We start from the raw sequence: 461,373 nt of genomic DNA, 5'->3' as shown, positions 1-461,373 counted from the left end.
TCAGGTTGTTACAGCCCAGTTTTTTGACAACAACAATAATTTAGTGCATTTAGACGGCACATTACCTGCAAAAACAATATCTAAATTAATTACTAGAGTTCCGCAGATTAAAAGCATTGAACAGCCATTTAATTCGTTTGATGGAAAACCATTAGAATCTGACCCCTCCTATTATCTGCGTGTAAGCGAACGCTTGCGCCACAAAAACAGAGCTATAACGCTATGGGATTATGAGCATCTTATTTTACAGGAATTTCCATCTGTTTTTAGAGTAAAATGCCTTAACCATACATTTATTTCGGGTACAGAAACCTCGTTTTTATCTCCGGGAAAAGTAACATTGGTCGTAATTCCAGATATCGTTGACAAAAATGTATTTGATATTTATGAGCCGAGAGTAAGCACAGCCACTTTAAACAGTATTGAGAGTTTTATTAATTCTAAAAATTCAATGCTAGTGTCTGCAAAAGTGATTAATCCTGATTATGAAAAAGTTATAATAAAACTAAATGTAAAGTTTTATGCAGAATACGATGAGATTTTTTATAAAAAACAGCTTAACGAAGATCTTATAAAATTTTTATCTCCTTGGGCGTTTGACACCTCAAAGCAAATCATATTCGGAGTGGAACTGCAGCGCAGTATTGTTATCGAATATATCGAGAATTTATATTATGTAGATTTTTTATCTACACTGGAAATGGCCATCTATATCGACAAGCAACATCCTGAAACATTAAAAGATACAGAAAGTAATGATGCTAATGTACATCTTTTAGATTTTCAAAACACGTTGTCACCATCTAGTCCAAAAAACATTTTAGTCTCTGTTAAAAACCATATTATCAGTACCAAAATAGACACTTGCAAAGAAATAACCCCACAAGAAACTGAAAAATGTCGCTACTAAACCCACATATCACCATTCCTAAAAAATCAGCATCAGAAGACGATTTAGATTTCTTTTATTTAAGAAAAAAAGGAATCGAGTATATCGAGTCTTTTGGCAGTAAATTTTGGACAGATTTTAACGAGCATGATCCAGGTATAACCATGCTAGAAATGATTTCCTATGCCATTTCAGATCTTGGTATGAGACTCAATCTTCCAATAGAAAATATATTAGCGTCTGATGACATTAATAAAGACATTCCAAAACAGTTTTTTAAAGCTTCAGAAGTATTGTCTTCTAGTCCTGTCACACAAAATGATTACCGAAAACTTTTTATAGACATAGAAGGAGTTCGAAACTGCTGGCTCGCCAAACACGAGAAAAAAGCGTATGTGGACTGCAAGAAAAATCAGCTTTCTTATGATTTTAAGGATTATAAAGATCTACCAGAAAACTTAAGAAAATCGTTTGATCTCAACGGTTTATATGATCTTTATGTAGATTTTGATAGCTCAAAACCTTCAGATATAGAGATGGTTAAAGAAAAGATAAGAAAGCAGTATCATGCAAACAGAAATCTTTGCGAAGATCTTGTCGATATCAAAAAAGTGGTAGACTATCCTATCAAAATATGCGCAGATATTGAAGTAAATACGGAAGCCGATGAAGAACTGGTTCATGCCAATGTCATGGATGCTCTAGAAAGTTACTTATCTACAACAGTCAATTTTTATTCGCTAAAACAAATGATTGGCAAAGGATATTCAACTCTTGAAATTTTTGATGGCCCTTCTTTAAAGAGAGGTTTTATTGATACAAAAGAATTGCTTAAAGCCGATTTGAGAAATGAAGTCCGTCTTTCAGACATTATGAGAATAATCATGTCGGTGCCAGATGTTGTGCTAATTAAAGATATTTCTTTAGGAAATTGTGGTGGTGATGATCTGGAAAACAAATGGCTTATCTGTCTTAAACCTTACCAAAAACCAGTTATTTGTGCCAAAAGTGTTTTCAATTACAACAAAGGATTACTGCCTCTGAATATCAATCAGGCTCGAGTAAAATTTTATTCAGATGCTATAAAACTTGAAAAAGATAAAGCTACAACCAACGCCAGTCAGGATAAAGAATTAGAAATACCAAATGGCGAATATCTTAACACTGATTTTTATACCACCATACAAAATGATTTTCCTGAAACCTATGGTATTGGTGAAGTTGGGCTTCCTACCCTAGCGTCTGTTGAACGTAAATCTAAAGCAAAACAATTAAAAGGATATCTTTTGTTTTTTGATCAGATATTAGGAAGTTATTTTAAGCAATTAGGTCAGGTAAGCGAATTGCTATCCGTAAGCGGTAATTTAACCAGAACCCTTTTTACTCAAGTCGTTAAAGACATTGAGGGCGCTAATGACATTGTAGACGGATATGAAAATTACACTGATGATAGCATTACAGAACTTCTTTTTGATCAGCAGGACAATAATATTGAACGCAGAAACAAAATTTTAGACCACCTCTTGTCTCGTTTTGCTGAGAATTTCTCCGAATATGTTTTTGTCAATAAAACCATTTACGGCAATACTACTGATCAAGTCGTATTGCGAGACAAAGAAAACTTTCTGAAAGATTATAAAGTCGTAAGTAAAGAACGTGGCAATGCTTTTGATTACTACAAACAGCCTATTACCAATTTATGGAATACGAATAATGTTTCGGGAGCCGAAAAGAGGATTTCGAGACTTATTGGTATTAAAGATTATAGCCGCAGAAACCTTTCTAATTCGTTTGTCCAGATGTACAATTTTATTGATACAGACAATCAATCCGTGTATAGATGGCGTATTGTCGACACGAATAATGAGATTGTGCTTTCTTCAACAGCAGAATACTTTGACACTTCTGCAGCAAATAAAGAGCTTTATTTTGCTGTATTACAGATTATTCAGACTCGAGAATATAAAATAAAAGAGGCTTTTAAAAACGGTACAGTAAAAGACTTAGCTATTATCGACAATATTCTGATTCAGCAGTCAGATGCTGGAAAATATTCTTATGATATTATCAATCCAGCCATCCCAGACAAGAAAAATTCAGACCGCATTATTGCCCGAAGATTTGAATATTATACTAATCTGCAAGATTTAGAAAAATCGATTCTGGATTTAATTCAATTCATGAAAGAAGATTTTACCGAAGAAGGAATGTTTTTGGTAGAACACATGATGTTGCGCCCAGATGTAAACCAGACAACAGTAAATCCAGATACTTTCATGCCAATCTGCGCCGAAGAGTGCGGTGATTGCGAACCAATAGATCCTTACTCCTATCGCGTGAGCGTAGTGTTGCCAGGATATACATTGCGATTTGCCAATACCGATTTTAGAAATTATATAGAAAAAATAATCAAAGAAGAATTGCCTGCTCACGTTCTAGCAAAAGTATGTTGGATTGGATATCGAGAAAAAGATGTAAAAGACCCCGCAGAAAACCAGCTTGTTCAATTTGAAAAAACATACAAAGAATACTTAATCGCCAAAACCGATTTAAATCAAGAACAGCTAGAACCACAATTAATCAGCTTTATTAAGGCTTTAACCACTCTAGACAATGTTTACCCAACAGGACGACTATTTGACTGCAGTGATGAAAACGAGCGATTGTCAGATAAAATTATACTAGGAAAAACGAATTTAGGATCACTATAAAAACTATTGCCATGTCAGCAAAACTTTCAACAATAACAACACAATACCGACGATTTACAAAAAATCAGGTACTTACAGAAGGAAACCTTAATGAGGTTGTAGATTTTTTTGACGACCAGGATCGCCTATCGCGCATTTACCTGAGTGGCGTTGGTATAGTTTGCGGACTTTATCCAAGTTATGATGAGGCTCAAAAAACCATTTCAATAACGCAGGGAACTGGTGTAACTACAGATGGTGATCTTTTTAAGTTATATCAGGCAGATGTATTGGGAAATAAAAAAATCGATTTTGATTCCAAAACCTATACGCACTGCAAAGTCTATGATAATACAAAAGCGGCTTATAAACCTTTTTTTTATGATGGATCAAACAAACAATTGCCTCTTTTTGAACTCTTAACCGAAGAACAGCAAAAAAAAGAAAAAGATCCTAATTTTCCTTTAACTCAATTTACAGCAAATACAGAATTTGATTTCAAAGAAGCTGTAATTCTTTTGTATCTGGAGTCTTATGAAAAAGAATCTGACCTTTGCGTAAGCCTTTCTTGTGACAATCAGGGATTAGAAATTGTCGGCAATTATAAAGTTTTAATTGTCAGCAAAGCCGTTGCCATACAAATAATGAATTATGACAGCATGATTGGTAAAGTCAATTTTGTTAATTTATACCATACATTACCAGATCTGAAATCGAACAGAATTGTACTAAAAAAAGAAGATTTCGCTCATCTTGAGGCTATAAAACAAACTTTTACAAAAGGAATTTTCAAAAACAATGCTGTTAAAAATTTACAGGAAGGTTACAGCCAGCTACTGACAGGCTTAAATATGCCAATTGTTTTAGATGCTATTCAAAAAAAAATAACCGAACTATTTAATTTTGAAGGAGATCCAGTACTTCCGTCAGATTTTCAATATCGATATGATCTGCTTAACGATCTTGTGGATACTTACAACGAAATCAGAGCACTTTTAGTCGACATAGAGGATAGTTATTGTTATCCTGATATTAATGCGTTTCCAAAACATTTAATGCTGGGCGAACTAATAAAAACGGAACCTTGTTTTGAATTTCGTCATGCCTTATACAAATCGCCTTTGCTTACAGGAGAAAGTCTTAACACTTGTAATGACTGCCTTGCAGAGGATACAGATTCTGAAGAAAAAGATATAACATCAGAAGAAATAAAAATATGCTATGGCGAAAACACAGCCAGACAAAGAATCTACAGTCTTATTCTGAGAAGTGCACAATTATTAGAAAACTACAACTCAGCATTTGATTTTATAAAAATCACGCCCTCTTTAGAAATGGGTAAATTGGGCAAAAAGGCCATTCCTTTTTACAACAACATAAACGATTCGCTTATTAAGTCTTGGGATTTTGATAAAACCATTTTAGGGTTAGAAAAAAACAATGTGAGTTACCATGATGACTTATTAAATACTAAAAATCCGCTCGAAATACATCTTGATAGTGATTTTTATAGAATTGAAGGTCATCAGGGGCGCAATTACAAAGAAGCACTTAAAGCTATACAGCAAATTAGGTTAGAAAATGGCTTAGGATTCAATATAATGATTCTAGCTGTAAACGCTAATGAACTGGATAAAACCATCCAGTATTTCACCAAATATTACCTTAACAAAAATCATGGCTACGAGCATAAAGCAGGTGTAATTCCCGGAGGAACTTTTATAATGATCTATCTGGAAGAAAAGGTGCCTTATTATAAAAACCGCAGATTATCTTTAACCGGTGACTTTGAAAAATTTACTGAAGGCATACCCATTTTAAACCCAATTGTTGCTGATTTTTCGATACCATATTTATGTTGTGACGAAAACAATATAGGGCTTAGTTTACCAGTAGATAAAATTTGTTTTGACAGCAAAACACCTCCTCTACCGTTTAAAGTCTCTCCTGTGGGAGGATTTGTAAAAGCTAATGTTAGATCTGATCAAAACGGAGGAATAAAAGTAAATGAATTTGGCGCTCTTGTTTTTGATCCAAACGCAGTCAGTAAAGAGCTGATTGGTCAGCCTATAACCTTTACAGTCAATAATTTTGATACGGACTGTAATATCACCATTTTTGAAAAACCAAAATTCGATTTTGTTGCAGTTCCTTCAAAACCTTCTGGAACTGACGAAACCGAAGTTACTTTTACCATAACTGGAGAAAATATTGAAGGCAATAAATATACTTGGGATTTTGGAGACAAAACCGATCCGGTAACAGATGATAAAACCGAAATAAAACACATCTACAATTATAATAGTGAATCGCAAAAGAAATTCACTTTTGATGTTATACTTTATGCAGACAATGGCAATTGCGACTTTAAAGTCACTCATCCTGTTAGTTTTGAAATTGAAGATCCAAAAGTGCTGGTAGATGGTAAATTAGTAAACGAAATATCCTTTTGCCGAAACGATAAACCTGTGTCGCTTACTCTGCAACCCGATGTAAAAGGGGTGGAAATTTTAGGAGAAGGAGTTCAAGTAACATTCGGAGAAAAATATATGTTTGCTCCAGGGGAGGTATCTAAAGATGTCAAAACCGTAACCATTTTTATAGACGACAAACCATCCAATCTTACCATTACACTTTTAGAGCTTCCTACTGCTAGTTTTAGCTTTAATATTGATGGAGCGGGAATTCTGACCTTAACCAACAATTCTTTAAATGCCAAAACATATACTTGGAAAATTGATAAGGAAATAATAGTAACAGATAAAAAAGATCCAATAACACGACAAACTTCGATGTATAATGAATCTTCTATTTCTGTTTTATTAACTGCTGAAGGCAACTGTGGTTCAGTAAATGATGGTCCAAGATTTATTGAGATTAGAAAACCCGTTGAAGTAAATACATGTCTTGACAATGCTGATTTATTTGTAAAAAACTCACTTGAAACGATTTCCAAATTAAAAGAAATTTCAATTTCTAATAAATTCAATAGAGAAACTAATCGCTTAATTTCTGAAACAGAAAACAGATTGGTTGAAGTTCAAAAAGACCTTGAGAGTTACATCAATGGTAAATCAAATGTTAAATTATCTGAATTATTCACACAGGAAAATTTCAATTTAATATCTGCAGTTGTTGCCGCCGCCATTAAACTGGAAAATCCAGATCTGATTGCTGCAGTACAAACACTTATATCGCTAAATACAACATTATTTTATACCATTTTGAGATGTCAGGATACAGAAATACTTAAAGCATCAGAAAAACAAATTATACCAATAGAATTACTTTTCACTAATTTATTTAAAAGTTTCGTCGAAATAAAATTCAACACAGATACTGACGGATCCTTGAAAAAGTTCTTATCCAGCATGCTAAAAGTATTTCCAAAAATCGATTTTATTATATCCTCTTTAAACGTACAAATAGAAGCTCTTACAGCCAGTGCAAAACTTAAATAAACATATTATCAATAAAGTTTTCCTTGAGATAAATACCAATTCTAAAGAAAAAGGATATTATCTCAAGGACAATATTGATGCTTTTTTGCAAAAGGAAGTGTTTGCGCTTTTAGAAAATTATTTTAATGAAGTAGATTCTAAAAATCCTTTATACAGCTTACAACTGGACAAACTCAACCTTGATATTTCTATAAATCAAAATTTAGATTTCGAAAATTTCAAAGAGCAAATCCTAAAAAAAATCACTAAACAAGTTGAAGAAGTTTTTGAAAAGGAAGATACAAATGTCGAAGGCTATAAACTTGTCAAACCGCAAGAAAAAGAAATAGAACGTTTTTTTTATTTTCTGGAAACAGGCACAAATACTTGGTGGATAACTTTAGATAATAACTTTAAAATATTTGAGGCTAAAACATTTATAAAAATATTAAACGATGAAACTTTTTCTTTTAAATGGATCAATGCAGTCCAAAAGCCAATAGTAAGAACACGATTTATCAAACAATTTAGTGACAGCCAAATTATAGCCATTATCAAAAAAGGAATATTGCTTAAAAAAAACAGCACCGACAGCAGTGCTAAAATAATCGGTATTGAAGCCATAAAAAAACACATTAAAGCTAGTATTTCAAAAAATCAATTGATTCCGAATCAAAGGTTTTTAATGTGGGAAATAGTCATCTTAAACCTTTTGGAGACAAGCGATACAATTATGAAACAAAAGCTTTTCAGATTGATTTGCAATGTATTTGAATTTCATAAAAAGAGCATCTTTTTAGAACACAAAGATTTTTTTCTAAAAGAAATTGAAAATCAGATAGAAAGCCAAAACGAACTGGAATTACTGGCTAATCTTGATGCAATTATTTCAGTTATCGAAAAAAAACTAAATCATGTTATTTCAAAAGAAAAAGAAATAGAAACTGTTCCAAACGATCAAGAGACGATAAAAACTGAAACAGAGGCAAAAAACGCAATAGAAATAAAAAATGAAGTGAGAGTTGAAAATGAGACAGAAATAAGAAATATAAAAGAATTAGAAAATCAGAAAGAAGTAAAAAACGAAACGAAAATAGAAACAGAAAGAATTCAAGAAAACAATGAAAATCCATTGCCCGACACGAATTTGATTTTGGTTAAAAGCAAAGATGCGACTATTAGCAACGATGATAAAAATATCAAAACCCTATCAAACCACTCAGAAGAAGAAACTCCAAATAATAACAAAGAAGTAATCGATAAAAAAGAGCCTTCTTTTAAAATAAAAGAAAAAGAACAAGAAATATTAGGTACAGATATTAGCGAATTATATCTCGACAATGCGGGTTTAGTATTGATTCATCCTTTTTTGAAATCTCTTTTTGAGAATTGCAAACTGCTCAATAAAGACAATACTATAAATAATCCTGAAGTTGCCGCACACCTATTGCATTATATAGCCACGGGAAAAGAACAGGATTATGAAAACGCTATGCTCTTCGAAAAGTTTTTATGCAATATTCCAATAGCAGAACCCATTGAAAGAAACATTGTGCTCTCTGAAGAAATGAAAAAAGAAGCTTCCACAATGCTACAAGCCGTGTTAAGCAATTGGGAGATAATGAAAACATCATCGGCAGAATTGCTTCAAAATGAATTCTTGCAGCGACCTGGAAAACTTAATAGTAATGGAGACGAAAGTCCTGTAATTACAATGGAGCGAAAAACACAAGATGTTTTATTAGATAAACTAAGCTGGAATTTAAGCATCGTAAAATTGGCGTGGAAAAAACGAATCATATATGTTAACTGGTAAAAATTAAAAGTATGAATGCTGATAACACTTCCTTTCTAGAATACGATAAAAAAAATATTCTTATAGAACAGCAAAAAGCACTTGGATTTGTATTCGATAATCTTGATTTGTCGAAAATCGCCTTTTGCGGAGGAGTAGCAGATTATTTGAACCTTCGTCAATACTATCAAATGCGCGTAAATGATTTGGATATATTGTATGAAAACGAAGAAGATTTAAATCCAATTAAGAATAAAGTTGACATAAAGAGATATACCTCTAAATTTTACAAAACCAGAAACGGAGAAACATTGGTTTATAAATTCAAAATTAATGGCAAGGAAATAAATGTAGATAATTTTCCAAATGATTTTTCGAGATTAACCCTTACGCAATCACCTCTTTTGGGCAAAATGGTATGGCATTCCTCATTTAATGAAATGAAAAAATATCACAACAGTGAGATACATCTAAAAACCTCAGAAATAGCAGGAGTAAATTACGAATGGAAACGATTATATAAACACAGCCGAAAAGCTTCTTTGTACAACAATGTGACTTTCTTAGAAGAGAAAAACTTAATTCATACTATTAAAAAGAACATTTTATGAGGGAAGAGCCTAGAATAATTTACAGCTTAGATGCATTCCCTGTTAGCAATAATCGATGGAATCAAGGCAATAAATTTAAAGAAACAATTTATTCGACTGCATTAAGTATACTATACAGCCATTTATGGTATCAGGATATCGAGCTTTATGCTGATGACACTGCGTATAAGTTTCTTTATATGCTTCCCATCAGAGTTACTGAAATTAGCAGCAATAAAGACACTGTCATTTGGATGAAATCAAAAATTGATGTTATCGAAAAACAAACAAAACCTTTTGTGCATCTTGACAATGATGTCTTTATAAAGAAAAAAATAAATTTTGATTTTGAGAAAGTGATTGTTGAACAAAATGATTACGAATTATATGGCATGTACCAATATCGTTTAGATTTTTTTAATCAATACACGCAAAATTTAGACTATTGGAAACCAGATTTGGGATATGCATATAATTGCGGAGTATTAGGTTTTAGAGACTTTAAACTTCGAGATCAGTTCTTAAAAGCTTTTTATGATTTAGAAGAAATCTTTATAAAAAATCATAATCCCAAAATAGCAAAAGTAGAACCTTGCATTGTTTTAGAACAATATAATCTTGCGGCATTATTGCATCATCATAATATTAAACCAACATTATTACTGTGGAAAAAAAACTTATTCGAAAATTTTCAGCTGGCAGATAGAATTGGTTATTCACACATTGTAGGTCAAAAGAAATACAGAATGGACATTGTTGAGGAAATAGAAAACAGGCTTTTTAAACTCTTTCCGTATTGGTACAAAGAAGTAAAGAATGCCTTAGAGAAAGAAGGAATCGCTTAAAACAAAACGATATGAAACAACGACACAAGATGATTTACAGCCTTGATGTGCTTCCCATAATACATAACAGATGGAATATGGGAGACAAACTAAAGGAAACGATCTACATGACCGCTCTAAGTGTATTATATAGCCATTTGTGGTATAATGACATTGAGCTTTATGTAGACGAAATAGGCTTTAAGTTCCTGTATATGCTTCCTTGTGCCGTTACCAAAGTGCAAAACGACAATAGAATTGAACTTTGGATGAAATCGAAAATTAATGCTATGGAACTACAAACAGAACCATTTGTTCACATCGACACCGACATATTCATTAAGAAAAAAATAGATTTCCTTTTTGATGATGTTATAGTAGAACGCAAAGAAGATACTTATGAAATCCATTATAAAAAACAAGTAGAGTTTTTTAATAAATACACCAAGAATCTGCCTTACTGGCATAGCAATTTGGGCTATTCTTATAACTGTGGCATATTTGGTTTTAATGATCTCAAGCTCCGAGATGAATTCATAAAAAGCTATTATGACTTGGAGAAAATATATATCGAAAACCAAGAAAACTTTACTGAATTAAAACAAGAAGGTTATGAAACCTGCATTTTAATAGAACAATATACTCTTGCATCGCTATTGAATTATAAAAACAATAATCCAACAATGCTTTTAAAAGGAGACAACATTACAGAGCATGGAAAACATGCCGATGCGATTGGGTATTCTCATTTTTTTGGAATGAAAAAATATAACAAATATGTTGTTGATGAAATTGAACTTCGGCTCTCTAAAATATTTCCGTATTGGTACAAGCAAATAAAAAATGCATTAGAGAAAGAAGGTGTTATCGCAAATAATCTGCAGTTTGTTTAGTGAAACAAATTAGTATTTCAAAATGGTAAAATACATAGATCATGAGAGAATTTGAACAAAAGAAAATAGCTAATCACTCCCCTTCTACTTTTTTTGGACCAAAAGTCCAAAAGAAACTAACTACGGGCGCTGTAGGAGATAAATATGAAGTAGAAGCCGATAATGTTGCTGATAAAGTAGTAAACAAACGTAAAACTGGAGGTTTACTGCAATCCAGAAGCGAAGAAGCTGTACAGCAAAAACCTATTGCAGAAACCGTTTCAACAGTTCAAAAACAAGACTTGGCACAAGAACAGCCTCTGCAAAAAAAGGGAGAAAAAGAAGAAGACAAAAAAGTTCAAAAGAAATCGGATAAGGAAGAGGACAAAAAAGTACAGAAAAAAGGAGAAAAAGAAGAAGACAAGAAAGTGCAAAAGAAATCGGATAAGGAAGAAGATAAAAAAGTACAGAAAAAGGGAGAAAAAGAAGAAGACAAAAAGGTACAAAAGAAATCAGATAAGGAAGAAGACAAAAAAGTACAGAAAAAATGTGCCAATTGCGAGAACGAAGACAAAAAGACTCAGAAAAAAGAAGAAAAATCAGTTCAAGCAAAACTAAAGGAATCGAACTCGGTAGATGAAAACGTCGAAAGTAATCTCAACAGCTCTAAAGGCGGTGGCAATGCCATGGATAAAAACACAAAGCGTGAAATGGAATCAGGTTTTGGAGCCGATTTTAGCAGTGTAAACATCCATACAGACAGTAAAGCTGTTAAAATGAGCGAAGAGCTAGGCGCACAAGCTTTTACGCATGGCAATGATGTCTATTTTAATAAAGGAAAATACAATCCAGACTCCAAAGAAGGCAAACATTTGCTGGCACATGAGCTCACGCATACGATTCAGCAAACTGGAGCCAAACAAAAGTCAGGAACAATACAAAAATCATCTGTAGAAAACCATTCTGAAGATTTACAAGCTGGAAACAATTTGAATAAAACTGATAGTAAAGTCAGACCAGAAACTACGGCAGCTCTGAACAACAAGTTACAAAAACAAAAGCAAAAAGAAAAAGGAAAAGGAAAAGGCGGTCGCGATTGTTGTTCAGGTGAATATGGATTACCTAAAGAGAATTTCCCTTTTAACATAGATGATTCTGTTATGACTGGGGCAACTTTTTGTGCAAAGGGCAATTTTAAAATATCCTCAACTGCAAAATGGGCTAAAAAGCATACTGAAAAACATTACCATATACGATTAACAGCTATACAGTTCGGAGAAATAAAAAAAACTACAAGAAGATATAATGTTGGCGAAACAGAAACACAATCATTTGAAGTAACAACCAAAGACTGTATCTACTTTAAAGTAGTGGTCGAAGTAATTAATCCTAAGAATAGCCCAAATTTGAAAGGAAGTTTTAGCGTAACTTATTAGAGAGAGATGCCGGCATTAAAGCAAATATCAAAATCAAATTCTCCGCACTCCGCGTCACATCATGACAAGGGGAAGGAATCTTTTTTTGGTGTTCAGGCAAAATTGAATATAGGAAAATCTAACGATAAATTTGAAGTAGAAGCCGATAGAGTCGCAGACCAAGTAGTAGCGAATAAACAAACGGCAAAAACAGACTCTTTCTTTTCGCCATCGCCAGTAATGCAAAAGAAACTGGCTCGCGATGTTCAAAAACAAGAAGAGAAAAATAAAGAAGTACAGCGAAAAACTGCTGCCCAAACCATAACACCTGTTGTACAGCTTAAAGAAGAATTAATCCAAAACAAACTCGATTCTAGAATACCAGAAAAACGAGAAATCAATCCAGCTTTTTCTTCAAAAACCTTAATTCAGCATAAGCTGGAAGAGAAAACTCAGAAAAAAGAAGAGACAGTTCCGAATAAAAAAGAAATCAAAAAACCTGAAACTGTTTCAAAAAGTACCCTATCAATCAAACCTTTAATTCAAAATAAAGGAGAAGAAGAAAACGTACAGCAGAAAAAAGAGGAAGAGAAACAAAACTCAGACGAAGAAAAAGCACTGCAAAAAAGTGCTGCTAGCGATGCCAATCCTAGCGATAACTCTAATATCGAGTCCAAGTTAAACAGCAGTAAAGGCGGTGGTTCTCCTCTATCTGGAAAAGTAAAAACCGAAATGGAATCTGGTATTGGAGCCGATTTCAGTAATGTGCGCATACATAATGACTCTAATGCTGTTCAAATGAATAAGCAATTGGGCGCGCAGGCTTTTGCTACTGGAAACAATATTTATTTTAACGAAGGAAAATACAATCCGAATTCCAAAGATGGCAAACATTTACTCGCCCACGAATTAACACATACTGTACAACAAGGAGCGGCGATTAGAAAAAAACCAGAACCAATCTCCCCTGCTCCCGAAATGATTCAGGGTTCATTACTATCCAGCCTGATTCCTGGTTATATCAAAAATAATGTCAGACATATTCCCGGTTATACACTGCTTACGGTCGTAGCAGGTTACGACCCTCTAAATGATGTAAATGTTGAGAGAAATGCTATCAATCTTATAGAAGGATTTATGGGACTAGTTCCTTTTGGGACCGCAATATTCGATAAATTACAAGAATATGGCATCATAGACCGTGTATTTAATTGGGTCAAAGGACGATTGAGCGAATTGGGCTTAACGTTGGATTCATTGCTTAAATTAGTAAAAGATGCCTGGGATGAATCCTCACTTACCACTTTTATCGATGTAGTTACTTCCAAATTTAATACAGTTGTTGCTAATGTCCGTACGTTTGCCACTTCTCTTGTCGATCAGGTTATTACCTGGATAAAAGAAGCCTTGATTGGTGTTGCTGAACCTCTATTGGCAGAAAACAAAGCATGGTCATTAATCAAAAAAATAATCAAATTCGATCCGTTACGCAATGTAGCTGTGAATTCAACAACGGTCGAAATATTAGAAGATTTCTTAATACTGATAGACAAGCAGACAGAGCTTGAACAAATGCGTGAAAAAGGCACGCTCAAAAAAACTGCCGACTGGCTTGATACTCAGGTTGGAACTTTCAATTCGTTGTTGGGCCTACTTCGCGGACTTATAACTGCAGCCTGGAATGCTATTCAACCTGCAAATCTGGCAAACATTGCTGATAATCTCTCTGCACTTGCCTCTCAGGCGGGAACATTCCTGCAAAAGGTTTGGGATTTTGCCTCAGGAGTAGCAAGAAAAGTATTAGAACTTGTTAAAGATTCACTTTTAGGATGGCTATCTTCTCAGGCCGCTACGGTAAGAGGTTATTCGCTTGTGAAAGTAATTATCGGAAAAGATCCTTTTACAAAAGAAGTTGTACCTCGCACAATTCCAAATCTAATACGAGGTTTTATGAGCCTCATGGATGGCGGAGAAGAACAATATAAACAAATGGTTGAATCTGGTGCAATAGCCAGAATCGCAGGCGAAGTTGAAGCTGCAGTAACAGCGCTCAACATGACGCCACAGTCTATAATTCAGCTCTTTACTGATATTTGGGATTCTATGACGATCAATGATCTTATTCATCCTTTAGATGCTTTCACGAGAATCATTGCTAAGTTTGGAGAACCTATTGGCCGACTAATCGCTTTTGTGGCAGAAATTGTCAGAATTGTAATTATTGCCATTCTCGAAATCATGAATTTCCCATTCGATCTCATCGGAAATATTATTACAAGAGCATTAGAAGCGATTGAAGACATCAAGAAAGATCCAATTGGCTTCTTAAAAAATATACTAAAAGCGCTTAAACAAGGATTCATACAGTTTTTTGACAATATTGTAACCCATTTAATAAACGGTGTAACCGGCTGGCTGATGAGCGAGCTCAAAGATGCCAATATTCCGGTACTTACTGATTTCTCTTTACGCGGAGTTATTACTTGGGTATTACAAGTGCTGAATATCTCGATGGAAAAAATCTGGGAAAAACTTGCCGCACATCCTAGAATTGGACCTGCAAGAGTTGCCAGAATCCGTAGTGTGATAAATACGCTTGAAGGGATCTGGACATTTATTAAAGACGTTCAAGAACGTGGTATGGCTGCTATTTGGGACAAAATACAAGAACAGCTTAGCAATTTATGGAATACCGTTCTCGATGCCGTGAAAAACTTTGTCATGGAACGTATTGTCAATAGAATTACAGCCAAACTTCTAAGTATGTTAGACCCGACTGGAATCATGGCAGTAATAAACGGTGCTATGGCATTTTTTAATGCGATACAAAGTTTTATCAAATACTTGCGAGAAATGCTCGAAGTTGTCAATTCATTTGTCAATGGTGTAGCAGATCTTGCTCGAGGCAATGTCGCCACAGCAGCCAATTATCTAGAAAGAACTATGGGACAAGCAATGCCTGTCGTGATTGGTTTCTTAGCAAATCAAGTTGGTTTAACTGGTATTGGCGCAAGAATTGGCGAAATGATTATTTCCGTACAACAAATGGTTGATGAGGCGCTGACTTGGTTAGTGAATAAAGCTGTTGACACGGGAATGAATATGCTGGACAGACTTATGGGAAGAAGTCAACCAGAAGCAGCAACACCTTCTGGAGCTGTGGCAGGAGCATTAGCAGAAATTGATACTGAAAGTGAAAAAGAAATCGACGAAGGAGAAATAACCCTAGAAGAAGCAGAAGGAATTAAAAATAAAGTTAATACAGATCATTCTTCTGTAATTAATATTTCCTCCGTTACCGATGGAGGAGAAAATTGGGATTTCAACTATATTCAAATGAATAAAAAAAGTGAACCAAAGAAACCTGCTCCAAAAACGGAGATTAAGCCTACCGTTATGGATCAAGGAAGACCAAAAAAAGTTGTTGCAAATCCATTAACAAAAAAACAACCTGATGGTGGAGCTGGAGAAAGTAGAGTAGATAGAACTGTTATGACAGGAAATAACTTTATAGATGCCTTTGTAGATAAAAATTCAGGTAATCAATCTGAAACAAAAGGCGTTCATATTTTATCTGCTGCTTTGTTTGGAAAAGCAACTAACGAAAATTTAGCTTTTGGTACACAATCTTTAAACACAAAAATGGCTAATGGCCCAGAGCAATTTGCAAAGAATAATAAATCAAAAACTTTAAAATATTCTATGACTGTTAATTATTATCAAAGTTCTAAAAATGATTCAACTTTTGCGTTACCATCCCCTAGTAATGCACAGTTAACTTTAGCACTTGGTTTTTATATAGCGCAATCTATAACTGCCAAAATTGATGAGATAGACGGAACTAAAACTAAATCAGTCTATTCGCAAATTTTAACAGGTAATTTTCCAAATATTGTAGGAACAGCGGCTACTCCACCAGAGCAATTAATAACAGATTTATTAAAAAGTAATAAAGTTTCAGGACAGTTTAGAGAAAATGGAAAAGTTTATAAAAAAACACGCTTTACAGGATATAGAGAAATAGCTAGAGAGCTTTCCAGAACAGATAGAGTAATAAGAGATGCAATCAATAATTTAACAGATGATGTAATTATTAAACCAGATAATAACTATTATGTAAGATGAAAAAGAAATATTCAGAAGAAGTAGAAAAATTATTCAAATTTGGAAAAACTAATTTGTCTAAGGATTGGCCAGATTATGCTCAAGTATTGAACATTGGAAAAAAAAATGCAGACGAGCTAATCGACATTGTAAAAACTCATAATTTAAGTCATGCAGTTTCAGGATTTAAAATAGAAGATTTTGCTCCGAGGCATGCATGGAGAGCTTTAGGTCAATTAAAAATTACAGAATCAGTCCCTGTTTTATTGGATGCATTACTTGACGAAAAAAATGAAGAGGCTTTTGAATTTCATTCTGAATTGCCAAAAGTTCTTGTACTGATGGGATTCGAAATAATTCCAGATTTAGAAAAATTTATTAAAAACCCAAAAATTGATTGGGATTTCAAAGTTATTATATTTAAGGTATTGGTTCAATTTGCTTTACAGAGTTCGAAATATAGAGATTACGTTGTAATCATTTTTAACGAATTATTTATTAAATATCACAAGGAACCCATTTTTATTTCAAGACTTTTAAATGAGTTATTTAAACTTGATCCCATTGAGTATGAAGTAATAAAAGAAATAATTAAAAAAGACCAATATGATTATGGCAGTATTGATAAGGAAAGTCTAATACATTTTATAAAACTATCTAAATTATATTAAAGAGAGTATCATTTTTTTCTTTTTCACTAATGCTAATTTATAACTCAAAAAACATCTAAAACACTAAAGTCATGCAAAAAACATTCTACCAAAAAGAGCTGCTTATTAAAGCAACACAACAAAGAAATGGAGCAAATAACAACAAGAAAGACGTCGAAAAAATTCAATCTTGGCTTAATTTATTTGCTATGCAGAATCCTGGTTCGGGAACGGCAACAGGTATTGATGGAGATTTTGGTCCTGGAACTGAAAAGGCTGTTTTGAATTATCAAAAATTCAATGGTTTGCCTCAAAACGGAAATGTAGATCAAAGCTTGTTTGATAAACTTGTATCGCCGCTCAAAAAAGCTTTTGAAAGTCCAATATCGGGAAGTAATCTGAGAGAATTAATTCTGAATGCAGCCAAAAATCATCTTAAAAATCAACCTCTGGAGCTTGTCATAAATAACCAAAGCAATACTGGTCCGTGGGTTCGAAGCTATATGGATGCACACGAAGGAACCGAATGGTTTTGGTGTATGGGGTTTGTTCAGGCTATTATTGATCAGGCGGCTTCTATTCAGGGAAAAAACTTTAAAACCCTAATGCCACTTACTTACAGCTGTGATACTGTGGGTACAACTGGTCTTCAGAAAAATATATTGACACGTTATCAAAAAGCCAGAACTAATTCAGATTTGATAAAACCAGGCGATATATTTCTTCTTCAAAAAACACCAAACGACTGGATTCATACTGGAATTGTAACTGCTGTTCATGCCGATACCATAGAAACGATTGAAGGCAACACTAATTCTGGCGGTTCTAATAACGGAAACGCTGTGATGGACAAAATCAGAAATTATAAACAGTCTAAACTTGATTTTTTCTCAATCGAATCTTTAGTATAGAAAATGGAAAATGTATTTACATATCTCAAAAACCAATTCGCATTTCAGCTTGATACTCTTTTTCAGGTCGAAAATCCAACGGAAAAACCTGTCTTGAATCAGCTTGATGCGAATGGTTTTATTGATGAATTTATTATCGAAAATAATCTCTCAGAAATTGATATTCTTATTTTGGTACTCGCTCTTGTCCCTCATGTGAAACCAGATTTTTTGAGTTCGATTATTGCGGAATATTTACCCAATGGCGGTGAACTGCCAGAATTTGGCGGAATGAAAACAAAAAATCATCGCGGAATTCTACCAACGGGCGAAACAGCTCAGTTTTTAATTGCGGGAAATGATCTCGAAAACCGAATTTCATTCTATAATTATCTGCACAATCAATCTTTTTTATATAAAAAGGGAATTGTCAAAGTAGAATCTGTTCCAAATGGCGAACCTAAATTGAGTGGTTTATTAATTTTAGAAGATGAATACATCGAAAAATTTATAACTGGAAAAATTCTAAAACCACAGCTGAGCAGTATTTTCCCTGCGCAATTAATAGAAACGGAATTAGATTGGGACGATTTGGTATTGAATTCCAATACTTTAAATCAGATAAAAGAAATAGAAACTTGGCTTAAATTCAACGATATTTTACTTCATGAATGGAATATGAAAGCCAAAATAAAACCCGGTTTTAGAGTTATGTTTTACGGCGCGCCAGGAACAGGAAAAACGCTTACGGCTTCACTTTTAGGAAAATATACTCAAAGAGATGTTTATAGAATTGACTTATCTATGGTGATTTCGAAATACATTGGCGAAACCGAAAAAAACCTTTCTTCTCTTTTTGACAAAGCAACAGACAAAGACTGGATTCTATTTTTTGATGAAGCTGATGCTGTTTTCGGAAAAAGAACCAATGTTAGAGATGCACACGATAAATATGCCAATCAGGAAGTTTCGTATTTGCTGCAGCGCATAGAAAATCATACTGGATTAGTGATTCTGGCCTCCAATTTTAAAACCAATATTGATGCTGCTTTTACCCGCAGATTTCAATCTATAATTGAGTTTGAAGTACCTTCTTATGGTGAACGTTTAAGATTGTGGCAAAATAATCTGCCAAAAGGAATCAAAATTGCTGAAGACGTAAACCTTCAAGAACTTTCAAAAAAATACGACATTACGGGCGCTAATATTGTCAATATCATTCAATATGCTTGCTTGAGAACCTTAGAAGATCAAAATAAAAGCATCAACCTAAATCATTTGCTTCAGGGAATTAAAAAAGAATATGCAAAAGAAGGAAAAATGATGTAGTTGTCATTCCATAGTAGTGTACTCTTTAGCCATAACTACTTTGCCATTGACTACTTTTTCATAATTATTCTTATAATGTGAAGTCGAATCGTCTTCGCTAAGGTCGATTCTGGTTATGATTTCAGAGTATTTTAAGGTGCCGTTTTTATTAAAATAATGCTTTTTTCTAATCTCATTATCAATAGTAAATGAACTTGTAGAGAGTATTCTATTAATGCTATCCTTTTCTTCTATCGCATTGTCTGACAGCTCTTCTGAAAATTCAAATGATTTTGTCTTTTTATTAAACACGAATATATTTATCATATCAGTCATTGCAGAACTTCCGCTGCTTGTGATCAGAAAATCTTTAAAACCATCAAAATTTAAGTCCTGAAAATGTTCATTAAAATAATCTTGTTCATTAAAATCATTTTCAGATTTAAAATAATCTGAATGCGTTAATAAAATTCGCTGTGTTTTATAATCTCTTAATTCTAATGTTGTTGCACCCGAAATAGAATCAATTTGTTTCCAGATACATTTTATATCATTGAGAAGAAAAGGCTGACTTATTTTTACAGGGATAATTATCTTAGTTTGAGAAACTTCTTTTCCAGAAACCCTATCTTTAAGGTCTTTTTTTACAGAAACATTATCTGTTGCATTTCTACAATTCGTTAAAAGTAGAATAATAAATATCGAAATAAGATTTTTCATTTATCTATCAAAACCAATTGTTCCCCTTTTTGGGACATATAACAATTTTAAATCTGAATAATATTGATCAAATTCATCTTTTGAAATTACTTCCACATTTAGCAACCATCTCAAATCATTTACCTGAGTTGCATAATCTAAATTTGGATCTAAACTTAAATATCGTTCACGCAAATAATTATCTCTCTCTAAAAACAAAGTTGTTATGAATTCGTCTACTAAATTTTTATTAGGGTGCTTTTTAAATAAAAGAAGCTGTCCGTTATTATAAGTTCTAATTTTCCATGAATTTTCATTCATAAAAAAATAAATAGTAAATAAAACAATAGCTATAAATGCAAAAGCAATCCAGGCATCGGGATCAGAATCTTTATCATTACGGAAATAAAAAGAAATTCCTGTTATTCCAAAAATAAAAAGTGAAAGTAGTAATATAATATTATTAGAAGTTTTATACGTCGTTTTCTCTTTTGACAAATTTTCAAAGGCAATCATTCCTTCACTTTCACCTCCTACATAAGATGTTTTATAATTCACTTTATTATCAAGAATATTATATTCTCTTTTTGTAAATAATCTTCTCTGCTTTATCGTCTGCATTTATTTTCTTTAAAAAATTAGGCCTTAAGCGTGCTAGATCGAGAATGCGAAAGACTTGAAATCAATTCTAAAGGTTCTACATAATGTGGATTTTTGCTGATCTTTCCATCCTTGATCACATAAGGATGTGTAAGCAATATATCTGTAAGTGTATTTTGGCTGAAACTGCTAATATCGTACATACAAATTAGTGAAACGGAATGTTGTGGAGTAAGAAGATTCAGTCTAGCTTCATACTCTAAAAGTTCATCAGTTCCTGGCAGGTTCTTAAGAGCCCAAACCATATCTCCGCAAGCTCTGACACTTTCATAACCAGCTCTTGAAGCCGATAATAAAGTCTGTTCGAGCATTTTGTACATTTTTTCGGCAGCAAACTCGCCATCCTTGATATAAGTGTTTTCAGAAGCTAGCACTTCCAATTGACCACTCGAAAGTTTTTCGGTAATAGAGATTCCATTATCAGCCAGACAGCGACAATGTTCACCATGACGACTTCCTTCAAGAATGTTGATTACTTTATCATTGGCTTCCAAACCCTCTAAAATATAGGGAATAATTACCTCATATTGCTGTTCTCTCGAATCGAAAAAACCGCAAATGTGCATTGGAGCCGATAATGATTCTCCGCATACCGAAAATGGAGTTTGTTTATTCATACATCAAATATACGCATTTAGTTTCTTCACACACTTGCTGTATAAAAAAATCAGGTTTCATCAACTTTTCTTTAAATAAACAATTTTGGTTTTTCCTATTTTTCCATTAAATGAAAATGGAGCTTGATCAAAATAGTCTAAAGAAACGGGAGAATTTAAATCAGTTATCAAAAACAAAAACTCCTTCTGCTTAGGAGTTTTTGTTTTTCATGAAAGGTTTTAAGAATCATATTTTTAATTCACAATTCACCATTTACAATTAATAATTATTTTAAGTCAATCTCGACCTTATCAATAATTCCAGTAAACTTAAATGGAGCTTTATAGGATTTTGCAACAGGAGATCCTGAATCTTCACCAATTCCGAAAGTATCGATTCCGAAACGAGCAGCGACGGTTTTATCAATTCGTCCTTCGCCAACTAATTTATCATTGATATAAAGTTTTCCTGTTCCGCCTTTTCCAGTTCCTCCTCCATCATAAGCAAAATCAAATCGTACGGTACTTTTTCCAATCGGAAGTGATTCTTTTGAAGTAATGACGTAACGAGCATCATCAAAATAATTATAATGATAAACCGGTTTTCCATTCTGTACATACAGTGCAAATCCAGCCGAACTTCCTCCAGAAGCTACAATAATACCGCTGTCTGATTTTGATTTCAGCTCAATTTCGGCTGTAATACTGTGTGATTTATTTTTAGTATTTGGGGAAGCTGTTTCTGCCAGTCTTGTTGCTCCTGCATAAAAAGTAAAGTGTTTGCGTTTAGGATCTGATGGAGTTGGTTTTGGCGAAATTAAACGACCTGTACCTCTGTCATCTAATGGATAAACATTATACTTTTTCGCTTCTTCATCAAAAATCGCTTGCAGTTCCTTAAGCTTTTCAGGATATTTTTTAGCCAAATCAACCGATTCGCTATAATCTTCATCAATATTATAAAGCTCCCATTTGTCTTTATCCCAGTTTCCTGGTGCAAAATCCTGTCTCCACGGGAAAGTATGCTGTGTCGCGGCAACCCAGCCATTATCATAAATTGCACGATTACTAAAAATTTCAAAATATTGTCTTGTTCTTACAGGTTTTGCATTTTTATCTGTAAAAGTGGACAAGAATGAAACTCCATCCATAGGTTTCTGTTCAACACCATCAACCGTTTTTGGCGCTGGCAAATGAGATGCATCTAAAACTGTTGGAAGCACATCGATCAAATGCACAAATTGGCTGCGCATACCGCCTTTATCTTTTATTACTTTTGGCCAGCTAACCACCATAGGATTTCGGCTTCCGCCAAAGTGAGAAGCGACTTGTTTCACCCATTGGAAAGGAGCATTTCCAGCCCAAGCCCAACCAACAGGATAATGCGGTTCTGTATTAGGACCTCCAATTTCATCAAGATGTTTTAAATTATCAGCCAAGGGAGTCGAAATTCCGCTTAATGCTTTTATTTCATTTACTGTTCCTTCCATTCCTCCTTCAGAACTTGCTCCATTATCTCCAACAATATAAAATATCAAAGTATTATCTGCATCTGGCAATTTACTGATGGCTTCTAAAAGTCGTCCTGTTTCATGATCGGCAAACGAAAGATATCCAGCATAGTTTTCCATCAAACGAGCAAAAAGCTTTTTCTGATCTGCTGAAAGCTTATCCCAAGGTGTAACCCAATCAGGTCGTGGAGTTAGTTTTGTTCCTTTTGGAATAATTCCCATTTTCAGCTGACGCTCGTAGGTTTCTTGTCTTACTACATCCCAGCCTTTATCAAACTGTCCTTTAAATTTATCACGCCATTCTTTTGGTGCATGATGGGGTGCGTGCGCTGCTCCAGGAGCAAAATACATCATTACTGGTTTTTGAGGCGCTACCGATTTACTATATTCCAACCAATTGATTGCTCTATCAGTCATATCAGTCATAAAATGGTAGCCTTGTTCTGGAGATTTGTCTGGCTCTACGGCTTTTGTATTTTCAAAAAGAACTGGATAATATTGATGAGTTTCTCCAGCATTAAATCCATAAAAGTAATCAAACCCTAAACCCGTAGGCCAGCGATCAAAAGGACCAGTAACAGACGTTTCCCAGTCTGGCGTATTATGATTTTTTCCAAACCAACTTGTACTGTATCCGTTTCCTTTTAAAATCCTACCTGATGTTGCGGTAGTTTTTGGAATCATACAGTTGTAACTCGGATATCCTGTTGCCCATTCGGCCAAAAAGCCAGAACCTGCATTGTGATGATTTCTTCCTGTTAACAAAGCAGCACGCGAAGGCCCGCAGATTGCCGTCGTATGAAATCGGTTATATTTTAAGCCGTTTGCAGCAAGTTTATCTAACTCTGGTGTAGGTACAGGTCCTCCGAAAGTGCTAACCTGCCCAAAACCAACATCATCTAAAAGAATAATAATTACGTTTGGCGCTCCTTGTGGAGGCGTAACCAGTTTGGGCCATTCTTCTTTTGAATCTTTGTATGTTTTTCCAATTTTTCCGCCAAATGGAGGTTCTGGAATTGGAAGTGTGGTTCGGTCTAGTTCTCCAGAATCTGTTTTTTCGGTTACAGTATTAGTTTTCTGAGATTGATTGCAGCTAAATAGAAATACAGCTAAAAATAAGAGCAGTTTTGGGCTAATAAACGGTTTCATATTACGAGATTTTGTTATTTGTAATAAATTTACAAACATGGGTTTTACAAAATCTTTTAATGATGTTGCAGATTATAATTTGCAACAAACTTTTAGTAAAATCTATAACTGTTTAATTGAAAAATCGTCAATATAAATTCACGTGAAATATTTTCTTCTCGTTTTTTAGAATATCTACTTCATTACCCTAACAAATTAGCAATAACCGATATTCTCCTTCATTTTCTACAGGTGCTCTATGAATACAAGGCAATACTTCTTGTTTTGGATGATCTACAGCCAATCGCCAAAGATGTCCTAAACCTAAATTAACAGGTTCTGCATCTGCATGTAGCTGATAGTGCAAATCAAAATAATTTTCCTTTAAAAAGTTTTCAAACTCCTCTTCTGCTCCATCGTGAAGCTCGTTTAGTTTTGCTCGGATTTCTGGAATTAGAATTTTTTGCTCTGCTTGCGAATTAGAAACAATATCACTTGCCGCTCCGTGATAGGTACATAAAAATGTATCGGTTGCAATGGGCGAACGATCAACATGAAACGAATACACATCAGTCGATATGAAATCAAATTCGTCATCACGTTCGTAACACTTCAATAAATTTAGAGATGGCGAAGCTCCAAAATCGGTTAATAATTGTAAATCATTTAAGATTATTTCTCTTGCTATATTTCCTTTTTCTGAGAGTTGGAGTGCGATTAAATCTTTAGAAGAGACTTCTGTTATATTTTCTTTTAGAGATAGCTTTTCTACGATTTCCTTAAAATCTCCATCCAAACTTCTGTGCCAGCATAGCGCATTTGTTTCTCCTTGGAAATTGGTATTAACAAGCTCGAAGAAAGTAGATACTACACCAATTTGGTTGTTGGCAGAAAATGTATTATTCATATAATATTTTAGAAGCTAGTTACTTCTTGCTTTACAAAATTATATAATAGTAGCCAGTTGGAATAAATTTATTACTATAAACTTTTGGAGCTACCAACTGTAAATAATTACAAATATCTACTTCTATCTTATTAAAAAAATAATTAACTAAGTAAAAATTTTTATATAATTCCTAATAAGTCTTTTACTTTTTTCTTGTAAGTTTCACCAATTGGCAGTCTTTGCTTGCCAATAACAATTTTACCTTTTTCAAGATAATCAATACAATTAAAGTTTACAATAAACGACCTATGAATACGTAAAAAATGCTCTTCAGGTAATAATATTTCCATATTTTTCATTCTCTCAAGCGTTATAACTTTTCCAGATGTAGAAAAAAAGATTAAATAATCACCTAAAGCTTCAATATACAGTATAGAAGAAAGATCCATTTTATGAAGTCTGTGTTCTGTTTTTAACATTAGATGACCTGAACAAATATTTGAATCAGTACGAATTCTTTCTTTAGCCTTGTCTACCGCTATAAGAAAACGGTCAAAAGTAATTGGTTTAAGCAAATAATCAATTACATCATGATTAAAACCGTCTAAAGCATACTCTGAATAAGCAGAAGTTATAATTATCTTTGTTGGCAACTGCTTTTCTTTTATGAATTCCATTATTTCTATTCCTTTAATTTCCGGCATTTGAATATCAAGAAAAAGAAGATAAGCATTTCCATCCGAAATAATTTTTATTACTTCAGCTGGTGTTGTGGTCTTTAAAACAAGTATAAGATTTGAATTACCAGCTATATAAGATGCTAGCAAACGTATTGCAGGGTGTTCATCATCAAGAACAATGCATTTTATAAGTCTACTATTTATCATTTTTAATCATCATTTTTACAACAAACCATTCATCTTTTCTTTCAGTTATTAATGTATGCTTATTTGGATAAATCAAATCAAGCCTTTTTTTTACATTTTCTATTCCAATTCCTCCTGTTTCATCTTTATTTTTTATTGCTATCAGGTTTGAACATTCAAAAGACAATTGTTTACTATCGCTTTGCAACATTATTTTTAACCATACCTCTGTTGATTTCACCATTCCATGTTTAAATGCATTTTCAATAAAAGGGACCAATATTAAAGGAGGCAGTAAAAATTGTTCATTCTTCATGTCTATTTTAAAATCAACAGCAAAAGGGTCTTCAAATCGCAGCTGCTGTAAGTAAATAAACTTGTTTAAATATTCAACTTCTTTCTCCAATGCAATTTCTTCTTCTGCACTATACAACATATATCGCAACAAGTCTGCAAGATTTGCAATTGCAGGAAGCGCATGGCTATTGTTTTCATGAACAAGTGAATAGATATTGTTCAGGTTATTAAACAAAAAATGAGGATTGATCTGCGAACGTAAGAATGATAATTCCGTTTGTCTGCTCTGTAACTGTAATCTCATGTTCTGTATATCGCGAAACTGTGAATATTGTATGAAATAAAATACGGCCCCGAATGCAATATTAATAACTGCAGTAAACGAAATAAGGTGAAAATGGTTGCGAATTCTTAAAACTGAATTTTCTGCAAACGATGTCCAAAAGAAGCTAAGGAAAAAAAAAGAAACAGAAAGTAATAGTAAGAAGAAAAAAATAGCCCATATTTTCTTTAGAGGATAGAATTGGTACAAAATTAAGTATGAACCATACGATAAAGCATAATACAGCAGCATATCAACCAAAAAACGAATCCAGGTTTTTAAAGATTGGCTTCCAACTGGAAAGCTAAAATGACCATGAACAAGATCTGGTAACTGACGCATTCCAAACGACAGCATATAAAAAGCAAAAAATGCAAGGATAAATAAAAAAAATCTTATTTTCATAACACAAATTTATACTATTATGAGCTCCATTTTTTGATTTTATAAACCTGTCTATCGATGTTTTTTCCGTGTTCAACGAAAAATAAAAAACAATGCTGCTTTAAAATGTTTCTTTGATACTTAATCAATTAAACAAAAATATGAAAACTATTATTATTTATTTCATGGTTGCCTTAGCTTCTCTTATTATGAATTGTTATGGGCAAAGTAAAACTGATAATTTCAAAAACTATTTTGATTTAATATCAAGTCAGCACAACGGAAACATTCTTGTTTCGCAAAACGGAAAAACTATTGCGCAACTTTCTTCTGGATATTCCAATATTCCCAAAAAGCAAACCTGCAATATAAATTCTAGTTTTAATTTAGCATCAATTTCAAAAGTAATTACATCAACCGCAGTTTTACAACTTAGAGACAAAGGAAAATTCAAGCTCGATGATCCTTTAACGAACTATCTTAAAGAATTTCCTTTTAAAGATGTTACAATCAGACATCTCTTAACCCATACATCTGGTTTACCTGACTTAGAGTTGTTTGAAGAATTGGTTAAACATTTTCCAGACACAATTATAACTAATCGGAATATAATCCCTGAACTTCAAAAATGGAAACATGGACTATACTTCAAGCCTGGTGATGAATTCAGGTATTGTAATACAGAATACAACTTATTGGCGCTTCTTATTGAAAAAACTAGTGGTCTCAAATTCAATACTTATCTAGAGAAAAATATATTCCGTAAAGCTGGAATGCATCATACTTATTTAAGTATTTATCCTGATTTTGATTCAAAAGACAAACTAGCAGTAATACCGCATGGCAAGGAGCATCCAGGTTATGATAGCACTTATACTGCAGCAGATTCTATACCAAGATATAAATATCTAAATTACAATAACAAAGGTACTGTTGGACAAGGCGGTGTAATGTCAACAACTACAGATCTTTTACTATTCGATCGTGCATTTTTTAATGGCAAATTATTAAAAATGACCTCTTTACAAGAAGCATTGACGCCGTTAACACTCAACAACGGAAGCACTTATTATCAAGATAGAATGGACACTCTTGACGGTGAAGGAAAAATGACATACGGATTGGGTTGGGAAATTTTTGAACAACCCGATTATGGAAAATCAGTAGGACATGGAGGCTATAAAATTGGTCTCGCTACATTTTATTGGCACAATATTGCTAAAGATCAGGTTCTCATTGGTTTTGATAATACTGCTAGCAGTGAATTTGGTCGGTTTCTAACATCTTCTATAGCAATTCTAAACGATAAATCACCATTAGCCATACGCACCTCAAAATCACTTGTCACATTATATGGAACTGCTTTAGTTAATAGGGGAATCGATTATGCTGCTTCAGTTTTAAATTCAAATAAGAGCAAAGAAACATACTATTTAAGTGAATGGGAAATGAATGAATTGGGATATAACCTTTATTATATGTCAAAATTTAAAGGTCATGAAGAACTAGCACTTGAAACTTTTAAGCTTGCAACTTTATTATTTCAAGACAGTTTTAATACGTACGACAGTTATGCACAATTGCTTATGGAGTCAGGTAAAAATGAAGAAGCTGTCATGATGTACTCAAAATCGATTATTATGAATCCAGACAATGAGCAAGGAAAACAAAAACTTGCACAATTGCTTAATGAAAAATAAATTATACATTTCGTTGAATCATAAAATTAAAAACTCTAAATCATTGATTTAGAGTTTTTTTTCATTCTTTAATCAGGCGAAAAAGGTTTTCCTTTTTAGGTCCTATTGCATTAAACAATCCTATCAATAGCATTCGAACAAATCAAGTTTCAATAGAGCGCAAAATCATTGGCAAAAGTCTAACAATAAATTGTTATATTTAATCACTTTAATTATTTCGGTACATGAAATTAATACAGTGTATTTTAAAAAGTAGTTTAAAAATAACTCATTTTGCACTTTTAATGAGTTTTATCAATTTTGTATTCTTTCATTATCCTTTCTTCAAATTTGTAGTTAATAACCTTGATTATAGTAGCTTTAACGGAATAATCATTATCATCAGTTTAGTTATTGCTATGCTTGTAGCAAACTTTTTTGCTTTTTACTTGATCTTGTTTTTATCACGCTATTTTGGAAAATTTCTGCTAGTACTCTTTTTCAATATTAATGCATTGGCTATTTACTTTATTAATACGTACAGCATTATAATTGACGAAAGTATGGTGGGTAATATTCTCAATACTAATTATGGTGAGTCCAGCAGTTTTTTCTCTTTTAGATTAATCGTTTATATCATTTTTCTAGGCATTTTGCCTAGTATTTATATTATCAAAACTAAAATTATAAGTGTATCGCTAAAGAAGTTTTTAACGACTTTTTCGCTTACGCTTTTGTTTCTTATTGTTTTAATATTTGTAAATGCTGGAAACTGGCTGTGGATTGATAAAAATTCAAAAACTTTAGGAGGACTTGCAATGCCTTGGTCCTATTCCGTAAATACTTCGCTTTTTTATATTCACAAATACAAAAAAAACGAGAAAGAAATTCTGCTTCCCAAAGCTGTCATTAAAGACAACAAAAAGTCTGTTGTTGTTTTGGTAATTGGCGAATCAGCAAGAAGCCAAAATTTCTCTTTGTATGGCTACAAAAAAAATACAAATCCCTATCTTTCAAAAACAGACAACCTTTACCATTTCAACGCTATAGCCTCCGCAACTTATACTACAGGAGGAGTAAAATCGATTTTAGATTATAAAAAAACAGATGCTTTGTATGAAATTCTGCCCAATTATTTGTATCGAAATCATGTAGAAGTTATCTGGAGAACGTCCAACTGGGGAGAGCCTCCTGTTCATATCAAAAATTATCAAAAAAAAGATGCTTTGCTGCCATATTGCAAAGGTGAACAATGCAATTATGACGAAATTCTTTTGACCAGATTAAAAGAACAGATATTGTCTAGCAAGAAAAATAAAATATTGATAATCTTGCACACGAGCACCAGTCACGGACCGACATATAGCAAAAAATATCTTCCAAAATTTGAAGTGTTCAAACCGGTTTGCAATAGTGTAGAATTAGGAAATTGTTCTCAAACTGAATTAATAAATGCCTATGACAATACAATCGTATATACAGATTACATTTTACACAACATTATTGAAGACTTAAAGCAATTAAAAAACTACAACAGTGCAATGATTTTTGTCTCAGATCACGGAGAATCCTTAGGTGAGAAAAACCTCTATATGCATGGTTTACCATTAAGTATTGCTCCCAAAGAGCAGTATGAAATTCCTTTTATTGTCTGGGTATCTGACCCAAAAAAACAAATTAAACCGAATAAAGTAGTATCTCAGAATTATGTATTTCATAGTGTTTTAAAATTTTTAAATATTGAAAGTCCGATTTATAATGAAGATCTGAATATTTTTAAATAGATATATGTCTTTTCCTTTTGAAAAGTTTTTTATCTAATTGATTTACAATCTAGTTTTAGTTTTCTTTAAAACTAGAAATCAACTACTTATAATTTATTCCTCATACTACTTTTACGTTTTGCTAAAATTTTCAGCTAAAAACAGAAAATTTAACGTAAGCTGGATTTTTGTGTACGTAAAAACGCACTTAATTACCCCTCATACATCTGAATATTAATCAATTTTACATAGTTTTTATTTTCCGATCAATTGATTTTGATTGAGAGAAAAATTCTCAGTTTCAATATCAAATGATATAACCACTATCAATTATTTACTAACTATTTATTCACTAACCTTAACACTTTAAAAAATGAAGAAAATCTTAAAATTAACTAGTTTACTGTTTATTACAGTATTAGTATTTAATTCCTGTGAAAAAGAGCAAGACTTAAATACGCAGCAGGAATCTACAACAAAAGATGAGCTGAAAATCGTTGATAACGACATCTCGGCTAAAACCTTAGCTACGGAAGGAATTGCCGCATTAGCTGCTGGTAGTGCTGGCGCAAGAACTATCACATTACAAACCAATACATTATCGTGTCCTGGAGGTCTGTGCACATCGTATGGAGTTTGGTCAACAGGACTTTACACTGTTTGGTTTACAATGAAATTTAATTCAGGGTTTTATTGGAGTCGAGGTGGCAAATGCGGATATGGTATCCTAATTGGCGACCAGAATACGGGTGGCGATCCAGGTTGGGACGGAAATGGCGGTAGCGCCAGATTTATGTGGTATTGCCCAAATGGGTCAAATACTGCTAAAGGAAGCGGAGCTTATCTTCAGCCTTATGTTTATTATAAAGATCAGCCTGGACAATATGGTAATGACTTTGGAAAAAAATATTATATTCAAGAAGGAGTTACATACAACTGTCAAATATCTGTTAAGCTCAATACCGGATCAAATACCGACGGATACGTAAAATATTATGTAAATGGCACAGAGATATTGAATCAAAAAATACGTTGGGTAACAAACGATTCTAAGCGAAATGTAAATGCAGTAAGTCTTCACACTTTCCGTGGCGGTAGTCAAGATTATTGGACGGCTCCTGTAACAAGTTCTATTTATTATCCAAGTGCATCTTGGGATGCTTTGTAATTTATAAACTTTAAATAAAATTGATCAAAAAAATAAAAACCAAAACTTCGATGCTGTTTATTAAAAGAACAGCATTGAAGTTAATAGTGAATTAAAGTTTCGCGGATATTAATTTTCATGTTTTTCCAACTCCTTTTTAAAACAAATGCTACTTTCTATTCCTGCATATTGTCCATAGTTTTCAATAATGATGTAATCACTTTTAGCATACAATGCTACTGCTTCTACCTGCACATTACTGGTTTCTAAAACAGTCGATACATAATTTAATTCCGAAGCCCATTTTTCAAGCTCCTTTAAAATTTTATGTGCGATTCCTCTTCCTCTATACTCTTCCAATACAAACATGCGTTTTACTTCTGCAGATTCGCTATCAAATTGTTTTATCGCACCACAACCCACTGCTGTACCATTAATATAAGCAATAACAACATGCTTAATCGCATCGACCTTATTAAATTGATTGAAGTATTCTTGCATGTCACCATTTCGGCTTGCTAAGTTCTCGTCTAGTTTTACAATTAAATTTGAAAAATCTGCATTTTGAGAAGTTGTTCTTACGAGTTCAAGATTTTCTGTATATCCGTATATTTTCATATCAATTAAGTCTTGTTCTCTCTTTCTATAATCTTTCTTCAAAAGTCCTTCATATACAAATCCAGAACTTTCGGCGACTTTAATACTGGCTGTGTTTTCTTCAGCGATTTTCATAAAAAGTCTATTAAACTTCTTATTTGCAAAACACCAATTTTTGAATGCCGTTAATGCTTCAGAGGCGTAATTATTACCGTTATGTTTCTTGAAAATAAAATAGGCAAGTTCGCCTTTAGGAATTCTCCAATCAATTTCTCTAATAGATATATGACCAATAAACTCATGATTTTCTTTTGAAAATATACCGCAAGCATAGCTTTTATTTTCCTGCCATTCTAGATCTTTCTGCTCCAGATATTTTTTTGTTGACTCCACGCTATCATTGATTTTTATCATGTTAGCAAAGTAATCATACAAATATTCACGATTATCAGTTATACCCTTAAAAAAGCATTCTGAGTCTTCGAGTTTATAAGGTCTTATTACAAGGTTCTTGGTCGTTATCATTTTGCAGTAGTTTGTAGTTGTATTTTTCGAGGAATAAAACTAGATAAAAAACTTATGCGTAAAAATGCTATTTTTTTATTAGTTAATGCGTTTTCTGCATTACAATTGTTTGTTTAATTAGAAAATGAATTTATGCATGATTTATAGAAAGTTGAATTTTCATGTTTTTATTATTTAGCATCCACCGTCTTTTATCCCACAATTCTTGAACTGTGTGTTAAGAAAACTATTTTTTTTCATAAAAAATAATAATGCTAAAAAGTAGTTATAACTACTAATAAACAAGCCTTTACATATTTTAATCAAAATATGCAACATTAAATATTCCTCAACAAATGTTAAATATCAGGAAATTCAGTGTTTACTTGAATTAATTTTGTTAAATTTGTTAAGACACTACAGGAAATAGACTTCTGAATATTTTTAATTGTTAAAATTATCCAAGTCGATTCTCGAAGATCAAAATCAGCTGTTTTGAATAATTCTTCGTTCCAAAGGTGTCAAAAAATGTATAATAATTTAATAGCCCCCAAGACTATGAAAAAAATTACTCTACTAATTTGTTTACTGCTGACAGCTGCCGGCGTAAACGCGCAACAAGAAAAAGGAATTATTGGATACACTAACTGGTTAGACAACTGGACAGAATTCAAACCTCAAAAAGCTGATTCGAAAGAACCGAATCAAATTTTAGCTGGAAACATCAAGGAAAACACAAAACTTTTGAAAAGAAATGTATACGTTCTTCAAGGAAATGTATATGTAACTAATAATGCTGTTCTAACTATTGAACCTGGTACAGTAATTATTGGAGATGCTGAATCAAAAGGGACACTAGTTATTACAAAAGGAGCTCAGATTATAGCACAAGGTCTAGAAACAGATCCTATTGTATTTACTTCAAATCGCAGCATGAAAAAAGCTGGCGACTGGGGAGGTGTAGTAGTTCTTGGAGATGCTCCTATCAATAAATTTGGAAGCGTTGGTTCTTACAACATGGATCTTGATCCTGCTCTTACTGTATACGGAGGAAATAATGCGGCAGGAAATTCAGGAATTTTAAAATTTGTTAGAATTGAATTTGCTGGTAAAAAAGTAAAAGGTGCAGACACTTTTAACGGATTAACTATTGCAGGAGTTGGAAACAAAACAATTTTAGAGAATGTAATGGTAAGCTACTCTGGTGGTGATTCATTTGCTTTCTACGGTGGAGATGTTAATGCTTCTCAATTGGTTTCATACAAATCAATTAACGATGACTTTAAATTCACTCAAGGCGTACAATGTCGTTTATATAACTCTTTAGCTGTTAGATCTTCTTACTTATCAAGTAATAAAGATGGTTCTAGATGTTTAGAGGTTAAATCATTCGAAAAGAAAAGTGATACTGACTTTACTAAAAAATCTACTTTAGTTGCAGCTACAAATATTACTATGCTAAATGATAGTGAAAACATTAAAGCTGACATGCAAGCTGGTTTAGTAAAAGAAGCTATTTATGTTGCAGAAAGCGCTTCTTTAGAATTAAAAAGAAGTGTAGTTTCAGGTTTTAATCCTGCTGTATTAATAGACAGTCAAACTGAAATCAATTCAGAAAATTTAAAGAAAATTAAATTTGAAGAAATGTTTTTCAACCAATGCAGCGGTAACATTTTTACAGAAAATAAAACCGACAATTCAGATTTAGAAAACTGGTATGGAAACAGTGTTTTCTTCAATGTTTATTCAAATACTGATAACAAAGAAACTTTTGTTGACGTTTACAATCAAAGAAGACCTGACTTCAGACTTCAATTAGGAAAAATCACTGCTTCTAGCGGTAAATAATAAAAGTCTTTTTATAGAGACAATAAAAAGGAAACAGATACTAACTGTTTCCTTTTTTTATTTCCAAATTTCAGATTTAAAAAGATAAAAAACTATAAAGTTTAAACTTCTGTAATTTAAATACAACCTTCCGTAATCTACAAACTTACAACCATCCCCTTTCTTTCGAAATTTGTATTTCAAATAAAACTATTAAAAATGAAACAAATTAAATTAGGAAATCAAGGATTAATCATTCCTCCAATTGGCTTGGGATGTATGGGAATGACAGGTTTTGAAGAAGCAAATATGTATGGAGAAGCAGATGAAAAGGAAGCAATCTATACAATTCATCGCTCGCTTGAAATGGGAGGCAATTTTCTGGACACAGCAGATTTATATGGTCCTTTAAAAAACGAACAGCTAATAGCTAAAGCTATTGGAAATGAACGCGACAAATATATTTTAGCTACAAAATTTGGCTGGGAAATCGACGACAGCGGAAAAGTAACTTGGGCTATCAATGGAAGCAAAAAGTATATTAAAAAAGCTGTTGAACGTTCTCTTAAAAATTTGAATACGGATTATATTGATCTTTATTATATGCATCGTCTGGATAAAAATACTCCGATAGAAGAAACAGTTGATACTATGAGCGATCTTGTTAAGGAAGGAAAAGTGAAATATATTGGATTATCTGAAGTATCTTCTGAAACGATAAAAAAAGCCCATAATATTCATCCTATAACAGCTATTCAAAGTGAGTATTCTTTGTTTGAAAGAACTGTAGAAGAAAGAGGCATATTAAAAACGCTGAAAGAACTTGAAATCGGTTTTGTTGCTTATTCTCCTTTAGGGCGCGGTTTTTTATCAGGTCAAATCCGTTCAATTGATGATCTTCCCGAAAATGATTTCCGCAGAGGTATTCCACGCTTTCAAGAAAATTATTTCCATAAAAATATTGAGCTTGTAAAAGCGGTTGAAAAAATGGCTGAAGAGAAAAACGCAACCTCATCTCAGCTGGCTCTCGCGTGGATTATGAGTAAAGGAATTATTCCTATTCCAGGAACTAAACGCAGAAAATATCTTGAACAAAATATAGCTTCTGCGAATATCGAATTGAGTTCGAATGATATTCTAAAACTAGAAAGTATTGTACCTTTGGGAACAGATACTGGCGCTCCGTATGATGAATTTAGCATGGGACTTCTGGACTAAACTTTAAAAAACACTGTTATGAACACTATTGCATCTGTATCAGCTTTTCATCGTTTGCTTTCTCTTCCAGAACCTAAACATCCGATGGTAAGCGTTATAAATTTATCCGAAAGTATTTTTTTGGAAGATGAAATCTGGAAAGGATTCGTCAATAAATTTTACTGCGTTGCTTTAAAAAGAGATGTTAAAGGAAAAATTAGATACGGCCAAGGGCATTATGATTATGACAAAGGCGTTTTAAGTTTTACTGCACCTAATCAGGTGCAGTATTTGGATTTTCATCAAATGGAATGCGGAGCAGGTTACTTGCTAATATTTCATGAAGATTTTATTTTAAAACACCCACTAGCGCAAAGAATATTTGATTTTGGTTTTTTCTCGTACGCTGCAAATGAAGCACTCCATTTATCATCACAGGAAGAAAAATATCTAATTGAGATTATGGAGCGAATTGACAAAGAATGCCAGCATATTGATCGTCATACGCAGGAAATCATATTATCACAGATTGATTTGTTATTAAACTATTCAAGCCGTTTCTATGAAAGACAGTTCATAACACGTAAAAACAATAGCCACACACTACTTGCAAAATTCGAAAAGTTTATCAATGATTATTATGCTGATAGCGCTGCAGAAAAAGGCCTTTTAACTGTTGGACTAATTGCAGAAGCTATGAATCTTTCACCAAATTACCTCAGTGATTTTCTGAAAATACATACGGGCAGAAATACCAAACAGCATATCTATGAAAAACTAATCAATAAAGCCAAAGAAAAACTATCAGCAACTGAACTTTCTGTAAGCGAAATTGCTTATGATCTTGGTTTTGAACATCCTCAATCATTTAGTACATTGTTTAAAAAAAGAACGCAAATGGCTCCTTTAGAATTTCGTGAAAAAATCAGGAATAATTGATATTGTAACTGATAAATATATCATTCTTTAAATCAACAGCTTAATACTTCATTTTATAAATTTCAGTTAAAATTTGGTCTAAAACTTATTTTTTATTTATTTTTGTACCAATCATTACAAAATTAAAAATGCGAGGAAGACCAACCATCTACGAAGATTCAAATATTATAAAAAAAGCTCAGGAAGTTTTTTGGCAGAAAGGTTACAGCGCAACCTCATTAAGCGATTTACAAAAAGCTACTGGCGCAGGCGCTGGAAGTTTTTACAACACTTTTAAAGGTGGCAAAAAAGAAGTTTTCCAGAAAGCGGTTCAAGAACGCAGACTGGCATTTGATAATTTTAAAAATGAACTTACTAAAAGTGATTCGCCATTAGAATTAATTAAAGATTTTTTTAGAAGTATTGCGCAGGCAGATGCAAACGAGCATTTAAAAGGTTGCATCATTGCCAATACTGTCGTTGAAATGACTTTTATTGATGAAGATCTTGAAAATAGTGCTGTACAAATTTTGAAGGAAGTGGAGCAAATGTTCACTGAAGTTATAAAAGAGGAACAGCTAAAAGGAAATATAAAAACACAGACTTCTCCCGAAATTTTAGGGAAATACCTCATCACATTTTGGTGCGGACTCAATACATTACGAAGAATGTATCCTGATAAAAATGTCTTAAAAGATCAAATCGAAATGCAATTAGCTGTTATCAGCTAATTTTTTTGATTATTTATGTATCGATCATTACAAAAATAAATATAATAAAAAATGGATTTAAAATTAGAAGGAAAAAAAGCTTTTATAAGCGGTTCAACACAGGGAATTGGTTTTGCTATTGCACAACAATTATTGGCTGAAAAAGCAGAAGTTGTTATTAATGGAAGAAATGAAGAAAAAACAAAAACGGCAGTTCAAAAATTACAAGCTGAATTCCCAAACGCCAAAGTTTCCGGAATTAATGCTGATTTTGGAAAGAAAGATGAAATAGATGCGTTGCTAAATAAATTAACTAACATTGATATTTTGATTAATAATGTTGGAGTTTTTGATTTGAAAAACTTTGAAGATTTAACAGATGAAGATTGGTACAAAATTTTTGAAATCAATGTCATGAGTTCGATCCGACTTTCGAAGAAACTTTTGCCAAAAATGCTAGAGAAAAAAACAGGACGAATCATTTTTATAAGCAGTGAATCAGGAGTAAACATTCCAGGAAATATGATTCATTACGGAATGACTAAAGCCGCGATGACAGCTGTAAGCAATGGCTTATCTAAACTAACAATTGGAACTGAAGTTACTGTAAATACAATCTTAGGCGGGCCAACGTATTCTGATGGTGTCGCATCTGCAATCGAACAGATTGCTGCAATGCAAAATTTAGAAGTTGAACAAATGAAAAGCATAATTGTACAACAAACAAATCCGCATTCTTTGTTACAGCGTTTTATCGAACCATCTGAGATTGCTTCATTGGTAGCTTATCTTTCAAGTCCTCTTTCTTTAGCTACAAATGGAGCTTCATTAAGAGCAGACGGAGGTGTTTTAAAAACTATTTAATACAATTTAAAAAGCCAGAAATAATTTCTGGCTTTTTAAAACTTTTGTAATAAGTCAAAACTTATTCTTTTTGATCCACGAAAACATATAGTTTCTGTACTTTTCCATTTTCAATTACAAACAAGTCCATTCCACTTACGACAGAAGGTTTTTCTTTTGAACCAAACTGCCAGTACAATCGAACTATATTATGACTGGTTTCAACTGATTTTGGAGTAAACTTAAAATCAGGATTTTTAGTCTGTAATTCTACAATAAACTTACTAATATCCTCAATTCCTTCAGCAATAAAATGACGATCAACCATTTCAACATTAGACGCATAAACTTGATTTAATAAAGCTTTACGTTTTGTTTCATCTTTTTCATTCCAAATTTTAAGATGATTTTCAACTATTAAAGTATTCTTTTTAGCATCTAAATCATCAGCAGAAACTTTTTTAGCTTCTGTATTTTTTGGAGACCATAATATTGTTTTTGGATGTGCTTTTTCATATCCTTTTCCGTTTGGATAAGAAACCAATTCCATTTTAGAACCCCAAGGTGTTTCAAAATAAACCCATGATTCACCCGCTGTATCTCCAGAAGGCATTGTAAAAGGTTCTCCTATTATTTTGACATCTTTACTTTTCAAATATTTTACCGCTGCATGAATATCATTCACATAAAAAGCAATATGTGATGCTCCAATATCATCGGTATTTGGATGTGTTTTACTTCCTTTATTGTCTGCATATTCAAATACTTCTATACTTGCTCCGTTTCCTGCGTTTATCATTTTGATAGTAACGGCTCCTGTTTCAGGATTAATATGATTTAATTTTTTCCATTCGGCGTCAAGCGGAATTGGCCCTAATTGTGTTACTGGTGTAAAACCGAGTACATCATTAAAAAATGTAACTGCTTTTTTTAGATCTGGAACATTAATTCCAACATGATCGATTCCAACAATTCCCGCGCTAGTTTGTGCGACTGTTTTTTCTGAAGCTGAAAAGAGTATTAATACGTTAAGCATTGCTGCTGCTGAAGTCTGTAATTTTTTGTTTGATTTTTTATGAGTTGTTTTCATGATTATATAAATGTTTAATAGATTCTTTAACACATAGAAACATAGATTTTGTAAACTTAAAAAAGGCGTTTTACTAGTTTAAATGCACATAGCGCACTATGTGGAAGAAAAATTTTTCTCTTTGCCTTCTTTTTTTAGATAAAGTACCTATGTTTCTATGTGTTAAAACTTAAATTTTGTTCAATTACGAATGTGTTTAAAAAAGAAAATTAATTTGTGTAAGCAGCTACCCATTTTGCTTTAATGTTAGCACGCGCTTCAATAAATTCCTTATCAGTTCCTTGAGCAATGGCGTCAAGCGGAAAACGAAGTGGTCTCTCCCCTTTCTTCATACTTACCAATTCCAAAATACCATCAGCAATAGTTTGCGGATTCATATCAAACTGAGCCATTTTCCCGAATAATGCTGTTCCTAATGCATTGAATTTTTCTGTTGCTGATTCTCCATATTCTCCTATAATTTCTGCTTTATCAGCATGAATGCCTGCCTTAGATCCGTTGTTCATTTCTGTTGGATAAACTCCCGGCTGAATACTTACGTTTTCAATTCCGTAATCTGCAAGTTCATCTTGCAATCCTTCTGTAAAACTTTCAACTACTAATTTTGATGCGATGTATGGAACCATAAAAGGAAGTGTGTGTCCGCTTGCTCCTGTTGTAATGTTGATCACAAGTCCGTTTCTTTCTTTTCTCATAGAAGGAAGTACTGCTTGGTACATACGCAATACACTGTATACGTTAACGTCGAACATTTTACGAACTTGATCAATCGAATAACCTTCAAGAAGACCAAAACCGCTTACGGCTGCATTGTTAATCAATACATCAATTTTTCCGTATTTAGTGATTACTTTTTCGATTGCTTTATTAACTGATGCATCATCTGTAACATCGATATCTACTACTTCAATATTTTCTATTTCTCCAAGTTCTTTCGCTGCTGCGGCATTTTTATCATTTGTGTTGCGCATTCCTGCGATTACTGAATGGCCTGCGTTAGCTAATGTTACAGCTGTTAGTTTTCCAAAGCCTGTACTTGTTCCTGTAATGAAAATTGTTTTTGACATGATTTCTAAATTTTAAATGTTTATAATGTTTGTTTCTTTTGAACATTACAAAGTTGCGACGAATGCAAAACCTGTACATTGATTATAAATAAGTAAAAACTTGATATAGATCAAGAGTTTGAAGAAGGCATAAAAAAAGGAGCTTTAAAAGCTCCTAGTATATTTATTTCTTTGCCGTTTGTTTTCGAATACGGCTTAGTGTTTCTGGTGTCATGCCTAAATATGAGGCAATCATAGTCTGAGGAATTCGAGAAGCAAATCCTGGATATTTATTTACAAAGTTCAAATACTTTTCTTCTGCGGTTAAAGTTAATGAAGCTTGTATTCTATTTTGTGCGGCTATAAAACTTCTTTGCAAAATAGTATTAACCATATTATTGAAAGCTGGAATTTCTTTGCAAAGCAATTCAAAATTTTCATGGGTAAAAAGTACAAGCTCTGTATCTTCAATAGCATCGATATTAAAACGCGACGGTTGTTGCATCATCAAGCTTTCCCGATCTCCCGTCCACCAATTTTCAATACTGAAACTGTTTACATGCTCACTTCCCTTTTCATCAACAGTATAAGTGCGAACACAACCTTGTGTGATAAAAGCATCGTATTTCCAAACATCTCCTTCTTGAAGAAGATATTGTCTTTTACGAAGTTTTTTAATAATGGCAAATGATTGTATACGTTCTGATTCTGCTTGGGTCAGTTCCGTTTTTTCTTCTAGATACTTTTGGAATATTTCATACATAGAATGTAAAATTATATAAAAGGTATTTGATCGACAAATAAATATTAAGCAGTCGTTCGTTAAAGAATATTATAAGAGTTTGTCTTTTATTTCCTTGTATTTACTTCGGCCAATTGGTAATAACTCTCCGCTTTTTAGTTGTATGCTATATTTTCCTCCTGCTTCCACAACAATTTTATCTGCGCGATCCCAACAAAGAATATAAGATTTATGTATTCTTTCAAATGTTTCTGGAAGCAGTTTTTCTAATGCTTCAAGCGATTTATCATGCAGTTCTATTTTACCATTTGACAAATGCAATTCTGTATAAATTCCTGCTCCTTTTATATATATAATTTCATTAATTGGCACGAGTCTGAAAGTCTTTGCTTTCCTTACTGCTAAAAACCGTAAATTATTTCCAGATTGTTTTCCAGATGTGGCATAACGTGTAAAAGCCTGCGCCAATCTGTTTTGATCGAAAGGCTTTGGCACAAAATCCAGAACGCCATAATTAAACGCTGTAATAGCTTTATCTGTATAAGCAGAAATAATAATGGTCTGGAATGGGCCAGCTACAAAAGTTTGCAGAATCTCAAAACCATCTTCTCCGTTTAGATTTAGATCTAAGAGCAGGAGATCAATTGAATTCTGTTCGATAGCCAAAAGTCCATTTTCAAGTGAATCACAAAGCAGAATCTGAACCTCTTTATCAAAGAAATCACGAGTCATTCTTTCAATTCTTTTGGCAATACGCGCTTCGTCTTCAATTATTAGTATCTTCATCAATCAAAAATTTTAATGGTTGTCTCCCACCCTTTTTCTACAGAATGAGAATCGAAAGACCAATTTGTTCCATAACTTTCGGTTAATCTGGCTTCAATATATTTAAAACCTGTTCCTATTCGCTTTTCTTTTTTGGCTTGTCTGTTTTTGGCAAAAGTCAGTAAGGTATATTCCTTAAACTGTTTTTCTTTGGTAAATTTTAAATAGAAAATAATACAACCCTCATTTGGAGGAAAACTGTGCGTAATTCCATTTTCTATAATTGTATGAAAAATTGCTGGCGGAATTGTTTCATTTTCATCAATCCCTTCTTCTTGCCATTCATAACAAATCTCTTTACGAAAAGACATCACTTCCAAATGTCTTCGGCATAAATCAATTTCTTGTCTGATTGGGATAAGCGTATCTTCTGCAATATCATTCATTATATCAAATTCTTCGGCAAGAGCCCGAATAAAAACAACGCCTTCTTTTGGGGATTCTTCAATCCAATCTATTAATGAAGTTAAAGTATTTCGAAGAAAATGCGGTTGAATATTTTTTTTGATTAATTCCAATTGCAACCTTGAAGAAAGCAGCAATGATGCATTATGAGCTTCTTCCATTGCTTTTGCTCGAATGGTATGAAGATAAAGCATACAAAGCACTAAAATGGTAAAAGCAATAAACAATCCGAAATCATAAAACATAAAATAATTAACAACCACGCCTGCCAGCAAACCCGCTGCGACAATAAGTCCGCCTTTTGTTTTCCTGATTGCGGCATCAATAGCAATTACGATAGAAAAAAAACGGGCTGTAATAGTGAAATAAGCTGCAGAAATATCAAAATGCCCATAATACCCAATATAAACTGCTAAAAGAACAATAAACAAAAGAGCTAGAAACAGTTTCTTTCTTTTAAATTCAAACTGCAGCATAAAATACCACGGCACAAGCATTGAAATAGCAAAAGTGAGCCAGCCAATAATCTTTAAACGGGTATAAAACTGATTATAAGGAATATCTAAATAATACTTGACATATTCGATAATTAGCAGAAAGAAGAAAAGAAGACAAATGATTCCGAAAAGGAAAACTGCTAGTTCTTTTCGAGCACTATTTATATACAAAAAGAAATAATAAATAGCTGCGATCAAGAAAGCGCCAGCCATAAGATTCATAAAAGACACTACGATAAGTGGCGAACGATGAAGCTGAAGATAACTTTTAAGTTTTACATCAATACCACGTTTTGCTTCTTTGTTGTAAGTCTGTGTACCAATTAAAGTTACAGTATGTTTTCCAAGATTAGATAATTTCTTTGGTATTTGGTAGTATGATGTTTCTGTTCCAGGTATTTCAGACTGACCCGATTTTGCCATTTGACCATTCTTTCCAACTAAAACTCCGTCCCAATACACATCAAAAGCACCAAAAGCATTAATCTGAAGCCCTAAAGATTCAGAATGATTTTTACGTTTCTGTATCACAACTTCTGTTTGAAATTTAAAACTGGAACTATCGGGCATATGCCAATCATTCAGTTCATGATCATAGTCAACATCGTAGGTCACATCAGTTGTAACGTATTCTTTGTAATACTTACACGAGGTAAACATTAGAAGAAACAAAACTGCAAAAAAGTAGGATTTATACATGAGATAAAGATAAAATAAATATCTAATCGAAAAATGCATTTGAGAAGCTTATAGAGCCGTTTGAATGTTTTCAAGAATGGCATTTTGTTTTATCTGTTAATCTTGTACTACAAAATCAATCAACATGAAACGCTTAATAATCAGTTTTTTACTTTTATTTATTCCTTTTCTAGGAATTGCTCAGCAAACCATAATTTCAGGCAAGGTTCAGGATAATATAACAAAAGAAGCATTGCAATATGTAACCGTCGCAATACAAGATAGTACCTCAAAAATAGTAATGACAGGTGTGACCAATGAGCATGGTGTTTTTACTTTGGAAGGCGTTTTAACAGGGAAACTGAATATTTCATTTAGTTATATTGGCTATCAAAATTATACACATGCATTAGAAATTATATCTGGAAAACCTAGAATTGAATTAGGAACAATTGGTTTAAATGCCGATGCTGTTCAATTAAAATCGGTTGAAATAAATGGGCAAAAATCCAATATTAGTTTAAAGCTCGATAAAAAGGTTTTTGAAGTTGGGAAAGATGTCTTGTCGCAAAATGGCTCTGCTCATGATGTACTTAATGGCGTTCCATCAGTCGCTGTCGATCCATCTGGAACAATAAGCCTTAGAGGAAATAGCAATGTTTTGATACTAATTAATGGGAGACAATCTGGTCTTACCCAAAGTAATGCACTTGACCAAATTGCAGCCGATCAAATTGAAAGAATAGAAGTTATTACCAATCCTTCGTCAAGATATGATGCTGCGGGTTCTGCGGGAATTATTAATATCATATTAAAAAAGAATAAAAAAAGCGGTTTTAGCGGTCAAGTCCGATTGGTAGGTGGTTCGCCAAATGATAGTCGTCTTAATCCGAGCATTAATTATAAATCAAATAAAATCAATGTTTTTTCCAATTTTAGCATACGTTCTAGCGATTATGAAGGTTTATACACTACAAATCAGTTAACTAATAGTACAACTTCTCCAAATTACATGAATCGTGTACAAAATGAAGACCGTCACGACGATGGAAAATTGCTTTATATAGGCGCTGATTATTTTATTAATGAACATCAGACTATAACAACTGCTTTTTTAAAGAATGCAACACATGATAATGATAAAACCAATTTGCAATACAATTATGATAACGATTTAGGAAATACAACGCCTGACAGCCTTTTGACAAGACATGGAAAATCATTGGAAAAACGTGATTATAGTCAGTTTGAATTTAATTATACTCGGACATTCAAACAGAAAGCAAAAAAATGGACGATTGATATACAATACGATTGGTGGAACAGTGATAAAAAATGGGATCTTTCGACACAAAAGCTGCTTCCTGAAGCAATGGCTCTTCCTGGCATTAGAACAAGCTCAGTAGGAAACAGCAAAGATTTCCTTGCTAAAACTGATTTTATACAGCCTATTGACAGTATTTCGGTTTTAGAATTCGGAATAAAAACTGAAATTCGGACTGTTTCTAGTGATTATCTTGCAGAAGAACAAAAGGACAATAATTGGGTCATTTATCAGAATATTGATAATGACTTAAATTATGATGAAACCATAACAGGCGCTTACACGCAATTTAGCAGCAAAATCAAGAAATTTAGCTATATGCTTGGACTGAGAACAGAGTTTACAGCTATTTCGATTAAAGATTTCGAAAACACTTATAACGATAAAAAAAACTATAATAAACTCTTTCCGACTGTCAATCTAAATTATAAGTTTGATGCTTCGACTTTACAATTAAACTACAGCAAACGCATTAGACGTCCGTCTTTATATGCTTTATATCCATTCAATGAAGTCACAGATTTAAATGCACAATATATTGGAAATCCTGACTTAAACCCTTCTTATACAGATGCATTTGAAATGGCGTTTCTTAAAACATGGAAAACATTCACTTTAAATCCTTCAATTTATTATCAATATGAAAAAGGTTATATTCAGGATTTTACTTATCGCCAAGATGATATTTTTATAACAACGCCCATAAATATTGATTACGAAATAAGGAGCGGAATTGAATTATCGATATTATATAATCCTTTAAAATGGCTTCAGATTAATGCTGAAATGAATTACTATCACTTCAAGCAAAAAGGAAATTATATGCAGGAGAATCTTGATTACGACAGTGATAACTTTACTGCACGTTTAAGTACACAAATCAAACTTCCATCTAAATTTAGTTTTCAAGGACGTTATAATTTTCGTAGCGAAAAGCGCAATGCACAAACTACAAACGAAGCATTACAATCCATTGATTTCGGATTAAGTAAATTACTGCTGAAAGATAAAGCTACTATTGTTTTTGATGTAACAAATGCTTTTAATCTTCGCCAGAACAAAAGCGTCACAACTGGAACTGATTATATTGTTAAAGAAAATAGTATTCCAAATGCCGCAAGATATCGCTTGAGTTTTGTCTATCGTTTTAATTTAACCGACCCAAAAGTAATTAGACAGGCAAATGATGCTAATAGAAATTGAGATGTTAATTCTCTTATTATGAAAAAGCATTGCATTAATACATTTTATTGATTTCCTTTTTTGGTTTTTGCAGTTAAATACTTTATTGTATTTTTGACAATAAGCTACTTATCAATCTATTGCAGATTTAAAAAGTAAAATTCCATAATTAATCAACAAAGTATCATATTATGAATTATACGCTTTTTCAACCATTTACAATAGGCCGAAAATTACTTTTCCTCTTACTATTTTGTAGCTTAAACTTCTACGCACAGTATAATAAAAGTGGTTACACTGATATTGCAAAACAAAGGCTATTAGTTCATATTACTTCAGATTATCTCCATACAATTAGCCAAGGACAAATTGACAAAGACAGCGCTGTTAGAGCTTCATGCCGACTTTATAATTTGAGTATTTTAATTCCCAATAATGAAAGTTATAGCAATGGCACAAGTATTCCTGCAATTAAACTTCTTGAAGAAGATAAAGTAAATCAAGCCAAAAATTTACTTCCAAAACTAAAAGGAGAAAACCGTTTTTTAATGCTTCTTGAACTGAGCAATTATTTCATTTTTAAATCTGGTGCGCAAAAAACAGATCTTGACAAAGCCGAAAAATATCTAGAAGAAATTTTACAGCAGAAAAAATGGGATAAATGGAAAATTGGAGCCTTGATGTTAAAAGCCAATTTGCTTAATCAAAGAGGAAATACAGATGCAAGTCAAAAATTATATGCAGAAATTGAAAAACACTGCAAACAATCTGAAAATAATCTGGATCTAGCCAGAGCACTTTTAGAAGCTGGAAAAACTTTACAATATGGCAATCCAAAGAGACTGGTTTATTTTCAAAAAGCACTTTCTATATTTCAGAATCTGAAGGAAAAAGAAAAGGAAATCGAAACCTTGTCTCAAATAAACATCGAATATTTTATTGCCAGACGTTATGATGACTCGCAGAAACTGATTTATAAAATATTACAACTTCAAAAAGAAATAAAATACTATCACAATCAATATGCTTTTGATGTACTCTCCTATTTATCTTATCGAAAAGGAGATTTGGTTAAGGCCTTGTATTATTCCAACAAAAGCATTGAAAGCATGCATTCCAAAGAAGATTCTATTTTCAAAGGTCTGTTTTTCTTGAGAAGAGGACAACTATATCAGCACAACGGAAAGAGCCAGGAAGCGCTCTTTTGGTACACTAAAGCTTCGGAAAATAAAACCCGAGAAACCAAACTTTATTGGTACAAAGCATTTCTTTCTAAAGCTTGGGTCTTCAATAAACTGCATCGAAGTAATGAGGCCTTGACTCTACTTAAAAAAACAGAAAGCGAATTCCCTCCTGTTACTGATTTTGAGAAAATGCACTTTGCCTTCATATTAGGAGAAACCTATGCAAGTTTAAAAAAGATGGACTTAGCAGAAAAAAACTATTCTATCTTTCAAAATATAGCCAAGAATTATCCACTTCAATATGTTCATGATGAATTTCCTGCCGCCTTTTTTCAAATCGCTTCTTTTTACCAAAATATAGGAAAAACCTATAAAGCCAGACAACTTTTAAAAAATGGAATTTCGCATACTTTTGAAATAGGTGTTGCAGAAAAAAGCGAGTATTACTACAACCTTTTTAAAATTGATTCTGTTGAAAAAAAATACAATGATGCCATTAAAAATCTGCTTTTAAGCCAGAAATATAAAGACTCCTCTTTTAATGAAGAACAGAAAAAAAAGTTTGCCGAATTATTAATTAAATATGAAACTGATAAGAAAGACAAAAACATTAAATTATTAAATACCCAAAATCAGTTGCAGCTTGTTCAATCTCGGGAAACTGAAAGAGAAAAGAACATTCTTTTAGTTGGCGCCTTATTATTAATTGTGATTGTCTGTCTTCTCCTTTACAGCTATATCATCAAACAAAAAAACAATCGCAAGCTCAAAGCTAATCAACTTGAATTAGATCAAAAAAATAGCTTTTTAGAAAACCTAAATGATGAACAGCAAAAGTTATTAAAAGAAAAAGAATGGCTTATTAAAGAAGTGCATCATCGAGTTAAAAATAACCTGCAAATGGTTACAAGTCTGCTGAATTCACAATCTGCTTATCTGAAAGACAGCGATGCTAAAATGGCCGTTAAAGATAGTCTTCGAAGAATGCAAGCCGTGTCCATGATTCATCAGAAATTGTATCATGACGATAATATTTCGACTATTGCCATGCCTCAGTACATTGACGAACTCGTTCATTATTTACATGAAAGTTTTGACAATGAAAATCAGATCACTTTTAAAAAGAACATCCAAGCAATCAATCTTCACGTTTCACAAGCGATTCCACTGGGATTGATCATTACCGAAAGTGTCGTAAATGCTATAAAATATGCCTTTTTAGAAAAGCAAAATGGAATTATAGAAATCAGTTTGTTTCAAGAAGATAATGATTCTATTGTCCTTAAAATATCAGACAACGGAATAGGTCTGCCTGCTTTTACGAATAAAAATGACACTAATTCTCTGGGAATTAACCTTATAAAAGGTCTTACCAAACAATTAAAAGGCAGTTTTAGCATCGAAAATAATAACGGCGTACATATAATAATTAAATTTATATATCTAAATACTTGATTTACAATGGGCAGCAAAGTTTTAATTGTAGAAGATGAATTTATAGTCGCAAATGACTTGCAGCTTATATTAAAACAAGCGGGTTATATTGTGACTGGAATTGCTGTTTCGGCTGAGGAAGCTAATGAACATATTGCAAAAAACAAACCTGATCTTGTGTTATTAGATATTTATTTGGAAGGAAAACAATCAGGAATTGATCTAGCAAAAAAATTAAAAGCCGAAAACATTGCTTTTGTTTATCTTTCTGCCAACTCCAATCAAACCATACTTGAAGAAGCAAAACGAACAGATCCTTATGGTTTTCTTGTAAAACCATTCAGAGAAAAAGATTTACTTATTACTTTAGAAATTGCTTCTTACAGACATAAAAACAGTATAGAATCTCGTTTGAGACAAGAAGAGCTTTTGCAAAAGAAGTTAAATTCGATAAGTCTTCAAACGCTTCAATTTGAAGAGTATCTTCAAGAAACTGCTCGTATTTTACAAGCATTTATTCCATACGATTTGATTGTATTCGAAATAAAAAAAACAGATCTAAACAAACGCAAAAGCGCTGCTTATATGCGTATAGGTTTTGACGAGTATCAATACATTGGTGAAAAAGAATTGAGAAACATTATCAATTCAAAAAGTAATTCTTCTTTTACTGAAATCAATTATTTAGAAAATGAAACTGTTATTTATGAAAATAACACTGAACATTTTAATCCAAATTTATCATTTATAAAAGATCATTTTAGAGCAGAATCTTTTCTTGTATTTCCTTTTTCATTAGATAATGAATTAACCATTCAATATATATTCTGCAGTCAAAAGAAAAACAATTATTCGCAACATCACATTGATTTATTGACGAGTGCAAAAAAGGATTTTACAAATCTTATGAATGGAGTTACAAATCAGCAAAAGTTGGTTGACTCAAAAAAGAATGAAAACTTTAAAGAAACTATTTCTCCTCAATTTATTGATATTATTGGAAAACATCCTCTTTTATTAAATACTCTTGATCTTATTGTACAAGTTGCGCCTTACAATACATCGGTTCTTATACTTGGAGAAAGTGGAACTGGAAAAGAAAAAGCAGCTCAGTCTATTCATAATTTATCCATGCGAAAAAATGGTCCTTTTGTAAAAGTGAACTGCGCTGCCATATCGCCAACTTTAATAGAATCTGAATTATTTGGTTATGAAAAAGGCGCATTTACGGGCGCTATAGAAAGTAGAAAAGGAAAATTTGAACTGGCCGATGGAGGAACTATTTTTCTGGATGAAATTGGCGAATTATCGAATGAAATGCAGATTCGATTACTACGCGTTTTACAAGAAAAAGAAATTGATTCCGTCGGCGGAAATACAGCACGAAAAGTTGATATACGAATTGTAGCGGCAACAAACCGAAATCTCGAAAAAGAAGTTGCTCTAGGGAATTTCAGAATGGATCTTTACTACCGTCTAAATGTGTTTCCTATAACTATGCCTACCTTGCGAGAACGCAAATCCGATATTCCAGAATTAGCCAATTATTTCGCAGAAAAATTCTGTAAGGAAGTCAACAAAAATTTTAATGGCATAAATCCAAAAATGTTGCAACAAATGAATGAATACTACTGGCCGGGAAATATTCGTGAATTAGAAAATTTTATCGAAAGGTCGGTTATATTAAATAACGGAAAATCTGAATTAGATTTTAAGCTGAGTTCTTCTCATTCGGAATCATTTAGTACAGAAAATGTTCAGACTTTAGAAGATGTAAAAAATGCGCAGCAGCAAATTGAACGCGATTACATCATTTCAATTTTAAAAAAAGCAAATGGCAGAATACGCGGAACAGCTGGTGCCGCTTCTATATTAAATATCAAGCCTACAACATTAGAATCTAAAATGAACAAACTTGCCATTAAAAAAGACGATTACGCAAAGTCGTAATCTATTTTAGATTACTCCATTTTTTTCGTAACTATTTTTCTTTTCTCCGAAATTTTAGTAGAAATATAAAGTTTTGATTTTCTGATATTTAAAAAACTAAAACTAAAAACAACAGTAATAACAGTAGTTAAGATTCTATTTCTGCACATTTTTCTGTTTCATAAAATTATTGGCATGTTCTTAGTCTTTTTTCACAGCATATTGATATCTAAATACTTATTCACAAAAATGATGTATTATCTATGGATCAGCTGCGAAATCATATTGAAGAAATCACTCCTGTAAGCGATGAAGAATTTGCTTATATCAAAACTTTCTTTACCAAAAAGAAAATAAAAAAGCATCAGTATTTAATTCAAAGCGGAGACAAAGTTCAATGCGAATATTGGATTTTAAAAGGTACTCTCAGAGCGTTTTACATTAATAAAGACGGCAAAGAACATATTCTTCAGTTTGCCATAAAAAATTGGTGGATTTCAGATTATAACGCCTATTTCAATCAAACAGAATCTACTATAAATATTGTCTGCATGGAAGATGCCGAAATATTATGTCTGACACTTTACGCAAGAGAAAAACTAGCTTCTGAACTTCATAAAATGGAGCATTTTTTTAGAATGAAATTAACCCTGCTCTATTCTTCCCAACAAAAAAGAATTATTTCTTTACTATCAGACAATCCAAAAGAGCGTTATGAAAAATTTGCAAGTTATTACCCAAGCATCTTGCAGAAAATACCCAAAAAATACATCGCAGAATATCTCGGAGTCTGTCGAGAAACGCTTAGCAGACTTTATCTCAATAACTAGCTCTGGAAGAGCGTAAGATTTATAGATACAAATTAATCCTCGAAATTAAAAGCTTCGGAGAAGCGACATATTTATAGACACAAATAAATCACGTAGACTAAAAAGCTCCAGCGGAGCGACATATTTCGCTCCGCTGGAGCTCTTCTCCAAATCACGGATTATTTCTATAAATATTTCGTCCCGCTGGGACTTCGTAACAATATTAAGAAGTTAATCAATTTCACAATTCACAATTCACAATTCACAATTCACAATTCACAATTCATAATTCATAATTCATAATTCATAATTAAAAAAATCCATTCTTAACCAAAGTCAATGATTTGGAAAGAATGACCGATATACTTTTGTCCTGTTTTTAAATACAATGTGATCATAATCACTCTTTTAAAGTGATTTAAATCAACTTCTAACGAATATTCAAAATGGAAATTTGTCTAAGAGATAACTGAAAATTTAAAATGAAAAAATATGAAAACAATACCATATAATTCAATTACCCAAAAAGTCTTAATAGTCGCATTCTGTATGTCTATGACTGTTATAGCCAGTGTTAAAGCTAAAAATTCTGAAAACATGAAAAAGAAAATTTTGTTCGTGGTCACCAATCATGAAAAAAAGGGAAATACGGGAGAGAAAACAGGATTTTATCTTTCTGAAGTAACACATCCTTGGGATGTACTAACAAGTGCCGGATACGAAGTTGATTTTGTCAGTCCAAAAGGAGGCAAAGCACCCGTGGAAGGATTCAATTTAAGTGATTCGACAAACAAGAAATTTTGGCTAGATACAAAATACAGACAAAAAATAGAAAACACGCTGAACCCCGAAAGCATTAATCCTGAAGAATATGCTGCTATACATTTTGCTGGCGGTCACGGCGCGATGTGGGATTTGCCAAATAATAAACAGCTGATTGCAATAGCGTCTAAAATATATGAAAATAACGGAATCATCAGTGCGGTATCACATGGTTCTGCTGGACTTTTAAATATTAAGCTTGATGATAAATATCTTGTAGATGGCAAAAAAATTAATGCCTTTACAAATGAAGAAGAAACTGCTGTAAAACTGGATAAAGCCGCGCCTTTTTTATTAGAATCTAAACTAATAGAAAGAGGAGCCATTTTTGAAAAATCAGGTTTATGGCAGATACATGTTACGGTTGACCAGCGATTGGTTACGGGACAGAATCCACAATCGGCAAAGGCAGTTGGCGAAGCACTTTTGCAACAGTTAACGGCTTCTGAAACCATTGCGAAATTAACGATGTATGAAGTTCCAGAGAATGTTTCAGAATCATTTAGAAAAGCATTAAAAGATTATGTAACCGCTTCTCTTTCATCCAAAGAAAATATTATGGCTGAAGCTTTTTACGAACAAGACAAAACCAATATTTTATGGCTGATTGAAAGATGGAACGGAAAAAAACAATTAGATGATTTCAGTAAAAAAACACAGGCAAAAGCCTTACAATCTTTAACTGAAAAATCCTTAAAAACTTCGCCCAAAATCTATTACGTAAAAGATCTGGAACCTTTAACCAAAGAACAGTGGCGAAAAACTTCCAAAAAAGAAGACAATCAGCTTGTGATTATGCTGTTTGTTGACGGAAAAAAAGGAACAGAACAGCAGTTTAAAGATACTTATCATATCGCGATGCCACAATTTCGCAGTGAGCCTGGAGTCGTAACGTATCAGCTTTCTGAAATTGAAGGAGATGAAACACAGTTTGTAACCTACGAGAAATTTAGAAGCAACGATGCTTTTCAGTATCACCTAAACTTCCCTCCAATTAAACCCGTAATCGAATATTTGGAAACCAGCATTAAAAAACCTCCTTTTCAAAACGGACTGCACAATCTAATAGAATTTGCTCCGCTGACAAGAGAATAAAATACTTTGAGTAAAATTATTTTTAAACACATAGAAACATAGTTTTTGCAGACGCAAAAAAGGCGTTTCACTTGTTTAAATGCACATAGTAAACTATGTGGAAGAAATATTTTTCTCTTTGCCGCCTTTATTAGACATAGAATCTATGTTTCTATGTGTTGGTAAAATTTCATTAACAACTTAAGAAAATCAGTAGTAATAGTTAAAATAAAAAATCATGAAAAAATTAAGACAAATTATGACAGCAAGTTTATTAAGCGCCGTTGCATTATCAGATGCACAAGCACAAGATATCGATCATAAATTAGATGTGATCAACCAATTGACAACACCGTCTCATGTTTCTGTAATGCCTGTTTCTTCGCTGTTAAATGCGCCTGGAAACGAAGCTTTAAGAGCTTTCTTTTTTAATCCTGTAAAAGACAAAACAGTTTTAAAAGGAAAAAAAATCGCAGTACTTGCTGCAGACGGTTTTGAAGAAATAGAATTGACAGGCCCTGTGTGGTATTTTAGAGAATTGGGCGCACAAGTTGATATTGTGTCGCCAAAATACAATCCTGCTCCAGCAAGATACGGATTAAGCAGTCCAGAAATGGCAAAAACGCACGTTATGGCCATTCAATATTTACAGCCCGTTGGATGGATAAAATTTGACCGAACAGCAGATCAGATTAAAGTAAGCGATTACGATGCTGTATTTATTCCGGGAGGCGCGTGGAATCCTGATAATCTTCGTTACGACAAAGACGTTATAAAATTCATTCAGGATTTTAATAAATCGGGGAAATTGATTGCTGCCATTTGTCACGCACCGGTTGTATTGGCTTCGGCTGATATTTTAAAAGGAAGAAAATTGACGGGATATTGGAACATTCAAATCGATCTTAAAAATGCAGGCGGAATTGTTTCTGATCAGCCCGTGGTAGTTGATGCCAACATTATAACAAGCAGACATCCGATTGATGTAGCTGATTTTTCGAAAGCAGTTGAAAGCTGGTTAGTTAAGAAAAAGTAATTCGATACATTACTGCTGAATTAAATATAACGGGAGATAAAATTTTGTCTTCCGTTATCATTTATTTTAACGAATCACTTGCCAATCATTCGTTTACGAAGTCTGCTTAGAGATTCTGGTTTTATGCCAATGTAAGATGAAAGCTGATTCTGCGAAACCATCTGAAAAAGATAAGGTTCTTTTTTTAAAATGGTTTTATATCGTTCTTCGGGAGTTTGAAAATGAAGCATTTCCTCTCTTTCTATAATGATTAAATAAGCATATTCGGCTATTAGCCTTCCAAATTTTGACCAGTTAGGAGAACTATGATATAAGTTTTCTACCTGTTCATATTCTAAAGCAATTACTTTCGAATCTTCCATCGCTCTGCAATAGTATTGAGCTGTTCTTTGCGTAATGAAACTAGCGAAATCTACCAGAAAATCATCTGGTTTTGCAAATCGGCAATTGATTTCGTTTCCTTTATAATCTACATAAAACATTCTAAAAAAACCACTTTCTATAAAGTATATATGACGGCAGATTTCTCCCTGCTGTAAAAGGTCGGTATCTTTTGCCACTTCCCTCCTTTCGATAATCGGAAGCATCAAATTATACTCTTCATCAGACATCGGAACAAATGATGTTATAACAGTTTTAAGTGCATCCATAGCATTAAGTTAAGAGAAATAACTTCTCTAAAATTAGATTTTATTCTGCTAAATACAAAATGCTTTCTTTTTAAAATCTAAATGATTAGTTCTTAACCAAAGTCAACGATGTTCCTCAAGTACCCGCTCTACCTTTGTCATGTAAATAAATTGAAAATCAAATAATTAAAAAACATTTCATTTAAAATAATCTATTACTAATCATTAAAAAAACTTAATCATGAAAACTAAATTTAACATCGACGCTAAAGCACACAATCCAAAATTAGGATTCAAAATTCACTTTCTTGTTTTCCTATTGGCAACTCCAATAATCTTCCTTATTTGGTATTTAACAGATACTACTTATCCTTGGCCACTTTGGTCTACTTCTGCATGGGCAGTTGGAGTTCTTTTTCATTATTTGGGTGTATTTGTGTTCAGAAAAAATAAAATCTAATCTCAATAATCATGGAAACAAACAACACAACATTCAGACGTATCGTAACAGGACATAATGCAGAAGGAAAAGCAATTATAGTTTCTGACGAAGTTCCAACGAGAACTTTTATGATTGGCGGACCAAATGGAGCCAAATTTCATGAGGTTTGGAATACGAAACAAACTCCTGCGCTAATCGACAGCATTTCTAAAGATCCTGAAGAAAACGGACTTATTCTTGGTCCTCCAAAACAAGGAACAAGAATACGAGTGATCGATTTTCCGCCAGAAGGTGATGAAATACGCAATCTTACTCAAGAACAAGCTTTTGAACATTTTAAAACGATGAGCGGAGAACATGCTTCAAAAGCTGGTGGAAATGCGCCTCATCCTTTAATGCATAAAACCGAAACTATTGATTACGGAATTGTTCTAGAAGGCGAACTAACTTTGATTGTGGACGAAGGTGAAACAACGGCAAAAGCAGGAGATATTATTGTACAACGAGGCACTAATCATGCTTGGAGCAATCGATCTGGAAAAGTCTGTCGTGTTGTTTTCATTTTAATCGATGGACAATTTGAAGAAAATCTTCGCTAAATCTAAATAACTACTATCATGCGAGTAAATCCCATACAACCAGAAACAATGAACGCAGAAGTGCGCTATGTACACGACGAAGTTGTAAAACTTATTACCACAAGCCAAGGGCCAGTATCAATGCTGAATAACGAAGGTGCTTTAACAGGTCCATTTCCGCCAATGCTTGGATTTCCTCAGTTTGGAATTCCTGCTTTAAGTTTTGTCCGTTCATTAGACAATCATGCAACACTTTCTAAAAAAGTACGAGAAGTGGCTATTCTCACTATTGGTGCAGCATTTGGTTCGCGTTTCGAACTTTATGCCCACGAAATTATGGCTAAACATTTTGGCTTTTCAGCCCAAGCAGTTGCATCGTTGGCATCGGGAATTCGTCCAAATGAATTAAATCAAGAAGAAACTATGGCGTATGAAATTGCTTCTGTGTTAGCCAAAGGAAGAATTGTTCCTGATTCATCTTATAATCTTGCCAAAGAAATATTAGGACAAAATGGAGTTGCCGAACTTATCTTTTTAGTTGGCGCTTACACCCTACTTGCAACTGTTTTAAATGGTTTTGATGTTCTTTCCTAACTTAAAAAACATCCAATTTTAATAAAAAATAATACAATGAAAATTTTAAAAACAATGAAAAAATCGAAAATGAATTCGCAACCCTTAAAAACAATATCAAAACTTTTTCTGCTGTTGTTTACTACAATCTCAAGTGCATCATGTACAAATGATGATAATGCAAATATTAAAAAATCTCCAGTTGTATTGGTACACGGCGCGTGGCAGGCATCATACGTATGGGATCAAACCGAGAAAGACTTAAAAGCTGCTGGTTATAATATTACTGTGGTAAAATTGCCTGGACACGGAGACGATACAACTCCTGCCTATCAGGTTTCGTTTCAGGCTTATGTTGATGAAGTGAAGAAAGCGGTTAATGCTTATAACGAGCCTGTAATTTTAATTGGTCATAGTTTAGGAGGAGCTGTAATTACTAAAACTGCTGCAGAAGTTCCTCAAAAAATCAAAAAACTGATTTATATTGCTGGTTTTATTCCGCAAAGTGGAAAAAGTGTTTTAGATTATTCTCAAATGGATACGGCTTCACTTTTACCTCCATCATTAAAATTGTCTGATGATCAAACTTTGGCCGGAATCGTTAATCCAGAAGTGAATCTTCCTAAAATATTTGCTCAAGATGCAACAGATGCCCAAAAACAATTTCTTGTTTCTAAGTACAAAGCAGAGCCGACAATTCCGCTTGGAACACCTTTAACTTATAAAACAGAAGATTATAATTTGGGAGGGAAAAAATATTACATCTTCACAACCGCTGATAATACTATTACCTACAATTTTCAGCAAAAAATGGCAAAAGAAGCAGGAATTACAAATACTTATACTATAAATTCTGGGCATAGTCCGTTTATATCAAAATCGGCTGAGCTGACTAAACTTATAAAAGAAATTATAACAAAGTAATTTCTTGGCAAACTTTTAAGCAATAAGGATTTTAAATTTAAAACTCTAAATCAATGATTTAGAGTTTTTTTTTATTGCTTTTTCTAGCATCTCACTCGGCATCTTTTTCTGTAAAAACTCTATATGCAAATTCATCCGGACCACCCATAATATAAAAAGTGGTTTATTTTGAATATACCACAAGATAGTACATTTGGCTATAGCTAATGTATATCAACGATTTTACAAGATTAAAAATGAACAAACAAATACGACACGATTGGAGCAAAGAAGAAATTCAGGCTATTTATGACCAGCCTTTATTAGAATTGGTTTATCAGGCTGCGACTGTACACCGTGAATGGCATAAAGCATCAGAAATACAGGTATGCACATTACTTTCTGTAAAAACAGGCGGTTGTCCCGAAGACTGTTCTTATTGCGGGCAAGCGGCACGTTATCATACCAATATCAAAGTTCAGGCTCTTTTACCAACTGAAACAGTAATTGAACATGCCCAAAAAGCAAAGGAAAATGGTTCTTCTCGTTTCTGCATGGCTGCTGCTTGGCGAGAAGTTCGAAATAACAAAGATTTTGATCGTGTAATTGAAATGGTAAAAGGTGTTAACGATCTCGGATTGGAAGTGTGCTGCACTCTAGGAATGCTAACCGAAGAACAGGCGCTACGTCTTCAAGATGCAGGTTTGTATGCTTATAATCATAATTTAGATACTTCTGAGAGCTATTACGATGAGATAATCAGTACGCGTAAATTTGATCAGCGTTTGGACACGATTAATAACGTTAGAAAAGCTGGAATCACGGTATGCTCTGGCGGTATCATAGGTTTGGGAGAAAGTAATGCGGATCGTGTTTCTATGCTGTTAACTTTAGCTACGATGTCTGTTCATCCTGAATCTGTTCCAGTAAATGCATTGGCTCGAGTAAAAGGAACACCTTTAGAAAACAATCCAAAAGTACCTATTTGGGATATGGTTCGAATGATCGCTACAGCGCGTATTATTATGCCAGCTTCTATTGTCCGCTTAAGCGCAGGACGAATTGAAATGACCGAAGAAGAACAAGCATGGTGCTTTATGGCTGGAGCCAATTCTATTTTTACTGGCGAACGCGAAACTTTATTAGTAACGCCAAATCCAGGAGTATCTGAAGATATGCAGATGTTTCAAAATCTCGGGCTTAAACCTTTAAAGAAAGAAAATAAAAGCAGTTGTTCTGTTATCTAAAAAACATAAAAAAAGCCCTCATTTTCAAATCAGAGGGCTTTTATTTATTGCTTATTTCCAACCTAAAGCTGGAGCAACATGTTCCAGAATAGAAGATAATACATGTACGTTATAGTCAACGCCCAAAGTATTTGGGATAGTGAGTAATATCGTATCTGCTTCCTGAAGAGCTTCGTCCTGAGCCAATTCTTCAATTAATTTGTCAGGTTCGGCTGCATAACTTTTTCCAAAGATGGCTCTTTTATCTTGTTCGATATAACCAAAACTATCATTGGCTTTAGCTTGTCCGCCAAAATAATATCTATCTTGATCGTTGACTATTGCAAAAATCGAACGGCTTACAGAAACTCTTGCTTCACGCTGATGTCCTGCTTTTTTCCAAGCTTCTTTATACAATCTTATTTGTTCTGCCTGCTGAACATGGAAAGGTTTGCCGTTTTCGTCATATTTAAGAGTCGAACTTTGCAAGTGCATTCCATTTTCTGCTGCCCAAATAGCAGTAGCATTAGATGCAGCTCCCCACCAGATACGTTCTCTCAATCCTTCAGAATGTGGCTCAACGCGCAATAAGCCCGGCGGATTTGGAAACATAGGATACGGATTTGGTTCTGCAAATCCTTCGCCTTTTAATCCTTCCAAAAAATCCAATGCTTTTTTGCGGCCCATATCAGCATCGGTTTCACCATTTTCAGGTTCGTAACCAAAGTAACTCCAGCCATCAATAACTTGTTCTGGCGATCCTCTACTTATTCCTAATTGCAATCTTCCTCCAGATATTAGGTCAGCTGATCCAGCATCTTCCAGCATATATAGCGGATTTTCGTATCGCATATCGATAACACCAGTTCCAATCTCAATTTTACTCGTTTTAGCACCAATTGCCGAAAGCAAAGGAAAAGGCGATGCTAATTGCTGTGCAAAATGATGCACACGAAAATAAGCTCCATCTAAACCAATTTCTTCTGAAGCTACCGCTAAATCAATAGATTGAAGCAGAGTATCTGCTGCATTACGAGTCTTATATGCCGGATTATTAGACCAATGTCCAAAAGATAAAAATCCTATTTTCTTCATAAATGACTCCTTTTTTTAGTATTTCAAATATACGCATCAAAAAGTGAGTAGCTATTACTTTCTAAGTAAATTAACTGTAATTTATATCTGATTATAGATTCTGAATCATAATTTCTTCTTTGATAAGCTTTAATTGCCTAAATCCATAAAATAAAGTCTTATTTTCTTAATGTTCTTCAAATCTCTTTTTCAAAATTACGAAACAAATAACATTAATAGATTGAGTTTTTTCTTTCAAAAGTTAATTTTATTATTATATTAGTAGCAAAAATCTTATAACTATGAAAAAAAACTATTTCTTAAAAGGCATATGCCTTTTTGTACTATTCTTTATTATTTCCTGTTCAAAGGACAGCGAATCGGATGTCACGAGCATCAATAGTAAAAATGAAAATTTTATTCAGTTGGCAATGGCCAAAGAAATTGCGGGATCAGTTTCTTTCGATAAAAACAATGGTGCTGCCTCAAAAAGCACTGGTTTTGCTGAACAAATAAAAAAAACTATCAAGACCATCAATGAAGTAAAAAACGAAAGTGGTAACACCTCATTTTACGTAATAAACTACAATGAAGGTGGATTTATCATCCTTTCCGCAGATAATAGAACAGAACCTATCTTAGCATTTTCTGAAGAAGGCCAATTTACCGTTAATGAAGCTGCTTATCCGTTAGGCCTTAAATATTGGATGACCGATGCTAAAAAACAAATCAACGATATTCAGCATTCAAATTCTAAACAAACCGCATTAACGAAACAAATGTGGAAAAAAATAAAGCTGACATCTAGAGCAACAGATCAAAATACATCTAGAGAAACAAATGCAAATAAAACCGCAAGCGTCCCAATTGAAGAATGCTATGAACATACAGAAACTACTACTATTGGCCCTTTATTAAATACTAAATGGTACCAATATGATGGTTTCAACTCTTCACTAGGATATATAAACTGTAGCGGAAGCAATTTTCAGGTTTATGCAGGGTGTGTTCCAATTGCTATGGCGCAAGTAATGAAATATTACAGCTATCCTACTAGATATAATTGGTCAGCAATGCCAACAAATTATGCAACTACAACGACAGCAAATTTAATTTTAGACATTCATAATTCTATAAATTCGGCATTTCCTCCTGGAAGAGGTATAACTTATAATTGTGATGGAACTGGTGTTAGTTCTGATTACAATATGGGTTTTGTATTAAAAAATTACTTTGGTTACACTCGTGCAGACTGGGCAAATTACGATCAAGAAACAGTTAAAAACAATCTTAATTATGGAAGACCAGTAATATTAAGCGGAAGCGGTGCAAGTGGCCATATGTGGGTTTGTGATGGTTATCTTGCAACTAATTTTTACTTTGATGATTGCACAGGAGTTGGAACACTGATGCTTAGAATGAACTGGGGCTGGTATGGAGGATATAATAACGGATGGTACGCATTCGATAATTTTAATCCAGGTGGCTCGACTTACAATAACAACAGAAAAATGATCTATAATATTACTCCTTAAAGTATAAAAATCATAAAAACCTAAAAGCTCATTTCTTTGTAAATGAGCTTTTTTTATAAAAACATTTTAAAAACAACAAACCCGCTTGACAATTCAAACGGGTTTTCATTTTATTTCTGTATTGAATTTCTCAAATCCATTATGAGTATTTCACAAAATTAATAATATGTTTTGAAGTCAATTCTGGAAATTGATGTTGAGGCGCATGTCCAGTTGCGGCATAAACAACCATTTGAGCATTTGTCATCTGATTAAAAATAGTGTACCAATTTTCGACAGCAAAACTTATATCATGATCTCCTGAAATAATCAAAATTGGTGTTTTTGTTTTTTTAATCTGTTCTCTAAAATTTAAATCATCTTCTCTAAAACCATCTCCTCCTCCAAAATATAATTGAAAAACATCCATTGTAGAAGGAATTTTTTCCACTTCAATTTTTTTATGGATTCTGTCGTGTGAAGCTTTCGCAGCCAATTTACTAGATTCTGATTTTGGTTCGAAGAACAAAACTATCTCGTCTTCAAAATCATTTAATGGTTTCAAAGCTGCATCATAAAAAGCTTGCTCAATCGGAACCTCATTTTTTCCTGGAGGATTTGTTCCAACCAATATTGCATGCGTTACAAGATTAGGATATAGCAAAGTAGCAGCCTGCGCCACTAATCCGCCATAAGACCAGCCTAAAACAGCAATAGAATCTAATTTCAAAATATCAGCAAGATCTTTAATGTCCTTTGCAACAACGGTTATATCTGGTGTCAAAGTACCTGTAGAGGAGCCAATTCCTGTATAATCAAATACAATAACATTAAATTTTTTAGCCAACAATGCAATAAATAGCGGATCCCAAGTATCGAGAATTCCTCTAAAACGGTTCACAAAAAATATCGCTTTCCCTTTACCATAAGAGCGATAAGCAATTTTACGATCGCCAGCATCGGCATAACGTGTCTCTGCATCATAAATTTTTTTCATAATTATAATTTAAAGATTGGTTTCAAAATAATTCTTTTGCATTTGCGACAGTCAAAGATTAAACCAAAACACAAAACCTATTGAATACAAAGGCTTTACATTTTTATACTGTATTAAAAATCATGATATTTCAATACTTAATCTTCTTTTTAACGATATATAATAATTCTAAAAATGTCTTCAGTTAAGAATACTCTTATAATCAACACTTTACCAAAAAAGGCATTGCTTTTGTTCCTGTAAATCAAATTGTTCTGCATTCAAAAAAATAATCTAATTAAGCTGATATGTATTTATCTAATAAAAAAACGATTATGTTTATTACAGGAGCATTTGTAAATCATTCCTGCTGGAAAGAATGGATTATTTTTTTTGAAAGTAAAGGTTATAAAACCGTAGCGCCGCCTTGGCCACACAAAAATGAATCTTCAAGTGTTTTAAGACAAACACATCCGCATTCAAAAATTGCTACAATTCGTCTCAATAATTTATTGGATTATTACACCGAAATCATTGAAAAATTGCCTGAAAAACCAATTCTAATTGGGCATTCTTATGGAGGTCTTTTGACACAATTATTAATTCAGAAAGATTTAGGATATGCCGGAATTTGCATACATCCTTTTCCTCCTGGCAAAATGCTATATTTCAATTTTTCCTTTTATAAAATCATTCCGCGTTTTTCAGATTGTTTTATTTCGAAACAAAAAACCTATTTATTGTCTTTAAAAAATTGGAAGCATTTTTTCAGCAATCAAATGTCTTTTGAAGAACAGAAAAACAGTTATGAAAAATTAGTTATTCCTGAATCCAAATTAGTTTTGGGCGATATATTTTCTAAATCGGCAAATATAAATTTCAAAAACAGACACAATCCTATTTTATTTTTGGCAAGTTCTGAAGACCATTTTATTCCGCCATCAATAATTTATTCCAATTTTAAAAAATATAAAAACATACATTCTATCACCTGTTACAAAGAATTTCGAGATACCGATCATCTAGTTTTAGTCGATCGAAATTGGGAAACTGTTGCTGAATTTATCGCAAATTGGCTAGAAAAAATTGCTTAGCTAATTTCTTTTTTAATTTCCAGTTTCTTTATTTTAGAATTTAAAGTTGAAGGATGAATATCTAGAATTTCTGCTGCACCGCCAGCTCCCGAAATTTTTCCATTGCATTTTTTTAGAATATATAAAATATAATCTCTTTCGTTTTCTAAAATAGTCTTTATCGAAAATGGCTCAGAAACCTGTTCTGGATGCATTTTAGAAGACGTCGAAAGCTCTATTTCTTTTATCGTATTTCCTTCTGTCAATAAAATGGCGCGTTGCATTACATGTTCAAGCTCTCTGATATTTCCTGGCCAATTGTAATTCATAATTTGCTGCAAAGCAAAATCGGAAAGATTTGGAGCTTTTCTGCCCATTTTTTCGCTGTAGACTTTTATAAAATGATTGGCAAGATCTGGAATATCTTCTTTTCGCTTTTTTAGAGAAGGAACAATAATCGGGAAAACGTGAAGACGATAATACAAGTCCATTCTAAATCTTCCAGCAGCTACTTCTTCTTCCAAATTTTTATTTGTGGCCGCAATAATTCTAACATCAATTTTTAAAGATGACGTTCCGCCAACGCGTTCAATTTCTCTTTCTTGCAAAACACGCAATAATTTCACCTGAAGCTCGAGCGACATCTCTCCTATTTCATCAAGAAAAACAGTTCCGCCATCTGCCAGTTCAAATTTTCCAATTCTTCGATCTACAGCTCCCGTAAAAGCGCCTTTTTCGTGTCCAAAAAGCAAAGATTCTGCAAGGTTTTCAGGAATCGCTCCACAATTGATTATAACTAGCGGCTTCTCTTTTCTATCAGATAAAGCATGAATACTTTGTGCAATTTTCTCTTTTCCAGTACCGCTTTCGCCTAAAACTAAAACGGAAGTATCTGAAGGAGCCACTTTTCGGATATAATTAAAAACGGAAATCATTTGCGAACTATTACCAATAATTCCTTCAAAACCGACAGCAGTTGTTTCTGGTTTTTCTTTTTTTATTTCCTTTTTTTGAAGTGGTAAACTCGTTTCTTGTGTCGAATAAATTTTAGCAATAAACTGAGAAAAAGTATGCTCGAGTGCTTTCAAAAGCTTTAAACTTTCCTGAGAATAAACATTTAGGTTTCGGCTGTAAAAAGTAAAATGATAGCTCTGGATCGCGGCAATTGAGATAGGAAAAATCAAATACGATTTTATTCTAAAATTATGAGTTATAAGAGCTTTTATTGGCGCTTCCTGCAAATTATTAATTAATGATTCTTCACTATAAATAATGGCTTCTTTATCAATTTTTGACTTTTTGTAAGTCTCATCAATTTCTTTCAGAGATAAATCTGTTATTTGAGAAAGCTTTTTAGAATCGACAATTTGATAGAGATCAATATTTTTGCGAATGATTCCTAGATTATCGTAATGTGTTGTTGTGACAAATCCTGTTTCTAAATAATCAAACGGAATAAAAGTCTGGATAATTTTAGCGAAAGCCAGAAGCGCGTCGTCTTTCTTTACATTTGAATTTATAATCTCTGTAATTTCTTTTTGAAGCTGAAACTGCTGCATTAACTGCGATTCTAAACTATATTGCTGACGAAAAAATGCTATTTCTAAAGTTGTCAAAACATCCTGATCTCGAAAAGGTTTTACAATAAATCCGTAAGGATGAGTTGTTTTAGCCTGATCTAAAATACCTTTACTCGAATTCGCCGAAATAAATATAAATCCGATATATTTTTCTTTAAGATAATGAGCCAGTTCTATTCCGTTTCTGCTCCCTTTTAACATGATATCCAGAATAACTAAATCTGGTTTTTCGATCTGAATCTGATCCAAAGCCTGCTCAACCGACCGTGCAATTCCTGTTACTTCATAATTTGCTTTTTCGAGAATTAATTGCAAATCGTGCGCTTCAATAAATTGATCTTCTACAATTAAAATTCGTTTTTTCAAACCTGAAGAAACAGCTTCATATCCGTTATCGGGAGACTTTTTCATAAGTGAGTAAATTTTGTCTTATATTGCACTTAATTAATTGATACAAAAATAGTTAATTATACTAATTAAAATTAGTCGTTTCCAAATTTAGATAAATAAAAATCACAATTAACCGTAATTTTCATATTATTTTTTAAAAAATCAGAAATTGTTTCTGTTTATATTTGTTAATCAAAAACTTACTAAAATTTAATTTTAATAAATCATGAAGCTACTTTACTCGTTTTGTCTGCTGTTTTTTATTGCAATTAATTCTGACGCGCAAAACCATCCTGCAACAGCAAATTATGACTTAAAAAAGAAGCGTTTATTAATACAGACTTGTTCTATTTATTTATACAATTCTAATCAAGGATCAATCGATGCTGACAGTTCTGTAGTTTTAACGTGCAAAGCCTACAAACTCCCTGTTTCTTTAGCTTATGACGAAGGTTTTAATGACGGTTCTTATTTAATTGGAAATGATTTAATTGGAAATGATTTAATTGGAAAAGGAAATATTGACGCTGCCAAAAAACTTTTTTTAAAATCAAAAAACGTAGACAAAATAAAACTGGCTTTACAATTGGGAAATCATTATTTGTTCCTGCCTTTTACAAAACCAGATGATTTAAAAAATGCTAATTTTTATATAACTGAAGCACTAAAAATCAGTAATCAGTTAAAAATCCAAAAATGGCAGCATCAGAGTTTAATGCTGCAAGGAAAGTTCTATTTTCAAGTTAATAATTATCCTGAAAGCAAAAAATGCTTTTTGCAAGTTGTAAACGAATGCCGAAAGCAAAATGATAAAGTGGTTCTAGCAGATGCATTGCTTAATCAGGCAACCTATCAATACGATTTAGATCCTGAAAAAGAAAAAATCTTAAAAGAAGCCGAAACTTTGTATAAAGCTTTAGGTTTTGAAGAAAAAGTAATTGAAACAAAAATAAAACTCTGTACGATTTATTTCTGGCACGGAAAAATTAATGATGCTAAGAAAATCCTGTATCAAAATATTGCTGCAATGCGAAAAATTGGCTTTAAGCAACAGCAATACGGAGAAACGACAATTGCCTATATAGAAAGTGTTCAATATAACATGAAAGCCGCTTTATATTATGCTCAAAAAAGCGTAGAAACAATGGAATCTACAAAAGATTACACTTTTGCAGACATTTTTTATATGCGTCTCGGGTTAGTGTATTTGCAGATGGGACATAACGATGAAGCCATAAAAATGTCTGAGAAAAGTATTAAGTACGGACAAAATGTTTATAGCAGTGGTAGCTGGTATAAAAGCTTCATCACAGCCACTGCATCACTCTCTATGAAAGGAAAAAACAAAGAGGCGATTGAATACATGAATTCTATTACGAACAATTATCCGCCTCCAAATGACATTGACAATATGCTGATGAATTTTGCCTACGCAAATTGCTATTGGCGAATTAAAAATTATGGCACTGCCGAAAAGTATTTTATAAAGTCTGGAGAAGCAGCAGATCGTTTAAATTCACCACAAACTTATAGAGATGTTTGCAATACTTATGCGTCTATTGCTTTGTTTTATGGAAATCGAAACAATCTTCAGAAAACAAAATTATATGTTGATAAAATTGAAGCTATTTCAAAGAAATACAGCAAGAACTACAATTCAGAAGCATTACAAATGTCTTTATACAAAATAGATTCGCTAAATGGTGATTTTAAAGCGGCTTTAGTGCATCATAAATTGTATAAAAAAATGAGTGATTCTCTTTTAGATTATTCGAAAAACAAACAAATTGAAGAACTTAAAATTCAGTATGAAACGGAAAATAAAGAACAAAAAATCAAGCAATTAGATAAAGAAACGAATCTGCAGGAAGCGGCATTAAAAAAATCCAAATTATTAAATACGCTTTCTATTTGGAGTTTGGTTTTATTGCTTCTTACTGTCGTTTTGCTGTACAACCGATATCGTCTGAAGCAAAAAAGCAACGCCGAATTAGCGCTTAAAGAAAAAGAAATCAATCTAAAAAACATTAATCTTAGACATTTGTTGGATGAAAAAGAATGGCTTTTAAAAGAAATTCATCATCGTGTAAAAAACAATCTTCAAACTGTAATTAGTCTGCTTAATTCGCAATCGGCCTATTTGGAAAATGATATGGCATTGTCAGCAATTAAAAACAGCCAGCATCGTATTCATTCCATGTCTTTGATTCACCAGAAATTGTATAATTCAGAGAATATTTCGACGATAAATATGCCCAATTATATCAGAGAATTGGTCGAATATCTTAGAGAATCTTTTTCGCTAGGACAGCGCGTTCGTTTTGAACTAAAAATTGATCCGCTGGAATTAGATGTTGCGCAGGCAGTTCCGTTGGGACTTATTTTAAATGAATCCATTACAAACTCAATTAAATACGCTTTTCCAGATAGTCAAACCGGAATGATTTATGTCACGCTCGAAGCTACTTCCGAAGACAAATACCTGCTTACAATTGCAGATAATGGAGTTGGTTTTGATGCGAATATGAGCTTTACAAAAATCAATTCTTTTGGTTTGAGTTTGATAAAAGGCTTAAGCGACGATTTGGACGCGGTTTTTTCTATGGAAAATAATAACGGAACGGTTCTTAAAATTGAGTTTTTAAAAGAATTCCCAATTAATGAAAAAAGAAGATAATTTGACTAATTAAACTTTAATTTCTCTTATAGCGAAATCTCACTAATCTAAATTTGTTTAACGAAATATAGCATTTTTTAATCTTATAAAAAGTGCTAAAACCTCCTATTTACAGGCATTTTATTGGCATGGCATATAAATTGGTTTTCTGGGGAAATTAACCCTTAAAACCATTTATTATGAAAAGATTAATATTGCTAATAATCATTCTATTTCTAAATTTTAGCAGTGCAAAAGCCTGCGATAAATGCAGTACTTACAATAACAGTGATTTTAAAATAAAATCGGCTACAATTACCCATAAAGCAGATTTAGGTCTTACTGTTTGGGATATTAAAGTAGAAGGAACTGCAGGAAAAACAATGCCTAAACCAGTTGGCCAGCTAAATGGCGCTCCAGTTTTAGCTTATGTTTTCCCGACTACATTAAAATCTTCAGATATTGGTTTCGGTCAAGCCGAAGGAATTGTAGCACTTGCTCTTACCTCCCATCCTGATTTTGAAGACACTCCGCTTTGGGATGAAAATCTGGACGGAAATTATCTAAATGATGGATTAGTCTGGCACGCACACTGGGTTTTATTAGTTGAAGACAAACGCATTGCTGGAGGACTTTCGGTTAAAGAATTTACAAAAGGAGATCCAAATGTGGTGCTGCCTCCAACAAACCCTGGAATGGCAATGTATATGGATAGTCCAGGCTTTAATATTGTAGCAAAAGGAAATTCCATAAAAGTAATTGTTCCCAATTTTAGAATCAACAACAAAACCAATTTCAAATTTGATGCGGTCAGCTGTTATATGGAAGTCAGCACAGGTGCTGGCGGTTCTCATGATTCCGAAGGTTCAAAACCAATGCTTGGAGTATACAAAGTCTACACTGTTGCCAGCGGAAACCTTTCATTACCTTATTCTGTAAAATAAAAAGTAAATCTAAAGTTTAAACATTATGAAAAAATCAAGCATCTTAAAAATGATATTTATTCCTTATATAATTCTAACAACTATGACAACAAAAAGCAATGCCCAAGTAGATTATGCGTCAGATCCGCATTTAACTCCTGCAGTTAAAGCATTTTTAAAACCTTTAAATTCTGGAGGAGCACCTTTAGAATCACTTCCTGTTGCCGATGCACGAAATGTATTGGTTGGCGCTCAAAATGCTTTCAAAGTTGATTTATCTGGAATCGAAGAATCTGAAAAAGAAATCACTGCAGACGGTTACAAAATCAAATTAAATATTGTTCGTCCTGCTGGGGCAAAAGGAAAATTGCCTGTTTTTATGTTCATTCACGGCGGCGGCTGGGTTTTGGGCGACTATCCAACTCACAAAAGAATGGTTAGAGATTTGAGTGTTCTAACAGGTTATGCTGGTGTTTTTGTCAATTATTCGCTTTCTCCAGAACATAAATATCCGCAACCTGTAAATGAGGTTTATGCCGTCGCAAAATGGATTGCAGCGCATGGAAATGACATCAATGTTGACGGAAGCAAATTAGGAATTGTTGGCAATAGCGCTGGCGGAAATCTTGCTACAGCGAGCGCGTTAATGGCAAAAGAAAAAGGAACTCCGCTGTATAAAGTACAAATTCTTTTCTGGCCAGTTGCAGATGCCAATTTTGAAACAGAATCTTATAAACTTTATGGAAAACAGCGTTTTTTAACTTCTTCTCTAATGCAATGGATGTGGGATCAGTATGTTGAGCCTTCTAAGAGAAAAGAAATTTATGCATCGCCATTGCAAGCGAGTCTTGATCAGTTGAAAGGTCTGCCTCCAACTTTAATTCAAGTAGCTGAAAATGACATTTTAAGAGACGAGGGCGAGGCTTACGGACGTAAATTAAGTGATGCTGGAGTTGTAGTTACAACAGTTCGTTACAACGACGTAATCCATGATTTTGGCTTATTAAATGGTCTTGCTGAGATTCCGCAAACTAAAGCTTTATTTCTTCAGGCTGCCACAGAGCTAAAAAAATATCTGAAATAAGAGTTTTTTAGATAAAAAAAACACATAACAATCTGTATTTAAATATTTTACATACATAAAATTTGTAAATTTAATTTCTTAAATAATCAAAGAGTTATGCTTGTGAAAGAAAACACTGGATTGCTGTTAATTGATGTTCAAGGAAAACTGGCTAGAATTGTGCACAACAATGAAAAGCTTACATCAAACCTAGAAAAACTTATTCGAGGCTGTCAAATACTTTCTATTCCGATAATTTGGGCAGAACAAAACCCAAAAGGACTTGGTTCTACGATACCTGAATTGGAAAAATTATTGCATCATCAAAAACCAATTGAAAAATATACTTTTAATGCTTTTGATAATGACGTTTTCAAACAGGCAATTATCGATTCTGGAAGAAAACAATGGTTGGTTTGCGGTATAGAAGCTCATATTTGCGTTTATCAAACGGCGATGGGATTATTATCAAACAATTTTGAAGTAGAAATTGTAGCAGATTGTGTTTCTTCTAGATCTCAAGAAAGTATTGAAATGGCTTTGAAAAAACTGGAAAGTAAAGGAGCATCATTAACCAATATTGAAATGTGTCTTTATGAGCTTGTTAAAGACTCTCGAAGAGAATTCTTCAAAGAAATTCTAACATTAATCAAATAAAAAAATCATGTCAAAATCAAAAACTATTGTACTTATTCATGGAAATTTTGTTAACGACAAAACTTGGACGGAATGGAAACAGTACTATGAACAAAAAGGATATACAGTTTACGCACCAGCAAATCCAGGGCATGAAGGAAATCCTACTGAATTAAGAGCAAAAGTTCATCCAGATCTCACTAAAACTGGATTTATAGATGTTGTTACTAATATTAGTAAATTGATAGATACTTTGCCTGAAAAGCCTTTAATAATAGGACATTCAATGGCTGGTATGGCAGTATTGAAACTAATAGAACTAGGAAAAGCAGTGGCTGGTGCCAATATTGATGGAGCACCACCAAAGAATGTTTTTCCGCCATTTCAAACTTTAAAAACAGTAATACCTGCTTTTGGTTTCTTTTCTTCTAAAAAATATTTTATGGGAAGCCGAGAATGGTACGATTATGCTTTTTTTAATACTATAACGGAAAATGAAAAAAAGAAAGCATTTGAGAAATTCGCAGTGCCTGAAAGTTATAAAGTGAGTCGCGAATTGGTTTTAAATTCGTATTCAAATATTAATTTCAAAAAACCACATGAACCTATTCTCTTTATTGGCGGCGGAAGTGATCATATCTTTCCGCCTAGTTTAACACAAACAATTGCAAGCAGATATAAAGAAAATGCTGGTCGTGTAGATCTCAAAATATTTGATGGAAAAAGCCATTTTATCTGTGGAGAACCTGGCTGGGAAAGTGTCGCCGATTATATTATAAATTGGTATGAAGCACTATAGAAATTGTATATTTTAGAACTTAAAGAATATATAAAAATGCTAAACCTAAAAGATTTAGCATTTTTTATTTTTCTTTCAAAATAATCGTTTCATGAAGAATATTGTTCTCTTTTTATTTCTTCAATTCCATTTCTATAGCTTGTAACAACAAAATCTGGAAAATGCTTTCTAAATTTTGAATCATCAAAAACGTTGGCGTGCTCATATCTTGGAAGAAGCTCTTGCAGTTCTTTTGCTTGTTTATTGAAAAGTGCTCCTATTGTAAATACAAACTTTGGCATAACCTTATATTTTAAATCTCTGCCATATATTTCAGAAGCCAACATTATGAATTCTTTATAATTAAGATGGCTTTCATCGACAGGCAAATGCCACGTTTGTCCAAAAGCATCTGGAGTATTCCCTATTAATGCTGTGGCACGACTTGCATCTGGTGTCCAGATCAGGCTTCGCTTTTTAGCATCGCTCAAAGGCACTTTTAATTTTTTATTTCCTTTTATTGCATTAAAAATTAAAGTATTGGTAATACTCTGTGTTTTAGCGGGACCATAAAATTCTGGTGCGCGACATATTACAGCTTCCAATTGTCCTGATTTTATTTCATTTAAAACCATTTCAGCCATTTCTTTCCTGATTTTTCCCTTTCTTCCCACGGGTTCAAAAGCGGTTTCCTCTGTAAGAACTCTGCTGTCTTGCGGATACATATACGTATTATCAAAAAATACAAGTTTGGTTTTGTTGATTTTACAGGCTTCAATAACATTTCTTGTTATCAGCAGAAATTGTTTTTCCCATAAATCAGAGTCCATAGGAAGTCCTAAAGTAAAATAGGCAATTTCACTTCCTTTCACCGCTTCTATTGCTTTTTCTTTATTGGTCAAATCTGCCGAAAAAACAGTATCTGTATCGTTTATTTTTTGTGCTTTACGGCTTACAATTCTTATATCTGAAGTATAATTTCTTTTCAGTTCTCTTGCCAATTCTTCTCCTATCTGTCCATTAGCCCCTAATATAGTCTGCATCTTATTTTTATTTTATTTGACATTCTGTCTAAATTATAGAAAATTTGCAATACATTCTAAAATTAAATTATAATGTTCTCTTAATAAAAAAAGCCGTACCAAGTTGGTACGGCTTCTATTAAAATTAGTGATTGTTAAGATTTTTTCTTATTTCACATCAAACCAAAGTTTTGTTGTCAATAAATCTTTTCCTTGATCTGCCACTGCAGCTTGGTAGCTTACTCCATTCAACGATTGTTCTGTACCTGGATAGAAGAAACGTGAAGGAATCTGTCCGTCCAAAACTGTCGCAGGACCAGCTGTTAATACTGGATAATCAAGTCTTCTCCATTCTGTAAAAGCATCTAAACCTTGCCCGAAGAAGGCAATCCATTTTTGTGTACCAATCGATTTAGCGTAATTTGATGAATCATATTTCACGCTTGTCTGATTCAGATAATCTGAAATAGCAGTTGCATTGGTAATTCCAAATTGATTGAACGATGCCGTAATTGCATTTTTATAATACTGTTCTGCATCTCCAGAAATATATCCGCGCGCTGCAGCTTCAGCAAGATTAAATAATGTTTCTGAATAAGAAGCAATTACAGCTGGTGATGCCGAAGTCAAGAAATAAGTTCCAGGTTTTGATGTTTTAGCAAAACCTTGGCTGTTAGCATCACTATTTGATAATCCGTTAGCACCTCCAACATATTTCCCTACACTTGCATCTGATGGCAATTGTGCAAAAACTGGCAAACGCGGATCTGACAATTCATATAATTTATCAACCATAGTTTTTGAAATACGGAAATCATCACGAGTTTCAAACCATGCCGAAGCTGGGTTTTGCTGAGGCGAACTAGTATAAGTAAACTTAAATGTTTCGCTTTCGCTGCTAATTACTCCAGCTGCATCGCTTGTTGCGTCAATTGCAGCTTGTTTAGCTAATGTAGGTTCTTTATCAGAAATTCTTAATGCGATTCTCAAACGAAGCGAATTCACAAATTTTTTCCATTTCGATATATCTCCTTTATAAACCAAATCTCCAGTAACAGAACCATTTGTTGCGTTAAGCAAAGATTGAGCTTGTTTCAAATCTTCAAGTAATCCTGTATAAACTTCTTTTTGAGTATTATATGCTGGCGTTACTTTTAAACCTGCTTCTTTGTACGGAATGCTTCCGTAAGCATCGGTTAACAATAAAAATGTCCAAGAACGTAAAGTCAATGCGATACCTTTATAATTTGAATTTGCCTGTGCATCTGGAAAGTTCAAAATTGTATTCAAATCGGTGATTAAAGTTGCATAGCCTGTATTCCACAATGTTGTGAAAGAGGTATTAGATACATCATATCGATCTGGTTCTGTATATTGGATTTTAGCCCAATGCTGAACAAACAATAATGATGAATTAAAGTTATTTACATCTCCCCAGTACAAATCTGCACCTTGTTTTAACGTTCCCGTCAATAAGTACGGTGCCAATGGAGTTTCAGTTGCATTTGGATTTTTATTAATATCGTCCAAAGTATCACTGCAAGAGCTCAGTGTCAATGCAAACAGTATTGTATATGATAGTTTTTTTAGCATGATTCCGAGTTTTTAAAATTTAACATTAAGATTAAGACTGAAATTTCTTGTTGTTGGCAATGCCAAACTTTCCAATCCTTGTGCATTTCCTGTATTAAAAGCGGTTTCAGGATCAATATTTGGAACCTCTTTGTAAATAAAGAATAGGTTACGTCCTGCAGCAGTAATACTTGCTCCTTCCAGACCTAGTTTTTTAACTAGTTTCTTATCAAAGTTGTAACTAAGTTTTATCTCTCTCATTTTCACAAAAGTTGAACTATAGATATAAGCTTCACTAATATTGTATGATGCTTTGTAATATTCCTGTGCACTAATCACTTTATTATTTGCAGTTCCATCTGCATAAACACCATTAAAGATCATTCCATCATCATAAACTGTTACACCGCTTGGAGCAGCTCCGCCTACTACCAAAGTTTTCGGATTAGCAGTATTATCTCCTGGGTAATAGTAGCTTAATCCTCCATGTTCTGCATCACGACCTGTCATAGTTTGAGCTAAAACCCCTGTATAATTTCCTGTTCTGTTTGTTCCTGAGAAAAGTTCCCCTCCTACACTAGCATCAACTAAGAATGATAATTCAAGATTTTTATAAGTCAAAGTATTTGTAATACCTGCCAAATAATCTGGAGTATAATGTCCTAAAACTCTTTTTGTTGGATCTGCTTTAGGAAGACCATTCGCTCCCACTACAATATTTCCACTTGCATCACGCTCATACGCAGTTCCATAAAGTGCTCCATAAGCTTGTCCTACAGATGCTAATACATCTACACCTCCAGAAGTACCAATTGTGTAATTTTTAATATCTCCCGCATAATCCAAAATTTCTACTTTACTCTTATTTTTTGAATAATTTAAAGCCACATTCCATTTGAAGTTCTCAGTTTGAATAGGATTTCCATCCAATTGAACCTCTATACCTTGGTTATTAATTTTACCTGCATTGATTAACTGTGAATTATAACCGCTTGATGCTGTAGTTTTTATCTCCAAAATCTGATCGAAACTATTTGTGTTATAATAAGCAACATCAAAATGAAGTCTGTTTTTCCAGAAAGAAGCTTCAAGACCTACTTCAGTAGAACGTGTTGTTTCTGGTTTCAAATTTTCATTAAGTTTTCTTTGTGAAGAAGTTTGAATTGGATTTCCGTCAAATGCCGTTTGGAAATTGTAAACCGTAGACAATTGATATGGATCTGCATCGTTACCTACTTCAGACCATCCACCGCGAACTTTTAAGAAATCTAAAGTACTACTCTTAATATTTAATGCGTCTGTTAAAACTACACTACCATTAATCGATGGATAAAAGTAAGAACGGTTACTGCTTGGTAATGTTGATGACCAGTCATTACGAGCCGTAACGTTTAAGAAAGCATAGTTTCTAAACCCTAGCTGAGCCGAAGCATAAGCGCTGTAAACTCTTAATCTAGACAATGAATTTGAAGACGTTAAAAGATCTCTCGAATTCGTTAATGTATATAAATCTGGTACAGCCAAACGTGGCGCTTTTTGATAATTGTTTGCGTCGCTATGGTTACGGATATTAAATCCGGCAAGTGCATCTAAACTAAAATCATCATTAAGCTTTTTTGTATATTGGAAAATACCTTCTGTATTTTGCTCATTTACAGTGTAAGCATCTTCGGCATAAGAACCATAAGGCGTTCCGTTTGTACCGTATTTAATGGTGTATTTTCTACGGTCGTTATAGTAATCAACTCCTGTACGGAATCTAAAATTAAGTCCGTCTGCAAGCTTCGCTTCTAAATGGACATCTCCAATAAAACGATTACGCTGTTGACTAGTTGTATTGTAATATGCATTCCAGTATGGATTACTGTAGTAGCTGTTGTTCCAATTTGTGTTCCAATCTTTATTAAGCTGATTCACATCTACCTGACGTCCGAACCAAAGAAACTGCAACATAACACCCGCAGCACGACCTCCTGATGGTCCTCCAGGTAAAGCTGGAGCATTGGTAACAATATAATTTCCTGTTACTCCTACTTTTACGTTTTCAGAGATTTTGTAATTAGCATTAACAGAGAAGTTTGTTTTGTTTATTTCACTGTTAGGCACTGTTCCAAGCTGTTTCTGATTATTAGCTCCTAAACGGAAATCTGATTTTTCATCAGCTTTAGCAACAGAAATACTATTATCGTAAGTAATACCATTATTAAAAAAGTCTCTTACATTATTAGGATGAGCTACAAAAGGAACAGCTTCTCCATTTGAATAAAATTGAGGAATAAGACGTCCGTCCAATTTAGGTCCCCAGCTTTCATCAACTCCATCATTAACTCCGCCTCCTTTACCATCTACGTAGCTGAATTTTCCGTTTGATCCTTGTCCAAATGAATTTTGAAAAGAAGGTAAAGTTGCTACTTGAGAAATCGTGATACCTGTATTGAAAGTTACTCCAAATCCTTTTTGATTTCTACCTGATTTTGTAGTAATCAAAACCACACCATGCGCAGCGCGAGATCCGTAAAGAGCTGCGGCGTTAGGACCTTTTAAAACTGTTAATGTTTCAATATCCTGCGGATTTAAATCGGCAATTGCGTTTCTAAAATCACGAGTTGCACCACCAAAATTTAATTGTGAATTATCCACTGGAACACCATCAACTACGAACAGTGGCTGGTTGTTTCCTGCAATAGACGTTTCCCCACGAATAATAATACGTGACGATCCCATGTCACCTTGTGAATTCGTAATACGTACACCAGCTACTTTACCAGAAAGGCTGTTTAAAAAGTTAGTTTCTTTTGTTTCAGCCAACTCTTTTCCTTTAACTGCCTGAGTCGTATATCCTAAAGATTTCTTTTCTTTTGAAATTCCAAGAGCAGTTACAACTACTTCAGATAATGCATTCTGTTCTTCAGTAAGCTCGATTACGATTGCATTTTTATTGACTACAACTTCTTCTTTTTTATATCCCAAATAACTAACAATAAGTGTATAAGGGAATTTTTGGCCTGTCTGGAAATAAAAATTTCCGTCAGTATCTGTTACAACTCCATGTGTTGTTCCTTTAATGTTTATAGAAGCTCCAATAATAGGCTCTTTTGTAACAGCATCGACTACTGTTCCTTCCAGTTTAGACTGGATTAACGGCTTAGTCTCTTGTGATTTAACTCCTATGGAAATCAACAAAATACATAGCCAAGCATATCTTTCTAATTTTTTTTTCATTACTTTGTTTTAGTTTAATAAATTAGGTAAGCCAAGAACCGGTTAGTACATTCTAGCTTCCCTTTTAGAGATAATAATTTCTTTAAGCTTCACCATTTCTGTTCCCGCAGAGATGGTTTTTCTTTTTTTTATCTGCAACACATTCGTTTTTTCATTTTCACTGATTTTAGATTACTACTATTTAAATTGGCCTATACAATATTTCAACCCTATACAGGATTGTATTTATTAAAATTTACAATGAATTAAAAAGAGAGGAATTTTAACCGTGGTAACTCGTAAGACTTAAACTGCCTTTGTGGTTCTCGCTTGTTCAAAAATGAAAATGGAATATGGTCTTTAATCTCTGGCTTTTAACTTATTCTTTTAAACTCTACTAATTTGATAGAACAAAAGTATATTAAAAATTTTAGTTCCCAAATTTTAATTGAATTTTTTGCAAAAAAAATGTTAAGCAAATTAATTCTATCCATTTAAAGCATTAAAAACAAGAAAGTTAGCTTTTGAAGTAATTTTAACTATTTTATAAGAATTATACTAAAACCGTAAAGTTTAGAAGCGATTTTAGCCTTTTTAAAAGAATTGTACAAAAGAATGCACAACGGAAAGAAGTGTATGAATTTTGTTTGAAATGATTTGAGAATAGTCTCGAAAGTTTATTTCAAAAAAAAAACTCCAAAGTCTAAGACTTTGGAGTTTGTAATTTTTATGTTTGAGATTCTTATAAATCGTTGAATTCGTGTAAAGATTTCAAAGTGTTTTCGTAGAATAAAATTGCAGCGATAAGATTTCCTTTATCTGAATAAGGCATCATTTTTCTTTGGAAATCTACTGTAGTATCTAAGAAAATTGTTGTACCCTCTGCTTGTCCATCTAAAAACTTTTTGTTTTCACTAGTATCAGGAATACCTAAATCTGCCATTGTAACACCAGGTTTAGTAACCAAAGCAATATAAGGAAGTGTTTTTACTAAAACCTTAATACGCTCAATGTACAATTCTAAAAGCTCTCCTTTTTGCATACCACTTAATTCTTTTTGATCATGGTATTTACGGATTAACGCTGTTGTACTAATAATACTTCTTGGTGCATTTTTTGCCTGTGCAGAAACAGCAGCAGTCGTCAAGAAGAAAAGGACACTTAATAAAAAAATCTTACTCTTCATTTGTTATATAGATTTGGTTCTTGAATAAAAACAAAAATATATAAATTAACTTAAATTGCAACTTTTATAGTTTGTTTTTCCTAAAAATATGATAATCTCTTAATCTGAATAAGTAAAATAGTACAGCGAATGCCCAATAAATAAGTGTTTTCAGGGCTTTGCAAGCTTTTATTTGATCTTTCCTTAAGATTTAATTATTCTAAAACGTCCAGGATATTTGATCCAAATGCTTTTTTTGTTTCCATAATAATCCATAAAATCTTCGCAAACAAAAACGGCATGAGCTTTTGACCATGCTACAACGCCACAATATTCACTTCCAGATTGTCTTTTTAATTTTTGAATTTGCTTGCCTAATTTGAATCCTAAGTATTTATAGATTGTTGGAGTATATACGGTGCCTTCTTCCAATTCTTCTAAAGCTTTCTCAAAAGTTGGTTCCTTATCGATAATCTGCATGTATTTTGCCATTACAGCATAAGTCAACACGGCATAATCTCTAATTCTTTCACTGTCGCAATTATCTTTAATATAAACAAAACCTGCTGATTTTCTGGCCTTAACAATTTCAGTGCTATCCAAATTAAAGGTTGCATCATTTTTTAGCTTAATCTTATAAGAATCATTGTTTAATTTCTCGCTTTCAAAAAGATTATCTAATCCGTATACATTTAAAGAAGCTTTAATGAAAGCAATTGATGAACAGTTTGTGCGTTCTCCTTGTTTAAAACTTTCAAATATTTTATCTGAACTCAGCTGTGAGTAAGAATTGGAATAGACAAACAATAAAAGTAAAAAAAATGAGGTAACCGATTTCATGCCTTGTATTATATATTATTACTCAATTATTATTTGAGAAACTGTATTAGATTTTTACAAATCTATAAAAATCCAATCATATTTTTTACTTCTTCGCTTTCATCTCATAAAAAAAGTGGTTTTTGACGAGAAAAAGCAAATAAAAAACGCCTCAAAAATTAACTTGAGACGTTTCGGTTTTATTTTTTTTCTTCATTATTTAATTGATCATCGAAATCGGGTTCTTTTCCTTTGAACTTTTTAGTGTCTGCATCGTAGTTTTCATCATTTGTTAAAACTTCGTCATGATCTTTATATTGATGTTTTCTAGTATCGCTTCGATGATCTCCCACATTCTGATTGGAATTAGGGTTGTTCTGAGTTTGATTCTTTGATTCCATAATTTTAAGTTTTTAAATGTTTTATAAAATTAGTCCAAATCCTTTCTGCAGACTTACATAATCATTTTCGAAAATTATAAAATAAAACTGCCCTTCTCTATCTCGCTAATTTACTGTATTTCGAAAATTCGTTAAATATCGCAACTTTCTGGTTTTCAATACTTGCCAAATAGCAATCAATATAGTACAAAAGCTTATTGGCATATTATTAGCATACAACAACTTAACTTAAAAATTAAAATCATGAGCTTATATCAACTTCAAAAAACCGCAATCGTCATTATTGATCCATTTAATGATTTTCTTTCTGAAGGAGGAAAATTATATCCTGTAACAAAAGAAACAGTTGAAGGAAATAAAGTGGTTGCTAACATCAAAAAGCTATTAACTGCTGCAAGAGAAAAGAAAATTCAAATTATTTATGCACCGCATCGCCATACACAAATAAGAGATTATATAAACTGGAAGTTTATGGCTCCGTCGCATTTAGGAAGTAAAAATATTACTCTTTTTGAAAAAGGTTCTTGGGGTGCAGAATTTCATCCTGATCTTATTATGCAAGAAGGCGATCTTATTGCACAAAATCATTGGACTGCGAGCGGATTTGCTAATACCGATTTAGATTTTCTTTTGCGCCAGCATGATATTGACCAAATAGTTCTTGCGGGTATGAGAGCCAATACTTGTATCGATTCTACAGCAAGATTTGGTGTCGAACTAGGTTATCATGTCACATTAATTAAAGATGGAATAGGCGCTTTTAATTGGGAAGAAATCAAAGCTACAGTCGAAACTAATTTTCCGAATTATGGGCATGTTCTTTCTTCTACAGACGAATTCATAAATAATATCAATTCTTAAATTATGGATTCTTTTACAGAAAGTACTGCAACAGATATAATTAATGCGCCTTTGGAAACTATTAATTTGACTGAATGGCTTTTTACATTAAAAGATCAGGAATACCAAGAATGTTCTTCTTCTCATATCGCTGCTGGAAATTCATTAACAGAAGATGGTCTAAGAATGTCTATAAATGTAGAGCAGATTGCTGGAAATATGCTAATCCAACATTATATAGAAGATATTTCCAAAAGAGAACATTGCGCTGTTAATTCAGTTTCTGATTCTCTATCTCCTCTTGGTCACACCACTTTGATTATTAAGTGGGAATTGAAAGTTAAGAAACTATCCGATTCTTCTTGCGAACTTTCCAATCATGTCGTGATTTCGCTTACAGAACATTTTATTCAACTGCTTGCAGCAGCTGGCGTTTCAGATTTAGAGACCATCCGTATTGGTATGAAAGATAATTTGGAAGCACATAATAAAGAAGAAACGCCTTTGTTTGCCAAAAACATTCAGAAAAAAGCTTTGTCTGGTATTTGGAACTAAGGCAAACGGAATCAGAAACAATTATAAAACTTTAATTTTAGTACAATGGAAAAAGAAAATACTTTGGTGAAGGCAGATCAATCTGAAACTAAATTTGCTTCAATTCAAGATTATAAAATAGCTTATAGATCAATTGGCAAAGGATTGCCAATTATTCTCTGTAACAGATTTCGTGGTAATCTAGACGATTGGGATCCTGCTTTTTTAGATGCATTAGCACAAAAATACCAAGTTATCATTTTTAACTACAAAGGATTAGCTACTTCTACTGGAACGCCACATGAAACTATTTTAGGTTTTGGAAAAGATGCCATTGACTTAGCCGATGCTTTAAAAATTGACAAATTTATATTGGGCGGATGGTCATTAGGCGGGTGGGCGGCACAAGTAGCTACAACAGAATTCTCAAACCGAATTACCCATACAATCTTAATTGGAACCAAACCTCCCGGAAAAGTAAATCATCCTCTAGAAGAAATTTTCATTAAAACAGCTTATATTCCAGAATATACCCTAGAACATGAAACCATATTATTTTTTGAACCTGCGTCTGAAGCGAGCCGAAATGCAGCCGCAGAAAGCCACAAGAGAATAAATAAAAGAGAAAATAAAGACCAAAAAGTAAAACCTGAACTTTGGGAATATTACGGCAAATCGCACGATGATTATTGGAATGATCCATATAATGCAAGAGAAAAATTAATGCAGATAAATATTCCAATATTAATTATTTCTGCTAATCATGAAGTTTGTTTTCCTCCAGAAAACTGGTTCGAACTTAACCAAAAACTCCCTACAGCAACTCTCATCACGATTGCTCAAACAGGACATGGTCCGCATCATCAATATCCTGAAATGGTTACTCGTTATATTGACAATTTCATAGAATCGAATTAAAAATCAAATAAATAAAACATAAATTATTGACTTTCAAAAACTTATAATTTTATCACAAAATATGCTTTAGCTTTGAAAATCAGTAGTTTAAATGCTATAGTTGACGTAACTTTGCAACCTCTATTCTATAAAGAAAGTTATACAGCAAAATATGTGGACTATATGCCATGAATGCCAGGGACAGGGCAAAATAAATCGCGGACTCAGTAAAAAAGCGCAACGTCGCTATAAGACGGAATTGGCTTTATATGAGAATAAACAAAGCAATACAGCTCCGATACGTCCTAAGGCGCATCTGCATTTGTGCACAAATTGTTCTGGGTCTGGATTAATGCAATCTGAAAAATTTCTTGAACCCGATCTCACTAAACCGCATGTTGCCATTATTGGTGCCGGCATTGGTGGTGTCGCTTTAGCTGTTGCTTGTTTACACCGCGGAATTCCATTTACGATTTATGAACGCGATAACCATTTCGAAGCCAGATCTCAAGGCTACGGACTTACTTTACAGCAAGCAAGCAAAGCCATGAAAGGATTAGGAATTACATCTTTAGACGGCGTAATTTCAACAAAACATATAGTTCATAACACCGAAGGAAAAATATTGGGTGAATGGGGAACTAGAAAATGGTTGGAGTCTGAAAATAAAACACTAGCAAAACGTACCAACATACATATTGCGCGGCAATCTCTTCGCTTAGCTCTTCTTGAACAACTTGGCGGAAATAATACAATACAATGGGGACATCAGCTTATAAATCTTGAAGAAACTGAAGAAGGTGCAGAATTAACTTTTCAGGTAAATGGAGAAACAAAAACTTCAAAAGCCGATCTTGTTGTAGGTGCTGATGGCATTCGAAGTGCTGTTCGAAAGCTAATAATTGGTGAAGACCAAACGCCTTTGCGTTATTTAGATTGTATTGTTATATTAGGAATTTGTCCTTTAAGTGCTTTAGAAGGTCATGATAGTTCGCTTTTAGATTCTGCAACAGTTTTTCAAACTGCTAATGGAAACGAACGAATTTACATAATGCCTTATACTTCAGATTCTGTAATGTGGCAGTTAAGCTTTCCAATGTCTGAAGAAGAAGCTAAAGAATTAAGTTCAAAAGGACCAAAAGCTCTAAAAGAAGAAGCTTGCCGAAGAACACAATGGCACAATCCAATTCCGCAGATTTTAAGTGCTACAGACGAAAACTTAATTTCTGGATATCCAGTTTACGACCGTGAATTATTAAGTTTGAACTTACTGGCAAAAAATAAAAACATTACTTTGATTGGAGATGCGGCACACCCGATGAGTCCTTTTAAAGGTCAAGGTGCCAATCAAGCATTGCTCGATGCTTTAAAATTGGCTAGAAAAATTTCTAAAGGCTGTAATACTCGATCAAAATGGAGACAAATTGGATTGAGAGAAAGCGTTTTAAATGAATTTGAAGAAGAAATGATAGAACGCAGTGCTGTAAAAGTAAAAGGCTCTGCAGATGCTGTTCAGTTTCTGCATTCCGAAATCATACTTCAAGAAGGTGATGAACCTCGAGGAAGATGTTTGAATAAAAAACAGACAATTCAGAAGTAAAATGCTAAACCTATTTTTATTTAGCATTTTTTTTTATAAAACTCAATTTCAACAACATAAGTGTGAATTAAATAACATTTGGATCTTAAAATATAACAAAGTAAGGCTGCTCTTTTTTTAGATTTGTAGCCTCAAATCATTAAAATGATCACGCCATGAAAAATATAGATATAAATTTCAGCGAATTCCATGAAACTTTTACAAACCGAACTATGGCTTGTAACGAAGATAATGATGAATTAATTTTTCGTAAAACTTATGTCGGAGATTGGGGAGATTGGGACGAAAAACCAGAGGATATTGCAAAAGATCAGCATCTTTTTCTGGATCAAAATATAAGTTTTACAACTGCAGTTTAAGCTTCACTGCAATTTTAAGCACTACAATTCTACAATTATGCTAGAACACTAATTGTATTGCTTAAATTTTCTTTGTTTATAAAATCCAGAATAAATTCTTTTACTTCATTACGTGCTTCATTTCTAGTTGCAAACGAGTTGATGTAAAATTCATCATCCTTGTCACTAATATGGATAATTTCTGTATAGCCTTTTGTAATTAAACTCCCTTTCAGTTTAATAATATTTACTTCTTGCTTTCCGTCTAGTTCTTTGCGAACCTGTAGTTTTATAGCTCTTTCCATATTCAAATATTTTTTAAATAGTTAACTATCATATAATTATAAATTTAAAACATTTAATCTATCGAAATCAGATTTTAACACTACTCACAACGCATTATTTATCAACACTTTATAAACATTTTTACCTTTAGAAAAAGAATCGGAAAAGCTAGAAAAATCAAGCCTTTCCAAATTAATTTCCTATAAATTGCTGATCGCTCAAGGTTTTCATAAATGCAATCAGGTTCTCTTTTTCCTGCTCTGTAAGCGGAATTCTGTTACCATTATTCTTAAAAATAGGATCCAAATTCTCTGCTTTCAGGACGCCACTATCAAAATAATCCAAAACAGATTTTAGCGTCGCAAACTGACCAAAACTTCCATACGGAGCTGTATATTCAATATTTCTTAAAGTCGGAACTCGGAAACTCATAAAATCAGCAGCAATTCCAGTAACTCTTCCTCTACCCGCTTCATTGGTATTTGTATTTAAAGGAAAACCGATATTTCTAAAACTTTGATCCGTAAACAATTCTGTGCCATGACAACTTGCGCATTTTTGCTGAAACGTTGCATAACCGGCCGCTTCACTTTCTGTAAAAGATGGTCCTTCTTTACGTTTTACTTTATCATATTTGCTATTGGCCGAAATTAAGGTATATTCAAATTGTGCAATACTTTTATAAATTCTGTCTGGCGTAATTTCCTCATCTCCAAATGTCTTTTTAAACAAATCTTTATAAGACGCATCATCTTTGATTTTTTCAATAACTTCCAAAATTGAAGAATCCATTTCTTCGTGCGTAATAATAGGAACTAAAGGTTGCGTTTCTAACTGCAGTTTGCTTCCATCCCAATTAAAAAACTTTAAAAACATTAAATTTTGAAGTGATGGCGCATTTCGAAGACCAACTCTTCCTTCAATTCCAATAGCTTGCGGGTTATGATCTGCGAATGCATTCGCCTGAATATGACAGCTTGAACAAGAAATAGTATTGTCTGCACTAAATCTTTTTTCAGTAAAAAGCTTTTCACCCAGCTCAACACCATATTTAGTAGGTTTATTTAAACTCACATACGTATTCAGTTCCGGAAAATCGGCAGGAATATTTAAAGAAAGTTCAGGATTATCGTAAGAAATCATTTCAGAATCGTTATTACATGAAATGAATAACAATGCAATGAATATGAAACCAGCTATTTTTTTCATTCTAAATGAATTTTAAAATAGAGCCGTCTTTTTAAATTCAGACGGCTCTTAAATATATTTTTAGTTTTCTACACTCGTCACAGAAAACATTCCTGTAATATCGCTAGATCCGTTTCCGCCTAGATTATCAACAAATTTTACCATTTGCGCCGCAGTATGAACATTTGGAGTAGCATTATCGCTCATTCCAGTTCCAGTTGATAGCGTAATGGTGTTAGTTGCTCCGCTCAAAAGTTTATCAAAATCTGCTTTAATTTTGATTTTTGGAGCTTTACTTCCAACAACTGCATTTGTAGTAAGATTTAAAGTGATATCTCTATAAGCATTTACACCTTGAGTATAAGCGCCTTCAGTTCCTTCAACAGTGCTTCCTGTATGAATAGACATTGCTTTATTATCAGTATCATAGAAACCTTCTACTTTTGTAAAACGGTATCCTGTTCCCCATTCCCACATCATAGCCGTATCATTAGCGCCTGCTGCTGCATAAAACTTAGGAAATCTTACTTGATCTAAAGTGTTTTGTTCTGTTTTGATACCTAAACCAAATTTAATCTGCTTGTAAGTTGCAGATGGCACATTGCTCAAAACATAACTTAAAGATTCTGCTTTTGCCTGATCAATTACAGTTGCACCTTTATCTAAGTCATTTACATTATAAGGCACTTCAGTTCCATCATCTTTAATAAGACGGATATTACTGATTACATATTTTACTTCAGAAAAATGATGAACTTGTCCAGCTGCTGAAGTATTTGTAGTAGCAGAAGCTGAAGTCGCATCTCCTAAAACAATTGTAGTGTTCTTAAATGTATTATTGAATTCTAACGTTACATTGTTTGCTGCTGGATTATCATCACTGTCTGAACATGATACAAATGCCAAAGCAACTGCTGATAATAAAAGGTATTTTTTTATAGTTTCCATTATATGATTTTAATTTTTGTATTGTATTCTATTTTAATTAATTGACAAGGAATAATTATAAAATAGGCGGCGGTACAAAAATTTCAAGACATGGTTCTAATAAACCTGATTCTTTATAAATTGAGGCTCTATTAGAGTTAATCTCTTTCGAAATAAAAACAGCAAATTCGATATTTGAAATTAAAGCCATATCAATCTTTTTACCAATACTTCTTAATTCCAAATCAGAGTTTTTTTCATTCTCCTGCAATTCTTTCTTTAAATGACATTTACCATGGCATTGCAGTTCTGGCTTGGCTTTATTTTCACAAAATTCTTTTTCTATGGCATTCTGATTCAGTTTAAAGTGCACAACGATAAGCGCCTGCTGGAAAGAAACCAGCAAGAACAAAATAGTCATCGCGATACTAAAAACTTTTTTCATTTTTTTTCTTTACCTAATTGGCATAATTATTTTTAACACATAGAAACATAGCTTTTAGGAATTTATAAAAGGCGTTTCACTTCTAATAATAATCATAGAACTATGTGTTAGAAACTAGTTTCTTTCTTTTTTCTTTTCAACATCAAGAAAACTATGTTTCTACGTGTTTAAATTTAATTTTTATGAATTTTAGATTAGAAATTCAATTTTAAAGACGTGAAAATATTACGTCCCATTCTTGGAATATTTCCCCAGTCTGCATAAGTGCTGTAATATTCATTTAATAAATTCTCTGCTCCAACTTGAATTGTACTTCTTACTTTATTGATTTTAAAAGAATAATCAGCAGAAATATTCCAAATGGTATAAGCTCCTGTTAGATCTTCACCATATTCTGGACTATAATTAATCTGTTCAAAATCACCATTTACAGAAGTCTGGATTCCAAAATTCTTATACATATAATGAAGTGAAGTCAAATAACTCAACGGACGAATAAAAGGCAGGTTTCCTCCTTTATCATCCATTCCACGTGCATAAGTTAGCGTTCCTTTCCAATGCAAATGTTCTAAAATATCGTAACTCACATTCGCCGACATATTTAAAAGCGTAGCATAATCTAATGAAGTATAACCTTTTACACCAACCGATTGATAATTCATCGGACTTCCCATACTTAAGATTCTACCAATAATATAATTCTGAATGTAGAAATAGTTTATTTTTCCTTGAATGCTAAATTTTTCGTTTTTAAAACCTGCACTTGCATTTCCTTCATACGAAATTTCATTTTTAAGATTTGGATCTCCAATGTAATCGTAACGATCAAAACTATTATAAATGTAATAACCGTAACCCTCAGAAACAGAAGGCGCTCTATGGCCATAACCAGTTCCAACAGAAAAATTAAAATGATCAATATTTAAGTTATAGCCAGCATTGATACTTGGTAAAAATCTCGTTTTTTCCTGAGGCGCGCCAGGATGAAAAATCCAGTTGAATTCTACATATTTAGAATAATTATAATTCACTCCCAAAGAACCTCCCAAATTCAACTGACTTTTATCTGAAAGATCCCAAGAATTATTCATAGAAAGTCCAGCAAAACGAGTCGTAACCCAAGGCCAGCTGTACGCAAACATGGTTCTTTCGCTACGATCTTGCGGATACATACGCATTTCTGCGATAGACAAATTATCGTAAGCATTTAATTGAATTTCAGATGAATAATTATTTCTTTTCAGATTCGCTTTGGAAACCAATCCGTAAGTTGTACTCCAGCCCGGCATATCCATGTGAACTAAATTTTCTGGACGAGTCGTGTCGTCCATATAATGTTCAATTGCATTGAAATAAATTTTAGTATCGACAACTCTAACCAAACCTTCTTCAAACAATTGTTTATAGGAAGCCGAAGTAATTAGCGCTCTCGAAAGCCACAAATCCATAGGTAATGCAGGGAAACCAACATCTTTTGCCATATCAAAAATAGCATCTAATCTAACTGATGATAAATCACTGGTTTTATAAGCTAAACCAAGCGAAGTATTGAATTTATTGTATTGCGAATGCTTTACTTCATCGTTATTTCCGTCATGATAATTATCTGCTGTTCGATACGAAATGCTTCCATCGGCAACAAATTTAGTTCCCGAATAAGAAATATTTCCTAAGTTGAAAAACTGTTTATTATTGAATTCAAAACCTGTTTGATATGCGCCATTCCATTTTTTCTGAAGACCAAACGGCGTGCTTTTTCTTCGCAAATCAATACTTCCCGCAACGGTCGCGCCATGAAGACTTCCTTCTTGCCCCGATTTAATATCAATTGCTGCTAGATTATTACTTTCAACATAAGACGTAATTGGATCCATTTTATCTGTACAAGCGCCAAAAACGTGCATTCCGTCAATTGTAACCGTCGAACGTTCTGTACTCATATTATTTAATAAAGGTTCCCAAGCATAAGCGCCACGTTTTATAAAACTAATATTATCAGAAGATGATAGAAATTCATCAACAGAAACAGCCATTTTCATTTCTGTTTCAATTTTCTTTTTGGTTGCGTTTTTTACTGTAACTTCTTCTAAGTTTTTGATGCTGTCGTGATGTGCATGCGGATTTTGAGCCATTACAGACATTCCCAAAAAAAGCAGCATTATAATATATTTCATGCTATTAGAATAAAGTATCAATATAAAGTTCACTTTTAACGCCTTCAACTCCAGGCGTAAAATCCGTTGGAACAACTGTTCCTTTTAAGATTAACCCATTTTGATTCATCATAATTAAATTCAATGTCCAGTTTCCTGTCATTGTATAATTGACAACACCATGATACAAACCATCATCTTGCTGCGTTAAATCTTTATTATTTGGCGAAGAATGATTTCCCATTGATGCCTCTGGCATTCTAGGATCTAACTTTAAAGTATATCCAGCAACTTCTGAATAAGAAAATTGAGAAGGATCTGGAAAAGCGCCAGCAGGAGTTGTTGGTTTATTGTATTTATAAACTCCCGCAACTAATGGATTTTCAGAAACCGTTGGCTTTTGAGGTGAAATCAAGGCAATAATATACTGTTCATCATCTTTTCCTGTAAAAGCAGTCATATTCAGATTTTTGTTGCTTTGTTTTTCAACAGAAATATCTTTATTTATTTCGTATGCCTGATTATCAACTGTAAAACTGATGTACAACTTCCAGCTCGCAGTAGTTGTGCTTTCGCCAGTAAAAACCGAATATCCGCTATAATATTTATTGGCAGAATCGTACGCAACATTATACTCATGCGGACATGAACTTTTACTTCCGTCAGCATTACTCATTATAGGTAAAAAAGTTACGGCAGAAGTACTTATTTCCTGATTGTTTTGTGTATTTACAATTTTTAGATGAAGCTCATTATATCCTTTATAAAATGTTCCGTTTAAGGCATCTATACTTATTTTATAATTACCGCTAGTAAACGAAACTGCTTCTTTAAATTCATAATTATCAGGAACTTCAGAACCAATTTCAGCGTTGTAATCTGTTTTATCAATTGTGCAGGAAGTAACCACAAACAATGCGATTATCCCATAAATAAGAGATTTCATTTTGATGAATGTTATAAGAAAAATTTAAAATTTAGTGTTTAGCTATAATTTTTTGAATAACAAAAAAGCTAAAGTACTGTGAAATAGCCAAGAAAATGGCAACGTAAATAAAGGTGCAATATAGAAGCCTCTTCAATTACAAAAGATGATCAAAATCAGTTTCAGAAAAAATTACGCAATTCTTTTTAAAACTTGGAATTTAAATCCGAGCTAAGACATCAAACAAAATCGTATGGAATTTTGAATTTCAAAAAATTGGAATTTTATAAAGAAATAGAATTTAACCTCTAAACTGCGTAGAGAGGAGGATGAAAAGTAAGATTAGAAGCCCCTATTGGTTTCTTTTCAAATAAAATGGAAGAATTATCTTTTGATTCGATAACTGGAATTACACTAAAATTAATTTCAGTAGCATTTTGAACATAAACAAGCTCTAATTTATCTTTTAAGCTGTCTTGCATTTTTCGTTCGTTATCAGAATATTTTTTGATGCTTTTTTGAAGTTCACATCGACCATTACAACTGTTAAAAGCTTGTTTACGCTGAACGCAAATCGTTTTAGCAATTTCTTTCTGGTTGATTTTGAATGAAGCATAAACAAACAGACTGCCAAAAGAGGGCGACAGAATTAAAATAGAAAGCGCTATTATGATTAACCTTTTCAACTGTTTGTTTAAATATTCGCCCACAAAAGTACATACAATTTTGTATTTATTTTAACGAAACAGGATTTTTTATTTAATAAAAGATAAAAATATCTTATTTATAAAAAACGAATCGATCATAAAATAACGATATATCGTAGATTTAAAAAACTTCAAAAATCGACAATTCCTTTAAAACAAAGGCCTTAAAGATAAAGGCACGTTAATTGGCTAATGTTTGGCATCACATATTAATTTAAAATGCGAAGCATGAATACAATCCAAATATTTCCACTTGCACGTGCACCAGTAATCAAAATCTATAAAAAAATCACTTCTTAATCTAGATTAATCGATGCAGATTTCATTCCGTAATATATTTGCATCATAATCAAACAAAATAAAACACAAAACAAGTTATAAGTTTAAATTTTAAACTTAAAAGCCAATTTAAATTAAAAATATAAAACAAATTAATATTAAAAATCAAAAACCATGAGCACATTTACAGTAAAAGACGGAACACAGATTTATTACAAAGACTGGGGAACAGGACAACCAATCGTTTTCCACCACGGATGGCCTTTATCAAGCGATGATTGGGACGCACAAATGATGTTTTTTCTTCAAAAAGGATACAGAGTAATTGCACACGATCGCCGCGGACACGGACGTTCTGGACAAGCTTCTGAAGGAAACAACATGGAAACTTACGCATCTGATATTGCTGAACTAACTGAGGCATTAGATTTAAAAGATGCAATCCACGTTGGTCATTCAACTGGAGGCGGTGAAGTAATTCGCTACGCTGCAAAATACGGAAAAGGACGTGTTGCAAAAGCAGTAATCATTAGCGCTGTAACTCCTATTATGATTCAAAACGAATCTAATCCAGAAGGTGTTCCATTGTCTGTTTTTGATGAAATCAGAAAAGGAACTGGATTCAACAGAGCACAATATTTTTACGACTTCCCTATTCCATTTTACGGATGGAACCGCGATGAGCAAACTGTTCAAGAAGGCATCAAACAAAACTGGTGGCGTCAAGGAATGATGGGTTCTGTTTTATCTCACTACGAAGGAATTAAAGCTTTCTCTGAATCAGATTTTACAGAAGATTTGAAAAGTTTAGATATTCCGGTTTTGGTTTTACACGGAGAAGATGACCAAATAGTTCCTTATGCACAAGCGCCTAGAGCTGCAAAACTGTTGAAAAACGGGAAATTAATTTCTTATCCTGGTTTTCCTCACGGAATGCCTACTACAGAAGCAGAAACTATCAACAACGATATTTTAGATTTCATCAAATAAATCAATAATCACTGCCTGTAAAGGTTCAATTTACAGGCAGTTTAATCTTCTCAAATTATGAGTTTTTTTCAACAACCCTCTTTTGATACCGTTACAGAAGCTTTGCAATGGCTGAGCACACAAGGTTATACAGAAAACTTTAATCTGGATACCAATTGCATTCGCTATAATAATAACACACAAAGTATGTCGCCAGAAGAATTCAAGATTGAATATTTATTCCGATTTGAAGGCGATACCGATCCTGGAGACGAAGATATTGTGTATGGAATTAAATCTGAAATCTACAATTTAAAAGGTGTTTTAACCAGCGCCTTTGGAATTTATGCTGATTCTGTTTCTGCAGAAATGATTAAAAAGCTTTCAACGCATTAACATAAAAAGGCATATCGGTTTAACAAAATTACGATATATCGTAAAATATTTTTCCCTATTAAAAATACAATACCTTATTCAACAACAAATTAAGAGTTTGGCACCTCGTTGGCTTAACTAATTATAAATCTAAACAAATAAATATCATGAAACCATCAGTTAACTTATTATCACCAGACAATCACGCTTTAGTATTAATCGATTTTGAAGGTCAAATGGCTTTCGCTACAAGTAATATTCCAGTAAGCGAATTACGTACCAATGTAGCAATCGTTGCTGGAGCATCTAAAATTTTTAATGTAGCAACAGTTGTAACAACAGTTGCAGAAGAAAGTTTTTCTGGGCCAGTTTTTCCAGAACTTGAAGAATTTTACCCAATTGCAACTTCTGGATATATTGACAGAACTACAATGAACACTTGGGAAGACGAAAACGCTTATAAAGCTATCGTAGCAAAAAACAAAAAGAAGATTGTACTTGCTGGACTATGGACAGGTGTTTGCATTGTAGGCCCTGCATTATCAGCAATCGAAGAAGGTTATGAAGTTTATGTTATTACAGATGCTTGTGGCGATGTAAGCAACGAAGCTCACGAACGTGCAGTACAGAGAATGGTACAAGCGGGAGTAATTCCAATCACTTCTATTCAATACTTATTAGAACTTCAAAGAGACTGGGCTCGTGAAGAAACTTATGGTCCAGTTACAACATTAATGAAAAAATATGGTGGTTCTTACGGAATTGGAATTCACTACGCACATAACATGTTGAAACACTAATTTCGACTAATTCAAATTTATTATAAATCTCTTACGCTTCATTATGTTGGAATCATCAAAATCCATATCGCCAAATAAATTCGTCTGGATCATTATTTTATCTTTTCTTTTAATGGGAAAAACCGCTTCTGCTCAAAGTTTTAAGCTTTTGCGTTACGATGAAAATTATGAATTCTTAAAAGATTCAAGCAGAAACTTTTATGAAAGATTAAAATTCATTCCGTTAAATCAGCAGAAAGATATTTATATGTCACTTGGAGGCGAAGCAAGATATGAATATGTTGATTTCAACAATGAAGATTGGGGAAGATTAAATATTGGCCATAATAATTTTTTGCTGCAGCGATACGATCTTCATGCTGATATTCATTTAGGAAAAACCTTTAGAATATTTGCGCAATTAAGAAGTGCCTTGGAAGACGGCCGTGTAAACGGAGCACGAGGCATCGACGAAGATCAGCTAAATGTTCAGAATTTATTTTTGGATGTAAATGTCTGGCAGCAAAAAGACAAAAAAATAACCGTTCGCGCTGGAAGACAAGAATTAGATTATGGTTCTGGAAGATTGATTTCTGTAAGAGAAGGTCCAAATGCTAGACTTTATTTTACAGGAGGAAAAGTAATGTACACGTCTTCAAGAGTATCGGTTGACGCCTTTGCAATGATGGCAGATACCATTTACACAGGAGTTTTCGATAATAAAATGTCTAAACAATTGAATCTCTGGGGAGCTTATTCTAAAATAATTTTTCCGAAAGCAGGAAATCTCGATGTATATTATCTCGGAATAAGAAGAGATTTATCGCTTTTTGAAGAAGGAATTGCTCCAGAAAGAAGACATACTGTTGGAACAAGATTATGGAAATACGGCGGCGGATTCATTTACAATTTGGAAGCAGCTTATCAATTTGGAACTTTTGGATCTGGAGATATAAATGCTTGGACAGGATCTATTGATATTGGATATATGTTTGAAAACACAAAATTCAAACCCACGATAAATCTTCGAAATGATTATATATCAGGAGATAAAAATCAAGGAAATGGAAACCTTCAGACATTTAATCCGCTTTATCCAAAAGGAGGTTATTTTGGTTTCAGTCCGCAAGTTGGACCAGTAAACCTTATCGATATTCATCCTTACGCAACGATGGATTTACTTTCAAATTTAAAGATGCAGGTCGATGTGGTTTTAAACTGGAGATATTCAACTCAAGACGGAGTTTACAGACCAAGCGGAATGCTTAACCTTCGCGGAAGCGATTCTGACGAAAGATATATTGGAACTGCTTATTTGGCCAATTTCACATACAACGTAAACAAATATATTTCGGTAGTCAGCGGTATTCAATATTTTAAAACGGGTGCTTTTATCAATGACATTATTCCGAATTCAAAAGACGGGGTTTTCTTTAACGCCCGACTTGGATTCAAATTTTAATTAAACATATAAATTAATTTTTAACACATAGAAATATAGCTTTTTGGAACGTATAAAAGGCGTTTCACTTATATAAATGCACATAGCTGTGTCAACTTTGTCAAAGTTTAAAACTTTGACAAAGTTCTCGCAAAACGTTCATAGAGCTATGTGTAGAAACAAGTTTCTTTCTTTCCTCTTTTTTTAAAGTAAAGAAAATCTATGTTTCTATGTGTTTAAAAACTATAAACCTAAACTATATAAACAATGAAAACAAACACTTCAAAATACAGATTTAGATATTCACATCTGATTCTTTTAATTCTAACATTTTCCTTTAATGGTTTTGCACAAACAGCTTCAATCGGTTCTACTACAACATGGGGAAAAGTTGATGGAGTTGCGGTAAACGGATTGGTGCAAGGGCCATCTGCAGCAGAAGCTGATTTACAAGTTGCATGTGTATTTGAATATACAGAAGGTGATATTTTTAACCCTCCTGCCCTTCCAGCAAATCTAAACGGAATGGTACATTTAGATGATGCTTTAAAAGGCATTATTACAGAGTTACGCAAAAGCGGAAAATTTACAGGTCATGCTCTTGAAACTTTATTGATTACACCTCCAAAAGGTACTTTAGCATCCAAACAATTATTATTAATCGGATTGGGTGACCGCAACAAATTTACTCCCGATTTAATGATCAGCGTTGGAAGCACTGCCATGCGCGAGGCTTTACGTTTAGGTGTTTCTAACTACTCTTTTGCAAGTGATATTAAAGATGCAGGAATCGATTCTCCAACGGCTTTGGTTGCTACAAATGTAGTCTTAGGTTCGTTTGAAGCTTATAGAACGCAATCTTATTTAAAAGAAAAAAAATTAGCTGAATATAAGCCTTTAACGAAAGTTATTCTGCTTGCTGGACCAGCTTTTTACACTGTTGCTGGCGAAGGAATTAAAGATGCAATTACAAAGTTGAACTCTAAATAATCGAACCATGAAAGCAGATTTAATTTTATTCAACGGAAAAATTCATAGCTTCAATGCTGAAACACCAAACGTTACCGCTGTTGCTATTAAAGACGGAAAATTTATTGCCGTTGGAAATGACAGCGACATCATGACTTTTGCTTCTGAAGAAACCAAAATAATTGATCTTCAAAATAAAAGAGTTGTCCCAGGAATTAACGATTCGCATATTCATCTTATTCGTGGCGGTTTAAATTACAACTTAGAATTGAGATGGGATGGCGTTCCTTCTTTGGCAGATGCGCTTCGAATGTTGAAAGAACAAGTAGATCGTACACCAAATCCGCAATGGGTTCGTGTAGTTGGCGGTTGGTCAGAATTTCAATTTGCTGAACGCAGAATGCCGACTTTAGAAGAAATCAACGCGATTGCTCCTGATACTCCTGTTTTTATTTTGCATTTGTACGACAGAGCAATTATGAACAGAGCGGCGCTGAGAGCCGTTGGTTACAACAAAAATACGCCCGCACCTCCTGGAGGACATATTGAACGCGATTCAAACGGAGAACCAACAGGACTTATTATTGCGACTCCAAATGCGATGATTTTATATTCGACTTTGGCTAAAGGCCCAACACTTTCTTACGAACATCAAATCAATTCAACTCGCCATTTTATGAAAGAATTGAACCGTTTCGGAATTACGAGTGTTATTGATGCTGGCGGCGGATTTCAGAACTTTCCAGATGATTATAAAGTCGTTAACGAATTGAATGAAAAGAAACAATTGACCGTTAGAATCGCTTACAATCTTTTCACTCAAAAACCAAAACACGAATTTGAAGATTTCTCAGATTGGATTGATAATGTAAAATTATATCAAGGAAACGATATGTACCGCCACAACGGAGCTGGTGAAATGTTAGTTTTTTCTGCTGCCGATTTTGAAGATTTCCTTCAGCCACGACCAGATCTTCCTGAAAACATGGAAGCGGAACTAGAAAAAGTAGTTCGCCTGTTAGTAGAAAACCGTTGGCCATTCAGACTTCATGCCACTTACAACGAAAGCATTACAAGATTTTTGAATGTTTTCGAAAAGATAAATCAAGATGTTCCTTTCAACGGGCTTCCGTGGATTTTTGATCACGCTGAAACGATTGACGAAAGAAACATTGAACGTGTAAAAGCTTTGGGCGGCGGAATCGCTGTACAAAGCAGAATGGCGTATCAAGGTGAATATTTTACAGATCGTTACGGAGCAAAAGCTGCTGAAAACACACCTCCAATCAAAAAAATGATTGAAATGGAAGTTCCTGTTGGCGCAGGTTCAGACGCTACACGTGTGAGCAGTTACAATCCGTGGGTTTCTATGTATTGGATGACAGTTGGGAAAACAGTTGGAGGTTTACAATTGTACACAGAAACGAGATTGAACAGACAAACCGCTTTAGAATTGTACACTAGAGGAAGCGCTTGGTTTTCGCAAGAACAAACTAAAAAAGGAGATATTAAAGTGGGAATGTTCGCCGATTTAGTGGTTTTAGATCGCGATTATTTTACAATTGACGATGAAGACATCAAAAAAATTGAAGCTGATTTGACCATTGTAGACGGAAAAATTGTGTATGCTAATGGCGATTTTTCTTCATTCTCTCCCCCTCATATTCCAATTTTGCCAGATTGGTCGCCAACGAATATTTACAACGGTTATCCAGTGAGAAGCGGTTTGCAAAGTGCGATTGAAAAAAATGCAAAAGCAGATGCAAAACCAAAACTAACAGCACAAATTCACAGCTGCGGCGGAAGTTGCGATGTTCACGCACATAATCACGATGTTGCCCGAATGAGCAATGTCCCTGTTAACAATTATAATGCATTCTGGGGCGCTTTGGGTTGCTCTTGTTTTGCTTTTTAAATTCTAAAGAAATGATTGAAATTATAAAACAAATCCTGTATTCCGATTTAGGAACAGCATTCAACAATGCAGCACTTTTAGTATTTAGAATTCTGCTTGCGGTTGAACTTTTCAGAGTACACGGAATGAAAAAATTCAGAGTTGAAAACGGACAGAAAGAACACGTTCCAAATCCGTTGCATTTGCCTGAAAAACTAAACGGATTGATGGCAACTTTTTCGGATACTATAATTCCGTTTTTCATCATTTTCGGACTCGGAACACGTCTTGCTGTTCTTCCAACAATTGGCGTAACTGCAATTGGATACTTTGTGGTTCATAAAAATGATTCACTCGAAGTACGCGACGTTCCTTACATGTACACTTTATCTCTATTATTACTTCTTGCCTTAGGCGCAGGAACTTATTCACTTGATTATTATTTATTAAACCTACTTTAAAATGAAAGCAAACATCGGAATTAAACAAGAAAGCATCTCAACAGTTGTAGAAGTATTAACCAAAATTCTAGCTGACGAATTTGTACTTTATACCAAAACAAAAAGAGCACACTGGAACGTTGAAGGGCCAGATTTTTACAACAAGCATCTTTTCTTCGAACAACAATATGATAACATTGACGAAATCGTAGATACTGTTGCAGAGAGAATCAGATCTTTAGGTCATTATACGCCTGCAACGTTAAAAGACTTTTTAGCATTGACACATTTAACAGAAGAATTAAAAGAGAAAAACGACAGCAATGGTTTTATCAAAGAATTGCTTCTAGACCATGAGAGTATTATCATTTACTTACGCGAAAACATAAATAGTATTGCTAACGAATTGCAAGATGCTGGAACAAGCGATTTTATTACTGGACTTGTAGAAAATCACGAAAAAATGGCTTGGATGCTTCGTGCACATTTGAACTAAAAATTATGGAAATACAACAAAAAAATATTTGGTACGTAACCCTGCTTCTAACTATGATTGCAGGGTATTGCGATACCGTAACTTTTGTCGCAGCCGATTCGATTTTCTCGGCACACGTTACGGGAAACTTTATTGTCTTTGCTTATCAAATCATAAAAGGCTCAGACATACACGCTTGGGTTAAACTTCTAACCTTTCCTGTTTTTATTATTGCAGTAATTACAGGCGGAAGAATTGCTTTAAAAAGTACTAATCGCTATACAATTCTATTTTGGGAAGGCATAATATTGGTTTTAAGCGGAATTGCTTCTTACGTTTTTGGCTATTTACAAAATTTTGAAGAATGGACAATGTATGCAGTAGCTATGACAACCGTATTTGCAATGGGACTTCAAAATGCTTTTGGAAAGCTTTACGCGAAAGAAACTCACGGTCCAACTACAATGATGACTGGAAACGTGACTCAAGCTTCTCTTGACTTAGGAAACTTATTGAAAAACGGATTGAAAGACGTAGATGTAGTATTAAGTTTTAAGAAACAATTAGTTACCATAATCGGATTTCTTGCAGGTTGTTTTTTAGGAGCAGTAGCAGGAAAGTTTTTCGGATTAGGAACATTAATTCTACCAGGAGCTTCTATGATAATTTGTTATTTATACCATCGAGAAAACTAGACAAACAAGGACTTTCGGATTGCAGATTTCTGATAATATAGTATCTTTAAAAAATGAATTTCAGCCCTATTATTTCTGTCAAAAACCACGTACACGCCTTACTTACAGTAATTTTATTTTTACTTGTAAATATTGGCATTAACGCGCAATCCAAAGAAGATCCTAATGTTCTAAAAAATAAAATTGCCAAGGCTGAAAGTAATCCGCAAAAAGTAGAATTACTTTTGGCTTTAAGCAATTATTATCTCACTAAAACTGGCGAAGAAAAATCAGATTTAGACAATGCAGATCTCATCAATACGCAAGCAAGATTGCTGAGTGATCGTTTAAAATATAAACTTGGAAAAGGAAAATCTATTCTTCTGGGAGCTCAGATTTATAGAGAAAAAGGCGATAGCGAAAATGCTTTAGAAAAAACAAAAAACGCCATCACCTATTCTAAAAATAATAACTTAACAGAATTAGAAGGAAGCAGTTATGCTGAGCTTTCGATTTACGATGCCGAAATTGATCAGAAAGCAAAGTATAAACAAACGGCAATTCAGCTGTTTAAAAAATCTGGCGCAAAAGAAAAACAAGCAACAACCTTAAAAGAACTTGGCGAATTATACAGCATAAATGAAAATCCAGATAAAGCAGAGCCTTATTTGAAAGAATCTCTTGAAGTTTATAAATCCATTAAATATCCACATTTACAAGGCGTTTACAATCTTCTTTCAGAGATTTACACTCAAAAAGGAAATTATCCTGAATCTTTGAAATATGCCCTTTTAGCCGAAAAAACTGCAATTGCAGTTCATGATAATTCGCTGCAATTAAGCTCTATTTACAATCATGTTGGATTGGTTTATTATTATTTACGCCAAAATGATGATGCAGAAGAATATTGGTACAAAGCATTTGAAGTTGCGAAAAATTATAACGACACAGAATACGTAAGAACAATTGGAGAAAATCTATGTTCATTGCTTATTAGACAGAAAAAAGAAAAAGCAGCTTTAGAACTTATCAAGGAAATGCAGCAAAAATTTCCTAGTTCTAATATTGAACGAATAATGAAAGAGAATTATCTGTTATTCAATATTTATCGAATTTTAAAAAACAATGCAAAGGCTGGTGTTTTTTACAAAAAACTAGCTGATTATTATGGCGAAAATGCTGATAGAAACGGAAACAGTATTGCCGTTTTAAGAAGTTTTGCTTCTTATAATTATCAGATAAAAAAGTTTGACGAATTCTATAGAAACGTACAGCGCTTAGATTCACTTGCAGCGGGTGCAGGAAATAATTTAATTCGATCTGAAAGTTATTTGATTTGGTTTAAAGCTGATTCATCACGAGGTGATTATATCAGCGCGATAAAACATTATCAGCTTTATAAAAGCCTTTCTGATTCTGTTTTTAAAGGAGAAAAAAGCAAACAGATTAACACGCTTCAAATCGAATTTGAAAGCGAGAAAAAAGATAAAAATATCAATTTGCTTCAGCAACAGGCAAAAGTACAGCAAATTCAAATTCAGAAAGATACGGTTGTAAAATATGTTTTTATTGGAAGTGTTGTGGTTCTGATTCTTTTCTTGTTGGTTTTATACAACAGTTTTAGATTAAAAAAGAAAAAAAACGAAGAATTAGAAATTCAGCGTCAGCAGATTAACGAACAAAACGAACTTAACAAAAAAATGCTGATTGAAAAAGAATGGCTTCTGAAAGAAATTCACCATCGTGTAAAAAATAACCTTCAGATTGTCATTAGTTTATTAAATACACAATCGGCATATTTGGATAATGAAGATGCGCTGATGGCGATACAAAACAGCCAACACAGAATGCATGCTATGTCGCTGATTCATCAGAAATTGTATCAATCTGATAATCTGGCAAATATCGACATGTCGTGGTATATTCATGAATTGATCAATTATATGAAAGAATGTTTTGATACAGATAAAAACATCCATTTTGTTTTAGAAGTAGAAAAAACGTATCTTGATGTTGCTCAAGCTGTTCCGATGGGATTAATTATAAATGAAGCCGTCAATAATGCCATAAAATATGCTTTTCCTGAAGACAGAAAAGGAGAAGTACGAATCGTTCTTAAAAATACTGGAGAAAATAATTATAAACTGCAAATTACAGATAACGGAGTCGGACTTCCAGAAGATTTTGAAGAAACAGACAGAGATTCGCTTGGTATGAATTTAATGATAGGATTAAGCGATCAGATTGACGGAGTTTTCGAAATGAAAAATGATAACGGATTAAAAATCACTATTACATTCACAAGAAATACAGAATTTGAAGTTACTGCCGAAAATTCTTAAATGATATAAACAGCATAAATGAAGGAGAAAATTCTAATTGTTGAAGATGAATTTATAGTAGCAAATGATTTAAAAATCATGCTGCAAAAAGCAGGTTACCAAGTTGTTGGTATTGCTTCTTCTGTGGTTCAAGCCCGAAAATTAATCGAAGATAAAAGTCCCGATTGGGTTTTGCTTGACATCATGTTAAAAGGCACTCTAACTGGAATTGATCTGGCTTGGGAACTGCGCGAAATGAATCTGCCTTTTCTTTACATTTCTGCAAATACCAATCAAAGTACGCTTGAAGCCGTAAAAGCAACACATCCTTATGGATTTATGGTGAAGCCTTTTCGTGAGAAAGATTTAATCGTGATGCTGGATATTGCGAGATATCGTTATGATCAAGAAAAAGGAACTTTAGTAGAGAATCCTATTCAAGCCGAAACTCAAGAAATTGAAGGAATCGTTGGTCAAAGTCCACTTTTACAAGAAGTTATTGAAAAAATAAAAATCGTAGCTCCAGCCGAAACTTCTGTTTTAATTTTGGGCGAAAGCGGTACAGGAAAAGAAAGAGTCGCACATTCTATACACGCTCTTTCTTCAAACAAATCAAATCCGATTGTGATTGTGAATTGTGCAGCTTTACCGCAATCTTTAATTGAAAGTGAACTATTTGGTCATGAAAAAGGCGCTTTTACAGGAGCAAATGCTTTACGAATTGGAAAATTTGAACAAGCCAATAATGGTACTATTTTTTTGGATGAAATTGGAGAATTACCGCTTGATTCTCAAGTAAAATTGCTTCGTGTTTTACAGGAAAAAGAAATACAAAGACTTGGTGGCAATAAAACTATAAAAATCAATGTTCGTATTGTAGCGGCAACCAACAGATCTTTAGAAAAAGAAGTTGCAGAAGGCCGTTTCAGATTGGATTTGTACTATCGCTTGAATGTATTTCCAATCCAACTGCCAACTTTAAAAGAACGTAAAGAAGATATCGAAGCATTGGCATATCATTTCTTGAAAAAGTACGCTACAAGTTCCAAACGAAACATTACAAGCATTAGTCAAACTGCTTTAGAACAATTAAAAAATTACGATTGGCCGGGAAATATTCGCGAATTAGAACATTTAATAGAACGAAATGTGTTGCTTGCCAAAACTACTGAAATTGAAAAATTTGATCTTCCATCCAATACTATTTCAGATCCTTTAGAGATCAATATAGGAAAAATAAAATCGATGGAAGAAATGGAAAAAGATCACATTATGAATGCATTACAACTTTGTGACGGAAAAGTTTCTGGTCCAGGTGGCGCGGCAGAATTATTGAAAATGCAACCGCAGACTTTGTATTCAAAAATGAAAAAATTAGGTATAAAACAAGGATATAATTAATCTACATTAAGCAGACTTAACTGCTAGTTTAACGAACTTTGTGGTTCTAAACCAAGACATAAAAAAATAAACATGGAAACAATAAAATTAGAATTAGACGAAAAAAAACACGGCGCTTTTAATCTCTATGTTGATGATAAAAAACTAGGAGAAATGACAGTTAGCATCAAACCCGATTTACTGACAGTTTACCACACAGGAGTTGAACCAGAAGCAGAAGGAAAAGGCTATGCAAAGAAACTTTTAGAAGAAATGGTTTCTTATGTACGCGCCAATAATATGAAAGTTTTACCGCTTTGTCCTTATGTACACGCACAATTCAAGAGACATCCAGATGAATATGAAGATATTTGGAAAAAGTAGTTTCAAGTTTTCAAATAAATAAAATTATTGCCACAGATTAAAAGATTAAAAATCTGCTTAAATCTGCGTGAAAAAACTTTATACAATATTCAAAAAAATCTATTATGAACACAAATATATTAACTGACGGCATTCCTTTAAACGAAGCTAAAAAAGCTTTAATCCTAATTCACGGCCGTGGCGCTGGAGCTCATGATATTCTTTCGATTGCGAGACATCTTAATGTTCAGGATTTTGCATTAATTGCGCCAGAAGCAGAAAACAGAACTTGGTATCCGTATTCGTTTTTAGCTCCTCTTGATCAAAACGAACCGTCGTTTTCAAAATCATTAGAAGCGATTCATCAGGTTGTTGTGGCGATTCAGCAAAATGGAATCGAAAAAGAGAATATTTATTTCTTAGGTTTTTCTCAAGGAGCTTGTCTGGCTTTGGAATTTACAACAAGAAATGCAGCAAAATATGGTGGTGTCGTAGCTTTTACAGGCGGATTAATTGGCGATCAGGTTTATGAAAATCATTATTCAGGAAACTTCGAAAATACGCCAGTTTTTATCGGAACAAGCGATCCTGACTTTCACGTTCCTGTGGAAAGAGTAAATGATACTGAAGCACTTATGCTTAAAATGGGCGCTGATGTTACTAAAAAAATCTATCCTAATATGGGACACACCATCAGTCAGGACGAAATAAATTGTGCAAACGCATTGATTTTCCACAAAAAATAATGATTACGATAACGCGAGTTTATAGCGATGCCAACGGAGAAAGTCATTTTGAAGATTTTGAAGTTCCGTTGAAAAACAATGGCGACATCGGATTTTTATCTGATGATGAACCTGTCAAATCTATCGTTTTTAGAGAAGTCAGTCCTTCTTATGATTACGATTTTCATAATGCGCCAGACCGTCAATATATTGTTTTACTGGAAGGCGGCGTAGAAATCGAAACTTCATTGGGAGAAAAAAGAACATTCAATACAGGTTCGATTCTGTTGGTTGAAGACACTACCGGAAAAGGACACAAAACAAAAAATATTGAGCCAAAACTTCGAAAATCAATATTTATAAAATTAATCTAAACACATAGAAACATAGTCTTCTGAATCAGTAAAAATTTTAACGCAAAGTTCGCAAAGTTTTTTTTATTCGTTTTTTAAAAGGAAAAGACAAACTTCGCAAAGAAAGCTTTGTCTAAAACTTTGCGAACCTTGCGTAAATCCTTGCGAACTTTGCGGTTAAAATAATTATGTTACTCAAATAAAATTAGTAGATGGAAAAAGAAACCGTAAGAATAGAGGGCTTCAGTGATGCCGTATTTGCCATCGCGATCACGCTTTTGGTTTTAGATCTTCATGCGCCAGATGTTACTGTTGTAAAAAATGGTGCAGAATTATTGTCTTACCTAAAAAACGAATGGACTGCATATCTTGCATTTACGCTTTCTTTTTTCAGTATTTTTATCATGTGGGTCAATCATCACAAGATTTTTAAACAGATTTACAGCCGAAATACGGCAATCATGTTTTCAAACGGATTGATTCTTTTTTTAGTTACGGCGGTTTCTTATCCAACGGCTTTACTAGCTCGTTTTTTTGAAGGAGAAGCATCAAATATCGCTGTAGCGATTTATACTGGAATATTTGTATTAATCAACATTTCATACAATTTGCTGTGGTTTATTGCGAGTAACAATAAAAAGCTTTTACGTCCTGGAATTACTGATTTGGCCATTAAAAAAATCAGAAATAATTATTTATACGGATTTCCTACGTATTTAATCGCTTTCGGAATTTCATTTCAATATCCAGCTGCAGCATTAGCAATCAGTATGCTTTTATTGATTTATTGGGCAGTTTCTTCTGGAAAAATAAATATGATTGAAGAATAAATCAATCGAAAAAATGTTCTTTTTTAATGCCTAGCTTTTTCATTCTAGAACTCAATGTTGTAGACGGCAAACCGAGTAAAACCGCCGCGCCCTGCGGACCCGAAATTCGTCCGTTGCATTTTTTTATGACTTTTAGAATATGCTCCTTCTCTACTTCTTGAAGCGTTTTAGTATAAAATTCATTTACTAAAGCATTTGAACTAGCAATTGCAATTTCGGGAAAAATCATTTCTTTGATCTTTTCATCTTTGGCAAACAAAATGCTTCTTTCTACCATATTTTCTAGTTCGCGTACATTTCCAGGCCATGCATTAGCCATCATGCTATTGAGTACTTTTTTAGAAAAACGTTTTACGTTTCTGCCCATTTTTGCAGCATGCTTTTCTAAGAAAAAATGTCCTAAAATAGGAATATCTTCCTTACGATCGCGTAAAGCAGGAAGCTTGATAGGATAAACATTTAATCTAAAATATAAATCACTTCTAAAACGCTCGCCATAAACTTCTTTTTCAAGTGATTTATTTGTTGCAGCAATTACTCTAGCATTTACTTTTATGCTTTTATTTCCGCCAACTCGTTCTATTTCTTTTTCCTGTAATACACGAAGCAGCTTTCCCTGTAATTCTAAAGGCAACTCTCCTATTTCATCCAGAAAAATCGTGCTGTTTTCTGCTTGTTCAAATTTCCCAATTCTTTGTTCTGTAGCGCCTGTAAAAGCGCCTTTTTCATGTCCGAATAATTCGCTTTCAATCAAATTTTCAGGAATCGAAGCACAATTTACCTTAACCATTTTGTTGTTTGAAACTGACGATAAATCATGGATCGCGCTTGCTACAAGTTCTTTTCCTGTTCCAGTTTCACCAAAAATTAAAACAGTCGTATTAGAAGCTGCAACTTGCGAAATCAATTCGTAAACTTCTTTCATCTTATCACTTTTTCCAATGATTCCATGAAAACCTTCATTTTTTTCAGAAATTATATCTCTTTTTTCAGAAACATTTCTTTTCAAAATTTCTAGTTCTACAAGATTATTTTCAAATTGTTCTCTCAAACTGATATTTCTAATCGTAATAGAAAGCTGCATGGCAATTCCGCGCAAAATACGATTTGATTCTCTGCTAAAAGTTTTGGCATTTTTAAAGAAAAGAAAAAGCACATTTCGTTTTCCTTTACTGTACGGAAGACAAATTCCTATTCCGTTTTTGAAACCTTTTTTATAATTGTTTTGAATGTAATCTGGATTTTTTTGATCTGATTCTAAGTCAAAAATAACAGTATCGGCAGAATCTGTGCAACGGTCAAAAAAGTCATCATTTAAAAGATAGCTTTTAACTTCTTGATTTTTATTCGAAAAGGAATAGAAAAGTTCATACTCTGTTTCATTTTCATTGGAAGAAGCCAAAATGAAATCATCAAACTGAAAGTTTTCTTTTAATATACCGTTTACAACATCATTAAATTCTTCTTTATTTAAAGCCCGAGAAAGCGAATTACAAATAGATAAAATCAGCATTTGTTCTTTTTCTCTTTCCTGCAGTCGGTTTATCAGGATTGCAGTTTTCTCTGTAGGCTTTTCCATGTGGTATTTCTTGGCGGTTAAAAGGTAAATTTAATAAATAGCCTTTATTAAATAACTATGGATTTTCTAAATATGCCTTTTTTACTTCATAAAATTACGATATATCGTATAACACAAAAACTGAAATTCTGCAAAAAAGCCTGTATTTCAACACCTTGTAATAATCGGAATGTTATTTGGTTATAAGAAGAAAGTTCGAAAAAACTACGGCATTTTATTTCTTAATCTAGGTTAATCGATGCGCAACCATAACGGACGTAAATTTGTAAAAGAAAATCAAACAACAATTTAATATTCAAATACCATGGAAAATAAAATTTTAGGTTTACACCATATTACTGCAATCGCAGGTGACGCTAAACGCAATTTTGACTTTTATTCAAAAGTTTTAGGATTAAGATTCATCAAAAAAACAGTGAATTTTGACGATCCAGGAACATATCACTTTTACTTTGGTGACGAAGTAGGAAGCGCTGGAACTATTTTGACTTTTTTCCCTTGGGGAGAAGGAATTCAGCAAGGAAGAAAAGGTTCTGGAATGGCAACTGAAATTGGTTATTCTGTTCCAAAAGGAAGTCTTGATTTCTGGCAAAAACGTTTTGATCAATACAATGTGATTTATAATAAACCAGCTGAAAAGTTTGGTGAAAAATATTTGACTTTCTTAGATCCAGACGGATTGAAATTAGAGTTAATCGAATCAAAAACAGACGATAACAGAAAAGCTTGGGAAACTGACGAAGTAAAAGCTGACGTAGCTACAAAAGGTTTTCATAACATTACTTTGACTTTAAATAGCATTAAAGCAACTGCTGCCGTTTTAACTGAAATATTTGGTTACAAATTGATTGATCAAGATGTAAACCGTTACCGTTATGCAACTGATGCCGTTGAAAATGCTGCTATTGTTGACTTGGTAGAATTGCCAGAAGAAAAACGCGGTTTAAATGCCAACGGAACTGTACACCACGTTGCTTTCCGTGTGCAAAACGATGAAATTTTAATGAAATTCAGAGAAAAAATCGAAGAATACGGTTTGCAGATTACGCCACAAATTGACAGACAATATTTCCATTCTCTTTATTTCAGAGAACCAGGTGGAGTTTTGTTCGAAATCGCTACTGACAATCCTGGATTTACAGTAGACGAAAGCTTAGAAGAATTAGGTCAAAACTTAAAACTTCCTGCACAATACGAACCACAAAGAGCAGCTATCGAAGCTCATTTGGTTAAAATTAATTAATTTAGAAGTTTAATTTTATATTTGAAAAACGCCTTAAAAACATTTTTGAGGCGTTTTTTCTTTTTTATTAAGTTTATTATTTTCTATCAAATCCACGTTAAAACCTAAGTCTTTTGCAGTTCTAACGGTTGGATCATTAGACATATCATTCATCATTCCAACAATAGTAAGATTCTCAATTTGATTGCTTTTTAAGTATTCTAGCAAACCTGTTTCAATAAAGCTATTAGGATTATTTTTTGTGATTATCATTTCTCCTTCAATTGGTGCAACTTCATCGTATATTTCAGCTCCTTTTGTACCGGCAATAAAATGAGAAGCGTTTTTGTTTATCGAGATATGCTGAATATGAACAACTATTTTTCTTTTCTTTCTAAAAGCATCCAAAGTACGTTTTGCAATCGAAGCAACTTCATAACTTTCTTCAAACTCCATTTTGCCTTTGTAGAAGTAATCATTTTGTATTTCAATAAGCAACAATGCTGATTTAGTATATTTTCTTTTCATACGCATTACAATTACATAAGTTGTTTTTATTGAAAACTACTGGTTTCAGTTGCTCAGTTCAATCCATTTTATCTATACCATAAATCAAATATACTCCGGACCCCTCTGGAGTATGCTTATTGCCCGATTGATAATCGCATAAAATGTATTAATGGATAAACTTTACAACTTCTTGGTGAAACCAGCAGTCCAACAAAAAATAGTCCTAAAAACAAAAATTAAACTTTTCTTTGCTAAAAATTCGAGCGCGAAACTAGTCATTTGAAAGAGGTAAAAATGGCCTGTTTCTTTACCAATTACGCAATAGATAAAACATTTACAATAAAGCAAAAAACATAAACAATTATTGATCAACAAATTACAAACAAAACATTATGATCAATAAATTTTTTAATTAAAGTCAACCAAATATCATTTTACCTTTGAGAAGTGTGTTTTTACTCACAATTAATGAACGTTATTGCACATATAAATTTAATGTTGTTAAGAAAGCGTAACATAAACCACATTTTGAAAAATATTAACTACATTACCCTCTTCTAAAAAACAAATCATAATCGGTTAAATTATAAATAGTACAGATCGATTTAATTTATAACCAATATTATATGCATTTTAAAACTACTCTGCTACTTTATATATTTTTCCTTTCTTCACATTTGAGCTATTCTCAAAAAACTTTTGATGCTATTTATGCTGAAACTTATCAGGTTTTGCTCAGTTCAAATCCTAAAAAAGCTTTAAAAAATACCGATTATCTTTATACTATTGCGAAGAATAATTTGGAACGAATAAATACGCGTATGCTAAGAGCGCATATTTTATATCAATACGGAGTTCATAATGAAGCAATCGCAACTTTAAAACAAGCTGATAGTTTAGCTACAGTAGATAAAAATTATGCCGCGCAGGCCAAAATTTATGGTTTTCTTGCTTCGGTTTATCGCGAAAATGAAATCTATAACTTAGGGAAAATATATCTTAATAAGGCGGTTAACGTTAGTAAAAAAATCAAAGATAAAGGCGAAATGTATCGCTTTCAAGGAAATTTATCCCAAGAATTGGCTTGTTATGAATTGCATGATTCTAATTATGCAAAAGCAATTTTACATCTTGAAAAAGGAATTCAGCTGTTTGAAAAAGCGGCTAAAACAAGCGATAAAAATTATCAAATTGCGATTAATGATGAGCTTATTGCCCAAAATTATTTGGAGATGAACAAAACAGATTCTGCTTTATTTCATTATGAAAAAGCTGAAAAAGAACTCAAAGAATCCTTGTCTTATGATAGTCCGCTGAGAGGTTTTATTTATAACGGTTTAGGAGATGTGTATACTTCTAAAAAAGACTATAAAAAAGCTTTATCAAATTATGGAAAAGCAGAAGAAATTGCCGATAAATCAGATTATTCGGCACTAAAACAAGAGGTTTACAACTCTTTGATGGAATTTTACAAGAAAACGGACAGCAAAAAATACATTGTTTACAATGAAAAGAATCTAAAATTAAGCCAAGCAGAAAACGCAAACAAAAAAGTCATTGCAGATGAACTGATAAAATCACTTCAGCAAAGTCATTTACAAAGCCAATCGCAATACAAAAAAAACAAACTGATTATTATTGGCATCTGCATTTTTGCTGTTCTAATTACAATTGCCCTTTATATTTTTAAAAGAAAACAAGACTATAAAAAAATTAGGGCTTTTATCAATAACAATAAACCAATTGAAAGTTCTGAAGTTCAAATAGAATATAAAAAAGACACATCAAAAGAATATATGTCTGAGGCTACTGAAAATAGTATCTTAGAAAGCATTAAAGAGTTTGAAAAGTCAAATTTATTTCTCAATAAAACATTGTCTATCAATTCGGTTGCGGCAGAATTAAATGTAAATCATCGCTATTTATCTTATGTCATCAACAAACACAAATCTAAAGATTTTGCTGGATATATCAATGAATTGCGAATAAACTATATTGTGGATCGCTTAAAAAATGATCCTTCTTATTTAAAATACAAAATCAGTTATCTGGCAGATCAAACTGGCTTTGCATCGCATAGCCGATTTACAATTACATTCAAAAAAGTAACCGGAGTTTCGCCTTTAAGCTTTATCACTTACCTTCAAAATAATAAAGAAGAAGAGCTGGTTTAAGGCAAAAGCAACGAAATATCGTTGGTAATCAATTTCATTATATTTTGAACTTAGAGGCATAATTATCAATACCTTCGTATTGCCAGTTTAATTGTACTAAAGATGTTCTCTAACCAAATTAAAGTTTCTCTTTTTCTCCTTGTTTTATTTACAATTGGAGACACTTATGCATTGGCTTCTTTTAAGAGCAAAAATCAAATTGAAAATGCAGAAAAAAAACTGCCTAACCCCGAAAATGATATTTATAGCGAAGCTATTTATACTGAAAAACTGGTAATTAAAGCTGAAAAGCTATTAGATGGTTTGCCTGGAAATATCGATAAAATCAGAATTTTATTGAAATTAAGCGATTGGTATCAAGAATCATATAATAGTCCTAAAGCGTTAGAAATGGCTTTTATATATGCCGAAGACGCCCTTTCTCTCAGCAAATCTCTTCATTCCAACGTTTATGCGGGTAGATCTCTTCTTCAGCTTTCAATGCTCTATCAGTTGCGAAACGATAATACGATGATAGAAGTTTGTGCTAAAAAAGCAATAGAATTTTTATCTAAAACAAGTGAAGTAGATGATTTAGCAGAATCTTGGGTAATGGTTTGGTCAGCAAAAATGCGCACCAGAGCCCCAATGAAAGAAATATTGCATCCAATTTTCAAAGCTAAAGCCTTATTCCAAAAGTCAAAAAACAATGCAAGAATTGGTGACTGTTACAGAGAAATTAGTGAATTATATTTTTCATGTTCTGATTTTGAAAGCTCTTTATATTTTCTAAAAAAAGCAGCATTTTTTTATAAAGCTGCAAATATGAGACAGGAAGATACCTATCATTTATCAGCCAGATTGAATATCATTTACGAGACTGAAAGAAGAAACAAGGATATGATTCGCCTTAGAAATAAGACGCTTCTGCAGCAGGTTAAACTTAAAAATGAGATATTCTTACGCAATTCGATGGTCATTTTTGTGATACTACTGCTTATTATTCTTGGATTGCTTTACAAAAGTTTTATGTTTAAAAAGAAAACAAATAAAGTACTTGAAACACAGCAAAATGAAATCAATAAAAAAAATAATACGCTGCAAAATCTGGTAACCGAAAAAGAATGGCTGTTGCGGGAAATTCACCATAGAGTAAAAAATAATCTGCACATGGTTGTTGGTTTACTAGCGAGCCAAGCTGAATATTTAAAGAATGAAGAAGCCATTCAAGCCATTAATAATAGTCAGAATAGAATTCAGGCAATGACTTTAATTCATCAAAAGTTATATCAATCTGAAAATTTATCGATAATTGATATGCCTTCATACATTTTTGAACTGACTGAATATTTAAAAGATTCATTCGAAATACAAAACAATATCCGATTTATACTGGACATAGACAGCTTTAATCTCCCGTTATCTCATTCTATTCCAATTGGGCTCATTTTTAACGAAGCCGTTACGAATGCCATAAAATATGCTTTTCCAAATCATCAAAATGGCATCATTAATATCGCACTTAAAAAAAATGAACATAACGACTATATCTTAATTATTCATGATAATGGCATCGGGCTTCCACCCGATTTTGATCCTTATAACAATCCTTCTTTAGGTATAAAATTAATGCACGGCTTAGCTGCAGATATCGAAGGAAAGTTTTTAATAACGAATACAAAAGGCACCAAAATAACTTTGGAATTTACTATTAACGAAAGTAATCTTGATTAATTTAATTCTATAAAATGGCAAAACCACTAAAGATTCTCATTGTTGAAGATCAGTTTGTAGAAGCAAATCATTTGCGATTAATGCTGAAAAAAGCAGGGCATTCTATTATTGGAATGGCACGATCCGTTTCTGACGCTAAATATTACATTGCTCAAGAAAGGCCTGAATTGGTTCTTTTAGATATTTTCCTTTCGGGAAAAGAAACTGGTATTGACCTTGCCGAAATACTCAAAGAAAACAATATTCCTTTTATTTATCTTTCTGCAAATTCTAACGAAGAAGTGCTCAATAAAGCAAAATTGACACATCCGTATGGATTTTTGGTTAAACCTTTTCGTGAAAAAGATTTATTGGTTACAATTGAAATCGCCGAATACCATCAGCAACACGGAATCGAATCTTCGATTAGAAAAGAACTTTTGTTTCAAAAACAACTCAAAACAATTGTCAAAAAAAGTGGTACTTGGGACGATCGTGTTTTAAACATTATTACTTCCTTACAATCGCTCATTTCTTTTGATCTTGTAATGGCTATTTTTTATATCGATAGTAAATTATCTAATCGTGTTCTGGGATACTCAAGAACAGGTTTGCACGAATATCAAAAAATAGGAATCGAGGAATTGCAAAATATTACTGCTTTAAAAGAATCGGAAATCAATGATTTACGAAATAAAAGCAAAGTTGAAACAGACGCAACATTCTATAACGATCAGGATTTTGTGAAAATTTGCGATAAAACGCCAATAAAAAAAATGATTGCCAACTCAATGAACATGAAGTCAAATCTGATGCTTCCTGTTCCTTTATCACTTCATGAAAATGGCGGTCTCTATTTATCTTTTTTCAGCCGACAAGCTACAAATTACAATAAAAATCATCTTACGCTTTGTGAGAGACTTCAGGAACCTTTAATTTTTGCTATCGAAAATTTAATTCTTGCAGATCAAAAATTAGATCAAAAAAGTTCTCCTGTAAATCAGAAAACAGGAAAAAATACAAAAGTATCAGGATTTGAAACAATTGTTGGAAAAAGCCCAATATTACTAAAATTGTTCGATCATATCATACAAGTTGCTCCAGCAGACACAACTGTTTTAATTACAGGCGAAAGCGGAACAGGAAAGGAAAGCATTGCGAATAGCATTCGGCAATTATCGGGCAGAAAAAATGGTCCGTTTGTAAAAATAAATTGCTCTGCTTTACCGCCAAGTTTAATAGAATCTGAATTATTTGGACATGAAAAAGGTTCTTTTACAGGCGCAACAGAAAAGCGAATCGGTAAATTTGAACAAGCCCATAATGGAACGCTATTTTTAGATGAAATTGGTGATATGCCTCTGGAAATGCAGGCGAAATTACTGCGTGCAATTCAGGAAAAAGAAATTGAACGCGTGGGCGGAAGTAATTCTGTTAAAGTTAATGTCAGAATAATTGCTGCGACTAATTGCAATCTAGAAAAAGAAGTCGCAGATGGCCGTTTCAGACTTGATTTATATTATCGTTTAAATGTATTTCCAATTCAACTTCCGCCGTTACGGGAACGTAAAGAAGATATTGGACTTCTTGCCCGACATTTTATTGCTATTTATAGTGCCAAAATTGGAAAAAATGTAACTGAAATATCCGAAACGGCTTTAAAAAGTCTTTTAGCATATCAATGGCCAGGAAACATACGTGAACTCGAAAATCTTATCGAAAGAAGCATTCTTTTGGCTAAAACAGATACTATAGAACATATTCCGCTTCCATCTTTGGATGAAATTAAAATAAACAATACGTCCAATGAGTGGTATTTTAAAACCATTCAGGAAAACGAAAGAGAGCATATTATTAATGTTTTGGAAAAATGCAACGGAAGAATCAGAGGCACCGGCGGAGCATCAGAAATACTTGGCTTGCCTCCTACTACTTTAGCTTCGCGAATGCAAAAATTAGGCATAAAGAGAAATCACTTTTGATAATTTTAGATTGTAGATTGCAGATTTTAGATTGCTGATTTAGATTGGGTAACTACGAGAAAAATCTAAAATCTAAAATCTGCAATCTAAAATCTAAAATCTAAAATAAACTCCGACGATATTAAGTTGACTCTTTTTCGTTTTTTAACGAAATATAGTTTGGCACGATTTCTTAAAAACATTTAATTAACTAATAATCAATGAATTAAAAAATAGGATCGGTTTTAGGTTATAGTTTGGCATAACATTAAAACGTGTATTATGCTAACCGAAAACCCTACTACTATTCTATTTATTACTGGCGCTTTTGTCAGTAATAAATGTTGGGACGAATGGAAACTATTTTTTGAGAGCAAAGGATTTAAAACCCTCGCTCCGGCATGGCCTTACAAAGATGCTCCTGCTGCTGTTTTACGCGATCGTCATCCAGATCCGCAGATTGCTAGTTTACGATTATCTCAATTAATCGAATATTTTGAAAATATTGCTAAAAATCTGCCTCAAAAACCTATTCTCGTTGGGCACTCTATTGGCGGACTTATAGCACAAATATTACTGCAGCGCAATCTGGCAACAGCTGCAATTGCAATACATTCTGTTCCTCCTCAAGGAATAATGACGTTTAAATTTTCTTTCTTAAAAGCAGGTTGGGGACCTCTTGGCTTTTTCACTTCTACAAAGAAAACTTTCTTAATGAGTTTTCCGCAATGGCAATACGCTTTCACAAATGGAATGCCCGAAGAATGGCAAGACAAAGCTTATTGCGAATCGGCAATTCCTGAATCTAAATTAATTGTTCGCGATACGATAACTTCTGTTGCAAAAGTAGATTTTAAAGCACCACATAAACCGCTTTTGCTAATTGCAGGATCAATCGATCATACCATTCCCGAATCATTGAATTTTTCGAATTACAAAAAATACTCAGACAAAGATTCTATCACCGATTTTAAGGTTTTCCCAAATCGAAATCACTTTGTATTAAATCAGCCTGGATGGCAGGAAATTGCAGTTTACATACACGAATGGATTGCAAAACTGCCTCAGCAAAATTCATAATAACCCATTATTTAATAACCACTTCTAAAATTTTTTAATCATGAAAACAAATTTATTAAACACTACTTTTTTCAATTTTAAAACAAAAGCTGTGCAGTTTCTCACTGCCATTATTTTAATATTGACTTTAATCTCTTGCAATAAAAAAGCTGAAGAAACGCCTGTTACAGAGACAAAACCTGCTGCAACAGAAACAGCTGAAGTTGCTCCAGCAAATCCACCTGCAAATTTCAAACATGCAATAGCAACTGTAAACGGAATCAAAATTCACTACGTTATTGGCGGACAAGGAGATCCGTTAGTTTTAGTTCACGGTTTTGGGCAAAACTGGTACATGTGGAACCGACTTTTACCAGAACTTTCTAAACATTTTACTGTAATCGCACCAGATTTAAGAGGTGTGGGAGAATCAGACAAACCAGAAAGCGGTTACGACAAAAAAACGATGGCGTCTGACATTCATGAATTAGTGAATCAGCTTGGGTATAAAAAAATCAATTTGGCTGGACACGACATCGGACTTATGGTAGCTTATGCTTATGCTGCTCAATATGGTGATAATGTAACCAAAATAGCTTTGATGGACGCACTCTTACCTGGAGTTGAGCCAGTTTGGTCAAATGTAAAAGCATCTGCTTGGTGGTTTGGTTTCTTCGGATGGCCAGCTTCTGGAGATATTGTAAAAGGAAAAGAAAAAGAATTCTTAACTAATTTTTGGCCAGTTGTTGGACACGTAAAAGATCCATTTACGCCAGAAGAATCAGCTGAATTTATTAGAGCTTATGCTGTTGAAGGTGGTACAACTGCTGCTTTTAAATGGTTTGGAGCATTTGATCAAGACGGAAAAGACAATGTTATTTTCATGAAGAAAAAACTAAAAATGCCATTATTAGCTATGGGCGGAGAATATTTCGCAGCAGCTTTCCTTAAAGATCACTCAAAATTAGTTGCTGAAAATGTTACCGAATCTAAAATTGCTGGTTCAGGACATTGGTTAGTGCAAGAAAACACAGCGCAAGTACAAAAAGATTTACTAGCCTTCTTTTTGGCTAAATAAATAGCCCTTTGGGTGTAATTCATGCTTTTTATTCAACACATAGAAACATAGCTTTTATTTATAAAAAAGTTCTTAAAAAGAAACTAGTTTCTAACACATAGCCAACTATGTTTATTTTAAACAAGTGAAACGTCTTTTTTAACTTTCAAAAACTATGTCTCTATGTGTTGAAAATAATTACCCCGAACGAATTAAATAACAAAAATCATGAAAAAATTATTATTAATTCTATTGCTTTCTGCGGGCTTGTTAACTCAAGCCCAGCAAAAAGCTGATCTAATTATTTACAACGGAAAAATTGCAACGATGCAGAAACAAAACGAATTTGTTCAAGCAATTGCAATGAAAGACGGAATCATTTTAGACGTAGGAACTGAGAAAAACATTCTTTCTTCTTATAAATCTTCAACAACAAAATTAATTGATGCCAAAGGAAAAACGGTAATTCCTGGACTGAATGACAGCCACATGCACGTCATTCGTGAAGGTTTGAATTATAATTCAGAATTGCGTTGGGACGGTGTAAAAACCTTAAAACGCGCTATGGAAATGCTGAAAGAACAAGCAGCAAGAACTCCAGACGGCGTTTGGATTAAAGTTATTGGTGGCTGGAACGAATTTCAATTTGAAGAAAAAAGACAGCCTACAATTGAAGAAATCAATGCTGCTGTTCCTGATAAACCTGTATTTATCACTTATTTGTATGGAAAGGCTTTTCTAAACAAAAAAGGAATTGAAGTTTTGGGTTACAACAAAAATACTAAATATGAAGGAAGCCTTTTGGAACAAGACGCTAACGGAAATCTAACTGGTTTAATGTATGCCAAAGAAACTCCAAAAGCGATTTACATGACGATGGGATTGACTACAAAATTAAATCCTGAAGAACGAATTAATAGTTCCATTCAGTTTAATCATGAATTGAATCGTTTTGGATTGACAAGTGTCATTGACGCTGCTGGAGGAAGTCAAAACTTTCCTGCCGATTATGTTACTTCTTTGGATTTAGCCAAACAAAACAAGTTGAGTCTTCGTATTTCTTATTATTTGTTTGCACAGCAAAAAGGCAAAGAATTGCAAGATTATGAAAAATGGGTTGCAGAAACTCAAATCAATAAAAATGATAATCTGATTGTGGCAAATGGTTATGTTGAAGAAGGCGCTGGAGAAAACATTGTGGCTTCGGCTGCTGATTTTGAGAATTTCTTAGAACCAAGAATTGTTTTGTCTGATGAAATGGAAACTGATTTAGAGCCAATTATAAGGCTTTTGGCAAAAAACAGATGGCCTTTTAGACTTCATGCCACTTATGGCGAATCTATTGACAGAATGCTGAATGTTTTCGAAAAAGTAAACAAAGAAATTCCGTTTAACGGTTTGCGTTGGTTTTTTGATCACGCTGAAACTATTACACCTTCTGAATTAGAGCGTGTTAAAAAATTGGGTGGCGGTATCGCGGTTCAATTTAGAATGTATTATCAAGGCGAATTGTATAACAAATTGTATGGTGCTCCAAAAACACAACTGCCTCCAATTAAAAAGATGCTTGAATTGGGAATTCCTGTTGGAATGGGAACAGATGCAACAAGAATTTCAACTTATAATCCTTGGATGTCATTGCATTGGCTTTTGACTGGAAAAACAATTGGAGGAATGCAGTTTTGGCCAAAAGATCAGGTCTTGGATAAATTCACCGCTTTGCAATTGTACACTTCTGGAAGCGCTTGGTTTTCTGGCGAAGAAAAAGAAAAAGGAAAATTAATAAAAGGAATGTATGCCGATATGGCGATTTTATCAGATGATTATTTTGCTGCCAAAACGGATGATGTTCGAAAAATCGAATCGGTTTTGACGATTGTAAATGGCAAAATTGTTTACGCTTCCGCGGAATATAAAGCGTTAAATCCTGAAATTCCTGCAGTAATTCCAGATTGGTCGCCTGTGAAATATTTTGGAGGTTACCAAAAATAAAAACGTAACGAAATGAGAATTTCACGCAGATAATGCAGATTTGAGCAGATGTAAAAAGGATTTTATTTTATGAGATGATTCCAAAAAAGCGATTTCTCTCCCTTTAGCCCTGATCGAAGCGGCATCCTTTGCTTTTTTTCTTTAAAAAAGCAAAGATATAGCGGAGAGCAGGAACCATGAATCCAAAAATGCCAAATGTTTTGGCTTCTAATAAAAATTAAACATTGACAAAAATATTCAAAAATGAAAAATTATAAATCTATATTGATTACAGTACTTTTTGTGGTCGCATTTTTTTCGGCGCAAAATACGTATGCACAATTTCCATTGCCACCCGAAGTTCCAATTTGGGATGCGAATAAAGTGACATTGCAATTGCATAAAATCTCGGATAATGTTTATGCCGTTTCGCCATCAACAACAGAAACAGAAACTACAAAAGGGATTCCGCAAGCCACTTCTGCGGGATTTATTGTGGGCGAAAAAGGCGTTTTATTAATCGAAACCATGTTGAGCAAAAGATTATACGATCAATTATATAAATTGATTCGTTCTGTTACGCCAAAACCAATTATTTATGCCGTAAACACAAGTGATCACGGCGATCATTGTTTTGGGAATTATTTGCTTCCTAAGGAAACTATTTTGATACAAAATGAATTTTGCAAAGAAAACCTTTCTAAGAATTACGAAGGAATCAAAAGTTTTATGATCATGCTTTTTGGAAAAGATCGCGGGATCGAACAAAGTGTATATCGTCCCGCAGATCTTACAATTGCAGTAAATCAAAGCATAAAATTGGATTTGGGAGGAAATAAAATTGTAGAAATCATTAATGTCGGAACAGCTCAATCTCCAGCCGATTTGTTTGTTTTTTTGAAAGATTCGGACAAAAATGTTTTGTGGGCAGGAAATCCGTTTATTGCTGAAAGTCCGACGATTCCTTGGTTATTTGATGGTTATTTTCTGGAGCCTGTTCGCAATCTTCAAAAAATCTATGACATGATTGGAGATAATGATGTTGTTGTTCCTGGTCACGGCCGAATTACCAATAAAAATGGAATCAAATACACTATTGATTATGTAAATGCTTTGAAGAAGAATGTTGAAGATGCGGTGAAAAAAGGCGAAACTTTAGAACAGGTAAAAGCATCTGTAACGATGAAGGAATTTGATAAGGGATATGTACTTTTTAACTGGCTGCATTACAATTTCAATATTCCAAACGCTTATAACGATATTAAGAAAAACAGTTTAGGCAAATAAGCCATGAAAAAAATCATTCTATTATTTCTTATTTGTATACAACTTCATTCACAGTCTTATCCAGATTTTAAACCGTTGCGATTTGACGAAAATTATGAGGTTTTACAAAAAGATACCGTTAAAAAAAACTGGTACAAAACCATGAAATATCTGCCTCTCTCCTCTTCGGGGGAAACTTATCTGAGTTTTGGAGGAGAAGTCAGGTATCAATATTTCTATGCCAAAAATGAAAAATGGGGAGATGATCCTCAAGATCCTGATGGCTACATTTTAAACCGATTTTTGCTTCACGCCGATTTTCATTCGAGTAAATATTTCCGAGCTTTTATTCAGCTTCAAAGCAGTAATGCAAATGGAAGAATCGATCCGAGTCCAGTTGATAGCAATCCGCTTGAAGTACATCAGGGATTTGTTGATATTAATGTGATTTCAGAAAAAAATAAACAGTTGATTTTTCGAGCTGGAAGGCAGGAATTAAGTTATGGATCACAGCGTTTGGTTGCCGTTCGGGACGGACCAAATAATCGCCAGTCATTTGACGCAGCAAAAGCAATTTTTGGTTACCATAATTTTCGTTCTGATTTATTCTACAGCCATTATGTAGTGGCTCAAGATGGCATTTTTGATGATTATTCGAATAAAAAAAGACAATTCTGGGGAAGTTATTTTGTACTCAATAAAATTCCGGCAATCAAGAATATTGATCTTTATTATTTAGGTTATGAAAGAGCAAATGCCAATTTTGATGATGCTAGCGGAAAAGAATTACGTCATTCTGTTGGAACACGCATTTGGGGAAAATATGACGAATGGCGCTACGATGCCGAAGCTGTTTATCAGTTTGGAGATATTGATTCTAAAGACATAAAAGCTTGGACGGTTTCTTTGAATACTGGATATCAATTTACATCAGTTGTTTTAAAACCTGAATTTGGATTTAAAGTGGAGTTAATCAGCGGAGATAAAACCAATGGTGATAATGCCTTAAATACTTTTAATCCGTTGTTTCCAAGAGGCGCTTACTTTGGACTGGCTTCTGTTATTGGCCCATCAAATCTTGTTGATTTTCATCCATCTTTAAGCTTAGAATTGGCAAAAAATATCGATTGGGTTATTGATTATGATATGTTTTGGAGATATAGCAGCGAAGACGGAATTTATGGTCCGAATACGATTATGATTTATCCAGGAAATGCAACCGATGCTAAAGAAATTGGAAAGCAGTTAGAAAGTGAAATTATATACACTCCTAATCAATATTTATATTTCCGTGTTGAGGCAACTTGGTTTAAAGCTGGGGATTTTTTAAAAGCTGCTGGAACTGGAAAAAATATGTTTTTTACAGGCGTTACGATGCAGCTTAAATTTTAAGTTGTTTTATTGGCGGATTTCTTAACACATAGAAACATAGACTTTTGCATTTTAGTAAAGAATATTGAAAGAAACTAGTTTCTAACACATAGCTATGTGTTAGAAACTAAGTGAAACGCCTTTTTCGAAAAAGCATAACTATGTTTCTATGTGTAAAAAACTTACAGCTAAAGAAAATGATAATTTCTAAATATCAAAAAATGACAACAAGAAGAAATTTTATAAAAATGGCGGGTTTAACAGGCGCTGCAGTAATTACAAATCCTGTTGATACATTTTCAAACTCTATAAAACAAGAAAAAATGGATGCTGAGACACAAAATAAATGGTTAGACGGATCAAGATTGGTGGTTTCGGTTTCTATGCAATTTGAAGCTGGCGGACAGCCTGAAAATGCAGAAAGTCCATTTCCTCAAAACATGCAGAAAGGTTATCGTGATTTCCCTGCTGAAACTTGGTATCAATATGGTTATAAAGAGGGAATTCCGAGAATGCTGGACAATTGGGACAAACATGGAATAAAAGTTACTTCGCACATGGTTGGTTCTGCAGTTTTAAAAAATCCTGCGCTTGCTAAAGAAATTGTACAGCGCGGACATGAAGCTGCTGCGCATGGCATGAACTGGAGTTCAGAATATGCGATGTCTTACGACGAAGAAAAAAAGTTTATAAAAGACGGCGTTGATGCCATAAAAAATGTAACTGGTTTTACCGCTGTTGGATATAACGCTAATTGGCTCAGACGTGGTGAAAACACAATCAAAATTCTGCAAGAACTAGGTTTTATCTATCATATAGATGATTTAAGCCGAGATGAACCTTTTATAATTCAAGCGAATAAAAAGGATTTTGTGGTTGTTCCATACACCATTCGATGTAATGATATTGTTTTAATTGAAGGAAAAAACTTTTCATCTGACCAATTCTTCAATCAAGTAAAAGCCGAATTTGACCAGCTTTATGCGGAAAGCGAATTTAAACGCCGACAAATGTCTATTAGCTTTCATGACAGAATTGGGGGAACTCCGCAAATGGTTAAAACTGTTTCAGAATTAATCAATTATATGAAAAAACACAATGGCGTAACTTTTAAAAGAAAAGATGAAATTGCAAAAATGACTCTTGAAGATAAAACGTCAATTCGTGAGTTTTAAAATTTTAATTAAGCTTTAAAAGTCTATATTTTTAAAGCTTAATTAATAATGTTTAGTCTTTCCTTATATTTGGATAAACTAAATCTCCTAAAGTTTCTCAGAAATGAGCAAAATCAGCACTTACTCACTCGAACATCATAAAAGTCTGTTTACCAATATAAACGACCAAAAAGATTATTTCTATGTCCAGATTGAGGATCATCCGTATATTGATATTCCGTATCGTGCTGAAAGTTATGCGATAGAATTTCTCAAAAAGGGAAGCATTGTAATGCAGACGCGACTGGATAAAATTGTTATTGAAGCACCTGCAATTCTAGCGCTTGGTCCAAATGTAATTAGAAGTTTTACGAAAAACAGTGAAGAGATTTTAATGGATATTATCTTTTTCAAACCTGATTTTTTTCTGGAAAATCAAGCCAATATCTTCTTTCTTTCGCAATATGATTTTTTCGAAAACAGTGATTTACATGTATTTTCTTTAGAGAAAAATACAAAGCCAAAATTTGAACAGCTTTTTTCTTTAATTCAGGAAACGTTAAGTGCAGATCATTTTCATCAAGCTTCCATTCTGAGAAGTTATTTGTACATTTTGATATTCGAATTGGATTCAATCAAACAAAATCTTCCGAATAAAGAAATTCAAAATCCTTTGTTTGAAAAATTTAAAGAACTTTTGGTAAAAGATTTTATAAAACATCGCTCGCCATCTTATTATGCAGATAATTTGAATGTTACCAGAAAATATCTTTCGGAAGTAATAAAAAACAACAGCGGCAAAACAACCCGCGAATGGATTGATGAAATGGTAATTTTGGAAGCCAAAGTTTTACTTCAAAATAAATCTTTAACTATTAGTCAGATTAGCGATACTTTACACTTTTCGAACCAATCTGTTTTTGGAAAATTCTTTAAAAACTACACTGGATTTTCTCCGTTAGATTTTAGAAATCATCCATAAATAAAACCGCCTTTCTGACCAACATTTCAGACTTCTGTCCCTTTATTCTTTAAACAAATAAATAGAGTTTTGCTTTTGATAATTCAAATCTAAAAACATGTCAAAAGCAGCACAATTTGTCGTCATTATAATGGATACCGCAACTTGGATGGAAAATCAGGCGAAAAAATTCTATTCCAATTTATTTTCATCCGAAGCAATTGGAGAAAAATATGTTTCTGAAACACTTTCTATTTCAGAACTTTTTAAAGTGCAAAATGATTTTAATATTGAAGTTTTAATGGTTCATGAAAATGAAATTCCATCTTCTTTTCTCCAATTAAATTCTTCTCGAATTTTTAATGAAAAGATTGAAGCTTCAAAACCAATTTGCATTAACCACATCGTTTATTTTAATACTGAAGAAATTCAAGTACTTTTTAATCGTACGGAAGTAATTGCCAAACAAAGAAAACACGATTTGGTTTGGGTAAAACTCTTTGAATCTGATGCTATTTTGAAAGAGACTTTACTTTCTATGAATTATTCATTTTTTGATTTTGAAGAAAACGCAACAGAAAATCTTCCTGAAAAACAGATTTTTCTAAAAAAGGAAATCATTTAAAATTTGGTGAGACGTTAACAAGACCGAAATATAGTTTTGAAAAAGCTGTCTAGAATTTAGACAGCTTTTTTTATAATCGTTTCATCAGATAATTCTTTTTGGGAGCAATAAATTATCTTTAAAAATGTTTTCTAAACACTTTTAAATCCCTTAGTTTTACTCCTCCAAACATTCCTAAACATGAAAAAAGTAATTTTCTTACTTTTACTAATTTTCTTTACCACAACCACTTTTAGCCAAAATGAAACCAATAAACTTAAGCTTCAGAAAGATAGATTGATGCTGCATAATGTGGCTATTTATCTTCGCAATGTTAATCAAGGTTCTATAGATATTGACAGCGCGATGATTTTAGCTTGCAAAGCTCACAAGTTACCTTACACACTTGCCAACGATGAAGGTTTTAACGACGGATCAAACTTTCCGGGAAATAATTTAATTACCAATAATTATGCTCGCGGAGCAGAATTGTTATTGCCAAGACTAAATACAATCGATCAAATTAAACTGTCATTGCAAATTGGGAGTTTTTATCTTTTTAAAGCTGGTGCAAAAAAAAATGATCTGGAAAATGCGCTTTTGTATATTAATAAAGCTCAAAAACTGGCAGAAAAATCCCAAATTCAAAAATGGTTATTTCAATCTAAATCTCTTCTAGCAAAATATTATTATCAAGCAGGCAAACAGCAATTGAGCAGTACTATTTTTTCGCAATTAGTCAATGCGGCGAGAAAAACAAAAAACGATAAATTACTAGCCGAAGCCATTGATAACAGAGGCACTTTTATGCCAAATAGTAATAAGGAAAAAGCGGTTATTCTATCCGAAGCTTTGGCTATTTATAAAAAAACAGGCAACAAGGAAAAGGAAATTGAAACCTATATGAAAATAATTCCTGTGCATTTTTGGACAGGCGACATGAAATTGGCTAAAGAAGAACTTCTGACAAGTCTTAGTCTTCAGAAAAAAATAGGTTTTCTATATACGCAGTATACTGAAACGGCCATTTCATATATCGAATTATTCCATAACAATTATAAAGATGCACTTTATTATGCCTTGGAAAGTGTTAGCTCAATGGAAAGAACAAAAGATTATGCTTTTGCAGATAGCTTTTATATACGCTTAGGTAATGTTTATAACAACACAGGCTATTATGACGATGCTATTAAATTTTACCAGAAAGGAATTGAGTATAATCAAAGGGAACTTAATGCGGGAACTTGGTATAAAAGCTTTTTTGGAGCTTTACGATCGCTAATGGATGCTTCTAAATATACCGAAGCTTTACAATATCTAGAAAATACTTCCAAAAAATATCCGCCAAAAAACGATTTGGATAATATGATCCTAAATCAGCTTAAGGCTTGCTGTTATGACCAATTAGGAAGGCTAAAAGAAGCTGAGGCCTGTTATGAAAAAGTTGATTTTTATGCTAAAAAATTAAATTCAGCAGAAACACTCAAAGATGTCGCGACTTGTTCTTCAATTATGGCGCTGTTTTATATCAAAATTAACAAACCTCAAAAAGCAGAAGAAATTACCAATCGTATTCTTGCTATCCCTCATAACACAGAAGGTTTTAGCCGTCATGTTTTAGAACTTACCCTATATAAAATTGATTCCCTTAAAGGAAATTATCTTTCTGCGATCGAACACATGAAAAGCTATAACCGAATTCAGGATTCGATGAACAACATTAGTAAGAATCGGGATTATGAAAATTTAAAATTCAAATTTGAGACTAATGCCAAAGAATTAAATATAAAATCTTTAAAACAGCAGACCAAACTTCAAAAAAACGAACTGCATTCGTCCAGACTTCTAAACACAATTTCTACCAGCAGTTTATTTTTATTGCTGATAATCATTATTTTATTATACAACAGGGCAAAAATTAAACAGCGCAATACTAGCCGACTAGAATTAAAAGAAAAAGAAATCAAGCTCAAAAATGTAAAATTAGAACGTTTGCTTGAAGAAAAAGAATGGCTTTTGAAAGAAATTCATCATCGTGTAAAAAACAATCTTCAAACTGTAATTAGTCTGCTGAACTCTCAGTCTTCTTATTTAAAAGATGATTTGGCAATTTCTACAATAAAAAACAGTCAAAACAGAATTTATGCGATGTCACTAATCCATCAAAGATTGTATCGTGAAGACAATGTTTCTATGATTGATATGCCTGAATATTGCAACGAATTGGTCGAATATCTAAAAGAGTCTTTCAATGCAGAATACATTCATTTTGAAGTAAAAATTGATCCGATCGAATTAGATATTTCGCAAGCAATTGCATTAGGATTAATTATCAACGAAGTCATTACCAATTCAATAAAATACGCTTTTAAGGATAACGCAAACTGCATTATTAATCTATCACTGTCTGAGATTTCAGAAAACTGCTATAAGCTTCTTATTTCTGATAACGGAATTGGCATATTGGATATCACAGAACTGCAAAATAGTGATTCATTCGGAATGACGCTTATCAACGGTTTAAGCAATACTCTTGAGGGAGATTTATTTATTGAAAATGAAAATGGCGTTAGTTTTCAGTTAATATTTAAAAGGATTTTAGATAAAGATTAAAATACTGAAAAGGAATCTCGTAAAGACGTGGAGTCGCTAAGTTTTTTTGCTATGATTTTTTGCCACGAAGACGCTAAGACGCTAAGTTTTTAAAAGAATAAAGGAATTAAAAAAGGATATGTTATAAACGTTGCGATAAAACTTTAATTAAAAAAACTTCGCGCCCTAGCGCCTTTGTGGCAAAACAAAAAATCTTAGAGCCTTAGCAACTTTCTTATCTATCCATCCACTGTTTAAAGAAAGGCGTTTTTTCACGACTAATTATCACCTCTCGTTCAGGATCAAGTTTTAATTGGATTTTAAGTTTTGCGTTGAAGTAATTCGCAATAGCTTTGATGCTTTCTGCACGAATGAAAAACTGGCGATTAGCACGAAAAAAGATATTCGGATCTAATTCCTGCTCCAGTTCTTCCATAGTATGTGGAATAGAGACCATTACACCAGATTTAAGAAACAAATTACTGGTTTTGAATTCTGAATATATAAAGTCGATATCGGAAACATCTATACTTTTATAACCGTCGCGATAGGTTACTAAAAAGCGCATTCTAAACACAGGTTTTTCAATCAGTTCTTTTAGAATTCCAGCAATATTGGTAACGCTAGTTTCATTTTTATTTAAAGAGTTGAATTTGGTTAAAGCAAACTCCAATTCGTTTTTTTCGATAGGTTTCATCAAATAATCGATGCTGTTCACTTTAAAGGCACGAATCGCATATTCATCATAAGCTGTGGTAAAAATTACAGGACAAGTGATGTTGATTTCATCAAAAATAGCAAAACTCAATCCGTCTGCTAAACGAATGTCCATTGTAATTAAATCGGGAGTTGGATTCGATTTCAGCCATGCAACTGTATCCACAACAGTGTCAATAATGCCTAAAATTTCACAGTTGGGTTCTAGTTCTTCCAGCAATCTTTTCAATCGGCTGGCGTTGATGCTTTCATCTTCTACAATTAAAATTTTCATAACTCTTAAATTAATGGCAGACGTACTTCATAATAGCCGTTTGATTCACTGAAAGTTGGCATTCTCTGAGATAAAATTTTATAGCGGAATTCAATGTTTTTATTTCCAATTCCTGTTGAAGCCAAACTTTTCCCCGCAGTTCTCTGCAAGTTATTTCGAACAATAATATCGCCAGAATCAGAAAAAACAGTAATAGTAAGCGGATTAGCCAAAGTTGCCATGTTGTGTTTTACAGCATTTTCTACCAATAACTGCAAGGTTAATGGTGGTAAATGAAGTGCAAACGAAGCAGCATCAACTTCAATATTCAAATCAATTTTGTCTCCGAGTCTTTTCTTTAGTAAATAAAAATAGGCATTCAGGAATTCGATTTCCTCTTTTACCGTAATGGTATCTTTATTTGAATTTGAAATCATGTAACGATATACTCTCGTTATATTTTCTAAAAACGAAGCCGCTTCTTTCTGATCTTCATAAATCAATTCGGTCAAAGTGCTGAAATTATTGAACACAAAATGCGGATCTAATTGCATTTTTAAAGATTCTAATTTTGAACGTGTAACTGCTTCCTGAAGTTCTGAAGCTTTAACTTTTAATTCAGCCGTTTCGATTGCATTTAAACGCCATCTGTTCAGCAAAAATATTCCAGTATGAATGGCACTTATGAACAGCGAAATAATGGCTGCCATAATTTTTGACTGCCAAATGGTAACTAAGTCATTTTCTTGTAAAGCGGTACATGGATATAAATAATCCCAAAGACAAGAGAAAAAATAATTAAGAAGAATGTTTCCAGCAATAAGACAAATAAATTGTGCGATTGCCCGAAAAGCTGGATTTTGTTCCCAGCGAATATAATTATTTAATTTTCGACCAACAAACAAGGTCAGTTCTGTAAGTATGGCGCAATACAATAAAATAATGAAGATATCGAAGGTTTGATCTAAATCGAGCAAACCTTCTTCTTCAAAATTTCTATACGGATTCAGAAAATAATAAGATGAAAGATAAACCAGAAAAACGGCTGGAATTACTATAACCCTGTAGTATTTATAGAAAAAATTCTTGCCCGATTTTTTATTCTTATTCTTTCCCTTCATTTATTCCCTTAACTATTAAAATCGATATTTTAGTGTTCCACTAAAATATTCTCTTCTACATTATCTGCTTTTACCGATCGAAAGGTTTTCTTCTCGCGCATTACGCCCCATTTTAAGCACGTTGCACCCCAAGAAAATCCTGCTCCAAAAGTAGTAATCAATACATTTTGACCTTCTTTAAAATCAGCCGCAAAATCCCATAAACATAATGGAACTGTTGCAGAAGTTGTATTCCCGTAACGATCGATATTAACTTTTACTTTTTCAAAATCAATTCCTAAGCTTTCGCCTACAGCAGTAATAATTCTCAAATTAGCTTGGTGTGGAACCACCCAGTCAATTTGGTCTGCTTCTAATTCATTTTTTGCCAAAGCATCTTGCGAAACCTGGCTCATTGCAGCAACGGCTCTTTTAAATACAAAAGCTCCGTCTTGTTTTAAATAATGTGTTCTGTGTAAAAGACTTTGCATTGAAGTTGGATTTCTAGAACCTCCAGCCGGTACAGCCAAAGAAGAAACACCGCTTCCGTCTGTTTTAAGAATCGTTTTCATTAAACCTGCATCAGATTCTGTTTTTTCTAACAAAACCGCTCCTGCTCCATCTCCAAAAAGAATACAAGTATTACGATCTTCATAATCTACGATCGAGCTCATTTTATCTGCTCCAACGATGATTAATTTCTTGTAGCGTCCACTTTCGATCATGTTTGCACCCATTTCCAGCGCATACAAAAATCCGCTGCAAGCTGCATTCATATCAATTCCAAAAGCATTTGTAAGTCCGCTTTTATCGCAAACGATACTTGCTGTTGGAGCTAAAATGTGATCTGGAGTTGCTGTTGCTACAAGCAAAGCTTCAATTTCACTACGATCTACATTATAATTTTCGATAAGATTTTCAATCGCTGCTGCAGCAAGATCAGATGTTGCCGTATCGTCATCTGCGATTCTACGTTCTCTAATTCCAGTTCTTTTGATGATCCATTCCTCCGATGTATCAACTGTTTCTGAAATCTTTTTATTGGTAAGGATTGATGATGGTACGAAACCACCTATTGCTGTAATTACTGCGCCCATTGTTTTTGTTTTTGTTTTAAGCTTTGTACTCTTAGAACCCAATGCTTACTACTTTTTCTCTTCTTTTCAGCTCATTTAGAACTGACACAGGAAGCCAAACAGCATCCTTAAAAGCCGATTAAATCTGTTGACTACAGCTGTTTTGAGAAATTAGTGTTTTAAAAAAACCGAACAAACTAAAAACATTCTACAAAATCCAATTAAAATAAATTAAAAATCTACACCAAGTATTCTCTCGGTAGTGCTTGGTATAAAATCTTTAATTTATCTTATTTTTAAAATCATACAATGCTGTTTCAGTTTGTAGATCATTTCCAATTTTAGCTATTGCCAAACTGATAAAAAACCTATCTGCATTAAGTTTTTAGAGTGCTACAAAATTAATTTAAAAATATCTGAAACAAGCAGGTAATTAAGAATAATTAACAAAACTGCCTGAAATGTTAAAATATAATTTTGAAATTCGGCAACAAGCGCTAAAAATTATAAAATCCCTAAAATCAAAAAAAATCTGTTAAAATTTATTTTGATAAAATTTCTTCAAAAAAACCTCTTAATTTTTATATCATTATTTTTAAATCAAATTAATCTTTAATAATTTGGAAACGACAATAATGGGATATCAAGCCCCGCTGCCAAAATTCTAGTTTTGCTTCTGTGAACCAAAGAATCCCAAAAACCGTATTTTTGAGGCACCATAATCAACAAATCGGCCTCATAATTTTTAATTTCTTTTCTAATTTCGTTGATTACAGCGTTTGATCTTACGGTTTTATATAAATATTTTACGTCTTCAAATTCTTTTTCGATATTCGAATTCATCAAAATTCTGTGTTGTTCTTCTTTCAAATCATCCAACTTTTCATCTACGCTAAAAAATTCGATTTCTGCACCAAAATCTCCTAAAGTACTTTTAATCCAGCTGAACTTTTTAATAGCCGAAAAACTTAAACTGTCACAAGCATAAAGCACTTTTTTTATACTTTGAAAACGTGCATTTTCAGGAACTGCTAAAACTGGAATATGAAGATTCTTGATCGCTGTTGTAGTTGAATTTCCAAGTAATTCTTGTTCAAAAGAACGTTCTGCCATTCCCATAACAACAGCATCTGCATTAGTCTGCTCAATTATTCGTGGAAGTTCGTCTTCTAAAAAGGAATAAGTACAAATTGAATCAACTTCAATTTTAAACACATCGGCTGTTTCTTTAGCCAGATTTTCTAATCTTGAAATTGCTCTATCAATTTGCTTCTGCATCGCATCGGCCGTTATATGCGAATTGGCGCTGTGAACACTCAGAGAAAATGAATTAAATAAAACAAGCTTTGCGCCAGTTGCTTTTGCAAGTCCAGCTGCATAAGTAACAGCATTATTGGCAATCGTAGAAAAATTAGTAGCGGCGATTATAGTAAGAGGTGAAATCATAAAATAAAATTAGGCGTGATATTTTCTAGTAAAATTGCCTAATTATTTACTTCTGCATGAAATTTAGTAACCCAACTATCATTTTTTGAAGCTCAACCGTAAAATTTCATTCCTGAAAAAACAGACTTTCCTTTTTTGTTTCTTACTTTAAAAACGATAAAAAATAATAAGCTCTGACCGTTTTAATATTTATTACTTTTACTTTTATTAAAACTTCAGCGATGGATGCCAAATCTTTATTAAAAGACCATGTTTCTAAAATTGTCACCTTAACAGACGAACAGTTTGATTATTTCTTTTCGCATTTTAAAACAGAAACTTTTAAGAAAGGGCAAACTATTATTAGTGAAAGTCAGGACGTTGACAAAGAGTATTTTGTAATTTCAGGTTGTTTAAAGTCCTTTTATGTCAATGATGACGTAAAAATGTACATCCTACAGTTTGCTATGCCAACTTGGTGGGCTTCTGATTATGCGGCGCTTTACAACAAAACTAAAGCTACTATTAATGTAGATTGTGTGTCGGATGTTGAAATTCTTTCTCTTTCAAATCAGGATCGAGAGAAAATCTGTAGCGAAATACATGAAATAGAACATTTTTTTAGATGGAGAACCAATCGCGGTTACGTGGCTTCTCAGAAAAGATTGCTTTCTTTTATGAATAATGACACCAAAACGAGATACGAAGAATTGCTTTCGCTCTATCCTGCCTTATACAACACCGTACCTAAACATTTAATTGCCGCTTATCTTGGTGTATCCAGAGAAACTTTAAGCCGATTGTACAACGCTTCTAAACCACATTGACGAATGTGATCTACATCACGTAATCTATTTGGAATACCGCCATTACTTTGTACTATAAATTAATAACAATTTAAAATACAGAATAATGGAAACTAAAAATTTTAAAATTTCGAATACTGAAAGTCAAGTAAACTGGATAGGAAAAAAAGTTACTGGACAACACAATGGAACAATTAATATCGAGAATGGTAATTTTACTTTTTCTAATGATGAACTTACTGGCGGAAATGTCGTTATAGACACTACTTCTATCTTAATTCTTGATGTTACCGACTCTGCAACAAATCAGCAGTTTGCAGGACATTTGGCTTCTGACGATTTCTTTTCTACAGACAAATTCAAAACTGCATCTTTAGACATTACGGCTGTTTCTAAACAATCTTCTTCAGCTTATTTTATCGAAGGCAATCTTACTATTAAAGCCATTACACATCCAATTGGTTTCAATTTGGAAGTGAAAAAAAATGAAAACGATTTGAAAGCTTCTGGTAAAATCATCATTGACCGTACCAAATATGATATGAAATTCCGTTCTGGAAATTTCTTCACCAATCTTGGAGATACTTTGATTTACAACGAATTTGAATTGGATGTTAATCTAACAGCAAAACTTGCTTAATACTTAGAAATCATGCCATATGTAAAAATTGAAGTAACTCGTGAAGGTGTTACAAGAGAACAAAAACAGCAGCTCATTTCTGGCATTACCCAATTAATAACAGATGTTTTGGACAAAGATCCGAGCCTTACACACATCGTGATTCAAGAAATAGAATTAGACGATTGGGGATTTGCAGGCGAACAGGTTTCTGTCTTGCGCGAAAGAGGCATTACGGCTCAAAAGAAATAATCACTTAAAATCAGGAAAAAATGAAAACAATTATAGTAACCGGTGCCTCAACAGGTATCGGTAAATCAATAGCTCAATTATTTTTAGAAAAAGGCTACAATGTAGTGATCAATTCTGCCAATTTGCAGAATCTTAAAACTACTTTTAAAGAATTAGGACATGCGAATCAGCTGGCAATGGTACAAGGTGATGTAAGCCGTATTGCAACCGGAAAAGAATTAGTTGAAACTGCTTTAGAACGTTTCGGAAGTGTTGATGTATTGGTAAACAATGCAGGGATATTTCAGCCACAATCTTTCTTAGATGTTGAAGAACAAGACTTAGATCGTTTTTTAAACATTAATTTAAAAGGAACTTATTTTACAAGCCAAGCGGCCGTAAAACAAATGCTGCAACAAGGTGAAGGATCAATTATTAATATCGGAACCGTTTTGGTAGATCATGCCATCGATGGATTTCCTGCAACTGCGCCTATTTCTAGCAAAGGCGGCGTTCATGCCTTTACAAGACAACTTGCTGCAGAATTCGGAAAAAACAATATTAGAGTAAATGCGATTGCTCCAGGGATTATTAGAAGTCCGCTTCAAGCTAAAACTGGCGTAGACAATGCTGATAGTTTGGCTGGATTACATTTATTGAAACGCATTGGAGAAACCCATGATGTGGCGCAATTGGCTCTTTATTTAGCCGAAAGCAATTTTGTAACTGGCGAAATCATTAATTTAGATGGCGGTCACGTTGCTGGACACAGCATCTGATAACTTCAAAAATTAAAATCATGGAAAATTTTGGCACAAATGCAGCTCTAATTACAGCTGTGCTTATGAATTATTTTAACGGAATTTATACAGGCGATGTTCCTTTATTGCGAAGTGTTTTTCATCAAGAGGCAATTGTTGGTTTTGATATTAATGGGGAAACTCATTTTAAAACCGTAAATCAATATCTAGAAGGAGTAAAAAACCGTAAAAGTCCACAGGAATTGGGAGAAGAATTCAAAATGAAAATTCTATCTTTAGAAATCATCAATAATACCGCTGTCGCGAAAGTTCAAGTTCCGATATTCGAGTATAATTATTATGACCTTTTAAGCCTTATCGTTGTTGATGGCAAATGGGTTATCAGTAACAAATTAGCAACTAAAGTAAATTAAAATTCAATGTGGAATTCAACCAAAATAACACAATTACTAGGTATTGAGTATCCAATTTTACAAGGTCCGATGGGCGGTGTTTTTTCAACTACCGCTCTATTGGCTTCTGTAAGCAATGCTGGCGGATTAGGCAGTTATGGCGCCTATACACTTACACCAGAAGAAATACATGAAGTTGGAAAAGAAATCAAGCTTGTTACTTCTAAACCTTACAATATCAATTTGTGGGTTAATGATGTTGACAAAGAACTTCTAAATTACCCTCCAGAAAAACTGGAAAAGATAAAACAGAATTTTAAACCGTATTTTGATGAATTAGGGATTCCGCTTCCTGATTTATCTTCTGATATTCCTTCTAAATTTGAAAAACAAGTAGAAGTTGTATTCGAACTGAAACCCCCTGTTTTTAGCTTTATTTTTGGAATTCCGTCAAAAGAAATACTGAAAGAAAGCCAAAAACTAGGCATAAAAACCATTGGCGCGGCAACGACTTTAGAAGAAGCGCTTGCTCTAGAAGATGCAGAAGTAGATGCAATTATCGCTGCAGGATTTGAAGCAGGCGGACACAGACCTTCTTTCTTAAAACCGGCACAAGATTCTTTTACAGGATTATTCAGTCTTGTACAGCAATTAAAAGCAAAAACTAAAACACCAATCATTGCCGCAGGCGGAATCATAGATGCAAAAGGAATAAAAGCCGCAATGGCTTTAGGTGCCGATGCTGTACAATTAGGAACTGCTTTTATGGTCACAGATGAATCGGGTGCGACGCCTGTTCATAAAGAAATGCTTTTTACTAATCCGAATATTCCAACTACGGTTTCAAAATCGCTTACAGGAAGAATGGGCCGAATGATTAGCAATAAAATCTCCGATGCTATTCCTTTTGAAACTGAAGTACTTCCTTTTCCTCTTCAAACCAAATTAATCACACCTTTAAAAGTAGCCGCACTCGCCCAAGGAAGAACCGACATGATTAGTTTTTGGTCAGGGCAAAATACAAGCAATTTAAAATACCATAAAGCAAGCGAATTGATGCAGTATTTAATTGCTGAAATGTCGGTGTAGTTTTTTAACGCAAAGTTCGCTAAGTTTTTTTTGCTTTAGATTGTGTTTTTAAGTTCGCAAAGCGTTGTCTTTTATAATCTCGCAAAGTCGCAAAGGATTTTATTTTTAAAGCCATTGATTATTAGGATTAAAAGGATTTTGTTTCACGCAGATTTTGCAGATTTAATTTTTATTTTTAAAAAATCTGCACAGATCTGCTTTAATCATTTCAAATCTGCGTGAAATAAAACTCCGCAACTCTGCGACTTTGCGAGATTAAAAACCACAATATTTGCACAACTTTGCGAACTTAAAACGCAATCTAGAGAAAAAACCTTAGCGCACTTTGCGGTAAAAAACACCAAGTCACTCCCTGTCCATTTCACCCTAAAGTTTGTCCGTTTCAACATAATTCCGATTTCATTTTTAAGGCTTTCAACGCACATTTGTACCGTTAAATAACTTTAAATATCAAAATCATGAACTCAAAAACAACAAAAATTATCTATTGGACAGGCGCAGTATTAACTTCTTTATGGTTTGGCGCAAGCGGTTTCTTCGAATTAACAAACAATCCATTGGTTTGGGGAATTACACAACAATTAGGTTATCCAGCGCATTTTATTTATATCCTTGGCGTTTTTAAAGTGGCTGGAGTCATTACACTTTTAATTCCAAACAAATTATTACGATTGAAAGAATGGGTTTTCGCAGGAGTCTTTTTCGATATCATTTTCGCCTTCTTTTCAAAAATAGCTGTTTTAGGTTTTGGCGCAGCAACTGATGCTATTATTGCCTTTGTAATGGTAAGCGTAACTTATGCAATGTACAGAAAATTATATACGGCTACTTATAGTGCGTCTATCGAAAACTTTTAATAGAGATAGTAAAAACAAGAGGCTTTCTCAAAAGGAAAGTTCTTTTGTGTTTGACTGAATATTAAAAACATTTTATAAATAGAAACCCCAGCGGGGTAAAATATTTATAGAATTTCAATTAGACACACGAAAAAAGCTCCAGCGGAGCGACATATATTATAGTTTAAAAAATATGTCACTCCTCTGGAGCTTTATATTGTAACCGTATACTTTTGTCTATAAACATTTCGCTTCTCCGAAGCTTACAGAAAGATGCTATCTTTTGTAATAGTCTACCTCTTACTAATTTTTAATTTAATTATTTCCAATGAAAAAGATTATTCTAATTCTCTGTTTTATACTTTCAGCTTTGTTTTTTATAAGCTGTTTTATGTTTCCAGGATTATAAAATCAAGCCAATTAGTTTATCTAAAAAACGATAAATTAATTGGTTTTATCGGTTTTCTAACCAGCTCAAAAATGCGGTGGCTTTTTCTTTTCCCACTAATATTTTTTCTTCTGTTGGAACACTTAATTTCACGATTATTTTACGCGAAAAATAATGTTCTGCTTCGCGAATTGCCGAAAAATTAACCAAATATTGTCTATTGATTCTAAAGAACTGAATTGGCGATAAAAGCTTATGAATTTCATCTAAAGACTGCGTTAACGGGTATTCGTTTTTGTCTAAAGTCATAATTGTCGGCGTTTCGTTTTTGATGAAGAAAAAAGCAATATTCTCGGTTAAAACAGTCTGATATTTATTGTTTTTAAAAACCAAAAAACTGCTTTTGCCTTTGTTTTCGCCATTTCGCGTAAGCAAATAATCAAAATCGGGCATTGCTTTTTTATTTCTCTGAAAGAAATTTTTCAGTTCTCCTGCTTTCTTCAAAGCTTGCGAAATGCTATCTCTTGAAAAAGGTTTTAGAACATAATCAATTCCGTTTGATTTGAATGCTTCGATGGCATAATCATCAAAAGCGGTACAGAAAATTACAGGCGACAAAACCTCAACATTCTTAAAAATCTCAAAACATTGGCCGTCTGCCAGCTGAATATCCATAAAAATAAGATCTGGTTGATCATTTTCCAAAAGATAATCTACTGCGCCGTCAATGCTTTGTATATAAGACAAAATCTGAACATCGGGTCTGATGCTCAGAATTAATTGGCCAAGTGCTTTAGCCGTTTTTACTTCATCTTCAATTATTATGATAGTCATAATTTAGGGGTATTTTTACTTTAAAGGTAGTTTCGTCTTTATCAATTTCGATTTCTTTGTGAATCAGGTGCATAAAACGCTGATTGATATTATCTAAACCAACACCTGTAGACACGGCGCCTCTTTTAAGCTGAATTTTATTTTCAACTACTAAAAACTCATTTTCTGTATAAAGCTTTATTTTGAGAGGTTTATCTAAAGAAACAACATTGTGTTTGATGCAGTTTTCGATTAATAATTGCAAAGTAAAAGGCGGAATTGCCGAATCGTACTGCTTTGGATCAATTTCGTTTTCTAAAACAAATCCGTCTTCAAAACGCGCTTTCAGCAGATATACGTACGAATCTAAAATCTGAAGCTCTTCGCTAAGCGGAATCAAATCCATTTTTCGGCTTTCTAAAGTAAAACGGTAAAAATCGGATAATTTCAAGATGAAATCCGAACTCTGCGGATCTTGGATATCGACCATCGATTTTAGCGTATTCAAACTATTAAACAAAAAATGCGGATTTACCTGCTGTTTCAATAATTCGTATTGAGCACCTAGATTTACGGCTTTTGTGCGTTCTAACTCGACTCCCATTTGCTGTGTCTGATAATTTTGAAAAAGTAGATGCAGAAACATATACACAATCAAGTTGATCAAAACTCCGCGTAGTTCGAACATGATTGGCGCATCCATTTTTGAAACTTGAAACAGTTCTTGATGTGCGATTACTAAAATCACCATTAAGACAATCCCTAGAATAACACTCAGTAAAAGTTTCCAGTTAAAGAGGCTTTTATTGGCATGATTAGCAGAGAATTTTGGTAAACTGTAAATGTTGTAATACCATATAAAAAGGGAAAAAAGCAGTGTAATTGAGGAGTTTATAATAAGATCACCAGGTGTAGAATCGGCATCAAATAATTTAGGTATTGAAGCCATAACTGCCAATGCAACCGAACTCCCCCAAATGACTTTGAGCGAAACCTGAAAACGTTTTGTTTTTTCCATATTGTAATTGGTTTGTTATGATCAAAGATAAGTTTATTTGAAAAAGATTTCACGCAGATTTAAAGTGATTTTAGCAGATCTATACAGATTTTTTTTATTACAGTTTCCTTACACGTTTTGTCATTTCGAGGAACGAGACTCGAGCGATAGCGAACAGGCGAAGCAAATCTCACTCAAGATTCGACAAAGATTGGCGAAAATCTGTGCGGAATTTCTAGTGAGATTTCTCGTTCCTCGAAATGACAAAAAATGAGAATAAAAAACTTTGCGTCTCTGTGACTTTGCGAGATTAAAAACAAACTGAAATTATCTGCTAAAATCACTTTAAATCTGCGTGAAACAAAAAAATCTAAGCCTTCTTAACTCCCAAAATAGCACCTGAATTCATATCTTGAACAAATCCAATAATTTCGAAATCCTGTGCACTATAATTTTTAGGAAGATGAATCGCTGCTGTTCCTTTTTTGGCTTTGTTTAAATCTACAGATTCCAGATTACGAACAATTTGATAATGCGATAGAACCCGATGCGCATTCTCGCCTCTTTTTACATTACTTTTGGCTTCTTTCTGAACAACTGCAAGCAATAAACGGCTATTTTTTGAAGTGCCTTCAACATTATAATTTACAGAAAGCAAATTAGCATTTTGGCTTGCCTCTAAACTTAAACTCGCCGAAACTGGCTTTAAAAGTGCCGATTTAATTCCGTTTCGTAAACTCGTTTCCTGAGAACCGATATAATCTGTTTTTCCGTTAATGATTACTTGAGGCGTATAGATTGGTTCTTTTCCCATAAATTGAGCGTAATCGTATTGTCTTTTTGTAAAATCAGCATTACTGAAAATGTCTTTCCAGCCTTGTTTATCCCAATAATCTACATGATAAGCCAATACATAAACGTTTTTATCACGGTATTCATTCTGAATTTTCCCCAGCAATTCATCCGCTGGCGGACAACTCGAACAGCCTTCTGAAGTATATAATTCCAATAGCGCAAAACCTTTTTTATCTGATTTCTGACTAAAAACGCTATTTCCAATTAAAAGAAACAGCATTATAAATCCACTTAAAATTTTTATCTTTTTCATAATTAAATTTATTAAACCTGACAGGTTTTAAAATCCTGTCAGGTTTGTTGAGAGCTGAGTTATCGCATCAACTCATAACTTAAAACCATTAAAGAATATTAATCTCAACGTTTATATTCCCTCTTGTCGCTTTAGAATACGGACAAGTCTGATGCGCTTGCGTTGCCAAAGCTTCTGCTGTTGAAGTGTCAATTCCTGGAAGGCTGATATTTAATCTTGCCTGAAGAGAATATTCGCCTTCTGTTACGCACAAATCTACTTCGGCGTCTACAGCAGTTTCGGCTGGAAGTCTAACTCCAAGTTTAGAAGCCGCAATTCCTAAAGCTCCAATAAAACAAGCCGACCATCCCGCAGCAAATAACTGCTCTGGATTTGTTCCCGGACGCGAAGATCCTGGTGCACTTAATTTGATATTCAATTGTTCATCTGAACTTTGAGAAGCTCCTTCTCTACCGCCTGTTGTGTGTGTTTTTCCTGTGTATAAAACTTTTGTTTCCATGTTATTAATTGTAAATTGTGAATTGTTAATTGTAAATTTTTATATGCTTAATGTTGCTGTTTTGTGGAATGTAAAAGTGAAATGCGAGAGAATAATTAACCATTCACCATTATTTAGATACGTCAATTATCGCTTGTGCAAACGCCTTTGGATCTTCTTGCGGAACGTTATGTCCGATTCCTTTTAAAACTCTGTGTTCGTATTTTCCTGTGAATTTGTTTGCGTAAACTTTTCCATCCGCAAAAGCGCCGTCAAAATCACTTCCTATTGTAATGGTTGGAACTTTAATTTCTGGTTTTGTCGCCAAACGTTTCTCTAAAGAATCGTATTTAGCTTCACCTGCTTCCAGAGATTGTCTCCATCTGTAATTGTGAATCACAATCGCTACATGATCTGGATTATCAAAAGATTGAGCTGTTTGATCGTAAGTTGCTTTATCGAAATTCCATAGCGGAGAAGCGATTTTCCAGATTAGTTTATTGAAATCGTAAGTGTTTTGTGTGTAACCTTGTTTTCCTCTTTCGGTTGCGAAATAATATTGGTACCACCATCCTAATTCGGCTGTTGGAGGAAGCGGTTTTAAGTTTGCTTCTAGATTCACCACCAAGTAACCACTTACTGAAACCAAACCTTTTACACGTTCTGGCCAAAGTGCAGATACTACAACTGCTGTTCTAGCGCCCCAATCGAAACCGCCAATTACGGCTTTGTCAATTTTTAGTGCATCCATAAAAGCGATAATATCACTTGCTAAAGCTGCTTGCTGACCGTTTCTGAAAGTATCTTTCGAAAGAAAAGTCGTTGTTCCGAATCCACGTAAATAAGGTGTGAAAACGTGGTATCCTTTTGCAACCAAAATCGGAACGACTTCGTTGTAACTGTGAATATCATAAGGCCAACCGTGAAGTAATATTACTGGAGTTCCGTTTGACGGACCTGCTTCAGTATAACCTACGTTTAATAATCCGGCATTGATTTGTTTTAAAGTTCCAAGTGAACTGTTTACTTCAATTGTTTTTTGTTTTGAAGTCTGTGCTTGAGTGAAAGTTGCATTCATAAAAAGAATAGCGATTAGAATATTTGATAGTGTTTTCATAATTTTTATTTTTTGATTAGTTGATTATCAGTTAATTTCTTTGTCAAAGGTATCTTGACGTTGTTTGTTTTAAAAGGCAAAAAAAGGTGAAGTGGACAAGGTTACGGTTGAAGTGGACAGGGAGAGATTTTGCCACAAAGACACGAAGGCACTAAGTTTTTTTAAAGAATAATTATTATTAAGGTATTTATAATAAAAATCTTTGTAGACTTTGTGGTAAAAAAAATCTTTGCGTCTTTGAGCCTTCGCGGCAAGAACCTTAAACTTGAAACTATTTTTTCATTACAAGTATCGGTTTTCCTTTTTCCACAATATAAGTCGCCAGTTCTGATGCTTTCGCATTTGTATTATTTTTAGCCGAATGCACTACGCCTGCTGGAATAAAAAGTACTTCACCCGCCTTTAAAGTCACTGGCTTTTCATCTTCTATTTGATATTCAAGCGAACCTTCAACCACATAAATCACTTCTTCACCTGGATGAGAATGTTTCACAAAAGCAGAATGTCCGTCAAAATCGATTCGTGCCTGAACCATTTCTTTTCCTGGAGTACTTAGATCATGTTTTTGTAAATCGATGCGTTTTACTCCCTGCGCCGCAATCTGATTTGGAACTAAAAAGGCAATAATTCCTAAAACAATAATTGCGATGATAACCCATGTTTTTTGTTTTTTCGTTTCCATAACTTCTGATTTAAATTATTTGTTTTTCGTTAATTTCTTCGTCAAAAGTATTTCGATAACCCTTCATACGAAATCAGAAAATAGGTGGAATGGACAAACTTCAGGGTGAAATGGACAGTGTGTGAGTTGTGATATGTGAGAGGTAAAATGTTTGAGGTTTAACCGCAAAAGACGCAAGGATTTACGCAATCCCGATAGCTATTGGAAGCAAAGTTTTTTTTAATCTCGCAAAGACGCGATCCCGAGACTTCGGGGGCAAAGTTTTGCCTTTATTTTTTGCCACAGATTAAAAGGATTAAAAGGATTTTTGTTTCATGCAGATCCAGCAGATTTTAGCAGATTTAATTTTTAAGATTTTAGAAAATAATTTGCCTTTATCTGCTTAAATTATTTAAAATCTGCGTGAAATAAACCTTTTCGATTAAAATAAGAATTCGCAAAACTTTAAAAAGAAAACTTAGCGCCCTAGCGCCTTTGTGGCAAAAAAAACGAGCACAAAAAAAATCAGGATTAGTATTTTACCACCATCCTGATTTCTTTGAATTAATTAACCTTTACTTTTTATCTTCTTCCTCTAAAACCTCCTCCGCCTCTGAAACCGCCACCGCCGAGGCCGCCTCCATTAAATCCGCCTCCGCTTCTTTGGATGTTTTGGAAATTTCGGGTTTGCATTTCACCACGGTCTCTTGAAATAGCCGAACGATCAAGATCATTTGTAATATCTGGACGTCCAGCTTCTCCAAGTGGTTTATTTGGCTGTCCGAGTGTTTGATTTGCCTTAGGGAAATTATCTCTCTGAATTCCGTCTCCTATTCGAGTTTCGCCTCCTAGGTTCTGATTAGCTTTTGGCAAATTATCGCGCTGAATTCTTTCGCCTGCGCCATTTGCTCCAAGACCTTCATTAGGTCTGTCGCGCTGAATCCTTCCTCCTGCTCCATTTGCCCCAAGTCCTTGATTCGCTCTATTCTGAATTCCTTCACCAGCTTTTTTAGACGAACCCAAAGTTCCTGCTTGTGTCCAGCCACCGTTTCCATTATTATAATGACTCCAGTTTCCGTTGGCGTCTCTTTTATAAACATGTCCGTCGTGGCCTGCGTAAACATTATTATTGGTATGAATTGTTGTTCCTCCACCTCTTCTGTGGGTAATTACACCTTTATTTCCGCCTGAAGTTTCATAACCAATCGCAGTTCCGCGTCGGGTTGTAATATGTCCTGTCTGTGCCCACTGATTTCCATTTGTAGCAGCCGAATGTCCCCATTGCGCATACGCATTATGCCCTTGATTCGTTCTCGCATAATTTCCCGTCCACGGATTATATGTACTTGCAGCCGTACGTCCGCCATACCATCCTTGTACGCTTGCAGAACGACCGTATCTTCCCGTTGCAGGATTATACCAAGCCGAAGTTCCAGCTGCACCATAAGGCCCGTAAACGCGTCTTCCTGCGGCATAACCTCCCGTCCACGGATTGTAAACTGCTCCTCCTCCATACGCATAAGGCCACGGACGATAAATTGGATACAGTCCACCGTAATATACATAAGGCGGATAATACCATCCTGTGCCATAAGTCAAGATAGCGCCAAACGTAGCACCAATTATAAAAGCACCTAAATAACCCGCAGTAGAACTGCTTTCAACCGTTGTATCAGTTGTGGTTTGCGTTACATACGTAACATTATATACTGGCGAACTTGGCGGAATAGTATAAATTTCTTTCGGAACAGAATCACATGTTTTCCAAGGTCCGTTCGGACTAGTCGACATAAACCAAACTGCTTGAAAACACAAATAATACAAATCGCCCACTTTTATAATCTTTTCTTGCGTATTGCTTGCATATTGCATTTTCGTTCCGTCAATAGGTTTAAACTGAGGCGTTCCTCCATCATACGATACTTTTACTTTTGCCTCAGCATCCGATTTCTTTAAAATAGCCGTTGTTAGAACTTGCGATAACATTACGGCATCATTCGCTTCCTGCGTTCCAGGCACAGATGACAATACATTGGCACGCGGAGAATCTTTCGGAATCTTAGCAAAATCAGCTGGAAGACTATTACTGGCATAACTCCACGGTCCAGTTAGTTCTTTAGACTTAAACCATCTTCCAGACAATAATACATAATACTGACCCTTGTTTTCATCGGCAAAAACATCATTCTCGGTATTGTCAATGTATAACAATTTAGTTCCTGGAATTTTAACGAATTTCGGACTTCCGTTTATCGCAATCAATTCTGCAGGTTTATTACTGTAGAAAACTTCAGGAGCTGCTCCAGAAGAAGGCGGCGGAATCATTTTCTTAACATCATCAAAATTCTGTCCCGAAGGCAGATTGCTCAAACCCGCAGGCAATTGGGTTGTTTTTGTCCATTTGCCCGCGACATTTTTCGAAGTCAGCCAGATATTCTCTACCAATAGATAATAATCTTTTGTGGTTTTATCAAAAAACAAATCCCAATTGGTATTTACCACATATTGAATATCCGATTTTTCTACAGGCACCAAAACCGGTTCGCCTTGCACAATAAGCAAAATCGACGGATTCGTACTGTAAAAAATGGCTGGAGGATCGTTTTTAGCCGCAATTCCCTTTGGCGGACTTTTGGTATGACTTAAATCTGCCAAAATACGATCTACCGAAATAGGATCTCCGCTCTGAGGCAACGTTTCTTTAAAAAGCTTTTCCATTTCAGGAACTTTCTTTTCGTCCAGAGCTGGAAACCGGATATCGGTTACCTGAAGATTTTTAATAAAAGCGCTTCGGTTGTCTTTGTCTACCAAAGTTTCTGCTTTCAAAGAAGCCACACCCAAAACCTGCTTTCCGTCTTTTGGAGTCAGCGAAAAAGCTACTCTCGCTGTAAGTTCCTTAAAATCTTTCCAGTCGTCTACCTGAGGCTGATAATAAACCAGTTTTGTCCCGTTATTTTCGGCTTCGCGAGGCCAGCCACGATCTGCAATTAATGTAGAGTCGGCAGTTTCAGACTTTCCAGTTTCAGAACTTGACTGCTCAGTATCTTTATCTTTTTTGCAGGAGAACAAAATTGAACTCAAACAAACTCCAATTATTAGAAAAGCATTTCTCATAAATTTAAAAGTTAGATTATTCATTGAAAACTTATTTTCTCGATCATCGTATAAAAATGATTCGTATAAAATTAAATTCGCCACATAAATAAAACTACAAATCGGCCGCTTACTTTGTTTCACATTATAATTTGAAACCAAATAAGTGTCTAAATGCTCTTTCTTTTCTCAAACCAAAATTTTTAATCTGCTCCTATAAGTTAGGCTAAAATGAAGCATTGATATTGATTAGGAGCTGTTTCCCGCTATCCGCTATATCTTTTCCTTGCTAAAGAAGCAAGAAAAAGGATGCCGCTACTATCGGGGCTAGGGCACTCATTTTCAAAAGACCGTTTTCGAAAATTATTATTTAAAGTCTTTTTTGTTCTAACCTCCATCTAATCAATTATTATAAATTATTTTTATAACTATAAAAAATTATTAATTTGATTAATAAACACCTTCCCTATACCTTTGTCTCATCAAAATCAAAGAAATGATTTGAACATCTTAAAAAATAACTTAAAAAATAGAAATCATGAAATTTACAAGAAGAGCAAACGCAAACTGGAAAGGTACAGGAATGGAAGGAAAAGGAACCATCAGTACACAAAGCACCACTTTAGACAATGCGCAATTATCATTTAAAACTCGTTTTGAACAAGGTGTTGGAACCAATCCTGAAGAATTAATCGCAGCGGCACATTCTGGGTGTTTTACTATGCAGTTAAGCTTTTTATTATCTGAAGCTGGTTTCGTTCCAGAAGATTTAGATACAACAGCGAAAGTAACTTTTGAAGACGGAACTATTACTTTAATTCAGTTAGAATTGACTGGAAAAGTACCTGGAATTTCTACAGAAGAGTTTCAGCAAACCGCTCAAAAAGCAAAAGAAATTTGTCCAATTTCTAAATTGCTGAATACTGAAATTACTTTACAAGTAACACTTAATTAAATACCAATATTTGAAATTGCTTCGCCAGTTCGCTATCGCTCGGGTCCAAATTCCAAAGCTTTGCGCAAAGCTTTGTCTTCCTGAGCGAAGTCGAAGGACACGCCAGAAATTCCACAAAGAATATCACCAATCTTTGTAGAGTTCTTCGCGGAGATTCCTCGTTCCTCGGAATGACAAAACTGTGGGAAAACGGAATTTCAACAAATAATCAACAATCTAAAATTTTATAAAAATGAAAACAATATTTAAAAGCTTTTTAGCATTCGCAATACTAATTTTTAGTCTGGCAACAGCAAACGTAAACGCACAAACTAATCCTAAAATTAAAAATGTCGTATTAGTTCACGGTGCATTTGCAGATGGCTCTGGATGGCAAGGTTTATACAAAGTTTTGACTAAAAAAGGTTATAATGTAACCATCGTTCAGAATCCGTTGAGTTCTTTGGAAGATGACGTTAAAGCCACAAATTTAGCTTTAGACAAACAAGACGGACCAACTATTTTGGTTGGACATTCTTGGGGAGGAACAGTAATTACAGAAGCTGGAAATCACCCTAAAGTTGCGGCTTTGGTTTACGTAGCGGCTTTACAGCCTGATAATGGCGAAAATTCTGTTCAATGGTTGCAAACTGCTCCTCCAGCTCCTGAAAATGGTGTGTTGCCTCCAGATGAAAAAGGAATTGCGTATTATGACAAAGCTAAATTCCACGCTGGTTTTGCAGGAGATTTGAGCAAAGAACAAGCCGATTTTATGTATGCTTCGCAAGGTGCTTTTCATGCGCAAGGTTTTTTAACACCGATAACTAAAGCCGCTTGGAGAACTAAACCTTCTTACGGAATCGTAGCAACTGAAGATAAAAGTATTGTTCCGAGTATTCAGTACGCAATGTACAAACGTTCTAACACCAAAATCACTGAAATTAAAGGTAGCCACGTGGTTTTTATTTCTCAGCCAGAGAAAGTGGCGAATGTGATTATTGAAGCATCTAAATAATTGTGAATGGTTAATGGTTAATTATAAATTCATACATAAGCTTGTCATTTCGAGGAACGAGACCCGAGCGATAGCGAACAGGCGAAGCAAATCACACTAGAAATTCTACAAAGATTGGCGACAAACATTGCGCAAACCCGCGTGTGATTTCTCCTTCGTCGAAATGACAAAAACATAACTAAATTCCAAATTCCAAGCTACACAGTAATTGGAATTTGGAATTTTTATTTTGTAATTTAAGTCAACTTACTTATTGCTTTAACAAAATAAGGCGAATCGTTCCAACGGATTTTTTTATAATTGAAATCTTTTTTAAGCGATTCGGGAAGGCAGTTCCAGATTGCTTCATTCATTTTCTCGAGTAATAATTTCTTGGAGAAGGAATCGGAAACTACTAGACTTATTTCTCTTACGGGAACAGGTTCCTTGAAAGGCTTAAAAAGTCCGCCTGATTCGTTTAAGGTGGAAAGTTTAGGAATAATCGCAAATCCTAAATGGGCTCGAACCAGATTTTTTAAGGTTTCTATCGAATTAATATCGTACGTAAATTGTTCCTTTATTTTATCGGATGTTTTTAGTCCGCAGATGTCTAGTAATTGTGCGTTGTAGCAATATTCGTGATGCAATAATAACAATTCGGTTTTGTCGCCGGGCTGCATTTCGTAAAATTCATCATTCGCCATCGGATGCGTCTGATTTAAATAGGCAACAAATGGTTCTTTAAAAACAACATGTTCTATTAAATTCGGGTTTCCCGTTGGCGTAGCCATAATCGCAACGTCTATTACACCTGTTTCTAAATCGCGCATTAAATGTCCCGTATAACCTTCTTTGATAATAAAATGTACTTTTGGCGCCACTTCTTTCATTGCCTGAATAAACAGCGGAATCAGATAAGGCGATAAAGTGGAAATAATGCCAAGTTTCAGCTCTCCTTCCAGCAGATTTTTTTCATTGATCACAAAATCACGAATTTCATCTACTTCACGAAGTATCTTTTTGGCTTTATTAATAATTTCAATTCCTAAAACAGTTGGTGTCAACGGCACTTTATTTCGATCAAAAATCTTAATTCCGATTTCTTCTTCTAGATTTTTTAACTGAATGGTAAGTCCGGGCTGCGTTACCATACAAACTTCGGCAGCTCTTGCAAAATGCCGTTCTTCGTCTAAAGCGACTATATATTTTAACTGCTGAATGGTCATGTCTTCTAGTTTCTAAGATACAGAGATGCTAAGGTACTGAGTTGCTCTTTTTTATTTTTAGTTTTTTAAGAAAACTTTGTGTTTGTTACATATAAATAAAATTTAAGAATTATACTACTTTTTATACTATTAAACCAACTTCTTTTTTAATATATTTGCGCTTCCTAAATTACAGAATTATGATACTTAAAAAACTTCTTGCCCATGTGGTATGGTGGCGGCATTGGAAACAACCGTAACGCTTCTGTAAGCGTAGGACACCTTAGCTACATGGGTTTTATATTTCCTAAATTACAGAGTTATGAGTACCAAAACCCTTTCAAAAGAAGCCGAAATCGGTCTAATGAATTTCTTCAACAACAGAATTGACCCACTCGATATGGCAAGAGCCATAAGACAGGTAAATCTAACCCTCGCTTTGGGCGTTCTAAACGATCAAGAAAACATTCAGTTGAATGCTGCCAAACTTGGAGATAGCTTCTATTGGCTCAATGAACTAGCCGAAATTTTAGATCCTTATCTGGATTTGGAGTAAGGTTTATTCTTTTTGAAAAAATTAAAACCCTTGGTCTTTGAAAGAAGATTGAGGGTTTGTTACAGAAAGAATACATGGATTAAATATTTAACTTAAGTCATTTGCATTATTTTTTGAATACCAGTTTTCTGGATGGATCCTATATAAGACAACCTCAAATTTACCACATGCTGGACATTCGATAAATCTTTCTCCTCCCTTATCTATTTCATTATCATCAAAAGCGACATCTTTAGTTATTAAATATCCTTTATCACAATGTGGGCATTTTATACTAGTATTGATATCAATTCTAAATTTTTCAACTGCGTTTAACCATTTATTTCTTTCATCCATACTTATTCAAATAAATTAAATGTTTTTTCAGTAGAATTTAAAGTTTCTGAATTTTAATTCTTTTAAAATCAACCCGATAGTGCGGATTTGAAATCCGTGTCCACAATAGCAAGACATAAAACAAATCATTAAAACAAAAGTAACATAGATTAAAATGCCTTTATATATTTACTTTTTATTTAACTATAACCTTTATTGCGACAATATTCTTTAAATTTAATTTGATACTCTTCCATTTCTTCTTTTGTAGCTAATCGTAAATTATTAGTTAAGAGAGAAGTCATTTCAACTTCGTTATTCTCCTCAAATGTCCATAACTCAACTAGAAAATAATCCGGATAAAAATCTTCGATAATAATAGCAAACTGCCCATTCCATTCCTTCTTTAAGTGTTCTACAACAATACACAAATCATATAATTTCATAATATTTCTATTTAGCAAATCCAGCAAATGGGGTTGAAAGAATTAATTCCCCTCTGGTGAGCTTTTTTTATCTCAAGCCAAAAATTTACTACATTAACAAAACATTCAGTAGAAGACTAATAATTGCTTTCTTTTTTAACTATAACCTTAGCTACGATTACAATATTCTTTAAATTTAATTTGATATTCCTCAATTTCTTCTTTAGTTGCGAGGCGAAGATATACCTTATTTAAATAATTAATATCCGCCCCATCTAATTTCTCAAAATTCCATAATTCCAAATGATAATCATCTCCCTCGTCCATATCAAGAATGAAAGCATAGGTTCCTTCTTCATAAACTAGTACATTCTGTTTTAAAATACATAAATCAAATCTTTCCATAATTATTTAATTTCTTTTACAAAAGGAGAAGATAAAACTATTTCACTAATCTTACCCTATAGCGCTGATTTGCAATCCGTGCCTGCAACAGTGAACTACGAAACAAATCATTGAAACAAAAGTTATACTACTTAATGTGCTTTTAAGATTAACAAAGGGAACAAACCAATCTTTACGGGCACGGATTGCAAATCCGCGCAATCGGGTTTTACTTTTATTATATTGCCCCTATACTCATTTCGTTTATCAAGCTTGCCCAAGCTCCTTTTTCAGCAGCTTCTTTATCTATATCAAATATCATTTCCTTCAATAAACTAGCATATTTTTCGTAGTTACAATTTTCATAATATGCTCCAAATGATTCCGATAATATTAAACGACGAATAACAAAATCATAAATAAAAGAACATAATAATAACTTGTCTAAATTTGAATTAATAATAGAATAAAAGCTATTTTCTCTATATCCCCCGTATGTAATTATTCTATTAGTCCTTAGTTCAATCCCAAATTTCATATCTGATAGATGAGTAGCCTCACCAAAACAAAAAATTGATTCTTCAATAATTGGATCTATAAAATTAATTTTAGAATAAACTATTTTTTTTGGCAATCCAATATTTTCAATAATATAAATTAAACTTTTATCTAACTGATTTTTTATTTTTCCAGTTAGTTTTATTTTATGCGTTTCAACATTAAACTCATTCATAAGTAAATTATTTAAGTAAATTTATAAGAGCTTCAAATCTCTGATTTAATGATTCTCTTCTTTTCGCAATAATTTCTGCTGGAGCAGTGCTGTTCCCTGGATAATCATATGAAAATGATTTTTGCGCAGAAAAGAAATTCTTCTCTAACATTATTTTACAGTTTGATGTCTCAAGCGAACATGGTTCCAGTTCACTATAAATTCTTTTCACACTATTATTAGAAATACCATTTTTCTCAAACCAATTTTTAGCAATCTGTTCAGCATGAGTTCCTATTCCTATTTCAGTAGTAAAAGCTTTTTTTATTAAAACACCATTTGTATCTAAATATTCAAATACAGCAACATTCCCTCTATGGTTTGGCTCACTTAATGTTTTTCTAAATTGCACTGCAAATTGACTTAAATCGTCGCTTCCTAGAGCTACTTTTTTTAACGTATTCGCTATAACATTCCCTTCAACTCCATACTTCTCAGGATGAGCCTGCAAATCCTCTAAAGCATCTTCAACCTGTTTTGCAGTATATTTTCCACGCCAGGCAGAAAACTTACTTATGCCAAAAGTAACTACTTTTTGAACTACAATATTTAAAATTCCCTGCTTTATTCCGTTTAAGGTGCTTTGGCTTACTTCTACATCTGACAAGCTTTTTCCGCTTTTCATCTGCTTTAAAACATCATCGCTAAAGCCTACCGCAAAACCACTTGCGCCAGCACAGGCAGTTCCACATTTATTTACTAAAGCAGCAGTTGCACAGCTTGTCACAGCACTAGGTATAGAAACCTCTTTCATTAGCTGTTTTACAGTGAAATTTTCATTCAGGAATCTTTTTACAATAGCATTAATTCCCATTTGAAAACCAACATCAAGCGTAAATCCTGAAATGCATTCTGTTGCTTTTATGCTTCCTAGAGCTTCAACCGATCCTAGTCCTAATGCTCCGTAAAATACCATTTGCTCCATTGTGTCTGCAAATTGGGCTTGCGTAGAAATACCTTTTGCAATACTTGCGTTTTGTTTGCAGTACTCTTCAGCCTGATCTGGCACAGGGTCTTTAAAATATATAACTACATCTACTCCTGCAGCATTTCCATCCACATTATTAGGAGCATAACTAAGCCAAAACTTTGTAATTTTCTGTTTATTTAATTCTGGGTCTTTAGTTTCAATCAGGAATAAATTCTGTACAGGATTACTAATACTCCAGCCTTTATAATGTGTTATTCTTAAATTACCGTTTTCTTCATCATAAATTGAAAGGGCGTATGTTTTATCTTTTCCGGTATTTTTTGAAACTTCGCTTGCTGCCAGCTTCAAATAATTCACTTTTTCAGTGGCTAAAAAGGCGGCTATATTTTTTAAAGCATCATTGCATTCGTCGCTGAGCAGTTTATCTAGTTCATTGTACTTTTCATTTATTTTTGTTAAGTTTTCTTTGGTTTGATCGCCCGCTGTGGTATAATTATTAGAAGCCAGTTCGACAAAAACAGGGTTTAAATCTGCTAATTTTTTCTTAAGTTCATCTGAAACATTATAAGATTCGACTAAGGCTTTATACTGCTCATTTGCTTTTTCTAAATTTTCATAGATTTCTTTCCAGTCTTTATTGTATTTTTCTTCTTCAACTGCTCCCGAAATTTTTTGATTTTCTAACTCATTCGCTTTATCTAATAGTCCAGTAATCTGATTTAATAACCCTTTGAAATCTGTTGCTAATTCTTTTGCATCAGCAACATTATCCCATTTTGAATTATATGCCGTTTCTACAACACCGCTTATTAGCTGATAGTCGGTATTAATTAAAATGTCTTTAAATTCAACAGCAATTTTAGTGTCAGCCAGATATGGCACAATAATGTATCCTTTTCCTGTATAAGGGCTATGCTCTTTTCCCAATTCCAAAACAGTAACCGGAAAATCGCCTGCTGTAAAGGTTTCGCTTTGTATTAGGTTGTTGAGTGGGGTTTTATTAGCAATGCTCAGATTAGGCTTTATACCACAATTATAGCTTGCAATTGCATTTTCTTTTTTAGGTATTGCAAACGTGTTGGTATTCGAGTATGTAAAACTCTGAATTCCATCTGCTTCTGTCGTACAGCTGGAACCTACTCTAAACTCATATTCTGTTTCTGGCTCCAGATTGGTCAATAAAACCTGATTGTTAAGGCTGTAAGAAGTGAACCATTCAAAAGTTTTTTCAGTTGTTTTTCCTCTTTTGTTGGTTTCTGCAATGGCTTTTTTTCTGTACTGAACCTGATATTTGGTATGGTCTGGAGTTCCCTGCCATGTTATTTTTACGGTGCTTGGGCTAACAATTTCAGATAGCGTAAAAGTTGGCGCATTGCACCTTTGGGTATATTTAAACCAATAGATTTCGCTATAGCCGTCATTTTTAAAAATTGCATTTTCTGAAAGTCCGGTTGTTGATACTGCACGAACGCGCCAGGCATAGCGCATTTCAGGCGTTAGGACTGGCATGCTTAAATTATAAAGCAGCGCTGTTCCAAAAAGTGTTTCTTCGTATAAAACAGGTGACATTTGAAACGCAAACTGTGGATCGAGTGTTGGATCTAAAAGCTGTTTTAATTCAAATTTATAGGAAACATTTGTTGCGTTTATCTGGCGCGGTGTCCAGGTAAACATAATATTTGGAAAATCGCTTTCTGCTATCTGTTCGTTTTTCTGCGGTGTATTTAAAAGTGGAGGATCGTTTAAAATTAAATACAGACTGGCACAGCTCTTCTGGGATATTCTTTGATTGGTAATGTAATCATACATTTCAAAACAAAAATTATACATTCCTTCTGGCAGTCCATTTGCATATTGTGAAGGGTTAATTCCCTGCAGGTTTTCTAATCTGAATAAGGCAGAAATATCGGTATTGGTGAGAGTTAGAAGTTCTCCGCCGTTTATAAAAATCGGTTTCTGTCCCTGTACATAATCGCTGGTTTGTATATTAAGTCCATTACCTTGTATGTAAAGTTTCAAACGAACCCGTCGGTTGTTTATCGAAATGTCGGTTGGATTAATCAGCAGCTGCATTTTAGTATCCATACTGCCAGCATAATCTGAGATTTTAACGCTATATGGACTTTTGAATACTGCTGTTAATTGAACAGGATAAAGTTGTGCATTACTATAAAAATTTGTAGTAATAAATAGAACTAACGCAATGTATCTTTTGATTTTATTTTTCATTCTCTACAGGTAATGGTTTTAGGTTAGCTTGTTTTACCTGATTAAAAAATCCTACAAAACAATCAACGAACATAATCCTGCAAAAAATTAAAAACCTCCTCAATAGGACATTAAAATAGCATAATAAGCCAATAATGAATTATTTCTAGAAAAAATGCAATTGGAAAATTCTGAAAACATCTTTCTATTTTCTTTTTAATGAGTTGTTTTAAATAACATAATTAAAATAAAAAGAGCTTGATATGAATTACACTCTATCAAGCTCTTGTCTTACATTAAAAAATTCACCCCAAACTCATCCCTCCATCCATAATAACATCCGCTCCAGTCATAAACACCGCAGCATCACTACTCAAATGCGAAACCATTTTAGCCACATCTTCTGCCTTTCCCATTTGTTTTAGCGGGACCTTTTCTACTACGACATCCATAATGCCTTTTACGGTGGTTTCGTCTAGGCCAACTTTGTTCATGACTTCGGTTTGAGTTGGTCCTGGGCTAACCGAATTGACACGAATCTTTCTTGGCGCTAATTCTAAAGCCGCCGATCTCATAAATGAATTCAAAGCGGTTTTACTCGCCGAATAAACCGAAGATCCCGGACCCGGCATACTCGCAGTATTCGAAGAAAGAAATACCACTGAAGCGCCATCTTTCAAGTTCGGGATAAATTTGCTTAAAGTAAAAAAAGCACCTTTTAGATTCACATTCATAATATTGTCGTACAATTCTTCTGTGGTTTGTTCGATCATTCCTAAACCCGCGATTCCTGCATTGATAAACAAAATATCAACCGAACCAAAATCAGCTTTTACTTGAGCTGCCAGTTTTTCGATATCCAAAATATTCGATTGGTCTGCTGTGATGGCGTTAACACCAAGTTCTAAAGCTGCTTTTTCTATGGCTTCTTTTCTTCTTCCTGTAATAATTACGTTTGCGCCTTGCTCTTTTAATTGTTTGGCTGTTGCGTAACCTATTCCGCTGTTTCCGCCTGTTATCACTGCCACTTTATTTTTTAAATTGTCCATTTTATATGTGTTTTAAATTAATGAGACAAAGGTAAATTCAAAATGGTATAACTTTGTAACCAGTATCACCGAGTATACCAGAAGTACATTTTAACATTAAAATAGTAATGAAAATAAGTTTAAGTGAAAAATCTAATTTTCATGTTAAATATTGAATCTACATTCTTTACTTTTTTGGTTAAAATTCTTCGATTTATTTAGATTTTTAAATCAATTCTCTTAATTTTTTTTTAAAACTTCATTAAACGCCTGTTAAATCTTAACAAGAATTCATTGAAAATTCTGTAAAAAAAGGTATATTTGAGTAATACAGAAATTTATTATCGTGCAAGAAAAAACAAAATCACATAGTTTTATATTTCCAAAAACTCCTACTGGAGTCGATGGATTGGATGAGATTACAGAAGGTGGATTTCCGCAAGGACGACCAACTTTAATCTGCGGTGGTGCGGGATGCGGTAAGACTTTATTGTCTATGCAGTTCCTTATAAAAGGAATTACAGAGCATAACGAACCAGGAGTTTTCATGTCTTTTGAAGAACCTTCTGACGACTTGACTCTAAATGTTAAATCATTAGGCTTTGACCTTGAACAGCTTAAAAAAGATAAAAAGCTTGTTGTAGATCATGTTCGCGTTGAAAGATCAGAAATTGAGGAAGCAGGCGAATACGATCTTGACGGCTTATTCATTCGTTTAGGACACGCTATCGATTCTATAAAAGCCACTCGTGTTGTATTGGACACCATCGAATCGCTGTTTGCTGGTCTGGACAATCAAGCCATTTTACGAGCTGAATTACGAAGGTTGTTTCATTGGTTAAAAACAAAAGGCGTAACAGCAATCATCACTGGAGAACGCGGCGAGGCCACACTAACCCGTCAAGGTCTGGAAGAATATGTTTCGGACTGCGTAATTGTTCTCGATCATCGTGTAATTGAACAGGTTTCGACCAGAAGACTTCGAATTGTAAAATACAGAGGTTCAACACATGGAACGAATGAGTATCCGTTTTTAATTGATGAAGAAGGAATTTCAGTTCTTCCAATCACTTCTCTAAAATTGGATAACGAAGTTTCCTCAGATATTATTTCTACAGGTGTTCCTGGATTAAATGAAATGTTTCATGGCGGCGGTTTCTACAGAGGAAGCAATATTTTGGTTTCGGGAACTGCGGGAACGGCTAAAACGACAGTTGCCTGTTATTTTGCTAATGAACAATGCGAAAAGAACGAAAAAACGATTTACTTCGCCTTTGAGGAATCACCGCATCAATTGGTTCGCAACATGAAATCAATTGGAGTAGATCTGGAAAAACACATCAAAAAAGGCATTTTACAAATACATTCTTCCCGTCCGTCATTAAATGGTTTGGAGTTGCATTTGCTTACGCTTAGAAAGCTAATCAAAGAGTTTGAGCCTACTACAATTATTATTGACCCGATCAGTAATCTTATTTCGGTAGGAAGCGAACACGAAGTGCGCTCCATGCTCGTTCGATTGATTGATATGCTAAAAGCCAATAATATTACCGCCATGTTCACGTCATTAAACAAACAAAACGACACTTTTAGACCTGATCTGGCAGAAGAATCGGTTTCGTCATTGGTGGATACCTGGATTACAGTCCGCGATATGGAAGGTGTTGGCGAAAGAAACCGCGGTATTTTTATCATCAAAGCGCGCGGAATGGGACATTCTAACCAAGTTAGAGAATTTGTAATTACAAGTAAAGGAATTGAATTACTAGATGTTGAGTTAGGTCCGCAGGGAATTTTGACGGGAGCGGCAAGACAATCTTATCAATTCAAAAAAACCATGTCGGATATTAAGCTTCAAAACGAAATTAGCCGAAAAGACAGAGAAATTGCGCGTAAACGCAAAGTACTTGAAGCTAATATTGAAGCATTGAGAACAGAATTTGAATCGGCTGAAGAAGAACTAAGCATTCTTAAAGCAACAGAAGAATTGCAGGAAAAACTGTCTTCTAAGAAAAAATAAATCAAATGAAAAAAGAAGTAGCCGAATGGCAATTATTGCTTTATATAGCAGGGCAAACGCCAAAATCGATCAAGGCGCTGGAAAACATAAAGAAGTATGCCGAGGAACATTTAAAAGGAAAATACAGCATCGAGATTATCGATTTGCTGAAGAATCCGCAATTGGCAGAAGGCGATCAGATTTTGGCCGTACCTACTTTGGTGCGTAAATTTCCAGAGCCAATTCGTAAAATTATAGGTGACCTTTCTAATGAAGAAAGAGTGCTTGTAGGACTTAATATCAAACCTATAAACTCTTAATCATGGAAGATTCATCTGATGGCACTAGTACAACCAAACATAAGTTTACACTTTTTGTTTCAGGTATGTCTGTTAAATCAGGACATGCAATCGAAAATATACGCAAAATCTGCGATACCTATCTCACCAACAATTATGAATTAGAAATTGTTGATATCAGCCGTGATAAAGAACAGGCTGTGATTCATCAAATTGTAGCAATTCCTACCTTGATCAAAACACAGCCAGAACCTAAAAGAATCATTTTAGGAGATTTATCAGATAAAGAAAAAGTATTATACATACTTAATATAAGCGAATAGTTTGAAGGAAGATAAAAAAAATATAGCCGATTTATTAGCAGAAATTGAATCACTGAAGGAAGAGCTTTATGAATCAAATAGTATTATTAATGCTATAAAACAAGGAGATGTAGATGCGCTTGTGGTAAGCAGTAATGGAGTTCCAGAACTATATTCTCTAGAAACTGCCGATTACACCTATCGTCTTCTTATAGAGAAATTCGGTCAGGGCGCGCTGAGTATTTCAAGAAATGGATTGATACTCTACTGCAATGAGCAATTTTCAAAATTAGTCGGTCTTCCATCAGAAAAAATAACGGGAACGTACATTTATGAATATTTTACAAACCAAACGCAGTTTATTTCTCTTATAGAAGCACTGAGATATGGAATTACTAAACATGAAATAATTCTAAAATCGGAGAATGAAAAGACTTTTCCAGCTTATATCGCTTTAACCGATCTGGAACCCGCTGTAGAAGCCATTGGAATTGTAATTACCGATTTGACCGAAAAGAAAAAGCATGAAGAAGCTTTAATTCGCCATCAGAAAGAATTAGAAGAAAAAATAAACGAACTGAATAAAATCAATCGTAATCTAGAAGAATTTATTCATGTAATATCACACGATTTAAAAGAACCGTTGCGGAAAATTGTCATGAATACCAGCAGAATTGACGGAAGCTACTTTAAAGACGCCGATACAAAAGCTGTAAATGTCATGAAATTATCGGCTTTAAGATTAAATTCGCTTGTAGATGATTTAGTGCAATATTCTTCGCATACCGCGCAGGAAGAACGAACAGAAATAGATTTAAGAACCATAATTTCGGAAGTTATTGAGGATTTTGAAATTATAATTTCTGATAAAAAAGCCATTATAAAAATAGGAAAACTTCCTATTATTAAAGCTTCTCGAGTGCAAATGAGACAGCTTTTCTCTAATCTTATTTCAAACGCCATTAAATATAGTAAAACAGATATCGCTCCTGTAATAGAAATTTCGCAGGAAGAAAATTTAGATACTGAAATACCAAATCAAAATGCTAAATTTGTAAAGGTTCAGATAAAAGACAACGGTATTGGAATGGAAGAAAGCCATTTGCTTAAAATATTTGTCATTTTTCAGCGCCTGCATGCCAGAAATGAATACTCAGGAAACGGTATTGGCCTCGCAATCTGTAAAAAGATAATGGAAAACCATTCTGGAAATATTACCGTTGAAAGCATATTGAACAAAGGAACAATATTTAACCTTTACTTCCCAATCTTATAAAATGCCGGAAAAATATAATTTACATATCGTAATTGCTGAAGATGACATGGATGATGCAGATGTTATTACAGAGACTTTTAACAATAATCCAAATTTTAGCAAAGTCAGTCTTGTTGCCAATGGCGAGGAACTGCTCAATTATCTAAAAAGCGATCAGAACGAAAATCCCGACGTTATTCTTACCGATATCAATATGCCTATTATTGACGGTATTGAAGCTTTGCAAGAAATCCTTAGCAATGATGAATTAAAAAATATTCCGTGTTTTGTTTATTCAACAAGCATTAATCCTTCTTACAAAGAAAAATGCGATGATATGGGCGTAAAAGCCTACTTAATTAAACCGTATTCTTTTGAAGCTTTCGCTGAAATTCCGAAAACTATTTTAAGCATTATTGAAGCTTAAATTTCGTTTAATCTTAAACTGTTTTTTTTTCATTATTTTAGATTTTTGGTATAACTTTGTAACCAATTAATTTTCTAAGCTAATGCTGTTTTGTTATGGAAAGAAATCAGAAAGAAGAAGTACAGGCGCTTCAAGATACTTTACATGTTTTGGGCGGTAAATGGCGTTTGCCGATCATCAATTCGATCTGCAACGGAAATCATCGTTTTAGGGAAATTGAACGCAGTATTCCAGGAATTACAACACGTATGCTTTCTAGAGAACTCAAAGAAATGGAGATCAATATGCTGATCAAAAGAACCGAAGACCGTGATGCCGAAATTCAGGTCAAATACGAATCGACGCCTTATTGCAAATCATTTGCTCCTGTAATCGAAGAAATGATTAAATGGGGAAAATCGCATCGAAAGGAAATCATTAGAAACTCTTAATTGGCATTGCCAGTATTACAACGATATAGTTGATAAACAGATATAATAAGCGTAATTTTTACACATAAAAAGTATCACAATAAAGCCTTAAAGACAATAATTTCTCGCATACTTTTTCAGCATTTTTGCCTAACTTAGCGCTCTGCATTTTGAAATGTAAAAATTAAAATAACCATTGTTTTTCTGCAAAACATTGAACGAAAAAACATTACTGTGCTTTTTCGTTCGTTTTTCTGCAAAAAACAGCTTTCTAATAATTTAGTTAATTGAAAACTATGAACAAATTTGATTTTGGAATTGTAGGACTTGGTGTAATGGGCCGTAACCTACTTTTAAATATCGCTAGCCACAACTTCGCGGCTGCAGGTTTAGACTTAGACATCGAAAAAGTCAATTCTCTTCAACAAGAAGCTGATTCTGATCATACAATCGAAGCTACTACAGATGTAAAACATTTTGTAGAACTTATTCAACAGCCAAGAGCGATTATGTTATTGGTTCCTGCGGGAAAACCAGTTGACAGCGCTATTGCTAGTTTACTTCCTCACTTAGATAAAGGAGATATCATCATCGACGGTGGAAACACTTATTTTACAGATACGGACAGAAGATTTATTGAATTATCTGAAAAAGGAATCCACTTCTTCGGAATGGGAATTTCGGGCGGTGAAAAAGGCGCTCGTTTCGGTCCTGCTATGATGCCTGGTGGAGATCAAAAAGCATACGAAAGATTACGTCCTATTTTTGAAGCGATTGCTGCTAAAGTAGATGGCGAACCTTGTGTAGAATATTTAGGAAACGGTTCTGCTGGAAACTATGTAAAAATGGTTCACAACGGAATTGAATACGGAATCATGCAGTTGATTTCTGAGATTTATGACTTAATGAAAAGAGGTTATAACTTGGATGATGAAACGATTCAGAAAACTTTTGCTGAATGGAATCAGACTGATGATTTAAGATCGTATTTGATTGAAATTACTGGAAACATCTTAAAACAAAAAGATGAAGACGGAACGCAATTAATCAACAAAATCTCAGATTGGGCAAGATCTAAAGGTACAGGAAAATGGACTTCGCAAAACGCAATGGATTTACAAGTTCCAGTTCCAACAATCGATGCAGCGGTTAACATGCGCGATATGTCTAAAACAAAACCAGAAAGAATTGAAGCGGCTAAAAAATTAGTTTGGAACGCCGATAAAACAAATGTTTCTCAAAGCGAAGCAATTGCAGCTTTAAAATCGGCTTTGTATTTTTCTATCGTGGTGACTTACGCTCAAGGTTTAGCACAGCTTCACACGGCTTCTAAAGAATACAACTACGGATTAAATCTAGAAACAGTTGCTAAAATCTGGCGTGGCGGATGTATCATTCGTGCTACAATTTTAGAAGATTTCAGAAAAGCATATGTTGCAAAATCAGATTTGCCAAACTTACTTTTAGATGGCGGAATTGCTTCAAAATTAGTAGAAAACCAATCAGGAATGAGAGCTGTGATTCAGTTTGCGGTTCAAAAAGGATTGCCTGTTTCAGGATTAATGAACTCATTGTCTTATTTTGATGCTTATAGATCTGCTAATCTTCCAACTAATTTAATTCAGGCACAGCGTGATTATTTTGGAGCGCATACTTACGAGCGTATCGATAAAGAAGGCGTTTTCCATACACAATGGGCTGAATAAACAATTAAAGCAACACAACTACACACAATGACTAAAAATAAACTAAAGAATCCAACAATCATTGTTATTTTTGGAGGAACTGGAGATCTAGCAAAGAGAAAGCTCTTCCCCGCTTTTCAAAATCTGTACCTTGACGGACGTATGTCTGAAAAGTTTCAGATTATTGCTCTTGGAAGAGCTGAAAAAACCAATGAAGATTTTCGCGCTTATGTAGCAGAAAATCTAAATTTATTCTCAAGAAAAAAAGGAATTGATGATCCAGAAACAGAAAAATTTCTTTCGCACATCACTTACCACAGTCTTGATATCGATAAAGAAGAATCGTATATTGGATTAAATGAAAAAATCAACAATTTTGATCTGACATTTGGCGAACGCGCTAATCGTCTTTTCTATCTTTCAATTACGCCTTCTTTCATTTCAACGATTTCTAACAATATCAAGAAAATTGGACTTGCTGCAAATCCGAAACAAGATCGTATTATTATCGAAAAACCTTTTGGTTACGATAAAGCTTCTGCAATCGAGTTGAATGAAATGCTTTCGCAGACTTTCAAAGAAGAGCAGATTTACAGAATCGATCATTATTTAGGAAAAGAAACCGTTCAGAATATTTTGGCTTTCCGTTTCGGAAATTCAATGTTTGAGCCATTATGGAGCCGTAATTTTATTGATTTCGTGCAGATTACCGTTGCAGAAGAAGTTGGCGTTGAAGAACGCGGCGGGTTCTACGAGGGTGTTGGTGCATTGAAAGACATGATTCAGAACCACTTGTTTCAGATTTTATGCATGACGGCTATGGAAGCGCCTGCTTCTTTAAATGCTGATGATATTCGTAATCGAAAAGCAGATGTTTTAAAATCTATCCGTCGTATTAAACCAGAAGAAGTTGATCATTATATCGTAAGAGGTCAATATGATGCGGGTGAAATAAAAGGTGTTCCAGTCCCGGGTTACCGTCAAGATAAAGGCATTGCACCAGATTCTAATACAGAAACTTATGTAGCAATGAAAATCTATTTGGACAACTGGAGATGGCAGGGAATTCCGTTCTATTTGCGTTCAGGAAAAAGAATGGAAGAAAAACAATCTTCGATCATTATTCAGTTTAAACCTGTGCCGCATTCTTCGTTTTCTTATGGAAAAGAAGGAATGACACCAAACAGATTGATTATCAATATTCAGCCTTCAATGGACATTAAACTGCAGTTTATGACCAAAAAACCAGGTTTATCAATGTCTTTAAGACCTGCTGAAATGGTTTTTGATTATTTTGCTTGTTCAACAATGTCGCCAGAAGCTTATGAAACCTTAATTGCAGATGCATTATTGGGAGATCCTACTCTATTTATGCGTTGGGATCAGGTGGAAGAAGCTTGGGATGCGATTGAAACGATTCAGCAAGTTTGGAAAACAACATCTCCAAAGAATTTCCCAAATTACAAAGCAGGAAGCTGGGGACCTGAAGAAGCTGATGAATTGTTAGCGCGCCAAGGACACAAATGGATTCCGAATACACAAACAAAAAAAGAAGAAGAAGTTTTAAATGATACAGATTTACAATAACACAGAAGAAATCAATACAGTTGCTGCAGATTTATTCGTAGAATCGGCTCAGAAAGCAATTGCTGCAAATGGCAAATTTACAGCTGTTCTTACAGGAGGATCTTCTCCTGCTGGAATTTACAGATTATTAGCTTCTGATGCATACAAAAACAAAATAGACTGGAGTAAGGTTTATATTTTTTGGGGAGATGAAAGATGGGTTCCGTTAAACGATGATTTGAGTAATGCTAAAATGTCTTATTCAACTTTATTGAGCCACGTTCCTATTCCGCAAGAAAACATTTTTGAAATGTACAAAGATGGCGTAACTCCTGAAGAATATGCGGCTATTTATGAGCAGTCTGTAAGAACAGTTTTAGGCGAAGAAGGAAAATTTGACCTGATTCTTTTAGGAATGGGTGATGACGGACATACAGCTTCTCTTTTTCCAGGTGAAGCAGTTCTAGAAGAGCAAACCAAATGGGTTGATGCTTATTATTTAGCTCCGCAAAAAATGTATCGCATCACGCTTACGGCTCCAATAATCAATAAAGCAGAAAAAATCGTAGTGGTGGCTTTTGGAGAAAAGAAAACACACGCTTTAAAAGAAGTTACAAGTGGAGAATACAATCCGACTCTTTATCCAATGCAATTGATTAAACCAGTTTCTGGTGAATTATTGTTTTTGGTAGATAAAGCTGCTGCTGGAACGAATTAAGAAATTGTTTTTACAACTATAAAAATTAAGGTTTATACTTTTTCAGTATAAACCTTTTTTAATTTTATGCATTTTAAAGAACTCATTCCGTAGGAATGTCTAGTCGGCAGAATTAATTTTACCAACGAAATATTCCTACGGAATATTAAATTATAATTTCTATCTGTTGTTGTGATGAAATTTGGAGTGATTTTTAATACCCAATACAAAAAACAGTTTCCCCTTTATTCACTGGCGGAGTTCCAATTTTATACAAAATAACTCCAGTTGCTGGAGATTTAATTTCAATTAGAACTTTTCCAAATTCATCAGAAACAGATCCAATTTTATCTCCTTTTTTAATGTAATCGCCACTTTTTAAAGTGCTATGGAAAATTCCGCTAAATTCTGCTTTTACATATTCCTGATTGTTCAAATAAACCGCCGAAGGATTTTTAACTGGAGAAGTTCCAACGGCATACATATTCATGTAATGAAGCATATTGTAAACGGCCTTTTTTATCAAAGCAACCGATTCTGTCTGAACATTTCCTAATTTCCCTGCTTCGATACTCAAAGCCGTTTTTCCGTCTTGAGAAGCCTGTTTAAAAGCATATTTTGCCGGTTCAGTTTTGATAATTGTGTATGGATAAGAAACAATATGATTAATTCCTGAAATCTCCGAAAGTTTACTGCTTAATAGGCTTTTCTTTTCCTCTAATATATTATTGTAATAACAAACAAAAGGCAGTAAATCTTCATTAGCATCTCCCGCATGAATATCCAGAAAAACATCTGAATTTGGAATAATCTGTTTTGTTATATAATTGGCAATTTGTTCTGTAATCGTTCCCGTTTCTGAACCTGGAAAGGCATTATTTAGATTTTTTCCGTCAAGCGGATTTACAAATGGTGTTCTCCTATAAAATGAACCAACATTAGCAATTGGAACCACAATTAAAGTTCCTTTTAACTTTTTCGGATCTATTTCTTTAATTAATTCCTGAACCGCTGCAATTGGCGGATATTCAAAACCATGTATTCCTGCAATGATGGTAAAAACAGGGCCTTTTTCTTTACCTGAAAATATCGTTACAGGCATATAATTATAAGGCGAATCGGTTTTAAATTGGATCAAAGTATCTATCCTTTTTCCGATGTTTTCTTTTATTGATTTTTCTAGATTTTGTCCATAACTAATTACAGTTATAATTAGCATTAATTTTGTTCCAAAAAGCTTTAAGTAATTCACGTGGTATTCTTTTTATTATAGGAAACAATGTTTGTCTCCTTATATTCTTATAACGCAAAGATAAAGAAGTTTACTCTTTTTCTAAATTCTCAAAATCCGATCGATACTAACTTATTAATAAGGAACGCAGTAAAAAATCAAAACCTTAAAAACGAACTTCAAATATTATCAAATTTTTAAATCTCACGGTTTTTAGAAAAATTTTAAGAAACCTTACTTTTCAAATTGCTATATTTGGCGCACTTTAAGCAAGTATACGCCTTCTTTTAAGAAACAAAAACAACTCCTGATTGCTGTAAATGAAACCTGTAAAGTTCATATATATCGTTTTACTTTCGTTGCTCTCTTTTTTTAGAGGCACCGAGACGTATCAGCCGATTTATAACATCAGCAGCTGTATTACCTTAGATAGCGTTGCGGCAGATGACACGCAGATTTTCTCTAGTGATTTTTCTTCTTCTAAAAATCTAGAAGTTCATTATAAGCTCAAAAAGAAAATGAAATGCAGAGCGACTACTTTAGAACAAAGTACGATCAAAGCTCCGTATCTCAGTAATTTATTTAACTTCAAGCTTTATAAAAAGAGTTTAATATATGGTATAGCTTCAATATACCACATTGAAAGACATCCTCATCTTCACTTATACCAACTTTTCTAGGCAGCAAAATTTCGTCGTTTTTATATTCTAGTATTCTGGAACAATACCTCATTTACATATGTAATTGAGCTGCTATTGCTATAAAAACATTTCTAAAATGGAACTTTTCTAAAAAGAAAAGCATCCTAAAGTATTTTCATTTTTAAAATCCAAATTCATCCTCCCTGCATCCAAATAGCAAGGGAGAGTATCTATTTATTCAAAAATTTAAACCTAATGATGAGCATTTATAAAAATCCATTCCTTTTATGCACCTTGGCTTTATTCGTTTTAGTCTCGTGCGGAGATAAATCAAAGAAAGATTCTAAAAACATTAAAACATTTCCTGTTTATAAAGTTTCCCTAAAAGACACCATAGTTTCGAGCAAATTTGTTGCCGATGTACATGCAAAAAACAATGTAGAAATCCACGTTCGTATTCCTGGTTTATTAGAAAAAGTGTACGTTAGCGAAGGGCAAAAAGTAAAAAAAGGGCAAATTCTTTTTAAAATAAGCGATGTTGAACTTCAGATTCAGCTTCTAAAAGCCGAAGCCGTTTATAAAAGTGCTAAAGCCGATTTAAGAATTGCAACTGTAGAATTGGAACAGGCTCAAACCCTTTTCAATAAAAAAGTAATTGCAGACAAAGAATTAGAATTATCTAAAGCAAAATATGAAGCCGCTTCCGCGAAATTGGCTCACGCTGCTGCAGAAAGAAAAGCAATCAATCAGCAGATTAGTTTTACCACAATCCGTGCGCCATTTGACGGAACAGTTGATCGTATTCCGTTTAAAGAAGGAAGTTTAGTAGAAAACGGTTCATTATTGACTACTGTTTCTCAATTGGATGATGTTTACGCCTATTTCTCAATTCCTGAGAATACCTATTTCCAAATGATGGAAGACAAAACTTTAAACACGCAGGGCGATATTAAATTGGTTTTGCCAAACGGACAGGTTTACGATCAAAAAGGAGAATTAAGAACTGCCGACGGAGAAATCGACAGACAGACTGGTTCTATTCAATACAAAGCAAAATTTCACAATCCGCAAGGATTTATCAAACACGGAACTTCTGGAAAACTGATTATTTCAGAGCCAAAAACCAATGCAATTTTAATTCCGCAGAAAGCTGTTTTTTCTATTCAGGACAAACAATACGTTTTCCGCGTGAACAAAGATGGTGTAGTTAAAATGACGAATGTTACAATCGAAACCACTCTAGATGATGTTTATATCTTGAACGAAGGTCTAAAAAGCGACGACCTAATTGTGCAAGAAGGTACGCAATCATTGAGAGACGGCGATAAAATCAACATGAAACAAATGTAGATTATCAACCTGTAAAACAGTTATTTAATTATTTATCTAAAACATTTAAAATGATAGAGTTATTTATCAGGAGGAAAATATTGTCATTAATCATCTCGGTTATGATAGTCCTTCTGGGATTGCTGGCATTGTTTCAGCTTCCTATTACCCAATTCCCAGATATTGTACCACCGTCTGTAACCGTTACAGCAAAATATACAGGAGCAAACGCAGAGGTTTCGGCCAATGCCGTCGCTCTTCCGTTAGAAAGAGCCATCAATGGTGTGCCTGGAATGACGTATATGTCGACCGTAACTTCCAACGATGGTTTGACTTTAATCCAAGTTTTCTTTGAAGTAGGAACCGATCCCGATCTAGCTGCCGTAAACGTTCAAAATAGGGTTACCACGATTCTAGATGAACTTCCAGAAGAGGTAATTCGTGCTGGGGTTACAACCGAAAAAGAGGTAAACAGTATGCTGATGTACTTGAACATTACAAGTACCGATAAAACTCAGGACGAGCAGTTTATCTTCAACTTTACCGATATTAATATTCTTCAGGAATTAAAACGTATTGATGGTGTCGGACGTGCCGAAATCATGGGTCAGAAAGAATATTCGATGCGTGTTTGGTTAGATCCAGAAAAGATGCTTTCGTATAATATTTCGGCAAATGAAGTTATTAATTCACTTCAAAAACAAAACATTTCTGCTGCACCGGGTAAAGTCGGTGAAGGTTCAGGACAAATGAACAATCAATTACAATATGTAATTAAGTATGGTGGAAAATTCTTCGAGCCAAAACAATATGAAGAAATTCCGCTAAGGGCCAATTCAGACGGAACTATCTTAAGATTAAAAGACATTTCGAAAATCGAATTTGGTGCGATGAGTTACGGAATGGTTTCTAAAACCGACGGAAAACCTTCGGCATCAATCATGCTAAAACAGCGTCCAGGTTCAAATGCTTCTGAAGTTATTGCGAGCGTAAAAGAAAAAATGGCAGAATTGAAAGTGTCGTCTTTCCCTCCTGGAATGGAATTCAATATTGCCTATGACGTATCTCGTTTCCTTGACGCTTCGATTCATGAAGTATTAAGAACTTTGGTTGAAGCTTTTATTTTGGTGGCATTTGTCGTTTTCCTTTTCCTTCAGGATTGGAGATCGACTTTGATTCCTGTATTAGCAGTTCCTGTGGCACTTATTGGTTCGTTTACTTTTATGTCTATGATGGGCTTCTCGATCAACTTATTAACGCTTTTCGCTTTAGTGCTTTCGATCGGAATTGTAGTCGATAATGCGATTGTCGTCGTCGAAGCCGTTCACGTAAAAATCTCCGAAGAACATATGTCGCCAATGGAAGCAACCATTAGCGCGATGAAAGAAATTACAGGTGCCGTTATTGCAATTACGATTGTAATGGCCGCGGTATTTATTCCCGTTGCTTTCTTGAGCGGTCCTGTTGGGGTTTTCTATAGGCAGTTCTCATTGACAATGGCCATTAGTATTGTGATTTCGGGTATTAATGCCCTAACCCTTACTCCTGCCCTTTGTGCAATTATGTTAAAAGCGCACGATCCAAATAAAGAGAAAAAATCGCTTTTAAATCGTTTCTTCCACAGATTCAACCATTGGTTTGATAATATCACTTCAAAATACATCAAAGTATTAGTAAAATTTGCTGATCGCAGCACTGTAACTATTGGGTTATTAGTATTGTTCTGCATATTAACATGGGGAACAACGAAGTTTTTAGCGTCAGGATTTATTCCAACTGAAGATCAGGGAATGGTTTACGTAAGTGTTACAACACCACAAGGAGCAACCGTAGAACGTACTGAAAAAGCTTTGGATGAAGTAACTAAAATTGCCCAAGGAATTAAAGGTGTCGACAACGTAACTACTCTTGCGGGATACAGTATTGTAACCGAAATCGCTGGAGCTTCATACGGAATGGGAATGATCAACTTAAAAGACTGGAGCGAACGTGATATTTCGGTAACAGAATTCATGGCAGAACTTACAGAAAAAACCAAAAACATTACCGATGCACAAATCGAGATTTTTGCACCGCCAACCGTTCCTGGTTTTGGTAACACGAGTGGTTTTGAGCTTCGTTTGCTGGATAAATCTGGAGGAAGTATCACCAATACCGATAAAGTAACCAAAGAATTCATCAAAGAACTAAATGCTTCGCCAGAAATCCAGAACTCATTTTCGAGTTTTGATGCCACTTTCCCGCAGTATTTAATTCATATTGATTATGATTTGGCGGCCAAAAAAGGAATTTCGGTAGACAATGCCATGTCGACTTTACAAACTATGTTAGGTTCATTTTATGCAACCAACTTTATCCGTTTTTCTCAAATGTATAAAGTAATGGTACAGGCAAGTCCGCAATTCCGTCAAAATCCAGAAAGTATTTTGGATATGTATCTGAAGAATGAAGCTGGCGAAATGGTTCCATTTTCTACTTTCATCAAATTAGAACGAGTTTACGGTCCAGAGGTTTTAACTCGTTACAATATGTATATGTCGGCTATGATTAACGGTGAACCTGCTGAAGGTTACAGCTCTGGAGATGCCATTGCTGCTGTTGAAAAAATTGCTGCAGAAAAATTGCCAAGCCGTTTCGAACTAGAATGGTCTGGTATGACGCGTGAAGAGATTTTATCAGGAAACCAGACAATCTATATTTTTGCGCTTTGTATACTATTTGTATACTTATTGCTTGCGGCACAATACGAAAGTTTATTGCTTCCGTTCCCTGTATTATTGAGTTTGCCTGTGGGAGTTTTCGGTTCTTACATCGCGCTTGTAATGGTGGGATTGGACAATAATATTTATGCTCAAGTAGCACTCGTCATGCTGATTGGTCTACTCGCCAAGAACGCCATTCTGATTGTAGAGTTTGCGATGGCGCAAAACAAACTCGGACGTGATATTGTCGAAGCAGCAATTGAAGGAGCAAGACTTCGTTTCAGACCAATTTTGATGACCTCTTTTGCTTTTATTTCAGGATTGATTCCGTTGTGTATCGCTTCTGGAGCGGGTGCAATTGGTAACCGTTCGATTGGTACGGCCGCTGCGGGCGGAATGTTAATTGGAACTGTGTTTGGTCTTTTAATTATTCCTGGACTTTACATACTGTTTGCAAAATTGGAAAAACGAATAAGCAAGTCAAACAATTAATTCGTTGATCAAAATAGATTAAATAAATCTATTTTGATCTGCAACAATCTTTTTAAAATCTGCGTGAAATATTTTTTTACGCATAGATTTTTTCACGCAGATTAATCTAAGCTAATGAATACGATTAAAAAATGCTTGGCAGATAGAACAAATAAAATTAAATAATGAAAGAGATATTAAATCAATATAAAAATACTGATGTGATAAGGACAACCAAAAGCGCCGTTGTAATAACTGGAGTTTTACTTTTAACGGCTTGTTCGGCACCAAAAGTCAGTAACAAACTAGACGCAGCAAAGCTTCCAGAAAATTTTGATGCACAAAGAAAAGAAGCATCAAGCGAGCCTTTTATTCCATTAAAAACAGAAACCTTTTTTAAAGACCCAAAATTAGAAGCTTTATTAAAGAAAGCCATTGCCAAGAATCCTGACTATTTAATCATGCAGGAAAGAATCCTGATTGCCAATTCGCATTTAAAAGTGGCAAAACTAGCACTTCTTCCCTCTTTAGATCTTGTGGCCGATGCTTCTGGAACACATTACGGAAAATATACAATGGATGGAGTTGGTAACTTTGATACCAATTTTTCTCAAAATATTAGCGACAAACAAAGAATCAACGAAGATGTTACTCCTAACCTATTTTTGGGAGCCAAAGTTTCTTGGGAAGCTGATATCTGGGGAAAATTAAGCAATCGAAAAAAAGCAGCTCAACAACGATTTTTTGCTTCTCAGCAAGGAATGCGTTTGCTGCAAACGCGTCTTTTAGGAGATGTTGCCGACTTGTATTTCAAACTGATCGCTTTAGACAAACAAGCCGCGATTTACGATAATAACTTGAAAACGCAGGAAAAAGCGCTTGATATTGTTTCGGCACAAAGATCGGTTGGAAAAGCTACAGAATTGGCCGTACAGCAGTTTAATGCACAAAACAATAACATTCACGCCGAAGCATCAGAATTAAAATTAAGCATTGATCAGACCGAAAAAGCGCTATTAACGCTTTTAGGCGAATATGGCGGAAAAATTGACAGAAGCAGCGATTTCTTATCTGGACATTTGGAGGTTTTAAACCAAAAAATCAGCGTGGATTCTATCATTCACAAAAGACCCGATGTATCAGAAGCTTACTTCGAATTATTAGCCAGTAATGCAGATGCCAAATCGGCTCGTGCCGCTTTTTTCCCAACTGTAAATTTGGGCGGATATGCAGGATTCAATTCGTTTTCGTTCAATACTTTCTTTGATGCAGGTTCTTTCGCTTGGCAGATATTGGGCGGACTGACAGCTCCCGTTTTCAACAAAGGACAGATCAAACAAGAGTTTTATGTTTCCAACAGAAGACAGGAAATTTCATTTCTGCAATATCAAAATACGGTTACAACAGCTTTCAACGAGTTAAGTGCTCTATTGCATAGAAATCAAGCTTATGAAGATGTTTTAAAATATAAATTAAACGAAATTGATCATCTCGAAATTGCCGTAAATGTCTCCAACGATTTGTATTTGAGCGGTTATGCTAATTATCTGGAAATCATCAATGCACAAAAAAACAAATTGCAGGCAGAATTGGATTTTGTCGATATCCAACTTCGAAATGCAAACTCACAAGTATTGCTTTATAAGGCTTTAGGCGGAGGAATAAATTAGTTTATATGTTGGTCAAAAATGGCTTCTGTTTATAATAGCTCATCGCAGAGGTTGTTTTATATCCCATTTCTTTTGAAATGGGATTTTTTTATTAAAGTAACTTATTTTGCCGTTTTACTTTTTACCTTTATTCTAAAATACTAAAATTCCGTTGATGGATATTTCTAAAATTCTCGATCACATACACCAACTTCCCGAGCAGTCTAAACTTGCTCTGCAAAACAATGTTACAGAAATAGCATCTTCTAAAGGGCACATTTTGCTAAAAGCTAATAAAGTAGAACCAAATATTTATTTTATAAAAAAAGGATTGGTGCGAGCTTATGTAGAAAGAGATAACGAAGTTACTTTTTGGTTTGGAAAAGAAGGCGAAACCATCATTTCAATGAAAAGTTATGTTGAAGATCAGCCGGGTTATGAAACCATTGAACTTTTGGAAGACTGCGAATTGTACGAACTTAAAACAGAAAACCTAAGAAAACTCTTTAATGAAGATGTTCACATAGCCAATTGGGGACGAAAATTTGCCGAAAAAGAATTGATAAAAACCGAAGAACGTTTGATTTCTAAACAATTCAAAAATGCTTCTGAACGCTATTTGGAATTAATGAAAGATCATCCTGAACTCCTTCAAAGAGTTCAACTAGGACATATTGCTTCTTATTTAGGAATTACACAAGTCAGTTTAAGCAGAATACGTGCAGAATTAAAATAACCTTTTAGGAGATTTTTTTTTAAACTCTTCATTTAAATCTGGACAAATCTGCTTTAATCTGTGTAAATCTGCGTGAAAAAATCATATGCAAAAGTATTTCACGCAGATTATAAAAGATTTTAGCAGATCAAATTAGATTTTAATTCTTGAGCAGAACAGATTAAAATAACTTCATTTTTTATCATTTGTTAATTTTTTTCTGATTTCGATAAAAGAACTTTGCATCACAAAATTTTAACTATATGAACTGGATTATTTTAATCATCGCGGGTCTATTTGAAGTAGCCTTCGCGTCATGTCTTGGAAAAGCAAAAGCAACTACTGGAACCGAAATGTACTATTGGTATATTGGCTTCTTTATATCTTTAACAATTAGTATGGTTTTATTAATGAAAGCTACCGAAACGCTTCCACTAGGAACTGCTTATGCTGTCTGGACAGGAATTGGTGCCGTGGGAACGGTTCTGGTTGGTATTTTTATTTTTAAAGAACCGGCAGCATTCTGGAGATTGTTTTTCTTGGCAACATTGGTTGGTTCTATTGTTGGTTTAAAGGCGGTTTCTCACTAAAAATATATTACACGAATTAGATACAACTTTGTCAAAGTTTGAGACTTTGACAAAGTTTTTTTGTTTTAAACACATAGGAATTCTCCAATCTTGTCATTCCGAGGAACGAGGAATCACACTAGAAACTCCGCACAGAATGTCTACTATCTTTGTCGAATCTCGAGTGTGATTCCTCGTTCCTCGGAATGACAAACTGTTGCCTGAACTTTGTCAAAGTTTAAAACTTTGACAAAGTTTTCATCTTGGAATTTTGGACCCGAGCGATAGCGAACAGGCGAAGCAATTTAAAACTTGGAATTTAAAAGAATTAATGCATTTCCAGCATCACATGATAAAAAAATAGCATTTTATATCATTACTCAGGCTTTTATCTTTGTCAAAAATTAAAGCTTAAAATAAAAAATGACATTCAGCCATTCCATTAAATCTTTTGACGAATTAACCAATCATGAATTGTATGATATGCTTCGGTTAAGAAGCGATGTTTTTGTAGTCGAACAAAACTGCCCTTATCTCGATTTGGATAATAAAGACCAGAAAGGTTTTCATTTATTGTATTATGTCGATAACGAATTGGCAGGTGTTACGCGCTTACTTCCAAAAGGAGTATCGTATGATGAAGTTTCGATCGGAAGAGTTGTCATTGCAAGATCGCATCGCGGATTAGGTTTAGGAGTAAAACTAATGGAAGCTTCGATTGCGGGCTGTGAAGAAAAGTTTGGAAAAGGTCCAATTAAAATCAGTGCGCAATACCATTTATCCAAGTTTTATCAATCTTTGGGATTTGTAGAACAAGGTGAAGTGTATGATGAAGACGGAATTCCGCATATCGGAATGCTAAGAGCTTAAAGGTTTACGGAATAATCAATTTTAAAACATTGGAAAGCACAGGATTATGATCTTCAGTTCTCCAATTGACATATAAATCGGTTTCTAACGGTAATTTGATAAATCGGATTCCTGGAATTTCATGAAAGACATACGAATCGGGTAAAATCGCGATTCCGAGTCCTTTTCGAACCAAAGCAATTATAGAAGAACCAAATTCAGACTGAAGATAAGCTTCTGGCGCGTTATCCAAAGAATTGAATAATCTCTGAATAAGGTCACTGTAACTGCTTCCTTCGTCGTTGGTTGGCAAAATAAACTTTTGAGACGCAAGAGTTTCTTTAGTAAAATCCTCAGGCGTTTGATATGGATGATCTTCTGGAACAACAACTGCTAAGTGATCGGTATAGATTTTTTGAGATTGAATATCTTTTGCATTATTAATATCTCTGGTAATCGCCAGATCAATTTTATAATTTCGCAGAAAATCCTGCTGATTCTCATAAAGAACCTGAACCAGTTTGATTTTTAGTTTTGGAAAAGCTTCTGAAATACGCGACAAAATTTCGGGCATAAGAGAAGCCGAAATAGAATCGGGATGAGAAATGGTAATCGTACCGCTCTCCCCTAACTGAATCTGGCGGGCAGATTGATGAATAAATTCCAGTTTACTCAATTCGACCTCCCATTTTTCTTTTAAGAACTGGCCAGCGGCAGTAAGTTTGACATTACGTTTGTTACGCTCAAACAGCTGCACACCAAGCTGATTCTCCAGAGACTGAATCTGGCGGCTAAGTGCTGATTGTGTAATATTCATTTTTCCGGCAGTATTCCAGAAATGAAGTTCGCGAGCCAAAGCCAAAAAATATTTAATTTGCTGTAAGTCCATTGATGCAATTTACGCATTTATTAAAAACAAAAAACAGCTTTTAACGCATTAAAGAAATAAAAATGAATACGCTAAAAATAACCAAAGCCACAACTGATGACATTTTAAAGCTTCAAGCAGTTGGCAGACAAACCTTTTCTGAAACCTTCGCCGATGTAAACAGCGAAGAAAACATGAAAAAATATCTGGGTGAAAGTTTCGCTACAGCAAAATTAACTGCTGAATTGAGCAACCCTTCATCTTATTTCTATTTAGCTGTTTTAGATGAAAAAATAGTCGGTTACTTAAAATTGAATACAGCCAATGCCCAAACCGAAAAAGAAGATCTAAACGCCTTAGAAATAGAACGTATTTATGTAGCAAAGGAATTTCATGGCAAAAAAGTCGCACAGGCATTATATGCTAAAGCAGAAGAAATTGCCGAAGAAATAAAAGCGACTTACATGTGGCTGGGCGTTTGGGAAAAGAATTTCAGAGCCGTAAGTTTCTATACTAAAAACGGTTTTGTGCAATTTGATACACACATTTTTAGATTAGGCGATGACGAACAAACAGATTTAATGATGAAAAAAATCTTGATTTAAAATACGATTTCAAAATGGAAAGAAGACAGCTTTTATTGTTTTTATTAATTCTTGGCACTGCCTTTTGGGGAGTTTCTTACTCCGTTACCAAAATGGCAATTGGCCACTATTCGCTAAACGTATTTTTATTTTATCGTTTCCTGTTGGCTGTTGTGGTATTGAGTATTATTTTTTGGAAATATGTTAAAGACATCAATCGAGAAGCTATTAAAACAGGTTTTATTTTAGCTGTTCCAATGTTTTTAGGCATTCAGTTGCAAACTGTCGGACTTAAATATACAGATGCTTCTCAATGCTCTTTTATTGCAGGATTAACCGTAATTATTATTCCGTTATTAAAACTAGCAATTTATAAAACCAACGCTTCACTAAAAATCTGGATTGCTGCTTTGACGGCTTTAACTGGGTTATTTATTATTGCCATTCAGGATAAGTTTACCATAAACTTTGGAGATTTATTTACAATTGCTGGAGCCTTTGCCTTTGCGGTTTATTTAATTGCTGTTGAAAAACATTCTGCCACCAAAAACCTCTTGTATTCTATTGTGCCAATGTTTGCATTTTGTGCGCTTTTTACTTTTTTAATAGCGTTAACAGACGGTTCATCAGAATGGCTTCCACAAAACAATACGTTCTGGATGGGCGTAATTTATTGTGCTTTGTTTTCTACCGCTTTTATGTATACGGTTTCAAACATTTCTCAACGTTATTTATCAGCAGAACGCGTAGCGGTTATTTATTTGTTTGAACCTGTTTTCGGGGCAATTGGTGCGTTTTTTATTTTAGGAGAAAATCTATCATGGCGTTTACTTTTAGGCGGTACTTTGATTTTTTCTGCGACCATTATTTCTGAAGTCAATTTTAAAAGTGAAAGATTAAAGGTGTTGATTAGACGAAATTAATCTTTTAAAATATTTCACGCAGATTTAAAAAGATTTAAGCAGATCAACGCAGATTTTTATTTTAATAAATCTTTTTAAATCTGTAAAAATCTGCTGAATCTGCGTGAAAAAATCTAAACTGTTTTTTAAGTAGATCAGCATAAACTTTGTCAAAGTTTCGTCATTGTTTGTCATTCCGAGGAACGAGGAATCTCCGTTAAAAGCTCGACAAAGATTGGAATTTCGGTACGGAGTTACTTGTGGAGATTTCTCCTTCGTCGAAATGACAAAAATGCGCAAACTAACTTTAGAGTATATCTATCAATCTTCAATCAAGCTAATCTCAAAAATTGTTTTGCCATTTTCGCTTTTATGCGAAATATAACCGCCATGTGCTTCAATAATATTTTTAGATAAAGTCAAACCAATTCCTGCGCCTTCGGTTCGGGTGGTGAAAAACGGCAGAAATATTTTGTCTTCAATTTCTTTTTCGATTCCTTTTCCTGGGTCTGAAACTTTTATAAAAATGCGATTGTTTTTGGCTTCCGCCGTAATCGAAATTTGCTTCGTATTGCTATTTTCTAAAGCATTAATCGAATTTGTCAATAAATTAATCAATACCTGTTCTAACTGCTGCGAATCGACATCGATTAGATAGTTTTGGATAACGGCATTTTTGACTTCAATATTACTTTTCCTAAACAACGGATTCATAACTTGAATACAGTTTTCAACGAGTTGCTGCAATGCTGCTTTTTCTTTTTTGGGTGAAGGAAGCATTGCCAGTTTTCGATACCCTTCAACAAATTTCTGCAAATGATCGCTTCGTCTCAGCATCGTCTGCACGCTGTTTTTTATGTCTTCTAAATCTTCTGTCGAAAGCGAATCTTGTTCTACTAAATCCTCCAAATTCTGGCAGATTGAGCGAATTGGCGTTATCGAGTTTAATAATTCATGCGATATCACTTTCATCAAATTAATCCATGCATCTTTTTCTTTTTTCTCAACCACATTTTGAATCGAATCCAACAGAACAATAAAATAATCCTGCCCAAAAATTTCGGTTCGTGAAGCCTGCAAAACAAACGTCTGTTTGCTTTGTTCGTTTATGCTAAGCTCAATTGAAGTTTTTATTTCATGAAAATCATCTTCTTCGATAATTTCACACAAAGATGGCAGCTGATTTTTAAGATATTTCCATTTTGAAACTTTCGGAACATTAAAATGGCTCGAAAAATAATCGTTCATCAAAAAAATACTCCAATCGCTTTCTTGCCTCTGCAAAATAATAACACCCGATTCTATATTGTTTAAAATCGAACGGTAAATAATATCTCTCGTAACTTGCTCATTTTGCTTACTTTTTAAGGTTTCATACAAAGTAAAAAGCTCATTATAAGTACTATTGAATTTATGTTTAGAAAAATCGGAACTAAAATCGTCCTGCAATATCGAAGAAATGGTTTTATTATAAATCAAGACCATATTTCTAACATAAAAATACATTTCTCTACCCAGCAGAAAAACCATGCAAAGGCCAAAAATTCCTGTAAAAAGTAAACCAATTCTAAAGAAATACAGCGACAATTCGATTCCGATCACGATAAAAATTAATCGCAGAAAAAGGAGTTTGTAAGTTTGTAAAGTCCTTAGCATAATTAGTCGATATTGATATTAAATTTCTCCAAACGTCGGTACAGCGCGCCTCTTGACAAACCCAGTTCTTCGGCAGTTTTACTGATATTATTGTTGTTTTTAAGAAGTGCTTTTTCAACTGTAGCTTTTTCAACCGAAGAAAGCTGAATATCATCTGAATTTTCCTCGTAAGGCGTTATCGTTTCTAAGTCCAGATCAGAAACCGTGATGGTATTATTCTCGCAAAGAATAACAGCACGTTCAATCTTATTTTCCATTTCGCGAATGTTTCCATTCCAAGCATGTTTTTCAATCTGTTCTAAGACTTTTTTATCAAAAGTGATTTCGTCTCGGTTATATTTTTCAATCATTTTATCCAAAAGATATTCGGCTAGCGGAATCTTATCTTCGTGACGTTCTCTTAGCGGAGGCAAAACAATTTCCATCGTATTTATGCGATAATACAAGTCTTCTCGGAAGTTTTTGTCGGTAACTTCTAGTTTTAAGTTCAAATTTGTTGCTGTGATAATTCGAACATTTAAAGGTCTTGCTTTGGTTTCGCCCAATCTTGTTACGGTTTTCGTCTGAATCACTTGAAGCAATTTAGATTGTAAATGAAGCGGTACATTTCCTATTTCATCCAAAAAAATGGTTCCGTTTTGCGCCATTTCAAAACGCCCTGCTGTGTCCGTTTTAGCATCGGTAAAAGCACCTTTGGCATAGCCGAACAATTCGCTTTCAAAAATATTCGAATTTAAAGAACCTAAGTCAACCGCAATAAACGGCTGATTTTTTCTTTCAGATTGTGTATGAATATGATGTGCCAGAACAAACTTTCCAGTTCCGTTTTCGCCTAGAATCAGAACATTCGCATCGGTTTTTGCGACTTTATCTGCTAGAGAATAAGCCTTTTTTATAATTTCAGAACTGCCAACAAAAAAATCCTGTTTTATCTCAACGTCTTTGTTTTTCTTCTGTTCTTTTCGGGCTTTATCTACAGCTTGTTTTACCGATTCTAAAAGCTTTTTATTTTCCCAAGGTTTTAGAATATAATCAAAAGCGCCCGATTTTAAGCCTTCAACGGCAGTTTCTACTTTTCCAAAAGCGGTCATTAAAATCACAACCGTTTTTGGCGAAAGCGTTTTTATTTCTTTTAGCAAATACAAACCTTCCCTTCCATCTTCAAAACCTAATCTATAATTCATATCTAATAAAACGACATCAATAGCATTTTTCGACAACAATTCGACAATATTTTTCGGATTATTGAGTGTAAAAATGTTCTCGAAATACTTTTTCAGATAAACTTTTGATGCAAAAAGGATGTCTTCTTGATCGTCGATGATTAAAATAGATGCGTTGGTCTTTTTCATTGTTGTTCAGTTTTGGACGAAAGGTGTCCACTAATGGACAGTTTGGTTTTTTATCAAAAAATAAAACATTAAAAATAAAGTAGTTACAAGGTTTAATTTCTTGGCATGAAAATCACATTAGAACTTGTAAATCATTAATTATTAACGCCTTTCAGGAGTACAAATAACAAATAAATAGTGATAATTTGAAAATAAATTATCTTATTTTTCAGACTTGTTTCTATCATTTCTGAAGGCATAAAATTTTAAAAGAAAATCAATCAAAATCCAAAACAGTCAATTATGATTAACATTACAAAACTTTCAAAAGTATTTAGAACTGAGGAATTAGAAACCAAAGCATTAAGCGAAATTTCGTTAACGATCAATCAAGGCGATTTTATTTCGATTATGGGACCATCAGGAAGCGGAAAATCAACTTTATTAAACATCATCGGACTTTTAGACAGTGCTTCAGACGGAAGTTATAAGCTTCTTGGTCAGGAAATGGTGGGTTTGAAGGAAAAACAAAAGTCGCAAGCAAGAAAAGAAAACATCGGATTCATTTTCCAGAACTTCAATTTAATTGATGAATTATCTGTTTTTGATAATATAGAATTGCCTTTAATTTATGCCAATGTTCCTTCTTCGGAAAGAAAATCTCGAGTAAATGAAATAGCAAAAATATTAGGAATCTCGCATCGTTTGAAACACTTTCCGCAGCAGCTTTCTGGCGGGCAACAGCAGCGTGTAGCCGTTGCAAGAGCTTTAATCAATAATCCGAAAATTATTTTGGCCGATGAGCCAACTGGAAACTTAGACAGTAAAAACGGAAATGAAGTAATGGAATTACTAACCGATCTCCATGCCAGCGGATCGACAATTCTAATGGTGACACACTCCGATTATGATGCATCTTTTTCGCAGAGAACTATTTTAATGAAAGATGGCGTAATCCTTTCGGAAAAAGTAAATCATAGAAATGTAGATGTTTTAGTAACTGCTAACAACTAGTTTATGCTTCAAAATTGGATCAATACATTTATTTATCATTTAAAGCATAACAAGCTTTTTACGGCTCTGAACATTCTTGATCTGAGTATTGGAATTGCGGGTTTGATTTTTTCGATTTTGTATTGGAATGAAGAACAAAGCTATAACGACTGGAATCCTAATAAAGAAGTGGTTTTTCAATCCATTAGTAAAGTTAGTCCAACCAATACGTGGGGAACTAATGTTCTAACCTTCGAAAGTTATTTTAAAAACGACTTTAAGGAAATTGAAAGTTATTGCTACTTAGACACTTGGTATGCCGAAAAAACAATTCAATACCATAACAAAAAAGGAGTTTTTAATACTATTAATGCCCAAAAAACTTTCTTTGAGATGTTTCCTTTTGCTTTTATAATGGGAAATAGTAAAACGGCTTTAAAAGACGAAAATTGTTTAGCAATTTCTAAGAAAACAGCTCTAAATCTATTTGGAAGTGTTAATGTACTTGGCAAAACTGTAAACTATTATGATAAAAAACTTGTTGTAACGGGAGTTTATACCATTCCTGGAAAATCTTCTTTGGAGCCAGATGCAATTACCAATTTTACAGCAGAAAGAATGCGGGAAAACAAGGACAACTGGGGGAGTTTTGATATGGGATTGCTCTTAAAATTAAAAAATCCTGCCGACAAAGACAAAGTGATTGCTAAAATGAACAATCTATTTTACAAAAATCGTTCATTAAAATGGGCAAAAGATGAAGGCATTTCAATTGCTGAATGGTCTAAAAAAAATAGTGAATTTGAAGTAAAAGTTTCTTTAGAATCTTTAAAAGATGCAAGATTGCACTCTCAAATTGATGGTTATGCAGAAGGTCAGGGTAATTTTCAATTCTTGCTGATTATGATGGCTTTATCATTCTTAATTTTGATTTTGTCATTGTTCAATTACATCAATTTTGCAACTGCAAATGCCATAAAAAGAGCAAAAGAAGTTGGTATTAGAAAAGTTCTTGGCGCATCTAAAGGTAATATTGTATTACAGTTTATTTTTGAAACTTTTATTATTACTACTTTTTCTATTCTATTATCTCTCGTTATTGTCGAACTGTCCTTGCCTTTTTATAATAACTTCTTAAACAAAAATTTATCAATTTCTGGATTTCAGTTTTCATTTGAACTTATCGTCATTTTTATTATAACTATAATTGCGGCTGGAATATTTCCCGCTATTTATATTTCAAATTTTGAAAGCCTAAAAGTATTGAAAGGAAATTTCAGCAGAAGTAAAAGTGGTGTCTGGCTTCGCAATGGAATACTGATTCTACAATTCGCAATTGCTTCTTTTTTCATGATTGGATCATATATTGTGTACCTGCAAGTCAATTTTTTAAACAAGCGAGATTTAGGTTTTAAAGGAAATCAGGTTTTAGAAATCAAATATGAAAAACCCTTTTTTGATCTCAATGACCCCAAAGTCGATGAAAAATTGTTTGCAAGATACGAGACTATTAAACAGGAAATTTCCAAAATTAAAGGCGTTTCACAAGTCAGTACTGGCGTTATCTCTTTTGCCTCAGGAAATAGTCTTTCATCAACTTTTAATTATAATGACAAAACCATTTTGGCACAAAATATAGGTGTTGATTACGGCATGCTTGAAATGATGAAAATTAAACTTAGTCAAGGGCGCTATTTAGACTCTTCAATTGCATCAGATAGTATTGATGCTATACTAATTAATGAAAAGGCTTTACAATTAATGAACGAAAAAAATCCGGTTGGGAAAGTTGTAACCTTGAATGATCAGAAACTTAAAATAATTGGAGTTGTAAAAGATTTTAATCTTTGGGGACCAAAAGCCGAAATTCCTCCAATGGTCTTTTTTCATCTCAAAACAATAGACTGGACGAATCTTAACGTAAATCATTTATTTGTGAAAGTGAATCAAAATGAGATCACCAATACGATTGCTGATCTTGAAACGTTTTGGAAGAAAAATGTAGATGTAGATTCTCCTTTTCATTACGATTTTGTGGATAAGGCTTATGCGAGAAATTATCAAGAATACATCAATCAAAGCAATCTTTTTTCACTCTTAAATTTCGTTGTTATTCTCATTGCTCTGTTTGGACTTTTTGCTTTAGCTTCTTATTCTGTTCAAAGCAGAATGAAAGAGATTGCTATTCGAAAAACGCTGGGCGCTGAAACCAATGTTTTGCTAAAAGAGCTTTCTAAACAATATATTATCTTTTGTTTTGTTGGATTTCTAATTGCCCTATTTCCAGCATATTATTTACTAAATAAATGGCTTGAAGATTTTGTCTTTAGAATTGAAATTTCTGCTTATCCATTTTTATTTGGATTCTTAGCATTATTATCCTTAACCTTAATTGTAGTGCTGTCTAGAACATATCAAGCTACAAAAGTAGATGTTTTAAAATACTTAAAATACGAGTAACATGCTGAAAAATTATATCAACATATTTATATACCACATCAAAAGCAACAAACTGTTTTCGATTCTGAATATTTTAGGATTATCCATAGGAATAGCAACTTTAATCTTTGCCATTCTTTTTTGGAATGATGAACATTCATATGATCAATGGAATCCTGAAAAAGGCAAAATATATTCTGTTTTAAATAATATTGGCAATAATAACATCTGGACGTCAAACCCTGCTACAAATGGGCCTATGCTAAAGTCTGTTTCTTCAGATTTAGAAAGTTATTGCTATTTCTATGCTGATTATGCAAGAGATATTATTTCGTACAATGGTAAAAAAGAAATGATCAACAAAATATTTACTGCTCAAAGTAATTTTTTCTCTTTTTTTCCTTTTCCGTTTGTTTATGGAAATGCAAAAACAGCACTTCAAGACAGAAACAGCATTGCTTTATCTGAGGAAACGGCAGAACGTTTGTTCGGGAACGAAAATCCGTTAGAAAAACTGGTAAAATACGAAGGACAGATTTTTACCGTGAGAGGCGTCTATAAACTATCACAGAAATCTTCAGTAATGCCTGAAGCCGTTACCACTATAATTGAAGATGATTTAAAAAGAACAAAAGATCAATGGACTTATCATTATGGGCTTATTCTTAAAATTAAAAAACCAAAAGCAGTTCCGAGAGTTGTAAAAACACTCGATCAGATTTTCTTTGATAATTGCACAAAAGTGTATGCAAAACAAGAAGGTTTGACCGTTGCTGAGTTTGTAAAAAAATATGGCGATCCCGTAAAATCAAGTTTATTACCGTTGCCCGAAGCGCGATTGTATAAAGGAAATTTTCCTTTTCCAGAAGAAGGCGGAAAGCTGCAATACATTTTAGTTTTAATGGGATTATCAATTTTAATTCTATTACTTTCTATTGTAAATTACGTTAATCTGGCAACTGCAAACGCTATTAAAAGAGCAAAAGAAATTGGTGTTAGAAAAATTACCGGCGCTACAAAAGGACAAATTGTTGCCCAATTCATTTTTGAAACTGCCATAACCACCATTTTCTCTGTTTTATTGGCTTTGGTGATTGTTGAAATTTCACTGCCTGTTTACAATTCATTTCTTGATAAAGATTTGGTTTTAATTGGTTCTCAATTCTATATACAGCTTATTTTAATCACTTTATTGGTTATTATTTTTTCTGGAGTTTTACCTGCTGTCTATGTTTCTAATTTTGAAGCTCTAAAAGTTTTAAAGGGTAATTTTTCTAGAAGTAAAAGAGGAATCTGGCTTAGAAACGGAATGCTGGTTTTACAATTTGCTGTTGCAGCATTTTTTATAATCGGATCTTTTATTGTGTATAAACAAGTCAACTTTATGGCTGAGAAAGATTTAGGTTTTAAAGGGGCTCAGGTTTTAGACATTGCTTTTAAACCTAAAACAGATAAAAGTCAGTATGAGCGTTATAAATTAATTAAGCAGGAAGCAAGCAAAATAAAAGGTGTTGAAGCAGTTTCTACTGCATTATTTTCAATGGGATCTTTAGAAAACTCTTGGTCAACGGCGAGTTACAAAGACAATACTCCTTTCATGATACAAGAAATGGGAATGGATTTTGAAATGCTCGACATACTAGATGTCAAACTTTTAAAAGGAAGAAAATTAGACACCAGATTCTCTTCTGATACTATTTCATCTGTTTTGTTGAATGAAAATGCTGCGAAATTAATTCCGGAAAAAGATGTTTTGAATAAAACACTTTCATGGAGAGATCAAAAGGTAAAAGTGGTTGGGATTGTAAACGATTTTAATTACTTTGGAATGGAAAGCCAAATTTCTCCAATGATGTTTTTTTACGTTACAAAAATCAACGGAGTTAAAGATGATATCCGCCATATCTTTATCAAAATTTCGCCTGATGATATGCAGGAAACTATTGCAGCAATTAATAAATTCTGGGTGCAAAAAGTAGATTCAGAATATCCGTTTGAATATAATTTTGTTGACAAAAACTATGCAAAAACGTACAAAAGATATGAAAATCAGAGAGATTTATTTGCTTTACTGAATATAATTGTAATCCTAATTGCTGTATTTGGATTGTTTTCTTTAGCCTCTTTTTCGATGGAAAGAAGACTTCGCGAAATTGCAATTAGAAAAACTCTTGGTGCAGATACTGATGTATTATTAAAAGAATTATCCAAACAATATATAGTTTTCTGTATAATTGGTTTTCTGATCGGAATTGCTCCTGCCTATTTCTTATTGGGAAAATGGCTCGAAAACTTCGCTTTCCGAATTGATATTCCCCTACTACCCTTTGTCCTAGCCTTTATATCGTTATTATTCTTAACCTTGACGATTGTTCTCGCAAAAGCCTATCAAGCAACAAAAGTGGATGTTTTACGCTATTTAAAATACGAATAAGATGCTAAGAAACTGGATCAATATATTTATATATCAAATAAAGAACAGTAAACTTTTTACTGCTCTCAATATTCTCGGATTATCAATTGGAATTTCGGGTCTAATTTTCGCGCTTTTGTATTGGAACGACGAACATAGTTACAATGCCTGGAATCCCGAAAAAGATAATGTCTATCAAGTTTTGGTTCAACTGGGCGATATGCCGGCTGTTGCCGAAAACTCGGTTCGATTAAAAGCCTATTTAGAAAATGATTCTAATGTCGAAACTATCGTTTATGCAGACGATTGGTATCAGAAAGACAAAATAATCTATAAAGGGAAAAAAGAATTTACAGATAAAATTATCAATGTCGAAAATGGCTTCTTTTCTCTTTTTCCGTTTAAAATAATTCAAGGCAATAGCTTTTCGGCTCTAAAAGATGGTTCGGGTGCAGCAATTTCACAAGATATTGCAAAAAGAGTATTTGGCTCAGAAAATCCCATTGGAAAACAGATAAATTTTCTGTCTCAAACCTTCACCGTTCAAGCGGTTTACAGCATTCCAGGAAATTCTTCTATCGCTCCGACCGTTATCGTTAACAAGATGAAAGATTTAGTCGATTTGAGCAAAAACCAAGGTTTATTTGTTTTAAAGATACTTTTAAAAGTAAAAGATCCTTCTAAAATTGATGCTACCAAGAGAATGCTCGAAAAAGTATATTATGACGAAATCATTATAAAAAGTTCCAAAGAAGCCGGAATGTCTCCTGCCGAAATGGAAAAAAAGATTGGCCATTTTAAAATCTTTATGGAACCGCTTTCAAAATCCAGACTGCATTCTATTTTAAACGGTTACCCAGAAGGAAGAGGCAACTATCAGTTTTTATTAATAATGACAGGATTGTCTATTTTAATCCTCATTTTATCTATTGTCAATTATATCAATATGGCAACAGCAAACGCCATTAAGCGAGCCAAAGAAGTCGGAATACGAAAAATTCTTGGAGCCTCAAAAAGCAAAATTGTGATGCAGTTTATTTTTGAAACGGCTTTAATTACTTGTTTTTCAATTTTATTAGCCTTGGTAATTGTAGAATTAACGCTTCCTTATTACAACAATTTTCTTGGCAAAAATCTAACAATAGCAAATGCAGAATTCTACTTGCAGCTTATTCTTATTTTTATTGTCACAATTTTGGCAGCGGGCTTATTTCCTGCACTTTATGTTTCTAATTTTGAAACTGTAAAAGTATTAAAAGGTAATTTTGAAAGAAGCAAAAATGGCATTTGGCTGCGTAACGGAATGCTAATTTTTCAGTTTTCGATTGCTGCGTTTTTTATCATTGGTTCCAATATCGTTTATGAACAAATAAAATATTTAAGCAATAAAGATTTAGGTTTTAAAGGAGATCAGGTAATTGCCGTTTCGTTAAATTTTCCATCTTCTTATTATGAAGGAGAACAAAGCACTCAGAAAATCTATGATCGATATAATACGATAAAGAAAGAATTATCAAAGCTAAACGGGATTTCTAAAGTTTCGACAGGATTGATTGCCTTTGACGGAAATGACGATTCTTTGTGGCCAATCTGGTACAAAGATGAACTCTTTAAACAAAAAGCAATTGGAGTAGATTATGGAATGCTGGATCTCATGAACATTAAAATTGAGCAAGGACGCGACTTTGATACAAAACTAGCTTCGGATACTGTAAATTCTGTTTTAATAAATGAAACAGCATTAAAACTGATGAATATTAAAAATCCGATTAACCGCGAAATTAGAATTGGAAATCAGCCCATGAAAATTATTGGGGTCGTAAAAGATTTTAATTTACTAAGTCCAGAATCCAGCATTGTGCCAATGACTTTCTATCATATAAAATCTTTGGATATGGCTGGCGATATGAATGTTATTTACATAAAACTAAAGCCTGAAAACATACAAAGCACAATTGCTGGCATAGAAACCTTTTGGAAAGCAAAAGTTGATTCCGAAAATCCTTTTCATTATGATTTTGTCGATAAACAATACGCCAGAACTTATGAATCGTATGTAAAACAAAACAACTTGTTTTCGCTACTAAACATTGTAGTAATTCTTATCGCTCTGTTTGGTTTGTTTGCTTTGGCATCTTATTCCATTCAAAGAAGAATGAAAGAAATTGCGATTCGAAAAACTTTGGGCGCAGAAACCAATATTTTATTGAAAGAACTTTCTAAACAATATGTCGTTTATTGTGCAATAGGTTTTCTTATTTCCGTATTTCCTGCCTATGTTTTATTGCAGAAATGGCTCAATAATTTTGCCTTTAGAATCGAAATTCCGATACTGCCTTTTCTGTTTTCATTTCTGTTTTTATTGTTTCTAACGCTATGCATAGTTTTAGCAAAAGCGTATCAGGCAACAAAAGTTGATGTTTTAAAATATTTAAAATACGAGTAATTAGTTTGAGTTTTTTTATTTCACGCAGATTCTGCAGATTTGAGCAGATTAAAACTTAAAAAAAACTTTGCGTCTAAGCGTCTTTGCGAGCAATTTTTCAAAGTATGGAAAAAATACTTAAAATAGAATCTCGCAGAGTCGCTAAGGCGTAAAGTTATTTATATTCATTCTTAAACCGATTTTGACATTCGTCAATGTTTTTTTCCTCGATTAACTTTACTTTTGATAATGATTAATTTTTGAGAAATGATGAGTGAACTTGAGGCTTTAATTGAGAGCAGATTACAACTGGAAAATGATGAACTTAACACCATTCTCTCTTGCTTTAAATTAATACAAGTAAAGAAAAATGAGCAATTGCTGCAAAGCGGAACGGTGGCTGATAAAATCTATTTTATAAAAAAAGGCTGTCTGCGCTTGTATTACAGTACCGAAGATCACAATATTACCACTCGTTTTATGGCTTTTGAAGGCACATTTTTAACTTCAATCGTTAGTTTTATTTCTAGAGAACCAAGCTCGGAATATATCGAAGCCGTAGAAAACTCAGATCTTTTTGCAATTTCTTACGAAGATTTTTTTCGTCTTCGCAACACAATTCCGCAATGGGATAAAATGTATATCTACATTCTCGAATATGGTTTAACTGTCATTACCTCAAAACTCAGCAGTTTATTGACCCAAAATGCTGCAGAAAGATATCGCAATCTTCTTAAAAACAACCCAGAACTTATTCAGAGATTGTCCAATGCCAATCTTGCATCATACCTTAATATTTCGCCAGAAACATTAAGCAGAATAAAATCACAGATCTAACTTTCTGTCAAAAAACAAAAAAACAACATTAAAAAACATTTTCTATCATGAGAAGTGATGAAGTAAAAAAAGGTGTTCAGCGAACTCCTCACAGATCCTTATTGCGAGCTACGGGCTTAAAAAACGAAGATTTCGGAAAACCATTTATTGGAGTTGCGAATTCATTTATTGAAATTATTCCGGGACACTTTTTCTTAAATAAAGTTTCTGAAATTATCAAAGAAGAAATTCGTGCTAATGGCTGTGTTCCGTTTGAATTCAATACAATCGGAATCGATGATGGAATAGCAATGGGACATGACGGAATGTTATATTCGCTTCCAAGCCGTGAAATTATCGCAAACTCCATAGAAAGTGTCATGAATGCTCATAAATTGGACGCCATGATTGCAATTCCAAACTGTGACAAAATTGTTCCAGGAATGATTATGGGAGCTTTGAGAGTGGATGTTCCAACCATTTTTGTAAGCGGTGGACCAATGTCTAAAGGTTACACCAAAAACGGAACTGCAATTGACTTAGCTTCTGCATTTGAAGCAGTTGGAAAACACGAAGCTGGAAAAATAACCGACGAAGAATTATATGATATCGAGTGTAACGCCTGTCCAAGCGGTGGAAGCTGTTCTGGAATGTTTACGGCTAATTCTATGAATACTTTAATGGAAGCGATGGGAATTGCTCTTTCTGGAAACGGAACAATTCTAGCGCAAACTCCTGAACGCGAACAGTTGTATCGTGAAGCTGCGAGACGAATTTGTGATATTGCGAAAGATCAGCAAGCTATTGAGAAATTCAAATTGAAAAATATTTTGAATGAAAATGCTGTTCGTAATGCTTTTGCTGTAGATATGGCAATGGGCGGAAGTACCAATACTGTTCTTCATATGCTCGCAATCGCAAATGAAGCTAATGTCGATTTTAAACTTCAGGATATTAATACCATTTCTGGAAATGTTGCGCATATTGCTAAGATTTCGCCGAGTTTGAGTACCGTTCACATGGAAGACATTAACAGAGCTGGCGGCGTAAATGCGGTTATGAAAGAAATAAACAAAAGAGGTTCTGGGGTTTTAATTGATAATCTTACCATTAGCGGTGAAACTTTATTGGAGAAAATCGCCAATGCTGAAATTAAAGACACAACAATTATTCATACCATTGATAATCCGTATAGTAAAGTTGGCGGATTGGCTATTTTATACGGAAATCTTGCAGAACAAGGCGCTGTAATTAAAACAGCTGGTTTAACTGGAGATCGTGTATTTACGGGTAGCGCAGTTTGTTTTGATGGCCAAGCCGAAGCAATTGCGGGAATTATGATGGGAAAAGTAAAAGCTGGAAATGTCGTAGTTATTCGTTACGAAGGACCAAAAGGCGGGCCTGGAATGCAAGAAATGCTTTCTCCAACCAGTTTAATTATGGGAATGGGACTTGGAAGTTCTGTAGCTTTAATTACCGACGGAAGATTCAGCGGTGCAACTAGAGGCGCTTCAATTGGTCACGTTTCTCCCGAAGCTGCTGAAGGCGGAATGATTGGTTTGGTTAAAGATGGCGACGAAATTCACATTGATGTTGATCAATATATTTTATCAGTTAATTTGAGTGATGAAGAAATTGCGGCAAGAAAAGCCGCTTTCAAACCTTTAAAAAAACCTTTAAATTCAAGATGGCTTTCTCAATATAGAGCGTTGGTTACAAATGCAAGTACGGGCGCTGTTCTAAAAACAGATCTAGATTAAAACATACTTTTTCAAACACTTACAAAAAAAAGCTAAATCAAAAATTGATTTAGCTTTTTTTATTTTATTTTAATATCTTTAATAAAAGTATACTCAAAACTATCAACCTAAAACTGTTACAAAATGGAAAAGATAACCAATAAAAAAACGTTATTTTTACTCTCGATTGGAATTTTCATTATCGCAGCATCTGTTATTCTTCCGAATTTTTTTAAAATTTCTGATTTTTCCAGAGGTTTGTTAGTCGGAACAGGAATTGGCTTTATAATAAAATCAGATCTCTTCTCTATTTTTTAGTAAATCCTTTTCTTGTCATTTCGCCCCAGCCTTTGGTTCCCATAACTTTTTCTTTATACCCAACTAAAGCGGCATAAACCGTAAGCGGATGAAAATAGAAAGGCTCAATAAACGCTGCCATTAACAATTTGAAAAAATCGGCCTGTTTGGGATATTTATGGTATGTTTTTTCTTCGCTGTACAAAGCAATGACCGAAAATAAAACGGCAAAAGAATACACAAAAAGCAATAGCAAGAAGAAAAAGTGCCAGTTCAGCAATCCAAAAATTATAAATACAGCTGTTATAACAAGTCCAATGAATTCTATCGCTGGAGCTAAGAATTCAAACAATGTCCAATATGGCACACTCAGTAATCCTAATAATTTATATCTCGGATTTAAGAACATTACTTTATGAAAACTTAAAGTTTCAATTGTTCCTCTCATCCATCGGCTGCGCTGTTTTTTAAATATTTTGAAATCTTCTGGAGCTTCGGTCCAGCAAAGCGGATCTGGAATATAACTTACCGAATAAGGCAGTTTATTTTCAAGCATATAACGGCGCATTCTCACGATTAGTTCCATATCTTCTCCAACAGTTTTAGTACTGTATCCGCCAGAAAGTATGGCAATTTCTTTATCAAATGCACCAAAAGCGCCACTAATTAGCAATAATCCGTCCAGTTTTCCCCAAGCCATTCTTCCTAAAAGAAATGCTCTCAGATATTCTAAAACCTGAATTCGAGACAACATCACATCTGGAATATTCACTTCAACCAAACGTCCGTTTTTAATCACACATTGATTGGCAATTCTCACCACGCCTCCTGTTGCAATAATTCGCTTTCCGTGAGATTCCAAAAATGGTTTTGCTAGTTTTAAAAGCGAATCTTTATCTAAAATACAATCCACATCAATACAAACCACATACGGATTTTGTGCAATGTTTAATCCAACATTCAAAGCATCTGCTTTACCTCCATTTTCTTTATCAACCACAATTAGTTTTTTGAAAGCTGCATTTCTTGAAGTGTAAATTCCTTTAATTTTTTTAGTTTCAATTTTTGGATGAAAATCCAATTCTGTCAAAACCAAATCGTAAGTTTTGGTCAGGATTTCCATTGAATTATCTTTACTTCCGTCATTTACCACAATAACTTGATAATTATTGTAGTTTAACGAAAGAAGCGATTTTACATTTTCTTCAATAGTCATTCCTTCATTATAAGCAGGTGCGATCAGCGAAAGTTTAGGAGCAAATTCGCTTGTAAGCAACACTTCATAATCAACAAAACTATTTCTTTTAAGATACCTTCTAAGCTCTTTTGTCGAAATATAAGCCAGCATCAAATAAGAAGACATAATTAATATGGCGTAACCAAGAATCAGGAGTATATAAATATCCAAAAACCATTCTATTTCAGTATTAAAAAAAGTCATTTTCTTATAAAATTAAACGGTTAATGCCTGCAAAATGCTTTGCGCTTCGTATTTTATAACTGTATTTGAAGCTTGGGCCGCCAATTGCGCCACATGCGGAACTTTCTGCGTCAGCTTAAGTTCTTTTATAAGTTTCAGACCAAGCGTAACGACAGTTGTGTTTTGTGATTCTAACAAAAACTCAATTCCTTCTGTATCACCAACATCGTGTTTCTTAAAAGCATTAATAATATTCAACTGCATCCAATCGTCTATCGGGTCTGAATGTTCTACTAAATATGCTATACTTTGCGTACCTCCAAGTTTAATACAAGCATTTATCGCAGTAATTTTCAGTGTTTTATTTCTAGCTTTAGATAAGGCAATAATCAAATCAAATGCTTCATTTATATTAAATTCTGCCAATTCTGTAATTGCTCTGCATTTTACTTCCCATTTTAGACTTTTCAGCCTTCTGTATGAATCTTTTATTAATCTAGAATCTTTATAAAATTGCTCCAGTTTCTTGGCATAAATCCCTTCATAATTTTTATGAAGATTGATAAGAGATTCTGTCAAAACTTCTCTAAAAAAAGAAGTGTCAAAAAGCACTAAAAAATTTTTATCTTCTTTTATTGTTGAAAATGATGCATCTTCAAAAATAACAGATGCCATTATTTTTTCAATTAAGCTACTGTATTCGTTTCTAAGCCTTTCTTTTTTAATTTTATTGCTTCGGCTAGCCACAATAATAAGATACATAATGAACGAACCTAATACAAACAGATAGATTGAAAAAGTAAGAAAAGGCACTTCCCACTGACCGGCTTTATATAGTTCCCAGATTTCTGTCATATTAAAAGCGTTTTGTTACGATTAACTGAACATTGAACCTATTTCTATATTCTCCAGGTATATATTCTTCACGCTCATAAAGGAAAATAGGACGCACAAAAAACGAATCGCCAAAACGATGCTGGTATTGAATTCCTGCACGATATGCCTTTAATGGCTGTGTAAAACTGTTGTAGAGATACAAATACGGAACGTTTCCATATTGCAATTCCAATCTTATGATACGCTCTTTTTCTTCGTTTACGCGCTGAACACTTAAAACATGAGAAAATAATTCGTTAGAAATATCATAATAAGGTCGGTAACCAAAACTGTAAATTCCTGCATTATACACTACTTGCCCTGTAAGCAAGGTAATATCGTCTGAATCAAAATGCATAAATCTTGCTCCAAGCGAAAAATCAAACTTTTTTTGCGGGGCAAAATAATATTCTAAACCTCCTTTAGCTACTGGAAATATAGTCTCGCCAGTTGAAACTCCAGCATTTGCATACAAATAACTTTTGTTTGAAAAAGTTTGGTAAAAATCGGTTTCAAATAACATTTGTGTATCACCGCTGATGTTTCCAATGTTCGCTCTTCCAACAATAGCTGATTTACTGAATTTATGCGAGTATTCCACATATCCATAATGAAATGGAGACTGTCCTGGCTCTGAAGTAGAGACATTTAAATAAGAAGCTGAAACTGCATTTTTTGCTTTTCGCCCAATAAGCGTTCTGATTCCTCTGAAAGCCTGAGTACTATTATCAATATAAGCTGATTTTTGAATTAAATCTAATGCTTCCTCGTCACGGTTCAATTTCTCTAGACAAGTAGCTTTGGTTTTTAATACATCAACTGATTTTGGATCAATAGCTAAATATTTATCGCAATACGAAATACATTTTTCATAATCTTCTGTCCAAAAGTAAACGTTTATAAGTGCTTGTAAAGCTTCTGGATTTGGATTATTTCTGTCTGCCAATGGAGACAAGACTTTTATAGCTGTTTTGTAGTCTTTTTTCCAGCTGTAAATTCGTCCTGTATAGGTTTGTATGTCTTCGTCGTTTGGAAATTTGGCGCGTAACGGATCCATCAGCGTTAATGCTTTGTCGTAGTTTTGTTTTTCAACTTCACGTTTCACATTCGCTAATGTCTCATCAACATTTATTTCTTGTCCAATTGCGATGGAAGAAATAAACAAAAGGCAGATAGAATAATATACAAATTTCATTAGGCACGTATGTTTAGTAATTTATTGATTCTCACTAAAAGCACAGCCGGACTGACTGGCTTGGCAATAAATTCATTAGCGCCAATATCAAAAGAATCCAATTCTGTTTGTTCGACACCCGAAGAAGTCAATATAATTACAGGAACATCTGATTTGAGGCTTTGTCTAATATATTGCGTAATCTCCATACCGCTTACGCCAGGCATGTTAATGTCTGTCAATACTAAATCATAATTTTCTTTTTGGATTGCTTCAAGTGCTTCTTTACCATCAGAAAATTGGTCAACACTAAATCCTTTAGACTCTAAGAAAAAAGATAATGATTTGCGTAGGATATCATTATCTTCGGCTAAAATAATTCTCATTTTTTTAATTTTTATCTTGGGGACACCTTTATTTTATAACATCAATATTGTAAAGCTATTGCATATTTCCCTTATTTCATAGCTCTTTTAAAATTTTTATGACTTCATCAATTCCACAGCTAAAAATATTTACTTTATCCAAAGTTTCAGCAGTAAATTCGCCAGTTGTGGCTTCTTCTTCAATAATCGAAAGGCAATTACTCAAATCCTGCAGCATAAAAATATCCATGCTTGACTTCATATTATGCGCCAATTTCTTTACGCTGTCATGATCTGTATTATGAAATGCTTCCTCCATCTCCTTGGCCTGACTCGGAATTTTTTCTACAAAAAGATTTATCATCTCTTTTTTAAATTCAGTATCTCCACAAGCCATTTCGTCTAAGAAAGTCATATCTACAATTCTTCTATGATTCGCTTCACTGTCCTGATTCATTACTGTTTTTATTGCTTTTAAAAGAACAGGCTGTTTAAACGGTTTTGGCACATAAGCATTCATTCCTACTTTATAGCATTTTTCTTGTTCTCCTACTAAAGAATGCGCAGTCATGGCAATAATTGGAATAGTAGAATTCATTTCTTTACGAATGTATTCTGTCGTTTGGTATCCGTCTTTAACAGGCATTTGCAAATCCATTAATACCAAATCATATTTGTTTTGAGAAAGAAGTTCGATACCTTCTTCGCCGTTTTGTGCAATATCCAAATCAAATCCAAAATTATTAATTACGCTTTTTGCGAGCTTTTGGTTTAAAACATTGTCTTCGCAAAGAAGAATTTTAAGATTTCCTAGATTATTTTTAGAAACAGATTTTTCTTTTATTTCAACAACATCTACTTTTTTATAAGTCAATTGAACCCAAAATTCTGAACCACGATTTGGCGTACTTTTTACATCTACTTCGCCTTTTTGCAGTTCAACTAATTGTTTTACAATATTAAGTCCAAGTCCAGTACCGCCATAAGTTCTTGTTGTACTTTCTTCACCTTGCGTAAATCGTTCAAAAATAGTTTTAAGCTTATCTTTAGGAATTCCAATTCCAGTATCTTTCACAGAAAATTTAAGCGAATAATCATCCTCTGTTTCATCAATCTTTTTTACAGAAACTGTCACTTCGCCTTCATTGGTAAATTTAAGTGAGTTTCCTATAAGATTCACCAATATCTGATTAAGCCTTCCTTGATCGCCAATCACCATATCGGGCATTTCTGCATCAAGAAAAAGATTAAATTCGACATCTTTCTGCACTTTTACCTTCAATAAATTATAGACATGTTTCAGTGTCTTCTTTAAATTGAACGGTTCAGATTCGATTACTAAATTTCCAGATTCAATTTTAGAAATATCCAGTACGTCATTGACAATTAGCAATAAATTTTCTCCAGCAATTTGAACACTTTCAATATAATCACGCTGAACATCATTCAATTCAGTTTGCGCAAGAAGATCAGTAAAACCAATAATTGAGTTTAAAGGAGTTCTAATTTCATGGCTCATATTGGCCAAAAAAGTATCTCTTGCCAATACAGCACGTTCAGCAATTTTTCTCTGATGCTGTAATTGGATATTCTTGGTTCCTAATTCTAACTGCGCCATAACGTGCTTGGCAACAATTGAGAGCGCATTTCGCTGATTGTCATTCAGTTCTTTTACAACATGATCAACCGCGCACAAAGTTCCAATATTATAACCGTCTGGAGTTGTTAGCGGAATGCCGGCGTAAAATCTAACATTAAATCCGCCTGTAACATTTGGATCATCTTTGAATGTATCATTTACATGCGTATCATTGATTTCTACAATTTTTGTATCTAAAATAGTGTAATTGCAAAAAGAAATTTCTCGAGGAACTTCGGACACTCCTACTCCAATCTCAGATTTAAACCATTGTCTGTTTTCATCAATAAAAGAAATATGAGCAATTGGCACACCGCAGATATAAGAAACAAGCCTTGTCGCATCGTCAAAAGCATCATCTGGAAGTGTGTCGAGTATATTGTAACGTTTTAAAGCAGCTAAACGTTGTAGTTCGTTATCTGGAATGGGGTAATCTTTATTCATTTTATTATAGTGGTAAAGTGCATAAAGATAAGGGAATTTAATCTAAAAACCCTTGCATTAACTTGACTTTCTTAAAAAAAGCTGTTAGATATACGTCAAATTTTATCCGTCAAATCCTCCTTTTTTTATTTCATTACAAATTTTTTCTAGGTCATTACAAAATTGAATGTCACCTATTTCATGAACGCCAATTTTGTCATAAAATTGCTCAGATTTTATAAACTAATCTCTTCAAAAAGCCATTTTCCTTTCTTTTTTTAAGAAATAATGCGCTTGAATGAGTAAAATTTAAAGTAAATGAAAAATTTAAGAAACAGTATTTTTTACGTTGGAATTATTGGAGGCTTCTCTCTTCTGATGTATTGGATTATTCTATTAGGTGTAAAACTGGAAACAGGCCGAAATCTTAAAATCCCTACTTCAGATAAAAGTCAATGGGGCGAATTTCTTGATTCTCTTATTAAAAACTTGCATCATCCGTTAGCCCTATTATTGGCGCAGATCGTTACAATCATTTTTGTTGCCCGTATTTTTGGATGGATTTGCATCAAAATAAAACAACCCGCTGTAATTGGAGAAATGATCGCCGGGATTGTAATGGGACCTTCATTAATTGGAATGTATTTCCCCGAATTTTCAGCAGCATTATTCCCAGCTGAATCACTTGGAAATCTTCAATTCTTAAGCCAGATTGGTTTGATTCTTTTCATGTATATCGTGGGAATGGAAATCGACATGAAAATTCTAAGAAACAAAGCCCACGATGCTGTAGTTATTAGCCACGCAAGTATCATCATTCCGTTTGTTTTAGGAATGGGATTGGCGTACTTTATATATGACGAGTTTGCCCCTGCAGATGTACAATTTACATCTTTTGGTTTGTTTGCCGGAATTGCGATGAGCATCACAGCATTTCCGGTACTTGCCAGAATTGTGCAGGAACGCGGCATTCATAAAACTAAATTAGGAACAATCGTAATTACTTGTGCCGCAGCCGATGACATCACGGCTTGGTGTATTCTAGCAGTTGTAATTGCGATTGTAAAAGCAGGTTCTTTTGGAAGCGCTTTGTACACGGTTCTTTTAGCTTTAGGTTACGTCTTTTTAATGATCAGAGTAGTTCGTCCGTTCCTTAAAAGAATCGGAGATTTATATGCTACAAGCGACAAATTAAGCAAACCAATTGTTGCAATATTCTTTTTAACTCTTGTAGTTTCATCTTATTTGACAGAAGTTATCGGAATCCACGCTTTATTTGGAGCTTTTATTGCTGGTGCAATTATGCCTGAAAACATTAGATTTAGAAATCTTTTTATCGAAAAAGTCGAAGATGTTGCACTTGTACTTTTATTGCCATTATTCTTCGTATTTACTGGATTAAGAACACAAATTGGTTTATTGAATGAACCTTATTTATGGAAAATCGCTGGATTAATCTTCTCAGTAGCAGTTATAGGTAAGTTTGTCAGCAGTGCGCTTGCAGCAAAATTCGTAGGCCAGAACTGGAAAGACAGTTTGTCGATCGGAGCATTAATGAATACAAGAGGTTTAACCGAATTGGTTGCTTTAAATATTGGTTACGATCTTGGAGTTTTAAGTCCAGAGTTGTTCTCTATGTTCGTAATTATGGCGCTTGCCACTACATTTATGACAGGTCCAACTTTAGATTTTATTAATTGGATTTTCAAATCGAGTAAAACAGAAACTGAAGAAGATGTCAGTCTGAAAAATAAATACCGCATTTTATTATCTTTTGACAGACCAGAATCTGGAAGAGCTTTGCTTAAAGTAGCTGATGGATTAACGAATAAAAGAGCTGAAAGTTCTGAAATTACAGCAATGCATTTTCTACCAACTGAAGAATTGCACCATTACAATACAGAAGTTTACGAAACAGAAAAATTTAAAGGTGTTGTTGAAGAATCTGTAACGCTTAACAGAAATATCACAACGATGTTTAAAGCGTCTTCTGATATTGATAACGAAATTGTAAATGTTGCCAACAAAAGCAAACACGATTTACTATTAGTTGGAATTGGACAATCTATTTATGAAGGAAGTTTGTTAGGAAGAGTCCTTGGCTTTACAACCCGAATGATTAATCCTGAGAAAATATTAAACACCGTTACTGGAAAAGAAAACATCTTAGAATCAGCTCCTTTTGATGACGGAACGAGGCAGATTATTGCTAAATCTCATATTCCAGTCGGAATTTTAATTGATAAAGATTTAACTGAAATCGCACATATTTTTATTCCGCTATTCAATGCCAAAGATTGGGATTTGATACAAAATTATGTTCAAAAATTTATTCAGAATACTGATGCCAGAATTGAAATTTTGGATGTAGAAGGAAAAATCATGTCAGATTTAGACACAAAAGAAAAAATTAGATTAATGGAACAAGCTGCTTCAAGTCAGCTTTCGCTAAGAAAAGAGCATTCAATCGAGAAAGATTATTTAAATCAGCAAGATCTTATGCTCATCTCAATTGACGGATGGAAACATTTAGTAGAAACCAAGAGCCCGTGGTTAACTAATATTCCGTCAACATTAATTATCTCTGAAGATAAAAAATAGAATTTGTTTTGGATTTACAAAGAAAAAGCGCCTCTTTCAATAAGAAGGCGCTTTTTTGATTTAAATAATATTTACTGTGTGAAAAATATTTAAATTTGTAAGAAAAAACATTTATTTAACACGGAGAGCTATGAAAAAATATACTTATAATAGCAGTATAAATATGTACGAAATAGATCCAAGATTTTTGGAAGAAGGAATATTAAAAGCGCAGAAAAAATCTTTTGATTCAATTCGTATTAAAGCTTTTGCAGATGATTGTGATTTTAAATGCCATTTAGACCTATTGCCTTTAAAAGATAAAAAATTTATAAAAAAACTAATAATTGATGATTCTTTTAAACTTCAAAGCGTTAAGAATATTGAAGCCATATATTCTCTGCAAGAACTAATAGATTTTACAATCGCATTACCAATAAATATTGATTTTAAAGAATTAACTCAATTAGAAAAATTATATCTTAATAATGAAAGCTATCAAAACTTAAGCTCTCTAATAAATTTAAAAGAGCTTTATTTTTCAAGATATTCTAAAGAAAATTGTTGTGAGTTATCTAAATTAAAAGAATTAACTTTTTTAAGATTAGATAACTCTAAAAATTTAATTTCACTTGATGGCATTGAAGAATTAGCAAATTTAAAATGGATTTGGCTAATGAGAAATTCTAATCTATATAATGCCAATAATCTAGCACAATTAAAAAAATTAGAAAGATTAGACATTGAAGGAAGTAAGAAATTAATTGATTATTCCTTCTTGAATAATAATCAAAGCATAAAAAAAACATTAATCTCTGATTTAGATTCTTTAGATTTTGTTCGAAATATGAATGCGTTAGAAAATATTAATTTTTGGAATTGTGAAACTGGAGATTTATCACCATTGTTAGAGTGTCCTACTTTAAAAGAGGTTTCTTTTCATCCACAAAAAAAATATTATTCACATAAAAAAGATGAGATCAATAATATATTAATCGAAAGGAATAAAATTTAAATTTTCAAAATATTACCAAGCTCCAAAGTAAATTTTCCTGTAGAAAATTCTTTCGGTGCTTTTAATAATTTAGTAGCTAAGAATGCCGTTGTAATTGGTTTTAAATTCTTAAAAAGTCCAATTGCATTGAATACTTTAATAATATTTATCGAAATCTTTTCTCCCAAACGATCTGAATTTTCACGAATCAGCGGTCCTGGTCTAAAAATAAGATACTGAGAAAAATGAAGTTCATCTATATATTCTTCCAGTTTTCCTTTCATCATCGAGTAAAATACACTGCTTTTTGAAGAAGCTCCATAAGAAGAAACCAAAACCAAGGAATTAACATTATTTTGCTTTGCAGCAGAAGCAAATTCGGCTGGAATGTCAAAATCAATTTTCCATTGCTTTTCTTTTGAACCTGCAACTTTTAAAGTTGTTCCAAGACATGAAAACAGAACATCTCCAGTAATTAAACCCTGAAAAGAATTTACATTTGAAAAATCAACAATATGTTCTCTCAATTTTGAATGTGATTTTCCTGTAGCACGTCTCACAAAAATTGAAACCGATTCATAATCATTACTTTCCAAAAGCAAATTAACAAGTTCTTTTCCTGTTGCACCTGTCGCTCCAATTACCAATGCTTTCATAAATAAAGGGTTTAGAAAGTAAATATAATGTTTTATTCTATTTTAATCATGATTTACCATTTGACGAAAAAGCATTAATTTCCCCTTACTGTCTCTTTTCCAAATATTTATACTTTTTCCTTTTACATTTCCATTACTATCACCATCGCGCCAATCCACATTGTAAAAACCAAATTCTACAATTGCTTTTCCTGCATTTATAATTCCAGAAGTCTTGATTGAGATTTGCTCAATTTTCAATGTTCCAGGCTTTTCATGTTCTGTAAAATAAGCTGTAATGTCTTTTTCGCCAGAAAGAATTGGCGTATAATACGTTAAATACATCGCGTCGGGCATAAACATTTTGGCATGTTCCGCTCCTTGCCTATTCTGAACCAATCTTTTAATGGTATTATTTCTTTCTTTAACTTCTAAAGTCAACTTATCTGACGAAATATATTCTTGAGTTTGAGAAACATCCGAATCGTCTATTTGAGGAATATTTTTATCATCAAAATAACTCGCCGAACCCCAGATTTCTGCAACAATAGTGAGAAGCTGTTTCTTTTTCTGCCATAAAACAGCATATTTTCCAGAATAAGAATAAGGATCTTGTCCTTTTAAGATCAGATTTTCAGTAAAATTTCCAATTTCAAGAACATAATTTCCAAAATCCTGTAGTTCCAAAATTGCTCTTTGGTATGAAGTAATTTTCGCCTGAGAAAGCCATTGTTCGTAGAACGCAGAAATTGACTTTTTACCCGTTCTTTGCCTGCTGTGTTCGGGCATAAAAACAGATTGATCTGTATATGCTTTTATTAATGCACTTTGATTTCCTTTAGTAAAAGCGGTTTCAAAAGCAGTATTATGCGCTTCAATTTGTTTTCTAATTTCGGGATCAATTTTATTTTCTTGCGCAAAAAGACCAAATGCTAAGAAAAAAAAGGTAAAACTAAATTTAATCATAGCCGATAATTTTTAATTGAAAAACAAATATAACATATTAACAAACAGTATTTTATAATTAAAAACTTAAATATTCCTTTTTAGTTTTTTATACAAATTTTTCTATTTCTTCTATCAGATTTCTAATAATAATTTCGGTCGAAACATCACTGTAACTATTTATAGATTGCCCTGCCCAAATGCTTACAAAATCAGTGTTTTTCTCCAGTTTAGCTGTTTTTCTCAACTCTGCAGTTAGTTTATTTTGATACGGATACGGAAGAATAAATTCAGAATTTTCAATTTCTTCTATAAAAGCATTTCTAATTCCGCGAGCGTATCTTCCTGAATAACTTTTAGTTAAAACAATTTCATTTTCTTTTAAATTTCTAAGTCGGTGCTTTTCAAAATCATGTAAAGCACTTTCAACAGAACCCAAAAACAAACTTCCAATCTGAAAACCGTCTGCTCCTAAAGTTTTGGACGCCAATAAAGTCTTAGCATTATAAATTCCACCAGCATAAATAATTGGTACGTTTACATGTTCTGTTACTTGCGAAAGCAACGACAATCCACCAATTTGCGGAATTGTTTCTTCTAGAAAACTTCCGCGATGTCCTCCCGCTTCAATTCCTTGTACGCAAATAATATCAATACCACTTTGCTCCAAAACAATAGCTTCATGAACAGAAGTGCATGTTCCAATTAAAAGCACTTTATTTTCCTTTAAAGCGGCAATGCTTTCTGCATCTAAATTTCCAAAAGTAAAACTTACAATATTGCAATTTTCCAGCTGAATTGCCTCAATTTGATCGTGATAATCAGTAAGTTTAATTTCATTTATATTCGGAAAATCTACATCAATTCCTGATTTTTCTGCCAACTTTTGAAGATGTTTCCTTGTTTTTAAATATTCAGATTCCAATTTTGGCGTAATGGGATCTATTTTATGCACAAAAATATTTACTGCAAAAGGTTTATCAGTTAATTTTCTTGTTGCTCTTATCAATTCGATACATTTTTCAGCAGGAAGATCTCCTAATGCGAGCGATCCTAAAACTCCTGCATTGCTTGCCGATGCCGTCATTTCTGGGGTTGTAACGCAAGCATTGGCGCTTGTATGATGGGGTAATCAATTTTGAATAAGTCGGTTAAAACATTTTTCCATTCCATGATTTCTGTCTTTTAAATATTCAATGAAATTTCTTTAAAAAGTCTTCATTTTAGGGACTTCAAGTTAGCGAAAAGATGTAGTTCTTCCGTTTATTAAGAAGTTAATTTTTCTACAAATAATTATAACAAGACAATAATTGGTTTCATAAAATGTTTATATATAAAAGATTATGATGCATCTAATCTTTTCAAAATAATACCACACAAGATTAATATTTATAAAAACATGAAAAGAATATTTTTAATAATTGCCTTTGCTTCTTTTTCTCTGCACAGCTTTGCCCAAGAACTCAATAATAAATTCAAGACGATTCCGGCAAAAGATCCTGCCGTAAAAGAAGTTATTCCGCCCAAAGAAGTTGCTCCAAAAGAAAATCCGCCGTCGCCTGTAGAAAAACCTGCGCCATTACAGGTTAATCCAGACGAACTATTTAAAGACAGAAACGTTTACAAACAAGACGCAAATGTTGAAGGGATTTTTTATAGAAGAAATCAATTTTTAGGAAATATCAATACCACTTCAGCTACTTCTACAATTATGTACCGTGATGCAGCTTTTGTAGACGGCGATAAAGTAAAAGTATATTTGAACGATAAAGTAATTGAACCTGAAGTTTTCTTAAATGGCGAATTTAAAAGCGTAAAAATCGACTTGGTTAAAGGAATCAATAAAATTGATATTGAAGCACTTAACGAAGGTTTTGCTTCTCCAAACACAGCCGAATTTAAAGTTTATGACGATAAAGGTCAAGTTATTTCGTCAAGCGAATGGAATGTTGGCACAGGTTATAAAGCCGTTATTGTATTAGTTAAAGAATAAAATCTTATAAAAAGAAATCGTTTGAAATCATAAAAAACACTTAAAACTGCTGACTTCAGCAGTTTTTTTGTTGCATATATGTAGCTAACTACGTAGTTTTGTACATATATTTAATTTACAAGACAAATGCGCATTCAACCAATACAAAATAAGTACGAAAATGAAATCGTTGATTTGATTTTAAACATTCAGCAAAAAGAATTTAATGTTCCTGTTACTTTAGAAGATCAGCCAGATTTACTGGACATTGAAAACTTTTACTATAACCCAGGCGGAATATTTCTTGGCGCTTTTATAGACGAGAAATTAGTTGGAACAATCGCTTTGGTTAAATTTAATGCTGAAGCTGGAGCGATCAGAAAAATGTTCGTTAAGAAGGAATACAGAGGAAAAGAATTTCAAATTGCCCAACAATTATTAGAACAGTTAATTGCATACAGCAAAGAAAACGGAATTAAAGACTTATATTTAGGAACGGTTACGCTCTTGCAAGCTGCTTTACGTTTTTATGAAAAAAATAATTTTGTAACAATCCCAAAAGAAGCACTTCCAACTGATTTTCCGTTAATGAAACCTGATAATGTTTTTTGTCATTTAAATCTAAATCAATAGAAATGAATATCATTGATGAAATTGGTATTTTGGCCATATCTACTCGATTGCAACGTCTGAGCGAACAACTTCGCAAAGACGGGGCTTTAATTTATAAGTCTTTCGATATTGATTTTGAACCAAAATGGTTTCCTGTAATTTACACTTTGCACATCAAAGAAATGCTGAGTGTTGTTGAAATTGCTGCCGAAATTGGCTATAGCCACCCTTCTACTATAAGTTTATTGAAGGAATTGGAAAAGCAGAAAATCATCAGTTCTAAAAAAGATAAATTGGACGAACGCAAAAGATTGATTGTTCTTACAGCAAAAGGAAAAGATCTTGTTGTAAAAATGCAGCCCGTTTGGACCATTATGAAAAATGCTTTAAACGAAATCACTGACAATCAAAACAATCTTTTGAAAGCTATTGAAGAAACAGAACAAAAACTAGCTTCTCAGGGATTTTTTCAGAGAATTTCAGAACTCAAAAGCTGATTTACTCTTTCCCTGTGATCTTTTTTCTGTGATTATGACCCCATTTTGCTAAAGAATCGATTACTTCTTTTAATGTATGTCCGTATTCTGTAAGCTGATATTCTACAGTTATGGGCTGTGTATTCAAAACAGTTCTAGTAACTAATTGATTTTCTTCGAGATTTTTTAATTCTCTGCTTAACATTTTTCCTGAAATTCCTTCGACTTCGCGCAATAAATCGGTAAATCTTAAAGTATTAAAGCAAAGTGATGCAATAATAGAGATTTTCCATCTTCCGTTTAAAATATACATTGCGTCATGCACTGCCATAATATGTTGTGTGCATTTTTTAGGATCGTGTTTTAGTTCTTTCAGCATGTTCTATTGTATGTTACCTCGATGTTACAGTTACTTTTGGTAATCGGATGACAAAAATACACTTAAAGTGTTTACATTTGAATACAATTTTTAATTACTAAAGAAAAATGGCCTTAATAGATGCACTAAAGTGGCGTTACGCTACAAAAAAAATGAACGGACAAGCTGTTCCGCAAGAAAAAGTAGATTATATTCTTGAAGCTGCAAAACTTGCTCCATCTTCTTCTGGATTACAGCCTTACAAGATTTTTGTTATTACAAACAAAGAATTAAAAGACAAAATTAGAACTGTAAGTTTTGATCAAAGTCAAGTTACAGATGCTTCTCACGTTTTGGTTTGGGCTGCTTGGGATGGTTATAGTTTAGAAAAAATTTCTGCTGTTTTTGACAGAACAATTGCTGAAAGAGGAATTCCTGCTAATGCAATGGATGAGTACAAACAAAGACTTTGGGGAATGTATGAGCCTCTTGGACAAGAATGGCACGCTAACCACGCTGCAAAACAAGCTTACATTTCTTTTGGCGTAGCAATCGCTGCTGCTGCTGAACAGCAAGTAGATGCAACTCCAATGGAAGGTTTTATTCCTGCTGAAGTTGACAAACTTTTAGGTTTAAGCGAACTTGGACTAAAAAGCGTTTTGGTTTTACCTATAGGATATAGAGATGATGCAAACGACTGGTTGGTAAATTTGAAAAAAGTGAGAACTCCACAAGACGAATTTATAACAGAAATCAAGTAAAAAATTATTTTTTGCTTAAATAAAGAATGCTTCTGGAAAAGCCTCGCTGGCTTTTTTAGAAGCATTTTCAGTTTAAATATTTCATTTTCAAAACAAAATCAATTGTAATGTAAAACAGAAGAAAACACAATTTGATTAAAAGAATGTTATTTTTAATGTTTATACAAAAAAAGGTATTCAAAGCGGATAAATAAATAATATCGTATAGCTAATTTTGCTTCATCCAAAACAATTCATTCTTATTACAACAAATTAAAATTCTAACATTATGTCTGATTTTTTAACGCAATTTGGGGAAGACCTAAAAAAGAACGTCCCAGGTTTCATTGCAGTTTCTGTAGCTGAAATCGCAAGCGGTATGTCATACTATTCACACTCTGCTGTTGCAGATTTTGATCCAGAATTGGCATCTGCTTACAACCTTGAAGTAGTTAAAGCAAAAATGAACGCTATTAAAGCTTTAAATTTACATGGTCAGGTTATTGATAATATTATGATTACGCTAAGTTCTCAAATTCACATTATCGACGTTTCTGACAATCAAGATTACTTTATTTACCTAGCTGTAGATTCTACAAAAGCTAATTTAGGTATGACAAAATCTATCTTAAATAAATACAAAAAAGAAATCGTAGCTAAATTATAACTCAATTTTGCCCCTTATAAAAAGGAATATTCTGCTAAGAGTATTCCTTTTTATTTTTTTAGTCGGAAACAAAACTCAAGATCTAATTTTAGTAAACACGTAAAAAAATTTCTTTGCGTTCAAATTAAATATGTCGCTCCGCTGGAGCTTTTTACTATCGGTATTGTTTTTTCTATAAATATTGAGCTCCTCTGGAGCTATTTAAAATTATTAAAAAATTCCCAGAGGAACTATTTAAAGTCATTAGAAAAGTCCCAGAGGGACGAAATATTTATAGAAAAAAAAATCGACAATCTTTAAAAAAAAGCTCCAGCGGAGCGACATATATTATTACACAAACCATCCTATTTAGCCCATAGTTCAAGGCTTCAAACTTGAAAAACGGGTAGAAAAATCCTCTATCTTTTCTATTTGTCAAAAGCATTGTTTATGCTTTTATAGTCCATAATATTAAAAAACAGTTTTTTTATACAAATTTCTTTTCATTTCTATAAATTATTCTATATTTCGAAAAGTAAATGAGGAATTATATAAATGGAATTACGTGCCTATTTTGAAAAATATCCTGACGAAGCAACTTGTATTGAAGAACTAAAAAACAAGCGCTTAGAAAATGGTCTTTTATGCAGGAAATGTGGGCATAATGCACACTCTTTCCGACAGAATGATTTTAAATTTCAATGTCGAAAATGTGGCAACCGAATCAGTCTTCGATCTGGAACCGTGATGGAGAATTCTAATCTTCCCGTTAGATATTGGATGATTTGCATCGAATTAATGACGCTTTCTCATCGAAAAATATCAATTCTTAAAATTCAATATCTTTTAGGTCATAAACGTTACGAACCAATTTGGTTAATGGTTCAAAAAATACGCTTGGTCATGAAAATTAGAGATGAAAAATACCGATTAAGGGCTTATTCTGAATTTGATCCTGAATTTCTTCAGAAGATTGATAAACTTGCTTTGCAAAAGAAAACAAAAGAAAACAAAAGATGAGAATGGTTGATTGTTAATGGTTGATTGTTAATGGTTAATGGTTAATGGTTAATTGTTGATGGTTAATTGTTGATGGTTAATTGTTGATGGTTGAGATTGAAAAGTCTATACGAATAAAAAAGCCACAGATTATAGAGTAAAATGATTTTAGAAATCAATACTAATCTATAATCTGTGGCTTTTTTATTCTATTGTTATGACTGCTTTGGAAAAATTCACAATTCACCATTAACCATTAACAATTAAAAACTATTTTTTCTTATTTTTCTTTGCTTTAGATCTTTTTGCTTTATTTTTTGCGATTTTTTTCGCTTTAGCTTTATCCTTTGCTTTTTTTGCTTTTGCTTTCTTTTTCGCTTGAGCTTTTAGTTTTGCTTTTTTAGCTTTTTCCTTCTTTTTGTCTTTCGCTTTTTCTTTTTTCTTAGCTACTTTTTTCTTTTTCTCTTTTTTCTTTTTCTCTTTTTTCTCTTTTTCTTTCATCTTTTTATTCTTTTTAGATTTCGATTCGTTTTCGTTTTCTTCTGATGTTTCTTCTTCAACTTCAGATGTAACTCCTTCTTGCTTTGGTTCTTCTGTAATCTCCTCTGCAATGGCAACTTCTTTTTCTGTTGCTTTTTTTGGAGCTCTTTTAGGTTTTGGTTTTACTTCTGTAGTTTCGTTTACCGATTCTGTTTCTGAAGTCGGAGCATCTTTCTGCTCGTTTTCATCACTTGAGATAACTGGAGCAACTTCTACTTCCTGATCGATTTCATTAGTAAGCACTTCTTTTGCCATTATTCTGTTAATTTTAAGAAATTGATTAAATTTATTTTGGTTTAAACTAATTTTCAATGTTATTAAATCATTAAATTAACATCAAAAAATAATAAACAAAGATAGATTGAAAAAGGTATTCGCCAATGTTAAGTTTTTCATAGCTAAAAAAACTCACTACAAACCATTTAAAACCAACAACTTACCCAATGTTAAGTTTTTCATGACGGTTTTTAGCGAATTAGAAACCTTAATATAAGCGTTCTAAGCATGATTTGATTTTATAGAAGTGAATTGTAATTTGCATAATTTCGCTTAAAAATTTGATCGATGTACAACGATTTAGAATACAAATCAATAAAACCCAGCAAAAACCTATCGGATTTTGTGGATAGTTTTTGGTGCATGGAGAATAAATCGGACCAAACGCTAGAAACAATTGGACTTCCCGATGGACGAATTGACTTATCATTAATAAAAACAACAGAAAATTCTTTTCAAATTAGACTTTTAGGTTTAGGAACTCAGCAATATGAAAAAGGTAAAATTCCAGCCAATAGTCTAACCTTTGTAATCAGCTTTAAACTTCCTGCCGCTGAATATGTTTTTAACGAAAGTATTGCAGACCTTATAAATTCAGGAAAAATACTCGAAAGCAACTTTTGGGATTTCAACGAAAATGATTTAAAAAATTTTGAATTGTTCTGTAAAAAAGCTTCGGCAAAAATTGATTCTTTACTAATAAAGGAAATCGATGTGCGAAAACAAAAACTCTTTAAACTCATCTATGAAAGCAACGGCGCAATGTCAGTCAAAGAATTATCCGAACAATCTCATTGGAGTAGCCGTCAAATAAATCGCTATTTTAATCAGTATTTTGGCCTTTCGCTGAAAGCATATTGTTCAATTCTTCGTTTTCGAGCTTCGTTGGAACATATTGCAAAAGGAAAACTTTTTCCTGAAGAGAATTTTTCAGATCAAACACATTTCATTAAAGAGATCAAGAAAATTTCGGGTTCACTTCCAAAAGAACTATTTCAAAACAAAAACAACCGATTTATACTATTATCTGCTCTTTCCTCTAAATAATTTTGCAACATAGATTTTAAACACAAAACTATGTTACTACAAAATAAACAAGTTGCCATTATTGGCGGCGGAATGGGCGGTTTAATCTTAGCGCGCCTTTTGCAACTTCAAAATGTAAATGTAAAAGTTTATGAAAGAGATTTAAATTCAGAAGTCCGCGTTCAAGGTTCTCCTTTAGATTTACATGAAGATTCTGGTTTAAAAGCCATGAAACAAGCAAATTTATTGACTGAGTTTTATGAAAATATTCGGCCAACTGCGAGTAAAGCTCGAATTGTCAATCAAAATTTTGAATTGAAATTTGATGAACATAACATTCAGAAAACTGCTTTTGAAGAAATTTCGAATAACCATACAAATTCTCTAGAGAACATTTCAAAACCTCGACCAGAAATAGATCGTTCGGAGCTTCGAGCTATTTTATTAGAATCGCTTTTGCCTGAAACTGTTGTTTGGAACAGTCAGTTTCTTTCGATGGAAAAAGAAAATCAAGGCTGGCGTTTGTATTTTAAAAACAGAAAAACTATTTATGCTGATTTGGTAATTGCTGCTGACGGTGCCAATTCGAAAGTCCGTTCTTATTTAAGTACAGAGAAACCCATTTATTCTGGAATTACTATGATTGAAGGAACGATTTATAACGCAAAAGAAAATGCTCCCAATCTTTTTGAGTTTTCGAAAGGCGGAAAAGTTCTTGCTTTAGGAAATGGACAAAACATTATGTACGGTACAAAAAGAGACGGTTCGCTGATGTTTTTGCTTAGTACTAAAATACCCGAAAATTGGCTTGTAGAAAGCGATTTGGATTTTAAAGACAATCAGAAAATTTTTGAATGGTTTAAAGAAGTTTATCAAGATTGGAGTTCTGAATGGCACGAACTTTTTCTGAGCAATGAATTGTATTTTATTCCGCGTCCGCAGTATTATTTCCCTTTAGATCAATCTTGGAAAACTCAGGAAAATCTAAGTCTAATTGGAGATGCAGCGCATAGAATGCCTCCGTTTGCTGGAAAAGGTGCTAATCTTGCTATGCTAGACGCTCTTGAACTTTCAGAATGTTTAACCAATAATCATTTTTCAGATTTGAAAACTGCTATTTCTTATTTTGAAAAACGAATGCTGGAACGAGCTGCTGAAGCGACAAAAGATACTTTAAGAAATGGAGAACAATTGCATTCAAAAGATGCTTTAGAAAATCTTCTTTCGATATTCAGCAAAACAAAATCATATTAATCATTTTAATTTCAATTAGTTATATTTTTTATTTAAATTTACAAATACCCAAAAAGCATTTCTTAAGTATCTACATTCCCATATAAGTTTCATTAAAATAAATTTATACTATGAGGCATTTTTTACTCCTATTCTTTTTTGCAGGTTTTATCTATTCTTCTTTTGGACAAAAAACTACTGATTCTATTTCGAAAAAAGAAAAGAAAATCGAATTGAGAGTAATGCCTTATCTAAGTTACAATCGAAATTTAGACTTTATGTTTGGAGTAATTCCGATGACGATGTACAAAGTCAATCAAGCTGATACTATTTCGCCAAAATCTTTATCAGGAATGTCGGCAATTTACACTACCAATAAATCCTATTTTATAGCGCTTTTTAATAAATGGTATTTGAATGAAGACAAATGGCGATTAAAACTTTTCTTTTTTACTGGAAATCAGAATTCACAATTTTATGTGGATGATATTGATCAGCCAGATTTTTATGATTATGGAACTAAAACAACTGTTTTAAGTGTTGGCGGTCAGCATAAAATTATTGGAAAGTTCTACGGCGGACTTTCTTATACGTATGCACATTACAATACAGTTTATGAAGATGATATTTCTCCTAAATCGGTTTCACATAGCAATGCTTTGGTTGTAAACTTATTATATGATACTAGAGATGCTGTCTATTATCCGACCAAAGGTTATAAAATCAGAATGGATTGGTCGACTTATCCAAAGTTTTTAGATAATGAATTAGCATCGAATCGAATATCTTTTCAAGCCAATAAATACTTTCCCTATCGAGAAGGAAAAGATGTTATTGCCGTTCGTTTTTACAGCAAGTTTGGTTTAGGAAATGTAGCATTTGAACAGCAGAGTACAATTGGAGGAACTGATATTCGAGGTTATTCCGAAGGGAAATATCGCGGTTCAGGATTAATGGATATTCAGGGAGAATATCGTTATAACTTTGCTAAGAAAATGGGATTAGTTGGCTTTTTTGGTATTGCCACTATTTATGGTTCTGATACTCCAAGCTTTGATTGGAAATTATATCCTGGCGGTGGAGTTGGCTATCGATACAATCCTTTCAAAAAATCAAAATTTAATGTAGGCATAGACGGTGCCGTTGGTAAAGGAGACTGGGGAATTTACTTTAGAATCGGCGAAGCTTTTTAATTAAGAAAAAACATATAATTAAACTTCAACTTATTACGACTTGAAGTTTTTTCGTATAAATAATACTACTTTTCAATTGTTGCAATACAGGTTTTCTTGTTTCATTTTATAATATGGAACATACAAAAAAATATCTCAAGGTGATCTTTTGCTAAATTTGATTATTCCCAAAAACACACACTTCACGACCTAATTACAAATTAATGCTCAACACAATTTATTAATTTAAGGTGGGCCTGACTTCTCTGTATCTGCCTTTAAATACTTTGATTGCTTATGGCACAATTTTACGTTCCCTCCATTTTTACTAATTATTCTAAAAAACTTTTACTAGTTTTTATTCTATTAGTATGTGCTACTATTAAGGTAAATTCACAAAATTGCACTGTAAATGCCGGAGTACTGAATGTTACTATTTGTGAAACCGATGCATTGGTTTTGACTGGAAATACTCCAACTCCAATTATTGGCACAGTCAAATGGACACAAATCTCGGGTCCTGCAGTAACGATCAATTCGCCAAATAGCTCAAGTACAACAGTTTCAGGCTATACTGGAGGCAATACTTATGTTTTTAGATATAGTGCAACCTGTAGTGACGGGATATTGTCTTATCAAGACAAAGTGATTAATGTTAAACCAATAACAAAAGCAAATGCTGGTGCAAATATTGCGAGCTGTCCTAATAATAACGGTACGTTGGCAATTATTGCAAATACTCCGCAAAACACAGGAGAAGCAGGATATTGGGAAATCGTAGGAGCCAATAATGCAGGAGTTGTAATTAATTTTCCAAATTTAGCCACCTCAACAATCAGTTTGCCTGAAACAAGCTGTGGTGTTACAACACTTCAGTGGGTTATCGAAGGACCAGAATATGCTCCTGGACAAAGATGTAGAACTACTTCTCAAATAACAGTTACTAATTATGGAGGCGTAAAACCTATTTCTGCAGGTCCAGATCAAACTTTAAGCAATTGTTACACTACTACACAGTCAACTAACTTAAATGGTACTTATGGTGGTTGCGGACTTAACGGACAAAATGGTCAATGGTCATTTGTCAGCGGACCAAATACTCCAACTATTAGCAATCCGAATTCTAATGGAACTGGTATTTCAAATCTGGTTGAAGGAACTTATACTTTTAGATGGACCGTTGCTGGGCCTTGTGCCTCAGGAAATGATACCGTTGTAATCACGGTGCCACCCGCAACTCAGGATGTAACGCAACTGCCAGGTGGAGACGAAAATATATTTTTTTGTGACAACACTATAAATCAGGTTACTCTTGTTGCGCAAACTCCTTTATACGCTGGTGAAACCGTAGCTTGGTCGCAAGTCTCTGGAGGTGCTGGTGCCGTAATTGTTTCACCAACAAATCCAACAACTTTGGTTACGAATATCTCCTCTGCAGGTGCTCCTTATAGATTTCGATATACTCTAACAAATAACAACACGGGATGTATTTTTACCAAAGATTACATCGTACAATACAATGGCCCTACCAGAACAATTGTCGCAAATAATGGAAATGATATTGTTGGAAGCTGTAATGCAACTGTATTTACAATTCCGCTGGCTGTAACAGGAACAGGTTCCAATCAATACCGAATTTTGAGTGGCCCTGCCCTCTCTCCTTTGGCTCCTTTTCCTACTGCTTTACAAGATGTTGGAAATTCGCTTACTTTAACTCTTACTGCGCCAGGAGATTATACAGTAGAATTTATCCGAAAACAAACGGGAGCTTTAACTGTAGAATGTGATTATGGTTTTGACACCTTAAACGTTTTGGTTTCTGGCGATCCTACTCCATCTAATGCTGGAACCGATGTGAGTTTGCCCTGTGGTGACACAACTACAGTTCTCTCTGGTGTAAGTACAGATGACGGAATGCATTTTTGGAGTCAGCTCAGCGGTCCAAACACTGCAACAATTGCCGACAATTTTGCAATTGACACACCTGTAAGTAATCTTATTTCGGGTACTTATGTTTTTCAGTATATTACAAAAGGCGGTGGCGCCACGTGCGGATTTTCAGTAGCAACAGTTACCGTTTATGTTTCAGACACAACAATAGACAATGTAGATGCTGGAATAGATCAGGTGGTTTGTGCAAGTTCGCAAGTACCTCTTAGTGCCGCGCCTCCCGAAGCTGGCGAAATGGGAACTTGGAGTCAAGTTTCGGGTCCTGATACTATCACTTTTTCTGATGCAAACAATCCCAACGCCATTGCAAGTGGTTTTTTGACACCAAATTCATCCTATGAATTGCAATGGACAGTTTCCTATTCGCATCCAGGCCCTTCCTGTGGTGCATCTATCTCTGATAATGTAGTTATTAATACGAATAACAGTATCGCACCCACCTCATCAAATGCAGGACCAAACGCCTGTTATACCTCGGGTACAACAACTTTTAACCTTAGCGGAAATACTCCTGCGATTGGCGAAATTGGCATTTGGACTGTAACGCCTTCAACTGGAGTCGTTTTTGCGGATGATACTGATCCAAATACAATGGTTACCGTTCCAGGAAACGGAACTTATGTTTTTACATGGTCTATTTCTCCAAGATTGAGAGTATGTTTTCCTAGCCAAAGCAGTGTATCAATTACGGTTGCAGAGACTCCGCCAGCCGCTGACGCAGGCCCAGATCAGCAAATTTGTGGCAATACTATAACAATGGCAGCAACACAAAGCGGAGGATCAATTGGAACATGGACTAGAATTTCGGGTGTTGGAAATTATACTATAAGCGATATTCATGATCCAAATGCGGTTTTTACATTTACGTATAGCGGTTACTACATTTTTAGATGGACAGTTGATGCTGATATCTGTGGGCAGGCATTTGATGATATCAACCTTACCATCGGGATTCCGCCTCATGCTGCAGCTGCTGGACCAGATCAAAATATCTGCAACAATAGCAGTGTAACAATGGCCGGAAGCACTTATGACAGCTTTTTCGAATTAGGACAATGGTCTGTTCTTACTGGCGCTCCTAATCAGCCATTAATAGTTGATCCTTCTAATCCAAACACAGTAATTACTGGACTTGTTGCTGGAACTTACACTTTTAGATGGACAATAACTGCAAAAAGTATCTTTTTATGCACAGGCAGTTTTGACGATATGGTAGTTGTAGTCGATCCTGCAGCAAATGCTGGCCCAGATCAAACACATTGCGATGTTACCAGTGTGCAGCTTATAGCCAATGAAAACTCAACAGGAACATGGACGCTGACCAGTACAACTGGAAATATAGCTGATGTTGTAATTATCCAGTCACCAACGAACAGTTATATTGCTAATGCAACTGTAGTTCCTGGAAACGATTATGTTTTTACATATACCACAAGCACAAATACATTTCCTAACGGTGATATCTGTGTTGGAACCTCAGATTCTGTAAATGTTACAATTTTTAATGGCGCGAGTATTGATCCAAATGCTGGGCCAGATCAAACTTTATGTATTAATGATGTTGCAGGTGTTGCCACAATGAGTGGAAATGTTCCGCCCCCAGATGTTACTGTATTCGAATGGAGGTTTGTTTATCAGCCATCAGGAAGTGTGGCAGTTATTGACACTCCTACTGCACCACTGACGACTGTTTCAAATTTAACCGTTCCTGGGCTTTATATCCTTGAATGGGTATTTCAAAGCAATAATTGCCGAACTCTTTCTGATATTGTTAGAATAGAAATGAATGCTCCCCCAAGCCCTGCCAACGCAGGACCTGATGATACTGTTGCCTGTCAAACGACTTACAAAACTGCTGCTGTTCCTCCCGCTGTTGGAATAGGAACATGGACATTTTTTTCGCAACCTCCTGGAGGAAATGCTGTAATTGACAATCCAAATAGTCCAGTAACTACTTTATCAAATATTAATGTTTTAGGCACTTACGTCTTAACATGGACTGTTACTAATGGTTCATTTACCAGTCCCTCATCATGTGCACCTACTTCAGATCAAGTTTCCATAACCTTTAATGATGTACCTCCATCTATTGCTGATGCAGGGCCAGATCAAGAACTCTGTAATTTAACAAGCGCTACAATGAATGCTGTAACAGTAACATCGGGCGTAGGAACATGGACACAGGTTTCTGGTCCAAATACTGCCAATATTGCATCATTAAACAATGAAAATTCTTTAATATTTGGATTGATACCCGGTGTTTACGAATTTAAATGGACTGTTACTACTGCTGCTTCAACTAGTTGTATTTCTGAAGATACAGTTGTTGTAACTATATATGCGAATCCTTCAACTGCCGATGCAGGACCAAATCAAATTGTGCCTCAATTTTCTGCTATCAATATGAATGCAGTTGTTCCAACAATTGGTACTGGAAGCTGGACGCAAATTTCTGGTCCAAGTACAATCGGTTTTACAGATGCTTCTAGTCCAACAACGGCTGTTACTGGAACTGTTCCAGGCGTCTATACACTCCAATGGAATGTGACCAATGGAAATTGTGCCGCTTCATCAGACACCATGACGCTTACAATACTTGCTATTGCTGATTTAGAATTGACTAAAACTGTTACTCCCACAACAGGAAGTGTTGGTGATGTAGTTACTTTCAATATAAATGTTTTTAACAATAACGCTCAAGGCGGATCTGCTACTGCTACCAATGTTGCCATACGCGATTATATTCCGCTTGGTTTTGCTATTGTTCCAGGATCTGTAACTTCATCGGGAGTATACAATGTTGGTGACAATACAATTACTTGGAGCGGTTTAACAATTTCGAGTGGCACTATTATACCGCTACAGTTTAAAGCTACTATCCTGTCAACACCTTCTTATGTAAATACAGCAGAGGTAATCCGTTCAGATCAATTCGATCCAGACAGTACGCCAGACAATAAAAACCCTGCCGAAGATGATCAAAGCAGCGCTTCAATAGTTCTTGATGTTGCCGATTTATCACTCAATAAATCTGTTTCGCCTGCCACTGTAAGCATAAATGACAATGTTATTTTTACTATTTCTATAAGCAATAGCGGCCCCAATAACGCAACTGGAATTACAGTTTCAGATCAATTACCATCCGGTTATACTTATGTAAGTGATAACGGTGGAGGAAAATACAACAGAACTACAGGAATATGGAATGTTGGAAATCTAAATAATGGAAATGCAATAACTCTTCAAATAACGGCAAAAGTAAATGTAGCCTCAGCAACAAATTATGTAAATGTAGCCGAAATACAAACAGCCAAACAATTTGATCCTGACAGCACACCTGGAAATGGCTTGCCAGAAGACGATATGAGCAGTGCTACGGTTAATTTAAAACAAGCCGATTTAGAACTGACTAAAACAGTTTCTCCAACTTCTGCCGCCGCAGGAGATCAAGTTTCATTTACCCTTCATCTTATTAATAATGGCCCTGGAAATGCTACAGGAGTTGCTGTAAAAGATGTTATTCCTGAAGGTTTTACAATAATTCCGGGTTCGGTTTCAAATAATGGATTTTATAATATTGCAAATGGGAATCTTACATGGCAGAATTTAACTCTCCAAACTGGCGCTTCCTTAGATTTAACCTTTAGAGCAACTGTAAATTCATCCGGTCCATACCTGAACATTGCCGAGGTAACGGCCAGTGATCTTCCTGATCCTGATTCAACTCCTAATAATGATGATGGAGACCAAAGTGAAGATGATGAAGCCAATGCTCCTTTTACATTTATAGCCCCAACAGCAGATCTTGAATTGACCAAAGAAGTAGTTGGCGGAAACACAAGCCCTGTAATAGGAAGCCAAGTTTCTTTTCAGCTTATTATTACAAACAAAGGACCAAATGATGCTGATGGCGTTTTAGTAAGGGATCTTCTTCCTAGTGGTTATGAATTTGTAAATTATAGTATTAGCGACGGACTCTATGATTATACTACAGGAATTTGGAATGTAGCTACTATTAATGCAGGAGCTTCAGAATCTCTTATTATAGATGCGAAAGTTCTTCCAACAGGAGATTATCTAAATATTACAGAAGTTATCGCGAGCAGTCTGCCGGATCCTGACAGTGCGCCTAACAATGATGATGGGGATCAAAGCGAAGATGATGAAGATAATGCTGTGATAACTCCTATACCTCCATCAGCAGATTTATCATTAACAAAAACGGTAAGTAACGCTACTCCTTTGGTAGGCTCTATCGTAACATTCACTATTATTACTACAAACAGCGGCCCACAAGATGCTGCTCAAGTTCAGGTAACCGATTTACTACCTTCTGGATATACTTTCGCTACTTTTAATGCAACAAGTGGAACTTATGACAGTGCAACTGGTTTATGGACGCTAGATATATTGGAAAGCAGTGAGTCTGAAACATTACAGATAAATGCAATAGTCAACCCAACGGGAGATTATACGAATATTGCAGAGGTTACAAATAGTGATACTCCTGATACAGATTCAACACCAAATAACGGAATACCAACAGAAGACGATTATGGAACGGCAACGACTACTCCTATTCAGCAGTCTTCAGATTTATCTTTGGTTAAAACTGTTAATAATACGACACCACTTGTAGGTTCACTAGTTACCTTTGAAGTGGTTGTAACCAATAACGGCCCTCAAGACAATTTTGGTGTACAAGTAACAGATGTACTTCCGTCTGGATATACTTTTACTGGATTTACAGTTTCTACCGGAACTTATGACACTACCACAGGAATATGGACAGTAGGTAATTTGGTTGCTGGTGATGCAGAAACGCTTCAACTTGTAGCAAGGGTAAATTCAACTGGCAATTACACTAATACTGCCGAAGTAACAGCAGCAAATCTTGCTGATCCTGATTCTACTCCAAATAACGGAATTACAACAGAAGATGATTATGCAGAAGCAACTACGGTTCCTGTTCCGACATCAGCAGATTTGTCATTAACTAAAACCGTAAGTAACGCTACACCGCTTGTTGGTTCGCAAGTAACCTTCAGTATTCAGATAACCAATTCTGGACCACAGGAAGCAAATTCTGTTGCTGTGACAGATTTACTGCCTTCTGGATATACCTACGTATCGTATAGTGCCACAACAGGAAGTTATAATCCTGTAACAGGAGTTTGGACAGTTGGAAACATGCCAATTTCAGATTCGTATACTTTACAAATAACTGCCACAGTGAATGCCACAGGAAATTATACTAACAGTGCAGAAATCACAGCAAGCAGCCAGCCTGATCCTGATTCTACACCAAATAATGGCATTACGACAGAAGATGATTATACAGAGGTAATAACGGTTCCGATTCCAATATCAGCCGATTTATCATTGAATAAAACAGTCAATAGCACAACTCCTCTTGTAGGTTCTCAAGTAACTTTCAATCTTCAGATAAACAATGCTGGACCACAAGCCGCCGATGGTGTTGTCGTTACCGATTTACTACCTTCTGGATATACTTATGCGTCATATAGTGCAACAGCTGGAAGTTATGATGCAACAACAGGTGTATGGACAGTTGGAAATATAGGAATTAGCGCTACTCATACGCTACAAATAACAGCGGTAGTGAATGCTACAGGAAATTATACCAATACTGCCGAAATCACAGCAAGCAATCAGCCTGATCCTGATTCTACTCCAAATAACGGAGTGACAACAGAAGATGATTATGCAACAGTAACAACTACACCAACAGCTCTTTCTTCTGATTTGTCTTTAACCAAAACTGTTAGTGATTCATCTCCAATTGTTGATACAGAAATTACATTTGAAATAATTGTTACCAATATTGGTCCACAGGATAATACAAGTGTTCGGGTAACTGATTTACTGCCTGCAGCATTTACGTTTACCAGATATACCGTTTCAAGAGGAACTTATGATCCTGCAACAGGTATATGGAATATTGGAAACTTACCAAAAAATCAATCCGAAACATTGCAAATTGCAGCAATGGCAAGTGCGATTGGAAATTTTGTTAATAGAGCAGAAATAACCGCGGCAGATCTTCCTGATCCCGATTCCACTCCAAATAATGGAGCAATATTGGAGGATGATTATGCATTTGCTCTCGTAGGAGTAAGAGCAGACACGCCACCACCTCCACCAGTTTCTGACTTATCATTGACTAAAACTGTAAATAACTCAACGCCATTAGTAGGTTCTCAAATTACTTTTGAAGTTATCATTACCAATAGCGGAAAAGATGCTAATGAAGGAGTTCAAGTTACAGATTTGCTTCCTTCCGGATATACGCTTACTGGATATACTATTTCTACGGGAACCTATACACCAGCAACAGGTTTATGGAATATTGGTAATATGATAAATGGAAAATCTGAAACTTTACAGATTACAGCAACCGTAAATGCAACTGGAAATTACACCAACATTGCAGAAATAACTGCCGCAGACGTTGATGACCCTGACTCAACTCCAAATAACGGAGTTACTACAGAAGATGATTATGCAACCGCTACAACAACTCCAAATGCACAATCAGCAGATTTATCTTTAACTAAAACCGTTAACAATACTGTTCCATTGGTAGGATCATCTGTTATTTTTGAAATAATTGCAACCAATAATGGCCCTCAGAATACGACCGGTGTTGAAGTTACCGATTTATTGCCCTCTGGTTATACTTTTGCCAATTATAACGCTACAAAAGGAACTTATAATCCTGCAACTGGAAAATGGACAATCGGTTCATTTTTAAGCGGAGATTCGCAAGTATTACGTATAACCGCTGTTGTAAATCCGACAGGAAATTATGTGAACATTGCAGAAGTAACCGCAAGTGACCTGTCTGATCCTAATTCTACTCCTGGCAACAGCGTTCCAACTGAAAATGATTATGGAACAGCAACTACTTCTCCTTTAGGACAAGCAGCAGATTTATCTTTAACTAAAACCGTTAACAATGCTACGCCATTAATTGGAACTCCAGTAACTTTTGAAATAGTCATAACCAATCAAGGACCGCAGGACGCTACAGGTGTCGAAGTAACCGATTTATTGCCTTCTGGTTATACTTTCAGCAATTTTACGGCAACAAAAGGAACATATACTAGCACAAACGGAAAATGGATTATTGGTTCTTTACCAAGAGGAGATGCACAAACATTGCAATTAACAGCTATTGTAAATGCAACGGGTAATTATTTAAATACAACAGAAGTTACTGCCAGCAGTCTTCCTGACCCAGATTCGACTCCGAATAACGGAATCACGGCAGAAGATGATTATGCTGAAATAGTAACTGTTCCTGTAGTTCCAATGGCCGATTTATCACTTACAAAATCTATAATTGGCGGTAATCTAAGTCCGATATTTGGTGCAACTGTTACTTTTGAAATAACGGTAAAAAACAGCGGGCCACAAACTGCAACTGGTGTTCAGGTAAAAGATATGCTGCCAAGCGGTTACGAATATGTAGTGTACAGTTCGACAGCTGGTCAATATTATAATACAACTGGAATTTGGGAAATTGGAAACATCTCAAACGGAGCTTCAGAAACTTTATTAATTGGAGCTAGAGTAAATACTACAGGCGTTTACCAAAACATTGCCGAAGTTTACGCTTCAAATGAACTGGATCCAGATTCAACTCCAAATAATGGAGTTACTACAGAAGACGACATCAACTCTGTATTATTAACCCCAGTTCCTGCTGTAGCCGATCTTTCTATTGAGAAAAAAGTAATCAATAACATACTTACCCCTCCAGTAGGATCGCAGATTTCATTCTCGATTACAGTAACCAATTCGGGCCCAAGCAATGCTACAGGCGTTACCATAAAAGATGTATTACCTTCTGGATACGATTATATTTTCTATAATTCGACTTCGGGAGCTTATAATCCTACAACTGGTGAATGGTCTCCTGGAATTATACTACCTGGAAATAGCCATACTTTGATTTTAAATGTTTTTGTAAAAAGTCCAACTGGCACTCCTGATGAATACTTAAATACAGCCGAAATTATGACCGCAGATCAGCATGATCCGGACAGTACGCCTGGCAATGGCGTTACGACTGAGGATGATTACGATAGTATTTCTGTTACGCCAGTAATTGTAATGGCAGATTTGTCCATAAAAAAAACAGCTCTTAATCAAGATGCATTCCACGAAGTAGGTTCAACGGTTATTTTCACTGTGACCGTTACCAACGATGGACCTGCAGATGCATCTGGTGTAAGAGTCAAAGATTTACTGCCTTCTGGATTTACCTATCAAACAAGTAGTCCTACAAGCGGTTTATACAACTATGTTACGGGTATTTGGAATGTCGGAAATATTCCAACCGGAACCGATCAGTCATTGGATATTTATACAACAGTGAATAAACCATCGGGTGTAGCAGGCGAATACACAAATACAACCGAGGTTATTGCCAGTAATCTTCCTGATCCTGATTCAACACCAAATAATGGGGTCACAACAGAAGACGATTATGACAGTTTACAAATCAAAGTTGCCGTTGCCGATTTAAGTCTAGAAAAAACAGCCAGCAACAAAAATGCAAATGTAGACGAAGTTGTAACATTCACTATCCAGCTTAATAATGAAGGTCCGAGTATTGCAACCGGAGTTGCTGTTGAAGACTTAATACCGCTTGGATTCAAAAATATTTCGAATATCAATAATGGAGGTATATTCAGCAAGGATATCATAAAATGGGTGAATCTAACCGTTCCTGTTGGAGGAATTACTTTGACTTATCAGGCTACAATTGCTAATCCGTTAGGCTTAGAAATTTCTGATTATGTGAATATAGCACAAGTTACAGCCAGCGATCAATTTGATCCTGACAGTACTCCAAATAACGATAACGGAGATCAAAGCGAAGACGATGAAGGTTCTGAATCCATTAACGTCCCTTCTACCGACATTGCAATCAACAAAGAAGTCGATAAAACAGATGTTCCTATGAATACTCAGGTAACCTTTACTATCACGGCTGAAAACTTAGGCAATTTAACCGCAACAAATGTGGAAGTTCAAGATGCATTGCCTAAAGGATATTCCTTAATAAATTCAACGGCAAGTTCAGGAACCTATGATCCAAAAACAGGTATTTGGAGCATCCCTTCAATTAGCACTGGAGCATTACAAACATTAACACTCACTGTTAAGGTTATCGATTTTAATGACTATTTAAACAATGCTCATTTGATTAAACTGGATCAGATAGATACCAATTCAGCAAACAACCAGGATAGCGCTACTGTTTCGCCAAACTGTCTGAAAATCTATAATGAGTTTTCACCAAATGATGATGGCCAAAACGATTTCTTTTATATCGATTGTATTGAAAGATATCCAGATAATCAGCTAGAGATTTTTAACCGCTGGGGGAATTTGGTTTACTACCAAAAAGGCTATAAAAACACTTGGGACGGAAAAGAAGAAGGCTCTGCCAAAACGCTTCCTGAAGGTACCTATTTCTATATTTTGGATTTAGGAGACGGATCTAAAAAAACCTCTGGATGGGTTTACCTCAAATAAGACCATTTAGAAAAGGCAATTTAAGAATAGGATTAACCAAAATAAAATTGGCTATGATTAAAAATATAAAAAAGGTTTTCGCGATAATAACTCTATTCTCGGCATATGGAGCCTTTGCACAGCAAGACCCACAATACACGCAATATATGTACAATACACTCACTGTAAACTCGGCTTATGCCGGTTCTCTGGGACATTTAGCTATAACAGGAATTTATCGAACACAATGGGTTGGTCTTGAAGGTGCTCCAAATACTCAAAGTTTTTCTCTGGATACACCTGTCGCAAAAAATGTAGGTCTCGGAATTTCAGTCGTAAATGAAGAAATCGGACCAACAGACGAGCAGTATTTGGATGCCAATTTCTCTTATACCATTAAATCTGGCGAATCACATAAACTCTCTTTTGGAATAAAAGGTGGTGGACGCGTAATTAATATCGATTGGTCTAAAGGAAGCTACAAAGATCCAGATGTACAATTTCGTGAAAACATTACCAATAAATTCCTGCCCGTTGTTGGAGCTGGATTGTATTGGCATGGAGAAAGAGATTATGTTGGAATTTCAATTCCGAATTTTATGACCAGAGAACGTTATACTTATGACGATATCAGCGAAGATTTAGTTAATCAGAGAATTCACCTGTATCTGATTGGAGGTATTGTTTTTGACCTTTCTGCTCATACCAAATTCAAACCAGCTGTTTTGGTCAAATATGTGGCTGGAGCACCTTTAATTGCAGATATATCAGCCAATTTTATGTTTAATAATGCTCTAACACTTGGTGTTTCTTATCGTACATCAGATTCTGTAAGCGGTCTAGTCGGAATCCAGATCACACCAATGATTATGGCAGGTTACGCCTACGATTATACTACAACCGCTTTGCAGAATTATAACAGCGGTACGCACGAAATTATGCTTCGCTTTGAACTGGTTTCACGCAAAAAAGGACTAAAATCACCAAGATTCTTTTAATACGGATAGTCTATGAAAAGAACAATTACTATACTCGCATTATTGGTTATACAGCTGATTTATTCGCAAACCAAAAACAAAACTGCCGATGCTCTTTTTGATAAGATGTATTATGTGGAAGCCGCAAAATCGTATGAACTTTCAATAAATAACGGTGATGCTTCTAAAGAAACGCTTCAGCGGCTTGGAGATGCTTATTATTTCAATACCAGAATGTCAAGCGCATCAAAATGGTACGGAAAACTGATTGCTGATTATCCTAATGAAGTTTCGGCCGAATATCTATTCCGTTATGCACAGTCGCTGCAAGGAATTCAGAATTATGATCTGGCAAAAAAATGGATGAAAAATTTCGCCGAAAAACAAAAATCAACCGATGCCAGAGCTAACAACTTTTCTCTTAAAAATGTCACACTAGAGGATATTGAAAATATAAAACCGTCTTTTATACTGGAGAATTTAGACATTAATTCCGCTTATTCAGACTTCGGACCAATGTATTACAAAGGCGATTTAGTTTATTCAACAACTGTCGATTCTTCGTATTGGAAAACAGACAAATACGGATGGAACGATCAACCGTATCTTAATATGCAGCTAGGAAAAATAAATGAAACACAATCTAATGTTACTTTCAAAGAACGATTCGGAAAAGACATCACAACCAAATATCATGAAGCCTGTATTGCTTTTTCTCCAGATGAAAAAACCATTTACTTTACCCGAAATAACTATAACGGAAAACTAAAACGTGACAGCAAAGGCATTAATAATTTAAAAATTTACTCCGCAACAGCTGTAGAAAACCAAAACGGAACTACACAATGGACCGATATTAAAGAGTTGCCTTTTAACAGCGACAATTATTCAGTTGGGCATCCTTCTGTAAGCAAAGACGGGAAAAAGCTGTATTTCGTTTCAGATATGCCAGGAACAATTGGTTCTACTGATATTTTTGTAGTTGATATTTTAGGCAATAATAAATTTTCTGAACCCAAAAATTTAGGCGAAAAAATAAATACAACAGGACGAGAAATGTTTCCTTACATCACCGATCAGGCACTTTATTTTTCTTCTGATGGCTTCTTAGGTTTAGGAGGTTTAGACGTATTCGAAAGCAGAATAAACGACGGTGTTTTTGATACACCAGCCAATCTTGGTGCGCCATTAAACAGTAATCGAGACGATTTTGGCTATATCGTTAACGAAGCAACCAACAAAGGTTTTGTCTGTTCTAACAGAAAAACAGGAAAAGGAGATGATGATATTTACTCTTTTGAAAGATCATGCAATCAAGCTATAAGCGGATATATTTTTGATGCCATTTCAAACAACAGAATCGGCGGCGCGATGGTTACGCTTAAAAATACAAACGGAATAAAAGTGGCTGAAACCGTTTCTCAGCTTGACGGAAAATACGACTTTAATAACAATATAAATTGCAACACTTCGTATACTATTGAGGTCACAAAAGACAATTATAACACCAATAATAAAGCGATCGTTACAGCAAATAGTTCTGGAAAAACAGAAGTTCCAGTAGGTTTAGATCCAGCTTTAATTGTTCGCGAAAATGGCGTTTTAAAAATAAAAATCGGAATCATTTTCTTTGATTTAGACAAATCAGAAATTCGCTATGATGCTGCAATAGAATTAAATAAAATGGTTCTCTTAATGCATCAGTATAACTCAGTAGTAATAAAAATTGAATCGCATACCGATTCTCGTGCCGATGATCAATACAATCTTGAGCTCTCAGATCGAAGAGCAAAAGCCACAAGAGATTATCTCATTTCTCAAGGAGTTGCCCCCGAAAGAATAGAAAGCGCTATAGGCTACGGAGAAACTCAGTTAATCAACAATTGCTCCAACGGAGTTCCGTGTACAGAAGCTCAGCATCAAATCAATCGACGAAGCGAATTCATCATTACCAAAATGTAAAAAGCGTCCTAGACTATTCTAGGACGCTTTTATTTTCTATACAAATTCTAGCTTTTATTCTTTTACTGAAGCTTCACACACATCCATTCACCTTTCATAATCAATTTATCTTCATCAAAAGCTTCTCCATATTGTTTAATGATTTTTTCACTTGTGCGAATGTTTTTCACTACAAATTTAACCAGTTTATTAAACTCAACACCAGCAAAAAACTCAACATTATCCATACTTACTAACCCAAAAACGCCGTCTGCGATTCCTAAAAGCTTTATTCCTGCGCCTCCACATTGCGCCATTGCTTCGATTAAAATAGTTCCTGGAACAAAATTAAAATCTGGAAAACTACCCTGGAGCCAAGCATCTTTATCTGTAAATGTCTTTAAACCAATGATTGTTTCTGTAGTATAAGAAATAATTTCATCGACAAAAAGAAACGGTGCACGATGCGGAATTAAATCTTCTATTTTTTTAGTCATGTTTGTGTAATTTTTACCAATGTACGAATCTGGTATGAAATAACCAACGTTTTAAATTATATCTCTGTTAAATACTTATTTTATCGCTATATTTCTTAAACAAAAAAGAGATGCCAAAGCATCTCTTTTCCCGTTATCAACTCTAAAATCAATCGTTTTACTCTTGCAATAAGACAAAACTTTTAGCATTTGCTTTGATTTTATTTCCTTCAAAATCAATATCGATAATTCCTGCCTTTCTTGGCGAAACCCCGCTATTGCTTAAATGCGTATGCAGAACATATTTCATTTTTCCGTCTTTATCATAAAAAACATCTCCATGGCCAACTCCATTTATTCCAACGTCTTTACGGCTTATTATTGAACTTTCCGCAGCTTTTTTCCAAGGTCCATACGGACTTTTTGCTGTTGCATACCCTACAGCATAATCAGGATTTCTAAAATCATTTGCAGAATAAATCATATAATACAAACCGTTGTGTTTTAAGACCGTTGGACCTTCTGTGACTGGCCAAGATACATTTTGTGTATTTACCCAAGGAAGAACCCCAGAAATGCATTCTTTCAGCGTTTCTTCTTTAATTCCCGACAGGTCTTCTTTTAATTCTGCAACAAAAATTCTGTTCCCGTTAGTCAAACGCACGTGATAAAGGTATTTTTTACCATCCTCATCAACAAAAACAAACGGATCGATCTGTTTGCCCAAATTAAACATTGGAGCCTTAGAATCGCTTTTAAATGGCCCAATCGGACTATCACTACTTGCGATAGCGATATTCTCATCGGCTGTGTAAATAATTTGATATTTTCCATTGAATTTAAAAATCTGAGGAGCCCAAAAACCTTTCGTTCCAAAAGCATCACCTTTTTTTAAAGCCAAACCATTTTGTGCGCCAGATGGACCATTCCATTTTTTTAAATCTGAAGAAGTGTACACTTGAAAACCTTCTCCGTTAGGAAAATCTCCAGTTGTTGTTCCGTACAAATAATAAACTCCATTTTCGTAAAAAATGGTCGGATCTGCCAGCAAGATTGATTTGTCTTTTGAAGCCGTTTTTTTAGCCGTTTCTTTCTCTTGAGAACAACAAATAAAGACACAAAACAAACTCAGCAGACTAAAATATCTCTTAACATTCATTATTAAACTTTTTATTTAGTTAAATATAATTTTAAATCTAAAAATCAAATAGTTAAATACTTAGTATAGAAAAAACCTATAGTAGAAATTGCGCCATTTTTTAAATAAATCACAACAAAATCTTGATTACTTTTTTGTTTTTAAAACTGTATTTTTAATTCGATTTTTAGGGTATCGAAATCGTGGAAATAATTGCGAAAAACATTATTTTGTGATCGAAAATTTATACAAAGAAACTGTATGATACTTCTCTCCTGCTTTTAAAGTAATCGGAGCAAACTTTGGCTGATTCGGAGCATCTGGAAAGTGCTGTGTTTCTAAAGCAAAAGCAGTTCTAAAATCATCTTTAGCACCTGATTTAAAGGTATTTTTACTTTGCATAAAGTTTCCGCTATAAAACTGTAGTCCAGGTTCTTTTGTATAAATATCTAAAGTAATACCTGAAACATCGCCTTTAATCGTTGCGGCTTGAACAAAACCATCTTTTTTGTCTGTATTCAGCACATAATTGTGGTCATAACCTTTTCCAAATTTCAGCTGTTCGTCTTTAGTTTCGATTCTTTCGCCAATAGTATGTTTAGAAGTAAAATCAAATGGTGTATTTTTTACTGATTTTAATTCGCCACTCGGAATTAAACCTTCATCAACAGGTGTAAATTTATCTCCGTAAATCTGTAATTCATGATTTAAAATCGTTCCGCTTCCCTCTCCATTTAAATTGAAAAAAGCATGATTGGTTAGATTTACAATTGTCGTTTTATCCGTTGTCGCTTCATATTCCATTTTCACTGAATTATCATCTGTAAGCGTATAAGTTACTTTTACATTCAGATTTCCTGGAAAACCTTGTTCGCCATCTGGAGAAACATAAGTAAAAACCAAAGTCTTTTCATCTGTTTTTTCCGCATTCCAAACTACATCTTGAAAGCCCTTTACACCACCGTGTAAAGCATTTTTTCCATTATTTAACGGAATCTGATATTGCTTGCCTTCAAGCGTAAACTTGCCTAATGCAACTCTGTTGCCAACTCTTCCAATCGTAGCCCCAAAATAAGGTTCAGTCGAGTTTTTAAAACCTTTTACGCTGTTCATTCCAACTACAACATCGGTTTGTTTTCCGTTTTTATCTGCAATCCACAAACCTACTAATCGCCCGCCATAATTGGTAAAAGCAGCTTTTATACCTTTGTTTTCGATCCAATACAAACTGACTTTTTTGCCATCGATTATCGTGTCGAAGTTTTTAGTTTCTAAAACCGTTTTTACGGAATCTAATTTGATTTCGGTATTTTCTTTTAAAGCCGAATCGTCTTTTTTGCTGTTTCTACAATTGAATTGAAAAAACGCAAGCAACAAAACTGCAGCTATTTGAATGTTTTTCATTTTTATGTCATTACGAGGAACGAAGCAATCTCATTCTCTGGTTTAAAATCTTTTCTAATTATTTTGATGGAATAGCTAATAGCGTTCCTTCACTCACAGGCTCGCCCAAAACTGGAAATCCGTTTGCATCCCAATTAATTTTCTGCATTCTTGGAGATCTTTTATTCCCACAGCCCTCACCCGGATTTGAATTGGCATGATATAGAATCCAATCTTCTTTTCCGTCAGGTGATTTAAAAAACGAATTATGCCCTGGAGCGTAAACTTTATCTTTCTCTGATTGCTTGAAAATTGGTTCTGGAGCTTTCTCCCAAGCCGAAGCATCTAACAAATTATCTCCGCCTTTGAATTTCAATAATCCTAAAGCATAGAAATCTGTCCAACAGCCACTGGCAGAAAAAACAATGAAGATTTTGCCATTTCTTTCCAAAAATTGCGGCCCTTCATTCACATTAACTTGCGGCGGATTTACATCGTCGTGTAACGCACCGTGCGTTTCCCAATCATTTGTTGGCGCAGAAATCATAACACGATCGCCGTCAATTTCTAGTGGATTTTTCATTTTAGCTATGTAAATATTCTGCTGACCGTTTTTGTCGCCTGCCCAGCCTGCCCAAATCATGTACAATTGCTTTTTATATTCGAAAACATTTCCATCAATTGCCCATTTATCGGTTTTTGCAGCGATTTTGCCTTTAAACTCAAAATTCCCTTTAAACGGATCTGATGATTTATTTTCTAAAACATACATTCTGTGATTGTTGTTATCTCCATTATCAGCCGCGAAATAGCAATACCATTTCCCATTGATGATATGAAACTCTGGCGCCCAGATTTCAGCTGAGTAATCAGTTCCTTTTGGTGGCATCCAAATGACTTTGCTTTTTGCATTTTTGATATCCGAAAGATCTTTTGTTTTCCACAAAACCAATTTGTTTCCAAGTGTGTTCGTGTAGTAATAATAGCCTTTGTAATACGTGCTATAAGGATCTGCTCCCGATGGAAGGATTGGGTTGGTGAATGTTTTTTGCTGTGCGAAACTTATTGTTGTGAACAGAAAAAGGATTAGATATTTTTTCATTTTTTATTGATTTTAGGCTCTTAGTTTTTTTTAACGCAAAGGCGCGAAGGTTTTTCGCAAAGCTCGCAAAGGTTTTTCTCAGTTTTGTCACTTCAGAAGAAGACGAAGAACACAAAGCTGTTCGGCATCTTTTTGTCATTCCGAGGAACGAGGAATCACACTAGGTATTCGATAAAAATTGGTGACATACTGTGCGGAGTTTCTTGTGTGATCTCTCCTTCGTCGAGATGACAAACCAAACGCCTATGTGTTTAAAAATTATTTAACATTCAAAGCATTAATAACCTCCGTGTTTATCTTGTTGACAGCTTTAAAATCCATTTTATCCACTTTCCTGTCGTAAGTCATAAAACCGTTTACTTCTCCTTCAACATCTGTTGTCTGAGTATAGACCGCAGCCGAGAATCCCGTTTTAACGTATTTTCGAAGCATTTCAGCGTACTTTATGTATTCGGCGGTAACTTCACTTGCATTTTTAAATTTAATGTAACCCCAGTTGTCATTTGCTCTCCACAAATGTCCTTCAAGCGGAAGACCGATTCCGCCATATTCTCCTAAAACGGTAACTCGTCTTGCATCATAAAGATACATTTCTGGGCCAGGATAGTTATGCAGATCTAAAATATCTCCCGTTTGGAAGTGATTTCCTCCACTTGCAGAGTTCGTTAAACGGCTCGAATCGTAGTTTTTCGTCCATTCTGTAATTTCAACGGTTTTAAATTGTCCCCAAGCTTCATTAAACGGAACCCAAACGACAATACTTGGATAAGAATACAAATGATCCATAATTTCTTTCCATTCTTTTCTGTAGATTTCTTCTGATTTTGCCGAACGCTGTAATTCTGTTCCTTCAAAGTATTTTCTATTTTGCCAAATCGGCTGATCGTCTCCGCTTGGCATATCTTGCCAAACCAAAATTCCCATTTGGTCGCAATGCGTATACCAGCGCTCTGGTTCTACTTTTACGTGTTTACGAATCATATTAAAACCTAATTCTTTCGTTTTAACGATATCGTATTTCAAAGCTTCATCAGTTGGCGCCGTGTACAGTCCATCTGGCCACCAGCCTTGATCTAAAGGTCCGAATTGGAAATAATCTTTGTTATTCAATTGCATTCTCATAATACCGTTTTCATCTCTTTTAGACGAGATTTTACGCATAGCAAAATAACTTTTCACCTCATCAACGACTTTATTTTTGCTGATTAAGCGAATTTTTGTCTGATACAAAAATGGACTTTCTGGTGACCATAATTTCAGATTATTCAAAACAATATCATTGCTTTCGCCCACAACCGACTTTTGATTGGCAATTTCTTTTCCATTGTCTAAAACTGAAATTTCTACTAAATCGCCTTTTTCTGCTCCATTTACCTCAGCTTTAATACTGATGGTATTTTGATCAATATTTGGCGTTGTTTTTAATTCTGTAATATTTTTAGCATTTACAGGTTCAATCCAAACGGTTTGCCAGATTCCTGTAACGGGAGTGTACCAAATTCCTTCAGGGTTTTTAACTTGTTTTCCTCTTGGCTGCGGCCCGTCATTTGAAGGATCCCAAACTTTTACAACCAATTTTTGATTTTTACCTTTTTGGATGAATGGCGTAATGTCAAATGAAAACGGCGTATATCCGCCAGTATGAGAACCCACTTTTATGTCGTTGATAAAAACTTCAGTTTTCCAATCGACAGCACCAAAATGCAACAGAATGTTTTTGCCATTCCAGCCAGATTCAATTGAAAAATTAGTTTCGTACCAAAGTTCATTTTTAGAACCAACTTCTTTCATTACGCCAGACAAACTAGATTCTGCCGCAAACGGAACCAGAATTTGTCCGTCGTATTTTGAAGGCGCTGCTTTTCCGAATTCTTGAATGCTGTAATTCCACAAGCCGTTTAAATTTTTCCATTGGCCACGCTCCATAATCGGACGCGGATATTCAGGCAATGGTTTCTTTGGATCGACTTGCTCTGCCCATTTTGTTTTAATTTTATCTCCTTGAGGTTTCCATTGTGCATTTGCTGCAAAGACCGAAAACAAGGCTAAAAAAAGGATACTTTTTCTCTTCATGCTTTATATTTATTAGGCATTAATTGTTGAATGAATGCCGTGATGTTTTTTCTAAATCAAAATGAATTACCGGGCTCATCTCCACATAAGCCCGATAATTACTGAACTAAACTAACTTAACTAACCAAGTTTTTAGTAGCATTAAGATTTTTGTATTAAGTATTAAGATTTTTTCCTAAGCACTCCTCACTTGCTCTTAATACTTAAAACTTCCATCTTAATTCTTCTTTCCGAATTTCTTCACTAAACTGTCGTATTCTTTTTTAGAGATTGTAATCATACAGCCGTGGCGCACTTTTTCTGGGAGACTGTATTTGTCCCAATCTGAGAAAAAAGTGTAGCCTGAGGCTTGAAACCAAGGTCCGTTTAGGTTATCTGCTATTGATAATCCGTACGAAACTCCTGGATATTGTTCGTAATACATGTACCATATTTTGTCATCTGGAGAAGGAATTAACATTGGCGCTTCCCTGAAGTTTGGACTGATAGATTGCTGAGGCAAAGAATAAGGTCCTAAAAGGGATTTTGATTTGGCAATTCGGATGGTTTTTCCGGTTGTCCAATACAAAGTTGGATACGTTTCATCTTTAATCACGGCGTAGTAGGAATCGCCAACTTTACGAATAAAAACATCAATTGTTCCCATATCCCAATCGAATAAGCGTTTTGGCGTTCCTTCGAAAGTTTTTAGATCTTTAGACAAAACATACAAAGTACGCTGACTTGCCCAATAACGTTCGCCATCTTCCTTTGTTCCTTCCAAATGCGGCGTATGCCACGTCATGATGAACTTTTCAGAAGGTGCATCGTAATATAATTTTGGCGCACCAATTCGCTGTAAAGCGTTTGAATAATCTGGTGTGCTTTTTAAATCTGGTGTATAATCGGAATGTTTTTTCCAAGTAATTAAATCATCTGAAACCCAAATATTGATACTTTTCGCATCATCTCCAGTATTTCCAGCGATATAATATTTTCCGTCCGGTCCTTTGCAGATATCTGGATGACCTTTGTAATCTTCAAAAACGCGTTTTCCGTTATTCAGGTTTTCCCAATGAAGTCCATCCAAACTAACAGAATAATATAATCTGCCGTAATCGTTATGCGTCATGTGCGCAAAAAGATAGGCTTCGTTTTTCGGTTTTTCATTTCCCTTCACTTGTCCAGGCGGATCTGGCTGTTGCGCTTTCGCTGAAAAGCCGACAATAATTACCATCGACAAAAGGAGCTGTTTTATTTTGTGTATTTTCATTGTCATTAGGTTTTATTTTTTTTGCCACGAATTCCACTAATTTTCACTAATTCTATTTTTTGCCACAGATTTCACAGATTAAAATGATTAAATCTGTTATTGAAAATTAAACACATAGAAACATAGATTTTTAATTACTCTTTGTTAAGATTAGAGAAAAAGCTAGCTTTCACACATAGCTATGTGCATTGAAATAAGTGAAACGCCTTTTTTAGACAAAGCAAAACTATGTTTCTATGTGTTTTAAAAATCTGTACAATCTGTAGCAAAAACAATTATCTAATCATCAAATTGACACATTGTCTAATTTTTCTTATTCGCCTCAGATGTCAGTTTCTTAATCAAATCAGTTTCTGCTTTTATGTATGGAGTTCCGTCTGTATGCAATACTTCGTGAAACCAGACTTTTGGTTCTGCTGTGTATGTTTTTGTCCAACTGTCCCAAGCGTATTTCGTTTGTGTTTTTCCGTCAACAAATCCCCAGTTGATCATACCAACATTGTATTTTCTCGCAATTGGCAAGAATCCTTCGAAAGTGCTTCCATTTGGTCTTGCCATATATTCTGTACACAATAATGGTTTTCCGTAACGTTGCAATTCTTTGATTACTTTTTCGAAATCCTGAGGCGTGTTGTAATTATGGAAAGAAACAATATCAGACTGCTCGATTTGCATTTTGTGCATTGGTTTCATTTTAGCTTCGTCGCTCCAATCTCCAACCCAAACTCCTGAAGTTAATGGCTGAGATGGATTGCTTGATCTCGCCCAAACAAAAATGTCTTTTAAAAGAGGCAGAATTAAATCGGCTTTGTTTTTAATTTCTACTTTTTCATAAGACGGTCCAGTCATATTATCTGGTTCGTTCCAAAGATCCCAACCCAAAATACGATTGTCATCTTTGAATTTTCCTACCGTTTCTTTTACGTATTTCTCTAAACGAGGATATTGTGTTTTATCCTGTAATGCTTTTTGCCCTGGAGCCTGAACCCAACCAGAATTATGCGTATGCGGTTTTGGCGCGCGTTGTTTTCCTAAAGCAGGAAACGGATCCCAGCAAGAATCAAACAAAACAAAAAGAATTTTGATGTGGTGTTTATCTGCAATTCCTAAAAAAGTGTCCATTCTTTTGTAAAGACCTTCGGCATCTTGCTGATGTAATAAATCGTGCAAATACACGCGCATTACATTCATTCCAAGACCTTCTGCCCAACCCAATTCTTGATCAATTCTTTTTGGATCAAAAGTATCTTCCTGCCACATCTCTAACTGATTTATAGCTGTGCTAGGAGAATAATTTGCTCCAACCAACCAAGATTGCGCTGCGTACCATTTATTGGCCTGATCTTTTGTCCAGATTTCTCTTTTTTCTACTGAAGTGGTTTCGCTTTTCTTTTCTTCAGGATTACTTTTTTTGTTGTTGCAGCTAAGCAATACTAGTCCTGCTAACATAAATGTCAGACACAATTTTACTTTCTTCATTCTAAATGTTATTTATTTTGAACAATTGTTCTTTATGATAAGGGAATCAGATTTTGTATTTCTGATTCCCTCAAAAAATCAGTTTTAATTCATTGAGTGATTTTTTCTATTCTTCAGGCTTAATTTAAATCTCTCTAAATCTGCTTTAATCTGTATAAATCTGCGTGAAAAATGGATGCAAAAAAGTATTTCACGCAGATTTTAAAAGATTTTAGCAGATCAAATTAGATTTTACTTGTTGAATGAAATTATCTTTGTTTCCATCCAATCCGTAATTTAATATCCAGAGTTTTGCTCCAGATTTGGATTATTATCTACATCTGATTGTGGAATTGGCAATCTGTGATTTTTTCCAACTGTAAAGTTTTTGAAATCAGGATCACGAACCGCAATCTTATCAACAGAAGCCTGAGTATCTAAATCTCCCCAACGTTTTAAATCTTCCCAACGAACACTCTCGCCAGCCAATTCTAAAACCCTTTCCATTTTTAGACGCTCTAAGAATTTATCATGATCGTTCCCAATTTCTGGATGCGCTGTTGCCAACGTATTCATGTTTGCACGAGCTCTTACTAAATCAACATATTGATATGCTTCAGCAGTACTTCCTAATTCGTTTAAAACTTCTGCATAACGCAATAAAACATCAGCATAACGAACCAATCTGTAGTTTACTTGGCTGTAATAATCTTCATTATTTCTGTAGTAATCACGGCTTCCTTTTCTGAACCAAGCTTCGTTATTATTCCATTCCCAGTCTTTTCCGTATGTTTTATCTCCAAAATCTGCTAATAATTGAGGATAATATAAAGTCCATCTTAATCTTTCGTCCAGTTTTCCGTCTTTGGTGTTTTCTTGCTTAAAAGCATCTACCAACCAAATACGAGCCTGACCATCTGACCATCCAATTCCTCTTGGAGCAAAAAATTGACTGCGATTGCTAGAAACAGCAGCATTTTGATCTTCTCCTGTTCCTCCTTTTCTCTGATCTCCAAATTGGATTTCAAAAACAGATTCGCTGTTATTTTCATTTACATCCGTAAAGTTGTCTCGGTAATTTGACACTAAACTATATTTAGCACCTGCACCAGAAATTAAATACTCTAAAGCGCCTTTTGCTTCAGTCCATTTGTGCTGCTGCATATATACTTTTGCTAGAAAAGCTTTTACAGCACCTTTATCAGGTCTACCTGTTTGATCATCTGCCCAATCATTTGGTAAATCTTCATAAGCTTCATTCAAATCTTTTTCGATTTGAGTCCACACTTCGGCTAGTTTTCTTTGCTGTGGCAAGTCTGATGGCAACGATGGCTCTAAAACCAATGGAATATCTTCCCAAAGAATTGCTGCATAGTAATAGTGTAATGCTCTAAAGAATTTAGCTTGCGCTAAAATTTTCTTTTTATCGTCTTCATTTTGAAACGTAATATTTGGAACATTTGCTAAAACCTGATTACATCTAAAAACCGCTTTGTAGGTATCTCTCCAAGTTACAGCGTTTCCTTCCCAGAAATTGTAATTGATATAATTGAATCTTGTCCAGTCTGCTAATTCTGTCCACGGACTAACGCTATAACCTTCGTCTGAAGTTAAATCTAAACGAAAATACATCCATCTTGCCCATAAACCATCTTTATAAAACATGGCATAAATAGAGTTAACACCAGCTTGTGCATCGCTCTCAGTTTTCCAATATTGACTTACTTGTATTTCATTAGGGCTGTCGAAATCAAGTTCTTTTTCACATGCCGTAAAAAAAAGACCTAGAGAAACTACGGCTATTATTGCTATTTTTTTCATTATGCTATTTTTTTAAAATTAAAAGCTAAACTCAACACCAAATGAATACGTCTGTAAATTTGGGAAAGCTCCGTTATCAACACCTCTTTCAAAAATATTTCCATTACTAAACTCAGGATCTAAACCTTTATATTTTGTAATTGTAATAACGTTTTGAGCTGATAATGTTAATCTTGCTCTTGTAATACCCGATTTATCTAAAACACTTTGCGGGATATTATATCCAAACCCAATGTACTTAAGACGGATAAAATCACCGTTTTCTAAGAATCTGTCGCTGTCTCCTCTTGAGTTTAATGTTGAACCTTTTGTAATTCTAGGGAAATCAGTATTTGGGTTTTCAGGTGTCCAAGGCTGGATTCCTTTTCTGTAGTTACTATTGTCATCAAAACGATCTACAACACTTCTAAATCCGTCATAAACAGTAGCTCCATGAGAAGCAATCCAGTTCATAGAAAAATCAAAACCTTTATATTCTGCTCCAGCATTCAGTCCCATTTCAAATTCTGGCCAAGGACTGCCCACAACCGCTTTATCTTCGTTAGTAATTTGTCCGTCTCCATTATTATCTTTAAAACGAATATCACCAGGAACAGCATTTGGCATAATTACTTTTCCATCAGCATTTTTATAATTGTCAATTTCCTGCTGATTTTGGAACAATCCATCAGTTTCCAAAACATACCACATTCCTACTGGCATACCCGCTCTTGTAACGGTATTTCCGGAGTAGTTTTCATTTTGTCCATTACCTAATGAAACCAGTTTGTTATTTACTTTGGTGAAATTTACAGAAGCATTGAAAGACAATTCATTGATTTTTTTGCTGTAAGCCAATTCAAATTCAAAACCTTTGTTTTCAACCGTTGCAGCATTAGAAATTGGGTTTCCTCCATCGTTTCCTGTAGTTAATAAAATTGGGAAACCAAATAATACGTCTTCTGTACGAGCAATAAAATAATCTGCCGTTAAACGTAAATCATTATTTAAAACACCAAGATCTAATCCCAAGTTGGTTTGTTTCAATTTTTCCCAACGAAGTTCAGGATTTGCTAATTTAACCTGTGTTGCTGAATTGTATGTATTTTGTCCATTACCTAAAACAATCAATCCATTTGTATTAACGAAGCTTTTGTATTCGTAATTTCCAATATTTCCTGAACCTAATTCTCCATAACTTCCTCTTAATTTTAAATCTTTAATAAAATCTGATTTAAAGAAAGATTCGTTGCTAATTCTCCATCCTGCAGAAACAGAAGGGAAATTTGACCATTTGTTTTCATCACTAAATCTTGATGATCCGTCACGTCTGATAACTGCATTAAATAAATAGCGATTATCATAGTTGTATTCTAATCTTCCTAAATATGACGCTAAAGCTGCTTCAGATATACTTCCTCCAACTACAGGATCAGTTCCTAAATCTAAAACCTCAAAATATTGCCCTGTTGCTGAATTTATTGGAAGGTTTCTTTTTTGACCATAAATAATATCATATTTGTCTTTTTGATAAGTCTGTCCTACTAAAACAGTTACATCATGTTTGCCAAATTCTTTTTTGAAAGTCAATGTATTTTCAAACAACATCATTTCTGATCTCGCTTTATTTTGATCTGTCAAAGCTGGATCTTGCGGCTGATTTAAAGTCCAGCTTCCCACCTTTCTCAAAAATTTATATGAATCAAAACTAGTTTCATAACCAAAATTGAAACGGTATTTCAACCAAGGAGCAAATTTTAATTCTGACCAGATATTTCCTCTAATTCTAAAATTTTGATTAATAACATTTGCAAAATCAGCAATTGCTAAAGGGTTAGTACCAAAAGTATCTGCAACTCCTTGTTTTCCGTATCCATATCCTCCCCAATTAGTTGGGTCATAAAGCGGAATTGTTGGTGTCATTCTATAAACATCAATAATTGGATTTCCAGACATTTCATCTGTTTTAGAATTACTGATTGCTAAGTTTTCTCCAATACTAAAAATTCCTTTTGTACCGCTTGAATTTACGCGGAATGAAATTCTGTCAAAATCGGTTCCTATAACAGTTCCTTCATTTCCAAAATAATTTCCAGACATAAAAAATGTTGAGTTTTCATTTCCTCCAGAAAAACTAGCATTATAATCTTGCATCATTCCTGTTTGAAAAGTTGCATCTTGCCAGTCTGTATTTACAGCCATGTTAAGATTCTGTCTTGGCAATCCGGCATTATCATAAGCCATGTTGTTGTATTTTGCAAACTCATCGGTCTCCATCAAATCATAACGTGGCATAGTTGTAAAACTGGTTTTTGCAGATACTTCAACCTGAAGCGGACCTTTTTTACCTTTTTTAGTCGTAATAATGATTACACCATTTGCTGCACGAGAACCATAGATTGCTGCTGCAGATGCATCTTTTAAAACCTGAATGCTTTCAATATCATTAGGATTAAAATCTCTGTTTGCAGAAGTTACTAAACCATCAATTACATATAATGGATTAGAACTTTGAAGATTTTTTAATCCACGGATTTCAACACTTGCTTCTTGTCCTGGGCGTCCGCCACCACGAACTTTAACTCCCGTTACTAAACCTTGTAATCCGTCAGCAACTGTAGTGATTTGTCGTTTCTGGATTTCTTCTGGTTTTACTAAAGCAACTGCTCCTGTAAGATCTTTTTTCTGTTGCGATCCGTAACCTACTACAACTATCTCATCGAGTTTCATTGCATCTTCTTCTAAAATAACACTTATAGAAGTTCGGTTGTTGATTGCAATTTCTGTTGTTTTATAGCCTTGCGAACTAAAAACTAATGTTTGGTTTCCGCCGACAGCAATTTTATAACTCCCGTCAAAATCGGTCACCGCGCCATTTTGGGTTCCTTTTATTAAAACATTCGCAAAAGGAATCGATTCCCCATTGGCGGCTGTAACTTTTCCCGTCACAGTAATCTGTTGGGCAAAAGCGGACTGCAGTAATAAACTAAAGAAAACCAAGAGGTAATATCTCTTTGTTAAAAAGTGAGTGAACGTTGTTTTCATTGATTTTTGCATTTTAGATAGTTTTATTTCTTTTTGTGGTTTGGTTTAATGAAATATTGAATTGTTTAATCGTCCGGAATACGAACAAAAAAAGAATTAATATTATCTGGTAATAATAAATTGTTCATTTTGTTTCAAAATTATTAATGGTTTAATTTTTCAAACTTAATTTTATTGATAGCGCATTTTTAGACTTAAAAAATTATCAATATCATTTATTTGATTTTTCAAAGTAGGCACTTTTTATTCAAAATAAAATGCTTCATTTGTGTCAATATCTATCTCAAATGATTCAAATTGTATTAAAAACAGCCCGTTTTCATTCAGCTGCAACATTTTGTAGAACATTGAGACGATTTGCAGAAAATTAGATTTTAGCTTAAAAAACAGCACTATGCGTAAATTCTTTCTTTTTTTATGTTTCAGCATTTTTTCGATAAATTTTTCGAATGCGCAAGAGTATTATTTTAAACATTTTCAGGTTGAAGAAGGACTTTCAAACAACACCGTTTTGACCTCAATACAAGATAATGACGGTTTTATGTGGTTTGGAACCAAAGATGGATTAAACCGATTTGATGGTTATCGTTTTAAAACCTATAGAAGCAGCGGAGATCCTATTCATAGTTTAGGAAGCAATTATATTCAATCACTTCACGAACATAATGGCACTATTTGGGTTGGAACTGATAAAGGTTTGTATCATTATGATAAAAAACAGGATCGTTTCACCATTTTGAATGAAGCCATAAATGATCGTATAAATGACATCAATCACGACCAAAAAGACAACATTTGGTTTGTTTCTGGCAACATTTTGTATAAGTATGCACCAAAAAAGCAGCAAACAACCACTTTCAATCCAAACAAATATTTCATTACGACTTCGATTACGAAAGATTATAAAGGCGAAATCTGGGCTTCTTCTTTAAATAAAATCTATCATTATTCTGAAGAAAACCTTTCTTTTGAAAATATTCCGCTTAATCCGCCAGCGAATAAAGCTAATTTTAGAATTACAGTTATTTATGCCGTAGATCAGGAAAATATTGTAATTGGGACACAAGACAACGGCGTACTCCTATATAATAGAAAAGACAAAACGACAAGCGAGCTGAAATTTGGCATTAAAGAACCTGTTTTTGTGCGTCAGTTCAGAAAGAAAGGAAACGACGAACTCTGGATTGCGAGCGAATCTGGAGTTTATGTTTATAATTTGAAAACTAAAACCGCTATAAATCTTAAAAAAAATTACAACGATCCGTATGCGATTTCAGACAATGCGGCCTACTCTATTACTATTGATAAAGAAAACGGAATCTGGATTGGAACGTATTTTGGCGGTGTCAATTACCATCAAAAACAATACACACAGTTTAAAAAGTATTTTCCACAGAACAATCAAAACTCCATTAGCGGAAGCGCAGTAAGAGAAATTCATAAAGACGATCACGGAGATTTATGGATTGGAACGGAAGATGCGGGCGTGAATCGTTTTGACCCGAAAACACAAAAATTCACTTCTTATAATGTTTCTTATTATAATATTCATGCTTTAATGCCAAGAAAAGATAAAATCTGGGTCGGAACTTTTGAGCATGGTTTGGATGTTTTAGACCGAAATTCGGGTGCGATTCTAAAGCATTACAGCGCAAATGACGGACGAAGCAGATTACATAGCAACTTTATTTTTTCTTTTTATGAAATGAAGAATAACGACCTGATTGTAGTGACAACATCGGGACTTTACCGTTATAACGAACAAGCAGATAATTTTGAAATACTGAAATTCTTCCCAGAAACGTATCATTATACCAATATGAAGGAAGACAGCGACGGCAATCTCTGGGCAGGAAGTTACCGCGACGGATTGTTGTTTTATAATCCAAAAACGAAGAAAAAAGAGGTTTTTACGTATGATTATAAAAATCCAAAAGGAATTAGCAATAATACCATCAATGCCATTTTTGAAGATTCTTCGAGAAACTTATGGATTGCAACAGAAAATGGTTTAAATCTGGTAAACAGAAAAAATCACACTTTTACCAAATTCACAACCAAAAACGGAATGCCAAGCAACGTTTTCTATTCTATTTTAGAAGATGATTCTAAAAATCTTTGGTTAACGACTTCTAAAGGTTTGGTGAAATTTGGCCCAGATCATAAAACGATCAAGATTTTTACCACCGCAAACGGATTACTGAGCGATCAGTTCAATTACAATTCGGCTTTTAAAGATGCAAATGGCGATATGTATTTTGGAAACTTGAACGGAATGATCAGTTTTAATCCGAAGCATTTCAGTAAAAACAAATACACTCCTTTTATTTACATTACCAATCTTCAGATCAATAATAAGGACATAGAAGTAAATAGCCCCGACTCGCCTATTTCGCAATCTATTTCTTTTCTTGACGAATTGGAATTGAACAATAGCCAATCGTCTTTCAATCTCGAATTTGCGTCTTTAAATTACACCGCACCAGAATTGACCGAATATTGGTTTCAATTGGAGAATGTAAATAATGATTGGGTTTATTTGGGAAGAAACAACAAAGTTTTCTTTACCGAACTTGCTCCTGGCGATTATATTTTTAAAGTAAAATCATTGAATAGTTTTGGCGTTTGGAGCAAAGAAGTAAAACTCAAAATCAGAATTCTTCCACCATTTTATGCGAGCATTTATGCTTATTTGCTTTATTTCTTATTAATCTGCGCTGGTTTTTATTATATCATTCGTTATTCTCAAAATCTCACACAGATTAAGAATAACCGTAAAATAAAACATTTGAATGATGAAAAAGAGAAAGAAATCTATCAGGCAAAAATTGACTTTTTTACGAATGTAGCACACGAAATCAGAACACCTCTGACTTTGATTAAAGGACCTTTGGAAAAGCTTTTAGGAATGAAATACGAATCGGAAGATGTGCCACAGCATCTTTCGATTATGAAGAAAAACACTTCTCGTTTATTGAAATTGGTAAATGAATTGCTTGATTTTAGAAAATCGGAAATTGGCGGTTTGAAATTGACTTTCGTCGAAGCGAATATTTCTTCGATGGTTCGAAATTTTCATTTAAGATTCAGTCAGCTAATTGAAGAACGCGAACTTGAATTTTATTTGGAATTGGGAGAAAAAGACATTCATGCTTTTGTAGATAAAGAAGCCTTCAAGAAGATTCTCAGCAATTTGATCAATAATGCGATTAAATATTCGAATAAAAAAGTTTCCATTTCTTTATTTAGAGATGAAAAGAAACTGACTTTAATCGTAAAAAATGATGGAAGTGTAATTCCGATTCATTTAAAAGACAAGATTTTTGAGCCGTTTTTTAGAGTTGATGATAGCAGTACGGCTTCAGGAACTGGAATTGGACTTTCGCTGGCACATTCGCTGGCACAATTGCACAATGGAAGTTTAGAATTGGTTGCAGATTCTCAATACAATATTTTCGAATTGGTCGTTCCATTGCATCAAGAAGAAGAATTTATGCTTTATGCTGATTCTGAAAAAGAGCAAACAGAAAACGAAATGCCAAAAGAACCAGTTGAAATTAAAAACGAAAAAGCGCAGATTTTAGTTGTAGAAGACAATGAAGATCTTTTGAGTTTTATTACAACGGAATTGGCAGGAACTTACGTTATTTTAAAAGCAGAAAATGGTGAAGAAGCATTGAAAATCATTCATAATGAAAACATTCAACTCGTAATTTCTGATGTCACAATGCCAATTATGGATGGAATTACGATGTGCAAAAAGATCAAAACAAATCTAGAAACGAGTCATATCCCTGTGATTTTATTGACGGCGAAAAACTCATTAAAATCACAAATCGACGGACTTGAAGTTGGTGCAGATGCTTACGTTGCAAAACCTTTTTCGATGGATTATTTGAAAGTTCAAGCCCATAATTTGATCGAAAACCGAAGACAGATCATGAATTATTATGCGAGTTCTCCGCTTTCGCACATTAAAAGCATTGCGCACAACAAAACAGACGAAAAATTCCTCAAAAAACTAGACGACGAAATCCTTAAAAACATCACCGATCAGGATTTAAGTGTAGAATCACTAGCCGAAATCATGAATATGAGCCGCTCGACTTTATACCGAAAAATCAAAGACATTACAAATCTGAGTCCGAACGAATTAATCAATATTGTCCGTCTCAAAAGAGCAGCAGAATTGTTATTGAATGAAAACTATAAAATGTACGAAATTGCAGAAATGGTAGGCTACAAATCGCAAACGAGTTTTGGTCGAAATTTCCAAAAACATTTTAATATGTCACCAACGGATTATATCAATGCGAATAGATAATTAGAAAATGTGTCAATTAGATAATGAGATAATGCAAGTAATTGACTAATCATCTAATTGGCACATTGCCTCATTTTTTAATTCCTAAAAGAGAATACAATTCATCCTTTTTATTTAGAGCGGCAGAAATAGTTTTTCCATCAATCAATTCAACGATATTTCCGTTTAAGCTTCTCACCGCTTCCAGATTTAGAATAAAAGAACGCTGAACACGAAAGAACATGGGGAGTTTCAGCACTTCTTCCATCGCTTTTAGAGTGCCTAGAGTGGTGTAAGATCCACCATTGATTACAAATTTCAAATAATCGCCTTGCGCTTCGACATAAAGAATTTCATTCAGCAGAATCTTAATCAGTTTTCCTTCTGATTTTATAAAAATACGATCCGAATTGATTTGGTGAACCGAAGTTGTTTTCTTTAGCGAAAGATACTCTTTGGCTCGATTTACGGCTTTCAGGAAACGATCAAAACGAACGGGTTTTAAAAGATAATCTGCGGCACCAGTATCAAATCCTTCCAAAGCAAAATTGCGATGCGCCGTGATGAAAATAATAACTGGAGCGTTGGTAAGCGATTGCGCTAATTCTAAACCATTAAATTTAGGCATTTCGATGTCGCTGAAAACAATATCTGCTTCATTTTCTTGCAGAAATAACAGCGCTTTAGAAGCTTCTCCAAATGAAGCTTGCAATTCCAAAAACGGTATTTCAGCAATAAAAGATTCGATAATATCTCTTGCAATTGGTTCGTCGTCAACGATTATGCATTTCAACTTTTCCATTATTTTCTTAAAACTATTTTTAAATCGACTTTAAACGAATTTTCAAGTCTTTTAATTTCTAATTCATATTGATTCGGATACAGCAATTCTAGACGTTTACGAGTGTTCTCTACTCCTATTCCGCTAAAATTAGAATCGTTTATTGTTTCCTCCGAATCGTTTTCTAAACTAAACCAAAAAGTATTCTTTTCGATCTTGATGTCAAGTTTTATAAAAGCGCTTTTGCTTTTCAAACCGTATTTAAAAGCATTTTCTATAAAAGTAAAAGTCAAAAGCGGTGCAAGAAAAAGTCCTGCGGTTTGTCCTTCAATAGTAACTTTAATATCCGTTTCATCGTCATAACGCATTTTTTCTAAAGCGATATAATTTTGGATGAAATCCAATTCTTTCTCCAAACGCACAATTTCAGTATTCGATTCATACAAAGTATAACTCATAATATCTGAAAGATTCAGTATTATTTCTGGAGCTAAATTGTCTTTTCGAACGGTCAAACCATATAGATTATTCAAAGTATTGAACAAAAAATGCGGATTCAGCTGTGCTTTCAAAAAGTCTTTTTCAATTTGAATATTCTGAATTTCTAAGGCTGTTTTTTCTCTTTCAATCTGGAATTTTTTGTTGTACAGTTTCGCGATTTCAACCAAGATTTTAGCAAAACAAAAGGGAGAAAGCAGTGAAATAATTATAATCGTCTGTGAAAGCATTCTTTTTGGAGAAACGGCTTCTAGAAAAGTCTGTTGCGCACTCATTTTAATTACACCTTTTAATTCTCCAAAAGTAATTTCAAGACCTAAATTGTAATATATCAATGAAATAAAGTACGTTGCGGCCATCCAAACAAAAATCAAAATTGGAAAAAGCAATAACAACAGGATTATAATTCTAGTTTTACTTCCTGAAAATATATTTGGCAACAAAAAATAGAATAGCATATAAAACACCATCATGTTGACCAAAGCCATTCTTATCGTTAGTAAAACGGCATCAAAATAGACTAATTTATAGCCAATTACATAGCTCAAAAACAGCAAAATAGAAAAGCTTAACCACATGAGAATGTGCAGTAAAATTCGATTTCTTGTGGTGAAAAAATGATCAAAATTTAGCGGTGTCATTTTATCTAAAAAATATCCCGAAGTAGATGTGGTATTTGGCATGTAGTTGAATTGTAAAGCAGTTTCAAATATAATTTATTTTTTTCCAGTGAATACGGAAATATATTAACACATAGAAACATAGATTTTCTTTGCGTTTAGAGACGTTTGAAAAAGTTTATATCTATGTGTGAGAAACTAGTTTCTTTCTCTTTTCTTTTTCGAAATAAAAAAATCTACGTTTCTATGTGTTTAAAAATCAATTGCAGATTGAGTTTATTTTTTATAAAATTCTAATAACCGCATTGATCAAATTAATCGTGTTATGCCCCAGAATAGAATAAATTAGATTTCCTGAAAAATTTCTCAAAATACCTACACTAAATGAAGAGATTACGGTCAGATAAACCATTGTTATAAGATCAAATTTCAGATGCAAATCTTGATCTAAAACAGCGCCATGAGAAACTCCAAATAAAACAGTTACAATGATAAATGCCCAGCCAAATTTTACTCCGTGATACTTCCGTGTTGGTGCAAAAGCTTTCTCTAAAAGCCATAAAGAGATTCCTCTAAAAAGGATTTCTTCTGTTAATCCGGGCATTGTAGCCTGAAAAAGAAAGGTTTCTAAATCGAAATTTCCTCCTTTTGGAAATAAAATCAGTTTGAAGATAATATCGAAAAAAGTAAATCCGAAGAAAACCATTAATCCGAATTTTAAATTGTTTTTGGAGTTGGTTTCAGAAGTAAATCCGATTTTAATTCTTTCTTCTTTTGAAACTGAAAAAATGATAATCAATCCTAAAATTAAACTCAAGATTTTTCCAGCCCAATTGAATTTTAAATCTAAATCAATTAATTGTTTTCCTGAAGCCTGCAAAAACACATCAGCAAAAAAATATAAAATGAAAAATACCAAATATTTCAAATTAGATTTTTCAGTTTTTAAATGTGCAATAACAATAAGCGGTGCAATTAATACTATCCAAAGAAGTGGCGTAAATAGTGACATAATTTTGATTTTTAAGGTTTTAATTTGAATCAAAAGTATTTACGCCATTTAAAGTTTTCAAGTGTATTCGGTAGAACACAGAGTTTAGTCCGTGAAAATGTCTTTTTATCCGATAAGACAATTCGGCAATGTGTCAATTAGATAATGAGGCAATGCAAGTAATTAACTAATTTTCTCAGGGTTATATAGCATTGCAGTACACAAACAGTTTTTTCTTTCTTTGCTTAATAAAATTGGGCAATTGATACAGCTTTTGCAGTTTTCCCAAAAAAGTTCATCGTTTGGCAATTCAGAATAAGTAACAGGTTCAAAACCGAGTTCGTGATTCATTTTCATAACGGCAAGACCTGTCGTCAGGCTAAATATTATTGCTTTTGGGTATTTTTGACGGCTAAGTTCAAAAATCTTTCTTTTAATTTTTTTGGCTAATCCCGTATTTCTAAACTCTGGCGCAACAATTAATCCAGAATTAGAAACATATTTTCCGTTTTCCCATGAAGATATAAAAGCAAAACCCGCCCATTTTCCTTTTGATGTAAAAGCGATAATAGCTTCACCTTCTATCATCTTTTTTGCAAGCAATTCGGGAGGTCGACCTGAAATACCAGTTCCGCGAGCTTTGGCCGATGATAGCGTTTCTTCACAAATCTGATTTATATAATGAATATGTTCTAGTTTAGCTTCTTCTATAATGAAATCATAAGGTTCAATATTTTCTTCATTAGAAGAAAAAATAGCTGTATCGCTTTTATACTGAATGGTTTTCATAATATGCACTAAACTATTTTAGCGATTAGCATAACAGTAATAAAAAGAACTACAGTAAACACCATCAAGTTGACGAATCGATCTTTATTTCGTCTAGATTTATTTGAAGTATATATTTTTGTGATTTCCTTACTTCTACTTCTATTTGTTTTCATGCTTTTTAATGTTTTTTAGGTTAAGAAAATGGAGTTGATAAAATAACCTCCATCGTTAACTGGAAAAAACAAAAGCTATGCCACGGCAACTCAAAACAACATAAACCACTAATTATAAATCAAATAACAAAAAATCAGCTTTGGTCAATTTATAAAAGCTTATCAAAATGATAAAATCTTATTCAAAATGAAAGGGATAAAAAACAAAAAAGCTCTAAATCGAAATTTAGAGCTTTCTATAATTATATAGACTTGTAAATTAGTCCCATTGATTGTTTTTAGAAAGTGCAAATTTTCCAGCACCTGTAAAAAACAAAGCTACAGCACCAAAAAGGTAAAGCATTAATAATTCTAAAGCATAACCTCCGTGTTCACTGATTGAGAAAATATCTTGAGCGTGAGCTGTTGCAATCGCTACTATACAAGTAAAAGCCAAAAGACCTGCAGCAATTCTAGTTCTGAATCCTAATAAAATAGCAATCGGAGCTAAAACTTCACCAATATAAACCGCATATCCAAATGCACCCATGTTTTCTACAAGAAATGAAATTCCGTGAATCAGTTTAGAAACACCGTGAAAAAGCATTAATCCACCAGTACTGATACGCAATAGCAATAATCCAAGGTCTGTGTTTTTTGAAATCATAAATAATTTTGTTTAGGTTAAAATTTAAATACAAATTGGGCTTGTAAGCGACTAAAATACATAAATTTTATGATTCCAAAACTATATTATTTAAAATTATTCTAAATAACTATTTTAAGCTAACACAGACTAGATTTTTAACTCTTAAAACTTCACGGCAATCTTTCCGATTGTTCTTCCAGACTCTAAAAGTTCGTGGGCTTTTTTCAAATTTTCAGCTGTAAGTCCGTTTAAAGTCGTGTTTAAAGTAGTTTTCAAAATACCATCATCTAACAAGTCTGCTACAATATTTAAAATATTGTGCTGTTCTACCATGTCTTCTGTTTGGTACATAGAACGCGTGTACATCAATTCCCAAGAGAAAGAGACACTTTTGCTTTTCAATTTGGTTAATGCAACAGGATCGCTGCTTCCTGTAATCGATGCAATATGTCCTTGCGGTTTAATCAACTCGACCATTGTGTCCCAATAAGCATTCGTGTCAACGAAATCCAAAATAAAATCAACATACTCAAAACCTGCTTCACGAACAGTAGAAACCAAATCTTTATGATCTACTACAAAATCAGCTCCTTGTTTTTTACACCAATCAATTGTTTCAGGACGAGACGCTGTTGCAATAACAGTCAAACCTGCGATTTTCTTAGCCAATTGAATCGCAATTGAACCAACTCCTCCTGCTCCACCAATAATCAAAATTGATTTTCCTTTGTCTTTCTCAGCACTTATTCTTATTCTATCAAACAAAATTTCCCACGCTGTCAAAGCTGTTAACGGAATTACAGCAGCTTCTTCAATACTTAATGATTTTGGTTTTCTGCCAACAATTCTTTCGTCAATAATTTGATATTCAGCATTGCTTCCTTGTTTGGTAATATCTCCAGCATAATAAACGGGATCTCCTACTTCAAACAAAGTTACATCTTGACCAACGGCCTGAACGATTCCGACAGCATCCCAACCAATAATTTTTGGTGTTTCTAAAACAGTATCTTTCGCACTATTTTGGCGAATTTTAAAATCGACTGGATTTACTGAAATCGCATCAATTTTAACTAATAAATCGTGTGGCCCTGGAATTGGTTTTACTGCTTCAAATTCGATAAAACTTTCTGGGTTTTCTATGGCTAATGATGTTTTAAATCCTATTGCTTTCATTTCTTTTTAATGTTAAATTAAAATATAGTACAAATATAAGCTGAGTTGAAATCTTGTAATTGGTATATATTGAGTGTATATTGGTACATATTAAGCAAAGTATATTTTTGTTTCACGCAGATTTAGCAGATTATTGCAGATTTTTTATTTAGAATCTGCTTAAATCTTTTTAATCCCGAAGCTATCGGAGCGTGAAATAATTATAAAGCCTAAATTTGCTAAAAAGCACTTCAAAATGAATATCAGAAAAGCCGAAAAATCAGACTCAAAATATATCGCTCCTATATTATTATTAGCAATGGAAGATATCATTTATAAATTTATAGCAAAAAAAGATTACGCTTCCGCAAAAGGCTTTCTGCAATACTTCATTGAAAGAGAAAACAATCAATACTCTTATCAAAATTGTTTTGTTGCTGAAGAAAACAATGAAATCATTGGCGCTATCAATATATATAAAGGTGGAGACATTGAAGAATTAAGAAATCCAATAATTGAATACGTCAGAAAACACCATAATCCAGAATTTGATCCAGAATTTGAAACGCGTGAAGGAGAATATTATATTGACTCTTTAGGCGTGAATCCGAAATTTCAAGGAAAAGGAATTGGTTCGAAACTGCTTCGTTTTTTAATTGATCAATATGTTCACGAAAACAGCGAGACTTTAGGGTTATTGGTTGAAGAAGATAATCCGTTGGCAAAAAACCTCTATTTAAAATTAGGATTTAAGGTGGTTGGCGAAAAAACTCTGGTTGGAAAAAAACTGGAACATCTTCAAATACAACTTAAATAAACGCCTGTATTCTCATTTTTGTGCATTTTATCGCTTATTTCAAACAATTTGACGATCATTCTGTCGTTATTACAAAATAACCAGCTGACTTTTCTTTAATTATCAAAAAGAAAATAGTTCAATTACACTGAAATAAAAATTAATTTATAGAATGAAAAACATAACAATATTAGAAGCAGGTCTAATTTTAAGAATAGTTTTAGGAATCACAATGCTTTCAGCGGTTGCTGATCGATTTGGAATTTGGGGAGCGCCAGGCTCAAACGCAGTTGCTTGGGGAAATTGGGAAAACTTCGTTATTTATACACAAACTCTAAATCCTTATGCAAACAGAGATATTGCAGAAATTCTAGGCGGAATTGCCACTTTCTTTGAAGTTTTACTGAGTTTATTATTGTTATTTGGTTTCAAAACCAGAATTGCCGCTTTAGGAACTGCATTTTTAATGTTCTTTTTTGCATTTGCAATGTCAGTTTCGGTTTCCGTAAAAGCGCCACTTGATTATTCCGTTTGGACAAGCTGTGCTGCCGCTTTATTGTTGGCTAATATTGGCAAAACATCTTTTGCGGTAGACAATAGAATTTAAACAACTAAATCACTAACTATAAAAGCGTTACAGTTCTTAACTGTAGCGCTTTTTCATTTTTAAGGTTTTATTAAGCCCCTAATTTTTCCTTGAACAAATTTGTATTCGTAAATTAGCCAATACAAAAACACAATTTAAATGACAATACTTACCTTCACACTGATCATGATTCTGGGTGCTTTTCTAGCAGGTTTTATCGGTTCATTATCAGGTTTGGGAGGCGGCATCATTATTATTCCGCTTCTTACTATTATTCTTGGTGTCGATATTCATTATGCAATTGGAGCCGCTTTGGTTTCTGTTATCGCCACTTCTTCAGGCTCTGCCGCAGCTTATGTTAAAGAAGGAATTACCAATATGCGAATGGGAATTTTTCTCGAAATCGCTACCACAATCGGAGCTGTTTGCGGTGCATTACTTTCAACCGTTGCTCCTACTTCTTTTATTGCCGTTTTATTCGGCTTGACTTTGATTTTCTCTGCTATCAATTCGCTTCGAAAAAAAGAAGAACATATTGTATTAGAATCTAGTCCGATGGCTAAAAAGCTAAAATTAGACGGAACTTATCCTTCTCACGACGGCGAAGTCATCAAGTACGGAACTAAAAACGTTCTTGGCGGTTTCAGTATGATGGGAGTTGCTGGAATGATGTCTGGACTTCTCGGAATTGGTTCTGGTGCTTTTAAAGTAATCGCAATGGATAACATTATGCGTGTTCCTTTTAAAGTTTCAACAACAACGAGTAATTTTATGATGGGAGTTACAGCAATGGCGAGTTCTGTTATATACATTCAGAAAGGATATATCGAACCTGGAATTTGTATGCCAGTTGTAATTGGCGTTTTGTTTGGAGCAATGGCTGGAGCCAAAATATTAGTGCGAACAAATCCTAAGAAATTGAGAATCTTTTTTGCCTGCCTAATTTTTGTTTTGGCAATCAACATGATTTATAACGGACTAAATGGAAAAATCTAATATGGTACAAGAAGAAAAATTTGGAGAAAAAGATTTTCAAACAATTATAGGAAACTTACTTCGCTACGGGGTTTGGATTTCGTTATCAGTAGCTTTTATTGGCGGTATTGTGTATTTACTTCATAATGGAAATCAAATTGAAGATTATTCTGTTTTTAAAGAAAACGACCGAAATATATTTGAAGTAATCGCAGCTGTTTACAATGGAGCGATTCAAGGAAACGGAGAATCTCTAATATTTACAGGAATTATTTTGCTGTTTTTAACGCCAGTTTTACGTGTTTTGCTTTCGCTGTTTTCTTTTTTATTAGAGAAAGATTACTTGTACGTTGGCATTACTTTAATTGTAATTCTGATTATTATAATTAGTATTTCATTCGGTTTCTCACATTAAAAAAAATGTAGATTTTAGATTTAAGATTGTAGATTTTGGAATTTAATTATTGAATTTGAAATTTAAAAACATGGAAATAGGAATAGACAGTTTTGCTTCGGCAATGTATGGCGATAACAACACTTTGAGCAGTGTTGATGCAATGGAACAATTACTGCAAAGAATTGAATTTGCAGATCAAGTTGGTCTTGACGTTTTCGGAATTGGAGAACATCATAAAAAAGAGTTTTTAGATTCTGCTACGGCTGTAATTTTGAGTGCGGCGGCGGCAAGAACGAAAAATATACGTTTAGCAAGTGCCGTTTCGGTTTTGAGTGCGGCAGATCCTGTTCGAGTGTATCAAAGTTTTGCGACTTTAGATTTGATTTCCAAAGGAAGAGCAGAAATCGTCGTAGGTCGCGGTTCTTCTATTGAAGCTTATCCCCTTTTCGGATTTAATCTTAATGATTATGATAAGCTTTTCAGCGAAAAATTAGATTTGCTTTTGCAGATTCGTGACAATGAATTTGTAAGCTGGGAAGGAAAATTTCGTCCTGCTATAAACAATCTTCCTGTGTATCCGAGAGCTTTACAAAAAAAAATGCCAATTTGGCTTGGAGTTGGTGGAACACCAGAATCTTTCATAAGAGCAGGTTCGCTTGGACTTCCGTTAATGGTTGCCGTTATTGGCGGACAAACGCATCGTTTTAAACCTTTAATTGATTTATATAGAGAAGCCGGAAAAGCAGCAGGTTATAAACCTGAAGAACTAAAAGTTGGCTTGCATTCACCTGGTTATGTTGGCGCAACGACAGAAAGCGCCGTTGCAGATTATTATCCAGGTTATTCCGAATTATGGACCAAATTAGGATACGAAAGAGGCTGGCCGCCTGTAACAAAAGGCAAATTCGATGGTTTGATTGATGATTTAGGCGTTTTAATTGTCGGTAGTCCAGAAAGAGCTGCTGAGAAAATCCTTCGTCACAGAGAAGCTTTAGGAGGAGTTGACCGATTTACTTTTCAAATGGATAATGCTGGATTGACTCACAAACAATTAATGGGTGCTATAGAATTAATTGGAACAAAACTAATTCCGTTGATTAAGAAGGGATAATTTTTTTGCCACTCCCGATAGCTATCGGGATAAAAGATTAAGGATTTTTTTCTGATTTTTGAATAGCGTCCAGCTTTAGCTGGATGAGAATATAGAACAAATATTAAAGGCTTTAGCCAAACTAATGAAGTTTGGCTAAAGCCTTTTTTTTAAATCCATGATTTTTAACCTCCAGTTAAAAACTGGAGGCAATTCATGAAACTTTTGAACCTAAGTACCTCTGAGCCTCTGCACCTTTAAAAGAAAAAAGCATCGCCAATTAAGAACGATGCTTTTTGTTGTGATTTGTAATTTTTCAACGAAAACAAACCAGTTTAGAATTTGTAGGTAACACCAACTCTAAAGTTTCTAGGTGCTTCTGTCTGCCAGTAATAAGCATTTAAGTAACTGTAGAATGACCCACTATATAGATATTTATCTAAGATGTTGAATACGTTTGCTGTAACTTTAAATTTACCTGTTTCATAAGATAAACCTCCGTCAAGTTTAAAATAAGATGGTAATCTTTCTAAACCTGCGCTCCAAGTATCTGTTTGACGTCCGTCAAGGAAAGTTCCTCCAATAGAAGCACCAAATCCTTTTAATGTACCATGCTGAAGCGTGTAGTTTAACCATGCATTTGCTGTATGTTTAGCATAACCTGGCACAATATCACCTTTTTTAATTCCAGTTGCAGCAGAAACTGCAGGATCAACTTCGTTTACAATAGACTCTGTAAAAGCATAATTTGCAATAAGATTAAGCCCTTCAAAGATTCTTCCTCTCAAATCAAACTCCAAACCTTGTGCTCTTTTTTCTCCTAATACAACACTAAATTGCTGTCCAGGAGTATTTGCAGGATCTGATGTTAATTCGTTTTTCTTTAAAATGCTATAAGCAGACAAAGTAGTGCTCCAAGAACCATCAAACCAGTCTCTCTTAATACCAATTTCTGTATTATTTCCAGTAAGTGGTTTTACTTTATCTCCATTTTTAATTACACCCGACTGCGGAGTAAATGCCTGATCGTATAATCCGTAAACAGAAGTATTTTCATCAATCGAAACACTTAAACCAGCACGAGGCGTAATGTGGCTGTCAGAAATTGGAGCTCCACCCCAGCTTGCTTGACTAATCCATGTATATCTTCCAGCAAGTGTTAATCTCACTTTATTTTCAAAGAAACCAATTTCATCTTGTACATATCCAGCAGCATATTCTGAACTCATTAAACCACCAATTGCTTTTGCTCTTACAGAAAGCGGTGTTGTGTGATCAAATTCAGGAAAACCGTTTGATGGCGTACCATAATTTGGATTATATACATTAAACGGATTGTCAACTGTATCTAAATCATGCGATTGTCCCCAATCTGCCATATAATCTTTGCTTCCTAAATCTACACCAGCCAATATTTTATGAGAAACATTTCCAGTATTGAATTTTCCGTTTACAAATATCTGTCCTAAGTACATATTGCTTTCTGCATCCCAAATACCTACATTTCTGATGATTTCTCCTTTCGCAAGAGTTCCATCTGTATTAGGTCCAACTGCACTAGGCCAAGAGCTATATCCTTGTTGAATGTACTTAAAATAAGATGTCTGAGCTGAAAGCTTCCAGTTTTCATCAAATTTATGTTCAAACTGAAGATATCCGCTGTGATCCTGAATATTAGTATCTGGAAGACCTGGCTGTGTCATTGTAAAATTACGAGGCAAAGTAGCATATCCATCAGATGCAGGTCCGAAAACATAGTAAGAACCAACTTCCGTCATATTAGCATACTGAAAGTTGTATTCAGCTGTAATTTTTGTTTTATCGTCAATTTGGTACGAAAGTACTGGAGCAATTACATAACGGTCATTGTGCTCAAACGGACGGTGAGAACCTTTATTCTGCGCTGCTCCGTTAAATCTGTACAATAATTTTCCTTTTTTATCCAATTTCCCATCAAGGTCAACACTTACTCTGTAAAAATCATAGCTTCCGCCAAGTACACTAACCTCTCCTTTTGTATTTCCTGTTGGTTTTTTAGTCACAACATTATATAATCCGCTTGGGTCTCCGCTTGAAAGCATAAATCCAGCTGGTCCTTTTACAAACTCAATATGATCTACAAAACTCATATCTTCTGTTAAAGGCCCCCAGAAAGAAGAAACAACGTTAAATCCATTTCTAAAAGCCTGAATTTGAGAACCTCTCATTGTAATATTTGTATATAAATCTCCCCAATGCTCCAAACGAACCGCTCCACTCACATTACGAATTACTCCGTCGCTCATGCTGATAATCTGCTGATCTTTTAATGTTTGAGCACTTACGATTTGAATATTTTGAGGAATTTCTAAAACTGGTGTTTGAAGACGCAATGATAACGAAGGCTTATCTTGCTTGTATTTATTCTTTGTAATGACAACTTCTTCAAGATCTTCCTGACTTTCAGAAAGAGTAAAATTCTTAGTCAAATTTTGTTTTGCGCTTATTACAATCTGATCTTCAACAGCCTTAATTCCTACACCTTTTAAGATAATTGTATAAGTTCCTGGTTTTATATTTTTAATTTCATAATGTCCTGAAACACTAGTAACATCTGAATATTTTGTTCCTTTTAAGACTACAGCAATATTTTCTGCAGGGTTATTTCCGCTCAAAGAAACTTTTCCATTTATATTTCCAAGCTGTTGTTGCGCGATCATATTTAATGAGCCCAAAAGCAGCACAAAAAAATAAACTTTTACATTAAAAATTATTTTCATTGGTTTTGATTTTAAATTGAGCGACAAAAGTATATGCTAATCTTAACTTTTCCAAATTATTTTTACTCATTCTAAATAAATATAACTTTTTGCAATGAATTTGAAGAAAAACTCGTTTTGAAAGTCTTATTTTTAAGTTATTTCATCATAAATATTAATCTACATTAAGTCTGAATCCGAATTCTATTTTTATCTTTATACTTCCAAATTTCAAAAAGAACCTAATAAAATAAAATCCTGATTATGAAATCAAACACAATAAGAAAAGTAGCCATTGTGGGTTATAACAGAATTCCTTTTGCAAGAGCAAACACTGCATATTCTAATGTGGGAAATAAAGAAATGATGATCGCAGCACTTGATGGTCTTATTGATAAATACAATTTAAAAGGAAAATTATTGGGTGAAGTTGCCGGAGGTGCAGTAATCAAACATACTTATGACAATAATCTGATTCGTGAATGTGTTATGAAAACCAGCCTCGACCCTGCAACTCCTGCCTGCGACTTACAGCAAGCTTGCAATACAGGAATTGAAAGCGCGGTTTATATTGCCAACAAAATTGCACTTGGACAAATTGATTCTGGAATTGCTGGCGGTGTAGATTCTATCAGTGATATGCCAATTGCAGTAAGCGAAAAACTTCGAAAAATATTATTAGAAGCTAGACAAGCAAAATCATTGGGCGGAAAAATTAAAACTTTTTTAAAACTTAGCCCCAAAGATTTTAGTCCGTTAGTACCTCGAAATGAGGAATCTCAAACGGGACTTTCTATGGGAGGACATACCGAAATCACAGCAAAATATTATAAAATCTCAAGAGAAGAGCAAGATCAATTTGCTTTGAAAAGCCATTTAAACATGGCGAAAGCTTATGATGAAGGATTTTTTGATGATATGATCACGCCTTTCAACGGATTAGAAAAAGACAATAATCTAAGAAGAGACAGTACAATTGAAAAATTAGCCAAATTAAACCCAGCTTTTGATAAAGTAAATGGTACTTTGACTGCAGGAAACTCAACTCCTTTAACAGATGGAGCTTCTTGCATTCTTTTGGCTAGCGAAGAATGGGCAAAAGAACAAGGGCTTCCAATTTTAGCTTACATTACTTTTGCCGAAATTGCGGCAATTGAATACGTTAAAAATCAGCAGAATCTTTTGTTAGCACCTTTATTTGCTGCTTCGAGAATGCTGGAAAAAGCCGAATTAAATCTTCAGGATTTTGATTATTATGAAATTCATGAAGCTTTTGCTGCTCAGACTTTGGCAACTTTAAAAATTTGGGAAAGTCCTGAACTAAGTGCCCAAATTGGTTTGAAAAAACCTCTTGGAGCAATTGACCGAAATAAACTAAATGTAAAAGGAAGCAGTTTAGCGGCCGCTCACCCATTTGCCGCAACTGGCGGAAGAATTATTGGTGTAATGGCAAAATTATTAAACGAAAAAGGCTCAGGAAAAGGATTAATTTCTATTTGTGCCGCAGGCGGACAAGGGGTTACAATGATAATTGAGAAATAACTTTTTCTATTTTTTTAAGAACATTTATAAATGAGCTAAACCCGACAGGTTTTAAAAACCTGTCGGGTTTCATTATATGCAATAAAAAAGAATTTCTTATTTCTTAAAAAGCAAATTCTTCAACCGAAGACAACGCTTTTGGCAACGCATTTTCTGCAAAATCAGGAATTGCAGTTCCTTCTACTCGAAATGTTGTTACATCGGTCATTCCTAAAAAGGCAAAAACTGTTCGTAAATACGATTCAGAGAAATCATAACTTTTGTATGGACCTTCAGAAAATATTGCTCCTGATGCAATCGATAAATACACTTTTTTATTATTTACCAATCCTTTTGGCGATCCGTCAGCATAACTGAAAGTCTTCCCTGCTCTAGCAATCTGATCGATCCAGCCTTTTAAAACAGCTGGAATTCCAAAATTATATAAAGGAACTCCAATCACAATAACATCAGAATCCAATAAGTTTTCGATTGCATCATCTGAATATTTTAAGGCTGATTTTTGTTCTTCCGAATGTGTTTCAGCAGGCGCATAAACGGCACTAATATGAGAACCTGTTAAATATGGTAAAGGTGTTTTAGAAAGATCAAGTGTTTGTACAGTACTATTTGGATTTACTGCTTTCAGCTTTTCGATAACAGCACTAGATAATTGATTACTAAATGAATTTTCTCCATTAGTACTAGTTAGTATTTGTAGAATTTTTTGGCTCATAATTGTATATCATTTGTTTTACAATACAAACTTATTTACATTTACTATCTCTTTTATAGTACTATCCTTGAGGATAGCGCTATCCTCGAAGATAGTAAAGCAAAAAACATGGAAACAACAACAGATATCATTAGCGAAATAGTAGAAAAAGACTGTAAACCACAAGAATGCATGGCGGCATTACTTCCTGTAAGAGATGCATTAGAAGTCTTGAGCGGCAGATGGAAACTTCCTATTTTAATTGCACTTTCTGATCGTCCAAAACGATTTAAAGAAATTTCAAAAGACATTAACGGAATCACCGATAAAATGCTTTCTAAAGAATTGAAAGACTTGGAAATTAATAAACTTGTTATAAGAACGGTTTATGATACTTTCCCGCCAACTGTAGAATACTCGAGAACGGAACACAGCAAATCGCTTACAAATGTGATTATGGCATTAAAAGACTGGGGAACTTTGCATCGAAAAGAGATTATCGGAAATCGAAATGAGTAATCGCATTTCTATCCAAATCATAAAAAACAATATAAAATACTTACTTTCTTAAACTGTAAATCAATAATTTATAGTAAATTAGGACTTCCTTACAATTTAGTTTCTTTTTAAAATTTTGTTGCACTTTATTTTAAACCACTAAAATTATGGAGTCAAAAATACCCGAAGGTCCTCTTGCTGATAAATGGAGTCTTTACAAGGCTAAAGCCAAATTGGTTAATCCAGCAAACCGAAAAAAGCTAAACATTATAGTAGTCGGAACCGGTCTTGCGGGCGCTTCTTGTGCAGCTTCTCTTGCTGAACAAGGCTATAATATAAAATCTTTTTGCTTTCAGGATTCTCCAAGACGTGCGCATTCTGTTGCCGCTCAAGGCGGAGTAAATGCTGCCAAAAACTACAAAAACGATGGCGACAGTACTTTCAGAATGTTTTATGACACCATTAAAGGTGGTGATTTTAGATCTCGAGAAGCCAATGTTTATCGTTTAGCCGAATGTTCTGCTCATCTTATTGATCATGCAGTTGCTCAAGGCGTTCCTTTCGCTAGAGAATATGCGGGTTACCTTAATAATAGATCTTTTGGAGGCGTTCAAGTTTCTCGAACTTTCTACGCTAGAGGACAAACTGGCCAACAGCTTTTATTAGGCGCTTATCAAGCTCTTGAACGTCAGTCTGCTTTGGGAAAAGTCGATTTATACACACGCCACGAAATGCTTGAACTCGTAGTTATTGATGGCAAAGCCAAAGGAATAATTGCACGAAATCTTGAAACTGGGGTTTTAGAGCGTCATGCAGCTGATGCGGTTGTGCTAGCTTCAGGCGGTTACGGAAAAGTATATTATTTGTCTACTTTGGCAATGGGCTGTAACAGTTCTGCCATTTGGCGCGCACATAAAAAAGGCGCTTTTATGGCTGGTGTAAGTTGGATTCAGTTTCACCCTACTTCACTTCCGCAACATGGCGAAAACCAATCTAAACTGACCTTAATGTCTGAATCTCTTCGAAATGATGGTCGAATCTGGGTTCCTAAAAAAGCAGAAGACGCTCGAAATGCAAATGCCATTCCTGAAGAAGAACGCGATTATTACTTAGAACGCCGATATCCTTCTTTTGGAAATCTAGCGCCAAGAGATATTTCGTCACGAGCTGCAAAAGAAAGAATCGATGCTGGTCATGGCGTCGGGCCAATGAAAAATGCTATCTATCTCGATTTCTCGGATGCCATAAAAGCCCAAGGAAAAGATAAAATCGAAGCTAAATACAGCAATCTTTTTGCTATGTATGAAAAGATTACGGGCATAAACGCTTATAAAGAACCCATGTTAATTTCGCCTTCAGCGCATTTTACAATGGGCGGACTTTGGGTCGATTATGAACTTATGACTACAATTCCTGGTTTATTTGCTTTAGGAGAAGCTAATTTTGCCGATCATGGCGCAAACCGTCTTGGAGCAAATTCGTTACTTCAAGCTTGTGTAGATGGCTATTTTATTGCGCCTTATACTATTCCTAATTACTTGGCAGGCGAATTAAATTTACCTAAAACAGATATTTCGCATCCTGCATTTGAAGAAGCAGAAAAAGCCGTTAGAAGGCAATTGGATCGTTTTTTACACACCAACGGAACACTTTCAGCTGATTATTTTCATAAGAAAATAGGACGTCTTCTTTATGAAAAATGCGGTCTTTCTCGAAGCAGAAAAAAACTGGAAGAAGCGATTATCGAAATTCGGGAACTTAAAACTTCTTTTGAAAAAGATCTCAGAATTACTGGCGATAATACTTTAAATAGCGAATTAGAAAAAGCGGGCAGAATTGCCGATTACATTGAATTAGCTGAATTAATGTGTTATGATGCCTTACAGCGCGAAGAATCCTGCGGTGCACATTTTAGAGAAGAATATCAAACCGCTGATGGTGAAGCTGTTCGCAATGACAATGAATTCTGTTATGTCTCGGCTTGGGAATGGAAAGGACCAAATAAAGAACCTGAACTGCACAAAGAACCTTTAACCTTTGAATCTGTAGAACTTGCTGTAAGAAGCTATAAATAAATGGTGAATTGTTAATGGTTGATTGTTAATTATTAATTATGAGTGAAGAAGTGAAATTGAACTTAATTTTCGACTTACTATTTATAGTAAAACTATTAAACATAAACTCAATATAGTAAAGCAAATAATTAATAATTAGCATTAAATATTTCACAATCAGCATTCACAATCAACAATCAACAATCAACCATTAACCATTAACCATTAACCATCAACCATCAACCATCAACAATTAACAATTAACAATCAACAATCAACAATCAACAATTAACCATCAACAATTAACAATTATCATGAAACTTTATCTTAAAATATGGAGGCAATTTAATTCTTCTACAAAAGGAGAAATGACAGATTATGAAATTGATGAAGTATCAGAGCATATGTCGTTTCTGGAAATGTTGGATCTTTTGAACGAATCGCTTATTCGGAAAGGAGAACGTGTTATCGAATTTGATCATGACTGTCGAGAGGGAATCTGCGGTCAATGCGGTGTAATGATCAATGGACGAGCTCATGGACCTTTAAAAAATACTACAACTTGCCAACTTCATATGAGAAGTTTTAAAGATGGCGACACCATATATATAGAACCATTTCGGGCAAAGGCTTTTCCTGTTTTAAGAGATTTAAAAATTGATCGAAAAGCATTTGATTCGATAATAGCCGCAGGAGGTTTTATTGGAGCTTCAACAGGTCAAGCGCCTGAAGCAAATAGCATTCCCATTTCGTACGAAACCGCCGAAGCTGCTTTTGATGCGGCTGCCTGCATTGGATGCGGAGCTTGTGTTGCTTCCTGCAAAAATGCGAGCGCAGCTTTGTTTGTTGGTGCCAAAATAACGCATTTGGCTTTGCTTCCACAAGGAAAAATTGAAGCTTCTAAAAGAGCGATTTCGATGGTAAAACAAATGGATGAAGAAGGTTTTGGAAATTGCTCTGATACTAGAGCTTGTGAAATCGAATGTCCGCAGGGAATTTCTGTGCTTTCGATTGCTAAGATGAATTTAGAATATATGAAGGCTCTGACTTTTAGAAAGTAATATGAAAGCTTGTAATACGAAGAGAATTTCTCGCAAAGACGCAGAGTCGCTAAGTTTTTTAAGTTTTAAGACTTCGCGACTCTGCGAGATTAGAAAAATACTTCAAATACAGTACGTTTATCTTTCTCCCGAAGTTTCGGGATCGCTCAGGAAGACAAACGGTAGAAACCTTTTTTCAATAAAAAAACTTAGCGACTCTACGACTTTGCGAGATTAAAAAATATTTTGTGCCTTCGAGTCTTTGTGGCAAAAAAACTTAAACAGTAAAATACGGCGTCAAAATATCTTCAAAATTATAAAGGCCTTTTTCTTTCTCTTTCAAATTTTCGGCAACAAAAATAACTCCGTTTCCAAATGCTTCCCTAGAAATCGATTCGTGGATTAAACGTACGGTTTGAAAAGGAAAACCAAAAATCACTTCGTGTTTTCCAACTATTCCTCCTGCCCTAACTACATTAATATTTTCTTTATCAACATCAAGAGCTTCTGCAATTTTTACAGCCGTTCCAGAAGTTCCTTCTTTTGCTTTAAAGTGTTCTTCATTTACTTCAATATCAACCCACGGCGCAATTTTCTTTAAAAATTTAGCGGCAAACAATAAATAATTTACTCCCAAAGTAATATTTGGCGACCAGAAAACAGTTGTTTTATCTGCCAGTTTCTTCAATAATTTTAGTTCTTTTTCCTTGTAATGCGAAATTGCTGAAATGATTTTCACTTTGTATTTCGCTGCTGTTTCTCCATACGTATAAATTCCTTCGCTAGAAGAAAAATCGATAATGGCATCTACTGGATGTTTTTCTAATAATTCTTCTACAGAAGTATGAGAACTTGAATAGATTAAGCCGGGTTCATCTGACTGGATTCCAAAAAACTCGGGAACTGATCTGTGTTCCAAAACATTACTTTGTCTTAAAACCCATTCAAGGCTGAATTTTTTATTTTCTAATAGTATTGAAGCTACTGATTTTCCAGTTTTTCCGAATCCGATTAATCCTATTTTCATAAGCATTTGTTTTTTTGTGGACGAAGCTTTGTCCGATTGAAAAATATTGATATTGTAAAGCGTTCAATATCAATCCTAATTTAAATTTTTAAAACAGTTTTAGAACTGCTTGTTCATAAAAATAGAAAAATCATAACAGAATTACTAAGTAAAAGTGAATTTTATAACAACAAACAAACTTCTTAATACGATTTTTTCTGTTAATACAATTTTCTTTTGTCAAAATTTTAAAGCAGATTGATTTTATAAACTATTCCATTTATAATGTTAAAAAATGTCTTTAAAAAAAGGATTTCATAATATACAAGTAAACATATTTTGACTAGATTTATCACCTGATACCCCAAATAAATATCAGTAAGTAATGGCCTACAACAACAATGAACTGCTTCGTTTTTTAGATGCTCAGAATAAATTGTATTTAACAGCTCTGGACGAAATTAAAAATGGTAAAAAAGAATCTCCTTGGATGTGGTTTATATTTCCTCAAATAAAAGGGATGGGTTCTAGTGATACTTCTAAATTTTATGAAATCAAAAATGCCGATGAAGCAATTGCTTTTTTAGAGCATCCAATCTTAGGGAAACATCTTCTAGAAATTACATCTGAATTAATAAAAAAAGAAGAAACAGTAAGCGATATTTTTGGAAGTCCCGATATAGAAAAACTAAAATCGTGTATGACATTGTTTGCTAGTGTTCAAAACAGCGAACCTATTTTTCAGGAAGTCCTTCATAAATATTTCGATGGCTCATCTGATTTTCATACTATTCAGCTCCTGTACAGCAATCTTTAGAGTTTTAAAACTATATCCTTTTATAGTTCTGTAATAAAATTATATTAAGTCCGTGAAATCTTTTTGTAATAACATAAGGCTTTACGGACTTTGTTCTTTTATGAAATTCATGAAAAAAAACTTAACAAACTTTAATGCAAAATAAATTCTCATTTTACTATTTTTGGCGAAATCTTTGAAGAAATCTCAACAAAATAATATTTGCACAAATTATAATTAATGAAAAAACTACTTTTAATAAGCATATTAGCAGTCTTGGTAATTTATGTTTTTAGAGAAACGGTTTATAAACCTTATCTCTGGAAGAAAACAATGGAAACTCCTGAACACAAACTACAGCTTGGAAGTTATATTTTTAGCAAACAAAGAGGAGTAAATGGCAGCCAGAGCACAGAAAAAAAATACTTCGTTTTTAAAGTAACTGAAATAAATGGAGATTATGTGCGTCTTTCTGTAATTCGACAATTATCGAAAAAAGGAAATCCAAAATCTTCGGATTTTTCGATGACAAGAGAAACGTATAGAAGTTTAAAACGCAATATTAAAAAAACTAAGGTAACAGGAATTCTTCGCGAAGATTTAACTAAAGAAGGAGAAGCTTATACTGTAAACGATTATCTTTTGAACAAATACCCTTCATTAAAAGAATCGCAATTCTATTACGAAGAAATTCCAAAAGCTGAAATAAATAGGAATACTCCAAAAGATTATTTTAATCTTATTTACTCCAAAGAGAAAATTATTGAGAAACGAAAACTCATTCCGTATACGATTTTAGACAACGATGTGCCTCAATTAGCAAGGCAATTGTCTCAGAGAGTGTGTCTAATTCTAAATTAAAATCTAAACTCCCAATAATAAATTGGGAGTTTTTTTATTGAAAATTTCTTTAAAAGAAGATCTTTCTAAACCTATTCTGAATAATTTTTTTGAAAACATTCAATAATTCTATTTTATTTAGAATTAATATAAATAAACTTTTATATTTGCCGCTTTCTGAGCAAAACGGAGTAGTTTTTAAAATTTACTTAATATTGCTTTTCCAAAACATAAACTTATTAAATGAACAATAATGCCAGTTTCGAATTAGATCTTTTCCATTCTTTTAAGGATGGCGACGAAACAGCCTTTAAGTTTTTTTATGATAAGTATTTTAGAAGAATCCAATCTTTCAGCGTTCAGTTTATTTATGACCAAGATGAAGCTGAAAATCTTGCTCAGGAAGCCTTACTACACCTATGGCAAAACAGAGAAAATGTAGAATCTCTTAACGGAATTCAAGCTTTCTTGTTTACTTATGCCAAATCAAAATGTTTGAATTTAATTCGACACAATAAAGTGAAGGATAAATTCAAAAATGACCTCTTAAACCATAAGGAAAGAGAATTGGATATCGAAGTTTTAAACTCGATTCAGTTCGACACTTTAGAATTAACCGAATTAGAACGAATTATTCAGGAATCTATCAGCGATCTGCCGCCAAAAACCAGAGAAATTTTTATTAAAAAACGCTTTGAGAATAAAAAAAATGCAGAAATCGCCGAAGAATTAGGAATTTCTTTAAAAGCCGTTGAAGCCCATATGACAAAGGCTTTGAAGATTTTAAAAACGAAATTATCTGATTATTTGTTCTTAATTTTTATCCTTATTTATAATAATTAAGAATAAAAGATAGGGTATTTTAATTCTGAGGTGTACTAACTATAGCGAGAAGTTTTAAAACGCAGATATGACATCGGAAATAATAAATAAATACCTTTCTAACGAAGCTTCAGAACAAGAAGTTCAGGCACTTTTTGATTGGATCGAAGCATCGGAAGAAAATAAAAAACAATTCATAAACGCTAAGAAAATTTGGGTATTAACCACACTTTCTTCTGATTTATCAATTGAAGCTGTACCTGTAATTCAAATGAAGCCAAAAAACAGTGTTAGACAATATTTACAATATGCGGCGGTGTTTTTAGTGTCTTTGGGTTTAGGAACTTCTGTTTACTTATTTAATAATACATCTGAAACTCCAAAAGAGATTGTTCTGGAATTGGGCGACGGCCGTTTAGAATATCTTTCAGGAAAAAATCAGACTACGTTATTAAATGACAAAGGCGATTTGGTTGCCAAAAAATTCCCGAATGAAATTATCTATTTTGGCAAAGTTCAAAATCACGAAGTTATTTATAATACGCTTAATGTTCCGTACGGAAAACGTTTCAAACTTAGACTTTCAGATGGTACAGTTGTGAGTTTAAATTCGGGAACTATTTTGCGTTATCCAGAGCAATTTAGTGTAAACGGAAATCGAAATGTATATTTAACTGGTGAGGCATTTTTTGAAGTTGCCAAAGACAAAACACATCCGTTTATTGTACACGCGAATCAGACTGATATTGAAGTTCTTGGGACTAAGTTTAATGTGAGCGCTTATCCTGAAAACCCTACAGTTAATAGTACATTAATTGAAGGAAGCATTCAAATGTCTCAAGCTGTTAATCCATCTAATGTTATTCTGTTAGAGCCAAACCAAATGGCGACTTGGCAGAATAATTCTAAAAAAATTATCTTAAAAGAAGTTGATCCTGCCTTTTATACTGCCTGGACAAAAGGCGAACTTGCTTTTAAAGATACTCCATTTTCTATTATCGCTAAGATTATTCAGCGTACGTATGACGTTGAAATTGTCAATGAAAATTCTGATTTGGCCAAACAGAATTTTACAGGCACAATAAAAATCAGCGATTCTAGTGTCGAAAACATCTTAGATCTGCTAAAACGCGACACGCCTTTTAATTATTCTATTAAACAAAAAACCATTACCATTACCAATCCTCGATAATTAAACAAACATGACATTTAAGATACAACCCGTTTTAAGAAAAATTCTGTTTTTCTTAGCCATACTCATATCTGGTTTTAAAGGATTTTCACAGAATAAATTGATTACAATACATACTAAGAATAAACCTATAAGCTTAATTATCAAAACGATTGAAGAACAAAGTGATTTTAGGATTATTTATAACGCAAGAAAAATAGATGCCGAACAATTAGCCGATTTAAATGTAGATAATGTCTCTTTAGAAACCGCTTTAACGCAGTTATTAAAAGACAAAAACATATCCTTTTACATTCAGAAAAAACAGGTTTTATTGACAAGCTCTGCTCCTACTGATTCTTCGACTGGAACTGCACAGGAGACGGAAAGATTTATTAGCGGAACTGTTTATAATGTAAAAGACAAACAGCCACTTCCAGGAGCTACAATTCGTATAAAAGGAACTGGAATGGGCGCTATAACTGATTTTAACGGAAAATTTGTTTATCAGTTAAAAGGAAATAATATTCCAAATCTTGTGCTTGAAGCTGGCTTTTTAGGAATGGAATCTCAATCTCAAAAAGCAGATCAGAAAAAAGATTTTGTTTTTTATCTTCAAGAAGCTGCAGACGAATTAAATCCGGTTGTTATAACTTCATCTTACGGAACTACAAAATTAAAAGAAGAAATTGTTGGTAGTATTTCGACTTTAAATGCAAAAGATATTGCTGTAGAACAAGCTTCTGAATCTATTGATAAAATGATTACAGGTCAGATCGCCGGAGTTATGGTCGAAAATACTTCTGGAGTTGGAGGTCCTGTAAAAATAAATATTCGTGGTCAGGGAACTTTACCATCATTAACGGGAGCAAAAACTGGAACTTCGACGCAGCCGCTAATTATTATCGATGGAGTTATTATGGGTGAAGAATATGGAATTGATAGTTCATATTTTAGCGGAAATGGCGATTTTACAGAAAGTTTCGGAAATCCGTTAATGAAAATTGCACCCGAAAATATTGAAACGATTTCTGTCCTTAAAGACGCTGCGGCTGTTGGTATTTATGGTGCTGACGGAGCAAATGGTGTAATTTTGATTACTACTAAAAAAGGAAAAAAGGGAAAAACTCAGTTTGGTTTCTCTAATCAGCTTGGGGTTTCGTCTGCTATTAATCAGATTAAATATTTAAACGGAGAACAATATACAGAACTTCGAAATGAATATTTAAAAAATACTTCTCCAGGATCTGCGCTTCTTGAATACAACGGAGTTAACACTGACTGGTTTAAACTATTAAATAGAACTGGAGTTTACAATAAATATAATTTTAATGTTTCTGGTTCTACTACAAAATTCACTTATCGAACAAATATCAGTTATTTAAAAATTGATGAACCGCAATTAGGCAATTCAACCAAACAATTAAATGCTGGAATTAATTTGGGCTATAGTTCTAATAAACTGGATATTAACTTAATGCTTAATCCGAGTTTTATTCAGAAAGATGCGCCAAATATCTTTTATTCTTTTGCTTACTTGCCTACTCTTTCTCCTTATAACGAAGACGGCTCTTACTCTACGCTTGGCGTGAGTGGTATGACGCGAGGAAATCCGCTTGCCGCAATCGAGCAAAATAAAAACGAAGCACAGACTTATGGCCTTTTTGGAAGTTTAAGCCTTTCTTATAAACTAAGTAATGCTATCAAATTTTCTACGCTTTTTGGTATGGATTATACGGATAAAGATCAAGATCGCTATTTCTCAGCTCAGAACGAAAGCGGACAGTTTGCTGGGACTTTCACTTTAGATAATATAACATATCCCAGATGGGGACGCCGACTTATCAATGAAAGAAATGCTAAAAAATGGAACTGGCAAGGACAAGCTTTATTTGACAAACAGCTTACAGAAAATCATGCCGTTGACGGTGTTGTTGGTTTCGAACTTTCTCAAGATAAAACGGATTTCCGTTACCAATCTGGTGTCGGATTTGTTAATCCGTATGTTATTAATCCTGTTTCTAATGCCATTAGAGATGACAATCCAGCAACTGAAGCAGACGAAACTAATAGCAATCAGACCATTGGAAGTGAGATTAGTTATAATTCAAGAGTTTCATTGTTTTCTCAGGTAAATTACAATTATAAAAAGCGTTATTACTTTTTGGCCAATTTCCGTCGTGACCAAAGTTCTGTTTTTGGCGACGATTCTGATGTTGCTAATAACGGCGGTGCTGGAGCAAGCTGGATCATTAGTAATGAATCCTTTTTTAATCGTAATTCTTGGGTCAATTTCTTAAAACTGAAAACAAGTTATGGTACAACAGGAAATTCTAGAATTGGTTCTTACAGATCAAAAGGTTTGTACAATATAGCTCAAAACAATTATAACGGAGGATCTGGCGCAACTACAGGAACAGCTCCCAACGGAGATCTAAGTTGGGAAAAGAATACAAAATTTAACGCAGGAATTGATTTCAATATTTTTGATCGTGTTGAATTGAGTTTAGAATATTACTATGATAACAAAAGTGATTTAATCACTACACGAGATATTCCTACTGAAACAGGTTATTCTTCAATGCAGCTGAACGCAGCAAGTATGTACAACAAAGGTTTTGAACTTTCTACACGAATTAAATGGATAAAAAGCAATGCTTTTAAATGGACAACGGCATTCAATATTTCAACTGTTGATAGCAAAGTAACTGATTTAAAAGGTTTAGGAAGCGATTATTCTTTGGCAGAACTTGCATTGGCTCAAAAAATCGGTTACAGCACCACTACAATATGGGGAATAAAATGGGTTGGAGTTGATCCTGCAACAGGAAGAGATTTGGTTACTAAAAACGGTCAGATTTACGATCTTGTTACCTACAGAACTTTATTTAGTGCAGCAGATTGGGAACCAATTGGAGACACACAAGCAAAAGCGTATGGAGGTTTTTACAACAATTTTACTTTCTATAATAATTTAGTTTTATCCGTTAGAGGAGATTTTCAAGTAGGCGGTGATTTCTTTGCTTCAGACGTTTTGATCGACAAATATTCAAATACGTCTAACCGAAATCTTTCTGTAAATGCAGATGATCATTGGAGAAATCCTGGAGATATCGTTTCTCAATCGGCAGTTGCTGGATCGCCAGTTACTTCAAATTTAAGCAAATACGTTTACGATGCTACTTATTTGAGAATAAGCAACATCAATCTTAGCTATAATGTTCCTATCAAAAATATTTTCTTGGATACACTTTCTGTTTTTGCAGATGCAACAAATGTGCTGTATTGGTACAAAGAAAAAAGTCCGAAGGGAATGAACGGAATTCGTGAGTTTAGTTTTACCTATCCTCAGGCAAGAACAATTTCACTTGGTGTTAATGCAAAATTTTAAAACGATGAATTATTTAAAATATATAACAATAGTAATCCTGATTTTTTCATTGCAAAGCTGCAGTGATTTTCTGGAACAAGAACCTGGAACGCAAACCTCTATAGACGAACTTCTTCAAGATAAAGCTGGGGTTTTAACAGCTTTAAAAGGTCTTTACAAAGAAGTCGAAGCTAATGTGAGAGGAGAACGTTTTGCGGTATATGCAGATTTACAAGGCGGAAATATTAAGTTTACGCCAGCTTCTTCAGGAAATAGTAAAGGGCAAATTACTGCTGCACTCAATATTAAAGAAGTATATTCTTTTGAAGATGCAGCCGAATCCAGTAATTTTAAGTCTTTCTATGATGGCAGTTACGACATTATCAATCAGGCTAATTTAATATTAGAGTACACTCCTGCCCTAACCGATGCAACTGACATAGAGAAAAAACAAATAATGGCAGAAGCTTTGACCATTAGAGCATACACCCATTTTCTTTTATCTCAGGTTTACAGTCAGGATTATGGTTATACTCCAGATGCATCACATTTAGGCGTTGTATACAATACCGAATCTATAAAATCAGGACTTAAATATCCTAAAAGAGAAACATTGGCTGTTACTTATTCTTTAATTATAAATGATTTAAAAACGGCTATTGAGAGTTATTCAGATCAACCAGCAATGGAAGGTTCAGCTTTATCTTATTTTGGAAAAAATAGCACAAAAGCTTTACTAGCAAGAGTATATCTTTTTCAAAAAGACTGGACAAATGCTTATGCAATGGCAAATGATGTCATTACAAATTCAGGAGTTGCATTAGTAAATTCATCAGATTTAATAGCACAATGGGCTCAGCCGGATTTACCTATTTCTGAGGCTTTATTAGAATTTTCAATTCCTAAAGATTCAGAAGGAAACGTTTCTTCTTCAATGGCTTCTTACTTTGGATATAACGAAACTAGTTATGCGAATTACGTTGCATCTAACGATTTAATTGATCTTTACGAAAATAACGATTTAAGAAAACAGCTGTTTCTTAATGTTGATCTTTCGACTTTAGTCAACGGAGTATTAACGCCAGTTCAATACAGTTTTACTCGAAAATTTCAAGATAATGCAGGTTATGTCGCTTTCAGATTAAGTGAAATGTATTTAATACGTGCCGAAGCTGCTTTAGAAAACAATCAATCTGACGTTGCTATGGCCGATGTTAATATTATTCGTGCTCGCGCCAATGCAACTTTGCTGACTTCTACAGATAATTTAAAAGAAAAAATTCTTTTAGAAAGAAGAAAAGAACTTTGTTTTGAAGGACAATTATTCTTTGATCTTGCACGCAATCACAAAGGAGTTTCAAGAATTGACGGATGTATTTCGACCAATTGCACTATGTCTTATCCATCATTAAAATACGTGTTACCAATACCGACTTATAATATTAATCTTAATGCAAACTTACAACAAAATGAATCCTATTAAGATATTTCGCATATTAGCTCTAGCCTTGCTTTTGGCTTCTTGTTCCAAAGACGATTATAAATTAGGTTCTGAAATAGATCCCTATTTAAGATTTAATTTTCAAGTTAGCAGTAGCAATGTACCTTTGGAATACCCAACGGTTAACGGAAATTTAGTTCCTGTGGCGACTTACACAAACAGCTCTGTAAAAACATTGAAAGTTCCAGTAGCTTTAACAACACGCTCTTTAAAAAGTGCTGTTACTGCAAATTTTAGCGCTGTTTCATCAACTGACGATAGCGAAAGTTTTACGGTAAATCCAATCAATGAATTGGTTTTTCAAGGCAGTAAATTGACCGATACGATTTTTGTTTCTTTTGATAAAAGATGGAAAGAAAATCAAAGCATCAGTTTAAAATTAGAAACCGTTTCAGATCCTGAAATTCACATTGGAAGCCTTAATTCTGAATATCCAAACGATACTTTCAAAATTGATTTAGGAGCAATCACAACCAATTATACTTTTCCTGTAACACAGTATATTGTAAAAGGAGAAGCTGGAGAAACAATTGATTTTAAAGTGAATTTTCCAAACGGATTTTTCCCTTCAGAAATAGAAAATCTACAAATATTCAAGTTCTTAAACGGATTTAGTTATTCCCTGACTCACGATGATTTTGGAGATAACCGAAATTCAATTACGTATCATTTAACTCTTTTGGATGATATTCAGAATGATGATGTTTATTATGAATCTTCGCTTACTTTAATTAATGCCGGCGATTATACTGCAACTGGAAATACAATTCTACAGATTGTAAAACCAATAAAATCGACAAGAGATATCAATGCAAATCCAGCTTCTAATTTTTACGATTTGAGCAATCAGTATTATTTAACTTATGGCGAAACTTGGTTTGACAAAAGCGGTGTTTGTGCATGGCAAACCTACAATGCATTTACATATCCTGTTGTCGTAACAAAAGATAATCAAAATGCTATTTTATACAGTGATAAAGGCACTGCAAATCCAGATGACGATGTTTACCACGATGCATTCAAAATTGGATTTAATGTTGCAACTGGAACAAACACAACCAATTCATTCAATTTAAAAAGATGGTTTTCTAACGAAAGTACAACTGCAGCAAACTCGCCTGGATTTAATATCACGTCTGCACTAGAATTTTTCCCAGCAGACGGAAATAGCAAAACAGAAGGAAATGTATTGGTAATTCCGCAATATATTACCATTACAGGATCCAACAAAAATAGCTACAGCATTGCGATTTCGGGAGAAGGAACATACAAAGAAATAAGTACAGGTTTATTCGAAATTTCTTTTGAGTTGAAACTAACTAACGATGAACTGTTTGGAGGAACAGTTTCTACACAATATAGAATGTACAACAATAAAACGTATCCAAAACCAGCAGCATTAAGCATTGACTGTCCTAAAGAAGTTACGCTTTAATTTAATTGTTAATGGTTAATTATTAATGGTTAATGGGCTTTGTCAAAGTTTTAGACTTTGACAAAGCTTTTGGAGGCTAAAAACGTTTCAGGTTTCAAGTTTCGCAACAACTTGAAACCTGAAACTTGAAACATAAAACAAATCAAAAAAAAAACGAAAACAAAATTGAAAAAACTAATCTTCCCTATTCTTTTCCTTGTTGGCTTAACGGCTTACAAAGGCGTCGAAAATCCTGATTATATTGATATTCAAGAATTACGAAAATTGTATTCCAGCGGAGATTCTTCGAAATGGCCCGCAGCAGAATTACATGAAATCGTAGATAAATCTAAATTTAAGGATATTGGCGTTTTGCCTGCTGTTCCTTATCCTGCTTATAATCCATATTCTAAGGAAAAAGAAAGTTTGGGAAAGATTTTGTTTTTTGATCCAAGATTATCAAAAAGCGGTCAAATTGCTTGCGCTTCCTGCCATAATCCAGAATTGGGCTGGACAGATAACTTGACACGTTCTTTTGGTCACGATCGCCAAACTGGAAAGCGCAATTCGATGACGATTTTAAATTCGGCGTATGCCACATCTCTATTTTGGGACGGAAGAGCGAAAAGCTTGGAAGATCAAGCACAATTTCCCGTTCAAGATCCTTTGGAAATGAACGAAAAGCTGACAATTGCAGTTGATAGAATTGCTAAAATTAAAGGCTATAATTCTTTATTTACGGAGGCTTTTGGAGATAAAAAAGTGACTTTAGAAAGAATTCAATATGCAATTGCCACTTTCGAAAGATCGATCAATAGTCCGAAAAGTAAATTTGATCAGTTTGTAAGCGGAAAATCAGATATTTATACCGATCAGCAAGTAAAAGGAATGCATTTATTTAGAACCAAAGCACAATGCATCAACTGTCATAATACGCCTTATTTCAGCGACAATCAGTTTCATAATGACGGCCAGACTTTATTTGGAACAAAAAATGAAGATTTTGGGCGTTATAATGTTACGAAAGATGTAAAAGATATTGGCAAATTCAGAACACCGACACTTCGCGAAGTCGTAAATACTAGACCGTGGATGCATCACGGACATTTTCCAACTTTATTGGATGTTGTAGAATTATACAATTTAGGAAATCCGTCTCCAGTACAGAAAAAATATCTAGGAACAGCGAGAGATTCTCTAATTCCAAAAGCAGATCCGATGCTTAGAAAATTGGATTTAAACAAAGAAGAAATCACTGATTTATTGGCTTTTATTGAAACTTTGAGTACGCCAACAAGAAGAATTATAATTCCCGAAATGCCAAAATAAGTTAGTTGATGATTTGCTTTTTGCCCCACAATCTGCAAATTACAAAGCCCATTTCTTAATGAAATGGGCTTTTTTTTAGCTATCTCCTTTATATTTAACCATTTTCTTTTCTACTTAATTTTTAACAAGGCTAAGATATAAACATTCTATCTCCAAAGACAGCTTTTTTGCTCGACGAAATATTTATAAAATTTAATTTATCTGTAAAACCCCAGCGGGGTAAAATATTTATAGAATTACAATAAGAGACATAAAAAAAGCTCCAGAGGAGCGACATGTATTTAGATTGCAGAAAAAATATGTCGCTCCTCTGGAGCTTTATGTTGTAAACATTTATCCTTTGCTATAAATATTTCGCTTCTCCGAAGCTTACAAAAAAAGGACTCATTTGAAACAACCAGTTTTTATTTAAATGGAGAGATTACAAGATGAAAATTTTTCGATAATCTTGCTACAATGACAGTTTGTCTTTTTGTAACTTTAATAAAATATTTAAAGATGCGATTTAACTTCAACCAATAATTATTTACTATCCTTTCATTGACGCATAAAATAGCGCTGCATCCCTGATATCGGGGGCATTTTTTAAATTTGTCTGTCACCCAAAAGAAGCTTTTTCTTTTATAAAAAAATTACAGCCATGAGAATAGATCAGATACAAATTAAAACAAACGATATTCAAAAAACGAAAGCATTTTATCAGAACCTTTTTGGACTTTTTATTCTGGAAAATGACCAAAAATCAATAACATTTCAGGCTGGAAGTTCTATTTTAAAATTTATTGAAGATCCTGAATTTAATTCCATATATCATTTTGCTTTTAATATTCCCGAAAATCAGCTTGAAGAAGCCATTCAATGGTGTGACAACAAAGTTGATTTAATTGTTTTGGACGATAAAAGTGTAGTAACTAATTTCGAAAACTGGAATGCGCATTCTATTTATTTCTTCGATCACAATGGAAATTTACTTGAATTCATTGCTAGACATGATCTTAATAATGAACAGGTTGGCGAATTCAACTCTGCTTCCATTTTAAGCATAAGCGAAATCGGAATTGTTACGGAAAGTCCATTAAAATTAGGAAATCAATTAATAGAAGAACACGGATTGCATTTCTTTTCTCAAAATACAAATACAGAAAAATTTGCTGCAATTGGTGATCATGAAGGTTTATTGATTCTGGTGCAACCCAATCGAAATTGGTATCCAACTCAAATTCCTTCTGAAAGTAATCCCGTTAAAATATCCCTAGAAAACAATGAAAATTTAATTGAAATACATTTATAAATAATTTTATAACAAATAGATAAAAATATAATTTGTATTTTCATCACAGCAAAAAAATATTTATAATATAGTTTTTAAAGTGTATGAAAAGATACTTCTTCCTCACCTTATTATTTTGGAGCTTTTACGTTTCTAACGCGCAAACCAATCTCGCATACGAAAAATTAATCGCAGAAGCTTCTTTACTTCATCTTCAAAAAGATTATAAAAACGCTATTATAAAACTGGAAAAAGCTTTTTTGCTTAAAGAACCTGATGCGCTAAATGCTTATAAAGCTTCGGGAATGTATTCGTTAGCTCAAAATGAAGCAGAAGCTTTTAAATATTTAAATATAGCTCTAGATAAAGGATGGACTGAAGCAGAGCAACTTTCCATAGATCCGTATTTTGATTTTTTACGTGCTAAATATCCATATAAGTGGGAAACGATTAAACAAAAAGCACAATTGAAAGAGCAGGAATATGAAAAAAAATTAAAACTTCCAGAATTGCGTAAACAAATCAATGCAATGGGAATTGCAGATCAGAAAATTAGATATTGGAAAATACAAACTTCAGATCCTGTTCTATTGAATGAATTACAGCAGAAAATTAATGACTTAGATTTTAAAAATCTTTCGACAGCAAAAGAGATTCTGAAAACCAACGGTTGGCCAAAAATATCAGAAATAGGAATAGATGGTGCCCATAATTTCTGGCTAATTGTACAGCACGCAGATCAGGATATTTTATTCCAAAAAGCAGCTTTACATGAAATGGATAAATTAAAAGGGACGAAAGAATTGGATATGGAAAACTATGCTTTTTTGTATGACCGAGTGCAATGCAATCTCAATTATAAACAAGTTTACGGAACGCAGGTAAATTGGACACAAAATGGTGAAGCTTCAAGTTTTAGAGGTATAATTAAAGAAAATGAAGCTGATAAAAGAAGAAAAGAATTTGGACTTCTTCCTTTAAAAATTTATGCTTTAAATTATGGTTTTAAATACACAATTCCAACAGCTGAAGAAGCTTCAAAAAAAGATAAAGAAGATACTGAAAGTACATTAAAGCTAATAAACGAAGCTAAAAAGTATTACGAGACAAAAGAGTTTCAGAAAGTGTATGATAATTATAATAATGCGTCCATGATTTTGGGCGGAATGACAAGTGAGCAAAATTTTGAAGCTTCTGAACTGTTTGCAAAAATTTACAATCAAACTCATGACGAACAGTACAGAAGCATTTCTTTAGATTTTTTAAGTTTGAATTACCTAAGAGGAGATTTAGACAAAAAAGTACTCTTATCAAATAAAGAATTTGAAACGTTTTATTCTGAAAATAGATGGAAAGATATTGTTGATTCTTTATAAGGCTCACAATTAAAAGAGCCTAGATTTTATTTTTTATGTCCTTTAAATCAGTTTTTTTTATAGAAACATTGTAGACCTTTTCACGAATATTTTCTATAGTTTTTAAATACTCTTTTTCCTTGGTTTTCTTTAGATTAAAAATGTATTTATCTAATAAATCTAATGATTTTCTTCTATACTTTATTGAGCTTTCAAAACTATGATACTTGCTAACATCACAGTATAAATCTTTATTATAATTAATAATTATATCTTTAGTTATTTTGGGATTATCTTCTTCCAAATCTTTTAAACTACTAATTGTAGATTCAATTTTGAATCTAATCTCTCTTTCACATAAAAATTTTAAACATGAAACCAGATTTTCTTTTATAAAATATTCTTCTAAAGGTTTTGTAAACTCCTCATAACTAAACCATCCGCCGTGAGCACATGAAATAAGTTCTTTATATTTTTTTTCTGCTATCCATTTTTTTACAACTACATCTCTTATCTCATCATATCTTTTTAAATGCAATTCTTGTTCTTCTTTTGTCGTTGTTAAAGCATTATAATAAAATGACATATTGTTTTGTTTATAATACTTCTCAATTTCTTTGTTTAGTTTGGTATAACTCATTTCTCTTATCATTTTTTGTTGAAAAACATTTTAAGAATTTCTACAAATTTACTTATTCGCAATACCTTCAATACCTCATTAAATTTAAAAACATATCATAATAAGACATAATTTTATCCAGTTAAAACTTCATTCTCTGAATCCTCACGGCATTCAAAATCGCTAAAAGTGCCACTCCAACATCTGCAAAAACTGCTTCCCACATTGTTGCTAGTCCGCCCGCGCCGAGAATTAACACAAAAGCTTTTACAGCAAAAGCCAGTGTAATATTCTGCCAGACAATCTTTTTAGTTTGTTTCCCAATATTGATTGCCATTGCGATTTTACTTGGTTTATCATCTTGAATTACAATATCGGCAGTTTCAATTGAGGCGTCGCTTCCTAAACCCCCCATTGCAATTCCAACAGTACTTAAAGCGATTACAGGCGCATCGTTTACTCCATCGCCCACAAAAGCAACAGTTTCGTTTTTATCTTTAATTTTGTTGACTTTATTGACTTTATCTTCTGGCAACAAATCACCAAAGGCTTTTGCAATTCCGACCTTATGTGCCACAAATTGCACCACATTCGATTTATCTCCGCTCAGCATTGTTAGTTTTACTCCTAAAGATTTTAGTTTCGAAACGGTTTCTTTCGCATCTTCCTTAATTTCATCAGCAATGGTTAAATAGCCCGCAAATTTATTTTCGTATGCAATTGCAATCGTGGTATAAACGATTGAAGATGGATCAATATCATACGAAATAGAATATTTGTCTAACATTTTAAAATTTCCAACATACAATTCTTTTCCATTGTGAGTTGCTTTTAATCCATGTCCAGAAATTTCTTCAATATCTTTTAATTCAATCGAAGAATCAATTGGGCCAACATGATTATGGATAGCCGTTGCAACAGGATGCGAACTTTTATTTTCTAAAACATTGACCAGTTTTAAGATTTCATCTTTATTAAATTCGGGTTTTATAATGACTTCCTGGACTTTAAAAACACCTTCAGTCATAGTTCCTGTTTTGTCTACCACAACGTTTTGAATCTTTGAAATACTGTCGAGAAAATTACTTCCTTTAAACAGAATTCCGTTTTTACTTGCAGCGCCAATTCCACCAAAATATCCCAACGGAATACTGATAACCAATGCACAAGGACAAGAGATAACCAAAAATACTAAAGCGCGATACAGCCAATCAGTAAAAACATAATTATCTACAAAAAGCATTGGAAGCAAACAAATTGCAATTGCCAAATACACTACAATTGGCGTATAGATTTTAGCAAACTTTCTGATAAACAATTCCGCAGGTGCTTTTTTTGCCGTAGCATTTTGCACCAATTCTAAAATTTTAGACAATTTACTGTCGCTATAAGCTGTTGTAACTTTTACTTCGACAATGGTGTTTCCGTTTATCATTCCTGCTAAAACAGTATCTCCTTTCTTTTTAGTCGCTGGTTTGCTTTCGCCTGTCAAAGCAGCCGTATTTACGAAAGCAGAATCTGATAATAATTCGCCATCCAAGCCTAATTTTTCCCCTGCTTTTAGTTGAATAATCGCTCCAATTTGAACGTCTTTGGCTTTGACTTTTACTGCAATATTATTTTCTAAAACATGCACCTCATCTGGACGCTGATCCAGCAGACTTTTAATGCTCGTTTTTGCTCTTTTAACTGCCATTCCTTGGAAAGTTTCTCCAATGGTATAAAAAAGCATTACAGCAACACCCTCAGGATATTCACCAATTGCAAAAGCGCCGATTGTGGCAATACACATTAAGAAAAACTCTGAGAAAACATCTCCTTTTACAATGCTTTCGTAAGCTTCTCGTAAAACAGGAATTCCAACTGGAAGATAGGCAATTGCATACCAAACGATTCTAACATATCCTGTAAACCATTCTTGCGGAAAATAGTTGTCAAAACCAATTCCGATTAGCAGTAAAACAAAGGATATAATTGATGGCAAAAACAATTGAAAAAGACTGCCGTTTGCACTATGTTCATGATCATGACCTTCGTGATCGTGCCCATTATTTTCGGAATGCACAGGCTCGTCATGTGAACAGCAGCAGGAAGGTTTAACTTTATTTTTTGCGGTTTTTACTTCTTTATCTTGATGTATCATTTTTTGAGTTTCAGGTTTCAGGTTTCGTGTTTTAAATGCCTGAAATTTTTGTTTAAAATAATGTCCTAAATTTAAGCAATTTGTGGTAAAGTTTATTGCCACAAAGGCACTAAGGCACAAAGTTTTTTTTTTAAGTCTGATTGAGTTAATCTCGCAAAGACGCCAAGTCCAATTGAGTTGCCTCCAGCTTTAGCTGGAGGTTATTTGAATCTAGTTTGAAGGCTTTAGCCTAAAATCGTAAGTTTGGCTAAAGCCCATTACAATCTTATTAATCACCTCCAGCTAAAGCTGGAGGCAACTCAAATTGATCTCTTAAATCTGCTTAAAAATCTCCGCTAGAAACTCTACAAAGATTGAATTCTAGGAACGGAGCTACTTGTGGAGATTTCTCCTTCGTCGAAATGACAAATAATACGTTTATTCTCCATGTAAAAAACTTTGCGGCTCTGCAACTTTGCGAGCAAATTCTACTCCAACAAAAAAACTTAGTCCCTTAGTATCTTAGCAACTTAGCATCTTTAAAAAAAACTAGTGCGTATGCTCTCCTCCGCCCTTCATTGCAGAAAGCAGATAAAAAGCGCCTTTCGTTACAATCTTAGCATTGGAAGGAATATCATTCACAAACTTAACTTCTGTAAAACCTAAATCGGTTGTTCCTGGAATTACTTCTATCGCTTTAAAATGAATTTCTTCTTCATGAGCTTCTTCTTTTTCATCTGCTGCGTGTTCGTGTTTTTCTTCAGCATGATTTTCTTCTTGAATGAAAACATAGAATTTATCTGCATTTTTCACCACTGCATCTTTTGGCAAGGCTGGAACTGTAGCATTCGTAATATTAATGTTTGCCGAAACATACATTCCTGGAATCAAACCTTTTGCATCAGCGGGATCAATTTTAGCGTGGACGGCAACGGTTTTACTTTCGTTAGAAAAAGATTTATTGATTCCGAAAATCTTTCCTTTAATCGATTTATTCGACTGATTTGTTAATACGAAATCAATTACCTGACCAACCGAAATTGAACCTAAATCTTTTTCATACACATTCAAATCCAAATGCATCTGACTATTGTCAACGACTTCAAAAAGCGAAACTCCTGTATTCGCAAAAGCGCCTTTAGCAATATTGATTTTTCCAACATAGCCATTTATCGGAGAAACAATTGGCACGACTGATGTTGTTCCTTTTGTATTCACATGTAAAGCATCTAATTTGTTTTTTGCTGCCTGTGCGCGAGCCCTTTCAGCTGCTAATTTGGCTTTTACTTCCTGAAAAGTTTTTCTCGGATTCACATTTTCATCACTCAACGTTTTCTGGCGATTGTATTCTAATTGCAGATATTCCACATTCGCCACAGCCGACTGGTAATCTTCCTGCATTCCTATAACTTCCAGATTTTGAATTGTTGCCAAAACTTTTCCTTTGTTTACGAATGTTCCTTCCAAAACAAAAATATCTTTTATCGTTCCGCCAATCAAAGTCGAAACCTCAGCAGAATTTTGCGGTGGAACTGTTGTATAACCATTTGCTTTGATGACTTTATTAAGATTGCGGTCTTCGACAAATCCCGTTTCAATTCCAACTGTTTTGTATTGAGAAGCTGTTAAAGCTACTTCTGTACTTGATTTTTCTTCTTCCTGTGGTTCTTCAGCTTTCTTTTCATTGCAGGAATTTAACATTCCGCTATAAGCAATAAGCAGTAAGCTATAGGCAACCCATCTTTGCGAACTTTGCGAGAAAATCTTTGTGACCTTTGCGGTTAAATAATTCAATATATTTTTCATTTTAATTGTTTTTGATAGTTGGAAATTGAAGTTCGATAGCACTTTGATTATAACTGTGCGTTGCCTCAGCAAATTGTTTTTTAATATCAATTGCCTGATTTAAAAAGCTGATATAAGACCAATAACTCATATCGCCATTTGCATAGCTTTTCTGGGCAGTTTCAATAATTTGATTGGCATATAACAATCCTTCATTTTGGAAATACGCTAAGTTTTTCTGCTGTTTTTGAAAGTTATTTTGCAATTCTTCCCTTTGCAGATTCAGCATCATTTTGTTTTTGTCTAAAGCCAATTGCGACTGCGAAATACTGATTTCTGCCGCTTTTACTTTGGTTGTATTGACGCCTCCAAACAATGGAATCTGCAATCCTGCCGTAAAACCCTGAAACAAAGATTCTGTATTAATAGTTTGTGCAAAATATCCTAATCCAACTTTTGGCGTACGCAAAGCTTTAAAAGTTCCGGCTTCTTTTTGATAAACGGAAATCTGCTGTTGGTAAAAATCGGTCATCAAAGTCTCGGCTTTTGTGTTTTGCTGATTTTCGATAAAAGTGTATTGCAAAGCTGTATTTTGGTCAGGAACAATATTTTCATCTGTCTGAATAAAAAATTGCAATTGCTTCTGATAAATTGCCAAATCGTATTCTAACTGCTCTTTCTGCGTTTCAATTTCTTTTACTTTCGCTTTGGCGCTGATTACTTCGATATTCCCGCTTTCTCCTGTTTTAAAACGCAATTCGGCGTTCTTTAGAAACTTCGTATAAATATCATTTAATTCTGAATTAAGCTTCTGAATCGAAATTCCATACAAATATTGATAATACGCCAAAGTCACGGCTTTTTCCAATTCATAAGACGATAATGCTTTTCGTTTTTCAGCCAGTTTGGCGAGTTCTTCCTGTAATTGTCTATTGGCTTTTGTAACATTTCCCAGTGGAAAAAACTGCTGTACCGAAACATTATGATCAAAATCAACGCTGTTAAACTGTCCGCCCTGATACTGCACCTGCAATGGATCCGGCTGAAAAGCAGTTTTCTTTAAAATGTTTTGTCGTTCGATTTCTTTATCAGCAATTTTTAAATCGATGTTGTTTGATTTGGCCAGTTCTATTGCTTTTTCTAAAGAAATTTTAGTTTGTGCGTGCGATAAGATTGTGAAAAATAGAAACGCACTTAACCGCAAAGTTCGCAAAGGAATTTTCGCAAAGTTCGCGGAGATTTTTCTATAAGTATATTGTGTCTTTTTCATTTTAAAAATTTTCTTTGTGTTCTTTGCGTAAATCTTAGCGCTCTTTGCGGTTAAACCCACACTCCAATAATAAATACAAAATCGGTAAAACGATTAAGGTTAATAAAGTAGCTGAGATTAATCCGCCGATTACTACGGTTGCTAATGGTTTTTGGACTTCTGCCCCGCCGCTTGTGGATAATGCCATTGGCAAAAATCCTAATGAAGCTACGGCCGCAGTCATTAAAACAGGACGCAAACGCGTTTTGGTTCCGATAAGGATTCGTTGAAACGGATCTGTAATACCTTCTGATTTTAATTGATTGAAATACGAAATCAATACAATTCCGTTTAAAACAGCAATTCCGAATAAGGCGATAAAACCAATTCCAGCAGAAATACTAAACGGCATTCCTCTCAGCGAAAGCGCAAAAACTCCTCCGATAGCCGATAACGGAATTGCACTAAAAATCAGCAACGCTTGTTTGACACTTTTGAAAGTGAAATACAGCAAGACTAAAATTAGTCCCAAAGCAATTGGCAAAGCAACCGAAAGTCTTTGTGAGGCTTCGATTAAATTTTGAAATTGTCCGCCATAAGTTATGTAATAACCAGCAGGAAGTTTGAAGCTTTTATCCAGTTTCTCCTGAATTTCTTCGACTACACTTTGAATATCTCTTCCGCGGACATTTAATCCAACCGTAATTCTTCGTTTTCCGTCTTCGCGGATTACTTGCACAGGTCCTTGTTCGTACTCAACAGAAGCAACCTGAGAAAGCGGTACTTGCTGGCCATTTGGAAGCGGAATAAACAAATTGCTTACATCAGTAATATCGCCTCGATTGTTTTCGTCCATTCTCACCACAACATCAAATCTTTTGCTTTCGTCATAAATCTTTCCGGCAACTTCTCCAGCAAAAGAAGAACGGATGATTTGGTTGATATCTGAAATATTCAATCCGTAAAGGGCAATTTTATCGTAATCGTATTTGATAGTAATCTGAGGCAATCCAGTAACTTTATCAGCTTTTAAATCGCCGATTCCTTCAATTCCTTTTATTTTCGAAATCAATTCTGTTGCTTTAGCATCAAGAATCTCCAAATCATCACCAAAAATTTTAATAGCAATATCAGATCGGCTTCCTGTCATTAACTCGTTAAAACGCATCTGAATGGGTTGCGAAATCTCGATATTGGTTCCAGGAATAATTTCCATTTCTTTTTTCATGGCATTGGCAATTTCTTCCCAATTACGGTATTTGCCTTTCCATTCTTTTTTGTCTTTTAAAACAATAATCAAATCCCCGCTTTCAATCGGCATTGGGTCAGTCGGAATTTCTCCGCTTCCAATTTTGGTCACGATAGTCTTAATTTCGGGGAATTTGGCTTTCAGAATCTGTTCGTATTTAGTCGCTGTTTCAACCATCTGCGTAAGCGAACTTCCTGTCATAATAGTAGCATTGATCGCCAAATCGCCTTCTTCGATTGTCGGGATAAATTCTCCACCCATATTTTGAAAAACGATAAAGGCAAAAGCGAATAATCCAACCGCAACAGAAAGCACTACTTTTTTAAATTCTAAAGCTTTTTTCAATAATGGCGTATAACGGTTTTCTAACCAAGCAATCATGCGGTCGCTGAAATTCTCTTTGTGTTCTGTTTTTTTCGAAAGAAACAAAGCACTCATCATTGGAATATAAGTAAGCGAAAGAATAAATGCTCCAATAATCGCAAAACCAACTGTCATAGCCATCGGTTTAAACATTTTTCCTTCGGTTCCAATTAAAGCCAGAATGGGCAAATAAACGATTAAGATGATAATTTCTCCAAAAGCAGCACTGTTCCTAATTTTTGACGCCGAATTATAGACTTCTTCGTCCATTTCTTCCTGCGTTAATTCTTTTTTATTTTTGAATTTCTGGAGATGATGCATCGTAGCTTCGACAATAATCACGGCACCGTCGACTATAATTCCGAAATCTATGGCTCCGAGACTCATTAAATTTCCGCTTACGCCAAAGGCATTCATCAAAATCACAGCGAATAACATCGCTAACGGAATAACGGAAGCAACAATTAATCCTGCACGTAGGTTTCCTAAGAACAAAATCAAGACGAAAATCACGATTAAAGCTCCTTCTAATAAATTCTTAGCAACTGTTTTAATGGAATTATCCACAAGCTTTCCTCTATCAATAAAGGCTTCGGCAACAACTCCCTCGGGAAGACTTTTGTTAATCTGCGCCATTTTTTCGTGAACACGATTTACAACTGCACTCGAATTTTCTCCTTTTAGCATCAAAACTAATCCTGAAACGATTTCTCCTTTTCCGTCTTTTGTGGATGCTCCGTAACGTAACGCAATACCCTCACGAACCTGCGCTACATTTCGAACCAAAACTGGAGAACCATTTCGGTTTTTTACAACAACATTTTCGAGATCTTTTATCCCTTTTGCCATTCCGACACCACGGATGAAATATGTGTATTGATCTTTTTCAATATAAGCGCCTCCCGTGTTTTGATTGTTTTTTTCTAAAGCATCAAAAATTTCGGTAATTGTAACGCCCAAACTATTGAGCATGTTTGGGTTTACTGCAATTTCGAATTGTTTTAGTTTTCCGCCCCAAGAACTAACTTCGGCAACACCTTTAATTCCCTGCAATTGCGGAATAATAATCCAATCTTGAATGGTTCTTAGCTCAACTGCGCTGTATTTGTTTTCATACCCTTTTTTGGCATAAACATCATATTGGTAAATTTCTCCCAAGCCTGTAGAAATTGGCGCTAATTCTGGAGAATTTACATAATCTGGAATGTTTTCTTCGGCTTGTTTTAAGCGTTGAAATATTTGTTCTCGTGCCCAGTAAATATCTACGTCGTCTTCAAAAACAACGGTTACAACCGATAATCCGAAACGCGAAATACTGCGAAGTTCTATCACATGTGGAACTGTTTTTACAGCTCTTTCTAATGGATAAGTAATTAATTGTTCGACTTCTTGACTTGCCAATGTTGGCGCTGTGGTAATAATCTGAACCTGATTATTGGTTACATCTGGCAGGGCATCGAGCGGTAAATTTTTAAGCGAATAGCTTCCCCAAGCAATAAGCACAAGGGTAAATAATAGTATTACGAATTTGTTTCGTATACTAAATTGAATGATTTTATCTAACATTTGAATATATAATGACGTGAGAAATTAGACAATTAAATTGCCTGTAAACGTGTGGAAAGACCACAGCTCTCTCGCCCATTTTCAAAACATTGAAATGGGCATAATCATTATGCTATTTGAGGGGGTTGCCAAATACTTCCGTAGAAATCGGAAATAAAAACAGAATTATAACTAGGTAAAGAAATTGAAATTTGAGTAAAAGTCTTTGGAAACTCAAAACTTTCTGTAGAATGGTAGCTTAAAACCTGTGCACCGCAGCAGTTGCAGGCGCAAAACGGAGAACATAAATCATTGCTTTTATCATGTGAATGATTTTCTTCTGAAGCAAATTGTGCCGTTTTATGCATAGCGCTATTTATTTCCATATCAGCACATGGCATATTAGAAAGTGCCAGTAGGTAAACTGATAATATAATTGCTATCCATTTCACAGTTGTAAAAATACCACTTTTTTTTAAATTATTCAGAACTACATAATAATGCTGATTATAAAAGAGAAAGACACACTAATCATCTGAAAATTATTTTAATAGCTTTTTTTATTTTCTGCAAAAATTTTGTCGGAGGTAAGAAAATTTCGTTAACTTTAACAATAATTAACAATTTTTTAGTCCCAAATTTTAAGCCAAAAAAACTTTTTCTATAAGCCAAAAAAATAAACAGAGATTTCTTTAAGCACAAATTAGTACAATTTATTTTTCACAGTTTAATTAATTTTAAATACTCTAATCAATGAAATGTAAGACACTAATATCAGCCTCTTTATTATTTTTCAGCATCCAAATTTTCGGTCAAGTTTATACCGATAAAATCGTAGGAGAAAAAAATCAAACGTTAAAAGACAGTCTTAAAACAGAAGAATACCCGTATGCCCTTCCTATTTGGGGAGAAAAAGTAGCGCAGAAAGGATATAAACTTCCCTATTCTGCAGGAGTTTCAGTTAATTATTTCTGGCAAGAATCTGAAATTGTTATTAATGATTTAAATATTGGTTTTAATCATGGGCCTCAATATAACCTAGATGAAATTGTACGATTTGACAAATCAACAGTTGAAGCTGGTGCGCTCACTATCAGACCTGATATATGGCTGCTTCCCTTTTTAAATATTTATGGAATTTTCGGAAAAGCCAAAACGGCAACTAAAATTAATGCTGGTATTTGGGTTCCAGACGCAGATAACAATTGGTCTGAAGTTGCAAATTTTAGTACCAAAGCAAATTTTGACGCTACGACTTTTGGTCTTGGTATGACACCAACAATTGGTATTGGCGGAGGCTGGCTAGCTCTGGATATGAACATGGCTTGGACTGATATTAGTTCGCTGGATAAACCTGCTTTTTCATATGTTTTTGGTCCGAGATTAGGAAAAACATTTAAATTCAATAAACCAGACACAAATATAGCGGTTTGGGTTGGAGGTTTCAGAGTTCATATTTCTGGAGATACTAATGGAGATTTGCCTTTATCTGATTTTATTGATCTAAGCAGCGCTCAGGCTAAGGTAGACAGCGGTCTTCAAAAAATATCTGACAATCAGATAAAAGTAGATAATTGGTGGGATGGCTTAACACCTGCTGAACAAAAAAATCCAGTTAATATAGCCAAACATAATACTGCCGACAGAGCACTAGAAAGAGCAGGAACATTCCTCGCGACTCTGGACGGAGCATTGAGCACAGCCTCAGATTCATCTGTTCAATATTCCCTTCAAAAAAGACCAAAGGATATGTGGAACTTTATCATTGGGTCGCAATATCAATTCAGTAAACATGTAATGTTTCGTGCAGAATGTGGTTTCTTAGGCACTCGTACACAAGTATTAGGCAGTCTTCAGTACCGTTTTGGACTTTAATTTAGAAATCGTATGAAAAAAGGTTTTCTAATCCTTATCTCTTTCTTTTGTATTACCTCTGCACAATCCCAAGTCTTGATTTCCTTAATATTTGGAGACAAACTCAATTCGGAGTTTTTAGAATTTGGTCTAGAAGGCGGTGTTAATTTTTCGACCATTTCAAATATGGGATCTTCTGCCACAAATCCTGGATTCAATCTTGGGTTTTATTTCGACATTAGATCTAAGAAAAATCCAGCCTGGATGATCAATACTGGTGTTATTGTAAAATCGCCAATGGGGGCTCAGGATATTCCTGTTTATTCTCTAAACGATGAAAATTTGGATAATACTTTTGCGGGCGGAAGTGTAAATCGTGAAATTCGTTATTTTAATGTTCCTATATTGATTAAATACCAATTCAAAAATAATATTTATCTCAAAACAGGACCTCAATTTGGTCTTCTTGCTAAGGCTTTTGATGAGTTTAAAAACGAAATCAATAAAGATGATGTTATTTACAAAAAAAATATTCGAGATCAGATTCACGTAATTGATGCCGGACTTGCATTTGGAGCCGGATATCATCTAAATGTTGGAAATGGCTTAAATTTTACGGTTCAATATTACTACGGATTAGTAACTGTCATGAAAGGCGATGGTCCAAATAACCAATACAACAGATCTTGGTACATTACTGCGGGGATTCCTATTGGTAAAGGAAAAGCAGCGCAAAAAAGAGCCGAAAAAGAAGCTGAATTGAATAAAGTGGTTCTTCCAGAAGATGAGAAATAATAGTTTTTTTTGCAAAAAATATATTTTGCTCCGCTGGAGCTTTTGATTGTGCGTATAATTATTTGCTATAAATATTTCGTCCCTCCGGGACTGATTCTCAATTATTTTACAAAAAGCTTCGGAGAAGCTAAATATTTATAGCATAATTTATCGACATCTAAATAGCCCCAGAGGGGCGACATTCCATATCAACAAACCGCTTATTCCTGATTTATTTCTTTTATAAATTCAAGAATCTCCTCTGTTTTTAAAACAAAATCAGGAGTTGTGTGCAGAATAGCATTATTAGGCATATAGGGCATATCTGCAGAAAGCGGGTTCTGTACCACACTTATTCCGCCAGCTGCTTGAATCGCCTTTAATCCAACTGTTCCGTCCGAATTGGAACCAGAAAGCAGAATTCCGATCAAATGATTTGTATATATTTCAGCAGCAGACTCAAATGAGACGTCAATACTGGGTCTGCTATAATTTATTTTTTCTGAGGTGTCTAAAGATAAAGTTTCATTTTTTTCAAACAATAAATGATAATTGGAAGGCGCAATGTAAATGAATCCAGCTTCGAGTTTTACTTTATCTTCTACTTCTTTTACTTTTAATTTCGCTTTTAAAGCAATCAAATCTTCTAAGGTTTGTTCGTCTGTGTTTTTTCTGTGAACGACAATTACAATAGCAAAAGAAATTGTTTTTTCTACAAATGGCAAAATCTGTAATAATGCCTGCAAACTTCCTGCAGAACCTCCAATTATAACTACTTTACAATCTTTTATTCTTTTATTTTCCTCCATATTTTCTCTTTAGCAAATTGTTTGTATTTGGTTTGAGATATAGAATACTTTATAGTTTCTTTTGTTCCGAGAGCTAAAAATCCTAGAACAGCCAAGCTATCATCAAATAAATTAATCACTCTTTTTTGCAAATTATTATCAAAATAAATTAAAACGTTTCGGCATAAAATCAGGTCAAACTCATTGAAAGAAGTATCTGAAACCAGATTATGCTGTGAGAAAACCATTTTCTCTGAAAGATTGTCATTAAACTTTGCAAAACCATAATTCGCAATATAATAATCTGAAAAATCTTGCTGTCCGCCCGAATCGCGATAATTATCTGCGTAATCTTTTATCATTCGCAACGGAAAAATACCGCTTTTTGCTGTTTCTAAAACCGATGCATTTATATCAGTTGCATATAATATTGATTTATGAAGCAAACCCGCTTCTTTGAGCATAATTGCCATAGAATATACCTCTTCTCCAGTAGAACATCCTGCGTGCCAAATTCTTATAAAAGGTTTTGTTCCTAATAGCGGAAGGATTTCTTTTCGTAGCGTAAGATAAAAAGAGGGATCACGAAACATCTCGGTTACATTTACTGTAATTTCGTCAATCATTCTCTTGCAATATTCTGGATCTGTGCGGACTTTAGACAAAAAATCATGAAAATGCTTAAATCCATCTAAATAAAAAACCCTGCTTACGCGTCTTTTAAGTGAAGCTCTGGAATAACTTCCAAAATCAAAACCATAATATTCGTAAACATCATTTATAAGAGTTTCTAATTCAATATCTTCAATCATAATTCATTTAAATTTCTTCCAGAATCTGAAGTAATTTGTCCACATCTACTGGTTTTGAGATGTAGGCATCTGCTCCAGCTTCTAAACATTTTTCTTTATCTCCCGCCATCGCCTGCGCAGTCACAGCAACCACCAAAGTAGATTGTTGCGACGGAATCTCTTTTATAAGCGGAATCGCCTCATAACCATCCATTTCAGGCATCATCATATCTATTAAAACGGCATCGATTGATGCGTCTTCTTTCAATATTCCTAAGGCTTCTTCGGCACTTAAACAAGATACACAATCGTACGATTTTGCTTTTAATGTATTAACTAAAGCAAAAATATTTCTGGAATCATCATCTACAATCAAAACGCGTTTCTTTCCCATTTACAGCAATTTAAAAGGTTAGATTTTATCATAAAGCCAAACTCGCAGTAACGATAACAGCTGGTCAACATCGACAGGTTTTGTGATATAGTCTGAAGCCCCTGCTTTAATACATTTTTCTCGATCTCCAGTCATGGCTTTTGCTGTGACAGCTATTACAGCTAAGTTAAGAAATTTAGGGTTACTTCTTATCTTTTCTGCCGTTTCGTAACCATCCATATTTGGCATCATCATATCTAATAATACAACATCTGTGTCTGGATTTTCATCTAAAATCTTAATCGCTTCTTTTCCGTCAAAAGCTGTAATCACAGTCATTCTAAAGGCTTCTAAAGCTTTAGAAAGCGAATAAATATTACGAACATCATCATCTACAATTAGTACTTTTTTCTCAAACAAAATATTGTTTAACGAATTCAGTTTCTTATGGGTTTCTTTTTTATTGTCTCCATTCTTCTTTTCTTCAACTAAATGAAGGAAAAGCGAAACCTCATCGAGCATTCTTTGGTAAGAATGTGCCGTTTTTACAATAATAGAATCAGCATATTTTCTAATTTTTAATTCTTCTTTTATAGACAAACTTTTTCCTGTAAAGACAATAACTGGCAGATTTTCTAATCCTGGACTTTTTTTCACGCCGTCCAGAATTTCATATGCCTGTTTGTCTGGAATTCCCATATCTAGAATCACACAGTCTACTTCTTCTTTACCTAAAGCTGATAAACCTGCCGAAACCTCACTTTTAATCTCAGAATTGATATTGTACGATTCTAAGAAATAAGCAAGCGCCTTAGCGTGTTTCGGGTTATCTTCGATAATTAAAACCTTTTGCGATTCTTTATTGATAATATGCTCAATTCTTGTAAAAACTTCTGGAATTTTGTCGAAAGCAACTGGTTTGTCTAAGAAATCTACTGCTCCTTTCAGCAAACTTTCTTGTTTTAATTTGTGCGAAGACATGATATGAACCGAAATATGTTTGGTTTGAGAATTATTTTTTAATTCCTCCAAAACTTCCCAGCCACTTTTAATAGGAAGTTCGATATCCAATAAAATTCCGATTGGTTTATAGATCAAAGCAAAATTTAAAGCATAATCTCCTCTCACCGCAACTATTCCTTTGTATCCTTTTTTCTGCGTAAAAGCCAATAATGATTTAGCAAAACTAATATCGTCTTCAACAATCAAGATCACTTTATCACCTTCAACGATTGAATCTCTATCATCTTCAATTTCTGCAGGAATAACATCGCTGATGTATCTTGGTCTTGCATCTGTTTTTTCTGTTTCTTCTTCAACAGTTTCTTCTTCATCAATTCTATTAACTGAAATTTTATTCAAAGCGATTCCTAGAACTGGAAGGCATAAAGTAAAACTACTTCCTTCATTTACTTTACTATGCAAAATGATTTCTCCTCTAAGTAATTTTGCCAATTCACGACTGATCGACAATCCTAACCCAGTTCCTCCATATTTACGTTTCGTCGAACCGTCTGCTTGCTGGAAAGCTTCAAAAATTAATGGCTGTTTTGCCAAAGGAATTCCAATTCCGGTATCTTTTACAATAAAACAGATCTCTTTATCATCGTCATCATTTATTTTAATTTCAAGGCTTACCGTTCCTTTTTCAGTAAATTTAATGGCATTCGAAATCAGATTTTTTAAGATTTGCTCCAAACGCATTTTATCAGTTTTGATTACGATTGGTGCTTCTTTAGTGATAATTTCAAATTTAATGTTCTTTTCTTTCGCAACAATATGGAATAAATTGTACATATTATCGGTGATTTCTTTTGTAGAAACATCCAAGAATTCCAACTCCATTTTTCCTGCTTCAATCTTAGATAAATCAAGGATTTCATCAATTAATCCTAACAAACTGTTTCCAGAACTTTGAATTACTTTTGCAAATTCAATTTCTTCATTATTCATCGTTTGATTATTGTTTTCAGACAATAAACGGCTTAATAATAAAATGGAATTCAGCGGAGTTCTTAATTCGTGAGACATATTAGCCAAAAACTCTGATTTATAGCGAGTACTCAGCTCTAAAGCTTCCGATTTCTTCTGAATTTCTGTGTTTTTTTCTTCCAATAAAACACTTCTTTCCGATAATTCTTCATTGGTTTGTTCCAATTCTTCCTGCTGTACGCGAAGTTCTTCTTCCGAAGCTTGGAGTTTTTCGGTTTGTGCTTCTAATTCTGCATTTATTGCTTCTAATTCGCTATGCTGAATTTGTAATTCTTCCGACTGAGATTTTGTTTCTTCCAATAATTCTAAAACTCTTTTACGGTTTTGAGTCGCTTTTAAAGCAATTCCGATATTATTAGCAACGATGTTCAAAAATTCCAACTGAAGCATTGAGAAACCATAAATACTGGCTAATTCTACCGCACCTTCTACTTTATAATCCATCAGCGGAAGCGCCACAATATGTGTTGGTTTAATTTCGCCTAAAGCATAATTGATCTGAATATCATCTGGCGAAAGTGTTTTCAGTTCCAGCATTTTACCCGAAACAATTGCTTGACCTATTAAGCCTTCCCCTTTTTTAATTCTTTCTCTATTTTTACTTGGAATATAGCTGTAACCTCCAGAAATTGTCATTTCTTCTCCATCTAAAACATACAAAACTCCAGCGCTACTGTTGGTGTATTGGCACAAAAATTCAATCACATCTTTAGATAATTTCTGAATGGTTTTCTCACCCAGCATTTTATCATTTAGAGTTGCAACTCCTGACTGCAACCATTCTTTTTGAGATAATAATTCGAAAGAACTTTTTAAAGAATCTTTCATTTCATGAATAGATGCTCCAAGATCTCCCAAAGTATCTGCTTTTCTATCATCGATCTGAACATCATAATTTCCTTTAGCAATTTGGGTCGCAATTCCGCTAATTACTATCAATCTTTCGGCAATTTCTTTATCTTTTTTCTCTAATTCCTTCTGTAATAAAGACCTTTCATTGTAATCTTTTAGAACTCTCATCATAAAAACAATAGAAATAAGGGCTGCTATAAAGAAAGCAATAACAATTAAAGCCAAACTATAATTGCCATAACGCTCTGAATTTGAGTTGCGCTCTTCTAAAAGTTTTTGCTCCGTATTTTCAACTTTTTTGATGATCGCCCGAATCTCGTTCATCATATTTCTTCCCTCATTCAAATCGAAAATTAGGGTTTGCTTGCTCAAGCGTTTTTTTACAATTTGATTGTTTAGATATTTGAAGAAACCAGAACGTTTGTCAGCAAGTTCTTCCAGTAATTTTTTCTGTGAAGGATTATCAGCTGTTAATCCTTCCAATTTTTCAAAATAAGCATTTGCTTTGTTTTCAGAATCATTAAATCGATCTACAAACTGTTCGTCTCCTGTAAGCAAATATCCTCTCATGCTTGTTTGGGCTTCAGTAATAATCGATGAACCTTCGTTTAGGTTATAGATTACGTCCTGAGTGTGATTTACCCAAAAGTTACTGTTTAAAAGACTTTTGATACTTATAAACGAAGCAACCGAACTTATTGTAAGTACAAACAATGAAACTAGCGAACCAATTAATAAATTCCTTTTAAAATTGCCATTCATATATTTCTAAGTTATTTTAATTCGTATTTCAAAGGAAGCACAATAATAAAACTTGCACCCTCACCTGGTTTACTTTTAGCAGTAATTAATCCGTTGTGTTTTTCTATGATTTTTTTTGCAATTGCCAGCCCAATTCCTGTTCCTTCGTAGGTTTGACGGTCATTTAAACTTTGAAAGATAATAAAAATTCGATCCAGATAAATCTCGTCAAAACCAATTCCGTTATCTTTTACCATAATTCTGCAAAAATTACCTTCTGGAGAAGTTGGACTTTCGATTGATTTTTCTAAAATGATTTCTGAAGTAATTTCTATTGCTGGTTTTCCTTCATGTCCAGAAAATTTCAATGCATTTCCAATTAGATTTTGGAAAACCTGACGCATCTGACTCGGAATACTATCAATAGTAGGAAGTTCGTTGGTTTTAATAATGGCATTTTTTCGTTCAATCAAATAATCAAAATCACCTAAAACCTCTTGCAAAACAACATTTAAGTCTGTTCTTTCAGGCTTAACCTGCGCCGAAAGTCTAGAATAAGCCAAAAGATCAGTAATTAAAGTCTGCATTCTTTCAGCCGATTTTATCGTTCGATCTACATAATCGATAGCTTTATCATCGGCTTTTAAATAAAGATCTTTTATAATTTTTATGAAAATTTGAATCTTTCTGATGGGTTCATTTAAATCATGAGAAACCACCCATGAAAATTGCTGTAATTCATGATTTCGCAGTTCCAATTCTTCGTTTTTGTGAACTAATTCTTTTGTTCTTTCCGCGATTTTGATTTCAAGATTATCCTGCGCTTCTTTTCTAATTTTAATTTCTTTAGAAAGAAGATCTTTTATGGCTTTAAGTTCATTTTGCTGTTCGTAGATTTTAATGAAAGTTTTTACTTTCAGTATCAGCAAATCGCTATCGACAGGTTTTGTAATATATTCAACAGCACCTGTTTCGTAGCCTTTAAAAATATATTTTTTCTCTGTATTAAGTGCAGAAAGAAAGATAACGGGAATATCTTTAGTGCGTTTATTTCCTGATAGAATTTTCACTACTTCAAAGCCGTCGAGCCCTGGCATTTGAACGTCCATAATAATCAGACAGTAATCTGTTTTTAAGATTTTTTTGAGAGCTTCTTCTCCAGATTCGGCACTATCAACATCAATATTATGTAGTTCCAATGTTTTCTTTAGGGCAATAATATTGGCCCTTATATCGTCTACAATTAATACCATGTCGGGAAGCTAAATCGTTTGTAAATCAAAACACTTGAATTTAAATAAATATAAAAATTTTCTTATTTTTTTAATGAAATGCAAAATGCGTCTCGATAAAATGATGCGGAAATTCTCAAATGTATAAAAAAAATAACGGGCAGGTTTTTTATTTAAATCGGAAATAGTTACAAAATTCCCATCTTTAGTTATATCTTCTACATTTCTGTATAATTTCTAACTTTTTAGAAATCACTTCTTTTCTAAACCTTTTTAAAAAATTGAATGTATTTTCATACATAAAAAAGTATTTTATTTTGATTGAGGCAAACAAAATTTCTTTTAAGACAAGCAAAATTTGATCGAAAAGCTAATTTTAAGCAGCATACAAATGCTTCAAAAAAGAAAAAAATCATGAAAAAGAAACAAACATTTCCTGAGCAAAAACAAAATCTTCCTGGCAATGAATACATGATGAATCCTGAACCAGAAATTATAAGAGAAAATTATGTTGGAAGCGGAAAACTGTTAGGCAAAACAGCTTTTATCACAGGCGGTGACAGTGGTATCGGTCGAAGCGTTGCCGTGCATTTTGCCAGAGAAGGCGCAAATATTGCTATTGTTTATTTAAAAGAAGACAAAGATGCTTTAGAAACTAAAGCAATGATTGAAAAAGAAGGTCAGCAATGTCTTCTCATAAGTGGTGATTTAAAGGACGAGAAATTCTGTCGAACGGCCATAAAAAAATGCCATACCACTTTTAAAAACATTAATATTGTGGTAAATAATGCTGCTGTGCATTTTCCTCAAAATGAATTGGAAAACATAACAAATACTCAGCTGCATAAAACTTTTGAAACAAATATTTATCCTTTCTTTTATATCACGAAAGCTGCGTTAGCTTTTCTAACAGAAGGCGATGTTATCATCAATACGACTTCAGTAACTGCTTTTCGCGGAAGCGAACATTTAGCTGATTATGCAAGTACAAAAGGTGCGATTGTTAGTTTTACCAGATCGCTTTCTAGTATGTTGGCCAAAAAGAAAATACGTGTCAATGGCGTTGCGCCCGGCCCAATCTGGACGCCTTTAATCGTAGCGAGTTTCGATAATTTATCTGATTTCGGAAAAGATAATCCGATGGAAAGAGCTGGACAGCCTTCTGAAGTAGCGCCAGCTTATGTGTTTTTAGCTTCTGAAGATAGTAGTTATATTACAGGGCAGTTTATTCATGTAAATGGAGGGGAATTGGTAGGTTAAAAAAAGATTCTAAGATGCTGAGATACTAAGGTTCTAAGTTTTTTTTGTAATCTACTTAATGAGCATAATAACAAAACCAACAAATACCTTAGAACCTTTGCATCTCTGTACCTTAAAAAAAACAAAATGAATTATATAGACATCATCGGACTTTTTGCGGGAGCGTGTATAACAATATCTACAATTCCGCAAATTATAAAGGTTTGGAAAACCAAAAAAGTGAAGCAGATTTCCCTTAAAATGTTCGGCATTCTAACTTTCGGAATTGCAGTTTGGATTGTTTATGGAATTTTGAAAAATGATTTGCCAATTATAATTACCAACAGTATTTCGCTGATTTTAAATCTTACAATGGTTTATTTTATTCTTTCTTATGAAAAGGAATAAATTATAAACGAAAAAAAAACAGCTCTATCAAAGCTGTTTTTTTTGAAAGTGAAGAATATGGTATGCTTACTAGCTAGCTAATTTTTGATTGAAAGGTTTTAATTCCAATTGGTATTTTCGAGGTTGCAAGTTTCGTTTTAAAAACTGTACAGGCGCTGTCAAGTTTAAATAAGAAAGCTTTTTAATTTCGCTTAATTGTTTAACTGCAAAATTCAAAATTGGAACAAATGGAGTTAAATAATTATAACTATGCTGCGCTATCTCTAGTTCTAAAACTTCGCGAAGAATACTTTTCATTAATATATAACGAATTGCTCCTTGATTTGGAATTCTTTTAAGCTCCTGAAATTTCTCTCCAATTTTGTCATTTTCATCGCCTATATAAATGTAATTTCCAGAATTGTTTGTAAATATTTTTCTGACTTGAGAAACAAAGTCATTTTCTTTATTTTCGATTGTTGTTGGCATTCCGATTATTGAGAATTGAATCTGCTGATGGCTTTGAAAATACAATACGCTATTAATAGTAGAAGAATTACTCATAATACCTGATTGTTGTTTTTTAAGACAATTAGTAGCGCCATCGGCACCAAAACTATGCAAAACATTTCCCTTCTCGCAATAAGCAAAAAATACAGGCGTAAAAGGATTAGATTCGATACTTAAACTAATTTCTTGATTAAAAATTAAATCAAAATTGAGATATGACATTTCTTTTTCAAAACGAACTCCAGAAATGGTTCCATTTGCCCATTTTGATTTAATTGTCAATTTATATTCTTTGGCTGTAACTGATAATTCGCCACCAAAACTATCTTTAAGGTTATTAAAAACAGCATCAAATCCTCCAGTATTTATGTAAAGTTTTTTCATTATTATGGTTTGGTTTTAATAAAAGCGGTTAGTTCTTATTTACGAACAAAAACTAACCTTAGTTTTTACTTCATTTCTATAATCCAAATTTCGTTTATATTAACCTTCAATTATTTATACAATTTTTGGAAGATATTTCATAATTATTATTTTAAGGTTCTGAGATGCTAAGAGACTAAGATTCTAAGTTTCTGAAACTCTAAGCGAAAAGAGCAAAAAACCTTAGTATTTCAGAAACTTAGTCCCTTAGAATCTCGTTAAAAAAAAAAAGCAGCTGCTCCAAATAAATTTGGAACAACTGCTCATCAGCAAAATAAAAATACCAATCTATTTTTATTCTTTTAAGTCAGTTCGTTTATGTCAGCATTTTTAGAATAGTTCGCTTTCGGAATATCTTTAAAAAATTCAGCTTCTTCCAAATCGGCCATTGGGCCATATCCTAACAAATGGGTTCCTTTTCCACCGTCTTTAGTTTCAATTATATATAAAATCGACATATCATCAGGATCGCTCATTCCTTCATATCGATGATGTGCGACAATAAAAACATCTTCTGGTTTATAGGCAACTTTGCTTTCTGAATCTATTAAATGGTCATTTTCGAATAAATAATTTACTGTATATCCTTCTTCTTGATATCTTTTTATATTGTCAGTTTCGTGTTTTGAATCTTCTCTTTTCATGGCTTCAGTTTTAATCTGTTTATCAAATTTCCGTATTGAAACCAGATAAAATTAACTCAATTGATTTTAATCTTACCTCATTCAAAAATCGGCCTCAATAGAATATTTATTTTTCACTAAATTTAACAAAGCCAATATTTAGCATAAAAAAAACAGCTTGAAATTAGCTGTTTATAATTACAATAATACACCTAATCTTAATGAATAAAAACCGTGATTTTCTAGCAAATGGAGGAGAAATGGGGCAACTTACCCGTGACAAGGATTGGAGCAAAACGTCTGTTGGATCTATAGAATTTTGGCCTCAAAGCCTTCGTACCACTTTAGGAATTGTTTTAAACTCCAAATTCCCCATGTTTCTATTTTGGGGACCAGATCATATTTGTTTTTATAATGATGCTTATCGTCCGAGTTTAGGAAATAACGGCAAACATCCGTCGATTTTGGGAGAAAAAGGTGCAGAATATTGGTCTGAAATCTGGGATTTTATTAAACCTTTAATCGATCAAGTTCTTCAAAAAGGCGAAGCTACATGGCACGAAGATCAACTGTTGCCGATTTATAGAAACGGACAAATGGAAGATGTTTACTGGACTTTTAGCTATAGTCCCGTAAATGATGAAAACGGAAAACCAAACGGTGTTTTAGTGGTTTGCAATGAAACTACAGACCAAATAATTACTCGTAAAAAATTAGAAGAAAGCGAGAAACGTTTTAGAAACACAATCAAACAATTACCACTAGGAATTTGTGTTTTAAAAGGAGCCGATCTAATTGTTGAAACGGCTAACACAACTTATCTCCATATCATTGACAAAGAAGAAAATGCTATTTTAGATAAGCCTATTTTTGACTCTGTTCCCGAAACAAGAGAAACAGCGTATCCTATTTTAAAAAATGTTTTTGAAACTGGTATCTCCTATTATGCTGATGAATTTGCTGTTACTTTAAATCGCTACAACAAGCAAGATTTAGCCTATTTTAATCTCGTTTTTTATCCTATAAAAGAAGAAAATGATGTTATAACTGGCGTTATTGTAGTGGCGTACGAAGTTACAGAAGAAGTAAAAGCTAGACATTTGTTGGCAGAGCGCGAAAAAGCCTTTAGAAATATTGTAATGGAATCTCCAATTGCAATGGCGATCTTTAGAGGAAAAGACTTCATCATCGAAATGGCAAATTTAACGATGATGCATAATATCTGGCAAAAGAAAGAAAAAGATTGTATTGGTAAGCCTCTATTAGAAGTTTTTCCAGAATTAGAAAATCAAAAATATCCTGGATTATTGCATGAAGTTTTGAATAATGGAAAAACAATTCGGGAGAATGAAGCAGTTGCTTATGTAGACATTCACGGAAAACTCAAAAAATTCTACCTTGATTTCGAGTACACGCCACTCTACGAAAAAAATGGAAATGCATCTGGAATTATGTGTACTGTTTTTGATGTAACTTCTAAAGTTAAAGCTCGAAAAAAAGTCGAAACTGCCGAAGAAAGAGTTCGATTAGCTGCTGAAATTGGAGAAATTGCGATGTGGGATTTAAATCTTAAAAATAAAGAATTAGTCTACAGCGACACTATTCTAGATATTTTCGGTTTTGATAAAAACAGAAAAATTATCCATCAGGATATTCGAAGCCGTATTCTTCCAGAAGATGAACATATTGTAGTAGACGCATTCGCGAAAGCACTAAAAACGGGAATTTATAAATATGAAGCACGAATTTTAAAATTAGATAATTCGATTGCATGGATTAAAGTACACGGAAAAATCTTTTTTGATGATGATCAGAATCCTTCAAAAATGATTGGAACTGTAATGGATTTTACAATTGAAAAAGAAAGTCAGCAGGTATTGATGAAGAGTGAAAAAAAATTCAGACTCCTCGCCGACTCTATGCCTCAGCTTATTTGGACAAGTGATGCTTTGGGAAATCTAAATTATTTTAATCAAACCGTTTACAATTATTCTGGCATATCTGCAGAAGAAATTGAAAAAAATGGCTGGCTTCAAATTGTTCATCCAGATGATCGCGAAGAAAACTTAAAACTCTGGATGGAAGCTGTAAAAACGGGTAACGATTTCCTATTCATTCATCGATTCAAACGCTATGATGGCGAATACAGATGGCAGCTTAGTCGTGCAATTGCGCAACTAGACGAATTTGGAAAAGTGCAAATGTGGGTCGGTACAAGTACAGATATTGAAGACCAAAAGAATTTTACTAATCAACTCGAAGACCAAATTTTTGAACGGACAACACAGCTTGAGCTCAAAAATAGAGATTTGGTCAATATGAATATTGAACTGCAGTCGTTTGCTTATATCTCAAGTCACGATCTTCAGGAACCTTTACGAAAAATTCAAACCTTTGCTAGCCGATTGTCCGATTTAGATGAACAGAACATTTCTGCTGCTGCCAAAATATATTTAACTAGAATTGAGTTTTCTGCCAAAAAAATGCAGGATCTCATACAAGATTTATTAGCCTATTCGCGTGCCAACTCTGCAGATCGAATTTTTACAACAGTTAAAATTGATGAAATTGTTGAAGAAGTTATAAGTGATTTTTCAGATCGGATTGAAGAAAAAAAAGCGGTTGTGGAATACGATAATTTAGGAGAAGCAATACTTATTCAATTTCAGTTCAGACAATTGCTTCATAATTTAGTCGAAAATGCTTTGAAATTTTCTCGACCTGGAATTCCTCCAATTGTAAAAATCGCTGTAACGCAAGTTGACGGAAAATCGCTTCAAAATGCCGAATTTAAAGATAAAACCTATTATCATCTTCAAGTTTCAGATAACGGAATTGGTTTTGAGCTTGTTTATAAAGAAAAAATCTTCGAAGTTTTTCAGCGTTTAAATACTGAAAGTGAATATCGAGGAACTGGAATTGGTCTTGCGATTGTGAAAAAAATCGTCGAAAACCACAAAGGATTTATTGATGTTACAAGTGAAAAAGGCAAAGGGTCTGTTTTTAATATTTACTTTCCCGATTTATCTGAAATCAGTATCTAAAAACAAAATTTGCTTGCGTTGGAATAAATTTATTCCAGTCAATTTGAATGGCGTGTTCGATTGATTTTATTATATCGCTCATTAAAACGGGTTTTGTAATAAAACAATTGGCACCAAGATTACGGCATTTTTCAATAATACCAGGTTCGCTCGAAGTAGAATAAATCACAACTGGTATATCTTTTTTATAGTCTGAAGTACGAAGTTCTTCTAAAACATCAAATCCATTTTTTCCAGGCATATTTAAATCTAAAAAAACCACATAAGGTGTTGCTGGCAGATCCGAAATCGCATTTAAGAAATTTTGACCTCCTGAATATGTCTGAAGTTTGATATTCTGCGGTATAGATTCTACGGCGTCAGCAAAAATACTTAAATCATCTTCGTCATCATCGGTATAGAAAATAGTAAAATCTGTCATCGTATTTTTTGGCTGAGAATTATAATATTTCAAAGATAATGTAATTTTATGTAACAAATAAATATTGAATCGATTTCTCTTAAATACAGCAAATTGAAATCTCATAATTTCTAAGTTTAATTATATAATCTAAAAAAGAACAAAAAACGCCAACTTTACTTTAAGCTTTTTACAAGCGATATTAGTTTGTTTGTCAAACAGTTGAATTAGATATATAACTTTAAAATATAGTATTATGGGCGATCATAAAGACCTTACAGATGAATTTGCAGTAGATAAAATAAAAGATCTAGCTGAACATATTAAAACTTGCATGTTTTGTACATATAACGAATACAGACTGCAATCACGACCAATGTCTGTTCAAAAAATTGACGATTTAGGTCAGCTTTGGTTTTTATCTGACCGAAACAGTGGTCAGAATGCTGAAATTACTTTAAATCCGATGGTAGAAATTTTCTTTTCCGAACCACATGATAAGTTTTTAACGCTTCATGGAACGGCGAGTATTTCGTACGATCGAGAAACAATTGAAAAATTATGGAATCCAGTCGTAAAAATTTGGATGCCAGGTGGTATCGATGATCCGAATTTGAGTGTGATTAAAGTAATTCCGGAAGATGGTTATTATTGGAACAACAAAAACGGAAAAATGGTCGCGATTGCAAAAATGACGGCTGCTTTCGTTACAGGAAAAACAATGGATGACGGAATTGAAGGAAGTTTGAAATTGTAGTTTTCTGTTTAACCGCAAAGTTTTTTTTAAACCGCAAAGAGCGCAAAGTAAACGCAAAGTTCACAAAGAAAATTATCTTTTACACTTTGCGTTTACTTTGCTCTTTGTGGTTATTTTTTTTGCCATAGATTAAAAGATTAGCAGGATTAAAATCTGCTTAAATCTGTAAAATCTACATAAAAAAAATATTCAGCAAGTAAATTATGCTCAAAGCTTTGCGATCTCTCTCAAGGCTTCAATTAAAGCTTCAAAATAAAAAACCTTAGCGTACTTTGCGTTTAAAAAACACGCACGAAAAAATTAAACAGTCATTCTTTTTAACTCTAAAGCATTCAGAATTCCTGCTTCGCTTGCAGTATTATTGAAATATACAAATCCTTTTTGGGAATCAATCTGGTTGTTTACATGTTTTAATTCTTCTGTAGAATAACTGGAATGAAATAATTTCGGAATTCCATGAAACCGAATATAAAGCAATGGAAAATCCTTAAAAATAGTTTGCGGAAGATTTGGATGACTTACACTGCAAAACGTAATGTTATTGTCTTTAAAAACATTCCAAACCTCATCATTCCACCAGCTTTCGTGACGAAATTCGATCACATTTTTAAAATTATAATCCAGAATATTGATTATAGTTTCTAACTTTTCTTGGCTAAAAGTGTAACTCGGCGGAAATTGAAATAAAACTGCCGCAAGTTTTTCTTTCATTCCTTCATTACAAATTTCATAAAAGTCATTTAATAGACTTTCACAATCCTTCAGTTTTTTGATATGCGTGATTTCTTTCGGCACTTTGACTGAAAACAAAAAAGATTCAGGCGCTTTATTGTACCAGTTTTGAAAAACACGCACAGTCGGAAATTTATAAAAACTTCCATTGAACTCATAAGTATCAAAATGATGGCAATAAAACTCGAACCATTGCTTTGAAGGCAGATTTTGAGGATAAAAAATATTTTTCCAGAAACTGTTATAAAAGCTTGAACATCCTATTATTATTTGATTTTTCATTTGTATAGTTGTTGACAATTCGGGCAGAAAAAACTTCTGCGTTTTCGTTCTCCGGTCTGTTTTTTTTGAAACGGAAGATTGCATCTCAAACAAACATTTTTAGTATAAGCTTCCCAATGCTGTTTCAATTCAAATTTCTTTTTCCAATATAAAAACTCAAAGCTGTAAATAGAACATTCTGCTATTAACTGACTTGTTATGTGAAACGGAATTTTTCCCACAATCGATTCTGGATGAACATAACATCGATACAAAACTTCATTTTTAATGATATTACCCACTCCCGAAAAAATATCTTGATCTAAAATGACGTCACAAATCATTTTTTCTGGTATTTTTTCTAATCTTAAATGTGCTTTCTTCGGATTCCAATTTTCGTTCATAACATCAACACTCCAATCATAATGAGAATTGATATCCCCTTCAAGAATTTTAACTGAACAAGTATAAAAGTTAAGTTCGCCGTTTTCAAAAACCAAACTTAGTCGAGGTTTAGAAACCTTGCGTTCATTTATTCGGTAGGTTCCAAACATAAGCAAGTGAATTTTTACTGTAAAAGAATCAAAACAGATTAAAAAATGTTTTCCCCAGGTTTTAAACGCAAGTATGGTTTTATCCTTTAGACGTGAAATATCAATATTGGCACTTCCAGAAACAGAAATCACTTTCTTTCCTGCAAATTGCTGTACTTCTTCTTTTAAGATTACTATTGACGGACCTTCGGGCATATACTATATTTTTATTTAATTAAAAAGTGCAGTCCGAAAACTGCACTTTAATTACATTTCTAAATGTTTTATTCTATTTCTGCAGCTTCAAGATTAACTGCATTAACAGCAACTTCAGTGAGTGTTTTATCGGCACCTTTTTCTTCATCAAGTGTTTGTTCCAATAAAGTGGCCGCTTCTGGCAAACCAAGAGTCTCTGCAAATTGTCTTAAGGTACCGTAAGTAGCAATTTCATAATGCTCAATTTTCTGACTCGCTGCAATAATTCCAGCATCTCGCACTACTCCTATTTCAGTTTCTTCCAGCATTCCTTTCGCTTCTTCAATCAAACCTTCCATCGCATCGCATTTTTTGGCTGTTGGTTTTTGTCCAATAATTTTAAAAACTTGCTCTAGACGAGTGATTTGCTGTTCCGTTTCTGTTAAATGGTTGTCAATTGCGTCTTTCAATTCAACCGAAGTTGCATTTTTAACCATTACTGGCAGTGCTTTGGTCAAAGCTTTTTCTGCCCAATAAATATCTTTCAAGGCTTCTTCAAATAATTCAGTTAATCCTGATGCCGCGTTCGATTTTGGCTTTGTAACTCCTCTTGGAATAGTCTCTTTTGCAGACGTTTTAGTTTTACTATCAGTAGTTTTCATGGTAATAATTTTTTATAATTAATATGATTGTAAAATTACAGTCTCACCAAATAGACTGGTTATATGATTCCAACTTAAAATTCCATTCTAAACACCTGTTAATTATACAATTAGACTTTGTTATTCTATAATAGATTCCTATCTCTTCATGCTAGCTTTGTATATATAATTATAAAAAATAGCGATCATGAATACTATAGATAAAAACAACAGCACAAATAAGGATTTTAAAAATCACTTTTCTGATGACAGAAATCTGGCAGAAGATCTTAAAGATGATGCTAGAAAACCCGACAATGATAATCGTGAAATTGCTGAACGAGGATACACGGTCAGAAATGGCCACAATCCCAATCGACCTAATCCAGATCAGGAAGATTTTTCGGATGATGATTTGGACGATTTAAATGATGATTTTCATAAGGACAGGGATTTAGAAGACAATAACGATGATATTTATGAAGTTGAATTGGAAGACGATTTCGAAGAAAACGACGAGTTTGATAATCCTTCAGATTTAACCGAAGAGGAATACGATTTTAATGAAACAGAAGATGTATTGGAAGATCTTGATGAAGATGAAGATGAAGATGAAGACGATGAAGAAGATGATGAAGACGATGAAGACGATGAAGATGAGTACATAGAAGAAGATATTGACGACGACGATAATGATTACATCGAAGATGATGTACAAGAAGATAACGATGATGAAGAATATCCTGAAAATGATCCTCGCCGATTCTAAATTTCTTATTTCAAAAATAAAAAACCGTCTCGTTATTTACCGAGACGGTTTTTTTGAGTTTAAAATTCAACTATTTAATCTATAATAATTCTTAACAGAAATATCAATTTCGAATTATTAAAACCAGAAACGACACATTACAAATGAATGTGCCGTTTTATTTGTTGTTTATTTAACTGATATTCTTATACTCTCGATCTTCCGCTAATTAATGAAATAACGAATAAAACTAAAAATATAAAGAATAAAATTTTTGCAATACTAGCAGCTCCAGCGGCAATTCCGCCAAAACCAAATATTCCCGCCACAATGGCTAGAATAATAAAAGTGACTGTCCAACGTAACATAATAATAGTTTTTTAGTTAATACTGATTTTGTTTGTATTCAAACTTTATGCTTTTGGAGAGATGCATTAACTCTTTTATGAACATGATGAATCTAAATTGATTTCATAATTCTGAATCAACTCAGAAAATGCGATTTCTGATTTTGTAAAATATTTTCTTGTGCTTCGGCTTTTTTGCGCCAAATCGAAATATTTTTGAATGGAACCATCTTCATAAGTCGAAATCAAAAGCGGATGAACATAATAGTCTTTGCAGACTTTTCTTGTGTTTCCGAGCGCTTCTGCTGTTAAATCAAAAGCTGCAATTATATTCTGCTTGATTTCTTTTTCGTCTGAAGTGATTCCCATTTCCATTAAACTTTCAAAGAAAATAATTGAAGCTGCCCAAGTTCTAAAGTCTTTCGCACTGAAATATTCGCCAGAAATATTATGGAGATATTCATTTACAGCGTGACTATCTAAAACTTTTTTTTCGCCGTTTTTATCATAATATTTAAAAACTTCATAACCTGGAATTTCTTCGCAACGGCTTACCAATTTTATTAGTTGTTTGTTTCGGGTTGTAATGGTATGCTGTTTTCCTTTTTTGCCAATAAATTCAAATCGAAGCGAATTTCTATTGATATTAATATGACGTTTTCTAAGAGTCGAAAGTCCGTACGATTTGTTGTCTTTGGCGTACTTCTCATTTCCAATTCTGATATGCGTTTCTTCCATCAATCGAATGACCAAAGCGGTTACTTTCTCTTTAGACCATTCTTTCTGTTCCAAATCAAGATCTACTTGTTTTCTTATGGATGGTAGTTTTGCACCAAATTCTGCTATTTTATAAAACTTCGTTTGATTCCGAATCAGATTCCATTTTGGATGATAACGGTATTGTTTTCTATTTTTTACATCTGTCCCAACCGCTTGTAAATGTCCGTTTGTAATAGCTGTTATTCGAACATTTTCCCATGCTGGCGGAAGTACTAAACTATTAATGCGTTTAATTTCATGTTTGCTTTTTACATTTTTTCCGTTCTTTTTATAAACGAAATTTTCTCCTTCGCGGCAGCGTATAATTGTTAATTGGTGATCATTGATGTATTCCAAATCTAGTTTTTCAATTACTAAATGTGGCGATTTAATCAGCTGATTCATTAGGATTTCCTTTTTGGCTGCGGTATTCATGTTATTTAAATTTTTATCACATTAATAATTTGTTTTAAATTTTAGTTATTTCTTAAAGATTCAATTAAGGCTTTTTTATTCATATAAGATCTTCCTTTTATCCCCACTCTACTGGCTTGTTTTAGAAGTTCTTCTTTTGTCCATTCATCATAAGGCTTAGCTTTTCCTCCCTTCTTTCCTGCATCTGGCGTGTTGGCAATACGAGCCGATTTTTCTTTGCTGTATCCTTTTTTTACCAATGCTTCATATTGCTCTTCATTCTTAATTCTTGGATCTGGCATGGCTTTAATTTTTAATTATTTCTAAAAATCTATAAGCCAAAGTTCTTCAAAAAGTTAAGTGAAACTGTTATAGAATTTTGACTGGATATTTCAAATTTGTAGGATGGGAATTGTGTAAGTAGGAATGTAAAATGTTTTTTTCACGAAAGGGAAAGGTGAAAAATGTTACAGATAAAAAAATCCCAACTTTTTTTGAGTTGGGATTTTAATCAAAAAAACTATAAATTTAATTTTTGCAATTTTATATTTATCCAAATAAATGTAAAAATTGTTCCTATTTGAATAATTAGATTTACTAAATAATTCAATAACCATGAATTGGATAAAATCATTGGAATTAAACTACATAACCAATAAAAAAATTGACCTAATCCCAAAAAAATAGTAACTAATAAAAGGGTAATCGCTACTCTTTGAGAAATTGTGGATACTTTATCAATAAATAACATTAAAAATATCATTGCAATTCCTAATATAATATATACTCCAGATGCCGTAAAATAAAACCAAAAATCATTTGGTGTATTTATATCTTCTAATGACTTAACTGATTTCGAAGTATTATCTGTCTTTGTTTCTTTTCTAAAAGATAATTTACTAAAGTAATCATATGAATATTCTAAAATACTTTTCCTTAAAAAAATTTCTTCTCTAATTTTTTTAGCTGATTTAATAGTAACATCATCTGATGCAGGATTTGAAATTATCAAATTTAATTTTTGAATTTGCTCAATTTTATTATTGATGACATAATTACTAGAAATTCCTAGAACATTATTTATGAGTAACACTCCAAATAGAACTAGGATTATAATAGCAGCCTTTGATGAAATTTTTTTTCTTTCATCAAAAACAAAATCGAAAAATTTGTCAAAAAAATTCATTAATTTAAAAAATTTAAGAGTTAAATATTTTAGGTGTTATTAATTGTTACTTTTAGTATTTATTTGTCTAAACAATGAAAACTAATCACATTTAATCTTCTTATAATCCTGTGTTTTTTCGTCATATTCTAAACAAGTTTTTTTTACTAAAACCATTTTATTATTGACTACTTTATATTCGGCTTTTTCAATGCTTCTTCCTGCACAGCATTGATTGTGCTCGTAAATTCTTTTGGTTTTACTATCAAATTCTAGAGAAGTTCCGCTGAAACTGCTTTCAAAGTATTTTCCCGTTTTCGGATTGTACAGAAAATATATTCTTGAAGTATTTGGTCCAGCATAACTAGATTCAAAAACGGAGAATTCTTCAAATCCATCAAAATTGTAATCACCAATATTTACATTATACAATCCCCAAAGTTGACATGCGACATCGACTTTCTGAATTAATTTATCGGTCTTTTTTTCAATGATTTTTATTCCCGAAACCCCAGAAGAACCGCCTTTTTCTTTCGAAACAATCAATTTAAAATACTTGTCTTTTAAAGAAACTGGCTGTAAAATCTCTCTTTCTGACCATTCTTCGCCATTATTATTGAGATCAAATTCTTTCTCCAAACTGATTTTAAGCTCTTTTCCTGAATTTAAATCTTTCCAAATTCCGTTTAATTGATCACTTTCTGCACTATAATTTTCGAAACTTAATTTTGCGGTTTCTTTATCATTTTTATCTTTTTCAGTGAAAACTAAAGTAGTCCCTTTCAGCTTTGCATTTAAAACAATCGGAGTATCATAATTAGAATAAGCATAAATTGCCGTTCCTTGCCCGTCAGAATAAACGTCAGTTACAAACTCGATTGGATATTTGTCAATAAGACCTTTATAATTGATTTGGGCTGATGCAAAAGCTGTGGCTGCCAAAAAAAATAATGAGAATAGTTTTTGCTTCATAAGATTACAATAACATAAATCTGTTTTAGCCATTATGGCAATGATTCATTATAAATAATTTGAATTGAATCATCTTTTTTTGCAGCATCCCAGTAAACAAATGGTTCTGCTTTTTTAATTCCGTCAAGATCTTTTTCAAAATTATTATTATAAACAACCATTGTTTTGATTTCTTTCGCAGATTGTTTAAAAGCATTTTCATTAAATCTTATATTTCCAATATATGAGATCTCTCCTTTGTTTACTTTAAAAGGAATTGAAAATCCATTTACATTATCATTTTTCTGAAGAAACGCAAGACCACTATTGGTAAAAAGTCTAATATTTGTAATTTCATATTCGCCTTCTGGCTTTTCAACTGCAAAAAGGTAGGTCAATCCGTTATCTAAATCTCCTTTATGTCTCATTCTTGTAATCTGAGCAGGAATAAAACGTACTTCTTTTGAATATTTTCTAGAAATTTTAGGATCAGTTGATTTGTAACTTATCAGTAAAAAATATCCGTTAAAACGGGCTTTTTCTTCTGGAAAAGTCATCGACCCGAAAATCAAACCATTGTCTGTTTTCTTTGGGTTAAAAGTCATTTTCTGAGCCGTCAGTTTAGATACAGTTAAACACAAGACAAAAACGGATAAGAATAAAATACGAGATCGAGATTTAATTTTTGCGGTAATTTTCATTTAGTGATTATTTAAAATGATTTGTTTTTGATACTTCGAAAATATAAAATATTATCGTACAAAAATTAATTGTCTAAAAATTACAAATTGACTCTTTTTTAGCTAAAGAAAGTTTAATTAAAGGTAAATGCGTTTCTTCATATCAACATCTTAATCCTATAACAATCCATAAAAATCCTGTAAAATTTTCTTACAGCTTCTCTATAATTTTACATCATAACATTTAAACTATTAAAATCATGAAAAAGTTATTATTAGCCGGAAAAGCCATTTTAGGAGCAGGACTTATCATTATATTTCTTCAATCTTGTAAAAACGAAACCAAACAAGAAGATCCAAAAGAAGTTGCAGAAGATGCAAACGAAGCAAAATTCGATTCTATTGACAGCAAAGAAGATGATTCTGAATTTTTAGTAGATCAAGCCGAAATTAATTTAGCTGAAATCGAAATTGGTAAACTGGCTCAAACAAAAAGTACAAACGCTGAAGTGAAAAAATTTGGTAAAATGCTTGTTGATGAGCACACTAAATCGGCTTCTGAAGTGAGTGCTTTAGCAAAAGCGAAAAACTTTACTCTACCAACTTCTCTAACTGAAGAAGGTCAAGAGGAATACAATAAATTAAACGAAAAATCGGGTGTTGATTTTGATAAAAAATTCGCCGATATGATGATTGATGGTCACGAAAAAGCGATCAAAAAACTTCAAGACGCAACAAAAGATGCCGTTGACGAGGATGTAAAAACTTGGGCTTCTAATAATATTGCAGGTTTAACAGCGCACTTAGAACACGCTAAATTGCTGAAACAAAACCTAGACAAAAAGTAAAATAAATTTAATTGGTTATTATTTATTTTTAGACGCTAAGATTCTGAGATTCTAAGGTTCTAAGTAATGGAGCATCTAAGAACCTCAAATCTTTGCTAAAAAACCCCTCAAGAGTTGAATTGCTTGAGGGGTTTGTTTTTTTAAGATGCTGAGATTCTAAGTTGCTAAGATTCTAAGTTTTCTCTTAGTTGCTTAGTAACTTAGAATCTCAGAGACTTAGATACTTATTTCCCAGCTATCTTCTGCAGATGCTCTGGATATCTTGAGCCTTCTATTGTTATTTTTGATGCGGCATCGTTGATTTCTGAAAGATCGTTAGCGGAAAGCACTAAATCTAATGCGCCAAGGTTTTCTTCTAAACGATGTAATTTTGTAGTTCCTGGAATTGGTGCAATCCAAGATTTTTGAGCCAAAATCCATGCAAGCGCTACTTGTGCGTTTGTTGCTCCTTTTTCAGAAGCAATTTTAGATAATAAATCTACTAAAGCTTGATTTACTTTTCTGGCTTCTGGTGTGAAACGCGGTAATGTATTTCTAAAATCAGTACTATCAAATTGCGTGTTTTCATCAATTTTAGCGGTTAAAAAACCTCTTCCCAACGGACTAAAAGGCACGAAACCAATTCCTAATTCTTCTAATACTGGAAAAATTTCTTCTTCTGGAGTTCTCCACCAAAGTGAATATTCACTTTGCAATGCCGTTACAGGCTGAACTGCGTGCGCACGACGAATGCTTTCTACGCCTGCTTCTGAAAGTCCAAAATGTTTTACTTTTCCTTCCTGAATTAAATCTTTTATAGTTCCTGCAACGTCTTCCATAGGAACATTTGGATCAACGCGATGCTGATAATACAAATCGATTACATCTGTGTTTAATCTTTTTAATGAACCTTCAACGCTTTTTCTAATCCATTCTGGACGGCTGTCTAATCCTTTTTTAGAATCGCCTTCCAAAAAGCCAAATTTTGTCGCAATTACAACTTTATCGCGAAAAGGTGCTAATGCTTCTCCCAATAACTCTTCATTCAAAAACGGTCCATAACATTCTGCCGTATCAAAAAAAGTAATTCCTTTTTCATACGCCGAACGAAGCAGACTGATCATTTCGTTTTTGTCATGAGCTGGCCCATAGCCAAAACTCATTCCCATGCAGCCAAGTCCCAACGCTGAGACTTCTAAACCGCTATTTCCTAGTTTACGTGTATGCATTTTTTTTTAAGTTTCTAAGATGCTAAGATTCTGAGATTCTAAGTTTTTTTCTTGGTTTCCCTCGTCTGAATATCTTAAATTTTTATTTAATTAATAGTTGCTAAGATTTTAAGTGTTTCGCAGAGAAACTTAGAATCTTAGCAACTCCTTAGAATCTTATTTCAAAGAAGCCATATCAATCACAAAACGATATTTGATATCTCCTTTTAATAATCTTTCGTAAGCATTATTTACGTCGTTTACGCCAATTAATTCGATGTCTGCTGTAATGTTGTGTTCTGCACAAAAATCAAGCATTTCTTGAGTTTCTGCGATTCCGCCAATTGCAGATCCTGCAAAGCTTCTTCTTCCTAATAAAAGGCTGAAAGAAGTTACGGGAAGTGGTTCCATTGGAGCTCCAACAAGCGTTAAAGTTCCGTCTACTTTAAGTAGATTTAAGTACGAATCGATATTGTGTTCAGCTGAAACGCAGTCTAAAATAAAGTTCAAGCTTTTAGCATGTTTTGCCATTTGCTCTTGATCTGTAGATAAAACTACTTCGTCAGCTCCAAGACTTTTTGCTGCATCAAATTTAGATACCGATGTAGTAAAAACTACCACATGGGCTCCCATAGCTTTTGCTAATTTGATTCCCATGTGACCTAAACCACCAATACCAACGATTCCTACTTTTTGCCCAGGGCCAACTTTCCAATGTTTTAACGGTGAATAAGTTGTAATTCCAGCACAAAGTAATGGTGCAACTCCAGCAAGATCTAGTTTATCAGAAATATGTAATACATAATTTTCATCTACAACAATACTTTGAGAATATCCTCCAAAAGTATGTCCTCCTAAATGTTTATCTGGAGAATTGAATGTCAATATGTTCCCTTCGTCACAGTATTGTTCTAAATCATTTTTGCAATGCTCACATTCTCTGCAAGAATCGACCATACAACCAACTCCAGCCAGTTCTCCAACTTTAAAGTTTTTTACATGATCCCCAATTTTTACAATTCTTCCCACGATTTCGTGACCAGGAACAATTGGATACATTGTTCCATGCCATTCATTTCTAGCTGAGTGTAAATCTGAGTGACAGATTCCGCAATACAAAATTTCGATTTCTACGTCGTGTGCCTGTACTACTCTTCTTTTAATATCTAGGGTCTTCAATGGTGCTTCGGCAGCTTCAGTACCAAAGGCTTTAATGCTTTTTGTTTCCATAATTTATTGTTGTTTTTTGTTTCAAGTTTAAAGTTTCAGGTTTCAAACCGTTCTGAAATTGCAATAGAAATCTAGCTGATTCATACTGATTTACAAATAGTTATATAAATTTCGATTATTTTTACCTAATCAAAAAATATAATCTGCTATAAATCAGTAAAATCTGCGCAAAAACTTAGAATCTCAGAACCTTAGTATCTTAGAACCTTAGCATCTTTCAAAAGAATAATATTCTTCATCAGTAACGTTTTCCAGCCAAGTTCCATGACCTTTGTCTATTTCTGTAACAATGGTAATATGAGAATATTTTGTCGTTGGTGTTGCTCCGTACCAATGCTCAATTCCAGGTAAAACTGTAATTACTTTCCCTTTTTCGATAAGATTAATTTGTCCGCCTCTTTCTTGGTAATATCCAACTCCATCCGTTACAATGATTAGTTGCAAACTTGCATTACTGTGCCAATTACTTCTTGCTCCGGGTTCAAAAGAAATATCTTTGATAACAGTATTTTCAGGATGAATTTCGCTTGTTTGCTTTTTATATGACACTTCGCCTGTCATATAAGTATTTGGGATTTTACCTTCTTCGATTACAGCAGTGAAATGTGTCGACATAATTTCGTTGTTTTTAGGTTAATAATTAATTTAAAAGTCGTTATAAGCTTATTTAAGTGAAATAATCAGTACATCGAACCTCTTTCTAGAAAGAGATTTTGATTTTAGCAATGTTTTAAAAATGTATATATTTTTCTATTATCAAAAATTTAAAACTAAATATAAAGCTGGACATCGCTTTTGTGAAGTGTTATTTAGCCGTTTAAAAACTGATACAAAGATTCGTTGTTTATTTCAGGGCAAATGTAGAACAATACTACAATGCTGAAATAACAATATTCAAACAAAAAATTAAGAATTTGAAACAATTTACATTCGAAGCGATTTCGGAACCGTTCCTGTAAGTCTTTTGAAGTAATTATTAAAATAACTCGGATATTCAAATCCAAGCGAGTAACCAATATCCGAAATGCTCCAATCTGTGTGCTGCAATAAAGCTTTTGCTTCGTTGATGACTCTTTCTGTAATATGTGCCGTAGTTGGTTTTCCTGTAACTTCTTTCACAGAACGGTTTAAATGATTTACGTGTACAGAAAGACTTTGCGCATAATCTTGAGGCGTTTTTAAAGCTAAAGGCTGGTTTTTGGTCTCGATTGGAAATTGTCTTTCTAATAATTCTAAAAACAAAGAAGTAATTCTTGAAGAAGCATTTTTATGTTTAAAGAAATTCTCCGATGGCTGCATTTTCATCGATTCATGAATAATCAAATTGACATAACTACGCATCAAATCGTCTTTGAATGCATAATCGGTTTCATATTCTTCAATCATTTTCTGGAATAACGAATCAATAAACACCTTTTGTTCAGGAGTTAAAGAAAAAATTGGAGTTCCCCCTATTTTAAACAAAGGAGATTCATGAAGAGTTTCTGATCTGTCTTTGGTTTTAAAAAACTCTTCAGTAAAAACGCAAGCATAACCTTCATATCCTTCAGAAAGCGTTTCCCAAGAATATGGAATAATCGGATTACCGAAAAACAAAATCGTTCCATCGGTTTCTATTCCGCGGTCAGCATACTGTATAATGCTTTTGCTCGTGTTTATACAGATTTTATAAAAGTCTCTTCGGCTATAAACGGGAACTTTACTGAAATCTCCATTTATAGGATAAACCTTAAAACCTTTCATCTTCAAATCTGAAGTGAAATCGCAATTCTGTGTTTCTGTTTGATTATTCATTTTGCAAAGTTATGAAAATCAAACATTATTCTTTTGTTATTTTTTTGTTTCAGGTTTAAAGTTTCAGGTTTGCGAGGTTAACCGCAAAGAGCGCGAAGAATTACGCAAAGTTCGCTAAGTTTTTTTTGAGATAGAAATGCTCGCAAATTCGCTAAGGCGCAAAGTTTTTTCTCAATTTATGTCCTCCTGAGCGAAGTCGAAGGACACGTAAGTAGCTCCGCATAGGATATAAAATGCGCATATCCTTCGACTTCGCTCAGGAAGACAAATGTGAATCTCTAAATTTAACTGAAAATTCCTTTGCGAACCTTGCGTAATTCTTCGCGTTCTTTGCGGTTAAAAAAACTAATTCTTTAAACTCGTTGCTCGCAATCCTTTCGCGGAAGCTGACAAAACTACTTCCTTCGCATTTTCATCTTTCTGAATAATGATTTGAGCATAACCATTAAACAGCTTTCTTTTCCAAGATTCTGCTGGTGTTATTACTTGAATAATTCCTGGATCTGTATTCATAACATCCCAGTCTTTTATTTTTTGTAAAGGTGTTGCTGCAATATGAATGGTATTTTTTCCTTGTTTTAAAATAGCCGAATTCAAAACATATTTTTGAAAATCTTCTTTGCTTGGTTCAACTTTATTTCCGTTCACAAAAACTACTGTTTCAACTCCTATTTTTTTGTAAAAGAAGCTTACCACATTTGAAGTTGAGTTGTTCTTTAAATCAAATTCTCCTTTATAAATGTATGACGGAGCTTGTTTTTTGTAATCACGATTTTTAAAAGCTTCTGTCCATTCGTTTTCTGAATAATTGCGTAATTGCTGAGGCAGAGATGCAGTTGTTTCTTTTTGTTCCATAAAATTACTTATAGCAACTAAAGCAATATCATCAATAAACTGATCGCTTTCTAACGAAGTTGGATCACCGTTTCCTACTCCCAAAATTTTACCGCCTTTTATAGAAAACATAATTTCATCATTTGCTGTCGGAATGTGTAAGCCATTTTTATCTGTAGTTTCAACCGTTACAACAGAAACATTTCCTTTCAATACATTTTCTTTATCTAAAGAAAGTTTAATATTTTCTGGTTTTCCAGTAGTTTTCCGAATGTCTGATAAAACTTTTTTACCGTTTTTATATCCAACAGCTTCCAAAGTTCCTGGAGTATAATTTACTTTCCATTCTAAATGGCTGTTTTGCTCCATTTTCTTTTTTCCGAGGCTTTTTTTGTTGAGAAAAAGTTCTACTTCATCACAGTTTGAATACGCCCAAACATCAATTTCTTTGCCTTCCATTCCACTCCAATTCCAATGTGGCAGTAAATGCAAAACGGGTTCTTTTCCCCACCAAGATTTTAAATAGAAAACATTGTCTTTCGGAAAACCGCAAACGTCCATCATTCCGAAATAAGAAGTTACAGAAGGCCAGCCATAAGGAGTTGGTTCTCCACGATAATCAAAGCCCGTCCAAATGAACATTCCTGCTAAATAAGGCCTTTCGGCGTAGAATTTCCAGCCTTCTTCAATACTATAAAAAGTTGGTCTCGGTTTTTTATCATAAGCACTTTGGTAATGTTTCGCATCATCTGTAAAATAGATGCCTCGGGTTGCAAATGTAGAACCTTCTTCGGTTCCCATTCCTGGCTGTTGCTTAAACTGATTTCTGTGTGCATCAATATCTCCGTTTCCTAAATAATTATATCCCATAATTTCCACAACAGAAGAAATTCCGCTTTTAAATCCGCTACTGATTCCTACTGTTACAGGTCTTGTCGGGTCGATACTTTTGCTGAAATCCTGCATTGTATTGGTAATTCTTTCGCCAGTAATTCCGCCTTCAATCTGCCATTCTTCATTTCCAACTGACCAGCAAAAAATACTTGGATGATTGCGATCTCGTTCCATCATTCGTTGTAAATCATTCAAATGATAATCGTTGATTCCCATTAAGCGCGTTTCATCAATAACCAACATTCCAAGTTTATCGCAAGCATCCAATAATTCTGGTGTTGGCGGATGATGTGAACAACGATAGGCATTTGAACCCATTGCTTTCAGTTTTGCAATTCTATAATACTGAATTTCATCTGGAAGCGCTGTTCCAATTCCTGCGTGATCCTGATGATTGTTAGTTCCTTTCAGTTTTACATGTTTTCCGTTAAGAAAAAAACCATTTTCTGGATCAAACTTTATTGTTCTGATTCCAAATGAAGTTTTATACTGATCAATTACTTTTCCCTCGCTTTTAATTTCGGTAACTAACTGATATAAATTAGGTGAATCAATATCCCACAAAAGCGGATTTTTGACATTCAATTTTGATGAAAAGGTATTTGTTTTATAAAATTCTGGTGCTGTAACATTTTCAGAATTTGTTGCGACTTGCTTTCCTGAAGCATCTAAAACGGTTTGGTTTATTTCGACATTTCCTTTAAAATGCCCTTTGTTCAGCAATTTTACTTCTGCTGTAATTAAAGCATTATCATTTGTAATTTCTGATGTAACATAAGTTCCGTTTTGTGCCACATGAAGTGGATTTGTTTTCTGAAGATAAACATGTCTATAAATTCCTGCTCCTTCATAAAACCAGCCTTCTTCCATCGAAGCATCAACACGGACAACTATTGTATTTTCGCCTCCATAATTTACGTAAGCCGTTACATCATACTCAAAACCGTTATAACCGCTTTCTTCGGTTCCTAAATAGAATCCGTTGAAAAAGACTTTTGAATTCCTAAAAACGCCATCAAATTTTAGAGAAATAATTTTCCCTAAATCTTCATTCGGAATATTGATCTTTTTTCTGTACCAGCCAATACTTTTCTCTGGGAAATTTTTCCCTGCCGATTTGAATCCGTGGCTGAAACTTGCGTTTTCGCTAAAAGGCTGTTCAACTGCCCAGTCGTGTGGTAAATTCAATTTTCTCCAAGCACGATCGTCAAATCCTGAAGCTGCTGGTCCGTCACCAAATCCGGTTTTAGTTAAATAGGAAAAATAACCTTCTGCATGGCCAAAATCCTTTTTTGTATCGTATAAATGCCCGAATGAAAACCGCCAATCTTTATCAATTAAAAAAAGTTCTCTTCCTGATTTATTTTGCGCTAATAAATGGAATGAACATAGAAGAAAAAAGTAAAAAATCGATTTTTGGGTAAAAGTGGTTTTCATGGGTTTGGTTGTTAGTAAATCAAATAGCGATAAAAATAAGGCTTTTAGTAAAGAAACATTAATAGTATTTTATCAAAATGTGATAATCCATTCATACAATGCTTTAGAATGCATTTCAAAATTTAGAATGAATCTAATGGCTTCAGATTCAAAAATGATTTTCTTTTGATGTAATTTTATATTCAAATCTTAAAAAGCAATTATACGATGAGTACTATTATTAACGAAAATAGACTTCAAAGTACTTTTAAAAACCTTGATCATAAGATTAATAAACTTAATGATCAAAAGATTATGGCTTTTTTCGAATCTTTAGGATTATTAGAAAGAAAAGATGTTCCTAGAGACTTTTTGAATTGGGAAAACATATTAATTGTTGTTCCAAATCGACATGTTTCGCACGAACTGAAATATTATAAATACACGATTTCACGAATTTCATTTTTAACAAATCCTTACGCAGATCAAATTCATATTTATGATCTCAAAGATTGGAAAAGCGCATCGGGAAACAAAACACAGTTTCAGATTAGAGAAATGCTGAAAACGAGTTTTGGAGGTGTAAAGAAAGTTATTAAAGAGTCTTAAGAAAAGAATTAAAAATTAAAAGCCCAATATTATCGATTGGGCTTTTTGTTTTTTAACGCCTATCTAGCGAAAGTAAAATTTGACTCATTTTATGTCTTCCTGAGCGAAGTCAAAGGACACGTGTGTTATTCCACAACAATACTTTACGCATATCCTTCGACTTCGCTCAGGAGGACAAACTGAAGTCATTAATGAGGTAGAAGAAAATCTTACTGAACCTCTAAAAGTTCTTTAATTTTAGCTTCTAAAGCCTGTCCGTGAATGTTTTTTGCTAAAATGATTCCGTTTTTATCAATTAAAAAGTTTAATGGAACAGATTGTAGCATATAATCTCCTACAACTGGAGATTGCCAGTATTTTAAATCACTAACATTTGTCCAAGGCAATTTTGCTTTTGCGATTGCTCCCGTCCATAATGGCTTTTTTGTATCCATCGAAACTCCGTAAATCGATAATTTATCTGGATAAGCATTATTCAGTTTTATTAATAAGGGCTGTTCTTTAATGCAAGGCCCGCACCAAGAAGCCCAAAAGTCAACTAAAACTAAAGTTCCTCTTAAAGAAGAAAGTGCAACTTTTTCTCCTTTTGTATCTGGCAGATCGATTTCTGGAGCAATATCTCCAACATCTACGCCTACAACTTGAGCTTTAGAACTGGTAATTACACAACATAAAAATGCTGCAATAAGTAAAGTTTTTTTCATAATGGATTAAGTTTAATTTGGATTTGGGTTGTTTTTTAATCATGTTATTGCCTCAACATTTGTCATTTCGACGAAGGAGAAATCTCCACAAGTAACTCCGCAACGAGAATCCAATCTTTGTCGAGCTTCTCGCGGAGATTTCTCCTTCGTCGAAATGACATACAATGAGAGTAAAAATATTGTGTATTCCTAAGAAACATTAAACAACAAATATAAATTTTCTTTACCAAATTCTCCATCATTTCCTCTCCTCCATCATAAAATTATCCTAAATATTTTTCTTCAAATCCATATATCGGGAAAAGTCGATATATTTGCATCATGGAAACGATAGAAATTTTTAAAGCATTATCCAACAAGTCCAGATTACAAATGCTGGAATGGCTAAAAGAACCCGAAATTAACTTTCCGGGACAGCTTGAACATGCCGGATTTGAGCATGGTGTCTGCGTTGGACAGATTCAAGCCAAAGCTGGTTTGACTCAATCCACAGTATCCGAATACCTGTCTATTTTACAGCGTGCTGGTTTTATTGAAGCCAAGCGTGTTGGACAATGGACTTATTATAAACGTAACGAAGGTGCCTTTGAAGCACTTAGTAAATTAATTCAATCTAATTTGTAAAATTACTATGAGTACAAACAACCTCTTTTCTGAATTTAACTTAAAATCGTTAAATCTGAAAAACCGAATCGTAATGGCGCCAATGACGCGCTCTTTTTCTCCGAACGGAGTTCCAACAGATGAAGTCGCAGCTTATTACCAAAAAAGAGCTGAAGGCGAAGTTGGATTAATTTTATCTGAAGGAACCGTTATTGACAGAAAATCTTCTTCTAATGATGCTAATGTTCCTCACTTTTATGGCGATGCAGCTTTAAATGGATGGAAAAAAGTTATTGACGAAGTTCATGCTGCGGGTGGAAAAATGGCACCGCAAATCTGGCACATGGGAATTATGGACAACCACCATTCTGGATGGGTTCCGCCAGTTCCATTTGAAGGTCCGTCTGGATTAAACCGACCTGATTTTAGAAATGGTGTTACTATGTCTGAAAAAGATATTGAAGATACTATTCTTGCTTTTGGGAAAGCTGCTGCTGATGCGAAAAGATTAGGCTTTGACACTGTTGAAATTCACGGTGCACACGGTTATTTAATTGACCAATTTTTTAGAGCTGAAACGAATTTACGTGAAGATATTTATGGAGGAAAAACACTTCCTGAGCGTAACCGTTTTGCTATTGAAGTCGTAAAAGAAGTGAGAAAGCAAGTTGGAAATGATTTTGCTGTAATTATGAGATTTTCTCAATTCAAACCTTCTGATTACAATTATAAATTGGCTAAAAATCCACAGGAATTAGAAGCTTGGCTTACTCCTCTTGTTGATGCAGGTGTTGATATTATTCACGCTTCACAACGTCGTTTCTGGGAACCAGAATTTGAAGATTCTGATTTGAATTTTGCTGGATGGGCTAAAAAAGTAACTGGAGCTCCAACTATTACCGTTGGTTCTGTGGGACTTTCTGGTGATTTCTTCGGCGCGTTTGCTGGAGAAAGTTCGCAACCGACTTCCTTAGAAGAATTAAACAGACGTTTCGATAGAGGCGATTTTGATTTGGTTGCCGTTGGAAGACCTCTTTTATCAGATCCAAATTGGGTTGCTAAAATCAAAGCTGGAAAAACTGATGAATTAAAAGGTTTTAGTAAAGAAGCTTTAGGACAATTGGTTTTAGAATAAGTTTTAAAGATGCTAAGGTTCTGAGATTCTAAGATGCTAAGTTTTTTTCTTTTGTTGCTTCTTACTGAAAATCGAACTATACTCAAATAAGAAAGGGATGAAGTTTAAAGCTTCATCCCTTTTTGAATATCTATAACTAACAAAATTTAGAAATTCAATTTTTTAAAAGACGCTAAGAAACTAAGATCCTAAGTGACTAAGTTTTATCTTAGAATCCTTTTTGACCAATCTTTATTATCTTAGAACCTTAGCTACTTAGAACCTCAGAACCTTTTTTTCTCTGAAATTTATTTACAAGCCAATTTCTTACTGGTTCATCGTATAGTTTTAAACATACAAAAGCTAGAATGATACTTACGATTAATACGCCGATTCCTTCCAAATAGCCATTTTCCATCGAAACTTTATTATCTACAACCCATGCTGTAAACCAATAAATTAAGGGATAATGTGTAATATAAATTGGGTATGAAATATCTCCGAGAAGTTTGCAAATCTTAAGTGAAAACTCATTTTTAATTTCTCCTCCCGCTCCAATTGCCACAATAATTGGGAAAATAAAAATAATACAGATTGATTCGTATAATCCATTGATCCAAAGACTGTTTTCGTCTCCAAATCTTGGCAATGCTAAAACAATTGTGATTAAAATGCTGCAAACCCAAAAAGCATTTTTTACATGAATTAATTTTCCTAAACGGCATAATAAAACTCCAGCAAAAAACGGATATAACAATCTTGTAAAACCAACATTCATTTGTTCCAAATTCAGCGACCATCCTCCGATTACATCACCTTTTGGACCGAAAACAGTATAATTAATTAACAGTCCGGCAAATATCAGCACAAAAACTGATAGCACTTTATTCGAAAACTTACGAAAGATTAGGGCGTACAAGATATTTGCAATATATTCGAAAAAAAGTGACCACGCCGGACCGTTTAAAGGATGCATTTCTCCCCAACCTCTAATTTCTAATGAAGGTGAAATTGGTAATAATGTAAATCCTATTACCATCGTCAAAATAACTTTCCAAGCTTCCATTCCCCCAATCATTGGAAACAATATATCTGAAGCTTGAAAGTAGTAAAATATTGCACCAATAATCATTCCTAAAATAACCATTGGCTGCAAACGAATTAATCGGCGTTTGTAAAATTCCCATTGTCCCATTTTTCCCCAGCGATCGTCATACGCGTAAGCGACAACAAATCCAGACAAAAGGAAAAAGAAATCTACTGCAAGATATCCGTGATTTATAATTTGTACAAAACGATTTCCTCCAGCAAAAGCTTCAAAAATATGAAAGGCAACCACTAAAATGGCAGCAACTCCACGCAATCCGTCCAGAATTTCGTAATGTTTTTTTGGTTTTATATCAGATGAAATTGAACTCATATAAAAATGGTTAATTATTAATGGTTAATGGTTAATTGAATTAATAATTGATAATTTACAATTAACAATTATTATTGATGGTTTTTAAGCCATTCTGCTCTTCTTTGATCTGGTAAATGTTTTACGGAGAAGTTTTCGAATTTCGCTTCAAAACCTTTTCCGTCTGGAGAAGCAGCCATTAAACCAACCATAACTGGCGTGTTGTCTTGTAAAGGCGCGTTTCTGGTCATGATATAGTTTTTATCATCAAAAGAATAGAATATCTCAACGGCATCTAATCTTCTAACGGCTTTAATCCAAATAAAAGGCGGTACTTTATCGAGAGTCGTTACACTCCAATCGCTTTTATCGTGTGTTACAACTGTGCTTACATTGAATTTTCCGTCAACAAACTCCACACCTGTTTTGATATAATTTTTTTCGTCAATACGAATCATTAATCCCATTTGGTCAAAACGAGCAATGTAATTTCCAGTCAATTTAACTTTTGCCTCAAATTCACCACCATAATTAGCATAATAAAAAGGCGCATCATCAACCGTAAATCCGTAATGAGAAATTCTCCAATAATCGCTATTCGCGGTTACATTCATAATTAAAGCATTGTTTTTAATTTCCCATTTTTCAGGTTCATTAAACCATTGCATTTTATTCAGTGTCTGTGCTGAAATATTTTGGCACAAAACAAGTCCAATTGTAAAAAATAATATTCGTTTCATTTTATTTGATTCTTAATTTTTCAAAAGGTAAAACTTCTAACGTTTTACTTTTAACCTCTAACTTTTTAAGACAAAAGCAAAGCTGCAAATTTTGACACTTGCAGCTTTACAAACCAACCAATTTTTAGAAATAAAAAAACTTATTTAAGTGAGAAGTTCACTTTAGATTTTATATCTGTAGATGAAGCTCCAATAATCGCTTCAAAATCACCAGGTTCAGCAACCCATTCATGTTTTTTATCGTCGAAGAAACTTAAAGCCGTTTTATCAATTGTAAACGTTACTGTTTTTTCTTCTCCCGCTTTCAGAGCCACTTTCTCAAAACCTTTTAATTCTTTGATCGGACGAACTAAAGAAGATTTAACATCGGTAATGTACAATTGCACCACTTCAGATCCTTCTCTGCTTCCTGTATTTTTTACATTAACTGAAAATGTGATTTTATCTTCAGCGTTAATTTGTTTTTTATCAGCAGTTACTTTTCCGTAAGCAAAAGTTGTGTAGCTTAAACCATGTCCAAAAGGGAACAATGGTTTGATTTTGTTTTTGTCAACCCAACGGTATCCAACAAAAATTCCTTCGTTGTATTTTACTTCATCTCCACCTGGGAATTCACCTAAAGCGTGAGCTCCGTTGTCAGACAATTTTACTGGGAAAGTGAAAGATAATTTTCCAGAAGGATTCACATCTCCAACCAAAACATTAGCTAAAGCATTTCCAGCTTCAGTTCCTAAAAACCATCCTTGAACAACTCCTGGAACTTCTTTAATCCAAGGCATTGCAACAGCATTTCCAGAAATATTTACGAAAACAATGTTTTTGTTTACTTTCGCTAATTCGTTGATTAATTTATCTTGACCATAAGGCAATTCTAATTGTTTACGATCGTGACCTTCGTCATCTTGATTTTCACTTTTATTTAAACCTCCAATGAAAAGAACGATATCTGCATCTTTAGCAACTTTTAAAGCCTCAGCAGTTAGTTCAGCTTGAGGACGTTTTTCTTCTAAACTAACTTTAGCAATAACGCCATTGTAATTACTTGTAGGATCTCCTACGTAACCTCTTGCGTATACAATTTCAGCTTGGTTTCCGATTCTTTTCTTTAAACCTTCAAGCGGCGTGATTTCGTATCTTGCTTTAAGCGAAGAACTTCCTCCACCAACTGTCATCATTTTAATAGCATTTTCTCCAATTACAGCAATCTTTTTAGTTTTAGAAAGATTGATTGGTAGAATATTATTGTTGTTTTGCAATAAAACAATTCCTTCTTCAGCAATTTTACGACCCGCTAAAGCGTGTTCTTCAGTTCCGAAAGATCCAAAAGGACGATTTCTATCCATTGTAGTCAAGAAAGATAAACGTAAAATACGACGTACTTTTTCATCTAATTCTTTTGTTCCGATTTCTCCTTTTCTGATCATTTCAGAATATGGTTTTGCTAAGTAATAATTGTCATAAGCATTACTTGTTCCCCAAGAAAGACCATTTGTCCAAGAACCAAATTCCATATCCAAACCATTGTGAATTGCTTGTTTAGTGTCGTTAACTCCACCCCAATCTGAAACTACAACTCCTTTGAAACCCCATTCTCCACGAAGAATATCGTTTAATAAATATTCGTTGTGGCAGCATTGCTGTCCTTTATATTTGTTGTAAGATCCCATGATCGACCAAACATCACCTTCTTGAACTGCAGCTTTAAAAGCAGGAAGATAAATTTCGTATAACGCACGATCGTCAACGATTACATTAACTGAGTTACGATTTGTTTCTTGATTATTTAAAGCGAAGTGTTTAACGCAGGCAGCAACTCCATTTGACTGAACTCCTTTAATATAAGGAACAACCATTTTTGCTGCTAAAAACGGATCTTCTCCCATATATTCGAAGTTACGACCATTTAATGGACTTCTGTAAATGTTTACACCAGGCCCTAATAATACGTTTTTGTTACGGTAACGTGCTTCTTCTCCAATAGATTTACCATATAAGGAAGCCAATTCTTTGTTCCAAGTTGATGAAAGTGCGGTAAGCGCTGGAAAAGCGATACAAGAATCATTTGTCCATCCTGCTTGATCCCATTCGTCCCATTTTACCTCTGTACGAATTCCGTGTGGCCCATCAGTCATCCAGTTTTCTGGAATTCCAAGACGTTTTACACCTGGAGAACTAAATTTAGACTGCGCATGAATTATGGCAATTTTCTCCTCGGTAGTCATTCGCTTAAGCGCATCTTCTACGCGCTCTTCAATCGGTTTTTTATCGTCTAGATAAACTGGAACTTTGTTCTGGGCATTCACCCCCAAAGAACTTAGTAAAAGTAAAACAACAATTGTTTTAACGTTTTTCAACATAACAGTAATTATTAAAGCATTAGTTTATAAGTGGGAATGTCTTCCTAAGAAAACACTTTTTTATCATATTGTAAAACTAAAACGTTATAGTACAAGTTACATTTTTAAACCAAAAAAAGTAGTGAATTAAAAAATTAAAATATTGATTTACAATTATTTAACACTTTTAAAACCTTGAAAAAAGTAGTGGATTTAAAATAAATATTTATACTTTCAAAGACATTGAACCAATTTTCATGACCATTTCTTCGAAATCATTTCGCGAAACTGCAGCCTTATTTCGCGCTCTTGTACGATAGTTGTAAATTGTGCTTAAAGAATATCGTAAAAATGCAGCTATTTTAACACTGTCAGTAATTCCGAGTCTGATTAAAGCGAAAATTCGAAGTTCAGTATTTAGCAATTCATTTTGCTTTAAAACGATTTGTTCTTCTGGAATTAATAAAGCATTAAAATCTTTAACGAATGTTGGATATAAATTCAGAAAAATAATATCAAAATTCTTGTATAATTCTTCTAACTCATTATCAACTAAAGTAGTTGACTTTAATATTTTATAAATTTCGTCGAATTGCTTTGCGGTCGCTTTTTTGTTTAAGATAATACGGTAATTCTCCAGCTTATTAATGTAAGTTGAACAAAGATTGAAGAAATGGGCAATATATTCTTCTTTAACTAAATTAGATTCAGACAATTGTAAATTACTTTCTTGCAACTGACTATTTGTTTCGGTAATATCTTTGTTTAATTCTGCTAATTTCTGACTGGTTTCATAAAGTTCTGTTCGAATTCTCGACACTTTTTTCATTTGCTTGTAAACATAGATTATTGCAACAAGCAAAAACAGAGAAAGCAAACTGATACAAAGCAAATAAATCTGTAATTCGCTTTTTCGTTGTGCTTCGCGTTCTTGATAAACCGTGTTAATGATCGAATATACTTCTGACATTAATAAGGTTCTAAATTGAACATTACAATACAAAGCATCTTCAATTGCCGATTGTGTCAATTTATACGCCATATCTACATCTCCAATTTCATAAAAAACCAAAGCCAATTCCTGCAATGAAGCATTGTCTTTATTGGCATTTTTAATATCCGAAGTGGCAGAAAGTGCGTAGTATTTTTTTCTGGATTCTAAATCATGAGTAACTTCTGCAATTTTCCCAAGCAAATAAGTAATCATGGCATATTGCGGACTTTCTTCATTCGTTTTATTTAATAAAGCTAATAATTGCTTTTTGGGATCATTGTACTTCTTATCAATAAAAATATCTTGCTGAATTCTATTAATTTTAAAATCTAACGTATTCGGATTTAAAATACTTAATAATGAATCTCGGTATTTACCAATTTGTTTTCTGTATTCTGGACTATAACTATTAGCCGCATAATGTTCAAAAAACTCACGATACGAAATATAATAGTTTGGGAGTAATGAAGTGGCTAAACTTTTTTTATCAATGCTTTTTAAAAGAGCTTCAGATTCACGGTATTTTCCTGACGAAGAATAAAGTGTTACCAATTGTAATTGCGCTAAATTAAAAAGCTCTTTATTCTGAAGTTCTTCGGCAATTTTGAGATTCTTTTTTACATATTGAATAGCCGAATCTGAATTTAGTTTTTGATATTCGAGATATAAAGTTTTATTGTAATTGTACTCCTGCTCTTTAGTAAGATTCTCCGATTTTATCTTCTTGAAGTTTTGAATTCGCTCTTCTTTAATCTTTACATAATGCTGCTTATTTTTAATCGCCTCATTTAATTTTTTTAGAATAACATCTGTACCCTCCGATGCAAAAACTGGAAAGTGTACTATGATAAGAAACAGAAATAGGCAATATTTTTTCAAGTCGATTTAATATAAAGGAATTACAAATATAACAAAGCGAAAATATAAAAAACGAATTATTTAACTATGGTTAAAATGTACTAAAAAATGATGATTCTTTTATTAGTGATATAAATAGGATAATCACAAAGTGCTTTATATATAAATAAAATGATTTCGTTTTGATTTTATCAAACTCGAAATCATTTATTTACGAATATATTTTCAAAACTAAATGTGCGCCACAATTGGTGCAAATAAACAGCTTTCTGGAATATCAAAAGCATTTACAAGAGCCACAGCATCTGGGCGAATATCCCAACAAAGCTGATTTACGATTTTACGAACTGCTTTGGTTTTCACTGCTTCCATATAACCGTCTTCTAAATACCAAGCTTTATTTTTTTCGATTTGTGAAAGTGCATACAATTGATTCAATTTCGTTAAAATTGCTTTTGATGATTCATCTTCAACCGCTTTTATTGCAAGTTGAAATTTCTCTAAAACTATTCTTTCTAAATACGCTTGCGCCACATCAATCATTTGGTGCTGAACCACATTAAAAGCATCATAAGGTTCTAATCCGCCATCGATTAATTTCTTGATACGTCGCGCTGCAGAAGCCAAAATTGTTTTTTCTCTGTGAACAAATGCCTGAAGATGAAATTCCCCGTCTAATAAATGTTCGTCATCTGTCCTTCTCGTTGCAATTGGATTCTTTTCTGCAATGGCTGTTTTTGCATTTTCATACACATAATTGATAATTCCCAACGAACCCATTTCTCCAAATGTTTTTCTGAATTCTGCTAGACGGTTTTTAGCCACTAATTGCATTAAAACAGTATTATCTCCTTCAAAAGTCGTATAGATTTCTGTATCATTTTTTAGTGCATCGATTCGGTTTTCGGATAAATAACCTTTTCCGCCGCACGCTTCTCTACATTCTTGCAAAATATCTCTTGTACTCCAAGTTGAATACGATTTCATTCCCGCCGCCAAAGCTTCAATTTCCTGCATTTCGGTTTCGGTTCTATTTAAAAATCTACTCGTCAAGTATTGAAGAGCAAAATGAACGGCATACGTTTTAGCCAAATGTGGCAATAATCTGCGTTGATGCATTCTGTAATTTAAAATCGGAACTTCAGATCCGCCTTCTGGTCCAAATTGTCTTCTTTGATCGCTGTAGCGAATAGCAATTGTCAATCCAGATTTTGCTGCCGCCAAAGCCGAACGCGGAATTCCGATTCTTCCTCCAACCAAAGTGCCTAACATGGTAAAAAATCGTCTGTTGTCACTTGGAATCGGACTTTCGAATTCGCCTTTATCATTTACAGAAGCAAAACGATCCAACATATTTTCTTTTGGAATTACGACGTTGTCAAAACTAATTGTTCCGTTATCAACTCCGTTTAATCCCATTTTATGACCGCAATCTCCAATTGTTACTCCGTTTAACACATTTCCGTTTGGATCACGTAAAGGAACCACAAAAGCATTTACGCCATAATCATGATCGTCAATAATTAATTTAGCAAAAACAGTTGCCATTTGTCCATGAACAGCAGCATTTCCGATATACTCTTTTTGAGCATTTTTATTTGGCGTATGAATCGTAAAAGTTTGATTGTTATGATTGTAAGTCGCTCTAGTTTCTAGACCTTTTACATTCGATCCGTGATGCGTTTCAGTCATTGCAAAACAACCTGGAAGTTTAAGCGAACCAATGTCTTTTAAATATTTAGCATAATGTTTTTCGGTTCCTAATGATTGAACACTCATTCCCCAAAGTCCAAACTGAACTCCGAATTTAATTACCAAACTTAAATCATGATAACTCAACGTTTCCATAATGGCAAAATAATCTTCTACATTCCCTCCTCCTCCGTATTCTTTTGGGTACGCCATACTTCCGAGGTTTTCATCGGCTAGAATTTTACACCATTTGTAAACGGTTTGTCTAAAAACATTAATATCGGTAGAAGTTTCATAAGCAAATTCAGGTCTTGAAATCACCGATTTTACTCTTTTGATTATTGCTGCTTCTTTTCCATCTAAAATTTGAGTAATTTTTTGAATATCAAAACTAGCATTGGTATGAGAATCTGCCGTAAAAGAACCTGCTTTGGTTTTGAAGTTCTGAAGTGCTTCTTCTCCCAAAATTCCTAAATCATTTTCTAGTTTTTTAAAATCAGGTTCAATTAGCGTTAAATCTAAATCTTGGTCTGAAAGTGCTTTTGCAATATCAAAAATCGACTTGATCGAAGATTTATCCTGAATACTTTTTTCAATATCCAATTTCCATTGTGTGAGTTCATTTCGCGAAGGCGGATTTGAAATATCTACTTTAGAAAGCAAATACTCTTTTTCTTCTTCAGATAAAACATTTAAGGAATTTATAAAGTCTTTTAAAGTTGTAAATTCTTTTTGTGTCAATAAATCATCTGACCACACTAAATAAAATAACGGAGTAAAGGCTTGAAGTTTGGTATTTTTCATATCAATAGGTTCGGTTTGTATTAGATTTTTTATAGCCACGAATTCACGAATTATTTAAAAAAATTAAATTCAAAAAATTCGTGAATTCGTGGCTATCCTTTTTTCGCATTATCGCATAAAAAAACAGGAATGAAAAATAGTCATTCCTGTTTAAACATCCTGTTAAGATTCTGGTAATTTTCGATTTTAAACCAATAAAAAATATGAAAACTAAGAATTAAGAACCTTTGGATATTGAGGTCATTTTTTGCTTCATCGCAAAAATATGATGTGAATTAAAAACTAACACTGCGGCAAAAATAATTCCGTATGCTGTTATTTGTAAAGGTGAAATATTTTCTTTAAAAACAAAGGCTGCCAACCCAAACGCAATCATCGGATTGATGTTTAATAACATTCCAACTGTTGAAGAATTGATTCCGGAAAGTACGTACAAATTCAGGAAAAGCGGTACAATTGTAAATAAGATTGCAATTGTTTCAATACAGAAATAGAATTTAAATTCCGTTGGAACTGGTCCTCCATAACTTGGATAAAATGGCAATAAACACAATGCAGCCAATGTGATATGAAAAGTCAGAACAATAAACTTGTCAAAACCTTTATTGGCACGCTGACTCACTAAATAAGCAGCATAAGTTAAACCAATTATGACACTAAAAAACATATCCATTATATCGCTGTATGAAAGCAACATACAGCCCGAAATACTTAGTCCGACAGAAAGCCATTGTGTTTTTAGCAGTTTTTCTTTCAGTATAAAATAAGCCAACAAAGTCGTTAAAATTGGGCAAACCAAGTATGCCAAAGAAGCTGCTTTTACGCTAACGTGATTCACTACATAAATAAAAGTAAACCAATTTGCCATCAAAAATGCGCTTCCGCCAATATTCAGCAGAATTGATTTTCTTTTTTCTGATTTTGGTAAAGCTTTGAAAATTTCAATGGTTTCTTTTATTTGTTTTCTTTTGAATAAAAAAGCAATCAAAAGCATTAAAATACCACAGCTGAAAACACGAAAAAACAAAATATCCAATGACGGATATTCATGAATTGGCTTTAAAACCAAACTGAAAAGTCCCCATGTAATAAAGGCTGAAATCGCCGCGATATAATACTTTGTTGTTTTCACAAAATTGCTTTTTTGAATTGTTTTCTTTTGATGAGGCAAATTTCTTAAAAATAAAACAGCAATACAGATACAGTTTTTGTAAATTGCAGCATAACAGTTTTATTTTTTATGAAAAATTCAAATTACTTATATCTTCAATTTGCTGACCTAATCGAGAAACAGATTAAATCGGGCGTTTTAAATGTTGGCGATAAATTGCCTTCTATAAGAGAAGTCTGCGCCGAAACGGGTTACAGCATGAGCACCGTAAGTAAAGCTTATTATGAAATTGAAAGCCGTTCACTAATTGAAGCGCGACCGCAATCTGGTTATTATGTGAGTAATATTTCTGCACGAGTTATTCCAGAACCGTCGGCAAGTAAACCGCTTTTAACTCTAGAAAATATTGAACGCGAGGATTTAGTAGATTTGGTTTATGGCGATATGCGAAAAAAAGATATTACAATGCTTTCGCTTGGTTTCCCGTCCAATGAATTGCTTCCAATTGCAAAACTCAATAAAGGAATGGTTCAGGCAATGCGCCAATTACCCAACAGCGGAACGAGTTATGAGGAAATTGAAGGAAATAGTAATTTAAGAAAAGAAATTGCACGCTGGTCTTTTACTTGGGGCGGTTCTCTTACTGAAGATGATATTATAACAACTCCAGGCTGTATTTCGGCAATTTCAGATTGTTTGTTAACGCTGACAAAGCCGGGAGATACTATTATTACGGAAAGTCCGGTTTACTTTGGAATTCTGCAATTGGCCAGATCATTAGGTTTGTATGTAATGGAACTTCCTACCAATATGACAACAGGAATTGAATTGGAAGCGGTCAAAAAAACACTTGCTACAAATAAGGTAAAAGCTTGCGTTTTGATGAGCAATTTTAGTAATCCGTCTGGAAGTATGCTGCCGAACGAGCATAAAAAAGAGATTGTGAGATTAATGGATTTCTATAATGTTCCGTTAATTGAAGACGATATTCACGGCGATTTGTACTTTGGCACAAGCCGACCAACTAATTGCAAAACCTATGACGAAAGCGGAATTGTTTTATGCTGCAGTTCTGTTTCTAAAACTTTGGCACCTGGTTATCGTGTAGGTTGGGTTTCGCCAGGAAAATTTAAGAAAGAAGTTTTGAGAACGAAATTATATCACACCATTTCCAATACCACTATTACACATGAAGTGGTTGGAGATTTCTTGAAAAATGGCCGTTATGAAAACCATCTTAGAAAAATTCGTCAGATTTTGAATCGAAATTGTACTAATTACATCAATACCGTTTTGGAATCTTTTCCTGCAGGAACAAAAGTGAGCCAGCCTCAAGGTGGATTTTTCCTTTGGGTAGAATTGGATAAAAAAATTGATACAGCGGCTTTTTATCATTTAGCACTCAAACATAATATTAGTATTGCGCCAGGGAGGATTTTCTCATTTCAAAATCAATTTTCAAACTGTATGCGATTGAGTTTTGGATTGCCTTGGTCTAATGAGTTGAGAACTGCTATTCAGACATTGGGGAGATTGGCGAAACAGTTGTAATCGCTTTTTTTTTGTCATTGCGAGGAACGAAGCAATCCCATTTGCTAAATCAAACTTTGCGCATTATTGTTAGTGTGATTGCTTCGTTCCTCGCAATGACAAAAAAAGTTGGACAGCGCAACTACTCACTGTCCAACCAACAATTAAAAGAAGACCAAAATTAAATAGTTATAAGACAAAATAAGCGTTCTTTTCGACTTTCTTAGGTTCGTCTTTTAAGTCAAATTCATTCAGAATATCAAATTCACTTTGATATTCGTTAAGCATTTGCTTGATATTTTTTTCAATTGTATTTGCAATTGTTGTGACTGGTGTATCTGTAGGTCTGTTTTCAAACGGATCTTGCAAATGAATTGCCATTCTTTCAATCAAAAAGAAAGCTGCACCAATTGCAGTAATCAGCGGAATTGCAAACCAGCTTAAGACACTTGTTAATCCGAAAGGCAATACAAAAATGAACAGACACAAAGTCAATCTGATATACATACTGTATGTTGTTGGAAAAATGGTGTTTTTAATACGTTCACATTTTCCCATTTCATCACATAATCTTGACAATGTATTATCAATTTCAACTTGCTGATAAACGTTAAGTCTTTTTTCGTTTTTTGCATTTCGTAAATCTCTTGCATGCAACATTAAAATCGCATTTGGAACGTTTTGATGGTTCTTGATGTATTTAATTTCTTCTTCATTCATTAAACCTTCAAGCGGTTTTATTGCATCTCTATTTCTAAGCGACTGCCCAAGGCTATAACACCATGCAATTTGTCTTTTTGCAAAATTTTCTTTGAATTCACTTGCTTCGACAGAAAAATCTGGATCTTCGTAAAATGTCAAAACCTGACGAATCAATGTTCTGGAATCGTTTACAACAGCGCCCCAAACAATTCGTGCTTCCCACCATCTGTCATAAGCCTGATTCGATTTAAAGGCTAATAATAAGGAAATAATAGTTCCAATCATGGTTGGAATGGCAATTGGAATATCTACGGGAAGGTTAATAAAATAATGATGGAAAATTTCAAATAGTATGGTATAAGCCAATACTAGAGCGATTTCTACTTTAATTTTCCCGAGAACGTACTTCATTGGTATTCTTTTCTTTAATAACATATTTTCGGTTTTAAATTAATTTTTTTTTTAAGAGGCTAAGATTCTAAGCTTCTAAGATGCTAAGAATTAAAATTAAAAAGCTTAGAGGCTTAGAAACTTAGAATCTCAGACTCTTAAACCATCTCTTCGTACAATGAAAGAACTGGAAGTCCTAGTTTTTCATTGACATTTTCTTTTTTGGCTTTTTTAAATTTGATTTTTTCGCCTTTTCTGGTTTCTACCAACATATCGATGTTGTGTTTTGAAATGGCTTCTGATAAAAATGGAGCAACATTTTCGTAGTTGTCTTCAAAACTAGCTGTTTGGCTTACAATTTCGAAAGAGAAATTAGCACTCAAAAATTCCTGTACATCTTTTACATGAATATTTCGGCTTGAATTTTCTACATAAAGTGCTTTATTAAAGACTTCTTTATTAATTTCTGTACTTAAATGCAGAATTGGACATTTTTGATTTCCAGCCAATTGAATCAAATATTGATGAATTCTTTTGGTTTCCTGTTTATAAGAATGTGTAAGAATGATCAATTTTACTGAGAAAGCCTCAATAAGACGTTTAAAAAGAGGCGCTGAAAGTCCGTATTGATTGTGGACTTTTAGTTTAGTATTTGGAGTGTGGTCGATAATATAACGACAGGTTTCTAGAACTTCTTCCTGACTTTTTGTAAGTCCAGATCTCATTTCACGCAAAAAACTAGAAGATGAAAATGTATCTGGCGCTTCTGAAACTAATACTAAAATAATTTCTGATTCAGTATTTTTTGACTGATTCACCGCAGATTTTACAGCCGAAATTGTATCATCTTTTAAAGTCGTTGGTATAAGAAAGTTTTTCATAAGTATAATCGTTTAGTTTATACTTACAAATTAACTATCAACAACTTAGAGAGACATTAATCTAAAATTAGAATTTTCTAAAATTAAACATTAGATTTTTTAATGTTGAGTTTTTTGAAGATTATGGTAACGATTGTACCTTTATTTTGTTCCGATTGCACTTGTAGTTCACCATCATGCATTCTAATGATTTTAGATGCTAAAGGAAGTCCTAAACCATAACCAATATATTTGGCCGCAATTTTTCCTCTAAAAAAAGGTTCATACAAATGCGGAATATCTTCTGGTGGAATTCCGATTCCAATATCATTAATCGAGATTTTGATCATTTCGCGATTAGCCGAAAGATTCACAAACACTTCGTTGTTATCAGAATACTTTACTCCGTTGGTAATAATATTATTGATTGCCAATTCTAAAAGCGGTTTATTACATGGCAACAACAGCAAATTAGAATCTTCTGGAGCAAAATTAAGTTTAATGCTCACGCGATTATCTGGATAAATTTTATCTAAATCTGATTTTACATCCAAAAGCAATTCGTCCATTCGAGCAATATCAGATACTTGTTTTTGTCCGTCATAACCAGTTTGAGTTAATTTCAGCAAACTTTCTGTTAGATTTCCTAATCTTGAAGCCTGACTATAAATATTCTGTAGAGATTCTACATATTCATGTTGCTGTCTTTCTTTAAGCAGCATGATTTCTGCTTCGGCAATAATGGTTGTAATTGGCGTTTTTAATTCGTGAGAAGCATTATTAATAAAGTTTGCTTGAATCTCGAATGAAGTTTCCAAACGATCCAGCATATTATTAAAAGTATTGGTCAAATCTGAAATTTCATCAGAATTTTTAACTTCAGGCAGACGATTATGAAGATTTGAAGCGCTAATTCTCTTCACTTCTTTTGTAATTCTTGCTACAGGATCGATAACGCGTTTTGCCAAAAATCTTCCCAATAGAAATGCCAGAATCACAAAACCGATTCCGCCAAAAAGCATGATTTTTACAATATAAACGGTCGTATCTTTTCCTTTGCGATCTCTCGCGCCAACAATTACAATATATCTTTGGCTATTTTCCTGAAAAATTTGCCCTAAATAATATTTATTATCTCTTTCGTAAGAATCTTTTCCAGTACTTAAAATATTGGTGTAGAATGAATTCGGGAGGTTTAAATTCGTATTATAATCAAAACTATTGTGGCTGTTGATTTTCAATACATATTCTTCTTCTTCGATCAATTCTTCAAGACCATTTTTTTTAAGTTTTTGGTAGTATTTAATCTTTTCTGGATCTTTTTGAAAATGAATAGAAGAAACAATTTTTGCTCTATCATCCAGACGCTTTAAAAAATGATATCGATTGTTTTCTCTAAATAAGAAAAACACGATGATACACAATAGAGAAGTACTAAAGGTAGAAAGGGCAACGTAATTAAAAGTAATTTTTTTTCTAATATCCATTTTATAGCTTAATAACATAGCCCAAACCTTTCATGGTATGAATAAGTTTGGTTGAATAAGGCTTATCTATCTTTCTTCTTAAGTACGTAATATATACATCGACAACGTTGGTATTCATATCAAAATTAATATCCCAAACATTATCTAAAATTTGATCTCGAGAAACAATTCGGCCTGTATTTTTTGCCAAATAATATAAAAGTTTAAATTCTTTTGCCGTTAAAATGATGTTTTCTCCCTCTCTTTTAACCGTTTTTGCGCGTCCGTTTATTTCTAAATCACCAATTGTAATTGCGTCAATTTTCTCTGTTTCCTGTTGCGATCTTCTGTACAAAGCATTTACCCTGGCATCTAATTCGCCAAATTTAAAAGGCTTAACCAAATAATCATCGGCACCAGCATTAAGTCCAGTGACAATGTTTTCTGATGTTCCTAAAGCCGTTAAAAGCAAAATTGGCACAAAATTTTTAGCTGCGCGAAGTCTTCTGCAAATTTCGATTCCGTTAACATCAGGAAGCATTACATCTAAAATTACTACATCGAAAGTATAATTATGAATCATCTCCATGGCAGTTTTACCGTCCATTGCAACGCTTACTTCATTATTATTTTCTGCAAATCCTTTTCTTAATATCGATAATAGATTTGGTTCGTCTTCAACTATCAGTAATTTCATCTTAAGAAGTTTGTATATACAACAAAAATAAGAATTGAAATTAACATAATTCAGTACATTTTTACAAATTATGATTTAATTATGAAGAATAAAAAAAGCAGACCTAATAGCCTGCTTTTTAATATTATTTTTAACTCTAATCTTTTTATTTTTAATTAATACAAATTTTGAAACTAGAAAGTCTCCCCTGCATTCAGGTAAAAACCTTTAGAATTATTACCCCACGCATAATCTAAAATTAGATTTGTTTTGGAAGCTTTGTCAATTAAAATTCTTAAACCAGCACCAATAGAAGGCTGAATCGATTTGAATAATTTAAGATCGGTATCTGAATTACTAGCCGTTACAAAATTGGTAAAGACAGTACCGCTCAACAATTGATTGCAGGTAATAGGAAAACGAAATTCTGTAGATAAATAAACTAAACCGTTTCCTCTAAACAATCCCTGCGTATAACCTTCTCCACTCCTACTGCGCTGATCCCAGCCAATTGCAGGCAGATTTAAATAAGGTACTTTTCCTCTAGTTACAAATTGTCCGTAAGTCCAAATCGCTAAAACATAACGTGGATTTTTAGGAGAAACAGGTATAAAATGGCGATATTCTGCAAAGAGCACATTACTATAATCCTGATTATTAAACAGAACTGGATTAAATCTGTAGTTAATATTGGCAAACCACCCTTTTGATGCATTAACCTGATTATCTCGCGAATCATGAACCAGATTCAAACTTACTCCATTTAAGAAATATTCATAATTATCAAACCCGTATTTCTGGCTGTAATTGTAGTGATATGTATATTTTCCATTTGCGATATCCAATTCTTTATCCTGAATACTAGAGTACCAGTCAATATTAATTCCTCCTCCAACATAATAGTTCTCCTTAACCTCAAAAGAAATTGTCTGATGGAATTTCAAATAATTATAATCCATATCCTGAGCAAGAGAATCAACACTAAAGCTATCAGGTTGGTCACGTCTAGGCGGAATTATATCGGTTCCTAAACCATAATTAGGCTGTGAAAACAAATACAAACGATAATCGCCACTCAAAAAGATTTTATTATTATTCAGTAGAATATTGTTTTTGATATTAACCAGCCATTGATTTTTTAGCGTATAGGTAATCCCAACATTGGCAATCGAATATTTATCTTTTTCTTCTTTTCCTTTAAAAGTATATTGAGCAACGGCACCAAAAAAGAATCCTGTAGCGGGCTGAGATCCAATAGCAGGAATTAATAAAAAGAAATTGTTTTTTGTTGGTTTAACCACTAAAGCATCGTCTTCTTTTTTAAAAAGATCAAATACTGTTTTGGGAGGACAAATTTTTGGAGATTCAATTTCAGAGTTTTTAATTTCCTCTTGAGCGAATAGATTAAAAGAAAAAAGAAGTAATAATCCTAAGATTTTAGACTTGTACTTATAGGCATTATTTTTAAAAAAAATCACCATTTGCAAAGTTTAGTTTTGGAGATAAGAATCAATCCCTATGTAAATATAGTTCTTATTTTCAACATCTTACGAACTAAACAGAAATAAAATTAAAATTATTTTAACAAAAAAGCCGTCAAAATAAAATTGACGGCTTTCAGTTATATCATGGAAAAATTATTTAGTGATAAACTTCGGATGGATTAAGTTTTCTAAAGAATAAATTTCGTCCCATTTTTCCTGTGTGATCAATTTTCTTTCTAAAACCGCAATTTGATGAACGCTTTTTCCCGTTTTTAAAGCCTCTCCCGCAATACTAGCGCTTTCTTCATAACCAATAATTGGATTCAATTGTGTCACGATTCCAATGCTATTCATAACCATATTATAGCAATGATCTACGTTTGCTGTAATTCCGTTAATACATTTATCGATTAAAGTCTGAATAGCATTTGAAAGATAATCTAATGAAGTAAACATAGCAAAAGCAATAACAGGCTCCATTACGTTTAACTGTAATTGTCCTGCTTCTGCCGCCATTGTAACGGTTAAATCCTGACCGATAACATAAAAACAAGTCTGATTTACCACTTCTGGAATTACCGGATTTACTTTCCCTGGCATAATAGATGAACCTGGCTGACGTGCAGGAAGATTGATTTCATTTAAACCTGTTCTTGGCCCAGAACTTAATAAACGTAAATCGTTGCAGATTTTAGAAATTTTAACCGCAGAACGTTTTAAAGTTCCCATAATCTGAACATAAGCTCCTGTATCTACAGTGGCTTCAATTAAATCTGGAGAAAGCGTTAACGGAATTCCAACCTCATCTGCCAAATATTTTACGCAAATTTCTGGATAACCTTCAGGTGCATTTACTTTTGTTCCAATGGCTGTTGCGCCCATATTGATTTCCAACAATAATTCCTGCGCATTTTTCAAACGCTGGATATCTTCGCCAATTGTCGTCGCATAAGCTTTAAATTCCTGTCCTAAAGTCATTGGCACAGCATCTTGTAATTGCGTTCTTCCCATTTTCAAAACTTCTTTAAACTCCTCTCCTTTTTTAGCAAAAGCAACTTCTAAACCAGCGAAAGTTTTAATAAAGCTTTCCATTTTTAAATACAAAGCAATTCTAAATGCTGATGGATAAGCATCATTTGTAGACTGAGAACAGTTTACATGATTATTTGGATGAAGAAAATTGTATTCGCCTTTTTTGTGACCTAAATATTCCAATCCGATATTGGCAATAACTTCGTTTGCATTCATGTTTACAGAAGTTCCTGCACCGCCTTGAATTAAATCGCTCACAAATTCTTGATCAAATTTACCAGCAATTACCTGATCGCTTCCGTAACAGATCGCTTCGGCAATTTTTGGATCGATTGCATTACAATCTTTATTGGCTAAAGCGGCAGCCTTTTTTACATAACCTAACGCTTTGATAAACAAAGGCTCTTTTGAAATCGGAATTCCTGTAATATTAAAATTTTCTACCGCTCTAAAAGTCTGGATTCCGTAGTATAAATGGTTTGGAATTTCTAATTCTCCTAGAAAATCATGTTCTTTTCTTGTTGATTCCATATCGTAAAATTGATAAATTTTGACTTAAAAAATAAGTGTAAAGCTACAGCATTTTATGGATTAAAAATGTGAATGAAATCAAAATCATTTATAATTTGTTCCCATTATTTTATGGTAAATTATTACCTTTTCACCTTAAAATAATTATAGAAAAGAGTTGAAAAAGGAAAGCGAATATTTTCTTGATAAAGAATACAATACGATTATTTATGCCAAAGATGACTTAAATTTTAAGGACTTCGAATGTTGTGTTTTTAATAATTGTAACTTTTCTGCCTGCACTTTTCTCGCTGTTACTTTTATCGATTGCGTTTTTAATGACTGTGTTTTTTCTGAAGCTAAAATTAATTATGTAGCATTTAGAACCGCTACTTTTAATCGCTGCGAAATTAAAGAAGTGAATTTTGCAATGTGTGACAAACTAATTTTTGAAGTTCATTTTAACGATTGCATTCTAGACTTTTCAAAATTTTACACTTTAAAATTAAAAGGAACTCCATTTACCAATTGCAGTTTAATCGCCGTAGATTTTATGGCTGCAGATTTAACAAGCGTTGTTTTTGACAACTGCGATTTGTATCGATCAGAATTCAACAAAGCCATTGCCAATAAAGCCGATTTTAAAACAAGCTACAATTATACTATTGATCCGTCTAAAACTAAATTGAAGAAAGCTATTTTTTCTTTAAAAGAAGTGAAAGGGTTATTATTTAAACATGATTTGATTGTGAGCTAAAAAGTAACTTTTAACTTATTATGTTATTTTTCTGTCTTTTTGTTGCTATTTGCAATTAGGTATTCAAAATACCTTTGCAAAAATATTTAAGTATTATTATTCAACTGATTACTAAAAACTTAAAAAAGAAAAAAGCAATAAAATCATGAAAAACAATTTTAAATTTACATTACCTGATTTTCCAAACAATAATTTCGAATTTGAAAACAATATCTTTTCTGGAAAATCAACATTAAAACAAAATGGAGTACTTGTTGAGCAAAGTAAAGAAAAAGGAAAACCATTTTTAATTAAAAGAGCTAATGACGAAATAGTTAAGGCTTTTCCAAAGGCTAACATACCAGATATATCTTCACAAGCCTTAAACATTGATGGCAAAAAATATCCAATGGCAAATAAATTAAAATGGTATGAATATATCGTTGGTGCATTACCAATTGGGCTCGTATTTAGTGGTGGAGCAGTTGGTGGAGCAATCGGTGGAGCGGCAACAGTAATTAATTATACTTTTTTTAGAGAAGAAACTTCTAATGCTAATAAATATCTTAAAGTTTTAGGTATTAATGCATTATGTGTCTTTATTTATCTTTTTGCAGCAAGTTTTATTTATAATTTAATTCGTTAATTATCTGCATTATAAAAAAAAGCAGGTCTTTGAAAATCAAGTTTCAAAGACCTGCTTTTTTTTTTATAATGTAAGAGAACTATATCTTCTTCCCCATAACATAATCTTCCATCAAATATCCATTTCCAATTTCAATATCAACTGTTTCTTTAATTTCGAAACCAAGTTTTTTGTAGAAATTTAAAGCGGTATTAAAGCGATTTACGTTTAATAAAAGTTCCTTTGACTTATTTTCTAAAGCCAATTCCTCAATTGAATTAAAAACTATTTTACCATAACCCTTTCCCTGAGTTTCTGGCAAAAGGTAAATTTTATGGATTTTGGTAATCGCTTCGTTTTTATAATTGTGTTCGATTCCGATAAAACCAATTACAGATTCTAAATCTGAAACCAAATAAAACAACTGTTCTTTATTCTGAATTTGTTTAGAAAGCGCTTCATCAGAATAAATGAGATCCAACATATAATCTAACTGCGCTGCCGTTAGAATTTCACCATAGGTTATTGGCCAAGTTATGTGTGCGATTTCTTGAATTTTAGCAATATCTTCAACAAATGCTTCGGTAATTTTAATCATATTTATTTTGTAAAAACCTGATTTTCTTGTTCGCTTACGCGGATGAAAGTCGTTCGTTTAGTCAATTCTTTTAATCTTGAAGCTCCTACATAAGTACAAGTGCTTCTAATTCCGCCTAATATATCTAAAACAGTGTGAATCACGTCTCCTTTAAACGGAACCTGAACTGTTTTTCCTTCGCTTGCTCTGTATTCTGCAACGCCTCCAGAATGTTTGTCCATTGCAGTTTTAGAACTCATTCCGTAAAATTGTTTGAATTTTTCTCCTTTTAGTTCTATTAGTTCTCCACCGCTTTCTGTGTGTCCTGCAAGCATTCCGCCTAACATTACAAAATCGGCTCCGGCGCCAAAAGCTTTGGCAACATCGCCTGGAGTTGTGCAACCGCCGTCGCTGATAATATGTCCACCTAATCCATGCGCGGCATCGGCACATTCGATAATTGCAGATAATTGCGGATAACCAACGCCTGTTTTAACACGAGTTGTACAAACAGAACCAGGACCAATTCCGACTTTTACGATATCAGCACCAGCTAATAATAGTTCTTCGGTCATTTCGCCTGTAACGACGTTTCCAGCAATAATGATTTTGTCTGGATATTGTTTTCTGGTTTTCTTTAAAAACTGAACAAAATGTTCCGAATAACCATTAGCAACATCAATGCAGATAAATTTCAGTAATGGATTTGCAGTGATTATTTTTTCAATCTTCTCAAAATCTTCTTTTCCTGTTCCTGTACTTACAGCAATATAATCGTAAAAATCTGGAGATACGTTCTTAAGAAATGCGTTCCATTCTTCTAGAGTATAATGTTTATGAATCGCTGTAAACAACTTTTCTTTTGCCAAGACCTGAGCCATTTCAAAAGTCCCAACCGTATCCATATTAGCACCCATAATCGGAATTCCTGTCCAACTTGAAGTACTGTGCAAAAACTTGAAATTTTGTTCTAGGGAAACTTCAGATCTGCTTTTAAGTGTTGATCTTTTAGGTCTAAACATTACATCTTTAAATCCTAGTTTCAGGTCCATTTCTATTCTCATAGTTCGAGATTTTGGTTACTCTCAAATGTAAGGAATTTTAGAATTTAGATTGTAGATTTTAGATTAACAAAAACTTGAACTTGTGAACAATTACTAACATGCGTTTACAAAAGCGCTTTTTAATTCCACTAAGATTCACAAAGTTTCTAATTGGAGAGCGTTTCGACTTCGCTCAACGTGACAAACGTAAAAACTGAAAACTGCGACTGCGACTGAAAACTCAAAAAACTGAACACTGAACACTAAAATAAACTACCCATGAATCGTTTCTCCTTTTCCGTAATTGGTAATGATAGATTCTTCAAATTCTAACCATTCTCTCCAGCGTTTTTCAACGTCGATTCCTTTTCCGTATTTACGAGCGTATGTAATGAATGTTGTGTAATGTCCAGCTTCGCTTTCCATTAACTCTCTGTAGAAAATAGCTAATTCTTCATCTTTTATGTTTTCTGAAAGTACTTTAAAACGTTCACAGCTTCTGGCTTCAATCATTGCTGAGAATAATAATCTTTCAACAAGTCCTGAAACACGGCTTCCGTCACCGCTTCTTTTCATATATTGGTAAAGTTCGTTAACGTAATCGTCTTTACGCTCGCGTCCTAATTTTAATCCTCTTTTGATGATAATATTGTGAACTTGTTCAAAGTGATCGATTTCTTCTTTGGCTAAAGCCAATAAATCTTTTACTAAATCCTGATGTTCAGAATTATTTGTAATGATCGTAATCGCATTTGTTGCTGCTTTCTGCTCGCACCAAGCGTGATCCGTTAGAATTTCTTCAATGTTTTTCTCAACAATATTTACCCATCTTGGGTCAGTTGGCAATTGTAATCTTAATACGCCCATGTCTAAAATTATGAGTTATGAGTTAAAAGTTATGAGTTATAAAAAGCAAAAAATCGAAAGTCAAAAATAAGACTTTTGACTTTCGACTTTAAAAACTTTAAGACTTATCTTAATTAATACGCAAAAATTGGTCTTTCGCTCATTAATTCGTTTACTTCTTCAGCAACTTCTTCGATAAGATCTTCGTTTGTGTGATCTGCAAGAACTTTATCGATTAAAGCTACGATAGTTTCCATATCTTTTTCAACTAAACCACGAGTTGTGATTGCAGCTGTTCCAACACGGATTCCAGAAGTGATAAATGGTGATTTATCGTCAAAAGGAACCATGTTTTTGTTTACTGTAATTTCAGCTTTTACTAATGCGTTTTCAGCTTCTTTACCAGAAATATTTTTATTTCTTAAGTCAATAAGCATCATGTGATTGTCAGTTCCGCCAGAGATAATGTTGTAACCTCTTTTTACGAAAGCATCAGCCATTGCATTTGCATTTTTTTGCAATTGCATTGCATAAGTAAAGAATTCATCTTTTAATGCTTCACCAAAAGCAACCGCTTTAGCTGCAATAATGTGCATTAATGGTCCACCTTGATTTCCTGGGAAAACAGCTAAATCCAATAATGAAGACATCATTCTGATTTCTCCTTTAGGAGTTGTTAATCCTTGTGGATTTGGAAAATCTTTCCCCATTAAAATAAGACCTCCACGTGGTCCTCTTAATGTTTTGTGAGTTGTTGTAGAAACAATATGACAATGTGGAATTGGATCGTTTAATAATCCTTTTGCAATAAGACCTGCTGGGTGAGAAATATCAGCAAATAAGATTGCTCCTACGCTGTCAGCAATTTGTCTGAAACGAGCAAAATCCATATCACGAGAATAAGCCGAAGCTCCAGCGATAATTAATTTTGGCTGTTCTTTAGTTGCGATTTCTTGAATTTTATCATAATCTAAACGACCAGTTTCGGCATCTACACCGTAAAAAACTGGACGGTATAAACGTCCTGAGAAGTTTACTGGAGAACCGTGAGTTAAGTGACCTCCATGAGATAAGTCGAAACCTAAAATAGTATCACCAGGATTTAAACAAGCGTGATAAACAGCTGTGTTTGCTTGAGAACCTGAGTGAGGCTGTACGTTTGCATATTCAGCACCAAATAATTCTTTAGCTCTGTCAATCGCAATTTGCTCAATAACGTCAACTACTTCACAACCGCCGTAGTATCTTTTACCAGGATAACCCTCTGCATATTTATTAGTTAAAACAGACCCTGCTGCTGCCATTACTTCATCACTTACAAAATTCTCTGAAGCGATAAGCTCTAGTCCGTGAATTTGTCTTTCTTTCTCCTCTTGGATAAGATCAAAAATTTGTTCGTCGCGTTGCATTTTTTTGTTTTTCGTTAATTTCACGCAAAAATACAAAAAAACGTTTGTCAAACTGCTAGATTATGATATATTTGACAAGTAATTTTTCAACAAATAATTAACATTAAACATGCCAATAACTGCCAACGATACCAGTAGAAAATCATGGTTAGAAGTGCCAGAAAATAGCGACTTCCCCATCCAGAATATTCCTTTCGGTGTATTTCTTACTAAAGAAAATGTCGTTACCGTAGGAACGCGAATTGGCGATTACGCCATAGATTTAGGGGCTTTACAGCAATTGAACTATTTTGAAGGAATCGAATTAACCGATGATATGTTTATGCAGGATACGCTAAATGATTTTATTTCTGACGGAAAAAAAACATGGCGTCTGGTTCGAAATCGTATCGCAGATATTTTTGACGAGAACAACCCGCAATTAAGAGATTCAACAAAACACCGAGATATTGTTATATTTAAAATCGAAGATGTAGAGATGCAATTGCCAGTTTTAATTGGTGATTATACTGACTTCTATTCGAGTAGAGAACACGCGACAAACGTAGGTAAAATGTTCCGTGATCCAGAAAATGCTTTATTGCCAAACTGGCTTCATATTCCAGTTGGATATCACGGAAGAAGTTCGACAATTGTGCCTTCAGGAATTCCAGTTCACAGACCAATGGGACAAACTTTACCTGCTGGACACGATACGCCTGTTTTCGGAGCTTCTCGTTTAGTAGATTTTGAATTAGAAACTGCTTTTATTACAACAGATGTTAACGTAATGGGTGAAAATATTCCAACTTACGAAGCAGAAGACTATATTTTCGGAATGGTTTTATTGAATGACTGGAGCGCGCGTGATATTCAGAAATGGGAATATGTGCCTCTTGGACCATTCTTAGCTAAAAACTTTGCAACTTCAATTTCTCCGTGGATTGTGACTATGGATGCTTTGGAGCCTTTTAGAACTAAAGGACCTAAACAAGATCCGTCTCCGCTTCCTTATTTACAAACTAAAGGAAAAAAAGCTTTTGACATTCATTTAGAAGTTTCAATACAACCTGAAAATCAAGAGGAAACTGTTGTTTCGAAATCAAACTTTAAATATTTATATTGGTCAATGTGTCAGCAATTGGCTCATCATACTTCAAACGGATGTCGTGTAAATTCTGGTGACATGATGGGTTCTGGAACTATTTCTGGTCCAACGCCTGATAGTTTTGGTTCAATGCTTGAATTAACTTGGGGCGGAAAAAATCCGTTAACATTAAAAGATGGAAGCGAACGTAAATTTATTGAAGATAATGATACGGTTATTATTCGTGGATTCTGTGAAAATACTGAAGTAAGAATTGGTTTTGGAGAAGTTTCTAGCCAATTGTTACCTCCTTTCATTAAACAATGAAGAACGGATCCAGAATCTGAAGAAATATAGAAAATTACAAAACCTTGGCTCTCACCAAGGTTTTTTTATGCTTTTTCTTTGCCACAGATTAAGAAGATTAGAAATGATTTTTGTCATTTCACTTTTAAGTTTGGCTTATTCCAAATGTTTTGAATCTTTGTGTCTTCGTGGCAAAAACTTAAGCAGGAATCTGCTGGCTTAAACAGTGCAATGTTCCGAATCCCCAAATGAAATCAATACAGCTTATTCCGATTACTTCTCTGTCAGGGAAACATTCAGAAAGTATATTTAAAGCTACGCGATCGTTGCTATCATTAAATGTTGGTACTAAAACGCAATTATTCAAAATCAAGAAATTAGCATAACTTGCTGGTAAACGTAAATCTTCAAAATCAACTCGTTTTGGCATCGGTAATGCTACAATTACCGGAGATTTTCCGTTTTCTAATTTTGCGTTTTGCAAACGTTTCAAATTATCTTGCAAAGGCTTATAATTTGAATCATTTTTATCAGTTTCGACAATCGTCACAATAGTATCTTCATTTACAAATCGGCACAAATCGTCGATATGACCGTGAGTATCGTCGCCTTCTATCCCATCTCCTAACCAAATTACATTTGTAACTCCAAGATATTCTTTAAAAACTGCTTCGTAATCTTCTTTTGTAAAACCAGCGTTACGAACCTGAATTGTAGGATGCATTAAACATTCTTCAGATGTCAATAAAGTTCCTTTTCCGTTTACGTCAATCGCTCCTCCCTCAACAATTACTGGTTTTCCTTTATACATTACCTGAGTCAGAGGAACATCAATAAAATCAGCTACTTTCCCAGGAACGAATTTGTCTAATTGATAGTTTTTATATTTTGCCCAGCCGTTGAAATTAAAATTCAACGCTTCTCTTTTCGAACCATTTTTTACAATAATTGGTCCTGAATCACGCATCCAGCTTCTGTTGGTTTTATGAATAATACAGGAAACATTATCAAGGTTTACACGAGCTCTTTCAAGCATATCGGCAACTTTCTCTTTTAGTTTTTCATCGGCTACGACCAAAAAAACAGTTTCAAAAGTGGCTACTTTTTTAATAAATTCTACAAAAGCCCATTGAACGGCCTCATATTTTCCAGGCCAATCGTTACCATTATGCGGAAAACACAATACAATTCCTTGCTGTTTTTCCCATTCTGCTGGAAATCTTCTATTATTTGTTGACATAAAGAGGTTCTAATTTAGAAAGTGCAAAGATAAGCATTCGTTAGGATTATAAAACATTTGATTGAAATTCGTCTATAATTTCACAATAAATATCCTGCAAAAATTAAGTTAAAGATTAAATAATACATACTTAATATTCAACAGAAAGCTCAGAATTACTTTTGCAAAAACTAAAAACTAACACATGAAAAATTTATCTATCTCGTTATTTGCAGCGCTTTTTATTTTGGCGAGCTGTAATAATGACGAAAACTCAAACAACGAACCTGAAGTTGTTGTAAACGAGAACCCAGCAACTTTTAAAGAAATTGGTTCTATTACGATTGGCGGAGAAGCTGCAGCTGAAATTTCTGCTTATTGCGAAAAAACAAAAAGACTTTTTACAGTAAATAACAGCGGAGTTAATCAAATTGATGTTATTGATATTACTGACCCGACAAAACCAACTAAAATTGGAAAAATTGATTTAGCAACTTACGAAGGTGCTGCAAACAGTGTTTCTGTATTTGACGGAAAATTAGCTGTTGCTTTAGAATCTACCGCAAACAAACAAGGAAACGGAAAAGTAGTTGTTTTCAATACTTCAGATTATAGTTTAATCAAACAAGTTACGGTTGGTGCATTACCAGATATGATTACTTTTTCTCCTGACGGAAAATTCATTATGACTGCTAACGAAGGAGAACCAAATACAGATTATTCACAAGATCCAAACGGAACGGTTTCTATTATTGAAACTAGCACTTACTCGGTTACTACTTTAGATTTCAGTTCTTTCAGTAGTCAAGCTACAACATTGGCAAAAGACGGATTCAGAATTTCTAAATTTGCTGATAGCTTTGCTCAGGATATTGAACCAGAATACATTACTATTTCTGATGATTCAAAAACGGCTTGGGTAACTTTACAAGAAAATAACGGGGTGGCAAAAGTTGATTTAACTTCTAAAACAATCACTGCAATTTATCCTTTAGGTTTAAAAGACTACAATACTGCAGAAAATGCAATTGATGTGAGTGATAAAGACGATAAAGACGATAAAGTAGCTTTTAATCCTTGGAAAGTAAAAGGACTTTATATGCCAGATGCAATTAGTCATTTTACAGTAAATAATACTCCTTATTTTGTTACTGCAAATGAAGGAGATGCTAGAGAATATGATGCTTATTCTGATGTTAAGCGTATGAAAGACATGACATTGGACGCAACTGCTTTTCCTGATGCAACAACTTTAAAATTAGAAACAAACTTAGGAAGACTTAATCTTATTACTGACATGGGAGATACTGACGGTGACGGAGATTTAGACCAAATGGTAAGTTTTGGAGGAAGATCTTTTTCAATCTGGAACGGAAATACTGGAAAAATAGTTTTTGACAGTAAAAATGATGTTGACAAAAAAACTAACGAATTAGGAACTTACGACGATAAAAGAAGTGATGATAAAGGTTCTGAGCCAGAAGCTGTAGTAGCTGCTAAAATGGGAGATCAAAACATTTTATTCGTTGGTTTAGAAAGATCTGATGCATTTATGGTTTATGATGCTACAAACCCAACTTCGCCACAATATTTACAAACAGTAAAAACTGGCGACGCTCCAGAAGGAATTTTGTTTATTCCAGCTTCAAAAAGTCCTACTAAAAGAAGCTTATTAGTAGTAAGCAGCGAAGGAGATGGATCTGTTAAAATTTATCAGCCAGATTTGAAATAATAAATATATTTTCAGGATAGAAAAGGACAAAATGTGAATTTTGTCCTTTTTTTTATGCTTTCTATTAGGCTAATTTTAACGGATTTACATAATTAAAAGCCAAAATATGGAAATTATGTAAGTGTATATACAACACATTCTAAAATTCGACCTCTAATTTTGTTCATGAGTTTAATAATAAAAACAATTTAATTTTTGATATCATGAAAAAGAAATTAGTATCAGCCTCTCTATTATTACTATCATTCGCCGCAGGCGCACAAAATATGGCTACCACTTCTACAAAACCTATTGTAGATCAAGAATACAACAAATGGTCATTAGAACTTAATGGCGGAGTTAATAAACCTACCAGAGCAATGACTCCAGGTTATACAACAGAATCTTTAAACTTTTTTCACGGAGATTTAGGTGTAAGATATATGTTTAATCCAAAGTTTGGTGTAAAATTAGATGTTGGTTACGACCAATTTAAAGAGAAAAAAGACACACCAGATTTTGAAAGTCGATATGTTAGAGCAAGTTTGCAAGGGGTTGTCAACGTAGGACGTGCTTTAAATTTCGAAACTTGGACAAATACAATTGGACTTTTAGCTCACGGAGGTTTTGGAGTTTCGCAAATTAGTACTGAAACTGGTTTTGGAGGGCAAGATTACATGGCTCACGGAATCGCTGGTTTGACAGGTCAAATCAAATTGAGCAATAGAGTTGCATTGACTGGAGATCTTACGGGAATTATTAACGGAAGACAAAACTGGAACTTTGATGGAATGGGCAACACAACTACAGATTCTTTTGATGGAATTCTATTAAACGCTTCTGTTGGTTTAACTTTTTACTTAGGTAAAAACGAAAGACACGCTGACTGGGTTGGTGAAGAAGATAGAATTGGTGAATTGGAAAAAAGAGTTGACTTGATCGAAACTGGTCTTTTGGACACAGACAAAGATGGAGTTGCCGATTTATATGATTTAGAACCAAATAGTATCGCTGGAGTTGCTGTTAACACAAAAGGGCAATCTATTGACAACAATCAAAATGGTGTGCCTGATGAGTTAGAAAGCTATTTAGACAAAACTTACGAAAAGAAAGGCGCTGGAACTGCTACAAACAATACTGTTGAAGAATTAATCAATGGAGGTTATGTAAATGTTTATTTCGATTTCAATTCGTCTAAACCAACAAACGCTTCTTTATCTGGCGTAGATTTCTTAGTGAAATACTTGAAAAACAATCCAGGAAAATCAGCTGATATTATTGGATATGCTGACGAAATTGGAAACACTAACTACAACACAGAATTGTCTAGAAAAAGAGCTGAAGCTGTGAAAAAAGTAGCTATAAATGCAGGAATTGATGCATCAAGATTGAATGTAATTGCTAACGGAGAAGATACTTCTGTTAACAAAAATTCTAAAGAGGCACGTCAAATCGTGAGAAGAGTTACTTTCCAAGTGAAGTAATACATATAAAGCTAAAAACAAGAAAAGGAGCTATTCAAATGAATAGCTCCTTTTTGTTATAAAAATAGAGTTAAAAAAAACTAGATTTTGAATCCTTATTTAAAGCTTCGGAGAAGCTAAATATTTATAGTACTTCGATAAGACAAATGAAAAGCTCCAGCGGAGCGACATATATAGATTGTGAAAAAAATATGTCGCTCCGCTGGAGCTTTATCTTGTAAAACATTTATTCTTTGCTATAAATATTTCGCTTCTCCGAAGCTTACAAAAAAAGGACAAAATATACATTTTGTCCTTTTTTTATATTTGAGATAAATCTAATTATTTATCGATTGCTCTTTTTACAATATCTCCAAAAGCATCAATTCTTCTATCTCTGAAGAATGGCCAGTTTTGACGAACATTTTCTTGTAAATCTAAATCAACTTCAGCAATTAAGATCTCTTCTTTATCGTGAGACGCTTGAGCTAAAATTTCTCCCTGTGGTCCAGCGATGAAAGAAGCTCCCCAGAATTGAATTCCTTCTGTTCCTTCGATATATTTTTCTAAACCAATTCTATTTGCCGCCGCAACGAAAACACCATTAGCAACTGCGTGGCCTTTCATTACGTTCATCCAAGCACCATACTGATTTTCTCCATATTGTTCTTTTTCTTTAGGATGCCATCCAATAGCTGTTGGATAAAATAAAACCTCAGCACCTTTAAGGGCTGTAATACGAGCCGCTTCTGGGTACCATTGATCCCAGCAGATCAAAGTTCCAACAGTTCCTTTTTTAGTTTCGATAGCTTGGAAACCTAAATCACCTGGCGTGAAATAGAATTTTTCATAGAAATGAGGGTCGTCTGGAATATGCATTTTACGATACAAACCAGCTTCTGTTCCATCTGTATCAATGATGTAAGCACTGTTATGATAAATTCCAGCCATTCTTTTTTCGAAGAAAGGAACAATAATAACTACTCCTAATTCTTTAGCCAATTCGCTGAATGCAATAAAAGAAGTGCTGTAAAGTGGTTCTGCTAATGCAAAATTTTCTACATCTTCGCTTTGGCAGAAATAATGACTGCTATATAATTCAGGAAGTAAGATTACCTCTGCTCCTTGGCTTGCAGCATCTCTTACCCAGCTGATACATTTCTTAAGATTATTTTCGGCAACATCATTCAGATTTAACTGAATAACCGATATTTTATATTTTCTTTTCGGCATGACATAAAATTTAGAGTGCAAAAATAGTAAATTTTAGAGGAATGGCAAAGTGATGAATTTCATCTTGCAACCAAAAAAGTTTACTTAAAACTACTAAATTCTTCTAATTGCAAATTAACTTTTTCAATAAGCTCTTGAATATTATAAAATTCTGTTTTAAAAATAAAACTCAAATGATAAACCACATTTTCCTGATCAAGCTGGTATTGAAAATTGATTTTAGAAAATTCATTATTTTGAGTATTTCTGTACCATTTATCAAATAATTTTTGTCTAAAATCTTGTTTAAAATCGACGCTATCACAAACATAATTTAACATTATCTCTGGATTGCTTTTAAAATAGTCATTTATAATGTTAGTAATTGTAATTTCTATTAAAGGATCATTAAAGAACTTTTGATTATTAGCTTCATAAAAATCAACTGAATGTAATTTTTGAAAAAAAATATTATCAAAATCCATTTTCTGAAAACTAACAAAATATTCTAACCCATGCTTGGTTTTAAAATAAAAAAGAGGGTACAAACCCTCTTCTAAAATATATTGATACATAAAGAAATACTATTTTTTCTTTAATCTTGCTATAACTTCTTTTCGATGTTCTTCTTTTAAATCGACCATTTTTTTAAGAACAGAAACTGTCTTAGCATTTGGCTTTATGATTATTGTTTTTTCCATAATTGTTTCTGAATTATGATACAAATGTAAGAAAAAAAAAATCATATCTCTTTCAAATCAATTAAATTACCTCTCTATTTACGAATTGATAATTCTTACATTTTATCAAAAATCAAAAAACCATCTTACATCAGCTTAAAAATAAACTTCTGTAAAATGGCTTTCAACCTAAAAAAATATCAACTAAACTAGTTGTTATTCAATCACAACTTTTTGAGTAAGGAATTCAGTTTCTGATTTTTTGAATTTGATCTCTACAGTTCCTTTTGCAGTTGGTTTAATTTTGTAAACTGTTTTCTTTGGTTCTGGAACTTGTTGTGTACAAACTGCTGCTGGGTATTTAGCAATTACTTGTAATCCTTTTACTGATCCGATTGTAACTTCAGAGATTTTATCGAATTCTGCGCAAGAATTATCTACTACATAAGTTACTTCATAACTTAATTCGTCATTTACTTTTCCAGTTGCTGGTCCTTTGATTTCTGTTACTAAAGCAGCCTTTGTAGTTGGAACTGGTGTTTTATCGTTATCATCATCGTTACTGCATGAAACAAATGCAATTGATAAAAATAATACTACTAAAACAGATTTTAATCTAAAACTTTTCATATAAAATAATAATTAATTGTTAATTACTATGAAGATGTGGCATAATTAAAAAGGTTGCTTTGATGAAATGTTATTTTTTTTCAGAAAACGATTAATCATTTGTAAATCAAAAACTTATTCATCAAAAAAAATTAATGAATTTGTCTCATTTTCTTATAAAAAAGCAAAAAATCTCGCTTGGTACCGATAGAATTTGAGCTGAAAATGTTTTATTTCTACACCAAAAAAAACACCAATCTTTCGACTGGTGTTTCTTTTAAATATATGCTTACAGCTAAATTATGCTGCTTTCTTTTGGAATATTTTTTTGAAAAGATTTACAATTCCTAAAATAATAAAGCCAATTATCAGCCCGATTGCGAACTCTTTTATGATTGAAGGAAAGTTTGGCAACAAATGGTGAAAGAATTCAATATTATGGACAAATAATCCTCCAGCCACTAAAATCAAAGCAATTGTTCCAATTACGGTTAATGCTTTAATTACTTTTGGAAGCGCTTGAACTAATATATTCCCAACACTTTTTAAAAGACTTTTTTCTTTTTTACTATGCTGAATCATTTTGAAACCAACTTCATCCATACGAACAATAAGCGCTACGATTCCGTAAACTCCAACCGTAGCAATAATTGCAATAATAGAAACAGTAATGATTTGTGATAATAATGGTTTTCCGATCACCGTTCCTAAAGCGATAATCACAATTTCGACTGAAAGAATAAAATCGGTTACAATTGCCGATTTAACTTTGTCTTTTTCAATTACTAAAATTTCTTCTTCCGTAAGTACTTCATCAGTTATTCCTTCCGATTCTTCGTGTGCGTGAGGAACTATAAATTCGTAGATTTTCTCAGCTCCTTCATAAGCTAAAAATAATCCTCCCAATACTAAAATTACTATAATAGCAATTGGAAAAAATGCGCTTAATAAAAATGCAATTGGAAGAATGATGATTTTGTTTAATAACGAACCTTTACTAATTGCCCACAAAACAGGAAGTTCTCTTGATGAAGCAAATCCAGAAGCTTTTTCGGCATTTACTGCTAAATCATCACCAAGAATTCCGGCTGTTTTTTTTGCTGCAACTTTGCTCATTACTGCAACGTCATCCATAATTGCTGCGATATCATCTAATAGTGCGAAAAAACCTGAACCCATTTTTTAATTTATTTTTAGTGATGCGAATCTAGACATTTTGGCTTAATCTGCCCAATAATATTACATCTAAATTTGTATTTTTTATTCCTAATTTTCTGTATTGCGGTTTTAGTTACATTGCCCTAATAAGACCCACAGAATAATAAAAACTATAATAGTTCCAAAGCACCCTCCGCCTAGTTTTTTAGCGCCGTATCCTGCTAATAATCCTCTAAATAAATTGTTCATAATCTTCTGTTTTTAAATTAATAATTTGCTGATTTTATATCATTTAAATTTGAACATTTTTCAAAAATGAACTGTTATAAGAATTGCGTAAAAAGTTTCAGAATTAAGGGCAAAAAAAAAAGCATCAGTAAAACTGATGCTTTTTAAGAGTAACAAAAATGAAAAAAAATTAGTTAGCTGTCTGGTTTCTAAAAACCAATTTGCCATCGAAAGCATCTAATAAAATAATGCTGTCTGTTGTTATATTTCCTGCCAAAATCTCTTTTGACAATTGATTTAAAACTTCTCTTTGCACTACACGTTTAACAGGTCTCGCTCCAAATTGCGGATCATATCCTTTGTCTGACAAGTAAGCGATAGCTTCTGGAGTTGCATCCATTGTAATGCCCTGCTGAGCCAGCATTTTTGTAACCCCTTTCAATTGTAAGCTTACAATTCTTGAAATATTATCTACTGTAAGAGGCGTAAACATTACAATTTCGTCTATACGGTTAATAAACTCTGGACGCACAGTTTGTTTCAATAATCCTAAAACTTCGTTTTTAGCAGCTTCTGTTGCTGCTTCTACTCCGCCTTTTAGATTTTCGAATTTTTCCTGAATAATCTGGCTTCCCATATTAGAAGTCATGATGATAATTGTGTTTTTAAAATCGGCCAAACGTCCTTTGTTATCTGTCAATCGACCTTCATCTAAAACTTGCAATAAAATATTGAAAGTATCTGGATGGGCTTTTTCGATCTCGTCTAACAAAATTACAGAATAGGGTTTTCTACGAACCGCTTCTGTCAATTGTCCACCTTCATCATAACCTACATATCCTGGAGGCGCACCAACTAAACGGCTCACACTGTGACGTTCTTGATACTCACTCATATCAATACGCGTCATCGCATTTTCGTCATCAAAAAGATATTCTGCTAAAGCTTTTGCTAATTCGGTTTTACCCACTCCGGTTGTTCCTAAGAATAAGAATGTTCCAACAGGTTTCTTCATATCCTGTAAACCAGCACGGCTTCTACGAACTGCATCACTCACCGCTTCTATCGCTTCTTCCTGACCTACTACACGTTTGTGCAATTCGTCTTCCAAATGCAATAGTTTTTCTCTTTCTGTTTGAAGCATTTTTGTAACTGGAATTCCAGTCCATTTTGCTACAACCTCTGCAATATCTTCTCTGGTAACTTCTTCTTTAATTAAAGAATTTCCAGATTGGAATTCTTGCAGTTGTTTTTGCAATGTTTCTTGGCGTTCCTGAGCTTCTTTAATTTTTCCGTAACGAATTTCAGCTACTTTTCCGTAATCACCTTCACGTTCTGCACGCTCTGCTTCATATTTAAAGTCTTCGATTTCGTGTTTTACAGCCTGAATTCCGTCAACGATATCTTTTTCTTGTTTCCATTTTGCATAGATTTCGTTGCGTTCTTCTTTCAGGTTGGCTAATTCCATACCTAAAATCTTCAGTTTGCTTTCTTCTTTTTCACGTTTAATGGCTTCAATCTCAATCTCTAATTGCATGATTTTACGATCCAAAACGTCTAATTCTTCAGGTTTTGAATTGATTTCCATACGCAGTTTAGAAGCTGCCTCGTCCATTAAATCGATCGCTTTATCTGGTAAAAAACGATTCGTAATATATCTTTGCGAAAGTTCAACTGCTGCAATAATTGCTTCATCTTTAATTTGAACTTTATGATGCGTTTCATATTTTTCTTTGATTCCACGAAGAATTGAAACCGCACTTTCAGTATCTGGTTCATCAATTAATACCTTTTGGAAACGTCTTTCAAGCGCTTTATCTTTCTCAAAATATTTTTGATATTCATCTAAAGTCGTTGCTCCAATTGCTCTCAATTCTCCACGAGCCAAAGCTGGTTTCAATATGTTCGCCGCGTCCATTGCGCCTTCGCCTCCACCCGCGCCTACAAGTGTATGAATCTCATCAATAAATAAAACGATATCACCTTCTGCGGCTGTAACTTCTTTTACCACCGATTTTAAACGTTCTTCGAATTCTCCTTTATATTTCGCCCCAGCGATCAAAGCCCCCATATCTAATGAGAAAACGATCTTTTCTTTTAAGTTTTCTGGAACATCACCATCCACAATTCTATGCGCTAGACCTTCTGCAATAGCCGTTTTACCAACTCCAGGTTCTCCAATAAGCATTGGGTTGTTTTTAGTTCTACGAGTCAGAATCTGCAATACGCGGCGAATTTCTTCGTCACGTCCTATTACTGGATCCAGCTTTCCTGTACGGGCTAATTCGTTTAAGTTTTTAGCATATTTATTTAACGAATTATAGGTTTCTTCAGCTGAAGCAGAAGTTACTCTTTCGCCTTTACGTAATTCTTCAATCGCCGCTTTCAGACCTTTACCAGTAACTCCTTGATCTTTTAAAATCTGAGAAACTCTACTTTTAGAGTCAAAAATGGCTAAAATTAAATGCTCGATCGAAACGTATTCGTCGTTCATTTTTTGTGCAATGATTTCAGCTTCATTCAAAGCCTTATTAGCATCTCTTGAAAGCATAATTTCGCCTCCAGAAACTTTTGGAAAACTCTGAATTGTACTGTCTAAAATTTGTAAAAACAACGGCACATTTACATTTAGTTTTTTCAAAATAAATGGCGCCACGTTTTCATCAACTTCAAAAATAGCTTTGAAAATGTGTTCATTTTCAATTTGCTGTTGGCCATTTCGTTGCGCTAATTGCTGAGACAACTGAATGGCTTCCTGCGATTTAATAGTAAACTTATTTATATTCATATTTTTACGATTTGATTGATTTTAAATGTTTGAAATTTATAAGATTAAAGTTACGATTTATTGAGGTATGTTATTAACTCAAAATAATTTAACTTTGTAATCCAATAGACAAATTATATTCCACAGTAAAAAAACAGACAAAATGACGTTAAAAATCATATTTTACCGATTTTAACGCGTCAAAAAGTCATAAAACAAGCCAAATATGAGTTTTTTTAATTCAATCTTCGGAAGTTCAGAGAACTCAGAAGCTTCAAAAAGTAAAGTAAACTGGACAGAATTAACAGATATGCTTCAATTAATGGAAATCGAAGCCATTTCTAACGAAAAACCAGTTGTCATTTTTAAACATAGTACAAGATGCAGTATCAGCCGAATGGCTTTAAAACAATTTGAAAGAGAATTTGATCTTGAAGAGACAGTTGATCCGTACTTTTTAGATTTGATTGCCAATAGAGATATTTCAAACGAAATTGCAAGCCGATTTGGCGTTTATCACGAATCTCCTCAATTGATTTTAATTAAAAACGGAAAAGCAATTTACAATGTTTCTCACAGCGATATTGACGCTGAAGCATTGAAAAGCAAGATCTAAGTTTTGAATTATGAATTATGAATTATGAGTTGAGCGTTCAAATTGAATTCAAATTAGAGTTAAAGTAAAGAAAGAAAAATCCTGAAATTGCATTTGACAATTTCAGGATTTCTTATTTTTATATTTCTCTATAGTCTAAGCTGAGTGATTAATTACAAAATTCATAATTCATAATTCATAATTCATAATTCATAATTCATAATTCATAATTCATAATTCATAACTCACAATTAACTTAAAAGCTTCCTCCCGCTCCGCCTCCGCTGAAACCTCCATCTCCAAATTCCATAGGAGAAACTGTTTTTACTTCTGGCTTCATTCCGAAAGTTGAAGCTACTACTAAAGCTTCTGCATTTAAAAGAGAATCTGAATGATTGATTCTATCTGGCTTGAACGTTAATCCGCTTTCTTTTTCTTTTAATTTTTTAATTGAAAAATAAGCTATTGCGAATAAAACTACTCCGCCCAGAGTTAGTGCCACTTCAATTGGCAAAAGAGAGTGATAAAATCGAATGGTATAAATTGAAAATGCAATAGCTAAAAAGCTCATCCAGAGCATTATTCGATCTTTTCTTTTTAATGCCTGTACTAAATAAACTATCGGAACAATGAAAGTAAATGCGTAGAAGAAAAAAGCAAACGGAATATCTGTTCCAGGCTTAACTTCGACACCTAAAAGCTCTGCAGAAAGCTCTCTTACAACTAAGTAATTACAAGAAAGATAAAACAAAACCAAACAAAAGCTATTTGCTAATAAAAGTCCGTTGTAATAATAACTTTCCTTTAAATCATTAATTAGTTTTTTAGTTAAGAAATAAAAAGCTCCTGCAAAAATCATTGCTGTAAATGGTAAAATAGCTTTTCCAATATCTCCAAACTCAAACATTCCGAAAAACAAAAAAGCAGTTACAGCCAAACAAAACACCAACATTGAAAGTACATGCAAATACCTTAAAAACATATACAACGCGGCAATTGAAACAAAAAGTGCAACGATTATTTCGTAACCATCTGTTGTAATTCCCAAAGCACAGCCAACATTTAAAATTGTTCCTAACATAAACGCATCATCTAAACCATGTGAATGAAAATGCTGTCTTCCCAATAATTCAGATCCTCCAAAACCAATAGTCGCAAAAATGTAAAAACAAATTTGGAAATAAATATGCTCAGAATTTATGCCAAACAAAGAAACCATTCCACAAATAGAACCATACAGCATGCTTCCCAATAAAAAAAAACCAATTCTAACTAAAATATTATTTTGACTCTTTAAAACTGGCAATTCTTTTTCTATAAACTTCTTTTGGTCTTTACTAATAAAACCTCCTTTGAATAAAGCATCTGCTTCATCTACTAAAGCTTCATTTTGCAATACTTGTTTATCGTATACTATCATTCTGTTATTTCTTTATGGAAGTTTTTAATTAGCTTAATAAATATTACAATTGAACCAACAAAATAAGCTGGAAGTAAGAAAACAAACAATTCCCAAATACCAGAAAAGTCAACATCTTCAAAAATTCTAAACAAAAATATGTTTCCGCCGATATAGGCATAAACAATCATAAATACATACAAAGACATTGCTTTATAATCATAACTCTCTTTATAAAAATAATAAGTCGAACCAGCTAAAACAAGCGCAAATATTAACCATGTAATTGTATCAAAATTCGTTAAGTTAGCAATTGAAGCAATACTGATAATATGCAAAGCAAAAGTTAGAAAAACCAAACCAAAGTGTGTTTTAAGAGAAATTCGACGGCTGTAAATTGTCCACAAAATCAGTAACACACCAAGCATTACTGCTGAATAACTCAAATTTTGACTGGCATAAAAATCATTATTACTTAGCAAATCCTGTGGTGTTACTGAAAGACCAACATAAGCTGCCAAACCTGTAATCGCGATTGTCAAGACACTCCTGTTATCAAAATAATAAGCACAGAAGAAACTCACTATTGTTGGGACTAAAGTTGCCAATCCGTAATGTTCTCCAAAAGGTTTATATTGAAATTGAAGATATCCAATAAAAATACAAGTCAATATGTTACCCGCTAAAACAAGATATTCTAAAACAGGATGCTCAAAAGTGGTTTCTTCTTTTTGAAATCCTTTAGAATGTTTGAAACAGTAGAAAAAGCAAACCAAAATAACAATTAAAAGTATCGCAAGAATCGCAATATGACCTATTGAATCAATGTTTTCATAAATCAAAATTCCTATTCCTGAAGTAAATAGCAGTACTGATAAATACAGAAAAAGCTTTAATTCTGCGTTTAACGAAAACATACCTAAATTTCGGTAAGCTTTAATTTCTTCAAACTGATTTTCTGTAATTAATCCTTTCTCAAAAAGATCAAGAGTTGACTTTTCTTTAAATTTTTCCATCGTACAATTTAAACTGATGTATCAAATATATATAATTAGCATGAATTTTCTTCTTTAGGTTCAAAAAACCTTTTATTATCTGGAAGCACAAAGTATTATTACTCTTGTAATCAAAATCTTAAAACATAAAATATTTGACAATTTAATTCAAAATTATTTTTATTCTTTTAAATTTGTGCAATCGATTACATCAAACATAAAACCACAAAAAAACCACGCTTAAAATGAAAACAAAACTTATTTTATTGGCATTGCTTCTGCCTTGCTCCTTTCTGTTTGCTCAAAACTATTATATGAGTGCTCCAGAAGGATTTGGAGCTTCTGCAACTGGAGGCGGAAGTGCTACTCCTGTAACAGTGTCTACTTTAACCGATTTAACAGCTAAATTAAAATTAACTACTCCACAAGTTATTTTAGTTTCAGGAACCATCAATTGCACCTATACAAGTCTTCAAGTAAATGACAAAACCATAATTGGTCTTCCAGGCGCTCGTTTAGTCAATTTGGATCAAACCGCCACAGGTTCAGGAATTTTAAGTTTAAAACCAGGATCTAACAATATCATTATTAGAAATTTAATTTTTGAAGGACCTGGCGCGTACGATGTTGACGGACGTGATAATCTGACTTCAGAAGCTACTAATCTTTGGGTTGATCATTGCGAATTTCAAGACGGAATGGATGGGAACTTCGATAATAAAGGTACTGCTGATAACGTAACTGTTTCTTGGTGCAAATTTATTTATTTGAAAGCTCCAAAAGCTGGAGGTTCTGGCGGAACTGATGATCACCGTTTTTCTGACTTGGTAGGCTCTTCTAAAACAGATGCTCCTTCAGACGGACATTATAGCATTACTTTTAAAAATTGTTATTGGGCTGAAGGCTGTAGAGAGAGAATGCCAAGAGCTAGAAATGCGGAACTACATATTTTAAACTGCTATTACAACACTTCTGTTTCGAGCTCATTAGCCATTGGTTTAGGAGGCGGAAGCAACAATACAACTTGTTATGTTGAAGGAACTGATTTTGCTAAAATTGGAACTGCTTTTAAAAGTTATGTAAGCACTGACGGCGGTACAATTGGAATTAGTTTTAACAATTGTCTAAATGCACCTGCAAATTCAGGAACTACTGTAACAAAGCCTTCTTATAATTACACTGTTTTATCAACTTCAAATGTTGCAGAATATATTTCGAACGCGACTTGCGGAGCTGGAGCAACGCTACAAGTTAACGAACAAGGCGCTATGTCTACAAGCTGTAACAATTTAGGATTAAACGATAATGTCAATAACTTGGATTTGAAATATTATCCTTCAGTTATCAATCGTCTTTTAAATATTGATTTTTCAAGTTCTGATAATGGTTTAGCTGAAATTAATTTATTTGCATCAAATGGATCAAAAGTATATTCTCAGTCAAAAAATATTTCTCCAGATGAAAGACTTGAACTAAATGTTGGGAATCTTTCTAAAGGGATTTACATCTGCAAAGTTCAAATCGAAAACCGAAGCAAAACTTTTAAACTGGTAAAAAACTAAAAATTACTCCATAAAAAAAGGTCATTGATTTGTTTCAATGACCTTTTTTACTTTTTACTGCTTACTTTTCACATCTAACAAGATATTAAAAAGCTACTTTCATTTTATCTTTAATCGCATCAAGACATAAATTATTAATACTGCCTTCGTGCGTGTGTTTCGTCTCTTTTGGAGATTTGTACGTTCCCGCTTCTAATTGTTCGGCAACAGCTTTATAAGCATCTCTAAATGGCATTCCTGCTACAACCATTTCATTTAAAGTATCAACCGTAAATAAATAATCGTATTTTTTATCTTCTAAAATATGATCTTTAACCGTAATATCTTTAATTGAAAATATAGCAATATCCAAACAAGATTTTAAAGTTTGGATTGCTGGAAACAAACCTTCTTTTAAAAGTTGTAAATCTCTGTGATATCCGCTTGGAAGATTATTGGTAATTAAAGTGATTTCGTATGGAAGCGCCTGAATCTTATTGCATTTTCCTCTAATTAATTCAAAAACATCCGGATTCTTTTTATGAGGCATAATGCTCGAACCCGTTGTAAGATGCGCTGGCAACCCGATAAAATCGAAATTTTGGCTCATGTACAAACAAACGTCCATAGCAAATTTTGATAATGTTCCTGCAACGCTTGTCATCGCAAAAGCAACTGTTTTTTCAGCTTTTCCACGGCTCATTTGCGCAGCAACGGCATTAAATTTTAAAGTTTCGAAACCTAATTCTTTTGTTGTAAAAGTTCTATTGATTGGAAACGAACTTCCGTAACCTGCAGCTGAACCTAACGGATTCTGATCTACAATTTTAGAAGCGGCGTTCAACATTGTAATATCATCAATCAAACTTTCGGCATAAGCAGAAAACCACATTCCGAATGATGATGGCATGGCGATTTGTAAATGCGTATAACCTGGCAATAATACATTTTGATGTTTTTCTGCCGATTCCATCAGCAAATCAAACAAGGTTTTTACCTGTTCTTTTATAGCTTTTAATTCGTCTTTTAAATACAAATGAACGTCTACCAAAACCTGATCATTACGAGAACGCGCGGTGTGTATTTTCTTTCCTGCATCGCCTAGTTTTACGGTTAGAAGATATTCGATTTTAGAATGTACGTCTTCGAAACTGTCTTCGATTTCGAAATTTCCAACTACAATATCAGCGATGATTTCATTTAATGCATCAACTAAAGAAGTTGTTTCTACTTCAGTTAACAAACCAATCTGACCCAACATTTTCGCATGTGCGATTGAACCTAAAGCATCGTATTTTGCTAAAACCAAATCCAGTTCACGATCGTTTCCAACGGTGAATTGCTCGATTTGTTTATCTGTTGGTATTCCTTTTTCCCAAAGTTTCATAGGTTATGTTTTTTTTCGCCACGAATTCACGAATTATTTTTTTCAAATCTTTACGATTAATTCTTTCGAATTAATTCGCATTAATATCTCGTTTAGATAGTAAAAAATTAATTCGTGAATTCGTGGCGGTTTTTCTTTTTCTTATAATTTAAAGAAATCGGTTAGTATTTTGATATACAAGTCGACTCCTTCTTCAATTTCATTTACAAAAATAAATTCGTCTGCTGAATGCGAACGCAACGTTTCTCCTGGCCCTAATTTTAAAGACTGACAGCTTAAAACCGATTGATCTGAAAGTGTTGGCGAACCATAAGTTGTTCTTCCTAAAGCAATTCCTGCTTGAACCAAACCATGCCCAACTGGAATTGAAGATGCATTTAAATGCATAGATCTTGGCGTTACTTCGGCATTTACATTTGCTTTCACAACTTCTAAGATTTCTGCGTTTGTATAACGGTCTGTTACACGAATATCTACAACCAAATCACATTCTGAAGGCACAACATTATGCTGTTTTCCTGCATTAATCTGCGTTACGGTCATTTTTACTGGCCCTAAAACGTCTGAGATTTTATCGAATTTATAGTTTTTAAACCATTCCATCACTGGAATTGATTTGTATAAAGCATTATCGTCGTTTTGATGCGCGGCGTGGCTTGCGGTTCCTTTTACTTTTACGTCTAAAACTAATAAACCTTTTTCCGCAACTGCTAATTGCATTAAAGTTGGTTCTCCAACAATAGCGCAATCTAATTCTGGTAAACTTTTTAAAACACTATTTAAACCATTTTTCCCACTGCTTTCTTCTTCAGCGGAAGCCACAATTACAATATTATGTGATAGGTTTTGGTTTTCGTAGAAATGAACAAAAGTTGCTAATAATGAAACCAGACATCCTCCTGCATCATTACTTCCTAAACCAAATAATTTTCCGTCTTTTTCTATTGCCTTAAACGGATCGTTTGTATATGCCTGATTGGGACGTACCGTATCGTGATGTGAGTTAAGTAAAAGTGTTGGTTTGTTTTCGTCGAAATATTTGTTGAAAGCCCACACATTGTTGTTTTCTCTTTTGAAAGGAATTTCATTCTGATTGAACCAATTTTCTATTAAAAGTGCCGTCTGGTCTTCTTCACTGGAAAATGAAGGGGTTTCGATTAGGCTTTTTAATAAACTAATTGCTTCTTGGGTAAGCGTATCTATACTTTTCATAAGTTTGGTTTCTTTGCCACAAAGGCGCGAAGTCACAAAGTTTTTTAATTTAAATCTGTGACATTTTTGATTGGCGCAAATTTCTAAAATTAAATTCTAAAAGCACTGCCCAGCTCCGTTTTTTTGCCACTAAATGCATGAATTTTCACAAATTATTTTTTTGTCACAGAATTAAAATCAAAATAAACTTTTTCATGTACGTCTAAAATTATTTTCTCTTCAAACAGAAAAAATTAGAGTCAATTCGTGGCAACATCTTTTATAATGTAATCGTTGTATGCGGAACATCTGAATTTTGAAGCATTTTGTGATGCCCAATTTTGATTTTCTGCACGCCTCTTGATAAACTATTGAAGCAGTTATCCAATTTTGGAATCATACCAGAATGGATTACTTTTTCTTCTTTTAGTTTATTATATAATGCTTCGTTGATTTCTGTTATTACAGAGGAATCATCTTCTGAATCCATTAAAACGCCTTGTTTTTCAAAACAGTAAGTCAGCGTAACATCAAAAACTTCAGATAATGCAATTGATAATTCGCTTGCAATGGTATCTGCATTTGTGTTTAATAATTGTCCGTTTTTATCGTGTGTGATGGCACAGAAAACAGGAACAACGCCAGCTTCTAATAAAGTTGCCAGTAATTTGGTGTTGACTTGTTTTACATCGCCTACAAATCCGTAATCGATTGTTGGATGATTTCTTTTTGTTGATTGAATTAAATTTCCGTCAGCACCCGAAAAACCAATCGCATTATTGTCTTTGGCTTGTAATTGCGCTACAATATGTTTGTTGATTTGTCCGGCGTAAATCATTACCACAACATCAAGCATTGGAGCATCTGTAATTCGGCGTCCCTCAATCATTTGCGGAACTAATCCAATACTTTGCGCCATTTTCGTAGCCGATTTTCCACCGCCGTGAACTAAAACTTTATAGCCTTCAATTTTAGAAAAATCAATTAAAAATTGTTCTAACTCTGCTGGATTATCAATGATGTTTCCACCTATTTTGATTACGGTAACTTTATTCATAAGATTCTAAGGTTCTGAGATTCTAAGATACTAAGTTTTTTTGTGCGCAAAGTTTCTTAGCATCTTAGTAGCTTAGAATCTTAGCAACTCTAAAAAAATTACAATTTCTTCAAAATCTTCTGTAAAACTAATTGTGCTGAATACGTTCTGTTATTTGCCTGTTCAATTACGATTGAATTTTCTCCGTCTAAAACTTCGTCGCTTACAATTACGTTACGACGAACCGGAAGACAGTGCATGAATTTTCCGTTGTTGGTTAAAGCCATTTTTTCAGCCGTTACTGTCCAATTTGGATCGCTGTTGGTTACTTTTCCGTAATCGTTGAAATTACTCCAGTTTTTTACGTAAACGAAATCAGCATTTTCGAAAGCTTTGTTTTGATCGTATTCGATTGTACAGTCTTTTGTGATTTCTGGACTTAATTCGTAACCTTCTGGGTGCGTGATTACAAAATCCATATCTTTTTGCATTTGCATCATTTCTACAAATGAATTCGCAACTGCCTGAGGCAAAGCTTTTGGATGCGGTGCCCAAGAAAGTACTACTTTTGGTTTGTGTTTTGTTTTGAATTCTTCCATTGTAATCGCATCTGCCAAAGATTGTAACGGGTGACGAACAGCACTTTCCATATTTACAATTGGCACTGTAGCATATTTCAAAAATCCTGAAATTACAGTTTCCTGATAATCTTTTTCTTTGTCAACTAAACCTGCAAAAGCACGAATTGCGATAATATCACAATATTGAGAAACCACTTCTGCTGCTTCTTTGATATGTTCTGAAGCGCCAGAATTCATAACGGCTCCGTCTTCGAATTCTAATGTCCAGCCTTCGTTGGTAAAATTCATTACCATAACGTTCATTCCTAAGTTCATAGCCGCTTTTTGAGTGCTCAAACGCGTTCTTAAACTCGGATTGAAGAATAACATTCCAAGAGTTTTATTTTTTCCTAAACTTTGATTTTTAAGCGGATTCTTTTTGATTTTAATCGCTTGTTTTACCCATTTTGATAATGAGTTAATTTCTTTTATTGAGATGTAGTTCATTGTTTTTTATTGTTTAATCGGTTAATCGTTGATTTGTTTAATCGTTTTACTGCTTAAACAAATCTAACTTTTATCCATTTTTGTTTTTTTATGTTCTTTTACTAATCGATTAACCGAATTAACGATTAAACAATTAAACCTTTTTACACAATCCTAGTAAAAGGAATTTCGTCTTTTAATGCCTTCAAAATAAAATTATCATTTAATCCATTTACGATCCAAGTTTCTATATTGGCTGCTTTTGAAATTGCGGCCGCTTCAATTTTAGATTGCATTCCTCCTGTTCCGTGTGATGATTTTGAATCTCCGATTTCTTTCTCGAGCGATTTTAAATCACTTACCAATTTTATAGTTTCTGGATTTTCATCGTGAATAGATTCTTTCGTATAAATTCCGTTTGTATTGGTGGCAATTATGAGAATATCAACATTTAAAAGAACTGCTGTTAAAGCCGCTAATTTATCATTATCTCCAAACCTAATCTCATCTGTGGCAACGGTATCATTTTCATTGATAATCGGGATATAATTGTTTTTAACCAATACATTAATCGTATTTACAATATTCTTTTTGGTCTGTTCTTTTTCGAAATCAGAATAAGAAAGTAAACACTGCGAGGTATTTAATCCTAGATCTTTGAAATTTTCATTGTAAATCCGCATTAAATGAGGCTGTCCTATGGAAGCTAAAGCTTGTTTTACAAAAACATCTTTATCTTGATTGTCAAGCTTTACAAACTGCTTTGCCGCCGCAATTGCTCCCGAACTCACTATGATAAATTCATACTCGTCGTTTAAAGCTGCAATCTGTATTCCGAGGTCTTCAATCTTTCCCCGCGAAATATGATTGGTTTCCTTAGTTAAAGTATTACTTCCTATTTTTAATAAAATCCGTTTTTTTGCCATGTTTTTTGTTTTTGCCACGAAGGCGCTAAAGCACTAAGTTATTTTAACGCAAAGGGCGCAAGGTTTTTTGCATTCTTTGTGTTTACAAACGCTAAGTTCGCAAAGCTTTATCTATAGTTAAATTCCAATTTTTATCCCGAAGCCTCGGGACCAAATTCCAATAAATCTGAAATTAAAAATCGTTAATCATCAATCTAAAATCTGAACTCTAAAATCTACAATTATCGTATTTGTCCTTCTCCGTAAACGTACCATTTATTGGTTACTAAATGCTGTAAACCAATTGGTCCTCTTTGATGCAGTTTATCAGTACTTATTGCTAATTCGCCACCAAGTCCAAATTGTCCGCCGTCTGTAAAACGGGTTGAGGCATTTTGGTATACTGCTGCAGCATCTATTGCTTCCATAAATTGTTGTGCCGTTTCGTCGTCTCTTGTAATAATTGCTGCAGAATGTCCTCCACAGTATTTATTAATCATATCGATTGCATGATCCTGAGAATCGATGGTTCCAATTACAATTTTATAATCTAAAAACTCTTCGTACCAAATATCTTCGTTTTGAAGTGTTTTCGTATTTTCGAAATTCTCTAATGATTTATCTACAATAACTTCCACTTTTGCTTCTATTAAAGCCTCAATCAGCATTGCTGTGAAACCTTCAAAATTAGGCAGTTTAGAATCTATTAAAACTTTATCTAAAGCATTACAAGCTGAAATTTTAGCAGTTTTAGCGTTTAAAATTACTTTCAAAGCCAAATCAGTATCTGCTTTTTCATGAACGTAAACAAAATTATTCCCGCGTCCGCTTACAATAACAGGACAAGTTGCATGTGCTTTTACAAACTCAATTAGTTTTTCTCCTCCTCTTGGAACAATTAAATCAACTTTTTGAGTTGGCTTTTCTAAGAATGCCTGAGTTTCTGTTCTGTTATAATTCAGATATTCCACCCAATCTTTTGAAACTCCGTTTTCTTCTAAGGCTTTATGCCAAAGACTTACAATTTTCAGATTTGATTTTAAAGACTCTTTTCCTCCTTTTAATAAAATCTTATTTCCAGATTTAAAAGCAATTCCACCTGCTTCGATTGTAACGTCTGGGCGAGATTCATAAATGATTAAAATCGTTCCGAAAGCTGCGGTTTTATTCACCACTTTTATTCCATTATCATGAGTAAAATGAAAACGCTCAACGCCAACTGGATCTTCTTGAGATGCTAATTGGTTTAATGATAAAATCATTTCGTCAACTTTTTTATCATCTACTTTTAAGCGTTCTTCCATCGCTAAATCTGAGCCGTCGTAATCAGCAAGATCTTCTTGATTGGTCAAGATAATCTGATTCCGTTCCTGCTCGACCAGCTTTGCCATAGTCCGCAAAACCGCATTACGTTTTTCAATTGATAATGGATTCATAATTTCTAGTTGCTTGGTTGTTTTTTGGTTGTTTCTTTTTACGAAACTTTATTCATCCTAACAGGTTTTAAAAACCTGTTAGGTTTGCTCCTTGAATATTTCCAAGTTTAGTTTTTACATACCTAACAGGTTTTGGAAACCTGTTAGGATATCGTGAGTTTTAGCTTTTTAATTCTTCTAAACTTTCTTTTAAAGCTTTTACAAACGTATCGATATCAGATTTTTTTACTGTTAATGGCGGTAAAATTCTTAATAGATTTTTATTGTTCGCACTTCCTGTAAAAATGTGTTTTTCAATGATTAATTTCTTTCTTAAAGCTGCAACATCAAAATCAAACTCTACTCCAAGCATTAAGCCTTTTCCTTTTACTTGTTTGATTCCGTCAACTTCTTTGATTTTTTCTAGGAAATATTCATAAACTTCGTTTACATTTTTTTGCAAATCTAGTTTTTCGATTACATCTAAAACTGCAATTCCAGCTGCACAAGATAAATGGCTTCCACCGAAAGTTGTTCCTAATAATCCGAAACTTGCTTCAAATTTTGGAGAAATTAAAATGGCTCCAACTGGAAATCCGTTCCCCATTCCTTTTGCAACGGAGATAATATCTGCGTTGATTCCGTGATGCTGGAAAGCGAAGAATTTTCCGCTTCTACCGTATCCTGATTGCACTTCATCTAAAATTAAAACAACATCGTGTTTTTTACATGCTTTTTCTAAAGCCTGAAAAAACTCAGTTGTTCCTTGATCTAAACCTCCAACTCCTTGAATTCCTTCAATAATTACTGCTGTAACATCACCTTTAGCCAATTCAGCTTCAACCAATTCAATTTGGTTTAGAGGTAAAAAAGTAACAACTTGCTGTGCGTTAATCGGCGCAACAATTTTCTTATTATCAGTAACAGCAACCGCTGCAGAAGTTCTGCCATGGAAAGAATTATCAAAAGCGACAACTCTAGATTTTCCGTTATGGAAAGAAGCTAATTTTAAAGCATTTTCATTGGCTTCAGCTCCAGAACTGCATAAAAACAATTCGTAATCTTCAAGACCAGAAAGTTTTCCTAATTTCTGAGCCAGTTCCACCTGTAAAGGATTCTGAATGGCATTCGAATAAAATCCTAAATGATCTAATTGATTCTTCAATTTTGCTACATAATCTGGCTGTGTGTGTCCGATAGAAATCACACCGTGTCCGCTGTATAAATCTAAATATTCTACTCCTTTGTCGTCAATAATTGTACAATCTACTGCTTTTACTGGAGTTATGTCGTATAATGGGTAAACGTTGAATAAGTTCATGTGTTTTTTGTTTATTTTGTTTCAGGTTTCATGTTTCAAGTTAACTTGCAACATGAAACTTTAAACTTGAAACTATTATTAAAATCCGCTTGGTTTCAAATGTAAACCTGTGGTTTCTTCTAAACCGAACATTAAATTCATGTTTTGAATCGCTTGTCCTGAAGCACCTTTGGTTAAGTTATCTATAATCGATGTTATTAAAACCCGGTTTCCTTTTTTCAATAAACTGATGATACATTTATTCGTTTGCACCACTTGCTTCATGTTGATGTTTGTTGTGGTAACGGTTACAAAAGGTTCATCTTTATAGAAATCTTCGTATTTCGCAACTAATTGTTCCAAACTATCATCACATAATGTATAAAGCGTGGCAAAAATTCCTCTTGGAAAATCTCCTCTATTCGGAATAAAAAGCAATTCACTGTCAAAATCGTCTTGTAACTGTACTAAACTTTCTCCGATTTCTCCTAAATGTTGATGTTCAAAAGCTTTATAATGCGACATATTGTTGTTTCTCCAACTGAAATGAGAAGTTTCTGAAAGACTTACTCCTGCTCCTGTACTTCCAGTTGTTGCATTAATATGAACATCATTATTCAATAAATTATGTTCAGCTAAAGGCAATAAAGCCAATTGAATAGCTGTTGCAAAACAACCTGGATTTGCGATATAATTTGCTTTTTTGATTTCGGCTTTATTGATTTCAGGCAATCCGTAAATAAAATCTTTTCCTTCAAAATGAGCGTCTTTATTTAATCTGAAATCATTTCCTAAATCGATGATTTTAGTATGACTTGCAAACTGATTTTCTTTCAAAAATGAAATCGATTTTCCGTGACCTAAACACAAGAAAACAACATTCACATTTGGATTGATTTCAGCTGTGAAATTCATTTCAATATCGCCCATCAAATCGTGGTGCGCCACAGAAAGCGGTTTTCCAGCGTTTGTTGTACTGTAAACAAAATCGATGTTTACGTTGGGGTGATACATTAAAATTCTGATGAGTTCTCCAGCCGTGTAGCCTGAACCACCAATTATTCCGACATTAATCATAGTTTTATTTTTTTTAAGATTCTGTAAAAAATCTTTGATTTTTATAAATCCGCAAGAACGAATTCAGCGGATAAAAATTTTATTGATTTAATAGTTCCTAATGTTGGATTTAATGCAGTTTCAACATCATAACTAGCGGTATAAAAGGAATTTGCTCCAATTTTATCATAAGGGTCGTCGTTAGGTGCTCTTCTGATAGGAGTTAAAATAAGTCCATCAGCGTTATATGTTATCTTATAATTTCCTTTTACAGCAACATTATTAGGATTAGTAAACTTTATCTCATAGCGTAGCCTAGATGTATTGTTACCAGTATCTGGTGTATATTCAAATAATAAAACTTCATAAGTAATTGCCTTCAAAGTTTCTTTTTCTGGCTTCGCATCATTATCATTTGAACATCCAAAAAACATTAAGAAAAATGGAAGTAAAAAAAATACCTTTGTTTTCAAATTAATTTTATTTTTGAATAATTCATCACAATTAATCATGATCTAATTGATTTACAGATGAGAATATGTTTTGTGCATTTCCAAGAATTTTAATAAATCCTTTTGCATCGTCAGATGTCCAAGCATTGTTCATTTCTCCGTATTGACCAAAACCTGTGTTCATCAAATCGTTTTCAGATTCGATTCCGTCAAGTGAGAAATGGTATGGTTTTAATGAAACTGTAACCGTTCCGTTTACTGTTTTTTGTGTGTCTTGCAAGAAAGTTTCAATGTTTCTCATAACTGGATCTAAGAATTGACCTTCGTGAAATAACATTCCGTACCAGTTTCCTAATTGTTCTTTCCAGTATTGTTGCCATTTTCCAAGAGTGTGTTTCTCTAACAAATGGTGTGCTTTGATGATAATTAATGGTGCAGCAGCTTCAAAACCAACTCTTCCCTTAATTCCAATAATAGTATCTCCAACGTGAATATCTCTACCAATTGCGTAAGCACTTGCCAGTTTTTCAAGAGCTACAATATTGTTTGATGGTTTATCCGTTTTTCCGTTTAAACCAACTAATTCTCCTTGCTCAAAATGAAGTGTTACTTTTTCTTCACCTTCTTTTTGCAATTGTGAAGGATAAGCTTCACTTGGCAATGGCTGACTTGAAGTTAAAGTTTCTTTTCCTCCAACACTTGTTCCCCAAAGTCCTTTATTGATAGAATATTGTGCTTTTTCCCAAGAATAGTGAACTCCGTTTTGAGCTAAATAATCAACTTCTTCTTGTCTTGATAATTTTAAATCTCTAATTGGAGTAATGATTTCGATTTCAGGAGCAATAGTCTGGAAAATTAAATCGAAACGAATTTGGTCGTTTCCTGCACCAGTACTTCCGTGAGCGATTGCTGTTGCTCCTACTTTTTTTGCATATTTTATAGCTTCAATTGCCTGAAAAACACGCTCTGCACTTACTGATAATGGGTAAGTATTATTTTTTAATACGTTTCCGAAAATCAAGTATTTGATAGCTTTATCGTAATATTTATCTAAAATTGTTAAGTTAGCGTGTTGTGCACTTCCTAATTCGTAAGCTCTTTTTTCAATAGCTGTTAATTCTTCAGCAGAAAATCCTCCTGTGTCAACAAGAACAGTGTGAACTTCGTATCCTTTTTCATTTTTTAAATATTTCAAACAATACGAGGTATCTAATCCTCCGCTATAAGCTAATACTACTTTTTTCATTTTTTATAATTTTGGCTAATACTTTCGTATTTAGCAGTTTGAGATTTTTTCTAATTAATTTGACTTAGACAAATAATGACAAGATTTTATTTAAGAATAAAGCTTGTTTAATTTTTTTAAGTCTGTTTAAAACAGCCTCGTTAAAAGGATGTCTTGGTGGTGTTTTTTGTTTTTCTTTTGGATCGTATAACATTCCTGTACAAAGGCACATTTTGTTTTCTTTGCTTTGTAAAATCGGGAAGTTCGTACAGGTTTTACAGCCTGCCCAAAAACTTGGATCGGTTGTTAATTCTGAGAACGGAACTGGTTTATAACCTAATTCAGAGTTAATTTTCATAACTGCCAAACCAGTTGTAATACCAAAGATTTTAGCATCTGGAAATCTCTTCAAAGAATAATCAAAAACTTTCGATTTTATTTTTTTTGCCAAACCATGACTTCTATAATCTGGATGTACAATTAATCCAGAATGAGCAACAAATTTTCCGTGCTGCCAGCTTTCTATATAGCAAAAACCTGCAAATTTTCCGTCTGCCAAAGCAATCATTGCATCACCATTTGCCATTTTTTTCTGAATGTACTCAGGAGTTCTTTTAGCAATCCCCGTACCTCTTAATAAGGCAGATGATTCTATGGTATCGCAGATTTCCTGCGCATACTTAAAATGTTCTTCTTGAGTTACAACAATAGAGATCTTCATTTCAATTATTGAAGTTAGAGTTAAAAATTAAAGCATATTGATTCGCTTGAAATCCAGAATTGAATCCAATAAAATTAAGCATAAAAGAAGTAACATTCTCAAAATCAAAACATTGATTAAGAAAATCTACAAAATAATAAATACTTTTAGGATGTGTTTGTCCAGTGGACAAATTATGTGATTTCAAAATGAAAAATGGATATGAATAAATATACGGCTATAAAACTCAGTGAACACTATAGAGATAGTGTCCGTACTTCGGGAGAAGTAATCGGTGAGTTTGTCCGTGACAAAGAAGTTATATGTAAACTTATTTTATTCATCGGTGCAAAAGTACATTATTTTTTTATTTACAAAACAAAAAATTAAAATTCTAACATTTTTTTTACGTTTTGTGAATATACAGAAAAACAAAACCCGATAATTATTTCTAATTATCGGGTTTTAAATATATTATGTTTTTAAAATTTTACTTTTTCGTAAACGGAATTACTTGTCCATTATCTATAAGTATCATATCGAAACCAGTTTTTGCTTCGTTAAACTTAAATTTTAATCCAGCTCTAGCCGATTCGAATGTATCTTTTTCGTTTGCAACAGGACTTAAAGTAAATTTTGGATAATTTGGAAGTTCTGCATTTAAAGTGCTATTTTTTTCTGTCAATTCAACCGTTAAAGGAGATCTTGCATTAATATAACTACCTAAATACGCATCTAAAACAAGATCTTTTTCAACCTTTCCTTTTCCCGCTGTCCAAACATTATTTGACTCATTATTATCAGGGAAAACATGATCTGGATCTAAAGTGATACTTTCAATTTCTTCAGTAGAATTGTGTTTGAAAGACCAAAAATTATTTCTTTGCCAGATTTCTACAGGTAAATTAACTCTTGATACTTTTCCGCTTTTTGTTTTAACATCTAAAACAATCGGCATTGGCATTTTATCAAAATTTTCAACTGTGATTACCACTCCTTTTGCAGGATCATTTTTCACATATTTAATTGAATTAATTCCTTGATCAAAACGCCAGTTGTTTACGTACCAGCTTCTCCAGAACCAGCTTAAATCTTCTCCCGCAACGTTTTCTATAGTTCTGAAGAAATCGTCTGGCTGTGGATGTTTGTAAGCCCAACGCTCAATGTAAGTTCTAAAAGCAATATCAAAACGCTCTTTCCCTAAAATCTGTTCTCTTAAGATTACTAAACCTGCACTTGGTTTGAAATAACACAACATACCAATGTTGGCTTCTTTCATATTATCAGGCGAGCTCATAATAGTTTCTAAATCAGGTCGTGTAAATGCTTCAGCTTGATGATGCAAATCTGTTGGATCTTCTTTGTATTCGCCATTATTGAATGCTGCTGTGCTTAATGAGTTGATAAAAGTGTTAAAACCTTCATCCATCCATCCAAATAATCTTTCATTAGAACCAACAATCATTGGGAACCAAATGTGCCCAAATTCGTGATCTGTAACACCCCATAAATCTTGTCCTTTAGATTCCCATCCGCAGAAAACAATTCCTGGATATTCCATACCTCCTTCATTTCCTGCAACGTTTGTAGCTGCTGGGTAAGGATATTCAAACCATTGTTTAGAATAATGCTCAATTGATGCTTTTACATATTCTGTCGAACGTCCGTAACCATCACGACCATCACTTTCAACTGGATAAGCAGATAATGCTAAAGATTTTTTACCGCTTGGAAGATTAATTTTTGCTCCATCTAAGATGAAAGCTGAAGATGATGCCCAAGAGAAATCACGTGCATTTTTGATTTTATAATGCCATGTTTTTTCAGTTCCTGCATTAGCACTTGCTGTTGCTGCAACTTCAGAAGCTGTACGAATCATAACTGTTTTATCACTGTTAGATGCTTCTTTATATCTTTTTAATTGTTCAGCAGAAAATACTTCCTGACCGTTTAATAATTCTCCAGAAGCTACAACATAATGATTTCCTGGCACTGTAAGTTTAACATCAAAATCTCCATATTCTAAATAAAACTCAGAAGCACCTAAATAAGGAGGAGTATTCCAACCTCTCACGTCATCATACACACACATACGCGGATACCATTGTGCAATAGTAAAGATTTTTCCGTTTTTAGTTTCCAGAACTCCCATTCTGTCAGATCCTTCAAAAGGTGCAGTGAAAGAGAATTCGATTTTTACTTTTACTGAACCTCCTTTTGCAGCCAATTCCTGAGGAAGGAAAATCTGCATTCTAGTATCTGTAACAATATATTTTGCATTAACTTCTGTTTTGCCAGAAACTACTTTTACAGATTTTATTTTGTTACCGCCATCAAAAACCTGTCCTTGAGCTCCATTACGGCTTCCTGTTAAAGGTACAAGAGCATTTCCTCTAGAATCGTCTTTAAATAAGTTCTGGTCTAAATTCAGCCAAAGGAATGATAATTTATCTGGACTATTATTAGTATAGGTAATTTCGTCTGTACCAACAATTTCATTTGTAGTTCCATTTAATTTTGCCGTAATTTGATAATCGGCTCTGTTCTGCCAGTATTCTACTCCTGGCTGACCACTTGCAGTACGAGTTGAAGTTCCGTTTTTTGTGTAAAAATGAGGACCAAAGGCGTCATGGTAATTATAGTTATTTACTGGATTAGTTGCTGTTGCTGACGGAGTTTGCTGCGCCCAAACAGAAGAAATCCCAAAAAATAAAGCCGCGGTTAAAAAGGCTTTTGCAGATTGCTTTTTCATATTTTTTAGCTGTTTATGTAGCAAATTAATGAAAAAAAAAGCTATTCGCAGAGAAATTTCAAAACATAAATTCAATTTTAGCAAAATTTTATCAATAAAATAATTTCAGTCTTTTTCTTAAAAAACTAAATTTTATAAAATATATTTACATCTCTATAAAAGACATCCACTTTACATTTTACAACTGTGACGACAACAATCTCAAATTCAACATTAAAAGCTTCCATAAAACATGCTGGAGCAGAATTATTTTCTATAAAAGACAATCAAAACAATGAATATATCTGGGAAGGAAATCCTGATTTTTGGGGCAAACACTCCCCTGTTCTTTTTCCAATTGTAGGAACTTTGAAAAACAATACTTATAGAATTAATGGAAAAGAATATCATTTGCCACGTCACGGTTTTGCTCGTGATATGGAATTTGATTTGATTGAAAAAACAGAAAACAAAGCGATTTTCTCTCTTAAATCTTCTGAAGAAACATTGCAGAAATATCCTTTTGAATTTGAATTACAGCTTATTTATACTCTAAATGAAAGTTCATTAGACTTAGAATATAAAGTGATTAATAAAGGAAAAGAGAAAATGCCTTTTTCAATTGGTGCACATCCGGCAATTGCAGTTCCAGGTAATTTTGAAGATTATGCTTTTAAATTCGAAAAAGAAGAAAATTTAAAGTATTATCTTCTTGAAAATGATTTGATTTCGTCTAAGACTAAAATCTTAGAGACAAAAGATAATTTAGTTCCTTTAAATTATGAGTTATTTAAAAATGATGCTTTGATTTTTAAAGCTTTAGAATCAAAATCTTTGACAATTCTTAAAGATTTAAAACCTTATGTAAAAGTTGATTATAAAGATTTTCCAAGTTTAGGAATCTGGACAAAAGAAAACGCACCGTTTGTCTGTATAGAGCCTTGGCTAGGTTATTCCGATACTGATGAAAATTCAGGTGATTTATATGAAAAAGAAGGGATTTTAACTTTAGAAGAAAATAAAGACTTTCAAGCAAAATTTAGTATTACTATATTATAAATTTAAGACATAATGTTGGATTTCAATTTTTCTCCGTTTCCGATAATAGAAACAGAACGCTTAATTTTAGACAGAATTTCAGAAAAAGATGTAAATGAAGTTTTTGAACTTCGTTCTAATCCTGAAACGATGAAATATATTCCGAGGCCTTTAGTAAAAAATTACGAAGATGCTTTGGAACATATTAATATGATTAATGAAAAAATTGAAAACAATACTGGTATAAATTGGGGAGTTAGACTTAAAGGCAATCCCAAATTACTAGGAATTATGGGTTTTTATAGAATGCAACCTGAAAATTATCGTGCTGAAATAGGCTATATGCTTTCTCCTGATTTTCATGGAAAAGGAATTATTCCAGAAGCTGTAAAGGAACTTATCAAATATGGCTTTGGAGATCTAAAATTGCATTCGATTGAGGCTGTAATTGATCCAGAAAATTATGCCTCAGAAAAAGTATTACAAAAATGCGGATTTGTAAAAGAAGCTCATTTAAGAGAAGCAGAATTTTGGGAAGGAAAATTTCTTGACAAGGTAATTTATTCATTATTAGAAAAGTAAGATTTTATTCCTGTTAAATAATCTTACAGGCAATAGATATAAAGCATTATACGTTATATTTGCGCTCAAAATCAGCTAAAAAGCTGTTTTGAATCCAAAACATTTTTATGAAAAAAATACCCGCCTTAATTGTTCTTTTATTCTGTCTACAATTACAAAGTCAGACTTTTGTAAAATTTAATGGTGCTACAGCCTTATTTTTAGTTCCAAATATCGGAATTGAAACAAGCATTGGAGAAAAAACTACCTTTAGCGCCGATGTGATGGCTTCTTTCTGGGAATCTTTCAATGGTCATAGTCCTATGAAATTTGTTACTGTAACTCCAGAAGTTCGTTACCATTTTAAAGAAAAATATAATGGTTTTTATGCTGGAGCACATGTAGGTGCAGATAAGTACGAATTACAAAAATGGAATTATTGGGACAGCAACCGCTATGAAGATGGTTTCGGTTACAGAATTGGAGCTACAGTTGGTTACAACTTAAAATTAAACGATAAATTTTTACTTGACTTTTTTGTAGGTGGCGGATGGCATCAAGGATTTTATCACGGATATTATAATGACGGAACTCCAGGCAGATATGAAAAAGCAGTTCACTGGAACAAAAGTGGTGAATGGCTTCCTTATCGTGGAGGCGTTATGATATCTTATAAATTATAAGATCAATTAAGCTTAGGAAGTGTTTTAATATAAAGTTCTTCTACTTTTTTACGAGCCCAATCTGTTTTTCTTAAAAAAGTAAGACTTGATTTCACACTCGGATTTGAAATAAAACATTTAACTGGAATTAATTCTCCTAAAGTATCAAAGCCATAATAATCGACTAAAATTTCGACAATTTTTTGAAGTGTGATTCCGTGAAGAGGATCTTTAGATTGATTTTGCATTTTATACTTTTTAAATAATAATCAAAAAGACCGTACTATGAAAAGTACGGTCTTTTCTTTTTGTAAAATTACTAAATTGAATTTTACGATAATCAAATCAAAGAATAAATTAGAATACGAATTTAAATCCAACAGAAATAGGAGAAGTCAAATTTGGGTTACTTCCCGCTAAAGCGGTATTATAAAACGGATCTACATTTGCAACGTGTGCTAAACCAAAATTGGTAACTGTAGTTTTGTCTCCAGTTTTAGGATCGATAGTTGTTGATGTAAAGTTTGCCAAATCATAAGAGAACTCTACAGAGAAATTTTTTGTTACAAAATAGTCCAATCCACCAGATAAAGACACCCCAACTTGGTTTACTTTTAATTCACTTTCTTTCTCCTTACCTGTAATAATTGGCACAGCTACTTGTCCAAAGAAATAAAGCGAACTTGCAATATTCCAATATTTTCTCACTAAAGGCTGAGCAACAATTAAATCTGTTTTAGCCGCCGTTCCTGCATCAGAATCAGCTTTAATATTAATATACCCAACTGCTGCACCTACTGCAACTGAAGGCGTAACAAACGTTCCAACAATTGGCAATACTGATAAAGTGGTGTTTTTAGCGTCTGCTGTTTTAGTCTGCTGATATCCAAATTGAGATGTTACAAACCAAGCTCCTTTTAGTCCTTGAGTTGAATCCTGGGCTTTAGCGGTTAAGCCCATAATTACAACGCCGACTAGCGTTACAATTTTTTTCATTATTAAATTTGTTTTTGAAATTATGAGACAAACTTAGAAGTAAGCTTTTCTGTTGGAACTGATTAAAATCATAGATTAAAAAAAAACTTTAATTATCTTAGCCATCATAAAATTTTTCAATTTTGTCTTACATTTGCAGCTATGATAAAATCAGTCAATATACTTAACAAAAGAGCGCGATTCGATTACGAAATAATCGATACATACACTGCTGGAATTGTTTTAGCAGGCACCGAAATAAAATCTATACGTTTAGGAAAAGCGAATATCACAGAAAGCTTTTGTGAATTTAGCGGCATGGAACTTTTTGCCATCAACACTTACATTGAAGAATATTCATTTGGAAATCAGTTCAATCATAAATCTAGAAGCGAACGAAAACTTCTTCTTAATAAGAAAGAATTAAAAACACTTCATAAAAGTGTTCAAGCTAAAGGATTGACTATTATTCCTTTGAAATTGTTTACAAATGAGAAAGGATTAGCCAAATTACAGATTGGTCTTTGTAAAGGAAAGAAAAACTACGATAAACGCGAATCTCTAAAAGAACAAGATACTAAACGAGATTTAGACCGTATTAAAAAAGCTTTTAATTAAAAAAGCTTTTTTAATTTTTACCTAAACCTCTATTTATTAATATTTTATAGTTATTTTTACTTGTAACCAATTTAACTGTAAAATATGAAAAAGTACTTCGTTTTGTTTTTCGCTATTGCAGCGTTATCAAGTTGTGGCAGTAATACTTCTATTGTAAACAGCTGGAGAGATCCTGACGTTACTATTACTCAGGAACATTTTAAAAAAGTTTTGGTTGTTGCTTTAGTCAAAGATGAAGCCTCAAGAAGAATTACCGAGAACAGAATTGCTGCGAGTAATCCAGTATTCAAAACTTCTTATCAATATCTTAATGCAACTTCACAATTAACACAAGAACAAAAACTAAAAATTTTACAAGACGAGAACTTTGACGGCGTTGTTAGTATGCGCTTAGTCAGCAAAGAAAAAGAAGTTAATTACGTTCCTGGCACCTATACAGGAATGTACTACGGCGGATTTGACGGAATGTATACAGGAATGTACGGATATGGATTTGGGAACTGGTACGGAATGTACTCTCCTGCCTTCTATGATCCAGGGTATTACCAAGAAACTACATCTTATATGGTAGAAACCAATGTGTTTTCTTTAAAACAAAACAAATTAATCTGGACTGGAACAACAGAATCTCAATACGTTACCGATTTAGGCCAAACTGTCGATGCAATTATGCAGGCGGTTGTAAAAGAGATGAGAAAGGATGGTTCGCTTCCGCCAAACTAAAATATCAAAAAAGCAGTATTCTAAAATGCTGCTTTTCTTTTGTTTAAAAAATTGACTATTTTTGTCAAGACTAAATTTTTCATTAAATGAAATCGCTTTTAAAAAATGCTAGAGAACAAAAAGGATTAAAAACTCGTGAGTTAGCACAGCTTGCCAGTATTGATCAGGCTTTGATTAGCAAATTTGAATCTGGCACTCGAAAACCAACAAAAGATCAGATAATCAAACTTTCTCAACTACTAGAAATTGATTACGAAACATTAATGATTGCATGGCTCAAAGAAAAGATTTTTTATGAAATTGGTGATGAAGAATTTGCTCTAAAGGCCCTTCTTTTAGCCGAACAGGAAATTCAAAACAACAGAAAAGAGATCAACTCAGCAATAATATCTTCCAATCAAATTATTTTAGATGAAATTGAAACATTAAAAAATAAAATTCAATCTTTCAATCATTTACAATTACGTCAAATCCATAAGACTTTAGAATTAGATTTCATTTACAAAAGTATCTACTTAAATGGAAATTCTCTAACACAAGAAGAAACTAAATCTGTTATTAATGACGGAAGCACTGTTTTAGGGAAAAGCATGGAAGAACATCTTGAAGCTATTAACTTTCAAGAGGCAACTTTGCATATAAAAGATTTAAGCCAAAAGAAAATGGCATTTAGTGAAAAGGAATTGCTTTTTCTTCACAATTTAATCTTTAAGGGAATAGATAAAAACTCAGGAAAATATAAAAATGATTCTTTGATTATCAAGGAAATGAACTTGTTTTTTAATTGGTATGAAACACAAAAAAACAATCTTCACCCCATAATCCTTGCATCAGAAGCGCATTTAAAAATAATTACAATAAATCCTTTTGAAAATGGAAATATTCAAATAGCTAATTTGGTTCTAAATATGATTTTACTACTAAACAATTATGTTTACGTTGTGGCAGAAGGAAATATCAAGAGTAAAAATGAATATTTATTTTCAATAGAAGAAAGTCAAAACAAAAATGACAAATCGATTTTTATTAATTATGTTCTAAAAATTGAAAAACAAAATTTAGATAAAGCAATAGAATTGACTTCATAAAAAAAGCCCGCTTAAAAACGGGCTTTCTTATTAATTTTTATCTTCTAATAAAGGAACAAATCTAAATTCTCCAAATTCATGTTTTTCGAATTGAGTTTCGTTTTTCCTGATTAATAAAGTCATAATCTGAACATCTTCTCCAAGCGGAATAACAAGTCTTCCTCCTATTTTTAATTGAGCCATTAACGGCTGCGGAATAAATGGCGCGCCCGCCGTAACTATAATACTGTCAAACGGAGCAAAATTTGGCAATCCTTTGTAGCCATCTCCAAAAGAAACGTGCTTTGGACGGATATTTAATTTTGGAAACAAATTAGATGTTGTTTTAAATAATTCACTTTGTCTTTCGACCGTAAATACTTTAGCGCCTAGCATAAATAAAACAGCGGTCTGATAACCAGAACCTGTCCCGATTTCTAAAACTTTGTGATCTTTCTTAATTTCAAGCAATTGCGACTGAAAAGCCACTGTATAAGGCTGAGAAATGGTTTGTCCCGCACCAATAGGAAATGCTTTATCTTGATAGGCAAAATCTTCAAAACTTGAATTCAAAAAAAGGTGTCTTGGAATTTTTTTTATCGCATCCAAAACCGCTCTATCAGTAATTCCTTTTTGCTCTAAAGTCGTTACTAATTGATTACGAAGTCCTTGATGTTTAGCTGTATCTTTCAAAATGGGTAGGTTTTATTTTCGCAAAAATAAGAAAACAAATTATCAAAAGTCAACTACTTTTTTATGATTTAATTTCTATTTTTGATTTATGTACTAACCTAAATGAAATCTAATCTTTTATGAAGAAAACTATACTTGCCTTATCTCTACTTTTTTCACTAATGGGGATTTTAAAATCCTTTTTTTTTGTTTTTTATGATTTTGAAGATGTTACGGAATTTTTAAATTTTATACTATTAGACATTCAGCCATATGGCTTTGCAGGAATGGACATTTATATACCTAGATACGTAATTCATGGCACACCAGGTGGCACTATTTCCCTAGGACTTGTAAATTTGTTTTTTATTTTAACTTTCCTTTTGGGTACTTTAATTTATTATTTTTCAAAATACAAAGAAACCAAACTATTAGCTTTCAATTATTGTTTAGTATTTTTAGATTCTATAACAAAAATAGTCTCTTTTATTCTTCTTTTTAATTTGGAAAAACTAAATATTTACAGTGTTTCTTATATCACAATAACGCTATTGTACATTTTCATCTCCTACCAATTCCTAACCAAAGAGCTAAATCACAAAGTAATTGAAGATGATATTCAAATAACCGAAAGCGCCCTTGAAAACGCATCAAACACAAAACGCTTTTTAAATTTATTCATCGATTCTTTCATCATACTTGTAATTGTTTTTGGATATATCGAATACGCAGATCGACGTAACGACATAATGACTTTTTTCAGCTATTTCAAAAGTGCTTTTGGTGAACAATTTGCTAGCATAGTATTCTTTTGGGCCGTTAAATTTATATATTATCTATTATTTGAATCTATTTTCAAAACTACTCCTGCAAAATTTATGACATCATGTTATATAACAGATGAAGAAGGAAATTCACCAAGTTTTCAAATGATTCTGAAACGAACATTACTTCGATTTTTTCCGTTTGAAAGTTTCTCTTTTCTAATGGGGAAAAATTTACACGACGATTATTCAGACACTTATGTTGTCAATAAAAAAACAAACCGCAAAATTGAAGATCTATATACGCAATTTTTAGCAATCTCATTCGGAATACTTTTAGTTGTCTACTTCACTATGTTTAACAGAGATTTTTATTAATTAATAAAAACATAAGTGAGATTAATTTAAATTATCAAATCACTAAATCTTTGTAGCTTTCATTTTCACGTTCAACAAATAAATTATATTTTTGTTTAAAATACATTCTCATGTTAAAAGTAGGAGTTTTAGGTGCTGGTCATCTTGGTAAAATACATTTACGCTTATTACAACAATCTGACAAATACGAATTAGTTGGATTTTACGACGAAAATCAAGAAAATGCCGAAAGAATCTCAAAAGAGTTTGGCTATAAAAACTTCAGCACAATTGCAAAACTTATTCACGCTGTCGACGTGATTGATATTGTAACTCCAACACTTTCACACTACAAATGTGCAAAGGTTGCGATCAAATCTGGAAAACATATCTTTATCGAAAAACCAATTGCCAACACTGTAGAAGAAGCCGAAGAAATTATTGCTTTAGCAAAAGAATACAATGTAAAAGGACAAGTTGGTCACGTAGAGCGCTTTAATCCCGCTTTTATTGCTACAAAAAACATGATCGAAAATCCGATGTTTATAGAAACACATCGTTTGGCAGAATTTAACCCGCGTGGTACAGATGTTCCTGTGGTTTTAGATTTAATGATTCATGATATTGACGCTATTTTAAGTGTCGTTAATTCAAAAGTAAAAGATATTCACGCCAGTGGTGTATCTGTAATTAGTGATACTCCAGATATTGCCAATGCCAGAATCGAATTCGAAAATGGCTGTGTTGCCAATTTAACGGCAAGCAGAATTTCGTTGAAAAATATGCGTAAATCTCGTTTCTTTCAAAAAGACGCTTACATTTCTGTTGACTTTTTAGAAAAGAAATGCGAAGTGGTTCGTATGAAAGATGCGCCAGAAGTTCCTGGAGATTTTGATATGATTCTTCAAAATGCTGAAGGTGTAAAAAAACAAATCTATTTCACTAATCCTGATGTTGAGCAAAATAATGCTATTTTGGACGAATTAGAATCTTTTGCAAATGCAATTAATACAGATACTACGCCAGTTGTAACACTTGAGCAAGCTACAGATGCTTTGCGTGTGGCTTATCAAATTATTGATTGTTTCGATAAATAATTTAAAGAATTTTAAAAATAAAATTAGCCACGAAATTCGCGATAAAATTGTGAATTCGTGGCTAAATTGTAAAATATAATATACTAAAAGTAATATGAAAACAATAGCTGTAATTGGAGCAGGAACAATGGGGAATGGAATTGCGCATACTTTTGCACAAAGCGGATTTACTGTAAAATTAATCGATGTTTCTGAAAAATCATTAGATAAAGGAATGGCAACTATTGCGGCAAACTTAGATCGTATGTTGTCTAAAGGAACAATTACTCAGGAAGATGTTGCTAAAACAATCACTAATATTATCACGTATACTGACTTAAAAGACGGAGTTGTTGGAGTAGATTTAGTAGTTGAAGCTGCAACTGAAAATGTTGAATTAAAACTAAACATCTTCAAACAATTAAACGAATATTGCTCACATAATACCATTTTAGCAACCAATACTTCTTCAATTTCAATTACACAAATTGGAGCTGTTGTAGCACATCCAGAACGCGTTATCGGAATGCACTTTATGAATCCGGTGCCAATTATGAAATTGGTCGAAATCATCCGCGGATACAATACAAGTGATGAAGTAACTAAAATTATCATGACTTTATCTGAAAAATTAGGTAAAGTTCCTGTTGAAGTAAATGATTATCCTGGTTTCGTAGCAAATAGAATTTTAATGCCAATGCTAAACGAAGCAATCGAAACGTTATACAACAAAGTTGCAGGAGTTTACGAAATTGACACCGTAATGAAATTAGGAATGGGACACCCAATGGGACCTCTTCAATTAGCTGATTTTATTGGTCTTGACGTTTGTCTAGCAATCTTAAATGTAATGTACGACGGATTCAAAAATCCAAAATATGCTCCTTGCCCACTTTTAGTTAATATGGTTAGAGCTGGAAAACTAGGAGTGAAATCTGGTGAAGGTTTTTACGATTACAGCGAAAGTAAAAAAGCAGAGAAAATCTCGAAGCAGTTTATTCTTTCATAAATAAAGAAAACATCATGTCGATTCAATCGAATTTAAATACAATTAAAACTTCATTACCTGAACACGTAACTCTCGTTGCTGTTTCAAAAACAAAACCTGTTTCAGACTTGATGCAGGCTTATGAAGCAGGTCAGCGCATTTTTGGAGAAAACAAAATTCAGGAAATGACTGAAAAATGGGAAGAAATGCCAAAAGATATCCAATGGCATATGATTGGTCATGTTCAGTCGAATAAAGTCAAATTTATGGCACCGTATATCACTTTGATTCATGGTGTTGACAGTTTGAAATTATTACAAGAAATAAATAAACAGGCTTTAAAAAACAATAGAATTATAGATTGTCTTCTTCAAATATACATTGCAGAAGAAGAATCTAAATTTGGTTTGGACGAAAATGAACTAAATGAACTTTTAACTTCTACAGAGTTCACAGAATTGAAAAATATTCGTATCTTAGGTTTAATGGGAATGGCTACTTTTACCGAAGACCAAAACCAAATAAAGAAAGAATTCACACATTTAAAATCTATTTTTGATTCTATCCAAAAACTGCAAATTGTTGATTTAAAAACAATTTCAATGGGAATGTCTGGTGATTATCAATTGGCCATAGAATGCGGAAGCACAATGGTTAGAATTGGAAGCAGCATTTTTGGAGGAAGATAATTACCATAGATTTTAACTGATTACTAAAAACTGAGACTGAATACTGAATTTGTACGCAATACTAGACATAGAAACCACTGGGGGACAATTTAATGAAGAGGGAATTACCGAAATTGCTATCTACAAATTTGATGGGCATGAAGTAGTTGATCAATTCATCAGCCTTGTTAATCCTGAAATTCCGATTCAGCCCTTTGTAGTAAAACTGACTGGAATAAATAATGCAATGTTGCGTTCTGCTCCAAAGTTTTACGAAATCGCCAAACGCATTATAGAAATTACTTCAGACTGCGTAATTGTGGCCCATAATGCTTCTTTTGATTACAGAATCCTTAGAACAGAATTTCGCCGTTTAGGCTACGATTTCGAAGCTAAAACACTTTGTACTGTAGAATTAGCAAAAAAATTAATTCCAGAACAACCTTCATACAGTTTAGGAAAACTAGTTCGTGCACTCGGAATTCCAATGGCAGACAGACATCGTGCGAGCGGAGACGCTATGGCAACGACAAAGCTGTTTAAAATGCTTTTGGAGAAAGACACAGAGAAAACGATCGTAAAAGATTTTATAAAACTCGAAGTCGAAAAAGGAATTTCTCCAAAATTCTTGGACATTTTAAGCCAAATGCCAACCAAAACTGGCGTTTATTATATTTACAATGAAGGTGGAACTTTGATTTATATTGGCAAAAGCCAAAATATCAAAAAAAGAGTCAATCAGCATTTTACTGGAATTACAACCAAAAGCAAAAGAATTCAGGCTGAAGTTTTCACCATAACATACGATGAAACTGGAAGCGAACTAATTGCGCTTTTAAAAGAAAGTCAAGAGGTAAAAATCAATCGTCCTAGATATAATCGTTCGCAAAAGAAAACCGTTTTTCCTTTCGCATTATATGCTGAAAAAGATACAAACGGATATATCAATTTAAAACTGGAAAAAGCAGACGGACGTAAAAAAGAAATTACATCTTTTGCTTCTTTACAGGAAGGCAAAAATGCACTTTTTAGATTTACAACAAAGTATCATTTGTGCCAAAAATTAACCGGTTTATATCAAACCAAAAAAGAGTGCTTTCAATATAAAATCAAAGAATGCGACGGCGCTTGTATTGGCGAAGTTACATCAGAAGTTTACAATTTAAGAGTACAGCAGTTTATCTCAGAAAACAGTTTCGAAAATAAAAGCATGATCTTAATCGACAGAGGCCGAAATATAAATGAAAGAAGTGCGATTTTAATCGAAAACGGAACTTACAAAGGTTATGCTTATTACGATTTAAATTATCAAATCACAAATATTGATATACTCAAAAACATTCTGATCCCAATGCAGCACAACAGAGATGTAAAGAACATTATTCAAAGCTACATCCGCAAAAGCAAGTCATTAAAGATTCTTAATTTTTAAAATATAATCTTTCATCATCTTATTAGATATGAAAAACAAAAAATCAAAATACGAGCACTTCAGAGAAAAAATCAAAATCATCCTTTATGGCACCGACACCATCTTAGGACGAATGTTCGATTTAATTCTTTTGGGCTTGATTTTGCTGAGTGTTCTTTTAATAATGCTTGATACTGTTCAAGGAATCAGTTCTAAATATCACGACCAATTACTGATTTGCGAATGGATAATTACGATATTTTTCACTATTGAATATATTCTGAGAATTATCTCCATTCAAAAACCAATAAAATACATTTTCAGCTTCTACGGAATCATCGATTTATTAGCCGTATTACCAATGTATTTATCGATCTTTTTTCCTGGTGCAAGTATTTTATCAATCGTAAGAGCATTACGTTTTCTTCGATTGTTCAAAATTTTACATATTCCGCAAATCAATCATCAATCTTTACAATTAAAAGAAGCCATTGATGCAAGTAAAGAAAAAATTCTAGTTTTTATTTACTTCGTTTTAATCAGCACCATAATTATAGGCTCAATAATGTATTTGGTTGAAGGAAAAGAATCAGGATTTACAAGTATTCCAATGGGAATTTATTGGACAATTGTTACTTTGACAACAGTTGGTTATGGAGATATTTCTCCGCAAACTCCTTTAGGACAATTTATTGCAGCATTTGTAATGATTTTAGGTTACGGAATAATTGCTGTTCCAACAGGAATTGTCACAGCCGAATTTGCAAAAAGCAGTCTAAAAAACAATGCTGTAAACAGTAAAAAAACATGCAGAAAATGCCAGTCTCAAGTCCATTTTGATAACGCAAAATATTGTTATCAATGCGGAACAGAATTGCCAAATAATTAAAATAAGAAGCTAATCCAGCTGTACATTGCAACTCCTCCTTATCTTTGTTGTTTTTTTAAAGTCATAAAAGGAGCTTCCGCTGGTCGCTCTTTTATTCCAAAAAAAACAAACAAATATAAGTCCGGGGTTTCCATTTCCATCTGGGCTAAAAAATATGAAGTACCTAATCACCATTGTCGGACCAACAGCTATCGGTAAAACCGCCTTAAGCATTGCTTTGGCACAACATTTTAAATGCGAAATTATTTCTTGCGACAGCCGTCAGTTTTTTAAAGAAATGACTATTGGAACCGCCGTTCCAAGTCAGGAAGAATTAAACGCAGCGAAACATCATTTTATTCAAAACAAATCCATTTTTGAAAATTATACCGTTGGCGATTACGAAAAAGAAGCACTTTCAAAACTCGAAGAATTATATCAAAATGATGATTTTGCAATTTTAATTGGTGGTTCTGGTTTATATGTTGACGCTATTTTAAAAGGCTTTGATGAATTTCCAGAAATAAATCCAGAAGTTCGATCTGAAGTAAATTCAAATTACGAAAAACTTGGAATCGAATATCTTCAAGAGCAATTACAAAATTTAGATCCAGATTATTATCAAAAAATAACAATAGAAAATCCGCAGACATTACAAAACCCTCAACGAATGATGCGTTTTGTAGAAGTTTGCATAGGATCACAAAAACCATATTCTTCATTTCTAAATTTGAAGAAAAACAACAGAAACTTCACTCCTATTTTAATTGGCTTAGACGCCGACAGAGAAATTATTTATAGCAGAATCAACCAACGCGTCGATATCATGATCAATATGGGATTACTGGAAGAAGCCAAATCACTTTATCCCAACAAAGAGTTAAATGCTTTACAAACGGTCGGTTATAGAGAATTATTTAGTTATTTTGACGGAGAATTCACTTTGCCATTCGCAATTGAAGAAATAAAAAAGAACACACGCCGATTTTCTAAAAGACAGTTAACGTGGTTCAAACGAAATGAAAACACCAAATGGTTTGATTATTCGACCGACAGAAATGAGATTATTCATTGCATCGAAGAAAATCTAAAATCATCAATCTAAAATCTAAAATTAGCAATGCCTATATCACCAAATTTCACATCAGTTTTGAGTAAAGACTGGGAAATTAATTTTACACAATGTACGCCAAACGGCTACTTAAAATACACCGATTTATGCAATCTTTTACAGCTTACCGCTGCTGCGCATTCAGAAGTTGGCGGAATCAGCTTTACAGACATGCAGGAATTTGATCAGGCTTGGGTTTTAAGCAGAATGCGTGTAGAAATAACTGCTTTACCAAAATGGCAGGATGTTGTAACGGTAAAAACTTGGATTAATAGTCTTGAAAATTCACGTTCGGTTCGTGCGCTTGAAATGTATGTAAACGGAAAAAAGATTGTTGGTAGTGAAACTTATTGGGCTGTTTTTAATACCAAAGCACGACGTCCAGAAGCTTTAGCTTTGCCTTATGAACATTTCGAACTTTACCCAGATAACAGAGCAACTGTTGAAGGTTTTTCTAGAATTAACATTAATCCTGATAAAGAATCAGTTTTTGAAAAAACGGTTTATTTATCTGATTTAGATATTGTAAATCATGCGAATAATGTAAAATATCTGGAATGGTGTTTAGATCATGTCGATGCCAAAAGAATTCTAAAACAAGAAGTTAAAAGCTTCGAAATGAATTTCCTAAAAGAACTTTCTCTAAACGATCAGGTTGTAATCCACGAAAATGAAAATGAAGATCATTCAGCAACAACATTCAGCATTACAAAAGGTGATAAAAATTGTTTTGCATTAGAATTACACTGGAAATAAAATTTCTTTAATCTAACAATATCCCCACAGTCTTGTCATTTCGACGAAGGAGAAATCTTCGCAAGTGACTCCATAAAGATTGGACTCTCATTGCGGAGCTACTCGTGGAGATTTCTCCTTCGTCGAAATGACAAACTTTGCGTACACCCAATCAAAATAAACAAAAAACGATGCGAAGTTGCATCGTTTTTCGTTAATCAAAATCATTTCGCTTTCTTTTTAGCACTTTTCTTTTTTTCTTTAGGTTTCTTCTTTTCCAACAAATCTACTTTATCTTTAATTCGCTTTTCTACTTCACTAATTCCAGAATCATAATCATGCTGAATAGAATATAATTTTGCTTGCTTAATTTCTTTCAAAGCTTCTTTAAATTTATGCTGCACTTCTAACAAAACAGCTTTCTTTACAAAAATCATTGATTTATTTATTCCTTTAATAGTCAAAGCAAAGTCAATCAATTTTTGAGCTTCTTCGAAATCTTCATTCACAATTAAAGTCTGCAAATAATACGGATAAACTTCAAGAGCATGAATATTAATCGCTAAAGCTTCCTGAAAATAAGATTTCGCTTCTTCATAATTCATTAATTGCTCTGCCTGAATTCTTCCGTATAAACACAAAACCATTGTATTTTTATTATCATAAGAAAAAGCATAATCCAAAGATTCTATAGTTTCTTCAAGTGAATAAGGGTAATTATCCAATGCTTGAAAAAGGTATTTATCAATTGTTTTCATTTTATGTGTCGATATTTATTGTTTTTTTTGGTCACATATAATTCGCATATCATCATCGTTTATTGCGACCAACTTTTAATTATGCTCATTCCGCAAATCGTTCTTCAATTTTTGACGAGTTCCTTTGTAACTTTTCTCCACTTTATTCTTTTTAAAATCACTTCCAGTAAAAACTCTCACAGGATTTCCTCGCTGTATATTAAGCTGATTTTCCCATTGTTTTCCCACATGATTTTTAAGCTGAAGTAATTTCTCGTCTTCTAGTTTTTTAATTAATCTTTCTGTTGCCAGTTTTTTGTTTTGATGCTGTGAACGGCTGTCCATTGAAACTACTGCAATTCCTGTCGGAATATGAGTTGCCCGAATCGCAGAACTTACTTTATTTACATGCTGTCCTCCTGCTCCCGAGCTTCGCATTGCCTGATATTGAATATCGTTTTCAGAAAACAAGTTATTTTTCTGTTGTTCGATTTCAAAAATTCCAATAAACCAGTTTTTGCGCTTGTGCATTTTCCTAAACTGACTATGACCAATCCATTGAACTGTTCCTATCCAAGAATTCACAAACTGATCTGCATTTTTTCCTCTTATAGCGATCGAAGCAGTTTCTACAGTTCCATTTTCAATTCCAGCTTCTCTTTGCAGTAAAACCGTTTCCAATTGCTGTTCTTGTGCTTCTTCCAAAACTTTTTTAAGCACTTGGGCAACCACCCAAGTGCATTCTGCAGGTCCGCGACCCGCTGTTATCTGAATTATTCTTTCCATTTCTTTAAAATTTTGAGCAGCTTTTCTCTATTTTTTGCTGCTTTTACAAATTGCGGTAAACGAGCCACCAAACTTGATGTGTAATTTGCTTTTGAATTGCGTTCTCTTAAATCAGCACCAATATATTTTTCCAAATAATCAATATGATCAAGGTTATACGCCCAAAAGATTTTCCCATCAAATTCTTTTTGAAACCAAAGCGGTAAATCATACCACATTTCTCTCACTAAACCATTGTCGAGTTTTGATTCTTCTCTAACTCTATATGTTTTCGTTTTCCATTCCTCTTGAAAATTGCAATGAGGACATTTCGTTTTGTACGTTAAAGGTTTCTCTTTTAATGGTTGTGAATGATATTCAAATTTTTCGTAGCAATTATTACAATATTCTTTGCCAAAAGCGATGTATTGATACACAGCTTCTTTTATTTTATAAAAGCATTTTTTGCATTCAAAAACCATGCTGTGGCATTTTCCACATTCACATTTTTCCTTTAATTCTTCTTTGACAGCTGCTTTCGATTCGCATTTTGGACACTTAACCAAAATCTCATTATAAAAGCTTCCCAGCCATTTATTTTCGTCTTGAAATCTTTCCATAATTTTTTAATTTTTAGCGATCCATTCTAACAATTTTAGGCGTAAATGTTCCTAAAACTTCAACTAAATCTGTTTGGTTTGCCATCACTTTTGTAATGTCTTTGTATGCCATTGGAGCTTCGTCAATATTACCGCCAATCAAAGTCACATCGTGTTTCTTCAATTCTTTATTAATCTGACTTTGCGTAAAACTGCTTTTACATTTAGCCCTAGAAAACAAACGTCCAGCGCCATGCGAAGCTGAGTTCAAACTCTCCAGATTTCCTTTTCCTTTCACAATAAAACCTGGTGCTGTCATCGAACCAGGAATAATCCCCAACTGACCTTCACCTGCAGGTGTCGCTCCTTTTCTATGCACAATACATTCCTGACCGTTTACCATTTCTTTCCAAGCAAAATTGTGGTGATTTTCTATAGTTACCACTACTCTTTTCCCGATCGCTTTGGCAATTCTTCTATGAATATCATCGTGACAAGCTTTTGCATACTCTCCAGCTAAATTCATAGCCAGCCAATATTCCTGACCGTCATGTGTATTCAAATCCAGCCAAGCTAAATGCTGCACATTTTTCGGCAACGGACATTGCTTAGTCGCTAAATACGTGTAATGTTTTGCAATATTAGCGCCCAATCCGCGAGAACCACTGTGGGATAAAACAGCAAAATATTCTCCTTTTTCCAATTTCCATTCATTCTCCGGATTATCAATTTTTGCAATTCCGAACTCTACGAAATGGTTTCCTCCACCTGAGCTTCCCAATTGTTTGTAAGCTTTTGGCAAAAGATTTTTTAACAACGGAATATCTTGAAATTCGCTCTTATGAAAAACTTCATGATCGACTCTTGAAGATTGCACTTCATTCATTCCGAACTTGGTATTATCTCTTAAAATTGCTTCTAATTGATGTTCTCTTCCTTTGAAATGAGAAGCTGGCAAATCAAAAATCGAAAGACTCATTCTGCATCCGATATCAACTCCAACACCGTACGGAATAACCGCATTATCAGTCGCCAACACTCCCCCAATTGGTAATCCGTAACCCGAATGCGCATCTGGCATTAAAGCTCCAGCAACCGAAATTGGCAGTTTCAATGAATCATACAATTGAAATTTAGCTTGCTGATCAATTTCGTTTTCGCCAAAAATCGAAAAAGGTGCTCTCGTTGTTTTTAACTGATGCATTCTTACTTGAACAGGCTTGATTAAACCTTCAGCAACTTTTCCCCACGTTCCGTTTCCTTCATATTTTTCAGGATTTAACAATACGTCTTTTGCTTCTGTTAGAATAGATTCCTTTTTTTCTCTTTTTCTATATCTGTTTATTTGCCCTAAAGCTATATTTATTGAATTGTTCTTTGGAAAACCTAATTTAATCAGGTCTTTTCCAGATAATTTATTTCCCATGATTTTATATCATTTCATCTACATATTGCTGATACAATAGGTGTAGACTTTTATTTTTTATTGGACTTATCTCTCTTGGGTTTTCACTTTGAAAATACCCCCAATTATAAGACAGCCCCTTTACTAATCTGTTTATTTTTCCTCTAAGATTATAATTTGAAGTATAATTTAAAATAAGCTGAATTTCACTTTCTAAATCAGAATCCAACATTCTTTTGTGCGTAATCATGTAAGGTTTTACCTGAAGTACATAGCGCCAAGGCTCGTTAAACACATAATGAATTCTATATCTCTCAAAAACTTTACTCCAACGTTCTTGCTTGCTAAAATGTACTTTTTCTCTTTCTGACAATTCCAATTTCGGGCTGTTCCATTCACTTTCAGTAAATTCTTTTAGCTTTTGAATTTGCACAGAAGAAGCATTTTTTCTCTTTTTACTTTTCCTTTTTTTAAAGGTTTTATCCGAAGAAAATTGCCAAGTATTTATCTTTTCCAACAGAGTTTTGTAAAATTCTGCTTCACTTGATCTTACAACATCATCTCTTAATTTAAAATGACGTTGCCATCCTTTTTGATAAGGCTCATCAAGCAGGATCCAAGGCAAGTTATTACGCTGTTTCCAAAGTTTTTTTTCAAGATTGTCCAGTTGGATTAATTGTCTTTCAAAATCTTCTTTTACTAATCTTTTCTTTCTTCTTTTACTTTTAAAACGAGTACATAAAGCATACTCATCTACCGTATAATTTTCCATAAAAAAATTATCGTGCATTAAATTAACAGCCAAAAAGGCTTAACCTTTTATCCTCAAGGATAAATTCTAAAAATCGATTTTCGGGAAAATTTTGAAGTGTCTAGAATAAAAAAAGCCCGAAACTTATAGTCTTCGGGCTTTTTTATATATCTAAAAATGTATTTCTAAGATTGAAATAAGCCACGAAGAATCACTTCACCAAAACCATTTGGTGTAAAGCTCTGAGATGTCGATGTAAGTACAAACACTATTTCTTCGTTTTAAAGGGTTATTATTTTTTTCGTTTGCAAATATTCAGAATTGTTTTTTGATTTTCCAAATTTATTTTAAAGAAAATTCGTGTCAAAAATAAATCACACATTTTATTCACTTTAAAAACACACATTATCTATTTGAAAATCAAAATTATAAACACAATAAATTCAACTTAAAATATTCAATAAAAAAATCCAAATTCTAATTATTTTTAGCTTTGTCTGTCAATTCGACGAAGGAAGTTACACAATCGTAATTCGATAAAGATGATGATTCACTTTGTGTAGACGCAATACAGTGCATCTCTACGATTTACATTATCTATAAACTAATGGCAATTGGTGACATTGGATGCTAAATTTCATTCCTAAACACAAAAAAAGCCCTGATTTCTCAGGGCTTATACTATTTATAGTGAATTTGTTATTCAGTAACTTTGCTTTTTACAACTAATCTGAATCCTTCTCCGTGAATGTTTAAGATTTCAACATCTTCATCTGCTTTTAGATATTTTCTCAATTTCGCGATGTAAACATCCATACTTCTTGAAGTAAAGTAGTTGTCGTCTCTCCAGATTTTAGTTAAAGCTAATTCTCTCGGCATTAAATCATTTTCGTGAAGAATCAACATTTTAAGCAATTCATTTTCTTTTGGAGATAATTTGATTGGCTCTTCATCTTGGTAAGTCAAGAATCTAAGTTTTGAATTTAAATGGAATTTACCAATATTAAATTCAAACTGCACTTGTTCAGCTTTTGTATCAGCAGATTTTCTTTGAATGATTGCTTTAATTTTCATTAAAAGAACTTCTGAATCAAAAGGTTTATTTAAATAGTCATCAGCACCAGCTTTGTAACCTTTTAACACATCTTCTTTCATAGATTTTGCTGTTAAAAAGATAATTGGCACTTCACTGTTCTTTTCTCTAATTTCTTTGGCTAAAGTATAACCATCTTTATAAGGCATCATGACATCAAGAATACATAAATCATATACATCTTTCTTGAATTTTTCGAAACCTTCCATACCGTTTTTAGCTAAAGTAACTTCAAAGTCATTTAACATTAGATAATCTTTAAGAACCGCCCCAAAATTTAGGTCATCTTCTACTAAAAGTATTCTTTTGTTAGTATTTTCCATATTTTAATTTATTAATGGTATTTTTATTATAAAGGTGCTACCCTTTCCTTTTTCGCTTTCTACATATACTTGACCATTGTGATCCTCTACTATTCTCTTTACGTAAGCAAGTCCTAACCCATGTCCTTTCACATTATGAAGATCTCCAGTATGTTCTCTGTAAAACTTCTCAAATACTCGTTTTTGAGCTATCTTACTCATTCCTAATCCATGATCTCTCACTTTTATCAAAATCATATCTTTAATGTTCTCAGTAAAGATTTCGATTTCTGGTTCATCAGGTGAATATTTAATGGCATTTTCCAAAATATTAACCAACACATTTGTAAAGTGAACTTCATTTATTAAACAGGTTGTTCTTGCTGCATTATAATGCTTTACTACAGTACCTTTTCTGTCTTCTAGAATTAAGTTTACGTGTTCTATCGCATCGTCAATTACATCTGTAACCACAGTTGGTTCTTTTGTAATATCCAACTCTCTCTTTTCTAGTTTAGAAATACGCAGTACATTTTCAACCTGAGCGTGCATTCTTTTATTCTCATCCCTAATCATTTGAAGATAACGATAAACCTTTTCTTTATCTTCAATAACTTTTGGACTTCTGATAGCATCTAATGCTAAATTTATGGTTGCAATTGGAGTTTTAAACTCATGCGTCATATTATTAATAAAATCGGTTTTGATTTCAGAAATATGTTTTTGACGCAATAATTGATTTAACGCACTTGTGTATGCAACTATTATAATTAATGTAAAAACTATCGATAAAATAGTTATACTTAACAATTCAGATAATAAAAATTTCTTTTTATGCGGGAAAGTAACCGATAATTCATACCTACTATTTCCTTCATTATCCGTATAAATAGGAATACTATAAGTTGCCTCTTTATCTAAAGAATGAAATCCATCAGATTTAATCTTTGTTGGAATTCCACTACTATATATCCCGAATTCGAACTTCGTTTTAACCTCATATTCTTCAAGTTCTTTCTTCAATAATTTATAAAGCTTGTCTTTTGTAATCCTCCCTTCGATTGGAGTTAAAGCGGCAATGTCTTTATATTGAATTTGCTGTTGAACTTTATTTAAAATATCTAAACTTCCAGATTTTTCTGTTCTAATATCCGGAATAATACTTTGCCCTAAATTATTATTATCAATACCGTTGTTGTTGTTATAAACTTCAGTTACTCTTCTTGAACTAAAATTTTTAAAACGCTCACTACTGAATTTTTTATCAAAAACCGATCCATTAATATCATAATCTTCCGATGTTAAAGTACTCGAATAGACAATTGTTTTATTTGTTTTTGGGTTTCTTTGCACATAAAGTACTTCCAGTAAATCTTCTTTTTTTGGAATTTTCCCCGTACTGTCTTTTATACGGTTGTATTTGTCGTAGAAACTGTACTCTTCTTGTTGTTCCAGTTTGTCTGCAACATTTCCAATTACTTGAGTAACGTGGTATTTAAATTGCTCTTCATTATTTTTGAACGAAGAATTGAACCAAAACACTTGCACTAGAATTATCCCTATCAAGGACAGACTCATCAGTAAAACAAGTATTCTAAAAAATAATTTATTCATCGAAACAAAATTAATATTTTAACAATATACTAAATAATACATTAACCAAATATTAACATTTAAGACTGTTTTTGTTTTATATTTAAAATTTTAAGAATTTTAACAACTTCTTCTTTAGCTTTTTTAAGATTATTGTTATTAATCACGAAATTGCTCTCAGAAATTCGTTTTTCGTCATTCCACTGCATTTTCATTCTGCTTAAAACTTGTTCCCTAGTAGTTTTATCTCTCTTTATAACACGTTCTATCCTTACTTCTTCTGGAGCTGTAACGGTTATAATTACATCACAATCTTTATAACGTCCGCTTTCAAATAAAATGGCTGCTTCGTACATAACATAATCATGATTTTCATGCTTTTTCATCCAAGACTCAAAATCACTTTTTACAGCTGGATGCACAATTGCATTTAATTTTGCTAATTGTTCTTTATCATTAAAAACGATCTGAGCTAATTTTGCTCTATCTAAAACTTCTCCATCAAAAATACTGCCACCAAAAGCAGATTTCACTTCTGCGAGAATATTTTTTGATTGCATTACTCTTTTGGCACCATCATCAGCAATATAAACAGGAACGCCCATTTCTTCAAAATAGTTCGCAATAGTTGTTTTACCACTGCCAATTCCTCCTGTAAGACCAATAACTTTTGTCATTCTTATAATTTAAAAAACATACGCGGAAAAGCTTCTTGTGGTTTTTTCTTTAACAAAATCACTTTAATATATGATTTAAGAAATCCTGTTCCATAACCAAAAAATTGTTTCCACACTGCAATTAAAGATAGATATCCAATCTTAATACTTTTATTTTGAATACTAGCTGTAAGAAAAATTATAACGAAATATACGAAATATAATTGTAATAAAATATCAATATTGAAAATTAACAATAAAAAAGCTAATAATAATCCTAGAATAAACAAGGTAGGAAAGAAAAAAGTTAGTTTATTATGTTCTGGATACCAGCTATTTAAAATTGGTCTAGCAATTCCAAATTTATTAACCTGAATAGAAAATTTTTCCCAATCAATTCTTCTTTTGTGGTACACATAAGCTTCTTTAAACAGTCTTGTTTCGAAACCTAAATTCCATAAACGAATCGATAAATCAGGATCTTCTCCTGGATGGATGTTTCCAAAACCTTTTGATGCTTCAAAAGCTTTTTTAGAAATTCCCATATTGAAACTACGCGGCTGAAATTTGTTTATCTTCTCAGAACCACCTCTAATTCCACCAGTTGTCAAAAAGGAAGTCATAGCAAAATTAATAGCTTTCTGAATATCAGAAAAGCTGTCTAGAGCTTTGTCTGGACCTCCAAAACAATCTACATAATTACTATCTAATTCTTTTCGAACTTCTGTCAAATATTGCGACGGAATAATACAATCTGAATCAAAAATGATAAAATAATCGCCTCTTGCTCTCTCCATCCCAAAATTTCTAGAATCTCCCGGTCCTGAATTCTCTTTAAAATAATATGATATATTTAATTTTCCTTGATAATTCATCACCACATCTCGACATGGAATTGAAGATCCATCTTCGACAAGAACAATTTCAAAAGCTTCATTATAATCAGATTTTGAGAGACTTTCTAAAAGCTCATCAACTTCATCCGGACGATTATACACGGGTATAATTAAAGAAAAAATCATAGCAGAATGCGCGTTATTAAAGGGTATATTTTTAATGTTGTAAAATTTTAACAAAGATATGGTATATTAACAAAAAAACCATCAACTTTTGGCTGATGGTTTTTCGTTTTACTTAGTAAAATATTGTTATTTGATACTTTCAATCTCAACAACTTCGTTTGTGTCTGCATTATAATCAACACCAGGCACTTCAAATCCGAATAGATTTAAGAAATCACTTCTATAACCAGCTAAATCACCAATTTCTGGCAATGTTTCTGTAGTTGCTTCTAACCATAATTTAGCCACTTTTTCTTGAACGTCCTCACGCATTTCCCAGTCATCAATTCTGATTCTTCCTTTTTCATCAACAGGAACTTCAGAACCATTGTATAATCTGTCTTGGAATAAACGCTGAATTTGCTCAATACATCCTTCGTGAATTCCTTCTTCTTTCATGATTTTATATAAAAGAGAAATATATAATGGAATTACTGGAATTGCAGAACTTGCTTGAGTAACTAAAGCTTTATTTACAGAAACATAAGCTTTTCCTCCAATAGATTTTAAAGAATCTTCGATAGTAAATGCAGTAGCTTCTAAGTGATCTTTTGCACGACCGATTGTTCCTTTTCTGTAAACTGCTTCAGTTAATGATGGTCCAATATAAGAATAAGCAACTGTTACAGCTCCTTCAGCTAATAAATTTTCAGCTTTCAAAGCATCAATCCACATTGCCCAGTCTTCACCTCCCATAACTGCTACAGTATTTTCAATATCTTCCTCGTTTGCAGGAGCGATAGAAACATCTGAAACTTTTCCTGTGTGAAAATCAACAGTTTTATTTGTAAATGTTTGTCCAATAGGTTTTAAAACTGAACGGTGCGTAACACCTGTATTTGGATTTGTACGTACTGGTGAAGCTAAACTATAAATTACAAGATCAACTTGTCCTAAATCAGCTTTGATTAAGTCTAGCGTTTCTCTTTTGATTTCGTTTGAGAAAGCATCCCCGTTAATACTTTTTGCATATAAACCTGCTTTATTAGCTTCTTTTTCGAATGCTGCAGAATTATACCATCCTGGAGAAGCTGTTTTTCCTTCAACTGGTGGTTTTTCAAAAAACACACCAATTGTTGATGCACCAGAACCAAAAGCACTAGTAATTCTTGAAGCCAATCCGAAACCTGTAGAAGCACCAATAACTAAAACTTTTTTAGCACCAGCGATTTCTCCTTTAGATTTTACGTATTCGATTTGATTTTTTACATTTTGCTCAGCTCCCGTTGGGTGGGCAGTCAAACAAATAAATCCTCTCATTCTAGGTTCTATAATCATCTTGCAATTATTTTTTTTGTATTATTTCAATTTCAGTTTTAATTTTTCAAAAATAGACATTTTATCCTTAACCCTTTTCATATTAGCGCTCATATTGTCAATAAAATTTGGGTTTAATGCATTTTTCTTCGCTTCTTTATAAAAGTTGTAAGCGTCGGTATATTGGTTTTCGTACTCCGCCATTCTACCTAATTCACTGTTATAAGAAGAGTTATCAGCATTTTCTAAATTTGCTTTAGTAAAATCAATATGCTTTTTTGCTTCTTCATATCTTCCAATATCAATTAGCAAATAAGTATAATTTAAATATGGCGCAGGATATTTAGGATCAAATTTCATGGCCAATTTATAGTGGTAAATTCCTTTTTCGAAATCGCTTAGCTTATTGTAATAAATCCATCCTAAATGATTGTGTGCTTTTCCAAAATCAGGATACTGAGATAGTATTTCTTCCAGCAATTCTTTGGCATCTGCTGAGTTTCCCTCAGAAATTAACGAATCTGCTTTTATAAACTGATTTTCGTAAAAACTTAGACTTTCCATTGTGGTATTTTAATTCAATAATTGTTTTGCATGATTTAAAGCCGAATCTGAAATATTTGCTCCAGATAACATTTGAGCAATTTCGATAATTCGATCTTCTTGTGATAAAAGTTTCAACTCCGACTGCGTATCGTCTCCAATTGTAGATTTAGAAACTTTGAAGTGAGAATCTCCTTTTGCTGCAATCTGCGGTAAATGCGTGATCGCAAATATCTGCATTGTTGAGCTCATTTCTTTCATAATCTCCCCCATTCTGATTGCAATTTCTCCAGAAACTCCAGTATCAATTTCGTCAAAAATCAATGTTGGCAATTTGGAATATTTAGCCAAAATTGCTTTGACAGCCAACATAATACGAGACATTTCTCCACCAGAAGCTACTTTTTTCAATAAACCAAAATCGGTTCCTTTATTGGCAGAAAACAAGAATTGCAATTCATCTTTTCCATTTTGGAAATAAGTTTCTGAAGGAAGGAGCTCCATATTAAAACGAGCATTCGGCATTCCTAATGTTTCTAAAATTGAAATTAACTGTTCTGATAATTTCGGAATTGCATTTACTCTATTTGCATGTATTTTAGATGCATAATCATCTAGTTCAGAAGCTTTTTCTTCGATAATTTTAGATAAAGAAGCTATTTCTTCGTCCATATTATCCAGCTCCAATAAAGAATTTCCTAAATCAGACTGAATTTGAAGCAAATCATCTACAGAACTTACCTGATGTTTTTTCTGCAAATTATAAATCAATTGCAATTTTTGACTTACTAACTCCAATTGTACTGGATCATTCAATAATTTTTCTGAACAGTTTACTAATTCCTTAGAAATATCATCAAATTCAATAGTTAAACTTGTTATTCTTTCAAACAAATTCTGATATTCTACAGAAAAAGGAGCTACTTTTTGCAATGCATTTTTAATTTCATTTAAATTATGAAAAACACCAAACTGCTCTTCATTTGCAATTGCTAAAGATCTATCTAGAGATTCTTTAATTATCTCAACGTTATTTAGCTTTTCGTAGTCAGCTTCTAATTCTTCTTGCTCACCAGATTTTAATTGAGCAGCAACCAATTCATTCAATAAAAATGTATGGTATTCTTGCTCTTTTCCAGCATCGCTTTGTTTTTTAAGCAAAGCGTTCAATTTCGATTTATCTGATTTATAAGATTTAAGCAGTTTTTGATATTCAGCAATTATTTCTACATTATTTGCAATGGCATCAATAATTTTAAACTGAACATTTTCTTCTGATAATTCCTGAGTTTGCTGTTGCGAATGAATATCGATTAAATACAAACTCAAATCTTGCAATTCTTGAAGATTTACAGGACTGTCATTTATAAAAGCACGAGATTTACCTGAAGGCAAAATTTCTCTTCTAATAATGGTTTCATCTTCATAATCTAAATCATTAGCTTCAAAAAACTCTTTTAAATTGTATTTTCCAATTTCAAATTGTGCTTCAATGACACATTTTTCTTCTTTATTTTTTAACGAAGTAAGATCAGCTCTCTTTCCTAAAACAAGACCTATCGCTCCTAAAATAATAGATTTCCCTGCCCCTGTCTCACCTGTAATTATAGAAAAACCTTTAGAAAAATCTATAGCTAGCTTTTCAATAAGAGCATAATTTTTAATTGACAGCGATGTAATCATAGGGCAATTATATAAAAATAAAAATTAGAGAAGATTATAAATTTGAAAACAGATTTTAATATTTAATCTGTGACCATTTGGTAGAATTTAACGGAGATACTTTATTTAAAACATCTGTTAAATCGGTAATTGTAATACTTGGCCCGCCAGAAAAAATAGAAACAATTTCATCTGATTTTGCATCAAAGAAAACTCGGGTTATAAAAGCATTTGGCTTAACCGAATTCAATTTACCAATAAGCATTAATGAAGATTTTATTTTTTCTTTAGAAGCTTTTAAGTCAACGGTCATTCCGTCTAAACCATTATGATAAGCAAACATTACTTGACGTAAATCACTGTACGTTGGCGCAATCATATCGTTAATCAGGTAATAACGATTCTGAATTCCGTCTGCCTGACTCCAGCCTTTAAATCCGCCTTGTTGTGCTACATTGGCAATATTTTGCGCTGTTTGAAGATACTGATTTCCGGCTCCCATCTGGAAAGTATCAGCATCCATTCCTAAAATTAAATAGCAATAATAAGATATAACAGAAACCAAATTTGACTCATAAGTAGTTGGATTAAACAAAAGTGGTTCGTACTCTGTATATCTGAAATTGAAATCTTTATCGTTGTAATTTAAAACTGGAGAAGAATAAGTAGAATTAAAAATCAATCTAGAAGATTGAACTTGAATTGTTCCTGTAAATTGATCAGAACTGTTTGATGACAAAGTAATATACATCGAACAGTTAATTCTTTCATTCTGTTTAAGAGTTGCTCCAGTCCAATCGGTTTTATTTACAAATTCAGACAAAGAAGTCTGAAGCGTTTTAAAAACCTGATTATTTGGGTTCGTTAGACGTTCTGTATTAATAGTTACTGTACAGTTTAGCTGCTGAGCCTGTACAAAACCAAAACTTAAAAATACTAATAGTGTAACTATTTTATTCATAATCGTCTATATATTTAATTTTACAAACATAAGTTGTTTCCAAATTATGCTTTCGGCGTGTATTTTAAATTTATGATTTTGAAAAATGCAGAATAACTTTATTCAAAATATCAGCCGCAACAGATTCTTTTGATTTTAATTCCATTGGTTCAATTTCAAAATTTTTATCAATAAACGTTACTTTATTGGTTTCTTTTTTAAAACCGGCACCTTTATCTTGTAAGGAATTTAAAACAATCAAATCTAAGTTTTTTTTCTGAATTTTCAACTTAGCATTTTCAATTTCATTTTCAGTTTCTAATGCAAACCCAATCAAAAACTGATTCTTTTTGATCGCTCCTAAAGAAGATAAAATATCTTTTGTCTTTTCAAGTTCAATCGAAAATTCCTCTGTGTTTTTCTTAATCTTTTGATCTGCAACAAATTTTGGTCTATAATCTGCAACAGCCGCAGCCGCAATCGTAACATCAACTTCATTAAAATATAGATGACAAGCATCATACATTTCTTGAGCAGAAACCACATCAACGACTTTTATCAAACTGCTTTTAGCCTTATAATGTGTAGGGCCAGCAATTAAAAATACTTCTGCACCTAAACTTGCCGCTTCATTGGCAATATCAAATCCCATTTTTCCAGAAGAATGATTTCCTATAAAACGTACGGGATCTATTGCTTCGTATGTTGGACCTGCAGTAATCAGTATTTTTTTTCCTTTTAAAGGCAATTTACTTTCTAAATCAGCTTCTAAAAAGGCGATAATATTTTCAGGTTCAGCCATTCGCCCTTCACCAGACAAACCACTTGCCAATTCTCCACTTTCAGCAGGAATCATAACATTTCCATACTGTTTTAATGCAGCAAAGCTCGATAAAGTTGAGGGATGTTTGTACATATCCAAATCCATTGCAGGCGCAAAATAAACTGGACATTTTGCTGATAAATAGACAGCAATTAAAAGATTGTCACAGTTTCCTGTAGCCATTTTAGATAATGTATTTGCAGTAGCAGGCGCAACCAGCATTAAATCGGCCCAAAGACCTAATTCAACATGGTTGTTCCAAACTTCGCCTTCATCATCCTGATTAAAGAAACTTGAATGTACTGGATTTTTTGATAAAGTAGATAATGTAAGTGGGGTTACAAAATCCTTAGAAGCAGGTGTCATGATCACTTGGACATGTGCACCTGCTTTTATAAAAAGTCGTACTAAAGTGGCTGTTTTATACGCTGCAATTCCACCGGAAACACCCAGTAAAATCTTTTTCCCGTTTAAAACTGACATTGTACTATTATTTGTTTGAACTTCTGTGGTAAGTTTTACCGTCTAACCATTCTTGAACAGCTAAAGCGTGTGGTTTTGGTAATTTTTCGTAAAATTTAGAAACTTCAATTTGTTCTTTATTTTCAAAAACTTCTTCTAGACTATCATTATAAGTTGCAAACTCTTCTAATTTTTCAGTCAATTCTTTTTTAATCTCTGAATTAATTTGATTTGCTCTTTTAGCCATAATGGTAATTGCCTCATACACATTTCCTGTTGGCTCTTCAATAACTGTTTTATTGTAAGTTATTGTGTTTACAGGAGCATTCGTCTTTTTTAAATCCATGACTTTATTTTATTTAGTAAATTTTTGTAAATCTGTTTCAACTCTGGCATTCATTTCGTCTGCCTGTTTTTTGTATTTTGTATCGCTTTTAAACTTCATCAAATTAGCATAAGCAGCCTGTGCTACATGCAAACGTTCTTCCATTTTCTGAGGAATACTGTTTATTGCTAATTGGTATGCAGAATCATATTTATAAAACAATGCGTCTTCTTTAAAAGGAGTTCCAGGGAAATCAGCAATAAAATTATCAAAAGCTACTAATGCTGATTTATAATCTGAAATTGTGTTATAGCCTTTAGCATTTTCGTATGCTTTTTTCTCCAGTTTTCCATTCAGTTTCTGTACCGTTTCGTTTGCCTGCGCAACATACTCTGAATTTGGGTAATTATCAATAAAAGCTTGTAATTTCTCTAATGCTTTTACAGTATCTGTCTGATCTAAACTATAAACGGGAGCCAATTTTGAATAGCTATACGCACCTAAAAACGCGGCTTCCTGTACTTTTTCACTTCGTGGATAACCTGAAACAAATGCTTCAAACTGATATCCAGCTAAATAATATTGTTTTGTTTTATAATACGATTGTGAAAACATGTAAAATAGCTTTTCCGCCTGAGGTTTTCCTCGGTAAGAACTGGCCAGCTGTTCAAAAAGGCGAATTGCCTTTGAATATTTACCAGCATCATACATTTTTGTTGCCATGTCAAATTTTGCTGCAACATCTTCATTTTTCAAAGCTTTTTGATACTCACTACAAGAACAAAAAAGGGCAACAACAATTAATAGCGATACTATTTTTTTCATTTTCTTACTGTTATTATGATTTCTTAGGACAATTATGCCAAAACAAAATCACACCGAAGTTTCGGTGGCAAATTTAGTTATTAATTTAGCGACTGCAAAATAATTTTTTAGTATCTTAAAATACTAATACTTTAACAATTATTTAATGCTGTTTTTTACAAACTCATTCAGTCTTGTGGCAAGAGAATCATCTACTGAAACCAATGGAAGACGAACTGTATTATCAGCAATTCCTAAGGCTTGGAAGATTTGTTTGATTCCTGCTGGATTTCCCTGTTCAAAAATCATATCAATACTATCAGACAAAAAGTAATGCGTTTTGAATGCATCTGCAGCTTTTTTATTCAATCCTAAACGAATCATTTCTGAAAATTCTTTAGGAAAACCTTGACCAATCACAGAAATAACTCCTGCTCCACCCGCTAAAACGATTGGCAACGCAAGCATATCATCTCCAGAAATCACTAAGAAATCTTTTGGAGCATTTTTAATAATCTGCATTGCTTGAGCCATATCTCCTGCTGCTTCTTTTATTGCAACTACATTTTTAAAATCATTAGCCAAACGAACAACTGTTGCAGGCAACATATTACTTGCAGTTCTTCCTGGAACATTATATAAGATTACTGGAACTGGAGAAGCTTCAGCAATTGCTTTAAAATGCTGATAAATTCCTTCTTGAGTAGGTTTATTATAATATGGTGAAACAGATAATATCGCTTCAAAAGCAGAAAAATCTCTTGTTTTTAATTCTTCAACAATCTGCATAGTATTATTTCCTCCAACTCCTAAAACTAGAGGCAATCTTCCTTTATTTACATCGATTACAGTCTTTATAACCAATTCTTTCTCTTCTGCTGTAAGGGTTGCATTTTCTGCAGTTGTCCCCATCACAACAAGATACTCTACTCCGCCATCTATAGAAAAGTTTACAATTCGTTGTAAAGCTTCAATGTCAACTGAAAAATCTTTTTTAAATGGCGTTACAAGCGCAACACCAGTTCCTATTAATGATTGCATATTTTAATTATAATTTATTTTATATTTTTTAAATACCTAAACAATTCTGAAACGAACAGTTTATAATTTCCTAATTCTGTATTAATCATCCAACGGTTTAAACTTTGATCTGCTGCAAAAAATCCGACTTTAAATTTAGCTTTCGATTCGCTTGTTATGAGTTTCAAAATAATGTTTTCCACATCATAATAACTCAACAAAAGATCAAACTCTGAATTCATAAATTCATTCAAAAAATCTTCCGTAATTTTCCCCCTCCAATTGACATGCTTTTTACCAAAAGTTGGTCGAGAATAGGTCTCTTTTTCTTTGAATTTTTCTCTGTATGCAAGAACTTTTACGTTTTCTAAAGCAATTCCATGAAGCGTTAACTCTTTTATCAATTCTTCTGAATGTTCGAAATTGCTTTCATCTATCAATAAACCAATAGATTGAATGTTTTTAGTAAATACTTCGCTTTTTTCTTTATTTAAATTAATATTTAATGATTTTTTTACAAAAAATTCCTTTGTATAATTTAAAAACATAGTACTTTTACTAGATTACAAAATTAATTATTTAAGTTGCATTTAAAATGGTAAAACTAAAAAAGTATAACGGATTTTTAAAACTTTTTGTTATATTCTTAACACTTTTTTTTATATTTTCCTGTAGTCCGAAAAACTACAATTTAACTAAGATCGAAGGAAAGCAGATTCCTGTTACTGAAAAGACTGCTGAAACTCCTGAAATCGAAAACTTCATTAAACCTTATCGCGATCATATTAATCAAGATTTAGATAATGTTTTGGCTTATTGCCCTGAAACACTTGACAAAAGTACTGGAAAATGGCAAACAAGTATTGGAAGCTTACTGGCTGATGTTTGTTTACAAAGAGGCAATATTGTTTTTAAAACCCGCGAAAATAAAAGCATCGATTTATGCCTTTTAAATCATGGTGGTATTCGTGCCATTCTTCCTAAGGGAAATGTTACGACAAGAACAGCGTTTGAAATTATGCCTTTCGAGAATAATCTTGTTGTGATTGGTTTAAAAGGAGAACAAATTCAAGATATTGCCGCTTATATTATAAAGGAGAAAAAACCACAGCCTTTGTCTGGGATGACGTTTACGATCACAAAAGAAAATACTGCTAAAAATATTATGATTCAAGGAAAACCACTTGATCTGAGCAAGATTTATTATGTTGCTACAAATGATTATTTAGCAAATGGTGGCGACAGCATGACTTTCTTTGCAAAAGGTGTTCAAACATTTGACTTAAATTATAAGCTTAGAAATGTGCTGATTGATTATTTTAAAGAAGTAGATACTGTTCTGGCTCCAAAAGATATCAGAATTACCGAAGAATAAAAATTAAAGAAGAACACAAGCATTTTCTGCAAAAAAAATATAAAATGAAAAGAAGAGAGTTTATCGAAAAAACAGCAGCAAGTACTGCCCTATTAAGTTTAGGATTGTCTTTGAGCAGTTTTGAAACTAACGATATTAAGCATTTAACAGTTTTACATACTAATGATGTGCACAGTCACATTGATCCTTTTCCTGCTGATGATCCGCGTAATGCTAACAAAGGTGGTGTGTCTCGTCGTGCTGCATTGATTGAAACGATTCGTAGAGAAAATCCGAATGTACTTTTATTGGATGCTGGAGATATTTTTCAGGGAACGCCATACTTTAATTATTATGGTGGAGAATTAGAATTCAAATTGATGAGCATGATGAAGTATGATGCTTCAACAATTGGTAATCATGATTTTGATAATGGTCTTGACGGATTATACGCGCAACTTCCTCACGCAACTTTCGACTTTATCAATTCTAATTATGATTTTAAAAACACGGTTATGGACGGTCATGTGAAACCGTACAAAATCTTCAATAAAAACGGAATTAAAGTTGGTGTTTTTGGTGTTGGAATTGAACTTCAAGGTTTAGTAGATAAAAAATTATATCTAGAAACAGTTTACAACAATCCTGTTGAAGTTGCTCAGGATATGACAAAACTTTTAAAACAAGAACAAAAATGTGATTTGGTAATTTGCCTTTCGCATTTAGGTTACAAATATAAAGACGATCCAACTAAAATTAGCGATTTGACATTTGCTGAACAAACTCAAGATATTGACTTAATTATTGGCGGGCATACTCATACTTTCTTAGACAAACCGACAATTGTAAAAAATAAAGCTGGTAAAGATGTGCTGGTAAATCAAGTTGGATGTTACGGAATTAATTTAGGCCGAATTGATTTCTATTTAGACAAAGACAAAGCGCATACTAATCAAAGTGCAACTATTGTTGTATAGGTTTTTGAATTCTAGCTTTTTCTAAAAAGTATTCTACCATAAAGAAATAAGCTAGAATTTGAGTTATATCTCGTATTAAGACTAAAACGACTGAATACGAGAAATACTCATTAAAAATATAAAAGATATCTGAAAAGATATAGCTTATTGCCATTAACGACATCAGTAAAGCAATATGCGTTCCTTTTGTGATGTAACTTACAAAACAGAAATAGCTTAATACACTCAAAACGATTCCGTAAACGGTGTAAATCATATTGAATTTTTTCATGTTGTCGAGCTGTAAACTTAAAACAGAAATTAGGAGATAAACAATAAAAACGACCACAATCGAAATAGGGAGAATATCACGTTTGGTTAGTTTTATTCTTTCGTGTTCCCGAATAAATATGGATACAATTAAGAGGTAAACGATTAAAAAACTGATTACCCCTCCAATTTCAGAACTTTCAATATCCATCAGATCGTAAACTTGTCCAACGAAACAAAAAAAGAAAATCAATCCTTCTGTTTTTCTGATCCTAAACTCACTGCTAATTAAATAATAAATAAAAATAGCAGGAAGAACAATTGCTTTGGCGTAAGTCCCAAAAAAATCCTGCTCTGTCCAATCAAAAATGATTGTACACAACAGTGCCATAAAAAACAAAATTAATGATGGTTTATTCGGTTTCATTCAATTTGTTTATAAAATCGTCTTCTGATAATATTGGGATATTTAATTTAGTTGCTTTTTCTAATTTTGCTGGCCCCATATTATCTCCTGCAACAACAAAATCTGTTTTTGCAGAAATTGAGCTTCCTACTTTTCCTCCATTGTCTTCAATGGTTTTCTTCAATTCGTCTCTTGAAAATTGACTGAATACTCCAGAAACTACAAATGTTTTTCCTACAAATTTTTCTGTAGCATTTGGATTAATCCTTTCTTCAATTTCAAATTGTATTCCGTAACTTTTTAAGCGTTCAATAATTTTTTGGTTTTCTTCGTTTTCGAAAAATTCAATTACACTTTGTGCAATTCTTTCTCCAATTTCATCAACCAAAACCAAATCCATTAATGAGGCTTTGCTTAAAGCATCAATATTTTTATAATGTTTTGCTAGTTTTTTTGCCACAGTTTCTCCCACAAAACGGATTCCAAGCGCAAACAAAACACTTTCAAAAGGAATTTCTTTTGATTTCTGAACTCCGTTTACCAAGTTTTCTGCCGATTTTTGTGCCATCCTTTCCAAATGCAGAATGTCTTCAACTTTCAATTCATACAAATCGGCATAATTATGCACTAAGTCATTCTTGAAAAGCAGTGCTACTGTTTCTCCTCCAAGTCCTTCAATATCCATTGCTTTTCTTGAAATGTAGTGCTGAATTCTTCCTATAATTTGTGGAGGGCATCCGTAGAAATTTGGACAATAATGATTGGCTTCTCCTTCGTTTCTAACCAATTCTGTTTCACATTCAGGGCAATGTGTGATGTAATTTGTTTTTTCTGAATTCTCTGGGCGCTTCTCTAAATCTACTGCAATAATTTTTGGGATAATTTCTCCTCCTTTTTCGACAAAAACAGTATCGTTTATTCTAATATCTAATTTTTCAATTTGATCTGCATTGTGAAGAGAAGCTCTTTTAACAATAGTTCCTGCAAGCTGTACAGGCTCTAAATTAGCAACTGGCGTAATTGCACCAGTTCGTCCAACTTGATAAGAAATTGATTTTAATTTGGTAGAAACCTGTTCTGACTTGAATTTGTAAGCAATTGCCCAGCGAGGCGATTTTGCAGTATAACCTAATTCTTCTTGATGCTGAATGCTGTTTACTTTTACAACAACTCCATCTGTTTCGTAAGGTAAATTATGGCGGTGAACATCCCAATAATCAATAAAGTCGAAAACTTCGTTCATGCTGTTCACCAGTTTTGCTTCTTTTGGCACTTTGAATCCCCAGCTTCTAGCCGATTCTAAACCTTCAAATTGAGAAGCAAACGGCAGATTATTTCCTGTAACAAAATATAAAAGACATTCTAATGGGCGTTTTGCAACCTCAGCACTATCTTGTAATTTCAAACTTCCCGAAGCCGTATTTCTTGGGTTTGAATATGGCGTTTCTCCAATTTCAATTAATTCTTGGTTCATTTTTTCAAAACCAGCAAATGGCAGAATAATTTCACCGCGAATATCAAATTTATCCGGATAATTCCCTTTTAAGTGTAAAGGAATTGATTTTATTGTTTTAATATTGTTTGTTACCTCATCACCTTGAAAACCGTCTCCACGCGTTAATGCCTGAACTAATTTTCCGTTTTCATAAGTAATGCTGATTGAAGCTCCATCGTATTTTAATTCGCAGGTATATTGCAAATCAACATTTCCTAAAACTCTCTGAATACGATTTTCCCAGTCTAAAAGATCTTCTTTAGAATAAGAATTATCCAAAGAATACATTCTATATTGGTGCGCTATAGTTTTGAAATTTTTGGTAACAGTTCCTCCCACTCTTTGTGTTGGCGAGTTTTCATCAAAAAATTCTGGATGTTTATTTTCTAGATCTTGAAGTTCTTTGAGCTTAATATCAAAATCATAATCTGAAATCGTAGCATTGTCTAACACATAATAGTTGTAATTGTGTTGATTAAGTTCATTTCGTAGTGTTTGAATGGTCTCTTGAATGCTCATAGATAATTTTAAAATATTGCAGATTATGGTAATAAATAACTTATTATCAAAATTAGAATTTATTTTTGTTCAAATGCATAAAAAATGAAAGTTTTAAAAAATCAAAAATCAGACTGCAAGTTCATGCAGTCTGATTTTCTCCTTGTCCATTATTCTTAAAAAAGAATTAAAAAAACCAACTTCCAAATGGTTTTGACGTTTTATATTTTTCACTGATAATCAACATTTTACAGTGCAAATATAGAACTATTTTTGAATAATGATAAAGTCTGAACGTCTATTTAATAAATGCTCTTCTTCGGTGCATTTCACACCATTTTTACATTTGTTAATTAGTCGCGTTTCACCGTAGCCAATTGCGCTTTCAATTCGAGAAGCTTCTATGCCTTGCGAAAGGATATAATCTCTTGTTGATTTTGCTCTATTGTCTGAAAGTTTTAAGTTATAAGCATCTTTTCCGCGTGAATCAGTGTGAGATTCAATCTTGATTCTGATGTTTGGAAATTTCTGCATAATGAACACAACTTTTGTCAACTCTTCTACAGCTTTTGGTGTAATGTCGTATTTGTCATAATCGAAATAAATTGGATTTACGTCAACTTTTTCAACACCTTGCTTCTTTACAACTAAGTCGTCGTAATTGCTTAATTCGAAGTTTACATTTGTGATTTCGCCACCATTTTCCTTCGTTGTTTCTACCGTTTTATCATCACTGCTGTAATTTGGTTTTGCAGCAATCATTTTAACGATTTTGTTGCAAGGGACTTCAATAGCATATTTCCCATCAAAATTGGTTTTGGTTTCGCCCAAGACTTCACTAAAAGAGTTGTAAGCCATTATAGTAACATCAGATAATGGTGCTTTCGTTTTACGATCTACAGCTATTCCAGAAATACTTTGATTGCAAACTGGTTTTCCTTTTTCAAAAGAGTAAATGTCATCATCTCCTTTTCCTTCCGCTCTATTTGAGGAAAAATAACCGTAAGAATCTGTTTTATCAATTATAAAAGAAAAATCATCTTTGTTACTGTTGATTGGCGCACCAAGATTTTTTGGCGTAGTAAAACTTCCGTCTGCCAAAAATTTACTTTCATAAACATCTAAATCTCCCCAGCCGTAATGCCCATCAGATGAAAAGTATAAGACTCCGTTTTGATAAAATGGAAACACTTCGTTACCAATAGTATTAATACTTGGTCCTAAATTTTGAGGTGAACTCATCGTACCGTCGGCAGCAATTTTTACGACATACAAATCTGTTTCTCCATATCCGCCTGGCATATCTGAAGCAAAGAAAAGCCATTGTCCATCTTCGCTTAATGCTGGATGACCTACAGAATAATCATCACTGTCAAAAAATACTTTCTGCGGATTCTCTAACTTATTATTGACGATTGATCCTTTAATTATTTGAAAATTATTGACTTTTGCGTCATCAATAACCAATTTGTTTTTCTTTACAATATTGGTTGAATAATAAATTGTTTTTCCTTGGCTATCAAAACTTGCAGTTGCTTCATGATATTTGGTCATTACATTTGGAAGAAATACAGTTTCGTTGAATAAACTTCCATCTGCTGGATTTCTTTCTGCAAAATAAAGATTTAGAAAAGGCTGATTATTCCAAGTATATAATTTCTCACTGAACTTGGTTGTATCACGAGCCGAAGTAAACACTATGTTATCATTAAAAAACGTAGCTCCAAAATCTGATTTACTGGTATTGATATCTAAATTTTTAATGGTATAAAGAGGTTTTGCTTTTGCTACGCTATCCATATATTTCTTTTGGGCAACATAACGATTAGCTTCTACTTTATCTCCTTTTTTATCTAGATATTCCTTCGTGATTTTATCTGCTTCATCATAATCCATAACTGCTTTCATAGATTGAATGTAACGCAGATAGTAAATATCAGTAAGATTGTTTCCTTGAACTTCATACAATTTTCTATACCATTTAAGCGCATTTCTAGAATCAGAAATAAAATAGTATGAATCTGCTGCGTTTTTCAAAGTCTGTGCCGATGGATTTTTTATGTTTTGCAAACATTCTTCATAAGCTTTAGAAGCATCCAAATAAGAATAGTTTTTAAACAAAGCATCAGCTTTCTTCAAATTGGTTTTTTGAGCGAAACTAAACGTAACGCTCAAAATTAAACATAGGATATATAGTTTTCTCATAAGTTTTATTTTTAGAAGAATCGAGGAGATTTAATTTTGCTTTGGTTTTTCACAAATTGATAACGCAAGATGATTTCGTGTGAACCATCGTTGTATTTGTTCAATTGGCTTACAGTGTAATCAAAGGCATATCCAAGATAAAAACTTGGTGATATTTGAAAACCTGCTAGTATACTCACAGAATCATCTGTTCGATACGCTCCTCCTATGACAAACTTTTCCTGAATCATGAAATTTGCTGACACGTCTGCTGTAAGTGGTGCTCCGCTTACCGCTTTTACTAAAAATGCAGGTTTAAATTTCAAATTTGGATTTAAATCAAAAACATAACCTCCCATTAAATAGTAGTGCAGACGATCATAATCTACAGATTCTCTAACATCGTCATAGTAATCATTCTGAATAAAACTTGGAATTGAGAATCCTAAATACCATTTATTGGTATAATAATAAACCCCTGCTCCAACTGCTAGTTTCATCTGATTGTTGATGTTCTGATTTAACAAAACATCGTCATCATCGTAATATCTTCCTTTAGACCAATCGACGTTTAACATTCTCGTACCTGCTTTCAAACCAAAAGCAAGTCTTTTTTCATACCCAAGAGGTATTGAATAAGAGAAATTTCCATCAAGATATAGTTCATTAGAAGGGCCAATTTTATCATTTACAATACTTAAACCTAGACCTAATTTTTCATTTCGTAAAGGAGAATGAATTGAAAAGGACTGTGTTTCTGGTGCTCCGGAAATTCCGACCCATTGAGAACGATATAAAAGTGCTGCTTCTATGGTTCCGGTAGATCCAGCATAAGCTGGATTTACCGCCATAGTATTATACATATACTGTGTATATTCGGGATCTTGCTGCGCTGTGGCGCAAACCGTGATAAAAGAACATATTAAAATGAAATACGTTTCTAATGATTTTATATATAGTTTCATAACGATACTTATTTAGTTTAATTAATTAGATGATTAATAGAAGTGGATTATCTCATAATAGACAACCAGCCTTTTTTAACCGTTCCATCTCCAATGGTTATCACATAAAAATAAGTACCTGTTGGCAACATATCTCCTCTATTAACAACTCCGGAAACATTTGCTGTTCCGTTCCAATCATTTTCATAATGTGCTTTACTATACACTAACGCTCCATATCTGTTAAATACTTTCAACTCGTTGTTTGGATAAGATTCGATACAGTCAATTCTGAACAAATCATTTTTACCATCATTATTTGGTGTAAACTCATTGTAAACAGTCAAACAAATTGGTTCTATTGTAACCGAAGCTGAGTTATTTGAAGCATCAACATCTAACGGTGTTGAGATTTCAACCGTTGCAACACTTGTGTAATTACCGCTTGGCAATACTTCTGCAACAATTGTCAATGTTACACTTTGCCCTGCGTTTAGTGCTGGTATTGTCCAAATCTGAGTTGCTGGATCGAATGTTCCTGTCGATGCAGATGAACTTACTAATTGTAAACCACTAGGAAGCAAATCACTAACAATCGTATTTATGAAATCACCCTCGCCCACATTGTTTACTGTTACTGTAAATGTTACTTGGTCACCAAAATTAGGCGTTGGATTATCAACAGTATTAGTAATTGTTATATCTGAACAACTTGCTATAGTAACATTTAAAGTTTTAACTGTTCTTTCGTTACAATTGTTAGTATAAGCAACTGTTACTGTTCCAGGACCAATGTCTGACCAAGAAACTGTTACAGAACCATCATTTGATGTACCTCCAGAAACGATTGTTCCTCCAGTAATTGTCCATACATAATCAGATTTTCCGTTTGCAATTGAATAGGTTACTCCTTTGAAGACACATGGAGTATCATCTGTGGTTGTAAGTTGAACTGCTGCATCATCTTCAAATGCAATTGTAATTCCTAATCTTGGTCCGTTATTACAACCATTTGTTGTATTACTCAAAGCAGCTGCATAATAAGTTGTTGCAGTAAGTGGAGTATTTGCAGCTAATGGTGTTCCTCCTGTAGCACTAGTATAGAAAACTACATTTGCTTCGTTTACTAAAATATTAGCTAAAGTTGGTAAAGCTGATAAACAGAATGTCTGATTTGTTCTTGGCGTTGTAATTACACCTGGTGAATTAACACTTACCGTTACTGCCAATCTAGCTGGATTTTCGCAACCAACTGCGCTAGAAACTGCTCCATAATATACTCCTGTTGCAAGAGCTGTTGTTGCAGGAAGCGCCGTTCCTCCTGTAGCTGTACTATACCACACAACATTTGCTTCATTTACTTGAATGTCGGCAACTGTTGGTGAATTTAATGTACAGAAGTCTTGAGTTGTATCGTTAGTAGTTGGTGTCGCACTTGGATCAACTACTGTAACAGTAACTTGTAATCGAGTTGAACTTTCACATCCAGTAGCAGCATCAACAATGTTTCCGAAATAAATTCCAGAAGTTAATGGTGTTCCAGATGGAATTGCTGTTCCGCCTGTAGCAGATGCAAACCATGTTACATTGCTTTCATTCACCTGAATACTTGCAAGTGTTGGTGCACTTGTTGAACAGAAACTTTGAGAGGCATTGTTAGTAGTTGGATTTATTGTATTTCCAACTGTAACCGCTACTTGTAATCTTGTACTGCTTTCGCATCCTGTTGCTGGATCTTTTATAGCTCCAAAATAAGTTGTTCCAGTTGTCAAAGCAGTTGTAGAAGCTAAAGCTGTTCCGCCTGTTTGCGCTGTGTACCAAACTACATTGCTTTCATTTACTTGAATATTAGCAACTGTTGGATTTGTTCCTGAACAGAAAGTTTGTGTTGCATCATTAGTCGTTGGTGTAGCTGGATCAGTCACACTGATTGTTACTGCCAATCTAACTGAGCTTTCACAGCCTGTAGCTGCATCAGCTAATGCTGCATAATAAGTTCCGCTTGTTAATGCCGTTGCTGCTGGAATCGCTGTTCCACCAGTTGAAGCGCTATACCATACCACATTGGTTTCATTTGTCTGAATGCTCGCAAATGTCGGTGCATTTACAAGACAGAAATCCTGTGTTGTATCTGTAGTAGTTGGTGTTACAGGATCTGTAACTGTAATTGCTACAGCCAATCTTACTGCGCTTTCACATCCTGTAGCTGCATCCGCTAAAGCTGCGTAATATGTGCCGCTTGTTAATGCTGTCGTTACTGGAATCGCTGTTCCACCTGTTGAAGCATTATACCACACTACATTGGTTTCGTTTGTCTGAATGCTCGCAAATGTCGGTGCGTTTACCAGACAGAAATCCTGTGTTGTGTCTGTAGTCGTAGGCGTTCCTGGGTCAGTTACGCTGATCGTTACAGCCAATCTAACTGAACTTTCACAGCCTGTAGTCGCATCAGCTAATACTGCATAATAGGTGCCGCTTGTTAATGCTGTTGCTGCTGGAATTGCTATTCCGCCTGTTGAAGCGCTGTACCATATAACATTTGCTTCATTTGTCTGAATGCTCGCAAATGTCGGTGCATTTACAAGACAGAAACCCTGTGTTGTGTCTGTAGTAGTCGGTGTAGCAGGATCTGTAACGGTAACGGTAACTGCAAGCCTCACTGAGCTTTCACAGCCTGTAGCCGCATCAGCTAATGCTGCATAATAAGTGCCGCTAGTTAAAGCAGTTGCTGCTGGAATTGCTGTTCCGCCAGTTGAAGCATTATACCATACAACATTTGTTTCGTTTGTCTGAATGCTCGCAAATGTTGGTGCATTTACCAGACAGAAATCCTGTGTAGTATCTGTAGTAGTCGGTGTTGCAGGATCTGTAACTGTAATTGCTACAGCCAATCTTACTGCGCTTTCACATCCTGTAGCTGCATCAGCTAAAGCTGCGTAATACGTGCCGCTTGTTAAAGCTGTCGCTGCTGGAATTGCTGTTCCGCCAGTTAAAGCATTATACCACACTACATTTGTTTCGTTTGTCTGAATGCTAGCAAATGTAGGTGCATTTACCAGACAGAAATCCTGTGTTGTGTCTGTAGCTGTAGGCGTTCCTGGGTCAGTTACGCTGATCGTTACAGCCAATCTAATTGAGCTTTCACAGCCTGTAGTTGCATCTAACAAAGCTGCATAATAGGTGCCGCTTGTTAAGGCTGTCGCTGCTGGAATTGCTGTTCCGCCAGTTAAAGCATTATACCACACTACATTTGTTTCGTTTGTCTGAATGCTAGCAAATGTAGGTGCATTTACAAGACAGAAATCCTGTGTTGTATCTGTAGTAGTTGGTGTTGCAGGATCTGTAACGGTAACGGTAACTGCAAGTCTCACTGAACTTTCACAGCCTGTAGTCGCATCAGCTAATGCTGCATAATATGTGCCGCTTGTTAAGGCCGTTACTGCTGGAATTGCTATTCCGCCTGTTGAAGCGTTATACCATACAACATTTGTTTCATTTGTCTGAATGCTTGCAAATGTCGGTGCATTTACCAGACAGAAATCCTGTGTTGTGTCTGTAGTAGTTGGTGTTGCAGGATCTGTAACTGTCACAGTAACTGCCAGTCTCACTGAACTTTCACAGCCTGTAACTGCATCTGTTGCAGCTCCATAATAGATTCTGCTTACTAAAGCCGTTGTTGAGGCGATTACATTTCCTCCTGTTGGCGCATCATACCAAATAACATTGCTTTCATTCACTTGAATATTAGCAACAGTAGAAGCAGTAGATAAACAAAAATCTTGAGTATTATCTGTCGTTGTCGGTGTATTTGGATCACTAATCATAATAACGGCATCTTGTAATGTTCCTGCAAGATTTTCGCAAGTATTAGTACTTGAAACCGCAACATAATAAGTTATCGGGCTTACTGCTTTTGTCAGCCCAACTGCTGTTAATACACCCGCAGCATCTATTGAATAAGTTATTCCGCTTATAGTTGCACCATTTGTAATTGGCTGTGTTTTGGCAGTATCTAAATACCACGTAAATACAGGGCTTGTTAATGTTGGTGCAGTTGGTGTTAATGATGCAGGTAAACTATGACAAACCGTTATATCATCAATTAAAATATCATTTACAGTTGAAGGAGGTAAAATCGTAAATGTAATTTGTTTTCGATCTGCAGCTGCAGTTTCACAAAATTCATCTGAAGTTACTCCAACATAATAAGTATAAGTTCCGGGTGTCAAATTATTAACCACTAATTGAGCAGTTGTCTCTCCTGGAATTATTTGGCTAGTTGTTCCATTAAAACTATACCAAGAATAAACTGGGTTTGTTAAAACAGGTGTTCCACTTAAACTAGTTTGTAAAGTAACTGTACCAGAAACTGAACAAACTGAAGTCGCTGTTCCTCCATTTAAAGTAATATCTGTTAAAGCATTTACTGGAGCAGAAGCTTTTACTTCAACAGTTACTTCTCCTCTTGCAAAAGTTTCACAGCCATATCGTACTGGCTGAACATAATATTTATAAATTCCCGCTGCTAGAGTAGCTGGTACGGTAAAAGTAGGTCCATTACCAACAACATTCCCTCCCGTTTCTGCGTCATACCAAATGTAAGTAGAACAAGCTTCTTCAGGAATTTGGAGGGCAATATCGGATCCTGGACAGACCGTAATTTTATTTTGAGGATCTGCTCCAATAATGGTTGTATTAGCAGTTCTTTCTACTGTATGAACTCTTAAAAAATCTAATACTCCAACAACACCTCCTAAACGTATTCTTACTCTATCATAAATTTCTGTTGGTGAAGATACCAATACCATTGCCAAAGAATTTCCTGGCAATAATTTTATACTTAACAAAGTACTTGTGTTTTGAATTGGAGCACCCACAGCAACATTTCCTAAATAGCGCTGAATAGTAAATCCAGTTAATAGATTAACGTTTAAAAGTGTTCCTGGTTTAGAAACCACAATTCTTAAAGTATCACTAAGAACAGAAGGAGTTTTAAATTGTACTGTTAGATCAGCTGCTGCTAAAGCACCTACTCCGCTATACATAGTTGCAAACGTAGTTATATCATTATCTGCAATATTCCAAGCATCGCTTACACCAACTGCTGCTGTTACAGCTCCAATTGGAAGGCCTAAATCTGTTGCACCATAAAAAATATCTTGAATATCTCCTGGAGTACATGTTACAGCAGAAACCTGTCTGTTATAATGTGCATCAAATACTTTTGTGTTTTGAGCAAGACTTAAAACTGAGGCAGACTGAATTCTAATTCCATCATAATCTTGTGGTCCAGATGCATCTGAAGGAACAAAAGTAAACTCATAGGTATTATCTCCTGAAATTAAGTTTAGTAACGAACCAGATACTGACTGCATTGATCCAATATCAACCCCACCAATTGTTCCGATCACTGAAAGGTTTTGTCCTACTGCTAGCAAACTATATTCAGAACCTAATTTAACGGTTACTGGAGTTCCTTTAGCTATAGGTGCTGGCCAAGTTAAATCTTGCCAAGTTGTACCCACTCCTAAAAGACCTAGACCTGTAGTAATAGTTGAATACGTCTGTGGATTTCCATCAACAGCATTTGCACCATCAGAAACAGTTCCAGTAATTATTGAACCAGAAGTTTGAGCTGTTGCATATACTCTTTCTGCCAATGATTGACAATTGCTAAGATCTATAACGTTAATTACTTTTGTTGCTGTAGTAGTACAAGTTCCATCGCTAGCAACAGCTGTATAAGTGTAAACTCCCGGTGTATTTAATACTCCTGTTGTAAAAGGAGGGCCAGCAATTGGATTTCCTTGAGGTCCAAACCATGTAATTGTTCCTGTAGAAACCGCACTTAATGTAACATTGCTTCCAATATTTACAGATTCTTGAGGATTTGTTACTACCAAACTTGGCAAAGCGTTAATTGTTACCGTTACAGATTGTCTAACAGATGGACAAGTAGCAGTATTACTTTGTGCTTCTATAGAATAAACACCTCCTGTAGTAATATTAGCAGCTGCATCAGCGGTTATTACATTATTTAAAGGATCATAAAAAGTATAAGTAGTACTTCCTGATGAATCAAAATTAGTAATTGCATTTCTTAGATTGGCACTTCCACAACCTATCAATGTAGAATTTACAGTCAATACAGTTGTTGAAGGGAAATTAACTGTTACTTGTTTTAATGTTCCGTTTACATTTTCGCAAGTACCTCCGTTAACCGCTGAAATATAATAATTGTAAGGAGTTCCAGCAGTACTTAATCCTGTTAATGAAAGAGCACCTGTACCTGCATCTTTTGCAAAGGTTACTCCGCCAATTACACTTCCATCTACAATTTCAGTAGTTTTAGCTTGATCCGTATAATATTTAAATTGAACTCCTGCTATTGGAGAAGATGGCGTCAAAACTGCCTCTCCTGCACAAGTAGCTTCAACTGGAGTTGTAATTACAATATCAGCTGCTGTTGGAATTGGTAAAACTGTAACCGTAACCGCTTGACGCAAACTGTTCTCACAACCAACTCTTGTTCCTTGTAAATAATAAGTAGTTGAAGCAGTTAAAGATGCTGTTGGGTTTACTGTTACAATATTTCCTCCTGTCGGAGAATCGTACCATGTAAAAGTTTCGCTTCCTGTTGATGAAGCTGTTAAAGAAGCTGTTTGTCCCGCACAAATTGGTGTTGCAGCCCCCGTAATTGTAGCATTTGGAAATCTATACGCTGCTTGATAGATGTACACATTGCTTAATAAAGTTGCTGTTCCTCCTAATCTTACTTCAACACGATCAAATGGTGCAGTCGCAGTAATACTAGCTTTAAATTTATTTCCAGATAATAATTGAATAGTCAATAAATTATTATTGATTGCAGTTCTATCATTATTATAAGTTGCTCCATTATAAGTTGCTAGCGTAATATTAGATAATAAACTTATGTCTAAAAGTCCTCCTGGAACTTCCAAATCAACATCGATAACATCTCCTATTTGGCCTGGATTAGCAAAAATTAATTGCTGCTGAATATATCCTCCTACACCAATTGGCACCGTTAATTGTCCATATGTAGTAATATCACCGTCAACAGAGTCATTTGGATTGGTCACAGTACATAAAGCACATAATACTCCATCTGTAGATGTTATTTGACTTGAAGCCTGTAGACAAGTACTTGCAGCAGCAATCACAGTTACAGTAACAGCTCCTCTAGCAGAATTAGCACAATCAGTCGCAATATTTGTAGCTTCTACATAATAAGTTTGATTAGCTGATAATGCAGGAGTAGTATATGATGAAACGTTAGTTGCTAAAAGTGTTCCGCCTGATGCAGCATTATACCAATTGTATCTTACTCCTGCAACTGGGTTTGCAACTGCCAATGTAGCGCTTTGACCAGATTGAATAATTACATTAGATGATACAAAAGTTGGCGTTGCTGGTATCGGACTAACAATTAAATTTACTGGAGTACGAGTTGGTGTCGTACAATCTCCAATTGCCGCTTCTACAAAATAATCTGTATTTACTGTTAAGGCAGGTGTTATAAATGAAGTGCCTGTAAATACTAAATTACCTCCTGTCGCAGCATCATACCAATTGTAGGTTGTACCTGCAACTGGAGCCTGAACAGTTAAAGTAGCAGTTTGTCCGCTACAAATTGTTGTTGGTAATGAATTAATTGTAGGCAAAACAGGATTAGTGATTAATACCTGAACTGGAGTTCTTTCACTATTTACACAACCATTTCTAGTCACTTCAATATAATAAGTGGCAGGCGCTGTTAAAGTAGGTGTTGTAAATGCAGCAGTAGAAGATAATAACGTTCCACCTGTAACCGCATCATACCAATTAACAGTTTCTCCAACTGCAAGTGCTGCTGTTAGAGTTGTTGTTTGTCCGCTACAAATTGTAGTATTACCAGAAATAGCTGGTACTTTATATCTATAAGTTGCTTGATAAATATCTACACTTGTTAATACTGTTGCCAAACCTCCTAATCGAATTTCAACACGATCAAAATTTGCTCCAGCTGTAACACTTGCTCTAAATCTATTCCCGCTTAATAATTGTAAAGTGATAAGCGGATTATTAATTGCAATTCTATCATTATTATAAGTTGCTCCATTATAAGTTGCTAAACTAACTGCACTTAATAATTGAACATCAGCTAAACCGCCAGGCAATTCCATTTCGACATCTACGATATCACCAGCTTTACCTGGATTACTGAATTGTAAGGTTTGTTGAATATAACCGTTTATTAAACCAACCGGAACAGTAAGTCTTGTTGCTGTTGCTGTATTTCCATCAACAGAATTATTCGGATTTGTGGAACTACACAATAAACATAAACCATTTTGAACTATCTGCTGGCTTCCTGCTTCCAAACACCCAACCAAAGAAGCTGGCTGAACTGTTACCAATACAGGCACTCTCGCTGCACTCACACAATTTCCATTCGGACTTTGTGCTTCAACATAATAAGTTTTTGTAGCTGTTAAAATCGGTGTTGTAAATGAAGAAGTATTTGTTGCTACCGCTGTTCCGCCTGTAGCAGTTTCATACCAGTTTAATTGCACTCCAGGTTCTGAAGTTGTTGCTGTCAAAGTCGCATTTTGACCTGACTGAATAGTAACACTCTGGGTTAAAACTGTAGGTGTTGCAGGAACTGCTGTAGAAACAACTGTAACTGGTGTTCGAGTAGGACTAATACAACTTCCAATAGAAGCTTCTACAGAAAATTGAGTAGATCCCAAAGGCACTGTTGGTGAATAACTGGTTCCTGTTGACAAAACTGTACCTCCAGCAGAATACCAAGTATAAGTTGTTCCTGGCACAGCATTTACAACCGATAAAGTTGTCTGTTGTGTTGCACCTGTCGAACAAACTGTAGTTCCTACATTACTAATTGCTGGTGCAACTGGATTAGAAACATTCAAAACAACAGGTACGCGAACATTTCCTTCGCAACCTGCAACTCTAGTTATTCCTATATAATAGGTTGTATTTGCAGTTAAAGCAGGAGTAGTATAAGTATTACCAACTGCTAAAGCTGTTGTAGAAGAAGCTGAACTATACCATGCAAGACTTGTCCCTGCAGCTGGTGTAGCAGTTAGAGTCGTAAGAGATCCAGCACAAACGGTTTGTGTTAAACCTCCTGCTACTGTAGGCTGTGCAAATTCTAGTCTAACATCATAAATTCTTAAACTCACTAATAGACTTACAAGTCCTCCTACCTGAATTTGTATTTGATTAGTGTCACCTGTCACGTTAAATTTTGCAACTGCAACAGTATTACCATTTAACAAATTTAAATTCAAAAGCGGACTGTTTAAGCTCACACTAGAACCTACATTCGCTCCAGAGTTTTTAGCTTGAAGCGAAGCATTAGATAATAAACTTAAATCTAGCAAACCGTTACCCGTGCCAAAATAAATGGCAATTTGGTCACCGGCTCGAGCCGTTTGATTTAAGGTTAATGTCTCTTCGACAAAACATCCAACTCCAACGGCGTTCGTTAAAGTTGCGTAAGTCGTTAAACCAGCGCTGTCATAAGCATTGGCAGGACTGTCAACATTTAATCCTACACACAATAATCCGCCCTGACTGTTAGTTTGAGACACGGGTCTACAAATAGTTTGGGACAATGCATTAGTGCATATAAAAAATAAAGTTAAAAGTCCTAATAATCTCTTTTGAAGTTTGAGATTACAAAAAGTAAAATTCTTTTTCATAATTTGGAAGATTAGAAAATGGACAATAAAACACCTCTCGCAGTAAGTGCAAGCACCTACGCAATTAAACAATCAATTAAAAATCAAATAGTTAAAACAAAATTTAAAAACTTAACGATAAGCCTTTAAACTATGTTTTATAAAAAAATTATGTTGAATTCGGTATATCAAAATATACCAGAGAACACAATCTATCTCGAAGAGATAAAAGATGTCTCGCTTTTTGTAAGGAAAAATGATTGTAGTCAATTTTCCTCGAGGAGTGATTTGTTGCAGGCCTAATTTTCATAAATGAAAATTTTAGTTTGAGGGTAGAATTGGGATTCTCTTTATATAATGAAATTCAATATTTTAAAGAAAGCTGATTAATCATTCTTTAAATTACTCAGTCAAAAAAAGCTAAGATTGAATTGTTATATCAATGGAAAATTTGCTTTCTCATAAATAACCCTCCGAAAGGGAAATTTGAAAGACAGCAAATTAAAATGCAAAGTTTTGGGTAAAGAGCTAAATTTAGATATCTCGTAACGATTAAATTCATCGTTGAAACGAAATAAGCTTAGCACAAGGCTAAATAAAGCTAAAATAAAATGAACAACTAAAGTAAACTTGATAAAGAAAGTAATTGTCAACTCCATACACAGACTTATTAAGTTATTATATAATTTTCAATTTTAATCTTAACAATGTTAAGATTAAAAAAACTCTTTTTTTAAGAGTTTAATTTTCTTCTGTTGGTCATGTTTTGAAAAAAGTTTCCGTGGAGAAACTTTGTTTAACTTTTGGTATTCTAAAATTAGAAAAAACAAAAACAGAAAACAAGCATAAATTTCTTATAATTTTATCTTAAATGTCAAATCAGGAAATTTTAACTGTTTAAAAACATCAGAAAAATCAACCACTTTAACAGAATTGTTATGTTATTCTTTTCTTAAACAAAAAATCGACGAAAATATGTTAAAAACCAAAAAACAAAGTAAAAACCTACAAATGTAACTTTTTGTAACCAAAATTTATCCGTAATCAATACCATAATGATCGACGAACTACACAAGTCGCTCTCGTATTGTAAAACTTTGAAGAATTAAAAATAAATACGTAGAAATACCTGCTTTAAAAGCATAAAAAAATTAAACAAAAGTTAAAAAGCAAAAAAAAAGGTAAACATTTAAAACTAAATGTTTGCCTTTTTAAAATTATGAAAATCGAATTATGACTCGATTATTGAATTAATTTGGCTAAATAACTGTCCATCGCTTAAAAAAGCACCTTGTTTAATCAGTTCAAAAATCGAAGAATTTCTTTCATCAGTAAATACTTTTTTACCAACTTTCATTTCGATATTTTCCGTAAACATATTATCACTTAACCATTGAAGTCCTTCTTTGGTTAAAAAATCAGTTTCTGGAGAAAGCGATTTTAAAACAATAGATTTTATATCAGTATCAAAACACTGAAATAAGAAAATATGATTTTTAGAAAAATGTTCTAAATATTCTGCTCTTCCTAGTACACCTTCCCAAATTAAATCTGAAAAAACATCTAGTTCCTGTTCTGCAACTTCTGGTTTGTTAATTTTTAGTTCTTCCCACTCTTTTCTATCGATTGCTTGTGTTGCCAAAAAACTTGCAAATTCAGCATGAAGTTCATCAAACTGTTCTTTTGTTAATCTTGCGTATTTCATTTCTTTTTAGGCTTTATGCTTTACGCTGTAAGCTCTAAGCCACCAGCCATAAGTCCAATTATTAATATTCATCTTGTCTTAAACAAAAAAATCCCGATTTACATCGGGATTTTTGTATAGATTTAAAAACTATTACTTTTCAGCAACAATTTCGTAAGCTAATTCAACGATTACATCTCTGTGTAAACGAACAGTAGCATTGTATTTACCTAAACGTTTTACAACACCGCTAGTGATGAATTTTCTATCGATAGCATTACCAGATTTCTCTAAAGCTTCAGCGATATCGATGTTAGTGATAGAACCAAAAAGTTTCTCTCCACCAGCTTTTGCAGTAAGTTTAATTTCAAGAGCTTTTAAAGTTTCAGCTAATGCTTTAGCATCAGCAACAACTTTAGCTTCTTTGTGTGCTCTTTGTTTTAGGTTTTCAGCTAAAACTTTTTTAGCAGAAGGAGTTGCTAAAGTAGCAAAACCTTGAGGAATTAAAAAGTTACGACCGTAACCAGGTTTTACAGATACTACATCATCTTTAAACCCTAGGTTTTGTACGTCTTGTTTTAAAATAATTTCCATGTTGTTGTCCTTATATTTTAGAAGTTAGGTTCTGATTCAACAGAAACCAGCGACTAGATTTTTTTTATACTATTTTAATAAATCGGCCACGTATGGCATTAAAGCTAAGTGACGAGCTCTTTTTACAGCTACAGAAACTTTTCTTTGGTATTTTAATGAAGTTCCAGTTAAACGACGTGGAAGAATTTTTCCTTGCTCGTTAACGAATTTCAATAAGAAATCAGCATCTTTATAATCGATATATTTGATTCCTGATTTTTTGAAACGGCAATACTTTTTAGTTTTGTTAGTTTCAATGTTTAAAGGCGTTAAATATCTGATATCTCCGTCTTTTTTTCCTTTTGCAGATTGCTCAATTGTAGACATAATAATTACGCTTTAGTAGATTTTAATTTTGCTCTTCTTCTTTCTGCCCATGAAATAGCATGTTTATCTAAACTTACAGTTAAGAAACGCATAACTCTTTCATCACGTCTGAATTCAGTTTCAAAAGCAATTAGAACTTCTCCAGCTACTTTGAATTCGAATAAGTGATAAAAACCACTTTTTTTGTTTTGGATTTCGTAAGCCATTTTTTTAAGCCCCCAATCCTCTTTCGATACCATTTCAGCTCCTCTACTAGTAAGAAATTCTTCAAATTTCGTTACTGTTTCCTTCACCTGAACCTCAGATAAAACGGGATTTAAAATGAAAACAGTTTCATAATGATTCATAAATAATAAAATTTATTTGTTAAAATTGGGTGCAAAAGTAATCATTAAATTTAAATATCCAACATTTTTTTCCTTTTATTCGTCATAATGCAAAAAATATACGTTCACTTTAGTTTTTTTCTATAAAAAGCAATACATTTACTACTGCTATCCTGAATTTATTCTAAATTTGAATGTTATGAAACTAAACTGTGTTGTTGTAGATGATAGTTCTATACAAAGGACAATTATTGCCAAACTGGTGAATAACCATCCAGGCTTGCATTTAATTGGAGATTTTTCGAATGCAATTGAGGCAAAAAGCTGTATCTCTTTGAATAATATCGATTTAATTTTTCTTGATATTGAAATGCCAGTAATAAATGGCTTTGACTTTCTGGACGGATTAAAATCAAAACCGCAAATTATTTTCATCACTTCTAAAGCTGAATATGCTTTAAAAGCGTTTGATTATGATGCAACAGATTACCTTCAGAAACCAATCGCGGTTGACCGTTTCAATGCCTCTGTAAAAAGAGCAATTGACATGCATCTGCTTAAAAAAGATATCAAAGAAGAAGAAGGCGAACATATTTTCATAAAAAGTAATCTTAAAAAACTTAAAATATTCACTTCAAAAATCAAATGGATTGAAGCTTTTGGAGATTACGTAAGAGTAGTTACAGAAGACGATAGTAATCTGGTTCTCTCTACTATGAAATCTTTTGAAAATGATTTATCAAAAGACAAATTTATTCGCGTTCACAAATCATACATTATTAATATAGATAAAGTTGAGCGTTTTAACAGCAAATTTGCTGAAATAGGAATTACTAAAATACCTTTGAGCCGTAATAAAAAAGAAGATCTTGTAAAAGCACTTTCTACTTCTTCTTAAAGCTCTAGTAAAAATCTACATTAATCACAACTTTTATAGCTCTATATTGAGCAACAGCTTCAAAACTATTCAGCATTTTCTGAATAGTTTTTTTTGTATTCCCCAAATGCAAATTTTGCGGAATCTTAATTAAAATAGTTCTAATGTATTCATTTCGTATTCTGCTTATTGCAGGTTCTTCTGGCCCCAAAACAGGCATTCCCAGATTTTGACTTAAAACCTGATATAACCACATAGATCCTTCTTTTAATTTATCAAAATCTTTATGCTTTAAGGTCAGTTTTATAATTCTAAAATAAGGCGGATATCTATAGATTTGTCTATCATATAGTTGTTCCTTATACATACCTATATAATTATGATCTGTAACCTGCTGAATGGTATTATGGTTTGGATTGTAAGTTTGAATAACAACTTTCCCTTGTTTTTCTGATCTTCCCGCTCTTCCCGCAACTTGTGTCATCATTTGAAAACTACGTTCAAAAGCTCTAAAATCAGGATGATGAAGCATATTATCAGCATTCATAATTCCGACCAAACTAACATTATCAAAATCCAAACCTTTGGCAAGCATTTGCGTACCAACCAAAATGTCGATTTCACGATTTTTAAACCTATCGATTATCTTTTCAAAACCAAATTTACCGCGAGTCGTATCTTGATCCATTCTCGCTGTTTTAGCTTTAGGAAAAAGTGTTGCCAACTCCTGCTCTATTTGCTCTGTTCCAAAACCTTTTGTCGTTAAATCTATACTCGAACAACTATGACAATTTGTAGGTTTTGCTATAGAATATCCACAATAATGACAACGAAGCTGATTTTTATGTTTATGAAAAGTCAAACTAACATCGCACTGCTGGCAATGCGGAACATGTCCGCAAGTCAGACATTCTATTATAGGCGAATATCCTCTTCTATTTTGAAACAAAATTACTTGCTCCCCTAAAGATAAAGCTTCGGCAATTTCTTCGATTAAAAGATCGCTAAAATGCCCCGTCATTCTTTTCCTGAAATGCTTGTCTTTCAAATCGACCAAAAACACTTCTGGCAAACGAACATTTTTATAACGTTCAGAAAGAGTTACCAATCCATATTTATTATTCTGCGTATTAAAATAAGTTTCAATACTAGGTGTTGCTGAACCTAACAATACTTTAGCCTTATGAAAATTAGCCAAAACAATTGCAGCGTCTCGAGCATGATATCTTGGCGCTGGATCAGTCTGTTTAAAAGTCTGTTCGTGCTCTTCGTCAACAATCAATAATCCTAAATCATTAAAAGGTAAAAACAAGGCCGATCTTGCTCCTATTATAATTTGTGCTTTTGGCGAATTTTCAAGCGTCTGTCTCCAAACCTCAACTCTTTCATTATTACTGTATTTTGAATGAAAAACTGCCACTTTATCTCCAAAATGAAGACGCAAACGAGTTACCAACTGAGTTGTAAGTGCAATTTCAGGAAGCAAATACAAAACTTGTCTACCTGTATGCAAATATTCTTCAATTAATTTGATGTATATTTCTGTTTTTCCGCTGGAAGTTACGCCATGTAACAGACAAACTTCTTTCTCAGAAAAACTATCTTTAATTGCTGTAAAAGCATTTTCTTGCGCTTCACTTAATTGGAGTTCTTTTTCTGATTTTTCTCCATTAAATGTAATACGATCATGTTGCAAATAATATTCTTCGAAAATCTCTTTCTCCACTAATGATTTTACCGCTGCTGAACCCGCATTCGAAATTTCAGTAAGTTTTTTTACCGTAATAGGCTTTTTCTCCGAAGCACTAAGCTGAAAATAAGTCAGGACAATTTCTTTTTGCTTATTAGCATTTTTCAATACTTCTAGCAATTCCTGCAAACCATTATCAGACTCGTACTTTGAATGTAATTTTACATATCTAACTAGTTTTGGCTTGTAGCTTTCTTTTATTTCTTCATCTAAAAATATAATATCTTTTGCTATTAATTTTTGAAGAATTGGAAGTATGTTTTTTCGATTTAAAATAGAAGAGATTTCCTGAACTTTTAAAGAACTCTGATGATGCAAAGCTTCGTAAATCAAAAACTCGTCATCAGAAAGTTCGCTGTCATTTACTACAATATCAGGTTTATGCGAAATAATAGTTTCACTTTCTAACAATAATCCGCTTGGAAACGCACCACGATACACATCTCCAATACCACACATATAATAATTTGCAACCCAAAGCCAATGTTTAATTTGGATTTCGGTTGCAATTGGTTTTTCGTCTAAAATCTGATGAATTTCTTTGGCTTCATACAATGTTGGAGCGTTTTCATGAACATCTAGAACAAGCGCCGTATATATTTTACTTTTACCAAAAGGTACCGCCACTCGCATTCCTTTTTTAATGAAATGATATTCGGCCTCAGAAATACTATATGTAAAAGTTTTTGCTAAGGAAAGTGGTAAAATAACTTCGATAAAAAACATGTAACTCCTTTATATGATTTGGAAAAATTACTTCTTCCCAGTTGATTTAGCCAAATATTCGTCGACTAATTTTAAAGTATGATTTAAAGATTCAATATTAGTCCAGTCGTCATGTCCGGGAATAATATATTTTGGATTTTTACATTTCAATTGAACCTTTGCAATTGATTTTTTCCATTCGCTAACATCAGCATCTCCTAAATAACCAAGATCATTCGCTTCGGCACTTTTCACAAAACAGCCTCCGTAAAGAATTTTCTCTTTTCCGAACCACGTAACGATATTATCTGGCGCGTGCCCTTTTCCTGGATAAAAGACTTCAAATTTATATTTTCCAACAGTAAATACAGTATCATTCGAAATTAAAAATTCGGCTCTTTTTTCGTTTTTCTTTTTAAGAATTTCATCTGTTAATTTACCCGAATACGTTTTAATTCCTTTATCTCTGTAAAAACCTAATCCGCCAGCACGATCGTCATGCGAATGCGTTGCAAAAACCATTATTACATCTTTATTATGTTTCGCTTTTATGCTATCTAATAAAGGTTGAAACTGTGTTTTATCCCAAGGCGCATCAAAAAGAACAACACCTTTATCTGTAACCAGATACATGGCATTGGCAGAAATCTTTACTCCTTTATAATCGTTAAAAGTTCTATAAACATAAAAGTCACCCGTAAGATGACTTATTTGTAATGGCGAATTCTTAGATTGTCCAAAGGTGTTTGAAACTATAACTAAGAATAAAATTATCGAAGCTAATTTTCGCATTAGATTTTAATTAGTTTTTTACTCTCGTCCAATATTGCGTTCTTCCCATTATAGAAACTCCCACATATCCACGAAGTTTTAATTTATCAGCAGATTCTAAAGTAATATAGCATTTATACTTTTTACCGCTTCCTGGATCTAAAATCGTTCCTCCATTATATTCTGAACCATCTTTTTTAAGACCATTCATAATTACCATTCCTAAAATTGGTTTGTTTTTTTCGGCTCCGTCACATTTTGCGCAAAGATCTTTTTTGTGACTATCACGAAGAATGTCTATTACTTTACCATAAATTTTTCCTGATTTCTCGTAAATCTCTACGATAGATTTAGCTTCTCCTGTTTCATCATCAATTGTTTTCCATTTTCCAATTACACTTTGGCTTTGCATGGTCAGCGCAAAGAAAAAAACTCCGATAGTTAGCATCCAATTTTTCATACTATTTATTTTTTTTTTGTTTTAATTTTCTGATTGAAGCGTTCAATTCGAACCCTAAAAGCAGAATCATACAGTTTATCCAAATGTAAAACATTAGAATTAATAATGTCCCAATTGAGCCATAAAGTTCATTATATTTTGAAAATTTTATAACCCAAATCCCAAAAAAGAACGAAGATATAACAATTAAGATCGTTGTAAAAACAGAACCAATACTTATAAAAGGTACTTTATTGTACTGTTTTGTACCATAACGCAATAATATTGAAGATGTTATCAAAATCATTAAAACAACAAACAAATATCGACCCAAAATGATCAATGGAATTCGATCGCTTAACACATCTTGAATGATTGTTTTTTGAATAAAGACCTCAAAAACGACAATTGTCGCTACTGTCACAAACAGAATAACTGTCATTACCATAGAAATTGCCAATGCAACTAGATATTGCCTGAAAAAACCACGTTTATCAAAAACATGTTTAGAAGATTCAAAACCACTCAAGATCCCATTAATTCCGTTCGCCATTAAAAAAATAGAAAGCAAAAATCCTGATGATAATAAACCAGAGTGACTATTATTTAAAATATCGCTGATAATTTTACTAATAGCATCAAAAGTATTTGGAGGTACACTCTGCTGAACAAACTGCAGAAAATCTTCCTGAAAATTATCTATCGGAATAAACGGGATTAAGTTTAAGATAAATAGCGCAAAAGGAAAAAGTGCCATAAAAAAGCTAAAAGAGACCGCACTGGCATGATATGAAAAAGCACCTTCAAGAATTCCTAAAGTGTACATTTCCAGCAAATCATACATTGAAAACCCCTCTAACCAAGGCAATTTTATTCTTTTAAAAAGCCGGGCTAAAGAACGCACCACAGGTATTTTCTCAATCCTTGCTTCTATCTCTTGGGACATATTTTTTGATTTTAGATTTTAGAGTTATGATTTTTTAGATAAAAACAAATAGCTTTTAAAATCAAACTCATACTTATAACTCAAAACTAATAACTTCCTTAAAAGGCTTTCAAACTCAAATCCATGTTATGAACCGAATGCGTTAAAGCTCCTGACGAAATATAATTTACACCGCATAAAGCATATTCGCGGATGGTTTTTTCGCTAATATTACCTGAAGATTCCGTCTGGCATTTTGTTCCAATTAATTCAACAGCCGTTTTAGTGTCTTCATAATTAAAATTGTCTATCAAGATTCTATGAACACCATCGCTTAACAAAATCTCCCTGATTTCGTCTAAGTTACGAGCTTCAACAATAATCTTCAAATCAAGATTATTTTCTATTAAATATTCTTTTGTTTTTGCAATAGCGCGCGTAATTCCTCCTGCAAAATCAATATGATTGTCTTTTAACATAATCATATCATACAAAGCATAACGATGGTTCTCGCCTCCTCCAATTTTTACAGCCCATTTTTCTGCAACTCTAAAATTTGGCGTTGTTTTACGTGTGTCTAAAATTTTTGCATTTGTTCCTTCCATAAGCTTCATTAAAAAGCTTGTTTTTGTTGCAATTGCAGACATACGCTGCATAGTGTTCAAAACAACTCTTTCGGCCTTTAAAATAGATTGTGAACTTCCTGAAACTTCAAAAACAACTTCTCCATATTCTACATGAGTTCCGTCTTCAATAAAAGTTTTCACTTTCAGTTTTGGATCCACGTGTTCAAATATCAATTTAGCAAGTTCAACACCAGCAATTATTCCCTGATCTTTTACCAATAATTTCGCCTGACCGTGAGCTGAATCTGGAATACAAGCCAATGAACTGTAATCGCCTGGTCCAACATCTTCTCTAATAGCATTAGTAATTAAAAGTTGTAATTCTGCTTGAAATTGAGCTTCGCTTATCATTTTTCTATTTTTAATAATAATGCTAAATTAGAATATATTTTATGGATTTGAAAGTTCCGACAACATGAAAAATTACACAAAACATTAAATATCTCTTTTTTAACCATTAAGACACTCAGAAAAATAAAGTTACAATTCTTAACAAAACTTAATCTTTCAATAAGCGTTCAATTAAATATCTTTGAGGTTCAATCAAGCAAAAATTATGGGATTAATTAAAGATATTTACTCGGTTTCTTTTTACGAAAAATTTGGTCAGGCTGTCGCCGAAGTGAATCCTTCATTCAACAAAAAGAAATTCATTGAAGCTATTTACGAAGGTGATTTTGCTCAAAAAGAATGGAAAGAAAGAATGAAGCACACAACGGTGGTTTTACATCAGTTTATGCCTCAAAATTTTCCCGAAGCCGTTTCTCTAATTGATAAAATCATCGAAAACTTAAAGAAAAATAGTTTTACTGATGGCAATTTGGCTTTCATTTTCTTTGCCGATTATATTGAAAATTACGGCTTAGACGATTTTGAAACATCTGTAAAAGCCTTTGTTTCGATCACACAATTTATAAGCTGCGAATTTGCTGTTCGTCCTTTCATTTTAAAATATAAAGAAAGAATGATTGACGAAATGATCAAATGGTCTTTACACGAAAATCATCATGTTCGCAGATTGGCAAGTGAAGGATCAAGGCCAAGATTGCCTTGGGCAATGGCAATTCCGTTTCTGAAAAAAGATCCCTCTTCTATTCTTCCTATTTTAGAAAATCTAAAAAATGATCCTTCAGAATATGTTCGCAGAAGTGTTGCCAACAATTTGAATGATATTGTAAAAGATAATCCTGAAATTGTTCTTGAAATCGCTTCAAGATGGAAAGGTCACAGCAAAGAAACGGACGGAATTATTAAACATGGATGTAGAACTTTACTAAAACAAGGACATCCGGACATTTTAAGCCATTATGGTTTAGAAAGTACAGATATTGAACTTTCGTCTTTCGAAATCAAAACGCCAACTGTGAAAATTGGAGATTATCTTCAGTTTCATTTTCACTTGAATAATAAAAACGAAAAGCCAAAAACAGTTCGTTTAGAATATGCTGTTCATTATAAAAAAGCAAAAGGACATTTGGCGAAAAAAGTTTTCAAAATCAGTGAAAAAATCTATCATCCGAATCAATTAACAAAAATTGAAAGAAATCAGTCTTTTAAATTGATTACGACACGTGTTTTTCATGCGGGAACTCATCAATTGTCCATTATAATTAATGGAACGGAGAGTGACTCCCTAAGTTTCGACCTAATTGAATAATGTCCTATTTTAATGCTCCAGCGGAGCAGAATATTTATAGCTAATATTATCGTATTCCACAAAAAAAGCTCCAGCGGAGCGACATATTTATTTCGCCCCGCTGGGGCTTAGTCGTTGTGGCAACCTTATTATTCTACAAATATTTCGTTCCTCTGGGACTTTTTGAAACTAAATTTAATCATCAACTAAAAACTTAACCAACGTTTTTCCTTATTTTTATAATTCAAAAAAAAACAAAAACAAGTTTTCTTAATCTAAATTAAGTTACAGACTAGCATCACAACTGTAATTTTGTTTTCAAATCAAATAATACCACATGTCAAATATCAGTTTAATTATCGAAGAACGTGCTGCCAACATTGGCAATTTTATGGTTGGCAGATTATTGCCTTTCCGCGAAAAAAGAGCTGTCGGACCATTTGTATTTATCGATCATATGGGACCTGCGCATTTAAGTGATCATGAAAATATGGATGTTCCTCCGCACCCGCATATCGGACTTTCTACGCTAACTTTTTTGTTTGAAGGAAGCATTATGCACCGCGACAGTTTAGGAACAGAATTAGAAATAAAACCCGGCGCTGTAAACTGGATGACAGCAGGAAAAGGAATAGTTCATTCTGAAAGAACTCCAGAATATTTAAGACATTCTGATAAAATGCTTCACGGATTACAGATTTGGGTTGCGCTTCCGAAAGAATTAGAGCAAATGGATCCAAATTTCACGCACGTTGAAGCAGACGATATTCCAGCTTGGGAAGAAGACGGTGTTTCATATAAATTAATTGCAGGTGAAGCTTTTGGCAAAAAATCGCCAGTTCCTGTTTATAGTCCGCTTTATTTTATTGAAATAAAAAGCAAAGAAGCGAAGAAAATCAATATTGGTAAGCATTTATTCGGCGAAAGCGGTTTGTATATTTTAGAAGGAAGTATTAAAAATGGCGAACATGTTTATGATCCGAGACAAATTTTAATTACAACTGAAGCTTCTCTTTGTGAATTTGAAATTTCCGAAAATTCAACGGTTTATATCTTTGGCGGACAACCATTTCCTGAAGAACATTTTATCTTTTGGAATTTCGTTTCATCTGATAAAGAATTAATCGAAAAAGCTAAAACTGACTGGACAAACCAAACTTTCCCAAAAGTTCCAGGCGAAACCGAATTTGTGCCATTACCTGAACCAAGAATCAAATAATTATGGATACAGTATCAGCAAAAATAGATACGCGTTTGTATCGCACGGAAATCACTTCTGCAAGCGGAAATGTTTTAATTTCAGACGAACCTCAGCAATTAGGCGGAAAAAATTTAGGTTTAAATCCGACCGAGCTTTTGGCGTCATCATTGGCTTCTTGCACATTAATTACATTACGAATGTACATTAATCGTAAACAATGGAACGTCGAAGAAATCAATATCAAAATTGATTTTGAAAGAGATTCAGAGAGAAATTGTACCTCATTCACCCGAAGAATCGAAGTAATCGGTGAAGTTAACGAAGAGCAAAGACAAAGATTAGAAACGATTGCAAACAGCTGTCCAATTCATAAAACACTGACACATTCAATCGAAATTAAAACGACATTAATATAATTACAATGGAAATTCAACAAATAAACGATACAAGAAAAGGCTATTTTGAAGCAATTGAAGACGGAAAAGAAGCTGGAAAAATGACTTATACTTGGGCAGGAGATTCTAAATTCATCATTGATCACACTGAAGTAAGCCCCGATTTTAACGGAAAAGGTGTCGGCAAAAAACTAGTTATGGCTGCGGTAGATTATGCAAGAGCAAACAACTTAAAAATTATTCCGCTTTGTCCTTTCGCGAAAAGCGTTTTTGATAAGGTTGAAGAAATTCGTGATGTACTTTTTTCTTGAGGTTCAAAGTTGCAAAGGGATAAAGGCACAGAGGTTTTCTATCTTTGTCTAAAGTTTTATTGTAGAGACGCACTGTTGTGCGTCTTTCGCATTTTATAAACGTCCTGTTTGTCATTTCGACGAAGGAGAAATCTCCACGAGTAACTCCGCAACGAAAATCCAATCTTTATCGAGCTTCTTGCCAAAATTTCTCCTTCGTCGAAATGACAAAAATTGCGAAAGACCACAATCTACTTAAAAAAAACTTTGCCCCTTTGAACCTCTGCTCCTTCGTCCCTCCAAAAACAAAATTTTCAAATCTCCTTGGAAACTCGTATATTTGCATGTAATTTAAACTTAGAGTATGACAAGGATAATTACGCTTTTCTGTATTTTTATAACACAAATCGGCTTTTCTCAATCAGCTGAGAGTTATTTAGAAAAAATCAGAAATAATGAAGCTCTCTTAACAGCTTTTTTTCAACAAATGCCTAAAGGAGGCGATTTACACCACCATTTTTCAGGATCAGTTTATGCCGAACCGCTTTTAGAAAGAGCAATTGCCGAAGATTTTTATTTGAATCTAGAAACTATGGCGGTTTCAAAAACAAAACCTTCAAACGGAAACTGGGAAAACTTTTCATCTCTTGCAAACAAAGGAAAATTAGATTATTACGAACAACAAATCATGCAGACTTGGTCTGTAAAAGATTATAATGGTTCTGTGCCTTCTGACGATCAGTTTTTTGATTCTTTCATGAAATTCGAACCTACAATTCAAGGTCATTTTGCGGAAGGAATGCTTGAGTTGAAAAAGCGTTCCATTGCAGAAAATGTTTCTTATATCGAAACTCAATTATCAACAATTCCATGTGATATGAATGTTTCTGATTTAGCAGATTTCAATACAAAACTTCGCCAGGCGGCAGATCAAAAAGACGAAAAAGCAGTTCTGAAACTTTTGGACGAATTATACAAATCACTTCAGAAAAAAGAGGCTAAAAAATATGCTGAAGATTTCAACAATAATTTCGTTGCAAAACTGCATAAAGATTTAAAAATAGATGACGAAAAATTTACCATGCGTTATCAGAACTTTGTGCTTCGTTTTATGGAACCTGTAGATTTGTTTAAAAATCTGGTTATTGCTTTTATTTCGTCAAGCGAAAGTAAACTGACTGCAGGTGTAAATATCGTTTCTCCAGAACACGGACAAACATCTATGAAAGATTATTGGCTACACATGGTAATGTTTAAATACTGCCACTCTAAATTTCCAGATGTAAAATACACACTACACGCAGGCGAATTGACTTTAGGTTTGGTTCAGCCAGAAGAATTGACTTGGCATATTAATGATGCAATTTACGTTGCAGGAGCAAACAGAATTGGTCACGGAGTAGATATTGCTTACGAAGCCAATTCGTACGATTTGTTGAAATATATGGCTCAAAAAAATATTCCAATCGAGATTAATTTAGTGAGTAACGAATTCATTTTGAAAGTAAAAGAAAACAGACATCCGTTTACACTTTACAAAGAATTTAATGTGCCAATTGTAATTAGTACTGATGACGCAGGAATTTTAAGAAGCAATATGACAGAACAATATGTTTTATTAGCGAAAAGATATCCTGATGTGAATTATGAAACGATCAAAAAATACGTTTACAACAGCATCAATTACAGTTTTATTCAGGACGCATCAGTTAAAAAACAATTAATTAAAGATTTAGATAATCGTTTTAAAACTTTTGAATCGAAATTTTCTAAAAACTAATATTTAATTTCACGCAGATTTTACAGATTTAAGCTGATTTGTCCAGATTTTTATCTAAAAAATTAAATCTGCTCAAATCTGTAAAATCTGCGTGCAAAAAAATAAAATTATGATCCTAGAAGCAGCATTTCTTTATGTAAAACCAGAATTAGCCAATCAATTTGAAGCTGATTTTTCGAAAGCAAGTCAATATATTTCATCAATAGATGGTTATTTAGGACATCGTTTAGAAAAGTGTCTTGAAGTAGAAAATAAATATCTTTTATTAGTTGACTGGAATACGCTTGAAGATCATACAGTAGGTTTTAGAACTTCTGAAGCGTATTTAGAATGGAAAAAGATCTTGCATCACTATTACGAACCATTTCCGATTGTAGAACATTTTGAAACGGTTTTTGAGAATAAAAAACAATAAATTGCTTTGCGTAAACAATTAAACACATAGAAACATAGGCATAATTGTTTCCGTTTAAGATTACAGAAAAAGCAAGCTTTAACACATAGCTATGTGTATTGCGGTTAGTGAAACGCCTTTTACAGACAAAGAAAAACTATGTCTCTATGTGTTTAAATTACCGCAATTCGTGGCAAAAACTTAGCAAATGAACATCAAACTTATCGCAATAGGTAAAACAGATAACAAATCGCTTCAAACGTTGATTGACGATTACACCAAACGTTTGTCTTTTTATATCAAATTTGAATTGGAGATTATTCCAGACATCAAAAACGTAAAAAACTTATCTGAAAGCCAGCAAAAAGAAAAAGAAGGCGAATTGATTCTTTCAAAACTTTCTGCCACCGATCAATTAATTTTATTGGACGAAAACGGAAAAACTTTCTCAAGCGTTGGTTTTTCTGAAGAATTGCAAAAGAAAATGAATTCTGGTGTAAAAACACTGGTTTTTGTTATTGGTGGACCTTACGGATTTTCTGAAACCGTTTATAAAAAAGCGCAGGGAAAAGTTTCGCTTTCGCTAATGACATTTTCACATCAAATGGTTCGTTTATTTTTTATCGAACAACTGTACCGCGGATTTACCATTTTACGAAATGAACCTTATCATCATCAATAAGTTTATTTTAAGTTTTAGATTTCAAATTTTTAATTTAAAAATTTATTGCCTCCAAAAACCATAAAAATTTAATAATCAATATTTTAAACCATAAAACAAAATTAAAATCGTAAATTTACAGTGCTTTATTATCTCTTAAAAGATTTAATAATTATAGTTTTTTAACCTTTTTTCTAATTTAAAAAAAACATAATTATGAAAGCTCTAATTAAATTTTCAGCATTTTTATTTCTGCTCTTTATTGGAACTTCATGTTCTAATAGTGATGACAACAATTCACCTGTTATGGTAACTTTCTCAGCTGCCTTAACTCCTCCAACTGGTGTTACTTCTACAGCTTCTGGCACTGCTGCGCTCACATTAAATAAAACGGCAAAAACATTCGAAATCAAAGTTACTTATTCGGGGTTAACACCAACACACGGTCATATACATGCCGCAGATGGTGCAATAGTTATCCCGTTTTCTGATGAAAGTGTAGCAACTTCTCCATTTACTGTGTCTGGCAGCGTGACAGATGCACAAATTACAGAACTTATGGCCAATCATTATTATGTAAATTTACATACCACAGCATATCCTAATGGCGAAATTAGTGGTACTTTAATGAAAACTGGCACTTCCGGAGGTGGCGGAGGTGGTGGCGGTTATTAACCTTACAATTAAAAAAAGCCTTTCTGATTCTAGAAAGGCTTTTTAATTCTTGTTTTTCTTGCTCTTAATTCCTTTAGAAAATAAGTTCTACTGGGAGTTTATCAAGATTGTAAGTCACATCTTTTTGCAGTAAAATTTTATATTGAATATACTCTCCGTAACTCATATCCTTATCGAATAAAAACACCAAATCTGGGACTCTATCAAACTTTATGCTATAAAAATACTTTAATATTTCGGAAATTTTTATTTCCTTATTTCCCATGAAAACCTGTTTTTTTCCTTTTTTAAAATAAACAACAAAACTTCCTGCGGTAGGTTTTTCCATTTTATAAAACACTTTCGTAAAAGGAATAAAAGCTAAATTCTTTCCAATAGAATCTGCATAAGAATAATAGTTTTCAGATTCTTCATTCTGATGCATTTTCTCGTTACGCTTTTTTTCTTGCATTTTTATTACCTGCGGCATAACCGATTTTAAAGGCAAGCGTTTGTCTATATTAAAAATCCAATTGGTTGATATAATGGCACTTTTTCTATTCAAATCGGCAATTGTATCTTTTCCATCAACTTTGAAAAAGATGTAAATCGGCGAATGATCTTGTACGTCTTTTACAATTGAAACATTTGATTTTGGTAATAAAACGTCTTCTTTTTTTCCGCAGGAGAAAAGTAGGAAAGCTATAATTAGGGTAAAGTATTTCATTTTATTTATTTTTTACACAAAGAATTAATACAACGTTTTGTCATTCCGAGGAACGAGGAATCACACTCGAAACTCAACAAAGATTGGCGACATACTTTGAGGAAATACTAGTGTGATTCCTCGTTCCTCGGAATGACAAATCTATCGTTTAAATAGTATTCAAACTCATTTTACCAAACAAAGTAACACATTCCACCGCTTCTTTCACATCATGAACACGAAGAATTTTAGCGCCTTTTGTCAAAGCTATTGTATTCAAGAAAGTAGTTCCGTTTAAGGCTTCTTGTGGAGTGATATCAAGTGTTTTATAAATCATCGATTTTCTAGAAATTCCTGCTAAAACTGGTAATTCTAAAATATTAAAAAGTTCCATTTTCTGCATTACTTCATAATTCTGATCGGTTGTTTTAGCAAAACCGAAACCAGGATCTAAAATCAAATCGTTGATTCCTAGACTACGTGCTTTTTTTACTTTTTCTGAAAAATAGAAAAGCATTTCTTTTATAATATCATCGTATTGCGTCAAACTCTGCATAGTCTGCGGATTGCCTCGCATGTGCATCATGATATACGGAACGTTATAATGCGCAATTACATCAAACATTTTATCGTCTAATTCGCCAGCAGCAATATCGTTTATAATTGCCGCGCCACTTTCTATACTTGCTTTTGCAACTTCGGCTCTAAAAGTATCAATAGATAATAAAGTCTTTGGAAAGTGTTTTAAAATCAATTCGATTGCTGGAACAATTCTGTCGATTTCTTCTTGTTCTGTTACAAATTCAGCGCTTGGTTTACTAGAATACGCTCCAATATCGATGAATGTTGCGCCTTCAGAAAGCATTTTATCTACTTGCGAAATAATTTCGTCTTCGTTTTTATATTTTCCTCCGTCAAAGAAAGAATTTGGAGTAACATTAAGAATTCCCATTACTCTCGGAATTGACAAATCGATAAGTTCTCCTTTGCAGTTAATAAACATTTTGTTTCACGTTTTTATTTGTTTAACGTTTCAAGTTGATGCAGATTGCGTAAGTTCGAGAACTTTAAACTTGAAACATATTTTAGTTTCAAGTTATCGCCATTAACACTTTGTTTAGAAAAAACTTGAAACAAAGCGAACCTTAAACTTGAAACTCTTAAAAAATTATCCTTATTTTTGAAGAAATTTTAGCAAATATACAGCATATAAATGAAGAATACTTCCCAAGAGTTTGATAATGTTATCGCGGTTTGCCGAACATTGTTTATCAATAAAATGAAAGATTACGGCAGTGCGTGGAGAATTTTAAGACTGCCATCGCTGACAGATCAAATTTTTATAAAAGCGCAACGAATTAGAAGTTTACAGGAAAACGAGGTTCGTAAAGTAGATGAAGACGAAAAAGGAGAATTTATCGGAATCATCAATTATTCTATCATGGCTTTGATTCAGTTAGAATTGGGCGTTGTAGATCAGCCAGATCTTGACGTAGAAAAAGCAACTGAATTATACGATGCTAAAGTAAAATTAACCAAAGATTTAATGGAAGCCAAAAATCACGATTACGGCGAAGCTTGGCGCGATATGCGTGTAAGTTCATTAACCGATTTGATTTTGCAGAAACTCCTTCGCGTTAAGCAAATTGAAGATAATAAAGGAAAAACAATAGTGTCTGAAGGAATCGATGCTAATTATCAGGATATGATTAATTATTCTGTTTTTGCTTTAATCCTAAATCCTATTACTAAATAAAATTTCAAATTTTAAATCCCAAATTCCAATGCTAAACTTGGAATTTGAATTTTTAAATATTCATTATGAAAAACATCATTACCCAATTCTCCCGATTATTTGTCGGTGTCCTATTTATTATTTCCGGATTAATCAAACTAAACGATCCTGTTGGATTCTCTTATAAACTGGCTGAATATTTCAGTGAACCTGTTTTCAATATGCCATTTTTAGAGCCATTAGCTTTAGGATTAGCGATCTTTTTAGTGATTTTAGAAGTAGTTTTAGGTGTAATGCTGTTGGTTGGCTATAAATCAAAACTAACGATTTGGGCTTTACTCTTATTGATTGTTTTCTTTACATTCCTTACTTTCTATTCAGCATATTTTGATGTAGTAAAAGATTGCGGATGTTTCGGAGACGCTTTACACTTAACGCCTTGGCAATCATTCACAAAAGATGTTGTTTTACTATTCTTTATCCTGATTTTATTTATCAACAAAAAATTAGTAAAACCTTTATTTTCTAAATTGGTAACTAACATTATCACTTTAATCAGCATTGTTTTATGCGTTTTTATGGCGGTTTGGGTTATCAATCATAATCCAATTAAAGATTTCCGTCCGTATAAAGTAGGAACAAACATCGAAAAAGGAATGGAAATTCCAGAAGGCGCTCCAAAATCTGTTGTAGAAATGATTTTTATCTACAAAGTAAATGGCGTTGAAAAAGAATTTACAGAGAAAGATTTAATGAATATTCCAGAAGGTGCTGTTTTTGTGGATCGTAAAGACAAAGTAATTACTGAAGGCTACATTCCTCCTATTCACGATTTTTCTATGACAAAAGATGATTCTGACTATAAAGAAGAATTATTAAAAGAGCCAAAATTACTAATCTTCGTAACTTACGATTTGAATTTATCAAATCCTGAAGGAATGAAAAAATTAGCAAAAGTTACTGCTGATGCAAAAGCAAAAGGTTACAAAGTAATTGGAATGACTGCTTCTGGAGCTGACGAAATTGCTAAAGCGAAGAAAAACTACGCTTTAGATATTGATTTCTATTTTTGCGATGGAACTGCTTTAAAAACAGTTGAAAGAGCAAATCCAAGTATTGTGGTTGTACATGACGGAACTATCGCTCAAAAAGTACACTACAATGATACTGATGATTTGAAATTATAATATTTCAAAAAAATATAAATTTTAAAGACGCCAATATTTCTTTTTTAGATTTATTGGCGTTTTTTTGAATAAACAATTTACCAGTAAGAAATATGAGTTCAAAACTAAAAAATGAATTAACTAGCACGTTTTCTAAATATCTTTACCTTTTTTCATTTCTATTCTTTTTAATTCTTTATGCCATCTGTGATTTTAATTTTTACGAAACTGATGGTATACATTTGCTTCCTCTTCATATTCTAGCATTAATAGCAGGTATTATTTTTGAAAGCAAAAGAATTACAAAAACCTGGAAAACAGCTGTTTTAATATCAATTATTTCTTTTATTGCTACTTTTTCTTTAGGCCTTTATTTATATCACATCTCGCCTAATACAAAATTTGATTTGACCCAAATTTTAAATCTAAGTATTTTAGCTTGGCCTATTGTTTTCTTTATTTTATATGTTACTTTTTCACTAATATTTAATCGGAGAAGAATTGCTCCTCAATTGACAGAAGGTATAACCTTAATGCTTTCGATATCCATGATTTATTGGGTTGTAGATACTGGTTTGGTAAGATTTGATAATATCATCTTACGAACATTTATTATTATTGTAATTTCTCTTTCCTTATTTTCTTTTTATAATGCTTTTAGTAAAGTTTATTTATCTGATACTAAAAAACTTATCCTAAGCATCTGGAGTTCGATAATTATGATGTTTTTTGCTATCGATAATTTATCTGGTTTTTTTCATAGTGGAAACATTGTAAGCACTAATGAATTAATACAAGGAACTTATATTGCAATTCAATATTTTCTTTTAGGTATTTCAAGTATTTACATGATTCAGAATTTTATGATGCTTATTGGTTTTCTGCCTAGTTGGAAAATATTCTTCTTTATAGAGTATTCTGACACCATAAGCGAACTCAAAAATCAACACATCGATAGATATTCAGATACACAGGTAAGCAAATCAGACTCTAAGTTCTGTATTCTTTTTGTTAGTACTATTTTCTTTTTAAATTATTGTTTTGACATCGTTTCCAGACAATTTATAATCTGGCTAACTTTTGTAACATTCCCATTCCTTTTAATGACGTATAATCATTTTCTAAATAAGAAAAAATAAACTCATTTCTTGTTTTTGCGACAGCTTTAAAAACAGTTGAAAAAGCAGATCCAAGCATTGTGATTTTGCAAAATGGAACTATTCTCCAGAAAGTTCATTACAATGATACTAATGATTTGAAATATAATATTGCATTTAAAATATTATTTTCTATTAAAGTTAACGTTTAGATTACATATAAAAATCCTACATTTGGTTAAACCAAAAACTTATAGTAATCAATGAAAAAACTACCAATAATTTCACTTCTTCTTGTTTTAATTTTTACAGCAGGATGTGGATCTGATCAACTTTGTTCTACAGGACCAGCAGTTCTTACTTTTGAATTAATTGATAAAGATTCGAGAGAAAACTTATTCGAAAATGGCACTTTTGATCCAAAAAAAGAAGTAACTATAATCGATTTAAATCAAAACAAAACAATTCAATCTGATTTTGTGGATAGCTTAAACCGTTTGTCTTTAAGCTTTGGTTGGGAATCTAATTCACTTAAGTACGCAATCAATATTGAAGGAAAAAATGTTTGCGAAATATATGTTGTAACGCAAAAGCGAAAAAGTGAATGCACCTCGATAGTAATAAAATCTGTTGAAGTTAAAAATGCAGTTTTAGAACAAGATAACACAACTGGGATAAGTAAAATTTTACTTGACACAAAAAACTAAATTAATTTCATCCTTTTTCTATCAATTAATCCATGAAAAAAATCTTTAAAACCCTTATTTACTCATTCTCCATCTTATTTAGCATTGTAAGTTTTAGCCAGACAAAAAATGAAAATCAACGTTACATTTTCTTTTTTCATAATAAATTTGTTGAAGACAGTCCGTTAAATGTACCTCATCCCGAATATGGAAAAGCAGAATACAACGAAATTTTAGAATCTTTTAGAAAAGACAACTTTATTGTTTTTAGTGAAAAAAGAAAGAAAAACACAAACGCCGCTGATTATGCCCAAAAGATTACTAAACAGGTAAAAGCATTAATTAAAAAAGGTGTTCCGCCAAATCATATTACGGTAATTGGAACTTCAAAAGGCGGTTACATTGCCCAATTTGTTTCAACTTATCTCTCCAATCCAGATGTGAATTTTGTTTTCATTGGGTGTTTTAGAGATGTTGATATTCAGGAAATTCCAGATATTAATTTCTGCGGTAATATTTTAACCATTTATGAAAAATCAGATATTTATGGAGTTTCTGCGATAAAGCGAAAAGAAACTTCTAAATGCAAAATAGAGCATTTTAAAGAAATTGAATTAAATACAAATTTGAAACACGGCTTTTTATATAAAGCATTAGATGAATGGATTGCTCCAAGCAAAAAATGGGCAAATGGAAATTATGAACTGAATTAAGATTCAAAAAAATATAAAAAGCCTTCAATAAAATTAAAATTATTGAAGGCTTTTTTATTGAAATCTGACGTTTTTTTGGATTAAAATCTTCTTCAAAAAATAAAATTTCAATCTCATTTTTAATTCTAAAAAACCTCAGCGTAAAAAATATCTGATTTTTGACCTCTACTATTACGATTTCATTCCACTTTTTCTAACCCAAAACCGCAGTTTTGTTACAGAATAAACGACTCTTCAAATTTTGTTAATGTACAATTGGCATTCCATTTGTTTGTTTAACTTTGTGAATTCAGTACCCCTAATAAAAAATAATTTTAGTAAAATATGAAACAATTAGTCCTAGCCGTAATTGCATTTATTTCTTTTTCTTGCACACAAGCTCAGAAAACAGCTTTTTCTAAAGAAGCTTTATCTGAGAAATTACTAGCCACTGACGGAAGTCAAGTTACTTTCAAAAACATCTTAAAAAAATACAAAGGAAAAACTTTGGTAATCGAAGTTTGGGCTTCTTGGTGTGGTGACTGCGTAAAAGCAATGCCAAAATTAAAAGAATTACAAGCTAATAATCCTGAGGTTTCTTACTTATTCATTTCGGCTGATAAAACTGCTGAAAAATGGAAAGCAGGAATTGAAAAACACGAATTAAATAAAGGAGATCATTACATGATGAATGACGGAATGAAAGGTCTTTTTGGAAAAGCTATCGATTTAGATTGGATTCCGCGTTACATTATCGTGGATAAAACTGGGAAAATCGCTTTATACCGCGCTATTGAAACTGATTTCGAAAAAATCAATTCTACTTTACAATCATTGAAATAATTTTTCAAGACAAAATTCAAACAAAAAACAAAAAAATAATATAAAACTACCAAAATGAGAAAATCGATTGTTGCAGGAAACTGGAAAATGCATAAAAATGCTGCACAAACTGAAGAATTATTAAACGAGTTAATTGCTAAAATTCCAGCAAAAACAAATGCACAAGTAATTGTAGCGCCAACTTTTGTAAACTTACAAGCAGCGGCTGCAAAATTAAAAAACACAACTATTGGAGTTTCTGCTCAAAATGTTCACCAAGCTGAAGGCGGTGCTTTTACAGGAGAAATTTCTGCAGATATGTTAACAAGCATTGGAGTTAATACTGTAATCTTAGGTCACTCTGAGCGCAGAGCTATTTTCCACGAAACTGATGCTTTAATTGCTAACAAAGTTGACACAGCTTTAAAACACGGCATGACAGTTATTTTCTGTTTTGGTGAAGAATTAAAAGATCGTCAATCTGGAAATCACTTTAATATTGTTGAAAATCAATTACGTGATGGTGTTTTCCATATTGCTAAAGAATCTTGGTCTAAAATTGTTTTAGCTTACGAGCCAGTTTGGGCTATTGGAACTGGAGAAACTGCTTCGCCAGAACAAGCACAAGAAATGCACGAATTCATCAGAGAAACTATCCGTAAGGCTTTTGGAGCTGAAATCGCTGATGAAGTTTCTATTTTATACGGTGGTTCTGTAAAACCAGAAAACGCTAAAGAAATCTTCTCTAAACCAGACGTAGATGGTGGTTTAATTGGAGGTGCAGCTTTAAAAGCTGACGATTTCTTAGCTATTGTTACTGCTATCTAATTTTTAGATTTATATAAATGAAAAGCGTTCATAATTATGAACGCTTTTTTTGTTTCTTTAATTTATAAATTCTCTCAACAACGGACAATTATACTTCTTAAATGTTTCGGTAGATTTATAAACGGAATAGAAATTAATTAGCTCTTGAATTCCTTTAAAATTTCGATCATCATTGTATGGATAAAAGTATTCATAAAAAAGTGGATATCTATATTGCATATTTGATACAGGAAAATAATTCATTTCATAAGAATTAAAACCGGTAGATTTATATTTAGCATATTTACATTTAAAAATCATCAAACTAGCTAAGGCTTTTTCATTTTTGTCCTGAGACATTTTTAAAGCTTTTTCATAATAACTTTCTGCTATTGTTAAGCAATAGTAATTATCTTTTTGATATTTTTTTTCGTTTTCGTTTTTACTTTCATATCCAAAACCCTGAGACCAATAATAACTTACCATCATCCAGGAATTACCATAAAAAGAAACATTAAAATAAGCATGCCCAAGCAATAAATTGTTTTTCGCTGTATTTTGTTTTTTTAATTCGATAAGACTAGACAGAAATTCTGCTTTATTAAAATGATAATCATATTTACGGTCTTTAGTTTTTTGCAAAACCTTAGGTATAAATGGATCTTCGTTTAAATGATCTTTAAATACATATTTTTTGTCCCAAAAATCTTTAGGAATACTAGCAAAAGTATTATAAGCTAATTCTAAATTATTATTTCTAAAAGCGATTGTTCCTTTAACATCTTTTAAAAGATTAATATCTTCTGGCATAGCACTGGAACAAATAAACTTTTCAAAAGATGTTTTATTTTTCTTTTGTTTTAATTGAATTATACGCTCCATATCATTTACTGTAGCATTACGATCAAAATAATCAATGACATCAAAGTTATAAGGAAACTCATCTTCATTTTTTACATGCGATTTTAATGAAAACAAACCTCCATAGACAGCATCTCCACGTTTAAGGAATTCTTCACTTGCAATTAAGTACAAGCTGTACATGCATTTATCTAGGCTATTATCCTTTTTTGCTAAATTTTCCACTGAATTAAAGTACACAGCAAGCTGATCTTGTACGTCTTTGCTCTTCAAATTATCTTCTCTAAGAGATAGCAATGCCAGCTGTATATTTTTTTGCATTTGTATTGAACTATTTGCATTACTAGAAATCATATTAGTATATTTTTTTCCTAAGTCAACTCGATCATCCATAAACGAAAGATGTGCAATTGCAGATGCGATATAATCTTTTTGTTCTCCAGATGTCTTATTATAAATACCAATTAAAAAACTTCGCAATTCTCTCAAATATGAAATATCCTTTTTGTCATTTTCTTTTTTTGACTGCTCGTAATTTTCCCAATCTATTTCACGTCCATACCTCATAGTCGAATCTTAACCCGTATATTTAGGCGTATAAATCCAATCTTCCAACTTATTTATTTCTCTGCCAACTAAAAATCCTAAAAACAGATTGTTGGGACTCAATTTTGCTATCTGCATAATTTCATTTAAACATGGAGCTGGATTTCGTAAATTTTCAATCGCCAGAATTACACTTCTTTCATCATCACTTTTTGCTAGAGCTAATGTTTCCTCAATTAAATCCCATCTATAATTTTGTAAAATTATATACGTTTTATATTTAGCAGTGCTTAAAGTTTTACTTATCAAATAATTTGTATAAGCCCTATTTTTAAAATAAGAAGATCTATAATTAAAAGCCCATATATTTAAAATTGTATTTGTGTTTTTTTCAAAATAAGTATTGTATAAATGAATAACTTCTTTAGAATTATCACCATAAAAATAATTTCTCAAAAGTAAAAATGCATATCGTTCTTTTAAAAATCTGTCATTTACATTCAGTAGTTTTTGTTTATTGTTTTCTATCTCTAATTTGTATTTGATCCCTAAATTCCAAGAACGATTATTGTATTCTATTTTTTTTGAAAATAAAATATAATCTAGAAATGCTTTATATCTTGATTGTGTCAATATATTGACAAATGTGTTATTTTTAAAGACATTTCTTAACGAATTACTTTCATAAGCATCTATAAATTCTTTGGCTTTTGTTTTATACAAAATCAAATAAATATCTTCTACCTTTATTTGGTTATTTAGTTTTTTCTGCCATTCAACGCAATTTAATTTCTTGTCAGCTCCATAATCGTAATTATTTATATAATCTTCTTCAGAATACAAATAAAATCGATCCGCCGAATAACGAAAAGGCATAAGGCTAAAAAAACCATTCCGTTGTGCTTCAAAAACTGCCACTCTGGTATGCTCTGATGCATTAGGTCCTTCTATGCAGGCAAAACAAAACTGAAATGTCAGTACTAAAATTAAACTACTAAAAACGCGCATAATATTTTGATATATTTTGAATTTTATAATTGTTTATATATTTCTGATCAAATGAGAAAAAAGATATTTTTGTTTGATTATCGATCTCAATTTTATTCTTTACAATAGAGATCATTTTTTCAAGCTCTTCTTCCGAAATTTTTTCTATTCTAATTAAATCTCCATTTCTGAGATATGTTTTTCCTATCAAAATGTCTTCTTTTAATAAATACTTATTTGGCGCTATCTCTCTTCCTTTTGTCTTGCCATTTATCAATTGCTCATAATCGGAAATAATTCCTTTATATTGATTTCCTCTAAAGACAACTGCCCAGCTATACAACGGTAAAGCGACATCAAGCTTGAGTTTATATTTACTATGTGTTATGTATTGTGACAATTCTCGGCTGGTACCAATAGAATTTTCTGTATTAAGATCATTGGGTTTGGTAATGTTATAGCACATTAATAAACCTTTATCAATTGGTGGAGTTCCTGCTTTAGTTGCGTATTTATATTGCCAAAGTCTTATCGTTGCAGAAAGTTTTGTTTTTATAAAGCTCTTTTTAATTTGTTTCAACAAATAGAAATAGTTTTCACGTGATTTCGGCGACCAATCACAATCAATTAAGATTTCTTGAAAATCATTTTTTGGAAGTATTTCTTCTCTTATTGATATTTGATTTATGCGCTTTACAATTCGTAAAGCCAGTGTATCCAATTGCCCTTTATTTGTTTTTAGAAAAACTTCATTAGTAATAAAAACACTTGGTGTAATTTCAATCTGACTTTTATTAAGTTTGACATTTCTAATATCAGCAACTGGCACAGGTTCATTATCCTGAGAACTCCAATCGACATCAAAAAAACGGATGTACAAGTGCTTTACTTTTAATTCCTTAATGATAGAATCATCTTTTTTATCAAAATTCAAATCGGTTTTCCAATAACAAAATGATCTGATTGTTTCATGCTTTTTATCACATGAAACAATCAGAATAATAAGAATTAATAAAAGCAAAGACTTTTTCATAAACGTGAAGCAAATATAAAGTTATTTCTTACAAATTTAATGCCGAAATTTCATATTGAATCGATCAATTAATCTTATTATTTTTTAGCACAATTTTATATTTCGGATTCTTACCTTTGCAAAAATTTTTATTTATGTCAAACATCTATTTAGGATATCATTTTACGATTGAGCCGAAAGAATTGGGTTCTGAAATTTTAGTGGCTGAATTGGGCGAAAAAGCGTTTGAAAGTTTTACAGAAACTGAGAACGGTATTTCGGCTTTTGTGAAGAAAGATTTATGGGACGAAAATATCCTAGATGATATTTATATTTTGCAATCTGAAGAGTTTAAAATTGAATATACCATTGAAGAAATCGATCAGGTAAACTGGAACGAAGAATGGGAAAAAAATTTCGAGCCAATTGATGTTGACGGAAAATGCCATGTTCGTGCTCCTTTTCATGAAAAAACAGATGCTGAGTTTGATATTGTAATTGAACCAAAAATGAGTTTTGGAACTGGACATCATGAGACCACTCACATGATGATTCAGCATTTACTAGAAATGGATGTAAAAGGTTTAAAAACGCTTGATATGGGCTGCGGAACTGCCATTTTAGCTATTCTAGCAGAAATGAAAGGCGCAGAACCTATTGATGCCATTGATATTGATAATTGGTGTTATTTAAATTCAATCGAAAATGCCGAACGCAATAATTGCAAACATATCAGCGTTTATGAGGGCGATGCCGCTTTATTAGCAGGTAAAAAATACGATTTAATCATTGCCAATATCAACAGAAATATTTTGTTGAACGATATGCAGTCTTATGTTGATGCTTTAAACCCAAAAGGAATCATTCTTTTTAGCGGTTTTTATGAAGAAGATATTCCATTTATTGATGCTTCATGCGTTGAAAAGGGTTTAACTTATGTTAAAAAGCTTCAAAGAAACAACTGGGTATCTTTAAAATATGTAAATTAGATACTGATAATCAATTCAGTACAAAACCTATAAGACATGAGTACTAAAGAAAAAGTAAGAGAAAGAGTTCGCGAAAAGGAAGCCATTGCTTTTAATAACGAGATCATTGTGTATAATGATGATGTAAACACTTTTGATCACGTAATCGATACTCTTATGCGTGTTTGCGACCACACAGCTGAACAAGCTGAACAATGCTCTTTGATTGTTCATTACAACGGAAAATGCACTGTAAAAACAGGTCCGATTGAAAAACTTAAACCTCAATGCACACAACTTTTGGAAGCTGGACTTAGCGCCGAAATTGTTTAGTTGAAAATAATTTAAAAAAGCATTCTATTTTATTCTATACTGGAATTAAATAGAGTGCATTTTTTTTGAGATTACTTCCTTTATTTCTCGTATCAAAAAGTAAGTTAAAACATTAAAGAAACTTTCCTGTTTATTTGTTTTAAATCAAAATATGACATTAAAAATCGTTTAATTTAACGATAATATAAAATGCATTCTATTTTATTATATATTTGACTGAAATAGAATGCTTTTTTTATGGAGGAATATGGAAAGATATTGATTATTGCAATGCCCATTTTTTTGACTTTAATTATCATTGAAAAAATATACGGCATTTATGTAAAAAACGATACAGCGCCACTAATAGACAGTGTATCGAGTATTAGTTCTGGAATAACCAATTCTGTAAAAGATGTTTTAGGACTTAGTATCACTTTTCTTTCCTACGAATGGCTTGTTTCTAAGATCGCATTACAGCATTTAGAAGCCAACGTTCTATCCTACTTCATTGCTTTTTTTGTTATTGATTTCTACGGATATTGGAGTCATCGACTGGCGCATCAAATTAATTTTCTTTGGAACAAACATGCTATTCATCACAGCAGTGAAGAATTTAATCTTGCCTGTGCGCTTCGCCAACCAATTGCGAGTTTGGTTAATTTATTTACCTTTTTGCTGATTCCTGCAGCATTGCTTGGCGTACCAGCTTCTGTAATTGCGATAACGCTACCAATACATTTGTTTTTACAATTTTGGTATCATACCAAACACATTAAAAAAATGGGCTTTTTAGAACATATTTTAGTGACTCCTTCACATCATCGTGTGCACCATGCCATTAATCCTGAATATTTAGACAAAAACCATTCGCAGATTTTTATTTTTTGGGATAAACTTTTTGGAACTTTTCAAGAAGAATTAGACGACGTACCTCCTGTTTTCGGAATTACAAGACCAGCAAATACTTGGAATCCAGTTAAAATAAATTTTCAGCATTTGAGTTTATTAATTAAAGATGCCTGGCGCGCTCCTAAATGGAAAGACAAATTGACCATTTGGTTCAAACCAACAGGCTGGCGTCCAGAAAACTTTGAAGAGAAATACCCTGTAAACAAAATTGAAAATGTTTTTGATTTTGAAAAATACGGTACACAAAATTCTCAAAAGCTAATATACTGGTCTGTCTCACAAATGCTAATTACGTTATTGTTTGTAAGTTATTTATTTGACAACATTGCTAAAATCGGTCTTCCGAATATCTTTATCTATGGATTTTTTATTTTTGTGACCATCTATAGTTATACGGAGTTAATGGACAAAAATCGATTTGCTCTTTTATGGGAAGGTCTTAGATTGGGGCTTGTAATTTGTATTATAGGTTATTATGGAGATTGGTTTGGCTTAAATCATGTTATTCCAATTAGTAATTATATTATTTTTACGTACCTGATCTTATCCTTTTTAACAACACTTTATTTTGTTAATTTTGAATTTAAAACCAACCAAACCAATATATAAATTCATAACCCCCTATTATGAGAAATTCTTCTTTTTTTAAACTTTACGTTGCGTTCAGCATAGTCTATTTGGCTATTCTGGTCTCGGGCTACGAGCGTTTTGATCTTTTTCTCAAACCCATTTTAATTCCAATTATTGGGTTCGGAGCTTATTTCTACAGAAAATTTCCAACTCAGAATACTTTATTGATCGCTTTAGTATTTTCTTGGATTGGAGATGTCATTCTGCTTTTTACTGAGCTTGGCGAAATTTACTTTATCTTAGGACTTGTCAGTTTCTTAACAGCGCATATTATTTATTGCGTTCTCTTTAACAAACAAAATAGAATTAGAAAAAAACAGAATAAACCGTTTTTCATATTTGGAAGTGTTTTAATCGCCATTTATTTAATCGGGATGGTTTCTTTTTTAATGCCATATTTAGGAGAACTGCAAATTCCAGTTTCGGTTTATGCATCTGTTATTTCGATAATGCTTCTTTTTGCTTTTAACGGATTTTTAGTATGGGAAAAGCCTGGTAATGGGCTTGTTTTTTTAGGCGCTCTTTTATTTGTTATTTCCGATAGTATTTTGGCTGTAAACAAATTTTATGCTCCAATTCCGAAAAGTTCATTTTTTATCATGCTGACTTATCTTCTGGCACAATATCTGATTGTAGTTGGTATTTTAAAATTAAATCCAAAAAAAATACAGCAACCAGTTTAACTTTCGCAACAACCTCAACTCATGAAAAAAATAGCTCTTTTTATTGTCTTATTAATCACTGCTTCTTCGTGCATAAGTACAAAGTCAACTTTGAAAAATGTCGACAATAATGCCCCAGATTTGATTTTAAAGAAAGACAATACTTTTTCCATTACACAGTTTGCTAAAGACAAAAAATACGGTTACGATCCAGATTATCCAGTTAATATCTTTTTTCAAAATACCAATAACGAAACTTTAAACGAATCTCGTTTTTTAAATGCTTTGGCTGGCCCAAATGGAGAAGTTATTACTTACACAAGATTAGAAACCTGTTGTCCGTTTCCAACCAAAAGAAGTAATATGGGAGCTGGATTCCTGAATGTTTATGAACTAAAATGGGAAGGACAAAAGAAACCAGTTAAACTGTATTTGAATATTTATGAAAAAGGAATTTTAATGGTTCCTGTGGGATTGAGGTTGAAATAAACATAATCGATTCTTGAGATATGCTTGAATTGCTCCATTTAATATTACTCCTTCTTCCTATCTTGTTTCAATTAATAGTAGGCACTAAAACAATCTATAAGCCTGCTTCAGCTAAATTTAGTTCGGTATTTTGAACTAGTTTTATCTTTTATGATTGTAAAACTTTAGAACATGATAAATGTCATGCATTAGTTTCTTTTCATGATTTAATATTGCCTCGGAAAAAGCATTTAATCATTCTAGAGAAATTTTAGCAATTCGTTAATTCTACTAAGCTCCTAGTCAATTATTCGACTTCTTAAAATAATCTTAAATCTTCATCTGCTATTCATAAATCATGACTACCTTTGCAGTGCAAAAAAATAATTTTATGAACATACAACATATTCCACAAATTAAGCATACTGACAGCGGGAATTTCTTTTTATTATCAGGGCCTTGCGCTATCGAAGGAGAAGAAATGGCGTTGAGAATTGCTGAAAAATTAGTTGGCATTACCGACAAACTTCAGATTCCTTACGTATTTAAAGGATCTTTCAAAAAAGCAAACCGTTCTAGAATTGACAGTTTTTCTGGAATTGGTGACGAAAAAGCATTAAAAATCTTAAGAAAAGTTTCAGAAACTTTTCATGTTCCAACTGTAACAGACATCCATACTAACGAAGATGCAGATATGGCTGCTCAATACGTTGATGTATTGCAGATCCCAGCTTTCTTAGTTCGTCAGACTGATCTTGTTGTAGCTGCGGCTAATACAGGAAAAACAGTAAACTTGAAAAAAGGACAATTTATGAGTCCAGAAAGCATGAAACATGCTGTTCAAAAAGTATTAGACTGCAATAATGAGAATGTTATGGTTACAGATCGTGGTACTATGTTTGGCTATCAAGACATGATTGTTGATTTTAGAGGAATTCCTACTATGCAGCAATATGCTTCTACGGTTCTAGACGTTACTCACTCTTTACAACAGCCAAATCAGACTGCTGGTGTTACTGGCGGAAGACCTGACATGATTGAAACAGTAGCAAAAGCGGGTATCGCTGTTGGTGTTGACGGTATTTTTATCGAAACGCATTTTGATCCTGCAAATGCAAAAAGTGATGGTGCCAATATGCTTCATTTAGACTATTTTGAAGGTTTAATGAACAAGTTGGTAGCTATTAGAAAAACTGTAAATGCCTTTTAATAATTTATAACACTTAAGTTCTTTGAAAACAAAAATTTTATTTTTCTTACTGGCTTGTGTTTCATTAAACACATTTGCTCAGGAAGAAATACCTGTACAAAAATATGCCGCTCACAACAAAGGAAAATTCTTTGTTATGTGGGGTGGTAACAGAGAAAGTTACTCAAAATCTGATGTAAACTTTAGAGGTAAGGATTACAACTTTACTGTTGAGAATATGGCGGCTCATGACAAACCAAAAGGATGGCATGTAGACTACGTTAATCCAGTGAATATGACTATTCCGCAAACCAATTTGAGATTAGGTTATTTTTTTAGTGATCATTATAGCGTTACACTTGGTGTTGACCACATGAAATATGTAATGACACAAAATCAAATTGCAAACGTAAACGGATACATCAATTTACCTGAAAATGATCCAGGTTCAATTTACAATGGTGAGTACAATAACAGACCAGTAGATATGTCTCAAGGTGGTGCTCAAGAAGGTGGTTTTGATAAAGGTGAAACTCAGGTAGGCGGTCCTGCTTTTTTAATGTACGAACATACAGATGGTTTAAACTACATTAATACTGAGGTTTCTAGATTTGATGATATTTCGAAATTGTTCAGACTTCCAAACATTGATAAAGTTCAGATTAACTTAACTGAAGGATTAGGAGCTGGTCTTTTGTATCCAAAAACAAATGCTACAGTTTTAGGTAAAGAACGTCATGATGATTTTCACGTTTCTGGTTATGGTGTTTCTGCAAAAGCAGGTATCAACGTTACTTTTTTCAAACATTTCTATGTTCAGGGAGAATTAAAAGGTGGTTACATCAATATGCAGGATATTAGAACTACTGTTAGCAACGAAGACAAAGCTTCTCAAGATTTCTTCTTCTTCCAGCGTATTATTGCTGTAGGAGGTATTTTTAGAATCTAATATTTCGTAAAATATATTTTATAAAAATAGCTGTCATTTTATTTGGCAGCTATTTTTTTTATTATTTACTTTGCAACTCAAAGTACTTTAAATTATACTTTATGAAAATCAAAAAATATCTGTTTCCGATAATCACTTTTGTTCTAAGTTTTGGATGCGCTTTATTTGTTGCCATAAAAGTTTTTCCTAATAATCCTTTTACTGGACCTAAGGCAGAAAAAGCCATTGTGAGCAAATTCAAAGATGGCGATATTATTTTCCAAACTTCAGAATCTAAACAATGTGAAGCAGTTCGTATTGCAACTAATTCTAAGTTTTCTCACTGCGGAATTATTTACGACATTAATGGAAAATGGTTTGTTTTTGAAGCTGTACAGCCTGTAAAACTTACACCGCTTGAAGATTGGATAAAACATGGAAAAGGCAGTAAATATGTGGTTAAACGATTGAAAAATGACAGCGTTTTAAAACCAGAAGTTCTTCAAAAAATGAAAGATTACAGTCAGCAATTTGATGGAAAAGATTATGATGCTTATTTTGAATGGACTGACAACAGAATTTATTGTTCTGAATTGATTTGGAAAATCTATAAAAATGCCACAGGAATTGAATTATCGAAACTTCGAGAATTGAAAGATTTTAATTTATCTGATCCAAGAGTTCAGAAAATACTAAAAGAACTATACGGAAATGATATTCCATTAGAAGAAAAAGTGGTTGCTCCTTCTGACCTTTCTGATTCTAATTTATTGAAAACTGTTATAGACACTTATTAATATTATTCTAAAAAGCTAGTTGACTTATTATTTCTAGCTTTTTTATTTAGCTATTTACTTTGAATTTCAAAGAACTTTAAAAAAACCAGATTTATGAGAGATTATTGGATCGAAAAACTGTATGAATGTTCTAAAAAACCGTATCAAAAATATTTCAAGAAGAATGAGCCTTGGAATATTGATAAAACTAAATTAATGGATTATCCTGAGGAAAGTCTTGGATTTGGTTTAGGAAGTTTTCTATATCAAAATCATTTCGATATTCAGGAAAAACTAGAGGATCATGACGTTATTCATGTTTTGACAAATACAGGGGTTTCAGTTTACGAAGAAATCGGAATGCAGTATTATTTGCTTGGAAATGGGAAGAAAAGCTTGTATTTGTTCATGGTTATTTTAAGCGGAACTATTTTTTATCCAAAGAGAATCAAATATTTTATTCAACAATACCAAAGAGGAAAAAAAGCACATGCATTTTATTATCTCGATTTTTCAAAAATGCTTTTTATGTCTGTTCAAACTATTCAGCAATCATTTAAAATTTAAAAAATCATGAAAACAATTCATAAACCTTTTGAGGAAAAACAATCTATAGAATTAGCGATTGGCACATTTATAATAAGTACGCTTTTATTTATACCTTACATTCTTTCAAATGGAAATGCAATGGTTTTGGTTATTGCTTGGCCTTTTGCTTTGGCTGGCATTATTGTCAATACCATCATGTTTTTCCATTTAATGGAAAAGTTTATTCATTTACCGCAACAGCGAAAAGATATTGGTATGAAGATTTTAATCTTGCTTTCTAACATTCCTATTATCTTTTTTTATTATTTGATTGTGATGAAATCTTGATTTCAAAAATTTTTACGGAATTCAAACAAAAAAAGCCACAAGTAAAACTTATGGCTTTTCATTTTTTATTATTGAATCTTAATTTGCTTTTTTCGTTTCGATTCCGTTTTGATCTAATAAATACATTAATGTAGTCATTGTTGCTGCACCAAGCTCTAATTCCCTTTTATTGATTGCATCAAAAGTATCGTTTGCTGCGTGGTGGTAATCGAAATAACGTTGTGAATCTGGTTTCAATCCTGCTTTCACAATCGCTTGAGAAGTTAAATGGCTAATATCTGAACCTGCGTGTCCAATTGTAAAACTATGTACTAAATAAGGTTCAAAAAGATCTTTGTATCCTTGAATTTTTTTCAAATTAGCATCGTCAGCTTCGATTGAGAAACCTCTTGGCGAGAATCCGCCTGAATCACTTTCTAAAGCAAAAATATGGTTTTCTTTCTTTTCTTTTGAAACTTCTTCATATTTAGCACCGCCTTTTCCGCCATTCTCTTCATTCATAAACAATACTACACGAATAGTATTTTTAGGTTTGTAGTTTAGATTTTTCAAAATACGAATAACTTCCATACTTTGTACTACTCCTGCTCCATCATCATGAGAACCATCTGCTAAATCCCAAGAATCTAAGTGTCCTCCAACTACCATAATATTTTCTGGACTAACAGTTCCTGTCAATTCTCCAATTACATTATAAGACAATACGTCTGGTAAAGTTTCGCAAGATTGTTTGAAATAAAACTTCAAAGCTGGATTTACTTTTAAAGATTTACTCAACAATTCTGCTCCATTTGTACTGATCGCAGCTGTTGGAATGTATTGTTCTTTTGGCAAATCACCATAACTTTGAGCTCCTGTATGAGGAAAATCGTCTAAACGTAAATTCATAGAACGAACAATTGTTCCAACTGCTCCTAATTTTGCTGCTTCTTTTGCTCCTGCATATCTTTGGTCAACACAAGCTCCGTAAGAAGTAAAAGTTTCAATGTTTTCAGGATTCATTGGTCTGTTATAAAACACAATTTTTCCTTTTACTTTATCAGCTCCTAATTCAGCTAATTCTTTAATTCCTTGCACTTCAATAATTTCCGCAGTAATTCCAGTTTTTGGAGTCGCAACAGAGCCTCCTAAAGCACAAATTGGCACAACCGTTTTTACTTTTCCGTCTAAGATATAAGCAGTTTCCTTTTCACCTCTAACCCAATGCGGAACCATAACTTCCTGCAAATAAACTTTATCAAGTCCTAAAGCTTCTAATTGTCTTTTTGTATAATCAACAGCTTGTTCTGCTCCTTTAGAGCCAGATAAACGAGCTCCGATATCGTTAGACAAATATTCTAGCCAAGTGTAGCATTTTGCTTCTGTCAAGGCTTTTTTATAAAATAATTTGATGTTTTTTTCGTCATTTGACTGACCAAATGATAGCAATCCGTTTAAAACTAAAGCAGTTAAAAGAATCGTTTTTTTCATAGTTTTTATAGTAATTTGGAGTTTATAGTGCTTTTGACACGTTCACAAAGGAACAAAATTCCTGACAGTTAGAATGCTTTTTCTTCAACCTTTTCTCAAAAAAAAACTCCAATTACAAATTCTTCAATTTGCAATCGGAGCTTTTACAGATTCAATAAATAAAAATTATTTTACTTCAATAATCTTATTTTTTGTTCCAATTCCGTTTTCATTAAAAGGTTCAATAGTGAAATAATATTTTGTTCCTTTATCCAAACCTCTAAAATCATACGTATTATCGCCATAAACCATAATACTGTTATATAGCTTATCTGGAGTAATTCCGTAATAAATGTTATATCCAACAGCATCCTCTTGTTTTTTCCAAGAAATCATAGCATTTCTAGAATCTGTTTTGTTTCTATCTACTTTGAAAGAAGCGACAGCTTTTGGTTTTGCTGCCAATCCATTTCCAAAAACTCTGAAATCTGAAACGGCAAATAGACCAGATGCATTATGAATGTTTTCCATTTTAATGTAACGCGCTTTAATTGATTTTGTAAGTTCTACATAATCATGAGGTGCATCTTTATCGTTTTTAGATTTATCTACAACTAAAGTCCAGTTTTGAGCATCATCAGACATATAGATTTTATACTGATAATAGATATCCATTGCTTTATTAAACTGAGTAGCTTTATGATCTGCATAATTAATTTGAAGAGCATTAATTTCCATTTGTCTTCCTAAATCCATTTGAAGCCATTCTCCTAGATTGCTAGTTTTTGCAGACCAATACGTTTGAATATTTTCATCGGTAAGATTTTCTGGCCCGTAACAGAATTTTTCATACACTTTTTTTCCGCCATTATCCATTCTATGTGTCTCAACTTCCATACATTCTTCAGAAGAAGAAACGGTAACTGGCTTTTTATATGAAAGCAACATCCAGCCAGAAGAAGCTCCTTTTGTCTGATCGCGCTCGCTTGTTGGAAGCACAATCGGAAAATCTCCATAAGCTGTAATAGAATACATTACATCATCTTTATCAAATCCGGCAGGAAACATATCGATACGACGCTCGAAACGGTCTTTTATAGAAATTTTACACGTTCCTGTATTCCAGTAATTTCCATAATTATCTGCAAAAGTATTTCCGTGTCCAGCACCAATTACAAATCCGCCTGGTTTATAAGACATCGGATTGTGTTTTTGATACGTAAAAGGCCCTAACGGATTATCTCCAACATGAACACCATTTGCATATCCTTTAAATTCAGTTGCTGGCGCTCCGTATTGCATATAATATTTTCCGTTATGTTTAGTCATCCAAGCTCCTTCGATAAAATTTCCCCAAGGCGCAGGCTCCATATCGTTATTTGGTCCAAAACGCTCCCATCCGTGAGCTGAAGGATCAAGAATTGCAACTTCTTTTATTTGTCCGTAAGGCTTTTGAATATCTTCAACTTCTGTAGCTTTGTATAATGTTGCGTAATCTGCTTGATTTCCTTTTGGAAGCCAAGTTTTATAATCAACCTCAACGCC

Annotated in this window: 389 protein-coding genes and 1 pseudogene (2 of these 390 cut by a window edge); 201 read left to right on the top strand and 189 right to left on the bottom strand. The window is 33.5% G+C overall.

The features are described from left to right. The 12 genes from V6624_RS15115 to V6624_RS15060 all read left to right on the top strand — a co-directional run. On the top strand, window positions 1-910 hold the 3' portion of the coding sequence (locus tag V6624_RS15115) for a baseplate J/gp47 family protein (protein WP_338839149.1). The gene continues 2,438 nt to the left of window position 1, outside the view; only the last 910 of its 3,348 coding nucleotides appear in the window; its start codon lies beyond the left edge, outside the window; it ends in the stop codon at window positions 908-910. Further along, window positions 898-3,600: a hypothetical protein gene (locus V6624_RS15110; RefSeq protein ID WP_338839148.1), complete on the top strand. Its 2,703-nt coding sequence runs from the start codon at window positions 898-900 to the stop codon at window positions 3,598-3,600. The genes V6624_RS15115 and V6624_RS15110 overlap by 13 nt, the downstream gene beginning before the upstream one ends. A gap of 11 nt (window positions 3,601-3,611) precedes the next feature. After that, the gene (locus tag V6624_RS15105; RefSeq protein WP_338839147.1) at window positions 3,612-7,040 is read left to right on the top strand and encodes a hypothetical protein; all 3,429 of its coding nucleotides are present in this window, start codon (window positions 3,612-3,614) and stop codon (window positions 7,038-7,040) included. After that, window positions 7,024-8,835, top strand: coding sequence for a contractile injection system tape measure protein (locus V6624_RS15100; protein WP_338839146.1), 1,812 nt, complete (start codon window positions 7,024-7,026; stop codon window positions 8,833-8,835). The genes V6624_RS15105 and V6624_RS15100 overlap by 17 nt, the downstream gene beginning before the upstream one ends. Before the next feature lie 11 nt (window positions 8,836-8,846). Then, a complete protein-coding gene (locus V6624_RS15095; protein ID WP_111291210.1) occupies window positions 8,847-9,425 on the top strand; it encodes a hypothetical protein in 579 nt (192 codons plus the stop codon). After that, window positions 9,422-10,249, top strand: a complete 828-nt coding sequence (locus tag V6624_RS15090) for a DUF6734 family protein (protein ID WP_338839145.1) — start codon at window positions 9,422-9,424, stop codon at window positions 10,247-10,249. Before V6624_RS15095 ends, V6624_RS15090 begins: the two co-directional genes overlap by 4 nt. Window positions 10,250-10,260: 11 nt before the next feature. Beyond that, window positions 10,261-11,121, top strand: coding sequence for a DUF6734 family protein (locus V6624_RS15085; RefSeq protein WP_338839144.1), 861 nt, complete (start codon window positions 10,261-10,263; stop codon window positions 11,119-11,121). A 41-nt stretch (window positions 11,122-11,162) separates the two neighbouring features. Next, window positions 11,163-12,536: a DUF4157 domain-containing protein gene (locus tag V6624_RS15080; protein WP_338839143.1), complete on the top strand. Its 1,374-nt coding sequence runs from the start codon at window positions 11,163-11,165 to the stop codon at window positions 12,534-12,536. Between the two features lie 6 nt (window positions 12,537-12,542). After that, window positions 12,543-16,640: an eCIS core domain-containing protein gene (locus V6624_RS15075; RefSeq protein ID WP_239455772.1), complete on the top strand. Its 4,098-nt coding sequence runs from the start codon at window positions 12,543-12,545 to the stop codon at window positions 16,638-16,640. Beyond that, entirely contained in the window at window positions 16,637-17,290 is a 654-nt protein-coding gene (locus V6624_RS15070; protein WP_111290765.1) for a hypothetical protein, read from the top strand. Before V6624_RS15075 ends, V6624_RS15070 begins: the two co-directional genes overlap by 4 nt. A 71-nt stretch (window positions 17,291-17,361) precedes the next feature. Beyond that, window positions 17,362-18,180 carry a peptidoglycan-binding protein gene (locus V6624_RS15065; protein WP_338839142.1) on the top strand — a complete coding sequence of 273 codons (819 nt, stop codon included), beginning with the start codon at window positions 17,362-17,364 and terminating at the stop codon, window positions 18,178-18,180. Window positions 18,181-18,183: 3 nt separating this feature from the next. Further along, window positions 18,184-19,488, top strand: coding sequence for an ATP-binding protein (locus V6624_RS15060; RefSeq protein WP_111290761.1), 1,305 nt, complete (start codon window positions 18,184-18,186; stop codon window positions 19,486-19,488). 3 nt (window positions 19,489-19,491) lie between these two features. On the opposite strand, the gene V6624_RS15055 is transcribed toward V6624_RS15060, so the two are convergent. The 7 genes from V6624_RS15055 to V6624_RS15025 form a co-directional block, all read right to left on the bottom strand. Further along, a complete protein-coding gene (locus V6624_RS15055; protein WP_111290759.1) occupies window positions 19,492-20,187 on the bottom strand; it encodes an XAC2610-related protein in 696 nt (231 codons plus the stop codon). Then, on the bottom strand, window positions 20,188-20,787 hold the full coding sequence (locus V6624_RS15050; protein WP_111290757.1) for a hypothetical protein: 600 nt from the start codon (window positions 20,785-20,787) through the stop codon (window positions 20,188-20,190). Window positions 20,788-20,804: 17 nt separating this feature from the next. Continuing rightward, window positions 20,805-21,443, bottom strand: coding sequence for an MEDS domain-containing protein (locus V6624_RS15045; protein ID WP_111290755.1), 639 nt, complete (start codon window positions 21,441-21,443; stop codon window positions 20,805-20,807). A 266-nt stretch (window positions 21,444-21,709) separates the two neighbouring features. Next, a complete protein-coding gene (locus tag V6624_RS15040) occupies window positions 21,710-24,082 on the bottom strand; it encodes an arylsulfatase (RefSeq protein WP_338839141.1) in 2,373 nt (790 codons plus the stop codon). 187 nt (window positions 24,083-24,269) lie between these two features. Continuing rightward, window positions 24,270-24,968, bottom strand: a complete 699-nt coding sequence (locus V6624_RS15035; RefSeq protein ID WP_111290754.1) for a DUF1826 domain-containing protein — start codon at window positions 24,966-24,968, stop codon at window positions 24,270-24,272. A 161-nt stretch (window positions 24,969-25,129) separates the two neighbouring features. Next, window positions 25,130-25,837, bottom strand: a complete 708-nt coding sequence (locus tag V6624_RS15030) for a LytR/AlgR family response regulator transcription factor (RefSeq protein WP_111290753.1) — start codon at window positions 25,835-25,837, stop codon at window positions 25,130-25,132. Beyond that, complete coding sequence (locus tag V6624_RS15025) at window positions 25,827-26,840, bottom strand: sensor histidine kinase (RefSeq protein WP_111290751.1); 1,014 nt, start codon at window positions 26,838-26,840, stop codon at window positions 25,827-25,829. Before V6624_RS15025 ends, V6624_RS15030 begins: the two co-directional genes overlap by 11 nt. Window positions 26,841-26,980: 140 nt before the next feature. On the opposite strand from V6624_RS15025, the gene V6624_RS15020 reads away from it, so the two are divergent. The 3 genes from V6624_RS15020 (at window position 26,981) to V6624_RS15010 (ending at window position 31,429) form a co-directional block, all read left to right on the top strand. After that, window positions 26,981-28,519, top strand: coding sequence for a serine hydrolase domain-containing protein (locus V6624_RS15020; RefSeq protein WP_338839140.1), 1,539 nt, complete (start codon window positions 26,981-26,983; stop codon window positions 28,517-28,519). 242 nt (window positions 28,520-28,761) lie between these two features. Beyond that, window positions 28,762-30,282 (top strand): phosphoethanolamine--lipid A transferase EptA, encoded by a 1,521-nt coding sequence (eptA, locus tag V6624_RS15015; protein ID WP_338841914.1) that lies wholly within the window; start codon window positions 28,762-28,764, stop codon window positions 30,280-30,282. A gap of 352 nt (window positions 30,283-30,634) precedes the next feature. Then, the gene (locus V6624_RS15010; RefSeq protein ID WP_338839139.1) at window positions 30,635-31,429 is read left to right on the top strand and encodes a polysaccharide lyase; all 795 of its coding nucleotides are present in this window, start codon (window positions 30,635-30,637) and stop codon (window positions 31,427-31,429) included. Between the two features lie 108 nt (window positions 31,430-31,537). Here the strand turns inward: V6624_RS15010 and V6624_RS15005 are convergent, their stop codons facing one another. Continuing rightward, the gene (locus V6624_RS15005; protein ID WP_338839138.1) at window positions 31,538-32,530 is read right to left on the bottom strand and encodes a GNAT family N-acetyltransferase; all 993 of its coding nucleotides are present in this window, start codon (window positions 32,528-32,530) and stop codon (window positions 31,538-31,540) included. Between the two features lie 537 nt (window positions 32,531-33,067). Here V6624_RS15005 and V6624_RS15000 point away from each other — a divergent pair. The 5 genes from V6624_RS15000 (at window position 33,068) to V6624_RS14980 (ending at window position 38,025) form a co-directional block, all read left to right on the top strand. Further along, window positions 33,068-34,357 (top strand): hypothetical protein, encoded by a 1,290-nt coding sequence (locus V6624_RS15000; RefSeq protein WP_338839137.1) that lies wholly within the window; start codon window positions 33,068-33,070, stop codon window positions 34,355-34,357. A 198-nt stretch (window positions 34,358-34,555) separates the two neighbouring features. Then, window positions 34,556-35,554 (top strand): aldo/keto reductase, encoded by a 999-nt coding sequence (locus V6624_RS14995; protein WP_338839136.1) that lies wholly within the window; start codon window positions 34,556-34,558, stop codon window positions 35,552-35,554. 18 nt (window positions 35,555-35,572) lie between these two features. After that, a complete protein-coding gene (locus V6624_RS14990) occupies window positions 35,573-36,472 on the top strand; it encodes a helix-turn-helix domain-containing protein (RefSeq protein WP_111290739.1) in 900 nt (299 codons plus the stop codon). Window positions 36,473-36,600: 128 nt separating this feature from the next. Beyond that, window positions 36,601-37,182 carry a TetR/AcrR family transcriptional regulator gene (locus V6624_RS14985; protein WP_338839135.1) on the top strand — a complete coding sequence of 194 codons (582 nt, stop codon included), beginning with the start codon at window positions 36,601-36,603 and terminating at the stop codon, window positions 37,180-37,182. Window positions 37,183-37,233: 51 nt separating this feature from the next. Further along, a complete protein-coding gene (locus V6624_RS14980; RefSeq protein ID WP_338839134.1) occupies window positions 37,234-38,025 on the top strand; it encodes an SDR family oxidoreductase in 792 nt (263 codons plus the stop codon). 61 nt (window positions 38,026-38,086) lie between these two features. Here V6624_RS14980 and V6624_RS14975 read toward each other — a convergent pair whose 3' ends face one another. From V6624_RS14975 to V6624_RS14955, 5 genes are all read right to left on the bottom strand, one after another. Next, the gene (locus tag V6624_RS14975; RefSeq protein ID WP_338839133.1) at window positions 38,087-39,094 is read right to left on the bottom strand and encodes a VOC family protein; all 1,008 of its coding nucleotides are present in this window, start codon (window positions 39,092-39,094) and stop codon (window positions 38,087-38,089) included. A 209-nt stretch (window positions 39,095-39,303) separates the two neighbouring features. Then, window positions 39,304-40,161, bottom strand: a complete 858-nt coding sequence (locus tag V6624_RS14970) for an SDR family oxidoreductase (RefSeq protein WP_338839132.1) — start codon at window positions 40,159-40,161, stop codon at window positions 39,304-39,306. A 163-nt stretch (window positions 40,162-40,324) separates the two neighbouring features. After that, window positions 40,325-40,903, bottom strand: coding sequence for a Crp/Fnr family transcriptional regulator (locus V6624_RS14965; RefSeq protein WP_263523264.1), 579 nt, complete (start codon window positions 40,901-40,903; stop codon window positions 40,325-40,327). 69 nt (window positions 40,904-40,972) lie between these two features. Then, window positions 40,973-41,668 (bottom strand): LytR/AlgR family response regulator transcription factor, encoded by a 696-nt coding sequence (locus V6624_RS14960; protein ID WP_111290727.1) that lies wholly within the window; start codon window positions 41,666-41,668, stop codon window positions 40,973-40,975. After that, complete coding sequence (locus tag V6624_RS14955; RefSeq protein ID WP_338839131.1) at window positions 41,668-43,308, bottom strand: histidine kinase; 1,641 nt, start codon at window positions 43,306-43,308, stop codon at window positions 41,668-41,670. The genes V6624_RS14960 and V6624_RS14955 overlap by 1 nt, the downstream gene beginning before the upstream one ends. A 124-nt stretch (window positions 43,309-43,432) precedes the next feature. Here V6624_RS14955 and V6624_RS14950 point away from each other — a divergent pair, with 124 nt between their 5' ends. The 6 genes from V6624_RS14950 (at window position 43,433) to V6624_RS14925 (ending at window position 54,081) form a co-directional block, all read left to right on the top strand. Next, window positions 43,433-45,814, top strand: a complete 2,382-nt coding sequence (locus V6624_RS14950) for an outer membrane beta-barrel family protein (RefSeq protein ID WP_111290723.1) — start codon at window positions 43,433-43,435, stop codon at window positions 45,812-45,814. 170 nt (window positions 45,815-45,984) lie between these two features. Continuing rightward, complete coding sequence (locus tag V6624_RS14945; RefSeq protein ID WP_111290721.1) at window positions 45,985-48,432, top strand: tetratricopeptide repeat-containing sensor histidine kinase; 2,448 nt, start codon at window positions 45,985-45,987, stop codon at window positions 48,430-48,432. A gap of 6 nt (window positions 48,433-48,438) precedes the next feature. Further along, entirely contained in the window at window positions 48,439-50,361 is a 1,923-nt protein-coding gene (locus V6624_RS14940) for a sigma 54-interacting transcriptional regulator (protein WP_111290719.1), read from the top strand. 242 nt (window positions 50,362-50,603) lie between these two features. Continuing rightward, on the top strand, window positions 50,604-51,170 hold the full coding sequence (locus tag V6624_RS14935; protein WP_111290717.1) for a Crp/Fnr family transcriptional regulator: 567 nt from the start codon (window positions 50,604-50,606) through the stop codon (window positions 51,168-51,170). Between the two features lie 471 nt (window positions 51,171-51,641). After that, window positions 51,642-53,066: an antibiotic biosynthesis monooxygenase gene (locus V6624_RS14930; protein WP_162615030.1), complete on the top strand. Its 1,425-nt coding sequence runs from the start codon at window positions 51,642-51,644 to the stop codon at window positions 53,064-53,066. Window positions 53,067-53,283: 217 nt separating this feature from the next. Further along, on the top strand, window positions 53,284-54,081 hold the full coding sequence (locus V6624_RS14925) for a DJ-1/PfpI/YhbO family deglycase/protease (protein ID WP_111290713.1): 798 nt from the start codon (window positions 53,284-53,286) through the stop codon (window positions 54,079-54,081). Window positions 54,082-54,155: 74 nt separating this feature from the next. Here the strand turns inward: V6624_RS14925 and V6624_RS14920 are convergent, their stop codons facing one another. Beyond that, entirely contained in the window at window positions 54,156-54,731 is a 576-nt protein-coding gene (locus tag V6624_RS14920; RefSeq protein WP_111290711.1) for a Crp/Fnr family transcriptional regulator, read from the bottom strand. A 220-nt stretch (window positions 54,732-54,951) separates the two neighbouring features. Between V6624_RS14920 and V6624_RS14915 the strand changes: the two genes are divergently transcribed. The 5 genes from V6624_RS14915 to bioB all read left to right on the top strand — a co-directional run bounded on the left by V6624_RS14915 (window position 54,952) and on the right by bioB (window position 58,453). Next, the gene (locus V6624_RS14915; protein ID WP_111290709.1) at window positions 54,952-55,170 is read left to right on the top strand and encodes a 2TM domain-containing protein; all 219 of its coding nucleotides are present in this window, start codon (window positions 54,952-54,954) and stop codon (window positions 55,168-55,170) included. An 11-nt stretch (window positions 55,171-55,181) separates the two neighbouring features. Then, window positions 55,182-55,751, top strand: a complete 570-nt coding sequence (locus V6624_RS14910; protein WP_338839129.1) for a cupin domain-containing protein — start codon at window positions 55,182-55,184, stop codon at window positions 55,749-55,751. A gap of 18 nt (window positions 55,752-55,769) precedes the next feature. After that, the gene (locus tag V6624_RS14905) at window positions 55,770-56,324 is read left to right on the top strand and encodes a hypothetical protein (RefSeq protein WP_338839127.1); all 555 of its coding nucleotides are present in this window, start codon (window positions 55,770-55,772) and stop codon (window positions 56,322-56,324) included. 36 nt (window positions 56,325-56,360) lie between these two features. Continuing rightward, window positions 56,361-57,227 carry an alpha/beta hydrolase gene (locus tag V6624_RS14900; protein ID WP_338839125.1) on the top strand — a complete coding sequence of 289 codons (867 nt, stop codon included), beginning with the start codon at window positions 56,361-56,363 and terminating at the stop codon, window positions 57,225-57,227. A 236-nt stretch (window positions 57,228-57,463) separates the two neighbouring features. Further along, on the top strand, window positions 57,464-58,453 hold the full coding sequence (gene bioB / locus V6624_RS14895) for a biotin synthase BioB (RefSeq protein WP_338839124.1): 990 nt from the start codon (window positions 57,464-57,466) through the stop codon (window positions 58,451-58,453). 51 nt (window positions 58,454-58,504) lie between these two features. On the opposite strand, the gene V6624_RS14890 is transcribed toward bioB, so the two are convergent. Next, window positions 58,505-59,527 carry an LLM class flavin-dependent oxidoreductase gene (locus tag V6624_RS14890; RefSeq protein WP_338839123.1) on the bottom strand — a complete coding sequence of 341 codons (1,023 nt, stop codon included), beginning with the start codon at window positions 59,525-59,527 and terminating at the stop codon, window positions 58,505-58,507. A 281-nt stretch (window positions 59,528-59,808) separates the two neighbouring features. Between V6624_RS14890 and V6624_RS14885 the strand changes: the two genes are divergently transcribed. After that, a complete protein-coding gene (locus tag V6624_RS14885; RefSeq protein ID WP_338839122.1) occupies window positions 59,809-61,041 on the top strand; it encodes a C10 family peptidase in 1,233 nt (410 codons plus the stop codon). Window positions 61,042-61,180: 139 nt separating this feature from the next. On the opposite strand, the gene V6624_RS14880 is transcribed toward V6624_RS14885, so the two are convergent. Then, window positions 61,181-62,017 carry an alpha/beta fold hydrolase gene (locus tag V6624_RS14880; RefSeq protein ID WP_111290697.1) on the bottom strand — a complete coding sequence of 279 codons (837 nt, stop codon included), beginning with the start codon at window positions 62,015-62,017 and terminating at the stop codon, window positions 61,181-61,183. 287 nt (window positions 62,018-62,304) lie between these two features. On the opposite strand from V6624_RS14880, the gene V6624_RS14875 reads away from it, so the two are divergent. Next, window positions 62,305-63,090 carry an alpha/beta hydrolase gene (locus V6624_RS14875; RefSeq protein WP_338839121.1) on the top strand — a complete coding sequence of 262 codons (786 nt, stop codon included), beginning with the start codon at window positions 62,305-62,307 and terminating at the stop codon, window positions 63,088-63,090. Here the strand turns inward: V6624_RS14875 and V6624_RS14870 are convergent. Next, the gene (locus V6624_RS14870) at window positions 63,087-65,060 is read right to left on the bottom strand and encodes a sigma 54-interacting response regulator (RefSeq protein ID WP_338839119.1); all 1,974 of its coding nucleotides are present in this window, start codon (window positions 65,058-65,060) and stop codon (window positions 63,087-63,089) included. The two genes, V6624_RS14875 and V6624_RS14870, sit on opposite strands and share 4 nt — an antisense overlap. A 205-nt stretch (window positions 65,061-65,265) precedes the next feature. Between V6624_RS14870 and V6624_RS14865 the strand changes: the two genes are divergently transcribed. The 5 genes from V6624_RS14865 (at window position 65,266) to V6624_RS14845 (ending at window position 71,116) form a co-directional block, all read left to right on the top strand. Next, window positions 65,266-67,716 (top strand): sensor histidine kinase, encoded by a 2,451-nt coding sequence (locus V6624_RS14865; RefSeq protein ID WP_338839117.1) that lies wholly within the window; start codon window positions 65,266-65,268, stop codon window positions 67,714-67,716. A gap of 179 nt (window positions 67,717-67,895) precedes the next feature. Beyond that, complete coding sequence (locus V6624_RS14860) at window positions 67,896-68,639, top strand: hypothetical protein (protein ID WP_111290693.1); 744 nt, start codon at window positions 67,896-67,898, stop codon at window positions 68,637-68,639. A gap of 25 nt (window positions 68,640-68,664) precedes the next feature. Further along, the gene (locus V6624_RS14855; RefSeq protein ID WP_338839115.1) at window positions 68,665-69,702 is read left to right on the top strand and encodes an alpha/beta hydrolase; all 1,038 of its coding nucleotides are present in this window, start codon (window positions 68,665-68,667) and stop codon (window positions 69,700-69,702) included. Between the two features lie 96 nt (window positions 69,703-69,798). After that, window positions 69,799-70,338, top strand: coding sequence for a hydrolase (locus V6624_RS14850; protein ID WP_111290691.1), 540 nt, complete (start codon window positions 69,799-69,801; stop codon window positions 70,336-70,338). Window positions 70,339-70,345: 7 nt separating this feature from the next. Then, window positions 70,346-71,116: an alpha/beta hydrolase gene (locus tag V6624_RS14845; protein ID WP_111290689.1), complete on the top strand. Its 771-nt coding sequence runs from the start codon at window positions 70,346-70,348 to the stop codon at window positions 71,114-71,116. An 89-nt stretch (window positions 71,117-71,205) separates the two neighbouring features. Here the strand turns inward: V6624_RS14845 and V6624_RS14840 are convergent, their stop codons facing one another. From V6624_RS14840 to V6624_RS14815, 6 genes are all read right to left on the bottom strand, one after another. Next, window positions 71,206-72,138: an NAD-dependent epimerase/dehydratase family protein gene (locus V6624_RS14840; protein ID WP_111290687.1), complete on the bottom strand. Its 933-nt coding sequence runs from the start codon at window positions 72,136-72,138 to the stop codon at window positions 71,206-71,208. Between the two features lie 147 nt (window positions 72,139-72,285). After that, a complete protein-coding gene (locus tag V6624_RS14835) occupies window positions 72,286-73,710 on the bottom strand; it encodes a SusD/RagB family nutrient-binding outer membrane lipoprotein (RefSeq protein ID WP_338839113.1) in 1,425 nt (474 codons plus the stop codon). 12 nt (window positions 73,711-73,722) lie between these two features. Further along, on the bottom strand, window positions 73,723-76,911 hold the full coding sequence (locus V6624_RS14830) for a SusC/RagA family TonB-linked outer membrane protein (RefSeq protein ID WP_338839112.1): 3,189 nt from the start codon (window positions 76,909-76,911) through the stop codon (window positions 73,723-73,725). Window positions 76,912-77,632: 721 nt separating this feature from the next. After that, window positions 77,633-78,076 carry a hypothetical protein gene (locus tag V6624_RS14825; RefSeq protein ID WP_111290680.1) on the bottom strand — a complete coding sequence of 148 codons (444 nt, stop codon included), beginning with the start codon at window positions 78,074-78,076 and terminating at the stop codon, window positions 77,633-77,635. A gap of 183 nt (window positions 78,077-78,259) precedes the next feature. Then, on the bottom strand, window positions 78,260-78,895 hold the full coding sequence (locus V6624_RS14820; RefSeq protein ID WP_111290678.1) for a hypothetical protein: 636 nt from the start codon (window positions 78,893-78,895) through the stop codon (window positions 78,260-78,262). 179 nt (window positions 78,896-79,074) lie between these two features. Next, window positions 79,075-79,275: a hypothetical protein gene (locus tag V6624_RS14815; RefSeq protein ID WP_338839110.1), complete on the bottom strand. Its 201-nt coding sequence runs from the start codon at window positions 79,273-79,275 to the stop codon at window positions 79,075-79,077. Window positions 79,276-79,518: 243 nt separating this feature from the next. Between V6624_RS14815 and V6624_RS14810 the strand changes: the two genes are divergently transcribed. The 5 genes from V6624_RS14810 to V6624_RS14790 all read left to right on the top strand — a co-directional run bounded on the left by V6624_RS14810 (window position 79,519) and on the right by V6624_RS14790 (window position 83,505). After that, window positions 79,519-80,136, top strand: coding sequence for a cysteine hydrolase family protein (locus V6624_RS14810; RefSeq protein WP_111290674.1), 618 nt, complete (start codon window positions 79,519-79,521; stop codon window positions 80,134-80,136). Between the two features lie 3 nt (window positions 80,137-80,139). Beyond that, the gene (locus V6624_RS14805; protein WP_338839109.1) at window positions 80,140-80,670 is read left to right on the top strand and encodes a hypothetical protein; all 531 of its coding nucleotides are present in this window, start codon (window positions 80,140-80,142) and stop codon (window positions 80,668-80,670) included. 45 nt (window positions 80,671-80,715) lie between these two features. Further along, window positions 80,716-81,567: an alpha/beta hydrolase gene (locus V6624_RS14800; RefSeq protein WP_338839108.1), complete on the top strand. Its 852-nt coding sequence runs from the start codon at window positions 80,716-80,718 to the stop codon at window positions 81,565-81,567. A 151-nt stretch (window positions 81,568-81,718) separates the two neighbouring features. Beyond that, the gene (locus V6624_RS14795) at window positions 81,719-83,146 is read left to right on the top strand and encodes an NAD(P)/FAD-dependent oxidoreductase (protein ID WP_338839106.1); all 1,428 of its coding nucleotides are present in this window, start codon (window positions 81,719-81,721) and stop codon (window positions 83,144-83,146) included. Window positions 83,147-83,301: 155 nt separating this feature from the next. Beyond that, on the top strand, window positions 83,302-83,505 hold the full coding sequence (locus V6624_RS14790; protein WP_111290666.1) for a hypothetical protein: 204 nt from the start codon (window positions 83,302-83,304) through the stop codon (window positions 83,503-83,505). Window positions 83,506-83,540: 35 nt separating this feature from the next. Here the strand turns inward: V6624_RS14790 and V6624_RS14785 are convergent, their stop codons facing one another. The 7 genes from V6624_RS14785 to V6624_RS14755 form a co-directional block, all read right to left on the bottom strand. Next, the gene (locus V6624_RS14785; protein ID WP_338839105.1) at window positions 83,541-83,789 is read right to left on the bottom strand and encodes a hypothetical protein; all 249 of its coding nucleotides are present in this window, start codon (window positions 83,787-83,789) and stop codon (window positions 83,541-83,543) included. A 172-nt stretch (window positions 83,790-83,961) separates the two neighbouring features. After that, window positions 83,962-84,978, bottom strand: a complete 1,017-nt coding sequence (locus tag V6624_RS14780) for a cytochrome-c peroxidase (protein ID WP_111290662.1) — start codon at window positions 84,976-84,978, stop codon at window positions 83,962-83,964. Between the two features lie 60 nt (window positions 84,979-85,038). Beyond that, a complete protein-coding gene (locus tag V6624_RS14775) occupies window positions 85,039-85,905 on the bottom strand; it encodes an MbnP family protein (protein ID WP_338839103.1) in 867 nt (288 codons plus the stop codon). A 55-nt stretch (window positions 85,906-85,960) separates the two neighbouring features. Beyond that, entirely contained in the window at window positions 85,961-86,329 is a 369-nt protein-coding gene (locus V6624_RS14770) for a hypothetical protein (RefSeq protein ID WP_338839102.1), read from the bottom strand. Between the two features lie 194 nt (window positions 86,330-86,523). After that, window positions 86,524-88,503, bottom strand: a complete 1,980-nt coding sequence (locus V6624_RS14765; RefSeq protein WP_338839100.1) for a TonB-dependent receptor — start codon at window positions 88,501-88,503, stop codon at window positions 86,524-86,526. A 4-nt stretch (window positions 88,504-88,507) separates the two neighbouring features. Further along, a complete protein-coding gene (locus V6624_RS14760; protein ID WP_338839099.1) occupies window positions 88,508-89,428 on the bottom strand; it encodes a hypothetical protein in 921 nt (306 codons plus the stop codon). 287 nt (window positions 89,429-89,715) lie between these two features. After that, window positions 89,716-90,093: a hypothetical protein gene (locus V6624_RS14755; RefSeq protein WP_239455769.1), complete on the bottom strand. Its 378-nt coding sequence runs from the start codon at window positions 90,091-90,093 to the stop codon at window positions 89,716-89,718. Between the two features lie 474 nt (window positions 90,094-90,567). Between V6624_RS14755 and V6624_RS14750 the strand changes: the two genes are divergently transcribed. From V6624_RS14750 to V6624_RS14680, 15 genes are all read left to right on the top strand, one after another. Beyond that, complete coding sequence (locus V6624_RS14750) at window positions 90,568-91,383, top strand: alpha/beta hydrolase (RefSeq protein ID WP_338839098.1); 816 nt, start codon at window positions 90,568-90,570, stop codon at window positions 91,381-91,383. A gap of 57 nt (window positions 91,384-91,440) precedes the next feature. Next, the gene (locus tag V6624_RS14745; RefSeq protein ID WP_111290648.1) at window positions 91,441-91,758 is read left to right on the top strand and encodes a phosphoribosylpyrophosphate synthetase; all 318 of its coding nucleotides are present in this window, start codon (window positions 91,441-91,443) and stop codon (window positions 91,756-91,758) included. Window positions 91,759-91,904: 146 nt separating this feature from the next. After that, entirely contained in the window at window positions 91,905-92,537 is a 633-nt protein-coding gene (locus V6624_RS14740) for a hydrolase (protein WP_338839097.1), read from the top strand. A gap of 112 nt (window positions 92,538-92,649) precedes the next feature. After that, window positions 92,650-93,978, top strand: coding sequence for an alginate export family protein (locus V6624_RS14735; protein WP_338839096.1), 1,329 nt, complete (start codon window positions 92,650-92,652; stop codon window positions 93,976-93,978). 246 nt (window positions 93,979-94,224) lie between these two features. Then, on the top strand, window positions 94,225-94,947 hold the full coding sequence (locus V6624_RS14730; RefSeq protein ID WP_338839095.1) for a M17 family peptidase N-terminal domain-containing protein: 723 nt from the start codon (window positions 94,225-94,227) through the stop codon (window positions 94,945-94,947). 7 nt (window positions 94,948-94,954) lie between these two features. Then, the gene (locus V6624_RS14725; protein ID WP_111290640.1) at window positions 94,955-96,841 is read left to right on the top strand and encodes an amidohydrolase; all 1,887 of its coding nucleotides are present in this window, start codon (window positions 94,955-94,957) and stop codon (window positions 96,839-96,841) included. 11 nt (window positions 96,842-96,852) lie between these two features. Continuing rightward, window positions 96,853-97,281, top strand: a complete 429-nt coding sequence (locus V6624_RS14720; protein ID WP_338839093.1) for a DoxX family protein — start codon at window positions 96,853-96,855, stop codon at window positions 97,279-97,281. A gap of 1 nt (window position 97,282) precedes the next feature. Then, complete coding sequence (locus tag V6624_RS14715; RefSeq protein WP_263523315.1) at window positions 97,283-97,756, top strand: Dps family protein; 474 nt, start codon at window positions 97,283-97,285, stop codon at window positions 97,754-97,756. Between the two features lie 5 nt (window positions 97,757-97,761). Then, complete coding sequence (locus V6624_RS14710; RefSeq protein ID WP_338839091.1) at window positions 97,762-98,430, top strand: YoaK family protein; 669 nt, start codon at window positions 97,762-97,764, stop codon at window positions 98,428-98,430. Window positions 98,431-98,483: 53 nt separating this feature from the next. Then, a complete protein-coding gene (locus V6624_RS14705) occupies window positions 98,484-100,751 on the top strand; it encodes a tetratricopeptide repeat-containing sensor histidine kinase (RefSeq protein WP_338839090.1) in 2,268 nt (755 codons plus the stop codon). Between the two features lie 18 nt (window positions 100,752-100,769). After that, window positions 100,770-102,131: a sigma-54 dependent transcriptional regulator gene (locus V6624_RS14700; RefSeq protein ID WP_338839089.1), complete on the top strand. Its 1,362-nt coding sequence runs from the start codon at window positions 100,770-100,772 to the stop codon at window positions 102,129-102,131. Window positions 102,132-102,203: 72 nt separating this feature from the next. Continuing rightward, window positions 102,204-102,494 (top strand): GNAT family N-acetyltransferase, encoded by a 291-nt coding sequence (locus tag V6624_RS14695; RefSeq protein WP_338839087.1) that lies wholly within the window; start codon window positions 102,204-102,206, stop codon window positions 102,492-102,494. A 104-nt stretch (window positions 102,495-102,598) separates the two neighbouring features. Continuing rightward, the gene (locus V6624_RS14690; RefSeq protein ID WP_338839085.1) at window positions 102,599-103,219 is read left to right on the top strand and encodes an alpha/beta hydrolase; all 621 of its coding nucleotides are present in this window, start codon (window positions 102,599-102,601) and stop codon (window positions 103,217-103,219) included. Beyond that, the gene (locus V6624_RS14685) at window positions 103,219-103,572 is read left to right on the top strand and encodes a hypothetical protein (RefSeq protein ID WP_338839084.1); all 354 of its coding nucleotides are present in this window, start codon (window positions 103,219-103,221) and stop codon (window positions 103,570-103,572) included. The genes V6624_RS14690 and V6624_RS14685 overlap by 1 nt, the downstream gene beginning before the upstream one ends. Window positions 103,573-103,763: 191 nt before the next feature. Beyond that, window positions 103,764-104,381 carry a TMEM175 family protein gene (locus tag V6624_RS14680; RefSeq protein ID WP_111290622.1) on the top strand — a complete coding sequence of 206 codons (618 nt, stop codon included), beginning with the start codon at window positions 103,764-103,766 and terminating at the stop codon, window positions 104,379-104,381. A gap of 1 nt (window position 104,382) precedes the next feature. Here V6624_RS14680 and V6624_RS14675 read toward each other — a convergent pair whose 3' ends face one another. Then, a complete protein-coding gene (locus V6624_RS14675; RefSeq protein ID WP_338839083.1) occupies window positions 104,383-105,960 on the bottom strand; it encodes a sigma-54-dependent Fis family transcriptional regulator in 1,578 nt (525 codons plus the stop codon). A gap of 304 nt (window positions 105,961-106,264) precedes the next feature. On the opposite strand from V6624_RS14675, the gene V6624_RS14670 reads away from it, so the two are divergent. Then, window positions 106,265-107,203 (top strand): ring-cleaving dioxygenase, encoded by a 939-nt coding sequence (locus V6624_RS14670; protein WP_111290618.1) that lies wholly within the window; start codon window positions 106,265-106,267, stop codon window positions 107,201-107,203. 33 nt (window positions 107,204-107,236) lie between these two features. On the opposite strand, the gene V6624_RS14665 is transcribed toward V6624_RS14670, so the two are convergent. Then, on the bottom strand, window positions 107,237-107,710 hold the full coding sequence (locus V6624_RS14665; protein WP_162615027.1) for an isochorismatase family protein: 474 nt from the start codon (window positions 107,708-107,710) through the stop codon (window positions 107,237-107,239). A 608-nt stretch (window positions 107,711-108,318) separates the two neighbouring features. Between V6624_RS14665 and V6624_RS14660 the strand changes: the two genes are divergently transcribed. The 12 genes from V6624_RS14660 (at window position 108,319) to V6624_RS14605 (ending at window position 125,575) form a co-directional block, all read left to right on the top strand. Beyond that, window positions 108,319-109,866, top strand: a complete 1,548-nt coding sequence (locus V6624_RS14660) for a tetratricopeptide repeat protein (protein ID WP_338839080.1) — start codon at window positions 108,319-108,321, stop codon at window positions 109,864-109,866. Window positions 109,867-109,968: 102 nt separating this feature from the next. Next, a complete protein-coding gene (locus tag V6624_RS14655; protein ID WP_338839078.1) occupies window positions 109,969-111,579 on the top strand; it encodes a sensor histidine kinase in 1,611 nt (536 codons plus the stop codon). Window positions 111,580-111,593: 14 nt separating this feature from the next. Beyond that, the gene (locus V6624_RS14650) at window positions 111,594-113,540 is read left to right on the top strand and encodes a sigma 54-interacting response regulator (RefSeq protein WP_338839077.1); all 1,947 of its coding nucleotides are present in this window, start codon (window positions 111,594-111,596) and stop codon (window positions 113,538-113,540) included. Between the two features lie 261 nt (window positions 113,541-113,801). After that, on the top strand, window positions 113,802-114,599 hold the full coding sequence (locus tag V6624_RS14645; protein ID WP_111290608.1) for an alpha/beta hydrolase: 798 nt from the start codon (window positions 113,802-113,804) through the stop codon (window positions 114,597-114,599). A 40-nt stretch (window positions 114,600-114,639) separates the two neighbouring features. After that, window positions 114,640-115,656, top strand: a complete 1,017-nt coding sequence (locus V6624_RS14640; RefSeq protein WP_111290606.1) for an alpha/beta fold hydrolase — start codon at window positions 114,640-114,642, stop codon at window positions 115,654-115,656. Window positions 115,657-115,863: 207 nt separating this feature from the next. Beyond that, complete coding sequence (locus V6624_RS14635) at window positions 115,864-117,627, top strand: amidohydrolase (RefSeq protein WP_338839075.1); 1,764 nt, start codon at window positions 115,864-115,866, stop codon at window positions 117,625-117,627. 243 nt (window positions 117,628-117,870) lie between these two features. Then, window positions 117,871-118,893 carry an MBL fold metallo-hydrolase gene (locus V6624_RS14630; RefSeq protein ID WP_111290602.1) on the top strand — a complete coding sequence of 341 codons (1,023 nt, stop codon included), beginning with the start codon at window positions 117,871-117,873 and terminating at the stop codon, window positions 118,891-118,893. Window positions 118,894-118,896: 3 nt separating this feature from the next. Then, window positions 118,897-120,264 (top strand): alginate export family protein, encoded by a 1,368-nt coding sequence (locus V6624_RS14625; protein ID WP_111290601.1) that lies wholly within the window; start codon window positions 118,897-118,899, stop codon window positions 120,262-120,264. 200 nt (window positions 120,265-120,464) lie between these two features. After that, entirely contained in the window at window positions 120,465-121,418 is a 954-nt protein-coding gene (locus tag V6624_RS14620) for a polysaccharide deacetylase family protein (RefSeq protein ID WP_111291196.1), read from the top strand. A gap of 103 nt (window positions 121,419-121,521) precedes the next feature. Next, window positions 121,522-122,379, top strand: coding sequence for a helix-turn-helix domain-containing protein (locus tag V6624_RS14615; protein ID WP_111290599.1), 858 nt, complete (start codon window positions 121,522-121,524; stop codon window positions 122,377-122,379). 97 nt (window positions 122,380-122,476) lie between these two features. Continuing rightward, complete coding sequence (locus tag V6624_RS14610) at window positions 122,477-122,983, top strand: hypothetical protein (protein WP_111290597.1); 507 nt, start codon at window positions 122,477-122,479, stop codon at window positions 122,981-122,983. Window positions 122,984-123,163: 180 nt separating this feature from the next. Next, complete coding sequence (locus tag V6624_RS14605; protein WP_111290595.1) at window positions 123,164-125,575, top strand: sensor histidine kinase; 2,412 nt, start codon at window positions 123,164-123,166, stop codon at window positions 125,573-125,575. A gap of 214 nt (window positions 125,576-125,789) precedes the next feature. On the opposite strand, the gene V6624_RS14600 is transcribed toward V6624_RS14605, so the two are convergent. The 4 genes from V6624_RS14600 to V6624_RS14585 form a co-directional block, all read right to left on the bottom strand. Beyond that, a complete protein-coding gene (locus V6624_RS14600) occupies window positions 125,790-126,545 on the bottom strand; it encodes a LytR/AlgR family response regulator transcription factor (RefSeq protein WP_111290593.1) in 756 nt (251 codons plus the stop codon). A 5-nt stretch (window positions 126,546-126,550) separates the two neighbouring features. Continuing rightward, a complete protein-coding gene (locus V6624_RS14595; RefSeq protein ID WP_111290591.1) occupies window positions 126,551-127,645 on the bottom strand; it encodes a sensor histidine kinase in 1,095 nt (364 codons plus the stop codon). Between the two features lie 29 nt (window positions 127,646-127,674). Then, complete coding sequence (locus tag V6624_RS14590; protein ID WP_111290589.1) at window positions 127,675-128,721, bottom strand: beta-ketoacyl-ACP synthase III; 1,047 nt, start codon at window positions 128,719-128,721, stop codon at window positions 127,675-127,677. A 591-nt stretch (window positions 128,722-129,312) separates the two neighbouring features. After that, complete coding sequence (locus tag V6624_RS14585) at window positions 129,313-130,146, bottom strand: universal stress protein (RefSeq protein ID WP_111290587.1); 834 nt, start codon at window positions 130,144-130,146, stop codon at window positions 129,313-129,315. A gap of 221 nt (window positions 130,147-130,367) precedes the next feature. Here V6624_RS14585 and V6624_RS14580 point away from each other — a divergent pair, with 221 nt between their 5' ends. From V6624_RS14580 to V6624_RS14550, 7 genes are all read left to right on the top strand, one after another. Next, the gene (locus V6624_RS14580) at window positions 130,368-130,952 is read left to right on the top strand and encodes a Crp/Fnr family transcriptional regulator (protein WP_111290585.1); all 585 of its coding nucleotides are present in this window, start codon (window positions 130,368-130,370) and stop codon (window positions 130,950-130,952) included. A gap of 85 nt (window positions 130,953-131,037) precedes the next feature. Continuing rightward, entirely contained in the window at window positions 131,038-131,571 is a 534-nt protein-coding gene (locus V6624_RS14575; protein ID WP_111290583.1) for a YceI family protein, read from the top strand. 12 nt (window positions 131,572-131,583) lie between these two features. Next, window positions 131,584-131,802 carry a tautomerase family protein gene (locus tag V6624_RS14570; RefSeq protein WP_095929127.1) on the top strand — a complete coding sequence of 73 codons (219 nt, stop codon included), beginning with the start codon at window positions 131,584-131,586 and terminating at the stop codon, window positions 131,800-131,802. Between the two features lie 20 nt (window positions 131,803-131,822). Beyond that, window positions 131,823-132,560 (top strand): SDR family NAD(P)-dependent oxidoreductase, encoded by a 738-nt coding sequence (locus V6624_RS14565; protein ID WP_111290581.1) that lies wholly within the window; start codon window positions 131,823-131,825, stop codon window positions 132,558-132,560. A gap of 20 nt (window positions 132,561-132,580) precedes the next feature. Further along, entirely contained in the window at window positions 132,581-132,955 is a 375-nt protein-coding gene (locus tag V6624_RS14560) for a nuclear transport factor 2 family protein (RefSeq protein WP_111290579.1), read from the top strand. A gap of 6 nt (window positions 132,956-132,961) precedes the next feature. Next, a complete protein-coding gene (locus tag V6624_RS14555; protein WP_338839067.1) occupies window positions 132,962-134,023 on the top strand; it encodes a nitronate monooxygenase in 1,062 nt (353 codons plus the stop codon). Window positions 134,024-134,481: 458 nt separating this feature from the next. Then, window positions 134,482-134,880 (top strand): DoxX family protein, encoded by a 399-nt coding sequence (locus V6624_RS14550; protein WP_111290573.1) that lies wholly within the window; start codon window positions 134,482-134,484, stop codon window positions 134,878-134,880. 433 nt (window positions 134,881-135,313) lie between these two features. Here the strand turns inward: V6624_RS14550 and V6624_RS14545 are convergent, their stop codons facing one another. From V6624_RS14545 to V6624_RS14515, 7 genes are all read right to left on the bottom strand, one after another. Then, a complete protein-coding gene (locus V6624_RS14545) occupies window positions 135,314-136,081 on the bottom strand; it encodes a LytTR family DNA-binding domain-containing protein (RefSeq protein WP_338839065.1) in 768 nt (255 codons plus the stop codon). After that, window positions 136,062-137,078 carry a sensor histidine kinase gene (locus V6624_RS14540; protein ID WP_338839064.1) on the bottom strand — a complete coding sequence of 339 codons (1,017 nt, stop codon included), beginning with the start codon at window positions 137,076-137,078 and terminating at the stop codon, window positions 136,062-136,064. The genes V6624_RS14545 and V6624_RS14540 overlap by 20 nt, the downstream gene beginning before the upstream one ends. 349 nt (window positions 137,079-137,427) lie before the next feature. Next, window positions 137,428-138,165 (bottom strand): DUF1223 domain-containing protein, encoded by a 738-nt coding sequence (locus tag V6624_RS14535; RefSeq protein ID WP_338839063.1) that lies wholly within the window; start codon window positions 138,163-138,165, stop codon window positions 137,428-137,430. A gap of 88 nt (window positions 138,166-138,253) precedes the next feature. Next, a complete protein-coding gene (locus tag V6624_RS14530) occupies window positions 138,254-138,664 on the bottom strand; it encodes an organic hydroperoxide resistance protein (RefSeq protein WP_338839062.1) in 411 nt (136 codons plus the stop codon). A 109-nt stretch (window positions 138,665-138,773) separates the two neighbouring features. After that, window positions 138,774-139,760, bottom strand: coding sequence for an alpha/beta hydrolase (locus tag V6624_RS14525; RefSeq protein ID WP_338839061.1), 987 nt, complete (start codon window positions 139,758-139,760; stop codon window positions 138,774-138,776). 271 nt (window positions 139,761-140,031) lie between these two features. Further along, window positions 140,032-140,442: a cupin domain-containing protein gene (locus V6624_RS14520; RefSeq protein ID WP_338839059.1), complete on the bottom strand. Its 411-nt coding sequence runs from the start codon at window positions 140,440-140,442 to the stop codon at window positions 140,032-140,034. 561 nt (window positions 140,443-141,003) lie between these two features. After that, window positions 141,004-143,535 carry a hypothetical protein gene (locus tag V6624_RS14515; protein ID WP_338839058.1) on the bottom strand — a complete coding sequence of 844 codons (2,532 nt, stop codon included), beginning with the start codon at window positions 143,533-143,535 and terminating at the stop codon, window positions 141,004-141,006. 517 nt (window positions 143,536-144,052) lie between these two features. Between V6624_RS14515 and V6624_RS14510 the strand changes: the two genes are divergently transcribed. After that, entirely contained in the window at window positions 144,053-144,469 is a 417-nt protein-coding gene (locus V6624_RS14510) for an OsmC family protein (RefSeq protein ID WP_338839057.1), read from the top strand. Between the two features lie 232 nt (window positions 144,470-144,701). Next, complete coding sequence (locus V6624_RS14505; RefSeq protein WP_338839056.1) at window positions 144,702-145,463, top strand: alpha/beta hydrolase; 762 nt, start codon at window positions 144,702-144,704, stop codon at window positions 145,461-145,463. A 236-nt stretch (window positions 145,464-145,699) separates the two neighbouring features. On the opposite strand, the gene V6624_RS14500 is transcribed toward V6624_RS14505, so the two are convergent. Beyond that, complete coding sequence (locus V6624_RS14500) at window positions 145,700-146,668, bottom strand: hydrogen peroxide-inducible genes activator (RefSeq protein ID WP_111290558.1); 969 nt, start codon at window positions 146,666-146,668, stop codon at window positions 145,700-145,702. A 301-nt stretch (window positions 146,669-146,969) separates the two neighbouring features. Between V6624_RS14500 and V6624_RS14495 the strand changes: the two genes are divergently transcribed. Next, window positions 146,970-147,203 (top strand): hypothetical protein, encoded by a 234-nt coding sequence (locus V6624_RS14495; RefSeq protein WP_111290556.1) that lies wholly within the window; start codon window positions 146,970-146,972, stop codon window positions 147,201-147,203. A gap of 87 nt (window positions 147,204-147,290) precedes the next feature. On the opposite strand, the gene V6624_RS14490 is transcribed toward V6624_RS14495, so the two are convergent. The 6 genes from V6624_RS14490 to V6624_RS14465 form a co-directional block, all read right to left on the bottom strand. Next, window positions 147,291-147,539: a hypothetical protein gene (locus V6624_RS14490; protein WP_338839055.1), complete on the bottom strand. Its 249-nt coding sequence runs from the start codon at window positions 147,537-147,539 to the stop codon at window positions 147,291-147,293. A 179-nt stretch (window positions 147,540-147,718) separates the two neighbouring features. Beyond that, window positions 147,719-147,964, bottom strand: coding sequence for a hypothetical protein (locus V6624_RS14485; RefSeq protein ID WP_111290552.1), 246 nt, complete (start codon window positions 147,962-147,964; stop codon window positions 147,719-147,721). Between the two features lie 147 nt (window positions 147,965-148,111). Then, the gene (locus V6624_RS14480; RefSeq protein WP_111290550.1) at window positions 148,112-148,348 is read right to left on the bottom strand and encodes a hypothetical protein; all 237 of its coding nucleotides are present in this window, start codon (window positions 148,346-148,348) and stop codon (window positions 148,112-148,114) included. Between the two features lie 217 nt (window positions 148,349-148,565). Then, the gene (locus V6624_RS14475; protein ID WP_111290548.1) at window positions 148,566-149,060 is read right to left on the bottom strand and encodes a hypothetical protein; all 495 of its coding nucleotides are present in this window, start codon (window positions 149,058-149,060) and stop codon (window positions 148,566-148,568) included. A gap of 7 nt (window positions 149,061-149,067) precedes the next feature. Beyond that, window positions 149,068-152,259, bottom strand: a complete 3,192-nt coding sequence (locus V6624_RS14470; RefSeq protein WP_338839051.1) for a fibronectin type III domain-containing protein — start codon at window positions 152,257-152,259, stop codon at window positions 149,068-149,070. 284 nt (window positions 152,260-152,543) lie between these two features. After that, entirely contained in the window at window positions 152,544-153,287 is a 744-nt protein-coding gene (locus V6624_RS14465) for an SDR family oxidoreductase (RefSeq protein WP_111290538.1), read from the bottom strand. 325 nt (window positions 153,288-153,612) lie between these two features. Between V6624_RS14465 and kaiC the strand changes: the two genes are divergently transcribed. From kaiC to pgl, 9 genes are all read left to right on the top strand, one after another. Beyond that, a complete protein-coding gene (gene kaiC / locus V6624_RS14460; RefSeq protein WP_111290536.1) occupies window positions 153,613-155,286 on the top strand; it encodes a circadian clock protein KaiC in 1,674 nt (557 codons plus the stop codon). 5 nt (window positions 155,287-155,291) lie between these two features. Further along, complete coding sequence (locus tag V6624_RS14455; RefSeq protein WP_095927489.1) at window positions 155,292-155,585, top strand: circadian clock KaiB family protein; 294 nt, start codon at window positions 155,292-155,294, stop codon at window positions 155,583-155,585. Window positions 155,586-155,587: 2 nt separating this feature from the next. After that, complete coding sequence (locus V6624_RS14450; protein ID WP_111290534.1) at window positions 155,588-155,887, top strand: circadian clock KaiB family protein; 300 nt, start codon at window positions 155,588-155,590, stop codon at window positions 155,885-155,887. A gap of 1 nt (window position 155,888) precedes the next feature. Continuing rightward, window positions 155,889-157,142, top strand: a complete 1,254-nt coding sequence (locus V6624_RS14445; protein WP_111290532.1) for a sensor histidine kinase — start codon at window positions 155,889-155,891, stop codon at window positions 157,140-157,142. Between the two features lies 1 nt (window position 157,143). Further along, window positions 157,144-157,548, top strand: coding sequence for a response regulator (locus V6624_RS14440; RefSeq protein WP_111290530.1), 405 nt, complete (start codon window positions 157,144-157,146; stop codon window positions 157,546-157,548). A 95-nt stretch (window positions 157,549-157,643) separates the two neighbouring features. Continuing rightward, window positions 157,644-157,979 (top strand): winged helix-turn-helix transcriptional regulator, encoded by a 336-nt coding sequence (locus tag V6624_RS14435; protein WP_111290528.1) that lies wholly within the window; start codon window positions 157,644-157,646, stop codon window positions 157,977-157,979. Window positions 157,980-158,254: 275 nt separating this feature from the next. After that, on the top strand, window positions 158,255-159,664 hold the full coding sequence (gene gndA, locus V6624_RS14430) for an NADP-dependent phosphogluconate dehydrogenase (protein ID WP_338839048.1): 1,410 nt from the start codon (window positions 158,255-158,257) through the stop codon (window positions 159,662-159,664). A 27-nt stretch (window positions 159,665-159,691) separates the two neighbouring features. Then, entirely contained in the window at window positions 159,692-161,230 is a 1,539-nt protein-coding gene (gene zwf / locus V6624_RS14425) for a glucose-6-phosphate dehydrogenase (protein ID WP_338839046.1), read from the top strand. Further along, complete coding sequence (gene pgl / locus V6624_RS14420) at window positions 161,211-161,927, top strand: 6-phosphogluconolactonase (protein ID WP_338839044.1); 717 nt, start codon at window positions 161,211-161,213, stop codon at window positions 161,925-161,927. Before zwf ends, pgl begins: the two co-directional genes overlap by 20 nt. A 193-nt stretch (window positions 161,928-162,120) precedes the next feature. Here the strand turns inward: pgl and V6624_RS14415 are convergent, their stop codons facing one another. Further along, window positions 162,121-163,158 carry a M14 family metallopeptidase gene (locus V6624_RS14415; protein WP_338839043.1) on the bottom strand — a complete coding sequence of 346 codons (1,038 nt, stop codon included), beginning with the start codon at window positions 163,156-163,158 and terminating at the stop codon, window positions 162,121-162,123. A gap of 875 nt (window positions 163,159-164,033) precedes the next feature. On the opposite strand from V6624_RS14415, the gene V6624_RS14410 reads away from it, so the two are divergent. The 6 genes from V6624_RS14410 to V6624_RS14385 all read left to right on the top strand — a co-directional run bounded on the left by V6624_RS14410 (window position 164,034) and on the right by V6624_RS14385 (window position 172,083). Beyond that, complete coding sequence (locus V6624_RS14410; protein WP_239455765.1) at window positions 164,034-165,128, top strand: efflux RND transporter periplasmic adaptor subunit; 1,095 nt, start codon at window positions 164,034-164,036, stop codon at window positions 165,126-165,128. A 50-nt stretch (window positions 165,129-165,178) separates the two neighbouring features. Continuing rightward, window positions 165,179-168,301: an efflux RND transporter permease subunit gene (locus V6624_RS14405; protein ID WP_111290518.1), complete on the top strand. Its 3,123-nt coding sequence runs from the start codon at window positions 165,179-165,181 to the stop codon at window positions 168,299-168,301. Window positions 168,302-168,465: 164 nt separating this feature from the next. Continuing rightward, window positions 168,466-169,950 carry an efflux transporter outer membrane subunit gene (locus tag V6624_RS14400; RefSeq protein ID WP_111290516.1) on the top strand — a complete coding sequence of 495 codons (1,485 nt, stop codon included), beginning with the start codon at window positions 168,466-168,468 and terminating at the stop codon, window positions 169,948-169,950. Window positions 169,951-170,104: 154 nt separating this feature from the next. Continuing rightward, on the top strand, window positions 170,105-170,665 hold the full coding sequence (locus V6624_RS14395) for a Crp/Fnr family transcriptional regulator (RefSeq protein WP_111290514.1): 561 nt from the start codon (window positions 170,105-170,107) through the stop codon (window positions 170,663-170,665). A 242-nt stretch (window positions 170,666-170,907) separates the two neighbouring features. Further along, window positions 170,908-171,234, top strand: a complete 327-nt coding sequence (locus tag V6624_RS14390; RefSeq protein WP_111290512.1) for a DMT family transporter — start codon at window positions 170,908-170,910, stop codon at window positions 171,232-171,234. A gap of 402 nt (window positions 171,235-171,636) precedes the next feature. Continuing rightward, entirely contained in the window at window positions 171,637-172,083 is a 447-nt protein-coding gene (locus V6624_RS14385) for a GNAT family N-acetyltransferase (RefSeq protein ID WP_111290510.1), read from the top strand. 4 nt (window positions 172,084-172,087) lie between these two features. Here V6624_RS14385 and V6624_RS14380 read toward each other — a convergent pair whose 3' ends face one another. After that, window positions 172,088-172,951, bottom strand: a complete 864-nt coding sequence (locus tag V6624_RS14380) for a LysR family transcriptional regulator (protein ID WP_111290508.1) — start codon at window positions 172,949-172,951, stop codon at window positions 172,088-172,090. A gap of 62 nt (window positions 172,952-173,013) precedes the next feature. On the opposite strand from V6624_RS14380, the gene V6624_RS14375 reads away from it, so the two are divergent. Together V6624_RS14375 and V6624_RS14370 are read left to right on the top strand one after the other, a co-directional pair. Continuing rightward, window positions 173,014-173,535 carry a GNAT family N-acetyltransferase gene (locus tag V6624_RS14375; protein WP_111290506.1) on the top strand — a complete coding sequence of 174 codons (522 nt, stop codon included), beginning with the start codon at window positions 173,014-173,016 and terminating at the stop codon, window positions 173,533-173,535. A gap of 14 nt (window positions 173,536-173,549) precedes the next feature. Further along, on the top strand, window positions 173,550-174,437 hold the full coding sequence (locus V6624_RS14370; protein WP_111290504.1) for a DMT family transporter: 888 nt from the start codon (window positions 173,550-173,552) through the stop codon (window positions 174,435-174,437). Between the two features lie 300 nt (window positions 174,438-174,737). Here V6624_RS14370 and V6624_RS14365 read toward each other — a convergent pair whose 3' ends face one another. Then, complete coding sequence (locus V6624_RS14365) at window positions 174,738-176,072, bottom strand: sensor histidine kinase (protein WP_111290502.1); 1,335 nt, start codon at window positions 176,070-176,072, stop codon at window positions 174,738-174,740. A 2-nt stretch (window positions 176,073-176,074) separates the two neighbouring features. Then, window positions 176,075-177,424: a sigma-54-dependent transcriptional regulator gene (locus tag V6624_RS14360; RefSeq protein WP_111290500.1), complete on the bottom strand. Its 1,350-nt coding sequence runs from the start codon at window positions 177,422-177,424 to the stop codon at window positions 176,075-176,077. A 282-nt stretch (window positions 177,425-177,706) separates the two neighbouring features. Between V6624_RS14360 and V6624_RS14355 the strand changes: the two genes are divergently transcribed. From V6624_RS14355 to V6624_RS14325, 7 genes are all read left to right on the top strand, one after another. Further along, the gene (locus tag V6624_RS14355; protein ID WP_111290498.1) at window positions 177,707-178,417 is read left to right on the top strand and encodes an ABC transporter ATP-binding protein; all 711 of its coding nucleotides are present in this window, start codon (window positions 177,707-177,709) and stop codon (window positions 178,415-178,417) included. Between the two features lie 3 nt (window positions 178,418-178,420). Next, the gene (locus V6624_RS14350) at window positions 178,421-180,856 is read left to right on the top strand and encodes an ABC transporter permease (protein ID WP_111290496.1); all 2,436 of its coding nucleotides are present in this window, start codon (window positions 178,421-178,423) and stop codon (window positions 180,854-180,856) included. A gap of 1 nt (window position 180,857) precedes the next feature. Further along, complete coding sequence (locus V6624_RS14345; protein WP_111290494.1) at window positions 180,858-183,269, top strand: ABC transporter permease; 2,412 nt, start codon at window positions 180,858-180,860, stop codon at window positions 183,267-183,269. A 1-nt stretch (window position 183,270) separates the two neighbouring features. After that, entirely contained in the window at window positions 183,271-185,694 is a 2,424-nt protein-coding gene (locus V6624_RS14340; protein WP_111290492.1) for an ABC transporter permease, read from the top strand. Window positions 185,695-185,940: 246 nt separating this feature from the next. After that, window positions 185,941-186,510 (top strand): Crp/Fnr family transcriptional regulator, encoded by a 570-nt coding sequence (locus tag V6624_RS14335; protein WP_111290490.1) that lies wholly within the window; start codon window positions 185,941-185,943, stop codon window positions 186,508-186,510. A 47-nt stretch (window positions 186,511-186,557) separates the two neighbouring features. Beyond that, on the top strand, window positions 186,558-188,249 hold the full coding sequence (gene ilvD / locus V6624_RS14330) for a dihydroxy-acid dehydratase (RefSeq protein WP_111290488.1): 1,692 nt from the start codon (window positions 186,558-186,560) through the stop codon (window positions 188,247-188,249). Window positions 188,250-188,372: 123 nt separating this feature from the next. Beyond that, window positions 188,373-188,546: a hypothetical protein gene (locus tag V6624_RS14325; RefSeq protein ID WP_162615026.1), complete on the top strand. Its 174-nt coding sequence runs from the start codon at window positions 188,373-188,375 to the stop codon at window positions 188,544-188,546. On the opposite strand, the gene V6624_RS14320 is transcribed toward V6624_RS14325, so the two are convergent. The 5 genes from V6624_RS14320 to V6624_RS14300 all read right to left on the bottom strand — a co-directional run bounded on the left by V6624_RS14320 (window position 188,536) and on the right by V6624_RS14300 (window position 194,443). Further along, entirely contained in the window at window positions 188,536-189,966 is a 1,431-nt protein-coding gene (locus V6624_RS14320; RefSeq protein WP_111290487.1) for a glycosyltransferase family 2 protein, read from the bottom strand. The two genes, V6624_RS14325 and V6624_RS14320, sit on opposite strands and share 11 nt — an antisense overlap. 12 nt (window positions 189,967-189,978) lie before the next feature. Continuing rightward, window positions 189,979-190,800: a HEAT repeat domain-containing protein gene (locus tag V6624_RS14315; RefSeq protein WP_338839041.1), complete on the bottom strand. Its 822-nt coding sequence runs from the start codon at window positions 190,798-190,800 to the stop codon at window positions 189,979-189,981. 1 nt (window position 190,801) lies between these two features. After that, window positions 190,802-192,016, bottom strand: coding sequence for a YaiO family outer membrane beta-barrel protein (locus V6624_RS14310; protein ID WP_338839039.1), 1,215 nt, complete (start codon window positions 192,014-192,016; stop codon window positions 190,802-190,804). Next, window positions 192,016-192,381, bottom strand: coding sequence for a response regulator transcription factor (locus V6624_RS14305; RefSeq protein ID WP_111290484.1), 366 nt, complete (start codon window positions 192,379-192,381; stop codon window positions 192,016-192,018). The genes V6624_RS14310 and V6624_RS14305 overlap by 1 nt, the downstream gene beginning before the upstream one ends. Before the next feature lie 76 nt (window positions 192,382-192,457). Further along, complete coding sequence (locus tag V6624_RS14300) at window positions 192,458-194,443, bottom strand: GAF domain-containing hybrid sensor histidine kinase/response regulator (RefSeq protein WP_338839037.1); 1,986 nt, start codon at window positions 194,441-194,443, stop codon at window positions 192,458-192,460. A gap of 297 nt (window positions 194,444-194,740) precedes the next feature. On the opposite strand from V6624_RS14300, the gene V6624_RS14295 reads away from it, so the two are divergent. Both V6624_RS14295 and V6624_RS14290 read left to right on the top strand, forming a co-directional pair. Continuing rightward, on the top strand, window positions 194,741-197,023 hold the full coding sequence (locus tag V6624_RS14295; protein WP_111290482.1) for a cation:proton antiporter: 2,283 nt from the start codon (window positions 194,741-194,743) through the stop codon (window positions 197,021-197,023). 130 nt (window positions 197,024-197,153) lie between these two features. After that, the gene (locus tag V6624_RS14290) at window positions 197,154-198,017 is read left to right on the top strand and encodes a hypothetical protein (protein ID WP_111290481.1); all 864 of its coding nucleotides are present in this window, start codon (window positions 197,154-197,156) and stop codon (window positions 198,015-198,017) included. Here V6624_RS14290 and V6624_RS14285 read toward each other — a convergent pair. The 3 genes from V6624_RS14285 to V6624_RS14275 form a co-directional block, all read right to left on the bottom strand. After that, the gene (locus V6624_RS14285) at window positions 198,014-198,652 is read right to left on the bottom strand and encodes an NAD(P)H-binding protein (protein WP_111290480.1); all 639 of its coding nucleotides are present in this window, start codon (window positions 198,650-198,652) and stop codon (window positions 198,014-198,016) included. The genes V6624_RS14290 and V6624_RS14285 overlap by 4 nt on opposite strands. Before the next feature lie 42 nt (window positions 198,653-198,694). Next, window positions 198,695-199,597 carry a YybH family protein gene (locus tag V6624_RS14280; RefSeq protein ID WP_111290479.1) on the bottom strand — a complete coding sequence of 301 codons (903 nt, stop codon included), beginning with the start codon at window positions 199,595-199,597 and terminating at the stop codon, window positions 198,695-198,697. 88 nt (window positions 199,598-199,685) lie between these two features. Then, window positions 199,686-200,663, bottom strand: a complete 978-nt coding sequence (locus V6624_RS14275) for an NAD(P)H-dependent flavin oxidoreductase (RefSeq protein WP_239455764.1) — start codon at window positions 200,661-200,663, stop codon at window positions 199,686-199,688. Between the two features lie 312 nt (window positions 200,664-200,975). Here V6624_RS14275 and V6624_RS14270 point away from each other — a divergent pair, with 312 nt between their 5' ends. The 3 genes from V6624_RS14270 (at window position 200,976) to V6624_RS14260 (ending at window position 202,657) form a co-directional block, all read left to right on the top strand. Continuing rightward, the gene (locus V6624_RS14270; protein ID WP_111290478.1) at window positions 200,976-201,569 is read left to right on the top strand and encodes a hypothetical protein; all 594 of its coding nucleotides are present in this window, start codon (window positions 200,976-200,978) and stop codon (window positions 201,567-201,569) included. Between the two features lie 126 nt (window positions 201,570-201,695). Continuing rightward, the gene (locus V6624_RS14265; RefSeq protein ID WP_111290477.1) at window positions 201,696-202,181 is read left to right on the top strand and encodes a GNAT family N-acetyltransferase; all 486 of its coding nucleotides are present in this window, start codon (window positions 201,696-201,698) and stop codon (window positions 202,179-202,181) included. Between the two features lie 2 nt (window positions 202,182-202,183). Next, on the top strand, window positions 202,184-202,657 hold the full coding sequence (locus V6624_RS14260) for a MarR family winged helix-turn-helix transcriptional regulator (RefSeq protein WP_111290476.1): 474 nt from the start codon (window positions 202,184-202,186) through the stop codon (window positions 202,655-202,657). A 1-nt stretch (window position 202,658) separates the two neighbouring features. Here V6624_RS14260 and V6624_RS14255 read toward each other — a convergent pair whose 3' ends face one another. Beyond that, on the bottom strand, window positions 202,659-203,015 hold the full coding sequence (locus V6624_RS14255) for a winged helix-turn-helix transcriptional regulator (RefSeq protein WP_239455763.1): 357 nt from the start codon (window positions 203,013-203,015) through the stop codon (window positions 202,659-202,661). A gap of 107 nt (window positions 203,016-203,122) precedes the next feature. On the opposite strand from V6624_RS14255, the gene V6624_RS14250 reads away from it, so the two are divergent. From V6624_RS14250 to V6624_RS14240, 3 genes and pseudogenes are all read left to right on the top strand, one after another. Continuing rightward, window positions 203,123-203,755, top strand: coding sequence for a nitroreductase family protein (locus tag V6624_RS14250; protein WP_111290475.1), 633 nt, complete (start codon window positions 203,123-203,125; stop codon window positions 203,753-203,755). 268 nt (window positions 203,756-204,023) lie between these two features. Next, window positions 204,024-204,401, top strand: coding sequence for a hypothetical protein (locus V6624_RS14245; protein WP_111290474.1), 378 nt, complete (start codon window positions 204,024-204,026; stop codon window positions 204,399-204,401). A gap of 534 nt (window positions 204,402-204,935) precedes the next feature. Beyond that, a pseudogene (locus V6624_RS14240) lies at window positions 204,936-205,397 on the top strand (transposase); the annotation flags it as partial. Window positions 205,398-205,649: 252 nt separating this feature from the next. Here the strand turns inward: V6624_RS14240 and V6624_RS14235 are convergent. Beyond that, window positions 205,650-206,174 carry a hypothetical protein gene (locus V6624_RS14235; RefSeq protein WP_204251704.1) on the bottom strand — a complete coding sequence of 175 codons (525 nt, stop codon included), beginning with the start codon at window positions 206,172-206,174 and terminating at the stop codon, window positions 205,650-205,652. A 309-nt stretch (window positions 206,175-206,483) separates the two neighbouring features. On the opposite strand from V6624_RS14235, the gene V6624_RS14230 reads away from it, so the two are divergent. The 6 genes from V6624_RS14230 (at window position 206,484) to V6624_RS14205 (ending at window position 224,064) form a co-directional block, all read left to right on the top strand. Further along, on the top strand, window positions 206,484-207,242 hold the full coding sequence (locus tag V6624_RS14230) for a helix-turn-helix domain-containing protein (protein WP_111290472.1): 759 nt from the start codon (window positions 206,484-206,486) through the stop codon (window positions 207,240-207,242). A 30-nt stretch (window positions 207,243-207,272) separates the two neighbouring features. Beyond that, window positions 207,273-208,475: an FAD-dependent oxidoreductase gene (locus V6624_RS14225; protein WP_111290471.1), complete on the top strand. Its 1,203-nt coding sequence runs from the start codon at window positions 207,273-207,275 to the stop codon at window positions 208,473-208,475. A 110-nt stretch (window positions 208,476-208,585) separates the two neighbouring features. After that, entirely contained in the window at window positions 208,586-209,647 is a 1,062-nt protein-coding gene (locus V6624_RS14220) for a BamA/TamA family outer membrane protein (RefSeq protein WP_111290470.1), read from the top strand. A 276-nt stretch (window positions 209,648-209,923) separates the two neighbouring features. Continuing rightward, window positions 209,924-221,146 carry a PKD domain-containing protein gene (locus tag V6624_RS14215; protein WP_111290469.1) on the top strand — a complete coding sequence of 3,741 codons (11,223 nt, stop codon included), beginning with the start codon at window positions 209,924-209,926 and terminating at the stop codon, window positions 221,144-221,146. A gap of 53 nt (window positions 221,147-221,199) precedes the next feature. Next, window positions 221,200-222,123, top strand: a complete 924-nt coding sequence (locus tag V6624_RS14210) for a PorP/SprF family type IX secretion system membrane protein (protein ID WP_111291189.1) — start codon at window positions 221,200-221,202, stop codon at window positions 222,121-222,123. A gap of 12 nt (window positions 222,124-222,135) precedes the next feature. Beyond that, window positions 222,136-224,064: an OmpA family protein gene (locus tag V6624_RS14205; RefSeq protein ID WP_111290468.1), complete on the top strand. Its 1,929-nt coding sequence runs from the start codon at window positions 222,136-222,138 to the stop codon at window positions 224,062-224,064. 62 nt (window positions 224,065-224,126) lie between these two features. Here the strand turns inward: V6624_RS14205 and V6624_RS14200 are convergent, their stop codons facing one another. The 9 genes from V6624_RS14200 to V6624_RS14160 all read right to left on the bottom strand — a co-directional run bounded on the left by V6624_RS14200 (window position 224,127) and on the right by V6624_RS14160 (window position 237,770). Beyond that, window positions 224,127-224,540, bottom strand: a complete 414-nt coding sequence (locus V6624_RS14200) for a 3-hydroxyacyl-ACP dehydratase FabZ family protein (RefSeq protein WP_111290467.1) — start codon at window positions 224,538-224,540, stop codon at window positions 224,127-224,129. A 157-nt stretch (window positions 224,541-224,697) separates the two neighbouring features. Then, window positions 224,698-225,678 (bottom strand): glycoside hydrolase family 43 protein, encoded by a 981-nt coding sequence (locus tag V6624_RS14195; protein ID WP_338839028.1) that lies wholly within the window; start codon window positions 225,676-225,678, stop codon window positions 224,698-224,700. 204 nt (window positions 225,679-225,882) lie between these two features. After that, window positions 225,883-227,061, bottom strand: a complete 1,179-nt coding sequence (locus V6624_RS14190) for an aldose epimerase family protein (RefSeq protein ID WP_111290465.1) — start codon at window positions 227,059-227,061, stop codon at window positions 225,883-225,885. A gap of 58 nt (window positions 227,062-227,119) precedes the next feature. Beyond that, on the bottom strand, window positions 227,120-228,142 hold the full coding sequence (locus V6624_RS14185) for a family 43 glycosylhydrolase (RefSeq protein WP_111290464.1): 1,023 nt from the start codon (window positions 228,140-228,142) through the stop codon (window positions 227,120-227,122). A 258-nt stretch (window positions 228,143-228,400) separates the two neighbouring features. Further along, entirely contained in the window at window positions 228,401-230,215 is a 1,815-nt protein-coding gene (locus V6624_RS14180; protein ID WP_338839027.1) for a glycoside hydrolase family 2 protein, read from the bottom strand. A 217-nt stretch (window positions 230,216-230,432) separates the two neighbouring features. Further along, window positions 230,433-231,467, bottom strand: coding sequence for a glycoside hydrolase family 43 protein (locus V6624_RS14175; protein ID WP_111290462.1), 1,035 nt, complete (start codon window positions 231,465-231,467; stop codon window positions 230,433-230,435). A gap of 303 nt (window positions 231,468-231,770) precedes the next feature. Continuing rightward, window positions 231,771-232,946 carry a cellulase family glycosylhydrolase gene (locus tag V6624_RS14170; RefSeq protein ID WP_338839026.1) on the bottom strand — a complete coding sequence of 392 codons (1,176 nt, stop codon included), beginning with the start codon at window positions 232,944-232,946 and terminating at the stop codon, window positions 231,771-231,773. Window positions 232,947-233,222: 276 nt separating this feature from the next. Next, window positions 233,223-234,746 (bottom strand): RagB/SusD family nutrient uptake outer membrane protein, encoded by a 1,524-nt coding sequence (locus tag V6624_RS14165; RefSeq protein ID WP_111290460.1) that lies wholly within the window; start codon window positions 234,744-234,746, stop codon window positions 233,223-233,225. An 18-nt stretch (window positions 234,747-234,764) separates the two neighbouring features. Continuing rightward, on the bottom strand, window positions 234,765-237,770 hold the full coding sequence (locus V6624_RS14160) for a TonB-dependent receptor (protein WP_338839025.1): 3,006 nt from the start codon (window positions 237,768-237,770) through the stop codon (window positions 234,765-234,767). Between the two features lie 394 nt (window positions 237,771-238,164). Here V6624_RS14160 and V6624_RS14155 point away from each other — a divergent pair, with 394 nt between their 5' ends. Next, window positions 238,165-242,094 carry a hybrid sensor histidine kinase/response regulator transcription factor gene (locus V6624_RS14155; RefSeq protein WP_338839023.1) on the top strand — a complete coding sequence of 1,310 codons (3,930 nt, stop codon included), beginning with the start codon at window positions 238,165-238,167 and terminating at the stop codon, window positions 242,092-242,094. Between the two features lie 70 nt (window positions 242,095-242,164). Here V6624_RS14155 and V6624_RS14150 read toward each other — a convergent pair whose 3' ends face one another. From V6624_RS14150 to V6624_RS14125, 6 genes are all read right to left on the bottom strand, one after another. After that, entirely contained in the window at window positions 242,165-242,875 is a 711-nt protein-coding gene (locus V6624_RS14150; RefSeq protein WP_111290456.1) for a LytR/AlgR family response regulator transcription factor, read from the bottom strand. After that, the gene (locus V6624_RS14145; RefSeq protein ID WP_111290455.1) at window positions 242,875-244,035 is read right to left on the bottom strand and encodes a sensor histidine kinase; all 1,161 of its coding nucleotides are present in this window, start codon (window positions 244,033-244,035) and stop codon (window positions 242,875-242,877) included. The genes V6624_RS14150 and V6624_RS14145 overlap by 1 nt, the downstream gene beginning before the upstream one ends. 220 nt (window positions 244,036-244,255) lie before the next feature. Then, the gene (locus V6624_RS14140; protein WP_111290454.1) at window positions 244,256-244,984 is read right to left on the bottom strand and encodes a CPBP family intramembrane glutamic endopeptidase; all 729 of its coding nucleotides are present in this window, start codon (window positions 244,982-244,984) and stop codon (window positions 244,256-244,258) included. Between the two features lie 162 nt (window positions 244,985-245,146). Further along, window positions 245,147-245,752 carry a GNAT family N-acetyltransferase gene (locus V6624_RS14135; RefSeq protein WP_111290453.1) on the bottom strand — a complete coding sequence of 202 codons (606 nt, stop codon included), beginning with the start codon at window positions 245,750-245,752 and terminating at the stop codon, window positions 245,147-245,149. 414 nt (window positions 245,753-246,166) lie between these two features. Then, window positions 246,167-246,553, bottom strand: a complete 387-nt coding sequence (locus tag V6624_RS14130; RefSeq protein ID WP_338839022.1) for a DoxX family protein — start codon at window positions 246,551-246,553, stop codon at window positions 246,167-246,169. A gap of 144 nt (window positions 246,554-246,697) precedes the next feature. Continuing rightward, the gene (locus V6624_RS14125) at window positions 246,698-247,711 is read right to left on the bottom strand and encodes a zinc-binding alcohol dehydrogenase family protein (RefSeq protein ID WP_111290451.1); all 1,014 of its coding nucleotides are present in this window, start codon (window positions 247,709-247,711) and stop codon (window positions 246,698-246,700) included. A 235-nt stretch (window positions 247,712-247,946) separates the two neighbouring features. On the opposite strand from V6624_RS14125, the gene V6624_RS14120 reads away from it, so the two are divergent. The 5 genes from V6624_RS14120 (at window position 247,947) to V6624_RS14100 (ending at window position 251,555) form a co-directional block, all read left to right on the top strand. Further along, entirely contained in the window at window positions 247,947-248,507 is a 561-nt protein-coding gene (locus V6624_RS14120) for a GNAT family N-acetyltransferase (protein ID WP_111290450.1), read from the top strand. Window positions 248,508-248,658: 151 nt separating this feature from the next. Further along, window positions 248,659-249,093, top strand: a complete 435-nt coding sequence (locus V6624_RS14115) for a DoxX family membrane protein (RefSeq protein WP_111290449.1) — start codon at window positions 248,659-248,661, stop codon at window positions 249,091-249,093. A 138-nt stretch (window positions 249,094-249,231) separates the two neighbouring features. After that, the gene (locus V6624_RS14110; RefSeq protein ID WP_111290447.1) at window positions 249,232-250,068 is read left to right on the top strand and encodes a sulfite exporter TauE/SafE family protein; all 837 of its coding nucleotides are present in this window, start codon (window positions 249,232-249,234) and stop codon (window positions 250,066-250,068) included. After that, complete coding sequence (locus V6624_RS14105; RefSeq protein ID WP_111290445.1) at window positions 250,055-250,462, top strand: DUF1634 domain-containing protein; 408 nt, start codon at window positions 250,055-250,057, stop codon at window positions 250,460-250,462. Before V6624_RS14110 ends, V6624_RS14105 begins: the two co-directional genes overlap by 14 nt. Before the next feature lie 70 nt (window positions 250,463-250,532). Beyond that, on the top strand, window positions 250,533-251,555 hold the full coding sequence (locus V6624_RS14100) for an LLM class flavin-dependent oxidoreductase (protein ID WP_338839021.1): 1,023 nt from the start codon (window positions 250,533-250,535) through the stop codon (window positions 251,553-251,555). A 314-nt stretch (window positions 251,556-251,869) separates the two neighbouring features. Here the strand turns inward: V6624_RS14100 and V6624_RS14095 are convergent, their stop codons facing one another. After that, window positions 251,870-254,293: a TonB-dependent receptor gene (locus V6624_RS14095; protein ID WP_338839020.1), complete on the bottom strand. Its 2,424-nt coding sequence runs from the start codon at window positions 254,291-254,293 to the stop codon at window positions 251,870-251,872. A 243-nt stretch (window positions 254,294-254,536) separates the two neighbouring features. Between V6624_RS14095 and V6624_RS14090 the strand changes: the two genes are divergently transcribed. Further along, window positions 254,537-255,814 carry an acetyl-CoA C-acetyltransferase gene (locus V6624_RS14090; RefSeq protein ID WP_338839019.1) on the top strand — a complete coding sequence of 426 codons (1,278 nt, stop codon included), beginning with the start codon at window positions 254,537-254,539 and terminating at the stop codon, window positions 255,812-255,814. Between the two features lie 103 nt (window positions 255,815-255,917). Here V6624_RS14090 and V6624_RS14085 read toward each other — a convergent pair whose 3' ends face one another. Beyond that, on the bottom strand, window positions 255,918-256,529 hold the full coding sequence (locus V6624_RS14085; protein WP_338839018.1) for an FMN-dependent NADH-azoreductase: 612 nt from the start codon (window positions 256,527-256,529) through the stop codon (window positions 255,918-255,920). A gap of 108 nt (window positions 256,530-256,637) precedes the next feature. Between V6624_RS14085 and V6624_RS14080 the strand changes: the two genes are divergently transcribed. From V6624_RS14080 to V6624_RS14070, 3 genes are all read left to right on the top strand, one after another. After that, window positions 256,638-257,027, top strand: a complete 390-nt coding sequence (locus tag V6624_RS14080) for a winged helix-turn-helix transcriptional regulator (protein ID WP_111290435.1) — start codon at window positions 256,638-256,640, stop codon at window positions 257,025-257,027. Window positions 257,028-257,173: 146 nt separating this feature from the next. Continuing rightward, window positions 257,174-259,081 (top strand): fumarate reductase/succinate dehydrogenase flavoprotein subunit, encoded by a 1,908-nt coding sequence (locus tag V6624_RS14075; protein ID WP_338839017.1) that lies wholly within the window; start codon window positions 257,174-257,176, stop codon window positions 259,079-259,081. Window positions 259,082-259,374: 293 nt separating this feature from the next. Further along, window positions 259,375-260,121: a succinate dehydrogenase/fumarate reductase iron-sulfur subunit gene (locus V6624_RS14070; protein ID WP_338839016.1), complete on the top strand. Its 747-nt coding sequence runs from the start codon at window positions 259,375-259,377 to the stop codon at window positions 260,119-260,121. A gap of 256 nt (window positions 260,122-260,377) precedes the next feature. On the opposite strand, the gene V6624_RS14065 is transcribed toward V6624_RS14070, so the two are convergent. Beyond that, entirely contained in the window at window positions 260,378-261,127 is a 750-nt protein-coding gene (locus V6624_RS14065) for a dihydrodipicolinate reductase C-terminal domain-containing protein (RefSeq protein WP_111291187.1), read from the bottom strand. A gap of 364 nt (window positions 261,128-261,491) precedes the next feature. Here V6624_RS14065 and V6624_RS14060 point away from each other — a divergent pair, with 364 nt between their 5' ends. The 10 genes from V6624_RS14060 to V6624_RS14015 all read left to right on the top strand — a co-directional run bounded on the left by V6624_RS14060 (window position 261,492) and on the right by V6624_RS14015 (window position 274,995). Then, the gene (locus V6624_RS14060) at window positions 261,492-261,923 is read left to right on the top strand and encodes a DUF1810 domain-containing protein (RefSeq protein WP_111290430.1); all 432 of its coding nucleotides are present in this window, start codon (window positions 261,492-261,494) and stop codon (window positions 261,921-261,923) included. Between the two features lie 219 nt (window positions 261,924-262,142). Further along, the gene (locus V6624_RS14055; protein WP_338839014.1) at window positions 262,143-262,763 is read left to right on the top strand and encodes a hypothetical protein; all 621 of its coding nucleotides are present in this window, start codon (window positions 262,143-262,145) and stop codon (window positions 262,761-262,763) included. Window positions 262,764-262,985: 222 nt separating this feature from the next. Further along, the gene (locus V6624_RS14050; RefSeq protein WP_111290426.1) at window positions 262,986-263,585 is read left to right on the top strand and encodes an RNA polymerase sigma-70 factor; all 600 of its coding nucleotides are present in this window, start codon (window positions 262,986-262,988) and stop codon (window positions 263,583-263,585) included. A gap of 67 nt (window positions 263,586-263,652) precedes the next feature. Beyond that, a complete protein-coding gene (locus V6624_RS14045) occupies window positions 263,653-264,756 on the top strand; it encodes a FecR family protein (RefSeq protein WP_338839013.1) in 1,104 nt (367 codons plus the stop codon). Between the two features lie 10 nt (window positions 264,757-264,766). After that, window positions 264,767-268,126 carry a SusC/RagA family TonB-linked outer membrane protein gene (locus V6624_RS14040; RefSeq protein ID WP_338839011.1) on the top strand — a complete coding sequence of 1,120 codons (3,360 nt, stop codon included), beginning with the start codon at window positions 264,767-264,769 and terminating at the stop codon, window positions 268,124-268,126. Between the two features lie 4 nt (window positions 268,127-268,130). Continuing rightward, window positions 268,131-269,588, top strand: coding sequence for a RagB/SusD family nutrient uptake outer membrane protein (locus tag V6624_RS14035; protein WP_338839009.1), 1,458 nt, complete (start codon window positions 268,131-268,133; stop codon window positions 269,586-269,588). Next, the gene (locus V6624_RS14030) at window positions 269,575-271,041 is read left to right on the top strand and encodes a hypothetical protein (protein ID WP_338839007.1); all 1,467 of its coding nucleotides are present in this window, start codon (window positions 269,575-269,577) and stop codon (window positions 271,039-271,041) included. Before V6624_RS14035 ends, V6624_RS14030 begins: the two co-directional genes overlap by 14 nt. A gap of 165 nt (window positions 271,042-271,206) precedes the next feature. Then, window positions 271,207-272,349, top strand: coding sequence for a cytochrome-c peroxidase (locus V6624_RS14025; protein WP_338839005.1), 1,143 nt, complete (start codon window positions 271,207-271,209; stop codon window positions 272,347-272,349). A gap of 640 nt (window positions 272,350-272,989) precedes the next feature. Then, complete coding sequence (locus tag V6624_RS14020; RefSeq protein ID WP_338839004.1) at window positions 272,990-273,640, top strand: VOC family protein; 651 nt, start codon at window positions 272,990-272,992, stop codon at window positions 273,638-273,640. Window positions 273,641-273,723: 83 nt separating this feature from the next. Beyond that, the gene (locus tag V6624_RS14015; RefSeq protein ID WP_338839003.1) at window positions 273,724-274,995 is read left to right on the top strand and encodes a DUF6624 domain-containing protein; all 1,272 of its coding nucleotides are present in this window, start codon (window positions 273,724-273,726) and stop codon (window positions 274,993-274,995) included. Window positions 274,996-275,014: 19 nt separating this feature from the next. Here the strand turns inward: V6624_RS14015 and V6624_RS14010 are convergent, their stop codons facing one another. The 6 genes from V6624_RS14010 to V6624_RS13990 all read right to left on the bottom strand — a co-directional run bounded on the left by V6624_RS14010 (window position 275,015) and on the right by V6624_RS13990 (window position 284,358). After that, a complete protein-coding gene (locus V6624_RS14010; RefSeq protein WP_338839001.1) occupies window positions 275,015-275,626 on the bottom strand; it encodes a hypothetical protein in 612 nt (203 codons plus the stop codon). A 109-nt stretch (window positions 275,627-275,735) separates the two neighbouring features. Further along, window positions 275,736-277,736: a heavy metal translocating P-type ATPase gene (locus V6624_RS14005; protein ID WP_111291183.1), complete on the bottom strand. Its 2,001-nt coding sequence runs from the start codon at window positions 277,734-277,736 to the stop codon at window positions 275,736-275,738. A gap of 528 nt (window positions 277,737-278,264) precedes the next feature. Then, on the bottom strand, window positions 278,265-279,521 hold the full coding sequence (locus tag V6624_RS14000) for an efflux RND transporter periplasmic adaptor subunit (RefSeq protein WP_111290410.1): 1,257 nt from the start codon (window positions 279,519-279,521) through the stop codon (window positions 278,265-278,267). A 1-nt stretch (window position 279,522) separates the two neighbouring features. Continuing rightward, entirely contained in the window at window positions 279,523-280,770 is a 1,248-nt protein-coding gene (locus V6624_RS23730) for a TolC family protein (protein WP_111290408.1), read from the bottom strand. Window positions 280,771-280,804: 34 nt separating this feature from the next. Continuing rightward, on the bottom strand, window positions 280,805-283,927 hold the full coding sequence (locus V6624_RS13995) for an efflux RND transporter permease subunit (protein WP_111290406.1): 3,123 nt from the start codon (window positions 283,925-283,927) through the stop codon (window positions 280,805-280,807). A 107-nt stretch (window positions 283,928-284,034) separates the two neighbouring features. Next, window positions 284,035-284,358, bottom strand: a complete 324-nt coding sequence (locus tag V6624_RS13990; protein ID WP_239455759.1) for a DUF6660 family protein — start codon at window positions 284,356-284,358, stop codon at window positions 284,035-284,037. A gap of 301 nt (window positions 284,359-284,659) precedes the next feature. On the opposite strand from V6624_RS13990, the gene V6624_RS13985 reads away from it, so the two are divergent. Both V6624_RS13985 and V6624_RS13980 read left to right on the top strand, forming a co-directional pair. Next, complete coding sequence (locus V6624_RS13985) at window positions 284,660-285,781, top strand: hypothetical protein (protein WP_111290402.1); 1,122 nt, start codon at window positions 284,660-284,662, stop codon at window positions 285,779-285,781. 12 nt (window positions 285,782-285,793) lie between these two features. Next, the gene (locus V6624_RS13980; RefSeq protein WP_111290400.1) at window positions 285,794-286,555 is read left to right on the top strand and encodes a porin family protein; all 762 of its coding nucleotides are present in this window, start codon (window positions 285,794-285,796) and stop codon (window positions 286,553-286,555) included. Between the two features lie 200 nt (window positions 286,556-286,755). On the opposite strand, the gene V6624_RS13975 is transcribed toward V6624_RS13980, so the two are convergent. The 5 genes from V6624_RS13975 to V6624_RS13955 are packed head-to-tail and all read right to left on the bottom strand — an operon-like array spanning window position 286,756 to window position 293,324. Then, window positions 286,756-287,343, bottom strand: coding sequence for a chemotaxis protein CheB (locus tag V6624_RS13975; RefSeq protein WP_111290398.1), 588 nt, complete (start codon window positions 287,341-287,343; stop codon window positions 286,756-286,758). Next, window positions 287,322-288,134, bottom strand: a complete 813-nt coding sequence (locus tag V6624_RS13970; protein ID WP_111290396.1) for a CheR family methyltransferase — start codon at window positions 288,132-288,134, stop codon at window positions 287,322-287,324. Before V6624_RS13970 ends, V6624_RS13975 begins: the two co-directional genes overlap by 22 nt. Window positions 288,135-288,141: 7 nt before the next feature. Then, a complete protein-coding gene (locus tag V6624_RS13965) occupies window positions 288,142-288,507 on the bottom strand; it encodes a response regulator (protein ID WP_111290394.1) in 366 nt (121 codons plus the stop codon). Window positions 288,508-288,525: 18 nt separating this feature from the next. Beyond that, window positions 288,526-292,092, bottom strand: coding sequence for a response regulator (locus V6624_RS13960; protein ID WP_111290392.1), 3,567 nt, complete (start codon window positions 292,090-292,092; stop codon window positions 288,526-288,528). Between the two features lie 11 nt (window positions 292,093-292,103). Next, window positions 292,104-293,324: a hybrid sensor histidine kinase/response regulator gene (locus V6624_RS13955; protein WP_111290390.1), complete on the bottom strand. Its 1,221-nt coding sequence runs from the start codon at window positions 293,322-293,324 to the stop codon at window positions 292,104-292,106. A gap of 390 nt (window positions 293,325-293,714) precedes the next feature. Between V6624_RS13955 and V6624_RS13950 the strand changes: the two genes are divergently transcribed. Next, window positions 293,715-294,563 (top strand): SDR family oxidoreductase, encoded by an 849-nt coding sequence (locus V6624_RS13950; protein WP_262510518.1) that lies wholly within the window; start codon window positions 293,715-293,717, stop codon window positions 294,561-294,563. A 126-nt stretch (window positions 294,564-294,689) separates the two neighbouring features. Beyond that, a complete protein-coding gene (locus tag V6624_RS13945; RefSeq protein ID WP_111290389.1) occupies window positions 294,690-294,950 on the top strand; it encodes a SemiSWEET family sugar transporter in 261 nt (86 codons plus the stop codon). 69 nt (window positions 294,951-295,019) lie between these two features. Here V6624_RS13945 and V6624_RS13940 read toward each other — a convergent pair whose 3' ends face one another. Both V6624_RS13940 and V6624_RS13935 read right to left on the bottom strand, forming a co-directional pair. Next, on the bottom strand, window positions 295,020-295,823 hold the full coding sequence (locus V6624_RS13940) for a hypothetical protein (protein WP_111290387.1): 804 nt from the start codon (window positions 295,821-295,823) through the stop codon (window positions 295,020-295,022). A gap of 341 nt (window positions 295,824-296,164) precedes the next feature. Next, entirely contained in the window at window positions 296,165-296,506 is a 342-nt protein-coding gene (locus V6624_RS13935; protein WP_111290385.1) for a hypothetical protein, read from the bottom strand. Window positions 296,507-296,706: 200 nt separating this feature from the next. Here V6624_RS13935 and V6624_RS13930 point away from each other — a divergent pair, with 200 nt between their 5' ends. Further along, window positions 296,707-299,529, top strand: a complete 2,823-nt coding sequence (locus V6624_RS13930; RefSeq protein ID WP_111290383.1) for a PAS domain-containing sensor histidine kinase — start codon at window positions 296,707-296,709, stop codon at window positions 299,527-299,529. Here the strand turns inward: V6624_RS13930 and V6624_RS13925 are convergent. Beyond that, entirely contained in the window at window positions 299,519-300,055 is a 537-nt protein-coding gene (locus V6624_RS13925; RefSeq protein WP_239455758.1) for a response regulator, read from the bottom strand. The two genes, V6624_RS13930 and V6624_RS13925, sit on opposite strands and share 11 nt — an antisense overlap. A gap of 130 nt (window positions 300,056-300,185) precedes the next feature. On the opposite strand from V6624_RS13925, the gene V6624_RS13920 reads away from it, so the two are divergent. Then, window positions 300,186-300,686, top strand: coding sequence for a pyridoxamine 5'-phosphate oxidase family protein (locus V6624_RS13920; protein WP_111290381.1), 501 nt, complete (start codon window positions 300,186-300,188; stop codon window positions 300,684-300,686). A gap of 300 nt (window positions 300,687-300,986) precedes the next feature. Here the strand turns inward: V6624_RS13920 and V6624_RS13915 are convergent, their stop codons facing one another. The 3 genes from V6624_RS13915 to V6624_RS13905 all read right to left on the bottom strand — a co-directional run bounded on the left by V6624_RS13915 (window position 300,987) and on the right by V6624_RS13905 (window position 303,069). Beyond that, entirely contained in the window at window positions 300,987-301,700 is a 714-nt protein-coding gene (locus tag V6624_RS13915; protein WP_111290379.1) for a DUF72 domain-containing protein, read from the bottom strand. Beyond that, window positions 301,697-302,428, bottom strand: a complete 732-nt coding sequence (locus V6624_RS13910; RefSeq protein ID WP_111290377.1) for a DNA-formamidopyrimidine glycosylase family protein — start codon at window positions 302,426-302,428, stop codon at window positions 301,697-301,699. Before V6624_RS13910 ends, V6624_RS13915 begins: the two co-directional genes overlap by 4 nt. 68 nt (window positions 302,429-302,496) lie before the next feature. Continuing rightward, window positions 302,497-303,069: a ferritin-like domain-containing protein gene (locus tag V6624_RS13905; protein ID WP_111290375.1), complete on the bottom strand. Its 573-nt coding sequence runs from the start codon at window positions 303,067-303,069 to the stop codon at window positions 302,497-302,499. Window positions 303,070-303,256: 187 nt separating this feature from the next. Between V6624_RS13905 and V6624_RS13900 the strand changes: the two genes are divergently transcribed. Continuing rightward, the gene (locus tag V6624_RS13900) at window positions 303,257-303,817 is read left to right on the top strand and encodes a hypothetical protein (RefSeq protein WP_162615023.1); all 561 of its coding nucleotides are present in this window, start codon (window positions 303,257-303,259) and stop codon (window positions 303,815-303,817) included. Between the two features lie 185 nt (window positions 303,818-304,002). Here V6624_RS13900 and V6624_RS13895 read toward each other — a convergent pair whose 3' ends face one another. The 6 genes from V6624_RS13895 to V6624_RS13870 form a co-directional block, all read right to left on the bottom strand. Beyond that, complete coding sequence (locus tag V6624_RS13895; protein WP_012026284.1) at window positions 304,003-304,164, bottom strand: DUF1328 domain-containing protein; 162 nt, start codon at window positions 304,162-304,164, stop codon at window positions 304,003-304,005. 75 nt (window positions 304,165-304,239) lie between these two features. Then, window positions 304,240-305,337, bottom strand: a complete 1,098-nt coding sequence (locus V6624_RS13890; RefSeq protein WP_338838985.1) for a DNA topoisomerase IB — start codon at window positions 305,335-305,337, stop codon at window positions 304,240-304,242. Between the two features lie 41 nt (window positions 305,338-305,378). Beyond that, the gene (locus V6624_RS13885; protein ID WP_338838983.1) at window positions 305,379-305,618 is read right to left on the bottom strand and encodes a DUF7218 family protein; all 240 of its coding nucleotides are present in this window, start codon (window positions 305,616-305,618) and stop codon (window positions 305,379-305,381) included. Between the two features lie 218 nt (window positions 305,619-305,836). Next, entirely contained in the window at window positions 305,837-306,502 is a 666-nt protein-coding gene (locus tag V6624_RS13880) for a hypothetical protein (protein WP_338838982.1), read from the bottom strand. Window positions 306,503-306,583: 81 nt separating this feature from the next. Next, a complete protein-coding gene (locus tag V6624_RS13875; protein ID WP_338838981.1) occupies window positions 306,584-307,453 on the bottom strand; it encodes an XAC2610-related protein in 870 nt (289 codons plus the stop codon). A gap of 32 nt (window positions 307,454-307,485) precedes the next feature. Continuing rightward, entirely contained in the window at window positions 307,486-308,133 is a 648-nt protein-coding gene (locus tag V6624_RS13870) for a hypothetical protein (RefSeq protein ID WP_338838979.1), read from the bottom strand. A 239-nt stretch (window positions 308,134-308,372) separates the two neighbouring features. Between V6624_RS13870 and V6624_RS13865 the strand changes: the two genes are divergently transcribed. Then, window positions 308,373-308,960 carry a DUF4142 domain-containing protein gene (locus V6624_RS13865; RefSeq protein WP_111290364.1) on the top strand — a complete coding sequence of 196 codons (588 nt, stop codon included), beginning with the start codon at window positions 308,373-308,375 and terminating at the stop codon, window positions 308,958-308,960. Window positions 308,961-309,184: 224 nt separating this feature from the next. Here the strand turns inward: V6624_RS13865 and V6624_RS13860 are convergent, their stop codons facing one another. The 5 genes from V6624_RS13860 to galA form a co-directional block, all read right to left on the bottom strand. Next, window positions 309,185-310,168, bottom strand: a complete 984-nt coding sequence (locus tag V6624_RS13860) for an aldo/keto reductase (protein WP_338838977.1) — start codon at window positions 310,166-310,168, stop codon at window positions 309,185-309,187. A gap of 156 nt (window positions 310,169-310,324) precedes the next feature. Continuing rightward, window positions 310,325-311,377, bottom strand: a complete 1,053-nt coding sequence (locus V6624_RS13855; protein WP_338838976.1) for an NAD(P)-dependent alcohol dehydrogenase — start codon at window positions 311,375-311,377, stop codon at window positions 310,325-310,327. 207 nt (window positions 311,378-311,584) lie between these two features. Next, window positions 311,585-311,992, bottom strand: coding sequence for a cupin domain-containing protein (locus V6624_RS13850; RefSeq protein ID WP_111290358.1), 408 nt, complete (start codon window positions 311,990-311,992; stop codon window positions 311,585-311,587). A gap of 309 nt (window positions 311,993-312,301) precedes the next feature. Next, on the bottom strand, window positions 312,302-313,171 hold the full coding sequence (locus V6624_RS13845; protein WP_111290356.1) for a helix-turn-helix domain-containing protein: 870 nt from the start codon (window positions 313,169-313,171) through the stop codon (window positions 312,302-312,304). A 345-nt stretch (window positions 313,172-313,516) separates the two neighbouring features. Further along, window positions 313,517-316,336, bottom strand: coding sequence for a beta-galactosidase GalA (galA, locus tag V6624_RS13840; protein WP_338838974.1), 2,820 nt, complete (start codon window positions 316,334-316,336; stop codon window positions 313,517-313,519). A gap of 207 nt (window positions 316,337-316,543) precedes the next feature. Between galA and V6624_RS13835 the strand changes: the two genes are divergently transcribed. Further along, window positions 316,544-316,924 (top strand): hypothetical protein, encoded by a 381-nt coding sequence (locus V6624_RS13835; RefSeq protein ID WP_338838973.1) that lies wholly within the window; start codon window positions 316,544-316,546, stop codon window positions 316,922-316,924. Between the two features lie 209 nt (window positions 316,925-317,133). Here the strand turns inward: V6624_RS13835 and V6624_RS13830 are convergent, their stop codons facing one another. Next, window positions 317,134-317,628, bottom strand: a complete 495-nt coding sequence (locus V6624_RS13830) for a TlpA family protein disulfide reductase (protein WP_111290351.1) — start codon at window positions 317,626-317,628, stop codon at window positions 317,134-317,136. 321 nt (window positions 317,629-317,949) lie between these two features. Between V6624_RS13830 and V6624_RS13825 the strand changes: the two genes are divergently transcribed. Together V6624_RS13825 and V6624_RS13820 are read left to right on the top strand one after the other, a co-directional pair. Further along, window positions 317,950-318,252 carry an ArsR/SmtB family transcription factor gene (locus tag V6624_RS13825; RefSeq protein WP_091496855.1) on the top strand — a complete coding sequence of 101 codons (303 nt, stop codon included), beginning with the start codon at window positions 317,950-317,952 and terminating at the stop codon, window positions 318,250-318,252. A 7-nt stretch (window positions 318,253-318,259) separates the two neighbouring features. Next, window positions 318,260-319,366 (top strand): NADH:flavin oxidoreductase, encoded by a 1,107-nt coding sequence (locus V6624_RS13820; protein WP_338838970.1) that lies wholly within the window; start codon window positions 318,260-318,262, stop codon window positions 319,364-319,366. A gap of 247 nt (window positions 319,367-319,613) precedes the next feature. Here the strand turns inward: V6624_RS13820 and V6624_RS13815 are convergent, their stop codons facing one another. From V6624_RS13815 to V6624_RS13790, 6 genes are all read right to left on the bottom strand, one after another. Beyond that, a complete protein-coding gene (locus tag V6624_RS13815; RefSeq protein WP_338838969.1) occupies window positions 319,614-320,765 on the bottom strand; it encodes an acyltransferase in 1,152 nt (383 codons plus the stop codon). A gap of 71 nt (window positions 320,766-320,836) precedes the next feature. Continuing rightward, entirely contained in the window at window positions 320,837-321,484 is a 648-nt protein-coding gene (locus V6624_RS13810; RefSeq protein WP_338838968.1) for a DUF1349 domain-containing protein, read from the bottom strand. A gap of 140 nt (window positions 321,485-321,624) precedes the next feature. Then, the gene (locus V6624_RS13805; protein WP_338838967.1) at window positions 321,625-323,841 is read right to left on the bottom strand and encodes a glycoside hydrolase family 3 C-terminal domain-containing protein; all 2,217 of its coding nucleotides are present in this window, start codon (window positions 323,839-323,841) and stop codon (window positions 321,625-321,627) included. Window positions 323,842-324,046: 205 nt separating this feature from the next. Next, the gene (locus tag V6624_RS13800) at window positions 324,047-325,693 is read right to left on the bottom strand and encodes a DUF6377 domain-containing protein (RefSeq protein ID WP_338838966.1); all 1,647 of its coding nucleotides are present in this window, start codon (window positions 325,691-325,693) and stop codon (window positions 324,047-324,049) included. Between the two features lie 210 nt (window positions 325,694-325,903). Next, on the bottom strand, window positions 325,904-328,168 hold the full coding sequence (locus V6624_RS13795) for an acyl-CoA dehydrogenase (RefSeq protein WP_338838965.1): 2,265 nt from the start codon (window positions 328,166-328,168) through the stop codon (window positions 325,904-325,906). Window positions 328,169-328,385: 217 nt separating this feature from the next. Further along, window positions 328,386-329,300, bottom strand: coding sequence for an EamA family transporter (locus V6624_RS13790; RefSeq protein ID WP_338838964.1), 915 nt, complete (start codon window positions 329,298-329,300; stop codon window positions 328,386-328,388). A 108-nt stretch (window positions 329,301-329,408) separates the two neighbouring features. On the opposite strand from V6624_RS13790, the gene V6624_RS13785 reads away from it, so the two are divergent. Continuing rightward, window positions 329,409-330,830, top strand: coding sequence for a PLP-dependent aminotransferase family protein (locus V6624_RS13785; RefSeq protein WP_111290339.1), 1,422 nt, complete (start codon window positions 329,409-329,411; stop codon window positions 330,828-330,830). 168 nt (window positions 330,831-330,998) lie between these two features. Here V6624_RS13785 and V6624_RS13780 read toward each other — a convergent pair whose 3' ends face one another. From V6624_RS13780 to aspA, 6 genes are all read right to left on the bottom strand, one after another. Beyond that, window positions 330,999-331,946, bottom strand: a complete 948-nt coding sequence (locus tag V6624_RS13780; RefSeq protein WP_111290337.1) for a bestrophin family protein — start codon at window positions 331,944-331,946, stop codon at window positions 330,999-331,001. 113 nt (window positions 331,947-332,059) lie between these two features. Next, the gene (locus V6624_RS13775; RefSeq protein ID WP_338838962.1) at window positions 332,060-332,782 is read right to left on the bottom strand and encodes a hypothetical protein; all 723 of its coding nucleotides are present in this window, start codon (window positions 332,780-332,782) and stop codon (window positions 332,060-332,062) included. An 83-nt stretch (window positions 332,783-332,865) separates the two neighbouring features. Then, window positions 332,866-334,248 (bottom strand): HAMP domain-containing sensor histidine kinase, encoded by a 1,383-nt coding sequence (locus V6624_RS13770; protein WP_111291173.1) that lies wholly within the window; start codon window positions 334,246-334,248, stop codon window positions 332,866-332,868. Between the two features lies 1 nt (window position 334,249). Continuing rightward, entirely contained in the window at window positions 334,250-334,924 is a 675-nt protein-coding gene (locus V6624_RS13765) for a response regulator transcription factor (protein ID WP_111290328.1), read from the bottom strand. 173 nt (window positions 334,925-335,097) lie between these two features. After that, window positions 335,098-336,384: a BamA/TamA family outer membrane protein gene (locus tag V6624_RS13760; RefSeq protein ID WP_111290326.1), complete on the bottom strand. Its 1,287-nt coding sequence runs from the start codon at window positions 336,382-336,384 to the stop codon at window positions 335,098-335,100. Window positions 336,385-336,540: 156 nt separating this feature from the next. Further along, window positions 336,541-337,950, bottom strand: a complete 1,410-nt coding sequence (gene aspA, locus V6624_RS13755; RefSeq protein ID WP_111290324.1) for an aspartate ammonia-lyase — start codon at window positions 337,948-337,950, stop codon at window positions 336,541-336,543. Window positions 337,951-338,107: 157 nt separating this feature from the next. On the opposite strand from aspA, the gene V6624_RS13750 reads away from it, so the two are divergent. Together V6624_RS13750 and V6624_RS13745 are read left to right on the top strand one after the other, a co-directional pair. After that, window positions 338,108-338,686, top strand: a complete 579-nt coding sequence (locus tag V6624_RS13750) for a pentapeptide repeat-containing protein (protein ID WP_111290322.1) — start codon at window positions 338,108-338,110, stop codon at window positions 338,684-338,686. Between the two features lie 145 nt (window positions 338,687-338,831). After that, on the top strand, window positions 338,832-339,311 hold the full coding sequence (locus V6624_RS13745) for a hypothetical protein (protein WP_111290320.1): 480 nt from the start codon (window positions 338,832-338,834) through the stop codon (window positions 339,309-339,311). Between the two features lie 79 nt (window positions 339,312-339,390). Here V6624_RS13745 and V6624_RS13740 read toward each other — a convergent pair whose 3' ends face one another. From V6624_RS13740 to glyA, 4 genes are all read right to left on the bottom strand, one after another. Then, window positions 339,391-339,888, bottom strand: a complete 498-nt coding sequence (locus V6624_RS13740; protein WP_111290318.1) for a GNAT family N-acetyltransferase — start codon at window positions 339,886-339,888, stop codon at window positions 339,391-339,393. Window positions 339,889-339,890: 2 nt separating this feature from the next. Next, on the bottom strand, window positions 339,891-340,931 hold the full coding sequence (locus tag V6624_RS13735) for a GMP reductase (RefSeq protein WP_111290316.1): 1,041 nt from the start codon (window positions 340,929-340,931) through the stop codon (window positions 339,891-339,893). A gap of 252 nt (window positions 340,932-341,183) precedes the next feature. Beyond that, a complete protein-coding gene (locus V6624_RS13730) occupies window positions 341,184-341,777 on the bottom strand; it encodes a tRNA-(ms[2]io[6]A)-hydroxylase (protein WP_338838960.1) in 594 nt (197 codons plus the stop codon). Window positions 341,778-341,890: 113 nt separating this feature from the next. Next, window positions 341,891-343,165 (bottom strand): serine hydroxymethyltransferase, encoded by a 1,275-nt coding sequence (gene glyA / locus V6624_RS13725; RefSeq protein ID WP_338838959.1) that lies wholly within the window; start codon window positions 343,163-343,165, stop codon window positions 341,891-341,893. 109 nt (window positions 343,166-343,274) lie between these two features. Between glyA and fahA the strand changes: the two genes are divergently transcribed. Continuing rightward, complete coding sequence (gene fahA / locus V6624_RS13720; protein WP_338838958.1) at window positions 343,275-344,558, top strand: fumarylacetoacetase; 1,284 nt, start codon at window positions 343,275-343,277, stop codon at window positions 344,556-344,558. Between the two features lie 178 nt (window positions 344,559-344,736). Here the strand turns inward: fahA and V6624_RS13715 are convergent, their stop codons facing one another. Further along, a complete protein-coding gene (locus V6624_RS13715) occupies window positions 344,737-345,777 on the bottom strand; it encodes an agmatine deiminase family protein (RefSeq protein ID WP_338838956.1) in 1,041 nt (346 codons plus the stop codon). 184 nt (window positions 345,778-345,961) lie between these two features. Here V6624_RS13715 and V6624_RS13710 point away from each other — a divergent pair, with 184 nt between their 5' ends. Together V6624_RS13710 and V6624_RS13705 are read left to right on the top strand one after the other, a co-directional pair. Continuing rightward, window positions 345,962-347,488 (top strand): choice-of-anchor I family protein, encoded by a 1,527-nt coding sequence (locus tag V6624_RS13710; RefSeq protein ID WP_338838955.1) that lies wholly within the window; start codon window positions 345,962-345,964, stop codon window positions 347,486-347,488. Window positions 347,489-347,691: 203 nt separating this feature from the next. Then, window positions 347,692-348,951, top strand: coding sequence for an OmpA family protein (locus tag V6624_RS13705; RefSeq protein WP_111290304.1), 1,260 nt, complete (start codon window positions 347,692-347,694; stop codon window positions 348,949-348,951). Window positions 348,952-349,272: 321 nt separating this feature from the next. On the opposite strand, the gene V6624_RS13700 is transcribed toward V6624_RS13705, so the two are convergent. The 5 genes from V6624_RS13700 to clpB form a co-directional block, all read right to left on the bottom strand. Then, entirely contained in the window at window positions 349,273-350,163 is an 891-nt protein-coding gene (locus V6624_RS13700; protein ID WP_111290302.1) for a carbon-nitrogen hydrolase, read from the bottom strand. An 80-nt stretch (window positions 350,164-350,243) separates the two neighbouring features. Continuing rightward, a complete protein-coding gene (locus V6624_RS13695; protein ID WP_111290300.1) occupies window positions 350,244-350,717 on the bottom strand; it encodes a DUF6169 family protein in 474 nt (157 codons plus the stop codon). 321 nt (window positions 350,718-351,038) lie between these two features. Next, a complete protein-coding gene (locus V6624_RS13690; RefSeq protein WP_111290298.1) occupies window positions 351,039-351,452 on the bottom strand; it encodes a hypothetical protein in 414 nt (137 codons plus the stop codon). Window positions 351,453-351,731: 279 nt separating this feature from the next. After that, the gene (locus V6624_RS13685) at window positions 351,732-352,610 is read right to left on the bottom strand and encodes a DUF808 domain-containing protein (protein WP_111290296.1); all 879 of its coding nucleotides are present in this window, start codon (window positions 352,608-352,610) and stop codon (window positions 351,732-351,734) included. Window positions 352,611-353,007: 397 nt separating this feature from the next. After that, window positions 353,008-355,605, bottom strand: a complete 2,598-nt coding sequence (gene clpB / locus V6624_RS13680; RefSeq protein WP_111290294.1) for an ATP-dependent chaperone ClpB — start codon at window positions 355,603-355,605, stop codon at window positions 353,008-353,010. 205 nt (window positions 355,606-355,810) lie between these two features. Here clpB and ytxJ point away from each other — a divergent pair, with 205 nt between their 5' ends. Next, window positions 355,811-356,200: a bacillithiol system redox-active protein YtxJ gene (ytxJ, locus tag V6624_RS13675; protein WP_111290292.1), complete on the top strand. Its 390-nt coding sequence runs from the start codon at window positions 355,811-355,813 to the stop codon at window positions 356,198-356,200. A 235-nt stretch (window positions 356,201-356,435) separates the two neighbouring features. On the opposite strand, the gene V6624_RS13670 is transcribed toward ytxJ, so the two are convergent. Both V6624_RS13670 and V6624_RS13665 read right to left on the bottom strand, forming a co-directional pair. Then, window positions 356,436-357,599, bottom strand: coding sequence for a hypothetical protein (locus tag V6624_RS13670; protein ID WP_111290290.1), 1,164 nt, complete (start codon window positions 357,597-357,599; stop codon window positions 356,436-356,438). Continuing rightward, window positions 357,596-358,594, bottom strand: coding sequence for a DUF2157 domain-containing protein (locus V6624_RS13665; RefSeq protein ID WP_111290287.1), 999 nt, complete (start codon window positions 358,592-358,594; stop codon window positions 357,596-357,598). The genes V6624_RS13670 and V6624_RS13665 overlap by 4 nt, the downstream gene beginning before the upstream one ends. A gap of 224 nt (window positions 358,595-358,818) precedes the next feature. On the opposite strand from V6624_RS13665, the gene V6624_RS13660 reads away from it, so the two are divergent. Continuing rightward, window positions 358,819-360,135, top strand: coding sequence for a T9SS type A sorting domain-containing protein (locus V6624_RS13660; RefSeq protein WP_111290285.1), 1,317 nt, complete (start codon window positions 358,819-358,821; stop codon window positions 360,133-360,135). A gap of 85 nt (window positions 360,136-360,220) precedes the next feature. Here the strand turns inward: V6624_RS13660 and argH are convergent, their stop codons facing one another. The 11 genes from argH to V6624_RS13605 all read right to left on the bottom strand — a co-directional run bounded on the left by argH (window position 360,221) and on the right by V6624_RS13605 (window position 371,848). Then, complete coding sequence (gene argH, locus V6624_RS13655; RefSeq protein ID WP_111290283.1) at window positions 360,221-361,501, bottom strand: argininosuccinate lyase; 1,281 nt, start codon at window positions 361,499-361,501, stop codon at window positions 360,221-360,223. Window positions 361,502-361,642: 141 nt separating this feature from the next. Continuing rightward, a complete protein-coding gene (locus V6624_RS13650) occupies window positions 361,643-362,713 on the bottom strand; it encodes a M20 family metallo-hydrolase (RefSeq protein WP_111290281.1) in 1,071 nt (356 codons plus the stop codon). 259 nt (window positions 362,714-362,972) lie between these two features. Beyond that, entirely contained in the window at window positions 362,973-363,749 is a 777-nt protein-coding gene (argB, locus tag V6624_RS13645) for an acetylglutamate kinase (RefSeq protein ID WP_111290279.1), read from the bottom strand. Window positions 363,750-363,847: 98 nt separating this feature from the next. Continuing rightward, window positions 363,848-364,795 carry an N-acetylornithine carbamoyltransferase gene (locus V6624_RS13640; protein WP_338838951.1) on the bottom strand — a complete coding sequence of 316 codons (948 nt, stop codon included), beginning with the start codon at window positions 364,793-364,795 and terminating at the stop codon, window positions 363,848-363,850. A 143-nt stretch (window positions 364,796-364,938) separates the two neighbouring features. Further along, on the bottom strand, window positions 364,939-365,700 hold the full coding sequence (gene proB, locus V6624_RS13635) for a glutamate 5-kinase (protein WP_338838950.1): 762 nt from the start codon (window positions 365,698-365,700) through the stop codon (window positions 364,939-364,941). Between the two features lie 221 nt (window positions 365,701-365,921). Further along, complete coding sequence (locus V6624_RS13630; protein WP_239455756.1) at window positions 365,922-367,115, bottom strand: glutamate-5-semialdehyde dehydrogenase; 1,194 nt, start codon at window positions 367,113-367,115, stop codon at window positions 365,922-365,924. Window positions 367,116-367,275: 160 nt separating this feature from the next. After that, entirely contained in the window at window positions 367,276-368,415 is a 1,140-nt protein-coding gene (locus V6624_RS13625; RefSeq protein WP_111290273.1) for an aspartate aminotransferase family protein, read from the bottom strand. A gap of 78 nt (window positions 368,416-368,493) precedes the next feature. After that, a complete protein-coding gene (argC, locus tag V6624_RS13620) occupies window positions 368,494-369,471 on the bottom strand; it encodes an N-acetyl-gamma-glutamyl-phosphate reductase (RefSeq protein WP_111290271.1) in 978 nt (325 codons plus the stop codon). Window positions 369,472-369,512: 41 nt separating this feature from the next. Beyond that, window positions 369,513-369,962 (bottom strand): hypothetical protein, encoded by a 450-nt coding sequence (locus V6624_RS13615; protein ID WP_111290269.1) that lies wholly within the window; start codon window positions 369,960-369,962, stop codon window positions 369,513-369,515. Next, window positions 369,955-371,148 (bottom strand): argininosuccinate synthase, encoded by a 1,194-nt coding sequence (locus tag V6624_RS13610; protein WP_111290267.1) that lies wholly within the window; start codon window positions 371,146-371,148, stop codon window positions 369,955-369,957. Before V6624_RS13610 ends, V6624_RS13615 begins: the two co-directional genes overlap by 8 nt. Before the next feature lie 64 nt (window positions 371,149-371,212). Continuing rightward, on the bottom strand, window positions 371,213-371,848 hold the full coding sequence (locus tag V6624_RS13605; protein WP_202001541.1) for a GNAT family N-acetyltransferase: 636 nt from the start codon (window positions 371,846-371,848) through the stop codon (window positions 371,213-371,215). Window positions 371,849-372,049: 201 nt separating this feature from the next. Between V6624_RS13605 and V6624_RS13600 the strand changes: the two genes are divergently transcribed. Beyond that, window positions 372,050-372,217, top strand: coding sequence for a hypothetical protein (locus V6624_RS13600; RefSeq protein ID WP_162615021.1), 168 nt, complete (start codon window positions 372,050-372,052; stop codon window positions 372,215-372,217). Between the two features lie 100 nt (window positions 372,218-372,317). Here the strand turns inward: V6624_RS13600 and V6624_RS13595 are convergent, their stop codons facing one another. Continuing rightward, window positions 372,318-374,579 (bottom strand): M1 family metallopeptidase, encoded by a 2,262-nt coding sequence (locus V6624_RS13595; RefSeq protein WP_111290263.1) that lies wholly within the window; start codon window positions 374,577-374,579, stop codon window positions 372,318-372,320. Between the two features lie 186 nt (window positions 374,580-374,765). Between V6624_RS13595 and V6624_RS13590 the strand changes: the two genes are divergently transcribed. From V6624_RS13590 to V6624_RS13580, 3 genes are all read left to right on the top strand, one after another. Beyond that, the gene (locus V6624_RS13590; RefSeq protein ID WP_111290260.1) at window positions 374,766-375,617 is read left to right on the top strand and encodes an aldose 1-epimerase family protein; all 852 of its coding nucleotides are present in this window, start codon (window positions 374,766-374,768) and stop codon (window positions 375,615-375,617) included. A gap of 12 nt (window positions 375,618-375,629) precedes the next feature. Beyond that, a complete protein-coding gene (locus V6624_RS13585) occupies window positions 375,630-376,178 on the top strand; it encodes a GNAT family N-acetyltransferase (RefSeq protein WP_111290258.1) in 549 nt (182 codons plus the stop codon). A gap of 107 nt (window positions 376,179-376,285) precedes the next feature. After that, complete coding sequence (locus tag V6624_RS13580; RefSeq protein WP_111290256.1) at window positions 376,286-376,840, top strand: DUF3575 domain-containing protein; 555 nt, start codon at window positions 376,286-376,288, stop codon at window positions 376,838-376,840. Window positions 376,841-376,842: 2 nt separating this feature from the next. Here V6624_RS13580 and V6624_RS13575 read toward each other — a convergent pair whose 3' ends face one another. Continuing rightward, on the bottom strand, window positions 376,843-377,067 hold the full coding sequence (locus tag V6624_RS13575; RefSeq protein ID WP_111290254.1) for a VF530 family DNA-binding protein: 225 nt from the start codon (window positions 377,065-377,067) through the stop codon (window positions 376,843-376,845). A gap of 109 nt (window positions 377,068-377,176) precedes the next feature. After that, entirely contained in the window at window positions 377,177-377,815 is a 639-nt protein-coding gene (locus V6624_RS13570; RefSeq protein WP_338838947.1) for a hypothetical protein, read from the bottom strand. A 141-nt stretch (window positions 377,816-377,956) separates the two neighbouring features. Here V6624_RS13570 and smpB point away from each other — a divergent pair, with 141 nt between their 5' ends. The 3 genes from smpB (at window position 377,957) to V6624_RS13555 (ending at window position 380,223) form a co-directional block, all read left to right on the top strand. After that, window positions 377,957-378,412: an SsrA-binding protein SmpB gene (smpB, locus tag V6624_RS13565; RefSeq protein ID WP_111290250.1), complete on the top strand. Its 456-nt coding sequence runs from the start codon at window positions 377,957-377,959 to the stop codon at window positions 378,410-378,412. Between the two features lie 84 nt (window positions 378,413-378,496). Continuing rightward, entirely contained in the window at window positions 378,497-379,135 is a 639-nt protein-coding gene (locus tag V6624_RS13560; protein ID WP_111290248.1) for a hypothetical protein, read from the top strand. Between the two features lie 86 nt (window positions 379,136-379,221). Next, window positions 379,222-380,223, top strand: coding sequence for a helix-turn-helix domain-containing protein (locus tag V6624_RS13555; RefSeq protein ID WP_338838946.1), 1,002 nt, complete (start codon window positions 379,222-379,224; stop codon window positions 380,221-380,223). Between the two features lie 30 nt (window positions 380,224-380,253). On the opposite strand, the gene V6624_RS13550 is transcribed toward V6624_RS13555, so the two are convergent. Then, window positions 380,254-380,895: a protein-L-isoaspartate(D-aspartate) O-methyltransferase gene (locus tag V6624_RS13550; protein ID WP_111290244.1), complete on the bottom strand. Its 642-nt coding sequence runs from the start codon at window positions 380,893-380,895 to the stop codon at window positions 380,254-380,256. Window positions 380,896-381,014: 119 nt separating this feature from the next. Here V6624_RS13550 and V6624_RS13545 point away from each other — a divergent pair, with 119 nt between their 5' ends. From V6624_RS13545 to V6624_RS13510, 8 genes are all read left to right on the top strand, one after another. Continuing rightward, complete coding sequence (locus V6624_RS13545) at window positions 381,015-382,016, top strand: RDD family protein (RefSeq protein WP_338838945.1); 1,002 nt, start codon at window positions 381,015-381,017, stop codon at window positions 382,014-382,016. 110 nt (window positions 382,017-382,126) lie between these two features. Continuing rightward, the gene (locus tag V6624_RS13540) at window positions 382,127-383,092 is read left to right on the top strand and encodes a Gfo/Idh/MocA family protein (RefSeq protein WP_095927680.1); all 966 of its coding nucleotides are present in this window, start codon (window positions 382,127-382,129) and stop codon (window positions 383,090-383,092) included. A gap of 94 nt (window positions 383,093-383,186) precedes the next feature. Next, a complete protein-coding gene (locus V6624_RS13535) occupies window positions 383,187-384,080 on the top strand; it encodes a 3-hydroxyacyl-CoA dehydrogenase family protein (RefSeq protein WP_338838944.1) in 894 nt (297 codons plus the stop codon). A gap of 14 nt (window positions 384,081-384,094) precedes the next feature. Continuing rightward, window positions 384,095-384,748, top strand: a complete 654-nt coding sequence (locus V6624_RS13530) for a YggS family pyridoxal phosphate-dependent enzyme (RefSeq protein WP_338838943.1) — start codon at window positions 384,095-384,097, stop codon at window positions 384,746-384,748. A gap of 49 nt (window positions 384,749-384,797) precedes the next feature. Beyond that, window positions 384,798-386,159 carry an exonuclease domain-containing protein gene (locus V6624_RS13525; protein WP_111290234.1) on the top strand — a complete coding sequence of 454 codons (1,362 nt, stop codon included), beginning with the start codon at window positions 384,798-384,800 and terminating at the stop codon, window positions 386,157-386,159. A gap of 28 nt (window positions 386,160-386,187) precedes the next feature. Further along, the gene (locus tag V6624_RS13520; RefSeq protein ID WP_111290232.1) at window positions 386,188-387,027 is read left to right on the top strand and encodes an ion transporter; all 840 of its coding nucleotides are present in this window, start codon (window positions 386,188-386,190) and stop codon (window positions 387,025-387,027) included. A gap of 154 nt (window positions 387,028-387,181) precedes the next feature. Then, window positions 387,182-388,111, top strand: a complete 930-nt coding sequence (miaA, locus tag V6624_RS13515; RefSeq protein ID WP_111290230.1) for a tRNA (adenosine(37)-N6)-dimethylallyltransferase MiaA — start codon at window positions 387,182-387,184, stop codon at window positions 388,109-388,111. Between the two features lie 15 nt (window positions 388,112-388,126). Next, window positions 388,127-388,873 (top strand): acyl-[acyl-carrier-protein] thioesterase, encoded by a 747-nt coding sequence (locus tag V6624_RS13510; protein ID WP_111290228.1) that lies wholly within the window; start codon window positions 388,127-388,129, stop codon window positions 388,871-388,873. Window positions 388,874-389,076: 203 nt separating this feature from the next. On the opposite strand, the gene V6624_RS13505 is transcribed toward V6624_RS13510, so the two are convergent. From V6624_RS13505 to V6624_RS13420, 18 genes are all read right to left on the bottom strand, one after another. Then, window positions 389,077-389,610: a hypothetical protein gene (locus V6624_RS13505; RefSeq protein WP_111290226.1), complete on the bottom strand. Its 534-nt coding sequence runs from the start codon at window positions 389,608-389,610 to the stop codon at window positions 389,077-389,079. Between the two features lie 75 nt (window positions 389,611-389,685). Beyond that, window positions 389,686-390,375: a peptide chain release factor H gene (prfH, locus tag V6624_RS13500; RefSeq protein WP_111290224.1), complete on the bottom strand. Its 690-nt coding sequence runs from the start codon at window positions 390,373-390,375 to the stop codon at window positions 389,686-389,688. Next, on the bottom strand, window positions 390,363-390,974 hold the full coding sequence (locus V6624_RS13495; protein WP_111290222.1) for a hypothetical protein: 612 nt from the start codon (window positions 390,972-390,974) through the stop codon (window positions 390,363-390,365). Before V6624_RS13495 ends, prfH begins: the two co-directional genes overlap by 13 nt. Window positions 390,975-390,987: 13 nt before the next feature. Then, on the bottom strand, window positions 390,988-392,379 hold the full coding sequence (locus V6624_RS13490; RefSeq protein WP_111290220.1) for an RtcB family protein: 1,392 nt from the start codon (window positions 392,377-392,379) through the stop codon (window positions 390,988-390,990). A gap of 4 nt (window positions 392,380-392,383) precedes the next feature. Continuing rightward, window positions 392,384-393,163 carry a hypothetical protein gene (locus V6624_RS13485; protein ID WP_111290218.1) on the bottom strand — a complete coding sequence of 260 codons (780 nt, stop codon included), beginning with the start codon at window positions 393,161-393,163 and terminating at the stop codon, window positions 392,384-392,386. A 645-nt stretch (window positions 393,164-393,808) separates the two neighbouring features. After that, entirely contained in the window at window positions 393,809-394,525 is a 717-nt protein-coding gene (locus V6624_RS13480; RefSeq protein ID WP_111290216.1) for a response regulator transcription factor, read from the bottom strand. 3 nt (window positions 394,526-394,528) lie between these two features. Next, entirely contained in the window at window positions 394,529-396,118 is a 1,590-nt protein-coding gene (locus V6624_RS13475) for a sensor histidine kinase (RefSeq protein WP_111290214.1), read from the bottom strand. A 59-nt stretch (window positions 396,119-396,177) separates the two neighbouring features. Beyond that, window positions 396,178-396,774: a dephospho-CoA kinase gene (gene coaE, locus V6624_RS13470; RefSeq protein WP_338838937.1), complete on the bottom strand. Its 597-nt coding sequence runs from the start codon at window positions 396,772-396,774 to the stop codon at window positions 396,178-396,180. A 2-nt stretch (window positions 396,775-396,776) separates the two neighbouring features. Continuing rightward, window positions 396,777-397,775 carry a glycosyltransferase gene (locus tag V6624_RS13465; RefSeq protein WP_338838936.1) on the bottom strand — a complete coding sequence of 333 codons (999 nt, stop codon included), beginning with the start codon at window positions 397,773-397,775 and terminating at the stop codon, window positions 396,777-396,779. 126 nt (window positions 397,776-397,901) lie between these two features. Further along, a complete protein-coding gene (gene fabV / locus V6624_RS13460) occupies window positions 397,902-399,092 on the bottom strand; it encodes an enoyl-ACP reductase FabV (RefSeq protein WP_111290208.1) in 1,191 nt (396 codons plus the stop codon). 21 nt (window positions 399,093-399,113) lie between these two features. Then, entirely contained in the window at window positions 399,114-399,635 is a 522-nt protein-coding gene (locus V6624_RS13455; RefSeq protein WP_111290206.1) for a tetratricopeptide repeat protein, read from the bottom strand. Window positions 399,636-399,644: 9 nt separating this feature from the next. Beyond that, window positions 399,645-401,297 (bottom strand): DNA repair protein RecN, encoded by a 1,653-nt coding sequence (gene recN / locus V6624_RS13450; protein ID WP_338838935.1) that lies wholly within the window; start codon window positions 401,295-401,297, stop codon window positions 399,645-399,647. A 55-nt stretch (window positions 401,298-401,352) separates the two neighbouring features. Beyond that, the gene (locus V6624_RS13445) at window positions 401,353-402,237 is read right to left on the bottom strand and encodes a DUF4835 family protein (protein ID WP_338838934.1); all 885 of its coding nucleotides are present in this window, start codon (window positions 402,235-402,237) and stop codon (window positions 401,353-401,355) included. Between the two features lie 70 nt (window positions 402,238-402,307). After that, window positions 402,308-403,522: a bifunctional phosphopantothenoylcysteine decarboxylase/phosphopantothenate--cysteine ligase CoaBC gene (coaBC, locus tag V6624_RS13440; RefSeq protein WP_338838933.1), complete on the bottom strand. Its 1,215-nt coding sequence runs from the start codon at window positions 403,520-403,522 to the stop codon at window positions 402,308-402,310. Between the two features lie 7 nt (window positions 403,523-403,529). Beyond that, entirely contained in the window at window positions 403,530-403,847 is a 318-nt protein-coding gene (locus V6624_RS13435; RefSeq protein WP_008463064.1) for a DNA-directed RNA polymerase subunit omega, read from the bottom strand. 9 nt (window positions 403,848-403,856) lie between these two features. Next, window positions 403,857-404,651, bottom strand: coding sequence for an outer membrane protein assembly factor BamD (locus V6624_RS13430; protein WP_111290198.1), 795 nt, complete (start codon window positions 404,649-404,651; stop codon window positions 403,857-403,859). A 138-nt stretch (window positions 404,652-404,789) separates the two neighbouring features. Next, a complete protein-coding gene (gene dapA / locus V6624_RS13425; protein WP_111290196.1) occupies window positions 404,790-405,671 on the bottom strand; it encodes a 4-hydroxy-tetrahydrodipicolinate synthase in 882 nt (293 codons plus the stop codon). 14 nt (window positions 405,672-405,685) lie between these two features. Continuing rightward, window positions 405,686-406,198: a DUF6913 domain-containing protein gene (locus V6624_RS13420; RefSeq protein ID WP_338838931.1), complete on the bottom strand. Its 513-nt coding sequence runs from the start codon at window positions 406,196-406,198 to the stop codon at window positions 405,686-405,688. A gap of 47 nt (window positions 406,199-406,245) precedes the next feature. Here V6624_RS13420 and V6624_RS13415 point away from each other — a divergent pair, with 47 nt between their 5' ends. Both V6624_RS13415 and V6624_RS13410 read left to right on the top strand, forming a co-directional pair. Then, on the top strand, window positions 406,246-407,025 hold the full coding sequence (locus V6624_RS13415; protein ID WP_338838930.1) for a 5'-nucleotidase: 780 nt from the start codon (window positions 406,246-406,248) through the stop codon (window positions 407,023-407,025). Between the two features lie 44 nt (window positions 407,026-407,069). Then, window positions 407,070-407,981: a metallophosphatase gene (locus V6624_RS13410; RefSeq protein ID WP_338838929.1), complete on the top strand. Its 912-nt coding sequence runs from the start codon at window positions 407,070-407,072 to the stop codon at window positions 407,979-407,981. Here the strand turns inward: V6624_RS13410 and V6624_RS13405 are convergent. From V6624_RS13405 to rpsF, 9 genes are all read right to left on the bottom strand, one after another. After that, window positions 407,968-408,657 (bottom strand): lysoplasmalogenase family protein, encoded by a 690-nt coding sequence (locus V6624_RS13405; RefSeq protein WP_111290188.1) that lies wholly within the window; start codon window positions 408,655-408,657, stop codon window positions 407,968-407,970. The two genes, V6624_RS13410 and V6624_RS13405, sit on opposite strands and share 14 nt — an antisense overlap. Continuing rightward, window positions 408,644-410,650: an NAD-dependent DNA ligase LigA gene (ligA, locus tag V6624_RS13400; protein ID WP_338838927.1), complete on the bottom strand. Its 2,007-nt coding sequence runs from the start codon at window positions 410,648-410,650 to the stop codon at window positions 408,644-408,646. The genes V6624_RS13405 and ligA overlap by 14 nt, the downstream gene beginning before the upstream one ends. 246 nt (window positions 410,651-410,896) lie before the next feature. After that, window positions 410,897-412,834, bottom strand: coding sequence for an OmpA family protein (locus tag V6624_RS13395; protein WP_111290184.1), 1,938 nt, complete (start codon window positions 412,832-412,834; stop codon window positions 410,897-410,899). A gap of 11 nt (window positions 412,835-412,845) precedes the next feature. Next, window positions 412,846-413,778 carry a PorP/SprF family type IX secretion system membrane protein gene (locus V6624_RS13390; RefSeq protein ID WP_111290182.1) on the bottom strand — a complete coding sequence of 311 codons (933 nt, stop codon included), beginning with the start codon at window positions 413,776-413,778 and terminating at the stop codon, window positions 412,846-412,848. Between the two features lie 47 nt (window positions 413,779-413,825). Continuing rightward, the gene (locus tag V6624_RS13385) at window positions 413,826-423,488 is read right to left on the bottom strand and encodes a gliding motility-associated C-terminal domain-containing protein (RefSeq protein ID WP_338838925.1); all 9,663 of its coding nucleotides are present in this window, start codon (window positions 423,486-423,488) and stop codon (window positions 413,826-413,828) included. A gap of 1,210 nt (window positions 423,489-424,698) precedes the next feature. Then, the gene (locus V6624_RS13380) at window positions 424,699-425,172 is read right to left on the bottom strand and encodes a DUF6495 family protein (RefSeq protein WP_111283743.1); all 474 of its coding nucleotides are present in this window, start codon (window positions 425,170-425,172) and stop codon (window positions 424,699-424,701) included. Between the two features lie 132 nt (window positions 425,173-425,304). Continuing rightward, window positions 425,305-425,745, bottom strand: coding sequence for a 50S ribosomal protein L9 (rplI, locus tag V6624_RS13375; protein WP_035648232.1), 441 nt, complete (start codon window positions 425,743-425,745; stop codon window positions 425,305-425,307). 69 nt (window positions 425,746-425,814) lie between these two features. Then, window positions 425,815-426,111, bottom strand: a complete 297-nt coding sequence (rpsR, locus tag V6624_RS13370) for a 30S ribosomal protein S18 (protein WP_002987043.1) — start codon at window positions 426,109-426,111, stop codon at window positions 425,815-425,817. 5 nt (window positions 426,112-426,116) lie between these two features. Continuing rightward, window positions 426,117-426,458, bottom strand: a complete 342-nt coding sequence (gene rpsF / locus V6624_RS13365; protein WP_007810575.1) for a 30S ribosomal protein S6 — start codon at window positions 426,456-426,458, stop codon at window positions 426,117-426,119. Window positions 426,459-426,636: 178 nt separating this feature from the next. Between rpsF and V6624_RS13360 the strand changes: the two genes are divergently transcribed. After that, the gene (locus V6624_RS13360) at window positions 426,637-427,335 is read left to right on the top strand and encodes a LytR/AlgR family response regulator transcription factor (protein ID WP_008463025.1); all 699 of its coding nucleotides are present in this window, start codon (window positions 426,637-426,639) and stop codon (window positions 427,333-427,335) included. A gap of 4 nt (window positions 427,336-427,339) precedes the next feature. Here the strand turns inward: V6624_RS13360 and priA are convergent, their stop codons facing one another. The 5 genes from priA to nadC form a co-directional block, all read right to left on the bottom strand. Next, the gene (gene priA / locus V6624_RS13355; RefSeq protein WP_338838875.1) at window positions 427,340-429,790 is read right to left on the bottom strand and encodes a replication restart helicase PriA; all 2,451 of its coding nucleotides are present in this window, start codon (window positions 429,788-429,790) and stop codon (window positions 427,340-427,342) included. Window positions 429,791-429,817: 27 nt separating this feature from the next. Further along, entirely contained in the window at window positions 429,818-430,561 is a 744-nt protein-coding gene (bla-B1-FLAV, locus tag V6624_RS13350; RefSeq protein ID WP_111283739.1) for a subclass B1 metallo-beta-lactamase, read from the bottom strand. A 10-nt stretch (window positions 430,562-430,571) separates the two neighbouring features. Further along, entirely contained in the window at window positions 430,572-431,000 is a 429-nt protein-coding gene (locus V6624_RS13345; RefSeq protein WP_111283737.1) for a DUF2147 domain-containing protein, read from the bottom strand. A gap of 1 nt (window position 431,001) precedes the next feature. After that, window positions 431,002-431,925: a YihY/virulence factor BrkB family protein gene (locus tag V6624_RS13340; RefSeq protein ID WP_111283735.1), complete on the bottom strand. Its 924-nt coding sequence runs from the start codon at window positions 431,923-431,925 to the stop codon at window positions 431,002-431,004. Between the two features lie 98 nt (window positions 431,926-432,023). Then, window positions 432,024-432,881 carry a carboxylating nicotinate-nucleotide diphosphorylase gene (gene nadC, locus V6624_RS13335; RefSeq protein WP_111283733.1) on the bottom strand — a complete coding sequence of 286 codons (858 nt, stop codon included), beginning with the start codon at window positions 432,879-432,881 and terminating at the stop codon, window positions 432,024-432,026. A 205-nt stretch (window positions 432,882-433,086) separates the two neighbouring features. On the opposite strand from nadC, the gene V6624_RS13330 reads away from it, so the two are divergent. The 8 genes from V6624_RS13330 to V6624_RS13295 all read left to right on the top strand — a co-directional run bounded on the left by V6624_RS13330 (window position 433,087) and on the right by V6624_RS13295 (window position 439,562). Then, the gene (locus tag V6624_RS13330; RefSeq protein ID WP_111283731.1) at window positions 433,087-434,187 is read left to right on the top strand and encodes a DNA alkylation repair protein; all 1,101 of its coding nucleotides are present in this window, start codon (window positions 433,087-433,089) and stop codon (window positions 434,185-434,187) included. A 316-nt stretch (window positions 434,188-434,503) separates the two neighbouring features. Next, window positions 434,504-435,385 carry a pirin family protein gene (locus tag V6624_RS13325; protein ID WP_111283729.1) on the top strand — a complete coding sequence of 294 codons (882 nt, stop codon included), beginning with the start codon at window positions 434,504-434,506 and terminating at the stop codon, window positions 435,383-435,385. Window positions 435,386-435,387: 2 nt separating this feature from the next. After that, window positions 435,388-435,783 (top strand): OsmC family protein, encoded by a 396-nt coding sequence (locus tag V6624_RS13320; RefSeq protein ID WP_111283727.1) that lies wholly within the window; start codon window positions 435,388-435,390, stop codon window positions 435,781-435,783. 5 nt (window positions 435,784-435,788) lie between these two features. Next, complete coding sequence (locus V6624_RS13315) at window positions 435,789-436,073, top strand: GNAT family N-acetyltransferase (RefSeq protein WP_111283725.1); 285 nt, start codon at window positions 435,789-435,791, stop codon at window positions 436,071-436,073. A 343-nt stretch (window positions 436,074-436,416) separates the two neighbouring features. Next, entirely contained in the window at window positions 436,417-437,832 is a 1,416-nt protein-coding gene (locus V6624_RS13310) for an adenosine deaminase (protein WP_338838868.1), read from the top strand. Window positions 437,833-437,941: 109 nt separating this feature from the next. Continuing rightward, the gene (locus V6624_RS13305; RefSeq protein ID WP_338838867.1) at window positions 437,942-438,247 is read left to right on the top strand and encodes an antibiotic biosynthesis monooxygenase; all 306 of its coding nucleotides are present in this window, start codon (window positions 437,942-437,944) and stop codon (window positions 438,245-438,247) included. Window positions 438,248-438,434: 187 nt separating this feature from the next. Then, window positions 438,435-438,908 carry a 23S rRNA (pseudouridine(1915)-N(3))-methyltransferase RlmH gene (rlmH, locus tag V6624_RS13300; protein WP_111283719.1) on the top strand — a complete coding sequence of 158 codons (474 nt, stop codon included), beginning with the start codon at window positions 438,435-438,437 and terminating at the stop codon, window positions 438,906-438,908. 195 nt (window positions 438,909-439,103) lie between these two features. Beyond that, on the top strand, window positions 439,104-439,562 hold the full coding sequence (locus tag V6624_RS13295; RefSeq protein ID WP_111283717.1) for a CHRD domain-containing protein: 459 nt from the start codon (window positions 439,104-439,106) through the stop codon (window positions 439,560-439,562). A 73-nt stretch (window positions 439,563-439,635) separates the two neighbouring features. Here V6624_RS13295 and V6624_RS13290 read toward each other — a convergent pair whose 3' ends face one another. Next, on the bottom strand, window positions 439,636-440,268 hold the full coding sequence (locus tag V6624_RS13290) for a hypothetical protein (RefSeq protein ID WP_338838862.1): 633 nt from the start codon (window positions 440,266-440,268) through the stop codon (window positions 439,636-439,638). A gap of 148 nt (window positions 440,269-440,416) precedes the next feature. Then, entirely contained in the window at window positions 440,417-441,250 is an 834-nt protein-coding gene (folP, locus tag V6624_RS13285; protein WP_111283713.1) for a dihydropteroate synthase, read from the bottom strand. A 210-nt stretch (window positions 441,251-441,460) separates the two neighbouring features. Between folP and V6624_RS13280 the strand changes: the two genes are divergently transcribed. The 7 genes from V6624_RS13280 to tpiA all read left to right on the top strand — a co-directional run bounded on the left by V6624_RS13280 (window position 441,461) and on the right by tpiA (window position 447,273). Beyond that, a complete protein-coding gene (locus V6624_RS13280; protein ID WP_111283711.1) occupies window positions 441,461-442,003 on the top strand; it encodes a DUF1599 domain-containing protein in 543 nt (180 codons plus the stop codon). Between the two features lie 65 nt (window positions 442,004-442,068). Next, window positions 442,069-443,169: a BT_3928 family protein gene (locus tag V6624_RS13275; RefSeq protein ID WP_111283709.1), complete on the top strand. Its 1,101-nt coding sequence runs from the start codon at window positions 442,069-442,071 to the stop codon at window positions 443,167-443,169. Between the two features lie 92 nt (window positions 443,170-443,261). Next, a complete protein-coding gene (locus V6624_RS13270) occupies window positions 443,262-444,287 on the top strand; it encodes a hypothetical protein (RefSeq protein ID WP_111283707.1) in 1,026 nt (341 codons plus the stop codon). Between the two features lie 221 nt (window positions 444,288-444,508). Then, on the top strand, window positions 444,509-444,952 hold the full coding sequence (locus V6624_RS13265; protein ID WP_111283705.1) for a hypothetical protein: 444 nt from the start codon (window positions 444,509-444,511) through the stop codon (window positions 444,950-444,952). Between the two features lie 32 nt (window positions 444,953-444,984). Beyond that, window positions 444,985-445,644, top strand: coding sequence for an alpha/beta hydrolase (locus V6624_RS13260; protein ID WP_338838861.1), 660 nt, complete (start codon window positions 444,985-444,987; stop codon window positions 445,642-445,644). A gap of 324 nt (window positions 445,645-445,968) precedes the next feature. After that, the gene (locus V6624_RS13255) at window positions 445,969-446,466 is read left to right on the top strand and encodes a TlpA family protein disulfide reductase (protein WP_111283701.1); all 498 of its coding nucleotides are present in this window, start codon (window positions 445,969-445,971) and stop codon (window positions 446,464-446,466) included. A gap of 54 nt (window positions 446,467-446,520) precedes the next feature. Beyond that, entirely contained in the window at window positions 446,521-447,273 is a 753-nt protein-coding gene (tpiA, locus tag V6624_RS13250; protein WP_111283699.1) for a triose-phosphate isomerase, read from the top strand. 57 nt (window positions 447,274-447,330) lie between these two features. Here tpiA and V6624_RS13245 read toward each other — a convergent pair whose 3' ends face one another. The 3 genes from V6624_RS13245 to V6624_RS13235 are packed head-to-tail and all read right to left on the bottom strand — an operon-like array spanning window position 447,331 to window position 450,580. Then, entirely contained in the window at window positions 447,331-448,680 is a 1,350-nt protein-coding gene (locus V6624_RS13245) for a hypothetical protein (RefSeq protein ID WP_338838859.1), read from the bottom strand. A 9-nt stretch (window positions 448,681-448,689) separates the two neighbouring features. Next, window positions 448,690-449,667: a hypothetical protein gene (locus V6624_RS13240; RefSeq protein WP_338838858.1), complete on the bottom strand. Its 978-nt coding sequence runs from the start codon at window positions 449,665-449,667 to the stop codon at window positions 448,690-448,692. Then, window positions 449,654-450,580, bottom strand: a complete 927-nt coding sequence (locus V6624_RS13235) for a hypothetical protein (RefSeq protein WP_338838857.1) — start codon at window positions 450,578-450,580, stop codon at window positions 449,654-449,656. The genes V6624_RS13240 and V6624_RS13235 overlap by 14 nt, the downstream gene beginning before the upstream one ends. Window positions 450,581-450,813: 233 nt before the next feature. Between V6624_RS13235 and prmA the strand changes: the two genes are divergently transcribed. From prmA to V6624_RS13185, 10 genes are all read left to right on the top strand, one after another. Continuing rightward, window positions 450,814-451,647: a 50S ribosomal protein L11 methyltransferase gene (prmA, locus tag V6624_RS13230; RefSeq protein WP_338838856.1), complete on the top strand. Its 834-nt coding sequence runs from the start codon at window positions 450,814-450,816 to the stop codon at window positions 451,645-451,647. 36 nt (window positions 451,648-451,683) lie between these two features. Next, entirely contained in the window at window positions 451,684-451,959 is a 276-nt protein-coding gene (locus tag V6624_RS13225) for an ATP-dependent Clp protease adaptor ClpS (protein WP_095927736.1), read from the top strand. A gap of 237 nt (window positions 451,960-452,196) precedes the next feature. Then, a complete protein-coding gene (locus V6624_RS13220) occupies window positions 452,197-453,459 on the top strand; it encodes a sterol desaturase family protein (RefSeq protein WP_338838852.1) in 1,263 nt (420 codons plus the stop codon). Window positions 453,460-453,476: 17 nt separating this feature from the next. Continuing rightward, complete coding sequence (locus tag V6624_RS13215; RefSeq protein ID WP_338838850.1) at window positions 453,477-454,163, top strand: lysoplasmalogenase; 687 nt, start codon at window positions 453,477-453,479, stop codon at window positions 454,161-454,163. 21 nt (window positions 454,164-454,184) lie between these two features. Continuing rightward, complete coding sequence (locus V6624_RS13210; RefSeq protein WP_111283695.1) at window positions 454,185-454,631, top strand: 2-dehydro-3-deoxyphosphooctonate aldolase; 447 nt, start codon at window positions 454,185-454,187, stop codon at window positions 454,629-454,631. Window positions 454,632-455,001: 370 nt separating this feature from the next. Further along, on the top strand, window positions 455,002-455,820 hold the full coding sequence (gene kdsA, locus V6624_RS13205; protein WP_111283693.1) for a 3-deoxy-8-phosphooctulonate synthase: 819 nt from the start codon (window positions 455,002-455,004) through the stop codon (window positions 455,818-455,820). A 22-nt stretch (window positions 455,821-455,842) separates the two neighbouring features. Further along, complete coding sequence (locus V6624_RS13200) at window positions 455,843-456,748, top strand: hypothetical protein (RefSeq protein WP_111283691.1); 906 nt, start codon at window positions 455,843-455,845, stop codon at window positions 456,746-456,748. Between the two features lie 101 nt (window positions 456,749-456,849). After that, window positions 456,850-457,524: a YiiX family permuted papain-like enzyme gene (locus V6624_RS13195; RefSeq protein WP_338838845.1), complete on the top strand. Its 675-nt coding sequence runs from the start codon at window positions 456,850-456,852 to the stop codon at window positions 457,522-457,524. 93 nt (window positions 457,525-457,617) lie between these two features. Continuing rightward, window positions 457,618-458,070: a hypothetical protein gene (locus tag V6624_RS13190; protein WP_338838844.1), complete on the top strand. Its 453-nt coding sequence runs from the start codon at window positions 457,618-457,620 to the stop codon at window positions 458,068-458,070. A gap of 6 nt (window positions 458,071-458,076) precedes the next feature. Beyond that, entirely contained in the window at window positions 458,077-458,379 is a 303-nt protein-coding gene (locus V6624_RS13185) for a hypothetical protein (protein WP_263524863.1), read from the top strand. Window positions 458,380-458,457: 78 nt separating this feature from the next. Here the strand turns inward: V6624_RS13185 and V6624_RS13180 are convergent, their stop codons facing one another. After that, window positions 458,458-459,849 (bottom strand): M20/M25/M40 family metallo-hydrolase, encoded by a 1,392-nt coding sequence (locus V6624_RS13180; RefSeq protein WP_111283683.1) that lies wholly within the window; start codon window positions 459,847-459,849, stop codon window positions 458,458-458,460. A gap of 165 nt (window positions 459,850-460,014) precedes the next feature. After that, window positions 460,015-461,373: the 3' portion of a discoidin domain-containing protein gene (locus V6624_RS13175; RefSeq protein WP_338838842.1), read on the bottom strand. 564 nt of this gene lie beyond the right edge of the window; only the last 1,359 of its 1,923 coding nucleotides appear in the window; its start codon lies off the right edge, out of view — the gene reads right to left on this strand; the stop codon is at window positions 460,015-460,017.

It is taken from the genome of Flavobacterium ginsenosidimutans (genome assembly GCF_037478105.1).
Lineage (GTDB): Bacteria > Bacteroidota > Bacteroidia > Flavobacteriales > Flavobacteriaceae > Flavobacterium > Flavobacterium ginsenosidimutans.
This window is presented reverse-complemented; position numbering and strand designations above follow the sequence as displayed.

What these genes read in the sequence shown, in the direction of transcription:
- V6624_RS15110 (WP_338839148.1), top strand. Translation starts at nt 898, where the DNA reads ATGTCGCTACTAAACCCACATATCACCATTCCTAAAAAATCAGCATCA.
- V6624_RS15105 (WP_338839147.1), top strand. Translation starts at nt 3,612, where the DNA reads ATGTCAGCAAAACTTTCAACAATAACAACACAATACCGACGATTTACA.
- V6624_RS15095 (WP_111291210.1), top strand. Translation starts at nt 8,847, where the DNA reads ATGAATGCTGATAACACTTCCTTTCTAGAATACGATAAAAAAAATATT.
- V6624_RS15090 (WP_338839145.1), top strand. Translation starts at nt 9,422, where the DNA reads ATGAGGGAAGAGCCTAGAATAATTTACAGCTTAGATGCATTCCCTGTT.
- V6624_RS15085 (WP_338839144.1), top strand. Translation starts at nt 10,261, where the DNA reads ATGAAACAACGACACAAGATGATTTACAGCCTTGATGTGCTTCCCATA.
- V6624_RS15080 (WP_338839143.1), top strand. Translation starts at nt 11,163, where the DNA reads ATGAGAGAATTTGAACAAAAGAAAATAGCTAATCACTCCCCTTCTACT.
- V6624_RS15075 (WP_239455772.1), top strand. Translation starts at nt 12,543, where the DNA reads ATGCCGGCATTAAAGCAAATATCAAAATCAAATTCTCCGCACTCCGCG.
- V6624_RS15070 (WP_111290765.1), top strand. Translation starts at nt 16,637, where the DNA reads ATGAAAAAGAAATATTCAGAAGAAGTAGAAAAATTATTCAAATTTGGA.
- V6624_RS15065 (WP_338839142.1), top strand. Translation starts at nt 17,362, where the DNA reads ATGCAAAAAACATTCTACCAAAAAGAGCTGCTTATTAAAGCAACACAA.
- V6624_RS15060 (WP_111290761.1), top strand. Translation starts at nt 18,184, where the DNA reads ATGGAAAATGTATTTACATATCTCAAAAACCAATTCGCATTTCAGCTT.
- V6624_RS15055 (WP_111290759.1), bottom strand. Translation starts at nt 20,187, where the DNA reads ATGAAAAATCTTATTTCGATATTTATTATTCTACTTTTAACGAATTGT.
- V6624_RS15050 (WP_111290757.1), bottom strand. Translation starts at nt 20,787, where the DNA reads ATGCAGACGATAAAGCAGAGAAGATTATTTACAAAAAGAGAATATAAT.
- V6624_RS15045 (WP_111290755.1), bottom strand. Translation starts at nt 21,443, where the DNA reads ATGAATAAACAAACTCCATTTTCGGTATGCGGAGAATCATTATCGGCT.
- V6624_RS15040 (WP_338839141.1), bottom strand. Translation starts at nt 24,082, where the DNA reads ATGAAACCGTTTATTAGCCCAAAACTGCTCTTATTTTTAGCTGTATTT.
- V6624_RS15035 (WP_111290754.1), bottom strand. Translation starts at nt 24,968, where the DNA reads ATGAATAATACATTTTCTGCCAACAACCAAATTGGTGTAGTATCTACT.
- V6624_RS15030 (WP_111290753.1), bottom strand. Translation starts at nt 25,837, where the DNA reads ATGATAAATAGTAGACTTATAAAATGCATTGTTCTTGATGATGAACAC.
- V6624_RS15025 (WP_111290751.1), bottom strand. Translation starts at nt 26,840, where the DNA reads ATGAAAATAAGATTTTTTTTATTTATCCTTGCATTTTTTGCTTTTTAT.
- V6624_RS15020 (WP_338839140.1), top strand. Translation starts at nt 26,981, where the DNA reads ATGAAAACTATTATTATTTATTTCATGGTTGCCTTAGCTTCTCTTATT.
- V6624_RS15010 (WP_338839139.1), top strand. Translation starts at nt 30,635, where the DNA reads ATGAAGAAAATCTTAAAATTAACTAGTTTACTGTTTATTACAGTATTA.
- V6624_RS15005 (WP_338839138.1), bottom strand. Translation starts at nt 32,530, where the DNA reads ATGATAACGACCAAGAACCTTGTAATAAGACCTTATAAACTCGAAGAC.
- V6624_RS15000 (WP_338839137.1), top strand. Translation starts at nt 33,068, where the DNA reads ATGAAAAAAATTACTCTACTAATTTGTTTACTGCTGACAGCTGCCGGC.
- V6624_RS14995 (WP_338839136.1), top strand. Translation starts at nt 34,556, where the DNA reads ATGAAACAAATTAAATTAGGAAATCAAGGATTAATCATTCCTCCAATT.
- V6624_RS14990 (WP_111290739.1), top strand. Translation starts at nt 35,573, where the DNA reads ATGAACACTATTGCATCTGTATCAGCTTTTCATCGTTTGCTTTCTCTT.
- V6624_RS14985 (WP_338839135.1), top strand. Translation starts at nt 36,601, where the DNA reads ATGCGAGGAAGACCAACCATCTACGAAGATTCAAATATTATAAAAAAA.
- V6624_RS14980 (WP_338839134.1), top strand. Translation starts at nt 37,234, where the DNA reads ATGGATTTAAAATTAGAAGGAAAAAAAGCTTTTATAAGCGGTTCAACA.
- V6624_RS14975 (WP_338839133.1), bottom strand. Translation starts at nt 39,094, where the DNA reads ATGAAAACAACTCATAAAAAATCAAACAAAAAATTACAGACTTCAGCA.
- V6624_RS14970 (WP_338839132.1), bottom strand. Translation starts at nt 40,161, where the DNA reads ATGTCAAAAACAATTTTCATTACAGGAACAAGTACAGGCTTTGGAAAA.
- V6624_RS14965 (WP_263523264.1), bottom strand. Translation starts at nt 40,903, where the DNA reads ATGTATGAAATATTCCAAAAGTATCTAGAAGAAAAAACGGAACTGACC.
- V6624_RS14960 (WP_111290727.1), bottom strand. Translation starts at nt 41,668, where the DNA reads ATGAAGATACTAATAATTGAAGACGAAGCGCGTATTGCCAAAAGAATT.
- V6624_RS14955 (WP_338839131.1), bottom strand. Translation starts at nt 43,308, where the DNA reads ATGTATAAATCCTACTTTTTTGCAGTTTTGTTTCTTCTAATGTTTACC.
- V6624_RS14950 (WP_111290723.1), top strand. Translation starts at nt 43,433, where the DNA reads ATGAAACGCTTAATAATCAGTTTTTTACTTTTATTTATTCCTTTTCTA.
- V6624_RS14945 (WP_111290721.1), top strand. Translation starts at nt 45,985, where the DNA reads ATGAATTATACGCTTTTTCAACCATTTACAATAGGCCGAAAATTACTT.
- V6624_RS14940 (WP_111290719.1), top strand. Translation starts at nt 48,439, where the DNA reads ATGGGCAGCAAAGTTTTAATTGTAGAAGATGAATTTATAGTCGCAAAT.
- V6624_RS14935 (WP_111290717.1), top strand. Translation starts at nt 50,604, where the DNA reads ATGGATCAGCTGCGAAATCATATTGAAGAAATCACTCCTGTAAGCGAT.
- V6624_RS14930 (WP_162615030.1), top strand. Translation starts at nt 51,642, where the DNA reads ATGAAAACAATACCATATAATTCAATTACCCAAAAAGTCTTAATAGTC.
- V6624_RS14925 (WP_111290713.1), top strand. Translation starts at nt 53,284, where the DNA reads ATGAAAAAATTAAGACAAATTATGACAGCAAGTTTATTAAGCGCCGTT.
- V6624_RS14920 (WP_111290711.1), bottom strand. Translation starts at nt 54,731, where the DNA reads ATGGATGCACTTAAAACTGTTATAACATCATTTGTTCCGATGTCTGAT.
- V6624_RS14915 (WP_111290709.1), top strand. Translation starts at nt 54,952, where the DNA reads ATGAAAACTAAATTTAACATCGACGCTAAAGCACACAATCCAAAATTA.
- V6624_RS14910 (WP_338839129.1), top strand. Translation starts at nt 55,182, where the DNA reads ATGGAAACAAACAACACAACATTCAGACGTATCGTAACAGGACATAAT.
- V6624_RS14905 (WP_338839127.1), top strand. Translation starts at nt 55,770, where the DNA reads ATGCGAGTAAATCCCATACAACCAGAAACAATGAACGCAGAAGTGCGC.
- V6624_RS14900 (WP_338839125.1), top strand. Translation starts at nt 56,361, where the DNA reads ATGAAAATTTTAAAAACAATGAAAAAATCGAAAATGAATTCGCAACCC.
- bioB (WP_338839124.1), top strand. Translation starts at nt 57,464, where the DNA reads ATGAACAAACAAATACGACACGATTGGAGCAAAGAAGAAATTCAGGCT.
- V6624_RS14890 (WP_338839123.1), bottom strand. Translation starts at nt 59,527, where the DNA reads ATGAAGAAAATAGGATTTTTATCTTTTGGACATTGGTCTAATAATCCG.
- V6624_RS14885 (WP_338839122.1), top strand. Translation starts at nt 59,809, where the DNA reads ATGAAAAAAAACTATTTCTTAAAAGGCATATGCCTTTTTGTACTATTC.
- V6624_RS14880 (WP_111290697.1), bottom strand. Translation starts at nt 62,017, where the DNA reads ATGAAAAAAATTTATGATGCAGAGACACGTTATGCCGATGCTGGCGAT.
- V6624_RS14875 (WP_338839121.1), top strand. Translation starts at nt 62,305, where the DNA reads ATGTATTTATCTAATAAAAAAACGATTATGTTTATTACAGGAGCATTT.
- V6624_RS14870 (WP_338839119.1), bottom strand. Translation starts at nt 65,060, where the DNA reads ATGAAAAAGTCTCCCGATAACGGATATGAAGCTGTTTCTTCAGGTTTG.
- V6624_RS14865 (WP_338839117.1), top strand. Translation starts at nt 65,266, where the DNA reads ATGAAGCTACTTTACTCGTTTTGTCTGCTGTTTTTTATTGCAATTAAT.
- V6624_RS14860 (WP_111290693.1), top strand. Translation starts at nt 67,896, where the DNA reads ATGAAAAGATTAATATTGCTAATAATCATTCTATTTCTAAATTTTAGC.
- V6624_RS14855 (WP_338839115.1), top strand. Translation starts at nt 68,665, where the DNA reads ATGAAAAAATCAAGCATCTTAAAAATGATATTTATTCCTTATATAATT.
- V6624_RS14850 (WP_111290691.1), top strand. Translation starts at nt 69,799, where the DNA reads ATGCTTGTGAAAGAAAACACTGGATTGCTGTTAATTGATGTTCAAGGA.
- V6624_RS14845 (WP_111290689.1), top strand. Translation starts at nt 70,346, where the DNA reads ATGTCAAAATCAAAAACTATTGTACTTATTCATGGAAATTTTGTTAAC.
- V6624_RS14840 (WP_111290687.1), bottom strand. Translation starts at nt 72,138, where the DNA reads ATGCAGACTATATTAGGGGCTAATGGACAGATAGGAGAAGAATTGGCA.
- V6624_RS14835 (WP_338839113.1), bottom strand. Translation starts at nt 73,710, where the DNA reads ATGCTAAAAAAACTATCATATACAATACTGTTTGCATTGACACTGAGC.
- V6624_RS14830 (WP_338839112.1), bottom strand. Translation starts at nt 76,911, where the DNA reads ATGAAAAAAAAATTAGAAAGATATGCTTGGCTATGTATTTTGTTGATT.
- V6624_RS14825 (WP_111290680.1), bottom strand. Translation starts at nt 78,076, where the DNA reads ATGAAGAGTAAGATTTTTTTATTAAGTGTCCTTTTCTTCTTGACGACT.
- V6624_RS14820 (WP_111290678.1), bottom strand. Translation starts at nt 78,895, where the DNA reads ATGAAATCGGTTACCTCATTTTTTTTACTTTTATTGTTTGTCTATTCC.
- V6624_RS14815 (WP_338839110.1), bottom strand. Translation starts at nt 79,275, where the DNA reads ATGGAATCAAAGAATCAAACTCAGAACAACCCTAATTCCAATCAGAAT.
- V6624_RS14810 (WP_111290674.1), top strand. Translation starts at nt 79,519, where the DNA reads ATGAGCTTATATCAACTTCAAAAAACCGCAATCGTCATTATTGATCCA.
- V6624_RS14805 (WP_338839109.1), top strand. Translation starts at nt 80,140, where the DNA reads ATGGATTCTTTTACAGAAAGTACTGCAACAGATATAATTAATGCGCCT.
- V6624_RS14800 (WP_338839108.1), top strand. Translation starts at nt 80,716, where the DNA reads ATGGAAAAAGAAAATACTTTGGTGAAGGCAGATCAATCTGAAACTAAA.
- V6624_RS14795 (WP_338839106.1), top strand. Translation starts at nt 81,719, where the DNA reads ATGTGGACTATATGCCATGAATGCCAGGGACAGGGCAAAATAAATCGC.
- V6624_RS14790 (WP_111290666.1), top strand. Translation starts at nt 83,302, where the DNA reads ATGAAAAATATAGATATAAATTTCAGCGAATTCCATGAAACTTTTACA.
- V6624_RS14785 (WP_338839105.1), bottom strand. Translation starts at nt 83,789, where the DNA reads ATGGAAAGAGCTATAAAACTACAGGTTCGCAAAGAACTAGACGGAAAG.
- V6624_RS14780 (WP_111290662.1), bottom strand. Translation starts at nt 84,978, where the DNA reads ATGAAAAAAATAGCTGGTTTCATATTCATTGCATTGTTATTCATTTCA.
- V6624_RS14775 (WP_338839103.1), bottom strand. Translation starts at nt 85,905, where the DNA reads ATGGAAACTATAAAAAAATACCTTTTATTATCAGCAGTTGCTTTGGCA.
- V6624_RS14770 (WP_338839102.1), bottom strand. Translation starts at nt 86,329, where the DNA reads ATGAAAAAAGTTTTTAGTATCGCGATGACTATTTTGTTCTTGCTGGTT.
- V6624_RS14765 (WP_338839100.1), bottom strand. Translation starts at nt 88,503, where the DNA reads ATGAAATATATTATAATGCTGCTTTTTTTGGGAATGTCTGTAATGGCT.
- V6624_RS14760 (WP_338839099.1), bottom strand. Translation starts at nt 89,428, where the DNA reads ATGAAATCTCTTATTTATGGGATAATCGCATTGTTTGTGGTTACTTCC.
- V6624_RS14750 (WP_338839098.1), top strand. Translation starts at nt 90,568, where the DNA reads ATGAGCACATTTACAGTAAAAGACGGAACACAGATTTATTACAAAGAC.
- V6624_RS14745 (WP_111290648.1), top strand. Translation starts at nt 91,441, where the DNA reads ATGAGTTTTTTTCAACAACCCTCTTTTGATACCGTTACAGAAGCTTTG.
- V6624_RS14740 (WP_338839097.1), top strand. Translation starts at nt 91,905, where the DNA reads ATGAAACCATCAGTTAACTTATTATCACCAGACAATCACGCTTTAGTA.
- V6624_RS14735 (WP_338839096.1), top strand. Translation starts at nt 92,650, where the DNA reads ATGGGAAAAACCGCTTCTGCTCAAAGTTTTAAGCTTTTGCGTTACGAT.
- V6624_RS14730 (WP_338839095.1), top strand. Translation starts at nt 94,225, where the DNA reads ATGAAAACAAACACTTCAAAATACAGATTTAGATATTCACATCTGATT.
- V6624_RS14725 (WP_111290640.1), top strand. Translation starts at nt 94,955, where the DNA reads ATGAAAGCAGATTTAATTTTATTCAACGGAAAAATTCATAGCTTCAAT.
- V6624_RS14720 (WP_338839093.1), top strand. Translation starts at nt 96,853, where the DNA reads ATGATTGAAATTATAAAACAAATCCTGTATTCCGATTTAGGAACAGCA.
- V6624_RS14715 (WP_263523315.1), top strand. Translation starts at nt 97,283, where the DNA reads ATGAAAGCAAACATCGGAATTAAACAAGAAAGCATCTCAACAGTTGTA.
- V6624_RS14710 (WP_338839091.1), top strand. Translation starts at nt 97,762, where the DNA reads ATGGAAATACAACAAAAAAATATTTGGTACGTAACCCTGCTTCTAACT.
- V6624_RS14705 (WP_338839090.1), top strand. Translation starts at nt 98,484, where the DNA reads ATGAATTTCAGCCCTATTATTTCTGTCAAAAACCACGTACACGCCTTA.
- V6624_RS14700 (WP_338839089.1), top strand. Translation starts at nt 100,770, where the DNA reads ATGAAGGAGAAAATTCTAATTGTTGAAGATGAATTTATAGTAGCAAAT.
- V6624_RS14695 (WP_338839087.1), top strand. Translation starts at nt 102,204, where the DNA reads ATGGAAACAATAAAATTAGAATTAGACGAAAAAAAACACGGCGCTTTT.
- V6624_RS14690 (WP_338839085.1), top strand. Translation starts at nt 102,599, where the DNA reads ATGAACACAAATATATTAACTGACGGCATTCCTTTAAACGAAGCTAAA.
- V6624_RS14685 (WP_338839084.1), top strand. Translation starts at nt 103,219, where the DNA reads ATGATTACGATAACGCGAGTTTATAGCGATGCCAACGGAGAAAGTCAT.
- V6624_RS14680 (WP_111290622.1), top strand. Translation starts at nt 103,764, where the DNA reads ATGGAAAAAGAAACCGTAAGAATAGAGGGCTTCAGTGATGCCGTATTT.
- V6624_RS14675 (WP_338839083.1), bottom strand. Translation starts at nt 105,960, where the DNA reads ATGGAAAAGCCTACAGAGAAAACTGCAATCCTGATAAACCGACTGCAG.
- V6624_RS14670 (WP_111290618.1), top strand. Translation starts at nt 106,265, where the DNA reads ATGGAAAATAAAATTTTAGGTTTACACCATATTACTGCAATCGCAGGT.
- V6624_RS14665 (WP_162615027.1), bottom strand. Translation starts at nt 107,710, where the DNA reads ATGAAAAGAAAATATACTAAATCAGCATTGTTGCTTATTGAAATACAA.
- V6624_RS14660 (WP_338839080.1), top strand. Translation starts at nt 108,319, where the DNA reads ATGCATTTTAAAACTACTCTGCTACTTTATATATTTTTCCTTTCTTCA.
- V6624_RS14655 (WP_338839078.1), top strand. Translation starts at nt 109,969, where the DNA reads ATGTTCTCTAACCAAATTAAAGTTTCTCTTTTTCTCCTTGTTTTATTT.
- V6624_RS14650 (WP_338839077.1), top strand. Translation starts at nt 111,594, where the DNA reads ATGGCAAAACCACTAAAGATTCTCATTGTTGAAGATCAGTTTGTAGAA.
- V6624_RS14645 (WP_111290608.1), top strand. Translation starts at nt 113,802, where the DNA reads ATGCTAACCGAAAACCCTACTACTATTCTATTTATTACTGGCGCTTTT.
- V6624_RS14640 (WP_111290606.1), top strand. Translation starts at nt 114,640, where the DNA reads ATGAAAACAAATTTATTAAACACTACTTTTTTCAATTTTAAAACAAAA.
- V6624_RS14635 (WP_338839075.1), top strand. Translation starts at nt 115,864, where the DNA reads ATGAAAAAATTATTATTAATTCTATTGCTTTCTGCGGGCTTGTTAACT.
- V6624_RS14630 (WP_111290602.1), top strand. Translation starts at nt 117,871, where the DNA reads ATGAAAAATTATAAATCTATATTGATTACAGTACTTTTTGTGGTCGCA.
- V6624_RS14625 (WP_111290601.1), top strand. Translation starts at nt 118,897, where the DNA reads ATGAAAAAAATCATTCTATTATTTCTTATTTGTATACAACTTCATTCA.
- V6624_RS14620 (WP_111291196.1), top strand. Translation starts at nt 120,465, where the DNA reads ATGACAACAAGAAGAAATTTTATAAAAATGGCGGGTTTAACAGGCGCT.
- V6624_RS14615 (WP_111290599.1), top strand. Translation starts at nt 121,522, where the DNA reads ATGAGCAAAATCAGCACTTACTCACTCGAACATCATAAAAGTCTGTTT.
- V6624_RS14610 (WP_111290597.1), top strand. Translation starts at nt 122,477, where the DNA reads ATGTCAAAAGCAGCACAATTTGTCGTCATTATAATGGATACCGCAACT.
- V6624_RS14605 (WP_111290595.1), top strand. Translation starts at nt 123,164, where the DNA reads ATGAAAAAAGTAATTTTCTTACTTTTACTAATTTTCTTTACCACAACC.
- V6624_RS14600 (WP_111290593.1), bottom strand. Translation starts at nt 126,545, where the DNA reads ATGAAAATTTTAATTGTAGAAGATGAAAGCATCAACGCCAGCCGATTG.
- V6624_RS14595 (WP_111290591.1), bottom strand. Translation starts at nt 127,645, where the DNA reads ATGAAGGGAAAGAATAAGAATAAAAAATCGGGCAAGAATTTTTTCTAT.
- V6624_RS14590 (WP_111290589.1), bottom strand. Translation starts at nt 128,721, where the DNA reads ATGGGCGCAGTAATTACAGCAATAGGTGGTTTCGTACCATCATCAATC.
- V6624_RS14585 (WP_111290587.1), bottom strand. Translation starts at nt 130,146, where the DNA reads ATGATTTCACCTCTTACTATAATCGCCGCTACTAATTTTTCTACGATT.
- V6624_RS14580 (WP_111290585.1), top strand. Translation starts at nt 130,368, where the DNA reads ATGGATGCCAAATCTTTATTAAAAGACCATGTTTCTAAAATTGTCACC.
- V6624_RS14575 (WP_111290583.1), top strand. Translation starts at nt 131,038, where the DNA reads ATGGAAACTAAAAATTTTAAAATTTCGAATACTGAAAGTCAAGTAAAC.
- V6624_RS14570 (WP_095929127.1), top strand. Translation starts at nt 131,584, where the DNA reads ATGCCATATGTAAAAATTGAAGTAACTCGTGAAGGTGTTACAAGAGAA.
- V6624_RS14565 (WP_111290581.1), top strand. Translation starts at nt 131,823, where the DNA reads ATGAAAACAATTATAGTAACCGGTGCCTCAACAGGTATCGGTAAATCA.
- V6624_RS14560 (WP_111290579.1), top strand. Translation starts at nt 132,581, where the DNA reads ATGGAAAATTTTGGCACAAATGCAGCTCTAATTACAGCTGTGCTTATG.
- V6624_RS14555 (WP_338839067.1), top strand. Translation starts at nt 132,962, where the DNA reads ATGTGGAATTCAACCAAAATAACACAATTACTAGGTATTGAGTATCCA.
- V6624_RS14550 (WP_111290573.1), top strand. Translation starts at nt 134,482, where the DNA reads ATGAACTCAAAAACAACAAAAATTATCTATTGGACAGGCGCAGTATTA.
- V6624_RS14545 (WP_338839065.1), bottom strand. Translation starts at nt 136,081, where the DNA reads ATGACTATCATAATAATTGAAGATGAAGTAAAAACGGCTAAAGCACTT.
- V6624_RS14540 (WP_338839064.1), bottom strand. Translation starts at nt 137,078, where the DNA reads ATGGAAAAAACAAAACGTTTTCAGGTTTCGCTCAAAGTCATTTGGGGG.
- V6624_RS14535 (WP_338839063.1), bottom strand. Translation starts at nt 138,165, where the DNA reads ATGAAAAAGATAAAAATTTTAAGTGGATTTATAATGCTGTTTCTTTTA.
- V6624_RS14530 (WP_338839062.1), bottom strand. Translation starts at nt 138,664, where the DNA reads ATGGAAACAAAAGTTTTATACACAGGAAAAACACACACAACAGGCGGT.
- V6624_RS14525 (WP_338839061.1), bottom strand. Translation starts at nt 139,760, where the DNA reads ATGAAAACACTATCAAATATTCTAATCGCTATTCTTTTTATGAATGCA.
- V6624_RS14520 (WP_338839059.1), bottom strand. Translation starts at nt 140,442, where the DNA reads ATGGAAACGAAAAAACAAAAAACATGGGTTATCATCGCAATTATTGTT.
- V6624_RS14515 (WP_338839058.1), bottom strand. Translation starts at nt 143,535, where the DNA reads ATGAGAAATGCTTTTCTAATAATTGGAGTTTGTTTGAGTTCAATTTTG.
- V6624_RS14510 (WP_338839057.1), top strand. Translation starts at nt 144,053, where the DNA reads ATGAAATTTACAAGAAGAGCAAACGCAAACTGGAAAGGTACAGGAATG.
- V6624_RS14505 (WP_338839056.1), top strand. Translation starts at nt 144,702, where the DNA reads ATGAAAACAATATTTAAAAGCTTTTTAGCATTCGCAATACTAATTTTT.
- V6624_RS14500 (WP_111290558.1), bottom strand. Translation starts at nt 146,668, where the DNA reads ATGACCATTCAGCAGTTAAAATATATAGTCGCTTTAGACGAAGAACGG.
- V6624_RS14495 (WP_111290556.1), top strand. Translation starts at nt 146,970, where the DNA reads ATGAGTACCAAAACCCTTTCAAAAGAAGCCGAAATCGGTCTAATGAAT.
- V6624_RS14490 (WP_338839055.1), bottom strand. Translation starts at nt 147,539, where the DNA reads ATGGATGAAAGAAATAAATGGTTAAACGCAGTTGAAAAATTTAGAATT.
- V6624_RS14485 (WP_111290552.1), bottom strand. Translation starts at nt 147,964, where the DNA reads ATGAAATTATATGATTTGTGTATTGTTGTAGAACACTTAAAGAAGGAA.
- V6624_RS14480 (WP_111290550.1), bottom strand. Translation starts at nt 148,348, where the DNA reads ATGGAAAGATTTGATTTATGTATTTTAAAACAGAATGTACTAGTTTAT.
- V6624_RS14475 (WP_111290548.1), bottom strand. Translation starts at nt 149,060, where the DNA reads ATGAATGAGTTTAATGTTGAAACGCATAAAATAAAACTAACTGGAAAA.
- V6624_RS14470 (WP_338839051.1), bottom strand. Translation starts at nt 152,259, where the DNA reads ATGAAAAATAAAATCAAAAGATACATTGCGTTAGTTCTATTTATTACT.
- V6624_RS14465 (WP_111290538.1), bottom strand. Translation starts at nt 153,287, where the DNA reads ATGGACAATTTAAAAAATAAAGTGGCAGTGATAACAGGCGGAAACAGC.
- V6624_RS14455 (WP_095927489.1), top strand. Translation starts at nt 155,292, where the DNA reads ATGAAAAAAGAAGTAGCCGAATGGCAATTATTGCTTTATATAGCAGGG.
- V6624_RS14450 (WP_111290534.1), top strand. Translation starts at nt 155,588, where the DNA reads ATGGAAGATTCATCTGATGGCACTAGTACAACCAAACATAAGTTTACA.
- V6624_RS14440 (WP_111290530.1), top strand. Translation starts at nt 157,144, where the DNA reads ATGCCGGAAAAATATAATTTACATATCGTAATTGCTGAAGATGACATG.
- V6624_RS14435 (WP_111290528.1), top strand. Translation starts at nt 157,644, where the DNA reads ATGGAAAGAAATCAGAAAGAAGAAGTACAGGCGCTTCAAGATACTTTA.
- gndA (WP_338839048.1), top strand. Translation starts at nt 158,255, where the DNA reads ATGAACAAATTTGATTTTGGAATTGTAGGACTTGGTGTAATGGGCCGT.
- zwf (WP_338839046.1), top strand. Translation starts at nt 159,692, where the DNA reads ATGACTAAAAATAAACTAAAGAATCCAACAATCATTGTTATTTTTGGA.
- pgl (WP_338839044.1), top strand. Translation starts at nt 161,211, where the DNA reads ATGATACAGATTTACAATAACACAGAAGAAATCAATACAGTTGCTGCA.
- V6624_RS14410 (WP_239455765.1), top strand. Translation starts at nt 164,034, where the DNA reads ATGATGAGCATTTATAAAAATCCATTCCTTTTATGCACCTTGGCTTTA.
- V6624_RS14405 (WP_111290518.1), top strand. Translation starts at nt 165,179, where the DNA reads ATGATAGAGTTATTTATCAGGAGGAAAATATTGTCATTAATCATCTCG.
- V6624_RS14400 (WP_111290516.1), top strand. Translation starts at nt 168,466, where the DNA reads ATGAAAGAGATATTAAATCAATATAAAAATACTGATGTGATAAGGACA.
- V6624_RS14395 (WP_111290514.1), top strand. Translation starts at nt 170,105, where the DNA reads ATGGATATTTCTAAAATTCTCGATCACATACACCAACTTCCCGAGCAG.
- V6624_RS14390 (WP_111290512.1), top strand. Translation starts at nt 170,908, where the DNA reads ATGAACTGGATTATTTTAATCATCGCGGGTCTATTTGAAGTAGCCTTC.
- V6624_RS14385 (WP_111290510.1), top strand. Translation starts at nt 171,637, where the DNA reads ATGACATTCAGCCATTCCATTAAATCTTTTGACGAATTAACCAATCAT.
- V6624_RS14380 (WP_111290508.1), bottom strand. Translation starts at nt 172,951, where the DNA reads ATGGACTTACAGCAAATTAAATATTTTTTGGCTTTGGCTCGCGAACTT.
- V6624_RS14375 (WP_111290506.1), top strand. Translation starts at nt 173,014, where the DNA reads ATGAATACGCTAAAAATAACCAAAGCCACAACTGATGACATTTTAAAG.
- V6624_RS14370 (WP_111290504.1), top strand. Translation starts at nt 173,550, where the DNA reads ATGGAAAGAAGACAGCTTTTATTGTTTTTATTAATTCTTGGCACTGCC.
- V6624_RS14365 (WP_111290502.1), bottom strand. Translation starts at nt 176,072, where the DNA reads ATGCTAAGGACTTTACAAACTTACAAACTCCTTTTTCTGCGATTAATT.
- V6624_RS14360 (WP_111290500.1), bottom strand. Translation starts at nt 177,424, where the DNA reads ATGAAAAAGACCAACGCATCTATTTTAATCATCGACGATCAAGAAGAC.
- V6624_RS14355 (WP_111290498.1), top strand. Translation starts at nt 177,707, where the DNA reads ATGATTAACATTACAAAACTTTCAAAAGTATTTAGAACTGAGGAATTA.
- V6624_RS14350 (WP_111290496.1), top strand. Translation starts at nt 178,421, where the DNA reads ATGCTTCAAAATTGGATCAATACATTTATTTATCATTTAAAGCATAAC.
- V6624_RS14345 (WP_111290494.1), top strand. Translation starts at nt 180,858, where the DNA reads ATGCTGAAAAATTATATCAACATATTTATATACCACATCAAAAGCAAC.
- V6624_RS14340 (WP_111290492.1), top strand. Translation starts at nt 183,271, where the DNA reads ATGCTAAGAAACTGGATCAATATATTTATATATCAAATAAAGAACAGT.
- V6624_RS14335 (WP_111290490.1), top strand. Translation starts at nt 185,941, where the DNA reads ATGATGAGTGAACTTGAGGCTTTAATTGAGAGCAGATTACAACTGGAA.
- ilvD (WP_111290488.1), top strand. Translation starts at nt 186,558, where the DNA reads ATGAGAAGTGATGAAGTAAAAAAAGGTGTTCAGCGAACTCCTCACAGA.
- V6624_RS14325 (WP_162615026.1), top strand. Translation starts at nt 188,373, where the DNA reads ATGGAAAAGATAACCAATAAAAAAACGTTATTTTTACTCTCGATTGGA.
- V6624_RS14320 (WP_111290487.1), bottom strand. Translation starts at nt 189,966, where the DNA reads ATGACTTTTTTTAATACTGAAATAGAATGGTTTTTGGATATTTATATA.
- V6624_RS14315 (WP_338839041.1), bottom strand. Translation starts at nt 190,800, where the DNA reads ATGACAGAAATCTGGGAACTATATAAAGCCGGTCAGTGGGAAGTGCCT.
- V6624_RS14310 (WP_338839039.1), bottom strand. Translation starts at nt 192,016, where the DNA reads ATGAAATTTGTATATTATTCTATCTGCCTTTTGTTTATTTCTTCCATC.
- V6624_RS14305 (WP_111290484.1), bottom strand. Translation starts at nt 192,381, where the DNA reads ATGAGAATTATTTTAGCCGAAGATAATGATATCCTACGCAAATCATTA.
- V6624_RS14300 (WP_338839037.1), bottom strand. Translation starts at nt 194,443, where the DNA reads ATGAATAAAGATTACCCCATTCCAGATAACGAACTACAACGTTTAGCT.
- V6624_RS14295 (WP_111290482.1), top strand. Translation starts at nt 194,741, where the DNA reads ATGAAAAATTTAAGAAACAGTATTTTTTACGTTGGAATTATTGGAGGC.
- V6624_RS14290 (WP_111290481.1), top strand. Translation starts at nt 197,154, where the DNA reads ATGAAAAAATATACTTATAATAGCAGTATAAATATGTACGAAATAGAT.
- V6624_RS14285 (WP_111290480.1), bottom strand. Translation starts at nt 198,652, where the DNA reads ATGAAAGCATTGGTAATTGGAGCGACAGGTGCAACAGGAAAAGAACTT.
- V6624_RS14280 (WP_111290479.1), bottom strand. Translation starts at nt 199,597, where the DNA reads ATGATTAAATTTAGTTTTACCTTTTTTTTCTTAGCATTTGGTCTTTTT.
- V6624_RS14275 (WP_239455764.1), bottom strand. Translation starts at nt 200,663, where the DNA reads ATGACGGCATCGGCAAGCAATGCAGGAGTTTTAGGATCGCTCGCATTA.
- V6624_RS14270 (WP_111290478.1), top strand. Translation starts at nt 200,976, where the DNA reads ATGAAAAGAATATTTTTAATAATTGCCTTTGCTTCTTTTTCTCTGCAC.
- V6624_RS14265 (WP_111290477.1), top strand. Translation starts at nt 201,696, where the DNA reads ATGCGCATTCAACCAATACAAAATAAGTACGAAAATGAAATCGTTGAT.
- V6624_RS14260 (WP_111290476.1), top strand. Translation starts at nt 202,184, where the DNA reads ATGAATATCATTGATGAAATTGGTATTTTGGCCATATCTACTCGATTG.
- V6624_RS14255 (WP_239455763.1), bottom strand. Translation starts at nt 203,015, where the DNA reads ATGCTGAAAGAACTAAAACACGATCCTAAAAAATGCACACAACATATT.
- V6624_RS14250 (WP_111290475.1), top strand. Translation starts at nt 203,123, where the DNA reads ATGGCCTTAATAGATGCACTAAAGTGGCGTTACGCTACAAAAAAAATG.
- V6624_RS14245 (WP_111290474.1), top strand. Translation starts at nt 204,024, where the DNA reads ATGTCTGATTTTTTAACGCAATTTGGGGAAGACCTAAAAAAGAACGTC.
- V6624_RS14235 (WP_204251704.1), bottom strand. Translation starts at nt 206,174, where the DNA reads ATGGCAAAAGAAGTGCTTACTAATGAAATCGATCAGGAAGTAGAAGTT.
- V6624_RS14230 (WP_111290472.1), top strand. Translation starts at nt 206,484, where the DNA reads ATGTACAACGATTTAGAATACAAATCAATAAAACCCAGCAAAAACCTA.
- V6624_RS14225 (WP_111290471.1), top strand. Translation starts at nt 207,273, where the DNA reads ATGTTACTACAAAATAAACAAGTTGCCATTATTGGCGGCGGAATGGGC.
- V6624_RS14220 (WP_111290470.1), top strand. Translation starts at nt 208,586, where the DNA reads ATGAGGCATTTTTTACTCCTATTCTTTTTTGCAGGTTTTATCTATTCT.
- V6624_RS14215 (WP_111290469.1), top strand. Translation starts at nt 209,924, where the DNA reads ATGGCACAATTTTACGTTCCCTCCATTTTTACTAATTATTCTAAAAAA.
- V6624_RS14210 (WP_111291189.1), top strand. Translation starts at nt 221,200, where the DNA reads ATGATTAAAAATATAAAAAAGGTTTTCGCGATAATAACTCTATTCTCG.
- V6624_RS14205 (WP_111290468.1), top strand. Translation starts at nt 222,136, where the DNA reads ATGAAAAGAACAATTACTATACTCGCATTATTGGTTATACAGCTGATT.
- V6624_RS14200 (WP_111290467.1), bottom strand. Translation starts at nt 224,540, where the DNA reads ATGACTAAAAAAATAGAAGATTTAATTCCGCATCGTGCACCGTTTCTT.
- V6624_RS14195 (WP_338839028.1), bottom strand. Translation starts at nt 225,678, where the DNA reads ATGAATGTTAAGAGATATTTTAGTCTGCTGAGTTTGTTTTGTGTCTTT.
- V6624_RS14190 (WP_111290465.1), bottom strand. Translation starts at nt 227,061, where the DNA reads ATGAAAAACATTCAAATAGCTGCAGTTTTGTTGCTTGCGTTTTTTCAA.
- V6624_RS14185 (WP_111290464.1), bottom strand. Translation starts at nt 228,142, where the DNA reads ATGAAAAAATATCTAATCCTTTTTCTGTTCACAACAATAAGTTTCGCA.
- V6624_RS14180 (WP_338839027.1), bottom strand. Translation starts at nt 230,215, where the DNA reads ATGAAGAGAAAAAGTATCCTTTTTTTAGCCTTGTTTTCGGTCTTTGCA.
- V6624_RS14175 (WP_111290462.1), bottom strand. Translation starts at nt 231,467, where the DNA reads ATGAAAATACACAAAATAAAACAGCTCCTTTTGTCGATGGTAATTATT.
- V6624_RS14170 (WP_338839026.1), bottom strand. Translation starts at nt 232,946, where the DNA reads ATGAAGAAAGTAAAATTGTGTCTGACATTTATGTTAGCAGGACTAGTA.
- V6624_RS14165 (WP_111290460.1), bottom strand. Translation starts at nt 234,746, where the DNA reads ATGAAAAAAATAGCAATAATAGCCGTAGTTTCTCTAGGTCTTTTTTTT.
- V6624_RS14160 (WP_338839025.1), bottom strand. Translation starts at nt 237,770, where the DNA reads ATGAAAACAACGTTCACTCACTTTTTAACAAAGAGATATTACCTCTTG.
- V6624_RS14155 (WP_338839023.1), top strand. Translation starts at nt 238,165, where the DNA reads ATGCGTAAATTCTTTCTTTTTTTATGTTTCAGCATTTTTTCGATAAAT.
- V6624_RS14150 (WP_111290456.1), bottom strand. Translation starts at nt 242,875, where the DNA reads ATGGAAAAGTTGAAATGCATAATCGTTGACGACGAACCAATTGCAAGA.
- V6624_RS14145 (WP_111290455.1), bottom strand. Translation starts at nt 244,035, where the DNA reads ATGCCAAATACCACATCTACTTCGGGATATTTTTTAGATAAAATGACA.
- V6624_RS14140 (WP_111290454.1), bottom strand. Translation starts at nt 244,984, where the DNA reads ATGTCACTATTTACGCCACTTCTTTGGATAGTATTAATTGCACCGCTT.
- V6624_RS14135 (WP_111290453.1), bottom strand. Translation starts at nt 245,752, where the DNA reads ATGAAAACCATTCAGTATAAAAGCGATACAGCTATTTTTTCTTCTAAT.
- V6624_RS14130 (WP_338839022.1), bottom strand. Translation starts at nt 246,553, where the DNA reads ATGATTTCAAAAAACACAGACCTTGGATTATTGCTATTGCGTATCAGT.
- V6624_RS14125 (WP_111290451.1), bottom strand. Translation starts at nt 247,711, where the DNA reads ATGAAAGCAATAGGATTTAAAACATCATTAGCCATAGAAAACCCAGAA.
- V6624_RS14120 (WP_111290450.1), top strand. Translation starts at nt 247,947, where the DNA reads ATGAATATCAGAAAAGCCGAAAAATCAGACTCAAAATATATCGCTCCT.
- V6624_RS14115 (WP_111290449.1), top strand. Translation starts at nt 248,659, where the DNA reads ATGAAAAACATAACAATATTAGAAGCAGGTCTAATTTTAAGAATAGTT.
- V6624_RS14110 (WP_111290447.1), top strand. Translation starts at nt 249,232, where the DNA reads ATGACAATACTTACCTTCACACTGATCATGATTCTGGGTGCTTTTCTA.
- V6624_RS14105 (WP_111290445.1), top strand. Translation starts at nt 250,055, where the DNA reads ATGGAAAAATCTAATATGGTACAAGAAGAAAAATTTGGAGAAAAAGAT.
- V6624_RS14100 (WP_338839021.1), top strand. Translation starts at nt 250,533, where the DNA reads ATGGAAATAGGAATAGACAGTTTTGCTTCGGCAATGTATGGCGATAAC.
- V6624_RS14095 (WP_338839020.1), bottom strand. Translation starts at nt 254,293, where the DNA reads ATGAAAATAATTTTTAATGTAAAAGTTTATTTTTTTGTGCTGCTTTTG.
- V6624_RS14090 (WP_338839019.1), top strand. Translation starts at nt 254,537, where the DNA reads ATGAAATCAAACACAATAAGAAAAGTAGCCATTGTGGGTTATAACAGA.
- V6624_RS14085 (WP_338839018.1), bottom strand. Translation starts at nt 256,529, where the DNA reads ATGAGCCAAAAAATTCTACAAATACTAACTAGTACTAATGGAGAAAAT.
- V6624_RS14080 (WP_111290435.1), top strand. Translation starts at nt 256,638, where the DNA reads ATGGAAACAACAACAGATATCATTAGCGAAATAGTAGAAAAAGACTGT.
- V6624_RS14075 (WP_338839017.1), top strand. Translation starts at nt 257,174, where the DNA reads ATGGAGTCAAAAATACCCGAAGGTCCTCTTGCTGATAAATGGAGTCTT.
- V6624_RS14070 (WP_338839016.1), top strand. Translation starts at nt 259,375, where the DNA reads ATGAAACTTTATCTTAAAATATGGAGGCAATTTAATTCTTCTACAAAA.
- V6624_RS14065 (WP_111291187.1), bottom strand. Translation starts at nt 261,127, where the DNA reads ATGAAAATAGGATTAATCGGATTCGGAAAAACTGGAAAATCAGTAGCT.
- V6624_RS14060 (WP_111290430.1), top strand. Translation starts at nt 261,492, where the DNA reads ATGGCCTACAACAACAATGAACTGCTTCGTTTTTTAGATGCTCAGAAT.
- V6624_RS14055 (WP_338839014.1), top strand. Translation starts at nt 262,143, where the DNA reads ATGAAAAAACTACTTTTAATAAGCATATTAGCAGTCTTGGTAATTTAT.
- V6624_RS14050 (WP_111290426.1), top strand. Translation starts at nt 262,986, where the DNA reads ATGAACAATAATGCCAGTTTCGAATTAGATCTTTTCCATTCTTTTAAG.
- V6624_RS14045 (WP_338839013.1), top strand. Translation starts at nt 263,653, where the DNA reads ATGACATCGGAAATAATAAATAAATACCTTTCTAACGAAGCTTCAGAA.
- V6624_RS14040 (WP_338839011.1), top strand. Translation starts at nt 264,767, where the DNA reads ATGACATTTAAGATACAACCCGTTTTAAGAAAAATTCTGTTTTTCTTA.
- V6624_RS14035 (WP_338839009.1), top strand. Translation starts at nt 268,131, where the DNA reads ATGAATTATTTAAAATATATAACAATAGTAATCCTGATTTTTTCATTG.
- V6624_RS14030 (WP_338839007.1), top strand. Translation starts at nt 269,575, where the DNA reads ATGAATCCTATTAAGATATTTCGCATATTAGCTCTAGCCTTGCTTTTG.
- V6624_RS14020 (WP_338839004.1), top strand. Translation starts at nt 272,990, where the DNA reads ATGAGAATAGATCAGATACAAATTAAAACAAACGATATTCAAAAAACG.
- V6624_RS14015 (WP_338839003.1), top strand. Translation starts at nt 273,724, where the DNA reads ATGAAAAGATACTTCTTCCTCACCTTATTATTTTGGAGCTTTTACGTT.
- V6624_RS14010 (WP_338839001.1), bottom strand. Translation starts at nt 275,626, where the DNA reads ATGATAAGAGAAATGAGTTATACCAAACTAAACAAAGAAATTGAGAAG.
- V6624_RS14005 (WP_111291183.1), bottom strand. Translation starts at nt 277,736, where the DNA reads ATGATACATCAAGATAAAGAAGTAAAAACCGCAAAAAATAAAGTTAAA.
- V6624_RS14000 (WP_111290410.1), bottom strand. Translation starts at nt 279,521, where the DNA reads ATGAAAAATATATTGAATTATTTAACCGCAAAGGTCACAAAGATTTTC.
- V6624_RS23730 (WP_111290408.1), bottom strand. Translation starts at nt 280,770, where the DNA reads ATGAAAAAGACACAATATACTTATAGAAAAATCTCCGCGAACTTTGCG.
- V6624_RS13995 (WP_111290406.1), bottom strand. Translation starts at nt 283,927, where the DNA reads ATGTTAGATAAAATCATTCAATTTAGTATACGAAACAAATTCGTAATA.
- V6624_RS13985 (WP_111290402.1), top strand. Translation starts at nt 284,660, where the DNA reads ATGAAATGTAAGACACTAATATCAGCCTCTTTATTATTTTTCAGCATC.
- V6624_RS13980 (WP_111290400.1), top strand. Translation starts at nt 285,794, where the DNA reads ATGAAAAAAGGTTTTCTAATCCTTATCTCTTTCTTTTGTATTACCTCT.
- V6624_RS13975 (WP_111290398.1), bottom strand. Translation starts at nt 287,343, where the DNA reads ATGGAGGAAAATAAAAGAATAAAAGATTGTAAAGTAGTTATAATTGGA.
- V6624_RS13970 (WP_111290396.1), bottom strand. Translation starts at nt 288,134, where the DNA reads ATGATTGAAGATATTGAATTAGAAACTCTTATAAATGATGTTTACGAA.
- V6624_RS13965 (WP_111290394.1), bottom strand. Translation starts at nt 288,507, where the DNA reads ATGGGAAAGAAACGCGTTTTGATTGTAGATGATGATTCCAGAAATATT.
- V6624_RS13960 (WP_111290392.1), bottom strand. Translation starts at nt 292,092, where the DNA reads ATGAATGGCAATTTTAAAAGGAATTTATTAATTGGTTCGCTAGTTTCA.
- V6624_RS13955 (WP_111290390.1), bottom strand. Translation starts at nt 293,324, where the DNA reads ATGGTATTAATTGTAGACGATATAAGGGCCAATATTATTGCCCTAAAG.
- V6624_RS13945 (WP_111290389.1), top strand. Translation starts at nt 294,690, where the DNA reads ATGAATTATATAGACATCATCGGACTTTTTGCGGGAGCGTGTATAACA.
- V6624_RS13940 (WP_111290387.1), bottom strand. Translation starts at nt 295,823, where the DNA reads ATGAAAAAACTTTACATAAATACTGGAGGATTTGATGCTGTTTTTAAT.
- V6624_RS13935 (WP_111290385.1), bottom strand. Translation starts at nt 296,506, where the DNA reads ATGAAAAGAGAAGATTCAAAACACGAAACTGACAATATAAAAAGATAT.
- V6624_RS13930 (WP_111290383.1), top strand. Translation starts at nt 296,707, where the DNA reads ATGAATAAAAACCGTGATTTTCTAGCAAATGGAGGAGAAATGGGGCAA.
- V6624_RS13925 (WP_239455758.1), bottom strand. Translation starts at nt 300,055, where the DNA reads ATGAGATTTCAATTTGCTGTATTTAAGAGAAATCGATTCAATATTTAT.
- V6624_RS13920 (WP_111290381.1), top strand. Translation starts at nt 300,186, where the DNA reads ATGGGCGATCATAAAGACCTTACAGATGAATTTGCAGTAGATAAAATA.
- V6624_RS13915 (WP_111290379.1), bottom strand. Translation starts at nt 301,700, where the DNA reads ATGAAAAATCAAATAATAATAGGATGTTCAAGCTTTTATAACAGTTTC.
- V6624_RS13910 (WP_111290377.1), bottom strand. Translation starts at nt 302,428, where the DNA reads ATGCCCGAAGGTCCGTCAATAGTAATCTTAAAAGAAGAAGTACAGCAA.
- V6624_RS13905 (WP_111290375.1), bottom strand. Translation starts at nt 303,069, where the DNA reads ATGAAAACTACTGATAGTAAAACTAAAACGTCTGCAAAAGAGACTATT.
- V6624_RS13900 (WP_162615023.1), top strand. Translation starts at nt 303,257, where the DNA reads ATGAATACTATAGATAAAAACAACAGCACAAATAAGGATTTTAAAAAT.
- V6624_RS13895 (WP_012026284.1), bottom strand. Translation starts at nt 304,164, where the DNA reads ATGTTACGTTGGACAGTCACTTTTATTATTCTAGCCATTGTGGCGGGA.
- V6624_RS13890 (WP_338838985.1), bottom strand. Translation starts at nt 305,337, where the DNA reads ATGAATACCGCAGCCAAAAAGGAAATCCTAATGAATCAGCTGATTAAA.
- V6624_RS13885 (WP_338838983.1), bottom strand. Translation starts at nt 305,618, where the DNA reads ATGCCAGATCCAAGAATTAAGAATGAAGAGCAATATGAAGCATTGGTA.
- V6624_RS13880 (WP_338838982.1), bottom strand. Translation starts at nt 306,502, where the DNA reads ATGAATTTTTTTGACAAATTTTTCGATTTTGTTTTTGATGAAAGAAAA.
- V6624_RS13875 (WP_338838981.1), bottom strand. Translation starts at nt 307,453, where the DNA reads ATGAAGCAAAAACTATTCTCATTATTTTTTTTGGCAGCCACAGCTTTT.
- V6624_RS13870 (WP_338838979.1), bottom strand. Translation starts at nt 308,133, where the DNA reads ATGAAAATTACCGCAAAAATTAAATCTCGATCTCGTATTTTATTCTTA.
- V6624_RS13865 (WP_111290364.1), top strand. Translation starts at nt 308,373, where the DNA reads ATGAAAAAGTTATTATTAGCCGGAAAAGCCATTTTAGGAGCAGGACTT.
- V6624_RS13860 (WP_338838977.1), bottom strand. Translation starts at nt 310,168, where the DNA reads ATGCATACACGTAAACTAGGAAATAGCGGTTTAGAAGTCTCAGCGTTG.
- V6624_RS13855 (WP_338838976.1), bottom strand. Translation starts at nt 311,377, where the DNA reads ATGGAAACAAAAAGCATTAAAGCCTTTGGTACTGAAGCTGCCGAAGCA.
- V6624_RS13850 (WP_111290358.1), bottom strand. Translation starts at nt 311,992, where the DNA reads ATGTCGACACATTTCACTGCTGTAATCGAAGAAGGTAAAATCCCAAAT.
- V6624_RS13845 (WP_111290356.1), bottom strand. Translation starts at nt 313,171, where the DNA reads ATGAATAATCAAACAGAAACACAGAATTGCGATTTCACTTCAGATTTG.
- galA (WP_338838974.1), bottom strand. Translation starts at nt 316,336, where the DNA reads ATGAAAACCACTTTTACCCAAAAATCGATTTTTTACTTTTTTCTTCTA.
- V6624_RS13835 (WP_338838973.1), top strand. Translation starts at nt 316,544, where the DNA reads ATGAGTACTATTATTAACGAAAATAGACTTCAAAGTACTTTTAAAAAC.
- V6624_RS13830 (WP_111290351.1), bottom strand. Translation starts at nt 317,628, where the DNA reads ATGAAAAAAACTTTACTTATTGCAGCATTTTTATGTTGTGTAATTACC.
- V6624_RS13825 (WP_091496855.1), top strand. Translation starts at nt 317,950, where the DNA reads ATGGAAACGATAGAAATTTTTAAAGCATTATCCAACAAGTCCAGATTA.
- V6624_RS13820 (WP_338838970.1), top strand. Translation starts at nt 318,260, where the DNA reads ATGAGTACAAACAACCTCTTTTCTGAATTTAACTTAAAATCGTTAAAT.
- V6624_RS13815 (WP_338838969.1), bottom strand. Translation starts at nt 320,765, where the DNA reads ATGAGTTCAATTTCATCTGATATAAAACCAAAAAAACATTACGAAATT.
- V6624_RS13810 (WP_338838968.1), bottom strand. Translation starts at nt 321,484, where the DNA reads ATGAAACGAATATTATTTTTTACAATTGGACTTGTTTTGTGCCAAAAT.
- V6624_RS13805 (WP_338838967.1), bottom strand. Translation starts at nt 323,841, where the DNA reads ATGTTGAAAAACGTTAAAACAATTGTTGTTTTACTTTTACTAAGTTCT.
- V6624_RS13795 (WP_338838965.1), bottom strand. Translation starts at nt 328,168, where the DNA reads ATGAAAAATACCAAACTTCAAGCCTTTACTCCGTTATTTTATTTAGTG.
- V6624_RS13785 (WP_111290339.1), top strand. Translation starts at nt 329,409, where the DNA reads ATGAAAAATTCAAATTACTTATATCTTCAATTTGCTGACCTAATCGAG.
- V6624_RS13780 (WP_111290337.1), bottom strand. Translation starts at nt 331,946, where the DNA reads ATGTTATTAAAGAAAAGAATACCAATGAAGTACGTTCTCGGGAAAATT.
- V6624_RS13775 (WP_338838962.1), bottom strand. Translation starts at nt 332,782, where the DNA reads ATGAAAAACTTTCTTATACCAACGACTTTAAAAGATGATACAATTTCG.
- V6624_RS13770 (WP_111291173.1), bottom strand. Translation starts at nt 334,248, where the DNA reads ATGGATATTAGAAAAAAAATTACTTTTAATTACGTTGCCCTTTCTACC.
- V6624_RS13765 (WP_111290328.1), bottom strand. Translation starts at nt 334,924, where the DNA reads ATGAAATTACTGATAGTTGAAGACGAACCAAATCTATTATCGATATTA.
- V6624_RS13760 (WP_111290326.1), bottom strand. Translation starts at nt 336,384, where the DNA reads ATGGTGATTTTTTTTAAAAATAATGCCTATAAGTACAAGTCTAAAATC.
- aspA (WP_111290324.1), bottom strand. Translation starts at nt 337,950, where the DNA reads ATGGAATCAACAAGAAAAGAACATGATTTTCTAGGAGAATTAGAAATT.
- V6624_RS13745 (WP_111290320.1), top strand. Translation starts at nt 338,832, where the DNA reads ATGAAAAACAATTTTAAATTTACATTACCTGATTTTCCAAACAATAAT.
- V6624_RS13740 (WP_111290318.1), bottom strand. Translation starts at nt 339,888, where the DNA reads ATGATTAAAATTACCGAAGCATTTGTTGAAGATATTGCTAAAATTCAA.
- V6624_RS13735 (WP_111290316.1), bottom strand. Translation starts at nt 340,931, where the DNA reads ATGAGAATAGAAATGGACCTGAAACTAGGATTTAAAGATGTAATGTTT.
- V6624_RS13730 (WP_338838960.1), bottom strand. Translation starts at nt 341,777, where the DNA reads ATGGGCGTATTAAGATTACAATTGCCAACTGACCCAAGATGGGTAAAT.
- glyA (WP_338838959.1), bottom strand. Translation starts at nt 343,165, where the DNA reads ATGCAACGCGACGAACAAATTTTTGATCTTATCCAAGAGGAGAAAGAA.
- fahA (WP_338838958.1), top strand. Translation starts at nt 343,275, where the DNA reads ATGCCAATAACTGCCAACGATACCAGTAGAAAATCATGGTTAGAAGTG.
- V6624_RS13715 (WP_338838956.1), bottom strand. Translation starts at nt 345,777, where the DNA reads ATGTCAACAAATAATAGAAGATTTCCAGCAGAATGGGAAAAACAGCAA.
- V6624_RS13710 (WP_338838955.1), top strand. Translation starts at nt 345,962, where the DNA reads ATGAAAAATTTATCTATCTCGTTATTTGCAGCGCTTTTTATTTTGGCG.
- V6624_RS13705 (WP_111290304.1), top strand. Translation starts at nt 347,692, where the DNA reads ATGAAAAAGAAATTAGTATCAGCCTCTCTATTATTACTATCATTCGCC.
- V6624_RS13700 (WP_111290302.1), bottom strand. Translation starts at nt 350,163, where the DNA reads ATGCCGAAAAGAAAATATAAAATATCGGTTATTCAGTTAAATCTGAAT.
- V6624_RS13695 (WP_111290300.1), bottom strand. Translation starts at nt 350,717, where the DNA reads ATGTATCAATATATTTTAGAAGAGGGTTTGTACCCTCTTTTTTATTTT.
- V6624_RS13690 (WP_111290298.1), bottom strand. Translation starts at nt 351,452, where the DNA reads ATGAAAAGTTTTAGATTAAAATCTGTTTTAGTAGTATTATTTTTATCA.
- V6624_RS13685 (WP_111290296.1), bottom strand. Translation starts at nt 352,610, where the DNA reads ATGGGTTCAGGTTTTTTCGCACTATTAGATGATATCGCAGCAATTATG.
- clpB (WP_111290294.1), bottom strand. Translation starts at nt 355,605, where the DNA reads ATGAATATAAATAAGTTTACTATTAAATCGCAGGAAGCCATTCAGTTG.
- ytxJ (WP_111290292.1), top strand. Translation starts at nt 355,811, where the DNA reads ATGAGTTTTTTTAATTCAATCTTCGGAAGTTCAGAGAACTCAGAAGCT.
- V6624_RS13670 (WP_111290290.1), bottom strand. Translation starts at nt 357,599, where the DNA reads ATGATAGTATACGATAAACAAGTATTGCAAAATGAAGCTTTAGTAGAT.
- V6624_RS13665 (WP_111290287.1), bottom strand. Translation starts at nt 358,594, where the DNA reads ATGGAAAAATTTAAAGAAAAGTCAACTCTTGATCTTTTTGAGAAAGGA.
- V6624_RS13660 (WP_111290285.1), top strand. Translation starts at nt 358,819, where the DNA reads ATGAAAACAAAACTTATTTTATTGGCATTGCTTCTGCCTTGCTCCTTT.
- argH (WP_111290283.1), bottom strand. Translation starts at nt 361,501, where the DNA reads ATGAAACTTTGGGAAAAAGGAATACCAACAGATAAACAAATCGAGCAA.
- V6624_RS13650 (WP_111290281.1), bottom strand. Translation starts at nt 362,713, where the DNA reads ATGAAAAGTATAGATACGCTTACCCAAGAAGCAATTAGTTTATTAAAA.
- argB (WP_111290279.1), bottom strand. Translation starts at nt 363,749, where the DNA reads ATGAATAAAGTTACCGTAATCAAAATAGGTGGAAACATCATTGATAAT.
- V6624_RS13640 (WP_338838951.1), bottom strand. Translation starts at nt 364,795, where the DNA reads ATGAACTACATCTCAATAAAAGAAATTAACTCATTATCAAAATGGGTA.
- proB (WP_338838950.1), bottom strand. Translation starts at nt 365,700, where the DNA reads ATGGCAAAAAAACGGATTTTATTAAAAATAGGAAGTAATACTTTAACT.
- V6624_RS13630 (WP_239455756.1), bottom strand. Translation starts at nt 367,115, where the DNA reads ATGAATCCATTATCAATTGAAAAACGTAATGCGGTTTTGCGGACTATG.
- V6624_RS13625 (WP_111290273.1), bottom strand. Translation starts at nt 368,415, where the DNA reads ATGAACTTATTCAACGTTTACCCATTATACGACATAACTCCAGTAAAA.
- argC (WP_111290271.1), bottom strand. Translation starts at nt 369,471, where the DNA reads ATGATTAATGTCGGAATAATTGGTGGTTCAGGCTACACGGCTGGAGAA.
- V6624_RS13615 (WP_111290269.1), bottom strand. Translation starts at nt 369,962, where the DNA reads ATGATTAATTGTGATGAATTATTCAAAAATAAAATTAATTTGAAAACA.
- V6624_RS13610 (WP_111290267.1), bottom strand. Translation starts at nt 371,148, where the DNA reads ATGAAAAAAGTAGTATTAGCTTATAGCGGAGGATTAGATACCTCGTAT.
- V6624_RS13605 (WP_202001541.1), bottom strand. Translation starts at nt 371,848, where the DNA reads ATGAAGATCTCTATTGTTGTAACTCAAGAAGAACATTTTAAGTATGCG.
- V6624_RS13600 (WP_162615021.1), top strand. Translation starts at nt 372,050, where the DNA reads ATGAATAAATATACGGCTATAAAACTCAGTGAACACTATAGAGATAGT.
- V6624_RS13595 (WP_111290263.1), bottom strand. Translation starts at nt 374,579, where the DNA reads ATGAAAAAGCAATCTGCAAAAGCCTTTTTAACCGCGGCTTTATTTTTT.
- V6624_RS13585 (WP_111290258.1), top strand. Translation starts at nt 375,630, where the DNA reads ATGTTGGATTTCAATTTTTCTCCGTTTCCGATAATAGAAACAGAACGC.
- V6624_RS13580 (WP_111290256.1), top strand. Translation starts at nt 376,286, where the DNA reads ATGAAAAAAATACCCGCCTTAATTGTTCTTTTATTCTGTCTACAATTA.
- V6624_RS13575 (WP_111290254.1), bottom strand. Translation starts at nt 377,067, where the DNA reads ATGCAAAATCAATCTAAAGATCCTCTTCACGGAATCACACTTCAAAAA.
- V6624_RS13570 (WP_338838947.1), bottom strand. Translation starts at nt 377,815, where the DNA reads ATGAAAAAAATTGTAACGCTAGTCGGCGTTGTAATTATGGGCTTAACC.
- smpB (WP_111290250.1), top strand. Translation starts at nt 377,957, where the DNA reads ATGATAAAATCAGTCAATATACTTAACAAAAGAGCGCGATTCGATTAC.
- V6624_RS13560 (WP_111290248.1), top strand. Translation starts at nt 378,497, where the DNA reads ATGAAAAAGTACTTCGTTTTGTTTTTCGCTATTGCAGCGTTATCAAGT.
- V6624_RS13555 (WP_338838946.1), top strand. Translation starts at nt 379,222, where the DNA reads ATGAAATCGCTTTTAAAAAATGCTAGAGAACAAAAAGGATTAAAAACT.
- V6624_RS13545 (WP_338838945.1), top strand. Translation starts at nt 381,015, where the DNA reads ATGAAGAAAACTATACTTGCCTTATCTCTACTTTTTTCACTAATGGGG.
- V6624_RS13540 (WP_095927680.1), top strand. Translation starts at nt 382,127, where the DNA reads ATGTTAAAAGTAGGAGTTTTAGGTGCTGGTCATCTTGGTAAAATACAT.
- V6624_RS13535 (WP_338838944.1), top strand. Translation starts at nt 383,187, where the DNA reads ATGAAAACAATAGCTGTAATTGGAGCAGGAACAATGGGGAATGGAATT.
- V6624_RS13530 (WP_338838943.1), top strand. Translation starts at nt 384,095, where the DNA reads ATGTCGATTCAATCGAATTTAAATACAATTAAAACTTCATTACCTGAA.
- V6624_RS13520 (WP_111290232.1), top strand. Translation starts at nt 386,188, where the DNA reads ATGAAAAACAAAAAATCAAAATACGAGCACTTCAGAGAAAAAATCAAA.
- miaA (WP_111290230.1), top strand. Translation starts at nt 387,182, where the DNA reads ATGAAGTACCTAATCACCATTGTCGGACCAACAGCTATCGGTAAAACC.
- V6624_RS13510 (WP_111290228.1), top strand. Translation starts at nt 388,127, where the DNA reads ATGCCTATATCACCAAATTTCACATCAGTTTTGAGTAAAGACTGGGAA.
- V6624_RS13505 (WP_111290226.1), bottom strand. Translation starts at nt 389,610, where the DNA reads ATGAAAACAATTGATAAATACCTTTTTCAAGCATTGGATAATTACCCT.
- prfH (WP_111290224.1), bottom strand. Translation starts at nt 390,375, where the DNA reads ATGGAAAGAATAATTCAGATAACAGCGGGTCGCGGACCTGCAGAATGC.
- V6624_RS13495 (WP_111290222.1), bottom strand. Translation starts at nt 390,974, where the DNA reads ATGGAAAGATTTCAAGACGAAAATAAATGGCTGGGAAGCTTTTATAAT.
- V6624_RS13490 (WP_111290220.1), bottom strand. Translation starts at nt 392,379, where the DNA reads ATGGGAAATAAATTATCTGGAAAAGACCTGATTAAATTAGGTTTTCCA.
- V6624_RS13480 (WP_111290216.1), bottom strand. Translation starts at nt 394,525, where the DNA reads ATGGAAAATACTAACAAAAGAATACTTTTAGTAGAAGATGACCTAAAT.
- V6624_RS13475 (WP_111290214.1), bottom strand. Translation starts at nt 396,118, where the DNA reads ATGAATAAATTATTTTTTAGAATACTTGTTTTACTGATGAGTCTGTCC.
- coaE (WP_338838937.1), bottom strand. Translation starts at nt 396,774, where the DNA reads ATGACAAAAGTTATTGGTCTTACAGGAGGAATTGGCAGTGGTAAAACA.
- V6624_RS13465 (WP_338838936.1), bottom strand. Translation starts at nt 397,775, where the DNA reads ATGATTTTTTCTTTAATTATACCCGTGTATAATCGTCCGGATGAAGTT.
- fabV (WP_111290208.1), bottom strand. Translation starts at nt 399,092, where the DNA reads ATGATTATAGAACCTAGAATGAGAGGATTTATTTGTTTGACTGCCCAC.
- V6624_RS13455 (WP_111290206.1), bottom strand. Translation starts at nt 399,635, where the DNA reads ATGGAAAGTCTAAGTTTTTACGAAAATCAGTTTATAAAAGCAGATTCG.
- recN (WP_338838935.1), bottom strand. Translation starts at nt 401,297, where the DNA reads ATGATTACATCGCTGTCAATTAAAAATTATGCTCTTATTGAAAAGCTA.
- V6624_RS13445 (WP_338838934.1), bottom strand. Translation starts at nt 402,237, where the DNA reads ATGAATAAAATAGTTACACTATTAGTATTTTTAAGTTTTGGTTTTGTA.
- coaBC (WP_338838933.1), bottom strand. Translation starts at nt 403,522, where the DNA reads ATGTCAGTTTTAAACGGGAAAAAGATTTTACTGGGTGTTTCCGGTGGA.
- V6624_RS13435 (WP_008463064.1), bottom strand. Translation starts at nt 403,847, where the DNA reads ATGGATTTAAAAAAGACGAATGCTCCTGTAAACACAATAACTTACAAT.
- V6624_RS13430 (WP_111290198.1), bottom strand. Translation starts at nt 404,651, where the DNA reads ATGAAAAAAATAGTATCGCTATTAATTGTTGTTGCCCTTTTTTGTTCT.
- dapA (WP_111290196.1), bottom strand. Translation starts at nt 405,671, where the DNA reads ATGCAATCATTAATAGGAACTGGTGTTGCGCTTGTAACGCCATTTAAA.
- V6624_RS13420 (WP_338838931.1), bottom strand. Translation starts at nt 406,198, where the DNA reads ATGTTTTTAAATTATACAAAGGAATTTTTTGTAAAAAAATCATTAAAT.
- V6624_RS13415 (WP_338838930.1), top strand. Translation starts at nt 406,246, where the DNA reads ATGGTAAAACTAAAAAAGTATAACGGATTTTTAAAACTTTTTGTTATA.
- V6624_RS13410 (WP_338838929.1), top strand. Translation starts at nt 407,070, where the DNA reads ATGAAAAGAAGAGAGTTTATCGAAAAAACAGCAGCAAGTACTGCCCTA.
- V6624_RS13405 (WP_111290188.1), bottom strand. Translation starts at nt 408,657, where the DNA reads ATGAAACCGAATAAACCATCATTAATTTTGTTTTTTATGGCACTGTTG.
- ligA (WP_338838927.1), bottom strand. Translation starts at nt 410,650, where the DNA reads ATGAGCATTCAAGAGACCATTCAAACACTACGAAATGAACTTAATCAA.
- V6624_RS13395 (WP_111290184.1), bottom strand. Translation starts at nt 412,834, where the DNA reads ATGAGAAAACTATATATCCTATGTTTAATTTTGAGCGTTACGTTTAGT.
- V6624_RS13390 (WP_111290182.1), bottom strand. Translation starts at nt 413,778, where the DNA reads ATGAAACTATATATAAAATCATTAGAAACGTATTTCATTTTAATATGT.
- V6624_RS13385 (WP_338838925.1), bottom strand. Translation starts at nt 423,488, where the DNA reads ATGAAAAAGAATTTTACTTTTTGTAATCTCAAACTTCAAAAGAGATTA.
- V6624_RS13380 (WP_111283743.1), bottom strand. Translation starts at nt 425,172, where the DNA reads ATGAAATACGCAAGATTAACAAAAGAACAGTTTGATGAACTTCATGCT.
- rplI (WP_035648232.1), bottom strand. Translation starts at nt 425,745, where the DNA reads ATGGAAATTATTTTAAAACAAGACGTACAAAACCTAGGGTTTAAAGAT.
- rpsR (WP_002987043.1), bottom strand. Translation starts at nt 426,111, where the DNA reads ATGTCTACAATTGAGCAATCTGCAAAAGGAAAAAAAGACGGAGATATC.
- rpsF (WP_007810575.1), bottom strand. Translation starts at nt 426,458, where the DNA reads ATGAATCATTATGAAACTGTTTTCATTTTAAATCCCGTTTTATCTGAG.
- V6624_RS13360 (WP_008463025.1), top strand. Translation starts at nt 426,637, where the DNA reads ATGAAACTAAACTGTGTTGTTGTAGATGATAGTTCTATACAAAGGACA.
- priA (WP_338838875.1), bottom strand. Translation starts at nt 429,790, where the DNA reads ATGTTTTTTATCGAAGTTATTTTACCACTTTCCTTAGCAAAAACTTTT.
- bla-B1-FLAV (WP_111283739.1), bottom strand. Translation starts at nt 430,561, where the DNA reads ATGCGAAAATTAGCTTCGATAATTTTATTCTTAGTTATAGTTTCAAAC.
- V6624_RS13345 (WP_111283737.1), bottom strand. Translation starts at nt 431,000, where the DNA reads ATGAAAAATTGGATGCTAACTATCGGAGTTTTTTTCTTTGCGCTGACC.
- V6624_RS13340 (WP_111283735.1), bottom strand. Translation starts at nt 431,925, where the DNA reads ATGTCCCAAGAGATAGAAGCAAGGATTGAGAAAATACCTGTGGTGCGT.
- nadC (WP_111283733.1), bottom strand. Translation starts at nt 432,881, where the DNA reads ATGATAAGCGAAGCTCAATTTCAAGCAGAATTACAACTTTTAATTACT.
- V6624_RS13330 (WP_111283731.1), top strand. Translation starts at nt 433,087, where the DNA reads ATGGGATTAATTAAAGATATTTACTCGGTTTCTTTTTACGAAAAATTT.
- V6624_RS13325 (WP_111283729.1), top strand. Translation starts at nt 434,504, where the DNA reads ATGTCAAATATCAGTTTAATTATCGAAGAACGTGCTGCCAACATTGGC.
- V6624_RS13320 (WP_111283727.1), top strand. Translation starts at nt 435,388, where the DNA reads ATGGATACAGTATCAGCAAAAATAGATACGCGTTTGTATCGCACGGAA.
- V6624_RS13315 (WP_111283725.1), top strand. Translation starts at nt 435,789, where the DNA reads ATGGAAATTCAACAAATAAACGATACAAGAAAAGGCTATTTTGAAGCA.
- V6624_RS13310 (WP_338838868.1), top strand. Translation starts at nt 436,417, where the DNA reads ATGACAAGGATAATTACGCTTTTCTGTATTTTTATAACACAAATCGGC.
- V6624_RS13305 (WP_338838867.1), top strand. Translation starts at nt 437,942, where the DNA reads ATGATCCTAGAAGCAGCATTTCTTTATGTAAAACCAGAATTAGCCAAT.
- rlmH (WP_111283719.1), top strand. Translation starts at nt 438,435, where the DNA reads ATGAACATCAAACTTATCGCAATAGGTAAAACAGATAACAAATCGCTT.
- V6624_RS13295 (WP_111283717.1), top strand. Translation starts at nt 439,104, where the DNA reads ATGAAAGCTCTAATTAAATTTTCAGCATTTTTATTTCTGCTCTTTATT.
- V6624_RS13290 (WP_338838862.1), bottom strand. Translation starts at nt 440,268, where the DNA reads ATGAAATACTTTACCCTAATTATAGCTTTCCTACTTTTCTCCTGCGGA.
- folP (WP_111283713.1), bottom strand. Translation starts at nt 441,250, where the DNA reads ATGTTTATTAACTGCAAAGGAGAACTTATCGATTTGTCAATTCCGAGA.
- V6624_RS13280 (WP_111283711.1), top strand. Translation starts at nt 441,461, where the DNA reads ATGAAGAATACTTCCCAAGAGTTTGATAATGTTATCGCGGTTTGCCGA.
- V6624_RS13275 (WP_111283709.1), top strand. Translation starts at nt 442,069, where the DNA reads ATGAAAAACATCATTACCCAATTCTCCCGATTATTTGTCGGTGTCCTA.
- V6624_RS13270 (WP_111283707.1), top strand. Translation starts at nt 443,262, where the DNA reads ATGAGTTCAAAACTAAAAAATGAATTAACTAGCACGTTTTCTAAATAT.
- V6624_RS13265 (WP_111283705.1), top strand. Translation starts at nt 444,509, where the DNA reads ATGAAAAAACTACCAATAATTTCACTTCTTCTTGTTTTAATTTTTACA.
- V6624_RS13260 (WP_338838861.1), top strand. Translation starts at nt 444,985, where the DNA reads ATGAAAAAAATCTTTAAAACCCTTATTTACTCATTCTCCATCTTATTT.
- V6624_RS13255 (WP_111283701.1), top strand. Translation starts at nt 445,969, where the DNA reads ATGAAACAATTAGTCCTAGCCGTAATTGCATTTATTTCTTTTTCTTGC.
- tpiA (WP_111283699.1), top strand. Translation starts at nt 446,521, where the DNA reads ATGAGAAAATCGATTGTTGCAGGAAACTGGAAAATGCATAAAAATGCT.
- V6624_RS13245 (WP_338838859.1), bottom strand. Translation starts at nt 448,680, where the DNA reads ATGAGGTATGGACGTGAAATAGATTGGGAAAATTACGAGCAGTCAAAA.
- V6624_RS13240 (WP_338838858.1), bottom strand. Translation starts at nt 449,667, where the DNA reads ATGCGCGTTTTTAGTAGTTTAATTTTAGTACTGACATTTCAGTTTTGT.
- prmA (WP_338838856.1), top strand. Translation starts at nt 450,814, where the DNA reads ATGTCAAACATCTATTTAGGATATCATTTTACGATTGAGCCGAAAGAA.
- V6624_RS13225 (WP_095927736.1), top strand. Translation starts at nt 451,684, where the DNA reads ATGAGTACTAAAGAAAAAGTAAGAGAAAGAGTTCGCGAAAAGGAAGCC.
- V6624_RS13220 (WP_338838852.1), top strand. Translation starts at nt 452,197, where the DNA reads ATGGAGGAATATGGAAAGATATTGATTATTGCAATGCCCATTTTTTTG.
- V6624_RS13215 (WP_338838850.1), top strand. Translation starts at nt 453,477, where the DNA reads ATGAGAAATTCTTCTTTTTTTAAACTTTACGTTGCGTTCAGCATAGTC.
- V6624_RS13210 (WP_111283695.1), top strand. Translation starts at nt 454,185, where the DNA reads ATGAAAAAAATAGCTCTTTTTATTGTCTTATTAATCACTGCTTCTTCG.
- kdsA (WP_111283693.1), top strand. Translation starts at nt 455,002, where the DNA reads ATGAACATACAACATATTCCACAAATTAAGCATACTGACAGCGGGAAT.
- V6624_RS13195 (WP_338838845.1), top strand. Translation starts at nt 456,850, where the DNA reads ATGAAAATCAAAAAATATCTGTTTCCGATAATCACTTTTGTTCTAAGT.
- V6624_RS13190 (WP_338838844.1), top strand. Translation starts at nt 457,618, where the DNA reads ATGAGAGATTATTGGATCGAAAAACTGTATGAATGTTCTAAAAAACCG.
- V6624_RS13185 (WP_263524863.1), top strand. Translation starts at nt 458,077, where the DNA reads ATGAAAACAATTCATAAACCTTTTGAGGAAAAACAATCTATAGAATTA.
- V6624_RS13180 (WP_111283683.1), bottom strand. Translation starts at nt 459,849, where the DNA reads ATGAAAAAAACGATTCTTTTAACTGCTTTAGTTTTAAACGGATTGCTA.